Genomic DNA, 461373 nt, shown 5'->3' with positions numbered 1-461373 from the left:
TCATCATCAACACCATGAGAATGCCGAACAGCAGCACCCGGTACTCGGCAAAGCTGCGCAGCAGTTCAGGCGCGACCGTCAACACGAACGCGGCGATGACCACACCGATGGTCGAGCCCATGCCGCCGAGTACCACGATGGCGAGGATCAGTGCCGACTCGAAGAAGGTGAACGAGGTCGGGTTGACGAAGCCCTGATAGGTAGCGAAAAACACCCCGGCCAGGCCGGCAGTCGATGCGCCCAAAGTGAACGCCGAGAGTTTCACCAGCACATGGTTCAGGCCCATGGCACGGCAGGCGATTTCATCTTCACGCAGCGCTTCCCAGGCACGGCCCACGGGCATGCGTGTCAGGCGGTTTTTAACGTGGAGCACGAACAGCACCACCAGGAACAGCACCGCGTAAATGAAGTAGAACTTCACATCGGGGTTGTAGGCGATCCCGAAAAACTCATGGAACGGCACCCCGCCATCTTTCGCCCGCTTGCCGAACTCCAGGCCGAAGAAGGTCGGCAGCGGCGCGGCCATGCCGTTCGGGCCACCGGTCAGTGACAGCCAGTTGTTGAGGATCAGGCGAATGATTTCACCGAAGCCCAGGGTCACGATGGCCAGGTAGTCGCCATGCAGGCGCAACACCGGGAACCCGAGGATGCAACCGGCCAGCCCGGCAGTGATGGCCGCCAGTGGCAGAACCGTCCAGAAGCCCAGCCCGAGGTAGTGGTAACCCAGCGCCAGGCCATAGGCGCCGATGGCATAGAACGCCACGTAACCCAGGTCCAACAGACCGGCCAGGCCAACCACGATGTTCAGGCCCAGGCCCAGCAACACGTAGATCAGGCCGAGGATGACCACCCCCAGCAGGTAGGAGTTGGCGAACACCGGAAACACCACGGCAATGACGATCAACAGCGGGATGATCCAGCGCAACCGTGATTTGTAGTCCGGTGCCTGTACGTGCACACCGGAGCCGGTGGTTTCAAAGCCCTCCAGAATCACCCGGCCCCTGGGGGTTTGCAGGAACAGGCTCAGCGCAAAACGCCCGAGCATCACCGCCGCCACAATCCAGGCGACCCGCTTGGGTTCCAGGTTGAAGCTGTAGCCATCCAGTACGACGCCAACAATCGGGCCGAACACGATCACCGCAATCAGGCCGGCAAGAATCGCTTCGACCACACTTTTTTTGATATCGATCGATTTTTTATGGGTTGAAGACATCGCTTACACCTTCGACACAAGAGGACGACCAAGCAGGCCTTGAGGCCGAAAGACCAGAACAAGCACCAGCAGCGAGAAGCTGAATACGTCCTTGTAGTCCGAGTTGATCAGGCCGGAAAACAACGACTCGGAGATCCCCAGGATGATCCCGCCAAGCATGGCCCCGGGCAGCGAACCGATACCGCCCAGCACCGCGGCGGTGAACGCCTTGATGCCGATGACGAAGCCTGCGTAGAAGTCGAAGGTGCCGTAGTTCATGGTGATCAGCACACCCGCCAGCGCCGCCATGGCCGCACCGATGATGAATACGTAGGAAATCACCCGGTCGGTGTTGATCCCCAAAATCGAGGCCATCTTGCGGTCTTGCTGGGTGGCGCGGCACATGCGGCCGAGCTTGGTGTACTTGATGACGTAGGTCAGCAGGGCCATCCCGAGGAACGCTGCAACCAGAATGAAGATCTTGGTGTAAGTCAGCTGGACGAAGCCCGTTCCGATATCGATCCGCCAGGCGCCGGTCAGCAGCGTCGGAACGCCTTGTTGGCGGGTGCCCTGGCTGATCTGTGCATAGTTTTGCAGGATCAGGGAAATACCGATGGCGCTGATCAGCGGCGCCAGCCGGGTGGAGTTGCGCAGCGGTTTATACGCGATACGTTCGATGACCCAGCCATACACCCCCGTGACCACGATGGTGAAGACCAGTGTGCCGAGCATCAACAGCGGGAAGGATTCAATACCGAAGTAAGCCAGCAGAGCCAGACTGATTGCCGCCAGGTAAGCAGAAATCATGTAAACCTCGCCGTGGGCGAAGTTGATCATGCCGATGATGCCGTAGACCATTGTGTAGCCGATGGCGATCAGGCCATAGACCGACCCGAGGGTCAGGCCGTTGACCAGTTGCTGCAGGAAAATACCATCCATAACGCAATCTCACGCACTTGAGAGACGGCACACGTGGCTGCTGCGACGGCGTGGGGTTCAGCCATCCGCGCAACACCCAGAGGTGCAGCTCTAGGAGAAAAGACAGGTACTGCACGGACACGCGGTAAACGGCCGGCCCCCGAGGGGGCCGGCCGGATCAGGCGTTCAGATCACTTCTGTTTTTCCAGCTGATGGTATTTGCCGCTCTTGTCCCACTGGTACACCACGTAGTCCGAGACCTTCAGGTCGCCCTTGCTGTCCCAGGATTTTTCGCCCATCACGGTTTTGACCGGGTTGGCTTTCAGCCATTTGGCGGCATCTTCACCCTTGTTGGACTTGGCACCGTTGAAACCGGCGGCCAGGGTCTGGATCGAGGCATAGGCATACAAGGTGTAGCCTTCAGGCTCGTAGCCGGAGGCACGGAACTTGTCGACCACCGCCTTGCTGTCCGGCAGCAGGCGCGGGTCGGCACCGAAGGTCATCAGCACGCCGTCGACGTATTGCGCGCCACCTGCGGTGGTCACCAGTTCGTCGGTAACGATGCCGTCATCGGACATGAAGGTGACATCCTTCAGACCCTGTTCACGTAGTTGGCGAACCAGTGGGCCGGCTTCCGGGTGCAGGCCGCCGAAATAGACCACATCGGCCCCGGTGCCACGGATCTTGGTGACGACTGCGCTGAAGTCTTTTTCGCCACGGGTCAAACCTTCATACAGCACCGGTTTCACGCCGCGCTTTTCCAACTGGGCCTTGGTGGCATCCGCCAAACCCTGACCGTACGTGTCCTTGTCATGAAGCACCGCCACTTTCTTGCCTTTGAGCACGTCGACGATGTAGTCGCCCGCCACGATGCCCTGCTGGTCGTCACGCCCGCACATGCGGAACATGGCGCTCAGGCCGCGCTCGGTCACCTTGGGGTTGGTGGAGCCTGGAGTAATCGAAATGATCCCGGCTTCGTCGTAGATCTCGGACGCGGGAATGGTCGAAGACGAGCAGAAGTGCCCGACCACACCGGCGACTTTCTGGTTGGTCAGGTCCTTGGCGACCGACACAGCCTGTTTTGGCTCGCAGGCGTCATCGCCTTTGACCAGGACGATTTTTTCGCCGTTTACCCCACCTGCCGCGTTGACCGCATCCGCCGCTGCCTGCGCACCCTTCATGTACTGCTCGCCAAATGCCGCGCTAGGACCTGTCATGGGGCCAGCAACACCAATTTTGATATCAGCCTGAGCAAACGCAGAAACACCCAGCGCAGCTGCCACTGCGAGGGCTACAAAGCCTTTTTTGTAAAACGTCTGGGACATGAGGTGGTGCTCCAAGGTTTTTTTAGTTGGCATTGCGACTTCTCTGAATGCTCAGAGCAAGGGCCGTGCCATCGGTTTTTTGTTCTTCAAAACGTCGCTGCTTTTTTGTTATTTCGACTGTTTCTGGCCCATTTTCATTGGACGTGCAACCGTCTAAACCGCGGAAGGTGAAACCATTATTTTTTGATGGCGCAACCCACTCGCGCCATCACTGCAACCGCAGCGCCGAACGACGTGCAACCGCCGTGTAACAGCCTGCGTCACCGAACTGCACACTGCTGGTGCGCAACTGCTACAACCCGCACCATTGAAGGCTAGTCGTTGCACGGAAAAGCGCCGCTCCCGGCAACAAATTCACACCGCTATATGACAATGCGCAGGCACTGCCCGGCGTGATAGAGGGAAAACCCTGCTTCATACAAACAGCTACGCAACCCGACGCCTGCCAATGGCTGCATAGGGGCAAAAGGAATTGGCAAGACTTGAGGGTTCCCGTGGCACAGGTAGTCGGCGAAGGCTTTGCCAACGACGGTGCCGGTGGTCACGCCACGGCCGTTGTAACCGGTGACCGCCACCAAACCAGGCGCAGGCTCGAACAAACGCATCAAGTGGTCGGGGGTGAAGGCGATGCACCCGGTCCAGGTGCACTCCCATTCCACCGGTTTGAGATAGGGAAAGTAGTGCTGCTGAACCCGATCGGCCCAGGCTTTGAGGAACCACGTTGGTTTCTGGTTGCCGTTGCCCAGGCTGCCCAGCAGCAGGCGCCCCTGGCTGTCGCGGCGAATGCTGCTGAGCACCTGACGGGTGTCCCAGGAGCCCTGGCCGCCCGGCAAAATCTGTTGGGCGGCGTCTTCGGTCAACGGAACGGACGCAACCTGATAGTAGTAACCGGGGAAGAAGTTGCGCCGCAACTCGGTCCAGTCACCTTCGGTGTAGGCGTTGGAGGCAATCACCACTTGCTCGGCCGACACTGCACCTTCAGCAGTTTGCACCGACCAGCGTTGGCCCTGGCGCTCCAGCCGGGTGACCGCTGAATGATCAAACAACTGCCCTCCCAGATCAGCCGCCGCTTTGGCCAGGCCACTGGTGTACGCCATCGGGTTGAGCGTACCGGCGCGGCGGTCAAGCAACGCGGCGGCGATCTTTTTAGTGCCCGTGGCCTGCTCGCACGCGGCACCCGTCAACAACTCGACCGGCGCGCCACGACGCTTCCATTGTTCTTCACGGCTGCGCAAATCGGCTTCGCCACGGGCGTTGTGCGCCATATGCAGTGTGCCTTCGCGGCGCAACTGGCAGTCGATGTGGTACTTGTCGATCAGGCTGAACACCAGCGACGGCGCCGCACCAAGCATGCGGTTGAGCTGGCTGCCGACCACTTCGCCAAAACCGGCTTCGATCTCGTCCGGGGGAATCCACATCCCGGCATTCACCAGCCCGACGTTACGCCCCGAACCGCCCTGCCCACAGCGCTGAGCCTCCAGCACGCAGACACTTTTGCCCTGTTCCAGCAAATGCACGGCGGCCGACAACCCGGTGAAGCCTGCGCCGATCACGCACACATCCGCGCGGACCTCGCCCCTGAGCGCCGCCCGGTCTGGCCGTTGCGGCGTCAGTTTTTCCCATAAACACTCGTCCGATAACGGCATTGCAAGCTCCTCGTCGGAGCAGCGGCGAGCCACAAACTTCAAGCTGCAAGCCGATTTGCTTGAAGCTTGAGGCTTGCAGCTTGAGGCTGCTTAATCAAATGTAATGCCCTGGGCCAACGGCAACTCCAGCGAGTAGTTCACGGTGTTGGTCTGGCGGCGCATGTAACCGCGCCACGCATCGGAGCCGGACTCGCGACCGCCGCCGGTTTCTTTCTCACCGCCAAACGCGCCGCCGATTTCCGCGCCGCTCGGGCCAATGTTGACGTTGGCGATGCCGCAGTCGCTGCCCACTGCCGACATGAACTGCTCGGCTTCACGCACATCGGTGGTGAAAATGCACGACGACAACCCTTGTGGCACCGCGTTGTTCAGGCGCAGTGCATCAGCGAAGTCGGTGTAGCCGACCACGTACAGAATCGGTGCGAAGGTTTCACTGCACACCACGTCGCTCTGCTCCGGCATTTCGACGATAGCCGGCGAGACGTAATAGGCATTCGGGAACGTGTCTTCGAGCTGACGCTTGCCGCCAAACACCCGGCCGCCCTCGCTCAACGCCTGCTCCAGCGCATCCTGCATGCTTTCAAAACTGTGCCTGTCGATCAGCGGGCCGACCAGGTTGCCTTGCAGCGGATGGCCGATGCGTACCTTGGAATAAGCGGCTTTCAAGCGGGTGACAATCTCTTCCTTCACCGACTCATGGGCAATCAACCGGCGCAGTGTGGTGCAGCGCTGACCCGCCGTGCCGACCGCACTGAACAGGATCGCCCGTACCGCCATGTCCAGATCAGCACTTGGGCCGAGGATCATTGCGTTATTACCGCCCAGTTCCAGAATGCTGCGGGCGAAACGTGCGGCAATTTTCGGTGCCACTTCGCGGCCCATGCGGGTGCTGCCAGTGGCGCTGATCAACGCCACGCGCGGATCGTCCACCAAGGCCTCACCGGCGTCGCGACCGCCAATGATCACCTGGCTCAGATACGGTGGTGCGTCGCTGAAGTTTTTCAGTACACGCTCAAACAATGCCTGACAGGCCAGGGCGGTGAGCGGGGTTTTCTCGGACGGTTTCCAGATCACCGGGTTGCCGCACACCAGGGCCAGCGTGGCATTCCAGGCCCAGACCGCGACCGGGAAGTTGAAGGCGCTGATGACGCCGACGATGCCCAGCGGATGCCAGGACTCGCGCATGTGATGGCCCGGGCGCTCGGAAGCGATGGTCAAGCCGTAGAGCTGACGGGACAGGCCGACAGCGAAGTCGCAGATGTCGATCATTTCCTGAACTTCACCCAGGCCTTCCTGAGTGATCTTGCCGGCCTCCCAGGACACCAGCTCACCGAGGTCGGCCTTGTATTCGCGCAGAATGTCGCCCAACTGACGCACCAGTTCGCCACGGCGCGGTGCCGGAACCTTGCGCCACAACTCGAACGCATGATCTGCACGACTGATGTGCTGCTCGACTTCGGCGGCGCCCTCCCAGTTCACGGCGCCAATGCGGCTGCCGTCAATGGGGGAATGCACCGGCTGTTTGCCGTTCTGGTACAGGGCCGGGTTTACGCCAAGACGATCAAGCAATGCGGCAACCATGGGGGAGTCCTCAAGCAAAATGCAGATTCGGGCAGCCGGAATACACGGCTGATCAGACCTGTAGTTGTAGCTGCCCGCAGACGTCTCAACAAACGACCTTTAAGCGAGATATCATTCCGTTTATTCATGCAAAGCGTCACAACAAGAACAAGGGCCTACCCATGCTGAATAAACGTCACTTGCCGTCGATCACCGCGCTGCAGTGCTTCGAGGCCGTCACTCGCCATTTGAGTTTCACCCGCGCCGCCGAAGAGTTGAACCTGACCCAGAGCGCCGTGAGCAAGCAAGTCGCGCAACTCGAAGAGCTGCTGCAACACTTGCTGTTCCGGCGCATCCGCCGACGCCTGCAAATGACCCCGGCCGGGGATCTGTACCTGGTTGAGGTACGAAAAATTCTCACACAAGTAGAGATGTCGACCCACTACCTGCGCTCCTACGGCGGTGAGACCGAAGTCTTGCGGGTGTCCACGCCGTCGACCTTCGGCGCTCGCTGGCTGGTCCCACGGCTCAAGGGTTGGCGCCTGCGTCACCCGCAGATTCATCTGGACCTGTGCAACGAACACGAGGCCGACGACCTGTTGCAAGGTCGCAGCGATCTGGCGTTTTACTTCGGCCAAGGTTCACGCCCCGGCACCGAGTGCCTGAAGCTGTTCGGCGAAGAGCTTGTACCGGTCTGTGCACCGGGCAGCCTGCCGGACAAGCCGTTCACCGACCCGACCCAACTCAGCGATCTGGTGCTGCTGCAAAACGCCTCGCGGCCACAGGCCTGGCATGACTGGTTCGACAGCCAGGGTTACCAGACCGAGCACAGCTACCACGGCCCGCGCTTCGAAACCTTTTATATGTGCATCCGCGCCGCGCAAGTCGGCTGTGGCGTTGCGCTGTTGCCACGGTTTCTGGTGGAAGAAGAACTGGCCGACGGCAAACTGGTGATCCCGTGGCAACACGCGATGCCCAGCACGGACGCCTATTACCTGGCCTACCCCGAGCATGCGGCGGAAGTGCCCAAGGTGCGGGACTTCGTGAAGTGGATGCTGGAGCAGATCGACAGTCCGGATGCATCGCACATTTAATGGCTCACAACAACCTGTGGCTAAACACAATCACTGTGGCGAGGGAGCTTGCTCCCGCTGGGGTGCAAAGCGCCCCCAACTACAAACGCTGCGCTCTATCCGACAGAATTCACTGACTGCTTCGCAGCCGAGCGGGAGCAAGCTCCCTCGCCACAAGGATCTCCTGCGTCTAAAAAATCGCTGGCAATCCCTACCACCGATATGCGCCACTACGCCCATTCATTGAAACAGCTCAAAGGCCACCGCTCCCGGCAGTGGCCAGCATGGAGATTCCCGTTATGAGCGAGAGTGTGTTTGCCGATCGCATCGTGCAGAACTTGCTCGACACCGACTTCTACAAACTGACCATGATGCAGGCGGTGCTGCACAACTACCCCAACGTTGAAGTCGAATGGGAGTTCCGCTGCCGTAATAACGAGGACCTGCGCCCGTATCTGGCGGAAATTCGTTTTCAGATCGAGCGCCTGGCCGAGTTGAGCCTGAGCGCCGACCAGTTGAGTTTTCTGGAGCGCATCAGTTTCCTGAAGCCAGACTTCCTGCGATTCCTGGGGCTGTTCCGCTTCAACCTGCGTTACATCCACACCGGCATCGAGAACGGCGAGTTGTTCATTCGCCTGCGCGGGCCGTGGCTGCATGTGATTCTGTTCGAAGTGCCGCTGCTGGCCATCGTCAGCGAAGTGCGCAACCGTTATCGCTACCGTGAAACCGTGCTGGAGCAAGCCCGCGAGCAGCTCTATCGCAAATTCGACTGGCTGAGCGCCAATGCCAGCGCCGACGAGCTGTCGCACCTGCAAGTGGCTGACTTCGGCACCCGTCGACGCTTCTCTTACCGCGTGCAGGAAGAAGTGGTGAACGTGCTCAAGCACGACTTCCCAGGGCGCTTTGTCGGCACCAGCAACGTGCACCTGGCGCGCGAGCTGAACATGAAACCGCTGGGCACCATGGCCCACGAATGGATCATGGCCCACCAGCAACTCGGCCCGCGCCTGATCGACAGCCAGATCGCCGCGCTCGATTGCTGGGTCCGCGAGTACCGGGGGTTGCTGGGAATCGCCCTGACCGACTGCATCACCACCGACGCCTTCCTCAGCGACTTCGACCTGTATTTTGCCAAGCTCTTCGACGGGTTGCGGCATGACTCCGGGGACCCGATCCTGTGGGCCGAGAAGGCCATTGCCCACTACCACAAGCTCGGCATCGACCCGATGAGCAAGACGCTGGTGTTCTCCGACAGCCTGACGCTGCCCAAGTCGCTGGAAATTTTCCGGGCGCTGCACGGGCGGATCAATGTCAGCTTCGGGATCGGCACCAACCTGACCTGCGATATTCCTGGTGTCGAACCGATGAGCATCGTGCTTAAAATGGCTGCCTGTAACGGCGAGCCCGTCGCCAAGATTTCCGACGAATCGGGCAAGACGCACTGCAAAGACCCGAATTTTGTCGCCTATTTGCGCCACGTCTTCAAAGTACCTGCCCTCACCAGCAAGGAGTGAATTCATGCAAGCCGTACAACGTGAGATGGCTGAACAGCTCAAGGTCCAACCGCCCTTTGCCGACTACGCAGCCCTGGAGGCTGAAGTCGCACGGCGGATTACCTTCATTCAGGACTGCCTGGTCAATTCCGGGCTCAAGGCCCTGGTACTGGGCATCAGCGGTGGTGTCGACTCGTTGACCGCCGGCCTGCTGGCCCAGCGCGCCATCCGCGAACTGCGCGAGCGCAGCGGTGACGCGGGCTACAAGTTCATCGCCGTACGTTTGCCGTACGAAACCCAGTTCGATGAACACGATGCGCAAGCCTCGGTGGACTTCATCGCCCCGGACGAACGCCACACCGTGAACATCGGCCCGGCGGTCAAGGCGCTGGCCAGCGAAGTGGCGGCCTTCGAAGGCAAGCACGCGGTCTCGGTGGATTTTGTGCTGGGCAATACCAAGGCGCGTATGCGCATGGTCGCGCAATACACCATCGCCGGGGCAGCCCAGGGCCTGGTGATCGGCACCGATCACGCGGCAGAAGCCGTGATGGGTTTCTTCACCAAGTTCGGTGACGGCGCCTGCGACCTCGCGCCGCTGAGCGGGCTGGTGAAAAACCAGGTACGGGCCATCGCTCGCAGCTTCGGTGCACCGGAATCACTGGTGGAGAAAATCCCGACCGCCGACCTTGAAGACCTGTCCCCCGGCAAACCGGATGAAGCGTCACACGGCGTGACCTACGCCGAGATCGACGCCTTCCTGCACGGTCAGCCGGTGCGTGAAGAGGCGTTCAGGATCATCTGTGATACGTATCGCAAGACCCATCACAAACGCGTGATGCCGTTCGCGCCTTGAGTCGCCCCGGCTGAAAAACAAAAGCCCACTGGAGGAGTGATCCTCAGTGGGCTTTTTATTGAGACGTGACTTCGGCTGGTGCGGTGTTGCCTCTGGGGGCCCCAGCCCGCTCCGTGACGGCGCAACGCCCGCGACCGGGCATAAAAAAACACCCCGGGGGGTGTTTTTTCATGACCGCAGAACCAGCCGGATCACTTCAGAACGATAGCGCCTTTCATCATCGAGATGTGGCCCGGGAACGAGCAGAAGAACTGGTAGCTTTCGCCTGCGGTCAGCTTCGAAACGTCGAAGCTCACCGAATCTTTCTCGCCGGCACCGATGATTTTGGTGTGGGCGATCACACGGGTGTCGCCGTCTTTCAGGTAGTTCTTGTCGATGCCGGCGGCCAGGCCGTCAGTCGCAATCCCCTGCGCGTCGGCAGCCTTGCTCAAGACCCAGTTATGGCCCATGACGTTCTTCGGCAAGCTGCCGGAGTGCGCGAGATTCACGGTGAAGGTCTTGCAGCTCTTGTCGATAGTGATTTCCTTGGTGTTAAAGGACATCTGATCGGTGGAGTCGACATCGACCGAGCACTCGGCAGCCATCAATTGGCTGCTGGCCAGTGTCAGCAGGGATACCGCAACAAGTTTGGCAAACATGGTGAATCTCCAAGGCAGGGTTAACAAAATCCATATCGCGTCAAGACTGCCTGAAAATGAGAAGAGTTCCTATGACTTGTATCAAGAAGGTGTATACAACTTTCAGGCTATGACACTGATCGAAACAATTAAACGGCCAGGCACCTGGCGCAGACCTATGATCAGCAACGTCATCCCCGTTCTGGAGCGCTTGCCATGTCTTTCAACAGCCTGTTGTGCAGTGTACTCGCCGCCTATGCCTGTGGTGCCAGCGGCACTTATGAAAAACCACGGTGCGAATGTTAAGCCTTGGAGCACCGACGCACAGCCTTTACTCTGAAGCGGTCATTGACCACGGAGCAAGGTATGTCTTTAACGTCTGTTTGTGTATTTTGCGGGGCCAGCACGGGCGCCAACCCGGCGTATCGTGAGGCGGCGATAGCCCTGGGACAGGAACTGGCCCGGCGCAAACTGACCCTCGTCTACGGCGGCGGCGCCGTCGGTTTGATGGGCATAGTGGCCGATGCCGCACTGGCGGCCGGTGGTGAGGTGATCGGGATCATTCCCCAGAGCCTCAAAGACTCGGAAATCGGCCATACCGGCCTGACCCGGCTGGAAGTGGTCGACGGCATGCACGCGCGCAAGGCCCGCATGGCTGAACTCAGCGATGCCTTTATCTCACTGCCTGGTGGCTTGGGCACGTTCGAAGAACTCTTTGAAGTCTGGACCTGGGGCCAGCTCGGCTACCACGGCAAACCGCTGGGGTTGCTGGAAGTAAACGGCTTTTACAGCAAACTCACTGCATTTCTTGATCATGTCGTCGGCGAAGGCTTCGTTCGCGAGCATCACCGTGACATGCTGCAAATGAGCGAGTCGCCGCAGGATCTGCTGAACACGCTTGACGCCTGGCAACCGGTGGTAGCACCAAAATGGGCCGGGCAAAAACCCAGCTAACCCTTGCACCCCGATTAAAGGCAGAATACGCGCCGCTCAACCTCACCTTCGACCCCAGAGGATCGCCCATGGCTAAACCTAATTATTCCTTCGCCAAACGTCAGAGAGACTTGGCCAAGGAGCAGAAGAAAGAGGAAAAGTTGCAACGCAAGAAAGCCGCTGCCGATGAAGAGGCCGGCGCACTGAACCCGGATGCTGAAGGTGAAGTGGTTGCAGAAGATGATGTTGATGCACCGAAAGATCAGGCGCCCGACGCCTGAGACCCTCAGGGTTTGATGATCTGATCAGACCCACCGGATCTGTGTCCAGGGTCAGCAGCGATGCTGCTGGCCCTCACAGGCCCAACGCTCTCCAATCCCCCCAAAAAAACAGAACCCACCCGGCACTGGTCGGCGTACACCTGTGGCGAGGAAGCTTGCTCCCGCTGGAGCGCGAAGCGGTCCTAAAACCTGCATCCCCGTTTAATCAGACAATCCACGTTCACCGATTTTGCGACTGCTACGCAGCCGAGCGGGAGCAAGCTCCCTCGCCACAAGAAATCTGTGCATTCAAAAACGGAGCTCATCCAACGGCATCACGGTGACACGCACTTGCGGGTCGTGGTGGCCGCCGCCCAGAATCACTCCGCGTAACGGTGAAACATCAGAAAAGTCCCGGCCCCAGGCCAGCGTGATGTGCTCCAGCGCCGGTTGTACGTTGTTGGTCGGATCAAAGTCGACCCACCCCAGTGCCGGGCAAAACACCGACACCCACGCATGGGACGCATCCGCGCCAATCAGTCTTGGCTGCCCCGGTGGTGGCTGTGTCAGCAGGTAACCGCTGACATAACGCGCCGCCAATCCTCGGGAACGGACACACGCCAGCATCAAGTGCGCAAAGTCCTGGCACACTCCACGTCGGCGCTGCAGCACTTCCACCAGCGGCGTCGCGACCTGCGTGGCCTCGGCATCGAAGGTGAACTCGCTGAAAATCTTCTCCATCAACGCCTGAACCCCACACATCAACGCACGCCCCGGCGCAAAACAGCTTTCGGAAAACTCGACGAAGCCGCGCTTCAAGTGCACGTAAGGTGATTCGAACCGATAGCGGCAGGCCTCCAGAAATCCTGGGGGCATAGGTTGGCTGCTGTAGCTCAACGCATCACGGGTCACATCCCAGGCCGGGGACTGACTGAAATCAAACATCGGTCGGGCCAGCACTTCGACCGTCAATCGCGCATTGACCAGCAGTTCATCATGAGGTCGCTCGAACGCCAGTCGGGTCAGTGGGTTACCGAACACATCCCATTCATCGCGACGGGAGGTCGGCACCGGGCTGATCTGCAACTGTTGCTCGGTGCAGCGCTGCCAGTCGCAAGGCCGGGGCCACAAATGGGCCAATTGCTGAGCCAGGGACACCGGGCTGTCGTAGTGATAATGGGTGTCGTGGAAAATCTGGTAGCGGGCGCTCATCAAACGGACACCGTGCGCTGGCTGACATCATCGACATGGGCAAAATGCCGCAACGCCAGCCGGTCCGAGACGTGCCCGCTGGCAGCGGCAATGTCCTGCAACAGATCCCCCAGGCCCGCCAGCGCCGCGCTGACGCTGGTTTCGCCAAACAGCGAGTTCTCCAGGCACCTCAGGTCCACATGCTCCAGGCGCTCCACCAAGTGCGGCAGGCCGGTTTCCCGAGGCGCGCCGAAGTCGTCATTCAAACGCTTGAGGGTACGGGTCACCAGTTTCAACTGGAACAGCACCGCGTGGGGGTTCTGCTCATCGAGCAGGAGCAGGTCGAGCACCGGAATCAACTGCGCCATTGCCAGATACCGCGAGCGGTAGGTGATGCTGCTGTTGCCCAGTTCCAGCAGCCATTCCAGCCCCGCCTGATCAAACGCCCCGGCACCGCGCAGGAATGCGGCCAGGCTGCTGCTCAGAAACTGCAAACGCTCGATCCGCCGACCGATCATCAAAAAGCGCCAGCCTTCGTCGCGGGTCATGTCATCCAGCGCGAACCCGGACAGCGCCGCCAGTGACATCACCAGGCGGTTGAGAAAATCCAGCAACTCGCCGAAATCCGGCGCCTCGGTTTCCAGCGCCAGGGCGTCGCGCTGCAATTGCACCAGTACCTGCCAGTTCTCCCGCGAAAGCTTGCCACGCACCTGAGACGCCGCCCACTGCAAGCGTTGCAGGTTGGAGCGCAGGCTGAAGGCCCCGTCCGCGTCGAGCAACGCTGCCAGCAATCGCTGGGGCAACGCGCCTTCGTCGGGCAGCAGCATCAGGCTTTCACCAAGGTCGACCGCCGCCTGCAAGGCGTGCGGATCGTCCCCGTCAATGTAGCGCGCGAGCATGATCCGCAGCAGCCGCGCACTGTCGTCGCACCGTTCACAATAGCGACCGAACCAGAACAGGTTCTCCACCACCCGCGATGGCAGGTACGGGTCGCGCCGCACCAGATCGTGGACGCCGAGGGTGCGTTGGCTTTTCCATTGCTCGCCATCAGGTGCACGGTCGCCCAGTACCCAGGTGTCCTTGCTCGCGCCGCCGCGTTGCATCGACACCACGGCGGCGTCGGCCTCGGCCGCCACCCGGGTCAAGCCGCCGGGCAGCACCCGGAAGCCGTCCCGGCTGGCCACGGCGTAAACGCGCATGCCGATGGCCCGTGGTTGCAACTGGCCTGCGTCCGCCTGCCAGATCGGTGCCTGGGACAACTGCGCCAGCTCCTGCGCGACGTAAGCGTAAGGCCGCGCCTGCATGCGTTCCGCCAACCTTTGACGTTGCGCCTCACTCAGATCACGGCCAAACACCGGGGAAAAACTTTGCGATGCAAACGCCGGTTTGATCAGCAACTCAGGCAGTTTTTCCAACGCCTGCGCCAGCACCGGCGCTTCCCCACACCACCAGGTTGCAATCGACGGCAGGATCAGTTCTTCACCGAACAGAAACTGATTGATCCGCGGCAGAAACCCCAGCAACCCCGGCGACTCCAGCACACCGCTGCCCAAGGCATTGGCTACCAGCACCCGCCCCTGACGCACCGCTTCCAGCAAGCCCGGCACACCCAGCGCCGAGTCGGTGCGCAGTTCAAGCGGGTCGCAGAAATCATCGTCGAGCCGGCGCATGACCGCGTGAACCCGGCGCAGACCGCTCAGGGTCTTGAGGTAGACCGTGGCATTGCGCACGGTCAGGTCACCGCCCTCGACCAACGGATACCCGAGTTGGCGAGCCAGGTACAAATGTTCGAAATAGCTCTCGTTGAACCGCCCCGGTGTCAGCAACACCACCAGGGGCGCTTCATCGTCGCTCGGCGCCTGGCGGGCAAGGGTCTCCTGCAAGGTGCGGAAAAACCCGGCCAGGTGTTGCACCTTCAGGTCGCGATACAACTCGGGGAAGGCTCGCGACACGATGGTGCGGTTCTCCAGCGCATATCCCGCACCGGATGGCGCCTGAGTCCGGTCGGCCGTGACCCACCAGCGCCCGTCGGGAGTGCGCGCCAGGTCCACTGCGTACAGATGCAGGAACGCACCGTCCGGTGGTTGAATGCCCTGACACGGCCATAAAAAATTGTTGTGCCCGAACACCAGCTCGGCCGGCAACAAGCCTTCGGCAATCAAACGTTGCGGCCCATACAGATCCGCCAATACCGCGTTGAGCAACCGCGCACGTTGCGCAATCCCGGCCGACAATTGCCGCCACTCATCCGCCGCGATCACATGGGGCAGCAAGTCCAGCTCCCACGGCCGGTCAGCGCCTTCAGGGTCGGCGTAGACGTTGTAGGTCACGCCGTTTTCCTGGATCTGCCGGGCCAGCAATGCCTGACGCTGCGCCAACTGCACAGGCGTGCTGCGTTGCAACTGATCGAACAACCGCTGCCAGTGCGGGCGCACCGCGCCACTGTCATCGAGCAGTTCGTGATAAGTGCCCGCCGTGAGCGGGTAACGGTCAAGCAGATCAGGCATGGAACGCTCGGCAGATGCTAAGTAAAAGTCAGATTGACTCACAAACGCTGCAAATCCAGTGGCCACGGGATTGCTCAAAGCGAACAACCGTGGAACGCCCTGTGGGAGCGAGCCCGCTCGCGAAAGCGGTGGTTCAGTCAACGTTGATGTTGAATGTACCGACCTCTTCGCGAGCAAGCCCGCCCCCACCTTGGGTATCCGTTGTTGCAATACCGCGCTCACTCATTTTTTTCGTAAACCGGCGTAAATCCAGGGTCATCGGCAATTCGTCGTTGATGGTCAACGTCGGCACCGCCAAGGTTCCTGGGCTGTGACCGAGACGGAAAAACCGCGCCATGCGCCGGCTCTCGGCCTCGTTGGCGTTCACCGGCAGGCTGTCATAATTGCGCCCGCCGGGATGGGCGACGTGGTACTGGCAACCGCCCAGCGAACGCTGCATCCAGGTGTCGAGCACGTCGAACACCAACGGCGCCTGCACCGCGATGGTCGGCTGCAGGCAGTTGGCCGGTTGCCAGGCACGAAAACGCACCCCGGCCACAAACTCCCCCACCCGCCCGGTCGGTTGCAGCGGCACCGGGATGCCGTTGCAGGTCAGCAGATACCGCTGCGGTGGCAGCCCGGTGAGTTTGACCTGCAAGCGCTCCAGCGATGAATCGACGTAACGCACCGTACCGCCCGCCGCGCCCTCTTCACCCAGCACATGCCAAGGCTCCAGGGCCTGACGCAATTGCAGCTCGATGCCACTGACCGCGTAATCGCCAACCTTGGGAAAACGGAACTCCAGATGTGCGGCAAACCATTCGGCGCGTACCGCATAACCGGCGTTGTTGAGGTCGACGATCACGTCGGCAAAATCCTGTTCGATAAAGTGCGGCAGCAGGAAACGGTCATGCAACTCAGTGCCCCAACGGGCGAGTTTGGCCGGGGCATATGGCTCGCGCCAGAACCGCGCTACCAACGCCCGCAACAACAGCTGCTGCGTCAGGCTCATGCGCGCGTGGGGCGGCATTTCGAAGGCGCGCAGCTCCAGCAAGCCAAGGCGTCCGGTGGCGCTGTCCGGCGAATAGAGTTTGTCGATGCAGAACTCGGTGCGGTGAGTGTTGCCGGTCACGTCGATCAGCAGGTTGCGCAGCAAACGATCGACCAGCCACGGCGCGCACTCTTCACCCGGTTTAGGCATTTGCGCGAAGGCAATTTCCAGCTCATAGAGCGCATCGTTACGCGCCTCGTCGACCCTTGGCGCCTGGGACGTTGGGCCGATGAACAATCCGGAAAACAGGTAGGACAACGACGGGTGGTTATGCCAATAGCTGATCAGGCTGCGCAACAGGTCGGGACGACGCAGAAACGGTGAGTCGGCCGGTGTCGCGCCACCCAGTACGAAATGGTTACCGCCACCGGTCCCGGTGTGTCGGCCGTCGATCATGAATTTTTCGGTGGTCAGCCGTGTCTGGCGTGCTTCTTCGTAGAGGAACTCGGTGCGCTCCACCAACTCGTCCCAACTGGCCGAGGGCTGGACGTTCACCTCAATCACGCCGGGGTCCGGGGTGATGCGCAAATGGCTCAGACGCGGGTCGCTCGGTGGTTCATAGCCCTCCAGCAACACCGGGCAGCGCAGCTCTTGGGCGGTGGCCTCAATGGCACTGATCAGTTCCAGATAATCTTCGACCCGCGCAAGCGGCGGCATGAACAGGTACAGCCGCCCTTCCCGCGCCTCGGCGCACAACGCGGTGCGGGTCAGCCAATCGGCGGACTCCTCGACTTTCGGCACACGGTCCTCGGCGCTGGCCGGTTCACCATGGGCCTGCAAGCGAGCCGCGTCCGGCAGCCCCAGGAAATCCTGATTCGGGTCGGTGGGATGCACAAACGGATACTCCGACGCCGTCACCCAGGGCTGCGAGGCCAGCGGCAAGCGATAGCCGAGCGGCGAGTCCCCCGGTACCAATCGGCAATGGCTGTCGCGCAAGTACCAGCGACCGCTCTGCCATTGATCACCCTTGGCCGTGCGTGCCAGCGGCAGGACCTGGCCGATTACCTTGTCCAGCCCCTGGCTGAAGACTTTGCGCAGCCGTGCACGCTCCTGTTCATCGCCCAGCCGTGAGTCTTCGGCGCTGACGTTGACCGGTAACGCGCCCTCTCGCCAGAGGTAATAGAGATTGTCTTCGTAGGCTGGAAACACAAAACGCGTGGGCAGCTTCAAGCGCTCGGCGACACTCGCCAGAAAACGCCCGGCCAGCGCACCGTCGGCGCCGTAGTCTTCCCGCTCATCGGCTATCAGCGCGCTGTTGTGCCAGATCGGCCCCCCGTCGCGGCGCCAGTAGCAATTGAGCGACCAGCGTGGCAGTTGCTCGCCGGGGTACCACTTGCCCTGACCAAAATGCACCAGGCCTTTAGGCGCGTAATGGTTGCGCATGCGCTGGAACAGTTCGGCCGACAGCCGACGTTTGTCCGGCCCAAGGGCTGTGGTGTTCCACTCGGCACCGTCCGGGTCGTCGATGGACACGAAGGTCGGCTCGCCGCCCATAGTCAGCCGGACATCGCCTTCCAGCAGGTCGACATCGATCTGCCGTCCCAGTGCCTGGATCGCCAACCATTGTTCTTCGGTGTATGGCCTGGTCACCCGTGGGGCCTCCCAAATCCGCTCGACCGACATTTCGTGGGTGAACGCACACTCGCACGGTTCGACCAAGCCACTGATCGGCGCCGCAGAGGACGGATCGGGACTACAGGCCAACGGAATATGCCCTTCACCGGCAAACAGCCCTGACGTGGCGTCCAGGCCGATCCAGCCCGCGCCCGGCAAGTAAACCTCGCACCAGGCGTGCAGGTCGGTGAAATCCACCTCAGTGCCCGAGGGGCCGTCGAGGCTTTTGACGTCGGCGGTGAGCTGAATCAGGTAGCCCGAGACAAATCGCGCCGCCAGCCCGAGGTTGCGCAGCAGTTGCACCAACAACCAGGCCGAGTCGCGGCAGGAACCCGAGGCCTGTTGCAGGGTGTGCTCCGGGGTTTGAACGCCCGGCTCCATGCGGATCAGGTACGCGATGTCTTCACTCAGGCGCTGGTTCAGTGCCACCAGAAAATCCACGGCGGGCAGCGGCGTGCGGTCAATACTGTCCAGGCAGGCCTTGAAGGTTGGCGTCAGCGGCAGGGTTTCGAGGTACGGCGCCAATTCGCGCTGCTCGTCCGGGGTATAGGCGAAGGGGATTTTTTCCGCATAGGGCTCAAGGAAGAAGTCGAACGGATTGAACACGGCCATCTCGGCCAGCAGGTCGACTTCGATCCGCAGCTCATCGGTTTTTTCCGCAAACACCAGCCGCGCCAGGTAGTTGCCCTGGGGGTCTTGCTGCCAGTTGATAAAATGCTGCTCAGGCGTGACCTTCAGCGCATAAGACAAAATCCGCGTACGGCTATGGGCCGCCGGGCGCAGGCGAACAATCTGTGGGCCAAGTTCGACTGCGCGGTCGTAGCGATAATGCGTGACATGGTGCAATGCGACATGAATCGACACGGCGTGCCTCCTGCGAGCCTTAAGCGTGAATGAACGCGCGCAAGACTTATGCCACCCGGCATCTGCGGTGTTTTCTCCAATTGCTTAGCGCAGTACAGCACCAAAACCGCGCAACGCCAGCCTGGGTTTACCAGGGCTGCACATAAATGTGGCGTGTGCGTTTCGCCGCCTCAGGTGAGGTGCTTGAGGCCGGCTTCCAGTTTCTGGAGCCGCTCGCGATAACGCCTGCCGACCTGCAATACCTTGATCCCGCGCTGGTATCGACGCGTGGTCATCAGGTAGAAGCCTATCGAAAGGGGCACAAAAGACACCCAGTTGACCCTCAGAGAGCCTGACTCAAGGACGATCACAAGGCTGATGGACAGGCACAGCACCAGCATCGCAAACAGCCCCCAGACCGCCAGTGGCCTGCCACGAATCAACAGGAAAAAACACAGACTCATCAGCACGCAACCGCCGAGCAGGGCGAACATCACGTAGTCGGCCGCCTGGTAGTCATAGGGAAAGAAGTGATGACCGAACGCCCCACCGGTGAGCGCCATCGACAGTATCGTCGACATCATGACCGCGATGTGAATACAGCCATAACGCCACACATAGGGCTGCCAGGCCCTCCAGTGCGAAGCTTTCAGCGCCATGAGCCTGGCGGCAACGAGTTCTTTTTCAGTGGGCTTTTTACGACGGGCCACAGTGTTCTTCCTTGAAGTTGAAATCATGACGCGGGCCTTTTTACCACACCACACGCCTTGAACCGGCAGAAGCCAGGCAGCCAGGCAAAGGCCTGCAAGCCTCAAACCCATCCCGCAGAATGCACAACGCCAGCCCGAGGGCTGGCGTTGTTGTCAGGCAGGCAGCTTAACGCGGCACGACCGGTTTACGTGTCGGCTTGGGCCCTTTGCCTTTGGCAGCGTCCTTGCGCTCCTTGGCGGCCTGCTGGTTGCGAGCGAACGCCGCAGCCTTGGCCTGTTCACGCTTGTCCCACGGGTTACCACCGTCACTGGCACGTGGCGGCAGGCCGGTGTGCTGGGTGAGGATCTTGGTGGTCTTTTCCTTCCCTGCCACTTTATGGCTACCGGCTGGCGTCGAGTTCTTGCGACGGGCGCTCTGGTAGCTGTCGGTAGACGGTTGGTGCAGCGGAATCAACTGGTCCTTGCCCGGCCCGATCAGGTCGGCGCGGCCCATGCGGATCAGCGCTTCACGCAGCATCGGCCAGCCTTTCGGGTCGTGGTAACGCAAGAACGCCTTGTGCAGACGACGCTGCTCTTCGCTCTTGACGATGGTCACTGTGTCGCTCTTGTAAGTCACCTTACGCAGCGGGTTCTTGCCCGAGTGGTACATCGCGGTGGCGGTGGCCATCGGCGACGGGTAGAACGCCTGCACCTGGTCCGCACGGAAACCGTTGCCCTTGAGCCACAGGGCCAGGTTCATCATGTCTTCGTCGGTGGTGCCCGGGTGAGCGGCGATGAAGTACGGAATCAGGTACTGCTCTTTCCCGGCTTCCTTGGTGTACTTCTCGAACATGCGCTTGAACTTGTCATAGCTGCCGATGCCCGGTTTCATCATCTGGTTGAGCGGACCTTCCTCGGTGTGTTCCGGGGCGATCTTCAGGTAACCACCGACGTGGTGGGTCACCAGCTCCTTGACGTACTCCGGCGACTCGACCGCGAGGTCGTAACGCAGGCCGGAGGCGATCAGGATTTTCTTCACCCCCGGCAAGGCACGGGCGCTACGGTACAACTGAATCAGCGACGAGTGGTCAGTATTCAGGTTCGGGCAGATGCCGGGGAACACGCACGACGGCTTGCGGCACGCGGATTCGATTTCCGGCGTCTTGCAGGCGATGCGGTACATGTTCGCGGTCGGGCCGCCGAGGTCGGAAATCACGCCGGTGAAACCCGGGACCTTGTCGCGGATCTCTTCGATTTCGCGAATGATCGACTCTTCGGAACGGTTCTGGATGATCCGGCCTTCGTGCTCGGTGATCGAGCAGAACGTACAGCCGCCGAAGCAGCCGCGCATGATGTTCACCGAGAAACGGATCATGTCGTAGGCCGGGATCTTCTCCTTGCCATACGCCGGGTGCGGAACACGGGCGTACGGCATGCCGAACACGTAGTCCATTTCTTCGGTGGTCATCGGAATCGGCGGCGGGTTGAACCAGACGTCGACTTCGCCATGCTTCTGAACCAGCGCACGGGCGTTGCCCGGGTTGGTTTCCAGGTGAAGCACGCGGTTGGCGTGAGCGTAAAGCACCGCATCGCCACGGACTTTCTCTACCGACGGCAGACGAATCACGGTCTTGTCGCGGGTCATCCGTGGGCTGGCCAGGATCTGCACGACCTTGGCTTCGTTCGGGTCCTCAACCGGCCCCTTTTCCTGCTCGATGGCGCAGGCCTGGGTGTCTTGCGTGTTGACGTACGGGTTGATGATCTTGTCGACCTTGCCCGGACGGTCAATGCGCGTGGAGTCGACTTCGTACCAGTCTTTGGGCGTGTCACGGCGAATGAACGCGGTGCCGCGCACGTCGGTGATGTCTTCGATCTTGTGGCCGTAGGACAGACGCTGGGCAACCTCGACAATCGCACGCTCGGCGTTGCCGTACAGCAGAATGTCGGCGCAGGCGTCGATCAGGATCGAGTTACGCACCCGGTCCTGCCAGTAATCGTAGTGCGCGATACGGCGCAAAGACGCTTCGATGCCGCCCAGAACAATCGGAACGTTCTTGTAGGCTTCCTTGCAGCGCTGGCTGTAAACCAGGCTTGCACGATCCGGACGTTTGCCCGCCATGCCACCGGGGGTGTAGGCGTCATCGGAGCGGATTTTTTTGTCGGCGGTGTAACGGTTGATCATCGAGTCCATGTTGCCGGCCGCGACACCGAAGAACAGGTTCGGCTCGCCGAGCTTCATGAAGTCGTCTTTGGACTGCCAGTTTGGCTGCGCAATGATCCCGACGCGAAAGCCCTGGGACTCCAGCAGCCGGCCGATGATTGCCATGCCAAACGACGGATGGTCGACGTAGGCATCACCGGTGACGATGATGATGTCGCAGGAATCCCAGCCAAGCTGATCCATCTCCTCCCTGCTCATCGGCAGGAATGGCGCTGGTCCGAAACATTCGGCCCAGTATTTGGGATAGTCAAATAACGGCTTGGCTGCTTGCATGTCGATAACCGGTGTTGGCTTTCATTGAATTTCGCGGGCGCGGAATATAGCACAAAATTTGACCAATTCCGACGGCTATGGTCGGAAATTGGTGTGACTGTTTTGCAGCAAGGTCCTGAGGCAAGACTCAAACCCTGTGGCGAGGGAGCTTGCTCCCGCTCGACTGCGCAGCAGTCGCAAAGTGAGCGAGTTCGATCTGCCTGGAAGAATACGGTTGCAGGTTTTAGGGCCGCTTCGCAGCCCAGCGGGAGTAAGCTCCCTCGCCACAGGCTAGTTCTCCTCGCAGCAGGTTACTCGTCGTCGAAGTTATAGCTGCCCGGCGCGAGGTTTTCGAAGCGGGTGTACTTGCCGATGAACGCCAGGCGTGACGTACCGATCGGGCCGTTCCGCTGCTTGCCGATGATGATTTCGGCGATGCCTTTGTGTTCGGTTTCCGGGTGATACACCTCGTCCCGGTACACGAACATGATGACGTCGGCGTCCTGCTCGATCGCTCCGGATTCCCGCAAGTCGGAGTTGATCGGGCGTTTGTTCGGACGCTGCTCCAGGGAGCGGTTGAGCTGCGACAACGCCACTACCGGGCAGTTGAATTCCTTGGCCAGGGCTTTCAAGGAACGGGAGATTTCGGAAATCTCGTTGGTCCGGTTGTCGCCGCCGGAACCCGGGATCTGCATCAGTTGCAGGTAGTCGATCATGATCAGGGCAATGTCGCCGTGCTCGCGGACCAGACGTCGGGTTCGCGCGCGCATTTCCGACGGGCTGATACCCGCCGTATCGTCGATGAACAGCTTGCGATCGTTGAGCAGGTTGACCGCCGAGGTCAGACGCGGCCAATCGTCGTCATCCAGGCGACCGGCACGGACCTTGGTCTGATCGATCCGGCCAAGGGACGACAACATACGCATGATCAGCGATTCGCCTGGCATTTCGAGCGAGTAAACCAGTACGCACTTGTCGCTGCGCAACACGGCGTTTTCCACCAGGTTCATCGCAAAGGTGGTTTTACCCATCGATGGACGGCCGGCGACGATGATCAGGTCGGACGGTTGCAGGCCACTGGTTTTCTCGTCGAGGTCGGTGTAGCCGGTGGACAGCCCGGTAATGGCGTTGTCGGTGTTGAACAGGGTGTCGATGCGGTCAATGGCCTTGGTCAGCAGGTCGTTGACGCTGACGGGACCGCCGGTTTTCGGACGGGCCTCGGCAATCTGGAAAATCTGCCGCTCAGCTTCGTCGAGGATCTCTTCAGCGGTGCGACCTTCCGGGTTGAAAGCGCTGTCGGCAATCTCGGTGGCAATGCCGATCAACTGCCGCAAGGTCGCCCGTGCGCGAACAATCTGCGCATAGGCCTTGATGTTGGCGACCGATGGCGTGTTTTTTGCCAGTTCTGCAAGGTAACCGAGGCCACCGACCTGCGAGGTCTGACCTTCCTTGTCCAGTTGCTCGGCCAGGGTCACGACGTCGATCGGCGAGTTCTGATCGGCCAGCTTGGCGATGGCACGGAAGATCAGGCGGTGGTCATGACGATAGAAATCGCCGTCCGAGACCTGATCGAGCACGCGCTCCCAGGCGTTGTTGTCCAGCATCAGACCACCGAGTACAGCCTGTTCGGCCTCGATGGAATGCGGCGGCACTTTCAGCGCGGCGGTTTGCAGGTCGTATTGCTCAGGAGCGGAGATATCGTTCATGGCCACTTGGTAATTTAGGAAAAGCAGGGGGTGTGAAAATCAGGAACTGCAGAAAGACAAAGGGCACGACCTGTAAACAGGATCGTGCCCGATGTTACCGGCAAGCACCCAAGGGTGCCAGCCGACAAGTGCTGCTTAAGCTGCTACCACGACAACGCGTACGGTGGCTTCAACTTCAGCGTGCAGGTGCACAGCTACGTCGAATTCGCCTACGTTGCGGATGGTGCCGTTCGGCAGACGAACTTCGCTTTTTGCAACTTCAACGCCAGAGGCGGTCAGTGCATCAGCGATGTCGTGAGTACCGATCGAACCGAACAGCTTGCCTTCGTCACCAGCGGTGGCAGTGATGGTCACTTCCAGCTCAGCCAGTTGGGCAGCGCGGCTTTCAGCCGATGCTTTCTTGTCTGCAGCCAGTTTTTCCAGCTCAGCACGACGCTCTTCGAACGCAGCCAGGTTGGCAGCGGTCGCAGCGGTAGCTTTGCCGTAAGGCAGCAGGTAGTTACGGCCGTAACCAGCCTTAACGTTCACTTTGTCGCCCAGGTTGCCCAGGTTGGCGACTTTTTCCAGAAGGATCAGTTGCATGTGAAAATCCTCTTAACTTTTAACCTTCACCGTTCGCGTTATCGGCATCTTTCGACGCCAAACGACCGCGAAAATCAATCAGGCTGTCGACAACGGCCAAGACCATGAGTAACGGACCGATCAAGTGCATGAAAGGCAACAGCGTCACGTACATCCCCACCAGCCAGAAACCGGCCAGTTTTTTTTGCGCCACCAGCCCGTGAATCAGGGCCAGCCCGGCGAAGACCAGCGGTACGCTGCACAACGGCAATAAAAACAACATTTGCGTGCCGAGAAACGGCCCCACAAACATGAATGCCAGCAGCAACATCGCCAGTCCCTTCGGGATTCGGATATCGCGAAACTCGCGACCAAAACCACCAGGGTTGTACAACAACGCTTGCCAGTAGCGCCCAAGAATCAGGCACAACACACTGAAAATCTGAAACATGACCGCAATCGAACTGATCATGAGGGGTGCAATCAGTGACGCGAGGCTTGCTCGCTGGTCTACCGAAAGTTTCTCGTAGACATCACCCAGGGCCTGCGGCAGAACTTTTGCAAATTCCTGCGCAAGGCCATCGATCATGGGGCTGAAAAACGTCCCCAGACTCACTGCACACAACAATCCGATGGCTATGCTGACCAGCAGCACACGGTTCCAGGAGTGACCGGCGCGTAAAACCAGCGCCAGACCACAAGTCCCCAGCAGCACCAAAAGCGCGCTGGGATCTTGCTGGAAGTGCCAGCAAATTAACGCTGAAAGCACTCCCATACCGATAACGCCCAAGGCGTTCGAACCGCGCCGCAGAAGCACAAGGCTTGCCGCAGCGGCACTCAACCAGAACAACAACGGCAATGCCGCAGATCCGGCCACGACCAGCGTGGCCTGCACACGTCCGCGCATGATGAATTCAGCTAAGGCGCGCATGCATTCGATCCTTTACTACGTGTCGACTGCCCGGTCTCAGCGGCCGTGGCTGTCGGTGTAGGCCAGCAGGGCCAGGAAGCGGGCGCGCTTGATAGCGGTGGCCAGCTGACGCTGATAACGTGCTTTGGTACCGGTGATACGGCTTGGAACGATTTTGCCGGTCTCGGATACATAAGCTTTCAGAGTGTTGAGATCTTTGTAATCGATCTCTTTCACGTCTTCAGCGGTGAAGCGGCAGAATTTACGACGACGGAAGAAACGTGCCATGTAATTGGCTCCTCAAAAGGTCCGTGGATTACTCGTCAGCGTTATCGCTGTTGTCGCTGTCATCACTATCAACGCTATCAGCGCCTTCGTGCTCAGGACGGTCGCGACGCTCACGGCGCTCACTGCGGTTTTCTTCAGCCTTGAGCATCTCGGATTGGCCGGTAACGGCTTCTTCGCGACGGATGACCAGGTTACGGATCACTGCATCGTTGTAGCGGAAGTTGTCTTCCAGCTCGGCCAGGGCCTTGCCAGTGCACTCAACGTTCAGCATCACGTAGTGAGCCTTGTGAACATTGTTGATTGCGTAGGCCAGTTGACGACGGCCCCAATCTTCCAGACGGTGGATTTTGCCGCCGTCTTCTTCGATCAGCTTGGTGTAACGCTCAACCATGCCGCCGACTTGCTCGCTTTGATCCGGGTGGACCAAAAAGATGATTTCGTAATGACGCATGAATGCTCCTTACGGGTTGTAGCCTGCCGCTCAAAAGCGGTCAGACAAGGAGTGAATGACACTTATGGACTTGCGGGCGTAGGACACATGCGTGCCTGCCGTCACAGCAAGGGGCGCAATTGTAGAGAAGGGACAGAAGAGGTGCAAGGCAATTGGTGATTATTTGAACAGCTCGTTCACACCACCAGTTTTCGCCCCGACACAAACCATTGCGGGAGCGGGCTTGCTCGCGAAAGCGGAGTGTCAGTCAATATTGATGTCGACTGACACTCCCTCTTCGCGAGCAAGCCCGCTCCCACATTTTAGATTTGCAGCAGATCAGGACTTCTTGGCGCTTCCGGCGGCTTTGACGCCGCGCTGGCGCAAGGCTTCGAACAGGCACACGCCCGTCGCCACGGAAACATTGAGGCTGCTGACGCTACCGGCCATCGGTAAACGCACCAGATAGTCGCAGAGATCGCGAGTCAGGCGGCGCATGCCGCTACCTTCCGCGCCCATGATCAGGATGGTCGGGCCGGTCAGGTCTTGCTGATACAGGTCCTGCTCGGCCTCGCCCGCCGTGCCGACGACCCACAAGCCACGCTGCTTGAGTTTTTCCAGGGTACGCGCCAGGTTGGTCACGGCCACCAGTGGAATCACTTCCGCTGCGCCGCAAGCGACTTTACGCACCGTCGGTGTCAGGGTGGCTGACTTGTCCTTGGGAACGATCACCGCCAACGCACCCGCCGCATCGGCAGAACGCAGGCAAGCGCCGAGGTTATGCGGATCGGTCACGCCGTCGAGCACCAGCAACAACGGCGCGCCTTCGGTACGGTCCAGCAGTTCGTCGAGCATCGCCTCGCCCCAGACCTGGCTTGGACTCACGTCTGCCACCACACCCTGGTGCACGCCTTCAACCCAGGCATCCAGTTCACGGCGCTCGGCCTGGCCGACCGCAACGCGGTTTTCGCTGGCCAGCTCGATCAGCGTCTGAACGCGCGGATCGCTGCGGCCTTCGGCCAGCCAGATCTGTTTGACGCGCTTGGGGTGATGACGCAGCAACGCTTCTACGGCGTGCACGCCATAGATTTTTTCCAACTGGCTCATGACTTGACCTTAGGTTTACGCGCCCCGCCACTTCTGGCTGGAGCCGAGCCTGCTTTTGGCGGGCCTTTACGGTGTTTACTCGGTTTGGCTGGCTTAGCGCCGGTGGCCTTTTCAGGCGCCGACCGCCCGGCCTTTCCCCCAGACGCCGCTTTACCACCGCTTTTCGCTTCGGCCAGCAACGCCTGTTTCATTTCACGACTTTTACGTACTTCGGCGTTTTTCGCCGCCGCATCGCTTGGACGATAAGCTTCGACGGCCTTTTCCTTGGCAGAACTCCGACGACCGGATTTCGCCGGTGCAGGCTCTGCGGCAGGCTTGGCAGCAGGAGCAGACGTCTCGGCGCCACGCTTCTTGCGACCAATCGGCGCACTGATGGTTTTTTCGGCCATCTCGAAGTCGATCTTGCGCTCGTCCAGGTCAACCCGCATGACACGCACTTCGACGGTATCGCCGAGGCGGAAACTGCGACCGGTACGCTCACCGGCCAGGCGGTGATGCACAGGGTCGAAGTGGTAGTAATCGCCCGGCAAAGCGGTCACGTGGACCAGGCCTTCGACGTAGATATCCGTCAACTCGACGAACAAACCAAAACCGGTCACCGCGGTAATCACACCTGGGAACGACTCGCCCACACGATCCTTCATGAACTCGCACTTGAGCCAGTTCACCACGTCGCGGGTCGCCTCGTCGGCGCGGCGTTCGCTCATCGAGCACTGCTCGCCGAGCTGCTCCAGCGCCGCTTCGTCGTACGGATAGATACGCGCCTTCGGAATGGTCATCGCGCCAGCACGCTTGACGTGCGGGGTGTCCATTTTGGAGTGGATAACGCTGCGAATCGCACGGTGCGTGAGCAGGTCCGGGTAGCGACGAATCGGCGAAGTGAAGTGGGTATAGGCTTCATAATTCAGGCCGAAGTGGCCCTGGTTATCAGCGCTGTACACCGCCTGGCTCAACGAACGCAGCATGACGGTCTGGATCAGGTGGAAATCCGGACGGTCCTTGATACCGGCCAGCAATGCCTGGTAGTCCTTCGGCGACGGACCGTCCTTGCCTTTGTGCAGGGACAGGCCGAGCTCGCCGAGGAAGGCGCGCAGTTTTTCCAGACGCTCCGGTGGCGGACCATCGTGAACGCGGTACAGCGCAGGAATTTCGTGCTTCTTCAGGAACTCGGCGGTGGCCACGTTGGCCGCCAGCATGCATTCCTCGATCAGCTTGTGCGCGTCATTGCGAACGGTTGGACGGATTTCGGCGATCTTGCGCTCGGAACCGAAGATGATCCGGGTTTCCTGAGTTTCGAAATCGATCGCGCCACGCACGTGACGGGCCGCCAGCAACACTTTGTACAGCGAGTACAGTTGCTTGAGGTGCGGAAGAACGTCGTTGTACTCGCCACGAAGCTGACGAGCCTCGGCGAGCTTCGGCGTTTCCAGCATCGAGCTGACCTTGTTGTAGGTCAGGCGAGCGTGGGAGTGAATCACTGCTTCGTAGAAGCAATAGTCGGTCATCTCGCCGGATTTGGAGATGGTCATCTCGCACACCATGGCCAGACGATCAACGTGCGGGTTCAGCGAACACAGGCCGTTGGACAGCTGCTCAGGCAGCATCGGCACCACGCGCTCGGGGAAGTACACCGAGTTGCCGCGCACCTGGGACTCGGCATCCAGCGCCGAACCGATCTTCACGTAGCTGGAGACGTCGGCAATCGCCACATACAACTTCCAGCCGCCGGAGAACAGGCGCAGCTTGCCCGGGCGAGCCTCGCAATACACCGCATCGTCGAAGTCGCGTGCATCTTCACCGTCGATGGTGACAAACGGCAGATGACGCAGGTCGATGCGTTTTTCTTTGTCTTTCTCTTCGACTTCCGGCTTGAGCTTGGCGGCTTCCTTGAGCACCGCTTCAGGCCAGACGTGAGGAATGTCGTAGGTGCGCAGGGCAATATCGATTTCCATGCCCGGCGCCATGTAGTTGCCGACCACTTCCACCACATCGCCTTGCGGCTGGAAACGCGGGGTCGGCCAGTGAGTGATCTTCACTTCAACGAATTGGCCGATCTTGGCACTGGCATTACGGCCCGGCGTGACCAGCACTTCCTGCTGGATCTTCGGGTTGTCGGCAACCACGAAACCGATGCCGCCTTCTTCGAAGTACCGGCCGACGATGGTTTCGTGAGCACGGGAAACCACTTCAACGATCACACCTTCACGGCGACCACGACGGTCCAGGCCGGAAACACGCGCCAGCGCACGGTCGCCGTCGAACACCAGGCGCATTTGCGCCGGGCTCATGAACAGGTCGTCACTGCCGTCGTCCGGGATCAGGAAACCGAAGCCGTCACGGTGACCGCTGATGCGGCCCAGGATCAGGTCGAGCTTGTCGACCGGCGCGTAAGTGCCACGACGGGTATAGATGAGTTGAGCGTCGCGCTCCATGGCGCGCAGGCGGCGACGCAGGGCTTCAAGTTGGTCTTCTGTGGTCAGACCGAACTCTTCAACCAGTTGCTCGCGGTTAGCGGGCGAACCCCGGTCAGCAAGGTGCTGAAGGATCAGTTCGCGGCTAGGAATAGGGTTTTCATATTTTTCCGCTTCACGAGCGGCCTCGGGGTCGAGGGACTGCCAATCGGCCATTAGAGAGTTTTCACCTTGTCTATATGCGGGTTAGTTTGGCATAGGCGTAATGAAACGGGAAATTTCAGGCTACCGAAGGCCTTAAAAAGCCACTTCCCTCGCCTATAGATAGACCGCTGAGCGCCGCTCGCGAAATATTCCTGATTTTTTTGATTTCAGGGGTTTACAGTTCAAAGGACGCTCCGTATAGTGCGCGCCATCGACGACGTACAGCGTTGCCGATACTGCCCAGATGGTGAAATTGGTAGACACGCCAGCTTCAGGTGCTGGTGACCGCAAGGTCGTGGAAGTTCGAGTCTTCTTCTGGGCACCAATTCAGAGCTGTAGATTGAATCAATCGACACGCTCACACAAGAACCCGCGAAAGCGGGTTTTTGCATTCTAAGCATTTGATTTATTAAAACCAAATCAGGGGTTTACAGATCAAAACGCTGTCCGTATAGTGCGCCACATCAACAGCGGCAACGTTGCTGATACTGCCCAGATGGTGAAATTGGTAGACACGCCAGCTTCAGGTGCTGGTGACCGCAAGGTCGTGGAAGTTCGAGTCTTCTTCTGGGCACCAATTCAAAGTTCAAGGTCAACGATCTTGAATCTCACAAAAACCCGCGAAAGCGGGTTTTTGCGTTTCCGGGGTTTTAAAATATGTCGAGATGCCTTTTGTGGCGAGGGAGCTTGCTCCCGCTAGTGCGCGAAGCGGCCCTCTTCATTCATCCAGACAAACCTTATGATCAGGTTTTGCGACTGCTTCGCAGCCGAACGGGAGCAAGCTCCCTCGCCACAAAAGCCTGCACTGCCCCCCCCCTAGCAAAACCTCGCAGCCCTCGCAAGGCGCACCTGAGAAACGATATCGTTTATCATTGTTACAAGTTTTTGCGATACGACAGTGAGGAATCCTGCGAATGATGTTTCGAACTACCCTTCTGCGCGGCCTGACCATCACTCTGCTGGGGCTGACCCTGGCGTCTCCACTCACCCACGCCGCCGACCCGGTTTCCCTGACGCTCTACAACGGCCAACACAAAGAAGTCGGCGACGCCATTGCCAAGGCTTTTGAAGCCAAGACCGGCATTCACGTCAATGTACGCAAAGGCAGCAGCAACCAGCTCGCCAGCCAGGTCGTCGAAGAAGGTGACCGCTCCCCCGCCGACGTGATCTACACCGAAGAATCGCCGCCCCTGAACAAATTGGGCGAACAAGGCCTGCTGGCTAAAACCGATGCCGCGACCCTCGACATGCTGCCCAAGGACTACGTCGCCACCAATGGCACCTGGATCGGCATTACTGCCCGCGTCCGCGTAGTCGCCTTCAACCCGAAACTGGTCGACGAAATAGACTTGCCAAAATCGGTCATGGAATTCTCTGACCCAAAATGGCAAGGCAAGGTCGGCTTCGTCCCAACCAGCGGTGCGTTCCAGGAACAGGCCGTGGCAATCATCAAGCTGCACGGGATGGACGCCGCCGAAGAATGGCTGACCGGCCTGCGCGCGTTCGGCAAGACCTACAGCAACAACATGGTAGCCCTGAAAGCCGTAGAGAACGGCGAAGTCGCCACGGTCCTGGTGAACAACTACTACTGGTTCGCCTTACAACGCGAAAAAGGCAAGCTCGACTCCAAACTGCATTACTTCACCGGCGGCGATGTCGGCGGCCTGATTACCGTGTCCAGCGCAGCGGTACTCAAGTCCAGCAAGCATCCGCAAGAAGCCCAGCAGTTCCTCGCCTACATGGCCAGTGAAGAAGGCCAGCGAGCGATCACCCAGACCACCGCCGAGTACCCGCTGCACAAAGGCATGGTGTCGGATCGCGGGCTCAAGCCGTTCAGCGAACTGCAAGCGCCCAATGTCACCCCGGCCGACCTTGGCAACGCCGAAGAAGCGCTGGACCTGGAACGTGACGTTGGCCTGAACTGATGAGCGCATCGCTGAGCGCCCCCACCTCACGCACAGGCTATGCGCCACGCCGCAAACGGCCGTCAATCTGGCTGGTGTTGCCGGTGCTGCTGTTAGTCGCACTGAGCCTGCTGCCCTTGCTGTATGTGGGCCTCAAGGCCTGGCAGGCCGGTTGGGCCGAAGCACTGCATTTGCTCTGGCGCCCTTACGTTTTCGGCCTGCTGCGCAATACGCTGTTGCTGATGGTCGGCGTGACCCTGGCGTGCGGCATGATCGGCCTGTCGCTGGCCTGGCTGCTGGAACGCAGCAACCTGCCCGGCCGGCGCCTGTGGGGTGTGATCCTGTGCTTGCCGTTCGCAGTGCCCGCGTTCGTCAGCAGCTTTACCTGGGTGTCGCTGAGCGCGCATTTCGAAGGCCTGGGTGGGGCGATCCTGGTGATGACCCTGTCCAAATATCCGCTGGTGTTTCTACCGGTGGCGGCAACCCTGCGCAACCTCGACCCGTCACTGGAAGAGTCGGCCCGCACCTTGGGGCAAAACCGCTGGGGCGTGTTCTTCAAAATTACCCTGCCCCTGCTCTGGCCTTCGCTGCTGGCCGGCTCCTTGCTGATTGCGCTGCACATGCTGGTGGAGTTTGGCGCACTGTCGATCATCGGCCTGCAAACCTTCACCACGGCCATCTATCAACAGTTCGAGCTGGAGTTCAGTAACGCCAACGCGGCGATGCTCTCGGTGGTATTGCTCACACTGTGCCTGGCGCTGCTGTGGCTGGAGTTGCGGGCGCGCGGCAAAGGGCGCCACGTGCGGATCGGCCAGGGTGCGGCGCGACAGGCCGAACAGGTTCGATTGGGCAAGTGGGCCATCGGCGGGCAACTCTACTGTTTGATGCTGGCGATTATCGGCAGCGGTATTCCACTGGGCATGCTGGCGTACTGGCTGGCGGTCGGCTCTTCAGCAGCCTTCCCGGTAGCGGCGATCAGTGAAGCCTTGCTGTCGTCATTAGCGCTGTCGCTCGGCGGCGCGGCGTTGTGCCTGGTGCTGGCGGTGCCGGTAGGTTTGTTGGTGGTGCGCTACAAGGGCCGCCTGGCAATCTGGGCCGAGCGCTTGCCGTATCTGCTGCATGCGTTGCCGGGACTGGTGATTGCGCTGACCCTGGTCTACTTCGCCCTGCATTACGTGCCGGCACTGTACCAGACATCAGGACTGCTGCTGATTGCCTATGCGCTGCTGTTCCTGCCGCTGGCGCAGGCGCCGATCCGCACGGCGCTGAACAAGGCCGCCCCGCAGCTGGAAGAAGCGGCACGGACCCTCGGTGCATCATCGTTCAGCGCTTTTGTCCGGGTGACGCTGCCGATCATCTTCCCGGCGCTGGGTGCAGCTTTTGCACTGGTATTCCTGGATGCCATGAAGGAGCTGACGGCAACGCTGCTGCTGAGCCCGACCGGGCTGAACACCCTGGCGACAGAGGTGTGGGCGCACACCGCAAATGTCGAGTTTGCGGCGGCGGCGCCTTATGCGGCGTTGTTGATTCTGGTGTCGGGGCTGCCCGTCTATCTGTTAACAACCCGGATGTATTTGAGCCGCTGAAAAGCATCGCAGGCAAGCCTTGCTCCTACGGGTCATGCGCCATTCTCACGGCACATACAAAACCTGTAGGAGCAAAGCTTGCTCGCGATGACGGTAGGCCAGCCAACAAAACCCTTAAGCCCGGAACTGCCCCAGGCTTGCCTTCAGTTGCGCCGCCAATCCGTCCAGCACCTTGCCGCTGGCCGTGGTTTCCACCACCGCCTGAGCCGCTTTCTCAGCCTGGGCATGAATCGTCTCGACCCGCCCACGCACCGCGTACGCGCCCTGCGCCTGATGGGCCGCTGCCTGAGTCGCCAGGCCAATCGCCGTATGCACCTGCTCGACCGAGGCCTGCACCGACTGCTGCAAGCGCGCGCTGTCACGCAATACCAGCAACCCTTCGCTGGCCTGGCGCCCCGCCTGCCCAATCGCCGCGACCGCCTCGCGAGCGCCTTGCTGCAAGGCGCCGATGTGCGCCTGAATGTCGCCCGTGGAGCTTTGCGTCTTGCTGGCCAGCGCCCGCACTTCATCAGCAACCACCGCAAAACCACGCCCGGTCTCACCCGCCCGCGCCGCTTCGATGGCCGCGTTAAGTGCCAACAGGTTAGTCTGTTCGGCAATCCCGTGAATCACCTCCAGCACCACTTCAATCTGCTCGCTCTGTTGCGCCAGCCGCTCGATAACTTTGGCCCCGGTGTCGACCTGCCCGGCCAGCGCCTCGATCAGGCTGCCGACCTGGGCCGAGGTACGGGTGTTCTCGTTGGTGGCCTGCCGAATATCCACTACCTGCTGCAACGCGGCCTGCATGGCGTGGCTTTCGGTCTGCGCCTCGTCCGCCATCTGTGACAGCGCCCTCAGGCTCTCGGCCACTTCATCACGCTGAGCCTCGGCCGCCGCATCGGCACCCGCGTTGCGCTGGGTCATCACACCGATTTCCACACCCGTGCGCTGCGCCACATCACCGGCCTCACGAACGATGGGCTGCAACTTATCCACAAAGCGATTGACCGCCGATGCCATGTCACCGATTTCGTCGTTACTGTTGATCTGCACACGCTTGGTCAGGTCACCCTCACCCGCCGCCAGGTCATCCATCGCCGCGATCAGTAACTTCAGGCGATTCACCACCCGGCGCCCGAGCACCACGGCCAGCAACAGCAACACACCGAAGCCGACGAGCGCCAGCGCCATACCGATACGCCAGCGCAGCGTCCCAGCCGCTTCCTGCACGGTGCTGGTGGTGTTGGCTTTCATTTCGGTGGCGGTGGTTTGAGCCGACTGCAAACGCGCACGCATCGCGGTGGCACTGTCAGCCGCCGCGCCTTTGAGGCTGTCGCCGACCAATTGGTCGCTGCTCGCGATCAGGGCCGAGAAACGCTTGTCCAGCGCCGCCAGGTCGGTTTCCACCGACGCGGTGGAAACCCCCATCAGGACCTTGCCGATCTCCACGCCATTGGGGTTGATCGAGGCTTCGAGGTAGTAGACCGAGGGATCGCTTTTCGCCGCATCCAGCACTTTGTCCAGCGCCCGCTCGCCTTGGCCGCGCTCCAACAGGGCCTTGTTGATCGGGTTTTCCCGGTTCAGGTAGCGCGTCAAATGCTGGCCCGTGGCGTCGTCGTAGACCACGAACAGCACATTCGGATTGCGCTGGGCGCGGCGGGCGAATTCAGACAGGGTCGGCACATCGCTGTCCCACATCGCACGCGGCGCGACCGAAGCCAGCAACTGCGCCATGTCGTTAGCCGAGTCCTTCAGGTCTTTTTCCAGAGCGGCCCGCAGTTGCGCCTGTTCTTCCTTGAGGCGCGTGGACAAACCGGCCGTCAGGCGCTGACGGGTACTCGCGGAAAGGCTGTCGAGACTGGAGGTGACTTCACGCCCCGCCTGCTCGAGTTCACCCGACAGCTTCTGGCTATCGGCCCCGAGGCGATTGCCCAGGTCCACCTCAAGCGCGGTGACCGTGCTCCGCGTCAGCGCAACCGCGACGAGCACTTGCACCAAAAGGGCGATACCAAGGGTAACGAAGACAGGCCGCAACAAACGGCTTTGTAACAGTGAGAGAACGGCCGACACTTAAAATCCCTCTGCTTTGGCGCCATTGAATTGATGGCACGCTGGAAGCGATGCTTTTTTCAAGATCACAGCAAAGGTCATGCCGCCCGGCAGGCAGATACGACAAAGGACCCGATCAAGGGTCCTTTGTTTTTTACATCAACGGCTTATTAAGCGAACGGGTGACGCAGAACGATGGTCTCGTTGCGGTCCGGACCTGTCGAAATAATGTCGATCGGCGCACCGATCAGCTCTTCAACGCGCTTGATGTAAGCACGAGCGTTAGCTGGCAGCTCTTCCAGGGTTTTGGCACCCACGGTCGATTCAGTCCAGCCCGGCACTGTTTCGTACACAGGCAGTAGGCCTACATAGCTGTCAGCGTCGGTCGGAGCAACTTCTGCACCGTTTTCATCTTTGTAGCCGACGCAAATGTTGATGTTTTCCAGACCGTCGAGTACGTCCAGCTTGGTCAGGCAGATGCCCGAAATGCTGTTTACATCGATAGCGCGACGCAGGATAACGGCGTCGAACCAGCCGCAACGACGGGCACGACCGGTAGTTGCACCGAACTCGTGACCTTGCTTGGCCAGGTGAGCACCAACGTCGTCGAACAGCTCAGTCGGGAATGGACCCGAACCAACGCGAGTGGTGTAAGCCTTGGTGATGCCCAGGATGTAATCCAGGAACATCGGGCCAACGCCCGAACCGGTCGCAACGCCACCAGCGGTGGTGTTGGAGCTGGTCACGTACGGGTAGGTGCCGTGGTCGATATCCAGCAACGAACCTTGAGCTCCCTCGAACATGATGTCTTTGCCAGCGCGACGCAGGTCGTGCAACTCAGCGGTCACGTCCAGCATCAGCGGCTTGAGCAGTTCGGCGTACTCTTTGCACTCGGCCAGAGTCTTGTCGAAGTCGATGGCCGGCTCTTTGTAGAAACCCACCAGCATGAAGTTGTGGTAATCCACCAGTTCACGCAGCTTGGCTTCAAAACGCGGCATGTTCAGCAGATCGCCGACGCGCAGGCCACGACGCGCAACCTTGTCTTCGTACGCCGGGCCGATGCCGCGACCGGTAGTACCGATCTTCAGCTCGCCACGGGCCTTTTCACGCGCCTGGTCCAGCGCCACGTGATAGGACAGGATCAGCGGGCAAGACGGGCTGATACGCAGGCGCTCGCGCACCGGTACGCCTTTCTCTTCCAGCTTGATGATCTCGCGCAGCAGGGCGTCCGGTGCAACCACCACGCCGTTGCCGATCAGGCACTGCACGCCTTCGCGCAGTACGCCCGAGGGGATCAGGTGCAAGACGGTTTTTTCACCGTCGATCACCAGCGTGTGGCCAGCGTTGTGGCCACCCTGGTAGCGCACTACGGCGGCAGCATGTTCGGTCAGCAGATCAACGATCTTGCCTTTGCCCTCATCACCCCATTGGGTGCCCAGGACTACGACATTCTTACCCATAACACTTGTCCTCATTCGCGCAAACTTGGTGCCGGCAGCGGCCGGCAGGAAAACTCAAGAAGCCAGCGGCAATACTTGCCAAAGCCCGTTCTGCTGAATCAATTGCCGGTCGCAGTCCGCTTCACGGGCGGCGGCCAATGGCTGCCCAGGCAAAGCCTGAACGACACGCTGACCCTCGCCGCGCAACTGGCAAACCTGCTGCCAGAGTGCCGCATCCGTACTGTCAGGCATCCAGATACCGCCAGACGGTAGCTCGATCTCAGCACGCCCCAGGGTCACCAGGGTTTTCAAATCGGTAGAAAAACCAGTCGCCGGACGGGCGCGCCCGAAGTCGGCGCCGATGTCGTCGTAACGACCGCCCTGAGCGATGGACTGGCCAACGCCCGGCACAAATACCGCGAACACTACGCCGGTGTGGTAGTGGTAACCGCGCAATTCGCCCAGGTCGAAGTACAACGGCAGGTCCGGGAAACGCACGGACAGCCGCTCGGCAATCGCCAGCAGGTCATCCAGTGCCGCCAGTACAGGCGCCGGCGCATTGGCCAGGCGCTCGCGAGCGGCATCCAGCACTTCACGACCGCCACACAAATCAACCAGCGCTCGCAGCATGCCCGCCACATCGCCAGGCAGGCCTTCGGTCAAGGTAATGACCTCATCGATGGCCTTGCGTTGCAAGGCATCGAACAACTGTTGCTCCACTTCACCGGACAAACCGGCCGCGCGGGCCAGGCCACGGTAGATACCGACATGCCCCAGGTCCATGTGCACATCCGGCACATCGGCCAGCTGCAGCATGGCCAGCATCAGGCTGATGACTTCGACATCGCTGCTCGGGCTGGCATCGCCGTACAACTCGGCACCCAGTTGAATCGGGCTGCGCGAGGACGACAAGGCACGTGGCTGCGCATGCAGCACGCTGCCGGCGTAGCACAGGCGGGTCGGGCCTTCTCGGCGCAGGGTGTGTGCGTCAATGCGCGCCACTTGAGGCGTGATGTCGGCACGGAAGCCCATCTGGCGGCCCGACTGAGGGTCGATAACCTTGAAGGTCCGCAGGTCGAGGTCCTGGCCCGCGCCGGTCAGCAAGGATTCCAGGTACTCGATATGGGGGGTCACGACAAACTCGTAACCCCAGCTCTGGAACAGATCCAACACCTGGCGGCGCGCTACTTCAATGCGCAGCGCTTGCGGTGGTAGTACTTCTTCGATGCCATCTGGCAGCAGCCAGCGGTCTACCGTTGCCATTACGCCATTCCCCTGTGATCCGGGCGGAACGCCCTCGGGCGAACCTTGAGTGAAGCAGAAAATGGTCAGCTCACGTGCACAAACCACGCGCATGAACGACGCGGCGATCGGCCTCAAATAAGCCTCGCCAAGCATTTTCCTCGAAAAACCTGTCGAGTTGTTCAACTCGAGGCGTCGCACTATTTACAGCAATCAAACGTGCAGACGCAAAAAAGCCGGGAATTTCCCGGCTGCCGCATCATACACACGTTTTCCCAAAGGATCACCCCGCGAGAGGCTTTAGCCGCTCGGCGGGGTGAATTCAGGATCAGTGTTGGATCAAGGCTTGGACTTTTCCAGATAACGGAAGAAGTCGCTGCTTGGGTCCAGAACCATGACGTCGGTTTTGTTCGCGAAGCTTTCACGGTAGGCGCGCAGGCTACGGTAGAACGCGTAGAACTCCTGGTCCTGGCCGTAGGCCTTGGAGTAGATCGCTGCGGCCTGGGCATCACCGTCACCGCGAACCTCTTCAGATTCACGATAGGCTTCGGCCAGCAGTACACGGCGTTGGCGATCGGCGTCGGCACGAATGCCTTCTGCCAGCTCGTTACCCTTGGCCCGGTGCTCGCGCGCTTCACGCTCACGCTCGGTGCTCATACGCTCGAACACGCTGCGGTTCACTTCCTTCGGCAGGTCGATGGCCTTGACCCGAACATCGACCACTTCGATGCCCAGCTCTTTTTCCGCCATCTTGTTCAGCGAAGCCGTGATGTCCGCCATCAGCGCATCACGCTCACCGGAAACCACCTCGTGCAGGGTGCGCTTACCAAACTGGTCACGCAGGCCCGATTCCAGACGACGCGAAAGACGTTCGTCAGCAATCTGCTTGAGGCCGGAGGTCGCGGTGTAGAAGCGCTCGGCATCTTTCACGCGCCACTTGGCGTAGGCATCCACCATGACGGCTTTCTTTTCCAGCGTCAGGAAGCGTTGCGTCGGTGCATCCAGCGTCATCAGGCGTGCGTCGAATTTACGCACCTGGTTAACGTAAGGCACTTTCACATGCAGGCCCGGCTGAACATCAGCCTGAACCACGCGACCAAACTGCAGCAGCACCGCACGCTCGGTCTGAGCCACGATGTAGAAGCAGTTCCAGGCAGCGATCGCCACGACGACGCCGACAATAAGGGCGATCAGCGATTTATTGCTCATCAGCGACTCTCCCTGGTACGTGCTTGCTGTTGCTGCAGATCAGCGGCCGCACGTGCATTCGCTTCATTGCTGGATACCGGCGCGCCCGTCGCCGGAGCGCTGGTAACGCGACCACTGTCGATCATCTTGTCCAGCGGCAAGTACAGCAGATTGCTCTGGCCGTTCTTGTTGCCGGTCACGAGAACCTTGCTGGTATTGCTGAAAACTTCCTGCATGGTGTCCAGGTACAGGCGCTGACGGGTAACTTCCGGCGCCTTGCGGTACTCGGTCACCAGTTTGGTAAAGCGATCAGCCTCACCCTTGGCGCGCGACACGGTTTCGTCACGATAACCGTTGGCATCTTCAATGAGACGCTGAGCCTGACCACGGGCTTCCGGCACGACGCCGTTGGCATAGGTTTCAGCCTGGTTACGCGAGCGCTGCTCATCTTCACGAGCACGGATCACGTCATCGAAGGCTTCCTGGACTTCACGCGGTGCCGCTGCGCTCTGAACGTTGACCTGGGTGACGGTGATACCAGTGCGATAGGTATCGAGGAAGCGTTGCAGACGCTCCTTGATTTCGCTGGCCATCAGTTCACGACCTTCTGTCAGCACCTGATCCATGGCGGTGGAACCCACCACATGGCGCAGGGCGCTTTCGGTTGCGTGCTGGAGGCTGATTTCCGGCTGGTCGACGTTAAGCACGAAGTCCTGCAGGTTGGTGATCTTGTACTGCACGGTCAGCGGCACTTCGACGATGTTCTCGTCCTCGGTGAGCATTTGACCCTGCTTGGTATAGGCACGCTCACGCGTGACGTTTTCCATGTACTTGCGATCGATCGGCGGGAAGTAGATGTTCAGGCCCGGGCCAACGGTTTCGTAGTACTTGCCGAAGCGCAGCACCACGGCTTGCTCCTGCTCGTCGACCACATAAACCGCGCTGTACAGCCACACAGCCGCCAGCACGACGAGACCGATGCCGAGCAGGCCAAAACCACCGCCCTTGCCCGAGCCACCGCCGTCACCACCCCGTTTGTTGCCACCACCGAACATCCCATTCAGCCTTTCCTGCAGCTTTCGGAAGGCTTCGTCGAGATCTGGTGGACCCTTGCGGTCGCCGTTATTGCGGCGCTTACCACCCCAAGGGTCCTGATTATTCGAGTTGCCACCCGGCTCATTCCAAGCCATAGCGCTCTCCATCTGATAAAGCAAAGACGCGCCCACGGCGCGCCGACCAATGCTACAGAATGCCTGACTAAGCGGCACAACCGCTTTTTCGGGCTTTTATTGCAAAGTGTGTTGCTCGATGAATTCCAGCGGCTGCATGCCTTCGCGGCTCACCAGCCGATTGAGTTCGACTCGCGGTAAACGAACGGCCAGCAAACTGATGCCTTCTTCGTCGTGTTCTTCTTTCTGTACCGCACCGAGCGCAAAAAACTGTGCCCGCAGTCGAGCAAAACGCTGCGGCAAGCGCAAGGTGCCGACAAACAGGTCATCGCCCAGCAGTTCCGCAATGGCTTGCTTGAGCAGGTCCAGACCCTGGCCATCTCGCGCCGACAACCAGACCCGTTGCGGTTTGCCATCGGCATCGCGCTGGATCTGCGGCTCTACGCCCTCAAGCAGGTCGAGTTTGTTGTAGACCTCCAGGATCGGCAAGTCCTGCGCACCGATTTCACCCAGCACCACCATGACCTGTTCAATCTGGGCCATGCGCTCGGGTTCATGGGCATCGATCACGTGCAGCAGCAGGTCGGAGTTGCTCGACTCTTCGAGCGTAGCCCGAAATGCCTCGACCAGTTTGTGCGGCAGGTGCCGAATGAAGCCCACGGTGTCGGCCAGCACGATTGGACCGAGGTCATCGAGTTCGAGTCGACGCAACGTCGGGTCGAGCGTGGCGAACAACTGGTCGGCGGCGAACACATCGGAGTCGGTCACCGAGTTGAACAGTGTCGATTTGCCGGCGTTGGTATAACCCACCAGTGAAACCGAAGGGATATCCGCGCGCTTGCGGCCGCGACGAGCCTGCTCACGCTGGCTGCGGACCTTTTCCAGACGCCCCTTGATCTGCCGCAGGCGAACCCGCAGGAGACGCCGGTCGGTTTCCAGTTGGGTTTCACCCGGACCGCGCAGACCGATACCGCCCTTCTGCCGCTCAAGGTGAGTCCAGCCGCGAACCAGGCGCGTACTCATGTGCTCAAGCTGGGCCAATTCGACCTGGAGCTTGCCTTCATGGGTGCGGGCGCGTTGGGCGAAGATATCGAGAATCAGACCCGTGCGGTCAATCACGCGACACTCGAAAACACGTTCGAGGTTACGTTCCTGACTGGGCGTGAGGATGTGATTGAAAATCACCAGATCGACCTTCTCGGCTTTGACCTGGTCGCGTAGCTCCTCGACCTTGCCGCTACCAATCAGGTATTTGGCGGTTGGCCGATGACGCGGCACGTTAACAAACGCGACGGTCTCGGCGCCGGCCGATATAGCCAACTCCTGAAACTCCTGCGGATCTTCGCGCGCCTCAGGGTCCTGACCATCCAAGTGAACGAGGATTGCCCGCTCACCACCACCGTGGCGCTCAAAGAACAAAGGAGACTCCTATCAGGCGTTACCTGGCTCAGCGTCACCCTGTTCGGATTCGGTTGCGCTTGGCAGACGAATTGGACGAACCGGCACCACTGTCGAGATAGCGTGCTTGTAAACCATCTGGCTGACGGTGTTTTTCAGCAGGATCACGAACTGGTCGAAGGACTCGATCGTACCTTGCAGCTTGATCCCGTTGACCAGATAGATGGAAACCCCCACTTTCTCTTTACGTAAAGTATTCAAGTAAGGGTCTTGTAGCGAATGCCCTTTTGACATGTGCCGCACTCCTTTAAGGATTCAATAATAAAAATAGGTAAACAGATGGCTCTGTGACCGTCACACCCCCAAGGATAGACGGCAATTGCAAGGACTCAGCTCAATATGGAGATGGTCCCGAGGTATTTCAAGGCGCGTGGCAGATTGTCGCAATCGAGGCTGTCCAACCAATGAACATCAGCCCAACTGCGCAGCCAGGTGAACTGGCGCTTCGCCAATTGGCGCGTGGCAATGACTCCACGCTCCTGCATCTCGGCTGACGTCAGCTTGCCATCCAGGTGATCCCAGACTTGTCGGTAGCCTACCGCGCGTATAGACGGCAACCCTGCATGCAGATCACTTCGCTTACGCAGGGCTACGACCTCGTCGATGAATCCCTGTTCCAACATTTGTGTGAATCTTTGTTCAATGCGCTCATGCAGTACCTGACGGTTCGCCGGAGCGATGGCCAAGTTCGCGACAGTATAGGGCAATTGTCCCCGTCCCGAAGCGGCTGCTTCAGTACTTTGCGCAGATTGTCGCTGACGGTGCGCGGTCATGCTCTGGCCGCTGACACGATAGACTTCCAGCGCCCGACTGAGCCGCTGCGGATCGTTGGGATGAATTCGCGCCGCCGACTCCGGGTCGATGACCGCCAATTGATCGTGCAAGGCTTGCCAGCCAAGGCGTGCAGCCTCTTCTTCGATTTCGGCGCGCACCTGCGGATCAGCCGCAGGCATGTCCGCCAGGCCTTCAAGCAAAGCCTTGTAATAGAGCATTGTGCCGCCGACCAGCAGCGGAATATTGCCCCGCGAAGTGATGTCCGCCATGGCTTCAAGGGCATCGCGACGAAAGTCAGCGGCCGAATAACTCTCGGCCGGGTCGAGAATATCGATCAACCGATGGGGAAACTCAGCCAACAGCTCCCTTGAAGGCTTGGCAGTGCCGATGTCCATGCCACGGTAAACCAGGGCCGAATCGACGCTGATCAGCTCGCACGGCAGGACTTTGCTCAGTTCGATGGCCAGATCGGTCTTGCCCGCAGCAGTCGGGCCCATCAGAAAAATCGCTGGGGGGAGTGGGCTCATCAACGACCGCGCAAAAACAGTTTGTCCAGATCGTCCAGGCCCAGTTGGGTCCAGGTCGGTCGGCCATGGTTGCATTGGCCGCTGCGCTCGGTGTTTTCCATGTCGCGCAGCAGTCCGTTCATTTCCGGCAGGGCCAGGCGCCGGTTGGCGCGGATCGCGCCGTGGCAGGCCATGGTCCCGAGCAGTTCGTTCAGGTGAGCCTGAATCCGGTCGCTGGTGCCGTATTCCATCAAATCCGACAGTACATCGCCCACCAACCGATTGGCTTCAGCCTGCTTGAGCAATGCCGGGATTTGCCGGATGGCCAGGGTTTCCGGGCCCAGGCGCTGTAACTCAAAACCCAGACGCTGAAACCACGCTACATGCTCTTCGGCGCAATCGGCTTCACGCTGACTGACGGCCAGCGACTCCGGCACCAGCAGCGGCTGACCGCTCAGGCCTTCGCTGGCCATCGCGACTTTCAGGCGCTCGTACATGATCCGTTCGTGAGCCGCGTGCATGTCCACCAGCACCAGCCCTTGGGCATTCTCCGAAAGAATGTAGATCCCCTTGAGCTGCGCCAGCGCATAACCCAGCGGCGGAATATCGCCCTGGCCGTCCGGCAGCGCGGCCGCGTTGGCCTCGGGCAACGGCGCGAAGAACTCGCGATAGGCCGCCTGGGCTTCAGCGACAGGAACACCGGACTGAGGTCGCGGGGTGTATTGATACTGATAACCGGCGCCAGCGCCCGAACCCGCCGTGGCATTGAAGGACGGTTGCGCTTGAGGTTGTTCCAGCAACGCATTCGCGGCCAGGCGCATTTCGCCCTGCGGGCCGAACTCACCGGCATCGAGCCCGGTGGGCCGGACCAGGCCGGGGGTCGCGACCGGCGCGGCCAGATGATCTTCCGGCCGCACATCGCCCAAAGCGCGGTGCAAGGTGCCATAGAGGAAATCGTGAACCATGCGCCCGTCACGGAAACGCACTTCGTGCTTGGTCGGGTGAACGTTGACATCGACGCCCGCCGGATCGACTTCGAAGAACAGCACGAACGTCGGGTGCCGACCGTTGAACAGCACGTCGCGATAAGCCTGGCGCACTGCGTGGGCCACCAGTTTGTCGCGCACCGCGCGGCCATTCACAAAAAAGTACTGCAAGTCCGCCTGGCTGCGGTTAAAGGTCGGCAACCCGACCCAACCCCACAAATGCAGGCCATTACGTTCGATTTCGATGGGCAGCGCCTGCTCCAGGAAACCCGCGCCGCAGATCGCAGCCACACGCCGGGCACGGGCCGCATCATCATGAGCCTCGTGCAGGCTGAGGATGGTTTTGCCGTTGTGGCGCAGATGGAACGCCACGTCGAAGCGCGCCAGGGCCAGGCGCTTGATCACTTCTTGCAGGTGATCGAACTCGGTTTTTTCGGTCTTGAGGAATTTGCGCCGCGCCGGGGTGTTGAAGAACAGGTCGCGCACCTCCACCGAGGTGCCCACCGGATGGGCGGCCGGCTGCACACGAGGCGCCATGTCCCGGCCTTCGGTCTCGACCTGCCAGGCCTGATCGGCATCGCGGGTGCGCGAGGTCAGGGTCAGGCGCGCCACGGAGCTGATCGACGCCAGCGCCTCACCACGAAACCCCAGGCTCATGACCTGTTCAAGGTCTTCCAGGTTGCGAATCTTGCTGGTGGCGTGACGGGCCAGGGCCAGCGGCAGGTCATCGGCGGAAATACCACTACCGTCGTCGCGAACCCGCAGCAGCTTGACGCCGCCCTGCTCCACATCGACGTCGATCCGCCGGGCGCCGGAGTCGAGGCTGTTTTCCAGCAATTCCTTGATGACCGAGGCCGGGCGTTCAACCACTTCACCGGCGGCGATCTGGTTCGCCAGCCGTGGGCTGAGCAGTTCGATGCGGGCGCTATTGATCACGGCGTCGTTCATTCCTTGGCCGCCAGCTCAGTGCCCGGAATCGTCAGGTTCTGGCCAACCTTGAGCTCATCGCTCTTGAGGTTGTTGGCGCTGCGCAAGGTGCTTGCGGACACCTGATAACGCACGGCGATCATGGCCAGGGTTTCCCCCGGATTGACCCGGTGGTCGCGCGGGCCCTGGGCGATTTTGCCGGAGTCACGCAGCCAGGCGATGTAGGTGCCCGGTGGCGGATTCTGCTGGAAGAACTGCCGCACGCCGCTGCTGATGGAGCGCGCCAGCGCTTGCTGGTGGCTGGACGCCGCCAGTTTCGAGGCTTCGTTGGCGTTGGAGATGAATCCGGTTTCCACCAGGATCGACGGAATGTCCGGCGACTTGAGCACCATGAACCCGGCCTGCTCGACGCGCTGCTTGTGCAGCGGCGTAACGCGGCCAATGTTGCTCAGGACTTTTTGCCCGACGTTCAGGCTGGAGGTCAGCGAGGCGGTCATCGACAGGTCGAGCAACACACCCGCCAGCATGCGGTCCTTGTCGTCGAGGCTGACGTTGCCGGCACCGCCGATCAGGTCGGAACGGTTTTCGCTGTCGGCCAGCCAACGTGCGGTCTCCGAAGTGGCACCGCGCTCGGAAAGAGCAAACACCGAGGCGCCAAACGCGGCGGCGGACGGTGCGGCATCGGCGTGGATCGAAACGAACAGGTCGGCGCCCTTCTTGCGGGCGATTTCGGTACGGCCACGCAGCGGAATGAAGTAGTCGCCGGTACGGGTCAGTTCGGCGCGGAAGCCTTTCATGCCGTTGACCTGACGCTGCAATTCGCGGGCGATGGCCAGCACCACGTCTTTCTCACGCTGCCCGCGGGAGCCCGAGGCGCCCGGGTCTTCACCGCCGTGACCGGCGTCGATGACCACAATGATGTCGCGCTTGCCCGCCGGGGCCGGCGGCAGTTTGATGGAGGGTTCGGCCGGGGTTACCGGAACGGCAGGCACCGTGGCCACGGTCGGCGTCGGGGTTGGCGCAGGTGACGGCGCAGCGTCGGCGGCGTTATCGAACAGGTCGACTACCAGACGATTGCCGTACTGCGCGTTCGGCGCCAGCACGAAGCTTTTCGGGGTGACGGCTTTTTTCAGGTCGATGACCACCCGCAGGTCCGTCGGCGTGCGCTGGGCCGAGCGCATGGCGGTGATCGGGGTGTTCGCCGTGGAGACTTTCAGCGGTGCACCGAGGGTCGCGCCGTTGATGTCGATCACCAGGCGATCCGGGGATGTCAGGGTAAAAACGCTGTGCTGGACCGGGCCAGTGAGGTCAAACACCAGTCGCGTGTTATCCGGCGCCCGCCACAGGCGGACACTGTTGACCTTTGTTGCAGCCACGGCGTCGACAGCCAGTGCCGTAAGCAACAGTCCTACGACAGCAACCAACGCGCGAAAGCGCATACCTAACCCCATCATTTATTTGAATTCCAATGCCAAAGCGGCACACCAGGTCTCGCCACGCGAGCCTTGGGGCAAGAGAGTCAGCGAACGCCCGCTGTCATGGGGTGTAATGGTAATGGTCAGGTCGGGCTTTGGCAAAAAGCCTGCACCCTTTTGAGGCCACTCGATCAGACACAACACGTCGTCTTCGAGGTAGTCACGGATCCCCAGGTACTCCAGCTCTTCAGGATCGACCAGTCGGTAGAGGTCGAAGTGGAAAGCACGGACCTCACCGATTTCGTAGGGCTCGACCAGAGTAAAGGTCGGGCTCTTGACTGACCCTACGTGCCCCAATCCACGGATGATGCCCCGCGACAGGGTGGTTTTCCCCGCGCCCAGGTCACCGTCCAGAAAGATGATCCCGTGCCCCCGGGTGATTTGAGCGATGCGGGTGCCCAAGGCAACCATGGCCTCTTCATTGGCCAGATACAGGGTTACTTCAGACACGGTGCTTGCTCCTCCAGCAACTGACGAATGGTGGGAATCAGGTCGCTGGCCGCCAGCCCCCGACCGAGCCGGCCTTGATGCTCGCCAGCTGTGGCGTGCAGCCAGACGGCGAGCGAGGCAGCCTCAAACGCGTCCATGCCCTGGGCCAGCAACGCGCCGACCAACCCGGCCAGCACATCGCCCAGACCCGCAGTGGCCATGGCCGGATGCCCGCGATCGCACCGAAAAACACGGCCATCAGGGCTGGCGATCAAACTGCCCGCCCCCTTCAAGATAGCCACTGCATTGAATTTTTTGCATAACGCGCGCGCAACAGTAAGACGATCCGCCTGAACCTCAGCTGTCGAGACCCCCAACAAGCGCGCCGCCTCGCCCGGATGCGGAGTGATCACGCAGTTTTCCGGCAGGCTGACGCCCCCCAGAGCCAACAGGTTCAGCGCGTCGGCGTCCCAGACTTGCGGCCGCGGCGCATTGGCCGCCGCCGACAACAAGCTGCGCCCCCAGGCGCCCTGCCCCAACCCCGGGCCGACCACCAGCACCGAGGCCTGATCCAGCAAGCCCATCAGTTGGTTGGCCGACGACGTGCCCAGCACCATCGCTTCCGGCAATCGGGCCAGCGCCGCCGGGACGTGTTCGCTGCGAGTGGCCACCGAGACCAGGCCCGCGCCGCTGCGCAGGGCGCTTTGTGCGCTCAACAGGATCGCCCCGCCGAAACCACGGTCGCCACCGATCAACAGCACATGGCCAAAATCGCCTTTATGGGCGCTCGGCGAACGTGCAAAAAGCGTCGGCACAGTGGCCGGGGTCAGCGACTGAACGTCGGGTAAATCGTGTTTTGTCTGCGGCATGCGTCTTCGGGCTCCGATGTCTGGCAGAATTATACGCACCTCAGCCCCGGTTTCTCTCGTCTCATGCCTGCTATTACCACCGATCTGCCCGCCCTCGCCCAATCGATCAAGGACTGGGGCCGCGAGTTGGGCTTTCAACAAGTCGGCATCAGTGGCCTGGACCTCGCCGAGCATGAACAACATCTGGAGCGCTGGCTCGAAGCCGGCTACCACGGCGAGATGGAATACATGGGTGCCCACGGCACCAAACGCTCGCACCCCGACGAGTTGGTGCCAGGCACGTTGCGCGTGGTGTCACTGCGCATGGATTACCTGCCGGGCGATACGCAGATGGCCCAACGCCTGGCACAACCTGCAAAAGCCTACGTCTCGCGCTACGCCCTGGGCCGCGATTACCACAAGCTGATCCGCAAACGCGTGCAGCAGTTGGCCGAGAAGATCCAACAGGTCATCGGGCCCTTCGGTTATCGCGCCTTCGTCGACAGCGCGCCAGTGCTGGAAAAGGCCATCGCCGAACAGGCCGGCCTCGGCTGGATCGGTAAAAACACGCTGGTACTTAACCGCAAGGCCGGCAGTTACTTCTTCTTGAGCGAACTGTTCGTCGACCTGCCGCTGCCCGTGGACCCACCCCACAGCACCGAACATTGCGGTCGCTGCACGGCATGCCTCGATATCTGCCCGACCAACGCCTTCGTCGGCCCGTACGTGCTGGACGCCCGACGCTGCATTTCCTACCTGACGATCGAACTGAAAAGCGCAATCCCCGAAGACTTGCGGCCACTGATCGGCAACCGGGTTTTCGGCTGCGATGACTGCCAGATCGTCTGCCCGTGGAACCGTTTCGCCCGGCCGTCCGGCGAAAGCGACTTCAAACCGCGCCACAACCTGGACAACGCCGAGCTGGCCGAACTGTTCATGTGGGACGAGGACACGTTCCTGCGCAGCACCGAAGGCTCACCGCTGCGCCGCGCCGGTTATGAGCGCTGGCTGCGCAACCTGGCCGTGGGGCTGGGCAATGCACCTTCAACGATCCCGGTGCTGGAAGCGTTGAAGGCGCGGGCAGACTATCCCTCAGAACTGGTGCGCGAACATGTGGAGTGGGCGCTCAAACAACACGCCAGCCGTCAATGCTCGTCGTTGTAGACGAACTTGGGCATTTCCCAGTGGAAACGAATGGCCAGCAAGCGCAGCAGGAAGCCGCCAAACAGAGTGATGAGGATCGCCTGTTCGCCGGGCAGCTCCAGATAGAGGCAGAACATGTAACACCACGCGGCGGCGAATGAGACGCTGGCGTACAACTCACGACGGAAGATCAGCGGGATGTCGTTACAGAAAATATCCCGCAGGATGCCGCCAAACACGCCCGTGATCACACCGCTGACCGACGCCACCACCATACCGTGGCCCATTTCCAGCGCGGTCATGCAACCGATCAGGGTGAACGCCACCAACCCCACGGCATCGAGCACCAGGAACAGCGAACGCAGATGGCGCATCCAGCGGGCGGTGAACACCGTGAACATTGCCGCGACGGAGGTCAACACCAGGTATTCCGGGTGCTTGACCCAGGTCAGCGGGTAATGCCCGAGCAGCACGTCGCGCACTGAACCGCCCCCCAGGGCTGTGACGCAGGCAATCAGCACCACGCCGAACCAGTCCATGCCACGACGCCCGGCAGACAAGGCGCCAGTCATGGCTTCAGCGGTAATGGCGATCAGGTAGAGCATCAGCAACATGGCGGCGGTCCTTACGAGAAGGCGCGCAGTCTAGCCATTTCGGATCGGCACCAGAAGAGGGCAATCACAGTACCTGTGGCGAGGGAGCTTGCTCCCGCTGGAGTGCGAAGCGCTCCCCTGCATTGTTTCAGTCACACCGCACTCACAGGCTTTACGACTGCTGCGCCGCCGAGCGGGAGCAAGCTCCCTCGCCACAAAAACGCCGCTGTATCAGAACTTGATGAAATGCTTGCGGTAGTGCTGCAGCTCGGCGATGGATTCGCGAATGTCGTCCAGCGCCAGGTGCGTGCTGCCTTTCTTGAAGCTGTCACGCACGTCCGGCGCCCAGCGTGCAGCCAGCTCCTTGAGGGTCGAGACGTCCAGGTTGCGGTAGTGGAAATAGCTTTCCAGCGATTTCATGTGCGTATAAAGGAAGCGGCGGTCCTGGCAAATGCTGTTGCCACAGATCGGCGATTTGCCCTTGGGCACCCACTGCTCCAGGAACGCGATGGTTTCGGCTTCGGCTTCAGCCATGCTGATGCGGCTGTCGCGCACGCGCTGGGTCAGGCCCGAACCGCCGTGTTGACGGGTGTTCCACTCGTCCATGCCGGCAAGGATCTCATCGCTGTGGTGAATCGCGATCACCGGGCCTTCGGCCAGGGTGTTGAGGTTGCTGTCGGTGACAATGGTGGCCATCTCGATGATGACGTCGGTGTCAGGGTTCAGACCGGTCATTTCCAGATCGATCCAAATCAGGTTCTGCGGGTTTTGCATGTGTCGGCTCCTTAGGCGGTGTTGCGCAGTTTAGCCTAGAGGACTCGCAGGGCGTGCTAAACTCGCGGCCGTTTTACCTAATCGCTGCATTATCGACACGGAACACCCATGGCCAAACGCCAACTCAATCGTCGTCAAAACTGGCGCATCGAAAAGATTCAGGGCGAGCGCGCTGCCCGCGCCGCCAAACGCGAATCCTCTGCCGTGGAAGCACTCGAGGGCGGTGACCTTGGCCCCGAGCAAACGGGGCTGGTGATTGCGCACTTCGGTGTGCAGGTCGAGGTTGAAGCCCGCGACGGCGAACTCGCCGGCCAGGTGTTCCGCTGCCACTTGCGGGCCAACCTGCCTGCGCTGGTGACTGGCGACCAGGTGGTCTGGCGTGCCGGCAACCAGGGCATCGGGGTGATCGTTGCACAATTGCCGCGCAACACCGAGCTGTGCCGTCCCGACAGCCGGGGCCAGCTCAAGCCCGTGGCCGCCAACGTCGACATGATCGTGATTGTCTTCGCCCCACTGCCCGAGCCCCACGCCAACCTGATCGACCGCTACCTGGTCGCCGCCGAACACGCAGGTATCCGCCCGTTGCTGCTGCTCAACAAGTTCGACCTGATCGACGAGCAGAACGCACCGGCGCTGAATGCCTTGCTGGCGGTGTACCGCACACTCGGCTACCCGGTGCTGGAAGTCTCGGCGCACCACGGCAATGGCATGGAGAAACTGCAAGAGCAGCTCGACGGGCGCATCAGTGTGTTTGTCGGCCAGTCCGGCGTGGGCAAGTCGTCGCTGGTCAACAGCCTGCTGCCGGAAGTCGAAACCCGCGTCGGCCCGCTGTCCGAGTTGTCCGGCCAGGGCACTCACACCACGACCACAGCGCGCCTGTTCCACTTCCCGGGCGGCGGTGAACTGATCGACTCCCCGGGGATTCGTGAGTTCGGTTTGGGCCACGTCAGCCGTTCCGACGTCGAGGCCGGCTTCATCGAATTCAACGACCTGATCGGCACCTGCCGCTTCCGCGACTGCAAGCACGACCGTGAACCCGGCTGCGCCCTGCTCAAGGCACTGGAAGACGGTCGCGTGCAACAACAGCGCATGAACAGCTACCGCTCGATCATCGCCAGCCTGCCCGAAACCAGCTACTAAGCTGTACCCCGCAGAGACAAAAAAGCCGCGATGATCGCGGCTTTTTTGTGGGTCACGGCTTGGGTGGTTCAGCCGGTTTGGCGGCATCACCCGCTTTCGGCGTCGGGTCGTCGAACAGGTTCAAGCGTTCGCGCAACTCATGGGCCGGCAACGGTTGCTGGTCGGCCGGCAGCGCGTTCGGATCGGCCGGCACTTCACCCGGGGCGCCTTGGCCCTGAGTCGGTGCTGGTTGCGGCTGCGCACCTTGCTCACCTTCGATGGCGCGCTGGGCTTTCTTCGTCAATACAACGATGTCGATACGGCGGTTGACCGGGTTGAACGGGTTTTCGCGGTCGAACAACACCGACGAAGCGTAACCCACCACCCGTGCCACTTGCTGGTCCGGATAGCTGCCTGCAACCAGCGCACGGCGAGCGGCGTTGGCACGGTTGGCCGAGAGCTCCCAGTTACCGAAATCACCGGTGCCCGAGTACGGCTTGGCGTCCGTGTGCCCGCTGATACTGATCTTGTTCGGCACCGCTTTAATGGTGTCGGCCATGGCCAGCAGGATGTCTTCGAAATACGGCTTCAAACGCGCCGAGCCTGAGTCGAACATCGGCCGGTTTTCGGAATCGATGATCTGGATGCGCAAGCCATCCGGCGTGATTTCGAACAGGATCTGATCCTTGAACTTCTGCAACTGCGGGTTTTCTTCAACCTTGTTCTGCAACTCTTGCAGCAACAGTTCGAGGCGCTCCTTCTCGACCTGTTCGGCCATGCCTTCTACCTGCTCGGCATCGATCGTCACTTTATCAGGCTGCGGCTGCGACTTGACCTCTGGGTTGAGGGTGGTCTCCGGCGCCAGCGTGGGCGTACCGCCCAGGTCGATGATGAACGGCGTGCCGCTTTCGGAGAAGCCGATCGGGTCCTTGAAGTAACCGGCGATGGCGATCTTCTGTTCCGGGGTGGCCGTGGACAGCAGCCACAGCACCAGGAAGAACGCCATCATCGCTGTCGCGAAGTCCGCGAAGGCGATTTTCCAGGCGCCCCCGTGATGCCCGCCAGCAATGCGCTTGACGCGCTTGATGATAATCGGCTGATTGTTTTCCATGCTTAGCGACCGCGAACCGCTTGTTCCAGCTCGGCGAAGCTAGGACGATGCGCCGGGTACAGCACTTTACGCCCGAACTCGACGGCCAGCGATGGAGGCATGCCTGAAGCCGAGGCGACCAGCGAGGCCTTGATGGCTTCGTAGACGTTCAGCTCTTCCTTGGCATCGTGCGCCAGCGAGTGAGCCAGCGGACCGAAGAAACCGTAGGCCGCGAGAATACCGAAGAACGTACCCACCAGTGCCGCACCCACGTGCAGGCCGATGGACTTCTGGTCACCTTCACCCAGCGAAGCCATGGTCACGACGATACCCAGTACCGCCGCCACGATACCGAAGCCCGGCATGGCGTCCGCGATACCGTTGACCGCGTGGGACGGGTGCTCCAGGTCTTCCTTGAGGCTGTAGAGTTCCATGTCGAACAGGCCTTCAAGTTCATGGGGAGCCATGTTGCCGGACGACATGATGCGCAGGTAATCACAGATGAACGCAGTCATGCGTTCGTCTTTGAGCACGGCCGGGTACTTGGCGAAAATCGGGCTGGCGGCGGCGTCTTCAATGTCGCCTTCAATCGCCATCATGCCTTCGCGGCGGCTCTTGTTAAGGATCTCGTAGATCAGGCCCAGCACTTCCAGGTAGAACGTGTGGGTGAAACGCGAACTGAACATGCTCAAGGATTTCTTGAGTACGTGCATCGTCATGTAGCCGGGGTTGGCCTGAAGGAAAGCACCCAGGGCTGCACCACCGATGATCATCACCTCGAAAGGCTGAATCAGGGCGGCAATCTTGCCGTGGGAAAGCACGTATCCGCCGAGCACGCTCGCGAATACGACAATGATGCCGATAATTTTAGCCATAGGTAGGAGAGTACTTACTGAGTCGGGTTCAAGGTCATATTCGGAAGTTAAAAAATCTCTTCTTCTACTTATCGGCAAAACTGCGCCAGACTATAGCCAGTTAAGGCGAAAAGCCAATTTGGCCCATAGCGGGCGTGTTGAAATCAAAAGTGATCGCGCCCAGCCATGGTTAATGAAACGAGCGTCCCACCTCAAAAACCGACCACTCTTCAAGGTTGGGTCCAACTCCTGGACCACGTCACTCTTCCCGTTCCCCAGGCCAGCCATGACCGGGTCTGCAAAGCCATCGCCGACAACCGCAGTTCGCTGCGCGATATCGCCGACCTGATGCAAGACAGTCCGGCCCTGGCCTTGAGCGTGATTCGCGAAGCCAACCACCATACCCACGGCAGCATGACCGGCCCGGCAGAGAACCTCGAAGTCGCGATTACGCGCCTCGGTTTGAAACGCACGGAAGAATTGCTCGCCCGCCTGCCGGCGATGCCTGAAGAGCAAATACCGGTCGCCCTGCGTCAGCTCCAGCTCATCAGCCAGCATGCCACCCAACAAGCCAACGGCCTGTTCGCCAGTCGCCTGGCGCGGCTCTGGCAAGACATCCACTGGGGCAGCCTGCTGTTTCTGTCGCCGCTGTGGCCCATGGCGCTGACCCACCCGCACCTGCTCGAAGAATGGGAGCTGCGGGTCATTCACAAACACGAGTCGGCGGCCAAGGTCGAGCGGGAGCTGTTCGGCATCCATCTGCTGGAGCTGTGCCAGACGCTGGTCGAACTCTGGCGCTTGCCGATCTGGGTGCTGCAAGGGTATCGGTTGTTGCGCAGCGAACAGCGCGAACTGGTGAAAGTGCTGCGCATTGCCCGTGACGGCGATCACCCGTTGCGCCAGCAAAATCGTCTCGACGATGACCCGACCCTGCGGCGCTGGCTGAATCAACCGGCCAACACCGTGCTGCTGGCCAACGGTCTCGCGCTTTCAGCCCATCAGGCCTGGGACAGCCCACACAGCCAACGCTGGCAGTGGCTCACCAGTCTCTATCTGCAAATGCCGATGGACGATTTGCAACAACAACTGCACCAGCAAGCCGCACAAAGCGCCCGCCAGCACGACATGGCCGACCTCTGGCATCCGGCCGAAGCCTTGCTCTGGCCGTGGGGCACGCACCACCTGCATCGCGGCCAACTGCCCGCGCCGCCACCCACCACCGAAAGCCTGGCCAAGTGGCGCAAGCAATGCGCTGAGCTACTGGTAGAACCGAGCCCGTTCAGCAACGCGATGCACCTGACCCTGGCTGCTCGCGATGCGTTGGCGGCGTGCGGTATGCGTCGGGTGATGCTGCTGATGGCCGACCGCAATCTGGCCAACCTGCGGGCACATCAAACCTATGGCCTGCCCAAGGAATGCGCGAACCTGAACCTGGTGGTCAGCCAGAGCACCGTGCTGCAACGCCTGCTTGCACAACAAGCCCAGGTGCGCCTGACGCCGGCCAACAACGCACAGTTTTCCGCGCTGCTGCCCAACAGCCTGCGCGGACTGTTCGGCGGCGATCACCTGCTGCTGCGTTCCGTGGCCAGCAATGGCCGGGTGGTCATGCTGATCGTTGCCGATCAGGGCGGCGGACCTTTTTCGGACCTGACCGTGCAAGCCTTCGGTAAAACCGCACAATGCATCGAAAAGGCCCTGCATAGCTTTACCAACCGCGGCCGTTAACGCCGCGCTTGAGCTACAATCCTCCCCTTTGTGCTCTGGAGACCTCACATGTCTGACTTCTCTGGCTTGGCGCTGGTGATCGAGCCGAGCGACCTGCTCGCCCGTCTGGACGCCCGCGAACTGATTCTGGTCGACCTGACCAGCAGCGCCCGCTACGCTGCGGGCCACATCCCCGGCGCGCACTTCGTTGACCCCAAACGCACCCAACTGGGCCAGGCGCCCGCGCCAGGACTGCTGCCGCCTCAAGCGGCGCTGGAAACCCTGTTCGGCGAACTGGGGCACAACAAGGACGCGGTCTACGTGGTCTATGACGACGAAGGCGGTGGCTGGGCCGGGCGCTTCATCTGGTTGCTGGATGTCATCGGCCACCACCGCTACCACTACGTCGACGGCGGCCTCCCGGCCTGGCTGGCGGACGGTTTGCCTGTCTCGACCGAGGTCCCGGCAGCCGTCGGCGGCCCGGTTGCGCTGACCCTGCATGACGAACCCACCGCCACCCGCGAATACCTGCAAAGCCGTCTCGGTGCCGCTGACCTGGCGATCTGGGACGCCCGCGGGCCGCTGGAGTATTCCGGCGAGAAGGTACTGGCAGCCAAGGGTGGCCACATCCCCGGCGCGGTCAATTTCGAATGGACCGCCGGCATGGACCCGTCCCGCAGCCTGCGCATTCGCACAGACATGCCGCAGATCCTCGAGTCGCTCGGGATCAGCAAAGACAAAGAAGTGATTACCCACTGCCAGACTCATCACCGCTCTGGCTTCACCTATCTGGTGGCCAAGGCCCTCGGTTATCCGCGGGTCAAGGGCTACGCCGGCTCCTGGGGCGAATGGGGCAACCACCCCGACACGCCCGTCGAGATTCAAGGTTCTTAAGGACAGTTAATGAAAAAGCGTTTGTTTATCCTCAGCCAATATCTGTTGCCCCATCACCTGCTGTCGCGTCTGGCCGGCTGCATTGCCGAATGCCGCGTGCGCTGGTTCAAGAATGCCTTTACCGCCTGGTTCGCCAAGCGTTATCAGGTGGACATGTCCCAGGCATTGGTCGAAGACCTGACCGCTTACGAGCACTTCAACGCGTTCTTCACTCGCGCCTTGAAAGACGGCGCACGCCCACTGGACCAAACACCAGGCGCGATCCTCAGCCCGGCCGACGGCGCCGTCAGCCAACTCGGCCCGATCGAACACGGCCGCGTGTTCCAGGCAAAGGGCCACAGTTTCAGCGTGCTGGAATTGCTGGGCGGTGACGCGGCGAACGCCGCCCCTTTCATGGGCGGCGATTTCGCCACCATTTACCTGTCGCCCAAGGACTACCACCGCGTGCACATGCCGCTGGCTGGCACCCTGCGCGAGATGGTCTACATCCCGGGCCGGATCTTCTCGGTCAACCAGACCACCGCCGAAAACGTTCCGGAGCTGTTCGCCCGCAACGAGCGCGTGGCGTGCATTTTCGACACCGAGCGCGGGCCGATGGCTGTGGTGCTGGTGGGTGCGATGATCGTTGCCTCGATCGAAACCGTCTGGGCCGGCTTGGTGACGCCACCCAAGCGCGAACTGAAAACCTTCCGCTACGACGAGGCCGCCCGCGCACCGATCTATCTGGAAAAAGGCGCCGAACTGGGCCGCTTCAAACTGGGTTCGACCGCCGTCGTCCTGTTTGGCCCAAATCAAGTGAAATGGGTCGAGGCACTGGCTGCCGGTTCACCGGTTGAAATGGGCCAAGGCATGGGCCTGCCAAACGCCTGACCTGAATAGAGAACTAATGTGGGAGCGGGCTTGCTCGCGAAAGCGGTGGATCAGACAACATTAATGTCGACTGACACGCCCTCTTCGCGAGCAAGCCCGCTCCCACAAAAACGCTCGGTGTTACAACTGACCGTCGCGGTCCCGCAAGCCCAGCAGATACAGCACACCATCCAGACCCAAGGTCGAAATCGCCTGTTTGGCCGATTGCTTGACCAGCGGCTTGGCACGGAACGCTACACCTAAACCTGCAATCGCCAGCATCGGCAAGTCGTTGGCTCCGTCGCCGACGGCAATCGTCTGCTCCAGACGCAAACCTTCCTTGTGTGCCAGTTCGCGCAGCAAATCTGCCTTACGCTGAGCATCGACAATCGGCTCGACCGCCACGCCCGTGACTTTGCCATCGACCACTTCCAGCTCATTGGCAAACACATAGTCGATGCCGAGCTTGGCTTGCAACTGCTTGGCAAAATAGGTGAAGCCGCCAGACAGGATCGCGGTTTTGTATCCCAGGCGCTTGAGTTCGGCGAACAGGGTTTCTGCACCTTCGGTCAGGCGCAGCGAGGCACCAATCGAATCCAGCACGCTCACGTCCAACCCTTGCAGCAAGGCCAGGCGCTCCTTGAAGCTGGCCCGGAAATCGAGTTCGCCCGCCATCGCCCGTTCGGTGATCGCCGAGACTTGCTCACCCACACCGGCGGCTTTGGCCAACTCATCAATCACTTCGGCCTCAATCAGCGTCGAATCCATGTCGAACACCGCCAGGCGCCGGTTGCGGCGAAACAGCGAGTCTTCCTGGAACGCGATGTCGACATTCAGTTCCTGGGCAACGCTGAGAAATTCGGCGCGCAATGCTTGCGGGTCAGCCGCTTCGCCACGCACGGAAAACTCGATACAGCCCTTGCCCCGATCTGCTGGCGTGTCCAGCGGCATACGTCCCGACAGACGGTCGATGTGATCGATGTTCAGGCCATACTTGGCGGTAATCGAACTCACACGCTGCAATTGTTCGGCAGTCACTTTGCGGGTCAGCAAGGTCACGATGTGACGCTTTTTACCCTGGGCACCGACCCATTGCTGGTAATCCTCTTCGGACACCGGCGTGAAACGCACCTGTTGATCCAGCTCGTAAGCCTTGAACAGTATGTCCTTGAGCACCGACTGCCCGGCCTCGGTGCCTGGAATTTCAACGAGGATGCCAAACGACAATGTGTCGTGGATCACGGCCTGACCAATGTCGAGAATGGTCACACCACCCTGAGCCAGAACACCGGTAATGGCCGCAGTCAGACCCGGACGGTCGACTCCCGTGATGTTTATCAGGACGATTTCGCGCAAGGCGCACCCCCGCAGGTGGAAAAAAACCGCATTCTACCCACTTTCAGTGACCATCGGGCACAGCCAGCGCTTTGACGGTCTAGGGGCTATCGCTATACTGCGCCTCAACTTCACGGACAAAAGAGCCGAGCTCAGTGAACCGGCCTACGCCAGTCAAAACCGACAACTTCTTCCTGCTGATCTTCCGTGCGCTGCGCCACCGCCGTGTACCGATTGCATTACGCATTGCCAGCCATAACGTGATCCTGGTCGCCCTGGCCCTGGTGATCTACGCCTGCGTGATGGGTTTGCAGTTCAAGCAGGCCATGCACGAACAGGCCGATGCGCTGGGTCAGAGCCTCACCACCCAGACCGCCACGTCCGCCACCGAGCTGCTGGTGTCCAACGACATCCTCAGCCTCAACGTGCTGCTGAACAACCTGACCAAGAATCCGCTGGTGGCCCACGCCGCTATTTATAGCGTGGACAACCGTATCCTCGCCGAATCCGGCCAGCGCCCCAAGCACAGCCTGCTGGGTGAAGCCGAAGGCTTGTACCAGAGCAAGATCACCTTCCAGGACGTGACCGCTGGCCACCTGCGCATCAGCCTGGACATGGACCAGTTCCAGCAGCCAATGACCATCAGCCTGCAAAGCATGGGCATTCTCAGCGCCATCCTGCTGGCATTGTCCCTGGCCCTGAGCCTGCGCCTGGGGCGGCACATCTCGACACCATTGCTGCAATTGCGGGTATGGCTGCGCGATATCGACGAACACACCCCGGCGACTCAACGCCAGGATGAAATCGGCGACCTGGCCCGCCAGCTCCACTCAAGCTTTGCCCCGGAGCGAGTAGAACCGGAGCCCGAGCCTGCGCCCGACTACGACGACGCCGAAGACCTCGAGCCTGTGTTCGAAGTCCGCAACCTGCGCGACCCGAGCTTCGACGAAACCGCCCCGGTTGCCGGCCTCAAGCCTGCGCCACGGCATTTGGTCAGCGCCGAAGAAGACGAACTGGACGAAGAAGACCCGTTCGCCGACCTGCGCGACCACACGACTACTGCGCCGGCTATCAAGCCGCAGCCCAAACCGGTGGTTCCAGCGTTGCCTCAGCACAGCGCAGTGCTGGCCGTGCAACTGGGCGCCCAGGAACAGTTGCGTCGCTTACCCCGCGCACGGCTGACCGAGTTGCTTGAACGTTATCGCGACTGTCTCGACCAGGCCGCTTCGCTGTATCAAAGCGAGCTGCACACCCTGAACGATGGCAGCACACTGATGTTGTTCCACAGCGAAGACAGCGGCGACGACTACCTGACCAACGCCATTTGCTGCGGTGAACTGCTGCGCGCGCTGGGCCATCAGTTGCAGATTGAAGTCGCCGACAGCGGCATCACCCTGCAACTGCAATTGGGCCTGACGCTGGGCGAGGAACTGTTCGGCCTGAGCCAGATCGACCTGTTGCTCACCGAAACCGCCCAGGACGCCTTGGCCCTTTCCCAGCACAGCCGCAACCTGCTGCTGGTGGAGCGCAAGATCAGCGACGACATGCTGATCCGCCAGCGTGCGCGGATCCGGCCGATTGCCAGCCCGGAAGGCGCGTGCTGCGTGGAGCGCTTGATGGAGCCTTATCCATCGATGCTCGAGCGACAACTGGCGCGCATGCACGAGACCCGAGCCAAAAGCTGACCCCGGCCCGTGAACGAAAAAGCCCGCAGACGAGCGATCGTCTGCGGGCTTTTTGTTGAGTTTGAAAAATGCGTTTGCTTCAAGATCACCCCTCACCCTAACCCTCTCCCCCAGATGGGCTAGGGGACTGACCGAGGTGTTTGGTCGGCATACTGCGACCCGGGATATCAAGTCGAACTCCGGAGTTGAACAACATGAAGATCGGCTCCCTTTCCCCTCTCCCCCTATGGGGTGAGGGGTAATTGTCGAGATAGACCACACTCGCTGACTCGCAGAAACAACAAAGCCCGCATCAACGCGGGCTTTGTCTTTGCAGCAATCCAACCTAGAACCTGAACACTTCCATGTCCGTGCGGATCGGCGAGGCCATCGGCATCTTCTGTTGTTTCTCTACTTCCGGCACCGCGGCCGCAGGCTTGGGTGCCGGTTTGCGCGGTGCTTCGGCAACCGGTGGCTGATTGGCCAACGGCTTGAGCGCTACCGACAACTGATCGGCCAGACGCTGCAATAACACACCCTGGGCCTGAACCTGAGCAGCAGTGCCACCGGCATGCTGCTCTTGCAGATGGATGATGCGGTTGTCACGAACCTGGCCGCGACGGTCGATCAGGCGCCATTGAGCATCAAGGATCGCCGGTTGCGATTCGCCCGAATCCAGGCGAGTGATCGACAGCAGCACTTGAACGTCGGGAGTGAAACCCAGGTTTGCCGGGGCCAACACGACACGCTGGCTGTCCAGATGACCGGCCACCTGACGCAACAGCAACTGATTGATGTCAGACGACAGGCTGCCCGCCCAACGACCATCAGTGGACGCTTGCAGGCTGCCATCGGGCTGACGTTGCAGCAGGGTTTCACGTTGCAGGTAATCGGCAACCAGCACCGGCCCCAACAATACCGACATGCCGGCGCTTTGCGCAGGCTGGGCCGGACTTCCGCTGTCCAGCTGATACAGCGACACCGGCTGGTGAACGCTGCAACCCGCCAGGCCAAGAACGCCTGCGAGCAACAAAATTAGAGGAAGGCGCAGAACAGTCATCATCCCATCCAGGGGGTGGCCACAAGGCCAGCCACAGTAAAAATACTCAATACATATGAAGAACGCTGGGCCACGCCAGCGTGTGAAAGGCCATATCATCCGTGAATATGCGTTCCGACTCCAGCGCGAAAGCGCCGATCTACGGGTTAAATCGTAGATCGAACGCTCTAGACCGCTTAATTGAGAGCTTCTACCAACAACGCGTCAACCCGCTGAAAACCCCGTGGCAGTTTGTTGCCACGACGCCCGCGCTCACCTTTGTAGTGTTCCAGGTCATCGGCCTTCAGTGACAGGGTCCGTTTACCGGCTTGCAGAACCAGCGTGGCGCCTTCCGGCAGCACGGCGATATCAGTGACGTATTCCTCACGGTTGGCCACACGCTCGCCGGGAATCCCGATGATCTTGTTGCCCTTGCCTTTGCCCAATTGCGGCAGGTCGCTGATCTTGAAAATCAGCAGGCGCCCTTCGGTAGTCACCGAGGCCAGCCAGTTCTGCTCACGATCGGCGACAGGACGCGGCAGGATCACCTTGGCGTTGTTCGGCAGGCTCAACAGCGCCTTGCCGGCCTTGTTCTTGGCTTGCAGGTCTTCACCCTTGACCACAAAGCCGTAACCGGCGTCGGAAGCGATGACGTACAGCGCATCGTCTTCAGGCATCAGCACGCATTCGAAAGTCGCGCCTGGCGGCGGTGTCAGACGGCCGGTCAGTGGCTCGCCCTGGCCACGGGCCGACGGCAGTGTGTGGGCCGGCACCGAATAACTGCGACCGGTGGAGTCGATAAACACCGCGAACTGGTTGGAGCGACCGGCCGCCGAGGTTTTGAAACCGTCCCCAGCCTTGTAGGAAAGCCCGGTCGCATCGATTTCGTGGCCCTTGGCGGAGCGAACCCAGCCTTTTTCCGACAGCACCACCGTCACTTTCTCGTTCGGCAGCAGGTCGTGTTCGGTCAGCGCCTTGGCTTCGGCGCGTTCGACGATAGGCGAGCGGCGGTCGTCGCCATAGGTTTCGGCGTCCTTGATCAGTTCGGTGCGCACCAGTTTCTTGAGCTTGGCTTCGCTGCTCAGCAACGCTTGCAGCTTGGCTTGTTCCTTGAGCAGTTCATCCTGCTCGGCGCGCAGCTTCATTTCTTCCAGACGCGCCAGTTGACGCAGGCGAGTGTCAAGAATGTAGTCGGCCTGGATTTCGCTCAGGGCGAACCGCTCGATCAACTTGGCTTTAGGGTGTTCCTCGGTGCGGATGATGTGGATCACTTCATCCAGGTTGAGGTAGGCGATCAACAAACCGTCCAACAGGTGCAGGCGACGCTCGACTTTGTCCAGGCGAAATTGCAGGCGACGACGCACGGTCTGAACCCGGAACTCCAGCCACTCCACCAGCAGCGCCCGCAGGTTTTTCAACTGCGGCTTGCCGTCCAGGCCGATGATGTTGATGTTGACCCGGTAGCTCGATTCCAGCTCGGTGCTGGCGAACAGGTGCTGCATCAGTGCGTCGTGGTCGACCCGATTGTTGACCGGGATGATCACGATCCGGCACGGGTTTTCGTGGTCGGATTCGTCACGCAGGTCGGCCACTTGTGGTGCCTTCGACGGCTTGGCCTGCATCATCGCGGCGATCTGTTCCAGCACCTTGGCGCCGGACACCTGATGGGGCAGAGACGTGACAATAATGTCGCCGTCTTCGATGTGGTACACGGCACGCATACGCACCGAACCGCGACCGGTTTCGTAGATTTTCAGCAGGTCGGCGCGCGGCGTGATGATTTCCGCTTCGGTCGGGTAGTCCGGGCCCTGGATGTGTTCACAGAGCTGTTCGACCGTGGCTTTTGGCTCATCGAGCAAACGCACGCAGGCCGTGGCGATTTCCCGCAGGTTGTGCGGTGGAACGTCGGTGGCCATACCCACGGCAATGCCGGTGGTGCCGTTAAGCAGGATGTTCGGTAACCGGGCCGGCAACACCAGCGGTTCGTCGAGGGTGCCGTCGAAGTTCGGGCCCCAGTCTGCCGTGCCCTGGCCCAGCTCGCTGAGCAGCACTTCGGAATAACGCGAAAGGCGCGCCTCGGTGTAACGCATGGCGGCGAAGGATTTCGGATCATCCGGCGCACCCCAGTTACCCTGGCCGTCCACCAGCGTGTAGCGGTAGCTGAACGGCTGGGCCATCAGCACCATGGCTTCGTAGCACGCCGAGTCACCGTGAGGGTGGAACTTACCGAGCACGTCACCGACGGTCCGTGCGGACTTCTTGTGCTTGGAGTCAGCGTCCAGCCCCAACTCACTCATGGCGTAGATGATTCGCCGTTGTACCGGTTTCAGGCCGTCGCCGATATGCGGCAGGGCACGGTCCATGATCACGTACATGGAGTAGTTGAGGTAGGCATTTTCGGTGAAGTCAGCCAGTGAACGGCGTTCTACGCCGTCCAGGCTGAGATCCAGGGAGTCGCTCATGCGGGCCTCATCAGTTCGTTGTCTGGCGCAGCAGCAAAGTGCCGCCACGCTGAGTGAATTCAAGTTGTTTCAGGGCGCTCATGCCCAGCAGCACTTGCTCGCCGCCCAGACCTGGCGCCACCAGGGCACGGACATCGTGCAACACGATGTCGCCCAGTTTCAGTTGGTCGAGGCGGGTTCGATAGCCCTCGCTGCGACCGTTGGCGGTGCTCAGGGTGACCGGAGCGCCTTTTTCCAGGTTCAGCCGTTCGGCCAGGCCGGACGGGATCGACACGTCGGTCGCCCCGGTGTCGAGCATGAAGCTCACCGGTTGGCCGTTGATCTGGCCGCTGGCGACGAAATGCCCCTGGCCGTTACCGACCAGTTTCACTTCGATATAGCCCTCGCCCTGCTGCGAGGTAACCTGCGCATTGGGGTTTTCCTGGCGCTGTTCCCATTGCCCGAAAAACCGCGTCGCCAGAAACAGTCCGGCACACCACGCCAGGACCAGCAGCACGCGACCAGCACGTTTACCCGGTGTCTGTTGACTCATGGCTTGGCGCTCCAGCCACCTTGCGGCGCCGCGAAGCGCCAGACAATCGGGCGCTTCTCGCCATCGGCACGGGCGCCGCTGTTGTTGTCGATACCGATCCAGGCACCGTCCGCGTCCACCACCAGCGCTTCGGCCAGGCCGTAACGCTGTGGATAACGTCGATGGGGTTGCAATGCTTCACGGGCATACGACCAGCAGCGCTCGACCTTGGCGGTTTCAATGTCCCGGCGACAGACCTGAAACGCATTGCGTTCAAGGGTGAAGAGCTTGCCGTTGAACAGCGACAGGTCGGCAAAGTCCCTGGGGACCGGCTTGGGATCGGGAAACTGTGCTGGCTGCATTTCCAGACCGGCTTCGCTCAGCAGCACACAACCGCCATCGCAATCCCAGACCGTTTGCTTGCGCTTGATCAGCATCAGCCCACGGCGCTCGCGCTCGGCGGCCAACCAGATACGGTCGCCCGCAGCGTTGACGGCCAGGCCCTCGAACAATGCGTTGAAGTGCAGCAACAAACCACTGGCCCGCGCTTCGCGGACCATGATCGGCGAGATCTTGAGCCACGACGCAGGCCCCAATGGCGGCACTTGCAGCACCGCCGCATAGGACTCGCTGACGATGTAGCGATTGCCGGCCTTGTCGCAGGTGATGCCTTCGAAGTCCAGCTCCCCGCCGCGCACGAGCGATGCCGCCCAGGTCCGCGAGTTCAAGCCCCAGGGCAAGCCGCTGTCGGGCGGTGGCGGTACGTCGATGCGTACGGTTTCGGCCAGCCAGGTGTTTTCGCTGGTGTCGAGGCGATAGATACGGTCATCGTCGCGGTCGGACACTGTCCACAGTGCCTTGCCGCACAGCGCCAACCCCGAAAGGTTGCCGCCGCGCATGCCTTCCACGGGGTGCTCGGACACCAGGGTCAGCTCGGGCGCAGGCTCTGCGGCCACGCTCGACGCCAACAGCAGCAACGCCAGGGCAAAGCCTTTGCGCATCAGGCCAGAACCTCGGCCAGGTTGCCTTTGGACTCCAGCCATGACTTACGGTCACCAGCGCGTTTTTTCGCCAGCAGCATGTCCATCATTTCTGCCGTGGCTTCGTAATCTTCCAGCGTCAGTTGCACCAGGCGCCGCGTGTTCGGGTCCATGGTGGTTTCACGCAACTGCGGCGGGTTCATTTCACCCAGACCCTTGAATCGGGTGACCTGTGGCTTGCCGCGTTTCTTCTCGGCCACCAGACGATCGAGAATGCCATCGCGCTCGGCTTCGTCCAGGGCGTAGTAAATCTCTTTGCCCAGGTCGATGCGGTACAGCGGCGGCATCGCGACGTAAACGTGGCCGGCGTCCACCAGCGGGCGGAAATGCTGGACGAACAACGCGCACAACAGCGTGGCAATGTGCAGGCCGTCGGAATCGGCGTCGGCGAGGATGCAGATCTTGCCGTAACGCAGCTGGCTCATGTCCGCAGCGCCCGGATCGACACCAATGGCCACGGCGATGTTGTGCACTTCCTGACTGGCCAGCACTTCGCTGCCGTCGACTTCCCAGGTGTTGAGGATTTTGCCGCGCAGCGGCAGGATCGCCTGGAACTCTTTGTCCCGCGCCTGCTTGGCCGAACCACCGGCGGAATCACCTTCCACCAGAAACAGCTCGGAGCGCATCGGGTCTTGCCCGGCGCAGTCGGCGAGTTTGCCCGGCAGCGCCGGACCTTGGGTAATGCGTTTTCGCTCGACCTTTTTGCTGGCCTTCAAACGACGGCCGGCGTTGTTGATCGCCAGTTCCGCCAGTTGCAGGCCCAGTTCAGGGTGAGCGTTGAGCCACAGGCTGAAGGCGTCCTTGACCACACCGGAAACAAACGCAGCCGCCTCGCGAGACGACAGACGTTCCTTGGTCTGGCCGGAGAATTGTGGCTCCTGCATTTTCATCGACAGGACGAAAGCAATACGCTCCCAGACGTCTTCCGGCGCCAGCTTCACGCCACGCGGCAGCAAACTACGGAACTCGCAGAATTCGCGCATCGCATCGAGCAACCCCTGACGCAGGCCGTTGACGTGAGTACCGCCCTGGGCCGTCGGGATCAGGTTGACGTAGCTTTCCTGCACGCTGTCGCCGCCTTCGGGCAACCACAGCAAGGCCCAGTCGACCGCTTCCTTGTTACCGGCCAGGCTGCCGCAGAACGGCTCGTCCGGCAGACGCTCGAATTCGCTGACCGCGTCTACCAGGTAGGAACGCAGGCCGTCTTCGTAATGCCATTCGACTTTTTCGCCGGTGGCCTTGTCTTCAAAGCTGACCAGCAGCCCTGGGCACAACACAGCCTTGGCCTTGAGCACGTGCTTGAGGCGGCTGATGGAGAATTTTGGGGAGTCGAAGTACTTCGGGTCCGGCGCAAAGTACACGCTGGTCCCGGTGTTGCGCTTGCCAACGGTGCCGACGACTTCCAGGTCGGTGGCCTTGTAGCCATCGGCGAAGGTCATCTGGTACTCGTTGCCGTCGCGTTTGACGCGCACCCGCACCTGGGTCGACAAGGCGTTGACCACCGAAATACCCACCCCGTGCAAACCACCGGAGAACTGGTAGTTCTTGTTGGAGAACTTGCCGCCGGCGTGCAGCTTGGTGAGGATCAGCTCGACGCCCGAGACGCCCTCTTCGGGGTGAATATCCACCGGCATGCCACGGCCGTCATCGCTGACTTCCAGGGAGTGATCGGCGTGCAGGATGACCTGCACCGATTTGGCGTGCCCGGCCAAGGCTTCGTCGACGCTGTTGTCGATGACTTCCTGGGCAAGATGGTTCGGCCGACTGGTGTCGGTGTACATGCCGGGGCGTTTACGCACCGGGTCGAGGCCCGAGAGGACTTCGATGGCGTCTGCGTTATAAGAGCTAGCGCTGGGAGTGGCCATGGGGTCTCGTCGTCAGTCGTTCATGAAATAGGGGCGAAGGTTCACAGTGCCGTGAAATCGCTCGGGGCCGCGCCAATGCCGGCAAAACTCAACAAGGCCGGCAACTGCTCGGCGAACCCCTGAAAGCTATGGTCGCCGCCGGCCTGGATGCGCAAGGCACAGGCTCGGTAATACTGCTGGGCGTGGCGATAGTCCAGCGTTTCGTCGCCGGTCTGCAACCACACCTGGAACCGCTGCGGGTCCTGGGGCGCCGGCACTTCCAGCTCGGCCAGGGCTGCCACGTGGTCGTGGGTCAATTCCCAGGCTTCGTCGGTGTAGAGGTTCTTTTGCGTGCCCAGGTAACCGTCGAACATCCGATGGGGACTGACGGCGGGGTTGACCAGCAAGGCCTTGAGGCCATGGCGCTCGGCAAGGTGAGTGGCATAGTAGCCGCCGAGCGAGCTTCCGACCAGCAATGGCCGTCCCAGCTCGGCAATCGCCTGCTCCAACTGACCGATGGCCTCACGCGGGTGGTGATGCAACGCGGGCACCCGTAATTGCTCGCCCAGGCCAAGGGAGTCCATGACGGCGATCAGTTGGCAGGCCTTTTTCGACGCGGGGGCGCTGTTGAAGCCGTGGATATAAAGGATCGAACCGGACATGTGAACTCCCTGGACGTCTGGCAAAAAGGCGCAGTTTACAGGGAGAAATGCTCGGATTGTGGGGAAGGCTCGGAGATTTTGGTGATTCACCAAGAGCGGCCCTCACCCTAGCCCTCTCCCAGAGGTAGAGGTGACTGATCGGGGGGATACTCAAGAAATTCACCGACCTGAAAGTGTATTGGTGAATCCATAATCGACTCAATCTCTCAGGTCGATGTACCACGTAAAACAACTCGACCGACCCCCTCTCCCTCTGGGAGAGGGTTGGCCGGGCGACGTTCCGATGAGTGGCCTCAGCGTCAGTAGCCGTTGGAACCGTAATCAACCTGAAAATCGAATCCAACCACACGTTCAACACCAGTTTCCAACTGCCCGTCCGGCAGCAGCCGCAACCAGCGATAGCCCGGCGCCAGGGTATCGACCTTGAAGTCCTCGCTGCCCGGCTCGAACTGGATGCAGGTCGACGGTGAGGCGATCAGCCGCACATCGTTGCGCCACTGATCGATTTCCTGATGCACATGCCCCCAAAGCACCGCGCGCGCCTGCGGGAAACGATCCAGTACAGCAAACAGCGCGTCAGGGTTACGCAGGCCAATCGGCTCCATCCAGGCACACCCGATGGACACCGGATGATGGTGGAAGCACACCAGATGATGGCGCTCCGGGGCTTCGCTCAACGCCTGCGCAAGCAATTGCAGTTGATCATCCTGCAAATACCCCGGCACGGAGCCCGGCACTGCCGAGTCGAGCAAGATGATCCGCCAGTTGCCCATGTCCACCACAGGCTCCAGTAGCTGACTTTCGACGGCGGCGTGGGCCATGATCTGCGGCTCATCGTGATTGCCCGGAATCCACCGCGCCGGCGCATCAATCTGCCGGGTCATGTCGCGAAACTGCTGATAGGACGCCAGCGTACCGTCCTGGGACAGGTCGCCGCTGGCGATGACCAGGTCGACCCGGGGTTGCTGCGCCACCACCCGCTCGATGACTTTTTGCAGGCTGTCGCGGGTCTTCATGCCCAGCAGCGTACCGTCGGCTTCGGCGAACAGATGGCTGTCGGAGAGTTGCACCAGCAGCACTGAATCGGCGGCGGTCAGATGGCTTGGCAAGGCGCCCTCCCAGGACACAATCACGGGTGTGGATGAATGGCGCAATTATGCTGGGGGAACGCACAAAGTGGAAACCCGCGAACCGGACGCAGTTCACATCTATCGAACCGCTTCGAACTCGTGCCCACAGGCGAGGCAGTGACTGAGCCATTCACCGAGAAAAACATTAAGCTGGGACTTTTCGTCCGGCTGGTGCATCAAGGCGTTGGGGTAAGGGTAGATGCCGCGAAAGCGTCGCGCATGCTCGGCACTGATGACCTCGGCCATGCGCGCATCGTGGTAGACCTGAACTTCGAGTTGCGGCACCGGCAGCCACGGCAGGCTGTGTTCCTGACGGGCGCGCAACGTGGTGGTGTAAGGGCAGGCCTGTATCACTTCCAGGGTCAGTACCCCGAGCATCTGGTCACCCTGAGTCATGGCAATGCGCCGCGCGGCCGGCTGGTTGCGCATGTCCGGCAACAGGCGCATCAGGCGGGCGTAATTGGCCTCGCAGGCGCTTTGCAGCCCCACGAGGTCGACCCGATAACGATCGCGCTGCTTGTTTACGACCATAACCCCCTCACTTCATCGCGGTTCAAGGCCAGCCATTGCAGGGCAATGATGCTTGCCGCGTTGGAAATCCGTCCATCACGCACCGCTTGCAGGGCGTCTTCAAAGTCCCAGACCGAGACGCGAATGTCTTCCGCTTCCTCCACCAGACCATGCAGGCCGCCAACCCCGGCACTGTCGCAACGCCCCAGATACAAATGCACGTATTCGGTACTGCCGCCAGGCGATGGGAAATAGTTGAGCATCGGCCATAGCGCAGTGAACACAAGCCCAGCTTCCTCCTGCGCTTCACGGTGAGCAACTTCTTCCGGTTGTTCGTCACGATCGATCAGACCAGCGACCAGTTCGATCAGCCATGGATTGTCGATCTTGCCCAGTGCGCCTGCACGAAACTGCTCGATCAGCACCACTTCATCGCGCCGCGGATCATAAGGCAATACACACACGGCATCATGACGAACGAACAGTTCACGACTGATCTCGCGACTCATGCCACCGGCAAACAGCTCGTGACGCAGGTGGACGCGATCAAGTCTGTAGAAACCCTTGAAGCAGTTTTCGCGGCGCACGATGTCTACGGCGGTTGGGGTGGCGTTGGCAAAATCGGTCATATCAATCCTCGTCTGCTGCAATTGCGTCCGAGGCTCCCCTCGAGTTCGCGCCATCCTAACGCGCCCGCGCCCATAGATGCAGCCCCTTTGCCGTCAGCGGGATAGACGGCAGGAACTTAAACATCTCTAATTAGCGTAGTGGCGAACCGAGCGCCACGCTGGCAGTCGAAGCCGGTAACTTTTCGCCTTTCCCCGTTTGATGAAGGACGCCCATGTCGCTTTTCAAAGTTGCCTCCGTGGCCTGTATCGCCCTTACGCTAGGCGCTTGCCAAAGCCTTTTTCAGCCCGGCTCCCCAGCGCCGGCGCACTCCACTCGCGATGCGTCCGAGCAGGTCAAACCAGGTTGCACGGGCCCCGACTGCCCACTGGTCAACATCGACACGGTGCATTTCCCGAGCGAACCGCAACTGGACCGGATCATCGAACAACGCCTGCTGCAAATGACCCGCACCTCGGCGGGCACAGCGCTGCCAGCCTCCCTCAACGCCTACCGCGAGCAGTTCCTGCGCGAGGCGAGTGATCGCCACAGCATGTACCTGCAAGCCAAGGTACGTGAGCAACATGACGGGCTGGTGATCATTGAACTCTCAAGCTTCCTGGACACCGGTGCGGCCAATGGCACGCCGGGACGAGGTTTCATCAACTACTCGCGCCCTCTGCAAAAAGAGCTGAGCCTGAGCGACATGCTGTTGCCGGGGCAGGAAGGAGCGTTCTGGAAGACCGCGCAGGTCGCGCACAACAGCTGGCTGATCAATTCGAAGATGGACCGTGACCCGGACTTCGTTAAAAACTGGCCCTTCCAGAAAACCCCGAACGTGGCCTTGACCAGCGCCGGGGTAGTCCTCAAGTACAACGTAGCGACCATCGCACCCTACTCGATGGGCCTGATCGAGATGAACATTCCCTACGCACGCCTCAAGGGCCTGATCAAGCCCGAGCTGGTGCCCGAGCGTCGCTGAAGACCCGACCCAGCAGCAATTGCAGCAGCCCTGCCACCACCAGTGACGGCAGGGTTGCACCCACTTGCGGGTAGAGGTTGGCAAGCAGGTGATAAGTGCTCACCCCGCCCAGCCAGGCCAGCAATGCCGGCCAGCGCAATACGCTCGATGCTGCTTTGGCGCTGCGCTTGCGCAGGATGAAGTGATCTACCAGCACCACGCCGAACAGCGGCGCGAATACCGAACCGATCAACAACAGGAAGTTCTGGTACTGGGCCAACGGCGCCAGACACGCGATCAACGTGCAGATCACACCAATGGCCAGCGCCAGGTGTTCGACTTTCAAGCGCAACAAAATCCCGCTGGAGACCGCCGCCGAGTGAATGTCGGCAAAGGCATTTTCCGACTCGTCGAGCAGAATCAGCAGCAGCGGAATACCCAGACCGGCACCGGCCAGCGCCAACAGCAAGGCATTGACTTCACCGCTAGGGGCAAACGCCAGCGTGTAGGCCACGCCCAGGCTCATCAGCCAGAAGTTACCGATGAAGAACCCCAGCGCCGTACCGCCGAACACGTTTTTGGCACGCTTGCCGAACCGCGAATAATCGGCAATCAGTGGCAACCACGACAGCGGCATGGCGATGGCGATGTCAAAACCAACGCCGAATGGCATTGAACCGTCACCGGCCTGCGCCCACAACGCGGCCAGATCGGCTTTGGCGAAGAGGTTCCAGGTCAGCCAGATGCAAGCCGCCAGCAGCAACCAGATGCCCCACTTGCGCAGGATCTGACGCACGAACGTCAACGGGCCACTGACGGCCAGCAGTGTTGCCAAGGCGCCAAAGAACAGGGTCCAGATCAGCGGACTGGCCATCAGGTTAGCGTCGCTGAATGCACGGGCGCCCAGCAGGCTGGCCGCATCGCGCATGACGATGATTTCGAACGAGCCCCAACCGATCAGTTGCAGCAGGTTCAGCAGTGCCGGCAGGCTCGCGCCTTTTGCACCGAGGCTGAGTTTGAGCGCGGCCATGGCCGACAGGCCGGTGTCACTGCCGATGACCCCGACGCAGGCCAGCAGCAGGACGCCGACCAGGGTGCCGAGAAAAATCGCCAGCAACGAACCCGACAGGCCCAGCCCCGGCGCGAGCAAGGCGCCCGTCTGCAAGACCATCAGGCCGATGCCGAGGGAGAACCACAGGGAAAACAGATCGCGACCGCCGAACACACGCTGGGCCAGCGGCACGGCGTGGTCGGGGGAATAAGTGCTGGGTTGAATGCTCAAGGGTGTTATCTCAGAGGAATATTTTTTGTCATTGAGATCTCTGGTGCCCGTTCTGACGCCTTCGCGAGCAAGCCCGCTCCCACATTTGAATCCAGTTGTTCACAAATTTTGTGTTCACAGGAGATCCAGTGTGGGAGCGGGCTTGCTCGCGAAGAGGCCAGCACAGGCGCCGCAGACTTCGGGTCAGATCAAACCTTCTTGTACAACTGACTGCCTTCCTGCTTGAAGCGCTCGGCCTGTTCGGCCAGGCCTTGGGCGACATCCACGTCGACCGCTTCGATCCGTTGGTTGGCCGCGTACTCACGGACTTCCTGGGTGATTTTCATCGAGCAGAACTTCGGCCCGCACATGGAACAGAAATGCGCGACCTTGGCCGAGTCCTTCGGCAGGGTTTCATCGTGATACGAACGCGCGGTGTCCGAGTCCAGGCCGAGGTTGAACTGGTCTTCCCAGCGGAATTCGAAACGCGCCTTGCTCAAGGCATTGTCGCGAATCTGCGCGCCCGGATGCCCTTTGGCCAGGTCGGCCGCGTGGGCGGCGATCTTGTAGGTGATGATCCCGGTCTTCACGTCATCCTTGTTCGGCAGGCCCAAGTGTTCCTTCGGCGTGACGTAGCACAGCATGGCGCAACCGAACCAGCCGATCATCGCCGCACCGATACCGGAGGTGATGTGGTCGTAACCCGGCGCGATGTCGGTGGTCAGTGGACCAAGGGTGTAGAACGGCGCCTCGTCACAGCACTCCAGCTGCTTGTCCATGTTCTCTTTGATCAACTGCATCGGCACATGGCCCGGGCCTTCGATCATGCACTGAACGTCGTGTTTCCACGCGATTTTGGTCAGCTCGCCGAGGGTTTCCAGCTCACCGAACTGCGCAGCGTCGTTGGCGTCGGCAATCGAACCCGGACGCAGGCCATCGCCCAGCGAGAAGCTGACGTCGTAGGCCTTCATGATTTCGCAGATGTCTTCGAAATGGGTGTAGAGGAAGTTCTCTTTGTGGTGCGCCAGGCACCACTTGGCCATGATCGAACCACCACGGGAAACGATACCGGTGACGCGCTTGGCAGTCAGCGGCACGTAGCGCAGCAGCACGCCGGCGTGGATGGTGAAGTAATCGACGCCCTGCTCGGCCTGCTCGATCAGCGTGTCGCGAAACAGCTCCCACGTCAGGTCTTCGGCAGCGCCGCCGACTTTTTCCAGGGCCTGGTAGATCGGCACGGTGCCGATCGGCACCGGTGAGTTGCGGATGATCCACTCGCGGGTTTCGTGAATGTGCTTGCCGGTGGACAAGTCCATGACCGTGTCCGACCCCCAGCGAATGCCCCAGGTCAGTTTCGCCACTTCTTCTTCGATGGACGAGCCCAGTGCGCTGTTGCCGATGTTGCCGTTGATCTTCACCAGGAAGTTACGGCCGATGATCATCGGTTCCAGTTCGGTGTGGTTGATGTTGGCCGGAATGATCGCGCGGCCACGGGCGATCTCTTCACGGACGAATTCGGGGGTGATGATTTTCGGCACGCTGGCGCCGAAGCTGTGGCCGGCGTGTTGCTGATCCAGCAGGCCTGCGGCACGCGCCACTTCGAGCTTCATGTTTTCGCGGATGGCGACGTATTCCATCTCGGCGGTGATGATGCCTTTGCGCGCGTAGTGCATCTGGCTGACGTTGGCCCCGGCCTTGGCGCGGCGCGGGTTGTTCACGTGAGCGAAACGCAGCTTGGTCAGCTCGGCGTCGGCCAGGCGTTCCTGGCCAAAGTTGGAGCTCAGGCCGGCGAGGCGCTCGGTGTCGCCACGAGCTTCGATCCACGGCGAACGCACATCGGCCAGGCCTTTGCGCACGTCGATGATGACGTTGGGGTCGGTGTAGGGCCCCGAAGTGTCGTACACCACGACCGGCGCGTTGATCTCGCCGCCAAAGTCGGTCGGTGTGACATCCAGGCTGATTTCGCGCATCGGCACCAGGATGTCCGGGCGCGAGCCCTGAACATAGATTTTTTGCGAGCGGGTAAACGGCTGAACGGACTGTTGATCGACTTGGGCCGATTCACTCAGGTGGGTCGTATTTTTTGGTTTTGTACTCATCACGGGCTCTCCAGACAGCATCCAGGCAGTGGAATTTTGTCGGAGCGAACCTGTAACGAATGGACGCAGCCAACCAGCGATAACAAAGCCTGGATGGTGCTGTGCTTGGCGCACGAGGGTTGTTCGATTGTCGAACAACATCCCGGACGAAGCACAAGAGGACTCGCCGGGTGACGAGAAATCTTGTTCCCTACGCAGGCGCTAACCTGATCAGGTTCAACGGGATCCGAAATTATTCGATCTCAGCCTCATAGCAAGGCACCCCGACAAGAACCCGGTCAGTCTAGACACAACCGGCAAAGAACACCAACCCCGGAGCAATCAGCGTGATGAATGGCGCAATTACAGGATTGTTGCCACCCCGGACCGCTACTACACTCGCTAGCCACTGCCGAGCCTTGACGCTCTGGATCGTGCGCCGTAGCCTTGGCGCTTGGATTATCGTCGTAATATTCACTCTAGGGATCGCCTCATGCTGCGCAAACTTTCACTGGCCCTTGCCGTGTCTTGTGCGTCCAACGGAATGGCCTGGGCAGCAGAAGCGCCCTTAAGTACCAAAACCGACCTGGTCAGCGTCTATCAGGAAGCCGTCGACAATAACGCCGACCTGGCGGCCGCCCGCGCCCAATACGGCGCACAGAAAGAAGTGGTACCCCAGGCCCGCGCCGGCCTGCTGCCCAACCTTTCGGCCGGGATGGACGTCAACAACACCCGGACCCAGCTCGACCAGCCATCATCGACCTTTACCCGCAGCGGTAACGTGTATCAGGCAACGCTGGCACAACCGGTCTTCCGCGCCGACCGCTGGTTCCAGTTGCAGGCTGCCGAAGCCGTCAACGAACAAGCGTCCCTGCAACTCTCGGCCACCGAGCAGAACCTGATCCTGCAGAGCGCCGAGAACTACTTTTCGGTACTGCGCGCCCAGGACAACCTGGCCTCGACCAAGGCCGAAGAAGCCGCGTTCAAACGTCAGCTCGACCAGTCCAACGAGCGCTTCGATGTCGGCCTCTCGGACAAGACCGACGTCCTGCAATCGCAAGCCAGCTACGACACCGCCCGCGCCAACCGGATCCTCGCCCAGCGCCAGGTCGATGACGCCTTTGAAGCGCTGATCACCCTGACCAACCGCCAGTACAACTCGATCCAGGGCATCGTCCACACCTTGCCGGTGCTGGCCCCGACGCCGAACGACGCCAAGGCCTGGGTCGACACCGCCGCCAAGCAGAACCTCAACCTGCTGGCCAGCAACTACGCGGTCAGCGCCGCTGAAGAAACCCTCAAGCAACGCAAGGCCGGCCACGCGCCGACCCTTGATGCCGTGGCGCAATACAAGAAAGGCGACAACGATGCCCTGGGCTTCAGCAACCCTAACCCGCTGGGCCAGCGTTACGGCAGCGATGTCGAACAGCGCTCCATCGGCCTGCAACTGAGCATCCCGATCTACAGCGGCGGCCTCACCAGTTCCCAGGTGCGCGAGTCCTACTCACGCTTGAGTCAAACCGAGCAGCAGCGCGAAAGCCTGCGTCGGCAAGTGGTGGAAAACACCCGTAACCTGCACCGCGCGGTGAACACCGACGTTGAACAGGTTCAGGCACGCCGCCAGTCGATCATCTCCAACCAGAGCGCGGTGGAGGCCACGGAAATCGGCTATCAGGTGGGGACGCGCAACATCGTCGACGTGCTCGACGCCCAGCGTCAGCTGTACACCTCGGTGCGCAACTACAACAACAGCCGCTACGACTACATCCTCGACAACCTGCGCCTGAAACAGGCCGCCGGCACCTTGAGCCCCGGCGACTTGCAGGACCTGGCCCGCTACCTGAAAGCCGACTACAACCCGGACAAGGATTTCCTCCCGCCAGACCTGGCGAAAGCTGCGGCGGCGCAGTTGAACGCCCGGCCGTAACGGCAGACGCTACCCCTGTGGCGAGGGAGTTTGCGCCCGCTGGGCTGCGAAGCGGCCCTAAACCCTGAACATGCGGTCTGTCAGGCAGACCGCATTGGCTGATTTCACGACTGCTTCGCAGCCGAACGGGAGCAAGCTCCCTCGCCACAATTGATGGGTGGCAGATTCAGGACTTGTCGATCAACCGGCCCAGACCATCCAGCAATCGCTGCAACGCGCCCTGATTGGCGCGCATCACCTTAAGCCCGGCCTCGGCCATGTTCTGTGCGTCACGGGGCAACTCGAACAAACGCTGCACCTGCACCGCCAGCCCTTCGGCATCATCGACTTCCAGCAACGCACCGGCACTGCGCATCAGCGCGGCGATCTCGTGGAAGTTGAACAGGTGCGGGCCACTCAGCACCGGTTTGGCCAGTGCAGCCGGTTCCAGCAGGTTATGCCCGCCATTGGGCACCAGGCTGCCACCGACGAACGCGCTGTCGGCCAGGGCATACAAAAACAGCAACTCGCCCATGGTGTCGCCCAGCAGCACCGAGGTGTCGGCGCTGACAACGTCGCCCGTCGAGCGACGGACCGTGGCAAAACCTTGCTGCTGGCACAACTCGAACACCGGGCCGAATCGCTCGGGGTGACGCGGCACCAGAATCAACAAGGCATCCGGATGATTGGCGAGCAATTGTCGATGGGCCGCGAGCACCACCTCGTCTTCGCCTTCATGGGTACTGGCGGCGATCCAGACCGGACGCTCGCTCGCCTGCCATTGCTCGCGCAGCTGTGCGGCGCGCTCAAGCAACTGGGGATCGATGCTCAGGTCGAACTTGATCGAACCGGTCACCTCGACGGTTTCCACTCGTGCCCCCAGATCACGCAAGCGCTGGGCCTCGGCCTCGGTCTGCACCGCAAACAGGCTCATTTCAGCCAGCATCGGCCCGGTCAGTTTACGAAAGCGACCATACCCCCTGGCCGAACGTTCCGAGAGCCGGGCATTGGCCAGCGCCACGGGTATCCCGCGTTTGGCGCACTGGTGAATGTGGTTGGGCCACAACTCGGTTTCCATGATCACCGCCAGTGTGGGCCGGACCTTGTCGAGAAAGCGCGCTGCCGCGCAGGGCACGTCATAGGGCAAATAGCAGTGCTGAATCCGCGACTCGCCCGCGAACATCGCCTGAATCCGCTCCGAGCCGGTCGGGGTCATGCAAGTCACCGTAATCGGTAGCTGTGGATAACGCTCCATCAAGGCGCGAATCATCGGCGCAGCCGCAATGCTTTCGCCCACCGAGACCGCGTGCACCCAGATCCCGCCCGGCTGCATGACCGGCAAGCCCAGGGAGAACCGCTCGCCGATACGTTTGGCGTACGCGGGCGCCTTGCGCGCTCGCAGCCACAGCCGAATCACTACCAGTGGCAGCCCCAGGTAAAACAGCGCGGTGTACAGAGTTCTATTCATGGCGGCGGAGTTTATCGACTTTTCTAGCCAATCGCCCGCAAGTGCACGGCAAATCGCTCAGCCAGCCAACGCGCCGCCGGACCGAGAGGCTCATCGCGCCGCCAGACCAGCTCCACCACCAACGCGGGCGGGGTCCATTCGCTGACCAGTTCGACCATCTGGTTCTGATACGCCGAATACTGCACCACGTTTCGCGGTAACCAGGCCCAGCCGAGGCCACGCATCAATAACTCGGCCATCACGTAGAAGCTGTCGGCCCGCCAGACTTGCGGGCTGGCCGCTTCGCTGCCGGGATAAACGCTGGACTGAGTGGCCATCAACAACTGCCGATGCTGCGCCAGTTGCTGGCAATTGACGCTCGCCAGCGCAGCCAGCGGATGCCCGACCCCGCAGACCGTGACCATCTCAATGCTGCCCAACACCCGGCGCTCCAGGGCTTCGGGAATTTGATCGTGGTAAAACAACAGCCCCAGGTCAGCCCGGCGCTCCACCAGTTTGCGCGCCACGTCACCCTGGGCACCGCTGGCCAGTTGCACCTCCAGGCTGGGAAACTGCTCGGCCAATGACTCAAGGCTGTCGATCACCGGTTGAAACGGCATGGCCTCATCCTGAGCCAGCCGCAGCAACGCTTCCTGACCACGCACCAAGGCCTGCGCCCGGCCATTGAGCCGTTCGCACTGGCGCAGCACTTCCCGCGCCTCTTCCAGTAATGCACTGCCGGCTTCGGTCAGGCGCGGCTGGCGCCCGCTACTGCGCTCAAACAGGCTGACGCCCAGGTCCGCCTCAAGCAGCGCAATCGAATTGCTGACCGCCGACTGCGCCTTGCGCTGATCCCGTGCCACGGCGGAAAACGAACGCTGCTCGGCGACGCTGACGAACAGGCGCATCTGTTCCAGGTTCCACTGAATACCCATGGCACAACCCATCTGCAAATAAGATAGGTAATGACTTTACCGCATCTAAAGAATCTCTAAAATGCCGACCTCATCAAGCAGGCCCATACACGAGGAACACCCCATGAACGCTTACTACTACCTGGCTATCGCCATCTGCGCCGAAGTGATTGCCACCGTATCGATGAAAGCGGTCAAGGGACTGAGCACGCCGCTGCCGCTGGCGCTGATCATCGTCGGCTACGGCATCGCTTTCTGGATGCTGACCCTGGTGGTGCGCACCGTGCCGGTGGGTGTGGCCTATGCTGTGTGGGCCGGGATGGGCATCGTGATGGTCAGCGTCGCGGCGCTGTTTCTCTACGGGCAGAAACTCGACATCCCGGCCATGCTCGGCATGGCGCTGATTGTTCTGGGCGTGGTTGTCATCCAGCTGTTCTCGAAAACGGCCGGCCATTAACCCCAAAACATATTCCTCTGCTCCGGGCGGCGATCCGACGATAGCGCAGTGTCAGGCAACATCATTGTCAACGGACACGCCCTCTTCGCGAGCAGGCTCGCTCCCATAGGTTTTACATCCTGCCTGTTGATCAGCAACAAATCCCCTCTTCCACGAGTCTGTATACTGCGTCCCTCGTCTTGAACACTGAGGTCGCTGCATGCCATCCGTTATTTCCACCGACGTGCTGATTGTCGGCGCAGGCGTTGCCGGCCTCTGGCTGAACGCACGCCTGCGTCGCCAGGGCTTTTCGACCGTGCTGGTGGAAAGTGCCTGCCTGGGCGGCGGGCAGAGTGTGAAATCCCAGGGGATCATCCACGGTGGCGCCAAGTACGCGCTGCACGGTGCGTTGACCGGCGCCTCGGAGGCCATTGCCGACATGCCCCGCCGCTGGCGTGAAGCCCTGGCGGGCAGTGGCGAGCTGGACCTGTCCGGCGTGCGCCTGCTCTCCGAAGCCCACTACCTGTGGTCCCCCGGCACCCTGGCCGGCAACCTCACCAGCTTCTTCGCCAGCAAAGCCGTGCGCGGGCGGGTCGATCAGGTCAAGGGCGAACAACTGCCGCCGGCTCTGCAAGACAAGCGCTTCAAGGGCAAGGTCTATCGCCTGGCCGAACTGGTGGTCGACGTGCCGAGCCTGATCGGACGCCTGGCGGAACTGGCCGGTGACGGCCTGTTGGCCGGGCAGACCATCGAACCGCTGCAGGAAAACGGCGAACTCGTGGGCTTGCGGGTCGATGGGCGCAAGATTCGCGCGCAACGCATCGTCCTCAGCGCCGGTGCCGGCAATGCCGATCTGCTGACGGCCCTGGGCCTCACCCAGCCGGCCATGCAACGTCGACCGCTGCACATGGTTCTGGTCAAAGGCCCGAGCCTCAAGCCGCTGTACGCCCATTGCCTGGGCGGCGGGCCGAAGCCGCGCATCACCGTGACCACCCACCCGGCCGCCGACGGCCAATGGGTCTGGTACCTGGGTGGCGACATCGCCGAAGCCGAGGGTGTGGCCCGCGAACCGGCCGCGCAAATCGCCGCCGCCCAAAGAGAACTCGGCAACCTGTTGCCATGGGTCGACCTCAGCCAGGCGCAATGGGCAACCTTGCGCGTCGACCGTGCAGAACCGCTGCAATCGGGCCTGAGTCGCCCCGACAACGCCTTCCTCGCCGAGCAGGATCGCCTGCTGGTGGGCTGGCCGACCAAGCTCGCCCTCGCCCCGGACTTCTCGGACCGCGTGCTCGCCGCCCTGCAACGCGATGGCATCCAGCCAAGCCAGGCCGCGCCGCTGCCGGCACTGCCAAAACCACCGATGGGCGTTCCGGCCTGGGAGCAATTGCTGCCATGACCCAAGCCACCCTGCACGACCTGCATCGCCCACTCGGCAGCACTGGCCTGCTGGTTTCGCCGTTGGGCCTGGGCACCGTGAAACTGGGCCGCGATCAAGGGGTGAAGTACCCCAACGGCTTTCAGATTCCCGACGATGACGAAGCGCGAAGACTACTCAAACTGACCCGCGACCTGGGCATCAACCTGATCGACACCGCCCCTGCTTATGGTCGCAGTGAAGAACGCCTCGGCCCCCTGCTTCGCGGCCAGCGCCAGGAATGGGTGATCGTCAGCAAGGTCGGCGAAGAGTTTGCCGATGGCCTGTCGCACCACGACTTCAGCGCCGCCCATACGCGCTTCTCGGTGGAACGCAGCCTGCAACGGCTTGAAACGGACTTTATCGACCTGGTGCTGGTGCATTCGGATGGCAACGACCTGGCAATCCTCAACGAATGCGAGGTGTACCAGACCCTGGCCGACCTCAAGCGCGAAGGCAAAATTCGCGGCTTCGGCTTCTCTGGGAAAACCGTCGACGGTGGGCTGAAGGCTCTGGAACAAGGCGATTGCGCCATGGTCACCTACAATCTCAACGAGCAGGCCGAGCGGCCGGTCATCGATTACGCCGCCGCCCACGGCAAAGCGATCCTGGTGAAAAAGGCCCTGGCCAGCGGCCACGTGTGCCTGAGCCCCGGCGTGGACCCGGTGCATGCCAGCTTCGAGCTGTTGTTTGCCCAACCCGGCGTTGCCAGTGCTATTGTCGGGACCATTAATCCGCTGCACCTGGCCCACAATGTGGCCACCGTTGCGCAAATCCTGCGTAGTCACTAAATACGCCGCCCACGCGGCCGACCCCGACGCAAGAAGGAGCCGACATGCCGCGTACGCTCATCAGAAAGAACCCCAGTAACTTCAAGACCCTGCCGCTGTACGTCGAAGCGACGGCCGAGGGCCTGAGCTATCAGAGCGTCGGGCGGGCGCTCAATTTCGCCCAGACCCTGCAACGCCGGCGCCCGGTGACGGTGGCCAACCCCGAACATTTTTCGCTGGAGCTGGCCAACCTCGGGGTCTCGGTACGCCTGACCCTGCACTGGCAGAATCGCGATTACTGGGTGTTGGTACGCCAGCGCCGCCAGGACCGTGGCGACGTGGTACTCAAACTGATTTCCGGCTATGTGCCGGCCCACGAGCTGAACCTGCCGCTGCACACGGCCATCCAGGAAATCGCCGAGGAATGCCTGCTGGAAACCCCCGAAGGCTGGCTCGGCGGACGTTTCAACGACACCTGGCTGCCAGCGCCCTACGCCACCGCGCTGCATTACCGTGAAGCGCTGCCGTTTCGCCTGACGCCGCTGTCCGGCAGTGCGCGACCGATACGTTGCGCCAACCTGACCTTGATCGAGCGGCCACGCGCCTACGTGCACCTGCCAACGGCGTCGCTGCAACTGATCTACGATTTGCGCCTGGATGTGCCCAGGGAAGCCAAATCCCTGAGCCTGTTTCACGTCGATGAGCGGCTTGAAGGCGATCAACTGGTCGCCCGCCTGGACCGCAAGCGCCCCGACCTGTACTTGATGCCGCTTCAGGACGGCCAACCGTTGCCCGAGCTCTACACCTTGAAAAAGGATCAGCTCTACCCCGCGAGTACGCGTGGCTTGTATCTGGCAGAGAGTTTTGCCCAGCAGGAAGGCTGGCTGGTGCGTGATGAGCGGATTCGCTGGAAGGACTGGCTCAGGCAGCAGGGGCTGAGCCAACCGGGCAAGGAGTCAGGCCTCAAACGCCTGACTGGCAAGGCAAAGCAATTACTGAAGAAAATCGTGCCGCGCAAAGCGGCAAGATAGGACGAGCACCACACACCTGTGGCGAGGGAGCTTGCTCCCGCTCGGCTGCGCAGCAGTCGTAAACCACCAGACGCAGTCACTCTGAAAAACCGCGGTGTATGGTTTCAGGGCCGCTTCGCGCCCCAGCGGGAGCAAGCTCCCTCGCCACAGTGACCGCGTCGTTTTCAGTTATTACGGATCTTCTCGACGATGGCGGTGGTCGAGCTGTTTTCAACCAGCCCCAGCACCTTCACCTTGCCGCCGTACGCGGTCACGATGTCAGCGCCGACCACTTGGTCGATGCCGTAGTCGCCACCCTTGACGAGTACATCCGGCCTGACCTGCGCCAGGAGGTTTTCCGGGGTGCCCTCAGGGAAGCTGATCACCCAGTCCACCGCGCCCAACCCAGCGAGTACCGCCATGCGCCGGTCAACGCTGTTGATCGGACGTCCCGGGCCTTTCAAACGGCTGACCGAGGCATCGTCGTTGACCGCGACGATCAAACGATCGCCCTGGGCCCGCGCCTGCTCCAGGTAGGTCACGTGACCGGCGTGGAGGATGTCGAAGCAGCCGTTGGTGAACACGATTTTCTCTTTGTGCGCACGGGCATCATCGATGGCCAGCAACAACTGATCGAGACTCAACACGCCGCGCTCGGAACCTTCTTCACGCTGAATGGCGCGACGCAGCTCCGGGGCGCTGATGGCCGCCGTACCCAGTTTGCCGACCACAATGCCCGCCGCCAGATTGGCCAGGGCCACCGCGTGCGGCAGCTCTTCACCGGCCGCAATCGCCGCCGCCAGGGTGGAAATCACCGTGTCGCCTGCACCGGTGACGTCGAACACTTCACGGGCCCGAGCCGGCAAATGCAACGCCGGATGATCGGGCCGCAGCAAGGTCATGCCGTGTTCGCCACGGGTCACCAGCAGCGCACCAAGCTCAAGGTCGTGCATCAGTTGCGCGCCCTTGGTCACCAGGTCGTGCTCATCGGTGCAACCGCCGACGATGGTTTCGAACTCGCTGAGGTTCGGCGTAATCAGGCTTGCACCGCGATAGATCGAGAAGTCCTTGCCCTTGGGGTCGGCCAGCACCGGAATGCCACGGGCGCGGGCGGCCTGAATCAGCACCTGGTGGTTCTTCAAGGCACCTTTACCGTAGTCGGACAGCACCAGCACCTTGATGCCTTCGAGCAAACCATCGACTTCAGCCCCCAGGGCCAGGGCATCGGTGGCGAACGGCTCTTCGAAGTCGATACGCAGCAGTTGCTGGTGACGGCTCATGACCCGCAGCTTGACGATGGTCGGCTGGTGCGCGATGCGCTGGAACAACGCCCGAACGCCTGCACCCTTGAGGCTGTTGGTCAGGCTGTCGGCGGCTTCGTCATCGCCGGTCACACCGACCAGGGACGCAGGCGCACCGAGGGCCGCAATGTTCAAGGCAACGTTGGCGGCACCACCCGGGCGGTCCTCGATTTGCTCGACTTTGACCACCGGCACGGGCGCCTCAGGGGAAATCCGCGAGGTACCACCATGCCAGTAACGGTCGAGCATGACATCGCCGACCACCAGGACAGGGGCCTGATCAAATCGCGGCATGGACAACTTCATGGAAACTCCAGGGGCGGTAAAAACGCCGCGAATAATAACATAGGGAGGGGGCCTGACCGCACGCGAAGCGCCGGCTCAGGAGCGCTCATCATTTGACGGTGAGCCCAGTGGGCGCACCCAGAACAGTTCATGGCGGCGCACAGCCTTGCGCATGAACTCATCTTCACCGGTGACCGGCCAGCGACGACCCGCCAGCACACGCTGGATCAGTCGACGAAGGCGCTTCTTGAAGGGTGGCCGGCCTTGTAAATCATGTTGCATGCCCAGCGCCATGGCCTTGTCCAGACGCTTGTCGGCGTCCAGTGTCGGGCTCCATAAGGCATCGGCCGGCAACGCTTCAATCGTCGGCGGCAAGGCGATGCCATAACCGGCAGGGCCCATCGGCCAGCGGTCATTGTCGTGCAGGTGATTGGCGTAGAGCAGCAACGTGCGTGGGCGCCAGGCACTGAGTTCGATGGCTTCCAGCAGCGCGCGGGTGCTGGCGATGTGATCGCTGTGAGGGTCCAGTTCCGGGTGCGGCGTGAGCACCGCTTCGGGCCGGCAGTGCTCAAGTACGCCCACCAGATCGGCCACCAGATTGCGCCAATGCGGCTGGCCATCGACATCACCGGCCAGGCTCAACGGGTTGTGTCGACGCAACGGACGGACATCACACTCACCGGACTCCCGGGAACCGAAGGCCTGATCAGGTTGTTGCGCCATGGCCGGCAATTGCAGGCAGTAATAGCCGAGCTGAATGCAGCGATGTTGCGGCACCCCACCCCACAGCGGCACCGCCAGGCTGTCCCACGTGCGCAAGCGCCCCTTGAGACGCGCCGCCTGCGCGGTGTCCAGGCCCAGCTTGCGATAGTTCCCGGCTTCAATCTCGCCCTGGGTCAGGGTGACAATCGTCACCTCGGGGGCTCGACTGTAAAGACCAAACGCCGCCAGTTCGGCATCGTCGGCATGAGGGGCAACGATCAGCAAACGCTGATCGGCGTAATCGGGATGGCTCAAGGCATACAGGGTTGCGGTTTGACTCAGCGTACAGAAACGTCCGCGCAGCGTCAGTTGCCCGGCAGCCAATGCCTTCGCCTGACCAGACAGGTTGAGAAAACGCTCGCCGTTCACACCGCGCTCGAAATCCTGACGGTCCTCGCCGACCCACACCTGCGGGTCAAACAAACGCCCCAGCCCATGGCTTTTGACCCGCAGTTGCAGCACCAGTGTCTGGGCATCGCCAATCTCGCCGGCAACCTGCAAACGCCCCTGCTGCACACTCACCGCAAACTGTGGCGTACCTGGTGGGAAGTCATAGCGGTAGTCATCGCCGGGGGCATAGAACAAATGGTCAGCAAACCAGGCTTCATGGGCAATCCAGCCCAGCAGCAATAGCAGCGGCAACGGCCACCACGCCACGAAAACACCAAATAGCACCAGCAGCCACACCGCCGCCAGCAGCACCAGACGCTTGTTTTTGCGATGGCGCTTGAGCAATTGCTGCTTGCGTCCGCTCATGGCTGCATGACCTCGTTCACACCTGGTAGACCGGGACCCGGTTGCACCAGCGGTCCTTGTATTCGCGATCAGCGCGGCCAAAAGAGTAGCGTAGTGGCTTGCCGACGGCGCGCGCCTGTTCCCAGGCGTCCTGGGTGTTGACGAAACTGAGCACGCTGCCGGGGCTGAACTCGCGGTTCTGCGGGTCGACGCCACCGTTGATGTACTCCAGGCTGACCCACTGCGGCGCCTCCACCCGGTACAAGACCTGGATGGCGACCGGTTCATCGTTCAGGTAGACCAGCGAGCCGGTCATGAACTCACGCAGCAGCGTGAACACCTCGGCGAGGTGGGCTTTGCCCGGCGCCTCGAAGTTCCAGCGGCGCTGGAACAGGTCGGCATAAATCGTTGCCTGCTCGGCGGCGCTCAACTCCAGCATCGGCCGAATGCGGCCACCCGCCTCTTCCAGCAAACGCTGTTCGCGACGCTGGTTGTAGCGGAATTTCTTGCTGTAGTCCTCAGGCAGACGCGCCAAGGCCAGGCCTTCGGGCTGTTCGATCAGGGAGCTGATGCGCCCGGCATTGAGTTCGGACACATACCGCGCACGATGACGCAGGCGAATCTGTGCTTGCTCCGCCACTGGCAGGATGATTTCGGCATTACCCATGTCGAACATGCCGCGCTTGCGCTCACGCTTGAGCACGTCCTTGGACAGCGCCAGGTGACGCCCCCAGGCCGGTATCGCGGCCTGCAACTCGCCATCGGCAAACCAACCCAGGTAACGCACCGCGATGCCCGCCAACGCGGACAATCGTGCAACGACCTCGGGATGGGTCGCGACGCTGCCGCCAAACCGATGCCAGGCCTGGGCGTAGGCATCGGCATCGATAGGGGTCCAACCGTTTTCTCGCCAGACTCGCCAGTGACTCAAAATCAAACGTGCGACTCCGTCATTGCCTCATCCGTACTTTCGATAAAGTCCTTCTCGTGCAAACGGGCATACAGACCATTGAGCGCCAGCAGCTCGGCATGAGTACCGCGCTCGACGATCTGGCCTTTGTCCATCAACAGGATCAGGTCGGCTTTTTCAATGGTCGACAAGCGGTGAGCAATCACCAGCGTGGTACGGCCCTTGATGACTTTGTCCAGTGCAGCCTGAATGTGTCGCTCGGACTCAGTGTCGAGTGCCGACGTTGCCTCATCGAGGATCAGTAACGGTGCGTTCTTGAGCAAGGCCCGGGCAATTGCCAGACGCTGGCGCTGACCGCCGGAAAGCAGCACGCCGTTTTCGCCCACCAACGTGTCGTAGCCTTGCGGCATCTGTTCGATGAACTCCGCCGCGTAGGCATCTTCCGAGGCCTTGCGCACATCTTCGAACGGCGCACCGGCAAGGTCGCCGTAAGCAATGTTGTTGGTGACCGTGTCATTGAACAAGGTGACCTGCTGAGTCACCAGCGCAATGTGGCGACGCAGGTTGGTCAGTTTGTAATCTTCGACGTCCAGCCCGTCGAGCAGGATCTGGCCCTTTTCGTGCTGGTAGAAGCGTGGAATCAGGTTGGCCAGGGTCGACTTGCCACTGCCCGAACGCCCCACCAGCGCGACCATCTGGCCAGCCTCGGCGGTGAACGAAATATCGTTGAGTACAAGGCGCTCGGTGTTCGGGTACTGGAAACTCAGGTTACGAACTTCGAGACGACCGCTGATCTTCTCGCGCTCCTGGGTGCCGGTATCGACCTCAGGTGCTTCATCGAGCTGCTCGAAAATGCTTTCGGCGCCGGCCAGACCCTTCTGGATCGTGGCACTGACTTCCGACAGCTGACGGATCGGCTTGGGCAGCAGGCCCGCCGCAGTGATGTAGGCAATCAACTCACCGGCAGATGCGTCACCACGAAGGTAAAGAACCAGGTACATCAACACGGCCATGCCGACGTAAATCACCAGTTGCAGGACCGGCGTGTAGATCGACTGGGTCCGGGTCATGCCCAGGCTGCGGTTCATGTTGTCGGAGCTGGCCTTGTGGAAGCGCTCCTTTTCATAGGTCTCGCCACCGAAGCTGCGGACCACGCGGTAACCTTGAATGGTTTCCGAGGCCACGTGGGTCACGTCGCCCATCGCCACCTGGATTTTCTTGCTCTGCTTGCGGAATTTCTTGCTCGCGCTGCTCACCAGCACCGCGATGATCGGCAGGATCGCCAGCAGCACCAGGGTCATTTTCCAGTTGCTGTACACCAGGTAACCGAACAGGAAGACCACGGTCAGGCCTTCACGGATCACCACTTTGATCGCGTCCGTTGCTGCGCCGGTGACCATGGTCACGTTGTAAGTGATGCGGGAAATCAGGTGACCGGAGTTGTTGTTATCGAAATAACGGTTCGGCAGGGTCAGCAGGTCGTCGAACAAGGCACAACGCAGGTCATGAACAACGCCACGCGCCACCTTGGCCAGATAGTAGTTGCCCAGGAACGAACCAATGCCCTGATAGACCGCAATCATCACGATCAGGAACGGCACGCCGAGTACCAGCGAAACGCCCAGGAACTTGGTGTCCGAGGGTTTCTGCAAGGCATCGAGAAAGTGCTTGAGCATATCGGCCAGCATCGGCTGGCTGGAGGCGAACAGTACAAAGCCAACAATACTGATGGCGAACGCCCCCCAGTACGGGAGTACGTATTTCAGCAATCGCAGGTAGATCTTCATACTGGATTGCTGGGCAGGATTGGCCATTCGGCGAGCCTCGTACAGTTTAAAAAAGAGACAGGGGGCGGATTGTAACAGCGAACCCATCGCAAAATGGCGATGTCGGCCAGCCGACCGGCAAATGGGCCGGTGACTGACCAGGCATTGCGCTCACAGAGAGCTGAATCACTTACAGAGGCTGGCCTGAAACATTGGCCGGCGCCTCACCTGCTTTCGCTTCGCGGCCGGCCAGGACCAGGCTCAGGCCGATGGGCAGCCAGGTAATGAGCCAGTCTGCATTGGGCTTGAACCACAGGCCGATCCCGTCGGTCAGCAACGACACACTGGCGAACACCCATAACGCCAACAATGCCTGACCCAGCGGTACATCCCGGCACGCCCAGCCACGCCAGCCGACGCGCGCCCACAACAACAGAAACAGCAGCAACCCAGGCACACCCAGTCGCACACCGGTGTCCAGAAACAGATTGTGCGGGTGCTTGTACGTGGACCCATCCGAGAGCTGAATCAAGTAAGTGTCAAACCCGACACCCGTCATCCAGTGCTCGCGCATCAATTGGACGCCGCCATGCCAGAGCTCGGGCCGGTAGGAAACGCCACGCTGAAGCAATATCTCGGGGTCAACAACGGCTATACACGCGACCCCCACCACGGCTACGAGAATGAAATACCTGCAGCGACGGGACTTGAGCGCTATGGCCATGACCACCAGCGTCGCAGCCAGGGCGATCCAGACGCCACGTGTCTGGCTCGATGCCAGAAACGCGGCATAACCCAACCCTGCAAACAGCAGCAACACTGCAACAGCAGGCTTGAGGCGAACATTCTTGAGCATGAACACGCCCATCACCGCCAGTGCGCCAACGGCATGGGAAGCCATGATGATGGCGCTCCAGACACCGATGGCGTTCAATCGGTCGTTCATGGGGTTCCCGGCAACAAAGTAGAAATACACCCAGGACACGCCGGCCATCAACCCGCCAAACACACCGGCATACAGCAGTAAACGCTCAAGGGAAATCGCTGGCTGTTGCGCCGCCAGAACAATCCCGGCGAGGGAAAGCCCAATCAGAAACGGCATCTTGCCTTCACCGATCGGATCCTCGGCTCCGTGTATCAACAGCACCGTCAGCACCCACCCGGCCAACGCACCGTACAACCAGCACTCCGACTGTTTAAGGCGAAGACGCAAGTCGCGCGTGAACAACGCCAACAAGGCCGGCACCCACAGAAAGGCGATGATCAGTTGGTGGTACAGCTTGCTGGTCGGCGACACCCATGCCCCACACAGAAACACCACCATACCTGCAAATGCCAGGGACGGAAGTAGGCCTTTACCACCTAGACCGGGCCTAGGCCTCTTCACGGAAGGCACTCAGCATACGGTTCGCAACCCGCTCCAACTGCTTGGTATCCGCATTTTTCCATCCGCCTTCAATACAGTATTCATGGGCCATGTAGTGCAAGAAATTCTGCCTTATCCGCTCATCAAGCGGCCAATGGGGGAAAGCCTTTGCCAGTTCGATCAGTGCATCGCCGGAGTCCGCATGAACGACCAGCCCTTCAATGTTAAAAAATGCCTGACCCAACGTCAGAACCGGTTTACCTAACAGCAGGCTTTCCAACCCTACCGTCGAGTTCAGGGTAATCACGAACTGACTGGATTCAATCAGCTCCTGAGTCGCATTGCCATTAGCGAACAACAAACGATCATGAGTCCGCGCATGGAGTTCCGGGTAACACTCATGGCTCGACGGGTGCTCCTTGAACACCACCGTTACACCGGCTTCCCGGGCCAGCCGCTCACCCAGGGCGAACATCTCCCGCATGTTGCCAACCCAAGGTGAAAAGAGCCGGACCTGAGTGTCACGATCATCCTGAAACGGGATGAATACAAACTGCTCCGGCAAGACGATCGGCGCAATACCTGTGGTGCGGGGCTTGCGTGGAATGAGTGTAGGAGCCGCCTGGCCTTCATGCACCGGGCAAGGATAGTTGAGGTAGAAACCGGCATCACGCGGAACCGAGTTGCGGTAATTCACACCGCGCCCATCCACCGTCGTGGTATCCGGCAGCAGGCCGTTCTCGAAAAAGAAGGTCTTGCAGCCCGACGGCGCCAGTGCCACCAGCAACTGGCAATACCGATGGGAGCCATTCCAGACCACCAGAGCATCGGGGCGCTCCCGATCAAGCAAGGCTTGCGCGCGCAGGGCCATCCAAGTTAATTCAAGACGTAACAAAAAGCGGTACAGGCGACCACTGTTCTTGTTTTTGACGTTCCGCTCTTCGCACTTCTCCTCGATAAGCCCCCGCCAGTCGATTCGCGAAAGTACGCTGGAGATCCGCCAAGGCCGCGGCCAAGGCATTTGTGGCACGGTGACGACTTTACCCTTGAGCTCGGTTTCATTGATCAACCGATTGAAATAAAGGCCTTGGTGCTTGGCCATGGAAATGAACAGCATTGTCGTCATAGGGCGTCCAGAAAATAGGCTGCATCCACCCGCCAAGGTGCAACAGAATCACGTGAGACAAACCCGGTATTTCAACGTCCTGTCATGCGCCGGTTTGCGCATAGAAGCATGAAACCATAATAGAAGGGGCAAGCGCTCAGTGGTAGTCGGCCATACAAGGTGACAGGCGGGCAACTGCGACGAGAACCACGTAATACGAGCGAATTCGTCATAAAAAAAGTGGACCGATTGTACCACAGCGGTTTTTTGCGACGTGCACGCTGCGGTAACATAGCCGGCTGCCCATCCCCTCAGGCCAAGCCTCTGGAGCCTTGATGCAAACGCTGGACCATGCCATTTATCTCAACATGCGCGAGGGCGCCGACGTTCTCGAAGCCGACGGTAAAGGAGATAAAGTACTGCGCCTGGCCGACGGCTCGATGCTCAAGCTGTTTCGTCGCAAGCGCCTGCTGACCTCCGCCCTTTGGGCACCCTATGCCCGACGCTTCGCCGACAATTGCCGAGTGCTGCGTGAACGCGGTATCGAATGCCCAAGCGTACGCCAGGTCTATCGAATCCCCAGCATCGAACGGGACGCCGTGCATTACGACCCCCTGCCCGGACACACCCTGCGCCAATTGCTGGGCACCGAGGCAAGCCTTCGTGCGCAACTGGGCGAGTTCATGGCCCGCCTGCACGAAGACGGCATTTACTTTCGCTCGGCTCACTTGGGCAACGTGGTACTGACACCTGAAAACACACTGGGGCTGATCGACATCGCTGACTTGCGCGCTTATCGCAAGCCACTTCGAAAAGGCCTGCGCCTGCGCAACTTCAAGCACATGCTGCGCTATCGCGAGGACCGCGCCTGGCTACTGGCCGACACTCAATTTGCCGAGCATTACCTGCGCCACCAGCACGTATGCAACGCAAAGGAATTGAGCTTGGCGCTCAACACCTGAGCCCGAAAATGCCGGTTATCAACCGGCAGCAGGCAAGGTAAACGTCTCGAAGTGACGCTTCGGGTCCTCACCGCGCAGCAACTCATCAACCAGTTGGGCGGTTTTGGCCAGCCCCTGCGAGCCATGCACCAGGTGGTAATCGGCAAACCCCCGCGCCTTGGCCACATGCCCCTGATAATCCTGCTCGACCGCGTGTAGCTGACAAGAGAACGCGTCGACGTCCCGCACCTGAGCGCCAAAAAACAGCGCGTGAGAAAAGATATCCTCATCGTCGCCCGCGTTGACATGGATCACCGGCCGCCCCGCCAGCCCCGCCTCGATACCGGCATTGGACATGATGTTGACGACGACGCTGGCCTGCGCCAAAGCATCTGCCAGTGAACACTGGGTGTCGAGCAACCCGATGTTCGGTAACTGCGCGGCGGCATCGCTCCAGAACTGCGCCCGACTGCGCGGGTGACGCTTGAACAGCACACGGTAATGCGAATGCTGCTCGGCCCAGTCGCGCAGCAACTGGTAGGTCTGCTGGTAGCCGGGCTCTTTCTCTTTGTCCGGGCCGACCCCCAGAATCAGCAACGTGTGCAAGCCAGGCTCGGCGACCGGCAAATCATAGGTCTCATCCGCCAGATAAGAGCCGAGCAGCACCACGGTCGATTCGCCAAAGCGCAGCGTTCGCTCCTGCAGGGCAACCAGTGAACTGTGACCAAAGACTCCGTAATAATCGTAGTCGTTCATCCCCAGCCGTCGCGACGATTCCAGCGTCGTGGCATGGGCCAGATGCAGTAACGGCGCGCCACGCGCTGCCAACGCCAACCGTAGGAAAGGCGCGTGAAGGCTGCCGTTGCGTTCGTTGATCAGCACCTTGGGCGTGTAAGTACTCACCAGCCATTGAGCATGGGCGGCGTACACCAGATAACGCAGCGGCACCGACTGTGGCGGCCTTACCAGCATGCGCTCGGCACAGGCATCGGACGGCGAACGCAGGGCTGCCTCCACCAGATGTGCGCCCCGTTTGCGTACGGCATCGATCAGAATGTTTTTGCGTTGCAGCGCCATGGATTTTGGCGCCGAATGCAGCAGCAGCACTTCGCAGGGTGCCGCGACGACCGAACTGCTCAAGCATGCCCTGGCACGAATACCGACCGCCACATCCACCAGCACGTCACGCAACAGGCGCATCACACTGGCGCAGCGGCCATGCCGTTCACGCAACAGCTTCCAGCGATAGCGGTCCAGCTCTCGAGCCTTTTGCGCCCAACTGCCTTCAGCCTGAAACACACCCTCAACAGGCGATGGCGTAGACACCGGACGCGACCCGTTCATTTGAACAACAACCGGATAGCCTTGCGGGTGTAAGACCAACGCGTGAGCGCACGTATATCGGTACGCACGGCCTGACGATAGAACGCCTTGGCGTTGACATAGTCGCCGGCGCTGTAGCAATCACGGAACAACGACAGGCAACGCTGGGCCAGGAAAGGCTGGCGCAAGTCCTGAAGCTCGGCCGGCATGCGGGCAGGGGAAAACACCTCGTCGACCATTCCCGCACCGGCCGCCAGGCTTTGCTTGAGATCATGGCGCATGCTGTCGCCGTGTTTGTAGATCAGCGCCAGTGGCTGATCCAGCACGCTGCACGCAAACCTTGCCAGCACTTGGGCAAACACCGGAATGTCCTCGACGTTGCGCAGGTGCTCGGGATAGTTGCCCGGTGCAAACACCTCGCGATGCATCGCACAGGCACCGTTGGACAGCGACACGGTCTTGTCCAGCAAATAGCCGCGCACCCGTTGCCGGGCAGTGGCCGGCAACGGTTTGACGGCGTGCAGGGAGCGACGGCCATCGTCGAACACCGACCAGTGCCCGCCAATCACCAAACGGCTTTCGGGGTGGCTGGCAATGTGTTGCGTCAACGCAGCCAACGCACCGGGAGCCATCTCGTCATCGGCATCGAGGAAGATCAGGTAACGCCCCGAAGCCTCCACAATCCCGCGATTTCGTACCGAAGACAGACCGCCATTGGGTTTGCGCAAAGCACGAAAACATCCAGGATGCTCCGCCTGAAGCTGCTCCAGGACCTGCGGGGTCGCGTCGGTGGACCCGTCATCGATCACCAGCAATTCGGCCTGGGCGTCAGCCAACTGCGCCAACACCGACTCCACCGCACGCGGCAGGGTCTTGGCGTAGTTGTAGGCCGGAATAACGACGCTGATCAGCGGCTCAGACAACGGTGTGCCCTTCCACGCCATCCTTGACCACCAGAATGTCTTCCATGATCAGGTATTGCAGATCGGAACCGAAGAACATGTTCAGGGCGTCGGTCGGCGAGCAGATCATCGGCTCGCCACGGCGGTTCAGCGAGGTGTTCAGCGACACACCGTTGCCGGTCAGCACTTCCAGCGCTTTCATCATGTCGTAGTAGCGCGGGTTGTATTCACGCTTGAGCACCTGCGCGCGGGACGTGCCATCTTCATGGACGACTTCCGGCACACGGGTTTTCCACTCTTCAGCCACTTCGAACGTGAAGGTCATGAACGGTGCCGGGTGATCGATCTTGATCATCTGCGGCGCAACGGTGTCGAGCATCGACGGGCAGAAAGGCCTCCAGCGCTCGCGAAACTTGATCTGGTGGTTGATCCGGTCAGCCACGCCGGTGGCGCTCGGGCAACCAATGATCGAACGACCACCCAACGCACGTGGACCGAACTCCATGCGCCCCTGGAACCAGGCCACCGGGTTGCCCTCGACCATGATCTTGGCGATGCGCTCCGGCATGTTGTCGATCTGCTGCCATTTCGGCGCGCTCGGATGGCGAGCGCAGGCAGCGATCACGTCTTCGTTGCTGTACGACGGGCCGAGGTAGACGTGTTCCATCTTCTCGACCGGCACGCCACGGGCGTGGGACACGTAGGCCGCTGCGCCAACCGCGGTGCCGGCATCGCCGGACGCCGGTTGCACGAACAGCTCTTTGACGTCATCGCGGGCGATGATTTTCTGGTTCAGCTTGACGTTCAGCGCGCAGCCGCCCGCGAAGGCCAGCTTGCCGGTTTCCTTGAGTACGTCGCCCAAGTAGTAGTCGATCATCTGCAACGCCAGTTTCTCGAACAGCGCTTGCATGCTCGCGGCATAGTGAATGTACGGCTCGTCGGCAATGTCGCCTTCACGTTTCGGGCCCAGCCACTCGATCAGCTTCGGCGTGAAGTAGAAGCCTTTGCCCTTCTCTTTGTAACGGCGCAGGCCGATGACGTTGGCGTAATCGGTATTGATCACCAGCTCGCCGTTTTCGAACGAGGCCAGGCGCGAGAAGTCGTACTTGCTGGCGTCGCCGTACGGCGCCATGCCCATGACCTTGAACTCGCCATCAAGCATTTCGAAACCGAGAAATTCGGTGATCGCGCCATACAGGCCACCGAGGGAATCCGGGTCAAAGAATTCTTTGATCTTGTGGATCTTGCCGTTCTCGCCATAACCGAAGAAGGTCGTGGCGTACTCACCCTTGCCATCGATCCCCAGGATCGCGGTTTTCTCTTTGAAACCGGAGCAGTGGTAAGCGCTGGAGGCGTGGGCCAGGTGATGCTCGACCGGCTCGATCTTGATTTTCTTCGGGTCGAAGCCCAATTGCTCAAGGCACCAGACAATCTTGTTGCGGTAGCGCTTGTAGCGACGGTTGCCCATCAGGATCGCGTCAAGTGCGCGATCCGGGGCATACCAGTAACGCTTGGCGTAGTGCCAGCGCGCCTTGCCGAACAGGCTGATCGGGGCAAACGGAATCGCGACCACGTCTACGTCGGACGGTTTGATGCCTGCCTGTTCCAGGCAGAACTTCGCCGATTCGTAGGGCATGCGGTTCTTTGCATGTTTATCGCGTACGAAGCGCTCTTCTTCAGCCGCCGCGACCAGCTTGCCGTCGATGTACAAGGCTGCGGAAGGATCATGGCTAAGGGCGCCGGACAGGCCAAGAATCGTCAATGCCACAGGGGTCTAGCCTCTTAAGTCTGCATGCAGGCGAGGTGCGCCTGAAAATAATGTGTCCTCGCAAAAGGGCGAGAAACAGCTAAAGGGCGGGATTATAGCTTAAAAGCAGCTTCGAGCCGCTAGCGGCACGCTTCAAGCTGCTGGTTGCGAGGCCGCAACCGACAGCAAAAGGGCCTGGGGTATTGCCGAACCTCTTCAGAGCGCCAGCTCTCGACGCGCCGGAATGCGACAGAGTGTCGCAGCGGCCGGCACAAAGCCTGTCAGTGGTTAAACTCGCGCCCCTTTTTTTGTCCCGCGTTGATCGGCAGATATTCAACGCACACTCTGGAAACTCGTCTCCCCCATGAAAATTGCTGTCCCCGCGCACGCTGCGCTGCTGCTCTACGGCCTGAGCCTCACTAGCACCAGCCAGGCCGACGACTCCCCGTTGCTGCTCGACCCGAGCGTGGTCACCGGTTCGCGCAGCGCCAGCCCGACCTTCGATTTGCCGTACTCGGTCGACAGCATCAGCCGCGAACAGATCAGCGACGGGCAGTTGGGCATCAACGCCTCCGAAGCCTTGCAGCGCGTGCCAGGCCTGGTGGTGCAGAACCGCCAGAATTACGCCCAGGACTTGCAGATCTCCTCCCGTGGCTTCGGTGCCCGTTCAGCCTTCGGGGTACGCGGGATCAAGCTACTCGCCGACGGCATCCCGGCCAGCACCCCGGACGGCCAGGGCCAGGCAGCCACCTTCAACCTCGACACCGCCGAGCGCATCGAGGTGCTGCGCGGCCCGGCGGCGACCTTGTATGGCAGCAACGCGGGCGGGGTGATCCAGATGTTCTCCCGCGACGGCGAAGGCCCGCCGCGCATTGGCGCCGAGACGCTGATCGGCAGCGATGGCCTGAGCAAAAACCACCTCACGGCCGAAGGCGCGGTGGACGGCGCAGGCTTCGTGCTCGACGCCTCGAGGATGGACACCGACGGCTATCGCGACCACAGCGCCGCTCGCCGCGACCAGACCTTCGCCAAACTCAACCTCACGCCCGACGACGACAGCACGCTGGCGCTGACCTACAGCAGCCTGGAGCAGAACGGCACGCAAGACCCGCAGGGCCAGACCTGGGACGCCTACAAGGCCGACCCGCGCTCGGTGAGCCGCAACGCACTGACCTACAACACCCGCAAGAGCATTGACCACCAGCAGATCGGCCTGAACTACGAGCGCCACTTCGGCGATGCAACCTTGCAAGTCAATGCCTACACGGGCGAGCGCAGCGTGGTCCAGTACCTGTCGATCCCTAAAGGCACACCGGCCAACGAACGCGGCGGTGGTGTGGTTCAGTTTGATCGAAAGCTCTACGGTGCCGGCGTGCGCTGGTTGCAGCCCGTCAGTGGCGCCCCTGGCGAGCTGACGCTGATTACCGGGTTGGATGTCGACCAGAGCCAGGACGACCGTCACGGCTATCAGAATTACCGTGGTAGTTCGCTGGGCGTGAAAGGTGAAATGCGCCGTAACGAAGTCGACACCGCGCGCAGCCTTGATCCCTACATCCAGGCCAACTGGGCCATCGAACGCTGGACATTCCAGGCCGGGGTGCGCCACAGCACCATGGAGCTGGACGTCGACGACCACTTCCTCGGCAACGGCGACGCCAGCGGCAACAAGCGTTACCAGAAGAACACCCCGTCGATGAGTGTGATGTATGCGTTCAGCGATGACCTGCAGGGTTACGCCAGCGCCGGAAAAGGCTTCGAAACCCCGACCCAGGCGGAGCTGGCCTATGCGCCGGGCACCGTCGAAGGCTTCAACTTCGGCTTGAAACCTTCTGAAAGCACCCAGTACGAAATCGGTTTGAAAGCCCAGCTCGACCACCGCACACGGGTGAACGCGGCACTGTTCCAGATCACCACCGAGGACGAGTTGGTGGTGGCCCAATCCATCGGCGGTCGCACCAGCTACCAGAACGCCGGACGCACGTTGCGCCGTGGTTTTGAGTTGGGTGTCGAAAGCCAACTGAGCGAGCAGTGGCACGCGAACCTGGCCTACACCCGCTTGCAGGCGACCTACGACAGCGACTTCACCAGCGGCACCGGTGCGGCGCAAAAACACATCAAGCAGGGTAACTACCTGCCGGGCGTGCCGCAGACCACGCTGTTCGCGGAACTCAACTGGAAGCCGCGAGACTGGGTCAGCACCGCCGTCGAAGGGGTGTATCGCAGCAAGGTCTACGTCGAAGACACCAACCAGGCCCACGCGGCACCGGGCTACAGCGTGTTCAACTGGCGCTCACGGTTCGAACAGAAAGCCGAGCACTGGACGTTCCACCAGACCGTGCGCCTGGATAACCTGCTGGACCGGCAGTACGTGGGCTCGGTAATCGTCGGCGACGGCAATGGCCGCTATTACGAAGCCGCGCCGGGACGCTCGTGGTATGCGGGCGCGGGTGCCGAGTACAGCTTCTGAGGATGGCGACCGCTATGCGGTCGATCGCAGGCCCGGCTTAGTGGGCGCTACCAGCATCCTTGGGCAGGCGCTGATCAATCACTTGATACAGCGCGCTGCTCTCTGGCCAGTTGCGCATGAACCGCGCCCGGTCCCGTGCATACGCGGGGGCGAAGCTGGCGAGGGAGCCGTGCTGACACATCGAGTCCAGGTCGATCAACGCCCAGCGACCCTCGTGCCAGAACAGGTTGTGCCCCTTGAAATCGCCATGGCTGATCCGCTCGCGAATCAGCTCGGCGAACAAATGCTCCAGCGCCTGCAACTCGGCCTCGGGGGCCGCACCACTCTCCACGAACGGCGCAAAGCGAGCGATGATGTCCGGGCCCGGTAAAAATTCGGTCACCAGGTACGCACGGCTGCGCAGCCAGAGAAAGCGCTTCTCCAGCAAGGCCAGCGGCTTGGGCGTGGCAAAGCCCAGGAATGCCAGGCGATTGCCTTCACGCCAGGAATACCAGGCCCGGCTCGGGCGCCAAAAACGCTTGAGCCAATGGGCGAAGCCTTTGATGTTGTAGCGCTTGACCAACAACGTACGCCCCGCCACCTCAACCTTGCCGACACTGGCCGCGCCGCCGGTCTTGAACAGGTGCCCACGATTCAGCAAGGCATCGGCCTGCTCCAGCACCGGCAGCATGGCGGCTTCTTCTTCGCGACGAATCGCCCGCAGCCCGAAAGCCCCGCGCTGAACGCTGAACAACGTGCATTCGCGGCCGACCTTGTTGAGGAAGTCCTTCAGGCGCCAGCTGCGCACCTTGTTCACCTGCTTTTGCAGGGCCTCAAGCGGCAACGCGTGCTCGCTGTTGCTCAGCAGGTAATGCACCAGCAGTTCTTCGGTGAAGGGTTCAAGGGTCTTGGGCAACTGGGCGAAAAACACCCCGAGGTTCTCCAGCACCTTGCCCCGGGACAACGGCTTGCCGGCCTGCTCGACGCAAATACCCGCGCCGTCGATCAAGTACAACTGGCCGCCGTGGCGCAGCAGGTTGTCCAGGTGCAGGTCTTCCTGCCACAGGCCCTTGCTGTGCAGTCGGGCAATGGCCCCCAGCGCCTCGGCCAGCACCGCGACTTGTGGGTCCGCCAGCAACGGCAGCGCCTCGACGGCTTGCCAGGCGTCGCCCAGGCTTTGCGCGTCTTCAAGAAACTCGAACAGCAACCAGCCGCCCTCGCCGTCTTTCAAGCCATCGGCCAGCAACAGCGGGGTGGTCATGCCTTGTTCGGCGAGCAACCGCACGCCGTCTCGCTCGCGCTGAAAATGCCGGGCGGCCTTGCTGCCGACCAGCAGCTTTGCCAACACCGGACGCCCGCGCCATACGCCGGCACCGACGTAGCGCTGCCCCGGCAGCACCCGCAGCAGCGTGAGCAATTGCAGTTCGGCGCTGCCAGCGGCATCCGCCAGCGGCAGACTCAGCGGCAGGCTCGGCGCGCGGCCGGCATGCCTCAATTCGGACAACCGCATCAGCGCGCTTCCTTGTCGCTGCGCCGTGCGCTCAACCGACCGATCCAGGTATCGACCAGTGCACCGTCGTGCGGATGATCCAGGTAAGTTGCCAGCAGCAACCGCACATGCTCGGCGCTCCAGACCTGCGAGCGACGCAGCAGCGGTTCAAGGTCCTTGATCCGGTCGCGCAAACCAAACAACAACGGACGGGTCTTTTCCAGGTCAATCAACTGCGCCCGATAACCACCTACCGTGGCCTGCAAGAAAATGTGCTTGGGATAGAAACAGCCGTGCATCTGCCGCACGCCGTGCAACCGTCGCGCCAGCTCACCGCAGGCCTTGACGATGGCGCGCTGCTCGGTCTCGACCAGTTGCGACCATTGCTGCAACAGCGAATCCAGATCATCCCAACCGTCCAGCGCCCGGGTCAGCAACACGGCGCGGGTTTCGCCCGATACTTTGCGCTCACCGAAGAAGGCTGCCTGCAACGCCGGAATCCCCAGCGTCTGATAACGGAGGATGTTGCGAAATTCACGGGCGAAACTCGGCTCGCCAAAGGGCCGGTGCAAGGTCCGCGTCAGGTAGTTGCTCTGGCGCTTGAGGTAAAATCCCCGCCCCTCCAGGTCCATCCGGAACACACTGCTCCAGCCTCCCCGGTTGGTGTTGGGTTCGTCCACCGCGTCGAGCTCTTTGGCCCACAACGCGTCAAAGTTGCCAAGACCATGACGCTCAAGCAGCGCCTTGTCGTCGGCGGCCAGGAAATCAGTCATTCGCGTCCCTCGAAAAATCTCACAACATGCCGGATACGTCGCTTGTCCGCGACAGTCAGCCGAGCCCGTTGACGGTATTGCAGATAGAAGCGCAGGCGCTGGGTTGCCGACAAGTGATACTTGGCGACCTTGTCCAGGCAGGCCAGATCCTTGGTGATTCGGTACTTGAGCCAGAAGCCGCGCCAGAAGTCGCCGTTCGGACAGTCGATCAGGTACAGCCGAGCCTCGTCATCGACCAGCAGATTGCGCCACTTCAAGTCGTTATGGGTGAAACGCTGCTCGTGCATGACCCGCGTACAACGGGCCAGTTGACGGCTGACGCTGTCGACCCAGGCCCGATCGGCCAGGCGCGGGTCCTTGCGAGCCGCCAGCACCGACAAGTCTTCAGTGCAAGGCAACTCGCGGGTGATCATCGCCCCGCGTGCGTAGGCCGCGTAACGCCGCTCCAGGCCCCACCCCACCACTTCAGCCGTGGGGATGCCCCACTTGGCGAAGCGCTTGAGGTTCTGCCACTCGGACTTGACCCGAGGCTTGCCCAGGTAACGGCGCAAGCCCTTGCCGGCACCGACGTAACGCTTGACGTAATAATTGATTCCGTGACGCTGGACACGAATGACCTCGGACAATGGGTCACGCGTCAGACGCTCACCCTCCAGGGCGAATACGGCGTCGAGACTGCCAAATTCATCACGCAGCGCGCGATAGGCCGGCTCAAGGTTCCAACCCGCCATCAGAGCGCATCTCCATAGCGCTGTTTGCGCTCATAGAGTTTGTTGGCCTTGCCTTCGAGCCAGGCGAGCAGTGACGCCTCTTCACGCAGGACCTGGCGCAAGGGTTGCTGGAAATAACCCTTGAGGAACCGCAGCTTGTCGCGACGAGTCAGGCCGATATCCAGTGCCGAGAAGTACAGCGCCGCCAGGTCTTTATTGCGCCAGCGCTTGGTAATCGCCGGGCGGGTCTGGGCGCGGTGCAGGTCGATCACCGAGAGTTTGAAGTCGTCGGCCGTCACCGGTTTGTCGGTGTGCAGCAGGAAGTGGCAGATGTAGCAGTCGCGGTGATTGACCCCGGCGCGGTGCATCATGCCGGTCATGCGCGCCACTTCGGCGATCAGCGCACGCTTGAGTTTGGGCGGCGGCGGCTGCTTGAGCCAATCGATGCTGAAGTCTTCCAGGCTGACGGTCGGCGCCAGTTCTTCGGTGACGATGAACGAGTGCTGATCCGCCGGGTTGCTGCCGCGTTCGCCGTAGGCGACGGCGGTCATGGTCGGCACGCCGACGTCCTGCAAACGCTGGATCGCCCGCCACTCCTGGCCAGCGCCAAGCACCGGCAACTTGGCGGTGAGCAGATTCTTGAAAATCTCGCCCCAGCCAATACCCCGGTGAATTTTCACGAAGAACCCGTTCCCGGCGACTTCAGTGCGCAGGGTACGGCGAGCTTCAAGCTCACGGTAAACCTCGCCCTTCAGGCCTTCGACTTCAGTGAACGCATCGCGTCCGGCCCAAAGGCTCTTGAACGGTTCGGCAAGAATCAACTTCATCAGTGTTGCTCCGCCAGAATCACATCCGCCGCATGTTGCGGCATGCTGTAGAGATCGGCCGTGTCGGCGAAGGCCAGGCCATTGCGGCTCCAGGCCGCACGCGCTGCGTCGTCGCTCAACATGGTCGTCAGGTACTGCGTGAGTTGCGCCTGTTCGAACGGCTCGTCCAGCACCAGACCGCTGTCGGCCTCGGCAATGTAATGGGCATAACCGCACACCGCACTGACCAGCACCGGCAAACCGGCCACCAACGCTTCAAGCAATACCGTCCCGGTGTTTTCGTTGTACGCCGGGTGAATCAACAGGTCGGCGCCCAGCAGGAAACGCGGGATATCGCTGCGCCCCTTGAGGAACTGCACGTTGTCGCCGAGCCCCAATGTGGCGCTCTGCAACTGGAATACTTTGGGGTCGTCCTGGCCAATCACAAACAACCGGGTCCGTTTACGCAACTGCGACGGCAACGCCGCCAACGCCTTGAGGCTGCGGTCGACACCCTTGGTCTTGAACCCGGAACCGATCTGCACCAGCAACAACTCATCGTCGGCCAGGGAGAATTCGCGACGGAATTCAGCACGAATGTCGGCCGCGTTGGCCGGCGCACGGCGGTCCTGGGCAATGCCCGGTGGCAGCAAATGGAAGCGTTCGAGCGGCGTGTCGTAATGCTTGATGAACAGCGGCTGTTGCACTTCGGAGATCATCAGCACTTCGGTTTTCGCGTCTTTGGCGAACACCGCGCGCTCGTACTCGGCAAAGTGCCGGTAGCGGCCCCAGCGACGGTAAAAGGCATTGCGCAGGTTCTGCGCCTTGTCTTCGAAGCAACCATCGGCGGCGTAGTAGACGTCCAGGCCCGGCATCTTGTTGAAACCGATCAACCGGTCCACCGGCCGCTTGGCCAGGTCCGCTTCCATCCAGGCCGTGAGTTTCTCATTGCGCCGATGGTTGAAGATCGCCTTGACCGGCGCCACCAGCACTTCGAAACCCGGCGGCACGTCGCCCTCCCAAATCAGCGTATAAACGCGAATCTGATGCCCACGCTGCTGACATTCCAGCGCAATGCGCATGAAATCACGCTGTAAACCGCCAAACGGGAAATATTTGTAAAGGACAAAAGCCAGTTGCATCAGCGCAGTTCCTCAGCCAGTAACAACGTGCTTAATCGACTCGCGACACGCTCGGGGTTCAGGCGAGTGAAGCACAGCGGCCACTCGCGCTTGATGTCGAACCGACGCTGGTCTTCAGCAGTCGGTTGATAAGTGCATTTCTTTTGCAGGCACGGCGCGCACGAGAAGTCGCTCGCCAGATGAATCTGACGCTTGCCATAGGCGCCGGTCAGGCCCGGATTGGTCGGCCCAAACAACGACACGGTCGGCACATCCAGCGCGGCGGCCAAATGCCCGAGGCCGGTGTCCACCGCCACACAGGCTTGTGCACCGGCCAGCACCCGTGCAACGCCCGCCAGGTTCAGCTTGGGCAGCACCTCGGTATTGCGCAGGCCCTTGGCAATGCGTTCGGCCCGGGCCTTCTCCAGCGGATTGCCCCACGGCAGTTTCACCGCCATGCCCTGGTGTCCCATGCGCTCGGCCAGTTCACGCCAATAGGTTTCTGGCCAGTGCTTGGTGTCCCAAGTCGTGCCGTGCAGGAACACCACATAGGGGTTCTTGCGTGGCAGCTCTACCAGGCGCTCGACGTTCAAGCCGTAGTCGCCCAACCCTTGCGGCAAGTCGTAGCCCAGCGCCACGGCGAACAACTGACGCAACCGCTCCACCGCATGCTGCCCACGGGCCACCGCCAGACGCCGCGAATAAAAGCGCGCCGCCATCGGCTCGCGGGCCGAATCCTTATCGAGCCCGGCCACCGGGGCGTTGACGTAACGGGTCAGCCAGGCGCTTTTGAGCAGGCCCTGAGCGTCGATCACCAAGTCATATTTCGTGGCACGAACGCTTTGCTTGAAGCGTTTCCACTCACCGCTTTTGAAGGTCTGCCAGAGGTTCTTGCGCCAGCGACGGATCGCCACCGGAATCACTTTGCCCACGGCCGGGTGCCAGGTCGGAATCTCGGCAAAGCCTTCTTCCACCACCCAGTCGAATGTGATCCCCGGGATCGCTCGCATCGCATCGGTCAATGCCGGTAACGCGTGGATCACATCGCCCAGGGATGAAGTCTTGATCAGCAATACCCGCAACTTAACGGACCTCGACCGGAGCGCCTTGCAGGCGTTCTAAGGCTTCGCTCACCGGTTGCGGCATCAACTGGCGCAAGCAGTTGTAATGGCCGAAGCGGCAGGTGCGATCAAAGCAAGGGCTGCATTCGATGCCCAGGCGCACGATCTCGACCTTCTCGGCCAGCGGCGGGGTGAAGCCCGGCGACGTCGAGCCATACACCGCCACCAGTGGACGGTTCAACGCAGCGGCAACGTGCATCAGGCCGGAGTCGTTGGACACCACCGAGTCGGCGCAGGACAGCAGGTCGATGGCCTCGGCCAGCGAGGTCCCGCCACTGAGGTTCACAGACTCTTCGCGCAAGCCCGGAATCAGCCGCGCGCGGATGTCTTCGCCCACCGCATGATCGTTTTTCGAGCCGAACAGCCACACTTGCCAGCCTTCACGAATTTTCGCCTCGGCAACCTTGGCGTAGTGCTCGGACGGCCAGCGCTTGGACTCGCCGAACTCCGCACCAGGGCATAACGCCAACACCGGACGGTCAAGGGTCAGGCCAAACTTGGCCAACGCCGAATCACGGCTGCCCGGGTCGATCTGCAGGCTCGGGCGCGGGTACGGCGTGGGCAGGTCGGCGCCCGGCTCATAGGCCAGCGCCATAAAACGCTCGATCATCAGCGGGTAGCGTTCTTTATCGAGCTTGCGCACGTCATTGAGCAGGCCGTAGCGGAACTCGCCACGCCAGCCGGTGCGCTTGGGAATGCCGGCAAAAAACGGCACCAGCGCCGACTTCAGCGAGTTGGGCAGCAGGATCGCCTGGTCGTACTGGCCGGCCAGGGACTTGCCGATCCGCCGCCGCGTCGCCAGTTCCAGCACACCGTGGCCGAGCGGGAAGCTCAAGGCTTGGCGCACTTCGGGCATGCGTTCAAGGATCGGCCGACTCCACTCGGGGGCCAGCACGTCGATTTCGCACTGAGGATGACGCTGTTTCAGACACTGAAAGAGTGTCTGCGCCATCACCATGTCACCGACCCAACTGGGCCCAACGATCAGAATTTTCATAGTTATCCACAAACGAATAAGGGAGGCATAAGCCTCCCCGCCTCGATAATCCAGCACCTGCAGCCTTGGCTGTCAGGTCATTTGGACGAGCCGGCTGGGGCTCGTCGGAACAATTTTTTGCACATCATCAGTCAGCATAAGCTTTTGTGGCGAGGGAGCTTGCTCCCGTTGGGCTGCCAGGCAGCCCAAAAACCTGCCACTGCATTTTATCTGATACACCGCGCCGACTGAGTTACGACTGCTTCGCAGCCGAGCGGGAGCAAGCTCCCTCGCCACAAAAGCCCGCCACATTCCAAGTCTGTTTCAGCTTAGCCCCAGCTCACTCCAGATCCGTAGCACTTCGCGACGTTCGGCCACGAATTGGTCACCGGCAATCACCCCGGCCTCGTTCTGCAGGGCCTGGCGATGAGCGGCGGCGCGGTAGGTCTTGTAAGCCTCACGCAACAGGCTGGCATCGGCGGCGGGCATCAACCCGACCTCCTCCAGCCCTTCGAGTATCCGGATGTTATCCGTGTACCGCAGCAGCAAGGGGTGCGTGTCGGACCACGCCAAAGCGGCGTATTGCACCATAAATTCAATATCGACGATACCTCCGGCGTCCTGCTTGAGATCGAACGGCGCCGTGGCTTCGAAGGCATTTGCCGCAGTGCCGGCAGCCGTTGCCTTGCTGCCAAGGTTGTCGCGCATCTTGGCGCGCATCTCGCTGACCTCCTGGCGCAGCGTCGGCAAATCACGCTCACGCCCCAGAACCTGCGCCCGGACCTTCTCGAAAGCGTGGCCGACATCCTGGCTGCCCACCAACACCCGCGCCCGCACCAGCGCCTGATGCTCCCAGGTCCAGGCCTCATTCTCCTGATAACGCGCAAACGCGCCCAGCGAACTGACCAGCAGCCCCGACGCACCGGACGGACGCAAGCGCATGTCGACCTCATACAACTGGCCGGAGTTGGTCTGGGTGGTCAGCAAATGAATGATCCGCTGGCCGAGCCGGGTGAAAAACTGCGCGCCGTCGATCGGTTTCACGCCATCAGTTTCTGCCTGCGGATCACCGTCGTGAATGAACACCAGGTCCAGGTCCGAGCCATGGCCCAGCTCCAGACCGCCCACCTTGCCGTAACCGACAATGATGAACCCCGGATCGCACAGCGTGCCGTCGCTGCGTTGCGGCGAACCGTATTTGGCCACTGTTTGACGCCACGCCAGCGCCAGCACTTGCTCCAGAATCGCCTCGGCGAGCCAGGTCAGGTAGTCACTGACTTTCATCAGCGGCAAGCTGCCGGCAATTTCCGAGGCAGCCACTCGCAAACGGTGCGCCAGTTTGAAGTGGCGTAGGGCTTCCATCTGTTGTTCGAGGTCATCCTCGGGAATCCGCGTCAGGCGCTCTCGCAACTCGGCGGCCAGTTCCGGTGCCAGCGGAGGCTTGAACAGACGACCTTCGTTGAGCAACTCGTCGAGCAACAATGGAAAACGGGTGATCTGCTCGGCGATCCACGGGCTCGCCGCACACAAGGTCAGCAACCGCCGCAGCGCACCGGGGTTTTCCGTCAGCAACACCAGATAAGCCGAACGCCGCGCCACCGCCTCGACTAAAGGCAGCACGCGCTCCAGCACCAGGTCCGGGCTGGCGTGCTCGACAGCCTGGGCCAGCAAACGCGGAATGAACACATCAAGCCGCTCACGGCCCAGGCGCTGCATCGAGCGCAATTGCGGGCTGCTGCGCAGGCCGGCGAGAGCTTTCAGGGCTTTAGGCGCATCGACGAAGCCCCCCTCTTCCAACTGACGGCAGGCGGCGTCTTCATCCTGTGCCTCTTCCCAAAGCGGCAGCCATTCACCGCCAACCGCCACTTCGCTTTCCTCGCCCTCTTCTTCGTCAGGGTCGGCGATGACCTGACGGAAGTGCCAATCAACGCGACCGCGCCAATACATCAGCCGCTCATGGAACGACGCCCAATCGGCGAACCCGAGCATGAAGGCAATGCGCGCCTGATCCTGCGCGCCGTCCGGAAGCATTTGGGTCTGGCGGTCGGCAATTGCCTGGATCGCGTGCTCGGTGTACCGCAGAAACTCGTAACCTTCACGCAGCTCGCCGACCACCGCCGCCGGCAGATAGCCTTGCCCTTCCAGCGTGCCCAGTACTTTTAATAGCGGGCGCTGCTGCAAACTCAGGTCGCGACCACCGTGGATCAACTGGAACGCCTGGGCGATAAACTCGACTTCGCGAATGCCGCCGGAGCCGAGCTTGATGTTGTCGGCCATGCCTTTGCGCCGCACTTCCTGCTGGATCAACTGCTTCATGGTGCGCAGCGCTTCAATCGCCGAGAAGTCCAGGTAACGCCGATAAACGAACGGGCGCAGCATGTCGAGCAACTGCGCGCCCGCCGCCTGATCACCGGCCACCACCCGCGCCTTGATCATCGCGTAACGCTCCCAGTCGCGGCCCTGGTCCTGGTAATACTGCTCCAGCGCATTGAAACTGAGCACCAGCGCGCCGGATGAACCATATGGCCGCAGGCGCATGTCGACGCGGAACACGAAACCGTCGACGGTCATCGGGTCCAGCGCCTTGATCAACCGCTGGCCCAAGCGGATGAAAAACTCCTGGTTATCCAGCGGCCGCTTCACGCCAACGGTTTCACCGCCCTCGGGGTAGGCGAAGATCAAATCAATGTCCGATGACAGGTTGAGTTCGACTGCGCCGAGCTTGCCCATGCCCAGGACGACCATCTGCTGTGGCTCGCCACTGCGCCGCCCGGTCGGTGTACCGAACTGCTGGCAGTGGCGCTGATACAACCATTGATAGGCCTGATCGATGCTGGCGTCGGCCATGTCCGAGAGGTCGCGACAGGTCTGGATCAGATCAGCCTGACGGGTCAGGTCGCGCCAGATGATCCGCACTTGCAGGCGGGTCCGCTGGCGGCGCAGCACGCGCCCCAACTCATCGTCAGTGGTCGCGGCCTGCACGGCGGCAGCGATCTGCCCGCACAACTCGCCGGGGGCGAGGCTGCGCTCAAGCTCCCCGGACTGCGCCAGCTCAAGCAACATCACAGGATCACGAACGCTCTGCTCAATGACGAAGTCGCTGGCAGCGGTCACACGGGCGAATTCGGCCCAGCGCTCGGGCGACCAGGTGGACAAGCCATGGTCATGGTCCAGCGTGGCCACGGCGACACGGAACGACTGCTCGGCGCGGCTGACAAACGGCTGGAGAATGGCGGGCAGTTCGGCAAGCGAAGGGAGGCTCATGGGCTATCCTTGATCGGCGTAGAAAGGGCGGTCTGTAGTGAACGCATCAAATGCACTACGCGATGGACTGTCGAACAAAAGTTAGAAATAGCGGAAAAAAGAATTTTCTTGGCAGCCAGCATCAAGCTTTCACCTTTCTTTGTTGGCAAAAGACCAACCTTAACGATTATTCTCACAACGCAGCAGGAGGCCACAAGCCGTTCTTCTGTAGTTTTACTACTCGTATATACATTCGAAAGGCTGAAATGGCCGACGATTTGTAGTAAAACTACACGCCGCCGAAACAACCTTCGGCAATCCAAGAATTTATATCGTCTGCCCACAAGGCCAGTCGCAAACTCAGGCAACCGATTCTGGTAGCCTTTCCGCCCTGGAGCAAGCCATGCAAGACCTCGATCCCGTCGAAACCCAGGAATGGCTGGACGCCCTGGAATCGGTTCTCGACAAAGAAGGCGAAGACCGTGCTCACTATCTGATGACCCGTATGGGCGAACTCGCGACCCGCAGCGGCTCGCAACTGCCCTACGCCATCACTACGCCGTACCGCAACACGATTCCCGTTACCCACGAAGCACGCATGCCTGGCGACCTGTTCATGGAACGCCGCATTCGCTCGCTGGTACGCTGGAACGCGATGGCCATGGTTATGCGCACGAACTTGAAAGATTCTGACCTGGGCGGTCACATCTCCAGCTTCGCCTCCAGCGCAACCCTGTATGACATCGGCTTCAACTACTTCTTCCAGGCCCCGACCGATGAACACGGCGGCGACCTGATCTACTTCCAGGGTCACACCTCGCCAGGCGTTTACGCCCGTGCGTTCATGGAAGGCCGCATCACCGAAGACCAGATGAACAACTTCCGCCAGGAAGTCGACGGCCAGGGCCTGTCGTCCTATCCGCACCCATGGCTGATGCCTGACTTCTGGCAATTCCCGACTGTATCGATGGGCCTTGGCCCGATCCAGGCGATCTACCAGGCACGTTTCATGAAGTACCTGGAAGCCCGTGGCTTCATCCCTGAAGGCAAGCAAAAAGTCTGGTGCTTCCTGGGCGACGGCGAGTGCGACGAGCCGGAATCCCTGGGCGCGATCTCCCTGGCTGGCCGCGAGAAGCTGGACAACCTGATCTTCGTCATCAACTGCAACCTGCAGCGCCTCGACGGCCCGGTTCGCGGCAACGGCAAGATCATCCAGGAACTCGAAGGCGTGTTCCGTGGTGCCCAGTGGAACGTGACCAAAGTCATCTGGGGCCGTTTCTGGGACCCACTGCTGGCCAAAGACGTCGACGGTATCCTGCAACGCCGCATGGACGAAGTCATCGACGGCGAGTACCAGAACTACAAAGCCAAAGATGGCGCGTTCGTGCGTGAACACTTCTTCAACTCGCCGGAACTCAAGGCGATGGTTGCCGATCTGTCCGACGACGAGATCTGGAAACTCAACCGTGGCGGCCACGACCCGTACAAGGTCTACGCGGCGTACCACGAAGCGGTCAACCACAAAGAACAACCAACCGTCATCCTGGCCAAGACCATCAAAGGTTATGGCACCGGTGCCGGCGAAGCGAAAAACACCGCGCACAACACCAAGAAAGTCGACGTCGACAGCTTGAAGTTGTTCCGTGATCGCTTCGACATTCCTGTCAAAGACAGCGAGCTGGAAAACCTGCCGTTCTTCAAGCCGGAACCGAACAGCGCCGAAGCCCGCTACCTCAGCGAGCGCCGCACTGCACTGGGCGGTTTCGTGCCACAGCGCCGCGCGCAGAGCTTCAGCGTTCCGACACCGTCGCTGGACACCCTCAAGGCCATTCTTGACGGCTCGGGTGACCGTGAAATTTCCACCACCATGGCGTTCGTGCGGATCCTCGCGCAACTGGTCAAGGACAAGGAAATTGGTCCACGTATCGTCCCGATCATCCCGGACGAAGCCCGTACCTTCGGTATGGAAGGTATGTTCCGTCAGTTGGGCATCTACTCGTCCGTCGGCCAGCTCTACGAGCCAGTCGATAAAGACCAGGTGATGTTCTACCGCGAAGACAAGAAGGGCCAGATCCTCGAAGAAGGCATCAACGAAGCGGGCGCCATGAGCTCCTTCATCGCTGCCGGTACTTCGTACTCCAGCCACAACCAGCCAATGCTGCCGTTCTACATCTTCTACTCGATGTTCGGCTTCCAGCGTATCGGCGACCTGGCCTGGGCCGCTGGCGACAGCCGCACCCGTGGCTTCCTGATCGGCGGCACCGCCGGCCGTACCACGCTGAACGGCGAAGGCCTGCAACACGAAGACGGTCACAGCCACATCCTGGCTGCCACCATCCCGAACTGCCGCACCTTTGATCCAACCTACGGCTACGAGCTGGCGGTGATCATCCAGGACGGCATGAAGAAGATGACCGAAGAGCAGCAGGACGTTTTCTACTACATCACCGTGATGAACGAGTCCTACCAGCAGCCAGCCATGCCGGCCGGTGTAGAGGAAGGCATCATCAAGGGCATGTACCTGCTCGAAGAAGACAACCGCGAAGCGGCGCACCACGTTCAGCTGATGGGCTCCGGCACCATCCTGCGTGAAGTCCGTGAAGCGGCGAAGATCCTGCGTGAAGAGTTCAACGTCGGCGCTGACGTGTGGAGCGTTACCAGCTTCAACGAACTGCGTCGCGACGGCCTGGCCGTAGAGCGCAGCAACCGTCTGCACCCTGGCCAGAAGCCTAAGCTGAGCTACGTCGAAGAGTGCCTGAGCGGCCGTAAAGGTCCGGTCATCGCCTCTACCGACTACATGAAGCTGTTCGCCGAGCAGATCCGTCAGTGGGTTCCGTCCAAGGAATTCAAAGTACTGGGCACCGACGGTTTCGGCCGCAGCGACAGCCGCAAGAAACTGCGTCATTTCTTCGAAGTCGACCGTCATTTCGTGGTGTTGGCAGCCCTGGAAGCACTGGCTGACCGTGGTGACATCGAACCTAAGGTTGTGGCTGAAGCCATCGCCAAGTTCGGTATCAACCCGGAAAAACGCAACCCACTGGACTGCTGAGGAGACACTCTGTGAGCGAACTCATTCGCGTACCTGACATCGGCAGCGGTGAAGGTGAAGTAATTGAACTGATGGTCAAGGTCGGTGATCGCATCGAAGCTGACCAGAGCCTGCTGACACTTGAGTCGGACAAGGCGAGCATGGAGATCCCGGCCCCCAAGGCCGGCGTCATCAAGAGCCTGAAAGTGAAGCTGGGCGACCGCCTGAAAGAAGGCGACGAGTTGATGGAACTGGAAGTCGAGGGTGCCGCTGCGGCTCCGGCCGCCGCTCCTGCGCAGGCGGCGGCACCCGTTGCCGCGCCAGCCCCGGCTGCTGCTCCGGCGCCAGCCGCTGCGCCTGCTGCTGCCACTATCCAGGACATTCACGTCCCGGACATCGGTTCGTCGGGCAAGGCCAAGATCATCGAAGTGCTGGTCAAGGTCGGCGACACCGTTGAGGCTGATCAATCGCTGATCACCCTGGAGTCCGACAAGGCGAGCATGGAAATCCCTTCGCCGGCTGCCGGCGTAGTGGAAAGCATCGCGGTCAAACTCGAAGACGAAGTCGGCACTGGCGATTTCATCCTCAAGCTGAAAGTGGCCGGTGCTGCGGCACCTGTTGCTGCCGCAGCACCGGCTGCCGCGACAACCCCGGCGCAAGCCGCTGCCCCTGCTGCCGCACCAGCACCTGCTGCAAAAGCCGAGGCCGTGCAGGCCCCGGTTGCTGCGCCAGCGCCAAGCGGTGCCAAGGTTCACGCAGGCCCGGCGGTTCGTCAGCTGGCTCGCGAGTTCGGCGTCGAGCTGAACGCCGTCAGCCCAAGCGGCCCTCACGGTCGTGTGCTGAAAGAAGACGTGCAGGTTTACGTCAAGGCCATGATGCAGAAGGCCAAGGAAGCTCCGGCCGCAGGCGCAACCGGCGGTGCCGGTATTCCTCCGATTCCGGTCGTGGACTTCAGCCGCTTCGGTGAAACCGAAGAAGTGCCGATGACCCGCCTGATGCAGGCTGGCGCTACCAACCTGCACCGCAGCTGGCTGAACGTGCCTCACGTCACGCAATTCGACTCGGCGGATATCACCGAGCTGGAAGCGTTCCGTGTCGCTCAGAAAGCCGTGGCCGAGAAGGCTGGTGTCAAGCTGACCGTGCTGCCACTGCTGCTCAAGTCCTGCGCGCACCTGCTCAAGGAACTGCCGGACTTCAACAGTTCGCTGGCACCAAGTGGCAAAGCGATCATCCGCAAGAAGTACGTGAACATCGGCTTCGCCGTCGACACCCCGGATGGCCTGCTCGTACCGGTCATCAAGAACGTCGACCAGAAGAGCCTGCTGCAACTGGCTGCCGAAGCCGCTTCCCTGGCTGAAAAAGCCCGGACCAAGAAGCTCTCGGCGGACGACATGCAAGGTGCCTGCTTCACGATCTCCAGCCTCGGCCACATTGGCGGCACCGGCTTCACGCCGATCGTCAACGCACCGGAAGTGGCGATCCTCGGCGTGTCCAAGGCAACCATCCAGCCCGTCTGGGACGGCAAAGCCTTCCAGCCGAAGCTGATGCTGCCGCTGTCGCTGTCCTACGATCACCGCGTGATCAACGGTGCCGCTGCTGCGCGCTTCACCAAGCGCCTGAGCGACCTGTTGGGCGACATCCGCACCATCCTGCTGTAAGAACGAGCGGCCCTCCCTCACCGGAGGGCCGCCAGCGTTACACGATTTCCGAGCGCCACGCTCGTACCTCAACCCCGTCAATTTGGCGGGGCTTTTTTTGTCCGTTTTTTGGCAAAGTTCAACTTCTCCCTACCCCCACCTACAACAAAGACTACTTGCCGGGCTTATACGCCTTACAGGCAAAGTCCACTTACCCCTCAATATTTATGACCCACCGGGCCCTAGGATGAGCGGCACCCGGCAGACGCTATCGGCTGCCGGATCACTCTTAATTCATGCAGCACTACTTCGAATGGATTCGAATATGTTAAAGCCGACTGTCGGCCCGATTCTTGGCCACACGACGTCCCGTCACGCCCGTATCTTTCTGCGCGGTGGGCCAGACAAACATTCGCCGGTCTTTGCCGGCATCCGCTATCGCCGTACGGGCGACAGCACGTGGTCAGCCGCCCGGTTCGCGGCCCTGCCCCCCTCACGCGACATGACAGCAGTCATCGTGCTCGACGGACTCTCAGCCGATACCCGCTACGACTATCAGGCGGGCTGGTTCACCACCATGAGCCCGGTGCACACCGTCGAAACCGTGCAAGAACTGCCCTTGCAATGGCCCAGGGACATTTACCAACTGCGCACAGCCTCAGAAAAGAGCAGCGCGCCGAGCCGCTACATCGTCGGCTCATGTCGCTATTTACGCATGACCCTGGGTGTTCCTTCGGCGCCAGCCAAGGGCGACCGGATCTTCGCCGCCATTCAGGATCTGGTCGCCAAAGCTTCGACACCCTTCAACGCCCTGCTGATGACCGGTGACCAGGTCTACGTGGACGACTTGAACATCGTCGCCCCCGACCGAAGCTATCAGGACATCCTCCATAAATACCGGACGGCCTTCTCCCAACCACATATCCAGAAACTAATGTCGCAACTACCGACGTATATGATCCTGGACGACCACGAAATAGAAGATAACTGGCCCGCCAACAAAAGTTCCTCCGACAAGCACTTGTTCAATAACGCCATGAGGGCCTACGAGTTATATCAAGCCAGTCATGGCCCTGGCCCTGCACTGCAAACTAACGGGCAACTAACGAATACGCCTGAACACTACTGGTACTCGTTTGGCGAGGGCGATATCCAGTGGTTTGTCACCGACAGCCGAACCCGGCGTAATCTCTCGGCCGACAACCGGCGCATTCTCGACGACGCGCAGGAACAGGCACTGCTCAAGTGGCTGATCCACAGCCCGGCGCGGGTAAAACTGGTGGTCACCAGCGTCATGTTCTACCCCGACCGCAAAAGCAATGGCGGTGACGCCTGGAAGGCCTTCCCCGAGCAGCGACTGCGCTTGCTGGAAACCATCCGCAGCCATCGGATCAAGAACGTCATCTTCGTTTCAGGCGACGTCCACGGCTCCCTGACCAGTCGCCTGACTCACAGCGAAGACCCTGGGTTCGAAGTCCACACCATCGTGTCCTCGCCGCTCTGTAACAGCGCACTGCTGCCCTACGCCAAGGCGTCCACTTTCATACTCGACCAGCCGCTGGCCCGCGTCGCCACCGGTGAGTACCGCCATGCACTGACCAGCCCGGTAATCAGCGAAGACAATTTCGCCCAGCTGGAAATTGATGCAGATCAGCTCAACGTCACCTTCCACAACCGGGACGGCAAGGCGCTGCAAACAGTGGCCATCACCCTTCATTGACCCGAGCCACCCGCAGGACGGCAGGCCAGACACCTGCGCCAATTTTAGTTTCGGTCGCCGGGTGCAGAAATCACCCGGCCGGCCGACACATTCTTATAGCACTTGGCCTTCATCTCACTTGTCAGTGAGTGCCGCATGATGCAACCTTGCCGCAGGCAACAGTAAAGAGGGCGTGAGCCCGGCGCGATCAGCATTTTCGAAGCGAGTTTCCCCCATGAAAAGCCAACCTGATGCCACCAGTCGTATGGTGGCCGAGGTAGTGACGCAGTTGCCGGTGCCCTCGCGGCTCGGCATGCTGCGTTTCGAACGGCTGAATGAAGCAAGCTGGGCGCTGCTGTTTCTCGACCCCAATTGCGAACGCCAGTTCGGCTTGCCCGCTGTCGAACTCTGCGCACTGGTCGGCTCGCCTTACGCCAGCCTGATGGAACCCGAAGCACGCTACCAGTTGCACGACGCGATCCAGCAGCAACTGACGCTTTCCCCGCATTACCTGGTCCGCTACACCCTGCACACCGCCCAAGGCCCGTTGAGCCTGCTTGAACTGGGCGAAGCCTACAAACAACACAATCGCCACCTGCTGCGCGGCTACCTGCTGGTGGTCGAGGGCCTGTTCAGCAGCGACCCCTTGCAGCCCGCGCTGGACCTGGAAACCCAGAACTCGCGCCTGCAAATCGCGCTGGAGCTGAACCAGCGCGCCCAGCAGGAACAACTCCAGCATCTGGAACGTGTACGCGCCCAGCAGGACCTGATCCTGTTGCTCGCCCGCCAGCGCTACAGCACCGGCAACTCCTTGCAGGAAGCAGCGGAACTGATCACCCGCAGCGCGTGCGACATCTACGAAATCGACTGCGCCAGCCTGTGGAACCTCGAGGGCCAGCAACTGGTACCGATTTCGGCGTACCACCGCGCCTCCCAGGAATATCGCTTGCCGCCGGTGATCGACGCCAGCAGCTTCCCCGACTATCTGGAAGCGCTGCACACCAGCCGGGCCATTGACGCCCACAACGCGATGCGCGACCCGCGCACCCGCGACATGGCCGAGAGCCTGCGCCCGCGTGACGTCAATGCCATGCTCGACGCCAGCATTCGCGTCGACGGCCAGGTGGTCGGCGTGCTGTGCCTGGAACAGACCGGCGCGACCCGCGCCTGGCAGTCGGATGAAATCGCGTTCGCCGGCGAGCTGGCCGACCAGTTTGCGCAAGTCATCAACAACCACAACCGCCGCACCGCCACCAGCGCCCTGCACCTGTTCCAGCGGGCGGTCGAGCAAAGCGCCAACGCCTTTTTGCTGGTCAACTGCGACGGCGTGGTCGAGTACGTCAACCCAAGCTTTACCGCGATCACCCAGTACAGCACCGAAGAAGTCCACGGCCATCGGCTGTCGGAACTGCCGGCGCTGGAAAACCTCAGCGAGCTGCTGTTCGACGCCCCCTCAAGCCTGGCCAAGAGCAACAGCTGGCAGGGCGAATTCAAGAGTCGGCGCAAGAACCTGGAACCCTACTGGGGCCAGTTGTCGATTTCCAAGGTCTATGGCGACAACCGTGAGCTGACGCACTACATCGGCATCTACGAAGACATCACCCAGACCAAGCTTGCCCAGCAACGCATCGAGCGCCTGGCCTACACCGACAACCTGACCAACCTGGGTAACCGTCCCGCGTTCATCCGCAACCTCGACGAACGCTTCGCCCGCGACAGCGACACGCCCATCAGCCTGCTGCTGGTGGACATCGACAACTTCAAGCGGATCAACGACAGCCTCGGCCACCAGACCGGCGACAAGCTGCTGATCAGCCTCGCCCGGCGCCTGCGCAACAGCCTGAGCCCGAGCGGAAGCCTGGCACGTTTTGCCAGTAACGAATTCGCCGTGCTGCTGGACAACACCGACCTTGAGGCCGGCCAACTGATCGCCAGCCAGTTGCTGATGACCCTCGACAAACCGATGTTCGTCGACAACCAGTTGATCAGCGTGACCGGTTCCGTGGGCCTGGCCTGCGCGCCGCTGCATGGCCGCGATCCGCAGACGCTGATGCGCAACGCCGGCCTGGCGCTGCACAAGGCCAAGGCCAACGGCAAGCATCAGGTCCAGGTGTTCACCGAAGCGCTGAACGCCGAGGCCAGTTACAAACTGTTCGTCGAAAACAACCTGCGCCGCGCCCTGACCCAAAACGAGCTGGACGTGTTCTACCAGCCCAAGCTCTGCCTGCGCAGCGGTCGCCTGCTGGGCATGGAAGCCTTGCTGCGCTGGAACCATCCGGAAAAGGGCATGATCCGTCCGGACCAGTTCATCAGCGTCGCCGAAGAGACCGGCCTGATCATCCCCATCGGCAAATGGATTGCCCGCCAGGCCTGCCGCATGAGCATGCAACTGACGGCGGCCGGGCTGGGTAACTTGCAGGTGGCCATCAACCTGTCGCCCAAGCAGTTTTCCGACCCGGACCTGGTGGCCTCGATCGCCAGCATCCTCAAGGAAGAACAACTGCCCGCGCATTTGCTGGAGCTGGAGCTGACCGAAGGCCTGCTGCTGGAAGCCACCGAAGACACACACTTGCAGCTCGACCAGCTCAAGCGCCTGGGCCTGACCCTGGCCATGGACGACTTCGGCACCGGATATTCGTCGCTCAGCTACCTGAAGAAATTCCCGATCGACATCATCAAGATCGATCGCAGCTTCATCCACGAAATCCCGGACAATCAGGACGACATGGAAATCACCTCCGCGGTGATCGCCATGGCCCACAACCTCAAGCTCAAAGTGGTCGCCGAAGGCATCGAGACATCCGAGCAGTTGGCCTTCCTGCGCCGTCACCGCTGCGACGTTGGCCAGGGCTACCTGTTCGACCGGCCGATCCCTGGGTCAGAGCTGATCGAGAAGCTCAAACGCTACCCGCGCGGCCCAATCGCCTGACAGCACTTCAGTCAATACACAAAACCCTGTGGGAGCGGGCTTGTTCGCGAATGCGATGTGTCAGTAGGCATTGATGTTAACTGTCACAACGCCTTCGCGAGCAAGCCCGCTCCCACATGGGTAGTGCGTAACCGGATGGCATTGGGCAAACTGTGTGTCTGACAATTTACATTCAACCTGACTGAGGGGACTGATCATGGTCTTGCGCTCGGAAATTCTGGTGAACAAAAACGTGCTCCCAACCAAAGAACAAGCTCTGCCTGGCCGCGAAACCCCGATGACCGTGCCGGAAAAACACTTCGTCCACGACGCCCCGCTGCTGGGCCCGTTCGTCACCGACGTGGATTTCGCGATCTTCGGCCTGGGTTGCTTCTGGGGCGCGGAACGCAAATTCTGGCAGCGCGAAGGCGTGGTCAGTACGGCGGTGGGTTACGCCGGTGGCTTTACGCCGAACCCGACGTATGAAGAAGTCTGCTCTGGCCTGACCGGCCACAGCGAAGTGGTATTGGTGGTCTACGAGCCGGCAAAAGTCAGCTACGACGCGCTGCTGAAGATGTTCTGGGAACTGCACAACCCGACCCAGGGCATGCGCCAGGGTAACGACATTGGTACGCAATACCGTTCGGTGGTCTACGCCACCACCCCAGCCCAGCTGGAAGCCGCCAAGGCCAGCAAGCACGTGTTCCAGGCTGAGTTGACCAAGGCAGGCAAAGGCACCATCACCACCGAAATCGAAGAAGCGCCGACCTTCTTCTTCGCCGAGGCCTATCACCAGCAATACCTGGCCAAAAACCCCGAGGGTTACTGCGGGATCGGCGGCACAGGCGTGACCTGCCCGATTTGATGGGTGAACACGTCACCTGTGGCGAGGGAGCTTGCTCCCGCTCGGCTGCGAAGCAGTCGTAAATCGGTAGGCAGGTTCTATCTGAAAGAACGTTGTCGCCGATTTCAGGGCCGCTTCGCGCCCCAGCGGGAGCAAGCTCCCTCGCCACACATTACTCAGCAATCAACCAATCCATCTGCCACCCGCCTTGGGTCTGGCCGAGTTTCTTCGACAGCCACGGCAGCAACTCGCGCAGCTCTTCCTCCAGCCCCCACGGCGGATTGGCAATCGCCAGCCCGGAGCCGTTCAAGCTGTTGGGCGTGTCCAGCGGATGTACCAGCAACTCCACGCGCAACAGCTTCGGCGCGCCGGTCCCGGCCAGGTCCTGATAGAAACGGCGCAACATGCGCTGATCCTTCACCGGGTACCAGATCGCCGCCACGGTTTGGCGCATCCGGCCAATTGCCTCTTTGAGCGATGCCGCGCAGCGCTGCATTTCATCAAGCTGCTCGAACGGCGGGTCGATCAACATCAGCCCACGCTTCTCCGGCACCGGCAACAAGGCACGCGGCACATGCCAACCTTCGCCCAGGTGCACTTTGACCCGGCGGTCGCCCTTCATGTTGTCCTTGAGCAGCAAGCCGTCTTCGGGGTGTTTTTCGTTGAGCAGCACCCGGTCCTGCGGGCGCGTCAGGCGTCGCGCCAACTCGGGGGAGCCTGGGTAGTAACGCAACTGGCCATCCGGGTTCATCTCATGCAATACCTGCATGTAATCGGCCGTCAGCACCGGCAGATCCGGCTCACCCCACAGACGCGCGATCCCTTCCAGGTACTCGCCGGTCCGGCTGGCCTGGTCGCCCTGCAAGTCATACAGACCAATGCCGGCGTGGGTGTCGAGATAGGCGAACGGCTGCTCCTTGCGCGACATCAGGGCGATGAGGCGGGTCAAGGTCAGGTGTTTGAACACGTCGGCGTGATTGCCGGCGTGGAAGGCGTGACGATAATTCATGGCTGCTCCTGCGAAGGAGGCGAAGTTTACCTTGTACAGCGCCGAACGTCAGGACCGCCTGTAGGCGCGGCCTCTGAACCCACTGATGCAGCCATGTGAACCCTTGAACAAACGACTTACCTGGCAGAGGGTTCCGGCTGCCAAAACCGCAGCTTTTGCATGTAGCGCTCCAGATCGTCCATATCGTCATCGCCCAAGGTGCTGTCGAAGGGCTGACTGATCAACCGGCGAACCTTTGCAAGGCGCTGGGTCACCGCGAAATCGTCGATGAAGTCTGTGGTTGCCTTACGGTAATCCTCCAGGGATTTGTCCTGGTAGAACGTGCCCATTTTCCTCAGCGAAATCAGAATGAATTCAATCTCGGCCAACGCCTCCATGGCGTCCACACCGGCCATTTCTATTGTCTTGTTTGAATCAAGCATTCCATTCATTCCCTGAGCTCTTTGGAGCGCGACCACTTTGGATTCACGGGCCACCATGATCAAGACCACCCGCCAGAACGCCGAAAATTACGCGAATATTTTCCCCCTGTCTCATCCCATCAGCGCTGCTGTGACATCAGACAGTGAACCAACGCTTCCGGCGTTGCCCCGCCAGGATCACACCGCGCGACAAAAGCCTTCACCTTGCACTGCAGCACTGCGGGGGAATAGGCCTGATCGATGTCCGGACGCTCTTCGCTCAACCACTTCAGCAGATTGGCGATACGGGTGTCCGCCGCTTGTAGCGCCAGGGTCTCAAACAATGACACCGGGACACTCCACCAGGGAAAAACCTGAGCAGACTGCACGCCACGGCCACCGACCTCCAGCGCCTGGCCATTGATCAGGCAGCGCTCGACCACTGGCAGCCATTCAGCCCCCTCCACCGGTGCCGAGCGCAAGATCGGCAGCACATGACGCCCGTCCCAAAAGCGGAAAAACACCGCAGAGGCATCGGGCAACAGCACCTGAGTCAGGCTGCGAAAATGCTCGAGCATGCACTCCAGACTGCTCGACGACGCCGCCAGCCAGCCCCAGTCCTGACAGTCACAACGGTCCACCCAATCGAGAAAATCGCTGCACGGCTCGACGATGCCAATGTAAGGCATCACCGGCTCCCATTCGGCATAGGCGGTGCCGGCCCAGATAGGGTTCGGCGCCTGGGTGCCACTCGCGCAACGCCAGGCCTGCAAAGCTTCAGCGTCACTGGCGTTGCTGAAGATCGCGAACAACTGTTGCGACGATTGCAACGGCTGGCGCTCAAGCCAGACCCGAGGTGAAATCCGCTCAGGCATAACAGACCCCCGCCTTGCAGCGTTCACACTCTTCACAGAACGGCGCGTTGCTTTTCAGGCTGACAATCTGTGCCGCACTGAGGGCGGCCGGCAGCGCTGCAACGAGCTTCTCGACCATGCCCGGCATGTGGGGAGCGGCCGCCATGGCAGGTGCAGGCGCACCGCCCTGCACAATCGGCACACTGCTGAAGATTCCGGCAGCACTGATGTTGATCCAGTGTCCACCCGCCTGAATCGTTGCGTTGGCACCGCCGTCGATCACGACCTGCCGACCGGCACTGACATGCACCTGCATAAGCGCATTCAACGCCTGATTGGTCACCCGAATGCGCTGGTCACCACTGACTTGCACGTGATCGTCCTGCCTGAGTTCGGTCACGCGATTGCCGTGGGTGATGCGCTGCTCATCGGCCTTGAGTTCATGACGACTGATGCCGCCGACCACCACCCGACGCTGATTATCGACTTGCACGCGCTGATCGTGCAGCACGTGTTGCGTCCAGTCGCGCTGGGCTCGCAGGTATATCTCCTCGGCGCCCTTGCGATCCTCAATGCGCAGCTCGTTGTAACCACCGCCACCGGGGCTGCTCTGACTGCGAAAAATGCTCCGGGTGTGGTCGGCCGGCAAATCCAGCGCCACCGGGTTCGCTGCGTTGGGCAGGCACCCCATGATCACTGGTTTATCGGGGTCGGCATCGACAAACCCCACGAGCACCTCCATGCCGACCCGTGGAATCAGCGTGCTGCCATACCCCTGGTGCGCCCAACCGCTGGCCACCCGCAGCCAGCAACTGGAATGCTCGTTGAGCTGACCGTCGCGGTCCCAGGCCAGTTGGACCTTGACCCGACCGTACTCGTCGCAATGGATTTCGCTGTCTTGGGGGCCGGTGACCACGGCTGTTTGATAGCCCGACATTCGTGGTTTGCCGGCCTCCAGTGGCGGGCGAAACGGCACGTCCCACGGCGTCGCCAAAAAGCGGTTGCGGTAACCCTGGAACGACTGTGCGCCCTCGCCTGCGCCCACCTCTTCCAGAACCTGCGGTTGACGGCCGTGGTGCTCGACCTCGGTGAGCAGCCACAGATCGTTCCACTCGGCACGCGGGTGCTCGGCAAGGCTCAGGTGATACCCACTGACCAGCGCTGGCTGATCACTGTGCCCCCGAGCCTGACGGTAGTCCGCGCGATGCCGCTCCAGCTCACGCTGGACCCGATGTTTACCGTGCTCGCGGCCAGAGAATTGTCCGGGGTAGTTGTAGTCTTCCAACGCTGGTCTCTGTGGGCCAGCCGTCGCACTTTCCAGTAGCAGGCGCGGTTTCTGGAAGTCGTAATCACGACGGGTCACGCTTGTGGTGCGGTTTTCCAGACGCACGCTGAAGCGGTTGATCACAGGCTCGCAGCCAACCATCCTGGTACCCGGCGAGTAGCGAGTGGGCGCGATCAGCAGGGAAAACACTGTTTGATCATCACCAAAGATCAAACAGTGGTCATCGGGGCTGTGACGGAAGTGATAGTGAATGCCAACTTCGGCACAGAGCCTCTGGATGAAGGCCAGGTCGCTTTCGGCAAATTGCACGCAGTACTCACGCTCGGGGTAATCGCCGCCCAACTCAAACCCTACCCCGCCCCCCAGAATTCCGTGTTCCTTGAGCAACAGGGCAATAATCGCCGGGATACTCTTGTGCTGGAAAATACGCTGATTGAAACGCTGGCCGAGATAGGTCAGATGAGGCACAAGGCTGACCTGATAACACGTCAGGCGCTTACCGGAATCACCCTGGGCAACCCGATAAACCTGACCATGGATACCGGCGCCTTGAGCATCGAAGCCGAGAAACGCCTGGCGGTGAAGAAGGTTCTCGAGGTCGAGGTCCGGCCGTTCGCTGACCAGTTCCAGATCGAAGCGGTAAGGCTGGCTGATGGCTTCCTTGCCCGTGAATTCAAGGACCTTGAGCTCATCCTCAACGCCGTCGAGGGTCAACGTGAAGCGCGGTTGATTGGCAGGGGCAGACATCCGATGTCTCTGTGCAGAATGAAGGCGAGCGATTCTGCATGAGCAGCAAGGAGCGTTGAGCAGAGGACAGAAAAATCAGATTCGCCCTACTTTTTTAGAGATTCCCCCTTCAAAAATCGGGATGTTTGGCTACAGATATTCCCTTCAGAACCACCACCAACCTACTGTGGGGCGGGTTGGTTCCCACAGGGAATCCTCGGCAGCAAAAAAAACGGCCCGCCTCCAGTAGGAAGCGGGCCGTTTTAATGTCGGCGAAAGGTCAGAGCCTCAGCTCATCCCGATCACTTGTTCAGGTGGAAATCTTTCTCGGCTGCTTCGAAACGCATGACCATGTCTTTGCTCGGAGCGCCCATTTTGCTGACCAGCAAGATGGCCACGCTGGCGAAGATGAAGCCTGGAATGATTTCGTACAGACCCAGCAGGTTGTAGTGTTTCCAGACGATCACCGTCAGTGCGCCAACCACGATACCGGCCAGAGCGCCGTTACGGGTCATGCCTTTCCACAATACCGAGATCAGTACCACAGGACCGAACGCAGCACCGAAGCCGGCCCAGGCGTAGCTGACCAGACCCAGTACGCGGTTTTCCGGGTTGGCAGCCAACAGGATGGCCACCAGCGCAACCGCCAGCACCATGGCACGACCGACCCAAACCAGCTCAACCTGGGACGCATTTTTACGCAGGAAAGCTTTATAGAAGTCTTCGGTCAGGGCGCTCGAGCACACCAGCAACTGGCAGCTCAGGGTGCTCATGACCGCCGCCAGGATGGCCGACAGCAGCACGCCAGCGATCCATGGGTTGAACAGGATTTTGGCCAGTTCGATGAACACACGTTCGTGGTTTTCACTCACCGGCATCGCGACGGCAGGGTTCGCCGAGAAATAAGCGATACCGAAGAAGCCTACAGCGACGGTGCCGCCCAGGCACAGGATCATCCAGGTCATGGAGATGCGACGTGCGTTGGCAATCGACTTGACCGAATCCGCCGCCATGAAGCGCGCCAGGATGTGCGGTTGGCCGAAGTAACCCAGGCCCCAACCCATCAGCGAAATAATGCCGATGAAAGTGGTGTTTTTCAGCATGTCGAAGTTGCTTGGGTCTTGCGCTTCGATTGCCAGGAACGTGGTGTCAATGCCACCGGTGGCCAGCAGCACGATGATCGGCGTCAGCAACAGGGCGAAGATCATCAGCGTGGCTTGCACGGTGTCAGTCCAGCTTACCGCCAGGAAACCACCCACAAAGGTGTAGGCAATCGTCGCCGCAGCACCGGCCCACAGCGCGGTCTCGTAGGACATGCCGAAGGTGCTTTCAAACAGGCGGGCACCGGCCACGATGCCGGAAGCGCAATAGATGGTGAAGAACACCAGAATCACGATGGCAGAGATGATCCGCAGCAGGCCGCTTTTGTCTTCGAAACGGCTGGAGAAGTAATCCGGCAGCGTCAATGCATCGCCGTTGTGTTCGGTCTGTACTCGCAGGCGACCGGCAACGAACAGCCAGTTCAGGTAGGCACCGATGATCAGGCCGATGGCGATCCAGCTTTCCGACAGACCCGACATATAGATGGCACCCGGCAGGCCCATCAACAACCAGCCGCTCATGTCCGAGGCGCCAGCGGAAAGCGCAGTCACGACGCTGCCCAGGCTACGGCCGCCCAGAATGTAGTCAGAAAGGTTGTTGGTGGAGCGATAGGCCATGAAGCCGATCATTACCATTGCTGCGATGTAGATCACGAACGTGATCAAGGTTGGATTGCTTGCACTCATTGAGTTACGCCCTGGCTTTGTTTTTATGTAGCAGCGGTCTTTTGAACCGCCGCCAAACGCTTGCGTTTGAAAGACGATCTGATAATCCGCGCATTTATGACTGATGTTTCCCCAGGAAAGCCATCAGCCGATGAACCGCCGGCATTGGGTCGGTTGCACCTTGGGCGCGAATGCTATTCAACAAAGTAAATAAGGTGCAACCAGTTTCTTTCGAATAAGTTGCACCTAGTCGGAAATATCTTTTTTACCTCCATTTTTGCTCCATTTGGGAGCAAGAACCCGTGTGAACCCAGGTAAAAGCACCAAGCAGGAGCAGTACTTTCGTACCAGAATTTAATTCCTGACGAGCTGCCTATTATTCCGACAAAAAAAGGGTTGCACCCGGTTGCACCTCTTTCAGCGCGCGGCTAATCTTGCCGCCAGCTGATGCCACCCCATCGTGGCAAACATGAGGATAAAAATATGGCTACCACCACCCTTGGGGTCAAACTCGACGACCCGACCCGCGAGCGCCTCAAAGCCGCCGCGACCTCGATTGATCGCACGCCGCACTGGCTGATCAAGCAGGCGATTTTCAATTACCTGGAAAAACTCGAGGGTGGTGCAACCCTATCCGAGCTGAACGGTTTGACCACCAAGGATGCCGATGACGGCACCGACGTACACGTCGACCACGCTCACCAATGCTTCCTCGAATTCGCTGAAAGCATCCTGCCGCAATCGGTACTGCGCGCCGCGATCACCGCCGCTTACCGTCGCCCGGAGCCGGAAGTCGTGCCGATGCTGCTGGAGCAGGCCCGCCTGCCCGCCGCGATGGCCGAAGCCACCCACAAACTGGCGTCCTCGATTGCCGAAAAGCTGCGTAATCAGAAGAGCGCCGGCGGCCGTGCAGGCATTGTACAGGGCTTGCTGCAGGAATTTTCCCTGTCGTCGCAGGAAGGCGTGGCACTGATGTGCCTGGCCGAAGCGCTGCTGCGTATCCCGGACAAGGGCACTCGCGATGCACTGATCCGCGACAAGATCAGCACCGGTAACTGGCAGCCGCACCTGGGCAACAGCCCATCGCTGTTCGTCAACGCTGCGACCTGGGGTCTGTTGCTGACCGGCAAACTGGTCGCCACCCACAACGAAGCCGGCCTGACTTCGTCCCTGAGCCGCATCATCGGCAAAAGCGGCGAGCCGATGATCCGCAAGGGCGTCGACATGGCCATGCGCCTGATGGGCGAGCAGTTCGTCACCGGCGAAACCATCGCCGAAGCCCTGGCCAACGCCAGCAAGTTCGAAGCCAAAGGCTTCCGCTATTCCTACGACATGCTCGGTGAAGCCGCACTGACCGAACATGACGCCCAGAAATACCTCGCGTCCTACGAGCAAGCCATCCACTCGATCGGCAAGGCTTCCCACGGTCGTGGCATTTATGAAGGCCCGGGCATTTCCATCAAGCTCTCGGCCCTGCACCCGCGTTACAGCCGCGCCCAGTACGAGCGCGTGATGGACGAGCTGTACCCGCGCCTGCTGTCGCTGACGTTGCTGGCCAAGCAATACGATATCGGCCTGAACATCGACGCCGAAGAAGCCGACCGCCTCGAACTGTCGCTGGACCTGCTGGAGCGCCTGTGCTTCGAACCGCAACTGACTGGCTGGAACGGCATCGGTTTCGTGATCCAGGCTTACCAGAAGCGTTGCCCGTATGTGATTGACTACGTGATCGACCTGGCTCGCCGTAGCCGCCATCGCCTGATGATCCGCCTGGTGAAAGGCGCGTACTGGGACAGCGAAATCAAGCGCGCCCAAGTCGAAGGCCTGGAAGGCTACCCGGTCTACACCCGCAAGGTGTACACCGACGTTTCCTACATTGCCTGCGCACGCAAACTGCTATCGGTGCCGGAAGTCATCTACCCGCAGTTCGCCACGCACAACGCCCACACCTTGTCGGCGATTTACCATATCGCGGGTCAGAACTACTACCCTGGCCAGTACGAGTTCCAGTGCCTGCACGGCATGGGTGAACCGCTGTACGAACAGGTTGTAGGCAAGGTTTCCGAAGGCAAGTTGAACCGTCCGTGCCGCGTGTACGCACCGGTCGGTACTCACGAAACACTGCTGGCGTACCTGGTACGTCGCCTGCTGGAAAACGGCGCGAACACCTCGTTCGTCAACCGCATCGCCGACCAGTCGATTTCGATTCAGGAACTGGTAGCCGACCCGGTGGCCAGCATCGAGCAGATGGCCACGCTGGAAGGCGGCTTCGGCCTGCCGCACCCGCGTATCCCGCTGCCACGTGATTTGTACGGTGCCGAGCGCGCCAACTCCAGCGGCATCGACATGGCCAACGAACATCGTCTGGCGTCGCTGTCCTGCGCCTTGCTGGCCACCGCTCACAACCACTGGAAAGCCGCGCCGATGCTCGGTTGCGCGTCCAGCACCGAAACGCCGGCGCCGGTACTGAACCCGTCTGACCTGCGCGATGTGGTCGGTCATGTGCAAGAAGCCACTGTCGAAGACGTCGATAACGCGATCCAGTGCGCCCTGAACGCAGCCCCGATCTGGCAGGCCACTCCCCCCGCCGAACGCGCCGCGATCCTGGAGCGCGCCGCCGACCTGATGGAAGCCGAGATCCAGCCGCTGATGGGCCTGTTGGCTCGCGAAGCCGGCAAGACCTTCGCCAACGCCATCGCCGAAGTGCGTGAAGCCGTGGACTTCCTGCGTTACTACGCGGTACAGGCCCGCAACGATTTCACCAACGATGCCCATCGCCCGCTGGGTCCGGTGGTGTGCATCAGCCCGTGGAACTTCCCGCTGGCGATCTTCAGCGGTCAAGTCGCTGCCGCACTGGCCGCCGGTAACCCGGTACTAGCCAAACCGGCCGAACAAACTCCGCTGGTCGCTGCACAAGCCGTGCGTTTGCTGCTCGAAGCCGGGATTCCGGAAGGCGTGCTGCAACTGCTGCCGGGCCGTGGCGAAACCGTCGGCGCCCGCCTGGTCGGCGACGACCGGGTCAAAGGCGTGATGTTCACCGGCTCCACCGATGTCGCACGCTTGCTGCAACGCAACGTCGCCGGGCGTCTGGATGCCCAGGGCCGTCCGATCCCGCTGATCGCCGAAACCGGCGGCCAGAACGCGATGATTGTCGACTCCTCGGCGCTGACCGAACAAGTGGTCATCGACGTAGTGTCCTCGGCGTTCGACAGTGCCGGCCAGCGTTGCTCGGCCCTGCGCGTACTGTGCTTGCAGGAAGATTCGGCAGATCGCGTGATCGAAATGCTCAAAGGGGCCATGGCCGAATGCCGTCTCGGTAATCCAGAGCGCCTGTCCGTGGACATCGGCCCGGTGATCGACGCCGAAGCCAAGGCCGGCATCGAGAAACACATTCAGGGCATGCGTGAAAAAGGTCGCAACGTCTATCAGGTGGCCATCGCCGACCTGGAAGAATGCAAGCGCGGCACCTTCGTCATGCCGACCCTGATCGAACTGGAAAGCTTCGACGAGCTGCAACGCGAGATCTTCGGTCCGGTGCTGCACGTGGTGCGCTACAAGCGCAAAGACATCGACCAACTGATTGCGCAGATCAATGCATCCGGTTACGGCCTGACCCTGGGCGTACACACCCGCATCGACGAAACCATCGCCAAGGTGATCGACAACGTCAACGCCGGTAACGTCTACGTCAACCGCAACATCGTGGGCGCCGTGGTCGGCGTGCAACCGTTCGGCGGTGAAGGCCTGTCGGGGACTGGCCCAAAAGCCGGTGGTCCGCTGTACCTGTACCGCCTGCTGTCGACACGTCCTACCGATGCGATCGAACAATCCTTCGCTCGCGGTGACGCCGTAACAGCACCGGACGTTCGTCTGCGTGACGCCATGCGCAAACCACTGACCGCCCTGCAAACCTGGGCCGACAGCAACAAGCTGACCGACCTGAGTGCGCTGTGCGTGCAGTTCGCGGCGCAATCGCAAAGCGGTATCACCCGCACGCTGATCGGCCCGACCGGCGAGCGCAACAGCTACGCCATCCTGCCGCGCGAGCACGTGCTGTGCCTGGCTGAAGTCGAAGGCGATCTGTTGACTCAACTGGCGGCGGTATTGGCCGTCGGCGGTTCGGCGGTGTGGCCGGAAGGTGAACTGAGCAAAGCGCTGTTGGCTCGCCTGCCGAAAGACGTGCAGGCGCGGATCACTCTGGTGGCCGACTGGCACAAGGACGAGGTGATCTTCGATGCGGTTCTGCATCACGGTCACTCCGACCAGTTGCGTGCGGTCTGCCAGCAAGTGGCCAAACGCGCTGGCGCCATCGTCGGGGTTCATGGTCTGTCGCAAGGCGAAACCAGCATCGCGCTGGAACGCCTGGTGATCGAGCGCGCACTGAGCGTCAACACCGCTGCGGCGGGTGGTAATGCCAGCTTGATGACGATCGGCTAAACCGCGATAAAACCGAGCGCCTGCAATAGGCGCCTGGAATGCAAAACCTGTGGGAGCGGGCTTGCTCGCGAAGACGGACTGACAGCCAACATCTATGTTGAATGTGCCGACCTCTTCGCGAGCAAGCCCGCTCCCACATTTGTTTGATGGTGCCCGCTAAGCCGTCGCTCTGCCTCACCATCACCCGCATCAATCTTCCTGTTCAGCCTCTATTCCTCTGCCTAGACTCGGTCCACTCCAATCAAGGTAGGCCGCCATGTCCGAGACGTTGCTCAGTTCCCGCAATCTGGCTTTCGAGCTGTATGAAGTCCTCGATGCCGAAGGCTTGACCCAGCGCGAACGGTTCGCCGAGCACAACCGCGAGACCTTCGACGCAGCCATTGGTACTGCCCGCAGCATCGCCGAGAAGTTCTTTGCCCCGCATAACCGCAAGGGCGATGAGAACGAGCCCCGCTACGAGAACGGTCAGGCGATTCTGATTCCAGAGGTGAAACCGGCGGTGGATGCGTTCCTTGAAGCCGGCTTCCTCAACGCTGCGCGCAGTTTCGACGCCGGCGGGATGCAACTTCCTACATTGTTGTCCCAAGCCTGTTTTGCGCACTTTCAGTCCGCCAACGCGGCGACAACCTCCTACCCGTTCCTGACCATGGGCGCGGCGAACCTGATCGAAAGCTTCGGCACCGACGATCAGAAACAACGCTTCCTGCAGCCGATGATCGACGGCCGCTTCTTCGGCACCATGGCCCTCACCGAACCGCACGCCGGCTCCTCGCTGTCAGACATCCGCACCCGCGCCGAACCTGCGGCGGACGGTACTTATCGGCTCAAGGGCAACAAGATCTTCATCTCCGGCGGCGACCACTCGCTGTCGGAAAACATCGTGCACATGGTGCTGGCCAAACTGCCGGACGCACCTGCGGGCGTGAAAGGGATTTCGCTGTTTATCGTGCCCAAGTTCCTGGTCAACGATGACGGCAGCCTGGGTAAGCGCAACGACGTGCTGCTGGCCGGGCTGTTCCACAAGATGGGGTGGCGCGGCACCACCTCCACCGCGCTGAACTTCGGCGATAACAGGGAGTGTGTCGGCTATCTGGTGGGCAAGCCCCATCAAGGTCTGAGCTGCATGTTTCAGATGATGAACGAGGCGCGGATAGGCGTCGGCATGGGCGCGGTGATGCTCGGTTACGCAGGTTTCCTGTACTCGCTGGAATACGCCCGCGAGCGTCCGCAAGGTCGGCTGCCAGACAGCAAGGACCTGAACACCGCGCCGGTGGCGATCATTCAACATGCCGACGTCAAACGCATGCTGCTGACCCAAAAATCCTACGTCGAAGGCGCGTTCGATCTCGGCCTTTACGCCGCGCGCCTGTTCGACGACACCACCACCCTGGCAACCGAAGCCGAGCGCAAGCAAGCCCATGAGTTGCTCGATTTGCTGACGCCCATCGTTAAGTCCTGGCCCTCGGAGTTCTGCCTCAAGGCCAACGAACTGGCGATCCAGGTCCTCGGTGGCCACGGTTATACCCGCGAATACCCGGTGGAACAGTACTACCGCGACAACCGGCTGAACCCGATCCACGAAGGCACTCATGGCATTCAGTCGCTGGACCTGCTGGGGCGCAAACTGGCGCAGAACGGTGGCGCCGGGCTCAAGCAACTGATCCGCCTGATTGCCGACACCGCCAAACGGGCACAAGGGTTTGAATCATTGACGCCGCTGCGCGAACCGCTGGAAAAACTGGTGGCGCGCCTGCAAACCGTGACCCTCGACCTGCTGAGTGATCTGGCTCAAGGCAAGGTCAACAGCAGCCTGGCGAACTCGGCGCTGTACCTGAAAGTGTTCGGTCACACCGTGATCGGCTGGCGCTGGCTCGAGCAGGCGATCCGCGCTGAAGAAGGACTGGCCAAAGGCAATGCCGCAGATGTCAGTTTCTACAAAGGCAAGCTGCAAGCGGCACGGTACTTTCTGACGTGGGAAGTGCCGGGTTGTCACCATGAACTGGCGATTCTCGAGGCGCGGGACGATACGTGTCTGGGGATGCAGGATGAATGGTTTTAATCGTGGACAGTGAGGCCACAGATTTTCACTGCGCTCAAGATCGCCCCCTCCCCCAGAGGAGAGGGTGAGGGGCAACACCCACCGATGCACCGCCAAACTTCAGCCCAACCGCAACCCACTCATCTGCAGTGCCAAATCATCGGCCAGGCGTTGCAACATCTGACAGCCAATCGATTGACTGCGCCCCAGGTCAAGGGGCGCTTTGATAGACAACCATCAATCTTGCTGGTTGATGGTCTTGGAAATCACTTCAACCGTGGCGCTGACTTGCTCTTGGTAACGGTCGAGTTCCTGAGTGTGGCGTTTCTGCATCTCGAGCTGCTGCGAACACAGGTTCATCGCCGTCAGCACCAGCAGTTTGTCGCCAATCAGCGTCGGGTATTTCTTTTTGGTGTCGGCCAGAACGGCTTTCAACATTAATGCGGCGTCCAGCAGGGTCTGCTCTTCCCCGGCCGGCGCCTTGATCGAATAGTCCTCTCCCAGAATGGAGACTACTTTTACCCCTTCGGCGCCGTGTCTCATGCGTTCACAGGCCCTGCGCTCACGCGCTCAACGAGTGCCTGGATGCGTGCGGCGGTTGCACCCTGCTTTTCTTCCTGTTCCATCAGGCTCAGTTGCAGGCTTTCGTTTTCATCCTTGGCCTGGGTCAGTTCTGCACTCAGGGTGGCGTTCGTGCCGAGCAGTTCCTGGTTCTGTTGCACCAGGTCGCTGACCAGTTGTTCCAATTGGCTTAGGGATGTTTCCAACATTTTGATTTTCCGAGCATTTTCAAAGGGCGCGTACGATAAAGAAAAGTCACCACTGGCGCCAGGGTTATTCGGGCCAAGAGCCTTGATTTTCCTGGCGGCGACCTTGCTTGCGAGCTTTAAAGACTGCGATTCAGCGCTCTGGTTCCTCACCCCTCGTCGCGACAAAAAATCTGCGACAAAAGCGCGCACAGCCTCAAGACTTTAGTCGCATGACCGATAAGTCGGGGATAACCAGTCTCACAGTCGCACGGATCGCGCTCTTCTCCCAGGTAGACACCATGTCCCTTCGTAATATGAATATCGCACCGCGGGCGTTCCTCGGCTTTGCCTTGATCGGTAGCCTGATGCTGATTCTGGGTGTGTTTGCCTTGAACCAGATGAGCAAGATCCGCGGCGCCGGTGAAAACATCATCCAGAGCAGCGTGCCGAGCATCAAGGCACTGGACGAGTTCACTCAGCTGACCCTGCGCCTGCGGGTGCTGTCCTACCGTTTGCTGCTCAACCGCGAAGCGGACATGCAGCAAAAGACCCTCGAACTGTTCGATCAGCGCAATCAGCAGATTCGCGCCGCACAGACCGAATACGAAAAAGTCATCACCACCACGCAGGAACGTGCTGCTTACGATCAGTACGTGCAACTGGTGGGGCAGTACCGTCAGCTTGAAGACCGCATGAAGAGCCTGTCGCGCAATAACCAGGTCGACGACCTGCGCAACCTGATCAACACCGATCTGCTGACCAACTCCGAGGCGCTAAACACGGTCCTCAACCGCCTGATGCAGATCAACAACGAGCAGGCCGTTGCCATCAACGAGAAAGCCGCCAATCAATATGATTCGGCCTTCGACCTGGTGGTAACGCTGCTTTTGATCGCCACCGGCCTGACATTCCTGTTCGCCTGGTTGCTGACCAACAGCATCACCCAGCCAATTGCCAAGGCACTGGATGCGGCTGAAGAAATCGCCGAAGGCAACCTGACCCGCCCGATCACCGTTGACGGCACCGACGAAGCCGGCCGCCTGTTGCTGGCCATGTCGAAAATGCAGGAAAAGCTGCGCGACACCCTGCAGCGTATTTCCGGCTCCGCCACTCAACTGGCGTCCGCCGCGGAAGAACTGAACAGCGTCACCGACGAAAGCGCCCGTGGCCTGACCCAGCAAAACAACGAAATCGAGCAGGCCGCCACCGCCGTCAACGAAATGACCAGCGCCGTGGAAGAAGTTGCCCGCAATGCAGTCAGCACGTCCGAAGCCTCGAAGAACGCCACCACCTCTGCCGGTGACGGCCGTGACCTGGTTCAGGAAACCGTCAGCGCCATCGAACGCATGAGCGGCGACGTGCAAAGCACCGCGACCCTGATCGGCAACCTGGCCAACGAGTCCCGTGATATCGGCAAAGTGCTGGACGTGATTCGCGGCCTGGCCGACCAGACCAACCTGCTGGCCCTGAACGCCGCCATCGAAGCTGCGCGTGCCGGTGAAGCCGGTCGTGGTTTTGCGGTCGTTGCCGACGAAGTCCGTGCACTGGCTCACCGCACTCAGCAGTCGACCAGCGAAATCGAACGCATGATCGGCAGCATCCAGAGCGGCACCGAACACGCCGTGGACTCGATGCGCAACAGCACCGAACGTGCGGAGTCGACCCTCAACATTGCACGGGGCGCCGGGATGTCGCTGGACACCATCAACACCGCCATCGTCGAAATCAACGAGCGCAACCTGGTCATCGCCAGCGCCGCCGAAGAGCAGGCCCAAGTGGCCCGCGAAGTCGACCGCAACCTGGTGAACATCCGCGACCTGTCGGTGCAATCGGCCACCGGTGCCAACCAGACCAGCGCTGCCTCCAACGAGCTGTCGCGCCTGGCGCTGGACCTGAACAACATGGTTGGGCGGTTCAGCCTCTAACGGTCACTGAACACCCTGTGGCGAGGGAGCTTGCTCCCGCTCGGCTGCGCAGCAGCCGTAAACCCTGCGAGTGCGTTCCACATGACGCACCGCAGTGCTGGGTTTTGGGGCCGCAACGCGCCCCAGCGCGAGCAAGCCTCCTCGCCGCAGTGACCTCATCCAGCCCAAACGGGTGTGGATAATCGCAGTTAAAAGCTTTTTGACAGCATCACAATTCAACAGGTTAGAATCGCTGGCACGCAGACTGCATAGTCAGTTTGCGCCCGCCTTTCAGCTTTCCGGAGTACTGCCCTTGAATGCGACGACCATCAACAGCCTGTTCTTGATCGGCGCGTTGCTGGTAGGTGCGAGCATTCTGGTGAGCTCACTTTCGTCCCGCCTCGGGATCCCGATTCTGGTGATCATCCTGGCCGTGGGCATGACCGCCGGCGTCGACGGCGGCGGCATCATCTTCGATAACTACCCCACGGCTTATCTGGTCGGCAACCTCGCCCTCGCGGTGATTCTGCTCGACGGCGGCCTGCGCACCCGCGTCTCGAGTTTCCGCGTGGCCTTGTGGCCGGCGCTGTCGCTGGCGACCGTCGGGGTGCTGATTACCACCGGGCTGACCGGCATGGCCGCCGCGTGGCTGTTTGACCTGAACCTGATCCAGGGCCTGTTGATCGGCGCCATCGTGGGCTCCACCGACGCCGCCGCGGTGTTTTCGCTGCTGGGCGGCAAGGGCCTGAACGAACGGGTCAGCGCCAGCCTCGAAATCGAGTCCGGCAGCAACGACCCGATGGCGGTGTTTCTCACGGTCACCCTGATCGACATGCTCGCCAGCGGCCAGACCGGCCTGCACTGGAGCCTGCTGGGGCACCTGATCCGCGAGTTCGGCATCGGCGGCCTCATCGGCCTGGGTGGCGGCTGGCTGATGTTGCAAATGGTCAACCGGATCAACCTGGCCAACGGCCTGTACCCGATTCTGGTGGTCAGCGGCGGTCTGGTCGTGTTTGCCCTGACCAATGCCTTGCACGGCAGCGGCTTCCTCGCGGTGTACCTGTGCGGCCTGGTGATCGGCAACCGACCGGTGCGCAGCCGCCATGGCATCCTGCACATGCTCGACGGTATGGCCTGGCTGGCGCAGATCGGCATGTTCCTGGTGCTGGGGCTGCTGGTTACCCCACACGACTTGCTGCCCATCGCCCTGCCCGCCCTGGGGCTCGCGCTGTGGATGATCCTGTTTGCCCGACCGTTGTCGGTGATGGTCGGCCTGCTGCCGTTCAAGGCGTTCCATGGTCGCGAAAAGGCCTTTATTTCCTGGGTCGGCCTGCGCGGCGCGGTCCCGATCATTCTGGCGGTGTTCCCGCTGATGGCCGGGCTGCCCAATGCCCAGCTGTACTTCAACCTCGCCTTCTTCATCGTGCTGGTGTCGCTGCTGGTGCAGGGCACGAGCCTGCCGTGGGTGGCCAAACTGTTGAAGGTCACGGTGCCGCCCGAGCCAGCGCCGATCTCTCGCTCGGCGCTGGAAGTCCACGTCACCAGCGAGTGGGAGTTGTTCGTTTATCGCCTGGGCGCGGAAAAATGGTGCATCGGCGCTGCCCTGCGCGAGCTGAAAATGCCCGAAGGCACCCGTATCGCCGCCCTGTTTCGCGACCAGCAACTGCTCCATCCGTCGGGTAGTACGGTGCTGGAAGTGGACGATTTGCTCTGCGTTATCGGCCACGAACACAACCTCCCGGCCCTCGGAAAGCTCTTCAGCCAAGCACCGCAACGCGGCCTCGACCTGCGCTTCTTCGGCGACTTCGTCCTGGAAGGCGACGCCCAGCTGGGCGCGGTTTCAGCGCTGTACGGGCTGCAACTCGAAGGGGTCGACCCGGACATCTCGCTGGGCCGCTTCATTGCTCAGAAAGTAGGGGGCGCGCCCGTGGTCGGTGACCAGGTGGAATGGAACAACACCATCTGGACGGTTGCCGTCATGGACGGGAACAAGATCGGTAAAGTGGGCGTCAGATTCCCCGAAGGAAGTCGCCCGGGCCCCGGCTTGTTCCTCTAAACTGCCTTTCTTTTCACCTTGCACTGACCGGTCTCTATGCCAACTCTGCGCACCTACTTCGCCATCGCCCTGCTGGGCCTGAGTCTCTCCGTCGGCACTCTGCAAGCGGCTGAACCGCCGTCCAGTGACGCCGTGCAGAAGAGCCTCGACAAGATCGCCGAACGCAAACTGCCAGAGGCCGATCAAAAGGCCCTGCAACTGGTGTTGCAGCAGACGCTGACCCAGTTGACCAACCGCAATGACTACGAACAGCGGTTGAACGACCTCAAGCAGCAGCTCGCTAACGCCCCCAAGCAAAACATCGAGAACCAGCGCGAGCTGGCACGCCTCAAGGCCAGCAAACCGGCCCCGGTCGCGCAACGTTACGCCAACCTGCCGATCCCGCAGCTCGAACAACTGCTGACCGAGCGTGCCACCCAGCAAAGCGATCTGCAAAAAGCCCTGGCCGACGCCAACAGCCTGATCATCACCGCCCAGACCCGTCCGGAGCGCGCCCAGGCCGAAATCAGCAACAGCCAGACGCGCATCCAGCAGATCAACGGCATCCTCAAACTCGGCAAAGACAACGGCAAAGCGCTCAGCGCCGATCAGCGTGGCCAACTCAACGCCGAACTGGCTGCACTCAACGCCCTGATCCCGTTGCGGCGCCAGGAGCTGGCCGGCAACAGCCAACTGCAAGACCTGGGCAACAGCCAGCATGATTTGCTGATGGAAAAAACCGCGCGCATGGAGCAAGAGATCCAGGACCTGCAAACCCTGATCAACCAGAAGCGCCTGGCCCAGTCCCAGCAAACCGTCACTCAGCAATCGATCGAGGCGCAAAAGGCCGGCAGCAGCAGCCTGCTGGCGACCGAGAGCGCGGCCAACCTGAAGCTCTCCGACTACTTGCTCAAAAGTACCGACCGCCTCAACGAACTGACCCAGCAGAACCTGCAAACCAAGCAGCAGCTCGACAGCGTGACCCAAAGCGACTCGGCGCTGGACGAACAGATCAACGTGCTCAAGGGCAGCCTGCTGCTGTCCAAGATTCTCTACAAACAGAAGCAGTCCCTGCCACGGCTGCGGGTCGACCGCGACCTCGCCGACCAGATCGCCGACATTCGCCTGTACCAGTTTGAAGTCAATCAACAACGGGAACTGATCAGCAGCCCCGGCACCTACGTCGAGAACTTGCTGGCGACCCAACCACCCGACCAGGTCACCCCGCAACTGCGCCGCACCCTGCTGGACCTGGCCGTCACCCGCAGCGATCTGCTGGAACGCCTGAGCCGCGAACTGAGCGCGTTGCTCAACGAATCCATCACCCTGCAACTCAATCAGAAACAACTGCTGAGCACCGCCCAAACCCTGCGTGCGACCCTCGACGAACAGATGTTCTGGATCCCCAGCAATAAACCGCTGGACCTCGAGTGGGCGCGCACCGTGCCGGAGCGACTGGAGAAACAGGTCACGACCCTGCCATGGGCGTCGAGCTTCAGCGAATTGACCGATGGCCTGACCCAGCGTCCGCTGCTGTTCCTGCCCCTGGCCCTGCTGATCGGTTTCCTGCTGTGGCGCCGCAAATACCTGTATGCGCGGCTGAACAAGGTTCACCAGGACATCGGCCACTTCAAGCGTGACAGCCAGTGGCACACGCCGCAGGCAATCCTGATCAACATTTTGCTGGCGATGCCGGTTTCTCTGGGCCTGGCGCTGTGTGGCTACGCCTTGCAAGTCGACGCACGCGGGCAAAACGCCAACCTCGGCGCCGCATTGCTGCAAATCTCCCAGGCGTGGCTGGTGTTCTACACCGCGTATCGGATCCTCGCGCCGGGCGGCGTGGCCGAGCTGCACTTCCGTTGGGAGAAGCCGCAAGTCGAGTTCCTCCAGGGCTGGATTCGTCGTCTCGGACTGGTGGTGCTGGCGTTGGTGGCCGTGGTGGCCGTTGCCGAGTTGCAACCGGCGGCGCTGGCCGATGACGTACTCGGCATCGGCGTGGTCCTGACCTGCTACGCCTTGATGGCCTGGCTGCTCAGCCGACTGCTGCTCAACAGCCCGACCCACAACAATGCGTCGCTGTTTCGCAAGGCCGTGGGCATCCTGTTCACCGCACTGCCGATCGCGCTGTTCATCGCCGTGTGCTTTGGCTACTTCTACACCGCACTGAAACTCAGTGACCGGTTGATCAACACCCTGTACCTGTTGATGTTCTGGCTGGTGATCGAAGCCACCTTCGTTCGCGGCCTGAGTGTCGCGGCGCGGCGCCTGGCCTACCAGCGAGCCCTGAGCAAACGCCAGGCCGCCCGCGAGGCCGGCGACGGCGAGGCTGTGGTCGAAGAGCCCACGCTGGACATCGAAAAGGTCAACGAACAGTCCCTGCGCCTGATCCGTCTGGCGCTGCTCGGCGGCTTCATCGCTGCGCTGTACTGGGTCTGGGCCGACCTGATCACGGTGTTCTCATACCTGGACAACATCACCCTCTACGAATACACCAGCGGCACCGGCATCAACATGAGCATGGTGCCCATCAGCATCGGCGACATGCTCGGCGCGCTGATCATCATCGGTATCACCTTTGCCCTGGCGCGCAACCTGCCGGGGCTGCTGGAGGTGTTGGTACTGTCCAAGCTCGACCTGGCCCAGGGCAGCGCCTACGCCACCACGACGCTGCTGACCTATGTGATCGCCGGCATCGGTTTTGTCTCCACCCTGTCGACCCTCGGCGTGAGCTGGGACAAGTTGCAGTGGCTGGTCGCCGCGCTCTCCGTCGGCCTGGGTTTCGGCATGCAGGAGATCTTCGCCAACTTCATCTCCGGGATCATGATCCTGTTCGAGCGCCCGGTGCGGATCGGCGACACCATCACCATCGGCAACCTGTCGGGCACGGTCAGCAAGATCCGCATCCGCGCCACCACCATCACCGACTTCGACCGCAAGGACATCATTGTCCCGAACAAAACGTTCATCACCGGGCAACTGATCAACTGGTCGCTGACCGACACCATCACCCGCGTAACCCTCAAGCTGGGTGTCGACTACGGTTCGGACCTGGACCTGGTCAAGGAATTGCTGCTCAAGGCCGCCCGCGATAACCCGCGCGTGCTCAAGGAACCCGAGCCGCAGGTGTACTTCCTGAACTTCGGCGAAAGTACCCTCGACCACGAACTGCGCGTGCATGTGCGTGACCTCGGCGACCGCAACCCGGTACTCGACGAGATCAACCGCTTCATCAACCGCGAGTTCAAGAAGCAGCACATCAACATTTCGTTCCGCCAGATGGAGGTCTACCTCAAGAACCTTCACGGCCAGGAATACAAAATGGTGCCGATCGAGCCGGAAGCCAAAACCATCGCTGCGCCAACCGAGATCAAACCAATGCGGCAACCGCCCGCGGCCAAGCTCGACTAACGACGTTATCCCCAGCAGAATACTCGGACATTCTGCTGGAGATGGCCGTTGAAAGCCCTCGACGAACTGACCTTCGACAACCGCTTCGCCCGCTTGGGCGATGCGTTCTCAACCCATGTGCTGCCCGAACCCATCGCGGACCCTCGGCTGGTGGTTGCCAGCCCCGCAGCCATGGCGTTGCTGGACCTGGACCCGGCCGTGGCCGAAACGCCAGTGTTCGCGGAACTGTTCGGTGGCCACAAGCTGTGGGCCGAAGCCGAGCCGCGGGCGATGGTCTATTCCGGGCATCAGTTCGGCTCCTACAACCCGCAATTGGGCGACGGCCGTGGCCTGCTGCTGGGCGAGGTCTACAACGAAGCAGGCGAGCACTGGGACTTGCACCTCAAGGGTGCCGGGCAAACACCCTACTCGCGCATGGGCGATGGCCGTGCGGTGCTGCGTTCCTCGATTCGCGAGTTTCTGGCCTCCGAAGCGCTGCATGCCCTGGGTATCCCGACCACCCGCGCATTGTGCGTGATCGGCTCCAGCACCCCGGTCTGGCGCGAGAAACAGGAGCGCGCGGCGATGGTCCTGCGCCTGGCGCCGAGCCATGTGCGCTTCGGGCATTTCGAGTACTTCTACTACACCAAGCGCCCTGAACAGCAGAAAGCCCTCGGCGAACACGTGCTGGCCATGCACTTTCCCGAGTGCCTGGAACAGCCGGAGCCGTACCTGGCCATGTTCCGCGAAATCGTCGAGCGCAACGCCGAACTGATCGCCAAATGGCAGGCCTATGGTTTCTGCCACGGGGTGATGAACACCGACAACATGTCGATCCTGGGCATCACCTTCGACTTCGGCCCATTCGCCTTCCTCGACGACTTCGACGCCCACTTCATCTGCAACCATTCCGATGATCAGGGCCGCTACTCGTTCAGCAACCAGGTGCCCATCGGCCAGTGGAACCTCAGCGCCCTGGCCCAGGCCCTGACGCCGTTCATCAGCGTCGACGCCCTGCGCGAAACCCTCGGCCTGTTTCTGCCGCTGTTCCAGACCCACTACCTGGACCTGATGCGCCGACGCCTCGGCTTGACCACCGCCGAAGACGACGACCAGGCACTGGTCGAGAAACTGCTGCAATTGATGCAAAACAGTGGCGTCGACTACAGCCTGTTCTTCCGCCGCCTCGGCGAAGAGCCGGTCGATGTCGCCGTGGCTCGCCTGCGCGACGACTTCGTCGACATCAAGGGTTTCGATGCCTGGGCCGAGCGCTACAGCGCCCGCGTCAGCCGCGAAGGCGCCACCGACCAGGCACAGCGCCGGACCCGCATGCACGCGGTCAATCCGCTCTACATCCTGCGCAATTACCTGGCACAAAAAGCCATCGACGCCGCAGAAAACGGCGACTACTCAGAAGTACGTCGCCTGCACACCGTGCTGAGCACACCGTTCCAGGAACAGCCCGGCATGGACAGCTACGCCGAGCGCCCTCCTGAGTGGGGCAAGCATCTGGAGATCAGTTGTTCGTCGTAAGCCCGCTCAGATAAAGGTCTCCACCGAGACACCAAAGCGCTCGGCCAACCAGCGAACTTGCCGCAGGTTGAGCTGGCGCTTGCCGCTGAGAACTTCCGACACCACCGATTGCGCGCCAACACCTGGCAGGTCGCTTTGACTCAAGCCGTGTTCACGCATCAAGTAACGCAATGCATCCACAGCATCGGCCGATGCTCGTGGTCATACGCCTCGATCCAGTCGCCAATGATGTCCACCAGGCTCATGAGCGGGTTGGCCTCATCCTCACCCACCAGGTCCAGCAGTTCATCAAGCGCTTTGACCAACAGGTCGTAATCGGCCTCGTTCTTTGGCTTGTGCAGCAACGGCGAGATGAACTGCCAGTGCTCGACAGCCTGTTTTATGAGTGCACTCATCTGCGCAAAATCAGCGGGGCTGTAGATTTTCATCCGTCGATACCATTCATCCAGTGCACTCGCTGATTGCGGCCATTTTTCCTTAGCCTCCCAGATCCGTTTGGCAGTGATCACACGCATGCAGCATCCTTATCGCAACTTGCTATGAGCATGGGCTGACCAGCGGTGCGCAACTCGATGTACTTCCAAAGCCTGGATATAAGACGCACGCCCACACCGACGAACATGTGAGCAGATACGACGGGGCACAGACTCAATAACCAAATCGCATATCTACCAGCTTAAACATTCTTAGACTCTCTAAGCGCGCCTCACTATCGTGTCGGCCGCGGCCGCCTCCGAGCGCGCCCGATACCTCATACGAGATTCGTTCGCCAAAGGAAGCCCCATGTCCTGGGACTCGTTACCCCTGCTGTTTGTCGCTGCATTGCTGGTCTGGTTGCTGATTTCTTTCGTGCGCGAAAAATGGAGCGCCGACGTGGTAGCGGCGATTGCCGTTGCGGCGTTGCTGGTGACGCAGATCCTCAGCCCCGGCGAAGTGCTGGGCGTGCTGAGCAACTCGGCACCGGCCACCATCGCCTGCATGTTCGTGCTGTCCGCCGCACTGGAACGCACCGGTTGCATCGATGCCCTGGGCAACTGGCTGGGCAACCTTGTCGGCGATAAACCACTGCGGGTGCTCGGCGGTTTGATGATCACCGCGCTGGTGATTTCCGCGTTCCTCAACAACACCCCGGTGGTGGCCATTCTCACGCCCGTGGCAATTGCCCTGGCCAAACGCGCCAATAGCTCGCCCTCGAAACTCTTGATCCCGCTGTCCTACGCCACCGTGCTGGGGGGCATGCTGACGATGATCGGCACCTCGACCAACATTCTGGTGGACGGCGTGGCGCGCAAGGCCGGCCTGGCGCCGTTCGGCATGTTCGAGATCACCCCGGCGGCCTTGATGTTCGCCGCCGTCGGTTTCATCTACCTGATGCTCTTCAGCAATCGCCTGCTGCCGGACCGCGACAGCCTGTCCAAACAGCTGCGCCCGGACCTGGGCCGCACCTTCATGAGCGAGTTGCTGGTGCCACACGACTCACCAGTGATCGGCAAGACCCTGGCCGAGGCCAACCTCAACGGTGGCAGTGGCCTGCAAGTGCTGAAAATCTTTCGTGACGATCAGGAACTCAGCACCCCGGACCACCACACGCAGTTGCTGAGCGGCGACCGACTGGTGCTGCACGGGCAAGTCCAGGACGTGGTCGAGCTGCGCGAAAGCGGTCACCTGACGTTCAATCGCGGTGAGGCCTTCGAAACCATCAGCAGCCACGACGTGATCCTCGCCGAGGCCATCGTCGGCCGCAGCTCGCGCTACAGCCACCGACCAATGCGTGACCTCGACCTGACTGCACGCTACGGCATCAATGTGTTGGCGGTGCACCGCCAGGCCGAGAACATTCAAGGCAACCTCGACGACCTGCACCTGCAGTTCGGTGACGTGATGCTGGTTGAAGGCACCCCGGCGCAGATCCGCCGCTTCGCCGACAACGGCGACCTGATCAGCCTTAACACCGTGCAGGAACGCGCCTACCGTCGCGACAAGGCACCGATTGCCTTGATCGCCACGCTGGCCGTCATGGTCCTGTCCGCATTCGAAATCATGCCCATCGAAGGCATGGCGCTGATTGCTGCCGTGGTGGTGGTCGCCACCCGTTGCCTGGACGTCGAAGACGCCTATAAAGCCGTGGACTGGAAAATCCTCAGCCTGATCTTCGGCATGCTGGCCATCAGCATCGCCATGGACAAGGTTGGCCTGATCGACCTGGTGGTGAACAAAACCATGGCCGCGATCCCAAATCCTGGGCCGTTGCTGATGCTCGGCTTCATCTACCTGCTGACCACGGTGCTCACCGAAATCCTCTCCAACAACGCCGTGGCGGTGCTGCTGACGCCCATCGCCATCGGTGTCGCCCAGCAACTGGGCGTCGACCCTCGGCCCTTCGTGGTCGCGGTGATGTTCGCTGCCAGCGTCAGCTTCGCCACGCCCATCGGCTACCAGACCAACACCTTTGTGTATAACGCGGGTGGCTACAAATTCAGCGACTTCATGCGCATCGGCATCCCGTTGAACATCCTCATGATGATCGTCGCGATGTTCGTGATTCCGTGGTTCTGGCCGCTGGTCTGAGCGATGACGGCCACTACCTGGCCATGATGCGCAAGAAGTTGCGCAACGGATGGCGCGCTGCTGACTGAAAATCTGCCTTGTGGCATGGCCTGTATGGCTTTCAGGGCACTGCGCAAGTTGTTGCGCAGTGGTGCGCAAGAACTTGCGCAGTTTTCGATCGAGCAGTGCCTGAATTCATCCCACAATAATCATAAACATCTGATTTATATAGATTATTTTTAAATGGCATGGACCTTGATACCCCTCTCGCACTCCCGAGGCAATTTCACCTCTGGGGCTTTTGGCTTATCAGGCAAGGAAAGCTCACATGCCAACACCCGCGTATCTGGCTCTAACGGGCACTAAGCAAGGTTTCATCACCGAGGGTAACTTCTCGCCGGATTCGGTCGGTAATGTCTACCAGCAGGGCCATGAAGATCAGATTCTGGTTCAGGCTTTCAATCACCAGGTCATCATTCCCCGCGACCCTCAATCCGGCCAGCCAACCGGCCAACGTGTTCACAAACCGTTGATGATCACCAAAACGTTCGACAAGTGCTCTCCCCTGCTTTTCGCCGCCCTGACAAGCGGTGAAAAAATGATCGAGTGCAACCTGGAGTGGTACCGCACCTCTGCTGAAGGTCATCAACAGCTGTACTTCACCATCACGCTGGAAGACGCCATCATCATTGAAATCCAGTCGCGCATGCCTAATTGCCAGGACCCGAACAACGCGCACTTTACCCACCTGGAAGACGTGTACTTCAGCTACCGCAAAATCACGTGGGAGCATGTCGTCTCAAATACTTCCGGTTCCGATGACTGGCGAGTTCCCGTCACAGCCTGATCCACTCCCCATCCCCCAAGGATCGGCAACATGAAATGAGGCGCTTGCTCCTAATGCATGTCAGTTAAGGCACGTAACCTGTGGGAGCGGGCTTGCTCGCGAAGAGGGCATTGCATTCAACATCAATGTTGACTGTGACGCCGCTTTCGCGAGCAAGCCCCACAAGGACTGCGGTGCTTAAACTCTTAACTGACAGGCATTAGCGCTTGCTCCCGCCTCATCTCACCTCGCCCACCCGCGAAGCCCAAAACCCAAGTGCGCAACTTCTTGCGCACTTGTTTCCAGAAATCCGCCCGTAATTCCCCTACAGCCCACGGCCCACCTGGCCTGTAGCCGAGTGCGCAACTTCTTGCGCAGTACTGCGCAACTTCTTGCGCACTTTAGCGACCCTTCCTACACGCCAGAAGGCAAAATCCCACGCGTGACACACATAACTAGTTGATTTAACTAGTAATTTTCATACATGGCACAAACCTTGATACATAAAGATCACCCACCGGGCGATTTCGCCCCCGGGCTATCTCATTTATGTAAGCAAGGAGAGCATCCATGGCAACACCAGCGTATATGTCCGTCACCGGCGAGAAACAAGGCCTGATCACCGCCGGCGCCTTCACCGCTGACTCCGTTGGCAACACCTACCAGGAAGGTCACGAAGACCAGGTCATGGTTCAGGGTTTCAGCCACGAAGTAATCATCCCGCGTGACCCGCAGTCCGGCCAACCAACCGGCCAACGCGTTCACAAACCAGTGGTTATCACCAAAGTCTTCGACAAGGCTTCCCCACTGCTGCTGGCTGCCCTGACTTCGGGCGAGCGCATGACCACTATCGAAATCAAGTGGTACCGCACCTCCGCTGCCGGCACCCAAGAGCACTACTACACCACCAAACTTGAAGACGCGATCATCGTGGACATCAAGGACTACATGCACAACTGCCAGGACCCGTCGAACTCGCACTTCACCCACCTGGAAGACGTGCACTTCACCTACCGCAAAATCACCTGGACCCACGAAGTATCCGGTACTTCGGGTTCCGATGACTGGCGTTCCCCGGTCGCTGGCTAAGTCTGGCCGACCGTTACAACACATCGGCCAGCTTTGCTGGCCGATGTCGTTTATGCCCTATAGAATTCCAGCCTTCGTCCACACCCTCACCCGGTGCCGACGCGCGCCGCAAGACTGCAAAAGGAACAATGGATGTTCGCTCCGGCCAATCAGACTCACTTCAGCCTGACCATCGAAGGTCTGGAGAACGATCTCCAGGTACTCGCCTTCAAAGGCCGGGAAGCCATCAGCCAGCCGTTTCAGATCGAGGTCGAACTGGTCAGCGAACGACCGGACCTGAACCTCGAAACCCTGTTGCACAAACCCGCGTTCCTGCAAATGTCGCCCGACGGCAGCGGCATCCACGGGCAGATCTATCGCGCCGCCCAAGGCGATTCCGGCAAGCGCCTGACGCGCTACGCCGTGACCCTGCGCCCGCAGCTGTCCTACCTTGCGCACCGCATCAACCAGCGCATCTTCCAGAACCTCAGCGTGCCGAAAATCATCGGCCAGGTGCTTGAAGAACACGGCATCCAGAGCAACGCCTACCAGTTCCAGCTAGGGGCGGTTTATCCCGAGCGCGTGTACTGCGTTCAGTACGATGAATCGGACCTGCATTTCATCCAGCGCCTGTGCGAGGAAGAAGGTATCCACTACCACTTCCAGCACAGCGCCACGGGCCACAAACTGGTGTTCGGCGATGACCAGACGGTGTTCCCCAAACTCGCCCCCGTGGCCTACCAGCAAGACTCCGGCATGGTCGCCAACGACCCGGTGATCAAGCGCTTCGACCTGCGCCTGGAAACCCGCACCAGCCGCACCACGCGCCGCGACTACGACTTCGAGAAACCGCGCATCACCCTCGAAAGCGCCGCCCCTGGCGATGCCAAGCCGAACCTCGAAGACTACGACTACCCCGGCCGCTTCACCGACCGCGAGCGCGGCAAGCACCTGGCCACCCGCGCCCTGGAACGCCACCGCAGCGACTTCCAGTTGGCCGAAGGCAAAAGCGATCAGCCGCTGCTGGTCAGCGGTCACTTCCTGGCCCTCAAGCAACACCCAAAAGCCAAATGGAACGACCTCTGGCTGCTCACCGAAATCCTCCACGAAGGCAAACAGCCGCAGGTCCTCGAAGAGTCGGTGACCAGCGACACCACGGCCCTCAAGGACGACTTCCACCAGGGTTACCGCAACCGCTTTCAGGCCACCCCTTGGGATGTGCCCAACCGCCCGCCCCTGAACCACCCCAAGCCGCGCATCCTCGGCAGCCAGAGCGCCGTGGTCACCGGCCCCAAGGGTGAAGAGATCCACTGCGATCAGTACGGCCGCGTGAAGGTGCAGTTCCACTGGGACCGCGAAGGCCAGGCCGACGACAAAACCAGCTGTTGGCTGCGCGTCTCCTCGGCCTGGGCCGGCGCCCATTACGGTGGCATCGCCATCCCGCGTATCGGCATGGAAGTGCTGGTGACGTTCCTTGAAGGCGACCCCGACCAGCCACTGGTCAGCGGCTGCCTGTACCACAAGGAAAACACCGTCCCCTACGCCCTGCCGGCGAACAAGACCCGCAGCACCTTCAAGACCCTCAGCTCACCGGGCGGTGGCGGTTACAACGAACTGCGCATCGAAGACAAGAAAGGCCAGGAACAGATCTTCCTGCACGCCCAGCGCGACTGGGACGAAAACATCGAACACGACCAGAAAATCCGCGTCGGCAACGAACGCCACGACACCGTCGAAGCCAACAGCTACAGCGAGTTCAAGGTCGAAGAACACCACACCGTCCACGCGGACCGCAAAGTCGAAACCCAGGCCAGCGACCACCTCACCGTGGGCGTGAACCAGCACATCAAACTCGGCACCAGCCAGTTCATCGACGCCGGCCAGGAAATCCACCTCAGCAGCGGCCTCAAAGTCGTCCTCGAAGCCGGCAGCGAAATGACCCTCGTCGGCGGCGGCAGCTTCGTCAAAATCGACGGCGGCGGCGTAACCCTGAGCGGCCCGGTGATCAACATGAACTCGGGAGGAAGCGCCGGGAACGGGACGGGGGCGGTGCCGTTGTTGCCTGTTCCACCAAAACCGGCAGACACCGCGCCAGTGGGGCAAAAACCCGGAGCCGCACAGGCCAATACCCCCGTGCCAAAGAAACCGCCCTCGAAGAAAGGACCACTGGAACTGATTGTTGATGTCTGGGGCGACCCTGAATCCGGCGACCAACTGAAATTACTGGGCCCGGAGGGCAAGGCATGAGCAGTTTCAACGACAAGCCCATCAGCGAAGGCACTCGCAAGAAAACCGAATACGAGAATGAGCAAAAGCTACGACTGGCACTGAACGTTCAGCGTACCGATGGCGGGGTTCTCGAGATTCCGATCATGGTGGATGCCAAAACCACCGAAGAAGAAGAAAAGCACCAGCACAACACACTGCTGGCCGTGACACCGCTGGCGCGTTTGCCGGGGTATGACAAGGTCCATGAAACCCCGAAAAGCGCACTGCCACGCGCCGGCCGGATTTACGTGTTCCGCCAGAACAAACTATGGCGAGAGCTGGAGACCGACGGCAAAGGCCAACTGTTCGAAGTTGACCTTGCGCACTGGCGCAAAATCGCCAAGCAAGGGGGCAAGGCCGACGACCGCGAGCCAGTCGGCGTAAAGCAGCACCTCATCCTGCTGCCCATGTTTTTGCAGGGCAAGTTCGTCGGCAACCAACTCAGCATGGCCTATAGCGAGCTGCCATGGACGTGGGAATACATTGATTGGCTCGAAGCGAAATCCTCACGGATCAAAGACCGCAGTCAGGACATGAGTTGCGCCTGGCCCGCAGCGGCTGGCGAGCAACAGCACTGGAAAGCGACCCAAGTCTTTCCAGCCTTTCCGATCACCGGCCAAAGCGGTGGCCTACGCGCCCGCGAACTGCACGCTGAAACCCTGCTCATAGACCCTTCGATCTTCACACCTGAACTCAAGACAGTGCCCGCCACGGAACTGATCACACAACTGGATCAGCGTCATCAGGAACTGGCTGCACACCTGAAACTAACTCCACCACCATCGCCTTCCGAGTTGCCGGAAGGCACCGACCTGCTCAACGAATATCAGTTGCGCGGCTACCCACAGTTAGTGGGCTTCATACTCGAAGATCCGCTGTTTGCGTTCCGCCACGCGGTTGCACAAACCCGGCTTTCAGTAGAGTTACTACAAGCGCTCAACGCTTTGGTTCCTCACCAACCTTTTGGTCACTACGCCGAGTTGCTCTATCGAGAAGCCATTTCGACTTCCGGCTCTCTGAAAGACCTGCAACCGTACATTGACCAGGACGCGCTAAAAAAATCCACGCTGCATACAGAGCGCGAACAGGCGCGTGAGTGCCTATATCGTCAGCAAGAGCGTATGCTGGAGTTGGTCAGTAAAAAACTACCCGCCATCTGGAACGATTACCTGCACAGTAAGGACGAGCGCCTACTGGAACCTTATGCTTTGCTGATCGAGTTGCTGGAAGTATTAAGCCGCTCCCCGAAAAAGTCCGACCCCCGATGCATCGAACCCGAAGACAGTAAAATCAGCATGGCTGTATTCAAGCTCAGCCGACAACTGCTCGAGGCCACGCATGAGCTTACTAAAGGATTGTTACCTGAAACTAACGGTGAACTTCCACCAACTGCACAACGACTAAAAACACTCAAGCTCGACCGAAAAAATGTTGAGCCTGAACGAATGGGGCTAAGTTCGTTGTCGTTGTTCACGGATGTATATATTGGCCAAAACGTCGCGCTAGCGATTGACGAAGTAGCAAACCACCTCGCACAAGCTAGTGCGTTAGTCGTAAAGGCGGTAGCTGAGAGCGAACATGTAGTTCAGGCTGATCTGGTCCGAACCTTCGGACCCGGCTTTACATTTGCTAATAAATTGCATAGTAAAGCCCAGAGGTTCCAGCTAATTGGTCAAGGCGGAGCCATTGCGCAAGACTTGATAGTGCTCGGAGCTCATGGTGGTGACTACAGCTTTGGACTATCGCTCGCAGAGCGCCGCACCTATACCGCGGACAACTTTCTCTACTCCAATATGGTCAATAAGAACGGAGAGATCACCGGCACTACCAGTGGGAAGATTGCAAATAAAAATCACCTCGCAAAAGTCAGCTTAGGCCATATCACGGTGGTGGCAGGACCAGCCGACGACCCGCTGGTTCAGGAGTATTTAAAATGGCGTAGTCGTACTTCGGTGCTACCGGCCGCAGACAAATTATCGAAAAGTGTAGTACTCCCTGGGATAGCAACAGCGTTTGCAGCGTTCAGTTTGTATGCCAATACCGTTGGGGCAAAAAGTCTGTATGAGAGCGGTGAGTCCATGCGATTCGGGGCGGGACTACTTGCAGCTAGTGCCGATCTTGTACTAGCCACAAACAATATCGCAATGAAATTGCTATTAGAATCCGGAGCCATCGACAATCCCTGGTACACATTTTGGGAAGATGGTCGACTCAACCTTAGTGAGCGGTATCCAAATTGGGCGAAGAACCTTGAAGCGCGAACGGGAAATTCGTGGCTTAACTTAAGCCGTATTGGTGCTGGTACAGCTTTAGCGGCCACTACGGCGTTGTTCGCATGGGACGCAGTACGCTCTTTTCGACAAGGAGAAAATGACGTCGCTGTAGCCTACATTATTGCATCTGTTGGCTCCGGCATATGGACGCTTTACACTATTGGCATTTTAGCAAACCCCTGGGTGCTGGGAGTAGGTATTGCTTTGTTTGTTGCTGGACTTGTGGGTAGTGCTTTGCTAGCAAATAGCGCCATCGAACAAGCGGTAAAACAGGGTCCATTTGGCACTAGTGATCGCCTAGCACATCTAAATGATCCATTAGTTGCTTATCAACAGTTGCTAGGAGCATTAGGCTCGCCACGCTTTAAGGTTGCTCGCCTGCAAAACTGGCTCGAAAAAGCCAGTCCTGCTGATAGGAATAGACTGAACAATGAGATTAGTCGAAGTCCGCTAAAGCCAGAATCTCTCGACTGGGCAGTGGAGTTGCAAACTCCGCTACTGAATCACTTCAAAAGCGGTTTTAACTTTAAGGTGAACGCTAAAGAAATCCGCAGAATTAGAACAAACACAAACATATCACCTTCTAGAATCGATATCCAAAAAGAAAAAATAGGTGCTATTGCATTAGATAGCACAAGAATCCTCTTCATATTTAACAAGCAGCATGAAGTAGTCCCTGTCCGCGACCCACGCCGAGCTTCGGCAACGTATGAATATTGTTTACGAATCTATGGTCAGTTTGGACTAGGGGAAGAAAAATGTGGGCCTACTGACTTATTTCCAGGCTATCAACATATTCAATTACCCCAGCCTAAACCCAGTGCATGGCAACCTTATCCAGGCCCACAACCCACAGACAGTGACGGTGCTAATGACGTACCTTACTGGCTGATTGAACAAACGGACTTTGCAGCGATATGAATACATCGAGAACCGGCCTACATGATTATAGCTCTTCTTGCTACAACAGCAGAAATATTCCAATACTACCCCCTCATAAATGGGTTGCCGATGCGAACCGCAGCAGCCTAATGCGAACCACACTCAACTGGGGGCACTATGCCAGCCGCGAGCCTTGGCAAGAGGTTTCCGTACAACTTAAATCCGGCAGAGCCAATATTTCCAACGCCGAAAAACGCAATGACTTGTATAAAAACCATCAGCGATGGAAATTCGAAAGCCTTAATAAAATATTAACTATAGCCCCACTTTTAAAGTGGTCATCAATTGCTTTCATTCCTTGGATAATATTCACCCTCGTAATGTCAGGTGCAATGCATACACCTTTAGCCAATGTCACCAAGGCATATGGCGTCTACACATCCATGGCAATAGCCTCCATCATACCATTATTCTCATTAATAATGATGGGGCTAAGTTGTTGGTATATGTGGTCAGACACTCCAAAGTATAAAAACTACATAATTCAAACCAGTATTGGATTTGCTATTTGTTTAGCTGCGTCCATTGCTACATACGGCACCCCAATCTACGGAAACAACCTCTTGATCGGCAGTGCCGCTATGGCTACTACCGTTTTCATGGGGCTGGTCGGCTGGGACTTTTTACTTGAACTCTACTTGCGCGTATTCCAGCACGACGGTAGTGAGTTTAACCGGCAAACCGGCATGCTCACTGTAGCCCGTCGCTTCCGCACACCTTTCACTGCCCCGTTCTACGAGTTCGACGCCACCATGGAGTTTCGCCCCGGCCCTCACGGTAACGGTGGCATGGCCATCTGGCTGCATCACCGCTACAGCGACTTCGAAGTGTTCTTGGGCGCCAAGTTGCAATCGCTCGGCATGACCCGAGAGGAGTGCCTGGCCTTCTGGGATACCTTACAGCGCTACATGGACGTGAGCCAGCCATTGCCGGAGTTACCGATCCTTGAGCAATTCCGCCATCTCGACCCAACCACCGCTGCTCATGACAAACTCACCAAGCGCCCGCCACGCCGCTGGCGCGACTTGAAATACCAGGTCTGGGAACGCACCGAAAGATCCGCCATGATGAAAGGTAATCTTAAATATCAGTGGCAAAACCAGCCGTGCATCCTGAGAGCCAGAATAGACCCAACCCTAAGCATCGAAACCTACTACCGCACGCAAGAAGCCAAGGGCATTCACTCGACGCCCAAAGCGGACGATTATGACAATGTGCACCGTGGTTGATGGTTAGAGCTACTCGACTGAAAGGCATCCTGTATGACGATTAAATCGAAGCCTTCCTGTTCTTTGGATGCCTGACAAGGCAACAAATTGAACGCTTGCCTTCCAGCGGATCTGAGCTGACCCATGAGTCTGAATAAGTTACGTACTCTGCTGTCTGAGAAACTAAGCGGCAATAATCCGAGTGCAATCCTTCATGCAGATAAACCCACCGGTCAGCCACCAATGAGTTTATTTGATATAGAGGAACATAAAGAACACTACTTGACAATTGCATCCAGCGACGGGACATATCGGGGGATGCTCACCGGCGCACTAGCCGGTGTGGGTGGATTAGGGTTTGCTGTACTAGCATTTCTAGTTCTGCTAGATGGAAAAATTCAACCTGCATTAATAACAGCGCTTGTAGCTGCATTACTATTTATAGTCCCTTTTCTCTGGGAAGTATTCCGCCCTCTCCCCCCTCCGATTCTTTTCAACCGCCGCACACGTGAAGTTTACTTTCAACACGATGGCGACTTGTACCATACGCCTTGGGACGGTATCGCGGCGGCTGCTTACGAGTTTGAAATGGTAGGACCTTATACCGGCGGCACCCGTCATGCATCTCTTGAGGTGCTGGTTCAATGCTTTGGCCATCCTGAAAAACAACTACTGATCAGCCTTGGATTACCGATGGCTAAAAGCCTGAAACTACAGGAGAGTTTTTGGGAGTATTTGCGTTCCTACATGAACAACGGACCATGGTTCGATGAACACGGGAACCATAGCGAGTCAGACAGCTTCGTTAAAGGCCAACTAGAAATAGCTGACAGCGCAGGAAAAGTCTTACGCAACACTTGGAACTTTGTCGCTAGCGAATATAAAGCCGCTGATGGAAAGAACTTCCTGGATTTAGGTAGCGTAATCATGTTGATTTGCGCAGTCTTTCTCCAACCCATGAACAGCATTCATGACTTCACCTACAGCGTTGTAAAGCTGCGTAACCGCAAGCGCTGGCCCGCATTGGTAACAGAACGCCTACGAACGGACGGCCCGACAACTCGGCTCATTGATATCGAACCAGTACAAGAAGAGTCCAAACAACAAGATGACTTACCAGTTCAATGAGGGATTTTAGCTACTCATCATCAATCCGAGCCTGTACCACACAATGAGCCTAGAGACTTTGCGCACTCTGCTAGCCACACGGCTAAGCAGTAATAATCCGAGTGCAATCCTTTATTCAGATAAACCCACCGGCCAGCCGCCTATGAGTTTGTTTAGCGTTGAGGACCAGAAAGAACATTGTCTGGCAATTGCCACAGGGGACGGAACATATAGAGGGATGATTACCGGAGCGTTAGCAGGTGTCGGTGGATTAGGGTTTGCAGCAATAGCTATACTGGATCTGTCTAATAAAAACTTTCAGGCAGCGTTGGAGTCGGTAACTCTAGCTATTCTCTTATTCATCCTACCATTCCTCTGGGAAGTACTCCGCCCTCTCCCCCTTCCAGTCCTTTTTAACCGTCGTACTCGTGAGATTTATTTTCAACACGATGGAGATTTGTACCATTCTCCTTGGGACGGGATCGCCGCAGCAGCTTACCAGTTTGAAATGATGGGACCTCACAGCGGTCTCACACGTCACGCCTCTCTTGAGATACTGGTTCAATGCTTCGGCCATCCTGAGAAGCAATTGCTTATCAGTCTTGGCTTACCGATGGGTAAAAGCCTCGAGTTGCAGCAAAGCTGCTGGGAATATGTGCGGTCCTACATGAATAACGGACCTTGGTTTGATGAGAACGGCGATCACAGCGAGTCAGATGAGTTCGTAAAAAGTCAATTAGCAATAGGCGAAAACGCAGGAAAAATCGTCCAGACTACTTGGAAGCGTATTGTCGCAGAGTATAAAGCTTCAGGCGGCAAAAACTTCTTGGACTTAGGAGACCTGCTCATGTTCATCAGCGCCTTGGTACTCCAGCCTATGAACAGCATTCAGGATTTTACTTACCGCATAGCCAAACTTCGTAACCGCAAGCGCTGGCCAACATTGGTAACAGTGCGCTTGCGGCCGGATGGCCCGACGACTCGGCTCATTGATATAGAACCAATGCAAGAAAAGCCCCAGAAATAAGACGACGCGCCCAATAAATGACTAATCTTATCTAGCGACCATCGACCCAGACGATTACGATAGCATCCATCGTAGCCGGGCACCAAAACTGACAACAAACAATATCTAAATGGATCATGAGCCATAAAAATTATTGGGCTCATCGGATACGGACTCTGCCCCTAATGGAGCAAATATTTTTTATTTTGACAAGTACCAAACACACTCATAAGGTGCTTGGAAATGACTAATCAAAGTGCGCCACCAATCCACTACTCGTCCGATGCATATAGACTAGATCAAGTTCCAAACCAACCAACCTCTTCTGAACGCAGCTGGTTCAGTAAATTTTCTGGCACACGTTTACCTTGGGGCAACACTCAAGATGTAGCCCCAAGCTGCATCATGGAAGACCCCACACCCAACGATATGCGTTTTTGGGAACAAGTAAAAAAGAAAAAAGAAGAGAAGAAGGCCAATGGCACCTATGTGCCCCCTACATTTGAAGGTGTCGAGCTACATCAAAAATATGATCATGAGCGCTTTCGCCTGGCACAACTCCCTATAAGCTCAAAGCTCTGGATATATCTGGCCACGGCGGGAAAAGGTATATTTTTTATTGCTGCCCCCCTATACACAGTTGTTAGCCTAGGCCTTCATATTGTTTCAAGAGATGCAGATATAAAGCTAGGATTCTTTGAAGTGCTCATGATGGGATTTTGGCCATTTATCTTTCTACCACTATTCTTCTGGGGAGTTGGATACACCGTCATTAACTATTTCCCGAAAGTTTGGTTCCGCCCCCCCAAAGGTCCACTTTGGGAGCTGAATCGTCGTACTGGCCTGGTTACCGTCTTTGATTATAAAGATTTCAAAAAAACAGGCGTCATCGGCGAACACATTGCACCGTTCTACGAGTTCGATGCCTACCTCGTCACGACCCCGGACCGCCAGGGCCTGCCCATGATCGGACTTTTTTTGATTCATCGTTACCGGGATATCCGCATCAACTTCAATAGCCTGATCACACCTGACAACACCGAGCAAAAGCCTTGCGCATTATGGGATTTTTTCCAGAACTTCATGGATGTCAGCCGTCCACTGCCGGACCTGCCTCTCTATGAGCCCCACCGTCATCTCGACCCGGTGAGTGCCGAAGCCGACCGTGCCAGCGGACGCCAACCCCGCTACTGGATCGACATGGACGACGAAACGTTCAAGACCAAGGTCAAGGAAATGCTGGGGCGCATTGACGCCATTGATACCCTGTCCCGCCCCAACTTAATGGCTCAGCATGTGAACTACAGTGATTAATGAAGCCAATAATATGCCCTGCTGGCTGAGAACAATACGGTCTTTCAAGATATGTACGCTGTGACTAATCCCCCCATAAATTATGACCTCTCTGCATTCAACAGCGGGGCGGTTCCTGCGCAACCTCCCCATAAGTGGCCTGGCGACGCCAATCGCTCGGGTCTAATGCGTACGACTCTTCATTGGGGACACTATGCCAATCGGGAACCCTGGAAGAGTGTAGACGTTCAACTCCAGAGCAAAATCAATGATATATCTAATCCAGAGAGCAGCCATGATATTTTCATCAACCATCAACGCTGGCGATTTGAGAACGTTAACAAGCTCCTGATACTGCTCCCTTTTCTTAAATGGACATCTATCATTTTTATACCTTGGGCTTTATGGGGACTTGTACTATCCGCCACTATCGGCGTGTACTCCGCAGATTTTACAAAAATACAACGACACTCCATAACGGCACCTCTAATACTATTCACATGCTTTCTTTCCATTGCTATGATCGTACTGAGTATTTGGTTTACCCGCTCAACAAAAAGCAATTACACATATTATTTAATTCAGACAGGAACTGGTGTACTTACATGCCTGGTAGCATCTATCGCGGCACATGAAAGTCCAGTCTACGGAAATAACCTCATCATCGGCAGTACTGCCATGGCAATCACCGTATTCATGGGCGTTATCGGTTGGGACTATGTGCTCGGTCTTTATCTGCGAGTGTTCAAACACGACGGCAGTGAGTTCAACCGACAAACCGGCATGCTCACCGTCGCCCGCCGCTTCCGTGCACCTTTCACCGCACCGTTCTACGAATTCGACGCCACTATGGAGTTTCGCCCTGGTGCTCATGGCGACAGTGGCATGGCTGTCTGGCTTCATCACCGCTACAGCAGCTTCGAAGTATTCCTGGGCAGCAAGTTGCAATCTCTGGGCATGAACCGCGAAGAGTGCCTGGCCTTCTGGGATACCTTGCAGCGCTACATGGACGTCAGTCAGCCGTTGCCTGAACTTCCGATTCTGGAACAGTTCCGCCACCTGGACCCGACTACCGCGACTCATGACGCCCTCGTCAACAGGCCACCACGCCGTTGGCGCGACTTGCAGTACTCGGTGTGGGAGAGCACCGAACGGCCAGCGATGATGCAGGGCAACCATGATTACCCATGGCAAAACCAGCCGTGCATCCTGAGAGCCAGAATAGACCCGACCCTGAGCATCGAAGCCTACTACCGCGCACAAGAAGCCAAGGGCATTCACTCGACGCCCAAAGCGGATGATTATGATGATGTGCACCGTGGTTGATGATTAGAGCTACTCGACAGAAAGGCATCCTGTATGACGGCCAAATCGAAGCCTTCCTGTTCTTTGGATGCCTGCCAAGGCAAAAAATTGAACGCTTGCTTTCCAGCGGACCTGAGCTGACCCATGAATCTCAATACGCTACGCACTCTGCTGTCTGAGAAACTCAGCGGTAACAATCCAAGTGCAATCCTCTATGCGGATAAACCCACAGGTCAACCACCCATGGGTTTATTTGAAATTGAGGATCAGAAAGATAATTTTCTGACAATATCCGCAGGTGACGGAGCATATAGAGGAATGCTTACTGGGGCACTAGCAGGTGTCGGTGGATTAGGACTTTCCGTGCTAGCAATTTCTGACTTGCTAGATGGTGACTTTCAAAGCGCCTTGAGATCAGCAGCTATGGCTGCTCTTTTATTTATCATACCCTTTTCTCTGGGAAGTATTCCGCCCTCTCCCCCCTCCGATTCTTTTCAACCGTCGCACACGGGAAGTTTACTTTCAGCACGATGGCGACTTGTACCATACTCCCTGGGACGGTATCGCGGCAGCTGCTTACGAGTTTGAAATGGTAGGACCTTATACCGGCGGCACTCGTCATGCATCTCTTGAGGTGCTGGTTCAATGCTTTGGCCATCCTGAAAAACAACTACTTATCAGCCTTGGATTACCGATGGCTAAAAACCTGAAACTACAGGAGAGTTTTTGGGAATATTTGCGTTCCTACATGAATAACGGACCATGGTTCGATGAACACGGGAACCATAGCGAGTCAGATACCTTTGTTAAAGGCCAGCTAGAGATAGCTGACAGCGCAGGAAAAGTCTTACGCAACACATGGAACTTTGTCGCCAGCGAATATAAAGCCGCTGATGGAAAGAACTTCCTGGATTTAGGTAGCGTAATCATGTTGATTTGCGCAGTCTTTCTCCAACCCATGAACAGCATTCATGACTTCACCTACAGCGTTGTAAAGCTTCGCAACCGCAAGCGCTGGCCCGCATTGGCAACAGAACGCCTGCGGTCGGATGGCCCGACAACCCGGCTCATTGATATAGAACCAACACAAGTAAAGCCTCAACAACCAAACGACTTACCCACTAGCTAATCATCCTTATCTGCCAGCCAATGGTGCGAACGATTAAGAAGTAATCACCATGACTGAACACAAAACAATGAATAATACCCAGAGAGTTAAATGAATGTGACCAAAACCGTCTCGATCTGGATTGCGAATACCCACTGGGACATCACAACCCTGCAGGAAATCGTGAGTCCGTCCTATTCCGAAGACGGGGACTCTCTGGGCTCAGCGTTCACTCGTGCATTTTCGCTGGGCTTCATAGACAATGACTTGATTGAAATAGACATCGTCAAACCAACGTACTCATTGGCAGAAGCCATTACAGGCTGTTCCTATGACACAGCACTTCTGAACGCGATTAATAGCAGTTCGGCTCATTTATACAAAACCACCATAGACACAATAGTCTTGATTTATGATCATGAGACGCCTGTCACTCTAGAAACAAACACCATTAGAGACAAACAGTTCTTGCATGTCGGAAAATTCAGATACAGCGAAAAATAGACCACCAACAAATTTATGCTTCGAAAAAACAGTCTAGCCCCACTTATTGAGATTCAAGATTGAATCCAACCTGATTTCGAACCTCACCCCCAAAGACGCGGACGTGACCCTTAACGACATCTACGCGGCCGTCAGCACCAAACGGCCCAGCCCATCGGCCATTGAGCAGGTAACAAAAAAGCTGGAAAAACTCTGCTTCAGCTTGAAAAATACCGAAGATTAAAGACACAGGGTCTCGCCTTAGTGCCACTCAAGGAGAATTACGGGTGATTTTTCGTTTGGAAGGAAAAGCCATCGACTCATCCTCAGTCAGCTACAGGAGCATGGGTTTTGGGCATAGCACGACGCTTGCGACTAAACCGTTCGAGTTTTGTGTCGATCTAAACGATCTTCAACCCGGCTTCGAGAGCAAAGCAAATTCGTTCATCGATGACTGCATCACCGATGACAAACAGCAAGGCTACGAAGACCTCCCCGAACTGGCGGCCATTGGGTACCCGGATTTCATCACACTCGTTCGGGAGCACGCTGCAATCGCCGAAGCATTGATTCTGGACTATCTGTTCATTGATATCGTTGACTATCTGTTCGGGGCTGGAAAGGACCCACGGCACATCATCAACAACTTGCACTCCGTAAATATCGAGCGCTGCACAATCACCCTAACGGGCGATGTGTTTACCAGAAGCCCGTGATGTCTGGCTCAGGGAGCGTTTTCATATGAACTACAAGACACTGTCGGCGCTGCTCGCAAACGCAGACACGCTGGACTGGCAAACAGCCCTCTATTTGCCTGTGGATAAAAGCCGCTGGGGCCTCGATTGCGTAGCGATTGTGGAAAACCCCGATGGCTTCGATGACTATGATGGCAATGACAATCCGGTGGCGATTTCCAAGCTACATTACCGCTACGTCGTCCAGTGTGATGATGTGCAGTCCGTAGTACTCAACCTGCGGGAACAATGCCCGGCATTCGATTTACCCCTGGCGTACAGGGCATTCATTTTTTACCTGGAAAATGACGCCTTTATCAACATCGAGCCAAGCCGAGCGCAGTCCTTTTGAATCGGTGTACTCGGCCGGAGACTGCTTATGCATGACTACCCGGCACTGGCCAGACAACTTGATAACACAGGTGAAGAAACCTTCTGGTTTCCACCCGCCAATCGTCAGGAAGTCATCACGCTTGAAACACTGCTCGACCTGAGGTTCCCTGACGACCTGATTGAGTTCCTCATGACCTGCGGTGGCGGCGGCGTTGTCGAGTCGGCAATCGGCGGGATCGCAGACGATGATGCGTCGATAGCCATTGGGGGAACGATCCACTACAACACCGTTTACTGTCGAGCCGAGTTCCAGTTGCCCTCTCACTTGGCGGTTATCTACTTGCACGATGACGAGGTGTGTTGGGCGGTGGACTGTCACTCAGCCGGGGGCGGAGCCGTCGTCAGTTACAACGTTTTCCAAAGACGCATCGAAAATACCCTGGCAGACAGCTTTTTCATGTTCTTCAAGGAATATGTAGAGCTGAGATGCTGATTTCAACTCACCATCAGGCCCCTTCACCATGAAGTTCAACGACGTTTTTGTGGACCGGGTAGAACGCTTTTCCCTGGGCATCGAACAAGAGTCGGGGCGGTTTTACCTCTCGATACCGGTCAGCAACCGCATGGTTGATTACGAGGAGTATTACGAAATCGACCAGGCCTGCTTTGACGCCTACAGGGCAACCCCTGCTCTGGCGCTGGCGTTTTTACAGGGCTGCCGCAACCGTGAGCGGGACGAGTTGCTGATGTTCAAACCCGGCCGTGATCGCGGCGTCGCCAGCTAACGGGATGTGCATGTTTGACAAGACAGGAGTCACCGTTTGAATTACCCCGAACTGCAAGACGCTGTTGAGCGTACCGGGTTCCACGTCGTTGAATTCGAAGACTGCCGGGAGTTCTTCGGCTGCTGGTCACTGACGGTCGAAGGCCATGGTTGTACCTGCTTGATCGTCCACGAAGGGCGAGACGGTTGGTTGATGTTCTACCGCGCCGGCGCCGACGGGGCGTTTACGGAACTGGAGAGAAAACAATCGGCCTGGATGGATAACACCGACAAAGCCATGTGTTGCCTGGGCAGGCTCTCAAGCTGCAACCCCGCGCGACACGCACACAAAGTTCGAAGCTACTACATAATCGCCGAGAAGGACCTGGTGCCGCACCAACCCCACAGTGCTGAATGGCCCAAGTTGATCGGCTATTGCTACAGCGATGACTACTTCATGTTTTATGAAGGTAAAGGGCATGGCCTCGGTGGCTGTACCGTGCCCGCTAGCGAAGCCAAAGAACCCAAATGGCGATACCTGTTTACCGCGCTGGAGCTGGAGTGGTTCATCGACTTTCTGGAGACATCGCCGTTTGCGTCCGAGGCCGCGTTTGTCCGGGCGCTAGAGCAAAAAGTTGGCCCGCTCGACATTCAACAACATTAAGCAGTGGCCCTCGCGGCTGCTACCCGCAGGTTTCAGCCACACCCTTGATGAAGTACCCTGGCGTGGCCCTGAAACGGCAATGGTTTTAACTTCTGGCAGTGAACATGGACGATCAGCAACAGGCTTTACCGAGCAAACGTAATACATTCGGCCTCTACACCAAATGGCTGATGGGTATTCTGGCCGCTGCGGCCATCGCAACCCGCTCCCCCACCTTCAAACTCCTCCTGTTCTTGAGCGTTATTTTGCACCTCGTGCAGGCTGGCATCTTCCTGCTGCGCCGAAAATCCGCCGCAAAAAAAACGCTCGATGGACCGCAGGTAGACCAATGATTCCTGAGCTGTTAGTTCACCTGATCGAGAAGCAGACGGGCGATATTCACACGGTAGACCAAGCCTCAGTCACCCAGGCACTCGACCTGCTCGATGTGCCTGTGAACAGTGAGTTTGCAGCGTTTTTTCTCCGCTACCGAATCACGTTCTACAAGAGCCATTCTTCGTACATGGAACTCTCCAACCTTGGTGGTCCAAGCCATGAAATAGAGATGGCCACCGGGTTCATTCACGAGGTGTGGGAACTGCCGGATAACTTCATCTGCCTGACAGGCGTTCAGGGGGAAGGTTGCTACGTGTACGACAAACACAGTGGCGAGGTAGTGGACTTCGATCTTGCACAACGCGATGAGTTTCTGGCGGGGGAAACAGCGTTGAGGTGGAAGAGTTTCTTTACGTTTTTAACCTGGTACTTGTCCTAAGGTCTGTACGAAAAGTCGCCGAGTGGCGATCAGGCAAGGCAAAAGCAGGCGAGAAAGCGGAGTTTACGGGTTGTAAATGAGCATTCCGAGCCTGTTTTTAACGCAGCATGATCGACACGCAGGCAGTTCTCGTACAGTGCCTAGCAATCACCGGGCTCAAGAACACCGCAGCAAAGTGAAGAACAGGAATACCGTCGATGACCACCAGCTTCGAGATCGCAGCACGCAACAACGAATTCCCTGAGTACTTCAGAGGCACCGGGCAGTATTTCACCCGAGACCCTGACTGGGGCACCCAGTTGCACATCATCAACTGGCAAGAGCTGTGCGCTTTTCTGAAAACCCATGCCACCCCGGGCCCCACACTCAAACACGCCTTCAGTGAATACTTGAGTACGGTAGAAGCCACACAAGAGGATGCCAGCTCCCTTCTGGAGAACATCGGTTGTTACTACTACATGAGAAAAAAGTCGCCCGCGTTATCCTCGAACGGGTTTGATCTGGTCAGGGACATGACGGATAAAGAAAAGCAGACCCAGTCCCGATTGATGAGGTTTTTACGCAACGAAATGACGACAACGGCCACCCCTCAAGAGCTGCAATTTTTCAACGTGAAGCTCACAAGACTGGTCAGCGATGGCGGCCCCGAAAACATTGAAGACCTTTGACCCGCAGGAAAACCGGCAACCTTGAGTCACGCTGCACACCTTGATAAACAACGTTGCAGGCTCCAGATTGGTTGCATTGCCTGAATTCCGGAGCCCGTCCATGACCGATCCTCTTCTTATCCCCTGCCCTCACTGCAACGGCCTCAACCGCATCCCCGCCGAACGCCTGGGCGATCAGCCCAAGTGCGGGCGCTGCAAAGCCGAGGTGTTGCCGGGCAAACCGTTCGACCTGAAGCAGGGCGACTACGCCAGCCAGATCAAAGGCGATTTGCCGTTGCTGGTGGACGTGTGGGCGGAATGGTGTGGGCCGTGCAAATCGTTCGCTCCGGTGTTCGAACAAGCAGCGCAGCAACTGGCCGGTCAATGCCGTTTGGCCAAGCTGGACAGCGAGGCCAATCAGCAGTTGTCGGCGCAGTTGGGGATCCGCTCGATTCCCAGCCTGATTTTGTTCAAGAACGGCCGGGAAGTAGCGCGCCAGAGCGGCGCCTTCCCGTTACCGCAATTGCTGAGCTGGTTGCGCAGCCAGGGGGTTTGATCACTCGTAAGCAAAGGCTCGGTTCAGGCTTTTGTGGCGAGGGAGCTTGCTCCCGCTCGACTGCGAAGCCGTCGTAAAGTCGACGATTGTGATTTAACAAACAAACCGCATTGTCAGGTTTTAGGACCGCTTCGCGGCCCAGCGCGAGCAAGCTCCCTCGCCACAGGGCGGTATGCGCCCCGGATAGGTCAGGCGCTTTCGAGCAGGTTGTGCAGCTCGACGAATTGCCGGGTCAGTTTGTGCCGTGGGTCGAGGTGGATCAGCGGCATGTTGGCCTGGTGCGATTCGCGCATGCGCACCGAACTGCCTAGGTACACCGGCAGCACCGGCAGGCCTTCGCTGATCAGTTCGTCGAGCATCTGCTGCGGCAGGCTCGCCCGGGCCTGGAACTGGTTGACCACGATGCCTTCGACTTGCAGACCTTCGTTATGGTCGTCCTTGAGTTCTTCGATTTCCGCCAGCAGGCCGTACAGCGCCTGGCGGGAGAAGCTGTCGCAGTCGAACGGGATCAACACCCGGTCTGCCGCAATCAACGCCGAGACCGCATAGAAGTTCAGCGCCGGCGGGGTGTCGAGGTAGATCCGGTCGTAATCCTCGGCCAACTCATCAAGCAGTTTGCGCAGTTTGTTGATCTTGTGTTTGGCCTCAAGCTTGGGCTGCAAGTCCGCCAGCTCGGCCGTGGCAGTGACCACGTGGAGGTTGTCGAACGGGGTTTCGTAGATGTCGACCTGGGTTTTCTTCGAAAACGGTCCCGAAGACAGGGTTTGCTTGAAGAAATCGGCGATGCCCATGGGGATATCGTCGCCGGTCAGGCCCGTCAGGTACTGAGTGGAATTGGCCTGGGCATCGAGGTCCACCAGCAGGGTGCGATAGCCCTCGCTGGCGCTGACCGCCGCCAGATTGCAGGCAATACTGGATTTGCCCACGCCACCTTTCTGATTGAACACCACGCGCCGCATGTCGAAACCTCCGTGTATCAAAGAATGACCGAGTGTAGTAGTCGATGACGCCGGTTAGCTACCTCGATGGTGAACGGACTACGTCGTCAGCGGCAATCGCCGGGAAAGCATGGCGCCGTTCATGCGCCAACAGGTGAATCCACTGGCAGACGGTCTTATCAGAATCCGGATAATGGCCAAACGACAGCTTTTTTGCTGGAAAATGGCAGAAATCGCTGCACAAAATGTAACCAGTGTTTGCTACAAGCCAGCCGCAGCGGGATAATGCGCGTCACTCGGCCACCGCGCCGCGTGTAGTGCCAGCCGCCATTCGACGCGGTTCGCCACGTCAAGGAAGCCCGCAGGGGCGGGATAAATCTGTGATCAACTTCAACATCGCCCAATGGCGCGCATGGGCCCCTGGGCTCGAAAGCGTGGCCGATTGGCAGGCCTGGAGCCGACAACCGGTCGTGCCCGACAGCAGCGATGCCGCCCCCGATGTGTCTTTTTTACCGGCCATGCAGCGCCGCCGTCTCAGCCGCCTCGCGCGGATGGCGTTTTGCGTCGGCTGGCCGTTGGCCGATGGTCGCGAACACCTACCGTTGGTCTTTATTTCACGCCACGGCGAAACCCCGCGCACCCTGGAAATCCTCAGTGACCTGGCGGCCGAACAGCCGTTATCGCCTACCCAGTTCAGCCTGTCGGTGCATAACGCGGTGATCGGCCTGTGGTCGATCATGCGCGGCGAAACCAGTGAAATGACCGCCCTCGCCGCAACCGGCGACGGCCTTGAACACGGCATGCTAGAGGCCGCGGCGCTGCTCAACGAGGGTGCGCCAGCGGTGTTGCTGGTGGTCACCGAAGAGCAACCGCCAGAAGCCTATGCCACCTGGATCGATGACGTGCCGTTCCCCTACGCCGTCGGGTTGTTGCTGACGCCGGGCGACGATTGGCAACTGTCCCTGACCAGCGCCAGCGTCGAAGCGCCCAAAGCCCAGTGGCCCCATGCCCTGAATCTGTTGCGTACGCTACTCAGTGAGCAGACTACCTGCCAACACGCCTGGAAGAACCGAGTATGGAACTGGCAACGCAACCAGTGACCGGCAAACCCCGCGACGCCTACTACTGGCGCTTGTTCGCCACCGCCATGAGCTTTGCGCTGTTTGGCGTCAGCGGGTTGTGTCTGCGGCTGGTGATTTTTCCGTTGCTCAGTTGCCTGCCGGGTGACGCGCGCACGCATCGACAACGGGCGCGGCGGACCGTCAGCCGATTGTTCTGGCTGTTTATCCGCTTCATGGCCCGCACCGGTGTGCTGACCTACGAAGTCGAAGGTGCGGAAAAACTCGGGCGTCCGGGCCAGATGATTGTTGCCAACCACCCGTCGCTGATCGACGTGGTGTTTCTCATTGGCCTGGTGCGCAACGCCAACTGCGTGGTCAAGAAAAGCCTGTGGGAAAACCCCTTCACCCGCGGCCCGGTACGTTCGACCCAATACATCAGCAACGACGGCAGCATGGAGATGCTCGATGCCGCCGCCACGGCGCTGAAAGAAGGCCAGACACTGATCATTTTCCCGGAGGGCACCCGCACCCAACCGGGCCAGGCGCCGGCCTTTCATCGGGGTGGCGCGGCGATTGCGTTGCGCGGTGCCAAAATCATTACACCCGTGGTGATCAAGGTCAGCCCAAGCACCCTGACGAAGGCCGAGCCCTGGTATCGCATTCCCTATCGACGCGTTCACTTCAGTTTTCGCGTCGGGGCCGATATAGACCCACACACCTTTGCCACGCAGGGCCCGCCACCCCAAGCCTCGCGCAAGCTCAACGACTATTTGCACACTTACTTCATTAAGGAGCTCGCCGAAGATGAGCGATCTGAACACTGTTAGCCTGGAGCGGGACATCAAACTGCTGATCATCGATGCCCTGGGCCTCGAAGACATCACCGAACACGACATCGGCAACGAGCAGACGCTCTTCGGGGAAGGCTTGGGCCTGGACTCCGTAGACGCGCTGGAACTGGGCCTGGCGATTCAAAAAAAGTACGGCATCAAGATCGACGCCGACGCCAAGGACACACGCAATCACTTCAGTAACGTGGCGAGCCTTGCGGCGTTCGTCATTGCAAAACAGGCAGCTTGAGACCGGACCATGCAAACTCGTGACGACATTTTCAACACCCTGCGCGATGCCCTGGTCGAACTCTTCGAACTGGAGCCTGAGCGTGTAAGCCTTGAGTCCAACCTGTACCAGGACCTGGAAATCGACAGCATCGATGCCGTCGACCTGATCGACCACATCAAACGCCAGACCGGCAAGAAAATCGCCGCCGAAGAATTCAAGTCGGTGCGCACCGTCAACGACGTGGTCGAGGCGGTCTACCGTCTGGTCCAGCCGGCCGCATGAGCCGTCTGATCGGCCTCGGCCTGCTGCTGGCGGGCCTGTTGTACCCCTTCGCGGTGTATTTCGGCATGGAGCACTTTGCGCCGTGGCAGTTCGGCCTGCTGTTGGGCGGGCTGTGGCTGGCCCGCGCACTGACTGGCGGGCGTCGTCCCGGCAGCCTGTGGATGGCGGTCGCGGCGATCGGGTTTTGCCTGTTGCTGGCACTGTTCGATAACCCGCTGTTGCTGCGCTGGTACCCGGTGCTGATCAGCAGCTTCATGCTCGGGCTGTTTGGCCTGAGCCTGAAATACGGCCCGCCGGTGGCCGAACGGCTGGCACGTCTGAGCGAGCCGGTGCTGCCGGAAAAAGCCATTCGCTACACCCGCCAGGTGACGATTGCCTGGAGTGTTTTTTTCTTCTGTAACGGCTTGCTCGCCGCCGCCCTGACCCTTTGGGCCCCGCTGAGCTGGTGGACGTTGTACAACGGCCTGATCGCCTACGGGTTGATGGGTCTGCTGTTTGCCATTGAATGGCTCTTACGACAAAGGGTACGAGGCCGCCCATGAATTGGATATCACTTGAGCACCTATTGCTCAAGGCTCAACCGGATCGCACCGTCACGGCGGACCCGGCGCTCAATCACGTCGACCTGTGCAAGCAGGCCCTGCGCCTCGCCGCCGGCCTGCAAGCCCAAGGTGTGACACGCATCGCCGTGCACCTGGAAGACGCCGCAGAACTGGCGATTGCCCTGCTCGGCGCCTGGCGTGCCGGGGTCAGCGTGCTGCTGCCCGCCGACTTGCAAAGCCAGACCCGCCAGCGCTGGTCGCCCCATGTCGACCTGTGGCTGACCGATCAGGCCGATGACGCGCACCTGGCCGATTTCCAGCACGCGCCGCTTACCGCCGCCGAACTGGACCTGGATCTATGCCGCCTGAGCCTGTGCACCTCGGGCTCCAGCGGCGAACCCAAGCGGATCGAGAAAACCCTGCGCCAGATGGCCAACGAGGTTCAGGCGCTGGAGCACCTGTGGGGCGCCGACCTGGGCGAGGCCTGCATCATTGGCAGCGTGGGCACTCAACATATCTACGGCCTGCTGTTCCGGGTGCTGTGGCCGCTGTGCGCCGGGCGTGTGTTTGTCCGCAAGCAACTGGCGTTCCCGGAAGACCTGCAACGCGCCAGCCGCGAGTACCCGCAGTTCGCCTGGGTTGCCAGCCCGGCGTTGCTCAAGCGCATGGGCGATAACCTCGACTGGCCGGCCATGAGCCGCGTACGCCGAGTGTTTTCCTCGGGCGGCGCATTGCCGACCGATGCCGCACAAAGCCTGCATAAGCGTTTGGCGCAGTGGCCGACCGAGATTCTCGGCAGCTCGGAAACCGGTGGCATTGCCTGGCGTCAGGGCGCCAGCCTTTGGCAGCCGTTTGCCGACGTGGTGCTGACTCAGGACAGCGACGGCGCCTTGTGCATCGCTTCGCCCTACTTGCCCAGCGGTCACATCGAACACACCGCCGACGCGGCGCGTATCGCTGCCGATGGCCGTTTCGAACTGCTCGGGCGGCTGGACCGGATCGTCAAACTGGAAGAAAAACGTATCTCGCTACCGATGCTCGAACAGGCGTTGATGGCTCACGACTGGGTCGCCGAAACGCGCCTCGGGGTGGTGCAGGAAAACCGTGCGTCGCTGGGTGCCTTGCTGGTGCTCAGCGAACAAGGCCTGCATGCGCTGCGCAATCAGGGCCGACGCGCGCTGACTCAGGAACTGCGTCAGCACCTGAGCCAGCATTGCGAAGCCCTCGCCCTACCCCGGCGCTGGCGCTTGCTGCGACAACTGCCGCTGAACGCCCAGGGCAAGTTGCCACAAGCCGAGGTCGAAGCCCTGCTGCTGGCACCGCGCCCACAAGCACCCGAGGTGCTGGAGCAAGTCGAAACCGACGGCGAATGGAACCTGTATCTATCGATCCCGCCGGACTTGGCCTACTTCAGCGGCCACTTCCCGCAGACCCCGGTGCTGCCGGGCGTGGTGCAGGTCGACTGGGCGCTGCACCTGGGGCAACAGATGCTCGATTTACCTGCCCGGTTTGCCGGCATGGAAGTGCTGAAGTTCCAGCAACTGGTGCGCCCCGGCGACCAGGTTCAACTGCACCTGCGCTTCGACCGCGAACGCGGCAAGCTGTACTTCGCCTATCGCAACGACACCGCCGCCTGTTCCAGTGGGCGGATTTTGCTGGAGGCCGCCCATGCATAACCTGTGGCGAGGGAGCTTGCTCCCGCTGGGCTGCGCAGCAGCCCTAAAAAACATAATGGCGAGCGCTACGCACTCGAACGGGAGCAAGCTCCCTCGCCACATGGGGTCAAGCGAGGCTTCAGATCATGCATAACCCCTGCGCCGTCATTCCGGTCTATAACCACGAAACCGCCGTGCCTGCCGTGGTCGAAGCGCTGCTCGCCAGCGGCTTGCCATGCGTGCTGGTGGATGACGCCAGCAGCCCGGCATGCGCGGCGGTGCTGGAACAACTGGCTACGCGTGAAAACATCTATCTGGTGAAACTCGCAGTCAATCAGGGCAAGGGCGGAGCGGTCATGGCCGGCCTGCGCGAAGCGTCGCGCCTGGGCTTCAGCCACGCGCTGCAAGTGGACGCCGATGGCCAGCATGATCTGCGTGACGTCGAGGCCTTTATCGACGCCTCGAAGGTCCATCCCGAAGCGCTGATCTGCGGTTATCCGCAATACGATGCCAGCGTACCGAAGGGCCGCTTGTATGCGCGCTACCTGACCCACGTATGGGTCTGGATCAACAGCCTGTCGTTGCAGATTCCCGATTCGATGTGCGGCTTTCGCGTGTACCCGCTGCCGCCGACCCTGGCGCTGATCAACTCGGTGAAGCTCGGCAAACGCATGGACTTCGACCCGGAGATCCTGGTGCGCCTGTCCTGGCGCAATCAGCCGATGCGCTGGCTGCCGACCCAGGTTCACTACCCGCAGGATGGCCTGTCGCACTTCCGCCTGTTTCACGACAACGCACTGATCTCGAGCATGCACACGCGCCTGTTCTTCGGCATGTTGCTGCGCCTGCCGATGATCCTTTGGCGACGGTGGCAGGCATGAGTCGCGAGCAGGGTTCAAAACACTGGGCCAAACATGAGGAACGCGGCAGTTTCTGGTTGATGAAACTCACCGCGTTCGGCGTCAAGGTCCTCGGCCGCCGAGTGCTGAGCCCAGTGCTGCACGGCATCGTTCTGTACTTTTTCCTGTTCGGCCGCACCGCCCGCCGCAGTGCCTGGCAGTACCAGCAACGCCTGGCCGACTGGAGTGGCCGCAGCGATTTGCGCCCGACCCGCTGGCGCGTGTTCGGCCAGTTCATGGCGTTTGCCGATGCGCTGCTGGACAAGCTCGACGTGTGGAACGGCAAGCTGAGCATCAACCAGATCGAAATCGTCGACCCGGCGCAACTGCGTCATCAACTGCGCGGCGAACGCGGGCAGATGCTGGTGGGCGCCCACCTGGGCAACCTTGAAGTGTGCCGGGCACTGGCCGAACTCGGCGAGCAAGTGACGATGAACGTGCTGGTGCACACCAAGCACGCCGAACGGTTCAACCGTCTGCTGGGCGAAGCGGGCGCAACCAATCTGCGACTGATCCAGGTCAGCGAGCTGGACCCGGCGATCATGCTGCAACTGAGCCAACGGCTGGACCGTGGCGAGTGGCTGGCGATTGCCGGCGACCGCGTACCGCTGCACGGCGGGCGCAATGTGCGGGTGGACTTCCTCGGTCATCCGGCGGCGTTTCCCCAAGGGCCGTGGCTGTTGGCCGGCCTGCTGAAATGCCCGGTCAATCTGCTGCTGTGCCTGAAGAACAATGGCCGCTATCGCGTGATCCTCGAACCGTTCACCGACGCGGTGGTCTGGAAACGCAGCGACCGCGAGCAAGTCATTGCCCAGTGGACCGCACGCTACGCCGAACGCCTGGGCCAGTACTGCCTTGAAGCGCCCCAACAATGGTTCAATTTCTACCCTTTCTGGAAGACCGATGACGACGCATCTGCTTGAGCCGGTAACCTTCGGCGAACTCCCTCTGCGCATCGAAGACGTGCTGGCCCTGGCCAACCGTCAGGTGCCTGTGCAGCTGCAAAACGACAGCGAGTACCGCGAGCGCATTGCCAAGGGCGCACGCTTCCTCGATTCCTTGCTGGACAAGGAAGGCGTGATCTACGGCGTGACCACCGGTTACGGCGACTCTTGCGTGGTCGCGGTGCCGCTGCACCACGTCGAGGCGCTGCCGCGTCATCTCTACACGTTCCACGGTTGCGGCCTGGGTAAACTGCTCGACGCCCAGGCCACCCGTGCGGTGCTGGCGGCGCGTTTGCAGTCGCTGTGCCACGGCGTTTCCGGTGTGCGCGTGGAGTTGCTGGAACGCCTGCATGCGTTCCTTGAACACGACATCCTGCCGCTGATCCCCGAAGAAGGTTCGGTGGGCGCCAGCGGTGATCTGACGCCGCTGTCGTACGTGGCCGCGACCTTGTCCGGCGAACGCGAAGTACTGTTCAAAGGCGAACGTCGCCTGTCGGCCGATGTGCACCGCGAACTCGGCTGGGCTCCGCTGGTGCTGCGTCCCAAGGAAGCGCTGGCGTTGATGAACGGCACTGCCGTGATGACCGGCCTCGCGTGCCTGGCCTTCGCACGCGCCGATTACCTGCTGCAACTGGCCACGCGCATCACCGCGCTGAACGTGGTGGCGCTGCAAGGCAACCCGGAGCATTTCGACGAACGCCTGTTCGCCGCCAAACCGCACCCAGGCCAGATGCAAGTGGCTGCCTGGCTGCGCAAGGACCTGGCAATCGACGCGCCGACCGCGCCGCTGCATCGCCTGCAAGACCGTTATTCCCTGCGCTGCGCCCCCCATGTGCTCGGTGTGTTGGCCGACAGCCTGAATTGGCTGCGTTCGTTCATCGAGATCGAACTCAACAGCGCCAACGACAACCCGATCATCGATGCTGAAGCCGAGCGTGTGCTGCACGGCGGGCACTTCTACGGCGGGCACATTGCCTTCGCCATGGACAGCCTGAAGAACCTCGTGGCCAACGTCGCCGACCTGCTCGATCGGCAACTCGCGCTGCTGGTGGACGAGCGTTACAACCACGGTTTGCCGAGCAACCTGTCGGGCGCAACCGCCGAGCGGGCGATGCTCAATCACGGCTTCAAGGCGGTGCAGATCGGCACCAGCGCCTGGACCGCCGAAGCCCTGAAAAACACCATGCCGGCCAGCGTGTTCTCGCGCTCCACCGAGTGCCATAACCAGGACAAGGTCAGCATGGGCACCATCGCCGCCCGCGATGCGATCCGTGTGCTGGAGCTGACCGAACAAGTTGCCGCCGCGACCCTGCTGGCGGCCAATCAAGGAGTCTGGTTGCGCAGTCAGGCAGAAGACGCCCGCCCATTGCCACCGGCACTGGCGCAGATGCACGCAGCACTGGCCAAGGACTTCCCGCCGGTCATCGAAGACCGCGCCCTGGAAGGCGAACTGCGCCTGTGCCTGCAACGTATCGCCGAGCAACACTGGAGGCTGCATGCGTAGCAAGGGAGTGCTGCACGCCGACACGCAAATCCTCGTGCCGTTTTTCGACGTCGACACCATGCACGTGGTTTGGCACGGCCACTACGTGAAGTACCTGGAAGTCGCGCGTTGTGCCCTGCTCGACAAGCTCGGCCACAACTACAACGCGATGCTCGACTCCGGCTACGCGTGGCCGGTGATCGACCTGCAATTGCGCTACGTACGCGGCGCCGTGTTCGGCCAGACGCTCAACGTGCGCGCCAGCCTGGTGGAATGGGAGAACCGCTTGAAGATCAATTACCTGATCAGCGACCTGGCCACCGGCGAACGCCTGACCCGCGCCTGCTCGGTGCAAGTTGCCGTGGAGATCGCCAGCCGCGAGATGCAACTGGCGTCACCGAAAGTGTTTGTCGATGCCGTTGAAAGGATGCTGCCATGACTCCCAAATGCCGACTGGGGCGCTACTCTGTGGCGAGCGGCTACAGGATCGTGGTGGCGCTGTTCGCGTTGCTGGGCTTTTCATCCCTGGCACAGGCCTTTGACCTGCAACAACTGAGCGATCAGTTGGCCAGACCCAGCGTAATCCACGGCCGTTTCATTCAGGAAAAACACCTGCGAGCCCTGCCGCAACCGCTGACCAGCAAAGGCACCTTCGTGCTGGCCAAGGACCACGGCTTGCTCTGGCTGCTCAAGACACCGTTGCAACAGGATTACCGCATCAGCGCCAAAGGCATTGCCCGGCGTGACGGCGATCACTGGCAACCGGTGCCGAACAAGAGCGCCGGGGCCGAGCAGAACCGCTTGTTCCTCGCGGTGCTGCAAGGTGACAGCAGCGGCCTGCAACGGGATTTCGAGCTGTCGCTGAGCGGTGACGCCCAAAACTGGAAACTCACATTGACGCCGCGTTCCCTGCTGCTCAAGCAGGTCTTCAACCAGATCAACATCGACGGCGGTGAACTGGTGCAACGCATCGAACTGCTGGAAACCCAGGGCGACAGCACCGTGCTGCGCATGCAGGACAGCACCAGCGCCCAGCCTTTGAGTGATGCGGAGCAACATGACTTTGCCGAGTGAACGGATGCTTCCACGGCTGTTCCTGATCCTGCTGGTGGCGGTGCTCGCGCTCGCTGGCTGGCAATGGCGTGACGGCGCACCGCTGTCGGCCAACCTGATGGAACTGGTGCCCGGCACCGCGCCCGACCCGCTGGAACTGCGCGCCGAACAACGCATGCAGGAACCGCTGAACCGCGAAATGCTGGTGCTGGTCGGCCATGCCGACCGCCAGCAAGCCATCGCCATGGCCCAGACACTGGGCGAGCAATGGCAGGCCAGCGGCTTGTTCGAGAAGGTCCAATGGAACCTGCACGCCGACTTGCCGGCGTTGCGCACACAGTTGCTCAACGGCCGACTGGCGATGTTGTCGGCCGCCGATCGACAGCAACTGATCGAACACCCCCAGGCGTTTATCCAGCAGCGCGTGCAAGCGCTGTTCGACCCCTTTACCGGTTTCAGCCTGGTGCCGAGCCAGGACGACTGGCTCGGCCTGACCGGACGTATCCAGAACAGCCAGCCGCAACGCGGCTCGGTGCAGTTGGACATTGGCAGCGGCGCGTTGATCGCCGACGCCGACGGCAAGAGCTGGGTGCTGTTGCGGGCGCGCACGCAGGGCAATGCCTTTGACATGCAACTGCCGCTGCAAGTCGCCGAGTTGCTCAAGCACAGCCGCGAACAGGCCGCCCACAGCGACGTGCAATTGCTCGCGGCCAGCGGCCTGCTGTACGCGGCCAACGGTCAGCAGCAAGCGACCCGGGAAATCACCTGGGTGGGCGGTGGCGCTACCGTCGGCATTCTGTTGCTGCTGTTGCTGGCGTTCCGCCGTGTACGGGTGCTGCTGGCCTTCGTTCCGGTGCTGGTCGGCATGCTGTTTGGCGCCGTGGCCTGCGTCGCGCTGTTCGGCCACATGCACGTGATGACCCTGGTGCTGGGCTCGAGCCTGATCGGTGTGGCAGTCGATTACCCACTGCATTACCTGTCCAAGAGCTGGAGCCTGAAACCCTGGCACAGCTGGCCGGCGTTGCGCCTGACCTTGCCGGGGCTGACCCTGAGCCTGGCCACCAGTTGCATCGGCTACCTGGCCCTGGCCTGGACACCGTTCCCGGCACTGACCCAAATCGCGGTGTTCTCCGCTGCCGGACTGCTCGGCGCGTACCTGTCGGCGGTGTGCCTGCTGCCAGCGCTGCTCAAGGGCGCGAACCTGCAACCGGCGCAATGGCCGCTGCGGGTCGCCGAGTTCTTGCTGAACGTGCGCGAAGCACTGCTCAAGCACGTGCGCAGTCCGATCCTGCTGGCGCTGCTCATTGCCTTCTGCGCGGGCGGCCTGTGGCAGCTCACCACCAAAAACGACATTCGCCAGTGGGTCGGCGCGCCGCCGCAACTGATGAACGAAGCCCAGACGATTGCGCGCATCACCGGCTATCAGCCCACCAGCCAATTCTTCCTGGTGCGCGCGGCCAACCAGCAACAACTGCTGGAACGTCAGAGCGCCCTGAGCGAACGCCTGGACCAACTGGTCAGCCTGGACAAACTCCAGGGTTTTCTGGCGCTCAATCAACTGGTCAACCTGCCCACCCAGCAACAACAGGTGCGCGATGCGTTGAGCACACTGCCGCAATTCTGGCAGCCGCTGCTGGACCTTGGCGTCCCGCAGGCGGCGCTGGACGCCGAGCTGGCGCACCTGCAAGCGCTGCCGACCGAAGACATCGACGCCGCGCTGGTCGGTCCGTTGGCCGAACCCTGGCGCGCGTTGTGGCTGGGGGCCACCGACGAAGGTGTGGCCGCGATGGTCAGCCTGCAAGGTTTGAACGACGCCGCGCTGTTGCGAATTCAGGCGCTGGACCTGCCGGGTGTGCAACTGATCGACCGCCTCGGTGACCTGAACGCGGTGTTTGCCGCCACACAAATCAGCGCCGCGGAATTGAAACTGGCGTCCTGCGTACTGATCGTCCTGCTGCTGATTCTGCCCTTCGGTTTCGGCGGCGCGCTGCGCATCGTCGCCCTGCCGTTGCTGGCGGCGCTGTGCAGCCTGGCCAGCCTCGGCTGGCTGGGTCAGCCGCTGACGCTGTTCAGCCTGTTCGGCCTGCTGCTGGTGACGGCCATCAGCGTCGACTACGCCATCCTCATGCGTGAACAGGTCGGGGGCGCGGCGGTGAGCCTGCTCGGGACGTTGCTGGCGGCGCTGACCACCTGGCTGTCGTTCGGTCTGCTGGCGATTTCCAGCACCCCGGCGGTGAGCAACTTCGGCCTGTCAGTGAGCCTGGGCCTCGCCTTCAGCTTCATCCTCGCGCCATGGGCCGGGCGTCAGGTGCACGCTGCACCGGTTGCGGAGCCGGCAGCATGATGATTGCGCTGTTTTGGCTACTGGCCCTGGCGTTGTTCGCCTTGGCGACACGGGTTGGCCGTTACGTTGGCTTGATCCCGATTGTCAGCCAGTTGCTGCTGGCGACCTTCGGCCTGCCGTTGTTGATGTACTTCTGGATCGAGCCGCACTGGCAGTTAAGCGGGGCTGAGCTGGTTTCGCCCCAGTGGTTGAAAAACCTCTACAGCCTGAGTTTTGCCCTGCTGCTGGGGCATATTCTCAGTGATGTGATCGACCTGAAGCTGGACCGCCAGAGCCTGAAAATCGCGCTGCCGAGCTTTTGCATTCCGTTCGCCTGCGGGCTCGCCACCGCTGTGTGGCTGCTGCCGAGCCAGCCGTGGCTGAGCTCGCTGGCGGTGGGATTGTTGTTCGCGATCACCGCAATTCCGGTGCTCTACCTGTACCTGCGGCATATCGACTACCCACCCGCCGCCACCCGGCGCCTGGTGCAGACCGCAATCCTTATCGACCTGACCTGCTGGAGCCTGTTCGCCATCGCCCAGGGCAGCCTGCACCTGAGCAGCCTGCTGTTGCCACTGGCCGGTGCCTGCCTGCCGTTGCTGCTGCGCCTGCTGGGGTTGCGCCAACCGTTGCTGCACAGCCTGGGCTTTTTCGGGCTGCTGGTGGTGGCCGAGCATTACAAACTCAACGCGCTGATTCTCGGTATCGGCTACCTGCTGTGCATGGCCGCCCTCAAGCTGCCGTTCATGCTGCCGTTACAGGCAGCCTGGATGCACCGCTTACAGACCAGCGTCGCTATCCCGCTGATCCTGACGTTCGGCATTGTGCAGATCAATGTGCACAGCGCCATGAGCAGCCTTAGCTGGGTGCAACTGGGCGCACTGCTGCTGTTGCCGGTGGCCAGCAAACTGCTGGGTAACTGGCTGGGCCTGGGTTGGGCCGGAGCGTCCTTTGCCGGCGCCAGCCGCTGGCGCGAAAGCCTGCTGCTGAACATTCGCGGGTTGAGCGAGATCGTCTTTCTCAACCTGCTGCTGCAACAAGGGCTGATCAGCCCTGCGCTGTACTTCGCGCTGATGCTGATGGGCCTGATCGCAACTTTGCTGCCGGCATTGGCCGGCATCCACCCAATCCCCTTACACATCGCCGCCCCGGCAAGGAGCCCCAGTGCCAACAGTTGAAATGGAACGTCGCCAGGTTATCGTCGTCGGCGCCGGCCCATCGGGGGCCATTGCGGCCGCGTTGCTCAAGCGCAAAGGTCATGACGTGCTCATTATCGAGCGCCAGCATTTCCCACGGTTTTCCATCGGTGAAAGCCTGCTGTCCCATTGCCTGGATTTCGTTGAAGAAGCCGGCATGCTCGACGCGGTGAACGCCGCCGGGTTCCAGTTGAAAACCGGCGCCGCCTTCGCTTGGGGCGAGCGTTACAGCGCCTTCGATTTCGGCGACACGTTCAGCAACGGCAAGCCGACCACCTTCCAGGTGCAGCGCGGCGACTTCGACAAACTGCTGGCCGATCAAGCAGCGCTGCAAGGCGTGGAAATCCGCTACGGCGAAGAAATCATCGGGGCCGATTTCGACCTGCCGAAGCCGCAACTCAGCGCCCGTCGTGAAGACGGCAGCGAGTACCGCATCGAAGCCGATTTCGTGCTCGACGCCAGCGGTTACGGGCGTGTTCTGCCGCGTCTGCTGGACCTCGAAGCACCCTCGAATTTCCCGGTGCGCCAAGCCGTGTTCACCCACGTCGAAGACCGCATCGACTGCACGCACTTCGAGCGTGAAAAGATCCTCGTCACCACCCACCCGTTGCACCGCGATATCTGGTTCTGGACCATCCCGTTCAGTAACGGGCGCTGCTCGGTGGGCGTGGTCGCGGCGGCGGAACACTTTGAAGGCCGCACCGAGAACCTCGACGAATGCCTGCGCGGCTTCATCGCTGAAACGCCGAGCCTGGCCGGTGTACTGGAAAACGCCGTGTGGGACACCCCTGCGCGGACCATCGGCGGTTACTCGGCCAACGTCAAAACCCTGCACGGCCCAGGCTTTGCCCTGCTCGGCAATGCTGCCGAATTCCTCGACCCGGTGTTCTCCTCCGGTGTGACCATCGCCATGCGTTCGGCGAGCATGGCCGCTGGCGTGCTGCACCGTCAGCTGAGCGGCGAAAGCGTCGACTGGCAGCGCGAGTTTGCCGAGCCGCTGAAGCGCGGCGTCGACACCTTCCGCTGCTACGTCGAAGGCTGGTACGCCGGAACCTTCCAGGACGTGATCTTCCATCCGGGCAGCTCGCCGGACATCCGTCGGATGATCAGTTCGATCCTCGCCGGTTACGCCTGGGATGAGCGCAACCCGTTTGTCAGCGAACCCAAGCGACGCCTGCGCATGCTGTCGGAAATCTGCGCGAGCGATGCCCCATGAACCTCGGTGAGCAGCCCTACCTCAGCGACAGCTACGTCGAGGAAACCCGCTTCGGCTTCTGGTTTCTGCGCAGCCACACCTGGCAACACCACGTGTTGCGCGTAGCGATCAACGACCTGCGCAGCCTGTTCAGCGAAACACCGCCAAGCCATCCAGTGCTGCTGGACGCCGGGTGCGGCCAGGGTAAATCGTTCCAGTACTTGCGCCAGGTGTTCGCCCCACAGCGCCTGATCGGCCTGGACGCCGACCCTCACAGCCTGACCCTCAGCGCTGAAGAGGCTCAACGCCAGGGCATGACGGTAGAGTTGATCGGCAGCGATTGCGCCACCCTCGCCGTGCCCGATGCGAGCGTCGACCTGCTGTTCTGTCACCAGACGTTCCACCACCTGGTGGAGCAGGAACAGGCCCTGGCCGAGTTCTTCCGGGTACTCAAGCCGGGCGGCTACCTGCTGTTCGCCGAGTCCACTGAAGCGTACATCGACACCTGGGTGATCCGCTGGCTGTTCCGCCACCCGATGCACGTGCAAAAAAGTGCCGCCGGTTACTTGCAGATGCTGCGCGAGCAGGGTTTCGAGTTCGGCCCGCAAAACGTGTCCTACCCTTATTTATGGTGGAGCCGTTCGAAGGATTTCGGGCTGCTCGAACGCTTCGGCTTGCGCCGTCCAAAACCCTTTGGCCAGCGGGAAGAAACATTGGTCAATGTGGTCGCGCGCAAACCCCTTGAAGGTGCTGAGTGATGTCTAGCGCTCCCACAGGGACTGCAAATATCCTGAGATTTTTGCTACTCGCCTGCACTCTGATGCTCAGCGCCTGCGCCAGCCGTTTGCCGCTGCCTGTGGCAAACCCGACCTTGCCCCTGCCACTGCAATTGCACATCGAGCGTGAACAGGCCGGGCAACGTCAGGACTGGCTGCTGGTGATGCAACGCGAAGACGCCGGCATTCGCTGGTCGATGATGGACCCGTTGGGGATTCCGCTGGCCCGTCAGCGCCTGGTTGATGGCCAGTGGCAAGCCGACGGCTTGCTGCCACCCAACCCCGAGGCCCGTGAATTGTTCGCCGCGCTGCTGTTCGCGCTGACCCCGGAAGCCGAATTGCCACGCAACTATCCCCGCGCCCGTTACGCCATCGGCATACGTGGCCTTGCACCACGCTGGGTGGTGAGATACCAGACGCCCTCGGACTTCGTGATGGAGTTGCCCAAGCAGCTCAACTACCACGTCACGCCGCTCAGCGCCGAGACCGCGCCATGACCGCTTATCTGAACGCCCTCGGGGTGATTTGCGCCCTGGGCCGCAACAAACACGAGGTGGCCCGCAGCCTGTTTTCCGGTGACGTCTCGGGCATGCGCACCGAAGCAGGCTGGGTGCCGGAGCGTTCGTTGCCGGTGGCCGCAGTGCAAGGCGAACTGGCACCGATTCCGGTCGAACTGCGCCAGCAAAGCAGCCGCAACAACCAGTTGCTGCTGGAGGCCGCGTTGCAGATCAAGGACGACATCGAGCAGGCGATTCACGCCTACGGACGCGGTCGCATCGGCATCGTGTTGGGCACCAGCACGTCGGGCATCGATGAGGCCAGTCGCGGTATCGCCCGTTACCTGCGCGACCACCAGTTCCCCAGTGACTACGACTATCAGCAACAAGAGCTCAGCGCCCCGGCGAACTTCCTCGCTGACTGGCTGCAACTGAGCGGCCCGGCCTACGTCATCTCCACAGCCTGCACCTCCAGCGCCCGTGCCCTGATGAGCGCCCAACGGTTGTTGGACATGGGCCTGTGCGACGCGGTGCTGTGCGGCGGCGTCGACAGCCTGTGCAAGCTCACGCTCAATGGTTTTTCGGCCCTCGACGCGGTGTCCGGCGAGCGTTGCAATCCGTTTTCGGCCAACCGTGACGGCATCAACATCGGCGAAGCCGCGGTGCTGTTTCTGATGAGCAACAGCGCCCGCAGCCCTCGACCGATTGCCCTGCTGGGCAGCGGCGCGAGTTGCGATGCGCACCATATTTCAGCGCCGGAGCCAACCGGCCGCGGCGCCCGGGAGGCCATGAGCAAAGCCTTGCGCAGCGCCGGCTTGCAGCCCGGGCAGATCGACTACCTGAACCTGCACGGCACCGCGACGCAACACAACGACGCCATGGAAAGCCTGGCCGTGGCCGCCGTGTTCCCGGACGGCGTGCCGTGCTCTTCGACCAAACCCATGAGCGGCCACACCCTCGGCGCCGCCGGCGCACTGGAAGCCGCGTTTTGCTGGCTGAGCCTGAGCGCCGAGAACACCGCGCAGGCCTTGCCACCGCATCTCTGGGATGGCCAACCCGACCCCGACCTGCCGGCGCTGCGCTGGGTCACGGCCGCTGACCGCCTCAAACCCACCTTGGCGCACCACCTGATGAGCAATTCCTTTGCCTTCGGCGGCAACAACGTCAGCCTGATTATCGGAGACGCCCCATGATTGACTGGCCGCTCGCCGAATTGCTGCCCCACGCCGGCGACATGATCCTCATCGATCAAGTGCTGGCGTTCGATGAAGAGCAGATCCACACTCGCCTGACCGTCAAGCCCGGTGGCCTGTTCAACCGGCCCGACGGCAGCCTGCCGGCCTGGGTCGGCGTCGAACTGATGGCCCAGAGCGTGGCCGCCTATGCCGGCTGTCGCGCACGGCTGCAAGGCGATCCCGTCGAGCTGGGTTTTCTGCTCGGTACCCGAAAATTCGAATGCAACGTGGAACACTTCCCCGCGGGCACCGAACTGACGATCCACGCCCTGCGTTCCCTCGAAGACGAGAACGGCATGGGCGTGTTCGAGTGCCATCTCACCGCGCCGGGCATTCACGCCACCGCGCGGCTGAACGTGTTCTGCCCGCCCCAGGCGGCTCACTACCTTCAAGAATCTCAGGAGTCCAGTCATGACTGAATCCGTACTGGTCACCGGCTCCAGCCGTGGTATCGGCCGCGCCATCGCTTTACGTCTGGCCCAGGCCGGGTTTGACCTGGTGCTGCACTGCCGCAGTGGCCGCAGCGACGCCGAGGCCGTGCAGGCCGAGGTTCAGGCCTTGGGCCGCCGCAGCGCTCGCATCCTGCAATTCGACGTGTCGGACCGCACCAGTTGCAAGGCCATCCTTGAGGCCGACGTCGACGCCCATGGCGCTTACTACGGCGTGGTGCTCAACGCTGGCCTGACCCGCGACGGTGCTTTTCCGGCCCTGAGCGAGGATGATTGGGACGTAGTGATGCGCACCAACCTGGACGGCTTCTACAACGTGCTGCACCCGGTGATGATGCCGATGATTCGTCGTCGCGCCGCCGGGCGGATCGTCTGCATTACCTCGGTGTCCGGGCTGATCGGCAACCGTGGGCAGGTCAACTACAGCGCTTCCAAGGCCGGGCTGATCGGCGCCGCCAAGGCCCTGGCCATCGAGCTGGGCAAACGCAAGATCACCGTCAACTGCGTCGCACCGGGCTTGATCGACACGGCGATGCTCGACGAAAACGTGCCGGTGCAAGAGTTGATGAAAATGATCCCCGCACAACGCATGGGCACCCCTGAAGAGGTGGCCGGCGCCGTGAATTTCCTGATGTCCGCGGAAGCGGCCTATATCACCCGCCAGGTATTGGCCGTTAATGGAGGCCTGTGCTGATGAAGCGCGTCGTCGTCACCGGCATGGCCGGCATCACCTCATTGGGCAGCGACTGGGAAACCATCTCGGGCAACTTCAAGGCCAATCGCAGCGGCATCCGGCGCATGGACGAATGGGACCGCTTCACCGAGCTGAACACTCGGCTGGCCGGCCCCATCGATGACTTCAAGGTCCCGAGCCACTGGACCCGCAAGCAATTGCGCAGCATGGGCCGGGTTTCCCGCCTGGCAGTGGCCGCTGCGGAGCAAGCCCTGGCCGACGCCGGCCTGCTGGGCGACGAGTCGATCAAGGATGGCCGGATGGGCGTCGCGTGCGGCTCCTCCACCGGCAGCACCGACGAGATCAAAGCCTTCGGCAACATGCTGCTCAACTCGGTGGCCGAGGGCCTGAACGCCAACTCCTATGTGCGGATGATGCCCCACACCACTGCGGCCAATATCAGCATTTTCTTTGGCCTCACCGGGCGGCTGATCCCGACGTCCAGCGCCTGCACCAGTGGCAGCCAGGGCATCGGCTACGCCTATGAAGCGATCAAGTTCGGGCGCCTGCCGTTGATGCTCGCAGGCGGCGCCGAAGAACTCTGCCCGACCGAAGCCATGGTGTTCGACGCGCTCTACGCCACCAGCCTGAAGAACGATGCCCCACAAACCAGCCCACGCCCTTACGACAGCGGCCGCGATGGCCTGGTGATCGGTGAAGGCGGCGGCATGCTGGTGCTCGAGGAACTCGAACACGCCCTGGCGCGCGGCGCGCACATCCATGCCGAAATCGTCGGGTTCGGCAGCAACGCCGACGGCCAGCACACCACCCGTCCGGAACAGGCCACCATGCGCCGGGCCATGGAGCTGGCGCTTGAAGACGCGGGCATTGAAGCCTCCGCCATCGGCTACGTGAACGGTCACGGTACCGCCACCGAGCAGGGCGATATCGCCGAAACCCTGGCCACCAGCAGCCTGTTCGGCAGCCGCATGCCCATCAGCTCGCAGAAGAGTTTCCTGGGCCACACCCTCGGCGCGTGCGGTGCGCTGGAATCCTGGTTCAGCATCGAGATGCTGAACAGCGACCTGTACGTGCACACCTTCAACCTCGACGAAGTCGACCCGCGTTGCGGTGAACTGGACTATCTGCGCGGCGAGTTCCGCCAGATGAGCAACCAGTACGTGATGAACAACAACTTTGCCTTTGGCGGCGTCAACACCTCGTTGATTTTCCGCCGCTGGCCGTAACTTAAAACTTCAAGGTCAAGGATATTGGACGATTATGGCCACGTTGCGTTGAAGGGAATCTGGTGAAAGTGCAGTAATTAGTCTGGTTCTACCTGAGGCGCACGAGCGCCTCCTTCCAACGCCGCTGAGCCCTTGAACTCTGTCTGCAGTAGCGCCAAAAACGCTTCCCGAGCTGGGTGTCGACCTGAGTTTTCATGCCAGTAAAACAGGTTGTCGATACTCGTCAGCTCCGGGAATTCATACCCCTGCCAACCCGCACTGTGGCGGTATTGCTCATAGATACCACGGGGTACCAGCGAAACGCCGGCACCGGCACTGACACAACCAACTATGGTGCCGTAGCTTGCGATGCTGACGATCGGCAGCACTTGGTCATGACGCAATAGCCACTGCTCCAGCGCGAAGCGGTACGGACAACCCGATGGCCACATGAAAATATCCTTACCTTGCAGATCCGCTGCCTTGCGTAAAGGCCCATGGGACGCGGACGCGATGAGAATTAAATCTTCCCGGTACACCACTGTGCGCTTAAGACCGGGCCGTTCAATGTCCACCGCCACGATCACTCCATCAAGTCGGTGATTCTGGGTATCGTCCAGCAATTGAGCCCAAGTGCCGGTGCTCAACTCCAGAGACACCTGCGGGTACAGCGCATGGTACTTGGCCAATAGCCTGGGCAGTCGTCCCGTAGCACTAGACTCGATAGCGCCAATGCGCAGAGGGCCGCCAGGCGTATCGCTGGGCGCTACCGCGCGCTTGGCTTCATCAGCCAAACCCAGGATTTTCGTTGCGTAATCAAGAAATACCTCCCCAGCAGGAGTGATCCGCAACCCTCGACCATCACGGAAAAACAGCGGTGTACCGAGTTCCCGCTCCAGAGACTTGAGGCGTGCAGTGATATTGGACGGCACGCAGTGCAACAACTCGGCGGCGCGCGCGATGCTGCCGAAGTCGTAAACCGTCTTGAACATGCGCAGTTGGGACAATTCCATGGCTCACCCAGAGTGAATGCACAGATCAGTTTAAGTCACTTGTAGTGATGTCGCATGTTTTTGATACTTCAACCCGCGCACGCTGCAAGGACGCTATCGCGCCTTCATTTCCCCGATGAACAGGAGTTCTTATGGAGTTATCTCAGCGCAAAATCCAGTGCCTCGCCGAAAGCGTGCTCACCCATAAAGCCTTGAATAACGAGTTCTACCGACGGTGGATGGCTGACCCACTCCCTCTAGCCGACGTTGAGGTGTTTGCTCGAAATTACCTGGCCCGTACCACACAAACCTCTCGTATGGTTGCCTTGTCATTTGTGGGCACTGAAGACCTGTACGCTCAAGTCGAAATCGTCAAAAACCTGTACTCCGAAATGGGCTACGGCAACCCGGAAAAGGCCCACCTCGCCCTTCTGGAAAGTTATCTGATCGACCTTCTCAGCCGACTCGCTGATCGGCCATACAGCATGGACGAACTCATGGCTTTGCCTGTGTTGGAAAGTACCCACACGTTTAGTCGCGAACAATTGAGTCTTTACACCGACGGTGGCCACAACAACAATCCGCGCCATGTGCTCGGTACGTTGTTGGCTCAGGAGTGGCTGGCCTATTCGATGCTCACTCGTTTGTACGAAGGGGCGCGCAACTATAAGCACCTGTATGCCAATAACGACGACTTTCATGAACACTGCGAGTATTTCTACATCCACATCGGCGATGCGGAAAAAGAGCACAAGATTCAGGCAGTGAAGGCCGCCACCCAGGAATGCACTACTGACCAGCACATAGAGGAAGTCAGCACTTCGTTCAACCGCTTCCTGGCCATCACCGAGCAGTACTGGAACGGCATAGTCCATGCCATGCCCAGCGTGCAAAAACGTGTTACGTCCAGGATGACAATTTAATGAATACAAGGCCCAGCGTAAAAATCGCTTTGGCGGCGATTTTTGTAATTATCTGCTGGGCCTATTCCCCCATTGGAATCCACATCGGGCTAAAGGCTTATGAGCCCGGTCATCTCGCGCTGATGCGATTTCTCATCGCCTCAACGTTCATGGCCGCGATTGCGTTGGTGATGCGAATTTCCCTGCCACGCCTGAAAGACCTGCCGCTGCTGGCGGTGCTGGGCCTCTTTGCCGTCAGCCTGCATCACATAGCCCTCAACTACGGTCAACGAGGTGTTAGCGCTGGGGCCGCCAGCGTACTGGCACAATCCACACCGCTGTTCAGCACGTTACTGGCGCATTTCGCGTTCAAGGATCGGGTCAACGGCTGGCAATGGACCTGTGTGCTATGCGGCCTACTCGGCGCCGCTGTGGTAGTCACCGGGGACCGTGGTTTGGGCGAACTGGACGCGCACGGGCTGCTGATCCTGCTGGCGGCAATTTCATGGAGCCTGTATTTCGCCTTGCAAAAACACCATGCCCATCGTTACGACGGGCTGACAATGGTGTGTTACACCATTTGGTCGGGCACGTTACTGCTGCTTGTATATGCCCCGGGCCTTTGGGGCGAAGTGCAAAATGCCTCAACTTCGGTCAACCTTGCGGTGCTCATTCTGGGCATCTTTCCCAGCGCCCTTGCGTATCTCGCTTGGGCATACGTGCTGGCGCAGAGCAACGTGAGTCGCGCGTCCATTTCGCTTTACCTGATCCCCCCCACAGCGATGTTGATGGCCTCGTTGGTTCTGAGTGAACGCCCTTCTGCCATGGTCATCGTAGGAACAGGCATTGTGCTGACAAGCGTACTCGCCCTCAATCTGGAACCATCGAAAGCCGCAGTTCCTGCCGACAAAGTTTGAACAGAGGTCGTGACCACCTATGAATGACGTAGAAAATCCGACCCTGGCCTACGAATTCCATGTGCTGATTTGCACCAACCAGCGCCCCGATGGGCGCCGTAGTTGCTCGGGCTCAGGCGCTCACGAACTGCTCAGCGCCGCAAAACGCATGATCGCCAAATTGGGGGAACCGGGAACATTGCGCGCCAACGCATCGGGCTGCCTGGACCGCTGCGACCACGGCCCGGTCATGGTGATTTACCCAGCTAACCTGTGGTTCTCGTGCGAGATGCCACAACAGGTTGAACGCATTATCGATCAACACCTCTTCCATCCCGATCAGCAATTGTGAACCAAGGGGCTTCAGCAGGAATCCACGCCATGACTTGGACAGATGAAGACATGTGCATCGCACAATGGATGGTGGCCGAATACCACAAACAAGACTGTTTGCCGCAGGCTCTCGCCGCACGGGAGATCCGTCTGATGTTCGGCGAAGTTCATGTGTACCAAAATCGCCATGGAAACTGGGCTGTAAACAAGCCGATACTCGAAGCCTTTAAAGCACTGACTGCTGAGTACGTGGTTTGGAGCCGGAGCTTTCAACTATGGAGACCAAGAACCGCACAAGATCCGGCTGGCATTCGCGTGAGCCGCTGAAAAGATATTCCGGCAGATGCCATGCTGCGGGATTCATTACCTAGTAAAATCTGAGTGCAGCCCTCGGCGCCAGATGCGCTGGAATCCTGGTTCAGCATCGAGATGCTGAACAGCGACCTGTACGTGCACACATTCAACCTCGACGAAGTCGACCCGCGTTGCGGTGAACTGGACTATCTGCGCGGCGAGTTCCGCCAGATAAGCAACCAGTACGTGATGAACAACAACTTTGCCTTTGGCGGCGTCAACACCTCGTTGATTTTCCGCCGCTGGCCATAAGCGCTTTCAAACCCCTTTGGAGAAAAGGAATGTCTTCCCTGCTTCGCGCCACACTGATTGTCATGGTCCTGCTGACCACTGTTTCGTGCACCAGCAAACGTATGTACTCCCCGACCCGCATCGTCCCGGCGACCGTGCAGGTTGATCAGGAGCAAATGAAACAGGCAATCCTCAAGACCCTGGTCGCGCGCAAGTGGACCGTGCAGCGGGTCAGCCCGGACGTGATCCAGGCCGAGATTACCGTGCGCAACAAGTACCACGCCGAGATCGACATCGAGTACGCCCCGACGAACTACAAGATCGTCTACCGCGACAGCCGTGAGCTGGATTACAAGGACGGCAAGATCCACAAAAACTACATCCGCTGGGTGCGCCTGCTGGACCGCGGGATTCTGGGCCGGTTGAAAAACACTCAGATTGAACAGACTGCCCAACAGTTATCCACAGCCCCAGTGGCGGCCCAATAATTTTCGCTGTTTATCGTCGTCAAGGAGACCCGCATGCCCTTCAAGAAACTCGCTGCTGCCGCCACCCTGTTGCTTTGCACCCTGCCAAGCGTCAGCCAGGCCCGTGATACCCAACTGTTTCTGCCGTTCGACAAGGTCGTGGCTGAAGCCATCAGCACCGGCAAAATCGACGGTAGCGTGAAGTTCTACCTGGCCGGCACCAAACCGGCCGGCAACGTAACCGTGATCAGCCCGAACGCGGTGACCAACAAGAAAACCAACGCCTTCAACAAGTCCGACGAAGTGGCCTGCGAATGGGCCTTGCAGTCGGCCCTGATCACCCTGCATCAAGCGGCGAAAAAAGTCGGTGCCAACGCGGTGACCGATATCGCCAGCTTCTACAAAAGCAACGAGCGCAAGGATGCCAAGACCTATGAATGCCACGCAGGCGCGGTGATGGCCGGTGTGGCCTTGCGCGGGAACCTGTCGAAAGCTCAGTAATAGCCGCATCGTCTGACCTGACACCCGTGCTCCCGCACTTCTGCGGGAGCAACGGCCAGGCTGCCAAACCGCATCTACACTCGCACCAGCAAAAACCGCGAACTCACTTCTGCTTGAGACGCCAGTCAGTTCAGCGCACCTATCACTTTTCGTAGGCCCCCCAGCGCCACGTTCAATGCGTCCTTAACAGACTGGCATTACTTCTCCCACCGAACTTTCACGAACCGGCGCGCCTTGCTGTGGGCTTCGTCGAGAGCCAGACAGCGTCCGCAGGCTGCGCCCCCAAGCAAAGACCGGGAGCATAGGGAAAACGGAGCATGGCATTTCGGAAGCGTCCCACAGCCAGAGCTTTAGCTACCCACTAGGGTCAATGCTGCCCCCTGCTTCATGCGGGATACCCAAGAGGTGGAAGCAATGACCGGGTCTCGGTCTTTTGCTTCAAGCGTTGTGTTGACTCTATTAAGGCCGGAGCAGAAAAATGCATAACAAAGCCGTGATCGTTTTCAGTGGCGGACAAGATTCAACTACCTGTTTGATCCATGCATTACCGCTCTACGATGAAATCCACTGCATCACGTTTGACTATGGTCAGCGCCATCGCGCGGAAATTGAAGTGGCGCAGCAGCTTTCCAGACAGCTGGGCGTGACCGTGCACAAAGTTCTGGACACCTCATTGCTGAACGAATTGGCCATCAGCAGCTTGACCCGCGACAGCATCCCAGTACCCCGTACACATTATTCCGGCGAGGGCGTACCCGACACTTTCGTGCCCGGCCGGAACATTCTGTTTTTAACCTTGGCGTCTATTTATGCCTATCAAGTGCGCGCTAACACTGTGATCACAGGTATTTCTGAAACAGAGTGCTCTGGCTACCCTGATTGCGGCGATGAGTTTGCTAAAGCATTGAATAACGCCGTCGAATTGGGCATGGACTATAAACTGCGCATTGAAACGCCGCTTATGCGGTTGAATAAAGCAGAGACTTGGGCCCTGGCCGACTACCACCAACAGCTGGGCTTGATTCGTTACAACACACTGACTTGCTATAACGGCATAAAGGGCAGTGGGTGTGGGGACTGCGATGCTTGCCATCTACGCGCAAAAGGGTTGACTGAGTTCCTGGAGAACAGGACAGAGGTTATGAGCAGGCTAAAAATTAAACTGGAATTGTAAAAGACAATCTACCACATGGGGAACTGGCGATTAACGGCACGCCAACTTCCCCTAACGTTATGCAGCTTGGGGTCCAGCTATGTATCTTTTAAATAAAGACCTCGCACCATAAGCAGGAAGAACGTTAAATACAGCAAAACACATCTTTATAGCTATCTGAAGATAAACCATATTAAGGATATCACTGCTTTGCATAACACCGTAAAAAGCAATATAGCAAAATAGGAAGCTATCTATTATCACCGCAAAACAAGTACTGAAAAACACCCGCAAAAACAGGAACCTAGAGCTTGTAAGCTCCCTTATCTTACACAGCAAATAAGAATTGACATACTCAGAAAAAACAAAAGAAACAGATGATGCTATTAATACAGACCAGATATGACCAACAACCTCATTATAAGGTGCATCAAGTCTCCAGTTTGGCAGCCCGGGGAGATGGGTCGAGATGCCCAGCAAAATAATAATGAGAGCATTACTCGAAAAAACAAACAGTATGGCCATCCTTGCAAGCCTGAGACCATAAAATTCATTCAACAAATCAACAATTAAAAACGTCAACGAGTAAAGAAAAACACCAGAAGTAATAACAACGTCAAAATACTCTATATAAATAGGTTTTGTCGCAGCAATATTTGCAAATACGTACAACACAAACAGCAGCAAATTGAACACAACATAAACCATCCATGGCCGCTCATGGCGGTCATTTATTTCATATGCAGTCACCGCAGTTCCACGAGAATAAAACTTCCTGTACACATCCTTTATTTCTGCCTTGCTTAAATTATCCAGTATTTCACTTCTCAACAGCTCACTCAGCTTTACTTTAATAATTCTTCCTGTAGAGATGACCATGATGACGGCAAGGCTTTTGCTATTCTCAAACCCTAATAGCTTGTACTTACTGTTTTCAACCTCACTACCATTAACCATTGAATCTTTCCTCTATTATTTCCCCCACAACACAAATAATATCAGAATCAAAAAAAGACTCATTGGTTACAAATAACTTTTTTGTTGTCTTGTCGTACGCCAGCTTTTCTTTATCGCTAAGCGACAAACCTTTTTTCACTATCAACAAGTCTCCTGGCTCATTCACCCCACTAATTTCATTTTCTAGCAGCACAGCTATTAAATTGCAGGCCAGGCCAAAATAATAGGTCAGAGGGTAGATCGTGGACAACTCGCCAATTCTTTTATCCAGGTTCTGAATCAGCAAACTCTCTTTAATGACAGGGACCGCTGCGGGGTTCATATTTCCTTGCAGGGAAATACTACTCTCTATTGTTTCTCTCTCTTCAAAATCAACCGTCTCTATTTCTTTATAGGACACACCAAAAAAGTCGGAGATTTTGCGGATAGTGGATTGTTGTACATTGACGACCCGCCCTTCCAGAATATTATAGATAGTTGTTCTGGTTAAACCACTGGAGTTGCACAAAGACAGCTGCGTCTCTCCACGACTCTTTATTAAGTACTTAATATTACTTTTCAGATTTTCTACTTTCTTTTTCTTATGCATTACACGTTTACCATTTGCTGATAATTTCAACAAACTGCACACCAGAGCTGAACACCTATGGTGGCGCGTCCTTGCGAGACCAGCATCCTACATCTGTAGACTTTGCACAAAAAATATTACTGCAACCGCCCCGAGCAACCGTTAGATAATGTTTCACGCCCCTGAAATTGTTTATTTAATGAAATTTCTTACAGAAACAAGGAAGTTCGGGTGATTTTATAACCGTGCAGCCTGCAGGTGCGCCAACACCGCATGTTTTTATATGCCACGCATGCCGCAGGCATTCACATATTAATCATTTAATTATGCAGCTGTTCACTTATCTGATTAAACAAAGCAAATTCTTATTAATTACTTTACCACTTCAGCAACCCGCGTACAGTGGTCGACCAAGTCCCCAACTGAGCGCAGGGAACTTACACTTTCTTTAAACCGCGCAAGGAGTTTTATCATGAAAAAGATCACTCCCAACTCTTCAGGTTCACCCGACCTCTCCCCCGCCAACACCACCGACTTATCCACACTCTCCGCCGCCGCCGAACGCACCGTCAGCGCACGTCTGCGCAACCCGGGTCGCCCCGACCCAGTCAGCCACGTCTTCACGATCATCCCGAATGTCGACACCGAATCCCTGCTCTGCCACGCCTGTGAAACCCTGGCCTCGCTCAACGTCATGACCACCGACTTCGCCTGCGAACTTGAAGGTTCGCGCCGCAATGTGGCGCTGGCAATTCAACAGTTGGCCATGCTGGCCGAGTTGTTGGTAAACCGGGCGCTGGACAACCTCGACCCACCCGACGAGTTGCCTGAAGCTCAGCCCAACAGTAACCACTAACGGGTCGCACTCTTTTACCGAATGGAGGTTTTGTCATGGAACGGTACATGCCTATCACCGGTATCGACTGCACCATCGCATCATTGTTGATCGACACCCAGGCGCCCTTGGACGTGTTGCACGAAACGGCGGCCTACCGCATCCGCACCGCGACCCAACTGCTGGAGAGTTTCGCGTCGAGCGAGGGTATCTACAGTGAGCTGGCGCGGGTGTTGGTGACTTCATTGCGCGATGGCTGCGATTTGTTGGATGTCGTCGGGCGACGATTGCAGGCACAGATTTCGGCGTAGACAAAAACGGGCGACCTGCGCAGGTCGCTCGTATTGGGACACAGTCGTCATGTTTTTAACGGTTCAACCTTGCGCGTCAGCAACTCAACAAACGCCTTGGCCATCGGCGAGGCCTGGTCTTTGCGCTGTACCAGCCACACGGCGGAAACGGCTTCAGGGTCCAGCAACGGGCGGTAGACCACGCCGTCGATACGCATGCGCTGATAGGACGCCGGCAGTACCGAGACGCCAAGCCCGGCCGCCACCAGGCCGATGATGGTCATGGCCTCCCCGGCTTCCTGGCTGAAGTGCGGACTGAACCCGGCGTCACGCGCCAGGCTCAACAGTTGCGCGTACAGACCGCTGCCGTAGCTGCGCGGAAAAAACACGAAGGGCTCAAGGGCCAGCGCCGATAGAAACAGCCCTTCCTCACTGCCCACCACCAGCGGGTCCTTGGAGCTGAGCACCGCCACCAGCGGCTCACGGGTCAGCTCAACCACGGCCAGCGAATCCGGCAGCGGCAACGGCCGCATGATCCCGACCTGAATCGACTCATCCACCAGCGCCTCGGCAACCTGGGTGCTGCTCATCTCCCGCAGGTTCAAATGCACCGCCGGGAAGCGCTGGCGAAAGGCAAAAATGGCTTGCGGGATGGTCGAGTTGAACGGTGCCGACGAGGTGAAGCCGATCTTCAATTCTCCCAGCTCGCCCAATTGCGCACGGCGGGCGACATCGGCGGCTTTGTCGACCTGCGCCAGCACCAGGCGAGCCTCCTCCAGAAAAAGTCGACCGGCCTCGCTGAGCTCGACCCGACGATTGGTGCGCTCGAATAACCGTGCGCCGACTTCCTGCTCCAGCGCCTGAATCTGCTGGCTCAGCGGCGGTTGGGAGATGCCCAGCACTTGTGCGGCGCGACCGAAGTGCAGTTCTTCGGCCACCGCAATGAAGTAGCGCAGATGACGCAATTCCATGAAAACTCCATTAGGTCGTTAAACCTATCAAACAGGTCGAACAATATATTGGATAGAAACATTAGCCAGCTATATGATTTTTTCATTGCCTGCCTGGCCGTGCTCTCCCGAGGTCCGAAGTGAAAACCGCCGTCGCCCCACTCGCCCATGAAATACCGCCCACTGCGCTGGACGATGTGGTCGCTCAACTGAACGACATCTACATCGAAAAAGGCACGCCGATGTTCATGCGCACGGTACTGGCACTGTTCAGCGGCGGCTTTGCGACATTCGCCCTGCTCTACTGCGTGCAGCCGATGATGCCGCTGTTCTCCCGCGAGTTTTCGATCAACGCAGCGCAGAGCAGCCTGATCCTCTCCGTAGCTACCGGGATGCTCGCCATCGGCTTGCTGATCACCGGGCCGATCTCCGACCGCATCGGCCGCAAACCGGTGATGGTGGCGGCGCTGTTCGCCGCTGCCCTGTGCACCCTGGCCAGCGCCATGATGCCGACCTGGCAAGGCGTGCTGATAATGCGCGCGCTGGTGGGGCTGTCACTGAGCGGATTGGCGGCGGTGGCCATGACGTACTTGAGTGAAGAGATTCACCCCCAGCACATTGGCCTGGCGATGGGCCTGTACATTGGTGGCAATGCGATCGGCGGGATGTGCGGGCGCTTGATTATCGGCGTGCTGATCGACTTCGTCAGTTGGCACACGGCGATGCTGGTGATCGGCGGCCTGGCCCTGATCGCCGCTGCGGTGTTCTGGAAAATCCTGCCCGAATCGCGCAACTTTCGCGCCCGCTCACTGCACCCGCGCAGCCTGCTCGACGGCTTCACCCTGCACTTTCGCGATGCGGGCCTGCCGTTGCTGTTTCTGGAAGCGTTCCTGGTCATGGGCGCTTTCGTCACGCTGTTCAACTACATCGGTTATCGCTTGCTCGCCGAGCCGTACCACATGGACCAGGCGTTCGTCGGCATGCTCTCGGTGGTGTACCTGTCAGGCATCTACAGCTCGGCGAAAATCGGCGCGCTGGCCGACAAACTGGGCCGCCGCAAAATGCTCTGGGCCACTATCGTGTTGATGCTCGCCGGCATCGGCATGACCTTGTTCACGCCGCTGCCGGTGGTGATTATTGGCATGCTGGTGTTTACCTTCGGCTTCTTCGGCGCGCATTCGGTGGCCAGCAGCTGGATCGGCCGCCGTGCCACCAAGGCCAAGGGCCAGGCGTCTTCGTTGTACCTGTTCAGCTATTACGCCGGTTCCAGCATCGCCGGCACGGCGGGTGGGGTGTTCTGGCACTACGGCGGCTGGAACGGCATTGGCGCGTTCATCATCGGCTTGTTGCTGATTGCGCTGCTGGTGGCGTTGAAGCTGTCCCGGTTGCCGTTGTTGCCGGGCAATCAGCCGGTGTGACCCAGAACAACCAGTTGTGCCTCCAGCCGCTCGCCCCGTTTGTCCAGGGTCAGCGATTGCAGCACGGCGCCGTCCAGTTCGGTCTGGTGCAACCAGACCAGCAGTGCCCGCGCATCACCGCTCAAGGTCAGGCGCAACACCTCGCCTTGCACCTCCAACTGTTGCAAGTCGAGGCCGTCGGCCAGTGCGCGCTCACTGAGCCGGGTCGACAGCGGTTGTGTGTCCACGGCCCCGGCATTCGGCGCCTGGGCGCGGCTGACCTCGGCAGCCAGAACCTGACGCTGTTGATACACACGTTCAGCCACCGCAAGACGCTGTTGGGCCGGTAGCCATAATCCGACGCAGGCCAGCACCGCCATGAGCGCTACCCCCAGGACGCTCAACGCCTGTCGGTCGCGTAGCGTCAGTCGTTTCCAGGTCTGTGTCACGAGGACTGGCGGTTTCGGTGAGCGCAGGGTCATGACGGGTTCTCCAGTGTCAGCAGGGCCTGAACGCGGTCCTGCACTTTGCTCGCGCTGCCCAGCCGGATCGGCAAGCCGCTGCTTTGACCGCGTTCGCGCAGTTGCTCAAGCTCCGCGAAACTGCTGGCGGTGAGTTGCAGCTTCCAGCCATCAGCGAGGCGGTATTCAATGCGCTGTACTTCAACACTGCTCGCGCCGATCACCTGCTCGGTCAGTTTCAGCAGCCGTGCGACCTGCGTGTCCTGTGCACTCACGCGGGTCTGTTTTTGCAACACCTTGAGTTGCGCCGACAGATCGACGATGCGGGTTTGTTGCGGGTACAAAGCCCTGAATTGCTGTTCGCTCATGGCATACAAGCGCTGCGCCTGATCCTCGAAAAAACCGCTGCGCGCTTGCATGAATCCCCACCCCAGGGTGAACAGCAACGTGGCCGAGACCAGCGCCGTCGACCACGGAAAACATCGGCGATCCCGACGGAACTCACCGTGCAGCACATTGATCGGCCGCTTTGCAGCGACGTGACCATGGAGCGTTGCATAGCCGTCCTCCCGCCAGCAGAGGGCCTCAGGCAGGCCCGGTTTGAGGGCGGCCAAGCCATCCGCCGACACGGCGAGGCGAGCCTCCAGTGCACCACCCAGCAACCAGCGCCCCAACCACCACACGCCATAGGCCTGATCGCCCGGCAAGCGGTCGGCATCGACCTGCACGGTGCCAGGCGTGACCCCCAGCCCGGTTGCCAACGCCAACAGCGCTGCAAAACGCTGCCGGTTGATCACCCACAACGAGTAGCGCCCCTGCGGGTCTCGCGGACCGACCGTCAGGTGCAATGCATCCAGGTCTTCGCTCAGTTGGTCTTCGATGGCATAGGCAATGGCCTGCACAGTGGGACGCCGTCGCGAGGGCCATTTTTCGGTCTGGAGCCAGCCGAACATTTCCATCGGCAACACCAGGTGAACGACCTGCCCTTGCAACCGTTGGCCAGCGTCGGCGAGTGTGAGGACGGTTCGTTCGCCCGCTGCCGATACCAGGCAACAGGACCACTGTGCCGAGGGTTCGGCGAGCCCTTCGGCGCTGAGGTAAAGCCAATGGCTCATCACAAGGCCCCGCGTGTCAGTGAAGTCTGGAGCCGTCGCTGCAAGACGCTTGGCTGCCGGGTTTTGGCGTCGAGCGCCACGTCGCTGACCAGTTGCAAACGGCTCTGTCCGAAGGCCACGTCCACCGTGATCCGAAACCAGCGGCTACTCAATCCCAGGCCATGACTGCCCAGCTCAAGCCCGGCGAGCAAAGGGTCCTCGACGAACGCCTGAACCGAGCGATAACCGGTGTTCGGACGCTGCTGCACCAACGCCCGGGCTGTCGCGTCGGTCATGCTGTCGAGGGTCATCAGTTGCAGCAACGATGCGGTGTTGATGTTCAGACTCGCCTCCTTGGGCAGCAGCGCCACCATCGGCTGCAACCGCCGCAACACCTCGCCGTCGACACCCGGCACTGCACGCAATTGGCTGAGGTCGGTCAACCCGCCCGGGTGGGAAGCCGAGAGGGTTTCAAGGTCGGAATTCTGGATGGCCAACAGGGCCAGCACACGCGCCCAACGTTGTTGTGTCAGTGCATCGACCTGGCCGCCGGTCAACAGTGCGCAAAGGTTGAAGCGCGCAGCCAGGTCTTCCACGCGAATGTCCAGCGTCCCGCCTTCGACCTCGAATGGCGGCGCTGCCTGCGCCCACGCTTGTGCCAGGTTGACGCTTGCGGACGCTTGCATCTCGGGGCTGCGCAACAGGTGCAAGGCCCAGCGCTCGCCGGCAAAACCCAACTGCCGCACGTGCACCTGATGAAGCTGTTGCGCAGTGCTTTTGACTACCAGCCGATGGTTGCGCAACATCGCGCCCGTGATCAGCAACGCGAGGCTCATGACCAACAATACGCTGATCAACGCCACACCCTGTTGCCGACTCATGAGCCGCTCCCCGGCAACAACAAGACCCGACGAACCGGCGCGAAGCGCTGTGTCGAAAACGTGATTTCCAGAGCCTTTGGCCGGGACACCGGCAGGCTTCGGTTAACCGGCCATTCGCTGCGCCAGCCTTGCTTGTCGTCGTACAACCGCCACTGCAACTCACGGACATCGCGCAACAGTGTTTGGCGCTGTACCACGGGTTGCTCACCCCCCAGGCTCTCGCGCCACAACGTGCCCTTGTCCAGGCGATAGGTGACCTCCAGCACCTCGCTGCGTGCCTCATCCAGCGGATTGCGCCAGTTGCCGCGCTGCAACTGCAAGACACCTTGGCGGAGCACCATCGGCTGCGTCGTTACCTGCAATACGTCGCGCTCGATCACCGCGATGGCCCGCTGCAAGGTGCGCATGTCCCGCTCATGGGATGAGCTGCTGCGCTCGGCCCTGATCACCCCATCGAACAGCCGCCAGCAAGCCAGGCCCAGCAGGGCGAAAATCGCCATGGCGATCACCAGTTCGAGCAAGGTGAAGCCGTGTTGTCTATTGCTCACGGGCATCAATCCAACCGGTGGTGTGATGCACAACCCGCTCACTGCCCGAGCGGCTGACACTGAGTTCGACCTTGAGCAGACGCGGGTCGGCTGCCGGGCTGATCGTCTGGCTCAGGCTCCAGTCGCGCCGGTCGAAATGTCGGTCCAAGTGTTCCACACCCTGGGCAGGAGCCGCCCCCAACTGCAATTCGCTCAAGTGGTTGTCGGCAATCCAGGCACCGCACATTTGCTCTTCCAGGCGCGCGTTCTGCTTGAGAGCGTATTGCCCCGCCGCCATCACGGCGGCCGCCAGCGCGGCAAACACCACCAGTGAAATCATGATTTCCAGCAAGGTAAAACCCCGATGCCGACGGCGTGACGCACGTGACGTCCCTGGCTTGCGCTTACTCATCAAGAGCCGCCTCACTCAGACCATCGCTGGAGAGGCTGATCAACGACTGTTGATCGGTTTGCAGGTGCAAGGTAAACGCGCTGTTTTCGTCGCTGCTGAGTATCAACAGGTGCGGCTGAGCGGGGCGCTCACCGAGGCCCGAGACCTGTCCGGTTTGCTCCAGGCGCAGTTGAAGGCCCTGCGGCAATCGATAAGCGCTGCCGGCCGGCCGCCACGCCTGACCCTCGAGCCTTAGCACCTGATAACCCTCGGGCTCCAGCCGCAAACCATACTCGCGCCCTTCAAGCACGGCTTGCTCGCGCAGCGTCTGCAACAGATGAACCAACCCGTTGGCCTCCTGGCGAGCCAGGCTGGCAGAGTGGTTGCCAGTGGTCAGCCCCACCATGCCCAGCAGGACGCCGATCAGCACCATGACGACCATCAGTTCCAGCAAGGTAAAACCCCGGCATGCCTGGCGCATCCGTCAATCTCCCCAGTTGCCGATGTCGGCACCATGGCCTTCACCGCCAGACACGCCGTCGGAACCCAGGGAGTACAGGTCATAACTGCCATCGACCGAATTCACCCCTGGATTGAGGTACTGATAGGGCGTTCCCCAAGGGTCAACCGGCAGGTTTTTTAGATAGCCCTGAGGACTCCAGTTGCGTGACACCGGGGTGCCCGACGGGCGCTTGACCAACGCTTCCAGCCCTTGCTGGGTGGAGGGGTAGTTGAAGTTGTCGAGGCGGTACATTTCCAGGCTCGTGGAGATCGCCAGAATGTCGGTGCGCGCCGCCGTGACCTTGGCCTGGTCGGGCCGGCTCATGAACTGCGGCACAACGATCGCACCGAGCACGCCAATGATGACCACCACCACCATGATTTCGATCAGGGTAAAACCGCGTTGGGCGCGGGGGTTTATTTTACGGACAGGATTCATCGGTCAACTCACCAGTTGGTTCAGGCTAAGAATGGGCAGAAGAATGGCCATGACGATCAGCAGCACGACGCCGCCCATCAGCACCAGCATGACCGGTTCGAACAGGCTCACGACGAGCGTGATCCGCGCCGCGAGGGTCTTTTCCTGCTGCTCGGCGGCCCGCGCCAGCAGGCGGTCGAGCTCGCCGGCCCGCTCGCCGCTGGCAATCATGTGCAGCATCATGGGCGGGATATCACCGCCCTGTTCCAGGCCGTGCGTCAGGGTGCCGCCCTCGCGCACCGAGCGTGCAACCTCATGCATGCGGCGGCGGATCGTCAGGTTGCCGATCACCGCCGCCGCGATTTCCAGCGCATCGACCAAAGGCACGGCACTCTTGCCAAGAATCGCCAGGGTGCTGGCAAACCGCGCAGCCTCCATGGCGCGCAACACCCCGCCCAGCAGCGGCAGCCGTAACACCAGCGCATGCCAGCGCAGGCGCAATCGAGGCTGGACCAGGGCCCAACGCCCCAGCAGCACCAGCGCCGACAACGCCCCCAACAGGATCACGCCATGGCTGCGCACACCGTCACTGATCAGGATCATGCCGCGGGTCAGCGGAGGTAACGGCTGACCGCTGTCGACAAAAATTTTCACCACATCCGGCACTACATAGCCGAGCAGAAAACCGACGATGGCCAGCGATGCACACATCAGGATCATCGGGTAAACCAGCGCCAGTTGAATCCGTTGGCGCGATGCCTGGCGAGCCTCGGTATAGGCCGCCAACTGCTCAAGCACATGCCCCAGATGCCCCGAGCGCTCGCCCGCCGCGATGGTGGCGCGAAACAACTCGGGAAACGCCCGAGGAAATCCGCCCAACGCCGTGGCTAACGCATGACCTTCCATCACCCGCGTTCGCACTGCCGCCAGCAACGCGCTGACCCGGCGCTTTTCACTCTGTGCGGCGACGGCCCGCAAGGATTCTTCCAAGGGCAGACCTGCCTGGATCAGCGTCGACAACTGCAAGGTCAGCAACGCCAGTTCGCCGGGCGCCAGTTTCGGGCCTTGGGCAAACACTGCACCTGGAACGCGCTGATGTTTTGCCGTCCCCACATGGCTGGGCAACAACCCCCGCTCGCGCAGCAGTTGCCGGGCGTGCCGGGGGCTGTCGGCTTCCTGCACGCCTTTGCACGGGCGACCATTACGGTCCTGGGCGCGGTATTCGAATCCCGGCATGGGCTAGTCCTCCTGACTGACGCGCAGCAGTTCATCGAGACTGGTGAGGCCCTCAAGCACCAGCCGTTGGCCATCCTGGAACAGGCTGCGCGAATGCTTGCGCGCAGCCGCTGCCAAGGCCTGCTCACTGGCCCCCTGATGAATCAATGTCGAAAAGGCCGGCGTGATGCTCACCAGCTCATAAATACCAATGCGCCCGCGATAACCTTGCTGGCACTGCGCACATCCTCGGGCCTTGAACAGCCTTGTTGCACCCTCGACGCCCAGCCGCTGGCACGCGGCCGGGTCCGCCTCGCAGGCTTCCTTGCAGTGTGGGCAGAGGGTGCGCAACAAGCGTTGAGCGAGCACGCCGACCAGCGACGACGCCAGCAGGTACGCGTCGACGCCCATGTCCAGCAACCGGGTGACCGCGCCGACCGCGCTGTTGGTGTGCAAGGTCGATAACACCAGGTGCCCGGTCAACGACGCCTGCACGGCGATTTCGGCGGTTTCCCGATCACGGATCTCTCCGACCATCACCACATCCGGGTCCTGTCGCAAAATGGCCCGCAGGCCACGGGCAAACGTCATCTCGACCTTCGGGTTGACCGGCGTCTGGCCAATCCCCGGCAAGTGGTATTCGATCGGGTCTTCCACCGTGAGGATGTTGCGTGTCTGGTCATTCAGGCTGGCCAGCGCCGCATACAGGCTGGTGGTTTTGCCGGAGCCGGTGGGGCCGGTCACCAGGAAAATCCCGTGGGGCCTGCCGAGAATTCGCTCAAAGCACGCCAGGGTGTCGGGCGGCATGCCCAGGCGCTGCAAGTCGAGGCGCCCGGCCTGTTTGTCGAGCAGGCGCAAGACCACCCGTTCGCCATGGGCCGACGGAAGGGTCGAAACCCGCACATCCACTTCGTGCCCCGCCAGGCGCAGGGCAATGCGGCCGTCCTGCGGCACGCGCTTTTCAGCAATATCGAGGCGGGCCATGACCTTGATTCGCGACACCAGCAAGTTGGCCAACTCACGCCGGGGCCTGAGCACTTCGCGCAACTGCCCGTCCACTCGCATGCGTACGGACAGGTACTGCTCAAAGGTTTCCAAGTGAACATCCGAGGCTTTTTCGCGCACCGCTTCACTGAGCAACGCGTTGATCAGGCGGATGATCGGCGCGTCACCTTCCTGCTCCAGCAGGTCGGCGGTTTGTGGGAGCTGATCGGCAAGGCTCAACAAATCGAGTTCTTCATCCAACCCTTGAGCGACCTGTTCGGCGGCGCTCTGACCCTCACGGTAAGCGCTCGCCAGGCGTGTCGCGAACAACGCAGGCTCAAGCACCTGAACCGGCAGTTCACGCCCCGTCACCCGTCGGACTTCCGCCAACGCGGTCAGCGGCGTATCGCTGCGAATCGACAGGCTCAACGCCTCGCCAGAACCTTCAAGCAAAACTCCCAGGCGCCGGGCGAAGCCGAACGGCAGCTGTTCGCTGTACCGCACCTGATTCGTCATGGGGCGCGCCGTTCGCGGTTGTCATCGAACAGTTCATGGGGGTCAGCCGGCAGCTGCAACGAATGGCTCTGTCGCCCGGTGGGTTGACTCAACTCACGCAAGGCCTTGTAGCGGTCCTCGCTGATCTCGGCAGCGTCCTGCCGGGAGCGCACGATGGTCGGGCGCAGAAACACCATCAGGTTGCTTTTGGTCTGGGTGTCTTTGGTCCAGCGAAACAGCGCGCCGAGGTACGGAATGCTGCGTAACAACGGCACGCCGCTTTCCTGAGTCCGGACGCTGTCCTTGATCAGGCCGCCGATCACGATGATCTCGCCATCATTGGCGAGGATCGTGCTTTTCAGGGCACGCTTATTGGTTATCAGGTCGGAGGAGTCCACACCCGACACCGACGGTGCAATGTCGGAGATTTCCTGCTCGACCTCCAGGCGCAGAATCGAGCCTTCGTTGATGTGCGGGCGGATCTTCAGGCTGATCCCCACATCCTTGCGCTCCACGGTCGTGAACGGGTTGTCCGCCCCACTGCTGTTGGTGGCGTAGGAACCGGTCTTGAAGGGCACGTTCTGGCCAACGATGATTTCCGCTTCCTGGTTGTCCAGGGTCAGCAGGCTGGGCGTCGACAACAGGTTGTTGCGGCTGTTGCTCGCCAGCGCTGAAATCAGCGCACCAAAGCTGCCGCCACCCAGGCGCAACAACGCACCTTCCGGGGCCGGGTTCTTGTCATCGAAATTCAATCCGCCAAGGACCGGCACGCCAGTGCCGGGGAAATTGATAAGCCCTTTCGCGTTGCCACTGTCCAGCCCCCACTGCACACCCAGCGCTTCGACGATGTCGCCGGAGATCTCCACGATGGCGGCATGAATCAATACCTGCGCGCGCGGTTGATCGAGCTCGCGAACGATGTTTTCCAAGGTCCGCAGTTGCGCCGGATCGGCAAACACCACCAACGCATTCTGACGCTCGTCAGCCTTGACCATCACCGGCGTTGCCGGCATCGCGTCTTTTGAACCGCTGCCGCCCGACTGCACGTTGAAGCCCTGCCCCAACGAATCCAGCACCTCGGCCAACTGCTTGGCATCACTGTGGTGCAAACGGATGACCCGCGCGTTATCGAGCTTGCTCGTCGCCGGAACATCCAGTGAACCGGCCAGTTGAACCAGACGTTGGCGCGCTGCCGCAGGGCCGACTACCACCAGGCGATTTGCTCGCGGGTCGGCAATCACCAGGCTGCCGGACTCGGCACCGGACTTGCCCAGTGACGCTTCCAGGACCTTGGCGATGTCTGCTGCCAGGCCATGGCGCAACGTGACAAGGGTGTGGGCATTTTTCGTCCCGGAGTCGAGTTGACGCACCACCTGCCCGATCCGCCGAACGTTGCTCGCCGTATCGGTGATCACCAGTGCGTTGGCCGAGACGGACGGGCCGACATAGCCGTTGGTCGATACCAACGGCCGCACCAACCCCGCCAGATCAGAGGCGCTGCTGGCGCCGAGCGCAATCACTTCGGTCACGAACTGCCCATCCCGGGACGTGCGCGGATCACCCTGGCTGGCGCGGGTTTTGGCCTCCGTCACAGGGGTGATGAGGATCCGGTCGCCTTGATCGATCACCGTGAAGTTGTGGGCGTCGAGCACCGAATAGAACAGCCGTCGCACACCCTCGCGATCCAGCGCCTGCCTGGACATCACGGTGATGCGCCCTTGAACCCTGGGATCGAGGATCACGGTCGTGCCAAGGATCGACGACATCTCGTCAACAATGTCACGCAGCTCGGCGTTGTTCATCGCCAGTTGCCAGCGCTGCTGCTCGCCAGCCGCCCACCCTGGGACCAGCAGGACCATAACGAACAGTGAGCGCAGCAGTGCGCCAGAGCTGGCGAAGCGATGTGAGCGGTTCATTCAGAGACTCGGTGGCAAATCAGCGGTTGGCCGAAGGTGAAGAAGAACAGGCACGGGAGCAGGTCCACGGTCTGTGGACGGGATTGTCAGCACGCTGCGTTCGGCATTGGGTTGAAGCGCCAGCAATTCCTCACGACCTTTGCGCCACAGCACAACCCGGGACACTTCCACCCGCCGCAGCACGCTGCCGCCCGGCAGGCTGTCGCCGACCTGATACAGGCGTTCACCGTCAGCACCCGCCAGCAGCGCCCGCGAAAGCCCGGTGTTTGAGACAAAACTGGCGCGTAACGTCAGCGGCTCGGTACTGCTCACCGCTGCCGCTTGCACAGCCAGCCCCATCACCGTCGCGATGGCGTCGGGATTGAATTCAGGTAACGGCTGAGCCACGGGGGCGGGCGGCGGCGATCGTGCGTCTTGCATCACCCGTCCCTCGCGCAACGGCCCCTCGTTAACGAACAGATAAGCGCCATAACCCAGCGGTAACACCCAGAGGATGACCCCGAGCAGCGTTGGCCAACGCGCGATGACCGTCGTTAATGAAGAAGTCATTGATCCATCGCCTGCCTGTTAGCGGTGAAACCACATGCCCGCAAGCACGCGACGTCCCGACACTTCATGTTTGATGACCGCGCTCGCATGCAAGGCAATCAACGCTGCCAGAGCGAGACACGTCCACACATGAATCGTTAGAAACAGTTGAATCCAGTAAGGGTCATGCAGAGGCTGTGGGATAAACAAAACATCAAAGACATTAATGGTGCGGTCCATCATCAAAATACCCGTCACCAATACCCCACTGACAACCAGATAGATAAGCCAGTGAGTAAACGACGCCAGACGTTCGGTCTTTGAGCGATTTGTCTTTGCAGCACAGCGAACTCGACGCAGGGCGATGTAAAGCCTCACCACAAAGAAGGGCATGAATACTGTCGTCAACGACACATTAATAAAGGCCACCCATTCCTTGACCGGTAACGCCACATCAAACAGCGACACATAAAACCCACTGCCGAGCGCCCAGACAATAATAATGGCCGAAAGCCAATGCAGAAAAATTTGCACTCCTGTATACGATGAAGTTTTCATTTGGTTAGAAGTACTCAACAATACCAGCCATAAACAAGAACCCTGATAGTTCCGGACAATCAAACAGCCCTGATTGCCCGAAGTATTATCAGACCAACTTATTTCTGGTCCCAGGCCATTGCCCAGTCACTGCCGACACCCGGTTCGAAATTTGTTGCCGTCGGGCTGTATTGCTTGCAGTAACCTGAGTAAGGGAACGGCTTGCATTCATAGACCTGGCCGTTCTTGGATTGCAGCACCTTCGTACCTGCGGTGTATTCGCCGAGATTGTTCGGGAATTCGAAGTCGTAGTCTTGCGCACCGCCTTCACCGGTCAATTCGGTTTTCTCGAAAGCCTGGCGAGTGGTGCGGCCGTCTTCAGTGGTGCCGACCAGTTTCACACCGTGCGTACCCGGAGTAGAACGGACATCGACGTTCAGTACCGTGTTGCTTTGCGCCGCGACCTCTTGCCGGGTGAAGCCGACTTGTTTGTTACTCGCATCGAAAATCGTCGCTTCGACAGTCATTGCACGATTGCTGATAACAGGAACCGCAACCTTGCCAACGCCTTTCACCAGTTCATGTTCTGGTGCCAGGCCGCCGAACTCCATGCGGGCGTCAGTGTCTTCCTGCATCTGCAACGCCACTTCATAACGCGTGACACCGCTTTCCTTCTGGGCGTAGAGCTTGTTCACGCCGTTGACCGGTTCGATGTTGTCGTGCTCGTCGCGAATACCGGCGCGCACCAGCTTCTGGGTCTTGTTGATTTGCTCGGCCAAGGCAAACGACCAGTTCGCAGGCTTGCCTTCTTCTGCGTTTTTGATCGAGATTTCGACACTGTATTGCGCACTTTCACCACTGGCGGTGAAGGCGCGCGCCTTGACCTTGTCGCCTGGCAGCAACGTCGCCGCCGGGGTGATCGCGCCCACGGAGTTCCAGCCGCCAGGCAACGCCGCTTCGGCAAGAATGTTCACATCAACCACGTTGTGGAAGGCCGCGTCGGTGTCACCAACGGTCCACACACCCAGAATCACATGATGACCGGTCTTGTCTTCAGGAATCACACACGCGTGTTTGTCCCCGGAGACCGGCAGGACGTTACCGCCATCGACAAAACAAAACGGTGTGGTATCGAACGAGGCGCGCTTGAGCGGCTCATTCGGATTCCAGCCACTTTTGGTAATGAAGTATTCATGCTTGGTCGCGGGGTGAGCGGCGGTGTACTTCCAATCGAAATCGAGGGAACGGTCCTTGATTTCAGTCAGATGCCAACGAGTGGCAGACTGGGCATCAACCGCGGAAAACATTGCGATACCGCCACTGGCAATCTTGCCATCTACAGGCCCTTGCAGAGGCGCACCGCCCACACCGTTGGGAAAGCCCTTGAAGGTTTCGCCCACGCTTTGCGGTTCGTATTGCGCGCCGCCACAGTCTTTGTTCAGACCTTTCTGGCACTGGAAGGCGCGGGACGGCGGCTCATTCAAGTAACCATGAGCGGCCACATGCTGTGAAGCCAACAGGGCCGCCAACAGCGTCAACGAGGAAGCACATCCTGTTAATGCACCTCCTTTGGAAACAGTGTTTTTCATATTATTAGTTCCAGACTTATTATTAATAACTATTCGCAAGCCAACCTCTATCCGGCAGAAACTTGCCTCCCCTTTACGACACGCTCAACACGTCCAACACTTACCTGACATTTAAGAGAGCATCTTTTAATCACAGTATTACTGAACGCCAGCAACCAGCACTTACACAACAACAATGCCGTGATTATTATTTATGACATGCTCGCCACACATAAGGTGTTGGCAGAATTGAGAAGGGCACTTTACCGCCAGAAATTTTAATTCTATGTAGGATAAATCTTTTACTCAGGCAGGGAATGTCAGCAATCGAACTAATCAGACGAGAAAGGTAATATCGCCTTACATAGAGGTAAGATATTTCTTAAAGATTCAGCACGTAAAGGCTGCACGAACATAAACAGTTCGCACACCCGCCATCACTATGACAGGCAAGTAAACGCCAATAGCCAGGACGGCCTGAGGAAATGAGCGAGGGTTATCGAGGGCGTAAAACCTGCCTGGCGCGGAGGCCAGGCAGGCTGCTACGAATTACTGGTGGTATTGCGCAGAAAGCTCGTGCACGGCACGCAGGAAGGCGCCGGCGTGTTCCGGGTCGACTTCCGGGGTGATGCCATGGCCGAGGTTGAACACGTGACCGCTGCCTTTGCCGTAGCTGGCAAGAATGCGCCCGACTTCAGCGCGGATCGCTTCTGGCTTGGCGTAGAGCACGGTCGGGTCCATGTTGCCTTGCAGCGCAACTTTGCTGCCGACGCGCTCGCGAGCGTTACCGATGTCGCAGGTCCAGTCCAGGCCCAGTGCGTCAGCACCCGAATCGGCAATGCTTTCCAGCCACAGGCCGCCGTTTTTGGTGAACAGGATGACCGGCACTTTGCGGCCTTCATGCTCGCGGATCAGGCCGCTGACGATCTTGCGCATGTAGGCCAGGGAGAATTCCTGATACGCCGCCGCCGAGAGATTGCCACCCCAGGTGTCGAAGATCTGCACCGCTTGGGCGCCCGCCATGATCTGGCCATTGAGGTAGCTGGTGACCGACTGCGCGAGTTTATCCAGCAGCAGGTGCATGGCTTGCGGGTTGTCGTAGAGCATGGCCTTGGTCTTGCGGAAGTCTTTCGACGAACCGCCTTCGACCATGTAGGTGGCCAGGGTCCATGGGCTGCCGGAGAAGCCGATCAACGGCACGCGGCCGTTCAGCTCGCGGCGGATAGTGCTGACCGCATCCATCACGTAGCCGAGGTCCTTTTGTGGATCAGGAATCGGCAGGGCTTCGATGTCAGCCATCGTGCTGACGACTTTCTTGAAGCGCGGACCTTCGCCGGTTTCAAAGTACAGGCCTTGGCCCATAGCATCCGGGATGGTCAGGATGTCCGAGAAAAGGATCGCCGCATCCAGCTGTGGATAACGGTCGAGCGGTTGCATCGTGACTTCGCAAGCGAACGCAGGATTCATGCACAGGCTCATGAAATCACCGGCCTTGGCACGGCTGGCGCGGTATTCAGGCAAGTAGCGACCGGCCTGACGCATCATCCACACGGGCGTGACGTCTACAGGTTGCTTGAGCAGGGCGCGAAGGAAACGGTCGTTCTTCAGGGCAGTCATGTCGGCATCCGGAAAAAAAGTGCGGGCATTTTCTCAGAGCGAGACGCAAAAGGCACGGCAAGCGCCGAACCTTTTGTCTATCGGGTCAATTTGTCGCGGGGGAATCACGATTTTCGCAACACTGCGAAACAACTGTGGGAGCGGGCTTGCTCGCGAAAGCGGTGTGTCAGGCAACATCAATGCTGACTGACACTCCATCTTCGCGAGCAAGCCCGCTCCCACATTTGATCCCATTCCAATTCGGAATCGGGGGTTAAACGCCCAGGTAATCCAGGATCCCTTCGGCGGCATTGCGGCCTTCGAAGATCGCCGTTACCACCAGGTCGGAACCGCGCACCATGTCGCCACCGGCGAAAATCTTCGGGTTGCTGGTCTGGTGCTTGTACTGGCCTTGTTCCGGTGCCACGACGCGGCCCTGGCTGTCGGTCTGGATGCTGTGCTGTTCAAACCACGACGCCGGGCTTGGACGGAAACCGAAAGCGATGACCACGGCGTCGGCCGGGATGATCTCTTCGGAGCCCGGGATCGGCTCGGGGCTGCGACGGCCACGGGCGTCCGGCTCGCCGAGACGGGTCTCGACCACCTTCACGCCTTCGACCCGGTCCTCACCCACGATGGCAATCGGCTGACGGTTGTAGAGGAACTTCACGCCTTCTTCCTTGGCGTTCTTCACCTCTTTGCGCGAGCCAGGCATGTTCGCTTCGTCACGACGGTAGGCGCAGGTCACCGACTTGGCGCCCTGGCGAATCGAAGTACGGTTGCAGTCCATCGCCGTGTCGCCACCACCCAGTACCACAACCTTCTTGCCCTTCATGTCGACGAAATCTTCCGGCGACTTTTCAAAGCCCAGGTTGCGATTGACGTTGGCGATCAGGAAGTCCAAGGCGTCGTGCACGCCCGGCAGGTCCTCACCGGCAAAGCCGCCCTTCATGTAGGTGTAGGTGCCCATACCCATGAACACCGCATCGTATTCTTCGAGCAGTTGCTCGACGGTTACGTCCTTGCCCACCTCGGTGTTCAGGCGGAACTCGATGCCCATGCCGGTGAAGACTTCGCGACGATTGCTCAGCACGGTCTTTTCCAGCTTGAACTCGGGGATGCCGAAGGTCAGCAGACCGCCGATTTCCGGGTTCTTGTCGAACACCACCGGGGTCACGCCGCCGCGCACCAGCACGTCGGCACAGCCCAGGCCCGCAGGCCCGGCGCCGATCACCGCGACACGTTTACCGGTCGGTTTGACCTTGGACATGTCCGGGCGCCAGCCCATGGCGAACGCGGTGTCGGTGATGTACTTCTCGACCGAACCGATAGTCACCGCGCCGAAGCCGTCGTTCAGGGTGCAGGCCCCCTCGCACAGACGATCCTGCGGGCACACACGGCCGCAGACTTCCGGCAGGGTGTTGGTCTGGTGCGACAGTTCGGCGGCGGCGAGGATGTTGCCCTCGGCCACCAGTTTCAGCCAGTTGGGAATGAAGTTGTGCACCGGGCACTTCCATTCGCAATACGGGTTGCCGCAACCCAGGCAGCGGTGGGCCTGATCGGCCGAATGCTGGGGTTTGAACGGTTCGTAGATTTCCACGAACTCTTTCTTGCGTTGACGCAACAGTTTCTTCTTCGGATCTTTGCGCCCGACATCGATGAACTGGAAGTCGTTATTCAGACGTTCAGCCATTATTAAAACCTCATCAAACTCTTCAGGCGCATATCACTGCGGGTTGGCACGGGTGCTGGAAAGCAACGATTTCAGGTTGGCAGCCTTGGGCTTGACCAGCCAGAAACGGCGCAGATAGTCATCGAGGTTTTCAGCGAGGTTACGACCCCATTCGCTGTCGGTTTCCTCGACGTATTCGTTCAGCACGCGTTGCAGGTGGCTGCGATAGGCTTCCATCGCTTCGCCGCTGATCCGCTGGATTTCCACCAGTTCGTGGTTGACCCGGTCAACGAAGGTGTTGTCCTGGTCGAGCACGTAGGCGAAACCACCGGTCATCCCTGAGCCGAAGTTGTAACCGGTCTTGCCCAGTACACAGACGAAACCACCGGTCATGTACTCGCAGCAGTGATCGCCTGTGCCTTCCACCACGGTGTGAGCACCGGAGTTACGCACCGCGAAACGCTCGCCCGCAGTGCCAGCGGCGAACAGCTTGCCGCCCGTGGCGCCGTAGAGGCAGGTGTTGCCGATAATCGCGCTGTCCTGAGTTTTGTAGAGGCTGCCTTTTGGTGGAACGATGACCAGTTTGCCACCGGTCATGCCTTTGCCGACGTAGTCGTTGGCGTCGCCTTCGAGGTACATGTTCAGGCCGCCCGCGTTCCACACTCCAAAGCTCTGACCGGCAGTGCCCTTGAAGCGGAAGGTGATCGGCGCCTTGGCCATGCCCTGATTGCCGTGTTTACGTGCAATTTCGCCGGAGATCCGTGCGCCAATGGAGCGGTCGCAGTTACAGATATCCAGGGCGAAATCGGCGCCGCACAGGTCGTTGATGGCCGAGGTGGCCATGACGACCATTTTCTCGGCCAGCAGGCCCTTGTCGAACGGTGGGTTGCGGTCGACCTGGCAGAACTGTGGCTTGTCTGCCGGGATGTGATCGCTGCCCAGCAACGGAGTCAGGTCCAGATGGTTTTGCTTGGCGGTCTGCCCTTCGAGGATTTCCAGCAGGTCGGTACGGCCGATCAGCTCTTCGAGGGAACGCACGCCCAGCTTCGCCAGCCACTCACGGGTTTCTTCGGCGACGTAGGTGAAGAAGTTCACCACCATGTCGACCGTACCGATGTAGTGGTCCTTGCGCAGTTTTTCGTTCTGCGTCGCCACGCCGGTGGCGCAGTTGTTCAGGTGACAGATACGCAGGTATTTGCAGCCCAGGGCAATCATCGGCGCGGTGCCGAAGCCGAAGCTTTCAGCACCGAGAATCGCCGCCTTGATCACGTCGAGGCCGGTTTTCAGACCGCCGTCAGTCTGCACCCGAACCTTGCCGCGCAGGTCGTTACCGCGCAGGGTCTGGTGGGTTTCGGCCAGGCCGAGTTCCCACGGTGCGCCCGCGTACTTGATCGAGGTCAGCGGCGACGCGCCGGTGCCGCCGTCGTAGCCGGAGATGGTGATCAAGTCGGCGTAAGCCTTGGCCACGCCAGCGGCGATGGTGCCAACGCCCGCCTCTGCCACCAGTTTCACCGAGACCAATGCTTTCGGGTTGACTTGCTTCAGGTCGAAAATCAGCTGCGACAAGTCTTCAATCGAATAGATGTCGTGGTGCGGCGGTGGCGAAATCAGGGTCACACCCGGCACTGCATAACGCAGCTTGGCAATCAGACCGTTGACCTTGCCGCCTGGCAACTGACCACCTTCGCCGGGCTTGGCGCCCTGTGCGACCTTGATCTGCAGCACTTCGGCGTTGACCAGGTATTCCGGGGTCACACCGAAACGGCCCGTCGCCACTTGCTTGATTTTCGAGCTCTTGATGGTGCCGTAACGCGCCGGGTCTTCGCCGCCTTCACCGGAGTTGGAACGCGCACCCAGGCGGTTCATGGCTTCGGCCAGGGCTTCGTGGGCTTCCGGCGACAGGGCGCCGAGGGAGATGCCAGCAGAATCGAAGCGTTTGAGCACCGATTCCAGCGGTTCGATCTCGCTGATGTCCAGCGCCTGCTCAAGGGTTTTGACCTTGAACAGGTCGCGGATCATCGACACCGGACGGTTGTCCACCAGCGCCGTGTACTCCTTGAACTTGCTGTAGTCGCCCTGCTGCACAGCGGCTTGCAGGGTACTGACCACGTCCGGGTTGTACGCGTGATACTCGCCACCGTGGACGAACTTCAGCAAACCGCCCTGCTGGATCGGCTTGCGCGGGCTCCAGGCTTCAGCAGCCAACGCCTTCTGTTCAGCTTCGATGTCGACAAAACGCGCACCCTTGATGCGGCTTGGCACGCCACGGAAGCTCAGTTCGCAGACTTCTTCGGACAGGCCAATGGCCTCGAACAACTGCGCACCGCGGTACGAGGTGATGGTCGAGATACCCATCTTCGACAGGATCTTGAGCAGACCCTTGGTGATGCCTTTGCGGTAGTTCTTGAACACCTCGTAGAGGTCGCCCAGCACTTCACCGGTACGGATCAGGTCGCCCAGCACTTCGTAGGCCAGGAACGGATAGACGGCAGAGGCGCCGAAACCGATCAGCACGGCAAAGTGGTGCGGGTCACGCGCAGTGGCGGTCTCGACAAGAATGTTGGAATCGCAACGCAAACCTTTTTCGGTTAGGCGATGGTGCACCGCGCCGGTGGCCAGGGAAGCGTGGACCGGCAGTTTGCCCGGTGCGATATGACGGTCGCTCAGCACGATCTGGGTACGCCCGGAACGCACGGCTTCTTCGGCCTGGTCGGCGATGTTGCGCACCGCGGCTTCAAGGCCCAGCGCCTCGTCGTAGTTGAGGTCGATGACCTGACGCTCGAAACCCGGACGGTCCAGGTTCATCAGCGAGCGCCACTTGGCCGGGGAAATGACCGGCGAGCTGAGGATCACGCGCGAAGCGTGCTCCGGCGATTCCTGGAAGATGTTGCGCTCGGCGCCAAGGCAGACTTCCAGCGACATGACGATGGCTTCGCGCAGCGGGTCGATCGGCGGGTTGGTGACCTGCGCGAATTGCTGGCGGAAATAGTCATACGGCGTGCGCACACGCTGGGACAGCACGGCCATCGGCGTGTCATCGCCCATGGAACCGACCGCTTCATAACCCTGCTCACCCAAAGGGCGTAGCACCTGGTCACGCTCCTCGAAAGTGACCTGGTACATCTTCATGTACTGCTTGAGCTGATCGACATCGTAAAACGCCGAACCGTGGTCGTTGTCTTCCATGGTTGCCTGGATGCGCAGGGCATTCTTGCGCAGCCATTGCTTGTACGGATGACGGGACTTCAAGCGGTTGTCGATGGCGTCGGTGTCGAGGATCTGACCGGTTTCGGTGTCCACGGCGAAGATCTGGCCCGGCCCGACACGGCCCTTGGCGATCACGTCTTCAGGCTGGTAGTTCCAGACACCAATTTCCGAGGCCAGAGTGATGAAACCATTCTTGGTGGTGACCCAACGCGCCGGGCGCAGACCGTTACGGTCGAGCAGGCACACCGCATAACGACCGTCGGTCATCACCACGCCGGCCGGGCCGTCCCACGGTTCCATGTGCATCGAGTTGTATTCGTAGAACGCCCGCAGGTCCGGGTCCATGGTCTCGACGTTCTGCCATGCTGGCGGAATGATCATCCGCACACCACGGAACAGGTCGATGCCGCCAGTGACCATCAGCTCCAGCATGTTGTCCATGCTCGAAGAGTCGGAACCCACGCGATTGACCAGCGGACCGAGCTCTTCCAGGTCCATCAGGTCGTTGGTGAACTTGGTGCGACGGGCCTGGGCCCAGTTGCGGTTGCCGGTGATGGTGTTGATTTCGCCGTTGTGCGCCAGGAAGCGGAACGGTTGAGCCAGCGGCCATTTAGGCAGGGTGTTGGTGGAGAAGCGCTGGTGGAACACGCAGATTGCGGTTTGCAGGCGCTGGTCGCTGAGGTCTGGATAGAAGGCGGTGAGATCCGCCGGCATCATCAGGCCTTTGTAAATGATGGTCTTGTGGGAAAAGCTGCAAATGTAGTGGTCGGTGTCGGCGGCGTTGGCCACGGACGAGCGACGACGCGATGTGAACAGCTTGATTGCCATGTCCTGATCGCTCAGGCCATCGCCTGCGATGAACACTTGCTCGATCTGCGGCAGACGCTCAAGGGCCAGTTGGCCAAGAACGCTGGTGTCGATGGGCACTTTGCGCCAACCGACCAGTTGCAGGCCAGCAGCCAGGATCTCGCGGTTCATGTTCTCGCGAGCCGCTTCGGCTTTTACCGGGTCCTGATTGAAGAACACCATGCCCACGGCGTATTGCCTGGGCAATTCAATACCGAACGTTTCCTGGGCGATGGCGCGAAGGAATACGTCGGGCTTTTGCATCAGCAGACCGCAACCGTCACCGGTTTTGCCGTCTGCGTTGATCCCACCGCGGTGGGTCATGCAGGTCAGGGCCTCAATGGCCGTTTGCAACAGGGTATGACTGGGTTCGCCCTGCATATGGGCTATCAGGCCGAAACCACAGTTATCCTTGAACTCATCGGGTTGGTACAGACCTGCTTTCATAGACACTTTCTCACCAGGCTGCCTCTTTTTAGAGGCAAATTTCTTTTCAATTCAACCTCTTACCTTCCGCGCCGAACGTACGCCGGCTTAGCGGGGGCAAATGGGAGGTCATTGTACACAGCGACACAGACGCTCACAAATTCGACGACGAAATGTCGCAAATCTATGTCGCATTTGTGAAAGGTTTAAAGCGATATGCTGTGCTAGTCAAAACTTTTTTAATTCTGACCGCAACGACTCAAAGACTACTGTGATGCAGACACCACAAGGCACGCGGCTCAGGGTCTGTTGACGCTTGCTGACGAACCGCGTTGGCGCGCAACCCGAAGGGATGCGACCCATTTGGCGCAGGGCAGCGTTGCTCGGAACTTATTTGGAACAACCAAACTGCGTTCCTCGCGCCTTGCCCAGCGCCAAATGGGTCTGCGTCGCGGTCGTCAGCAAGCGTCAACAGACCCTGAAGCCACATGCGCTTGCAGAAATTTTGAGGTGCCGGGAGAGGCGGCCTGGGTAAGGCCGCCGAATCTTCAGCGGGTTGTAGCCAGTTCCTGTTGGACGCTGGCGACAGAGCGAGGCCAAGGTTTACCAGCCTGAACCTTCGCTGGCAAGGCCTTGATGGCGGAAGCGGCAGCATCGCGGCTAGCGAAGTTACCGTAGGTGATGACGTAAAGCGGCTTGCCGTTAAGGACTTTCTTGAAGTAGCGGTACTCGCCGCCCTGCTCTTTGACGAAGTTCTGCGCCGTTGCTTCAGAGCTGGTGCCAAGGATTTGCAGTACGTAGTTGCCCGGCGCCTGACCGGCGTACCAGCTACCGCCAGTAGCCGCCTTGGCCAGAGTCACCGGCTTTTCGACGGCCTTGGCGACTGGTGCCGGCTTGGCTGCTGGAGTCGGCGCAGGTTTGGCAACCGGAGCAACCGGAGCTGGCGCAGGCTTGGCTGCAGCGACCTGAGTCGGCGCAGGGACGGGTTTGGCCGCTGGCGTTGGCGCAGGACCGGCCGGAATGCCCGCAGGTGGCGCCGTGGTGGTGACCGTCGGCGGTGTGGCGCTGGAGCCTTCGACTGGCACACCGTCGTCGCCTTCGGTAATGCCACCCGCCGCTTCAGCCAGCGGTCCGCGCATTACCGGTTGCGACTGTCCGACCAATGGCAATGGCATCGGCTGGGTATTGCCGGCGAATTCCACTGCCGGAGAACCGCTGCCGTTCGGTGTCGGCGAACCTTGCCCCAAGGGCAGTTGCGCTTGCTCACTGGCGGGCGCGCCGGTGGTCGGTGCCTTGCTGCGACCCGGCATCAACCAGGCGGCAGCTACCGCGACCACGACTACGGCGGATATCGCCAATACGTGTTTCTTCGGCATATTGAACCCCATACTTGGACGCTTGACCGCTGAGCGGCTAGCTATCATGGCTTCGATCATCGCATCGCGGGCAGCCTGGTTGATGTTGCCAGGCCAGCCTTCGGAGCTTTCGTGAATCTCAGAGATCTGATCTGCGGAGAAAAGTTCGATTCCCTGACCCGCCCCTTCAAGTCGCAGGGCCAGGTATTCACGGGTTTCTTCTTCGGCGTAAGGCGCCAGTTCGATGACGTGAAAGCGCTCTTCCTCGGCATGCAATTGCTCCAGCGAAGCAATCAGCGACGACTCACCGAACAGGAACACGTGAGGGCGGCCTTCCGGCGCCCCGGCAGCCAGCTCGAGCAGGGCCTCGAGCGCGGACTCATCGAGTTGCTCGGCATCGTCCACCAGCAGATAGACTTCCTGACCGGTCAATGCGAGCTGCACCACTTGCTTGAGAATCGCGCCGACGTCAGCCTGGGCAACATTCAGTGCCTGCGCCACCTGGCGCAGCACGCCAGCCGCATCACCGGCGCCACGGGCGGAAACCACCACGCTTTGCACCGATTGCTTGTTGGTACTGGCCACCAGCGCCTGACGCAGCAGGGTCTTGCCGCTACCTTGTGGCCCAGTGACCACGAGCAGCAACTGGCTATAGCGGGCCAGGTGGTGCAACTGCCCCAGGACCGGCTTGCGCTGGGCGGGGAAAAACTTGAAGCCAGGCACCCGTGGAGCGAAAGGGTCATGACTCAACTGGTAATGGCCGAGGAAAGCCTCGTCGGCATGCAAACTAGTCATCGGGATCTTATTAACCTTTAAGCTGAGCCAGGGCGCGGTAATCCGCTCCCAGCGTGGCCTGTAAAACCTCTTTCGGATAATCGTCGGTCACGACTGCTTCGCCCATTCGGCGCAACAGCACCAGACGCAAACGACCGTCGATCACTTTCTTGTCTATTGCCATGTGTTCGAGAAAATCGGCTTCGGTCATCTCTTCAGGCGGGATGACCGGTAAACCGGCGCGCTGGAACAGGCGAATACCACGATCGCGCTCCTGGGCGCTGATCCAGCCCAACTGCGCGGACATCTCCAGAGCCATTACGGTGCCAGCAGCCACCGCTTCACCATGTAACCAGACACCATAGCCCATGTGGGTCTCGATGGCGTGGCCGAAGGTGTGCCCCAGATTAAGCGTGGCCCGAATACCCGACTCGCGCTCGTCGGCGCCGACCACGGCAGCCTTGGCCGCGCAGGAGCGCTGAATCGCGTAGGTCAGGGCCGTCTGGTCCAGCGCCCGCAGGCGATCGACGTTTTCTTCGAGCCAAGTGAGAAACGGCTCGTCGCAGATCAAACCGTACTTGATGACTTCCGCCAGGCCCGCAGACAACTCACGGGCCGGTAATGTGTTGAGCGTCGCGGTGTCGATCAGCACGACGTTCGGCTGATAGAACGCGCCGACCATGTTCTTGCCCAGCGGATGGTTGATCCCGGTCTTGCCACCTACCGAGGAGTCGACTTGCGACAGCAAGGTGGTCGGAACCTGAATGAAATCCACGCCGCGCTGGTAGCAGGCGGCCGCAAAACCGGCCATGTCGCCAATCACGCCGCCGCCCAAAGCGATCACCGTGGTACGCCGATCATGCCGCGCCGTCAGCAGGCCATCGAAGATGGTTTGCAGGGTTTCCCAGTTCTTGAAGGCTTCGCCATCGGGCAAAACCACGGAGATAACCGAAAACTGCGCAAGGCTGCGGGTCAGACGCTCGAGATACAGCGGCGCGACGGTCTCGTTGGAGATGATTGCCACTTGCCGCCCGGCGATATGCGGCGCCAGCAGTTCGGGCTGGTCCAACAAACCTTCGCCAATATGGATCGGGTAGCTGCGCTCGCCTAAATCGACCTTAAGTGTCTGCATGTGTCCCCACAGTGAAGATGAAATCAGGCGTCCTGCCTTACATTAACGACTGGCAACATCTGCGTGTGTGACGTTGCCCACCAGCCATACGCCACACCCTCAAGCGGTCGTGACGCGACGCCGAGGATAGCGCATTTCGCTGCGTGGATTAACGGGGAGGCAGCTGCTGCAAGCGTTCCAGAATATCCAGAACCACCATTCGTGGCGGCCGCTCATCGGTTTCCACCACCAGGTCGGCGATTTCCCGATAAAGCGGGTCACGCAGCGTCAACAAATCCCGCAGGGTTTTGGCAGGATCGGCGGTGCGCAACAGCGGACGGTTGCGGTCGCGCGAGGTGCGGCCAACCTGCTGCTCGACCGAAGCGTGCAGATAGACCACCCGCCCGCCCGCATGCAGGGCCCGCCGATTGGCTTCGCGCATGACCGCGCCGCCGCCGGTCGCCAGCACCACGCCGTCGAGCTCGCACAACTCGGCGATCATCGCCTGTTCACGGTCACGAAAGCCCGGCTCGCCTTCCTTATCGAAGATCCACGGAATATTGGCGCCCGTGCGCAATTCAATTTCCTTATCGGAATCTTTGAACGGCAGGCGCAGCTCTTTGGCCAGCAAGCGACCGATGGTGCTTTTTCCAGCACCCATCGGCCCAACAAGAATCAAATTTCGCACAGAATCAACGACTCACAGCAATCGCCTGGTTGTTCATGATACGCGGAGTGAGAAACACCAACAGCTCGGATTTTTTCTCCGAAACCACGTCACGCCGGAAAAGGCGGCCAAGATACGGCACATCGCCAAGAAATGGCACCTTATCTACAACCTTGCTCTGAGTATTTGAGAAAACACCGCCGATGACGATCGTCTCGCCATCATTGACCAACACCTTGGCGTTGACCTCGTTCTTCTTGATGGGCGGTACGTCCTGCACTTTGTTCAGGTAATCCGGCTCATCCTTGGTGACCTTGACCTCCATGATGATGCGGTTATCGGGAGTGATCTGCGGGGTCACTTCCAGCGACAGCGAAGCCTCCTTGAAGGACACCGAAGTGGCACCGCTGGAGCTGGCTTCCTGGTAAGGAATTTCCGTGCCCTTGAGGATCTTGGCGGTTTCCTTGTCGGAGGTGACCACCTTGGGCTGGGAGACCACTTCGCCGTTGCCGGTTTTTTCCATCGCCGTCAGTTCGAGGTCCAGCAACACGTTGTCTGTGATAAAGGCGATGCCAATGCCCGAGGTATTGCCCGCCGCGCCCATGTCGACGAACGGCGAGTTGGTGCTCGTGCTGCCCGGCGTGCCAATGGTCGAGGAGGTGTTCGCCCCGTTATTGCTGACACCGGAGGTGTTCCAGTTGCCCTTGTTGCGAACCGAGCCACCCCAACGCACCCCCAGGCTCTTGTCGTAATCGACGTTGGCCTCGACGATCCGTGCCTCGATCATCACCTGGCGCACCGGAATATCCAGTTGCGCCACGATTCGGCGCAGCTCATCGAGGCGATCCTGTGTCTGGTAGGCAATGATGTTGTTGGTCCGCTCATCGACGGTGATCGAACCGCGCTCGTCGATTTTCGCCTCGGCACTGGTGACCGACTGGAACAGCTTTGCGATGTCCGCAGCCTTGGCGTAATTGACCTGCAACAGTTCCCGACGTAGCGGAGCGAGTTCGGCGATCTGCTTCTGCGACTCCAGTTCCTGACGCTCACGAGCGGCGATTTCATCCGCCGGTGCCACCAGCAACACGTTGCCGATCTTGCGCTTGTCCAGCCCCTTGGTTTTCAGCACCAGGTCCAGCGCCTGGTCCCAGGGTACATTTTGCAGGCGCAGGGTAATGCCGCCCTGCACTGTGTCACTGGCCACCAGATTGAGGTTGGTGAAGTCGGCAATCAGTTGCAGCACCGAGCGCACGTCGATGTCCTGGAAATTCAACGACAACTTCTCGCCGGTATAGGTATGACGATCGGCATTGCGCTTTTGCAGATCGTCGATGGTCATTGGCCGGACGCTGACCGTCAGCTTGTTATCGGTCTGGTAGGTCGAGTAGTCGAACGTACCGCTGGGCTCGATGCTGATGCTGGCCTTGCCCGGGGAGGCACTGGCGTTGACGTATTGCACTGGCGTGGCGAAATCCTTCACGTCCAGGCGCACCCGCAACGGCTCCGGCAACTGGGTGTTGGCAAAGCTGAGAATGATTTTTCCGTCACGCTCCTGGATATCCGGGCTGATGCCGGGGTCCGACAGGTCGATCACCACGTTGCCTTCGCCTTGCTCGCCACGCTGGAAGTCCACGCCACGGATGGCCTTGCTCACCGGGACATAGGCCTTGGCTGGAGCGGGTGTGGCACTGGCCACTCGCGGCGCGGCCGCGACGCGAGGCTTAGGCGCAGCAGCAACCCCCTGCCCGACCACCACGAACAGATTGTTGCCTTCGACCCGTGTGCTGTACGGCGCTAATTGCGCCAGGTTAATGATCAACCGGGTACGGTCCTTGGCTTCGACCACTGTTGCGCTGCGGGCATTGCCGCTGCCCAGTTCGCGACTCTTGCTGGCCAGTTGATTAGTCACGCCTGGCAGATCAAGGGCAATCCGCGCGGGTTGCTCGGTGGTATAGCCGTGAGCCGCAGGCGGCGGCCCGTCGAACGTGAGCTTCAACTCGACGCGATCGCCCGGCAATGCCGCGACGTCCAGCGTTTTGAGGCTGGTCGCCTGAACCATCGGTGATAACAGCGCTATCCATAGCGAAAAACCGAGGGATGAAAGGATCCTGTTCATTGTTCGAATTCCACTATGAATGCTCTTTCAAAGGAATGGTCCGTGGTCGCTCCAGCCAGGCACCCTCGCCATCGGGAACGATTTCGACCACTTCGACCTGCGAATCACTGATCGCAACGATCCGGCCATCGTTGCGGCCCAGGTAATCACCGACTTTCAACCGGTGCACCCCTCCCGCCCCGCGCAACAAGGCAAATGCGCCCGAAGCGTTGGAGAGTGTGCCAACCATCTCGAACTGCTCGATGTTGAAACCCTCAAGAAACTGTTTCACCCGACTCGGGTCCGGCTTGACGTTGCGCGAGCCGCGCTGATGTCCTGCCAGGTCGACCCTGATTTGTGGCGAAAAGGGACTGCGCAAGGTCGACGCGTGATAGGTAAACGTCTCGTAGGACCTGAATGTCGGCGTGGGTTCGATCTTGCCCGGCGGGCGCAGGCGGACCTCATTCATGTAGGCATCCAGATCACTGAAGTCATTGCCGGGGCCGCAACCCGCCAGCCCCGTCAGCAGCACAAGCGTTAACCAGGTACGGGCCGCGCTCATTTATCCAGCCCCTTGTCGTTGTAGCGGTAGGTCTTGGCGAGAATGCTCATGCGCAGCTTCGACCCGCTGCCGGGTGTCACGGGGGCAACCTCGAAGTCATGCAGCGTGACGATCCGTGGCAGCCCCGCCACGCCGCTGACGAAAGTCGCCAGGTCGTGATAGGCACCCGTGACGGTGATCTGGATCGGCAGTTCGATGTAGAACGGCTGTGTGACTTCCGGCAGCAGTTTGATTTCTTCAAACTCCAGGCCACTGCCCAGCCCGGTGCGGGTGATGTCCTCCAGCAGTCCGGGGACCTCGGTGACGCTGGGCAGTTGCCGCAGCAGCACGCCAAAGGAGTTCTCCATCTCCTTCATTTGCGCACTGTAGAGTTCCAGGTTAGCGGCCATGTGCGCCTTGTCGGCGAACTGCTCCTTGAGGGTGACTTCCTTCCCCCGCGCCTGCTCAAGCTGCGCCTCAAGGTCCTGAAGGTAGAAGTTGTAGCCCAACGCCAGGACCAGGACCGCGAGCAGACTCCCGGCCAGGCCTTTGACCGCCGTCGGCCATGAGCCGATGTTGCTCAGGTCCAGGTCGCTGAAATCGATCCTGCGCAAGCTGTCGAACCATTCAGGCGTCGTCATTTCGTGCCCTCCGGGTTTGCCGGCTGGGTCTGACGCACGGTCAGTTGGAAGACGTTGGCCTGGTCCACGGCACCGGCGGTCGTCGCCTTGACCTCGGTCAGGCTCGGCGCATCGAACCAGTCCGAAGCATCGAGGTTACGCATCAGGTCCGAGACGCGATTATTCGACTCCGCCGCGCCACTGATGGACAGAGTCTTGTCGAGCATCTTCACATCCGTGAAATACACCCCGTCTGGCAGCGTGCGGGCCAACTGATCGAAAATCCGTCCGCTGATCGGCCGATTGCCTTGCAGGTCCTGGATGATCCGCATCCGCTCCACCAACTCCTGACGCCGGGCCTTCAAATCGCTGATTTGCTTGATTCGCTCATCGAGCACGGCTATTTGCTTGCTGAGGTAATCATTACGCGCCGTCTGTCGGTCAATCGCGCTGCTGATGTATTGGTCAGCCAGCAGGATCACGCCCACCGTCACCACCAGTACACCGACCATCGCGGTCAGGAAACGCTTGCGCCGCTCCTCGCGAAGCTCTTCGCGCCAGGGGAGAAGATTGATCCGTGCCATCAGTCAAAACTCCTGAGGGCCAGGCCGCAGGCAATCATCAGCGCTGGCGCATCACTGGCCAGGGCGCTGGCATTGACCTTGGCGCTCAGGGCCATGTCCGTGAACGGGTTGGCTACCTGGGTCGGCGTGCCGAGGCGCTGCTCGATCAGCCGGTCCAGCCCGGCAATAGAGGCTGTACCACCCGCCAACAGGATGTGGTCGACCGCGTTGTACTGGCCGGAGGCGAAAAAGAACTGAAGGGATCGGGACACCTGCTGCACCAGCGCCTCCCTGAAAGGTTGCAGGACTTCGCTGACGTAATCGTCGGGCAGGCCGCCCTGTTTTTTTGCCAGCCCGGCCTGCTCGACGGTCAGGCCATAACGACGCTGGATCTCTTCAGTGAGCTGGCGACCGCCAAAGAGCTGCTCGCGGGTGTAGATGATCTTGCCGTTAAGCAGCACACTCAGGGTGGTCATGGTGGCGCCGATATCGACCACCGCTACCGTCAGACGCTCCTGGGAACTGGCCAGTTGAGTGGCCAGCAACCCGAAGGAGCGCTCCAGTGCGTAGGCCTCGACATCGACCACCCGCGCGGTCAGCCCGGCCAGCGCCAGCGCCGCTTCGCGCACCTCGACGTTCTCCTTGCGACATGCGGCCAGCAGCACGTCGATGCGTTCGGGGTTACGCAGGGACGGGCCCTGGACTTCGAAATCGATGGCGACTTCTTCCAGCGGATAGGGAATGTATTGATCGGCTTCGATTTTCAGCTGGTTTTCGAGTTCGTCGGCAGAGAGCCCCGCATCCATCTCAAGGGTCTTGGTGATCACCGCAGACCCGGCCACGGCTACGGCAACCGTCCGCACGCTGCTCCTGGCCTTGAGCAAAACGCGCGTGAGCGCCTGGCCAACCCCTTCGAGCTCGGCGATGTTTTTTTCCACCACCGCGTTGGCCGGCAACGGCTCTACGGCGTAGGCCTCGACCCGGTAGCGGGTGCCTGAGCGGCTCAGCTCCAGGAGCTTCACCGACGTCGAACTGATGTCGATCCCCAGAAGCGTCCGGTTTTTTTTATTGAAGAGTCCCAGCACTAGCAATTCCCTATGACTATCCGTGAGTTACGGACTCTTTATTATTCATTGCGTTCACTGACCGAGCCTTGACAGCAGCGCCAATGACGCTAGCCCCGGAAAAATGCTTATAATGCCCAGCGTTTTTTTCCGCTTTCCCCAAGCGCGGGTGATCGCCGTTTACCGTGATGCCCTGACGCCAAACTCATTCCTTGCTGTGGATATCCAAAAGCCTTGATTCGTCTGCTGAAATTTTTCGGGTGGTCCATCGTCGCTGTTTTCTGCGGACTGCTTCTGGGTCTGAGTGGCGCTTTTCTTTACCTTAGTCCGGGTTTGCCATCCGTGGAGGCCCTGAGAAGTATTCAGTTGCAGATTCCTTTGCGGGTCTACAGCAGCGACGGAAAATTGATCGCAGAATTTGGCGAAATGCGCCGAACTCCGATCCGTTTCGCCGACATTCCACCCAATTTCATCAATGCGTTACTCAGTGCTGAAGACGACAATTTCGCCAATCACTACGGCGTCGACCCCAGCAGCCTGATGCGCGCCGCGACACAATTGGTCAAAAGCGGGCACATTCAGTCCGGCGGCAGCACCATCACCATGCAGGTGGCGAAGAACTTCTTCCTGAGCAGCGAACGCAGCTTTTCGCGCAAAACCACCGAGATTCTCCTGGCCTTGCAGATCGAACGTCAGCTGACCAAGGACGAGATCCTTGAGCTGTACGTCAACAAGATCTACCTGGGCAACCGCGCCTACGGCATCGAAGCCGCCGCGCAGGTTTACTACGGCAAATCGATACGCGATGTCAGCCTGGCGCAGATGGCGATGATCGCCGGCCTGCCCAAAGCGCCGTCGCGCTTCAACCCGCTGGCAAACCCGGCGCGCAGCAAAGAGCGCCGCGACTGGATCCTGGGGCGGATGTACAAGCTTGGGAAAATCGACGAAGCGTCTTACCAGACCGCGATCAACGAGCCGCTGAACGCCAGCTACCATGTGCCGACGCCGGAAGTGAACGCGCCGTACATCGCTGAAATGGCCCGCGCCGAAATGGTCGGGCGCTACGGCAGCGATGCCTATACCGAAGGTTTCCGCGTCACCACCACGGTGCCGAGCAACCTGCAGGAAATCGCCAACACCGCCGTGCATGAAGGCCTGATGACCTACGATCAGCGCCACGGCTATCGCGGCCCCGAGTCCCGCCTGCCGGGCAAGACCCGCGAAGCCTGGGCGGCGGAGCTGACGAAACAACGTACGATCAGCGGTCTTGAGCCGGCCATCGTCACCCAGGTCGAGAAGAATGGCGTACAGGTCCTGACCCGCAACGGCGAAGAACATGTCGCTTGGGACAGCATGAAGTGGGCCCGCCCGTTCCTGAATACCAACAGCATGGGCGCAAACCCCAAGCAGCCGTCCGACGTGGCACAGGTCGGTGACCTGATCCGCGTTCAGCGCCAGGCTGACAACTCGCTGAAGTTCAATCAGATCCCGGTCGCCCAAGGCGCACTGGTGTCGCTGGACCCGGACAACGGCGCCATCCGGGCGCTGGTCGGCGGCTTTGCCTTCGAGCAGAGCAACTACAACCGCGCGATGCAGGCCAAGCGTCAACCGGGCTCAAGCTTCAAGCCATTCGTCTACAGCGCCGCGCTGGACAACGGTTACACCCCGGCCAGCCTGGTCAACGACGCGCCGATCGTGTTCGTCGACGAGTACCTGGACAAGGTCTGGCGCCCGAAGAACGACACCAACACCTTCCTCGGCCCGATCCGCATGCGCGAGGCGCTCTACAAGTCGCGCAACCTGGTGTCGATCCGCCTGCTGCAAGCGATGGGCGTCGATCACACCATCGACTACATCAGCAAGTTCGGTTTCAACAAGCAGGACCTGCCGCGCAACCTGTCGCTGGCCCTGGGCACCGCCACGCTGACGCCGATGGAAATTGCCACCGGCTGGAGCACGTTCGCCAACGGCGGTTACAAAATCACCCCGTACATCATCGACACGATCGAAAGCCGCAACGGTGACACACTGTTCACCGCCAACCCGGCCAGCGTGCCCAAGGGCGACGCTGCCACCAGCGGAATCGCCGCGCCTGCCGCCGACACCTTCACGGTCAACGCGACGCCAGGTGAAGCGCCAGGCACGCAGGCTGCGGTGCAAACACCGGCCGTGGCCGAGCGGATCATCGATGGTCGTACCTCGTACATCCTGACCAGCATGCTGCAGGACGTGATCAAACTGGGCACCGGGCGCCGCGCCCTGGCGTTAGGTCGTACTGACCTGGCGGGCAAGACCGGCACCACCAACGAATCGAAGGACGCCTGGTTCTCTGGCTACAACGCCGACTACGTGACCACGGTCTGGACCGGTTTCGACCAGCCTGAAAGCCTCGGGCGCCGCGAATACGGTGGCACGGTCGCGCTGCCGATCTGGATGAGCTACATGGGCGCCGCGCTCAAGGACAAACCGGCGCACACCCAGGCCGAGCCTGAAGGCATTCTCAGCCTGCGGGTCGACCCGATCAGCGGCCGTGCCGCGACGCCGGGCACGCCGAACGCGTACTTCGAGCTGTTCAAAAGCGAAGACACGCCGCCATCGGTCAACGAACTGGGCAACGGCAACGCACCGGGCAGCCCGCTGCCAGCAGATGAAGCGGCGCCAATCGATCTCTTCTGATCGCACAGCCAAATCAAAAAGCCCCGCCTTCGAGAGAAGCGCGGGGCTTTTTGTTGCCTATGGCATTGTCAGCATTGACCAGAAAAGTGGCGAATGTCAGGCCGTCTTCGCGAGCAGGTTCGCTCCCACAGGAGGACGCATTCCAATGTGGGAGCCTGCTCGTAAAGGGGACATCACCAACACCACAAAACCACAGGCAATAAAAAGCCCCGACTCGCGAGAGTCGGGGCTTTTTGTTGAAGCGCTACAACGGCTTAGCCGTTGAACACGTCATCCACGCTTTTGAGCGGGTAGTTCTTCGGATACGGCAGGGTCGCTACGCCGGTCTCGATGGCGGCCTTGGCCACAGCATCGGAGATCACGGTGATCAGGCGCGCATCCATTGGTTTCGGGATGATGTACTCACGACCGAATTCCAGCTTGATGCCGCCGTAGGCGTCGCACACTTCCTGTGGCACTGGCAGCTTGGCCAGTTCACGCAGGGCGTTGGCGGCAGCCACTTTCATTTCTTCGTTGATACGCTTGGCGCGAACGTCCAGGGCACCACGGAAGATGAACGGGAAACCCAGTACGTTGTTGACCTGGTTCGGGTAGTCCGAACGACCGGTGGCCATGATCACGTCGTTACGGGTGGCGTGAGCCAGTTCCGGAGCGATTTCCGGATCAGGGTTCGAGCACGCGAACACGATCGGGTTGGCCGCCATCAGCAACAGGTTTTCAGCGCTCAGCAGGTTCGGGCCGGACAAGCCGACGAACACGTCTGCGCCTTTAAGGGCATCGCTCAGGGTGCGCTTGTCGGTCGCGTGAGCGAAGACAGCCTTGTACTGGTTCAGGTCGTCACGGCCGGAGTGGATCACACCGGTACGGTCAACCATGAAGATGTTTTCGATGTTGGCACCCATGCTCACCAGCAGTTTCATGCAGGAGATGGCCGCCGCACCGGCACCCAGGCAGACGATCTTGGCGTCCGGCAGGGTTTTGCCAGCGATTTCCAGGGCGTTGATCATGCCGGCAGCGGTCACGATGGCGGTGCCGTGCTGGTCATCGTGGAACACCGGGATGTCGCACTGTTCGATCAGGGCACGTTCGATCTCAAAGCACTCAGGTGCCTTGATGTCTTCCAGGTTGATGCCACCGAAGGTGATGGAGATACGCTTGACGGTGTCGATGAAGGCTTGCGGGCTTTCGGAGTCGACTTCGATGTCGAAAACGTCGATACCGGCGAAGCGCTTGAACAGCACGCCTTTACCTTCCATCACAGGCTTGGAAGCCAATGGGCCGAGGTTACCCAGGCCGAGAATTGCGGTGCCATCGGAAATGACTGCAACCAGGTTGCCCTTGCCGGTGTATTTGTAGGCCAGTTCAGGATCGCGGGCGATTTCGCGTACTGGTTCGGCTACGCCGGGGCTGTAGGCCAGCGACAGATCGCGGGCGGTAGCGGTGGCCTTGGTGAGCTCGACACTCAGCTTCCCTGGACGAGGATGGGCGTGATATTCGAGAGCGGCAGTTTTCAAATCAGACATGTGGGCATTCCGCTTTTACTGTTGGACAGACGGATCGCCGAGGATACTCGTGTCGCAAAGTCCCTACAAGACTGACCGGTCACCCCTGTCAAGGGCCCTGCCCTACGACTTTGGGCCAAGAGCCACGGAACACAAGGGCTCAACTGTTCACAATTGATAATAAAAATGTCTACAATTTTTTATGATCAATGGGTTTTTGGCCCGATCTTTGGATCAATGGCGACAATCAACTTGCCCCAGCAGAGGCCAGCGCTGGAACTCGGCAAGTGATCCCTCCTCAGCCAAGCGCTCAAAGCTGCGGGCCTTTGAGCGGTTCACGCCAGGACCGCTCGCACCCACCGGCCATATTGGGTGCAACGCACAGTACAAACCTGCCGGGTGACACTGCCAAAACCCTTGCCCGAATTGCATTGAACTTTGCTCACACGCCTGCCGGGCACGGTAAAGCCTGTGAAGCCGGCCTGCACTGCTTTCAGTACAGAAACATGGAATCAAAGCCCTTGCAGGAGGAAGCGGCGCGGCGATCCGACTTGTCCGCAAGGACGTCAATGAAATCGCTATTGCCGGTAAACCATCTCCCTACGCACGCTGCCAGGCCAAATCGCAGGCATAAAAAAGGCGCCCACCAGGGACGCCTTTTTTATCAATCTTGAGAAGCCGAAACGGCTTCTCAAAATGATCAGCCTTAGGCCTTTTTGCCAAAAGCACCGAAACGATCGGCGAACTTCTGTACACGACCGCCAGTATCCAGAGTCTTCTGCTTACCGGTGTAGAACGGGTGGCACTCGTTGCATACGTCGATCGCCAGAGGCTTGGCCAGGTTCGAACGAGTTTCGAACTTGTTGCCACAGCTGCAGGTAACTGCGGTGATTTCGTATGTTGGATGGATATCGGCTTTCATGGTGTCTTCCTCGGGCTAGCGTGCCGCCACTCAACACTATTGTTGAATACCGCACGTAATTAGGCCGCGGATTCTACCAGACCTTTGCGATCACGCAAGCTGTCGCTCGTTCCGGCTGTCTGCTAGGCTCCCGGCACTCAGCACCATCCCTGTGGGAGCGGGCTTGCTCGCGAAAGCGTTATGTCAGACAACATAAATGCTGATTGAGAGGCCCTCTTCGCGAGCAAGCCCGCTCCCACAGGTTAGGCGCACAGCCTTTCATTTATTGCCCGTTCAATGAGATCCCCCCGCGTGCCCGACGCCATTTTGCGCCTCGCCTTGCCTTCGCCCCTGCGCCGCCTCTTCGATTACCGCGCCCCTGCCGGTGTCCTGCGCGCCCAGTTGCATCCGGGCATGCGACTGCGGGTACCGTTCGGCCGCCGCGAGATGATCGGGATCCTGGTGGAAGTCACCGACCACAGCGAAGTCCCGGCCGACAAGCTCAAACCGGCGCTGGCCCTGCTCGACGCCACGCCGCCACTGCCGCCCGCGCTGTTCAAGCTGTGCCTGTGGACCTCCCAGTATTACCAGCACAGCCTCGGCGACACGTTGAGCTGGGCACTGCCGGTGTTGTTGCGTCAGGGCGAACTGGCCGAAGCGCGCCAGGAACGCTTCTGGTCGGTCGCACCGGGCGCCAGGCTCGATGACCCGCGCATCGCCCGCGCCCCCCGCCAGCGCGAGGCGCTCGCGACCCTGGCCCAGCACCCCCATGGTGTCGCCCATCAGTTGCTGAGCAAGCTGATGTTAAGCAAAGACAGCCTTGACCTGCTGCTGGCCAAAGACCTCGTACAGGTGGAAATCCGCAAACATGCCCCCGGCGAGCGCCATGAACACTGGCTGGCGCAGCCGGAACTGCCGCTGAACCCGGAGCAACGCAGCGCATTTGAAGCGATCCGCGCCGATCTCGACAGCTTCCATCCATTTCTGCTGGCCGGTGTCACCGGCAGCGGCAAGACCGAAGTCTATTTGCAACTGATCCGCGAAACCCTCGAAGCCGGCAAGCAAGCGCTGGTGCTGATCCCTGAAATCAACCTGGGGCCGCAAACCCTGGCGCGCTTCGAGCAACGCTTCAATGCACGCATCGCCCTGGTGCATTCGGCAGTCAACGACCGCGAACGCCTGGAATCCTGGCTCGCTGCACGCGATGGTGACGCCGACATTATTATCGGCACCCGCTCGGCGCTGTTCACGCCCATGAAAAACCCCGGGCTGATCATCATCGACGAAGAGCACGACGGCTCTTATAAACAGCAGGAAGGGTTGCGTTACCACGCCCGCGACCTGGCATTGGTACGAGCCCGCCAGGAAAACATCCCGATTGTCCTCGGCTCGGCCACGCCTTCCCTGGAAAGCCTGCACAACGCCTACACCGGGCGTTACGGCCTGTTGCACCTGAACGAACGGGCCGGCGGGGCGAAACAACCACGCTTCCTGCGCCTGGACGTGAAAAGCCGTCCACTGGACAGCGGCATTTCCGGGCCGATGCAACAAGCCATCGGCCAGACACTCGCCGCTGGCCAGCAGGTCCTGGTGTTCCTCAACCGTCGCGGCTTTGCGCCGACCCTGCTCTGCCACGATTGCGGCTGGATGTCCGAGTGCCAGCGCTGCGATGCGCGAATGACTGTGCACCAGCGCTCCGGCGAGCTGCGCTGCCACCATTGTGGTTACGTTGAACGCGTGCCGCGGCATTGCCCGACCTGCGGCAAAGTCGATTTACGGCCCGTGGGCGCCGGCACCGAACGCGCCGAGGAGCGGCTGGGGATTCTGTTCCCGGACTACCCGGTGCTGCGCGTCGACCGCGACAGCACCTCGCGAAAAGACGCGATGAATCAGCTGTTCGCAACCATACAGAAAGGGCAACCGTGCATTCTGGTGGGCACTCAGATGCTCGCCAAGGGCCATCACTTCCCTCGGGTGACACTGGTGTCGATTCTCGATGCCGATGGTGGACTGTTCTCCGGCGACTTCCGCGCCAGCGAGCGCATGGCGCAGTTGATCGTTCAGGTTGCCGGGCGGGCCGGCCGGGCCGAAGAGCCGGGCAAAGTGATCATCCAGACCCACCTGGCTGACCATCCGCTCTTGGTACAACTGACCGAACAAGGCTACTTCGCCTTCGCCGAGCAGGCCTTGAGCGAACGCCGCGCCGCCGGGCTGCCACCCTTTGCACATCTCGCGCTGCTGCGGGCCGAAGCGCATAAACCGGGGCAGGCCGAAGGGTTCCTCGATGAGGCGTGCAGCGAGGCCGAGCGACTTCTGGCCGAGCAGCATCTGAGCGGTATCGAGCTGCTGGGGCCGGTGCCGGCACCAATGGAGCGCCGGGCCGGGCGTTATCGTGCGCAGCTGTTGCTGCAAGCCACCGCCCGGGCGCCGTTGCATCGGCTGTTGAGCGCCTGGTTGCTGGCTTTGGAGCAGATGCCGAGCGGGCGGGCGGTGCGTTGGTCTTTGGATGTCGACCCGGTCGATCTGTATTGATTTGAAGATCGCCTTCGCGAGCAAGCCCGCTCCCACAGTGGATCTGCAGTGCTCACCTATATGCGTCTGGTACAAAATACCTGTGGGAGCGGGCTTGCTCGCGAAGGCGCCCGATTTGTCACCACATATCCATAACCTGCCTGCTATGGTTGGCAAGCCAGACCTGGCAACGGATAATGCCCAGTTTTTCCACCTGCGCATCCATGCGCCGCCGCTCTGCGGTTGAAAGAGAAGACCATGAAAGACACCATTCGCCAGTTGATCCAGCAAGCCCTCACCCAACTCGTTACCGACGGTGTGTTGCCTGAAGGCCTGACGCCGGCGATTCAGGTGGAGAACTCCCGCGACAAGACGCACGGTGACTTCGCCAGCAACATCGCCATGATGCTGGCCAAACCTGCCGGCATGAAACCGCGCGACCTGGCGGAAAAGATCATCGCTGCGCTGCCTGCCGACGAAAACGTCACCAAGACCGAAATCGCCGGGCCGGGCTTCCTCAATTTCTTCCAGAACACCCAGGCCCTGGCTTCGCGCCTGGACGCCGCCCTGGCCGATGCCCGCATCGGCGTGCGCAAGGCCGGCCCGGTGCAGCGCACCGTGATCGACCTGTCGGCCCCGAACCTGGCCAAAGAGATGCACGTCGGCCACTTGCGTTCGACCATCATCGGTGACGGCGTGGCGCGGGTACTGGAGTTCCTCGGCGACACCGTGATCCGTCAGAACCACGTGGGCGACTGGGGCACCCAGTTCGGCATGCTGATGGCCTACCTCCAGGAAAACCCGATTACCAGCGACGAGCTGTCGGACCTGGAGAACTTCTACCGCGCCGCCAAGCAGCGTTTCGACGAATCCGAAGAGTTCGCCGACCGCGCCCGTGGCCTGGTGGTCAAGCTGCAAGCCGGCGACCCGGATTGCCTGGCACTGTGGACGAAGTTCAAGGACATCTCCCTGTCCCACTGCCAGAAAATCTACGAATTGCTGAACGTCAAACTGACCATGGCCGACGTCATGGGCGAAAGCGCCTACAACGACGACCTGATCAACGTGGTCAACGACCTCAAGGCCAAGGGCATGCTGGTCGAGAGCAAGGGCGCGCAGTGCGTGTTCCTCGATGAGTTCAAGACCGCCGACGGCGAGCCGCTGCCCGTGATCATCGTCAAGGCCGATGGCGGCTACCTCTACGCCACCACCGACCTCGCGGCCGTGCGCTACCGCAGTGGCGTGTTGAAGGCTGATCGTGCGCTGTACTTCGTCGACCAGCGTCAGGCCCTGCACTTCCAGCAAGTGTTCCAGGTGGCGCGTCTGGCCGGTTTCGTGACCCACCCGATGGAAATGGAGCACATGGGCTTCGGCACCATGAACGGCCCCGATGGTCGCCCGTTCAAGACCCGTGACGGCGGCACCGTGAAGCTGATCGATTTGCTGACCGAAGCCCAAGAGCGCGCCTACACGCTGGTGAAGGAAAAGAACCCGGAGCTGGCCGAAGCCGAACTGCGCAACATCGGCAAAGTCGTGGGCATTGGCGCGGTGAAATACGCCGACCTGTCCAAGCATCGCACCAGCGACTACAGCTTCAACTTCGACCTGATGCTCAATTTCGAAGGCAATACCGCACCGTACCTGCTGTACGCCTACACTCGTGTGGCCGGCGTGTTCCGCAAACTCGGCCAGGACTTCAGCAAAGTCGAAGGGCAGATCGTGCTCGACGCCGCTCACGAGCAGGAACTGGCGGCCAAACTGGCGCAGTTCGGTGAAGTGCTGAACAACGTGGCCGACAAGGGCACACCGCACACGCTGTGTACTTACCTGTATGACGTGGCCGGCCTGTTCTCCAGTTTCTACGAGAACTGCCCGATCCTCAGCGCCGAAACACCGGAGCAAATGCAGAGCCGTTTGCGCCTTGCCGCGCTGACCGGCCGCACTCTCAAGCAAGGCCTGGAACTCTTGGGCCTGGAAACTCTGGAGCGTATGTAAGTTGGCTGCCAAGAAAAAACCTGCACCCAAGCGTGGCGCCAGCCGTTACCAAGCTCCTGCAAAGCAACCGATCCCGGGCTGGCTGTGGATGGCCATCGGCCTGACGGTCGGTGCGTTCATCGTATTTTTGATGAAACTGGAGCCGGGCAAGGGCAGCGAGAGCGTCAAGCGCGAAAAAATCGAACAACAGAAAGCCACGAAGATCGCCGAGGCCAACAAGACCCCGCCGAGCCCGACGCAACCGGTGAAGCCTAAATACGACTTCTACACGTTGCTGCCGGAGTCGGAGGTCATCGTGCCACCGGAGGCGGTGCCTGAAAAAACCCTGCCGACGCCGCAGACTGCGCCGGTAGCACCGGTCACGCCGGCCGAAGCGGCGAAGATCGACACCGCCCGCGCCCAGGCAGCCCTGAGCGGCGTCACCCCGCCGCCAGCGCCTCCCGTGGCGAAAGCCGCACCGGTGACCAAGTTCTTCCTGCAGGCCGGTTCGTTCCGCAAGGAAGCCGATGCCGACAAGGTCCGGGCGCAGATCATTCTGCTGGGCCAGGCAGTATCGGTGGAATCCGGCACGGTGAAGGACGAGACGTGGTATCGGGTATTGGTTGGCCCATTCAGCAACCGCGAACAACTGACCACCGCCCAGAAACAACTGGCGGGCAGCGGCTTCAGCAACCTGTTGTTACAACAACGCCAGAGCCGCTGATCCCACTTTACTGGCAGACATAATCTGCTTTTGTGGCGAGGGAGCTTGCTCCCGTCCAGCTGCGAAGCAGTCGTGAATCAGGCCACTGCGGTCTATCTGATAGACCGCAGTGGCCTGATTTTGGAGTGCCACGCACTCCAGCGGGAGCAAGCTCCCTCGCCACAGGGATTCACCTGCACTCTCCTTCGCAAATGACACACCGCTCGTCCCCCGCCGCGTCCTACAGTTGAAAAACGCTCCACCACCCCCATATGAGTTGGCATAAGGCATTTTCGCCCCGCTGCGTGGAGACTCTTCCCTTGACCACCATCGTTTCAGTTCGCCGCCACGGCAAAGTCGTCATGGGCGGCGACGGCCAGGTTTCTCTCGGCAACACCGTGATGAAAGGCAACGCGAAAAAAGTTCGTCGCCTGTACCACGGTGAAGTCATCGCCGGTTTCGCCGGGGCCACGGCTGACGCCTTCACCCTGTTCGAACGTTTCGAAGGCCAGCTCGAGAAACACCAGGGTCACCTGGTGCGCGCCGCCGTCGAACTCGCCAAAGAATGGCGCACCGACCGCTCCCTCAGCCGCCTCGAAGCCATGCTTGCGGTCGCCAACAAAGACGCTTCCCTGATCATCACCGGCAACGGTGACGTGGTTGAGCCCGAAGAAGGCCTGATCGCCATGGGCTCCGGTGGCGGTTACGCACAAGCGGCTGCCAGCGCCCTGCTGAAGAAAACCGATCTGTCGGCCCGGGAAATCGTCGAGACCGCACTCGGCATCGCCGGCGACATCTGTGTATTCACCAACCACAACATCACCATTGAGGAGCAGGACCTCAGCGAGTAAGCCTGTAAAGGCCTAGCGCCACGGCATTCATTCTTGCTTGAGGACCCCCCATTATCATGCCAATGACTCCCCGCGAAATCGTCCATGAACTCAGTCGCCACATCATCGGCCAGGACGATGCCAAGCGCGCCGTCGCTATCGCCCTGCGTAACCGCTGGCGTCGGATGCAGTTGCCTGAAGAGCTGCGCGTTGAAGTAACGCCCAAGAACATCCTGATGATCGGCCCGACCGGTGTCGGTAAAACCGAGATCGCCCGTCGCCTGGCCAAACTCGCCAATGCGCCGTTCATCAAGGTCGAAGCGACCAAATTCACCGAAGTCGGCTATGTCGGCCGTGACGTTGAATCGATTATCCGTGACCTGGCTGACGCGGCAATCAAACTGCTGCGCGAACAGGAAATGACCAAGGTTCGCCACCGCGCCGAAGACGCCGCCGAAGATCGTATCCTCGACGCGCTGCTGCCACCGGCACGCATGGGTTTCAACAACGACGAAGCCCCCGCCCAGGATTCCAACACCCGCCAACTGTTCCGCAAGCGCCTGCGCGAAGGTCAGCTGGATGACAAGGAGATCGAAATCGAAGTCGCCGAAATGGCCGGCGTCGACATCTCCGCGCCACCGGGCATGGAAGAAATGACCAACCAGTTGCAGAACCTGTTCGCCAACATGGGCAAGGGCAAGCGCAAAAGCCGCAAGCTCAAGGTCAAGGAAGCGCTCAAACTGGTGCGTGACGAAGAAGCCGGTCGCCTGGTCAACGAGGAAGAGCTCAAGGCCAAGGCCCTGGAAGCGGTCGAGCAGCACGGCATCGTGTTCATCGACGAAATCGACAAGGTCGCCAAGCGCGGTAACTCCGGTGGCGTCGACGTCTCCCGCGAGGGCGTCCAGCGCGACCTGCTGCCGCTGATTGAAGGCTGCACCGTCAACACCAAACTGGGCATGGTCAAGACCGACCACATCCTGTTCATTGCCTCCGGCGCGTTCCACCTGAGCAAGCCAAGCGACCTGGTGCCCGAACTGCAAGGTCGCCTGCCGATTCGCGTCGAACTCAAGGCCCTCACGCCGCAGGACTTCGAGCGCATCCTCAGCGAGCCGCACGCGTCCCTGACCGAGCAGTATCGCGAGCTGTTGAAAACCGAAGGCCTGGCCATCGAGTTCCTGCCTGACGGCATCAAGCGTCTGGCCGAGATCGCCTGGCAGGTCAACGAGAAAACCGAGAACATCGGTGCCCGTCGCCTGCACACCTTGCTGGAGCGTCTGCTTGAAGAGGTGTCGTTCAGCGCCGCCGACCTGGCCAGCGCCCACACCGACCAGCCGATCCGCATCGACGCCGATTACGTCAACAGCCACCTCGGCGAATTGGCGCAGAACGAAGACCTGTCCCGTTATATCCTGTAAGCCAAACTTATAGTGTTAGCGGACCCTGTGGGAGCGGGCTTGCTCGCGAAAGCGGTCTGACATTCAACATTGATACTGAATGTTAAGGCCCCTTCGCGAGCAAGCCCGCTCCCACATGTGAACTGTGGTGTTCAATAGGTCTCCTACAAATCGGACATCCGGCCATGACCCAAATCCCCACCGATATCAAGCTGCACAAAGCCTCGAAAACCCTGGAGCTGAAATACGCGCCCGATGAGGTTTATCACCTGAGCGCAGAGTTTTTGCGTGTGCACTCTCCTTCCGCCGAGGTCCAGGGCCACGGCAAACCTATCCTGCAATTTGGCAAAATCGGCGTAGGCCTGAACAAGGTCGAGCCGGCTGGTCAGTACGCACTGAAATTGACCTTCGACGACGGCCACGACAGCGGCCTGTTCACCTGGGAATATCTCTACCAGCTGGCGCGACGTTATGACGCACTCTGGGCCGACTATCTTGCCGAACTCAAAGCGGCCGGAAAGTCCCGCGATCCGAACGAGTCTGTCGTCAAGCTGATGCTCTAGCTCAAGCCTCAGGCCTTTTTAGAGGGCATTTTCTAATTTCATCTGTTTGAATGCTCCGCTGCGGTGCCGAGGATCGGCCCGCTTGCGAAAAAATTTAAACTCGGGTAACCAATGGAGCTGGCAAGTTCCCTGCAGTGCTCTGTGTATTAAAAAGCAGCGATGCAGAATTAACGGTCACCCGAGCAGTAGTACCTGGCATTTGCTGTGTGACTACACAGCAGGTCCGGTACTCGTCTCAGGACAATGGAGCGTCGTAGATGAGTAACAAGAACAACGATGACCTGAAACGCCAAGCCTCGGAAAACACCCTGGGGCTTAATCCAGTTATCGGCTTGCGCAGAAAGGATCTGCTGGGCTCTGCTCGAATGGTGCTGACCCAGGCCATCAAACAACCCATTCACAGCGTCAAGCATGTCGCGCATTTCGGCCTGGAGCTCAAGAATGTGCTGCTCGGCAAATCCGAGTTGCAACCCCAGGGCGATGATCGTCGTTTCAGCGATCCGGCCTGGAGCCAGAACCCGCTCTACAAACGTTATCTGCAAACCTACCTGGCGTGGCGCAAGGAACTCCACGACTGGATCGGTGAGAGCAACCTTTCGGCCCAGGACATCAGCCGCGGGCACTTCGTGATCAACCTGATGACCGAAGCCATGGCCCCGACCAACACGGCGGCCAACCCGGCAGCGGTCAAACGCTTCTTCGAGACCGGCGGCAAAAGCCTGCTCGACGGCCTCTCCCATCTGGCCAAGGACATCGTGCACAACGGCGGCATGCCGAGCCAGGTCAACATGGGCGCCTTCGAAGTCGGCAAGAGCCTGGGCGTCACCGAAGGTGCCGTGGTGTTTCGCAACGACGTGCTGGAGCTGATCCAGTACCGGCCAAGTACCGAACAAGTGTATGAGCGCCCGTTGCTGGTCGTACCGCCCCAGATCAACAAATTCTATGTATTCGACCTGAGTCCAGACAAAAGCCTGGCGCGTTTCTGCCTGCGCAGCAACGTTCAGACCTTCATCGTCAGTTGGCGAAACCCGACCAAGGCACAACGCGAATGGGGCCTGTCGACTTACATCGAAGCGCTCAAGGAAGCGGTAGACGTTGTCACGGCGATCACCGGCAGCAAAGACGTGAACATGCTCGGCGCCTGCTCTGGCGGCATCACCTGCACCGCGCTGCTGGGCCACTACGCGGCCCTTGGCGAGAACAAGGTCAACGCCCTGACCCTGCTGGTGAGCGTGCTCGACACCACCCTGGACAGTGACGTGGCGTTGTTCGTCGACGAACAAACCCTGGAAGCCGCCAAGCGCCACTCCTATCAGGCAGGCGTACTGGAAGGCCGGGACATGGCGAAAGTTTTCGCCTGGATGCGCCCCAACGACCTGATCTGGAACTACTGGGTCAACAACTACCTGTTGGGCAACGAGCCGCCAGTGTTCGATATCCTGTTCTGGAACAACGACACCACACGACTGCCCGCCGCGTTCCACGGCGACCTGATCGAGATGTTCAAAAGTAACCCGCTGATCCGCCCGAATGCACTGGAAGTGTGCGGCACGCCAATCGATCTCAAGCAGGTCACCGCCGATATCTTTTCCCTGGCCGGCACCAACGACCACATCACACCCTGGAAGTCCTGCTACAAGTCGGCGCAACTGTTTGGCGGCAAAGTCGAATTCGTGCTGTCCAGCAGCGGCCATATCCAGAGCATTCTGAACCCGCCGGGCAACCCGAAATCGCGCTACATGACCAGTACCGAGATGCCGGCCAAGGCAGAGGACTGGCAGGAAAACTCGACCAAACACACCGACTCCTGGTGGCTGCACTGGCAGGCCTGGCAGGCCGAGCGCTCGGGGAAACTGAAAAAGGCCCCGGCCGTCCTGGGCAACAAGGCCTATGTGGCCGGTGAAGCGGCACCCGGTACTTATGTGCATGAGCGGTAACTGACACCTGTGGGAGCGGGCTTGCTCGCGAAAGCGGTCTGACAGTCAATGAATGTGTTGGATGTTATGGCCCCTTCGCGAGCAAGCCCGCTCCCACAGTAAAGATGAGATAGCGATACCACCCCACAGGGCCTGAAGCATGCCGCAACCGTTCGTATTTCGTACTGTCGACCTGGATGGTCAAACCATCCGCACCGCGGTACGCCCCGGCAAGCCTCACTTGACACCCTTGCTGATTTTCAACGGCATCGGCGCCAACCTGGAGCTGGTGTTTCCGTTCGTCCAGGCGCTGGACCCGGACCTGGAAGTGATCGCCTTCGACGTGCCGGGGGTCGGCGGCTCGTCGACACCGAGCCGACCATACCGCTTTCCCGGCCTGGCGAAACTGACCGCCCGGATGCTCGATTACCTCGACTACGGCCAGGTCAACGTGGTCGGTGTTTCGTGGGGCGGAGCGCTGGCCCAGCAGTTCGCCTATGACTATCCGGAGCGCTGCAAAAAACTGGTGCTTGCTGCCACGGCCGCCGGCACGGTGATGGTGCCGGGCAAGCCGAAAGTGCTGTGGATGATGGCCAGCCCGCGACGCTACATTCAGCCCTCCCACGTGATCCGCATTGCGCCGATGATCTACGGCGGCTCCTTTCGCCGTGACCCGACCCTGGCCGCCGAACACGCCAGCAAGGTTCGTTCGGCAGGCAAGCTCGGCTATTACTGGCAGCTGTTCGCCGGTCTTGGCTGGACCAGTATTCACTGGCTGCACAAGATCCATCAGCCGACCCTGGTGCTGGCCGGCGACGACGACCCGCTGATCCCCCTGATCAATATGCGCCTGCTTGCCTGGCGAATTCCCAACGCCCAGCTACACATAATCGACGACGGGCATTTGTTCCTGATTACCCGAGCCGAAGCGGTCGCCCCGATCATCATGAGCTTTCTTGAGGAAGAGCGTCAGCGGGCAGTAATGCACCCGCACCCGACACCGTTCGGCAGAACCTGACACCTTGCGCCGGTCGACAGGATCGTTGACTACGCAAGAGAGGCCGGGACCGACTATGTTGTCTGTCTTGGATTGATGTCCTGATGGCTTGACGAAGGAGTGTTGACTCATGCGAGAAAAACCAGCGCCGGGCACCCTGCCTACACCCGCCGCATTCATCAATGCCCAGAGTGCGATCACCGGTCTGCGCGGCCGGGATCTGCTCTCTACCCTGCGACACGTGGCGGCCCATGGATTGCGTCATCCGGTCCACAGCGCTCGTCACGCCCTGGCCCTCGGCGGCCAGTTGGGCCGCGTACTGCTGGGTGAAACCCTGCACAAACCCAACCCGAACGACAGTCGCTTCGCCGACCCGAGCTGGAGCCTGAATCCGTTTTACCGCCGCGGCTTGCAGGCCTATCTGAGCTGGCAGAAGCAAGTCAAAAGCTGGATCGACGAAAGCGCCATGAGCGAGGACGACCGGGCTCGCGCGCACTTTGCCTTCGCCCTGCTCAACGATGCGGTATCGCCATCCAACACCCTGCTCAACCCGTTGGCCGTCAAAGAGCTGTTCAACTCCGGCGGCCACAGTCTGGTGCGCGGGATCAGCCATTTGGTCGATGACCTGCTGCACAACAACGGCTTGCCGAGCCAGGTCACCAAACATTCTTTTGAAGTCGGAAAAACCGTGGCCACGACGGCCGGCTCGGTGGTGTTTCGCAACGAACTGCTGGAGCTGATGCAGTACAAGCCAATGAGCGAAAAGCAGTACGCAAAACCGCTTCTGATCGTTCCACCGCAGGTCAACAAGTACTACATCTTCGACCTCAGCCCTTCGAACAGCTTCGTGCAATACGCACTGAAAAACGGCCTGCAAGTGTTCATGGTCAGTTGGCGCAACCCGGACGTTCGCCACCGCGAATGGGGCCTGTCGAGTTACGTTGAAGCCGCGGAAGAAGCCATGAATGTCTGCCGGGCGATTACCGGCAGCCGCGAGGTCAACCTGATGGGCGCCTGCGCCGGCGGCCTGACCATCGCCGCGTTGCAAGGCCACCTGCAAGCCAAACGGCAACTGCGGCGCATCTCCAGCGCGACCTACCTGGTCAGCCTTCTCGACAGCCAGATCGACAGCCCGGCGACGTTGTTCGCCGACGAACAGACCCTTGAAGCTGCCAAGCGTCGCTCCTACCAGCAAGGTGTGCTGGACGGCCGCGATATGGCCAAGGTCTTCGCCTGGATGCGCCCCAACGACCTGATCTGGAACTACTGGGTCAACAACTACCTGCTGGGCAAGGAGCCACCGGACTTCGACATCCTTTACTGGAACAACGACAACACCCGGCTGCCGGCGGCGTTTCATGGTGACCTGCTGGACTTCTTCAAACACAACCCACTGGGCCACCCTGGCGGACTGGAGGTTTGTGGCACGCCCATCGATTTACAGAAAGTCACCGTGGACAGCTTCAGCGTGGCCGGCATCAACGACCACATTACTCCGTGGGACGCGGTCTACCGCTCGACCCTGCTACTGGGCGGCGAGCGGCGCTTCGTGCTGTCCAACAGCGGCCACGTGCAGAGCATCCTCAACCCGCCGAGCAACCCCAAGGCCAACTACATCGACAACCCGAAACTGAGCAGTGACCCTCGGGCCTGGTACTACGACGGCAAGCATGTGGACGGTAGTTGGTGGGCCCAATGGCTGGGCTGGATCCAGGAACGCTCGGGCGCCCAGCATGAAACCCTGATGACCCTCGGCAACCAGAACTATCCACCGATGGAGGCGGCGCCAGGCACGTATGTGCGCGTTCGCTGACTTAACTGAGCCACGGCCAGAACCCTGACTGTGGCACGACTTGACCATTAAGAAGACTGGATGAAAACCCGCGACCGGATCCTCGAATGTGCACTGCTGTTGTTCAACCAGAAAGGTGAGCCGAACGTTTCCACCATGGAAGTGGCCAATGAGATGGGGATCAGCCCCGGTAACCTCTATTACCACTTCCACGGCAAGGAACCGCTGATCCTCGGTCTGTTCGAACGTTTCCAGAACGAATTGACCCCGTTGCTCGATCCGCCCGCCGATGTGCAACTGGCCCCGGAAGACTACTGGCTGTTTCTGCACCTTATCGTCGAACGCCTGGCGCATTACCGCTTTCTGTTCCAGGACCTGTCTAACCTGGCCGGGCGCCTGCCCAAACTGGCCAAAGGCATCCGCAACCTGCTCAATGCCTTGAAGCGCACGCTGGCCTCATTGCTGGCGCGGTTAAAGGCTCAAGGGCAATTGGTCAGCGACACCCAGGCGCTCGGGCAACTGGTGGAGCAGATCACCATGACCTTGCTTTTTTCATTGGACTACCAGCGAATTCTCGACCGCGAGGGTGAGGTGCGGGTGGTGGTTTACCAGATCATGATGCTGGTGGCGCCACACTTGCTGCCGCCGGCCAAAATCGCGACCGAGCAATTGGCGTTGCAGTACCTGGAAGAACACGAGTAACCCTGTGGGTGTCGTGGTGTTTTCCAGCATGCATTCAGTACAAACAAAAACGCCCGACCTTTTCAGGCCGGGCGTTTTTATATGTCCCGGGTTGATCAGGACTGACTGGATGGCGTCGATTGAGTCGGCGCAACAGTCGGGGTGACCGCAGGGCTCGGGGCCGAGGCGGAGTTCGCCGGGCTGGCCGTTACAGTCGCCGCTACAGCGGGTTTGGCAGCAGCAGGTTTCTTGACTGCCGGTTTTTTCGCCGCAGCCGGTTTTGCTGCGGTTTTGGCCGCTACCGGTTTGGCAGCTGCTTTTGCGGCAGGTTTGGCCGCTGCGGTTTTGGCTGCTGGTTTCGCCGCAGCCTTGACCAGCGGTTTGGCCGCTGTTTTTGCTGCTGGCTTGGCCGCTGCGGTTTTGGCCGCAATAGGCGCAACCTTGGCACCGGTGAGTTTTTCGATCTGCTTGGTCAACGTATCGACCTTGCTGTGCAGTGCCTTGACTTCATTGCGGCTCGGCACGCCCAGACGGGAAATCGCGCTGTTCAGGCGCTTGTCGAAAGCCCCTTCCAGCTCATCCCATTTGCCCAGTGCGCGCTCTTTGACGCCACTGATACGCGACTTGGCCGAAGAAGCGGTGTCCTTGGCAGCGTCAACTTTCTTGCCGACTGCGCTCTTGGTGAGCTTTTCGGCTTTCTCGCCATCTTTAACCAATGTATCGAAGAGTTTGCTGCCGTCAGTGTCGATCTTCGAGTACACGCCTAAACCAGCAAGCCAGATCTTGCGGGAGTAGTCTTCGACCTTCCCGATCCACGAGCTGCCTTCTTTTTCAGTATTCTTTTTACCAGCCATCCCGTTCTCCTTAATGTTTACGCGCGACACGTTCGAGCAATGCCGTCAGCTCATCGAGCTTAGCAGAGAGTGTCTCAACGTCATGTTTAGACGGAATACCGATGCGATTCAAGGCACTGGCGACACGCGTATCAAACGCCCTCTCGACCTTGTCGAGTTGCACTTCTACTTTGCCTTTGAAAGTGCTGACTTCACTCTTGGCTTCATCAAGCTGAGTGTTGGCCGCTTCAAGTTGTTCAGTCACAACTTTTTTGCCTTTCTTTTCAACAGCCTGACCAGCCTTGATCAGCTCTTGAAAGTATTCGCTGCCTTCATGACCGACCTTGGTGTAGGCCCCAAGGCCTGCCAGCCAGATCCGGCGGGCATACGATTTCACGTCGCCCAGCGCTGTTGTCTGAACGTCGCTTTTTTTCTTTAAAAGTACTTTGGCCATGGTTCACCTCACGCGCAGAAGGTTTGAGGAACTGCCCGCGAAAGCGTCGGGCTCAGGCACAAATTAGTGAGAAAAATTAGAAACGGCACCCTAACAACTGACACAAGTTCTTGGGACTGTCCGAGATTTATTGTGGCGAGGGAGCTTGCTCCCGCTCGACTGCGCAGCAGTCGCAAAACAGTCAGCCGGATATCCCTGAGAATATTCGGTGCCGGCGTTGGGGGCACTTCGCACCCCAGCGGGAGCAAGTCCCCTCGCCACAGATATGAGTGGGGCCTCACACCAGGGCTTTATCGAGGGCCTTTTCGATTTCCGACTTGATGGTGCCGCTCAGGGCCGACATCAGCAGGCCAAGCTCGACATTGACCTTGATCGAACGATCGCCCACATGAACCGCGCCTTTTACCCCTGGACGCGTGAGGTTCAGGGTGTCACCCGACCATTGCGGCTCCAGCCCATACTGCGCAGCCAGTTTTTCTGCCAGTTTGTCGGCTTTCTCGCGGGCTGCTTCCTTACCCAGGCCATGGGCACGCTCAACACTAATACGGGCCATTGGATGACTCCTGTTTTATCGGGACTTGCCTCAAACATTCTGACCCGTGCTGCGTCAAAACGTCCCGGCGGTTGCGTATCTTACCTTTAGCCACTCCAAGACAAAGCATGCCTTGGGGATTAGAATGTCGCGCATTCTCTTTTGGTGACAGCGATATGACTGATCAGCGCAAAGGCAGCGATGCCGAACCCACCACTCACTTCGGCTTCAAAAACGTTCCGGAAAGCCAGAAAGCGGAAAAAGTCGCTGAGGTCTTCCATTCGGTAGCCGCCAAGTACGACTTGATGAACGACGTCCTGTCCGGTGGCATGCACCGGTTGTGGAAGCGCTTCACCATTGAGCTGTCGGGCGTACGCGCCGGCAATCGCGTGCTGGACATCGCTGGCGGCACCGGTGACCTGGCGGCCAAGTTCTCGCACCTGGTAGGCCCGACCGGCCAGGTCGTGCTGGCCGACATCAACGAATCCATGCTCAAGGTCGGTCGTGACCGCCTGCTGGACAAGGGCGTGGCCGGCAACATCGAGTTCGTTCAGGCCGACGCTGAAAAGCTGCCGTTCCCGGACAACCACTTCGACTGCGTGACCATCGCCTTCGGCCTGCGCAACGTCACCCACAAGGAAGACGCCCTGCGCTCCATGCTGCGCGTGCTCAAGCCGGGCGGCCGCTTGCTGGTACTCGAATTCTCCAAGCCGACCAACGCACTGATGTCCAAGGCCTATGACGCCTACTCGTTCGCCTTCATGCCGATGGTCGGCAAGCTGATCCTCAATGACCCGGAAAGCTATCGCTACCTGGCCGAATCGATCCGCATGCACCCGAACCAGGAAACCCTGAAGTCGATGATGGTCGAGGCCGGTTTCGACCGCGTGACCTACCACAACATGACCGCAGGCATTGTCGCCCTGCACCGTGGCATCAAGCCCTGATGCTGCTCGCCGGCCTGCTCGCCAGTGTCGAACTCGGCCTCAACCGGGTGCTGCGTCTCGACAGTACGGCGTTGCCGCGCCTGGCGCATTTGAGCGGCAAGGTGATTGCCGTTGACTGCCGCAGCCCGGCCTTGCAGCTGTTTATCCTGCCGAGCGACGAGGGCCTGATGCTGGCGTCGCAATGGGCCAGCGAGGCCGATTGCACCTTGCGTGCGCCAGCCGCAAGCCTGCTGAAACTGGCTATGAGCAAGGACAAGGCCGCGATCCTGCATGGCCCCCAAGTTGAGCTTAACGGTGACAGCGGCGTGCTGCTGGAACTGGCGGCGGTCCTTCAGGACCTGGAGCTGGACTGGGAGTACGAACTCTCGCGCTGGCTCGGGCCGGTCGCCACCCAACTGATTGGCGGGCACCTGCGCAGCCGCGCACGCTGGTATCAGCAAGGTTTCGCCAGCCTGAACCAGAACCTTGCCGAATACCTCGCTGAAGAGTCGCGGGCCCTTGTTGGCCAGCACGAAGCCGAAGCGCGGTTCAGCGAACTGGACCAGATCAAACTCGATCTGGAACGTCTTGAGGCGCGCTTCGAGCGTCTTTCCCGATCCCTTGATTCAAGCGATAACGCATGAAGCTGCTTGCCGTCCGCCGTTTGTTGCGCATCCAGCGCGTCGTGATCCGCTACCGCCTCGATGACCTGCTGTTCGCCCTGCCATTGCCGTGGTTCCTGCTGGCACTGCGTTATGCGCTGCCGTGGCGCTGGTTTCCACGCAAAACCCTGGACCTGAGCCGTGGCGCACGCCTGCGCCTGGCCTTGCAGGACCTGGGGCCGATTTTCATCAAGTTCGGCCAGATCCTGTCCACCCGGCGCGACCTGCTGCCCGAGGACATCGCCGACGAACTGATGTTGCTGCAGGACCGCGTGCCGCCGTTCGATTCGCAGGTGTCGATCAAGCTGATCGAAGAACAACTGGGCAAGAAGATCAGTGAAGTCTTCAGCCGCTTCGACGTCGAACCGCTGGCCTCTGCGTCGGTGGCCCAGGTTCACGCCGCGCAACTCAAAACCGGCGAAGAAGTGGTGGTCAAGGTCATTCGCCCGGGCCTGAAGCCGATCATCGCCCAGGACCTGGCGTGGCTGTTCATACTCGCTCGTACCGCCGAAAAACTCTCCTCGGACGCCCGCCTGCTGCACCCGGTGGACGTGGTCCAGGACTACGAAAAAACCATCTACGACGAGCTCGACCTGTTGCGTGAGGCGGCCAATGCCAGCCAGTTGAAACGCAACTTCGAAGGCTCGCCGTTGCTCTACGTGCCACAGGTCTACTGGGACTGGTGCCGGCCAAAAGTGCTGGTGATGGAGCGCATCTACGGGATCCAGGTCACCGACCTTGCGACCCTCGCCGACCAGCGCACCGACATGAAAATGCTCGCCGAGCGCGGCGTGGAGATCTTCTTCACCCAAGTGTTTCGCGACAGCTTCTTCCACGCCGACATGCACCCCGGCAACATCTTCGTCAGCACTGTTAACCCGTGGAGCCCGCAGTACATTGCGATCGACTGCGGAATCGTCGGCAGCCTGACCCCCGAAGACCAGGACTACCTGGCGCGCAACCTGTTTGCCTTCTTCAAGCGCGATTACCGCCGCGTCGCCCAATTGCACATCGATTCGGGCTGGGTGCCGGCAGAAACCAAACTCAACGAATTCGAAGCGGCGATCCGCACTGTGTGCGAGCCGATCTTCGAAAAACCGTTAAAAGATATTTCCTTCGGCCAGGTACTGATGCGTCTGTTTCAGACGGCCCGACGCTTCAACATGGAAGTCCAGCCGCAGCTTGTGCTGTTGCAAAAAACCCTGCTGAACATCGAAGGCCTGGGCCGCCAGCTGTACCCGGACCTCGATCTGTGGAACACCGCCCAGCCGTTCCTCGAACGCTGGATGCGCGAGCGCGTCAGCCCCAAAGCCCTGCTGGGCAACCTGCACAGCCAGTTCGAGCAACTGCCGCACCTGGCCAACATGACCCGCGACCTGCTCGAACGCATGTCCCAACCTCACGCCGCCGATCCGTCACCGCCGTGGCACCGACGCAAGGACGACTGGTTCCTGCGCCTGCTTGGCACCGCGCACCTGGCAGGTGGGGCGATATTGCTGGCGGGCGGGCCACTGAGCGAACTGGGCCACTGGCCGGCCGGAATCATGGTGGCCGTGGGTTTGTATCTGATCGTTCGCCGATAGCCAGCCGGGTTATCGGCTGGCACACTGTTTCACATCGTCGAGGCTCAACGAGAACGTTGGGCCCGGGTGTCGGAGTCGAAGATGAAAAACTGGCTGGACGAGATCAAATGGGACGCAGATGGCCTGGTGCCGGCGATTGCCCAGGATCACAAGACCGGGCGCGTGCTGATGATGGCCTGGATGAACCGCGAAGCGTTGGAACTGACAGCTGCCGAGAACCGTGCCATCTATTGGTCACGTTCGCGTGGCAAGCTCTGGCGCAAGGGCGAAGAGTCCGGGCATGTGCAAACCCTGCATGAAATGCGCCTGGACTGTGACGCCGATGTGATCATCCTGATGGTCGAACAGATCGGCGATATCGCCTGCCACACCGGCCGTCAAAGCTGCTTCTATCGCGTCTATGAAAACGACGACTGGAAGACGGTCGACCCGGTGCTCAAAGACCCGCACGCCATTTATTCGGACCACAAGCATGACTGACACCCTGACCCGCCTGGCCCAAGTGCTGGAAGAGCGCAAAGGCGCCGCCGCTGACAGCTCCTACGTCGCCAGCCTGTACCACAAGGGCTTGAACAAGATCCTGGAGAAGGTCGGCGAAGAGTCGGTGGAAACCATCATCGCCGCCAAAGACGCCGCCATCAGCGGAGATTGCAGCGATGTAATCTACGAAACCGCCGACCTGTGGTTCCATAGCATGGTAATGCTCGCCCAACTGGGGCAGCACCCACAGGCCGTGCTGGATGAACTGGACCGTCGCTTCGGGCTGTCTGGACACGTCGAGAAAGCCTCGCGCCCGTCCGACTGAACCATTTTTAGAGAGGAACGCAACATGGGCATTTTTGACTGGAAACACTGGATCGTCATCCTGGTCGTCGTGGTACTGGTGTTCGGCACCAAAAAGCTGAAAAACCTCGGCACCGATGTGGGCGAGTCGATCAAGGGCTTTCGCAAAGCCATGAACGACGACGAAAAGCCTGCCGAGCCTGTCGTGCCGCCGACTGCACAGCCTGCGCCGCCAGTACAACCTCAGGCCTCGACCCTGCATGAGCCGCACACCATTGATGTGCAGGCCCAGAAAGTCGAAGAGCCGATCCGCAAAGACTCGTGAGCACAGACTAATGTTCGGTATCAGCTTCTCTGAACTGCTGCTTGTCGGCCTCGTTGCCCTGCTGGTGCTGGGCCCCGAGCGTCTGCCGGGCGCTGCGCGCACCGCCGGCCTGTGGGTCGGGCGCCTGAAGCGCAGCTTCAACGCGATCAAACAGGAAGTTGAACGTGAAATCGGTGCCGACGAGATCCGTCGGCAACTGCACAACGAACACATTCTGTCGCTGGAGCAGGAAGCGCGAAAAATCCTCAACCCGACCCAGGCCCAACCGACACCGGTCGAGCCGGTGGTTGAACAGACGATTCATGCGCCGACGCCGGTCGCGGAGGCTGCACCTGTTGCAGTAACGGTGGAACCTGCACCTGTTGTTGCCGCGACACCGGCTGAACCTGTTACGCCTGCGGCGGCAACCACTGCGCCAGCCCCTCATGACCCAACATTGCCGCCGCGAGCCCCATGAGCGATCTTCCTGAAAACGACCAGCACATGCCGCTGGTTTCGCACCTCACCGAGTTGCGCACCCGCCTGCTGCGCTGTGTAGCGGCGATTTTCATCATCTTCGCCGGGCTGTTCGCCTTCACCCAGCAGATCTACACCTTCGTTTCCACGCCGTTGCGCCAGTACCTGCCGGCCGGTGCGACGATGATTGCTACCGACGTGTCGTCGCCGTTCCTCACGCCGCTGAAACTGACCATGATGGTGTCGCTGTTCCTGGCGATCCCGGTGATCCTGCACCAGATCTGGGGCTTTATCGCGCCAGGCCTGTACAAGCATGAAAAACGCATCGCCGTGCCGCTGCTGGTGTCGAGCATCGTGCTGTTCTACACCGGGATGGCCTTTGCCTACTTCCTGGTGTTCCCGCTGATCTTCAAGTTCTTCGCCTCCGCCACCCCGGCCGGCGTGGAAATGATGACCGACATCACCAGCTACCTCGACTTCGTGATGACGCTGTTCTTCGCCTTCGGCGTGGCGTTCGAGATCCCGGTGGCCGTGGTGCTGCTGGTGTGGATCGGCGTGGTCAACGTCAGCTACCTGAAGAAAATCCGTCCGTACGTGATCATCGGCTGCTTCGTGGTCGGCATGATCCTGACCCCGCCGGACATCTTCTCGCAGACCCTGCTGGCCGTGCCGATGTGGCTATTGTTTGAAATCGGCATCCTGTTCAGCAGCCTGATCACCAAACGTGGCGAGCATCCGGACGATCAACCGGCTGACGATCACAACGACCAGCCGCCAGCGACTCAACCGTGAACCTGCTGCTCCTTGAAGAGGCCGATTTCATTGCGCCCGACCGGGTTATCCTGCGCGATCGGCGCCTGACACATATGCAGGAAGTGCATCGCTCGGCGGTCGGCGACAGCCTGCGGGTCGGGCAGATCGGCGGTTTGATGGGCTCGGCGCAGCTGTTGCGCCTGGAAGCCCACGAAGCCGAGCTTCAGGTGAGCCTCGACCAGCCACCACCGGCCAAGCTGCCGCTGACCCTGGTGCTGGCCCTGCCGCGTCCTAAAATGCTCCGCCGGGTGTTCCAGACCGTCGCTACCATGGGCGTGCCACGGGTGGTGCTGGTGAACAGCTATCGGGTTGAAAAAAGCTTCTGGCAAACACCGTTCCTTGAACCTGATGCCATTCGCGAACAACTGATCCTCGGCCTCGAACAGGCGCGGGACACCGTCCTGCCCGAGATTGTCATCGAGAAGCGCTTCAAACCCTTCGTCGAAGACCGCCTCCCCGCCCTCGTCGACGGCACGCTCGGCCTCGTCGGCCACCCTGGCAACTACCCGCCCTGCCCCCGCGGCCTGGACGAGCCCGTTACCCTGGCCATCGGCCCGGAAGGTGGCTGGATTCCCTACGAGATCGACCTGCTGGCCAAGGCCGGCCTGCAACCGGTGCAACTGGGCGATCGTATCCTGCGGGTTGAAACGGCCGTCACTGCACTGCTTTCCCGACTGTTCTAACGTCAAACACCGTTCCTGTGGCGAGGGAGCTTGCTCCCGCTTGGGCGCGCAGCGGCCACCGCTCTACTCCAGTGAAAACGCATCCACCGGTTTCACGACGGCTACGCCGCCGAACGGGAGCAAGCTCCCTCGCCACAGGTGAATACCCGCCCAGACATTGCGGTGATCCTACAGATTTGCGCGCGCCGGCCGATAGCCTGCCTATAAGTCCAACCCGTGATAACAGGGAGTTCACAGCATGTACCGTTGGTTAGCAGAAAAGCTGGGAAATGTGAGCGTCAACCGTAAACTCGGCGTCGGCTTCGGCCTGGTGCTCCTGCTGACCCTGTTAATCACCGTGAGCGGATGGATGGGCCTGGGCAAAGTGATCGAGCGCGGTGACAAGCTCGGCTACATTTCCACCCTCAACGAGCAGACCAAAGACCTGCGCATCGCACGCCTGGACTACGAAATGCGCCGTGGCGAACAAGGCCCGGCAGCGGTCAGCGAGCTGCTCGACAAACTCGAGGCAGGCCTGCACAACGCCCTCAAGATGATCGTGCAACCGAGCGACGTGGCGATGCTCAACCAGCAAGTCGACGCCGTTGGCGAATACAAGCACGCCTTCAACGACATGACCCAGGCCACCAGCAACCGCGAGGCCGCACGCGCCAGGCTCGGCGCTACCGCCGACAACGCGGTGGCCCGTGTGGCGGAAGTCGAAAAGTCGGTCCTGCAAGGCGACAGCGTCGCCCAGTTCAACAGCGTGATCGACCTGAGCAAACTGATCCAGCAAGCACGTTTCCAGGTACGTGGTTACACCTACAGCGGCAAGGTCGAGGCCCAGAAACCCGCACTGGACGCCATCGACGACGCCCTGAAAAACCTCCAAAGCCTGCCGGGCAAACTGCCGGAACAGCACATCGCCAACCTCCAGCAAGCCACCGACTCGCTCATTGGCTACCGCGCTGCTGTCAGCCAGTTCCGTGATTCCCAGGTCGCCAGTGCCGATGCCCTCAAGCGCATGTCCGCACAGGGCGACCGCCTGATGGAACTGAGCGACCAACTGACCGTCTCCCAAACCAAGGTGCGTGACGCCGAAGCCGCGCAAGCCAAAAGCACTCTGATTCTGGTGACGGCCCTGGCACTGGTGTTTGGCCTGTTCGCCTCCTGGGCCATCACCCGGCAGATCATCATCCCGCTGAGCCAGACCCTCAAAGTGGCCGAGCGTATCGCCGCGGGTGACCTGACCCAAAACCTCAACTCTAAACGCCGCGACGAACTCGGTCAGTTGCAACGCGCCATGCAGGGCATGACCGTGGGCCTGCGTGAACTGATCGGCGGCATCAGCGACGGCGTCACGCAAATCGCCAGCGCAGCCGAAGAGCTGTCTGCCGTGACCGAGCAAACCAGCGCCGGGGTCAACAGCCAGAAGGTCGAGACCGACCAGGTGGCCACCGCCATGCACGAGATGGCCGCCACCGTGCAGGAAGTCGCCCGCAACGCCGAAGAAGCTTCGGAAGCAGCGGTCGCCGCCGACCAGCAGGCTCGCGAAGGTGACAAAGTGGTCGGCGAAGCCATTGCCCAGATCGAGCGCCTGGCCGCCGAAGTGGGCAACTCCACTGAAGCCATGGGCCATCTCAAGCGCGAAAGCGACAAGATCGGCAGCGTGCTCGATGTGATCAAATCCGTAGCCCAACAGACCAACCTGCTGGCGCTCAACGCCGCCATCGAAGCGGCCCGGGCCGGTGAAGCCGGACGCGGGTTCGCGGTGGTTGCCGACGAAGTCCGCAGCCTTGCCCAGCGCACCCAGAAGTCCACCGAAGAAATCGAAGAGTTGATCGTTGGCCTGCAAAACGGCACCCAGCAAGTCGCGACCATCATGGACAACAGCCGCAGCCTGACCGACAGCAGTGTTGAGCTGACCCGTCGCGCCGGCGGCTCGCTGACCAACATCACCCGCACCGTGTCTACAATTCAATCGATGAACCAGCAGATCGCTGCCGCCGCCGAACAGCAAAGCGCCGTGGCCGAAGAGATCAACCGCAGCGTGCTGAACGTGCGTGACGTCTCCGAGCAGACCTCGGCCGCCAGCGAAGAAACCGCAGCGTCCAGCGTTGAACTGGCGCGGTTGGGCACCCATTTGCAGATGCTGGTGGGCAAGTTCAAGGTGTGAGGGGATGCAGATGCTTCGGTTCGCCTGGGACCGAGGCGATGCTTTCGCGAGCAAGCCCGCTCCCACATTGGAATGCGTACTCCTGTGGGAGCGGGCTTGCTCGCGAAGGCGATTCGACAGGCGACGAGATTATAGAACCTGGCGCAAAAATGCCTGCGCCCGCGGGTCTTTCGGAGCATCGAAAAACTCGGCTGGTGCGGCATCTTCCAGCAACTTGCCGTGATCGAAGAACAACACCCGATCCGCCACTTCCCGCGCAAACCCCATTTCGTGGGTTACGCAGACCATGGTCATGCCTTCCACCGCCAGGGTCTTCATGACGTCCAGCACTTCGCCGACCATTTCCGGGTCAAGCGCCGAGGTGGGCTCGTCAAACAGCATGACCTTCGGCTCCATGGCCAGCGCCCTGGCAATTGCCACGCGCTGTTGCTGACCGCCGGAAAGGCGCGAAGGGAACTCGTTGGCCTTCTGCGCGATACCGACCTTTTTCAGCAACTCCATAGCCTTGGCCTCGCGCTCCTTCTTGCCGCGCTTGCGCACGACTTTCTGCGCCAGACAGAGGTTTTCCAGCACGGTCATGTGCGGGAACAGGTTGAAGTGCTGGAACACCATGCCGACTTCACGCCGATAGGCATTTACGTCGGTTTTCGGGTCAGCCAGTTGCAAACCGTCGATGCTCACCGAGCCGGAATCGAACGCTTCCAGGCCATTGAGGCAGCGCAAAAAGGTCGACTTGCCAGAACCCGAAGGGCCAATCACCACCAGCACTTCGCCCTTGGCGACCTGAGTGGTGACGTTATCCACCGCGCGAACCACCTGGCCACGGGTGTCGAAGACTTTTATCAGATCGCGGACTTCAATCACTTTGTGCGAGCCTCCGCTCAAGCCGACTGGCGATTTTCGACAGCGGCAGGTTGATCAACAGGTACAGGCCTGCCACGCAGAACAGGATTTCGAACGGCGAAAACGAGGTGGTGATGACTTCCCGACCGCTTTTGAGCAGCTCGGTGATGGCGATCACCGACACCAGCGAGGTGTCTTTCACCAGGCTGATAAATTGCCCGGCCAGCGGCGGCAGCACGCGTTTGAACGCCTGCGGCAACACCACGTGTCGCATCGACTGGCTGGCATTCAGGCCCAGCGAACGGGCGGCCTCGTTCTGCCCGCGGGCAATCGACTGCACACCGGAACGAATGATCTCTGCCACGTAGGCGCCCGTGAAGAGCGACAGCGCGGCGATCCCGGCAAACTCGCGGGACAGGTTGAGCACCGTGCCGATGAAGAAGTAGAAAATGAAGATCTGCACCAGCAGCGGAGTTCCGCGCACCAGTTCGATGTACACAGTCGACAGGTCACGCAGGGTCGGGTTGTTCGACAGCCGGCACAGGCCGGTTGCCAGCCCGATCAGCAGACCGAGCACGCCCGACACCACCGACAGCCACAAGGTTGTCCACAGCCCCCACAACAGCGGACCTGCGGCCCAATGCCGGGTCACGCCGACCACGTCGCCTTCGGCCACATCATCGCCTTGAGCCACTTGCAGGCTGTTGCCGTCGACGGTCAGGTGTTGCTCGTCGCCGGCATCGTTACGCAGGGTTACTTGCGCCTTGTCGCCTTTGCGGACCAACTCGCTAACCGTGGAGATGTCCGCTGCGCGCTGGGTTTCTTCGGCATGGTAGGCGAAGTACTGCGGCACGCGGTTCCAGCGCCATTCGTAAGACATCAGCGAGGTGGCGTAATACAACGCGCCAGCCAGGCCGACCAGCACCAACACGGTCAAGACGTGCCAGGGCCATTGGGCTTTTTTATGTTTCATTTGTCAGCAAATTCCGAATTCTATGTCGCCAGGGAGGCCGTCTTCGCGAGCAAGCCCGCTCCCACATTGGACCGAGTCGCTCGCTGAGCACGCGGTCAACTGTGGGAGCGGGCTTGCTCTCGAATGGGGCGGCGCGGTCTATCTGACCGAGCGCCGCCTGTCAGGCCTTATTCCATGTCCTTGAGCCAAGCGGTGTCTTTGAACCACTTGTCATGGATGCGATCGTAGGTGCCGTCTTCGTGGATCTGGTGCAGGAAGTTGTTGATGAAGTTGATGCTGTCGTAATCACCCTTCTTCAGACCAAAGGCCAGCGGCTCATAGGTGAACGGCTTGTCGAGGAACACCAGTTTGCCGTTGCCGACCTTGTTCACTGCCACGACGTTGTACGGCGCGTCGTAGATGAAAGCGTCAGCCTTGCCATTGACCACGTCAAGCACGGCTTCCTGCTCGTTGTCGTAGCCGTGGTACTTGGCTTTGGCGATCAGTTTCTTGGCGACCATCTCGCCGGTGGTGCCCAGCTTGGAGGTGATGCGGTACTCGGCGGTGTTCAGGTCTTTGTACGACTTGATGGTGCCTTCCAGCTCCTTGCGGATCAGCAGGGTCTGGCCGACCACAATGAAGGGTTCGCTGAAGTTCAGGCGCAGGTTGCGTTCCTGGGTCAGGGTCATGCCGCTACCGATCATGTCGAACTTGTCGGTCAGCAGGGCCGGGATGATGCCGTCGTAGCCGGTGGAAATCATCTCCAGCTTGACGCCCATGGCCTTGGCCATGGCTTTGAGGATATCGACTTCAAAACCGATGATCTCGCCGCGCTTGTTGGTCATTTCAAACGGCATATAGGTCGGGTCCATGCCGACTTTGAGCGTACCGCGCTTGACCGCGTCGTCGATGGCGCCAGCTTGCGCCGCGTTGACCGTCACCAGTGCCGTGACGCCGAGCAGCAGCATCGAGAGATACTTCTTCATCATCCAGTCCCCAACCTTATTTTATTGTGAGGCGAGCAAAATGCCGGTTTGCCTTGGAAAACCGACAGATACGGACAAAACGTTGTCCGGGCACACCAAGGAGGCAGCGATGCTAACGCACTCGGCCGTTTGCACAAGGGGTCGAACCGCAATTTGGCTGCCGATGATCAGGCAAAAAAAACCCCGCTGGGTCAGCGGGGGCTTTTTCATCAGGCGGGTAACGCCTGCACGACTGCCGGCCTGAGCGGCAACAACGGGGCGTGAGGATCGGCTTTCACCGAGGCTCGCCACGCGTCCAGCCATTCGGCGTGACCTTCATTCCAGACGTGCTCATGCAAGCGCCCCAAGGCCACCGGGTCACTCAACAGCGCCAGACGCTCGCCATTGTTGAGGCCCGCCGGGCCGACTTTCAACGCATGACGCACCCGCTCGGTACGCAGCCATTCGATGGGCTCCGCCTGACCATGGCGCGACGTCGCCAGAGCACACGCCAAGGCATTCTGCTGAGGGTCGACCACGGCCCGGATGAAGCCGTCGTTCAGCGCGTGCCAACGGTTTTCGTGGGTGTACTGGTCAGTCGCCAGCAAGGCCTGTGGCGGATTGTATTCCTCGGGAATCAGGAACAGGCTCTCGTCACGGGACTTGAGGCCCAGCTTCACGCGGCTGGAGATCACCGACACCGGTATCGACAGCATCAGCGACCCGACGATTGGCACCAGCCACCACAGGAAGCTCGGGTTCAGCCAGATCACCAGCAGGGCCCAGAAGAAGCCCAGCAGGGTTTGCGGACCGTGGCGCTTTACCGCCTCACTCCACGGCGTGGAATCGTCGTCACGTTGCGGCGAGTTCCAGGTCGCGGCCCAACCGAGGAACGCGGCGAGGACGAAACGGGTGTGGAAAATCATCCGCACCGGCGCCAGCAGCATGGAGAACAACATCTCCAGCAGCATCGACAAAGTCACCTTGAACTTGCCACCGAACTCTTTCGCGCCCTTGGCCCAGATCAGGATGATGCTCAGCAACTTCGGCAGGAACAGCAGCACGATGGTCGTCGAGAACAGCGCGATGGCCTTGTCCGGGTGCCATTGTGGCCACAGCGGATACAGCTGGCGCGGCTCCAGGAAGTACTGCGGCTCCATCAGCGTGTTGACCGCCAGCAACGCTGTCGACAGCACCAGGAAGAAGAACCACAACGGCGCCGACAGGTAAGACATCACGCCAGTCAGGAACACCGCACGGTGCACCGGGTGCATGCCCTTGACCAGGAACAGCCGGAAGTTCATCAGGTTGCCGTGGCACCAGCGACGGTCACGCTTGAGTTCATCCAGCAGGTTGGGCGGCAGTTCTTCGTAGCTGCCCGGCAGATCGTAGGCAATCCACACGCCCCAGCCGGCACGGCGCATCAGCGCCGCTTCAACGAAGTCGTGGGACAGAATCGCACCGGCAAACGCGCCTTTACCGGGCAACGGCGCCAGGGCGCAGTGCTCGATGAACGGCTTCATGCGGATGATCGCGTTGTGGCCCCAGTAGTGGGATTCGCCCAACTGCCAAAAGTGCAGGCCGGCGGTGAACAATGGACCGTACACACGGGTAGCGAACTGCTGCATGCGCGCATACAGCGTGTCCATGCCCGAGGCGCGTGGCGCGGTCTGGATGATCCCGGCGTCCGGCGTAGCTTCCATCAAGCGCACCAGACTGGTCAGGCATTCGCCGCTCATCACGCTGTCAGCGTCGAGCACGACCATGTACTTGTAGTCGCCACCCCAGCGACGGCAGAAGTCGTCGAGGTTGCCACTTTTGCGCTTAACGCGACGGCGACGGCGGCGATAGAAGATCTTGCCGAAGCCCTTGGCCTCACGGCAGACGTCCAGCCAGGCTTGCTGCTCGGCCACGCAGATGTCGGTGTCGTTACTGTCACTGAGGACGAAGAAATCGAAGCGATCCAGGTCGCCAGTGGCGGCAACCGACTCGAAGGTCGCACGCAAACCGGCGAACACCCGCGGTACGTCTTCGTTGCAGATCGGCATCACCAATGCGGTACGCGCGTCTTTCGGGATCGGCTCGTTGCCGGCGCTTTTACCGGAAATGCGGTACTTGTCGTGGCCGGTGAGCAACTCGAGGAAGCCCATCAGCGCCGTCCAGAAACCGGCCGAGACCCAGCAGAACAGAATCCCGAACAGAATCAGGATGCTGGTTTGCAGCGCATATGGCAGCACTTGCGTGGCGGTTTGCATCAAGGGCTGATGCAGGACTTCTTCAAGGTCGACGAACGCCCAGCCCTGGTACGGCATGATGCCTTTCATGTACCAGCCCGCGACGATGGTCTGGCCGAGCATCAGCACCAGCAGAATGTAGCGGCGGATCGAACCGACGGTGCGCCAGCGAGCAGCCGGCAGCACACGCTCATCCTTGGGCGGTGCCGGCGGATTGGTGCGACCGGTCAGGCGACGCCAGCCACGCACCAGAATGTTGGTGCGCCATGGCTCCGGCACGACCTTGGTCCGACGGATCGGCGGCGTGGCCTTGAGGCAAACCCGACCGCTGGCGTCGAGCACCAGCATTTCGGCTTCTTCCAGTTCCTCGGCGGAGTTGAGGGTCAGCCGGCGGCCAACCGAGGCCTGGGCGGCCTCGCCCGGTGCGTCGAATGTGGCAGACGACAGACGTTCATGCAGCTCGCTGAAGGACTTGCAACCCGCGAGTGTGGCGCGCTGCTCATCGGTCATCGGCAGATGAGCCAGGTACTCGTTGAGAGTCTCTGGCTGTGCGTGTGAATTACTCATCGGCAGGCAACTGGTAGCTCCAGGTCTCGGTCAAGACTTGTTCAGTTTTAACCGCTGACTCTAGTGTGGCTGGGGCTGCTTCGGCAGCGGCAGGCTGCTTGGCGTCTTTGTCTTTGGCTTCTTTTTCTTTCTTCTCGTGCTGTTTGGCGGCGACTTTTTCGGCCTTGGCCACGGAAGAGTTGGCCATCGGCGCCGAGGCCTTGACCGGCTCAGGCACAACGATGTCCTTGACCAGCGCGGCACGCATCTCGGTGGACTTGCTCGCGTCCTTGATCTTCATGCGCAAGGTCAGGCGCCAGCCCTGGGTTTCAGGGTTGTAGCGCACGCTGTTCTCGACCAGTTCGGCGTTGTCGCCAACACTCACCTGGCTGCGAACCGGTGCATTTTCCGGCAACGCCTTGAGGGACGGGCCTTCGAAGTCCACCAGGTAGGCAACGCTGCCATCCGGCTGACGGATCAGGTTGGACTGCTTCACGTCACCGGTGGATCGCAGGGTCTGCTCAACCCAGGCGCTGTCCGGCGAATGCAGGGCCGCTTCATCGGTGGTCCAGTGCAGGCGGTAAGCGAAGTCCAGCGGCTGGCCAGGCTCCGGCAGTTTTTCCGGGCTCCAGAAGGCAACGATGTTGTCGTTGGTTTCGTCGGCAGTCGGGATCTCTACGAGGTCGACGGTGCCTTTGCCCCAGTCGCCGCTTGGCTCGATCCAGGCGCTTGGGCGCTTGTCGTAGCGGTCGTCGAGGTCTTCGTAATGACTGAAGTCACGGCCACGTTGCAGCAAGCCGAAACCACGCGGGTTTTCAACGGAGAAGTTGCTCACGGCCAGGTGTTTCGGGTTGTTCAGTGGGCGCCAGATCCACTCGCCGTTACCGGCATGGATCGACAGGCCGCTGGAATCGTGCAGTTCGCGACGGTAGTTCAGGACTTTCGACGGCTGGTTGGCGCCGAACAGGAACATGCTGGTCAGCGGGGCAATGCCCAGTTTGCTGACTTTTTCACGCAGGAACATTTGCGCCTTGACGTCGACGATGGTGTCGCTGCCCGGACGCAGGGTCAGGCGATAGGCACCGGTGGCACGCGGCGAGTCGAGCAAGGCGAAGATCACCAGGTGCTTGTCGGTCGGCTTCGGTTGCTGGATCCAGAACTCGGTGAAGCGCGGGAACTCTTCGCCGGACGGCAGCGCGGTGTCGATGGCCAGGCCACGGGCGGACAAACCATAGGTGTGACCCTTGCCGATCACGCGGAAGTAACTCGCGCCCAGCATGGTCATGATTTCGTCTTGCTTGTCAGCCTTGTTGATCGGGTACAGCACACGGAAACCGGCGTAACCCAGTTGTTCGGTGGCTTTAGGATCGAACTTGACGTCGCCGAAATCGAAACGCGCCGGATCGTATTTGATCTCTTGCACGGCGTTGGCGGTGATTTCGTTGATTTTCACCGGCGTGTCGAAGTGCATCCCCTGGTGATAGAACGACAGCTTGAACGGAGACTTCTGATCGGCCCACTCGGCTTTTTCGGTCAGGAAACGAATCTTCTGATAGTCCGCGAATTTCATTTCACGGAATTCGTTCGGCAGATTGCTGCGCGGGGCTTCGTATTTCTGCCCGGCCATTTCTTTTGCCTTGGCCGACACATCATCCAGATTGAATGCCCAAAGCTGGCCGGCGCTGAGCAGGCAAAGCAGGGCAGAGCCCGTCACCAGTACGTTTCGCAACCGCTTGGCAGACAATCTTGGTGCATTACAGGGACTAACAATCACGAGCAACCCTCGCCGAAAACAGATCAAAAAACCAACGGCCAGACCAGGTGGCCCGTGTGGTTGGTTGTGTGAGCTTACTTGGGCGTCAGATCCAAAATAAGGCTCACAAAACCAACCGTACAGACCACTCATGCCAGGTTGGCGAGCATTGTTCCGACTCCGATGGGGCTAAATGATTCCCCAAACGGTTCCGAACAAGTCTCTACCTAAGTCAAAAATGGGCCAACGAACGCTGATCCCCGTAGCGCGGGATTATCTAGTAGCCTGCGTTACAACGCATCAGGGGTAACAAAGTATTTATCGCGAAAAACCCCTGTTTTTGACCGAAACACGCCTAAAAACTTGTTTCAGGCGCTTTCAGGTCTGTAACAGGAACGTCACAGGGCCATCATTGACCAAATGCACCTGCATGTCCGCGCCAAATCTCCCTGATGCCACAGTGCCATGTAACTGTTGCGCCTTGCCTAATAGATAGTCAAACAACTCCTCTCCCAGCGCAGGGGGTGCGGCGGTTGAAAAGCTGGGGCGCAAGCCGTTTTTGGTGTCCGCGGCGAGGGTGAACTGCGAAACCAGCAGCAAACCACCTCCGACGTCGGCCAAGGACAGGTTCATCTTGCCCTCGGCATCGCTGAATACCCGATAGTTAAGCAGCTTATGCAGCAGTTTGTCGGCGCTGGCCCGGGTGTCCGCAGGTTCGACCGCCACCAGCACCAGCAAACCCTGGTCTACCGCGCCCACAATCTCGCCAGCAACTTCGACACGCGCGCCGCGCACGCGCTGCAACAGGCCCTTCATGCTTCTTCGGGCGGCAGGTCAAGCAGGCGTCGAGCCATTTGGCTGGCCGCCCGGACCAGGGCATCGGTGATACCCGGCTCGGAGGCGGCGTGCCCGGCGTCGCGGATCACCTGCAATTCGCTGTTCGGCCAGGCCTGATGCAGTTCCCAGGCGTTGTCCAGCGGGCAGATCACGTCGTAGCGACCATGGACAATGATCCCTGGCAAATGGGCGATCTTGCCCATGTCGCGGATCAACTGGTTCGGCTCCAGGAAAGCGTTGTTGGTGAAGTAATGACATTCGATGCGGGCAATCGACAGCGCACGCTGCGGCTCGGAGAAGCGGTCGACCACCATCGGGTTCGGGCGCAGGGTCGCGGTGCGCCCTTCCCAGGTCGACCACGCCTTGGCCGCATGCATCTGGGCGATCTGGTCGTTGCCAATCAGGCGTTTGTGGAAAGCGCTGAGCAGGTCGTGGCGCTCATCCGCAGGGATTGGCGCGATGTAGTCCTGCCAGTAATCGGGAAACAGACGGCTGGCACCGGCCTGGTAGAACCACTCGATTTCCTGCGGACGACATAGAAAGATCCCACGCAGGATCAGACCGTGCACCCGCTCCGGGTGGGTTTGAGCGTAGGCCAGGGCCAGGGTCGACCCCCAGGAGCCGCCGAACAGCACCCATTTGTCGATGCCCAGATGCTGGCGAATCCGCTCAAGGTCGGCGACCAGATCCCAGGTGGTGTTGTTTTCCAGGCTGGCGTGCGGGGTCGAACGACCACAACCGCGCTGATCGAAGGTCACGATGCGGTACAGGTTCGGATCGAAGTAGCAGCGGCTCTGCGCATCACACCCGGCCCCCGGGCCGCCATGGATAAATACCACCGGCAAACCCTCCGGTGAACCGCTTTCGTCGACGTACAGCGTGTGCGTTTCATCGACGGCCAGATCGTGCCGAGCGTGGGGTTTGATCTGCGGGAACAAAGTCTGCATTGCGCGCTCCGTAAGGGGTCGAGGTCATCCCTGGGGGGACTTCTATTAGTCTGCCGTTGGGCATCATAAACCCGAATGGTGCAATGAGCATGTCCTTGGAGAAATCGGGGGGATCTCAGTGTTTCGTCGACCTAAGTCAACCATTGTGGCGAGGGCGCTTGCTCCCGCTCGGCTGCGCAGCAGTCGTAAAACAGACAGCAGCGCGCCATCAGGAAAAACACATTGGCCGGATTGCGACCGCTTCGCGCTCAAGCGGGAGCAAGCTCCCTCGCCACAGTTACCGCGTCAGGCTCCGTACTGCTTCTGCCCCCACGCCAACAGCGCTTGCAGCAATTGCTTGAGCACCACCTGGGTCGGTGCCGCCAGGTCAGGCCGGTAACGGAACGGCTCGAACTCTTCCATGTAAGTGCATTGCCCCAGTTCCAGTTGCACCGCGTGGATGTTTTCGGCCGGGTTGCCGTAATGACGGGTGATGTGGCCGCCCTTGAAACGCCCGTTGAGGACGTGACTGTAATCCGTGTGCTGCGCGCAGATGGCTTCCAGTTGGCTGGCCAATTGCGGATCACAACTGGCACCGTTGAAGGTGCCGAGGTTGAAGTCCGGCAGCTTGCCGTCGAACAGATGCGGGATCACCGAGCGGATCGAGTGCGCATCGAACAGCAAGGCATAACCGAACTCGGCTTTGAGGCGCGCCAGCTCCTGCTGCAAGGTGCTGTGGTACGGCGCCCAGATCTGCTCCAGATAAGTGGCACGCTCTTGCGCCGACGGCTCCAGCCCTTCACGAAACAACGGCACGCCGTCAAACAACGTCTTCGGGTACAGGCCGGTCGTCGCACCGACATACATCGGTTTGTCATCGGACGGACGGTTCAGGTCGATGACAAACCGCGAGTATTCGGCCGCCAGGGTGCTGGCGCCCAGCTCAGTGGCAAAGTCGTACAGCGTGGGAATATGCCAGTCGGTATCCGGCAGGCTTTGCGCCTCGGGGATCAAACCGGCTTCCACCACCGGCGTCAGGCGCAAACCCGCGTGAGGCATGCTGATCAGCAGCGGCACCCGGCCTTGTTTGAAGTTCAGAACCTTATCCACAACCGCTCTCCTATAAATCGACTTCAACGCCGTGACGCACGACGCGTTTTTCCAGGTCACCGCCCAGCCAGTACGAAAGGTCCGCTGGCCGATCAATCTGCCATGCCACGAAATCAGCGACTTTGCCGACTTCCAGCGAGCCATGGGTGTCGCCCATGCCCAGCGCCGTGGCCGCATGAATCGTTGCGCCGGCCAGAGCCTCTTCCGGGGTCATGCGGAAACAGGTGCAGGCCATGTTCAACATCAGCCGAACCGACAACGCCGGCGAGGTGCCGGGGTTGAGGTCACTGGCAATGGCGATTTTCACCCCGTGCTTGCGCAAGGCATCCATCGGCGGCAATTGGGTTTCACGCAGAAAGTAGAAAGCCCCCGGCAGCAACACGGCGACGGTGCCGGAGGCGGCCATGGCAATGGCGTCGTCTTCGGTCATGAACTCCAGATGATCGGCCGACAACGCGTGATAACGCGCCGCAAGGCTGGAGCCGTGCAACGACGACAACTGCTCGGCATGCAGTTTCACCGGCAAACCAAGCGTCTGCGCGGCCATGAACACCCGCTCGACCTGGGCAGGCGAGAACGCCAGGTATTCGCAGAACGCGTCCACCGCATCCACCAGGCCTTCGGCGGCCAGCGCCGGAAGCATGTCGGTGCAGATGTGTTCGATGTAATCGTCGGCGCGGTCGGCGTATTCCGGCGGCAAGGCGTGAGCAGCCAGGCAGGTGCTGCGCACACTGACCGGCAGTTCGGCACCTAGGCGACGAATCACCCGCAGGATTTTCCGCTCGCTGGTCAGGTCCAGGCCATAACCGGATTTCATCTCGATGCTGGTCACACCGTCACGCATCAGGCTTTTCAGGCGTTTTTTCGCACTGGCGAACAACTCGTCTTCAGTCGCTGCGCGGGTGGCGCGCACGGTGCTGGCAATGCCACCACCGGCCGCGGCAATGTCGGCGTAGCTCACGCCTTGCAAACGCTGTTCGAACTCGCCGCTGCGGTTGCCACCGAACACCGTGTGGGTGTGGCAATCAATCAGGCCCGGAGTGACCCAGGCCCCCGCGAGGTCATGCTGCTCGCGGTAATCGCCGGGCGGTAGTTCGCTGCGTGGGCCGATCCACTCAATGTGCGCTCCTGACGTCACGATGGCGGCATCCTCGATAATCGAGTAAGTGCCCTGCGCCATGCTTGCAACGTGGCAGTGTTGCCAGAGAGTTTTCATCCGTGGCCTCCGTAGGTTATTGATGAGTGAAAGAAGGGTCGCGTGCCACCTTCGCCGCCTGCCCTGCCGCCGGTTTGACCCAGGTCAGGTAGGCCAGCACCAACAGCACGATCCAGACCACACCGACGATCAGCGCTGCCTGAGTGTCCGGGAAGTAACCCAGCACGCCGAAGATAAACAGCATGAAGGCAATCGCCGCCATCGGCGCATACGGCCAGAACGGTACCGGGAACTTCAACTGCTTCACTTGTTCAGCGGTCATGGAGCGACGCATCGCCACTTGAGTGAACAAAATCATCAGCCAGACCCAAACGGTGGCGAAGGTCGCAATGGAGGCGATCAGCAGGAACACGTTTTCCGGGATCAGGTAGTTCAGCAACACGCCCAGCAGCAGCGCAACGCTCATTACCACCACGGTCATCCACGGCACCCCGTGACGCGACAACTGGGCAAAACCCTTCGGCGCATGACCTTGCTCGGCCAGGCCATACATCATGCGGCCCGCGCCGAAGATGTCACTGTTGATCGCCGAAACGGCGGCTGAAATCACCACGATGTTGAGGACGGTCGCCGCCGAGCTGATGCCCAGGCTGTCAAAGATCTGCACGAACGGGCTGCCCTGGGTACCGATCTGCTGCCATGGGAAAATCGACATCAGCACGAACAGGGTCAGCACGTAGAACAGCAGGATCCGCAGCGGCACGGCGTTGATTGCCTTGGGCAACACGCGTTGCGGGTCCTTGGCCTCACCTGCGGTAACGCCGATGATTTCAATGCCGCCAAAGGCAAACATCACCACGGCGAACGACGCGATCAAACCGCCGACACCGTTGGGCATGAAACCGCCCTGGGTCCAGAGGTTGCTGATGCTGGTCACCTGGGTGCTCGGTGCGCTGCTGATGCCGAACAGCATGATGCCGAAGCCGCCGAGGATCATGGCGACGATGGCCGCGACCTTGAGCAGGGACAGCCAGAACTCCATTTCACCGAAGACTTTGACGTTGCACAGGTTCAGGCCGCCGATCACCGAAACGATGCCGAGTACCCAGATCCAGCGCGCGACTTCGGGAAACCAGAAGCCCATGTAAATGCCGAATGCGGTGACATCGGCCAGGCCGACGATGACCATTTCAAAGGCATAGGTCCAACCGAGGATAAAACCTGCCATCGGCCCCAGGTAGGTGCTGGCGTATTGGCCGAAGGAACCTGCAACCGGGTTGTGCACCGCCATCTCGCCGAGGGCGCGCATGACCATGAACACCGCCGCGCCACCAATCAGGTACGCAAGCAGCACCGCAGGACCGGCCATCTGGATGGCCGAGGCAGAACCGTAGAACAGCCCGGTGCCGATCGCCGACCCCAGTGCCATGAAGCGAATATGTCGGGCAGAGAGCCCGCGTTTCAGAGTTTTTGCTGGCTGTTGCATTTCTCGTCCTTAATTGTTTTTGTCGGAGAATATTGATAAGGGATTAAGGGGTTTAACCAGGCCAGACATTTTCTGCATCAGCTAAATCCCCCCTCACCCTAACCCTCTCCCCAGAGGGGCGAGGGGACTGACCGAGAGTTGCTTGCGAGACGCTGCGACCTGGGATATCGAGTTGAATGAACCTCTCGAGAACAACGCAGATCGGCTCCCTTCCCCTCTCCCCCTTGGGGAGAGGGCTGGGGTGAGGGGTGGTTCTGGAGGGCGAAAAAATCTCAGCCCTGCCCCCCCTCAAGCCATCACAAACTCGGCAGCAACTTCGCCGTCACCAGCTCATTCAGGCAGCGCGAAGCCAGCAGTTCGCTTGCCGCGTTGATGTCCGGTGCGAAGAAACGGTCCTTCTCGTAGAACGGTACTTTGCCACGCAGGATGCCACGTGCCTTCTCCAGTTTCGACGAAGTTTTCAGACCGTCGCGCAGGTCCAGGCCCTGGCACGCGGCCAGCCACTCGACCGCCAGCACGCCGCGAGTGTTTTCGGCCATTTCCCACAGGCGCTTGCCAGCGGCAGGTGCCATGGAAACGTGGTCTTCCTGGTTAGCGGAGGTCGGCAGGCTGTCCACCGAATGAGGGTGAGCCAGTGCCTTGTTTTCGCTGGCCAGGGCGGCCGCCGTCACCTGGGCGATCATGAAGCCGGAGTTCACGCCACCGTTGGCCACCAGGAACGGCGGCAGTTGGGACATGTGCTTGTCCATCATCAACGAGATGCGGCGCTCGCTCAGGGAGCCGATTTCAGCGATAGCCAACGCCATGTTGTCGGCAGCCATGGCCACCGGCTCAGCGTGGAAGTTACCGCCGGAGATCACGTCGCCTTCTGCTGCGAACACCAACGGGTTGTCCGACACAGCGTTGGCTTCGATGGCCAGCACTTCAGCCGCCTGACGGAACTGAGTCAGGCAGGCGCCCATGACTTGTGGCTGGCAACGCAGGGAGTACGGGTCCTGGACCTTTTCGCAGTTCTGGTGCGAGTCGGACACTTCACTGCGCTCACCCAGCAGGTCGCGGTACGCAGCAGCGGCGTCGATCTGGCCTTTCTGGCCACGGGCCGCGTGGATGCGCGCATCGAACGGCGAGCGCGAACCCAGCACCGCTTCAACGGTCAGGCCGCCCAGTGCCAGCGCACCGGCGAACAGGTCTTCGCCTTCAAACAGGCCACGCAGCGCGTATGCCGTCGACACCTGAGTGCCGTTGAGCAGCGCCAGACCTTCTTTGGCGGCCAGGGTCAGCGGCGTCAGGCCGGCGACTTTCAGCGCGTCGGTCGCAGACAGCCATTCACCTTTGTAGCGAGCCTTGCCTTCACCCAGCAGGACCAGCGACATGTGGGCCAGAGGCGCCAGGTCACCGGAAGCACCGACCGAGCCTTTCAACGGGATGTGCGGGTACACCTCGGCGTTGATCAGGGCGATCAGCGCGTCGATCACCACCCGGCGAATGCCGGAGAAGCCACGGCTCAGGCTGTTGACCTTGAGCACCATGACCAGGCGCACCAGCGCGTCGCTGATCGGCTCGCCAACGCCCGCCGCGTGGGACAGCACCAGCGAGCGCTGGAGGTTTTCCAGGTCTTCGCTGGCAATGCGCGTCGAAGCCAGCAGGCCGAAACCGGTGTTGATGCCATAGGCGGTGCGGTTTTCCGCAAGGATCTGTTCCACGCAAGCAACGCTGGCTTCGATCTGGCGCGAGGCGCTGTCGTCCAGGCTCAGTTTGACCGGTTGCTGGTACACGGCACGCAGTTGGGCAAGGCTCAGTTGGCCAGGAACGAGGTTAAGTACAGTCACATTAATTCTCCTTTTGAGAGTTTTTTATCTGTTTATTTACAGGTGCCAACCAGTCGCTCCGGAGGTTTCCGTTGTCCGTCGCCGTCCGCATTTTTTTGAGCGAGAGGCGCCTTGGTACGCTGGCTTTTGTAGAAATCAGTACAGCTTCGGTGGAACGTTGTGCAGCAGTTTCGGGTCTTTCAAAATCATTCAATGCTCTTAAACCGTCGCCGCGCGACGCTGGACAAAACGGTCGACGTATTCATCGGCCGGCGAGTGGAGGATCTCTTTCGGCGTGCCGACCTGGATCAACCGCCCATCCTTGAGGATCGCGATGCGGTTGCCGATGCGCACGGCCTCATCAAGGTCGTGAGTGATAAACACGATGGTCTTGTGCAAGCTCTGTTGCAGCTCCAGCAATTGGTCCTGCATCTCGGCGCGGATCAGCGGGTCGAGGGCGCTGAAGGCTTCGTCCATCAAGATGATGTCGGTGTCCGCCGCCAACGCACGGGCCAGGCCGACACGCTGGCGCATACCGCCCGAGAGCTGATCCGGGTATTTGTTTTCGTAGCCTTTGAGGCCCACGGTGTTGATCCAGTGCTGCGCGCGCTCGGCACACACCTGCTTGCTCTCACCGCGCACGTTCAAACCGTAGGCGACGTTGTCCAGCACGTTCTTGTGGGGCAACAGGCCGAAGCTCTGGAACACCATGCTGATCTTGTGCCGACGAAATTCGCGCAGGGCCGGCATGTCGTATTGCAGGATATCCACGCCGTCCACCAGGATCACGCCGCTGGTCGGGTCGATCAGGCGGTTGAAGTGACGCACCAGGGTCGACTTGCCGGAACCCGACAGGCCCATGATCACGAAGCTCTCGCCGGTAGCGATGCTCAACGACAAGTCGTTTACGCCGATCACACAACCGGTCTCGGCCAGCACCTGATCCTTGCTCTTGTTCTGTCGGATCATGTTCAGCGCGTCGGCCGAACGGTTACCGAAAATCTTGAAGACGTTTTTGACTTCGATCTTGGCGGCGCTGTTCATTGGCTCACCTCGTGCCGTGGCCGACCGTAGGCCTGGGTAATGCGGTCGATGACCACGGCAAGAATCACAATCGCCAGACCGGCTTCAAGGCCACGCCCAACGTTAAGGGTCTGGATCCCCACCAGCACGTCTTCACCCAGACCACGGGCACCGATCATCGAGGCGATCACCACCATCGACAGGGCCATCATGGTCGTCTGGTTGATCCCGGCCATGATGCTCGGCAGGGCCAGCGGCAGTTGCACGCCAAACAGTTGCTGCCAACGGTTGGCCCCGAAGGCGTTGATGGCTTCCATCACTTCACGATCGACCTGGCGAATGCCCAGGTCGGTCAGGCGAATCAGCGGCGGCACGGCGTAGATCACCGTGGCGAAAATCGCCGGCACCTTGCCCAGACCGAACAGCATCAGCACCGGGATCAGGTACACGAAGCTCGGCATGGTTTGCATGATGTCGAGCAACGGCATCAGCACCGCACGCAGGCGATTGCTGCGCGCCGACAGAATGCCCAACGGAATGCCGATCAGCACCGAGATAACCGTCGCCACCATCATCAACGCCAACGTCTGCATCAGTTTCTCCCAGAGGCCGACAGCGCCCACCAGGAACAGCAAACCCACAATCACCACGGTCGTCAGCCACTTACGGGTAGCGTGCCAGGCAATGCCGGCGACGATCACCAGCATCAGCCACCACGGCGCCGCCCGCAGCAGGCCTTCGAGGTTGACGATGGCCCACAACAAAGTGTCGGAGATGTGGCGGAACACATCACCGTAGTTGGCGACCAACCCGTCAACCCAAACGTTGACCCGATCGGCAATGGAAAAGGTAAAGCTTTCGGGAAACATAAGAGACTCTCAATCAAGTGGATGCAGCGAACGTCCCGGCCCGCCTCTCGGTGAGCCGGGAGGTTCGACCTACAGTGCCGCGTTGATTTGCCTGACCGTGTCGGTCATGACCCACGCCTGCCAGGTCTCAGGATGTTCCTTCAGAATGATCTTCGCCAGTTCCCGCGAATCGATGCGCTCTGTGGTCATGCGTCCCCGTTTTTGATTGAGTAAACCGTTCGACAGGGTCTTGTTTGTGTTCATTACGTGACGCTTCCAATCAAGAGTTGGCGTGAGCCGGTCAAAAAGCACCCGACCCTGTCTGTTTCCGTCAGATCGCTGCAACGCGATCCGCACCACTGGCTATCACCCCTGAAACATCGCCCTGCTCCACTGGCAGGATCAGATGATCGGGTACTGCGCCATGCCACTTCTTCGCCGCCAGGTAATACATCGCGGCCGGCACTACCAGGCCGATGATCCACGAGATGTCGGTATCACCGAGGCTCGCGACCAGAGGGCCGGTGTAGAAGTGCGTGGAGATGAACGGCATTTGAATCAACACGCCGAACACGTAAATGCTGATGCCCATGATGTTCCAGCGGCCGTAGCGCCCCTCGGGGTTGGACAGGGCTGGAATGTCATAACGCTCTTTGGTGATGCAGTAGAAATCCACCAGGTTGATCGCGCTCCACGGCGTGAAGAACGCCAGCAGGAACAGGATGAACGCGGAGAACTCCTTGAGGAACGAGTCCTTGCCAAGCAAGGCCAGGGCTGCGGCCAGCGACACCATGATGAAGATGTACAGCAGGCGCACGCCGCTCCCGATATGCCGGCTGCCACGAAAGCCGCTGATGATGGTGGCTATCGACATGAAGCTGCCGTAGGCATTCAGCGTGGTCACGGTGACCTTGCCGAATGCGACCGCGAAGTACAGCAGCGCCGCGACGATCCCCGTGCCGCCCAGGCCGACGATGAACGACACCTCGTGGTGAGCGAACTGGGAACCGGCCAGGGCTGCGGCAAACACACCGAAGACCATCGACGCCTGTGCACCGATCACCGAACCCAGGCCCACGGCCCAGAAGGTTTTTGCCGCAGAGGTGCTGCGCGGCAGGTAACGCGAGTAGTCCGCCACGTAAGGGCCGAACGCGATCTGCCAGGAGGCCGACAGCGAAATCGCCAACAGGAAACTGCTCAGGGAAAAATGCTTGTTGCCCAGCAACGCACTGATGTCGTTACCGGCCAACAGTTTGTAAAACAGATAGATGAACGCCACCACGCCCAGCACGCTGGCGATCCGGCCGATGCCGTGGATCACCCGGTAACCGAAGATGGTGAAGACCATGATTGCACCTGCGAACAGCACAATGCCGACCCAGTCTTCGACGTGCAGCAACTGCGCTACCGCCTGCCCCGCCAGCAAGGACCCGCTGGCCGAAAACCCGATGTACATCAGGCACACCAGCACCAGCGGAATCACCGCCCCATACACGCCAAACTGCACGCGGCTGGAGATCATTTGCGGCAAGCCCAGTTGCGGACCTTGCGCAGCATGCAGCGCCATGACGCCACCGCCGAGCAATTGCCCGACCAGCAAACCGATCAACGACCAGAACACATCCCCACCGAGCACCACCGCCAGGGCACCGGTCACAATCGCGGTGATTTGCAGGTTGGCACCCAGCCACAGGGTGAACTGACTCAATAGACGACCGTGTCTCTCCGCTTCCGGGATGTAGTCGATCGAACGTTTCTCGATCAACGGTTTACTGCCTGCACGATCGTCATTAACAGCCATGATTCAACCTCTGTGGATTGTTCTTGGAGTGCTTTGTCAGAACCGCTTTATGTGGGAGCGGGCTTGCTCGCGAAGACGTCGGCACATCCAACATCAATGCTGACTGATCTACCGCATTCGCGAGCAAGCCCGCTCCCACACAAGCCCATTCCTACAAGTACTGATTTACTTACCGGTAATCATCGGCAGGTTCAGGCCTTGTTCCTTGGCGCAGTCGATTGCGATCTGGTAACCGGCATCGGCGTGACGCATAACGCCGGTCGCCGGGTCGTTGTGCAGAACGCGAGCGATACGCTCGGCCGCTTCGTCCGTACCGTCGCAGACAATCACCATGCCCGAGTGCTGGGAGAAGCCCATGCCGACGCCGCCGCCGTGGTGCAGGGAAACCCAGGTCGCGCCGCTCGCGGTGTTGAGCAAGGCGTTGAGCAATGGCCAGTCGGATACAGCGTCGGAACCGTCCTGCATGGATTCGGTTTCGCGGTTAGGGCTCGACACCGAACCGGAGTCCAGGTGGTCGCGGCCGATCACGATCGGTGCCGACAACTCGCCACTGCGCACCATTTCGTTGAACGCCAGACCCAGCTTGGCGCGCAGGCCCAGGCCAACCCAGCAGATACGGGCCGGCAGCCCCTGGAAGCTGATGCGCTCGCGCGCCATGTCCAGCCAGTTATGCAGGTGGGCGTCGTCCGGGATCAGTTCTTTGACCTTGGCGTCGGTTTTGTAGATGTCTTCAGCGTTGCCCGACAGTGCAGCCCAACGGAACGGGCCGATGCCACGGCAGAACAGCGGACGGATGTAAGCCGGTACGAAACCCGGGAAGTCGAATGCGTTCTCGACGCCTTCTTCCTGGGCCATCTGACGGATGTTGTTGCCGTAGTCGAAGGTCGGGATACCCATCTTCTGGAAGTCGAGCATGGCTTTAACGTGCACGGCCATCGATTGCTTGGCGGCTTTTACGACAGCAGCCGGCTCGGTCTTGGCGCGGGCGCGGTACTCTTCCCAGGTCCAGCCGGCTGGCAGGTAACCGTTGAGCGGATCGTGGGCGCTGGTCTGGTCGGTGACCATGTCCGGGCGCACGCCGCGCTTGACCAGTTCTGGCAGGATTTCAGCCGCGTTGCCCAGCAGCGCGATGGAAATCGCCTTGCCTTCCTTGGTGTACTTGGCGATACGCGCCAGGGCGTCGTCAAGGTCAGTGGCTTGCTCATCGACATAACGGCTGTTCAAACGGAAATCGATGCTCACTTGTTGGCATTCGATGTTCAGCGAGCACGCGCCAGCCAGGGTAGCTGCCAGTGGTTGAGCGCCACCCATGCCGCCCAGGCCTGCGGTCAGGACCCAGCGACCGGTGAGGTTGTCGTTGTAGTGCTGACGACCGGCCTCGACGAAGGTTTCGTAGGTGCCTTGAACGATGCCCTGGCTACCGATGTAGATCCAGCTGCCGGCGGTCATCTGGCCGTACATGGCCAGGCCCTTGGCGTCCAGTTCGTTGAAGTGTTCCCAGCTCGCCCAGTGTGGCACCAGGTTGGAGTTGGCAATCAGCACGCGTGGCGCATTGCTGTGAGTCTTGAACACGCCGACCGGTTTGCCGGATTGCACCAGCAGGGTTTCGTCGTCATTCAGGTTGGTCAGGCTCTCGACGATTTTGTCGTAGCACTCCCAGTTACGCGCTGCGCGACCGATACCGCCGTAAACCACCAGTTCTTTTGGGTTCTCGGCAACTTCCGGGTCGAGGTTGTTCATCAACATGCGCAGCGGCGCTTCGGTCAACCAGCTCTTGGCGGTCAGCTTGTTACCGCGTGCGGCACGGATTTCAACGTCACGAAACTTAGTAGGTTTATCAGTCACGAAAGGAACTCCTCAGCAATCAATCCAAACCAGCCCAGGCAGTGGGCGAGCAAGCCAGCAGGCAACAAATGCACACCGGCGAATCAGTGGACGATGGTCGAGTCTTCGTGACTCATACGCATACGTCTTTACTTGTACATACAAGCATATGCAATCAAGCGGCCAACTTGCTGAATGGCGGTTCAATAAAGTGCTGGATCTGGCTGAAAAGCCCTTGGGACAAGGGTTTGGCGGGGAGCCGTTTTTTTTGGCAGGATTTTTTCGAGGAGTGCCAGTTGTTACTTCAGAGTGGTTTTGCGCCACGCTGGGGTGTTCGGTAACAAATTGGTGCGCACAGGGAAACGGTGGCTGATTGATTTTTGTGGCGAGGGAGCTTGCTCCCGCTGGTCTGCGACGCAGACCCTAAGCCAGAGCAAGTGGTGTATCAGATAAAACGTGTTTGCCGGTTTTACGACTGCTGCGCAGCCGAACGGGAGCAAGCTCCCTCGCCACAGTTAACTGTGTGCTGTCAGCTCAATCACACAGCACTGGCCGCTGACGGAAACATCCAGCAGGCCGGTGTTACCGCTCAGTTGCAGGCAATCATGACAACCCAGTGCATGGGCCACGCTGCCATCGATCTGAACTTCAAGTGCGTCGGTCACGCTGAAAATCAGCAGCGTGCCCGCCGAACTGAAAAACCGTTGGGCCCCATCGACCCACTGCAACCGCGCCTGGTAACGGTTCGGCGCATAAATCAGGTTGAAGTCGCGAATCGAACCGCCCAGCAACGTGCAGGAAACGTGACTCTCGCCGCTGAACGCAAACGGGTTCAGCGGTAACAGTGGCTGCGTGTCGTGACCGTCGACGGTCAAGGTCATGCCATCGCCCTGCAGCACAGTGATGACCCGCTCATAACCGGCGAAGGTGGAGAACCCGCCCGACTCACCGATATCGGCGATCGACAGGCGCCAGCCAAACCCGTCCAGTCCTACACCGGCATCGCGGGTGATTTCTTCGGTGCTGCCGCCGCCGTTCTTCCACGGCATGCGCGGGTAATTCGCCGCGCGCAAAATGTTCAGCTGACTCATGGGTGCCTCTTATTATTTATGGCTCTTTATTTATGGAACCGCCCTTCCAGACGATGGCGGGAACCGGGGTGGATCAGGCGAGCCGCCGTCACCGGCTGACGGCCGGACCAGGTCCGACGGCGAATCAGCAGGCAGGGCTCGCCTTTTTCAATCTGCAGCAATTTGCATTCGGAAGGCTCGGCCAGAATCGCCTCGACCACGTGTTCGCCTTCGGTCAGCGGCGCGACCTGGTTCAGGTAGGCATAAGGCGTTTGCAACGTGAAGTCCTGCTTGAGGTACTCCGGCGCCACCAGTGCGTTGACGAAACGGTCCTCGATTTGCACCGGGATATCGTTTTCGTAATGCACGATCAGCGAATGGAAGACTCGCTGACCTTCACGCATGTCCAGCGCCAGGGCGCGCTCGGAACCGGCCGCTTCTTCTTCAAGGGTGATGACCGTGCACGTGTGACGATGGCCACGGGAGGCAATCTCGTCGGCAATGTTGTGCACTTCAAATAACGCAGACTGGCTCTTGGGTTCGGCGACGAATGTACCGACGCCCTGCATGCGCACCAACAGGCCGTCGGCAGTCATCTCGCGCAAGGCGCGGTTGATGGTCATGCGGCTGAAACCCAGTTGGCTGACCAGTTCGCTTTCCGACGGCACACGGTAGTGCGGCGGCCAGTTTCCACTGTCGATTTGCTGGGTGATCATCTGTTTGACGCGGGCGTACAAGGGCGCCGGACTGTCGCCCAGATTGGCAGCCAGCGTGGATACGGCAGGCGGAGTCGGCACGGGAATTCCTTGTTCATGGATGGAGGTGACTAGCTTGCCGGAGTTTACCGAGCAGGCAAACGTCTGTATATGTATATACAAATAACACACGATGGGGTGCTGAACCATGTCCGCCTTCTTTGCCGAACGCGCGCTACTGCCTAGTGGATGGGCCAACAATGTACGTCTCCAGGTCAGTGCCGATGGCCTGCTGACCCACATCCAGGCCGATGCGAGCGCTGAAGGCGCCGAACGGTTGAACGGGCCGCTGCTGCCGGGCATGCCGAATTTGCACTCGCATGCGTTCCAGCGCGCGATGGCTGGCTTGGCCGAAGTCGCCGGCAATCCGAACGACAGTTTCTGGACATGGCGCGATTTGATGTATCGCCTCGTCGGAAAAATCAGCCCGGAACAACTCGGGATTATCGCCCGCCAGCTGTACATCGAAATGCTCAAGGCCGGTTACACCTCGGTCGCGGAATTCCACTACGTGCACCACGACCACAACGGCCACCCTTATGCGGACCCGGCCGAGTTGTCGCTGCAAATCAGCCAGGCCGCCAGCACTTCCGGCATTGGCCTGACGTTGCTGCCGGTGCTCTACAGCCATTCCGGTTTTGGTGGCCTGGCGCCCAATGAAGGGCAACGCCGCTTCATCAACAGCACGGAAAACTACCTGAACCTGCAAGCACGCTTGCAGCCAATCCTGGCGCAACAACCGGCGCAGCAACTGGGCCTGTGTTTCCACTCATTGCGTGCAGTCACGCCCCAGCAAATCAGCGACGTGCTGGCGGCCAGCGACAAGCAATGCCCGGTGCACATCCACATCGCCGAACAGCAAAAGGAAGTCGACGACTGCCTGAGCTGGAGCGGTCGCCGTCCGTTGCAATGGCTGTATGAAAACACCGAGGTCGATCAGCGCTGGTGCCTGGTGCACGCGACCCACGCCAACCCGGAAGAAGTCACGTTGATGGCCAAGAGTCGCGCCATCGCCGGCCTGTGCCTGACCACCGAAGCCAACCTGGGCGACGGGATTTTCCCGGCGGTGGATTTCCTCGCTCAGGGCGGGCGCATGGGCATTGGTTCCGACAGCCATGTGTCGCTCAGTGTGGTGGAAGAATTGCGTTGGCTGGAATACGGCCAACGCCTGCGCGACCAGCGCCGCAACCGCTTGTATGGTGCCGATCAGCCGATGGTAGGCCGTACGCTGTACGACGCCGCACTCGACGGTGGCGCCCAGGCGCTGGGCCAGCCGATTGGCGCGCTGGAAGTCGGCAAACGCGCCGACTGGTTGGTGCTCGATGGCAACGACCCTTACCTGGCAACCGCCAGTGGCGACGGGATTCTCAATCGTTGGTTGTTTGCCGGCGGCGATCGCCAGGTACGCGATGTGCTGGTGAACGGCAAGTGGGTGGTGCGCAATGGGCATCACGCGGGCGAAGAAGACAGTAACCGCGCGTTCACCCAGGTGCTGCGCGACCTGCTCGGCTGACACCAAAAACCAATGTGGGAGCGGGCTTGCTCGCGAAGGGGCTATCAAATTCAACAAGGATGTTGACTGACAGGCCGCTTTCGCGAGCAAGCCCGCTCCCACATTTGATGTGCGCTAAACGTTATTTCGAGGTCTGGGCCATTTTGGTGTCCGACACCCGCCAGATCAGGCGTGTGGTGTCGTAGCCCTGCTGACGCGCCCTGCTCAGCAGTTCTTCGCGGGTATCGGCATTCACTTCCGGTTTACGCGACAGCAGCCAGAGGTAGCGTCGATTCGGGTGACCGACAATCGCGGTCTGGTAATCATCGCTGACATACAGCACCCAGTAATTGCCCTTGGTCACACCGGGCAGCAGTCGGGTAAACCAGTTATCGAAGTTCACCCACAGCTTGTCGAACTTGCCAGGCACCTGCGGCGTCGCCGTGCCCTTGGCCTCCTCCCATTTCCACTCAGGGGTCAGGCACCGGTTCAGCACCTCCATGTCACCATCAGTCCTTAAGGTGTAGTGGGCCTCGGATTGTGCGCAGTTACGCTGGAAGTACATCGGCATGCGTGCCAACTCGTACCATTTACCCTGGTAACGCTTGAGGTTGACGCTGTTGACCGTTTTCGGTGCCAGCGAATCATCGCCAGAAGTGGCGCAGCCGGCCAACAACAGACCGGCAAAAAGAGCTATTACAAACCGCATCATTATTCTTCTCCCGTGGGCGCGCAGCCCCGGTTTACTTCAGGCCTTGCCCGGAAAACATCAGCACTTTGTCACCGGCATACTGCACGCTGATAAAGCTGTTCTTGTTGCCCCAGGTGCAACTGGACATGCCCAGCGCGCCGGAACAGTCAGATGGACTGCCCAACAGCTTTTCGACGTCAGCCTTGGGCATGCCCGTCGAGATCTTTGAATAGTTTTCCTGGTTGATCTTGCTGCACGCGACCAACAGCACGCAGAACGACAACAGAGCGATAGATCGCAGCGACATGGTGTAACTCCTGGACGGAAGGGGAAGGCCTGGCTGCCAACCAGAAGCTTAGAAGAGAAAACCCTCATGTGGTTCCCGTGGACACGGGGTATTTCTTGAATGGCAAATATCGCCATTTCGCCCACAAATCAGCGACTTTACCGAGCCAACGGGCATTTCGTCGCTTTTCAACAAAGCCGCCTAATCTTTGGCGCTGGCCTGTCGACATAAGAGCAGCGCAAAGCCCTCTACTGTGGCAAATTGACGCCCCTCGTTGACCAGCCCCCTCGCGGTAGTTCACTTAATGACCAGAAACATGAAGTTCAGCCACAAGATCCTGCTTGCAGCCGCCCTTGTGGTCGCCGTTGCGTTCGCCTGTTTCATAGTGTTCAACGACTACCGCCAGCGCCAGACGCTGCGTAGCAGCACCGAAGCCTCAATGCAGGAACTGGGCAGCCTGACCACCAGCAACATCCAGACCTGGCTGGAAAGCCGCATTCAACTGCTGCAATCGCTGGCGCAACAAGTCGCCGTCGATGGCCCCGCGCTGGACAACCTCAAACGCACCGTGGGCCTGCCCGCTTACACCAGCAACTTCCAGCTGAGCTACTTTGGTGGCGCCGACGGTGTGATGTTCTCGGTGCCGGCCGGCAACCGCGCCGCCGACTATGACCCACGCGCCCGTGGCTGGTACAAAGCCGCCAACAGCGCACAGCAGACCATCGTCACCGAACCGTACATCGCTGCGTCCTCGGGCAAACTGGTAATCACCGTCGCCACCCCGGTGCAGCATCGCAACCAGATGATCGGCGTCGCCGGCGCAGACATCGACCTGACAAACGTCAGCGCGATCATCAACTCGCTGAATTTCGGCGGCCACGGCCACGCGTTCATCGTCAGCAGCGAGGGCAAGATCCTGATCCACCCGGACAGCAAGTTGGTGCTCAAAAGCCTCGCCGAAGCCTTTCCAAACGGTGCGCCAAACGTCAGCCCGGGCATGAAAGAAGTCGAGGCGAACGGCAAGACTCAGTTCATCTCCTTCACCCATGTCAACGGTGTGCCGTCGGCCGACTGGTACGTAGCGCTGGTGCTCGACCAGGACACCGCGTTCTCGATGCTCAGTGAGTTCCGTACCTCGGCCATCATCGCCATGGCGATCGCGGTGGTGATCATCATCAGCCTGCTCGGCATGCTGATCAGCGTACTGATGCAACCGCTGCTGACCATGGGCCGCGCCATGCAGGACATCGCCGAAGGTGAAGGCGACCTGACCAAACGCCTGGTCATCCACAACCATGACGAATTCGGTGCGCTGGGCACCGCGTTCAACCGTTTCGTGGAGCGCATCCATACCTCGATCCGCGAAGTGGCCTCCGCCACCGGTCAGGTCAACGAAGTCGCCTTGCGGGTGGTCAGCGCCTCCAACTCGTCGATGTTCAATTCCGACCAGCAAGCCTCACGCACCAGCAGCGTGGCAGCAGCAATCAACCAGCTCGGCGCTGCCGCCCAGGAAATCGCCCAGAACGCGGCGCTCGCCTCTCAGCACTCCAGCGATGCTCGCAACCTGGCCGAAGACGGTCAGCACGTGGTGGAAAAAACCATCACGGCGATGCAGCAACTGTCGGCCAAAATCAGCGACTCGTGCGCCAACATCGAAACGCTCAACAGCAACACGGTGAACATCGGCCAGATTCTGGAGGTGATCACCAGCATCTCGCAACAGACCAACCTGCTGGCCCTCAACGCGGCCATTGAAGCAGCCCGCGCGGGTGAAGCCGGGCGCGGTTTCGCGGTGGTGGCTGACGAAGTGCGCAACCTCGCTCACCGCACCCAGGATTCGGCGCAGCAAGTGCAGAAAATGATCGAAGAACTGCAAGTCGGTGCCCGCGCAGCGGTGGCGATCATGACGGACAGTCAGCGCCAGAGTGAAGGCAGCGTCGGCATTGCCAACCAGGCCGGTGAACGCCTGGGCAGCGTGACCCAGCGCATCGGCGAAATCGACGGCATGAACCAGTCCGTCGCCGCCGCGACCGAAGAACAGACGTCTGTGGTCGAATCGCTCAACATCGACATCACCGAAATCAACACGCTGAACCAGGAAGGCGTTGAGAACCTGCAATCGACCTTGCGCGCGTGTGCCGACCTTGAACAACAGGCAGCGCGGTTGAAGCAGTTGGTCGGTAGCTTCCGAATCTAAACCCAGCAGCTCACTTCAGGTGCGGCCGTCTGATGCAACAGACGAAGGACTGAATTAAGACTAAATTCAGTCCTGCCTCACCCACAGGAGATCAAACCCATGAGGCTTTCCTCCCAAGTCAAACCCACGGGATGAACCGGATCATTTATGAGGTTCGAGACAAAAGGGTCTACATCCACATCATTGCCAATATGCGGAAGAATCTACCCACATTGCTGATGAAGCGGTTGCTGCAACGGAATCCGTAAACATACAGTGCGATTAGAATCGCGACCCTGGCCCGCTCAAAAACGCCAACTCTTCAGGCGTACTCTCACGCCCAAGAATCTCGTTGCGATGGGGAAACCGTCCAAACCGGGCGATGATTTTCTGATGCCGCTCGGCGTAATCCAGATTATCGGCAAACACCGCCCGATCCGCCTCCGGCTGCTGATCCAGCAAGTCGGCAAAGCGCGAGATGGCTTCGTTCTGCACCGCCAGATTTTCGCAATTCTCGAACACCAGGTAGATGAAGACGCGCTGGATCGGCGGCAGTTGCCGGTCGAAATCCGCGGCAATACCTTGAGCCACCAACGCTTGAGCACGCAGGTCGCCTGCAAAGGATTTTGGGGTCTGGCGAAAGATCATTCGTGGTAACTGATCGAGCAACAACACCAGGGCCAGCCAACCTTCGGGACGTTGCGTCCACTCGGTCAATCCGCCGGCCAGTGCCTGTTCCACCAAGCCCCCGAAACGCGTGCGCGCTTCGAGGTCCTGGCTGTCACGCTTACCGAACCATAACTTGCCCTTCTGCGCCGCCACTTCATCAGGGTTGTCGGCTGAACCGAACCACCACTCAAGCAACGGCTGCCAGGGCGCGGTCATGGTTTATTCCTTGTGGTAAGCCGTGGCGCGTTCAACTTCTTCTTTCGAACCCAGGAACACCGCAACACGCTGGTGCAGGCCTTCAGGCTTGATGTCGAGAATGCGCTGGTGACCGTTGGTCGACGCACCGCCAGCCTGCTCGACCAGGAACGACATCGGGTTGGCTTCGTACATCAGGCGCAGTTTGCCCGGCTTCGATGGCTCGCGGCTGTCGCGTGGGTACATGAACAAGCCGCCACGGGTCAGGATGCGGTGCACGTCCGCGACCATCGCAGCGACCCAGCGCATGTTGTAGTTCTTTTTCAGCGGGCCTTCTTCACCAGCCAGCAACTCGTCGACGTAGCGTTGTACCGGAGCTTCCCAGTGACGCTGGTTGGACATGTTGATGGCGAATTCCTGCGTGGTTTCAGGAATGGTGATGTCTTCGTGGGTCAGTACGAAGCTGCCCATTTCACGGTCCAGGGTGAAACCCTTGACGCCGTCGCCCAGGGTCAGGATCAGCATGGTTTGCGGGCCGTAGATCGCGTAACCGGCGGCTACCTGCTCGGTACCTGGCTGCAGGAAGGCCTTTTCGTTCAAGGCTTCGTTCTGGCTCAGGTATTCGTTCGGGCAACGCAGCACCGAGAAGATCGTACCGACCGGGGCGTTGATATCGATGTTCGACGAGCCGTCCAGTGGGTCGAATACCAGCAGGTACGCACCTTTCGGGTACTTGCCCGGGATCTGGTAGGCATTGTCCATTTCTTCGGACGCCATGCCGGCCAGGTGACCGCCCCATTCGTTGGCTTCGAGCAGGATCTCGTTAGAGATCACGTCGAGTTTCTTCTGCACTTCGCCTTGCACGTTCTCAGTGCCCATGCTGCCCAGAACACCGCCCAGGGCGCCTTTGGAAACGGCGTGGCTGATTTCCTTGCAAGCACGCGCCACCACTTCGATCAGGAAGCGCAGATCGGCAGGAGTGTTGTTGCTGCGGGTCTGCTCAATCAAATAGCGACTCAGGGTAACGCGGGACATGGAAGGCTCCGGTGGAATGGGGGGACTAAAAACCCGCGCAGTTTAACGCGAGTCGGGGCGCAATTCCTCTTATCAGACGAGATTCACGCAATGGAGTTCATGTACGGGGGTTTAGCGTAGCTGCAAATGCGCATGACTGTGGCGAGGGAGCTTGCTCCCGCTGGGGTGCCAAGCGGCCCCAAACAGGCAATCGAGCGGTGCCCGGAAATCTTGCAACGGCTTCGCAGCCGAGCGGGTGCAAGCTCCCTCGCCACAAAAGCTGTGCCCGTCTTAATGCTTCACCGATGGCTTGCGCAGCAAACTGAACGCCATCGCCGCCAACCCCAGCACGCCCAGCAGCAACACCGCCCACAAACCGATCTTTTTCCAGTCCGGGCCACCGTCAACCTGAGTCACCGCCCCCGTCTGCAAGACCTTGCCCCCGTCCTCGACCCTGGCCTGCCCCAGTTCCGCCATGCGCGTGACGCTGTAATCGGGGATCAATGTCGACAAAGGCAAATGGGTTGCACCTGCCGTGGCACTGCCCAACGCCAGGGTGTAGGGCCCGGCACCGCGTGCCAGAAACACCAGTTGGGTCGAACGCACGGCAAACCGCAAGTCAGGAGTTTGCGTACCCAGACCGCCGCCGCGCTCATCGACCGTGAGCTTCAGCTCCCGAACCACCTGCCCGTACAGTTGCAATTCGTTTTGCAGCACGTCCTGGCCATTCTGGGTCAGCCGATACAGCAGGCCACCGCCTGCTGGCTGCCAAGGCTGACTGCTTTCGCGGCGGGTGGATAACGTTACCGGTGCCAGGCTGTTGGCCTGGCTCAGTTCAATTTTCACCCGTTCGACGTTCAGCCCCATGGGCAGCTTCCAGGTGTACAGGCCAGGTTTTGGATTGCTGCCCGCGACCGGTTGCGACCAGATCAACGGTTGCGCCACGCTGCTGACGCTCAGGCTCTGCAACTGTGCCAGGGTCAGGGCCGGTGCCGACTGCGGGTTCTTCCACAGCAACCGCAGGTAACGGGCGCGCTGCCCCGGCAAGCCCACTTCATGTTGTTCAACCCGCTCGTCGGCATACGACAAACGCGCTACTTGCCCCTCGCCCCACGACTGCCAATGCTGCAAGTCGTCACTGGCCTCGATACTGAAGTACTGAAACCCATCACGGTCACTGGCCCAGTCGAGGGTCAACTGCTGCAACGGCGCCTTGATCGCGCTGGCATCCAGCAGCCAGCCGCGCAGCACTTCTTCGCCAGCCTCAAGGTGCGTGGACGGCTGAACCTCCACCAGCGTGCCGTTGGCATTCGACTGCACACGCACGCTCGGTACCGACTCACGAGCCTCGGCCGAGTCGTAGAGCGGGAACCATTTAACGTCGTGCACCATTGGGCTGTCGGGGTTCTGCGCCTGCGCGCGCACCAGCGAATAGGCCTGTGCCTCACCCGCCGCGTTAAACACCCGCATGTCACCGAGATCGGTCTGGCGTGCGCTCAACTGCACCGCCAATGGCACGTCGAGTCGATACCACGGGCCTTCCCCGCTCAAGCTCAACGGCAACTGCGTACTGAAATCCGACGGTTTTTCCTGCGCCTGGGCCGACCACGCCACACAGATCCCCACAGCCCACAAGCAGACCAGGCTCAACTTCGCACTCACGATGACACTCCCTCAGATTCACTGGCCGGTTTGTCCGGCCCAGGTGTTGCTTCAACGCGTTTGGGAGGTAGCGGCGCAAAATAGCCCACCACCAGCAACAACACGCCGACCCCGATAAACGAAACGATCCGCGCCAGTCCGCCACGGTTGCTCAGTTCGACAAACACCAACTTGGCAACCACCAGCGCAATCAACACCGCGCCCGCCAGCCAGACCTCGCGCCGATGGCGCACATGCCCGCCGATCATCAGCCCCAGGGCAATCAAGGTCCAGACGATCGACAACCCCGCTTGCACCAACATCGAATCCAACTGCGCCACCAGCTCGAACGGCACGCCGCCCCAGTGGTAAGCGGTGCGCATCACCAGCGCGGTGAAGAAGGCAAACAGCGACACCCCGGCAATCACTTCCGCAGCCTTGGTGGCGTAATCGGCGCGGATCGCCCAGTGGCTGACTGCACTGCGGGACCACACATACACCCCGCCCAACGCGAACAGCAGCCCCACTTCCAGCGGATTGACCAGCGGCAGGTAAGGCAGTGGTTCGGCCGTGCCGTCACTGAACAGGTTGGCCAACCAGAACCACGCCAACATCAACACCGCCAGCGGCAACGCGGCGTAAATCCGGTACTCGCGGGCGTACGCCGAGACCGGCCATGGCCAGGCCCGTGGCGCGGCCATCAGCACCAGATACAAGCTTGGCAGGATCGCCCAGCCCAGCCAGCGCCAGGCGTTGTATTGTTCCGCCAACATCAGCAAGCCGTAGCGCAACTCGAGTGCCAACACCAGTATCAGCAACCAGCAGCCGATCACATGCGCCACGCTCACCACTCGCGCCGGGAGCATCGATGCCAGGCGTCGCAACGAGATGAAATGCACCGCGAACACGGCCGTCCACGCCAGCCAGCCGACGTTGGCCGCCGGGTGATAGAACGCGTGCCAGGACACCCCCAACACCAACGCAGCGGCGGGCGTCAGCCCAGTGCACATCCGCCCCAGTGCCGGCCAGTTCAGGCGCAGGGCCAGCACCGACCACAGTGCCGCACTCGCGGCCAGAATCCCGAGCAGCGCTGCGGTTTCCAGAGGCGGTGCAACAAAACGCTGCGTTTCGCTGAACAACCCGTATAACCACCATCCGGCGCCCCACACCAACAACACGTTAGACAGACGCTGCAAACTCAAGACATCGAACCCACTCGCCCGATTGCCAAGCTGCAAGCGCCAGGCACCGACCAGCGCCGCCAGCCCCAGCACCATTGGCGTCCAGAAACCGCTATGGCCCAGTGGTCGCAGACCTTCACTGCTCAGCGGCCCGAACAACTCGGCCCCGGCGATCAGGAACGCCGCACCGCCAATCACCTGCAACAACAGGCCAAACACAAAACTCACCCGCTGCTGGAGATACAGGCTCAGCCAGATGATCAACAGACCGCTCGCCGCCCACACGCCGCTCGCCGTTTGCCACGGCAACACGAAGAGCACCGCCAGGTTGATCAGCACCAACCCCGCCAGCAACACCACCGACAGGCCGCGCAGCAGGCGTACATCGCTGCGCACCATGTCATCGCGAGCGGCGAACAGCATCCCGCCAATCAACGCCAGGCCAATCAACGACGCCGTCAGCAAACCGCTCCAGCCGGCGCTGAACACGGCCGCCGCATCGCCGCTGGCCCCTTGCAGGCGCAACAGGAACAACGCACCGCCCAGCAATTGCACAGCAAACGCGGTGAACAGGAACGTCCGCGATTGCAGGCGCAACCCAACGAACAACGTCGCCAGCCCGGCCAGCGCCCAACTGATCGCCGTGCCATGGGAGAAGAAAAACAGCGGCGCCAGCAGGTAGAGGAAGATCAACCCCAGGCACGCCAGCACCGGCAAACCCTTGCGTTCCCAAGCCGACGTCTGCTCAGGAGACGCGTTGCGCAATTGATAGAAACTGAACAGCAGCGCCACGCCGAGCATCAGCGCACCCAGCGGTGCCGCGTCGAGCAGGCTGCTGTCACCCAGACGCAACTCGCTGAGGAACGCCAGCGCCGAACCCAGTTGCAGCAACAAGGCGAAGGCGCGCGCCAACGGCCGATGCTGACGCAGGCCGAGCCAGAAAATCCCCGCGCCCTCCACGGCCCAGGCCGCTGCCGTCCAGCGCGCATCCAGCCCCAATGGAATCGCCAGCGATGCAAAAATCACCCCCAGCGCCAGGCAGGTTTCCGCCAGCAACAAGGCACGGCCACCGCTGAGAAACCGCGCCAGACCCATGTAGATGATGCCCAACGCCAACGCACTGAACGCCGCGGCAAATTCCAGATGCTGAACCAGCGCGAACTGCAAGCCAAAACCCAGCAGCGGCGGCCCGAACAGCATCGTGCCGTCGACGTAGTCGCCCTTGCGGGCCGACCAGCGCAGCAGCGCGTCGCGGCTGTCGTCCTCTGGCGCATCGCTCATCTCCAGCAACTTGCGCCGGGTGAACAGCAAGCCGATCGCCAGGTACATCAGGAAGAACAGAATCAGGAACGGCTCGGTGCTCCACAGCAACTCCGGTGCATAGGAACGCACGCCCCAGGCGAATCCGATGCCGAAGGTGCCGGCAAAGCCGATCAGGTTCAGCAGCCGCCAGGCCTTGAACCAGGCGATAGCGAGGATGCCCGCGTTGAGCAAGGCGAAGTAGCTGAACAGCGCGACATGGTTGCCGGCGCCAGTGGAAGTCAGGATCGGCGCGGCAAACCCGCCCAGCGCCGCCGCGCAGGCCAGCGCCAGGGAGTCCTGGGTGATCGCAAGGATCGCCGAGAACACCGTCACCGCCACCAGCAAGCCGAGCGCTGCGCCCGGATCGAGCAACGGGTGCAGACGCATGGCGGCAAACACGGTCAGATACAACACGGCAATGCCGGTGCCCTGAAGGATCAATGCGTAGTTTGTGTTGCGCAGGCGCAACCACCACCCCAGCCCCAATAACGCCAATGCCGCCGCCGCAACCCCGGCGTAACGCATCTCGATCGGCACCACCATGCCTTCGGTGGCATAACGCAGCAGGAACGCCAGACCGAAAAACAGCAGCACCACGCCAATACGCAGCACCGTGTTGCCGCCAAACAGCCACGTACGTGCACTAGCGATGGCGCGCTCGATCAGGTTGGGGCCACGGGGTTCGGCAGGAGGTTGTGGCTCGTGAGGCTGCGGCGTCCAAAGGTCGACGGGCGGAGCAATGCTTGCCTGTACCGGTTCGAATTCGGGCGGCAATTCCCAGACCAGTTCCTGGGCCGCAGGCAACGGTCCTGGCTCAGGCTCGGGGGCTTCGTCAAAGAGGAGGTCAGGCGCAAGAAGCGGCTCGCTGGCAGTCATCGGTTCAGTGGTTGGCGCAACGTGGCCGCCACTGCGCTCCAGCAACGCCAGCCGCTGCTCGACCGCGCCGAGGGCGGTCTGGGCCAGTTGCAACTGACGAGCCTGCTCGGCGGCTTGCGCATTGAGCCGGCCAAGCGCGATGGTCTGGCCAATGCCCAGCCCCATCAGTGCGCCAATCAGTGCATCGCTGAAGGACTCATCGAGCACCCAGCCCAGCACCAGCCCCATCAGCATGAAAATCCATTGCATGGTCGATATCCCTAAGCGGCCCATTGCCGGGCGAGTCCGGGCACAGCAGCGTCTGGTTCAGTCTAGTAACCAGACACCCGGAATCCAGTGTGGGGCAGAGTGTATCTGCACCACAAATCCACTGCGGGAGCGGGCTTGCTCGCGAAGAGGGCATAACGTTCAACATTGATGTCGAATGTCAGTCCGCTTTCGCGAGCAAGCCCGCTCCCACAGGGGTGAAGTTGGTGCTTAGTATATCGACCCGGCCCAACGACCGATGGGCCTTGCTCGCAATTATTGCTAAAAGTTACCCCAGCGCTTTCCAGATATCCGTGGCGTACTCGCGAATGGTCCGGTCGGATGAAAACCAGCCCATCCGCGCGGTGTTGAGCACCGCCGAGCGCCACCACTCCTTCGAGTCGTGCCAATGCGCTTCAACCCGCCCCTGGGCATGCCAGTAGGAATCAAAGTCGGCGCAGACCAGGAAGCGGTCATAGTCGACCAATGAGTCAATCAACCCTGCGTAACGCGACGGGTCATCGGGCGAGAACACACCGCCGCGAATCGCTTGCAGCACATCACTGAGCCGGTGAGACGCGGCAATATCAGGCCCGGCGTGGAACTCGCCATTGCGCTTGCGCGCACCGACTTGCTGGGCGCTCAAACCAAAGATGAACATGTGCTCGGCACCAATGCGCTCGCACATCTCCACGTTTGCACCGTCCAGGGTACCGATGGTCAGCGCGCCATTGAGGCCGAACTTCATGTTACTGGTGCCCGAGGCCTCGAAACCGGCAGTGGAAATCTGCTCCGACAGGTCGGCCGCCGGAATGATGCTTTCGGCCAGGCTGACGTTGTAGTTGGGCAGGAACACCACCTTCAGCAACCCACGCACAGTCGGGTCGTTATTGATCGTCCGGGCAATGTCGTTGGTCAGTTTGATGATCAGCTTGGCCTGGTGATAACTGGCCGCCGCCTTGCCTGCGAAAATCTTCACCCGTGGCACCCAATCGGTTTCCGGCTCGGCGCGAATCGCCTGATACAGCGCCACTGTATGAAACAGATTGAGCAACTGGCGTTTGTACTCGTGAATTCGTTTGACCTGCACGTCGAACAGCGCCGCCGGGTTAACCGCAATGCCCAGGCGCTCATGAATCAGGCTGGCCAATGCCCTTTTGCTGTGCAGCCGTTGCTCGGCGAACTGCTTGCGGAATGCCGCTTTCTCGGCAAACGGTTCCAGTTCGATCAGCTTCTGCTCGGGATCGTCCAGCAAGCCCGGCCCCAGCGCATCGACCATCATCGACGTCAGTTCCGGGTTGGCCTGGTACAACCAGCGGCGGAAGGTGATGCCGTTGGTCTTGTTGTTGATCCGGTCCGGGTACAGCTTGTGCAACTCGGAAAACACCGTGCTGCGCATCAGTTGCGTGTGCAGCCCGGACACCCCGTTGACGCTATGGGAGCCGAGGAACGCCAGGTTGCCCATGCGCACACGTCGGCCGTTGTCTTCTTCGATCAGCGATACCGCGCGCAGCACGTCGAAATCATGAATGCCCTTGGCCCGCAGCGAGTCGATGTGCTGGGCGTTGATCAGGTAAATGATCTGCATGTGCCGTGGCAGCATCCGCTCCATCAGGCCCACCGGCCAGGTTTCCAGCGCCTCGGGTAACAGCGTGTGGTTGGTGTACGACAGCGTGTCGACGGTGATCTGCCAGGCAGCGTCCCACGCCACGTCGTACACATCGACCAGTTGACGCATCAACTCGGCCACGGCAATCGAGGGGTGAGTGTCGTTGAGCTGGATCGCTGCGTGTTCACCCAACGTCAGCACCGAACCGTGCATGTTGCGATGGCGACGCAGCAAGTCCTGCAACGAGGCGGCCACGAAGAAATACTCCTGACGCAGCCGCAGCTCCTGACCGGCCTCGGTGCTGTCGGCGGGGTAAAGCACCCGGGAGATGCTCTCGGCCCGAGCCACTTCGGCCACCGCGCCCAAATGGTCACCGGCATTGAAACGCTCCAGGTGCAGGTCTTCCATGGCCCGCGCCCGCCACAGGCGCAACGTGTTGACGCCGGCCCCACGCCACCCCACCACGGGCGTGTCATACGCCACCCCGCGCACGGTTTCGGACGGCGTCCAGACTTGCTTGCTCTTGCCGTGCTCATCAGTGACCGTTTCGACGCCGCCGCCGAAACCGATCGTATAAATTACCTCCGGACGCTCGAACTCCCACGGGTTGCCGAAATCCAGCCAGTGTTCGGTCTGCTCCTGCTGCCAGCCGTCGACAATCGCCTGGCGGAACAAGCCATGCTCATAACGAATCCCGTAGCCGTGACCGGCGATACCGAGGGTCGACATGCTCTCCATGAAGCACGCGGCCAGCCGTCCGAGGCCGCCGTTGCCGAGTGCCGCGTCCGGCTCCAGCAGGCGGATGCGCTCCAGGTTGACGCCGAGTTCGGTCAACGCCTCGCGTGCCACGTCCAGCAAGCCAAGGTTGCTCAGGCTGTCATAGAGCAGGCGGCCAATGAGGAATTCCAGCGAGAGGTAGTAAACGCGCTTCTGACCCTTGCGGTAGATATGCCGCGTGTGGTCCATCCAGCGTTCGACCATGTGATCGCGCGTCGCCAGGGCGATGGCTTCGAACCAGTCATGGTCAAAGGCGTGATCCGGATCCTTGCCTACGGCGTAGGTGAGTTTGGTCAACACGGCGTCGCGAAAAGCGGCCACCTCAGCGTCACGAACAAGCGGTTCCTGAGTCATGGGTAGGACCTCGATCGAGCATGGAATGGTCTGAGCCTAGTCGGTCTGACACGAGGCAAAAGCATGGGTTCGGCGTTTTTTGCAACCGCCGCCCTCAGGCCTTCGTCCTTGCCGGTACGTCGTAAAAAGAAGCAGATGCCGTGCCGCTGCCTCAAAAAATGCAGGTCGACAAGAAAAAACCGGCAAATGGTCGTTCAAAAAATCACCAGTCCCGGTATGATCGCGCGCCCTGATGCACGCTGGTAATTCCACATGATGAAGCCCAACCTGATCGCCGCCGCGGAGATCGACCGTCTCGATACCTGGGCCAAGTACTCCGCCCCCATGTGTGGCTCCTGCGTGTCCAGTTGCTGCACGCTGCCGGTGGAGGTCAAGATCAAGGATCTGATCCGCATCGGCATCGTCGATGAGTTCGAGCGCGGCGACCCGCCGAAGAACATCGCCAAGCGCCTGCAAAAGGAAGGGATCGTCGAGCGTTACAACCAGAAGTCCGAGATCTTCACGCTCCAGCGCATGAGCAACAACGATTGCCTGTACCTGGATCGCAAGAGCCGTTTGTGCACTATTTATGAAAAGCGCCCGGACACCTGCCGCAACCATCCCAAGATCGGCCCGCGGCCGGGGTATTGCGCGTACAAGCCAAAAGAAGTGGTACGCGAGACCAAGCTACGGACACTCGATAAGTTCTGATCAGGCAGAAGTTCTGATCCGAAGCCTGTTACCTGTGGCGAGGGAGCTTGCTCCCGCTTGAGTGCGCAGCACTCACAAAATCGACGTTAGCTGCAAATATCCTGGGGCCGCTACGCGCAGCCCAGCGCGAGCAAGCTCGCTCGCCACAGACATCGCACAAACCCCAGACAAACAAAAACGCCCCCGACCTTGCGGTCGGGGGCGTTTTTTTAAGCGCTAACTAAGTCGAAACTCAGTTGCCGCTTTTCTTCGCAGCGCGGGTACGCTCGCTTTCGCCCAGGATCTTCTTGCGAAGACGGATGGACTTAGGAGTGACTTCACACAGCTCGTCTTCTTGTACGAATTCCAGAGCTTGCTCCAGAGTGAAACGTACAGGTGGAACCAGAGCGATGGTTTCGTCTTTACCCGAAGCACGCATGTTGTCGAGCTTCTTGCCTTTAGTCGGGTTAACACCCAGATCGTTGTCGCGGCTGTTCAGACCAACGATTTGACCTTCATAGATGTCCTGGCCGTGTTCGATGAACAGCTTGCCACGCGACTGCAGGGTTTCCAGCGAGTAAGTCAGTGCCTTACCGGTAGCGACCGAAACCAGCACGCCATTCTGACGGCCGGACATGTCGCCGGACTTCATGGTGTCGTAACGGTCGAAGATCGAGGTCAGGATGCCGCCGCCGGAGGTCAGGGTCAGGAACTCGTTACGGAAACCGATCAGGCCACGTGCCGGGATGTTGTACTCAAGGCGCACACGGCCCTTGCCATCCGGAACCATGTTGGTCAGGTCGCCTTTACGGATACCCATTTGTTCCATGATCGAACCCTGGGATTCTTCCGGCAGGTCGATGGTCACGTTTTCGTACGGTTCGTGCTTGACGCCGTCAACCATGCGGATGATCACTTCTGGACGACCAACACCCATTTCGAAGCCTTCGCGACGCATGGTTTCGATCAGTACCGAGAGGTGCAGCTCACCACGGCCGGAAACTTTGAACTTGTCGGCGGTGTCGCCTTCTTCAACGCGCAGGGCAACGTTGTAGAGCAGTTCTTTGTCCAGACGTTCCTTGATGTTACGGCTGGTCACGAACTTGCCTTCTTTACCGCAGAAAGGCGAGTCGTTTACCTGGAAGGTCATGGAAACGGTTGGCTCGTCAACGGTCAACGGCTTCATCGCTTCAACGTTCAGTGGGTCGCACAGAGTGTCGGAGATGAACAGTTGCTCGAAGCCGCTGATGCAGACGATGTCGCCGGCAGCTGCTTCTTCAACGTCGATACGGTGCAGACCGTGGTGACCCATCAGCTTCAGGATACGACCGGTACGCTTCTTGCCGTCGGCGTCGATAGCGACAACCGGGGTGTTCGGCTTGACGCGACCACGAGCGATACGGCCAACGCCGATAACACCCAGGAAGCTGTTGTAGTCCAGAGCGGAGATTTGCATCTGGAACGGACCGTCACGGTCGACTTTCGGCGCAGGTACGTTGTCGACAATCGACTGGTACAGCGGGGTCATGTCTTCAGCCATGTCGGTGTGGTCAAGACCTGCAATACCGTTCAGGGCAGAGGCGTAAACCACTTTGAAGTCCAGCTGTTCTTCGGTAGCACCCAGGTTGTCGAACAGGTCGAAGATCTGGTCCAGAACCCAGTCCGGACGTGCGCCTGGACGGTCAACCTTGTTGATGACCACGATTGGACGCAGGCCGGCTTCGAACGCCTTCTTGGTCACGAAACGGGTTTGCGGCATAGGGCCGTCTTGAGCGTCAACCAGCAGCAGAACGGAGTCAACCATCGACATTACACGTTCAACTTCGCCGCCGAAGTCGGCGTGGCCCGGGGTGTCCACGATGTTGATGTGGTAGCCATTCCAGTTGATGGCGGTGTTTTTCGCCAGAATGGTAATACCGCGCTCTTTCTCCTGGTCGTTGGAGTCCATCACGCGCTCGTCGTTGAGCTCGTTGCGCTCCAGGGTGCCGGATTGACGCAAGAGTTTGTCTACCAGGGTGGTTTTACCATGGTCAACGTGAGCAATGATGGCGATGTTGCGTAGATTTTCGATCACTTGTGTATCTCGATCAGAGGATTCGGTGTGCTGACAAGTCTTGGCAGCGATTAACGTTGCGTCCGCAAAGCCGTTACAGCTTGGCGGCGGCGTCGGGGGGCCGGTGACGCAGGCCACAGGCAAACAGCCCCGGGCTCTTAGCTCGGTCGATAAACGCGCACATTGGCATGCCCCTCACTGAGCAAATGGTGGGCATGCAGGCGACTCATCACGCCTTTGTCGCAATACAGCAGGTACTGGCGAGTAGGGTCCAGTTCCTTGAAACGAGCGTTCAGTGCATAAAACGGCATCGCTTGTACCTCGACGCCAGCAAGCTGTAACGGGTCGTCTTCAGCGGCATCCGGGTGACGGATGTCGATGACGATCTGACCGGCCAGCGCTTCACTGACTTCTTCAATCTGCACGTCCTGGCCCAATTCATCGATTACACGATCGATCGGCACCAGTTTGGCGTTCTCGAGCGCACGCTCGAGCACCGCCATGTCGAATTCTTTCTCTTCATGCTCCACACGCGGACGCTTGGCGTGGGTCTTGGGGTTCACCGAGATGACCCCACAGTACTCCGGCATGTGCTTGGCGAAGTCGGCGGTGCCGATTTCGTTGGCCAGGTCGATGATGTCCTGCTTGTGACTGGCGATCAGCGGACGCAAGACCAGCTTGTCGGTCACGCAGTCGATCACGGACAGGTTCGGCAACGTCTGGCTCGACACCTGGGAAATCGCTTCACCGGTGACCAGTGCCTCGATGTCCAGCCGATCAGCGATTCGGGACGCAGCGCGCAACATCATACGCTTCAATACTACGCCCATATGACTGTTATCGACTTTCCCGAGAATTTCGCCCAGGACTTCCTCAAACGGCACACTGACAAATAACACGCGCTGGGAGCTGCCGTACTTCTTCCAGATGAAGTGCGCGACTTCCATCACGCCCAATTCGTGGGCACGCCCGCCGAGGTTGAAGAAGCAGAAGTGCGCCATCAGCCCGCGGCGCATGATCTGGTAGGCGGCGACGGTGGAATCGAAACCGCCGGACATCAACACCAGGGTCTGTTCCAGCGCGCCCAGCGGATAGCCACCGATGCTGTTGTGCTGGTTGTGGATCACGAACAACCGTTTGTCGCGAATTTCTATGCGAACTTCGATTTCAGGCTCTTTCAGGGAAATACCGGCGGCGCCGCACTGACGACGCAGTTGGCTGCCGACGTATTTCTCGACGTCCATGGAGCTGAATTCGTGCTTGCCGGCACGCTTGCAGCGCACCGAAAAAATCTTCCCGGCCAACGCCTCGCCGAAGTGCAGCTTGCACTTGGCGACGATGTCGTCGAAGTCACCCAGCGGGTACTCGTCAACCTGCAGGAAATGCGCGATGCCCGGCATGCAGCTCAGGCGCTCGGTCATGTCCTTCAGGGCTTTGGGGTCAGTGACGTGCGTTTCCAACTCGAGGTTGTCCCACACGCCGTTCACCACCACAGCCGGGTCCAGATCGCGGAGCACGGCACGGATGTTCTTGGCCAACTGACGGATGAAACGCATCCGTACCGGGCGGCTCTTGATGGTGATCTCGGGGAAGACTTTTACGATTAGTTTCATGAAAACAGCGCGCGCTGGGCCAGCCGAAAAAGGGGGGCGCGGATTATAGCGGAAATTGCTCAAGGTTTAACCAGTTAATGTGCAGAAGGTTTTCGATGCACCAAAACGGGTCATTTATCGCTTAAAGCGCTACATTAAAGGGCGATATTTTGCGCAAACCCTGCGCTTTCACCTTTATATGCGTGGGATTGGGGCGAAAAACCCAAGTCGGGGCACTGGCATGCAATTTGCTCCCTTGTGAGGCAGGTTGCCTTGGCAGAGTATTCGCGCCGGCAGCACCCACATTCTAAGGGCACTCCACTACCCGCCCGAAGCCACCCGGAGGACACTATGTCGAAGTCGGTTCAACTCATCAAAGATCATGACGTCAAATGGATTGATCTGCGCTTCACTGACACCAAAGGCACTCAGCACCACGTGACCATGCCGGCCCGTGATGCGCTGGATGACGATTTCTTCGAAATCGGCAAAATGTTCGACGGTTCCTCCATCGCTGGCTGGAAAGGCATCGAAGCCTCCGACATGATCCTGCTGCCGGACGACTCGACTGCCGTGCTCGATCCGTTCACCGAAGAGCCGACCCTGATCCTGGTGTGCGACATCATCGAACCTTCGACCATGCAAGGCTATGACCGCGACCCACGCGCCATCGCCCACCGCGCCGAGGAATACCTGAAGTCCACCGGCATCGGCGACACCGTGTTCGTCGGCCCGGAGCCTGAGTTCTTCATCTTCGACGAAGTGAAGTTCAAGTCCGACATCTCCGGTTCCATGTTCAAGATCTTCTCCGAGCAAGGCTCGTGGATGTCCGACCAGGACGTAGAAGGCGGCAACAAAGGCCACCGTCCAGGCGTCAAAGGCGGCTACTTCCCGGTTCCACCATTCGACCATGACCACGAAATCCGTACCTCCATGTGCAACGCCATGGAAGAAATGGGCCTAGTCATCGAAGTTCACCACCACGAAGTGGCGACTGCCGGCCAGAACGAAATCGGCGTCAAGTTCAACACCCTGGTAGCCAAGGCTGACGAAGTTCAGACCCTGAAGTACTGCGTACACAACGTGGCCGATGCCTACGGCCGCACCGCGACCTTCATGCCTAAGCCTCTGTACGGCGACAACGGCTCGGGTATGCACGTTCACATGTCCATCTCCAAAGATGGCAAGAACACCTTCGCTGGCGAAGGTTATGCCGGCCTGTCCGACACCGCCCTGTACTTCATCGGCGGCATCATCAAGCACGGTAAGGCCCTGAACGGCTTCACCAACCCGTCGACCAACTCCTACAAGCGCCTGGTTCCAGGTTTCGAAGCACCGGTAATGCTGGCCTACTCGGCTCGCAACCGTTCCGCATCGATCCGTATTCCTTACGTGTCGAGCCCTAAAGCTCGCCGTATCGAAGCACGCTTCCCGGACCCGGCAGCCAACCCGTACCTGGGCTTCGCTGCACTGTTGATGGCTGGCCTGGACGGCATCCAGAACAAGATCCACCCAGGCGACGCTGCCGACAAAAACCTGTACGACCTGCCGCCTGAAGAGGCGAAAGAGATCCCGCAAGTGTGTGGCAGCCTGAAAGAAGCCCTGGAAGAGCTGGACAAAGGTCGTGCGTTCCTGACCAAAGGCGGCGTATTCAGCGACGACTTCATCGACGCTTACATCGCCCTGAAAAGCGAAGAAGAGATCAAGGTTCGTACCTTCGTACACCCACTGGAATACGAGCTGTACTACAGCTGCTGATCCGGTAGCGCTCGCGCAAGCGGCGTGACTCAAAAGAGACCTCCTCCGGGAGGTCTTTTTTATGGGCGCTGATTTCCCAAGCCACTGCATCCATGGATAATCCGCGAATTTCGTGCCTGACTCGGCGCACCAGACGAAGGGATTCGCATGAAGTGGACACACCTGGCCCTGATCGGCTGCATCGCATGGGGTACCGCCCACGCTGCACCCTTCTATGACGGCAAACCGTTGGCTCATCCGATACTCGACAACCTGTCGGAAAGCTCGATGACCCTCGCATTCTTCAAGGAAGCCGATGGCGTCAAAGGCTATTACAGCCCCAGCAATGCACCCGAGCAATCACCGCAACTGCTCGATAACTTCGGCAACGCCTCGATCGAGTCTGTCTTCGCCATGTCGCTGGACAGCGAGAGGCCGACCCGCTTCGTCCTGTTCAAGCAGCAGGGTCGTTACCAGGTACATGCCTACCGCTACGACGCCAACGATCATCTTTATAGCCAGGTCGGCTCGCTGCAAAAAGCCCTCGACCGCATCGTCGACGGCAAGAAAACCCTCGACGCCCTCACGGTCAAAAAGGCCCTGGCCCAACTGACGCAACTCAACCACCGCTTCTTCTTTGAAAATTCGGACATTGCCGAATTCGATCAGATCGACCATACCCAAGGCACGCTGGTCGGCTACTTCGACGATAGCCAGCAACTGATCCGCCACACCCCGCCGGGCGAGGAACAACTGGCCTACAAGAAAACCTTCCAGAAAAAGGATGGCCGCTTCCTGACCGTCACCTACTGGCGCGGCTACGGCAAACCCCTGCATGAGGGCTCGCGTACGGTCTACAACTATCAGGTCAGCCAGATCGCCTGGGAAACCGATCCGACCCGCTACCGCGGCAGTGAAGACGGCGACAGTGTTGTGTACGGCTATGGTTTCATCCGCGCGCAAGGCAAGTACAGTCACGGCCTGCGCACGGGTGAATGGCACTTCAGCGAAGGCTGGGAAAACCAACAGAGCGGCCCTTATGTCGAGGGCAAGCGTCAGGGCCAATGGTATGTCACCTCCCCTGAGAATACCCAGACCGGCCTTTATGAAAACGACCAGCGCGAAGGCCGCTGGGACATCCTGCCCTCCGAAAACGATGAACCTGCCGATAACGACATCCAGGGCTTCGACACCTACGTCCACGACCAACTCAATGGCCCGAGCGAGCGCCGTGTCGGCGACAAAACAGTGGAACGCGGCCACTACCTGAACGGCAAGCGCCAAGGTCCCTGGCTCACAGAGGACGGCAGTGGCAACTATGAGAACGGCTCCTGGACACCCAACGCCCCATGATGCACAGCCTCCTTCGCGAGGCCTCTGCTTGACGAGCCAAGGCATCGCAGGCCCCAGATCCCGATCAATTGCATGACGGGATGTGAACGCCTTGGGCCAACTCTCGTCGTTGGCCTATGCTGCAACCCAACGTCTTCGTTTATCGGTCGATTTTTATGGGTCGTGGTTTTCTGCTGATACTGCCTCTGATTGCCCTGCCTGCCGTCGCGCAAATCTACAAGTACACCGACGCCAACGGCAACGCTGCCTACAGCAATCAGCCGCCCGATGGCGTGAAGAGCCAGCCGGTTGAGCTGCCGCCGCTCAACCAGGTTGAACGCCAGCAACCGGCAGCCGAACAACCCTCCCCCCCGCGCAACGACAGCAGCGCCGCGTATGCCGTGCTGGAACTGACCGGCCTGCCCACCGAAGAAGCCCTGCGCGCCAACAACGGCACCTTCACGGTCGGCGTGCAGATCCAGCCCCGCCTGCAAGGGCCGCATCTGTTGCGATTGCTGCTGGACGGCCAGCCTTATGGCCAGCCGAGCAACGTGCCGCGCCTGCAATTGGTCAACATTGATCGCGGTGAACACAGCCTCGCGGTGCAGGTACTCGCCGCAGAACGCGTGGTCCAGCAAAGCCCGACGGTGACCTTCACCGTTCAGCGCGTGCATACGCCATGAAGCGCTGGCTCATCATCACCAGCCTGTGGTTGATTAGCCTGCCGGCGCTGGCGGAGGTTTACACCTACCTCGACGCTCAGGGCAATCGGGTGTTCACCGACCAGCCGCGACCCGGCAATGCAAAACGGGTACCGCTGGCACCGGGCAATCGCATGGCAGCCCATCCCGTCGGCACCACGCCAAACGCCTCGCCCAGGAAGACTGAAGAAACACCGCTGTTTCGCTACGAAATGCTTCGGGTACTGGTGCCAGACCCGGATGCCTCCGTGCGCAGCAGCGCGGGTGAACTGATCGTCAGCGTCACCAGCGAGCCCGGCCTGCAACGCGGGCACCGTTACCGGCTGTTGCTGGATGGCAAAGCGACCGCCGAGCCGGGGCCCAGCCCGGTGTTCGCCCTGAGCAATGTTGATCGCGGCAGCCACCACCTCGCGGTGGAGATACTGGACGAGCAAGGACGCATCGTCGAACGCACGGCCAACCAGCCATTTCACATGCTGCGTATCTCCCTGGCGCAAAAGCGCCAGGTCACACCCTGCGTGATGACCGACTACGGAAAACGCCCGGAATGCCCCCTCGCCGACAAGCCTGAAGAAGAAAAAGTCGGGATTTTTCCTTTCTTCTAAACACCTCCCAAGTTTGCGCACTATATTGGTGCAATAGGTTGCACCCTACCCACTTATCAACCCATTTTGGTTCGAAAGTACCCGTCGAAGCTGGCAGAACGCCACGCGATCGAGCTTCAAACGCCCGTTTCAGGGGTTTATTGCTTCTTTTCGGAGCCTTGGTTTGGTTTTTGCATTTTCCTCGCATCAGCGCTCAACCCGCGCGCGCAATCCGGGATCGCCCCTGGGTTGCCCTGCTCCAAAAGAGGTCCTAATGACCATCAGCGACGCACTGCACCGCTTGCTACTCGACAACCTGACCACCGCTACCATTCTGCTCGACGCCCAATTGCGTCTTGAGTACATGAACCCCGCGGCAGAAATGCTCCTGGCCATCAGCGGCCAGCGCAGCCACGGGCAATTCATCAGCGAGCTGTTCACCGAGTCGACCGAAGCCCTGAATTCCCTGCGCCAGGCCGTGGAGCAAGCGCACCCGTTCACCAAGCGCGAAGCGATGCTCACCGCCCTGACCGGCCAGACACTGACCGTGGACTACGCGGTAACACCGATCCTGAGTAACGGCGACACGCTGCTGCTGCTCGAGGTCCACCCGCGTGACCGCTTGCTGCGCATTACCAAGGAAGAAGCGCAGCTGTCCAAACAGGAAACCAGCAAGATGCTGGTGCGCGGTCTGGCTCACGAGATCAAGAATCCGCTCGGCGGGATTCGCGGCGCCGCCCAGTTGCTGGCCCGTGAACTGCCGGAAGAAAGCCTCAAGGACTACACCAACGTCATCATCGAGGAAGCCGATCGCCTGCGTAACCTGGTGGACCGCATGCTCGGTTCGAACAAACTGCCGTCGCTGGCCATGTGCAATGTCCACGAAGTGCTGGAGCGCGTGTGCAATCTGGTGGAGGCCGAAAGCCAGGGCTGCATCACCTTGGTGCGCGACTACGACCCGAGCATTCCCGACGTACTGATCGACCGCGAACAAATGATCCAGGCCGTATTGAATATCGTGCGCAACGCGATGCAGGCCATCAGCAGCCAGAACGAACTGCGCCTGGGCCGCATCACCCTGCGCTCACGCGCCATGCGCCAGTTCACCATCGGCCACGTGCGCCATCGCCTGGTGACCAAACTCGAGATCATCGACAACGGCCCGGGGATTCCTGCGGACCTGCAAGAGACCATCTTCTTTCCCATGGTCAGCGGTCGCCCGGACGGTACCGGGCTCGGCCTGGCCATTACCCAGAACATCATCAGCCAGCACCAGGGCCTGATCGAATGTGACAGCCATCCAGGCCACACCACGTTCTCGATCTTTCTGCCACTGGAGCAAGGAGCCCCATCGACATGAGCCGTAGTGAAACCGTGTGGATCGTCGATGACGACCGTTCTATCCGCTGGGTCCTGGAAAAAGCCTTGCAGCAGGAAGGCATGACCACGCAAAGCTTCGACAGCGCTGATGGCGTGATGAGCCGCCTGGCACGGCAACAGCCGGACGTGATCATCTCCGACATCCGCATGCCGGGTGCCAGTGGCCTGGACCTGCTGGCCCGGATTCGCGAGCAACACCCACGCCTGCCGGTGATCATCATGACCGCGCACTCCGACCTGGACAGCGCCGTGGCGTCCTATCAGGGCGGCGCGTTCGAGTACCTGCCCAAGCCGTTCGACGTCGATGAGGCGGTATCACTGGTCAAGCGCGCCAATCAGCACGCCCAGGAGCAACAAGGCCTGGAAGTCGCACCTGCGCTGACCCGCACCCCGGAAATCATCGGCGAAGCGCCGGCGATGCAGGAAGTGTTTCGCGCCATCGGCCGTTTAAGCCATTCCAACATCACCGTGCTGATCAACGGTGAGTCCGGCACCGGCAAAGAACTGGTAGCCCACGCGCTGCATCGACATAGCCCACGAGCAGCCTCGCCGTTCATCGCACTGAACATGGCAGCAATTCCCAAGGACCTGATGGAGTCCGAGTTGTTCGGCCATGAAAAAGGTGCATTCACCGGCGCCGCCAACCTGCGGCGCGGACGGTTCGAGCAGGCGGACGGCGGCACGTTGTTTCTCGATGAAATCGGCGACATGCCCGCCGACACCCAGACCCGCCTGCTGCGCGTACTGGCGGACGGTGAGTTTTATCGCGTTGGCGGCCATGTGCCGGTCAAGGTCGATGTGCGCATCATTGCCGCGACTCACCAGAACCTGGAAACCCTGGTGCACGCCGGGAAATTCCGTGAAGACCTGTTTCACCGTCTGAACGTGATCCGCATCCACATTCCACGCCTGTCGGACCGTCGCGAAGACATTCCGACCCTGGCCAAGCACTTCCTCGCCCGCGCTGCGCAAGAGCTGGCGGTGGAACCGAAGCTGCTGAAAAGCGAAACCGAGGAATACCTGAAGAACCTGCCGTGGCCAGGCAACGTGCGTCAGCTGGAGAACACCTGCCGCTGGATCACGGTGATGGCGTCAGGTCGCGAAGTGCACATCAGCGACCTGCCGCCAGAGCTGCTGAACCTGCCGCAAGACTCGGCCCCGGTGACCAACTGGGAGCAAGCACTGCGCCAATGGGCCGATCAGGCGCTGGCACGCGGTCAATCGAGCCTGCTCGACAGCGCAGTGCCGAGCTTTGAGCGGATCATGATCGAAACCGCCCTCAAACACACCGCTGGCCGTCGCCGCGACGCCGCCGTCCTGCTGGGCTGGGGCCGTAACACCTTGACCCGCAAGATCAAGGAATTGGGAATGAAGGTTGATGGCGGGGAGGATGACGAGGTGGATGAGGGTTAAGCAGCCTTTGGATCTTCACTGACCGTTCGATCCAATCGCGAGCAGGCTCCCACAATGGACTTTCAGTGTGTTCACAATCGAGTGAACACCTTTGAACCCTGTGGGAGCGGGCTTGCTCGCGAATACGGTTAAGATGTCGACTGATACGACGCCTTCGCGAGCAAGCCCGCTCCCACATTTAAAGCTCCGTGCACCGACTGAATGCACCGTGAACCGCAATCGCGCACGGTCGTTGATCCAGAATCCCGCCCGCACTCGTAATCGACCCCCTATCGAAAGAACACGAAAGCCCCGGCACGCGGGGCTTTGAGTGTTCCAGAACAACATTCTGTTTCATTTTATTAAAACCTGGCACGCCCCCTGCAATAGCTCAAGTACTACCCAGTTTCGGGGACCTTGGTACAGGCAGGCCGGGGATTCCCCTCTTTACATCCGGGGTTCACAACGAACCCTCACCCGTTTTGGGGTTCCTGATACAGGCAGGTCAGGAATTCCTTCTTTACACCGGGCTAAGCCGCCTGTGCGACAGAGCCCTCCCGTTTCGGGAACCTTGGTACAGGCAGGCCGGGGATTCCCTCTTTTATTGCGCCTGAAGATGGATCTCCAACCGCCAGCGGTCACCGACCTCGCTGCTGGCCCATTCGCCCTTCAGGGGCCGGGCCGCCACCAGTGTCAGCAACAAGCCCTTGTCACTCAACCGCACCCGCCAGTTCACGTCCTTGTCGTTGAGCTTCAGTTGGCCTTTCTGCGCCTTGCCTTCGGCCTCGAACAGCAACGCAACGCTACCGTCGATCAGTTCGCCATGGGTCTTGGGCTCATTGTTGAACCACACCACCAAACCATCACCGCTCACCTCGACCTGCTGTAACTCGGTAGGGTCAGGGGTGGTCAGGCGACCGATCATCATGCCGACCATCACCCCCACAATCGCCAACGAGGCCATCACCCGAGGGAATAGCTTCGGCCGCGGGTCCACTTCCGGCGTAGAATGCCGGCCATCTTTACCTTCGGAGCCGTGCATGTTTCACGTCATCCTTTTTCAACCAGAAATTCCGCCGAATACCGGCAACGTTATCAGGCTGTGCGCCAACAGCGGCTGCCACCTGCATTTGATCGAACCGCTGGGCTTCGAGATGGACGACAAACGCCTGCGCCGGGCCGGACTCGACTACCACGAGTATGCCACCCTGCAACGCCACGCGGACCTTGCCAGCTGTCTGGAAAGCCTTGGCCATCCTCGGTTGTTCGCCTTCACCACCAAAGGTTCGCGGCCGTTCCACGACGCCAGCTTCGCCGAGGGTGATGCCTTTCTGTTTGGCCCGGAAAGCCGTGGCCTGCCGGCCGACGTGCTGGATGCCCTGCCGGCCGAACAACGCCTGCGCCTGCCCATGCGCGAAGGCTGCCGCAGCCTGAACCTGTCCAACACCGTGGCGGTGGCCGTATACGAAGGCTGGCGCCAGCTCGGCTTCAAGTAACACCCCCATAACAAATGTGGGAGCGGGCTTGCTCGCGAAGAGGTCATCAGCTTCAACATTGATGTTGACTGACACACCGCTTTCGCGAGCAAGCCCGCTCCCACATTGGACTTGCTGCGACGCTCAGGAACGCTTACTGAACGGTCTGTGCGCCGTCTTGCTGCATACGCTGCAGTTCTTGCGCGTACAGTGCGTCGAAGTTCACCGGGGCCAGCATCAGGGCCGGGAACGAACCGCGGGTCACCAGGCTGTCCAGGGTCTCGCGAGCGTACGGGAACAGGATGTTCGGGCAGAACGCACCCAGGGTGTGGCTCATCGACGCATCGTCGAGGTTCTTGATCAGGAAGATACCGGCCTGCTGGACTTCAGCAATGAACGCCACTTCGTCGCCGTTTTTCACGGTCACCGACAGGGTCAGCACGACTTCGTGGAAATCGCCTTCCAGGGCTTTCTGACGGGTGTTCAGGTCCAGACCGACGCTCGGTTCCCACTGCTGGCGGAAGATTGCCGGGCTTTTCGGGGCTTCAAACGACAGGTCACGCACGTAGATGCGCTGCAAGGAGAATTGCGGTGCAGTTTCTTCTTCGCTAGCGGCAGTGTTCTGTTGGTCAGTCATCTCAGATCCTTCTTGATCTTGGGGTCTTGTAGGGTTTGCTGTTTTTGGCTGCTCTTAAGTGCGGCAGTCAGGCCTTGAGCAACGCATCAAGCTTGCCAGCGCGGTCCAAAGCAAATAAATCATCACAACCACCCACATGGGTGCTGCCGATCCAGATTTGCGGCACGGACGTGCGCCCCGCTTTCTGACTCATTTCGGCACGCACCTGCGGTTTGCCATCGACCTTGATCTCTTCGAAGGCTACGCCCTTGTTCTCGAGCAGGTACTTGGCGCGCGAGCAGTAGGGGCAGTAATCGCTGGAATAGACGACGACGTTGGTCATTTCACTTCACCAGCGGCAGATTGTCGGCTTTCCAGCTCGAAACACCGCCAGACAGCTTGGCAGCGGTGAAACCGGACTTCATCAGCTCGCGGGCGTGGGTACCGGAGTGCTGGCCCATGGCGTCGACCAGAATAAGGGTCTTGGCCTTGTACTTTTCCAGTTCGCCAACGCGAGCCATGAGTTTGTCCTGCGGGATGTTCAGCGCGCCAACGATGTGGCCTGCGGCGAAATCCTTGCTTGGACGGATATCGATCACTACGCCCTCGTCCTTGTTGACCAGCGCCGTCAACTCACCGGTGCTGAGGCTGCGACCGCCGCGGCTCAACTCATGGGCAATCAACAGCGCCAGCAAGATGACGAAGGCGCCTACGAGCAAGTAGTGTTCAGTGGCGAATTGAATCAGGTGAGCAACCATCAAGGAGGTTCCAGGGCGTTAAAATGTCGGCCAGTATACACAGCCACTATGGTGGGCCAAACCCCGTCCGGCGGTGACGCCGAATGAACTTGCCTTTAAACTGCCACTCCCTTTTCCATCGCCTCTTTTAACTTAAGCCAGAGTGGAATCTATGACTACCACGCCTAAACCTTTGGTCCTGATGATTCTCGACGGCTTCGGTCACAGTGAGAGCCAGGAATCCAACGCCGTGTTCGCGGCCAGGAAGCCGGTCCTCGACCGTTTGTACGCCACTGTGCCGAACGGCCTGATATCGGGATCGGGCATGGATGTCGGTCTGCCGGACGGTCAGATGGGCAACTCGGAAGTCGGCCACATGAACCTCGGTGCCGGCCGGGTGGTGTACCAGGACTTCACCCGCGTGACCAAAGCGATCCGCGACGGCGAGTTCTTCGAGAACCCGACTATCTGTGCGGCGGTGGACAAAGCCGTTGCCGCCGGCAAAGCCGTGCACTTCATGGGCCTGCTGTCCGATGGCGGTGTTCACAGCCACCAGGATCACCTGATCGCCATGGCCGAACTGGCCTTCAAGCGCGGTGCCGAGAAGATCTACCTGCACGCCTTCCTCGACGGCCGCGACACGCCGCCAAAAAGCGCGCAGTCGTCCATCGAACTGCTGGACGAAGCCTTCAAGACCTTGGGCAAAGGCCGGATCGCCAGCCTGATCGGGCGTTACTTCGCCATGGACCGCGACAACCGCTGGGACCGCGTGGCCCAGGCCTACAACCTGATCGTCGATGGCAACGGCGAATTCAACGCCGCCACCGCTCAGGAGGGCCTGCAAGCAGCCTACGAGCGTGGCGAGAGCGATGAATTCGTCAAAGCCACCAGCATCGGTGAGCCGGTCAAAGTGGAAGACGGCGACGCCGTGGTCTTCATGAACTTCCGCGCCGACCGCGCCCGCGAGCTGACCCGGGTGTTCGTCGAAGACGACTTCAAGGATTTCGAACGCGCCCGCCAGCCAGAACTGGCCGGTTTCGTCATGCTCACCCAATACGCCGCCAGCATTCCTGCACCATCGGCCTTCGCGCCGGGCAGCCTGGAAAACGTACTGGGCGATTATCTGGCAAAAAACGGCAAGACCCAGCTGCGTATTGCCGAAACCGAGAAGTACGCCCACGTGACCTTCTTCTTCTCCGGTGGCCGTGAAGAACCGTTCCCCGGCGAAGAACGCATTCTGATCCCGTCGCCAAAAGTCGCCACTTATGACTTGCAGCCCGAGATGAGCGCCCCTGAAGTCACTGACCGGATCGTCGACGCCATCGAAAACCAACGCTATGACGTGATCGTGGTGAACTACGCCAACGGCGACATGGTCGGTCACAGCGGTGTGTTCGAGGCGGCGGTGAAAGCCGTTGAATGCCTGGACCTGTGCGTCGGCCGGATCGTCGAGGCACTGGAAAAAGTCGGCGGCGAAGCGCTGATCACCGCCGACCACGGTAACGTCGAGCAAATGTCCGACGAATCCACCGGCCAGGCCCACACCGCCCACACTACCGAACCCGTGCCGTTCATCTACGTGGGCAAGCGCGACCTCAAGGTCCGCGAAGGCGGCGTGCTGGCCGACGTGGCGCCAACCATGCTCAAACTGCTGGGGCTTGAGAAGCCTGCGGAAATGACCGGCACTTCGATTCTGGTCTGAATGAAGGGGGATGAGTCAAATCCCCCCGACACAACACAAATCAACTGTGGGAGCGGGCTTGCTCGCGAAAGCGGTCTGTCAGGCGACATTGATGTCGGCTGACACGGCCTCTTCGCGAGCAAGCCCGCTCCCACATTGGTTTTGCGGTGTTTTTACCCCCGAACCTGCTCCAGTTATCACACAGCCCGAAATGGACGTTTTTTTTGCAGCCTTGGGCGGGCATACTAGGCTGTCTTTTTTCCCTCTGGTGTCGCCCGCCTCTATGCTCCGCGCCCTGATTGCCCTTGCTCTGACCTGCCTGCTCCTACCGGCCTTCGCCGACGAGCGCGCGCAAACCCAACAACAGTTGGACGCCACGCGTCAGGATATTGCCGAGCTGAAAAAGCTGCTGGGCAAATTGCAGGAAGAAAAATCCGGCGTGCAGAAAGAATTGCGCGGTACCGAAACCGAGATGGGCAACCTGGAGAAGCAGGTCGACACGCTGCAAAAAGAGCTCAAGAAAAGCGAATCCGAGCTGCAGCGACTCGATGCAGAGAAAAAAAAACTCCAGAGCGCGCGCACTGAACAACAACGACTGATCGCCATCCAGGCCCGCGCGGCCTATCAGAACGGCCGTCAGGAGTACCTCAAGCTGCTGCTCAACCAGCAGAATCCTGAAAAATTCGCCCGCACCCTGACCTATTACGACTACCTGAGCCAGGCACGCCTGGAACAGCTGAAGAGTTTCAACGAGACCCTGCGCCAACTGGCTAATGTCGAGCAGGACATCGCGATGCAGCAGGCCCAGTTGCTGGTGCAAAAAAGCAGCCTGGACAGCCAGCGCGATGAACTCGACAAGGTCCGCAAGGAACGTCAACAGGTGCTGGCCAAGCTCAGCGACGACGTGAAGGCCCGCGATCAAAAGCTGCAAGCCCGCGAGCAGGATCAGGCCGACCTGTCTAAAGTACTCAAAACCATCGAAGAAACCCTGGCGCGTCAGGCCCGAGAGGCAGAAGAGGCGCGACAAAAAGCGTTGATCGCCCAGCAGGAAGCCGAAAAAAAGCGTTTACGTGAGGCTCAGGCAAACGCCACTGACGCCCCACGCAAACCGGTTAAATCAACACCCGGCGCCCTGGTTTCAAGTTCAGGCGAGACCTTCGGCGGCCCTTTTGCTTCAACCCGTGGAAAACTTCCATGGCCGGTTGATGGTCGACTGCTTGCCCGCTTCGGTGAAACCCGTGGCGACGATGCCCGCACCAAATGGGATGGCGTGATGATCAGCGCCTCCGCCGGCAGCCAGGTGCATGCCGTACATGGCGGGCGCGTGGTGTTTGCCGACTGGTTGCGTGGCGCCGGCCTGCTGGTGATCCTGGACCACGGCAATGGTTTTTTAAGTCTTTACGGCCACAATCAGACACTGCTTAAAGCGGCGGGAGATGTGGTCAAGGCAGGCGAGTCCATCTCCACTGTGGGTAACAGTGGCGGCCAGGACACGCCCGCGTTGTATTTCGCTATTCGTCAGCAGGGTCACCCGAGTGATCCAGCACAATGGTGTCGTGCGCAAGGATAAGCGCCGGACCTAAATTAGGAGTTCGTTCGACATGCTGCATTTGTCCCGCCTCACCTCGCTGGCCCTGACGATCGCTTTGGTGATCGGCGCGCCTCTGGCGTTTGCCGCCCAAACCGCGCCGCCGGCGACGGCTGCGACCACTCAGTCGCCATTGCCGCTGGACGAGTTGCGCACCTTCGCCGAGGTCATGGACCGGATCAAGGCAGCCTATGTCGAACCGGTAGACGACAAGACCCTGCTGGAAAACGCCATCAAGGGCATGCTCAGCAACCTCGACCCGCATTCGGCCTACCTGGGCCCGGAAGACTTCGCGGAACTGCAGGAAAGCACCAGCGGTGAGTTTGGCGGCCTGGGCATCGAAGTCGGCGCTGAAGACGGCTTTATCAAAGTCGTTTCGCCCATCGATGACACCCCCGCATCCAAGGCAGGCATCCAGGCGGGCGACTTTATCGTCAAGATCAACGGCCAGCCGACGCGCGGACAGAGCCTGACCGAAGCCGTCGACAGGATGCGCGGCAAGATCGGCCAGAAAATCACCCTGACCCTGGTCCGCGATGGCGGCACGCCGTTCGACGTGACCCTGGCCCGCGCGGTCATTCAGGTCAAAAGCGTGAAGAGCCAGTTGCTGGAATCCGGCTACGGCTATATCCGCATCACCCAGTTCCAGGTCAAGACCGGTGAAGAGGTCTCCAAGGCCCTGGCCAAGCTGCGCAAGGACAACGGCAAGAAGCTCAACGGCATCGTGCTTGATTTGCGCAACAACCCTGGCGGCGTGCTGCAATCGGCGGTTGAAGTGGTCGACCACTTCATCACCAAAGGCCTGATCGTTTACACCAAGGGCCGGATTGCCAACTCCGAACTGCGCTTCTCGGCCACCGGCAAGGACGAAAGCGAAGCGGTGCCATTGGTGGTGCTGATCAACGGCGGCAGCGCCTCGGCCTCGGAAATCGTTGCCGGCGCCCTGCAAGACCAGAAGCGTGCCGTGGTCATGGGTACGACCAGCTTCGGTAAAGGTTCGGTGCAAACCGTGTTGCCGCTGAACAACGACCGCGCATTGAAAATCACCACGGCGCTGTATTTCACGCCGAACGGCCGCTCGATCCAGGCCCAGGGCATCGTTCCGGACATCGAAGTGCGCAAAGCGAAGATCACCAATGAACAGGACGGCGAGTACTTCAAGGAAGCCGACCTGCAAGGTCACCTGGGCAATGGCAACGGCGGTGCCGACAAGCCAACCGGCTCGAGCGGCAAAGCCAAGCCAATGCCACAGGACGATGACTACCAGTTGGCCCAGGCCCTGAGCCTGCTCAAAGGCTTGAGCATTACGCGCAACCATTGAGATGCGCTTCGCGCTGCTACTGAGTCTGTTGTGCTGTCTGACGGGTGTTGCTCACGCCGCGCCCGCCGAGACAGCGACCTCGCCTCACAAGGCCTACCTGAGCCTGATCATCGATGACCTGGGGCAAAACCTGCCCCGGGATCGTCGTGTGCTGGCGCTGCCCGGCCCGGTGACCACGGCAATCATGCCCGATACGCCCCACGCCACCGAATTCGCCCGCGAAGCTCATCGCGCCGGCAAAATCGTCATCCTGCACATGCCCATGGACCCAGCCACCGGCCCTTTCGCCTGGCATCCCGAACTGCCCATCGAAGAACTTGAAAAACGCCTGAACGCAGCGTTCAAGGTCGTGCCGTACACCAGCGGCATCAACAACCACATGGGCAGCCGCATGACTGCCCAGCAGCCAGCCATGGCCTGGTTGATGGGTGAGCTGCAACGTCGGCACAAGTTCTTTGTCGACAGCCGCACCAGCGCGCAGACCGTCGCGGCGGCCGAGGCGCAGAAAATTGGCTTGGCGAGTGTTTCACGGGATGTGTTTCTTGATGACGAGCGTACCGAAGCGGCCATCTTCACCCAGCTCCAAACGGCCATCAGCCTGGCGCGCAAACAGGGTTCGGCGGTGATGATCGGGCATCCGTATCCGCAAACCCTGGCGGTGCTGGAGCGCGAGTTGCCCAAGCTCAAGGCTCAGGGCATTGAGTGGATCGATATCAAGTCGATGATCGGCCTGCGTGGCAATCGAGCAACGGCGGCGCATGGCAAGAATGGAAACTATCGCTCCCCCTCCCACGAGTAGCTGATTCCTCACGAACAGCATCACTCGCCAACACCGCTTCCCCCGCAGCTTTATCGGCGCACCCGGCGCAACAACTATCTATTCCTCAGGGCACCGTGCCAGGCGACCACCTTCAATTACAGCTACCCGGCCAACTTCCTGCACCTGTGCTTTATCGAAGGTATTTTCGATGCCGATGCGCCGAACTGCTCACTCAAGCCTGTGAACCTTACGGTTACCCAGCCCTGGAACATCAAGCCTTATGTGCACACGCAAAAAAACACGGCAGGGCAGCCACTCACCCGGTCATTGTTGAAAAATGCGTTTACCCACGCGGTGTACTTGACCTCTGCCGAGCCGATACCCGGCATCAGCCCGGATTACCGTGTGACCTGGGAAGTCTTGCATGCGGACTTCATTCACAACTATTTCTACTCCGCCCCCGCTGACGGTCAGCACTGTGGCGACATTGATGACCCTCGTTACAAGCCTGCTCCCGAGAGCATCACCTTCGTCGAGGAACAACTGCCAGTCATGTTGTGCAGTTATGTTCGCAACCATTCCGGGCAACCCTCATCGATACGCACCGACCGGATTGAACGCCCCTGAACACCCCTAAAGATATCGCGTCATGATGTCACTCACTGCGGTGTTCTTGCGCGCTTGAGCCAGTGCTTTTATACCTGCACGTAAAATTCGAATACGTAAAAATAAGCAATTACTTACAACCAGACACACACGTAAAAAACAAAAAATCATATTGTAAATTAAACTACAAACGCACTACAGAAACACTCCACCCATACAATATTTGAATTCAGAAACAAGGATCAGTTATGAATTTTAGACTCCCTCTATTGAAAGCCTGCGCTTTAACAGTACTAGGACTGTCTCAAACAGCTTGCACAACCGGCACTATCGCGACCTCTGAGAGCACCTTATTAAAAAACGCAAACGGCCAATATAAACACTGGAATGGAATTGGCAAACTGTTCGATAACGGCACACCAACCTGCACGGCAAGCCTGCTGGATACTCGCAATAATGACAACAAAGCAACCGGGCCTGCTTACTTGCTAACTGACGGCCACTGCGGCTTGGGAATTTATTATCAGAACCTGGACAGCGCTTCAGGCTTGAGTGTTACATTCAACTACTTTAACGACACTCCAGACGTTCACAAGAGTTACGACGTTCAAAAAGCAAACTGGGTAGAAATTCCCTATACTGACTTTGCCATCATGGAGCTTGTCGCCCCGCTAGACACGCTACTGAAAGACGGGATTACACCGCTAAAACTTTCATCTGATGCAGCTTCTACAGTTAGCAACATTCTCATCGTTGGCGCGCCTGACGGGCTACCGGAAACCGGCCTTCGCCTTGCAGCCTGCACCCAGGAGCCAACAGATTCCGTCCTGGTCCAAAGCGGTTCAGTCTATCCAGACATCCGGAAAAATAATTGCCAAGATATACGCGGAGGCTCTGATGGAAGCCCTGTCCTTGAACCGGAAACAGGGAAAATTGCAGGCATGCTTTTTTCAAGTACGCATTACGCCGAACCAGACAGGTTATGTTTCAATGGCAGCCCTTGCGAAGTAAAAAATGCAACCCCATTTTCAGCCAACAACACAAACTACAGCAACCCTACCCATGCCATTTCAGGGTGTTTCGTTAACGGCCACTTCGACCTCAAATCAGATAGCTGCACGTTAAGCTCCACGATAAACTTCGACAGTACATATGCAAAAAACCCATACCAATCAGCACCTACTACCGACAAGGAAACGCCAACATGGAAAACTTACTTCTCAGTTGACACACCATTTTATCGATATAAATCTGTTCGCGATGCAAAAGCCTGTTATTCCCCTCACGCATACAGCGACGCAATCAATGCTTCCAATGCATCAATCGATACGCCAATAGGCCGCGAAGTCGGAATGTATTTCCTTTGCGTGCTAGGCGTCGAATCAGCAGAGCAAAAGCTGACTACTGCCTGGCTCAAAAACGCCGAGATAATCCCGGCACTGCTCGTGGAGCCAGCACCTGCCAGAATGCCAGAACCCACAATAAAACTCACAAATGACGGAAACTACCATATCACCTGGAACCGTCTTCCTCCTTTATTCAATGATATTTACTATTACACAGGCCCTGCCGACACAACTAATTGCGCCGAGATAGCACGGAAAGACTTCACCTATCACAGAGGAGGGGTGACGTTTAACGCAGAACAACTTCCTCTCACCCTCTGCAGTTACAATAGAAACATGGCCCTTCGTGAGTCAGAAGTACGCGCAGACCTGCTGCCAAAAGCCTCGAAATTACTCACAGATACCGCGCCATGATGTCGTCCACCACGCCTTCCTTACGCAACTGATCCAGCGCGGCCTGAAGCCTGGTCACTACCTCGTCCGGCACCTCTTTGTTCAGCGCCAGGTACAACTCGGCGCTGTTGAACCGCAGCACGGTCTTAAGACCCGTCACGCCGTCCTGACGAGCGAGGTAACGACCCGCCGGGTCACCCGTGGCCCAGAGGTCGATCTGGCCGTTGACCAGCTTCTTGGCGTTATCCTGATCGCGCAGCACCACGATGGGCCTGAGCCCTTGCCTGGACAGGGTTTCGGCAATCGCATCACCCTTGTAGGCGCCGATCTTGTATTTACGCGCCTGTTCCAGGGAGTCGAGGGTGATTTTGCTGTCCGCCCTGGCCAGCATGATCCAGTCATCCGGGCCGATAGGGCCGACCCATTTGAAGAGTTTTTCCCGGTCCGGCAGGCGCGCCGTCACAAACACGCCATACCCCGGTTTTTCCAGGGCGAGTTTGTAGATTCGCTCCCAAGGGAAACGCAGCGTCAGGCTGTAGGTGATATCGGCACGCTTGAACATCTCGCGGACGATGTCCACCGCAATGCCGTCGATGTTCTCGTCCTGAGCGAAGTTCTTGCCGTTCTTGGCCATGTTGTACGGCGGGAAGTTTTCCGTCAGCAGCACCAGGGAGGTGCCCGGATTGTCTGCGGCGTACGCGCTTGCTGCGAGCAACACCGAAGCACTGGCAAGAGCGAGAAGAAGACGTTTGAGCATGACGGTTACCGGAATCCATGGCGTGCCCCAGAGTGCCGTGAGGCCGCCATGCTGTCCAGTGGCCTTTATCGACCTAGCGTACGCAGATTCCGCGTTGAGCCATGTAGGCCTTGGCCTCTGGCACGGTGTACTCGCCGAAGTGGAAAATACTCGCCGCCAACACTGCGCTCGCATGGCCTTCGAGGATCCCGTCCGCCAAGTGCTGCAAATTGCCGACACCGCCAGAGGCAATCACCGGAATCCCCAGTGCATCGCTAATGGCCCGGGTAACACCCAGGTCGAAGCCGTTTTTCATGCCGTCCTGGTCCATGCTGGTCAGCAGGATTTCACCCGCCCCCAGCCCTTCCATTTTCTTCGCCCACTCCACCGCGTCCAGCCCGGTGGGCTTGCGACCGCCGTGGGTGAAGATTTCCCAACGCGGAGTTTCGCCCGGCAGTGAAACCTTCTTGGCGTCGATGGCGACAACAATGCATTGCGAGCCGAAATGCTGCGCGGCTTCGCCGACGAACTCAGGGTTGAACACGGCCGCTGTATTGATCGAGACCTTGTCCGCGCCGGCATTGAGCAGGTTGCGGATGTCTTGCACGGTTCGCACGCCGCCGCCCACGGTCAGCGGGATGAACACCTGGCTGGCCATGCGCTCGACGGTATGCAGCGTGGTGTCGCGACCATCGACGCTGGCGGTGATGTCGAGAAAGGTAATCTCGTCGGCGCCCTGCTCGTCATAGCGACGGGCGATTTCCACCGGGTCGCCGGCGTCACGGATGTTCTCGAACTTCACGCCTTTGACGACCCGGCCGTTGTCCACGTCCAGGCAAGGAATGATGCGTTTGGCCAGCGCCATGGTGAGTCCTCAGCCTTTGTACGAATCGCAGAAAGCTTGCGCTTCAGCAACGTCGAGAGTGCCTTCGTAAATCGCCCGGCCGGTGATGGCGCCGATGATGCCTGGCGCCTTGGCGTCGAGCAGCGACTTGATGTCACCCAGGTTGTGAATGCCGCCCGAGGCGATCACCGGAATCCGCGTGGCCGCAGCCAGTGCAGCGGTGTACGACACGTTGCAGCCCTGCATCATGCCGTCTTTGGCGATGTCGGTGTACACGATGGCGGACACGCCGTCAGCTTCGAACTGCCTGGCCAGGTCGATCACCTGCACGGTGCTGATTTCAGCCCAGCCGTCGGTGGCGACAAAACCGTCCTTGGCGTCCAGGCCGACGATCACCTTGCCCGGGAAGGCGCGGCAGGCCTCAGCGACGAAGGCCGGATCTTTCACGGCTTTGGTGCCGATGATCACGTAGCTCACGCCCGCCTTCACGTAGTGCTCGATGGTTTCCAGCGAACGAATGCCGCCACCGATCTGGATCGGCAGGTTCGGGTAACGCCTGGCGATAGCGGTGACCACTTCGCCGTTGACCGGTTGGCCTTCAAAGGCGCCGTTCAGGTCGACCAGATGCAGACGGCGGCAACCGCCCTCCACCCACTTGGCAGCCATGCTCACCGGGTCATCGGAGAACACCGTGGAATCTTCCATGCGGCCCTGGCGCAGACGTACGCAGGCACCGTCTTTAAGATCGATAGCGGGAATAATCAGCATCTGGCAAACCTTTAAATTCGATTTTTCAGCGTTGCTCGGAAATCAGTTTTTCTCGAGCGCCCACAAGTCGCTTTCGATGCTTTCGAACCTCTCTTTGAGGTGCGTCTGCACATCGAAAATCGCCCTGTTGTAATAGTGCGGAGCAATTTCACGGGTAAACAGCTCAAGAATCTCAGCCGCCTCGAACGAACCGAGGTCGAGTTCAAAGCGGTCTTCCATGAAGCGCTTGATCTTGCTGTTGGCCTCGTTCTCTTGCTCGGGGGTGAGCGTGAGAATCGGCGGCTTCTTCTTGACGGCCATTACCAGTTACCGTCCCACGCAGCGAAGTTCTGCAACAATTGCAGGCCATGGGTATGGCTCTTCTCGGGGTGGAACTGCACGGCGAAACGCGAGCCTTCGGCCAGCGCTGCGGCGAAATCGACGCCGTAGTGACCGCCACCCACCACCTGGCGCGGGTTACCGGCGGCGATGTAGTAGCTGTGCACGAAATAGAAACGCGCCAGGTCCGGGATGTTGTGCCACAGCGGGTGATCCACCGTCTGCTTCACTTCGTTCCAGCCCATGTGCGGGACTTTCAGATGCTCACCGTCCTCGTGCAGACCTTTGCCGAAAAACTTCACCTGGCCGGGAAACAGGCCGATGCAGTCGACGCCGTCGTTCTCTTCACTGCGCTCGAGCAAAGCTTGCATGCCCACGCAGATGCCTAGGAACGGACGGTCCTGGCTGACTTCACGCACCAGCGAGTCGAAGCCCAGACGACGGATCTCCGCCATGCAGTCGCGAATCGCGCCCACACCGGGGAAAACCACCCGGTCGGCTTCGCGAATCACGTCGGCATCACTGGTGATCAGCACCTTGCCGGCACCTACGTGTTCGAGGGCCTTGGCCACCGAGTGCAGGTTGCCCATGCCGTAATCGATAACCGCGACCGTCTGCATTACAAAACGCCCTTGGTCGAAGGCATTTGCCCGGCCATGCGCTCATCCAGCTCGACGGCCATGCGCAGGGCGCGGCCGAAAGCCTTGAACACGGTTTCGATCTGGTGGTGAGTGTTGGTGCCACGCAGGTTGTCGATATGCAGGCTGACATTGGCGTGGTTGACGAAGCCCTGGAAAAACTCCTGGAACAGGTCCACGTCAAAACCGCCCACGGTGGCGCGGGTATAGGGCACGTGCATTTGCAGGCCAGGGCGACCGGAGAAATCGATTACCACGCGTGACAGCGCTTCATCGAGCGGTACATAGGCGTGACCGTAACGACGGATGCCTTTTTTGTCGCCGATGGCTTTGCTGAAGGCTTGGCCCAGGGTGATGCCGACGTCTTCCACCGTATGGTGGTCGTCGATATGCAGGTCGCCCTTGCTCTCGATATCCAGGTCGATCAGCCCGTGACGGGCGATCTGGTCCAGCATGTGCTCAAGAAAAGGTACACCGATATCAAATCGGGCCTTTCCGGTGCCATCCAGGTTGATCGAGGCTTTGATCTGGGTTTCCAGAGTGTCGCGCTCGACGGACGCCTTACGTTCGGCCATCACCAGCTCCGCAAAATCATTGGGCGAAAAAGGCAGCCATTATAGGGTCGCGAAGGACAAACTTAAAACACGGGAAATGATCTCCCAGACGGGCTGAACCCAATGCCGCCGGGGGTGTACATGTCCATACAAGCCAACAATATCTGCATCTGACATCAGATCCATGATCGGCAGAAGTCAAATGTGGGAGCGGGCTTGCTCGCGAAGAGGGAGTACCAGTCGACATAAATGCCACCTGTAACACCGCCTTCGCGAGCAAGCCCGCTCCCACAAGGTCCGCCGACACCTTGAGGAGCCGGGCGAACCCTGAAGCTTTGCATTAGTGGAACAGCACCGCCGTTTTCTGCAACGTGACCCACACACCCCACGCCAGCGGAATACCCACCACCAGCCAGGCCGCAATGGTCAACGGCAGGCTGCCCGGCGACGCTTTCCACTCCAGCACGGTGCTGCTGTCAGCCCCCTTGTCGTGACCCCGCGCCTGTTCGGCGGCGAGTTCGGTGTCAGTCATGAAGTACTTGTCAGCCACCGGGCGCACCAGCAGGTTGCAAAGGAAACCCAATGCCAACAGGCCTGCAAGGATGTACAGCGTGATGTCGTACGCTGCCGCACGCTCGACGCCGATTGCCAACTGGTATTCACGCAACAAGGTCACCAGCACCGGACCGAGAATCCCCGCCGCCGCCCATGCGGTCAGCAAACGACCGTGAATGGCACCGACCATTTGCGTACCAAACAGATCCGCCAGGTACGCCGGCACCGTCGCAAAACCACCACCGTACATCGACAGAATGATGCAGAACGCGGCCACGAACAGCGCGATGTTACCCAGATGACCGAGGTTGGGAATCAACGCATACAGGGCGAAACCTAGGGCAAAGAACACAAAATAGGTGTTTTTGCGGCCCAGGTAATCCGAAAACGACGCCCAGAAGAACCGTCCACCAATGTTGAACAAACTCAGCAAACCGGTGAAACCGGCGGCAATCGCGGCGATCTGCGCCAATTGCGCAGCATCCAGCTGATTGAAGGTCAGGTCATTGCCCAGCAACTTGCCGGCGAACACTTCCTGCAACAGTGGCGACGCCATGCCGATAATGCCGATACCCGCCGACACGTTCAGGCACAGCACCAGCCACACCAGACGAAATTGCGGGGTTTTCCAGGCCACATTCACGTGGACATGGCGGTGAGTGATCATCGCGTTCGCGGCTTTCTTCGCCGGCGCACTCCAGCCCTCAGGCTTCCAGCCCGTTGGCGGAACACGATAGGCCAGGGCGCCGCCGATCATGAACACGAAGTAGATCGCCGCCATCACCAAAAAGCTCTGCCACACGCCCACGCTGGTGGGCGTCGCAAAGTGACTCATCAACGCCGCCGCCAGCGGAGCACCGACCATTGCACCACCGCCAAACCCCATGATCGCCATGCCGGTGGCCATGCCGCGCTTGTCCGGAAACCACTTGATCAGGGTCGAGACCGGCGAGATGTAACCCAACCCCAGACCGATACCGCCAATTACCCCGGAGCCTACCCACATCAGCCAGATCTGGTGGGTATAAACCCCCAACGCCGAAATCAGCAGACCACCGCACCAGCACAATGCCGAAACGACGCCGGCCTTGCGCGGCCCGGCGTGCTCCAGCCAACCGCCCCAGATCGCAGCCGAACAGCCCAGGAAAATGAAAAACAGGGTGTAGATCAGGCTGAGCATCGAGATCGGCCAGTCGCACTCGGACGAAAAGATCTGCGCGATCAAGCTCATTTCAGGTGCGCAGGCCACAGTGGTCGTGACGCCCAGCGCCTTGGACAACGGCAACCAGAACACCGAGAAGCCGTAGGCCATGCCGATACAGAGGTGGATGGCCAGCGCGGCCGGTGGAACCAGCCAACGGTTGAAACCGGGCCTGGCGATGATGCGCTCCTTGGACAGGAACGCAGGCTGGACGGGAGCAATGCCCGCCTCGGTGCTCGTGCTCATTAGTGTTTCCCCCAATTATTAGTATGGTTCGCCAGTCACCCGCCTCCCACAGCCTTGTGCACGCAGGCATGGCCGTTTTTTTCGGTGAGGCTCCATTAGGGCGCGACGCTAAGTCGCAGAAGGACGGACGAACGGGCAAAGGGTACCATTTGCCCATGACAGAAAAGCCAATCTGATACGGCCTTTTCCGCGCCATCTGTTCTCGTATTGATCAAGGATCATCCATGCCCATCGTCGTCGAGTCGCTGAACCAGGCCACGCTCCAGGATCAGCAAGACCTGCAGAAAATCTACCGCGACGCCCCGCAATGGCTTCTGGCGCCGTTTGCCGACGACCTGCAACTGATCGAAAGTTTCCTGGGCGACGGCTCGCTGATTGCCGGGCGCTTCAATGACCGGCTGCTGGGTGCGGCACGCCTGCAACGTCAGCAAGACGTCTGGACTCTGTCCCATTTGTGCGTACGAAAAATCACCCGCCGCCGTGGCGTTGCGGAGCGGCTGGTGAACCAAGCGCAGGAAATGGCGTCGCAATGCGGCGCGACATTGCGCCTGCTGGCGCCAGACGGGCACCTCGAAGCCCAGGCTCTGGCGGCCAAGCTGCGGTTACCGCTGGAGGTGCTGTAGACGCGATCCGTGACCAGCCGTCAGTTTCGGAGCGCTATACTCCCCGGCTAAATTCGAATTCGACTAACTACAAGGACTCGCCCATGAAAGCGTTCGGCAAAATCCTGGGTCTGGTACTTCTCGGGCTGTTGCTGATCATTGTGGCGCTGGGCTTTGCCCTGACCCACCTCTTCGATCCCAACGACTACAAAGACGAGATTCGCCAGATTGCCCGCGACAAGGCCCACATCGAGCTGACGCTCAATGGCGACATCGGCTGGAGCCTGTTCCCCTGGCTGGGCCTTGAATTGCACGAAGCCAGTGTCGCGACCCTGGCCAACCCCACTGCCCCGTTCGCCGACCTGCAAATGCTCGGCCTGTCGGTACGCGTGCTGCCGTTGCTGCGTCGCGAAGTGCAAATGAGTGATGTGCGCGTCGAAGGCCTGAACCTGCGCCTCAATCGCGACAAGAACGGCCACGGCAACTGGGAAGACATCGGCAAGGTCGCGCCCCTAGCCAAACCTGCCAATGCTCCGGCGGCCAGCTCTACGGAACCGGCGGCTGAAACCGCAACCGTGGAAAAACCGGCCCAACCGATTCGCCTGGACATCGACAGCCTGACCGTAAACAACGCGCGGGTCGAATACAACGACGAGCAGACCGGCAAGCAGTTCAGCGCCGAAAGCATTCAGTTGAGCACCGGGCCGGTCCATGACTCGACCAACATTACCGTCAAGCTCACGGCGTTCCTGGCGAGTAACCAACCGGTCCTGCGGGTCCGCACCGAACTTAACGGCCAGTTGCGTTTCGAGCGCGCCCTCAAGCGCTATCAGTTCGAAGACATGAAACTCGCCGGCGAAGTCTCCGGTGACCCTCTGCAAGGCAAGACGATGACCTTCTCGGCCCAGGGCCAGTTGCTGCTGGACAAGGCCGCGAACATCGCCGAGTGGACCGGGATCAAAATCTCCGCCAACCAGCTTCGCGCACTCGGTGAACTGAAGGTCAACGACCTGGACAAGACCCCGCAGATCAGCGGCGCAATCTCGATTGCCCAGTTCGACCTGGCCAAGTTTGTCGACAGCATCGGCCAGAAACTCCCGGCCATGGCCGAAGGCAGCCTCAGCAAGGTTGAACTGGTCAGTCGCATCGCTGGCACGCCCAGCAGTGTGTCGCTGGACAACATCAACCTGAAACTTGACGACAGCAGCTTCAGCGGTCGCATCGCCGTCGAGGATTTCGCCAAGCAATCGCTGCGTGTGCAGCTCAAGGGCGACACCTTCAACGTTGATCGCTACTTGCCGCCAAAATCCGCCGAGGCCAACAGCGCCACCGTGGCGCGCCAGGCCGAGGTCAACAGCACCGAGGCCGATGCCATGGCAGGCGCCGGCACCACACCGTTGCCACAAGCGCCGACCAAGGGCGCCTGGAGCACCGAAAAGCTGCTGCCCACCGAACGCCTGAGCAAACTGGACGTGGACGCCGACCTGACCTTCGGCCAACTGACCCTCGACAAACTGCCGATCCAGAACGCCACGCTCAAAGCCACCGGCCAGGGCGGCCTGCTGACCCTGCAAAACCTGCGCGGCGAGCTGTACAACGGCAGCTTCGACGCCAAGGGCACCCTCGACGTACGCCAGCCTGTGCCCCTGCTGAGCATGCAGACGCAGATCAGCAAGGTGCCGGCGGAAAAGATTCTCGAAAGCCAGGGCAAAAACCCGCCGGTCAAAGGCCTGGTGACACTCAACAGCAACCTGACCGCCAGCGGTAACAGCCAGAAAGCGCTGATCGACAGCCTCAACGGCACCGCCAGTTTTGTCATCAACAACGGCGTGTTACTCAACGCCAACCTTGAACAACAACTGTGCAAAGGCATCGCCACCCTGAACCGCAAAACCCTCAGCGGCGAGCCTCGCGGCAAGGACACGCCGTTCCAGGAGCTCAAGGGCAACCTGACCTTGCGTAACGGCGTGGCCAGCAACCCGGACCTGAAAGTGCGCATTCCCGGCATGACCGTCAACGCCGATGGCGACGTCGACCTGCGGGTGCTGGGCATGGACTATCGCGTGGGCATCATCGTCGAAGGCGACAAGAGCGACATGCCAGACCCGGCTTGCCAGGTGGGCGAGAAGTTCGTCGGCATCGAGTGGCCATTGCGCTGCCGTGGCCCGCTGGAGCTCGGCGCCAAGGCCTGCCGCCTGGATAACGAGCGCTTGGGCCAGGTCGCCAGCAAACTGGCCGGCGACCGGATCAGCGAAAAAATCGACGAAAAACTCGGCAATAAAGTCAGTCCTGAACTGAAAAACGCCCTAAAGGGACTGTTCAAACGATGAGAGCGGAGCAGTTTTCAACGGCGGTGCTGGACTGGTACGACCGCCACGGCCGCCACGATCTGCCTTGGCAACAGGGCATCACCCCGTATCGGGTGTGGGTCTCGGAAATCATGTTGCAACAGACGCAGGTCAGCACCGTGCTGAACTACTTCGACCGGTTCATGGCATCCTTGCCGACGGTCCAAGCGCTGGCCGCCGCACCGGAAGATGAAGTGCTGCACCTGTGGACCGGGCTGGGCTACTACACCCGCGCCCGCAACTTGCAGAAGACCGCGAAGATTGTCGTGGCCGAGTACGGCGGCGAGTTCCCACGGGATGTCGAGAAGTTGACCGACTTGCCGGGCATCGGCCTGTCCACCGCGGGCGCCATCGCCAGCCTGAGCATGGGCCTGCGAGCGCCGATCCTCGACGGCAACGTCAAACGCGTGCTGGCGCGTTTTACCGCGCAAGAGGGCTACCCCGGCGAGCCCAAGGTCGCCAAACAGCTCTGGGCCACCGCTGAACGCTTCACACCTCATGACAGGGTCAACGCCTACACCCAGGCGATGATGGACATGGGCGCGACGCTTTGCACCCGCAGCAAACCGAGCTGCCTGCTGTGCCCGCTGGAAAAGGGCTGCGAAGCGCACATGCTTGGCCTGGAAACCCGCTACCCGATCCCCAAACCGCGTAAAACCGTGCCACAGAAGCGCACGCTGATGCCGATGCTCGCCAACCGCGACGGCGCCATTCTGCTTTACCGCCGCCCCTCCACAGGCCTGTGGGGCGGTTTGTGGAGCCTGCCGGAGCTGGACGACCTCGCAGACCTGGAACACCTGGCCATGCAGCACTCGCTGACACTGGGCAAACATCAGGAACTGCCGGGGCTGGTGCACACCTTCAGCCATTTCCAGTTATCGATCGAACCCTGGCTGGTCCAGGTCCAGGAGGCCAGCCATCACGTGGCCGAGGCCGACTGGCTCTGGTATAACCTCGCCACCCCGCCGCGCCTGGGCCTTGCCGCCCCGGTGAAAAAACTGCTGAAGCGCGCGGCCGATGTATTGAACGCAGGAGAGTCGTCATGACCCGCACCATCATGTGCCGCAAGTACAAAGAAGAATTACCTGCCCTGGAGCGCCCGCCGTTCCCAGGCGCCAAAGGCCAGGACATTTTTGACCACGTCTCGCAAAAGGCCTGGGCCGACTGGCAAAAACACCAGACTCTGCTGATCAACGAAAAACGCCTGAACATGATGAACGCCGAAGACCGCAAATACCTTCAGGGCGAAATGGACAAGTTCTTCTCCGGCGAGGATTACGCCAAGGCCGAAGGCTACGTTCCACCGGCCGAGTAATCCCGTAAAACCGGGGGTTGGATCGTAAGCGACGGTAATAATTAAATATTTTTTGAAAACTTGCTTGACGACCCCCTGAAAAACCCGTTTAATGCGCCCCGTTGCCCAGATAGCTCAGTCGGTAGAGCAGGGGATTGAAAATCCCCGTGTCGGCGGTTCGATTCCGTCTCTGGGCACCACATTCAGCTTTCATGTGGTGTCAACATCACATGAAGGCCCACAAAAAACCCGCCAAGTGCGGGTTTTTTGTTGCCTGCGATTTAACCGGCACGCCTGGAATGTTCAGGGCGATGCGAGTCAACGCTCACACCCTGAACCTGCCTCGCTCAGACCTCGCCGCGTAAACGCCGCTCCCGCTCGGCGCGCTCTTCGAGGGGACCTGGTGGTGGATTGCCAATCAGGTACAGCGGCGGCACAACAATATGCCCCGCTGCCGGCAATTGCGCCAAACGCTTGATGACCGAGCGGACCGAGTCCGCGCTTTGCCTGGTGCTGATCTGCAGGTGCGGCAGCTTCCCGAAGGGCTGCTTCATTTTCACGGTGTAGACGCGAAATCGGGTACTGCCCATGCGCCCAAGATCCCGATAGTGATCCACGGTTTCCAGGTGGGTGATGTCTTCAAAGGGAATGAACCGGGATAGCAGCGCAGCGTGATCGTGTTTATCACCGATCGCCAGGTTCAGGCCTCGCTCGTCGAACCACGCGCGGTAGATCGTGCTCGGAACGATCCGGCCGACGACGACTGCCAGGAGAAACGGGTAGGTGGTCGCTACTCCCGCCATCAACAGGATGAGCCAATCCACATCGGTCGTCAGCGCCCAGAAAAACCCGATCACCGCCGCCGGCCAACCGAGCTTGAACGACCATGCAGCCCAAGGTCGGGCTTGGCAAAATATTTCAAGGTCACCCCGGCCATCGATCATGCAGATGCTATCGGGAAACAGCTTGATCGAGACCTCACCCGAGACCGGCAGCGGGTCCGCGATTGCCTCGGGCGTGGCAGGGCGACGAGACTTGGCCATCACAGCGTATTGACGTAGTCGATTGGCAGAAACACCGTGTCCAGCGCCGCATCCACCGGCAGTGACACCACGGTCACCAACGGGCAGACCAGCGAGACGTAACACAAAATGCCCGCAGGCGAGCCTTCGCCCCCCGTCTTGTTGACCCCCAGCAGCATCAGCCCGCCATCGACGCCTTTGTAATAATCGGCTTGCGACTCTGCGCCCAATCGACCCAGCATGGTCCCGCAACCCGCCACGCTCGCCATCAGCCCCAGGAGAACCCCAAGGCGTAAAATCCGTTTCAAATCCTGTTTCCTTTTATCGAGTTCACACGGTGCGCTGTACTGTGACGCGACGACTTGCCGTATCCATGGAAAACTACGCGCATTCGCAGCGCGCAAGTGTAATGGCATTGAATGACCCTGCGCGCCCTCCAATGCGATGAGCCCAGCCCCGCACAAGGACAGTGAGCAGCATGACCCGCAGAAAAAAGCCCACGCCCCCAGCCTCGCGTCGCGATGCACGGTTGTTTCTCGGGTTCGCTGCCCTGCTGGCCGTAATGGCCTGCCTGACAGCCTTCAGCGTGGTTGACGGCCTGATGCACGGCGCCATCAACTCGATGACCCGTTTCGGCCCCAAAACGCTCTACAGGCTCACAGAAGACGCCAGGATGTATCGCTTCACGCTTATCTGGCACAGCGTGATAGCCACGGTGCTGGTGATACTGGCTGGCGTGTCGTTTCGGGTCAGTCGGGCCTTGGCGCCTGATCGCAAGCCGTAGGCCGCCCCGCCGAAGCGGACGAGGTGGCCTGCATCCGCTTGCGCAACCGACTGCGCAACGCAATCGCCGGCTTCTCGACCAAGCGGTAACTGACCCACCCCAACACCATCGAAGCTGCCATCAAGGTGAGCATGTCCAGGTACGTGGGTGTCGTCATCCCAAAGGTGCGCCAGACCCAGATCAGCAGGAAATGATTGAGAAAAACCCCGTAGCTGATGTTGCCCAGCAGTTGGTCCAGCGGCCCCGATGACGTTCGCGCCAACAGGAAAATCATCGGCACCCCGACGACAATCCCCAGCAGCACTTCGGCATTGAAGGGCACCCTGTTGACGCCGAACACCAGGGTCGCCACCAGCAACGCACAGCACAACCCGCAAGTGGCCACGATCGCCAGCGTCTCGTACCGGCCCTTCTCATACAGAAAACTGCCCAGCAGAAACATGAACAATGTGCCCGGCAGCAACCGGTAGCCAAACCAATCGGTATTGATCGTCGTCGAATAGGCGAACAGAAACACCACCAGCGAACTGCCGAATGCCAGCCAGCGCAGGCGAAAAATCAGCAAAAACGGAATCACCAGGTAAAAACAGGCTTCGAGCCCCAACGACCAGGCGGGCGGGATAATCACGCCGTCGGCCATCAGCGGCGTCATGTAAAAACTGTTCGGCACGATCAGCGCGTTCAGGATCAGGCTTTGCCAGGTGATCGCGTGCACAAAAAAGTCATGCACATCGGCTGCAAAAAAGTAGATGACGCTCAGCGTCAGATAGAAAAGATACTGCGGCTACAACCGCATCAACCGGTCCAGGTAAAAGTCGGGAATCGACCCGGGGGCCAGGTAGTAGCGCTTGATCAGCGCGGTCATCACATAGCCCGACAGCATGAAGAACGAAATCACCGCGACCACCCCGGGATTCAACCCCAGGACTGTCAGCCCCATGTGCGACACCAGCACCAGCAAGGCCAGGATCAAGCGGTACGTTCCCATGCGAATCCCTGTGGATGGAAAGAGGAACCGCACTCTAGCAAGCCTGGCTCATCGATAGCCAACAGCCGTATCGCGAACGGGATCGAACAGGCAGGGCAGCCCCCACACACTCACATGCCCCGACAACCGGGGCATGTGTTCCAAACAGGCCAGACAGCGGTGATTGTCGCTCTTCACTTCTGGCCTCAAGCACCCGTCATTTGGCATCCTTCCAGTGCGCATTCACGTCCCGGATAGTGCCTCCCACCAGCGTCACCGAGCTTTGTTCCTGCTGCCCGTTACGGGTCGCCGTCACGTTGTACCTGCCCGCAGGCAGATTGATATAAACGATAGGCCCGACCTGATTCAGCGCCAGTACCGAGTGGCCCTGCATGTTCTGGATCATCACATCCACATCCGGTACATATTCATTCGCCGGCCCCGTGGAGAACGTCAGATGCAGGTTGTAACCCTTGGCCTGATGAATCGCCCGCGACTCATCCAGGCCAATGCCCCCTGACAGGTACGAGATCCCGTTTTGTTGTTGTGGCTCCAACTGGACGACCGACATGTCGATCGGCTCCTGGCTTGGGCTGGCAGCCAGCAAAATCGAGGAAGGCCACACCGACAGTGCCGCTGCCAGCGCGGTGGAAAATGCCAATGCGTTAAAGGACTTCATAACGACTCCCAGGGCTCGTACAGAACCCGTCGAAGGCGATGCCAACCCTGATTGCCCGTACCCACAAAGTGGCGGCATCGCAGTTCTTTGCCTGCACTGCGCAGCGATCGCGCTACGCGGGCCTGCTGTTCACGAGGGATGCAAAACAAAGCCTCGCTCTTATAAGTTTATGCCCCACCCCGTGGCCGATTAGATCAATTAGGCGTGAAGCCCTGCACAAAACCGGCTACCTGCTTCAAGGCACACACGGCTAAAACACCCACACCGTGAATGTTCCCTTCGGTTTTTCGCACAACTGCGCTTCAATAGCTCACCCTGCGCCTGGATAGAGGACCAACGCCAATGGCATCCGCGGACAAACAACAGAAACGAGCCAAGCGCGCAAAAGCCAAGGCTAAACAAAACAGGACCCAGCGAGCAGCGCCTCAGGTCGACCTGGACCCGAACGACGACCGCATCGACTTCGAGTCGGTGGATTTGTCCGACCTGTTCGGCAGAATGCGCACCGCCGAGAAAATCAGCCAGCAAGCGCTGTGCACAGCCTTCCTGGAAGACCCGCTGCTGGCACTGGTGCTTGAGCAGGAAGGCGAGGAAGAGGCTACGGACTTCATCCTCGCGGCACTGATCGAGTACCGCCAATGGTCCACCGAGGCGGACGAAGCCAAGGCCCTGGCCTGGATCGAAAGCCCGCAGTTCCAGGCTGACTATGTCGCGGCCTCCGAGGCGCTGCAGAAATCGCCACGCTGACTCTGCGAGTCGAAAAAAACGGCTGCTGTCATACCTGACAGCGGCCGTTTCTCGTTGTGCTCCATTACTGCGAATTAGCAGTCGCGGGGGAATACCTGCAGATTGTTCCCCCACCACATGAAGACTATCGTGGGCAGCAACTGAGCCCAGGTCTCTCTCAAATGAACGCGCCGATCACACCCTCCCGGACACCACCGCGGCCTGCCCAGGCTGAAGAGCCACGACCAGCCCTCGGCCCGTGCAACTCATTCCGAGAGCCCGCTGCCGACGGGGTTGTGCTCGGCGGTTTCACGTGGCGTCATCCGCGGCACGCTGACGACCGCCCGGTCGTCATTATCAACGCGGCCACCTCCGTACGTTGCCGGCATTACTTTCGCTTTGCCGACTACCTGTTTGCCAATGGCTTTGATGTCATCACCTATGACTACCGAGGCATCGGCGAATCACGCCCGGCCTCCTTGCGCGGGTTCAAGGCCTCCTGGTCAGACTGGGGCGCACTGGATTTCGAGGCCATGCTGCAACGGGCGCTACGGGAGTTTCCCGGCCAGCCGATCGACGTGGTCGGCCATAGCTTTGGCGGCTGCGCAGCCGGGCTGGCCGCTTCCGGGCACGCGATCCGACGCCTGGTCACCGTGGGCGCGCAATTCGCTTACTGGCGAGACTACGCCTCGGCCAGCCGCTGGCGGATGTTCATCAAGTGGCACCTGTTCATGCCACTCATGACGAAATGCTACGGCTACTTTCCCGGCAAACGCCTGGGCTGGCTCGAAGACACGCCCGCCGGTGTCGTCCATGACTGGAGCACCCCGACCGCCCGCTATGAACAACGGCCCAGCGGTCGGGTCATCGCCGCGAAACCTGAAGGCCTGTCGTTCGCTGCGGTCACCGCGCAAGCCCTGGCCATCAGCCTCAGCGACGATCCTTACGGCACTGTCCCCGCCATCGAGCGCTTGCTCGGCTACTTCACCGCCAGTGCCAACACCCACCTGCGAATCACCCCCGAAGACATCGGCGAAGTGGAAGTCGGACATTTCGCCTTTTTTCGCAGCCCGTACCAAGCCACACTATGGCCCATTGCATTGTCCTGGCTACAGAACGGCGAACTGCACCCCGGCACGCCCGGACGGTTAGTGCTCCGCAGCGCCCCGACCTGAGCTGCCCTCCCCCACACGAATACGGAACGAAGTACATGGCTGCCACGAACAAACAACAGAAACGCGCCAAACGCGCCAAGATCAAAGCCAAGCAGATTCGCATCAGCGGCAGAAAACCCATCGCCATGCATGACGACCCGAACGCGCCCGCCGAGCAGATGCCCGAGTACACCCTGGCGATGTTCGGCAACATGCGCGAAGCAGAAGCCATCAGCCGCAACGACATGCTGATGACCTTGCTGACGTCGCTCAGCGGGATCATCAACGACCATCCAGAACTGCTGGACATGGAAAACGCCGAGAACGAAGCCATGGCCGCCACGCACCTGGCTGCCGACATGCTGATCGACTACCGCATGTGGGCCGACGGAATGGACCGTGAAGCAGCCCAGGCCTGGCTCACAGAACCGCAGTTCATCACCGACTTCGGCAGTGCGCTGGACAGCTATCGCGAGTCGCTGGACGAGCCCGAGGCCAAAAGCGAGTAACCACGCCGCAAGCCCCGGAAACAAAAACGGCCGCTGTCATCACTGACAGCGGCCGTTTTGCGTTACGGGGTGCGGATCAGTTCAATACCAGCGCGCCACGCTTCGCAAGCGTGCGACGACGCGCCACCAGCAGCCCCGCCGCCACCACCAGTACGCTCAGCAGGCCGGTGGCAAGAATCTCCACGCGGTGCTCTTGCTGGAACAGCATGATGGTCAGGATGCCCACGATGAACACGATCACCGCGTAGGTCAGGCCAGGGAACAGCCACATGCGAAAAGCAATGGTTTCACCGGCCGCCATGCGTTTCTGACGCATGCGCAATTGCGAAATCGCAATCACCAGGTACACCAGCAAGGCAATGGCGCCGGAGCTGGCGAGCAGGAACTCGAACACCGCCGCCGGGGCCACGTAGTTGGCGAACACCGCCAGAAACGCCGCTGCGGTGGACAGGATCACAGCCCAGTACGGCGTGCCGCTGCTGTTGGTGCGCTTGGCCACGGCCGGCGCGTCGCCACGCTTGCCCAGGGAGAACAACATCCGCGAGGCGGTGTACAGCGCCGAGTTCAAGCAACTGGTCACGGCAACCAGCACCACGATGTCGACAATCAGCTTGGCATTCGGAATCCCCATGCGGTCGAGCACGGTCTGGTAGGAACCGACGTTCGCCAGCGCAGGATCGTTCCAGGGCACCAGGGCCACGACGATGAAGATCGACACGAGGTAGAACAAGCCAATCCGCCAGATCACCGAGTTGGTAGCCTTGGAGATTTGCTGGCCAGGGTTTTTCGACTCGGCGGCTGCGATGGTCACGATCTCGGTGCCCATGAACGAGAACATGGTGGTCAGCATCGCCGCCAACACCGCGCCCATACCGTTCGGCAGGAAGCCCTGGGTGTCGAACAGATGCGAAACACCGCTGACCTGGCTGGTCGGCAGGAAGCCGAAGATGGCCAGAATGCCGAGGATCACAAATCCGATGATCGCAACGACCTTGATCAGTGCAAACCAGAACTCGAATTCGCCGTAGTTCTTCACGCTGAACAGGTTGGTCGCCGTCAGCAACAAAGTAATGACCAGGGTGAACGCCCAGATCGCCACGCCCGGGAACCACGCATGCAGGATGGTGGCAGCGGCGTTGGCTTCCAGCGGAATCACCAGCACCCAGAACCACCAGTACAACCAGCCGATGGTAAAACCGGCCCAGTGACCGATTGCGCGGTCGGCGTAAGTCGAAAACGAGCCGGTGTCCGGCGAGGCGACGGCCATTTCGGCGAGCATGCGCATCACCAGCACCACCAGCGTACCGGCGGCCGCATAAGCCAGCAGCACCGCAGGCCCCGCCTCGGCGATAGCGTGGCCGGAGCCGACAAACAACCCGGCACCGATAACGCCGGCAATCGACAGCATGGTCACATGCCGCGGTTTGAGCCCCTGTTCGAGGTCATTGGAGCTTTGCGTACTGCTCATTGAAACTACCTTTGCGAGGAAAGCGAAGCGTTCACCCCGTCTGGCGTTCCTTCTCGTAAAAAGAATCCAACAGGGCGTTCCTTATAATTTACGCAATAATTGCGCCAAAATATTTCAACGCTAGATTCCTCGCGGCTTGCAGACTGACCGGTCAGTCATCGCAACTCATTGAGATTAATGGCCTTTCGCCAGAGCGTTACCCGACCACACACATCAAGAACGAACGGACGCACCACAAACACACGTAAAAAGTGTGTCATGCACAATAAAAGTGCGGATCGGGAACGTTTGACCGGTTAGCGCTTCCAACACCCGGCCAAAGCTGGCACCATCGCGCCTTTTTTTACGCGACACCCGCGCAATCATGGCTTCAAACGGGCGTTCGGTTGTTGATGGCGCGACAGTCTGCTGCGCTGATGCGACAACCTGCCGCACACTGTCCGTTTACGCCCCGCGGGGCTGTTGGCTGCGATTCGAACGCCATGCTAGCTTGGCGCTCCCAGTAAGGCCGCCCAACAGCTGGAGCACAACAGAACACAATGAGGACCGCACATGGCTGAGGCCACGCCCGCGCTTGAAATCCGCAACTTGCACAAACGCTACGGCCAGCTTGAGGTGCTCAAAGGCGTCTCGCTGACCGCCCGCGACGGCGATGTGATCTCGATCCTGGGTTCCTCCGGTTCCGGCAAGTCCACGTTCCTTCGTTGCATCAACCTGTTGGAAAACCCGAACCAGGGCCAAATCCTGGTGGCCGGCGAAGAGCTCAAGCTCAAGCCTGCGAAAAACGGTGAACTGGTCGCCGCCGACGGCAAACAGATCAACCGGCTGCGCAGCGAGATCGGTTTTGTGTTTCAAAACTTTAATCTCTGGCCGCACATGAGCGTGCTCGACAACATCATCGAGGCGCCACGCCGGGTGCTCGGCCAGAGCAAGCGCGATGCAATCGAAACCGCAGAAGCCTTGCTGGCCAAGGTCGGCATCGCCGACAAGCGCCACGCCTACCCGGCGCAACTCTCCGGCGGCCAGCAGCAACGCGCCGCCATCGCCCGCACGCTGGCGATGCAACCCAAGGTCATTCTGTTCGACGAACCCACTTCCGCGCTTGACCCGGAAATGGTTCAGGAAGTACTTAATGTGATCCGTGCCCTGGCCGAAGAAGGCCGGACCATGCTGCTCGTGACCCATGAGATGGGCTTTGCCCGCCAGGTGTCCAGTGAAGTGGTGTTCCTCCACCAAGGTCTGGTCGAGGAACAAGGATCGCCACAGCAGGTGTTCGAGAACCCGCTTTCGGCGCGCTGCAAACAATTCATGTCCAGCAACCGCTAACGGAGCTAACTACATGCAGACTTACAAGAAACTCTTCCTGGCTGCGGCCGCCACCCTGGTGTTTTCGGCCAACGCCATGGCTGCCGAAAAACTGAAGATGGGCATCGAAGCGGCCTACCCGCCGTTCAACAACAAAGATGCCAGCGGCCAGGTAGTCGGTTTCGACAAGGACATCGGCGACGCCCTGTGCGCCAAGATGAAAGTCGAATGCGAAGTCGTGACCTCCGATTGGGACGGCATCATCCCGGCGCTGAACGCCAAGAAATTCAACTTCCTGATCTCTTCCCTGTCGATCACCGACGAGCGCAAGCAGGCCGTTGATTTCACCGACCCGTACTACTCCAACAAGCTGCAGTTCATTGCGCCGAAGAACGTCGACCTCAAAACCGACAAGGATTCGCTCAAAGGCAAGGTAATCGGCACCCAGCGCGCCACCCTGGCCGGCACCTGGCTGGAAGATACCTACGGCGATGACATCACTATCAAGCTGTACGACACCCAGGAAAACGCCTACCTGGACCTGACGTCCGGTCGCGTCGACGCCATCCTCGCGGACAAGTACGCCAACTACGACTGGCTGAAAAGCGACGCCGGCAAGAACTACGAGTTCAAGGGCGACGCGGTGGTGGAAAGCGACAAGATCGGCATCGCCGTGCGCAAGGGTGACGACAAACTGCGCAACGACCTGAACGTCGCGCTGAAAGAAATCGTCGCTGATGGCACCTACAAGAAAATCAACGACAAGTACTTCCCGTTCAGCATCTATTGATCCTGAGCTGCCTGACCGGCGCCGCGTGACGCGGTGGCCGGTCCTTAGCAAAGCCTGCTGCGATTTGAATACCCATCCATGATTATCGATCTCTACGGATTCGGCCCGGCGCTCGCCGCTGGTGCGCTGATGACCGTCAAACTGGCGCTCACGGCCCTGTGCCTGGGGCTGGTGCTCGGTCTGCTCGGCGCCTTGGCCAAGACTTCCCCGTACAAGCCGCTGCAATGGCTTGGCGGCACTTACTCGACCCTGGTTCGAGGCATCCCGGAACTGCTCTGGGTGCTGCTGATCTACTTCGGCACCGTCAACCTGATGCGTGCCCTGGGCGAGTTCTTCGGCAATCCCGACCTGGCACTCAACGCCTTCGCCGCCGGTGTGATCGCGCTGGGCCTGTGCTTCGGCGCCTACGCCACGGAAGTGTTCCGCGGGGCAATCCTGGCGATCCCCAAGGGCCACCGTGAAGCGGGCATGGCGCTGGGCCTGTCTAAGTGGCGGATATTCACCCGGCTGATCATGCCGCAGATGTGGCGCATTGCCCTGCCGGGGCTGGGCAACCTGTTCATGATCCTGATGAAAGACACCGCGCTGGTGTCAGTGATCGGCCTGGAAGAAATCATGCGTCATGCCCAGAACGCAGTGACCTTTACCAAGCAACCATTCACCTTCTTCATGGTGGCTGCCGTCATGTATCTGGGACTGACAGCCCTCGCGATGACGGGAATGCACTTCATGGAAAAACGCGCCGCACGCGGTTTTTCGAGGATGACGTAATGGAATGGGAAGTCATCTACAAGTGGCTGCCGAAATTCATTCAGGGGGCAGGTCTTACTCTTGAACTGGTCAGTATCGCCGTCATCGTCGGTCTGATTCTCGCCATTCCACTGGGCATCGCCCGCTCGTCTAAGCTCTGGTACGTGCGCGCACTGCCTTATACGTACATTTTTTTCTTCCGCGGCACACCACTGCTGGTTCAGCTTTTCCTAGTCTATTACGGTCTCGCCCAGTTCGATGTCGTGCGCCAAAGCTTCATGTGGCCATATCTGCGCGATCCCTTCTGGTGTGCAACGGCAACCATGACCCTGCACACCGCAGCCTACATCGCCGAAATCTTACGCGGCGCGATCCAGGCCATTCCGCCCGGCGAAATTGAGGCCGCGCGCGCGCTGGGTATGTCAAAGGCCAAGGCGCTCTTCTTCATCATCTTGCCCCGTGCCACACGGATTGGCCTGCCAGCCTATAGCAACGAGGTCATTCTCATGCTCAAGGCGAGTTCGCTGGCAAGTACGGTGACGCTGCTGGAGTTGACGGGCATGACCCGCACGATCATTGCCCGAAATTATCTATCCGTAGATATGTTCTTCACCGCTGGGGTTTTCTATTTGCTGATGTCCTTTATGCTGGTTCAGGCATTCCGGCTGCTGGAGCGCTGGTTGCGCGTCGATGCCTGCCAGGGGCGTTGACCGACCGGTGCTGACGGGCGAGCAACTGCTCGCCCGTTTCACGGCACTGGACGCATTCCTGACCGAACATCAAGCCCTGTGGCGCCCGCGCCCGTTCACCCATCGGCACCTGCCATGGGAAGGAAACCACCCGGAACTGGCGAACTGGCTACGCCAGCGGTCGCTGGAAGACGCGGAAAACAGCCACAACCACCCCGAACAACTGCCCGCGCCCGCGCCTTTTCCGGCACTGGCGGCGCAAGCCTTTGCGCTCAGCGCTGTAGGCAATCTCCCTGTCCATGCACTTGAACCTTCGACCCGGCGCCTTAACGTCGACGTACCCGGCCGCAAATGGCAGCAGATCGAAGCCTTCGCCGCTTGCCTGACGTTCTCTACAACACCCCGGCACTGGCTCGACTGGTGCTCAGGCAAAGGGCATTTGGGCCGACACCTGTTGCAACCCGACCAGCAACTGACATGCCTGGAGTTCGACCCGACGCTGATCGCCAGCGGCCAGGCACTCAGCCAGCACCATCACCTCGCAGTGAATCATCACCAGCAAGACGTGATGGCCGCCGATGCGGCTGCGCGCCTGAGCCCCGACCACACCCCGGTCGCCCTGCACGCCTGTGGCGAGCTGCATGTGCGGTTGATGCAACTGGCCAGCGCGGCGGGTTGTGAACAACTGGCCATCGCCCCCTGCTGCTACAACCGCATCAGTACCCGTGAGTATCAACCGCTGTCGGTCGCGGCCAAGGCTTCTGGCCTGGCGCTTTCACTGGATGATCTGGCACTGCCACTGAGCGAGACCGTTACCGCGGGCGCTCGCGTCAGACGTCAACGCGATGCGTCCATGGCCCGGCGCCTGGCCTTCGACCTGCTGCAACGGCAACTGCGCGGCGCTGACGACTACCTGCCAACTCCATCGCTGCCCAGCAGTTGGCTGGCCAAATCTTTTGCCAACTACTGCCGCGACCTGGCGGTGCTGAAAGACTTATCCACAGTCGGCGAACATGACTGGGCGGCCCTCGAAGCCGACGGCTGGCAACGCCTGGCACAGGTCCGCAACCTGGAACTGCTGCGCGGTTTGTTCCGTCGGCCGCTGGAGTTGTGGCTGGTGCTGGATCGGGCGCTGTTACTGGAAGAAAAAGGCTACAACGTTCGCCTTGGGCAGTTCTGTGAAACACCGTTGACGCCACGTAACCTGATGCTGTTGGCCGAGCGCCGATAGACCGCGCAGACACGCCCCAGCCTGTGGATAACTCTGTTGATGGAATAATCCTGGATCCAGTTAAAACACTGTTTCGGCGCTGAAACAGTACCTGGTCGTTTTTTGTTCACATGAATAAAAAACCGAAAAAACAGCTATTTGCGTGCAAATGAGAACGGCATCACAAAACCCGGCCACCCGCCGTCATTCGGCAGCCGCCGTTGTGCATAAGCCTTCAAGCGAAAGGGCATAACTGCCCATTCAGCGGCTCTTTAATGCGAAATAATGCGCTGGGAAATCACCCACACGGCGCTGGAACATCACCATGAAATGGCTCGGCGGAGCATAGCCCATAGCATCCACCCCGCCAGTGACTGACACGCCAACTTCAAACAGTTCCAGCCCGGGAATCAACCGCACCTGCTAGCACCCTTGAGCAGAACGGTTACCGACGTGGCATGCGAAAGCCCCCCCGAGTGAGGGGCCGCAAAACAGAACACAAAGGGTCAACCCGGTACACCTCCCTCCCCGCCGAACCTCAAGGAATTCACGGCTTGGCAACCCAGGCCCAACCCCGAATAAAAATAGTCAGAATTCAGGGGTTTACAGAATCTCGCCAATCGCTATAATCGTCGCCCAACACGCCGGTATAGCTCAGTTGGTAGAGCAACTGACTTGTAATCAGTAGGTCCCGGGTTCGACTCCTGGTGCCGGCACCATACAAGGTTCCAGAGAAGGCTTTCAAAATCTCTGGAACCCCCGAAAAACCCGCCTTTTGGCGGGTTTTTTCGTTTTGGCGTTCCGTCGGATTCCGGTGAATCCTTGTGGATTCCAACCGGTTTAAGGGTAGAGTTGGGGGTAAAGGTCACTTCGATAAAAGGGAGTACCCTTATGTCGCGCACCACTGCTCCACTCTCTGATTCGGCTTGCCGCTCAGCCAAGCCCACCGACCGCGCCTACAAGCTTTTCGACGGCGACGGCCTCTACCTTCTAGTCCAACCCAATGGCCGCAAAGGCTGGCGGCTCCGTTACGTCAAACCTGATGGACGGGAAGGACTGACCTCGTTCGGCAACTACCCTGTCATTGGCCTCGCCGATGCGCGCCGCAAGCGCTTGGAGATCAAGCGAATGCTGGCGGATGGCATTGATCCCATAGAGACCAAGCACCAAGCCAAGGCGGAAGCCGTGATCAAAGGCAGAACCTTTGAAAGCGTTGCGCTGGACTGGCACACGGAAATGTCGGCCAAGTGGGCTCCAGGCCACTCCAAGACTGTGATGAGCCGCCTCAAAACCCACGTGTTGCCGCTGATCGGCGCCCGCGCCATTGTCGAATTAGACACCCATGACCTAATGCAGCCCTTGGAAGCAATCAAGAAGCGCGGAACGATAGACGTTGCTTTAAGGGTACAAAACTACCTGCAGAGCATCATGCGCGAGGCAAAACGCCTCCGGCTTATCACCGCAAACCCTGCTTACGACCTCGAAGGCTTGATCAAAGCCCCGCGGGTGGTACATCGCCCCGCTCTACCCTTATCGCGACTGCCGGAACTACAGGAGCGGATCGACACCTATAAAGGCCGGGCACTTACTCGTCTGACGGTGATGCTGTCGCTGCATGTGTTTGTACGCTCCAGCGAGCTGCGTTTCGCACGCTGGAGCGAGTTCGACCTAAAGCGCGGCACCTGGGAAATCCCAGACACTCGGCCAGCGCTGGAGGGAGTACCCTTTTCCACAAGGGGTACGAAGATGGCCGGGGACATCCACCTTGTACCCTTATCGCCGCAAGCTGTGGCCTTGCTTGAACAGATCCACGCCCTCACCGGTAAATTCGACCTGGTGTTTGCAGGCGATGCCAAGCCCTGGAAACCCATGTCCGAAAATACCGTGAACAACGCGCTACGGACGATGGGATACGACACCAAAACTGATATCTGCGGACATGGGTTTCGTTCGATGGCCTGCAGCGCACTGATCGAGTCAGGATTGTGGTCGGAGACAGCCATTGAACGGCAGATGAGTCACAAGGAGCGCAACAACGTCCGCGCCGCTTACATCCACAAGGCCGAGTTCATTGAGGAGCGCAGGCTGATCATGAACTGGTGGAGCCGGTACCTGGAAGCCAACCGTGAAGAGCATGTCACTCCGCATGAGTTCGCTAATCAGATTGGGGCGAATGTTACCCGGATAAAGGTGAAGCGGATCAATGATTGAATCCGCCACCCAGGTCACTGAGACAGTCCTGCTATGGGAGGATGCCTAAAACCTCAGGCGTCAAGATCTGAAGCCCAATCCCAGACAACAGACTTGTGCCCAACACGAAGAGAGCGACTTTCAACACCAAACGAATACCACCGCCGAACCCTTTATGACGCAACAAATAGCTGGCAACAATCTTCCTGTAACCATCGCCGTGGCTAAACGCATAGATGATTGCTACCGCGAAGACAAACCATGCAGCGCGCTCGGGATGAGGCATTGTGATTATCGTCAACGCCAAACCGACACAAACAAAACCAATGCTATTAACCTTCTTGAAATAGCTCTTGGCGATGGCTTCATCTTCATCGTCCAGAAAGAAATTCGGTCTCATTGATATGCTCCTTTTGAGATCACAGTGCCGATCACCATGTCATCCAGTCACAGATTAAGAACTCCCTCTGACCGTTTCCACCCGAAGCAGGCGCATTTCTCCCGCAAATCGACAGGAGCATGTCACCCCCCACGAATTCACGAACCAGACCGGACCGAACGTCACTCGCTTAAAAGCAAAACGTGGCGCAACTGAGTTAGCGCTCGGTCTTCATATCTCAGTGATCCGCTTGGCCAAGCAGGTCCATCCAAACAGGGCTGCAAAGCCGCCCTGTTTGGATGGACCTCACTTAAAAATCTAAAGCCCACGCAACTGTCTGTGGAAAACCACAGATTTCCACCGGTGGATAATTTCATCCACAGCCGCAGAATCCCCTACAATTCGAGCCTTGACCCAAATTATCCACAGGCGTAGAAAAGATCGGGCAAAGCGCTGTCGTTGACAGCAACCCAGGTAGCCAGAACCTTTAAGGCTACGCCACACCGTGGTGGTTCTCCCAAAGTGCGATTAGCGTCCGGCGGCTCGCACGGTCACAGCGATGTGATGGATGCCTACTTTTACCAGTGTGCCCACTGCGGCAACTCATCCCCTTTCATAGCTGCCCTGCAGCAACCTATCCGCTTGGCCATTCCCGTGCGCCAACCTGCGCCCGTCTCTTTCTCCCGGAAAGAGACGGGCGCTCCTACCACTGCTGCTGCCCAACTCGTACAAGGCTTTGCGGCATTTCCCCTCGTGACAATCGGCGTGACAAACACCGAAAAGTCACCAGCAACAGCGATACCGATGATGGTGCCGCAGCCCACGGAATGGACTGCACCTGACTGACAGTCAGGCATGCCCCGGTCATCGCTTCACTGCCTTCACCCGACTCAGGATCTCGCGGCACTGGCCTCGTCAGCCAGCGCAGCCTCCACCCGCCCACTTCCCCGGAAGTGTTCAGGAGGCCAGATCATGAGATGCCCAAGTTCCCGGTCGTAAGGAGCCGCCAGTCCCGCGTTAGTGGACAACCCTCACAGGTCGCAGGGGCCTTGATCCCTGATAACACTCAACATTCGTGGCGGGATGACGTGGGGAAGGTTTTACAAGTGTGGCTTCGAGAGGAGTTTGGTCATGGCATTGGTCGGTAGACGGGGTGGGCGTAATTTTGGCTATGGTCGGCAATTGAGTTACGCCGGACCGCAGGCGTTGCAGGACATGTTTGGCGGCGGACATTACGGGACCGTCAAAGCGCACAGTGATCGTTGGCAGGCATTCGTGCGCTGGTGTCGCTCAGACGACGGACCAGGACTCAACGATGCACGGCAGATAGATCGCCAGATCTTGTCGGATTACGCGGCGCATCTGCATCACTTGGTCGAGCGCGGCGACCTCGCGATCGCCACCGCACAAAATCGATTGTCCAGCGTCAACCGAACCATGGCAGCGCTTCGCGGTGATCAGTACGTGAAAGTGCAGAGTCCGAGCAAGGCGTTGGAAATGCAGCGCACCACCATCCGCATGACAGTTCCACAAGGCCAGGATCGCGAACACGTGATGCGCATCGTCGATGCACTCCGCGAACAGTATCCCCGTGCCGCCGCCATCGTGCAGTTGGCACGCGCCACCGGCATGCGTTTGCGCGAGGCCATCTTGGCCGACCTTCCCCGTCTAAAACGTGAAGCTGAGCAATTCGGCAAGATCAACATCCAGGACGGCACCAAAGGTGGCCGTTCAGGCGCGTCAGCACCTCGTTGGCTTACGGTAGATGATCATATTCGTGACGCACTGAGGTTTACCGAACAGGTCTCGCCCGACGGTAGCCGCAACCTGCTTGCACCGAACGAACGCTACATCGATTTCCAGCAGGGAATCGTCCGACCCGCCCGAGATATCCTCCATACGCACAAACTCAAAGGATTCCACGAACTGCGCGCAGCCTATGCGTGCGAACGCTATGAGCAGATCACCCATCACCTAGCGCCCATCAACGGAGGCAGGTGCCTCCAGCACCACCGACCTCTTGATGGGGAAGCCCGAGCACAAATCAGCTATGAGCTTGGGCACAGTCGCATCGATGTGGTCCGTGCGTATATCGGTGGCTGAAGATGGCAAATCCTTTCGATATGGAGGTATTTTTGAACGGCGTGCTCTCCGGATCTCATACGACCCGTCGGCGCCACCTTCGTCAGGCTGTGACTATTCAAACCGCAATTTCTAATCGCTGGAAACGTAACAATCCATGGACATGGCAGCAAAAACATCTTGCATGGTTTATGGACCAGGAGTTACGAGATCGTGCAGAGCCAACACGATATTACTTCTGGCTCACTGTCCAGTTGATCGTCTTACGGCTTGGCAAGTCATGGTTCGGATCTAAGCCATCAAGACGTGAAAATTAAGTCCTCTTTCTGTCTGTCTAGACAGTCAAGCGAGGACTATAGACGCAGCGACAGCATCTCTGATAGCTTCTGCTGAAGCCGCCATATCAGAATCAAGTCGCATAGTAAATTGTATTTAGCCTTTCAAATTTCAATTTGCGCTGCTATTCAGGGAAGACTATGAACTCGCCTACTCAGGATTTCACAGCAAAAAACCTAAACTGGATGCGAAAGCGTAGAAAACAATTCGGGCTAACCCCTGATAACAATGATCATCTGGAAACCAACGATGAATGGTCTAAATATCTGATTTCTCTGGAGCTACGCATTGCCCAGAATCAAATGAACTTCATAAAACTCAGCACATTCGTAACTAAGAAAAGTAAAAAAAAGAGAACAACTGTCAGGACTAAAAGCCTAGACGAAGCGTTAACCTTAAGAAAAATAAATGACAATTTAAGACGCGCATATCATATAAAGAGCCCGAGTAGAGACAACATCGTAAAACTAGTCATCCAAGCTCTCAGAGATCCTTCTCCAAAAACAGTCTACAGGTTAGATATCAGATCATGTTTCGAGAGCATTCATAGAACCAGCTTAATGAACAAAATAGCCAGAGATGGCCATGTATCATTCCAAACACTGCAGCTTCTAGACAATTTTTTCTCTCATGCCTATTCAATAAAACCCGAATTAAAGAAAAGCGGACTACCTAGAGGTGTAATTATCACCAGCACCTTAGCTGAAATATATCTAAATCAGCTAGACCTAGAGCTTAGAAATATTCCTGGAGTTTATCTCGCCGTTAGGTATGTTGACGACATTGTAATATTTGCAACCTGCGGCGAAGTCACGCTTAAGCGAGAAGTGCAAAGCTGCTTATCAAAATATCGACTTAAAACCAATGAATCAAAAAGTAATATTTTCAGTATAAAATGCACTTGCAGTGATATTTGTGGCCATCCAGAAAAATGTCCATGCGAACGCTCTTGCAAGTGTGCAAAATCTGACAGCTCACTTGTGTCTCCGGCTCCGGAATACCTCGGATACAAAATACTAATTGGCAAACGGAATGATGAAAAAGAAAACAAAATAACTCTCCTGCTCTCGGATAGCAAGATATCTAAACTCAAGCAGAAGATTTTCTTGTCTCTACAAGACTTTAAGTCCAACAAGAATATAAATCTATTAAAAAATAGGCTTTCATATTTAACTGGAAACCAACTACTTCCAAGCGATCCAAGCCGAAGAGGACTATATACTGGGCTAGCCTACACGCATTCGCTCTACAGCCATGATGATTCTCAGGAAGCGACCTCAAGTAATTCGCTATCTGCACTTGATACTTTTTTTTCAAATCTCGCGAGGCCTGCATTGCGTAGACTGGGGATATCAAAAGAAGAGACGAACGCAATAACAAAGTACTCGTTCGTATCAGGTTTCATCAAACGGCGCAGAACCAAATTTAGTGCCAGAGATGTGATAGAAATAACTAGGTGCTGGAATCATGTCTAAAAAAATAAAGAAAATTAAAGACAGAGACTGTGCGCGGATGCTTCTGACAGACGTCCTACCCTATGAATTACCTCTGTATTTTACAAATGAAAAACTTTATAAATTCGCAAAATCCAACACAAATCAGACACCACTAATATCAAAAATCTTATCAACAAAAGGGGAGACCATTCCTGCAAGTTTAAAGATTGGTAAAATCGACCAAAAAACCAGAACGCTATCTATCATTCATCCTGCGACCCAGCTTAGGGCTAGCGAATTTTACCGAAAGTATGACATTTACATATCCCACCTTTGTACTAGAAGCGCGTACTCCCTAAGACATCCTTACCGAGTCGCATCAAAATTCTATGACAGTCGTTATATAGATGAATCCTTGAATGAATTTGCACCGGAACTGGTCGAAGGATCTTTTGAGCCAGAAAAACCATATGCATCAACTTATTTTTCGTACAAAACATATGCTCAAATTTATAAATTTTTCTCGTCACGCGAGTACGAACTATTAGAGCAAGAATACAAATACATGGTTCAATTAGACATTGCAAAATGCTTTTCATCTATCTACACCCACTCTATTGCCTGGAGCATGAGGGGGAAAACTTTTGCCAAAGATAATCGAGGATTAGAATTCTTCGAGAGCGAATTCGACAAACTCGTAGGAAACTTCAACTGGGGCGAGACTAACGGAATAATTATAGGCCCGGAAATTTGTAGAATATTTGCGGAAATCATACTTCAAAGCGTAGACATCGCAATCTCTAAAAAAGTCCAGTCAAAAACTACGATAAAACGTTACGTTGACGATTATTTTATTTTTTCAAATGACCTTGAAGACCTCCAAACAATCGAACGAGTGATAGCTGAAGAGCTGGAAAAATATAATCTTTATTTGAATGAAAGCAAGAAAAAAATTATTGAGCGCCCGCTAATAACAAATCTAACTATCGCCAGAAATAAGATCCAAACTGAAGTTCTAGACTTCATTAATCTTTTCAAATCTGCTTTAGGTTCTGTTCAGACAGAAGCTGAACAATCGAAAGCGATAGGAGAGTTGAAAAAACAATCACGAAAAATCATCACGGAGATTAGATCTGTAGCACGAACCAACCAAGTAAAATACGCCGACTTAGCATCCCCTGCTCTAGCAATTATTGCAAGAAAAATGAATACCATTCGATACCGCTCAAAACCAAGTCTAGGCGAGACGTCCGTAATCTCCACCAAATTTGAGTCGACATTTCAAGCAGTCTTAACAGTTTCAGAGTTTCTTTATCTAATGGATATCAGGGCCGCCACTTCCAATAAAATGGCCAGGATTTTTCTAGAGTTGGACGAATTAGCTAGAAGTGTTGGGCTTGCTCGTCCAGCATTTGAGTCTCAAATTCTCGATATCACCCGTAAGGCGATAATAGAGTCAAAGAAGCATGCAAGCACTGCAGACGTATTAAACATCGCCGTAGCCGCTGATTCCATCTGCTCAGACAAACAAAAGCTAACAAAAATCGATTTGCAGGTGCTTTTTAGCGTAACGGATGAAAATAGCAGTTCGATGAACGACTATTTTTCTATAATAGCAGCATTATATTTTTCAAAAAACAGACGAGATCTACGCCCGATAAAGCAGGCAGCAATAAAAAGCGCCGACCATATCATAATGAATAACGCAGCACGCCTAAACAAAAATACCGACGCATTTATGCTGTTCGTGGATATAATCGGCTGCCCATATATAGACGAGGCGGACAGAGCAGCACTTTACAATAACGTGCATAAAATCAGTCAGGGGCGGCTACTCAGTCAAGGGGATGCATTGGGGCAAGCTCGGCTGCTTTCAAAAAGCAATGGATTTACCGTTTGGCAAGGGGTCTCATCTTTACGATCTTTGTTAGCGAAAAAAGACTTGCGCCCTGCTTATGAATAAAGTTAATGTAATTATAGTCAAAGTGAGAAGGGAAGCGTCTTAGCTTTCACAGTAATGCATAGCTTTCGGCGGCCTCTGTCCTGTAACAGGATTGCGTCGGTATGCTAAGAGCGAGCCTCATGGGCAGATGATTAGGCGTTCATCAAAAGCTAACGAGGCGTTTTCAGATTTACAGAACGCTCACACACACAAACTTCTCTTTTCACTTTGACCCTCTCACAAAGCCGCCTCGACTAGCACTCCATAACTCCCCAGTGATTAATTAACAGGTGGAGTAGCGACCATCAGAAACTGATAGGGTCTAGTCCACTCCTCAATCATACGCCCCACAACAACACATCGCTTCTTCCCACCGTCCTCAAGAACATTACTAGCAATCTCCGAAACCGATTCATTTCGCCGCTCTGAAATAGCTTTTGGATACACGTAAAAAACCACACTTGCTTCTCGGTGCGCTGGCGGCTCGATAATCATCGATGATAGGTGATAAGGATCTTGGTAGTTTTTTTGAACACTTATTTTAAGATTTTCCAACTCTTTGAAGAGCTGAGTTTGTTGCCCAAAATCACCGATTCTAAGCATATCAATAACCATAGTGGTCCAAGCTTCAACACCCTTCCGCTGTATTTCTAATACGATACGCTCAAGATGCGGATGCAGCTTAACTTTTGGTTTTCGGACTCGAACGCCTGCGTCTGCGCTATTATAAAAGTGATCGACCGAACGAGACATACCAACTATAGCCACGCAAGTATCCTCGCTTTCAAGGACTGCGGAATTGAAGCCTGTTTCAAGATAAAGGCCGAGATAGTCCATCTCATCCCCCATCATTTGCGTAGACTTTTGAATTCGTTCACGCTCTGCAAAATAATGAAGGAAGTATGCTGGCTCGTTAAGAATTTCGGCAACACATGCTAGGTCAGCAATATTTAGAGTAGGAGCCAAGGGGAGATCCTCTGGCACCCATCCAGCACGTTTTAACTCCGCCTCAGCACTGCAAATTACCGAAAAGTCATCGAGCGTTACAGAGATACGAATAATGGTGTCTACTTTTTCAGCGACCAAACCCAGTTGTGCTGTGAGTTTTAAAGCATCAGCATCACCTGACTTTGCCTTCCACAAGATTTGCTCGAGACGATGCGATTGCTCCGCGGGTTCGACGATAAGATCTCGCACATGCCGTTTCACTCGATCAGGGGCACCACGTAAACCTTGGGGAGTAAGAGCCGCAGATTTTGCTTCAACAATAAGTATCGCACGGTCGACTTGGCCAAGAAAATCTGTTTCAAATCTATCTTGACCTACTACCCATTTGGCATTTAACGCAAACTTAATGGTCGGAAAGACACCCTCGATTACATCCTTAATTTTCTCCTCTAGATAAATTGCTCGGCGCTTTTTCAGTTTTTCTAGCAAGCCTGCGTCGTCTAACAATGATCTCATCACAGCGTGGATATTACTGAATATGACTTGCGGAACTGGAAAGAAAAATCCACCTGCGATATTAATTCCCGGCGCAATCCACGTTGGATTACTGAGAAAGAAATTAGGAATATTTTCCCGATCAAGATCCCCCGGCATTAGAGAAAGACGGTTCAGAATGAGCAAAACAACATCTTCTGATCGCTTCGTCAGCTCTGCAATTTTTTCTACTTCGACACTCGCTAATGATGGTAAAACCATGTCGGAGTGTGCTTGTAGAATTCCAGCCACACCTATCAGATCAATATCTTTCGGCAAACCTTTAAGAAACTCTGAAGGGTTTCCTTCTACATAAGGATAAATAGCGAAGTACCGCTTAACTAATTTTTCCTTTGTTTTCGATCTAAATATCTTTTGAAGAAGCTGCATCCTCTTACTTGAGCGTTCCTCCAAACGCTTCAAGATTGCAACCGACACGTCGATAAGATCAGTAGCGCTAAACCCAAAAAACTTTTTTACATCCTGATCTAGAGGACTATATAGTTCCTTTGATATCTTGGAAACAGCAGCGAAATAACCCCAATTCCTTACAAATTGCGTATGAGCTCTTAGCCGCTCTTGGAGCATGAGTATTGTCTGCTGGGAGGCGTCTCGTTCCTCCACCATCGAAAGAAATCGACGATGAATGAACGCGTCAGCAAGAGCCTTCACATTCTCAACCACCTTTTGAATTTCCAACGGTTTCGCTGGTCTCTGTCCCCATTCACCGTGTGGAATAGTAAGTGCCAATGCCTGGAGGATTTCCACATGGTGCTGTTGGACGTCCGGCATCATAGACTCTCGCGATACTCCCTCGTCTCCAACCTGCACCTGAAGGCCGTAAGCGCTAAGCATTGCAATAATATGCGGCGGATATGAGGCTCTAAACTGTGACAACAACGAATCACAGAGTTCGGGGAACCTCTCTTGACTCTTTTCACCCTCTGCAATTAACGCCGCTTTCAGGACATCCCTGTCAATGTCGTTTAGGGGATGAGAAAATAAACCAAATTCATCAGAGGCGTCGGACAAACTGCTTCCGCTCTCTAAACTCTTAGACCTGTCCATTTGTCTCATCCACTCGCTTAAAAATTGACATTTTAGCGCGGGGACAATTTCCAACGCGCTCAGCGCTTATTCTAATCTTCAGGGTACACTTTGGGGTAGAGGCTGTGTAACACACCTAAAATCACATTAAATAACAAATAGTTATCTGTCGGTTCGACTCTTGGTGCCGCACCATACAAAACGAAGCCCTCGCAGAAATGCGAGGGCTTTGTTGTTTCTGGGCCTTTCCCCAGCGTCCACAGAGTGTCCACATCCAAACAGCAATCGCTGAGCGCTGGCAACGCGATACCCCATGGACTTGGCAGAAAAAACACCTGCGTGTTTTTTGAATCACCCTCTAAACCAGCGCACTGCATCAACGCGCTATCACTACTTTTTGACCCTGCAATTACTCACTCATAGCCTAGGAAAATCCTGGAAGCTCAAGCGCTAAGCGAAGGTGAGAAAACAGCCAGAAGCGGCCACTTACTTACCCTGGTATCACCTTGGTTGGCACAGCGGCCGACTGTACTCGGTCAAAGATATCGCAGCAGCCAAGTACCCCATGCAATGAAAGCCCTTATCTTCTGCCTATTGCAGCTCTCCCGAAGTAGCGACCGCATGTGAGGCCAAATCCCACCAGCCAAAGGATTGATTTGATGCCCACCGACAAAAGAATCTGCCCGTCATTTGGGATCGTGAAATTCTGGTGCGGATCAAGATGCATTTGGCCATAGGCATTTCGCTCAAGGCTTGGGAGGCCTTATCGAGTCAGAGCAGCTAAACCCTCCATTTAGCATTGGCCTCCTTGGCGGCAGGGGTACCGACAGCCATTTGCAATCCACCGCCACTCAGAGCGTGGCGAATCTCGTCTATGCTTCCTCCTTGAAATCCATCTGCGCGACGGTACGGTGCGAATGTCGAACACGCGATGATCTTGTCACGGGTTAGACCACCGAGTTTATTGCGCCATCAATTGTGCGATCACTTGCTTGCTAACGCTTCTTTGAGCAAATAAAGGCCCAAGGAATCATGGCTGAGACGATAAACATCGCGAAGATGGTGAATAGGCTGCAAAAGCCGATCTGCCTACGTCGGGCAATGGTTCTGCATTAGCGTTTCCGTGCGGACCAAGACGATTTCCATGCGTATTGTCTTTAAAAACAGGTGCGAACGCCTATGACGAATGCTACGCCATCTATCAAGCTTGGTAGCTTTCTCCAGATGGCCCCCTATCTGAGCATGCGAGGGGTATCGCCGCTGGAGTTCTTCCAACGCTTTGGTATTTCTCCTGAAATTTTTCAAAGCTCTGATATATGGTTACCGCGGGCGGCCTGCTTTCATATAGCCAACGAAATGGCCGCTATCGCACAGGATCCGTTCGCTGGCGTATATGTGGGACAGCTGACCGAAATACGCTCACTCGGTGCCTGGGGCGAATTGATATTGGGCTCAACGAACGTAGCCCAGGCGTGTGCCCTGGCTGCAACCCATGCGGCCTTACTGCATCAAGGAGGAGAAGTAAAAATCGTCACCGAAGGCCGTACGACGAAACTTATCCACCAGTTCACAGGACCACACGAAGCTGACCCGAAGCAATTCACTTTCGGCAGCCTTGCGGTACTTAGAAAAGTACCTCTCCTGTCCGGCGAGCCTTCCGCCATACGTGTGCATATCAAAAACCCAAGAGAAAGAGGAGACGATGCGCTTGAAGAATACCTAGGCCCGAACCTTGAAATGAACGCTGAGTACAACATGATCGAGTTCGATCGTGAATTGCTCGAGATCCCCCTGCAATATATTCGGGATGATGCCTGGAAAACCACCGAAGCCTTGAGGTCGACAGTTGAAACAGCTGACGTGCTCGTCAAGCGGATATCGGATCAGGAACAATCCAAACTTATAACGATTTCAAGAAAAATTGGACTGTCTCCTCGAACTTTGCAGCGTCGCCTAAAATATTGCGGCATCGACTTCGACGCGTTACGTGACGAGACACGTCGCAGCGAGGCACTTCAGTTACTTGCCAGCGGTAAATACACCGCGACCGAAATTGCCTATATGGTCGGCTACAGCGATCAAGCGCACTTTACTCGTGCCTTCAAGCGCTGGACTGGGAGCACGCCGTCGCGCTACCGCTCTGCCTTAAAACATGATCATTAAAATATAAGATACCGTCTTCGCCTAACCACTCGCCCCCTCCCCCCGCCCAACCATTTGGCCCATTTCAGGTGCTGCCATCCAATAGAGACGCACGGAGCCTCGAACCGCCGGAATATAGCTTGCTGTCCTGATTTGAGCAGCCATTTCTGTGCGAGGTCCGCCAACCGGCGCTGCGTCATGCATGTCGGCAGGATGACCGGCGCGTGGTGGCTTCGCCTTTGGCATCAAATGGCAAGTTTCCATCGAGGTGTTCTTATACAGTCTGAAAAGGTAATGCAAAGACCAGCGAGCGGTGCAGCAAACAATCCATGCACAAGAAAAGTCTGACGCTGGGGAGTGGAATAGCTTTTTATATGATCAAGAGGTCCAAATGTCATATTCATCCACGGCCTGCATCGTCACCCTGACGTTGGCAACTTTTGGGAGCGCGAACGCTCAGTCATCCTCTGATGCGGCGACACGGGTTGGTGTCGAAAATTTTGTCCGTGCCGAGTCCGATCTCTACATGGGCAAAATGGTGGCGGATGGAAGTTTGGGTCAGTTTGTGCATAGCCGTGAACCGGTTCTCATTGACGCGCAGAATGTCATCCGGATGAATCGGGACACGCTTTACTCCTCAGCTGTATTCGATCTCGATACCACTCCCGTCACGATCACGTTGCCTGAGGCCGGTAAGAGGTTCATGTCGATGCAAGTGGTCAACGAAGATCACTACGTACCTGCCGTCGTTTACGGTGCCGGCCGCCACACGCTGACGAAAGAGGCTATCGGCACACGCTATGTGTTTGTCGCTATCCGCCTGTTCTTCGACCCCACAGATCGCAAAGACCTTGAACAGGTGCATGCGCTGCAGGACGCAATCAAGGTCAGCCAGGCCCAACCCGGGGAGTTCGTAGTGCCGAAGTGGGATCAGGCGAGCCAGAAAAAGATGCGTGATGCCCTGGCTGTTCTCGGCTCGACGATGCCCGACTACAACCAGTCCTTTGGCCCCAAGGGCATGGTCAATCCGATCCATCACCTGATCGGAACGGCGACGGGATGGGGCGGAAACCCGAACAAGGACGCAATCTACCTCGGCGCAGTGAGGCCGCAGAATGATGGAAAAACCGTTTACCGACTTAAAGTTGGACATGTCCCGGTCAACAGCTTCTGGTCTGTCAGTGTTTACAACGCAGACGGTTACTTCCAAAAAAATCCATATGACGCTTATTCGTTGAATAATCTCACCGCCAAAAAAAGTGATGATGGTTCGATAGTCATTCAGTTCGGTGGCTGCAATGCAAAGATCGTTAATTGCCTGCCGACTACAGCCGGCTGGAACTATACGGTCAGACTTTATCAGCCGAGCGAAGAAATACTGAATGGCCAATGGAGCTTTCCAAAACCGCAGCCCGTCGCGCTCTAACTAAAGCACAACTAAAAGTTTCAACCCATACAACCAAGTACAAGAGCCAATTAGTTCAACAAGCCAGAAACCTCTCTGAGCTGCAGAGTTTTACACCAAAGGAAGGGAACAATGATAACCATCGATGGTTCAAACTTTTTTAAACATTCCGTGATGCTTATTACAGGTGCGACCCTCGTATTGACGACGGTGTTGCCTGCACAGGCAGAAGATTCAAGCCGCACGCCATCCGTGACGGTAGGCGGCGGAGTTGCCGTTGGTCCTTTGTACGAAGGCTCTTCACGCTACGCCGCTTTCCCGTCACTGAAACTCAAAGTGGTATTGCCTACCGAAGACTGGGGCATGTTTACCGCGGCCTTCCCGGATGGGCTGCGTTGGGACTTGCCAGGCCTGGCGCCTTTCGGGGTGGCCCTGCTGATCGGTTATGACCAGGGGCGCAAGGAAAGAATCCACACGCTGGACGGTCGTGATGACTACTTGAGGGGAATGGGCAATCTGGACAGCACTGCCCTGGTCGGGGCCGAAGCGTACTGGGTCCTGCCGGCCGGGCGCCTGTTTGTTCGCGGCCTGCACTCAAGCCAGAACCGCAATTACGGTGGCAAAAGCCTGGGGCATACGGCCTATCTTGAGGCAGGGGTCGCCACTGCGTACCCACTGTCATCGACATTGACCCTGGACTCGACGCTGTACGGCACCTGGAGCAATGAGAACGACATGATGGCGCGCTTCGGCGTCACTGCCCAACAAGCGGCACGCACCCGGTTCGACGAATACCACCCAGGCGGCGGGATGCGCGACGTGACCTTGAAACTGGGCCTCACTTGGCAATGGCAGCCACAGTTGGCGCTGGAAGGCGGCATCAAGACCTACGCTCTGGTCTCCGATGCCCGCAATAGCCCGCTGACGGGTGAAAAGGTAGGCGCAGGTGCCTACCTGAATGCCCTGTACAGTTTTTGATCAACCGGTAATACCGACGCCATCCGATAAATGGATAGATAAGGGAACAATCGATGAAAAAACTACATAAGCAGTTGGGGATGACGGGGTCCCTGGCCGGCCTGCTCTGGTCGGGGCTGGTACTTGCCGACGATGCCGCCACTAAGGTCACGGACCCTCACTTCAAGCTGGCCCCAGGCTATCTTGACCCGGCGGACTTGCCCGTTCGCCTGGCCTTGCTTGGCGCCCCACCAAAGGCTGACTCTGCGGCGCTTGCACGGGATGAGGAAGCACGGCGTGCGGCGCTGTCGCTACGTGGCACGGCCCGGGAGAAACTCGCGGCAACGGATGCGGAGCTGTCATTCCCAGGCCCGGCGCAAGCCTTCTCCTGCGCAATGGGCACGCCGATCAGCGAGAAAAGCACACCGCACCTTTATACCTTGATGCAGCGCACCCTGGCGGATGCGGGCGGTTCCACCTATGCCGGGAAGAATGCCTACAACCGTACCCGCCCATTCGTGACGCATGACGAAGGGACATGTCGCAAAGACATGGAACCGCTGCTGCGCACGGATGGCTCCTGGCCGTCCGGCCACTCTGCTGCCGGTTGGGCCTGGGGGCTGTTGCTGGCCGAGATTCAGCCTGCGCGTGCCACCGAACTGATGACCCGTGGGTTGTCATTCGGCCAGAGCCGGGTCATCTGCGATGCACACTGGCAGAGCGACGTGGATGCAGGTCGCATCATGGGGGCCGCTACTGTGGCGAGCTTGCATAGCAATCCGGCGTTCCTGGCGGACCTGGCGGCCGCGAAGGAGGAGGTCAGGGCCGCTCAAAAAGCAGGCCTGAAGCCTGCAGAGGACTGTGCGGCCGAGGGCGTGGCGCTCTCGCTGACCCAGCACTGATCGGAGAAACACCATGATGCACAGTGACAACCCACGCTCGCCTTTGCGGCATAAGCACGCCCGCCTAGCACTGCTGGTTGGCGTCTTTGCGGCAGCCGGACCCAGCCTGCCGACGGTGGCCATGGCGGCAGACAGCGATGGCTGGAGGTTCAACGGCGGGCCTTACGTGTGGGGCGCCGGTATCCGTGGACACGTGGGCCACCGCAGTACCGGAACCCAGTTTATAGAATCCGATTTCTCCGACATTGCGCGTACTGTCGATATGTCAGTGATGCTGATGGGCGAGGCTCGACGAGGCCCATACAGCGTACTCACCGACCTGATGTATATCGACACCGACACCCGCAATCGTCTGCCTGCGGGCGCTCCTGCGTCCAAACTTGAGGTAGAAGGCAAGACGGCCTCCGGATTCCTGGGGGGCGGGTACACGGTGTTGGGTGATGAAAACCGTCGGTTGGATGTCGCGGGTGGAGTGCGCGTCTGGTACAGCAGCACCACCATCAGCCTGCATGGTGGACCTGCTGCCGGCCTATCTGGCTCTGACAAGGCTACTTGGGCGGACGCCATGGCGGGACTGCGTGGGCACTATGCCGTGAATGATCGATTCTGGTTGTCATCATGGGGTATGGCGGGCGCCGGGCAGTCCCGGGAAGACTGGGATCTGGCAGCGCTGGCAGGCTGGGAGTTTTTGCCCGGTTTTTCGGCGGTGGCCGGTTACCGGGCCATGGGGGTGAATTATCGCCATGATGGTTTTGTCTACGACATTGTCCAGAAGGGGCCTTTGTTGGGTATTAGTGGGCGATTCTGAGGGATGAAACACTGCGAAATATCCGATCAGACTTGCCATAACCGCGTGGCGAGTTGATATCCCTGGCCGTTCAGCCTCACGACCGAAATGCGCCCTGTGTACACCACCTATATTGAAACCGGGATGGCCTGTAGTCATTTCTTGAATGAGTTGATCGGAACGGGTTTCTCCAAAACGTTTTGGCGGTTAGTGCGGCGAAGGCAAACGCGGATTACAGACCTGAAGTGTAGGAACTCGGCGCACCCGAAGATGCCCCCACGCACAGCCAGAACGCGGACTAATGATAAAAATATATTTAGGGATAGAACAAAATACAAACTTCTATACGTTTTTTATTTACAGATAGTTACTCTGATTTCCGACTCCTGGTGCCACCCTACAAAACAAAGCCCTCGCAGAAATGCGAGGGCTTTGTTGTTTCTGGGCTTTTAGTTTAATGTCCCCGGCCCGGATCGCCTTAACAGAGCGGAACAACGCTCAACGTTGCGTAACAAGGACGTACTCATGAAACTCCCGCTGCTGTCGATCATTCCCGCCGCCCTCGTGATGCTGACACTGCATTCACCCAGCGCTCAAGCGGCCGGGTTCGACTGTGCGAAAGCTACCACGCAGGTGGAAAAGACCATTTGCGGCACGCCTGTGCTTTCAGCGCTGGATGAACAACTGAACGAACAGTACAAAGGGCTGAAACACCTTCAAGTGTTTCGCTTGATCGAAGCTCAGTGGCTAAGCCACGTGCGCAATGAGTGCGAAACCGTATCGTGCCTGGAAGACGCCTACCGTACGCAACAACGTTTACTGAGCCCGGCAACACCTGTCGCCCCTGTAGACCAGGCCACCCTGAAACCCCTTCCTCCGGGTCAACATTACTCCATGACCGAAGACGAACCCTGGGATCGCTATACCCTTGCATCGTTTGAAGGTGTTCGAGTCGGTGGAGACCAGCAGATCGTTGATGCGTCTGTCATTTCAGGGGTCCTGCATGTGGTGCTCTTCGTGGGTAAATACCGTCCCGACGAATACGGGTATGTGGGCAACTTGTACGAATACGTCGATAACAAACCTGGCCTGCACATCATCGCCAGTGATGTCGCTTTCGTCGGCTGGGCGGCACCCGCCCGCAATGATCAAGGCATGCGTTTCGCAGGGATCTCGGATGGCGTTTTCTACTACCGCCAACACCTGGCCGGGAATCTGCAAAAAGGCATGGTTTACCGTCTCGCCTCGCGCCAGGCGCCCAAAGAAAGCATGCAGGTATTTCAGGTGCCGTCGAACACCTTGCTGAATGCCAAAGCCAACGTGACCGAAGACGTGAATACCCTCAACAACCAACTGACCCTGAACTACCCGGTAGCAGCGTTCGGCACCTATGCAGAGCGTGTCGCCGACCCGGATGCTCCCGGCATTCCGGACACCGGCTGGGGTATCGTCAACCCGACCTGGAGCGAAACCCGGCCCGTGCTCTACTTCGACAATAACGGGGCCCGCGCCTGCATCTGGCGCGTTGATCTGGCGACCAAGATCCTGTCCAAGATCGTGCCGGAACATGAAGCGGTTTCCGGACACTCGATCGAGTTCAACGGCCGGGAAGCCCTGGTGTATCTGGACGGGAATGACCTTAAATTTGCGATGGCGCCGGATCTATAGCAGGCGCACTGAGTGGTTGATTTCTCCTTGTCAAAAAAAGCCCCGAACCAGTCGGGGCTTCTTCAGTTCAGCCTTGCATCAGGCCTGGATCACGCCACCCGCATCAAAAGACGTTGATTGGGTATTCCACAAACACACGCAGTTCGTTGCCGCTGTCGTTGTAGTCCGAGGACTTTTTCGACACGCGCAGGATCGAGCTGCGCAGTTTTACGCTCAGGTCTTTGGCCGGGCCGCTTTGGACCACGTACTTGAACTGGTTGAAGATCTCGCGCTCGGTGCCGCCGGTGCTGTCCTTGGTGGTGATGTTGTCGCCACGCACGTAAGCCACGTTATAGGTCAGGCCCGGTACGCCGAAAGCGCCAAAGTCCAGGCCGTAGGCCAGTTGCCAGCTGCGCTCGTCTTCGGCGTTGAAGTCAGACCAGTAGGAGTTGGCCAGGTAGATGGTGTTGCCACCGTCGCCCGTACGGTTGCCCGCGTTCTGGTAGCCGCCATACGGGTAGCCCAGGTTGCTGTCGCCGGTGCTGCGCTGGTGAGCGAGGGTGAACGAGTGCGGGCCGGTAACGTAGGTAGCGGCCAGGCTCCAGATTTTGTTGTCTTCGCCGCCGGCGTTTTTCAACTCGGCGTAGGACTTGTCCAGTTCGGTGCGGTAGCCGTTGAAGTCCAGGGTCAGGGACTGATCGGTGGCCAACGGGAACACGTAGTTCAGGTTCACGTACTGTTTCTTCATGACGTCTTCAACGTCGGAAGCGTACAGCGCTGCCTTGAACTCTTTGGTGAACTGGTAGCTGCCGCCCAACACGTTGATGGACTTCAGGCCACCGCTGTCACGGCCTTCCGCGCTCTTACGCGATTCGGCGGTGAAACGACCGGCGTCCAGTACCAGGCCATTGATCTCCTTGGAGGTGATCAGGGTGCCGGTGTAGCTTTCAGGCAGCAGGCGGGAGTTGTCGTAGTTCAGCACCGGCAGGGCCGGCATCTGGTCACCGTAGGTCAGGACAGTGTTGGACACACGGAACTTGACCGCAGCGCCAGCCTTGGCCAGGTCGCCTGCTGGCGTATGGTTGCCGTTGTTGCTGGTCTTGAAGAAGTCGACGCCGCCAAAACCGCTATGGCTGCCTTTGTCCAGGCGCAAGGCGTACAGGCCGAAGGCATCAACGCCCACGCCGACAGTGCCTGTCGTGAAGCCCGACGAGAAGGTGCCAATGGCCGCCTGACCCCATTCACGCTGGTCGGGGTTGCCGTCTTTTTTGTCGCGATTGATGTAGGCGTTGCGCAGCAGCACTTTCAAGCTGCTGTCTTCAACAAAACCCTTGGACTCAGCCTGGTCGTTAGCCATGGCTTGAGTAGCGCTCAGAATCCCCAGTGCGATCAGACCGATCCGCTTGTTCAACATATTATTTTCCTTATTACGGGTTGATACGCGCTGTGACCGGTGGGGTGATGCGGCGCGTTCAGCGCTCTTTTTCACCCGCAAACAAAAAGGCCCGGCCACGAAGAATCGTGTCGGGCCTTTGTTATTTTTTTCAGATATGGCTCTTGGCCACAGGCGTTGGGGCGAATCCTAGCCGCGCCCTTAACAGTGTGTCAATTTCGTGAATCGTCTGTGAATAGGCGAAAATCGTCTAAGAATTCACTTGCCAGCGATAGCCAAATGCACGGTATGGCTGTCGACGAATTGTTCGAAGTGGGTGACTTTACCGTCCGCCAATGTCCACAAATGGGCCACGCGCGCGTTCATCGGCCGGCCGGTGGCTTTGTAAACACCGCTGTAATTGCCGTAGGCAAATACCTTGTCGCCCTGCGCAACGTAGTGCTCGACCTTGAACTGGAACCCTTCCCACTCCGTGGCTAGGCGCTTGAAAACGTTCTCGACAATCGCATCGAAACCTACGTAAGTGCCGGCATACGGAAACCCGGCGGCTTCGGTCCAGCGCGCATCGGGCGCCAATGCTGCCTCGGTGTTGCGCGCATTTTCCTGGGAGTTCGCGCCTTCATAAGTGCTTTTGATCAGGCTCAGGTTATCCATAAGTCGCTCCGCATCGGGTGATGGCTATTAATGTGCGCAACCGTTCAGGCCACAGGCCTGGATCGGTGAAGACGATTCATTGGCTGGCACCCCCACCGATTCGCTCAGCCACGCAGCGAAGGCTTCGGGTTTGCCCAGCCATGGACTGATGTCGACCAGCGTGAACTGGCCGTTGTGCTCCAGGACAAACGTCGGGAAGCCCTGCCCCCCGACTTTGGCCAACAAAGCCCGGCTGTCCTTTATATGGCCCTGGATTTCGTTGGCCTGGGCGTCCTTGAACTCACGCTTGAAGGTTTCGGCTTCCAGGCCAATGGCGACGGCCAATTCCAGCAGGACCGCTTCATCGGCAATCCGCCGACCTTCCACGTAGTGCGCAGTCTGCAAGCGCCCGAGCAGTTCCAGCCCACGGCCGGCGAGGTGTTCAGCAGCCAACACGGCGGCAATCGGTGGCGCCGAATCGAACACGGCGGTGTGATCGCGCAGCAAACCTTCGAAGTAGGCTTCGCCGAATGGCTGACCAGTGTATTCGGCAATGCGCCGGTCGTGCGGCATCACGTAATCGCGCAGTTGCGGCGAAACGGTCTGCCGATTGGCGCCGGTCATCATGCCGCCCGCGTGAGCGCTCACCGGCAACACGGCTTGCGCTGCTTGCACCAGCGGTTTGGCGCCGTAACACCAGCCGCACAAAGGATCGTAGATGTAGTGAAGGGTCGCAGCAGACATGGAGGGCTCCAGCAAAGTCGTGTTGATTCGATGTCGGCAGGTTAGGCCTCTGCGGGTAAACGAAAAACGCCGGATTGGCTTTTAGTCTGTTTCGCGAATCGGTCGAATGCGCCGAACGCACCTTCATGACTCGTCGGACACATTTGCGACATAATTTGAAACAATCTACCTCAACGTCAGCTCAGGAATAGTTAACGAAAGTAAATAGCAAGCATTACCATTCGCACCCTCGAATTTTCCAACCTTCCTGGATGCGCTTCAGATGCCTGCTCCCTTCCGCTTTACGCCCGTCACACTGGGGCTTTGCTCCTTGTTGTCGGCCGGATTCACCTGCGCTGCCCCCACGACATTGCCCGCCACTTCGATCAGCGCCGAAGCAGACCTGGATGATCCGCGCGTCAAGGAAGTCAGCACCGCCACCCGTACAGCGACGCCCGTGCGTTATGTGCCGCAGGCGATCGATTCGATCAAAACCTCGAATGTTGCCGATTACGGTACTAATGACCTGGGCACCGCGCTGAGCGGCATGCCGAACGTCAGCAGTGCCGCCGACACCCGCTTCGACAGCCTGCGCATTCGCGGCTTCGACGCCAGTAACGACTTCTACCTCGACGGCGTACGCGACGACAGCCAGTACGTGCGCGACCTGCATAACATCGAGCGCATCGAAGTGCTCAAAGGCCCGGCCGCCGTGTTGTACGGCCGTGGCAGCCAGGGCGGGATCGTCAACCGGGTGAGCAAGTTGCCGCAGTTCGGCCGCCGCTCGACGATCGAAGCCCAGGGCGGCAGCGAAGACCTGCGCAGCCTGTACGCCGACTTGAGCACCGACCCGTCGGAAAACCTCAGCCTGCGCCTGAACATGGGCAACATGGACCAGAACAGTTTCCGCGACGGCGTCAGCGGCAATCGCCAGTTGTTCGCACCGTCGATGAGCTGGCAGCTCACGCCGGACCTGAACTGGCTGGTGCAGTACGAATACAGCCGCTACAACCGCACACCGGATCGCGGCATTCCAGGTGTCGGCGGCCGCCCGGCCGATGTCGGTCGCGACACCACCTACGGTGGCGAGCACGACTTTATCGACGACAAGTCCCAATCCCTGCGCTCGAAACTCAGCTACGAGATCGCCGACAACTGGCAACTGCGCCATACCCTTGGCGTGTTCAAGCTCAACAGCGATTTCGACAATACCTACGTTACCGGCTTCAACACCAAGACCAAAAAGTACATGCGCCAGCATTGGCAACAGGACTTGAACACCCGCAACGTGTTCAACAACCTGGAACTTGAAGGCGGCTTCGACACCTTTGGTCTTGAGCATCGATTGCTTACGGGGATTGAAATCGGCAGCCAGCGCCGCGACCCGATTCTGTACAACGCCGCCCCATCCGGTCCGGGCAGCCGACCCGTGCCCGAACAGAATCTCTACAACCCGGATCGCAGCCTCGTGCACACCGGGCGCATGCAAACCTTCAGCGACTCGCACACCGAAGTCGAAAGCCGCGCCGTCTACGTGCAGGATCAACTGCGCCTCAACGATCAATGGCAACTGCTCGCTGGCCTGCGTTACGACACCTTCGACATCGAGTCGACCAACAAGCTCAAGAACATCAGCGAAGACCGCGACAGCCACAGCACCAGCCCACGGGTCGGCGTGGTCTGGACGCCGCTGCAAAACCATTCGTTCTACGCGTCCTGGACCAAGACCTTCTCGCCGGTCGGAGGCGGCCTGATCGGCATCACGCCGGGCGCAGCCGGCAACACCAACGACCTGAGCCCCGAGCTGACCAAGCAGAAAGAAATCGGTGTAAAAAGCGACTGGTTCGACGACCGCCTGAGTACCACGCTGGCGGTGTATGAGCTGGAGCTCTACAACCGTCGTACCAGCGATCCGGATAACCCTGGTTTGATGGTACTCACCGGTGAGCAACGTTCACGCGGCATCGAACTGACCGCCGCCGGCAAGATCACCGGTAACTGGTCCATGCGTGGCGGTGTGGGTATGCAGGACGCTACCGTGGTCAAGGACAACAACGGCCTGGAAGGCAAACGCGTGACCAACGTCGCCAAGCATAACGCCAGTGTGTTCCTGACCTGGAAACCGGAGATGGGCTGGTACGCCGAAACCGGCCTGACCCTGGTAGGCCAACGTTACGCCGACAACGCCAACACCACCGTATTGCCGGGCTATGGCCGCTGGGACGCACTGGCCGGTTTCCGTCAGAAGGATTGGGACCTGCGCGCGGCGCTGAACAACATCACCGACCACACGTACTACGCGTCGTCCACCAGCGCCTTCCAGATCCAGCCAGGCGCACCGCGCAGCCTCGTGGTGACCGGAACTTACAGCTTCTAAACACCAGGCAAAAAAAAGCGCTGCCTTCTGGCAGCGCTTTGACCAATCCTTTGGTTTCTATCCTTCCATCACATCCCACAACGCTTCAAGTTCTGCTTCGCTGAACAATCCAGCGGGGTAGCGCTCGACCATGATCCGGCGGGGGTCGGGCTCTCTGACCTGACGGGTTCCGTTGGACTTCAACCATTGCGCGAGCACCTGAAGCGATTCGCTATTCATTGCCAAGGGATGCGATGTCCGCTCGCTGACCATGTTCATCTCCAGCGCTCTCTCCTGGTTCGTGAGCGGCTAACTTATCCAAGGTTTATGACAGAACATCGCCGTTCTACATTCCCAAGAAGTACCCTCAGAGAGATACAAGAGCTATGCCAAGGTTTGGAACTTTCCGACGTACGGACATAAAAAAGCCCGCAGCCCATAAGGGCGGCAGGCTTGATGTGCATCGTGAGATTTAAGCCATCATAAAAAGCGTCAATCAAACGACACCGGCTGTTACAACTCCACTCAACCTTTGTGCGGCGCTGGTTGCTGTTGGGTAAGACAGTGGATGTTGCCGCCCCCCAGTAACAATTCACGACCTGGCACCATGACGACTTCATGTTGCGGGAACAGGCTCTGCAAAATCTCTTTTGCCGGACCGTCCAGCGGGTCGTCGAAACTCGGTGCAATGATGCCGCCGTTGACGATCAGGAAGTTCACATAGGAACCGGCTAGCCGCACGCTAGGATTACGCTCCTGCGTACCATCCACCGGGTCCACGCCGGCGCACTCTTCTTCGGTCGCGTACAGCGGCCCCGGAATAGGCATCTTGTGTACCGTGAACGGGCGACCCTTGGCGTCGGTGCTGTCCTGCAGCACTTTCATCGCAGCCTGGCAACGCGGGTAGTTCGGGTTTTGCGGATCATCGGTCCAGGCCAGCAGCACTTCACCCGGACGCACGTAGCAGCAGAAGTTATCCACATGGCCATCGGTTTCGTCGTTGTACAAACCATCCGGCAGCCAGATGATTTTATCCACAGCCAACTGCGCGCTGAGCACGGCTTCGATCTCGGCGCGGTTCATGTGCGGGTTGCGATTGCGGTTCAGCAGGCATTCTTCGGTGGTGATCAGCGTACCTTCGCCGTCGACGTGAATCGAACCGCCTTCGAGCACGAAACCTTCGGTTCGGTAGCGCGGGCTGCGCTCGATCTCGAGGATCTTGCCGGCCACTTGCGAATCACGATTCCACGGCGAATACAGACCACCGTCAAAGCCGCCCCAGGCGTTGAAATCCCAGTCGACACCCCGGACTTCGCCACTGTTATTAATGACGAAGGTCGGGCCGGTGTCACGGACCCAGGCGTCGTCGCTGGACATCTCGACCAGACGAATGTTCGGCACGTCGAGACGCGCGCGCGCGTTTTCGTACTGGGCCGCCGACACGGCAACCGTTACCGGTTCAAAACGCGCGATAGCCTTGGCCACCGCCACGTGCGCGGCTTGTGCAGGCTTGCCACCCAGGCGCCAGTTGTCCGGGCGCTCGGGCCAGACCATCCAGGCCTGGGTTTGTGGCGCCCATTCGGCGGGCATGTAGAAGCCGTCGGCGCGTGGGGTGCTGTGTAAAGTGGTCATAGTGATCAGGACTCCAGGGAACCGTCGAGGGTTTTGATCGCATTGTATAGGTTCGGGCGACGATCACGGAACGAGCCCCAGGCGCTGCGAATGTGCTCCAACTCGTCGAGGTCAAAGCTGTGAACCAGCACGCCTTCTTCGGTTTCGTTGAGTTCCTGCACCTTCTCGCCAAACGGGTTGGCGATGAACGACGAGCCGTAGAAGGTGATGTCGTAGCCGTCCTGCTCTTCGTTGCCGATGCGGTTGCTGGCGATCAACGGCATCAGGTTGGCACCGGCATGGCCTTGTTGAACGCGCTGCCAGTGGTCGCGGGACGAGATGCTCTTGTCGTGCGGTTCGCTGCCGATGGCGGTCGGGTACAACAGGATTTCCGCGCCCAGCAACGCCATGCTGCGGGCGCATTCCGGGAACCACTGGTCCCAGCAGATGCCCACGCCGATTTTCGCGTAACGGGTGTTCCAGACTTTGAAGCCGGTATCGCCCGGGTTGAAGTAGTACTTCTCGTGGTAGCCAGGACCGTCCGGGATGTGGCTTTTACGATAAATCCCGAGGTTGCTGCCGTCGGCATCGATGATCGCAATGCTGTTGAAACGTGCGCGCCCCGCCAGTTCGTAGAAGCTGATCGGCAACACCACGTGCAGTTCCCTGGCGATTTTCTGGAAATGCTTGATGGCAACGTTGTCGGAGGCGGTCGTGGCCAGTTGCAGGTAATCCGGGTTCGGCTTCTGGCAGAAGTACGGGGCCTCGAACAACTCCTGGATCAGGATGATCTGCGCACCTTGGGCAGCAGCCTCACGGACCAGTTTTTCAGCGGTCTCGATGTTGGCTTCAAGGTCCCAGGAACAAGCCATCTGGGTAGCGGCGACGGTAACGATACGACTCATGAATCATCTCCTGGGCAAGTGCAGAGGGTCGAGGGTGACAGGGACCGATGACAGAAACGGGAACGGCCAGGCGTGATGATTCGCACCGTGGCGTGACGGTGACTTTATAGCCGATAAAAATCGGCTTTAAAAGCGATAAACCTCAATGATCACGAAATAATTCTATTTAATATCGATAATAATCGAACTTAAAAACCGATCCTGCTCGCGATGGCGGTCTGACAGTCAACATTGATATTGAATCTACTGGCCTCATCGCGAACAGGCTCGCTCCCACAGGGGGATGTGGTTACAGATCCTCTGCAAGCACCTTCGACAGCATGTCGACAAAGAAATCCACACTCTGGCGCGTGGTGACCATCGGCGGCTTGATTTTGAGGATGTTCAGGTAGTCACCGGTCGGCTGCATGAAAATGCCCAGCTCACGCAGGCGATCACACAGCAGGGTGGTTTCTTCGGTGGCCGGCTCCAGGGTTTCGCGGTTGCGGATCAACTCCACCCCCAGATAAAAACCTGAACCATGCACCGCGCCGACCAACGGATGGCGGTCGATCAAGGCTTCGAGCCGCTCCTTGAAATAACCGCCAACAACCTGAGCGTTCTCCCAGAGTTTTTCCTCTTCCATCACGTCCAGCACCGCCATGCCGATCCGGCAACTGACCGGGCTGCCACCGGCCGACGAGAAGAAGTAACCTTCGGCTTCCAGTGCTTCGGCAATCTCCCGACGAGTGATCACCGCACCCAATGGCTGGCCGTTGCCCATGCCTTTGGCCATGGTGATGATGTCCGGCACCACGCCTTGCTCTTCGAAACCCCAGAAGAACTTGCCCATGCGTCCGTAGCCGACCTGCACTTCATCGGCGATGCACACGCCGCCCTGGGCGCGAACCAACGCATAGACCTGTTTCAGGTAACCCGGCGGCAGCGAAATCCCACCTGCATTGCCATATACCGGCTCGCAAATGAACCCCGCCAGTTGCCGCTGCTGCCCGGCGATTTTCGCCAGGTTGTGTTCAACGCTGCGCACGTAATCCGGCGCACTGTCGAGGCCTCGGAATTCACCGCGATAGGTGTTCGGTGCGGTCACCGGGTGCACCCAGTCCGGGCGACTGCTGAGGGCCTTGGGGTTGTCGGCAATCGAGGTCGATACCGCATCGGCCGCCACCGACCAGCCGTGATACGCCTCCAGCACGCTGAGCATGTCGCGACCGCCGCTGTAGGCCCACGCCAGGCGAATCGCCAGGTCATTGGCCTCGGTGCCGCTGTTGACCAGAAACACCCGGTCCATCGAGTCCGGCGCCAACGCCAGCAAGCGCTCGGAAAAATCGGCAATGGCGGCGTAGTGGAACCGCGAGTTGGTGTTGAGCAACGACCACTGGCGGCTCGCCTCGGCAGCCATGCGCGGGTGGCCGTGGCCGAGTACCGCGACGTTGTTGAGCATGTCCAGGTAAGAACGGCCCTGCATGTCGATCAGGTGGTTGCGCCAGCCCCGCTCGATGCGCGGCGGGTCGACGTAATAGTGTTTTTGCGAGCGGGCGAAACTCGCATCACGACGGGCCAGCAGGGCCTGCGGATCAAGCTCGATCTGCGCGTCGCACGCGAGCCCCAGCAACGCCGCAGGGGATGGGCACAACGCCTGCCATGCCGCTGCGCGGGACGGTGTGCAAAACAGCGGTGGATTCAAGTCCGCGCCACGGCTCAACTGAACCTGCAACGCCCCGCTGACCTCCCCCAGCACCTGCCCTTTGAGCAGCGCGGCCCCCGAATGCAACGACGCGCTGACGCCCCACAAACGCACGCTCAACTGCGCGCTGTCGAGTTGCACCCGACCATCGGCGGCCACCTGCAACACGCCGGCAAACGGCGCTTCCACGGGCGTGCCGTGGGGCACCTGCAACGCCACATGCAGCGGGCAGGTGTCCGGTTCGACCGCGCTGTCCGGGCGAGTGCGGGATAAACGGTACTGCCCATAACGGCTGGCCGCCAACCCGTGCACGCGGGCCGCTTCGACCAGTAAACGCTGGTCGATGCCAGCCTGCACCCAGTTGCCGGCCTCGAAATGCTCGCTCAACACGCCCAGGTCGATCAAGGCAAACTCGCGGCCCACCAGGCTCGGCAGCAACGGCGCAAAACCTTCGCTGGCGATAGCCGGCAGCGACTCACCGACGGTGGTGAGAATCGCCGCTTCCATCAACGCGAAGGGCACCGAAGTCGCGACGCGGAAGATCTCCCACTCATGGTTCAGGTTGTCGCGGCTGTACTGATTCTGCGGGTCGATGCTCACCTGCTGCTCACCACTGAGCACCAGCACCGCCGCCCGCGCGACGATCAGCGGCCACAGGGCCTGCAACTCTTCGCGCTGCAACGGGTTGACCGCGTGATACGCCCGCACCGCCGGCAGGACGTAGAACGGATCGCCCTCGGCGTGGTGCAACAACGCCGCGCAGGTCACCGACAGGTCGGTGATGCGCCAGGTGCGGATCAGGTCGCCGAAATCAATCACGCCCTGCAACTGCCAGTGACGTTGTTGATCGCGCTGGCAGACCACGTTGTCGTCGGTAATGTCCATGTGAATCGCCTGCACCGGCAGCTTCGCCAGCAGCGGCTGCAAGCGCTGCCCGGCCTGGCGGGCGGCCTCGGCGATTGCGGCGAGCTGACGCTCATCGCTGATGATCGGCAGCAGATGAGCGATCAGCGCCTGTGCGTGCCGGGCGTCCCACTGCAACGTTCGCTCAAGTCCCGGATGTTCGAACCCGGCCAGGGCCAGGTCCATTTCCCCGCAGAGTTGCCCCAGGTCTGCCACCAACGCCGGGCTCAAATGCGTGAGGCGAGTCAGCGACCGCCCCTCGATGTAGTCGAGTAAACGCACGTGCACCTCTTGCCCGGCAAGCTCCAGGGTGAGCAAGTCCCGGCCGTCGTTCGCCGGAATCACCCGTGGCACCCGTACACCGCATTGTGTCGCCAGATGTTTGAGGGCCGCGTGCTGGGCCTGCAATTCCAACGCGGCATAATCGCCACGGCAAATCTTCAGGACGAAGCGCCCCTGCTCACAGTCGAGCCGGTAATTGAGGTCCTGCTGACTGCCCAACGCCTGTAGCGTGCCGCTCAGCCCATAGTGTTCGCGCAACAGCGCCAGCGCCTGCTGTGCAGTCACCTGCGGGCCCGGAAGACTGACGCGATGAATCAACGTGGCGAGCGGCATACATCAACCCCTGAAATGTTTTTAGGCGCTTATATCGCCACCGTGACCGACGATAAGCAACCCCCGGAGGTCAGTCGCCCGTCGCCGCGAAATCCCGATAAATGACAAATCCGACCAACACCCCTATTGCACCACCCCGGTGCTGCCGACAAGCTATGATCCTTCGCTTCACGACTGTCTCAGGCTAAACAGGCGACCTACATGCGCATTCTCATTACCGGCGGCGCCGGTTTCATTGGTTCGGCCCTGGTGCGCCAGTTGATTACCCACACCGACCATGAAGTGCTCAACCTGGACAAGCTGACCTACGCCGGCAACCTGGAATCGCTGAGCAGCATCGCGACCGATACCCGCTATGAGTTCGTTCAGGCCGACATCGTCGACCAGGCCACGGTCAGCGCGGTGCTGGAACGCTTTGCGCCACAGGCGATCATGCACCTGGCGGCGGAGTCTCATGTCGACCGCTCCATCGACGGTCCGTCGGATTTCATCCAGACCAACATCGTCGGCACCTACAGCCTGCTGGAAGCCACCCGCGCCTACTGGCAGCGCTTGGCGGAACCTGAAAAAAGCGCGTTTCGCTTTCATCACATCTCAACGGACGAGGTCTACGGCGACCTGCACGGCGTCGACGATCTGTTCACCGAAACCACGCCTTACGCGCCGAGTTCGCCGTATTCGGCCAGCAAGGCTGCGTCCGACCACCTGGTCCGCGCCTGGCAGCGCACCTACGGGTTGCCGGTGCTGCTGACCAACTGTTCGAACAACTACGGGCCGTTCCACTTCCCCGAAAAGTTGATTCCGCTGGTGATCCTCAATGCGCTGGCAGGCAAACCGCTGCCGGTGTACGGCAATGGCCTGCAAGTGCGCGACTGGCTGTACGTCGAAGACCACGCCCGCGCCTTGCTCAAGGTTGTCACCGAAGGCGTGGTCGGCGAGACCTACAACATCGGCGGCCATAACGAACAGAAAAACATCGACGTGGTGCGCGGCATTTGCCAACTGCTCGAAGAGCTGGCGCCACACAAACCCGCAGGCGTCGGGCACTACGCCGACCTGATCACCTTCGTCACGGACCGTCCTGGCCACGATCAGCGCTATGCAATCGACGCCGGCAAAATCCAGCGCGAGCTGGGCTGGGTTCCGCAAGAAACGTTCGAAACGGGCCTGCGCAAGACCGTCCAGTGGTACCTGGAAAACCTGGAATGGTGCCGCCGGGTTCAGGACGGCAGTTATCAGGGCGAACGCCTGGGTTTTACCGACTTTAAGGATCTGATTGCATGATGAAGGGCATTGTTCTGGCGGGCGGTTCAGGCACGCGCCTGCACCCGATTACGCTTGGGGTCTCCAAGCAGTTGCTGCCGGTCTACGACAAACCGATGATCTACTACCCGATCTCGGTGCTGATGCTGGCGGGTATCAAAGACATCCTGCTGATCTCCACACCGCAGGACCTGCCGCAGTACCGCAACCTGCTGGGTGACGGCAGCCAGTTCGGCGTGCACTTCAGCTATGCCGAACAGCCATCCCCGGACGGCCTCGCCCAGGCATTCCTGATCGGGGAGGCGTTCATTGGCGATGACCCGGTGTGCCTGATCCTGGGCGACAACATTTTCCACGGGCAGTATTTCGGCGAACAACTGAAAAACGCGGCCCGCCGCTCAAGCGGTGCGACGGTATTCGGGTACTGGGTCAAAGATCCAGAGCGCTTTGGTGTCATCGACTTCGACAGTGAAGGGCGTGCCATTTCAATCGAAGAAAAACCCAAGAAGCCAAAGTCCAGCTACGCCGTCACCGGGCTCTATTTCTACGACAATGACGTCATAAAAATCGCCAAGGCTGTGACGCCCTCTGCGCGCGGTGAGCTGGAAATCACCGACGTCAACAATGCCTACCTGCAACGCGGCGATCTACAGGTCGAACGCTTCGGACGCGGCTTCGCCTGGCTCGACACCGGCACACACGACAGCCTGCTGGAAGCTTCGCAATACGTGCAGACCATCGAGCACCGCCAAGGGCTGAAAGTCGCCTGCCTCGAAGAAATCGCTTATCAGAACGGCTGGATCGACCGCGAACATCTGCTGGAGCGAGCCCAGTTTTTTGGCAAGACAGGCTACGGCCAGTACCTTTTCACCATCGCGGGAGAACACCAATGAATGTATCGCTCACTGAGCTGCCCGGCGTTCTGATTATCGAACCCAAGGTATTTGGTGACGAGCGCGGTTTTTTCTACGAAAGCTTCAATGCGCAGGCGTTCGAGCAGGCAACCGGCCTGAGTAAAGTGTTCGTGCAGGACAACCACTCACGCTCGCAAAAAGGCGTGCTGCGCGGCCTGCACTATCAACTGGAACACACTCAAGGAAAACTCGTGCGGGTCACCGCCGGCGAAGTACTGGATGTGGCCGTGGATATCCGCCGCAGCTCGCCCAACTTCGGACGCTGGGCCAGCGTGCGGTTGTCGGCGCAGAACAACCGCCAGCTCTGGATCCCGGAAGGCTTCGCCCATGGTTTTGTGGTGCTCAGCGACTACGCCGAATTTCTCTACAAAACCACCGACTACTACACGCCATCGGCCGAGCGTTGCATTCGCTGGGACGACCCGGACCTGGCCATCGACTGGCAACTGGACGAAGCGCCCCAACTGTCCGTCAAGGACCAGGCTGGTGTGCGGTTCAAAGAGGCGGATGTATTTGCATGAACACCCCCTTGAGGATCCTCATCAGCGGCCAGCACGGCCAGGTATCCCTTGAGTTGCAAAAACACCTCAAGGACCTGGGTGAAGTGATCGTGTGCGCACGCGAGCAACTTGACCTGGCGCAGCCCGAGCAGATCCGCCAGCAGGTGCGTACGCTGCGCCCGGACCTGATCATCAACGCCGCCGCCCACACCGCGGTCGATCAGGCCGAAAGCGAACCGCAACTGGCCTTCGCGATCAACGCCACGGCGCCCCGGGTGTTTGCCGAGGAAGCGCTTGCGCTGGGTATCCCGCTGATCCACTACTCCACCGACTATGTGTTTGACGGTCGCAAAACCGCGCCCTATACCGAAGCGGACACGCCCAACCCGCTGGGCGTCTACGGCGCCAGCAAACTGGCCGGTGAGCAAGCCATCACTGCCGTCGGTGGGATGCACCTGATCCTGCGCACCAGTTGGGTCTACTCGAGCCACGGGCGTAACTTCCTGCTGACCATGCAACGCCTGCTGCAAGAGAAACCACACCTGCGCGTTGTGGCGGACCAGATCGGTGCGCCGACCTGGGCCGGCACCATCGCCCGGAGCACTCGCGCACTGATCGAACGCTGGCAGTCGGGCCACGCGGGTGCCTGGGGCACCTATCACCTGAGCGCCCAGGGTGAAACCTCGTGGTTCGGTTTTGCCCAGGCCATCGCCGAACAATTACAGGCCCGACACCTGCCGTGCGCAAGCCTTGAGGCGATCCCGTCCAGCGAGTATCCGACGCCTGCCACGCGCCCGCTGAACTCACGTCTCGATTGCAGCCGACTGCTACAGCAGTGGAATGTCAGCCAGCCCGACTGGCGCGACGCGCTGCGCGAGTGTCTTGCCGAACAAGCCTAGGCATAATGCGCCTGTACCCACAGGCGCCCGATGCTCATGACTCCGACCCTCCCCCGCAGACCCCGCTGGCGCAGCCTTGCCCTGCTTGCGTTGTGCCTCGCGCCGTTGCTGTGGCCGCTGGAGCATCTGGCCGAGCGTTACTACCGCAGCGAACTGGCCGGGCAGAACCGTCAGACCCTCGACCTTTACGTCGCCAACCTGTTGGGCACCCTGCACCGTTACGAAGTGCTGCCACAAATCCTCGGCGACCTGCCGGCGCTACGGGCCGTGCTGGGGGCACCGGACGATGGTGTCACCCAGGGCAATGCCAACCGGTTCCTGAAAAACATCAGCGCCCAGACCGGCGCTGAAGTCATGTACCTGATGGACACACGCGGTAAGACCCTGGCCGCGTCCAATTGGGACAAACACGACAGCTTCGTCGGGCGCAATTTCGCCTTCCGCCCCTATTTCAGCGAGGCCATGCAGGGCCGCCTCGGGCGTTTCTTCGGCCTGGGCACTACCTCGGCCAAACGTGGCTACTTCTTTGCCGCCGCCGTGCGCGATGGCGAACAGATCCTCGGCGTGCTGGTGGTCAAGGTCGACCTCGACCACACCGAAAGCCTCTGGGGTAAAACCCCGGAACAACTGCTGCTGACTGACCACAATGGCGTGGTGATTCTGACCTCGCGCCCGGAATGGCGCTTTCGGGCGACCCGCCCCCTGAGCGATGACGACCGCCAGGCCATCGCGGCAGTCCAGCCCTACCCGACCCGCGATCCACAACCGCTGAACCTCAACCCCAGCGCCTGGCTGACCCAGACCCAGCAAATCGAAGAAACCGGCTGGAGCGTCAGCATCCTCGCCCCGCGCACCCTGATCGACCGTCCGGTGCGCACCGTGGTCGCCATTGGCGGCGCGACGCTGCTGGTGGTGATGCTGCTGCTCGGGCTGTTGATGCAGCGCCGTCGTCACTACCTGGAACGCATCGCCTTCGAAGCCAAGGCTCGACGCGAACTGGAAATGCGCGTGGCAGAGCGGACCAGCGACCTGGAAGGCCTCAACCGGCGACTCAAACAGGAAGTACTGGAGCGCGAGCAGGCGCAGCAGGAACTGGTGCGTGCCCAGGATGACCTGGTGCAGGCTGGGAAGTTGTCGGCGCTGGGCACCATGTCGGCGAGTATCAGCCATGAACTCAACCAGCCATTGGCGGCGATCCGCAGTTACGCGGAAAACGCCGAAGTGCTGCTCGACCATCAACGCACCGACGACGCCCGTGGCAACCTGAAACTGATCAGCGAACTGACCGGGCGCATGGCCTCGATCATCGCCCACCTGCGAGCCTTCGCCCGTCGCGACCGCCACGCACCGGAAAGCGTCGCGCTGCAACCGGCGCTCGACGATGCGCTGGCGTTGCTGGCCAAGCGGCGGCGGAGCATGGAGGTCGAGTTGATCCGCGACCTGCCGGCCGCCACGCTGTGGGTCGAGGCCGGCGAAACCCGTCTGCGGCAGGTGCTGGGCAACCTGCTGGCCAATGCCCTCGACGCGCTGACCGAAAAAGGCCCGCCACGCAGACTCTGGCTGAGTGCCGAATCCACCGCCGACGGCGTCAATCTGTACATTCGCGACAACGGTCCGGGATTCTGCATGGAAGCCCTGGGTCGGGCCGGCGAACCCTTCTATACCACCAAGACCCGCACCCAGGGCCTTGGGCTGGGGCTGGCCATTTGCGACACCCTGATGCGCGCCTTCGGCGGTGAACTGTCGTTTGCCAACCACAAGGAAGGCGGCGCCTTGATCACCCTGAGGCTGCGCGCTGGCGCACCCGGCGTCAGCCTGCAACCGTCCGAGGACCGCAGCTCATGAGCAACATCGTCGACAATCGGGTGCAAGTGGTGTTGATCGACGACGATCCCCATCTGCGCCAGGCCCTGAGCCAGACCCTTGACCTGGCCGGGCTGAAAGTCCTGCCGCTGGCCGAAGCCCAGGGCCTGGCCGCTCGCCTTGAGCGCGACTGGCCGGGCGTGGTGGTCAGCGACATCCGCATGCCGGGCATGGACGGCCTCGAACTGCTGAGCGAGTTGCACGCCCAGGACCCGGAGCTGCCGGTGCTGCTGATCACCGGCCACGGCGACGTGCCGCTGGCGGTGCAGGCAATGCGCGCCGGGGCCTATGACTTCCTCGAAAAACCCTTCGCCAGCGACGCCCTGCTCGACAGCGTGCGACGTGCCCTCGCCCTGCGCCAACTGGTGCTGGAGAATCGCAGCCTGCGTCTGGCCCTCAGTGACCGCAATGAACTCAGTACGCGACTGGTCGGCCAATCGGCGCCCATGCTGCGCCTGCGCGAGCAGATCGGTGCCCTGGCGGCCACCCGCGCCGACGTGCTGATCCTCGGCGAAACCGGCGCCGGCAAGGAAGTGGTGGCCCGCGCCCTGCACGACTTGTCGAACCGCCGCAGCGGACCATTCGTGGCGATCAACGCCGGGGCGCTGGCCGAGTCGGTGGTCGAGAGCGAACTGTTCGGCCACGAACCCGGCGCCTTCACCGGCGCGCAAAAACGCCGCATCGGCAAGTTCGAATTCGCCAACGGCGGCACGCTGTTCCTCGATGAAATCGAAAGCATGAGCCTGGATGTCCAGGTGAAATTGCTGCGCTTGCTGCAAGAGCGGGTCGTCGAGCGTCTGGGTGGCAATCAGCAGATCCCGCTGGACATCCGCATCATCGCCGCCACCAAGGAAGACCTGCGCCAGTCGGCCGATCAGGGACGTTTTCGCGCGGACTTGTATTACCGCCTGAACGTTGCGCCGCTGCGCATCCCGCCGCTGCGCGAACGGGGTGAAGACGTGCTGATGCTGTTCCAGCACTTTGCCGACGAAGCCAGCGGCCGCCACGGCCTGCCCCCTCACGAATTGCAACCGGGGCAACGCGCCTTGCTGCTGCGCCACACCTGGCCCGGCAACGTGCGCGAACTGCAAAACGCCGCCGAACGCTTTGCCCTGGGCCTGGAGCTGGAACTGGACAACAACGCGACGGACGCCAGCGCCGGCACGATCACGACGGACCTCAGCGGCGGTTTGAGCGAGCAGGTGGAAAACTTCGAGAAGAGCCTGATCGCTGCCGAGCTGGCGCGCTCCCACAACTCCATGCGCAGCCTCGCCGAGGCCTTGGGCATACCGCGCAAGACCTTGCACGACAAACTGCGCAAGCACGGCCTGACGTTCGCCAACAACAGCGACGAACCCGATTGAGCCGCGCCGACTAACCTTTAAACAGACACCTTGAGCCCGAGGCCCGTGCATGAACCGCGATAGCCGTTACCTGGAATCAATCCTGCACCACGACATTCCTCTGACACGGGACATGGGCCTGAAGGTGCTCGACTGGCAGGCTCAGCAACTGCGCTTACAACTGCCGCTGGAAGCCAACGTCAACCACAAAAGCACCATGTTCGGCGGCAGCCTGTACTGCGGCGCGGTGTTGGCGGGGTGGGGCTGGTTGCATTTACGCCTGCGCGAAGAAGGCGTCGAGGACGGGCATATCGTGATTCAGGAGGGCCAGATCAGCTACCCGCTGCCGGTCACCACCGACGCGGTTGCCCTCTGCGATGCCCCGAGCGCAGCGACGTGGAAGAGATTCCTGACCACGTACCAGCGTTATGGCCGGGCACGGCTGGCATTGCACACGCGCATCGTCAATGCCGACAGTGATGAGGATGCGGTGAAATTTACCGGGCAGTACGTGTTGCACCGCTAAGACATGAGAGCCACCCCAGAGGGGAGAGGGAGCCGATCTTCATGCTGTTCAAAATCTGAGTTCTACTGGATGTCTCAGGTCGATACAGGGAACCCAAATACCTCACCCTCCGGGAGAGGGTGAGGGCGGCAGTTCTGGATCAGCCCATCAACCCCGGGCCAGCGCCAACAACTTCTCCCGCCAGGCAGCCTTGGCCGGAAGTGCCAGGAAAAACGAATTACGCAGCGATTCACGTGCCGGATAGCTGAACGGCACGCCACTCAACTCCAGCACCTCGCCACCCGCGCCTTCCAGCACACCTTGAGCGGCAGCGGTGTCCCATTGAGAGGTGGGCGCCAGTCGTGGGTAGCAATCCGCTGCGCCTTCGGCCAGCAGGCAGAACTTCAGCGAACTGCCGATGTTGGCCAGTTGCAGCTCACCCAGGCTGTCGCTCAAACCGGCCAGCAAACGCTCTTGCTCAGGGCTTGAATGCCGACGGCTGGCAACCACGGTGAAAGCTTCGCCTGCGCCTGGCGCCTCACGCACGTGGATCGGCTGCGGCGTTTCACCCATGTCGGCACGCCACGCGCCAAGCCCGGCGCCGCCGAAATAGCAGCGGCCGTTAGTCGGCATCGACACCACGCCAAACACCACGCGCCCCTGTTCGATCAACGCGATGTTGACGGTGAATTCTTCGCTGCCAGAAATGAATTCCTTGGTGCCATCGAGCGGGTCCACCAGCCACCAGCGCTGCCAGCGGCTGCGCACGTCCTGCGCGATGTTCGCGTCCTCTTCGGACAGCACCGGAATGCTTGGGTCCAGCGCCGTCAAACCGGCCAGGATCAAGTGATGGGCCGCCAGGTCCGCCGCCGTGACCGGTGAATCGTCAGACTTGGCCGTCACCGCCACGCCTGAGCGCCAGAACGGCAGAATGACCTCGCCGGCCTTGAGCGCCAACTCGACCACCGGGGCCAGCAACGGATGAACCTGTGGAAAATTGATCATGGCAAAAATACCCCGCGCTCGGTCAGCACATCGCGGGCCAGGTACAACGCCGCCAAGGCACGCCCTTCACTGAACTGCGGGTTCTGCGCCAACGCCGAGAGCTCTCGCAGGTTGACCCGGTCGACCCGCATCGGCTCCGGCTCATCGCCTTCAAGCCGTTCCTCGTACAATTCGGTTGCCAGGACCACTTGAATCCGCTGGCTCATGTAACCCGGCGACAACGACAACTCGGTCAGGTGCTCCAACTGATGCGCGCCAAAACCCGCTTCTTCCTTGAGCTCGCGCTCGGCGGCGGCCAGGACATCCTCGCCCGGCTCGATCAAGCCCTTGGGCAGGGACAGCTCATAAGCATCCGTACCGCCGCAGTACTCTTCGACAAGCACGGCGTGGTCATCATCGATCATCGCCACGATCATCACTGCGCCATAGCCAACGCCTTTACTGATCAGCCGCTCGTACGTGCGCTCCACGCCATTGGAAAAGCGCAGTTGCAGCTCTTCAACACAAAAAAGACGAGTGGTGGCGACGATCTCGCGGACGAGTACAGTGGGTTTCTGGCGCATAGAAGGCTCCTTGGCGATTGCGGGTTACTATACAGGCTGTTTGAAAGCTGCTGCGCTCAAGATTGCAACGTCAAGAAACGGCTCGGACGGGGCATTTACAACTCGTAAACTCCCCCGTCCTCGCCATTTTTCCTTGCGCTCTCTTCGCTCGCTACGCTTTCAAATCAGCCTGTAACCGTGGCTTTCTTGATTGTTTATGTCGGACATCTTTTACCGCTGGAGAAGTTTTCAATGCTGTCACTGCCCTGGCGCAACATCGACACCGTTCTGCTGGATATGGACGGCACCCTGCTGGACCTGCACTACGACAACCACTTCTGGATGGAGCACCTGCCCCAACGCTACGCCGAACTGCATGGCATCAGCCGGGCAATGGCCGAGCTGGAACTGCAGCCGTTGTTCGAGCGCAATGCCGGCCAGTTGCAGTGGTATTGCCTGGACTTCTGGAGCGCCGAGTTGAAGCTGCCGGTGCGGGACCTGAAGCTGGAAACCGCTCACCTGATTGCGTTGCGCCCGGATGCCGATACCTTTCTGGCGGCGATCAAACAGGCCGGTAAACGTGTGGTGCTGATCACCAACGCCCACCGCGATTCGCTGTCGCTGAAGCTGGAGAGAGTCGAGCTGGCGCCCTACTTCGAGCGATTGATCAGTTCCCACGATTACGGCTTCGCCAAGGAAAACCCGCAGTTCTGGGACGCCTTGCAAGCCGACATCGGTTTCGACCCGGCACGCAGCCTGTTCATCGACGACACCTTGCCGATCCTGCGCAGCGCACGAGACTTTGGTGTCGCACATTTGTTGGCGGTGAGCCAACCGGACAGCCGTCAGGTCCCCAAAGACACCGCCGAGTTTGCGGCAGTAGGGGATTATCGCGAGTTGATTGCAGGGCTCTAGAGTCAATTGTGGCGAGGGAGCTTGCTCCCGCTGGGCCGCAAAGCGGCCTTAAATCGATATCCGCATACCTTCAGACAGAACGCATCAACCGGTTTACGACTGCCACGCAGCCGAACGGGAGCAAGTCTTACATTACTCAGGAATCCGCAGCGACTGCCCCGGATAAATCTTGTTTACATCCTTGAGCATTGGTTTGTTGGCCTCGAAGATTTTTTGATACTTGTTGGCATCGCCATACACACGCAGGGAAATCGCGCTCAGGGTATCGCCCTTCACGACGGTCACAAACACGGCAGCCTTCGCCACCGGGCCGGTCACGGTGATCTGATCGTCCACGCTGCCGACACCGGCGATATTGCCCACGGCCAGCAGGATTTTTTCCTTCTCTTCCTGGCTGGCGACTTCACCGGTAACAATTACCTTGTCACCGTCTACCGTGGCCTTGATGTTGGGGTTACCCAAACCGACCTTGGCAATGTGGTCCTTCAACTGCTCGCTGGCATTGGCGTTACCCGGCGTCAGCAAATCGATCAGTTTTTCGCCTGCTTCTTTCACAAAACTAAAAAGACTCATGGTGCACACTCCTTGGGTTTAAAGGTCCGGTCGCGAAAGACTAGACCAACACCATCGGACACGGTTCCCAACCGACCAATGACTACGCCCGCACGCGGGCGCTAGAATCCCCACCCTGCCACCCGCCCGGAGCGACGATGGACATCAAACAGCTGAAATTCCTCATCGCCCTGGACGAAACCCGACACTTTGGCCAGGCCGCGGCACGCTGCCACATCACGCAGCCCACCTTGTCCATGCGCCTGCGCAGCCTTGAGGAAGAACTCGAACTGCCACTGGTCAATCGAGGCCAGCGTTTCGAAGGCTTCACCGCCCCCGGCGAGCGTGTACTGGCCTGGGCGCGCACGGTACTGGCGGCCTACGACGGCTTACAGGCCGAGGCCGCTGCCTGTCGCGGCAACCTGGTCGGGACCTTGCGCCTCGGCGTGGTGCCGCTGTCGAGCTTCGACCCCTTGCCGTTGATGCAACAGTTGCACACCGACCACCCGAACCTGACGTTCGAACTCTCGGCGTTGAGTTCCGAGCAGATCCTCGAACAACTGGCGAGCAATCGCCTGGACCTCGGCGTGTCCTACCTCGAGCGCCTGGACAACGAACGCTTCGACTCCCTGGCCTTCAGCGAAACCCGCATGGGCCTGCTCTACGACCAGCGCTTTTACAGCTTCGCTGATACCCCCCTGAGCTGGGAAGCGCTGACCGAACTGCCGCTGGGCATGCTCACCAGCGGCATGCACTTTCGCCAGTCCATCGACCACAACTTCCATAGCCGCGGCCTCAACCCAAAACCCCTGTTGCAGACCGACGCAGTCCATCAATTGTTACAAGCCGTGCACGGTGGCCTGTGCTGCGCCGTGATGCCGCTGGAGGGTGGGCTCGAATCACTGACCGAGCACCTGCGCCTGCAACCGATTGAAAACGCACAGACGCTGGGTCGCCTGGGGCTGATCATGCGCCGCAGCGCACCCCGCTCGGCATTGGCTGAGGCGTGCTTTGCGCTGTATCAGAAATCACTGATCGCTTCTTGATCGACGTCATCTATCGGTAGATCAGTATTAGCGATTAGACGTGACACAGTGCCGCGCCTAGTCTTAAACCTGATTAGTCCGCCGGTATTGCCCCCATGAACGCCAAGCGCCCGGTCTGCCCGGTGCCTGCCGTGGAAACGTCCGCGCCCGCCGCCAGCCAGAACTACCAGTATTGCAACCTCGACCACAGCGAATCCACCACCACGGCACTCGCTGAGGAAGTGGCGCTGGCCATCGCCTACAACGGCATCAGCCAGGCTGTGATGCTGGTCACCCCGACCGACCTTGAAGACTTTATTGTCGGCTTCAGCCTCGGCAGCGGAATCATCAGCGACGCCTCCGACATCTATGACCTGCAACTGAGCGGTGCAGGGTCAGCGCAATACGCCCAAGTGCAAATCGCCAGCCGCGCGTTCTGGAACCTCAAGCAGCAACGCCGCCAACTGGCCGGCACCAGCGGTTGCGGGCTCTGCGGCGTCGAAGCGGTCGAACAGGCATTGCCTGACCTCAAGGTGTTGCCCGGCGCGCCACTGCCACCGGCCGAATGGCTGGAAGGCCTGCGCCAGCGCATCAGCGAGTTCCAGCCGCTGGGCCAGCATTGCGGCGCCGTGCATGCGGCGGTGTTCATGAATAATCGGGGCGAGTTGCTGCTGGGCCGTGAAGACATCGGCCGGCACAACGCCCTCGACAAGCTGATCGGTGCCCTGATCCGCCAGAACATTCCGACCGCAGGCGGCCTGGCCATTGTCACCAGCCGTTGCAGCCTGGAGCTGATCCAGAAAGTTCTGCGCGCAGGCATCCAGACCCTTGTCAGCCTGTCGTCGCCCACCGGCCTGGCCCTGCAATGGGCCCGCCGGCACAACCTCAATCTCATCCACCTGCCGCAGAAAAGTGCGCCGCGGGTCTATAGCCCTGCGATGGAGAATCAAGCGTGAGCACTCATCATCAAGCCGACCAGACACCCACACCGCGCTACAAACCCTACAAGGGCCCGGCCGGTGGCTGGGGCGCACTGATCAGCGTCGCCCAGGCGTGGCTGACCAGCGACAACGCGCTGAAAAACATCCGCATGATGCTCAAGACCAACCAGAACGGCGGTTTCGACTGCCCGGGCTGCGCCTGGGGCGACTCGCCGGAAAGCGGCATGGTCAAGTTCTGCGAGAACGGCGCCAAAGCGGTCAACTGGGAAGCCACCAAACGCCGTGTCGATGCCGCGTTCTTCGCCAAGCACAGCGTTACCTCGCTGCTGGAGCAGAGCGACTACTGGCTTGAATATCAGGGCCGTCTCACCGAGCCCATGAGCTACAACGCCGAGACCGACCGCTACACCCCCATCAGTTGGGAAGCGGCCTTCGCGTTGATCGGCAAACACCTGCTGAACCTGTCGAGCCCCGATCAAGCCGAGTTCTACACCTCGGGCCGGGCCAGTAACGAAGCCGCGTACCTGTATCAACTGTTCGTGCGCGCCTACGGCACCAACAACTTCCCCGATTGCTCGAACATGTGCCACGAGGCCAGCGGTGTAGCCCTGGCGCAAAGTGTCGGCGTCGGCAAAGGCACCGTGACCTTCGACGACTTCGAACACGCGGACGCGATTTTTGTCTGGGGCCAGAACCCCGGCACCAACCACCCGCGGATGCTTGAACCGCTGCGTGAAGCGGTCAAACGCGGCGCCCAGGTGGTGTGTGTCAACCCGCTCAAGGAGCGCGGCCTGGAACGTTTCCAGCACCCGCAACACCCGCTCGAAATGCTCACCAACGGTGACCGTCCGACCAACACCGCCTACTTCCGCCCAGCCTTGGGCGGCGACATGGCGCTGCTACGCGGCATGGCCAAGTTCCTGCTGCAATGGGAGCGCGAGGCGCAACAAACCGGCGCGCCGTCGGTGTTCGACCACGACTTCCTCAACGAACACACCGCCAGCGTGCTCGACTACCTGGGCAGCATCGACGACACCCCGTGGGAGCAGATCGTCGAACAGTCCGGGCTGACGCTTGAAGAAATTGAACAAGCGGCGCGCATGTACGCCAAGGGCAAGAATGTGATCATGTGCTGGGCGATGGGCATCACCCAGCACCGGCACTCGGTGCCGACCATCCAGGAAATCGCCAACCTGATGCTGCTGCGCGGCAACATCGGCCGACCGGGCGCTGGCCTGTGCCCGGTGCGTGGCCACAGTAACGTGCAGGGCGACCGGACCATGGGCATCAACGAACGCCCACCGGTGTTCTTCCTCGATGCGCTGGAGCGTCGCTTCCAGTTCAAGGTCCCCCGTGAGAACGGTCACAACGTGGTCGAAGCCATTCACGCGATGGCTGAAGGCCGCTCCAAAGTCTTCATCGGGCTGGGCGGCAACTTCGCCCAGGCCACGCCCGACAGCCCACGGACCTTCCAGGCCCTGAGCAACTGCGACCTCACCGTGCAGATCAGCACCAAACTCAACCGCAGCCATCTGGCCCACGGTAAAGAAGCGCTGATCCTGCCGTGCCTGGGCCGCACCGACATCGACCTGCAAACCGAAGGCGCGCAAGCGGTGACCGTGGAAGACTCCTTCAGCATGGTCCACGCCTCCAACGGCCAACTGCAACCGCTGTCGAAACACATGCGCTCCGAGCCCTGGATCGTCGCCGGCATCGCCGCCGCCACCCTGGGCGCCAAGCCTGTCGACTGGAACTGGGTGGTGGCCGATTACAGCCGCATCCGCGAGCTGATTGCCGACACCATTCCAGGCTTCAAGGACTTCAACCAGAAGATCGAGAACCCGGGTGGTTTCTACCTGGGCAACAGCGCAGGCGCGCGGCGCTGGAACACCCCGTCCGGTCGGGCCAACTTCCGCCCGAACATCCTGCCGGCCGACCTGGTCCATGAGCGCACCCGCGCCACCGGGCAATTGCCGGACCTGATCATGCAGTCGATGCGCTCGCACGATCAGTACAACACCACCATTTACGGCCTCGATGACCGCTATCGCGGGGTAAAAGGCCAGCGTGACGTGTTGTTCGTCAATGAAGCGGACATTATTCGACTGGGCTTCAAGCCCGGACAAAAAGCCGACATCGTGTCGATCTGGGACGATGGCCGCGAACGTCGGGTCAAGGGCTTCACCCTGCTGGCCTTCGACATCCCGGCCGGGCAAGCCGCCGCGTACTACCCGGAAGTGAACCCGCTGGTGCCATTGGAAAGCACCGGTGACGGCAGCCACACGCCGACCTCCAAGTTCGTGGCGATCCGCCTGGAAGCCGCGAGCGAAACCGGGTTGATCATGGCCAAGTCGGCCTGACACGGCGCCTGGTCTGGCCTCTTCGCGAGCAAGCCCGCTCCCACAGTAGATCTATAGCGAACCCACATTTTGTGTGCGCCCAAGATCTACTGTGTGCGGGCTTGCTTGCGAAAGCGGTGGGGCACCCAACAGGATTTCCGCCCCCCCCGCACTTTTCAATCGCCCACAAAAAAGGCCGCTTTTGCATAAAAGCGGCCTGTTACCAGTAGCTAAAGACCGGCGAAAAATCATTAAGTTCCACCTAAAAAACAATAACTTAGTGAATTGTGTACACGTCGTGTTACTCGTCGGATTTCGATTGTAACCGACACGACACAGCCTCAGGATCGCGTCGTCATCCCTTTGAGGCTCATCTATGAAGTTCTCCTCGATTCTCTTGTTGTCCCTTGGCCTGGTCAGTGGCTTCGCTTCTGCCGGAGGCACCACCGAAGCAGGTGTGGGCGGCGCATTGGGCGGGGTTCTAGGCTCGGTGGTGGGTCAGTCGCTGGGCGGCAACACCGGCTCGACCATCGGCGCGGCACTGGGCGGCGCAGGCGGCAGTGCGGTCGGCGCCGACAAACGCAGCCGTGGCGAAGCCGCCATCGGTGGTGCACTCGGTGCAGCGGGCGGTAACGTGGTCGGGCGCAGCGTTGGCGGCCGTAACGGCAGCCTGATCGGCGCAGCCGCCGGCGGTGGCGCGGGTGGCGCACTCGGCAACTACATGGGTAACAAGAGCGACGATGAAGATCGGCGCTACAGCAACCGTGGACGTGATGATCGCCGCTACTACCGCGATGACCACCGTGGTCGCGGCCATGCCTACGGGCACCGCAAACACCACTACTATCGTGATCGCGACTAAGCGTTCAGTAACGTCACGAAAAGATACCCAAAGAAAATCGCAGCCCTCAAGCTGCGATTTTTTTTCACACCACCAACCGTTCCAACGCCTCGCGCAACCCGGTCGGAATGACTACCGGCTGATTCGACGTCCGGTCAACGAACACATGCACAAAACGCCCCGCCGCGCAGGCGTCTGCTTCCCCAGACTTGAACACGGCCAGCTCATACTGCACTGAGCTGTTGCCCAGCTTGCCCACCCGCAACCCGATCTCGATGCGCTCGGGGAAGGCAATCGACGCAAAATAGTCGCACGCCGAACTCACCACGAAACCCACCACGTCACCGTCGTGAATATCCAGGCCACCGACTTCGATCAGGTAAGTGTTTACCGCCGTGTCGAAGAAGCTGTAATAGGTCACGTTGTTCACGTGACCGTAGACATCGTTGTCGTGCCAGCGAGTGGTGATGGGCTGGAAATGCACGTAATCGGCGCGTTGCGGCATGCGGTCGGTCATGGGAGGTTCCTGTGTGAGGGTGACGCGAGTCTACCGGTCCGCAAAACCTTTACCCACCGCCGCCAGCTCGCTGATAAGCCGGGCTGGCTGCCAGTGATCGCCCTGTTTGGTCTCCAACTGCACCAAACGCTCATGGATCGCCGCCAACCCTTGCTGATCCGCCCAGGCCATCGGCCCGCCCTTGTCGGCCGGGAAGCCGTAGCCATGGAGGTAGACCAGATCAATGTCATGAGCCGACTCGGCGATGCCTTCCTGCAGGATCTTCGCGCCCTCATTGACCAACGCCAGCACACAGCGCTCAAGAATCTCTTCAGGGCCAACGTCCCGGCGCTGATAGCCGAGCTGCCCGCTCACCCGCAACACCAACGCGTCCACCTCGACGTCGTGCTCGGCCTGTCGGCTACCCGGTTCGTAATGGTAGTAACCCTTACCACTCTTCTGGCCAAAACGGCCAAGCTCACACAAACGATTGTCGATTTGCACCTCTGGCGCATCCTGCCCGGTGCCCGCCAATTCCCTGGCACGCCATTCCAGGTCGATGCCAACCACGTCGTACATGCGAAACGGTCCCATGGCGAACCCGAAACCTTGCAGTGCTGCATCGACCTGTTGTGGATAAGCGCCTTCAAGCAACATCTTGCGGGCCTCCAGCACGTAGGGATGCAGCATCCGGTTACCGATGAACCCATGGCAATTGCCCGACACCACGCTGACCTTGCTCATACGCTGGCCCAGTTCCAGTGCAGCCTTGAGCACTGCCGGTGCCGTTTGGGCGCCGCGAATGATTTCCAGCAGCCGCATGATGTGCGCCGGGCTGAAGAAGTGCAGGCCCAGCACCTGTTTCGGTCGATGCGTGGCAGCAGCGATGGCGTCGATGTCCAGGGCCGAGGTGTTACTGGCCAGAATCGCCTCTGGCTTGATCACGCCGTCCAGCTCGCGGAAGATTTTCTGTTTGAGTTCAAGGTTTTCGTAAACCGCCTCGATCACCAGGTCGACCTCGCGGATGGCGCGGTAATCCGCCGCGATCGTCACTCGGGCAATGCGTGCGTCGGCCTGCGCCTGATCAATCCGCCCCTGGCGCACGTTGTGTGCATAGGTGTCGGCGACGGCGATCAGGGCTTGTTCGAGCATCTGCGCATTGTTGTCGACCCACTGCACGGGCACCCCGGCGTTGGCCAGGCACATCACGATGCCCCGGCCCATGGTCCCCGCGCCAATCACGGCGGCACGCTGAATGTCGAACGGTGTCTGGCTCATTGTTTGCTCTCTTGTTGGCGATCCAAAGACAGGGTTCACCATAGTCAGCCACCGCACATTTTTGAAATTTATTACCGTGATGAGTGCCATTCAGCGGATGGATTGATAAACATCGTCGCACAGGGGGTCTCTCAGCCGTTCCGAGAAGCATGAATGTGGGTTTCAACGGGGGGTTAGGCTATGATCGGCGCAGCCGTAAATACCTGCGAGCGAACCCATGTGAACCGGCCTTTTCATTCAAAACTTCGCTTGGCAGAACACGAAAATTAAAGCAAAGACCTGCACATTGACTTCAATGCAGAATCTTCCAGGCTTGGAGACGTGACTTGAGCATCGGAAAAATCCCGTTCAATCGGCCTTACATGACAGGTCAAGAGTTTTTCTACATCGAACAAGCGAAACTCGGAAATGCACTCGCCGGAGATGGTCCGTTCACCAAGCATTGCCACCGATGGCTTGAAGAAAAAACAGGTTCGGTAAAAGCGCTCCTTACTCACTCATGTACCGCTGCACTTGAAATGGCGGCGTTACTGCTGGATATCCAGCCTGGTGACGAAGTCATCATGCCGTCTTATACCTTTGTCTCCACGGCTAACGCGTTTGTGTTACGCGGTGCAGTCCCCGTATTCGTAGATGTCCGGGAAGACACACTGAACCTTGACGAACGGCTGGTTGAATCTGCCATTACCCACAGAACCAGAGCCATTGTTCCTGTCCATTACGCCGGGGTGGCATGTGAAATGGACACCCTTCTGGAAATTGCTCGCCGTCATAACCTGAAAGTCGTAGAAGATGCCGCCCAAGGGGTGATGGCAAGTTATAAAGGCCGGGCATTGGGGAGCATTGGCGATATAGGTGCCTTCAGCTTTCATGAAACCAAAAATGTGATTTCCGGTGAGGGTGGGGCGTTATTGGTCAACGATGCATCTCTGGCCTTGCGTGCTGAAATCATCCGGGAAAAAGGAACTGATCGCAGCCGGTTTTTCCGAGGGGAAGTCGATAAATACACCTGGCAGGAAGTAGGCTCTTCTTTCTTGCCTGGCGAACTGATTGCCGCATTTCTTTGGGCACAGTTGCAGGAAGCACAAACTATTACGTCACGGCGCCTCGCAAGTTGGCAGTATTATCATGAACTGCTTGCCCCCCTCGAAAGCGAGGGTGTCTTACGTCGACCAATAGTTCCAGAAGAATGCCAACACAACGCGCACATGTATTATGTCTTGTTAAACCCGGATATAGATCGTCATGCGGTATTAAGCACCTTAAAGAAAAATGCCATTGACGCAGTGTTCCATTATGTACCGTTACACTCCTCACCCGCAGGACAACGTTATGGACGGACACATGGAACACTGAAGGTCACCCACCAACAGTCTGAACAACTAATCAGGCTGCCCTTATGGGTAGGGTTGACCGAGTCGCAACAGGACAGGGTTGTAGACTGCCTGGTGGAGTCGATAAACCAAGCTGCGAAATCAGCGCCCCTTTAGCCCTGTTATCGGGGCGATTTTAAGATCGCGACCGCCTGACAACGGTCCGCCTCAAAGTCAACATGAAGGGAGATACCCATGCATGTTGGAAAAACCCTTTTTACCTTGGGGATCGAAGCAGTAGCTCTAGTATAAAAACAAGCAAACCCAATGCAACGATACTGTTTTTCGACACACAAGGCCGTCAACATGAATTCCGCAATAACAAGAAAGCTACCACTGATCGTAATCAGCTTGTTTCTTTGTCTTTTAGTCAGTGGCGTCTTCGTTCCCATTTACTCTGATGAAGTTGTCTCCAAGTGGAGCGTCTCCAGATTTTTCCTGGAAGGTCATAATCTGGTTTCGTTTTATCCACAGTGCACAACGATGTCTGACCGTGCAGTCTCTCTGGTTTTCTACCCTGCAGCATTATTAATATCGACAGTCTACGCAAATCTTTCACCGCTCGGAATCAGGGTGAGTGGGATAGTGTTAGCACTGATATGGTTCGCCTTACTTGCATTCTGGTGTCTTAAGCAAACAAGCGATAAAGCTACTGCGATTCAAAGGCTGGCGGGGCTTGTTGGGCTTTCTGCATTAGGTATCATGCCGTACTTATGGATACTCTCGCGCTCAGAGCAATTCCTGACGTTACCTCTTTTGATTTTCTGTGTCACAGCACTCTACTTTAAAGAGGTGAAATCAGCAGGACTCCAGTGTGCAGGGCTGCTGCTGTTTATAGTCACGTTATCGTGTTTTTTCTATGTGCATCCCAAAAGCCTGTTTTTCCTGCCGTTCATACTGGCTGCCCTGTGGTTCACAACTGCCTCGTATCACAAACTGGTTAGACTTGCGCTGCTTTCATACGCCGTCATTCTGTTTGCTCAAGTGCTCCACGAATCAAACGCAATTGCCGCGTGCACAGATGCACCCGCGATACAGTCAATACTGGCCGCTAACACACTTTTGCCAAAAATGCTTTTCTCTGCACCGACCGAGTTCATTGACGCAGCCTATCAAAATCTCATCAATTTCCCAGAACGTTTATTACGACACCTTACTTTTAATGCAACCTCGCAATCGGGCTGGCTCCCTCCTGTAGAAGAAAGCACGGGCTTTACATCATTAATCAACCTTTTGATAAAATACGGCTTCTATGTCCTCATCGTTGGTGTACACCTTGCCAGCCTCCTGGCTTTCACTATTCAAATAGTAAAAAGGAAATTTTCAGTCCCCATTATTATGGCGGCTCTATTGGCGGCTGCCGACATCTTGAACGCTGCATTCTTTAACGTTCAAAACTTTTACTCCGGCGTTCAATTCGTTCCACTTTCAATCCTCCTGACTGCTTTACTACTTCAGAACATTGACACGTCTAAATCCTACAGACGCTGGGCCATCGGCTATTCGGTTATATCCATAGTTTCCATCACATCAATGACAGTGTTTTTGCTTTCAGTCACCCCAGCCACAATAAAAAATTCATCGTCCAAAACGGCAACTCTGCCTGGACAGCCCTTATCCATTCCGGTTTTTGATACGCCATCACACCTGAAGTCTATCAAGGAACTGGGTGCTTCCTGCGGATTGACACCTGGAAACGCCGGAAACATGGTGCTTGACCACATGACATACTTTGCTTTTCTCAAAGAGAAAAAGCCCATACATGTACTGTACGTCTCTGAAATTGGCTACGGCGGCGACCTGACACACGGTCGCTTGCTGCCATTTTTAAGAAACCTCGAGAGCCCTGGAATTATTACGCGCTGCGAATGGATACCCAATGAGTTTCGCAAGGCTCAAAAAAGTAATGACATGGGTTATTGCTGTGTAAATTTCAATGACTTATAGACTGTGCATTTTATTCATTTAAGAGGCGCCTGAACGAAATGAAGAAAATTGCTATCGTGCAATCCAACTACATACCCTGGAAAGGGTATTTCGACATGATTGCCGCCGTCGATGAATTTATTCTCTACGATGACATGCAATACACTCGGCGTGACTGGCGCAACCGTAACCAGATCAAAACACCGCAAGGTCTGCAATGGCTGACCGTGCCCGTCAAGGTCAAGGGTAAGTACCATCAGACGATTTTCGAAACTGAAATCGAAGGTTCGGACTGGGCCGCCGTGCACTGGAAGTCATTACAGCAAAATTACCGCCGCACGCCTTGTTTCGAAGAAGTCTCGGCATGGCTTGAACCGCTCTATCTTGGGTCTTACACACGATTATCCGAACTGAACCGGGCCTTTCTTGAGCGTATCTGCAAGTACCTCGGGATCATCACGGTCATCAGCAACTCCTCGGATTACACCTTAAGCGACGGAAAGACCGAACGTCTGGCTGATCTGTGTGTGCAAGCAGGCGCCACCGAGTACATTTCAGGCCCGGCGGCCCGTGACTATGTCGAGGCCGATGTGTTTTCCGACCGAGGCGTTGAGCTAAGCTGGTTCGACTACTCAAGCTACCCTGAATACCCGCAACTCTGGGGCGATTTCTCCCACAACGTCAGCATTCTTGACCTGCTGTTCAACTGCGGAAAAGAAACACCTCACTACATGAAATTCATACGCCCATGAAACTTTCAATTGTTGCGACGCTTTATCAATCAGCGATTCACCTCGCCGAGTTTCATCGACGGGCCAGCGCAGCCGCTCAAGAATGGGTGGGGGATGATTACGAAATCGTCCTGGTAAACGACGGATCGCCCGATAACAGCCTCGAGATCGCGGTGCAATTAACCGAGCATGACAATCATGTTCTGGTCGTCGACCTGTCCCGAAATTTCGGCCATCACAAGGCAATGATGACTGGCCTGTCCCACGCCACCGGCGAACATGTTTTTCTGATCGACAGCGATCTGGAAGAAGAACCTGAATGGCTGGCCGTCTTTGCACAGCAGATGGAAAAAGACGGAAGTGATGTGGTCTATGGCGTACAGGAGCGCCGCAAGGGGAAATTCCTCGAACGAATCAGCGGGCGCTGGTTCTATGGTCTGTTCAAGTTGCTCACGGGCATGAACCTCCCCGAGAACATCGTGACCGCACGCTTGATGACCCGGCGCTATGTGGATGCGTTGCTGTGCCATAAGGAGCGTGAAGTATTCATGGCAGGCCTGTGGTACATCACCGGATTCACGCAAAATCCAATCACAATCAAGAAGCACAGTACCAGCGAAACGACCTATACCCTGCGCAGGAAAATGTCATTGCTGGTCAATTCCGTGACTTCATTCAGCAATGCACCGTTGATTGGCATTTTTTACATTGGCCTGATGATTTCACTCTTGTCGTGCGTTTACATTTCTTACCTGCTGATCATTAAGCTGACTCTCGCCACACCGGTGGACGGGTGGACCTCGGTCATGGCGTCCATCTGGCTTCTGGGTGGAATGATCATTTCCTTCATCGGTGTGGTGGGTATCTACTTGTCGAAGATATTCTCCGAGACCAAACAGCGCCCCTACACCATCGTGAGGCAAGTTCATGGAAAGCGATAAAACCGAACTGTTGTCCGAGGTGGCAGAGTACTACTCCTCAAAGCTGGCGCAGCACGGCGAGACCCCTCAAGGGGTCGACTGGAATGGCAAAGACGGGCAGTACCTGCGATTTGCCCAACTCGACACCATCATCAGCAGCCAAACGCCCTTTTCGGTCAACGACATCGGCTGTGGTTACGGTGCGTTCTACGACTTCTTGCAGGCACGGCACAGCACGTTTTCCTATGACGGAATCGATGTATCCGAGGACATGATCACCGCGGCAAAGTTACGCTACAAAGATGTAGCCCACGTGCAGTTTCATGTCGGTAGCGAGCCGCTACAACTCGCTGACTACGGCGTCGCCAGCGGCATTTTCAATGTTCGACTGGGGAGAACCGACGCAGAGTGGCTGACCTATATCGAAGGCGTCCTGGATACGCTGGACAAGACCAGCCGCCTCGGATTCGCGTTCAACTGCCTGACGTCTTACTCTGATGCCGACAAGATGCGTGATTATCTTTACTACGCGGACCCCTGCATGCTGTTCGATCTTTGCAAACGTCGCTACTCGCGCAATGTAGCGCTGCTTCATGACTATGACCTCTACGAGTTCACTGTCCTGGTGAGAAAACAGCCATGAAAAAACCTCTGGTTATTTTCGGTGCCGGCGATATTGCACAGCTCGCCCATTACTACTTCACGTCGGACTCAGACTACCAAGTCGTCGCATTTTCTGTTGATGCTGCTTATTTGACTGAAACCGTTTTTTGCGGACTTCCTGTGTTCGCCTTCGAGGAGCTGGCCACACACTACCCGCCCGATAACTGCGAGTTGTTTGTTGCACTCAGTTATTCGAAGCTCAATGCGGTACGCAAAGACAAATACCTTGCCGGCAAGGCCTTGGGATACCGGTTTGCAAACTTCATCAGTTCTCACGCCACGGTCCTCAATGATGGATTAATCGGAGAGAACTGCTTCATTCTCGAAGACAACACCCTTCAGCCATTTGTCACCCTTGGCAACAACGTGACGCTTTGGAGCGGCAACCACATTGGCCACCACTCCACCATCAAGGACCACGTTTTCATTGCCTCCCATGTGGTGGTTTCTGGAGGCGTGGAAATTGGCGAACAGTGTTTCATTGGGGTCAATGCAACACTGCGTGATCACATTAAAGTAGGTGAACGATGCGTCATCGGTGCTGGTGCGCTGCTGCTGTCCGATGCTGAGCCTGAAGGTCTGTACATTGGTCCTGCAACCGAACGCTCCAAAGTACCCAGCACCCGACTGAGGAAAATATGACTGCTCATTGGGAGAAACTGGGGCTGCTTTACTGCCCTTCCAGTGCTGGTCGGCACCCCAAGCTTGTGACTCACGTCGCCAACCCCTTGCCGATTCTGCTTGAGGACGATATTTATCGGGTCTACTACAGCGGCAGGGACAGCGAGAGCCGTTCATCTGTCGGGGCGGTCGATATTAATATCGTTACTCGCCAGGTTATCCATGAGCACCACGAACCCATGTTCGAACATGGTGCCGAAGGCAGCTTTTTTGCAGATGGCGTGAGCATCGGCAATTGCTATGACGTCGATGGCGTACGTTACATGCTCTTCATGGGCTGGCAAAACCCTGCAGGTGGCCACTGGCGTGGTGATATAGGTCGACTGATCGTCAATCCCGACCTGACCCTGAAACTGGAGAGTCATGTACCTTTCATGGGAGCTGACAGCACAGACCCCATCAGCCTTTCTTATCCATGGGTAATGCAGAGTCCCAGTGGCGGCTACGACATGTGGTACGGGACAACCGCAAACTGGGATGCCGGTAATGGAGAAATGCTGCACACGTTGAACTACGCATTTTCACGTGACGGACATCAGTGGGCTCGACAAGGATTGGCTGTGCCCTACGTCATAGGAAAGGCACAAGCCTTCTCAAGACCAACGGTCATAGGCTCCCTGGAAACCGGTTTTGAAATGTGGTTCTCCTATCGCAGCGGTTCGGGCGAGACCTACAGAATCGGATATGCGCGTAGTACCGATGGTCAGTCCTGGCAGCTTGCTCTGGACGCTTGCGGCATTGATGTATCAGAGAACGGCTGGGACTCGGAGATGATCGAGTATCCCTATGTGTTTGTTCACAAAGACCAGCGCTATATGCTGTACAACGGCAACGGTTATGGCAGATCCGGATTTGGTTTGGCGGCGTGGACCCATGCGTAAACTACTGTCAAAACTGCCTGATAGAGCATCATTCATGGAGCTCATGCGCTATGGCATTATCGGCCTTCTCACCAACTCAATCGGTTACTCGATTTATCTCCTGATTACGTATGCTGGCGGAACTCCGAAAATAACAATGAGCCTGCTCTATGCCGCCGGTTCAACTATCGGATTTTTTGGTAACCGTAAGTGGACCTTCTCCCACGACGGAGATTTACTGAGTGCCGGGGCGCGCTATGTCTTCGCCCACAGCCTCGGTTACCTATTGAATTTATCCATTCTCATCGTGATGGTGGACCATCTTGCTTACCCGCATCAGTGGGTTCAAGCCCTGTCGATATTCGCGGTTGCCGGTTTTCTTTTCCTGATGTTCAAGTTCTTCGTATTTCCAAAATCGTCAATGACTCAGGGAGGCGAAGCATAGGCATGCGCCACGCTCTTCAGCTCAGCAGAGACACTTCAGCCCATTCACGCACTTCGGCATACGGATAATCTTCCAGCGCCGCAAACCCAGGAATCCCTCGCGCCTTGAGCTTGGTAAACAGCGGCACGCTGATGCCGCACAAAAACCGCGTCAGCCGTTCGGCTCCCGGCAACTGGCCGTTATGGGCTTGATGCCTGTGGATAAAATCGCCGCACAGCGCCTGGAAGCTCTTATCCACAAGCGGCGCCAACACCGGCGGCTCTGGTAGCCTTGCCACCTGCCCATGGCACACCGAGCAGTGCCCGCACTGCTGCGGAGCGTTCTCGTCGCCAAAGTACTGCGCCAGCCGGTAACCCAGGCAGTGTTCGGTGGCGAACAGGTCAAGCATTGCGTGGATCCGCGCGATCTCGGTGGTTTCGTGCAGCTTGAAATAGCTGTGTAACTCACCACTCAGGCGCCGAGCGTCGAAGTCCGTCACCAGCAGGCTGTACACCTCGGTCATCTGCTTGCTTTCAAGCTCTACCCAGCCCTTCTCCTGGAAGTAATCCAGCGCTTTGACCACGCGATTTCGCTCGGCCTGATGCTGCTGATACAGCACATCGAAATCCACCGTGGCCCAGGTTCGTGCACGGCTGGAGGTCTGGATGATTGCAGCCACAAAGTCCCGTCGCTCGCCTTCGAATCGTGCCAGCAAGGCGTCGGGCTCCACCAGGAACTTGAAGCGATACTCCGCAAAATACGCATAGCGCGGGGCGATCAGGCCGCGCAGTTCCAACTGCACCAGCAAGGTCTTGAGCGGCAACTGGCGAATGTTGCTCTGATCGGCCAGCGGCCCGAGCAAAAACTCCCACTGCCCGTCCGGCTCGGCCGCTTGCAACTCATCCAGCACACAGCGGATGCCATCCAGCTCCGGCGTGTCACCGTAAACGAAGTTTTCCAGTACATTGAGGCTGTCGCGGTTAGCCAGCACCAGGCAGTCGGACGGCTGCCCGTCACGCCCGGCGCGGCCGATTTCCTGACTGTAGTTTTCGATGGATTTGGGCAAATCGAAATGCACCACGTTGCGGATATCGCTCTTGTCGATGCCCATGCCGAACGCGATGGTGGCCACAATGCAATTGGACTGCCCACCCATGAACCGGCGCTGAATCGCCTCGCGCTGCTCGTGCGGTAACCCGGCGTGGTAGGCCTCGGCCTGAAGACCGTTCTGGCTCAGGTGCCGGGCAATTTGCTCGGCGGTTTTCTGCAAGGTCACGTAGACGATGCTCGGTTGCCCGGCGCGCTGGCCCAGCCATTCCACGAGACGTCGACGCTTGTCCTGACCGCGTACTGGTTCAACCAGTAAATTCAGGTTGGGCCGGTAGAAACCGGTGGTCACCACATCGTCCGGCGCAATGGCGAACTTCGCCTGCATGTCGGCGATCACCTTCGGCGTAGCGGTGGCGGTCAGCAGCAATGCCTGCGGGATGTTGAACTGACGCTGGTAGTCCGGCAGCTTCAGGTAGTCGGGGCGAAAGTTGTGGCCCCATTCGGAAATGCAGTGCGCCTCATCCACCACCAGCAGCGAGATCGGTACTTGCTGCAAGAAATTGCGAAAGCGCTCGTTCTTCAGGCGCTCGACGGAAATCATCAGGATCTTCAGCTCGCCGGAACGGGCGCGCGCCATGACCGTGTTGGCGTCATCGCGGCTCTGGGCCGAGTCGATACTCGCCGCAGCGATCCCGTGGCGCTGCAAAAAACTCAACTGATCCTGCATTAACGCCAGCAGTGGCGAGACCACCACGGTCAGGTGTGGCAAGAGCAGCGCCGGTAGCTGATAACACAAGGACTTGCCGGACCCGGTGGGAAAGATCGCCGCCGCCGAGCGCCCGGCCAGCACCGCACTGACCGCCGCCTCCTGGCCGGGACGGAACTGTGGATAACCAAAGACCTGTTCGAGGGTGTTGTGCATAAGCTGTCACTCCGTTGACCGCCGTCATGCCAAAAGCCTGGTCGGCATAAGCAGCGAGTCGAGAATAAGGTCATGGGTAAAACGCTACCGATTGATACAAGCAGAACAACTAAATGACTCACGAAAAAATGAATCAGTCGTTAAGGTCCTGCTTTCACGTACAGCGCCTCGGCGCCTGACTGGAAACCGACTCTGGCGTCTGCAAAGTACTCGTCATGGCAGGAAGCCTGATGCACGCAGACGCCACATATAAAGGAATATGACATGCAAGCAACTCGTCTCCTCCCCTGCTTTTCGCAACTGTGGCGCCCCCCTCTGATGACCTTGCCGTTGCTGTTGGCCGGATGCCTCACCATCCCCGAGCAACCCGTCGTAGACCCCGCAACACATCTCTATGAAACGCCAGAGTATCAGGCACAAAAGGGACTTGCCGTCGTCAAGGCGTCTGCGCTCTACGCCCGTGGCGGCAGCGGTCAAGGGGTTAGCGTCGCATTGATCGATTCAGGGCTGAACGTCGACCTGACCGAGTTTAAAGGCCGTATCAGTGATCCAGGGTATGACTACGTAGAGAACCGCCCCGGCACGTTCGATAGAGTCGGCCATGGTACACAGATGGCCGGTATCCTGGCTGCCAACAAGGATGATCAAGGCATGCACGGCGTTGCATTCAATGCCCAACTGATCCCGCTACGTTTTGGCGATGACAATGAACCGTTCTTTTTCGACAGTGAAATTTCACAGTCCTGGAAGTACTCGTTCGACAAAGGAGCGCGGATCTTCAATAACTCTTGGGCCAATGACATTCCTGCAACCGAGATCACCGAACAACGTTACAACCAGATCATGTCTGACTCCCTCGCAACGGCACGCAAACTGGTCGAAAAAGGAGCCGTTTTCGTTTTCCCCACCGGTAACGAACTCAAACGCGAGCCCCTCGCCGAGCCCGGATTACCACTGGCTATTGCGGAGCTGGAGAAGGGCTGGATTGCCGTCGTCGCTCTGAAACAGGACGGCACCGCTATAAACGCCAAATCCAACTACTGTGGCGCGGCAAGGCGCTGGTGCATCGCGGTGCCAGGAGGGGATTCCGCTGCCGGATCCGGCCTACTGACCACCAACAAGGCCGGGGGATACAGTCAAACGGCAGGAACTTCTCCCGCCGTAGCCATGGTCAGCGGAGCACTGGCGGCACTGCAAAGCCGCTACCCACAGATGGATGCGCAACAACTGCGCCAGCGTTTGCTGGAGAGCGCAAACCGAACCGGCATCTACGCCAACAGCGAGGCTTACGGCCAAGGCCTGATGGACCTTGAGGCGGCTTCACGCGAGGCACCGTAGCTCATGACCGGGTCTGTAGCGCCTCATTGACGGATCACGCTCACAGCTCTGCGCGGCAATCCACCCACTTCACACCGTTGTTCTGGTTAGCCGCGATCAACGCCGGTACGACTTTGGGCGCCTTGTCGTGGACATCGTGGAACAGAATGATCCCGCGGCGCCACAACAGCATCAGCGTCTGTACACGCTGGGTCGCGGCACTGGCGCTGACCTGCTTGCTCCAGTCCTGAGAGTCGATGCCCCAGAGCATCACCTTCAAACCCTGGGCCTTGAAGAACTGCGCGCTGTCACTGGCACGCTGCCCATAGGGTGGACGGAACAACGGCTGATAGTCGTCCGGCACGGTGCCGCGCACCAAGGTCACCGAGCGGCTGACAGACGATTGCCATTCGCTCCAGGCGCTGTGGGACTTGTGTTGCCAGCCATGCAGGGCGACGCACTGGCCGCTGTACAAGGCCTGCATTTGGGCCGGTGAAGATTTACGTAACCGTGCCTGAAATGGTTCGCCCAACACAAAGAAAGTGCCGTGCAGGTCGTGGGCACGCAGCACGTTGGCTATCGCGTCGGTATGGCCGCCCGCTGCGCTCGGGCCATCATCGAAACTCAACAGGAACTGCCGGTCGACCAGCTCATCGCCTGTCAGCTCGGCATCATCGAAACGCTCGATTTCACTGCTGATTTTCGGGAACAACGCCGCCAGGCGCAGTTGTTCATTCAAGTACTGCTCGTGAAACACCTGGCTGGCCTTTGCCCACGGCGCATACGCGGGGCTGGTGTCGCCGGTGAAACCCGCCGCCAGTTGCCGCAAGTCCCCCAGGCCCCGAACCTGTGGACAGAACATCTCCTTCTCACAGTCCTGACTGGCGCTGCGGTAGTTGCTTAACAGGCGATCCCAGAATCGTTCGCGCACCTGCGCCACCGATTTCAAATCGACCTCCTTGACCCCCAACCGCTGCTTCAACATGGTTTCGTCCAGTGTTTCACTGGCCAGCAGAGCTTTGCCAAACATCAGGATTTCGGCCCGCGACGCCGTGTCAAAACCCTTCGTGGTCGCCAGCGAAGCCGGCCACTCACTGCGATCAATCGTTGCGAACACCGTCGGCCCTGCCGCCTTCGCGGTGCTCGTCATCAGACCAGCCAGCAGTAACGGTGCAACAAAACGAACCCACATATCGGTCTCCAAAAATGAACAACGCGCCAAAAGCAGCGCGTTGCGGGATCAGCTCAACGCCTGCCAATCAGCGGTTTTTCACCCGCTCGATTGCCTTGTCGTACACCGCGTTGGCTTTTTGCTCCTTGGCCAACTGGTAGTGGCGCAGTGCGTCGGCAAACTGGCCCGCGTCTTCGTAGATACGGCCAATGTTGTAGTAGGTGCTGGCGCGCAACGTGTCCGCCGAACGACCACTGGCCAATGCGATGGCCTTGCGACTGGCCCAGAGTGATTCAGCGATTTTGTCGTTTTTCTGATACGCCAGACCGAGGTTGCTGTAGGCCTGGGCGTAGGTGTCATCCAGCCTGACGGCTTCCAGGAACAAATCGACGGCCTGGTAGTACTTGCCGTCGCGGTAGGCCACTTCGCCTCTTCGATTCAGTTCTTTCGCATCGTTTTGCGGGACGGCGCTCCTCACCACCATGGACGTCGCCATCTTGTCATCGAGCAGTGAGGTCATGTCGTTCAGCACATCGGCCGCATCGTGATAAACGCCGCTCAGGCCATTGATGTCCTGCAGATCACCTTTGCCGGTGATGCGGAAGACTGTCCACAGGTTGCCCTTGACGTTCTGCGGCACGTAATAGGTACGTACCAGCGTCTGGCCCATGTACACAAAGACCTTGGCCTGGCTGTTGGAAAGCTGGCGCGAGTCCAGGTTGCTGCTATTGATGTAGTCATGCACCGCGTAGACGTAGGTCTCGCCGAAGTGCTTTTTACTCAGGGAAATGGTTTCCGGGCCATAGCTGTCGGTGTCGTCGACATCCAGCTGCGCATCAGTTCCCCACTTGTTCTCGAAGTAAACATGGTTGCCAGGGAAGAACAGGTGGGCATCGAGGTCTTCCGGGAGCGAACCCCAGCTGAGCACCACACGCAGGCTGTCGAGGTCCTGCATCACCGGGCTGAGGGCATAGGTCATGCTCTTGCACGGGCACTTGACCACCAGGTCGGAGTAGCCGGCTTTCTTGATGATCAGCAAATTGCTCGCGTCATCGGCGAAATCGGTGTCCAGGGTGACCCGACCCTGAGCATCGGTGCGACCCGTTACGTTCTGCGCACCGTTGCGTTGCAACAGGACTTCGGCGTCAGCGATCTTCTGGTCCTTGACCACCGCGCTCAGCACCTCGATCGGCAACTGCTGCGCCTGCACCGAAAACACTGCGGCCCACAGCGACAACACAGCAGCCAGACGAAGCAATCGCATACCCAATTCCCTTTAAGTGCCAACACCGGACATCACGAAATGTCCTACAGATTCTCGCGCGCACCATACAGAGGTTTTCCCGCGTGCGCCTTAGATTCACGCAAGAAATCGGCCTCCTACAGGAACCCCTGAACACTTCTCGGGGTGAGCGCAGGTAGAGCAGGGAAAGCCTTACAGTGCTCGGTTTTACTGACGATTGGTATCGACCGGGTGGCAAAAACCAAACTGTCGCGTCCTGTCGATTGGGCTACACTTGAGCCCTGCATCGAGAGGTAAACGTGATGAGCGAACTGACGTTCCAGCAAAAACAGGAGCATTACGACAAAATCCGTCGTTCGAACTGTTTGGCCAGCCTGCGTCTTGAAGGTTTTCACACCAGTCCGGCGGACGTAGAAAAACCACTCCCCAGCCGGGAAGCCATCCTCAAGAAATACCGTCAGAATCCGCAGTAATGTCGGACAAGTACGGGGTTGGCCAAGACCCCTATTGCTATCCAGGCACGGAAGTTCTGCGCAACCGCCTCAATATTCATGACGAAGCGCTACTCAGTGAAGCCGAGCGAGAGCTGTACGAACTGGCAGCGGCCAGTAGTATCACGCTGGCTCCCCCTCCTTACGACCTGCCATTTCTGCAACATATCCATCACGTCCTTTTTTCGGACATCTACGAGTGGGCTGGCCAACTCAGAACGGTGAACATAAGAAAAGGTGACACATTCTTTTGTACCACCGAGCGCATCCTCGTAGAGGCCCGGAAAATCTTCGCCTCCCTGGAAAAACGCTCCTGGTTCATGGATACGACCAAAACCGAGCTGGTTGTCAGGGTTGCCGAAGCTTATGGCGATCTCAATGTCATCCATCCTTTTCGTGAAGGCAACGGCCGGGCTCAACGCGTTCTGTTCGAACAAATCATTGTGAATGCGGGTTTTTCAGTCGACTGGTGGCTGGTCAATGACGAAGCATGGGTGCCTGCCAACATCGATGCGGTGGCATGCGACTATCGGGGCCTGGAAGCCATTTTCGAGCGCTGTATCAGCTAGCCGCTGCAATCCCCGATATTTATAACCTTCATCGCCTCACGGACTGCCCGCCATGAACCTCGCCCCCCACTTCCCCGACGACCACGCCATGCACCTGCTCATGCTGTTATTGCACGAAGAGCTCGGCCTGCCGGAACGCAAGACCCTGCGCCTCGACACCGCAGTCAATTTCGACCTCGGCGCTGACGGTGCAGACGCGCGGCACCTGATGGAAGCGCTGGAAGAACAGTTCGGCATCGACCTCGTCGACTACGACGCCTATCGCTACTTCCAGCCTGAAGGCTACGATGTTGCCCTCAAGCGCAGGGCCAAGGGACGTGGCGACAAACTCCCGCTGACTATTGGCATGCTCTACCAGGCCATCAAGGCTCAATGCTGGGACACAGAGGCGCTCGAAAGCCTGTAGCGTTCGCGGCACACAATAATAAGGACATTGCGTGGACGTACTGATGGGCCTGTTGGCCGCTGCCCTCTGGGGTGGCACGGATTTTCTGGTGGGCCTCAACGCCCGAGCGGTCGGCGTGAAGCGCGCCGTGTACTTTGGCCAGGCGCTGGGCTTCGTGATCATGAGCCTGCTGCTGATCGTCTTCCCGGCCTATCTGCTCAAATCCCTCGCCGCACCACTGGGCGTATGGCTGATGGGTGTGTGCGCCGCCGTGCTCACCGTCTCGGGCGCCCTCGCACTGTCCAAGGCCTTCGCCCTCGGTAAAGCCTCCATCGTCGCTCCACTCGTGACCTCCTACGGCGTGGTCACCACCCTGCTGTCCTGGGCCAGCGGCGAAACTATCAGCCTGATCCAATGGCTATGCATCGCCCTCTGCGTGTTCGGCGTCATCCTCTCCAGCCGCCATACCGACAGCGGCCTGCCCCACACCACCAGCGCCAGTCAATCCATCGTCTACGCCTTGCTGGCTGCCGGGTTTTACGGCACCAGCTTCTGGCTGCAAGGCCAATTCATCTTGCCGGTCCTAGGCCCGATCACCATGCTCTGGCTCGCCTACCTCGTCGGCTTCAGCGTATTGGTGCTGGTCGTTCTCAAGATCAAGGACGGCCTGAAAATCCCTCCGCTGAAAAACTGCATGACCCTCACAGGCGCCAGCCTGATGAACCTGGGCGGCTTCTCGTCGTTCGCCTGGGGCGCGGCGGTGGGCTCGGTGTCCGTGGTGACGGTGATCAGCACGTTGTCGGGCGGGATTGCGGCGATTTTGGGGTACGTCTTTTTCAAGGAGCGGTTGGCGAAGGTGCAGGTGTTGGGGGTTGTTCTGGTGTTGGTGGGGGCGTTTGTGTTGCACCTGAAAACCTGAGGTGAACGCTGAATCGCGCTCACAAAAAAGCCGCCCCTAGAGGCGGCTTTCTCATTACTTCAGATCTTTTACAACTTCGGCCCAGCAGCCTTGATCGCGTCGCTCACGTCGAACTTCTTGAAGTTCTCGATGAACAGACCGGCCAACGCCTTGGCAGCTTCGTCGTAGGCAGCCTTGTCGGCCCAAGTGTTACGTGGGTTCAACAGGCCGGTTTCAACGCCCGGTACGGCCAGTGGCACGTCGAGGTTGATGGTGTCCAGGTGCTCGGTTTGTGCACCGATCAACGCGCCACTCTGGATCGCCGCAATCACGCCACGAGTGGTCGGGATGTTGAAGCGTTTGCCAACGCCGTAGCCGCCACCGGTCCAGCCGGTGTTGACCAGGTAGACCTTGGAGCCGAAGCCGCGGATGCGCTTGATCAGCAGCTCTGCGTATTCGCCAGCCGGGCGCGGGAAGAACGGTGCGCCGAAGCAGGTGGAGAAGGTCGACTTGATGCCGCTGCCCGAACCCATTTCAGTCGAGCCCACCAGTGCGGTGTAGCCGGACAGGAAGTGATAGGCCGCTTGTTCTTCGCTGAGGATCGAGACGGGCGGCAGTACGCCGGTCAGGTCGCAGGTCAGGAAGATCACAGCGTTTGGCTCGCCACCAAGGTTTTTCGGTGCGCGTTTTTCGATCAGCTCACGCGGGTAAGCGGCGCGGCTGTTCTGGGTCAGGCTGTCGTCGGCGTAGTCGGCCTTTTTGTTGGCATCCAGGACGACGTTTTCCAGGACTGCACCGTGCTGGATGGCTTTCCAGATGACAGGCTCGTTCTTCTCGGAGAGGTCGATGCACTTGGCATAGCAACCGCCTTCGATGTTGAACACCACGCCCACGCCCCAGCCGTGTTCGTCGTCACCGATCAGGTAACGGCTTTCGTCGGCCGACAGGGTGGTTTTACCGGTGCCGGACAGACCGAAGAACAACGTGACGTCGCCCTCTTCGCCCATGTTGGCCGCACAGTGCATCGGTAGAACGTCGACAGCTGGCAGCAGGAAGTTCTGAACCGAGAACAGGGCTTTTTTCATTTCGCCGGCGTAACGCATGCCTGCGATCAGCACTTTCTTGGCCGCGAAGTTGATGATCACGGTGCCGTCGGAGTTGGTGCCGTCACGCTCAGGTACGCATTCGAACTCTGGAACGTTGAGGATCTGCCACTCGCCCTTGCCGCCAGCGTTGTACTGGCCAGCTTCAGGGTTGATGAACAGGCAACGGCCGAACAGGTTGTGCCAGGCAGTACCGGTGGTCATTTTAACCGGCAGGTAGTGCGCAGGGTCGGAACCGACGTGCACATGGGAAACAAAACGCTCGCGCTCGCCGATAAAGGCTTCAACGCGGTCCCACAGGGCATCGAACTTGTCGGCCGGGAACTTGCGGTTGATCGGGCCCCAGGCGATAGCGGCCTGGGTGGTCGGCTCTTCAACGATGAAACGGTCGACTGGCGAACGGCCGGTACGGTGACCGGTGCGAACAACCAGCGCGCCGGTATCGGCAAGCTCGCCTTCACCGCGATTCAGGGCTTCTTTGACCAGATCATCAACACTCAGATCGGTGTACACGGCGTTATTGGCTTGCGTCATGAGGTTCCCCGTCGGCCAGTGGCCGAGTGCTCCAAACGTTTTGTAGTAGAAAGTCGTGCACTACTACCGCGAAAAAAGTGGGCCGGATTATGCCAGAAACGCCCAAAAAAAGTAGGGCCCTCCCGTCAGGACGGCGTTATTCCGGCGTTTCCCAGGTGATTTACCTGCGCTGAACCGTTTTAGTGACGAGTATCTGACGGTATATCCACACCCGCCCCAGCGAACAATTGAGTGATATCGGCGGCATCAAACAGGTAGCGCTGGTTGCAGAACTGGCAATCGATCTCGATATTGCCGCCATGCTCGACAACTAATTCCTGCGCATCTTCCAGACCCAGACTGACCAGCGCATTGGCCGAACGCTCGCGGGAGCAACTGCAACGGAAGCGCAATTTCTGCACGTCGAACAAACGCACCTGCTCTTCATGATAGAGGCGATGCAGCACGGTTTCGTTGTCCAGGCTCAACAGTTCATCAGCGGTCAGGGTGCTGCCCAGCGCGGTGATGTGCTGCCAGCTCGCAGCACGTTCTTCTTCGTCTTTCAGGCGGTCGGCCGGCAGCTGTTGCAACAGTAGCCCACGGGCGCGACGACCATCGGCGTGCAGCCAGAAACGTGTACCCACTTGCTGGGACATGACGAAGTAATTGGTGAAGCATTCCGAGAGCGTCTCGCCGTCGAGGTCGACGATGCCCTGGTAGCGCTGGCCCTGACGCGGGTCAACGGTGAGCGCCAGCATGCCGTTGGGCATCAGGTCGGCCAGGGTCGCGTCGGGGGCGATCCGGTCCGCCTCGTAACGGGCCAGGCCACGGATTTCACGCTCGCTGGAGCACTCGATCATCAACAGCGGCACCGGGCCTTCGGAACGGGCCTGGAGAATCAGCAAGCCATCGAACTTCAAGGTGCCGACCAGCAACGACGCCGCCGCCATCAGTTCGCCGAGGAGTTGCGCAACCGGCTCCGGATAGGGGTGTTTGGCGAGGACTTCGGCATAGCTACGCTCCAACGCAACCAGCTCGCCGCGCGTGTCGCTGTCATCGAAGATGAAGCGTTGGGTGTAGTCGGTATCCGGTAAATCAGTCATAGGTCTGGGTATCTGAAGTAATGACAAAATGTGTACGAGGGCCGAAAATCACATTTAAGCACCGTTTTGGTGCGTGATTTGAAGCCATGGGAGGCATTTTATGAAGTATCCGGGTTTGTTCCAAGCTAGATGGAACCTCGGCGGATTGGCTCTGTGTAATTTAGTCCCGTTGGTGCTGCTGGGTTTCTGGTTATGGCCTGCGGGTCAGATGCTCTGTGTGCTTTTCGACGAATGGCTTTTTCGCTTGCTCAACGCTCCACTCGCCACGCATTCAACCTGGCTGCACGTGTGGGCCGTCGCCAGCCTGCGACCTTTCGACGCGGTGGTCGGAGTGATTTTGCTGACGCTGTTGATTCGCGGCAATTGGGTGTTCAAGACGAGCGATGTACGTCGCGGTTTTTTTGGATTTTTCTCGATCCTGCTATTAATGGTGGTGATTCGTGCGCTGTTTTCCAAGGTGGCGGCGCACATGGGCTGGCAACATCACAGCCCCTCGATGGTGATCGAGGGCGCGGTGCGCATGAGCGATTACTTCCCCGGGCTGGAAAAAGCCTGGGAGCTCAAGGATCGCTCCAGCCAGAGTTTCCCCGGTGATCACGCCTCGGTGTTGATTATCTGGGCGCTGTTTCTGACGCTGTTCAGCCGCACCTTCGGGCAGCTGCTGGTGATCTGGGGCCTGGCGGCGTTGTTCATGATGCCGCGCCTGGTGGCCGGTGCTCACTGGGGGCAGGACGATTACATCGGCGGCTTGCTGCTGGCGGTGTGGGCGTTGGGTTGGGGTTACTTCACGCCGTTTGCGTATCACGCTTCGAATTTCTGGCTGAAGGTGACGGCACCCATTTTCGCGCTGCTGGGCAAGTTGCCGGTGGTTTCGCGGATGAGTGTGGTTTCAGCCGCAAACTGAAGCCTTGCTAAATCCTGTGGCGAGGGCGCTTTCAGGAACGCCGCACCGTCCCGCTCGGCTGCGCAGCAGTCGCCAAACCAGTCAATCATTATTGTGTCTTAAAAAACATGATCGACTGAACAGGGCGTCCTTCGGCCGCCAGCGGGAGCAAGCTCCCTCGCCACAATTGTTTCAGGCACCGACTACTCGTCGTTGCTGCTGCCGCGAAACTTGAACAGGTCCCGGCGCTGTTTCTTGCTCGGCTTGCCATCAGTGCTCACGCCCAGGGCGCCCGCCTTGCGCTGAGCTGCCGCGTTTTCGCGTTTGGCGATGCTGGCTTCGGTCTCGGCGTACAGCGCCTGGGCTTCGGGGGCGCCACGGCGGACAATCGATAGCGCCTGGACCACCACGGTGCGCTCATCAAATCCGGCGCGAATCTGCAACTCGTCGCCAACCCTCGGTTCCTTGCCCGGTTTGCAGCGCTCGCCTCGGCAATGCACTTTGCCGCTTTCAATCGCCGCTTTGGCCAGCGCACGGGTTTTGTAAAAGCGCGCCGCCCACAACCACTTATCGAGACGGACCTTGTCGTCCTCTTCCTGTTTTTGTGCCATGGGGTTACCTCAATCTGAAATATTTATGAACTGTACTACCGTTTCTGTCGTGCCCTGAATTTCAGCGTCTGCGCTTACAATGCGCAACCTCCCCAGGTTGCACTTGGGGACCGGAAATCCAGGCTGTAGATATCTGTCGCCTTTTAACCACTATTCTGCGTGAATACCGCGAATTCGGCCGCTTCGCGGCGCGAGCGGGTTTCTCACCGGTTGAGCACTTTTGAAGACATTTGACCATTTGACCGTCGTGGGTCTGCGCGAGTGGGTGGCGCTCCCTGATTTGGGAGTCGCGGGCCTGCGGGCGAAGATCGACACTGGTGCCAGCACCTCCAGCCTGCACGCCACCGAGATAGAGCCGTTCGAGCGCGACGGGGAAACGTGGGTGCGCTTCAACGCGCACCTGGGCACGGTCGTGCAACTGCGTCACCGGCGCTGTGAAGCACCGCTGGTGACGATGAAAACCATTAAAAGCTCCAATGGCCACGCGCAGGTGCGCTACGTGATCAGCACCACCCTGGCGCTCGGCGATCGGGTCTGGCGGGTCGAATTCACGCTCGCCTGCCGCAAGTCCATGCGTTATCGCCTGTTACTCGGTTCCAAAGCCCTGATCGACGGCCAGTTGGTGGTCAATCCGGGCATTAAATACGTTCAAGACAAGCCGGTGTTCCCGGTGTCCACTACCTCTGCCACAGGTGTTGCATGAAGATCGCTGTGCTGTCGCGAAACCCGCGTCTGTATTCCACTCGTCGTCTGGTTGAGGCCGGCACCGAGCGTGGCCATGAAATGGTGGTGATCGACACCCTGCGCGCCTACATGAACATTGCCAGCCACAAGCCGCAGATCCACTACCGCGGCAAGCCACTGGAAGGCTTTGATGCGGTGATCCCGCGGATTGGCGCTTCGGTGACGTTTTATGGTTGCGCGGTGTTGCGCCAGTTCGAAATGATGGGCGTGTTCCCGCTCAACGAATCGGTGGCCATCGCCCGCTCGCGGGACAAACTGCGTTCGCTGCAATTGCTTTCGCGTCGCGGTATCGGCTTGCCGGTCACCGGTTTCGCCCACTCGCCGGACGACATCCCCGACCTGATCGAAATGGTCAACGGCGCACCACTGGTGATCAAGGTGCTGGAGGGCACGCAGGGCATCGGCGTGGTGCTGTGTGAAACGGCGACGGCGGCGGAGTCGGTGATCGAGGCGTTCATGGGCCTCAAGCAGAACATCATGGTGCAGGAATACATCAAGGAAGCCGGCGGCGCGGACATCCGCTGCTTCGTGGTCGGCGACAAGGTCATCGCGGCCATGAAACGTCAGGCCAAGCCTGGCGAATTCCGCTCCAACCTGCACCGTGGCGGCAGCGCCAGCCTGATCAAGATCACCCCGGAAGAACGCATGACCGCGTTGCGCGCGGCCAAGGTCATGGGTCTGGCGGTGGCAGGCGTGGATATCCTGCGCTCCAACCACGGGCCGCTGGTGATGGAAGTGAACTCTTCGCCGGGGCTGGAAGGCATCGAGACCACCACGGGCAAGAACGTGGCGGGGATCATCATCGAGCATCTTGAGAAGAATGGTGGGCCGAATATGACGCGCACCAAAGGCAAAGGATAAAAGCAGCCTCAAGCTGCAAGCTGAAAGAGAAGAGCAACAGCATCACACCGCTTCTCTCTTGCAGCTTGCAGCTTGAAACCTGCCGCTGCTTTTAGACCGCGTCTCTTGGCAGCATCAACCCCAACGGCAAGCGCACCCGCGCTTCCAGCCCGCCACCGGTACGGTTGCGCAGCTCGACATTGCCGCCATGCATCGACGCAATCCGCTTGACGATGGCCAGGCCCAACCCGGTGCCCTTGCCGCCCCGTGCGCGGTCGCCACGGGTGAAGGGGTTGAAGATTGCCTCCAGCTCCGACGGATCGATCCCGGCGCCACGGTCCATGACGCTCAGCACCACGTACGGCGCGCTGACATCCCCCGAGACATACGCCGCCACTTCGACGCCGCTGCCAGCGTGATGCAAGGCATTGCCGATCAGGTTGTTCAGCAGGCGCTTCATCGACACCCGGCGCAACGGGAACGGCTGGATCGGTTCCAGGCGCAAACGCACCCGTTCTTCGTTCTGGTTGTAAGGCGCAGCCACTTCACGCACCAGATCACTCAGGTCGACCTCTTCCACCGACTCGTCCCGACCATCGCGAATGAACGCCAGGAACTGGTCGAGAATCGCGTCCATGTCTTCAATGTCACGCACCATGTCGTCGCTCAGGTCGCTGTGGTTGCCCATCAGCTCCAGCGACAGCCTTAACCGCGTCAGCGGCGTGCGCAAATCATGGGACACCCCGGCGAGCATCAACTCGCGCTCGCGCCCGGCCTGCTCGACGTCCTCGGCCATTTGGTTGAAGGCCCGATACACCTCGGCCATCTCGCTGGGCGTGTCACTGATCGGCAGCCGCACGCTGCGGCCCTGGCCCAGTTGCCGTGCGGCATAGACCAAGCGTTTCAAGGGCTGGTTGAGCTGGCTGACGAAGATCCAGGCCGAGGCCGTGGACAGCAGCCCGATGGCGAGGAACCAGCCGAGCACGTTCCAGATTTTCTGGCCGCGCAACGGATGCGGGTACAACGGCACTTTCAGCCAGCCGTCGCCCAGGCTCGGCGCCCGAACCCAAAGCGCCGGCGGGGAATGCATGCGTAATCGCACTTCCGTGTCGGCACCCAGCTCGGCCTGCATCTGGCGTTGGTAGATTTCGCTGTACGGCCAGTGTTGTTCGCCCTCGGGCACACCGGCACCGACCACGCGGATCAGGGTTGCGGCGTCGGCGATCTTCTCGCGGTTGACCTCATCGGCCGCCCAATAGGCGCGCAACGTCAGGGCGACACCGTGGCTGTACTGGCGGTCCACCAGCACGTCCTCGTTCATCAACAGATAAACCAGGGTCAGCGCCTTGGAGAACAGCACGACGATCAGCACCAGCCAGAGGGTGCGCGAGAAAAAACTCTGGGGGAACCACACGGGGGTTTTCATAGGCGACAGCTACACACTTTGCAGGAGCGAGCGAGGCTCGCAGAGTTGCGGATCGCGAATCAACCGGACGCCATCAGGCGACGCCTGCCCGGTTGACCCGCTCCTACAAATCACCGGTTACTTGGTTGCGGCGCCGTCCGGCACGAACACGTAACCCACACCCCAAACGGTCTGGATGTAGCGCGGTTTCGAAGGATCAGGCTCGATCATCCGGCGCAGACGGGAAATCTGCACGTCGATGGATCGCTCCAGGGCATCCCACTCGCGGCCACGGGCCAGGTTCATCAACTTGTCGCGGGTCAGCGGTTGACGGGCGTTCATGACCAACGCCTTGAGCACCGCAAACTCACCGGTGGTGAGCATGTGCACTTCATCGCCACGCTTGAGTTCGCGGGTGGCCAGGGACAATTCATAGTCACCGAAGGTCACGCTCTCGTCTTCGCTGCCCGGCGCGCCTGGCACCGGTGCCGCCTGGCGACGCAGGACCGCTTTGACTCGCGCCATCAACTCGTCCGGGTTGAACGGCTTGGACAGGTAATCGTCGGCCCCCAGTTCCAGGCCCTTGATACGGCTCAGCTCGTCGCCCTTGGCGGTGAGCATGATGATCGGGATCTGGTTGTTCGACGCACGCAGACGGCGGCAGGCGGACAAACCGTCTTCACCGGGCAGCATCAGGTCGAGGACGACCAGATTGAAGACTTCACGCGCCAGCAAACGGTCCATTTGCTCGACATTCGGCACCGCGCGAGCGCGGAAGCCCTTGCTGACGAAAAAACGTTCCAGCAGGCTGCTGAGCCCTGGATCGTCGTCAACAATAAGAATTTTTTCGCCTTCAGCAGTTTGTGCAGTGCTGCTCATTGGATGCTCCTTTGATCTCGGCGCGCATTATGGCGTAGCTGCCGTTATACGCACCGTGTGCATTGTTAGCAGATTTTTCCTCTGTGGCCAGTAATCTGGCCATTGTGCCTACAGGTCGCAATGCCCCCATCGGGCAGATCGGCGGGTATAATGCGCGGCCTTTTGTGTCGGGCAACGTCTGATCGTTATTGTCAGTGGCGGCTTTTTATTTTTCATCGCCTGGCAGTAATTTTTCGATTCCACGGGTCAATGGGAAGCCTTTTGACCCAGGTAGCGGCGCAGGCCAGGCCGCTCAACCAGACTCGCAGAGCCCTATTCCTGCGCCCGCGAGCCTGCTTTCACAATTTGTCAGGTGGTTTTATGGACAGCATCAACAGCCGCATCGCCGAGGAACTCGGTGTACGCCCACAACAGGTCGAAGCGGCCGTCGCGCTACTCGATGAAGGCTCCACGGTGCCCTTCATCGCCCGCTACCGGAAAGAAGTGACCGGCAGCCTCGATGACATCCAGTTGCGTCATCTGGAAGAGCGTCTGCGCTACCTGCGAGAACTCGACGAACGGCGCATCAGCATCCTTGCCAGCATCGAAGAACAAGGCAAGCTAACCCCTCAACTGGAACGCGACATCAAGCTCGCCGACACCAAGACCCGCCTCGAAGACTTGTACCTGCCGTACAAACAGAAGCGCCGCACCAAGGGCCAGATCGCCCTGGAAGCCGGCCTCGGTGAGCTGGCCGACGGCCTGTTCAACGACCCTTCGCTGGCCCCGGACACGGAAGCGGTACGCTTCATCAACGCCGAAAAAGGCGTGGCAGATACCAAGGCTGCCCTCGAAGGCGCCAAATACATCCTCATGGAACGCTTCGCCGAAGACGCTGGCCTGCTCGACAAGCTGCGCAGCTACCTGAAGCAGGAAGCCACCCTGAGTGCCCGCGTCATCGCCGGCAAGGAAGAGGAAGGCGCCAAGTTCCGCGATTACTTCGAACACGACGAACCGCTCAAAAGCATGCCGTCGCACCGCGCCCTGGCGATTTTCCGTGGCCGCAACGAAGGCATCCTCAGCTCCGCACTGAAAGTCGGCGACGAACTGCCGGGCACCATGCACCCGTGCGAAGGCATGATCGGTCAGCAATTCGGCATCTCCAACCAGAACCGCCCGGCCGACAAATGGCTCGGTGAAGTGGTGCGCTGGACCTGGAAGGTCAAGCTCTACACCCACCTGGAAACCGACCTGCTGGGCGAACTGCGTGACGGCGCCGAGACCGAGGCGATCAACGTCTTCGCCCACAACCTGCACGACTTGCTGCTGGCCGCCCCGGCCGGCCCGCGCGCCACGCTGGGCCTGGACCCGGGCCTGCGCACCGGCTGCAAGGTCGCGGTGGTCGACGCCACCGGCAAGCTGCTGGACCACGCCACGGTGTACCCGCACGTGCCGCACAACAAGTGGGACCAGACCCTCGCCGTGCTTGCCGCCCTATGCGCCAAGCACTCGGTGGACCTGATCGCCATCGGCAACGGCACTGCCAGCCGTGAAACCGACAAGCTCGCCGCCGAACTGATCAAAAAATACCCGGCCATGAAAATGACCAAGGTCATGGTTTCTGAAGCCGGCGCTTCGGTGTACTCGGCCTCGGAACTGGCTTCCAAGGAATTCCCGGACCTCGACGTGTCGATCCGTGGCGCGGTGTCGATTGCCCGTCGCCTGCAAGATCCGTTGGCCGAACTGGTGAAGATCGACCCGAAATCCATCGGCGTCGGCCAGTACCAGCACGACGTCTCGCAGCTGAAACTGGCTCGCGGCCTGGACGCGGTGGTCGAAGACTGCGTAAACGCCGTCGGCGTGGATGTGAACACCGCGTCCGTGGCGCTGCTGGCCCGTATCTCCGGCCTCAACGCGACCCTGGCGCAGAACATCGTGGCCCACCGCGACGAACACGGCGCCTTCAAAACCCGTGCAGCGTTGAAAAAGGTCGCACGCTTGGGCGAAAAAACCTTCGAACAGGCGGCCGGGTTCTTGCGCGTGATGAACGGCGACAACCCGCTGGACTCGTCGGCCGTTCACCCGGAAGCCTACCCACTGGTGCAACGCATCGCGGCTGAAACCGATCGCGACATCCGTTCGCTGGTCGGCGACGCCAGCTTCCTCAAGCGTCTCGATCCGAAGAAGTACACCGACGAAACCTTCGGCTTGCCGACGGTCACCGACATCCTGCAAGAGCTGGAAAAACCGGGTCGCGACCCGCGTCCGGAGTTCAAGACCGCCGAATTCCAGGACGGCGTCGAAGACCTCAAGGACTTGCAACTGGGGATGATCCTCGAAGGTGTGGTGACCAACGTGACCAACTTCGGTGCTTTCGTCGATATCGGCGTTCATCAGGACGGTTTGGTGCATATCTCGGCACTTTCCGAGAAGTTCATCAAGGACCCGCGTGAAGCGGTGAAAGCTGGCGACGTGGTCAAGGTCAAGGTCATGGAAGTCGACATCCCGCGCAAACGCGTCGGTCTGTCGATGCGCATGAGCGACACCCCTGGCGAGAAGATCGACGGTGCCCGTGGCGCGCGTCCAGGTTCGGCGCCGCGTCAGCCTTCGAACGCCGCACCGCGCAAGGAAACCACGGCCGCCGCGCCGACCAACAACGCCATGGCGTCGTTGTTCGCCAACGCCAAGCAGTTGAAGAAACGCTGATGGACGTGTCGGCCGAGTTGATCGAAAGCGCGTTTTTTCGGCTGCTCGGCTGCCGTTTGCACAGTCTTGAGGCCGGGGTGGCGCACGTCGCCCTGGCCCTTGAGCCTGAACTGCGTAATCGCGGTGGCAAGCTGCACGGCGGGGCGATCTTCAGCCTGGTGGACATCGCCATGGGGCTGGCCTGTTCCAGCGTCCATGGCTTTGACCAGCAGAGCGCGACGATCGAGTGCAAGATCAACTACATCCGCGCCGTGGCTGACGGCGAGGTGATGTGCACGGCGCGGGTCATTCACCCGGGCCGGCGCACGCTGGTGGTCGAAGCAGAAGTGATGCAAGGCGACAAACTCGTCGCAAAAGCACAAGGCACGTTCGCTGTCCTGTAGATAGGTGTCATCAAATTGAGTTAATTTCGGCGCTGTGACCCTGTGGGAGCGGGCTTGCTCGCGAAGAGGGCGTATCAGTCAGCATTAATGCCACTGACACACCGCCTTCGCGAGCAAGCCCGCTCCCACAGGGTTTCAGTAGCTCACCTAACAGGGCTTTACGGCTCCAGAACCAGGCGAAAACGCCAGTTTTAACTTCACCCTTGTAGACCGTCTTGCCCACCCCCATATTGGGGCGACTGACGCGTGAAGGAATCCAACTTGAGCGAACTTCTCAACCGCCGCCTGGCTCTGCTCGGCGAGCGCGCTAACCTCTCTCTGCTCGAGCAGTGCCTGCACGGCATCGAGCGCGAATGCCTGCGCGTTACCGGCGAGGGTCGCCTGGCACAGACTCCGCACCCGGAAGCACTGGGCGCCGCGCTGACCAACGAACAGATCACCACCGACTACTCCGAATCGCTGCTGGAGTTCATCACGCCTGCCCTGCCGGACCCGGCAGACACCCTGGCGAACCTGGACAGTATTCACCGCTTTGCCTACAGCAAGCTCGGCAACGAGTACCTGTGGAGCCCATCGATGCCGTGCCCGTTGCCGGCCGAGGAAGATATCCCGATTGCCTATTACGGCACCTCCAACATCGGTCAACTCAAGTACGTCTACCGCAAGGGCCTGGCCCTGCGTTACGGCAAGACCATGCAGTGCATTGCCGGGATTCACTACAACTTTTCCCTGCCGGAAAAGCTCTGGCCGCTGCTCAAGGAAGCCGAAGGCTTTGTCGGCACTGACCGCGACTATCAGTCCTCGGCCTACATTGCGCTGATCCGCAACTTCCGCCGCTACAGCTGGCTGTTGATGTACCTGTTCGGCGCATCCCCGGCCCTGGACGCCGGGTTCCTGCGCGATCGTTCCCATCAGTTGGAACAGCTCGACGCCGACACGTTGTACCTGCCGTACGCCACCAGCCTGCGCATGAGCGACCTGGGTTACCAGAGCAACGCGCAAGCCGGGCTGACGCCGTGCTACAACGATTTGAGCAGCTACACCGACAGCCTGCGCAAAGCGGTGGCCACGCCTTACGCGCCGTACGTCGAAGTCGGCACGCACAAGGACGGTGAGTGGGTTCAGCTCAACACCAACATCCTGCAGATCGAAAACGAGTACTACTCCAACATCCGCCCCAAACGCGTGACCTACACCGGTGAGCGGCCGATTCAGGCGTTGGTGGCCCGTGGGATTCAGTACGTCGAAGTGCGGCTGCTGGACATCAACCCGTTTATGCCGATGGGCATCGACCTGCCTGAAGCACGCTTCCTCGATGCGTTCCTGCTGTATTGCGCGCTCAACGAGAGCCCGCTGCTGACCGCCAACACCTGTGGCAATGCGACGTCGAACTTCCTCAGCGTGGTCAAGGAAGGTCGCCGTCCGGGCCTGCAATTGCAGCGGGACGGTCAACCGGTCGACATGAAAGAGTGGGCCTTTGAGCTGCTCGAAAAAATCGCCCCACTGGCCGCGCTGCTGGATCAAAGCCACGGCGGTGACGCCCACAGCAAAGCCCTCGACGCACAACTGGCGAAGATCAAGGATTCGTCCCTGACCCCTTCCGCTCAGGTGCTGGCCGCGATGAGCGAACACAAGGAAAGCTTCGCCCGGTTCTCCCTGCGTCAGAGCCAGGCCCATGCCGAGTTCTTCCGCAGCGAACCGCTGGCGGCTGACGAACAGGCAAGGTTTGAAGCACTGGCGAGTTCCTCGCTGGTGCAACAGGCTGAGCTGGAACAGAACGAAGTCGGCGATTTCGATGTGTTCGTCGGCTCGTACCAGGCGAGCATCCTGGCGATCAGTAACTAAACACTGACGTCTGTGGCGAGGGAGCTTGCTCCCGCTCGGCTGCGCAGCAGTCGCAAGTGCAGTGACCGTGTTTAATCTGACACAACATCACTGCAGTATTGGGAGTCCTTCGGCCTCCAGCGGGAGCGAGCTCCCTCGCCACAAAAGCGCTACGTGCTCACTCCAGCCTAAAGTTTTCCGCTCATAAGCTCATTCGAAAAAGTTATTTATTTTCGAGTTCTTAGATCATTTAGTCTCATCACTCGCCGAAACCCCGGCCGCCTGATGAGGACTTTCATGATGAAATGGTACTTCCCCCTTCGCCTCCTTGCGGCCGCTTCCCTGGCCGCAGCCAGCCTGTTTGCTCACGCGGCGGACTTCACCGTCGCCTACCAGACCACCGTCGACCCGGCCAAAGTCGCCCAGGCCAACGGCGCCTATGAAACCGCCACCCACGCCAAAATCGACTGGCGCAAATTCGACAACGGTGCCGACATCATTGCCGCCATTGCTTCCGGTGATGTGCAGATCGGCTACCTCGGTTCCAGCCCCCTGACCGCCGCAATCACGCGCCAGGTTCCGGTGCAGACCTTTCTCATCGCCACCCAGATCGGCGCCGCCGAAGCACTGGTGGCGCGCGACGGTTCCGGGATCAAGACCCCGCAAGACCTGATCGGCAAGAAAGTCGCCGTGCCGTTTGTGTCCACTGGTCACTACAGCCTGCTGGCCGCGCTGAAACACTGGAACATCGACCCCTCCAAGGTGCAGATCCTCAACCTCGCGCCGCCAGCGATCATTGCCGCGTGGAAACGCGGTGACATCGACGCCACCTACGTGTGGGACCCGGCGCTGGGCGTGGCCAAGGAAAACGGCAAGGTGCTGATCACCTCCGGCGAACTGGCCAAGTTCGGCGCACCGACCTTCGATGCCTGGATCGTGCGCAAGGACTTCGCCGAGAAACACCCGGAAATCGTCACCGCGTTCGCCAAGGTCACCCTCGACGCCTACGCCGAATACCGCAAGGACCCGCAAGCCTGGCTCGCCGATAAAGGCAACGTCGACAAGCTGGTAAAACTGTCTGGCGCCAAGGCCGGCGACATCCCGTTGCTGCTGCAAGGCAACGTCTACCCGCTGGCAGCTGACCAGGTGCTGAGCCTCGGCGCACCAACCACCAAAGCCATTACCGACACCGCTACGTTCCTCAAAGAGCAGGGCAAGGTCGACGCCGTCCTGCCGGATTACGCGCCGTACGTCAGCGCCCAATACATCACCCACTGATCGGAGCACATCGCGATGGCTTTGCTACAGCTGGAGCGCATCAGCGCACAGTACCCCGGTGCAGCGGAACCTGTGCTGGCGGATATTTCCCTGAGCCTTGGGCCCCAGCAGTTGCTGGTCGCCCTCGGCCCTTCCGGCAGTGGCAAGACTTCGCTGTTGAACCTGATTGCCGGCTTCGTCGAACCCAGCGCCGGGCGTATCACCCTCGATGGCGTGCCGGTCAAAGGCCCCAGCGCCGAGCGCGGCGTGGTATTCCAGGATGACGCGTTGCTGCCCTGGCAGGATGTGTTGGCCAATGTCGGGTTTGGCCTGGAACTGGCTGGCGCTCCGCGGGACAAACGTGAACAGCGTGCCCGTGAAATGCTCGCGCTGGTGGACCTCGCCGGGTTCGATTCACGGCGCATCTGGCAGCTCTCAGGTGGCCAGAAGCAGCGTGTCGGCCTGGCCCGCGCCCTCGCCGCCGACCCACGCGTGCTGCTGATGGACGAACCCTTCGGTGCCCTTGACGCCTTCACCCGCGAACAGATGCAGGAACTGTTGCTGCAAGTCTGGCGACGCACCGCCAAACCGGTATTCCTGATTACCCACGACATCGAAGAAGCAGTGTTCCTGGCCACCGACCTGATTCTGCTGGCGCCAAACCCTGGGCAAATCGTCGAACGCCTGAGCCTGGACTTCGGCCAGCGTCATGCGGCCGGTGAATCGGCCCGGGCGATCAAGTCCGACCCGCGCTTTATCGAAACCCGCGAACACGTTCTGGCCCGTGTGTTCTCCCAACGGCAGGAGCGCGCCTGATGAGCAGCTATGAGATGGCGGCGACCACCAAACCCTCCCACTCACCGACAGTGATCCCGCTGCGCCGCAGCCTCGGCACCCGCTGGATCAGCCTGCTGACGCTGTTTGCGCTGCTCGGCCTCTGGTGGGCGGTGACCGCCAGTGGCCTGATCGAGCCGTTGTTCCTGCCGCCTCCATCCGCCGTATTGCAAAAAGGCTGGCTGCTGGTGACTACCGGTTACATGGATTCGACCCTTTGGCAGCATCTGGGGGCAAGCCTGAGCCGTATCGGTCTGGGCCTCGGCTTCGCGGTGCTGACCGCCGTGCCGGTGGGCATTGCCATCGGTCACAACCGTATCGCGCGCGGCATTCTCGATCCGCTGATCGAGTTCTACCGCCCTATTCCACCGCTGGCTTACCTGCCGCTGATCGTGATCTGGTGCGGCATCGGTGAGCTGTCCAAGGTGTTGCTGATTTACCTGGCGATCTTCGCCCCCATCGCCATCGCCACGGCCACCGGCGTACGTACCGTCGACCCGGCCAAACTGCGAGCGGCCCAGTCGTTGGGGGCAACTCGGGCGCAGTTGATTCGTCATGTGATTCTGCCAAGTGCCTTGCCGGACATTTTGACCGGTGTGCGCATTGGTCTGGGCGTGGGCTGGTCAACGCTGGTCGCCGCCGAACTGATTGCCGCCACCAGCGGTCTGGGTTTCATGGTGCAGTCGGCCGCACAGTTCCTGGTCACCGATGTGGTGGTGTTGGGGATTCTGGTGATCGCGCTGATCGCCTTCTCCATGGAAATGGGCCTGCGCGCCCTGCAACGCAAACTGGTTCCGTGGCACGGCCAGGCACACTAATTATTCATGTGGAAGCGAGCCTGCTCGCGAAGGCAGTGTGTCAGGCAAATTTGCTTTGACTGATGAACCGCTTTCGCGAGCAGGTCGGATCGCCGCACCGTCGCTCCCACAGTCGGCACCCCGGATTGAAGAAAACCACCATGAGCACCCTGAACATCGTCCCTTTAAGCTCCGCCCTCGGCGCGCAAATCAGCGGCGTCGATATCTCCCAGCCGCTGAATGTCGAGCAACGCGATGCCATCGAGCAGGCACTGCTCAAGCATCAGGTGCTGTTCTTTCGCGACCAGCCGATCAACCCGCAACAGCAAGCGCGATTCGCGGCGAACTTCGGCGACCTGCACATTCATCCGATCTACCCGAACGTGCCCGAACAACCTGAAGTACTGATCCTCGACACCGCTGAAACCGACGTACGCGACAACGCCGTGTGGCACACCGACGTGACCTTCCTGCCGACTCCGGCGCTGGGTGCGGTGCTCAGCGCCAAGCTGTTGCCCGAGTTTGGTGGCGACACGTTGTGGGCCAGCGGCATTGCCGCTTTTGAAGCCTTGTCCGAACCGCTGAAAGCCCTCCTGAACGGCTTGAGCGCGACCCACGACTTCGTCAAATCCTTCCCGCTGGAACGCTTCGGCACCACCCCGGAGGCCCTGGCCCAGTGGGAAGAAGCACGCCGCAAGAACCCGCCGCTGTCTCACCCGGTGGTCCGCACCCACCCGGTGAGCGGGCGCAAGTCGCTGTTCGTCAACGAAGGCTTCACAACGAAAATCAATGAACTGACGGAAACCGAAAGCGAGGCGATTCTGAAGCTGCTGTTCGCCCATGCCACCCGCCCGGAGTTCACCATCCGCTGGCGCTGGCAGCCAAACGATGTGGCCTTCTGGGACAACCGCGTGACCCAGCATTTTGCGGTGGACGATTACCGCCCGGCACGGCGAGTCATGCACCGGGCAACGGTGCTGGGGGATGTGCCTTACTGAGTGATATCACCCAGGTCATGGATCAACACAGCGACGAGGCGTACGAACAAACGTTCAACATCAACACTCGCGGCACTTTCGACGCCCTGCGCGAAGCCGCGACCCGCTTGAATGACGGCCGCCCCGGATTCGGGTTGGGTCAACGGGCAGCTTTTGCGAATAAATGGTGGGGTGGCTTGACTATGCTCTACAGCAAGAAAGTAGATGAACAGTTGCCCGGACTGACACTGAGATGAACCCATCGCGAGCAGGCTCGCTCCCACACAGGATCTGTGTTCAACACAAAACCCTGCGGGTGCGAGCCTGCTCCGGGCGGCGCTCCGACGATGGCGGCTGATCGGGCAACAGACACTTCAAGGGCGGAGCGCACCATGCACACCACCATCATCATTACCTTCGGCCTGATCCTGCTGGCGCTGATGCTGTTCATCGGCCAGAGACTCGGCTTCAGTCGCCAGACCCTGACCTACAGTTTCATTGTGCTGTGGCTGGCGCTGACCGTGATCAACGGCGCCATCGGCATGATCACCGCCGGCCAATCGCTGACCTCCGAGCTGATGGTCGGCTTCATGGTGTTTGGTGTACCGGTGGCGGCACTGGTGCTGTTCATGGCCCTTACAGCAGAGGCCTGAACAGCACCGCCCCGGTCAACGCACCAGGTGCAGGAACTGCATGTGCCGCTCGTACTGGTCGAGGATGTCGTTGATGATCTGCTCCTTGGTGTAACCCACCAGATCGTAATCCTGACTGCCCTCACTCAAATGCACTTCGGCCCGGTAGTAACGACGGTTGTTGAGTTCCTTGGAGCCCATCCCGCCACGGGCGAAGGACGGCGTGAAGTAACCGCGCATCTGCACCTGATAAATGAACGGATGTTGTTCGCCATGGCCGATTTCCAGGCTGACGCTGTCATTGGCCGGGTCCGGCTGCGTGACCACGTTCAGGCCTTTCTCGACGAACACCGCCGTCACTTCCTCAATCGCCGGACGCACCGTGGTGTCGAGGAAACGATACACCTCGTCGCGAGACGGGAAATGCACCGCCTGACTCAAGCGCTGACGCCAGCCGCCCTTGCCGCGCCGTGAGGCCGAAACCGGCGCCAGCGAGTGCAACTGGGCGATCTGCTTCTGTGATTCCAGGTAGAACGCCTTGTGCAGCCCCCACATCATCAGCAGCAAGATCATCGAGAACGGCAGTGACGTGAGCACCACCGCGGACTTCAGCGAATCGATACTGCCGGCGAACAACAGCGCACTGGTCACCAGTGCGGTCATCGCGCCCCAGAACACCCGCAGCCATTTTGGCCCGTCCTCGTCGGCATTGCCGCCCTTGGCCGACAACGTAGAGAGCACCACGGTGCCGGAGTCGGCCGAGGTGACGAAGAACACGAAGCTGATGAACACCGTAACGGCGATCACCGTTTTGCTCCACGGGTAGGTTTCCAGCAGCAGGTAAAGGGTCATCGACGGATTGTCGATGGCCGACATGCCCAGGGCGCTCATGCCATGGTTGAGTACTTGGTCAATGGCGCTGTTGCCGAAGATCGACATCCACGCGAGGGTGAAACCGAGCGGAATCAGCAGCACGCCGAAGACAAACTCACGGATGGTCCGGCCCCGGGAAATCCGTGCAATGAACAGGCCCACGAACGGCGACCATGCAATCCACCAGGCCCAGTAAAACACCGTCCAGCCGCCCAGCCAGTCGCTGGGTTTGTCGTAGGCGTACAGGTCGAAACTCTTCATCGGCAAGGCGCCGAGGTAATCGCCGAGGTTCTGGATCAGGGTGTTGAGCAAGTGCTGGGTGGGGCCGGCGAACAACACAAACAGCAACAGCGCACAGGCCAGCAGCATGTTGATGTCGGACATCACCCGCACGCCTTTGTCGACGCCGGCAACGGCGACAATGATCGCCGCGCCCATCATCAGCGTGATCAGGCCGACCTGAATCCACTGGGTGTGGGCGATGCCGAACAGGTAGTCGAGGCCCGAGTTGAGGTGCAGCACGCCGAACCCCATGTCGGCACCGAGGCCAAACACCGTGGCAATGATGCCGAAGCCGTCCACCGCGTAACCGATGGGGCCGTTGATGCGTTTGCCGATCAGCGGGTACAGCGCCGAGCGCAGGGCCAGCGGCAGGTTATGCCGGTAAGCGAAGTACGCCAGCGCCATGCCGACAAAGGCAAACACGCCCCAGCCATGCAGGCCCCAGTGCAGAAACAGAATCTGCATCGCCTGGCGCGCTGCGTCCGCCGTACCAGCTTCGCCCTGGGGCGGTTGCAGCATGTGGGTCAGGGGTTCGGAGACACAGAAGAAAAACAGCGTGATGCTGATCCCGGCGGCGAACAGCATGCCGGCCCAGGACAGGTAACTGAATTCGGGCTCGTCGTGGTCGGCACCGAGTTTTATCTTGCCGTAGCCAGACAAAGCGGTGACCACCACGAAGACCAGATACAGGGTCATCGCCAGCATGTAGTACCAGCCGACCGTATTGGCCGCCCAGTTTTGCGCCGCCAGAAGCCAGGCGCCGGACTGTTGCGGGAAGGCGATCACCACCAGGCCGAACAGCAGAATGAAAGTCGCCGAAAAGTAAAACACCGGCGGGTTCATGCGGATTTGACCGCTGGGAGGGGTGGACGATGCACTCATGAAGCGTGCACCTCGAGGGGGTGAAACGTGGCTGTCAATAACGGACTCAGCAAAGGCAAGCCTCCTGTTGTGAGCGGGCAGCGAACCACCGGTCTAACTTGAATGAACGTTCAAGTTAAACATGGATGGGCTGTGAGGACTAATCGCAAGGCCTGACGGTAGTTTTCCTACAGTAGCCCAAGAAGAGGGATGACGCGGGTTTGAGGGGATCGTTCAGTGCCCCTCACCCTGACCCTCTCCCTGAGGGAGAGGGGACTGATTGGGGGATATTTGAGAGATACGCCGACCTGATCCTGATTTACCGAATCCATAATCGACTGGGTGTTTCAAGTCGATGCATGACCCAAGACACCTCGGTCGGCCCCCTCTCCCTCCGGGAGAGGGCTGGGGTGAGGGTAGCTTTTATCGCCTTACTTCTGCGTCCCGTCATCATGCTGCAAATTCGCCTGCGTCAGGTTGCACCCAGCCGGCACGCTGCGGGTCAGCCAGACGTTACCGCCGATAGTCGAGCCCTTGCCGATGGTGATCCGCCCCAGAATCGTCGCGCCGGCATAAATCACCACGTCGTCTTCGACAATTGGATGGCGTGGGTGGCCCTTCTGCAACTGCCCGTCTTCGTCGGCCGGGAAGCGCTTGGCGCCGAGAGTCACGGCCTGATAAATACGCACGCGTTCGCCGATGATCGCGGTCTCGCCAATCACCACACCCGTTCCATGATCGATGAAGAAGCTGCGACCAATCTGCGCACCGGGGTGAATGTCGATGCCGGTGGCCGAGTGGGCGATTTCCGCACTGATCCGCGCCAGCAGCGGCAGCCCGGCACGATACAAATGGTGGGCCAGGCGATGGTGAATCACCGCCAGAATCCCCGGATAGCACAACAACACCTCATCGACGCTACGCGCCGCCGGGTCGCCGTGATACGCCGCCAGCACATCGGTGTCGAGCAGGCTGCGCAAGCCCGGCAAGGCCAGGGCGAAATCCTGAATCAGGCTGATAGCCTGCTTTTCAACGGCAGTGTCGACCTGAGCACTCTGGCGTGCCACGTAGCGCAGCTCAAGCCGCGCCTGGCCGAGCAAGGCATTGAGCGCCACGTCCAGGGTGTGGCCGACGTAAAAGTCTTCACTCTCCTCACGCAAATCCACCGGCCCCAGCCGCATCGGGAACAAGGCGCCGCACAGCGCTTCGAGAATCTCGGCCATGGCCGCGCGCGAAGGCAGTTCCCGCCCGCCCTGCTCGCCGCTCACCCGACCATTCTGCGCTCGCCACTGGTCGCGGGCGGTACGCAGTTGACTGACGATGGTCTGCAATTGCCAATGGCTGGAACGCTCGCTCACGGTAAAGATTCCTTACGACGGGCGGCCGGACAATCGGGCCGCGCAAACGACGTTCACTTTACGGCATCGCTCCAAGCCAGATTTAAGAACTAATTGTTCTGTTCTCAGCATTTTTTGGCATAAGCGAATGCAAGTTGCCCGGTCGTATCAGCCTGCCTATAGTCCAGACATCTCCTACAGCCTGTGCGTAGCCATGATCAAACAACAGCTTGCTCGCTTCAATCGACTGGACCTGCTGGGCACCGCCACCGCCCTGGAAAAACTCGAACGCCTGTCGGCCTGGCTGGGGCGCGATGTGTACGTCAAGCGCGACGACCTGACGCCGCTGGCGCTGGGCGGCAACAAGCTGCGCAAACTCGAATACCTCGCCGCCGATGCCCTGGCGCAAGGGGCCGACACCTTGATCACGGCCGGTGCGATCCAGTCCAACCATGTGCGCCAGACTGCCGCCCTCGCTGCGAAACTCGGCCTGGGCTGCATCGCGCTGCTGGAAAACCCCATCGGCACCCATGACAGCAATTACCTGGGTAACGGCAACCGGCTGCTGCTGGAACTGTTCGATGCCAAGGTCGAGCTGGTGGACAACCTGGACAATGCCGACCAGCAACTGCAAGCCCTGGCCGAGCGCCTGCGCAGCAACGGCAAAAAGCCTTACCTTGTCCCCATTGGCGGTTCCAACGCATTGGGCGCGCTGGGTTACGTGCGCGCCGGGCTGGAACTGGCCGAACAGATCAAGGACACCGGGCTGGACTTCGCCGCCGTGGTCCTGGCCTCGGGCAGCGCCGGCACTCACAGCGGCCTGGGCCTGGCCTTGAGCGAAGCGTTGCCACAGATGCCGGTGATTGGCGTCACCGTGTCGCGCAGTGACGAAGACCAACGCCCGAAGGTCCAGGGCCTGGCCGAACGCACCGCCGAGCTGCTTGGCGTCCCGCTGGCCGCGAGCTTCAAGGTCGAGTTGTGGGACGAGTATTTTGCTCCGCGCTACGGCGAACCGAATGCCGGAACCCTGGCGGCGATCAAGTTGCTGGCCAGTCAGGAAGGTTTGTTGCTGGACCCGGTCTATACAGGCAAGGCCATGGCCGGTTTGCTCGATGGCATCAGCCGCCAGCGCTTCGATGACGGCCCGATCATCTTCCTGCACACCGGTGGGGCACCGGCGTTGTTTGCCTACACTTCGGTGTGGTGAGTAGGCAGCAGACAGCTTTTGTGTGGCGAGGGAGCTTGCTCCCGCTGGGGTGCGAAGCGCCCCCCAAACCTGCACCCCCGTGATTCAGTTGAATCGTGGTGACAGCTTTGCGACTGCTTCGCAGCCGGGCGGGACGGTGCGGCGTTGCGACACGCTCCCTCGCCACAGGTCTGCTGCAAGGTCCAGGGTCGCGCAATCGCATATGCAAATTAAGAATAACAAACATAATATTTATTATTTTCTAATCTAAAAATCTCATCATATAGTCTCGCCACAGGCGAAGTTGCCACAAGACGCATACGCTTGCAGTTAAGGCAGGATGATGCAGCCGTCCAGATCCCGCTTTGCCTTCTTATCCAATAACGTCTTCATAAGAAATCACAGGGGCTTGTCATGAATTTTTCCGCACTACGTCGAAATCTGCTTCTTGGCTCGCTGGGTCTGGCACTGGGTGCTGGCCTGATGGGGCATGCGGTCGCGGGTGAGCAACTGCAAAAAATCAAGGACGCCGGCGTGATCAACGTCGGCCTGGAAGGCACTTACCCACCGTTCAGTTTCGTCGATGCCGACGGCAAACTGGCCGGCTTCGAAGTCGAGTTCTCCGAAGCCCTGGCCAAAGAACTGGGGGTGAAGGTCAAACTGCAACCGACCAAATGGGACGGCATCCTCGCAGCGTTGGAATCCAAGCGTCTGGACGCGGTGATCAACCAGGTGACCATCTCGGACGAGCGCAAGAAGAAATATGACTTCTCCGAGCCCTACACCATCTCCGGGATCCAGGCCCTGACCCTGAAAAAGAACGAAGGCACCATCAAGACCGCCGCGGACCTGGCCGGCAAAAAAGTCGGTGTGGGCCTGGGTACCAACTACGAGCAATGGCTCAAGGACAACGTTCCACAAGCCATCATCAAGACCTACGACGATGATCCGACCAAGTACCAGGACCTGCGCGTAGGCCGTATCGACGCCATTCTGGTGGACCGTCTGGCCGCTCTCGAACTGACCGCCAAAGCCAAGGACACCGCCGTCTCCGGCGAACCGTTCTCCCGTCAGGAAGCCGGCATTGCCCTGCGCAAGGGCGAGCCTGAATTGCTGGCAGCGGTGAACAAGGCCATCGAGAAACTGCGCGCCGACGGCACGCTGAAAAAGATCTCGCAAAAGTATTTCAACGCTGACGTCACCCAATAATGGAAGCAGGTTTTCAACTCGCGCTGGACTCCGCGCCCTTTCTGCTCAAGGGCGCGTACTACACGGTCATCCTGAGCCTGGGCGGGATGTTCTTCGGCCTGCTGCTGGGCTTCGGCCTGGCCTTGATGCGCCTGTCGCGCTTCAAACTGGTGAGCTGGATCGCCCGCATCTACGTGTCGTTCTTTCGCGGCACGCCGTTGCTGGTGCAACTGTTCGTGATCTATTACGGCTTGCCGCAATTGGGCATCGAACTGGATCCGCTGCCGGCAGCCCTGATCGGCTTCTCGCTGAACATGGCCGCCTACGCCTGCGAAATCCTCCGTGCCGCGATCAGTTCCATTGAGCGCGGCCAGTGGGAAGCTGCCGCCAGCATCGGCATGACGCGCGCGCAAACCCTGCGCCGGGCCATCCTGCCGCAAGCGGCGCGCACGGCATTGCCGCCACTGGGCAACAGTTTCATTTCGCTGGTCAAGGACACCGCGCTGGCGGCCACCATCCAGGTGCCGGAGCTGTTCCGCCAGGCACAGTTGATCACCGCCCGTACCTTCGAAATTTTCACCATGTATCTTGCCGCCGCGCTGATCTACTGGGTGCTTGCCACGGTGCTTTCGCACCTGCAAAACCGGTTGGAAGAGCGGGTCAATCGGCACGACCAGGAGTCCTGACCCCATGATTGTCGTGGAAAAACTGACAAAGCAGTTCAAGGGGCAAGTGGTGCTCAACGGCATCAGTCTGGAGGTCAACGAGGGTGAGGTTGTCGCCATCATCGGCCCCAGCGGTTCGGGCAAGACGACCTTCCTGCGCTGCCTGAACTTTCTTGAAGAACCCACCAGCGGCCGGATCAAGGTCGGCGACATCGAGATCGATGGCAGCCGCCCGTTGAACCAGCAACAGGGGCTGGTGCGACAACTGCGCCAGCACGTAGGGTTCGTGTTCCAGAACTTCAACCTGTTCCCCCATCGCACGGCGTTGGAGAACGTCATCGAAGGCCCGTTGGTGGTGAAAAAAATCCCCAGGGACCAGGCCCTCGCACTCGGCCGAAAACTGCTGGCCAAGGTCGGCCTGGCAGGCAAGGAAGACGCGTACCCGCGCAGGCTTTCCGGTGGGCAGCAACAACGCGTGGCAATTGCCCGAGCGCTGGCCATGGAGCCGGAAGTGATCCTCTTCGACGAACCCACCTCGGCCCTGGACCCGGAGCTGGTGGGTGAAGTGTTGGCGACGATTCGGGGCCTGGCCGAAGAAAAACGCACCATGGTCATTGTCACCCACGAAATGAGTTTTGCCCGTGATGTGGCCAACCGGGTGGTGTTTTTCGACAAAGGCGTGATCGTCGAGCAAGGCGAGGCCAAGGCGTTGTTTGCCAACCCGAAAGAAGAACGAACACGACAGTTTCTCAGCAAGTTCCTGGACTCTTGAGTCGCCAACTCCTGACTCTATCTGCCGCTCATCAACTGCGCGCCCATGGATGGGATGCTGATACTTTTCGCCCCATAAACCCCGTGAAAAACAGTGTAGCCGAGACACTCAGCGCCTTCTCTTACCGACAAAAAACAATCAACTAACACACAGTAATACACCAAACAAACCTATCACCCGCCACTCAAATCAGCCCCCTATCCTTAACTAATCAACGCCTAATACTGCGGTATATAGATATACCCAGCCCTGGGTCATGAGCCTATAACCTTCGACAACCGAAAATCAGAAACCTGCTCAAATAGCTCGGAAACACTGGCACACATAACCGCCGTACCGAGGCAAAGTCCATACTGCGTGTAGACCACCACCCCCTGCACAGTAGGAACTTTCTGAATACTCCCACTTTATAAAGTTACTCACTCGCTTCTATTGACACTTCCCCACGCCCTCTCTTATCTAGCAACAACAAACACCCAACCCTTTCTCAACGCATTAAATACCCACCCATTCATTACCAAACATTTAACTTATATCTTGCTTGACCCTTAACGCCTTTGATCTTTCCGAAACGGACTTCGTTGTAATGTTTCAAGGAGAACACTCATGACCTGCCTGTCGAACAGAGTTGAACTTGCTGCGCCCACGCTGGTGCAATCCACTAAAAATGGCATCAACCTGTGCGCTGCGGCGCACCTGCTGATCGAAATACCGCCCTACGCCGCCATGGACGAAGGCGATTTGATCGAACTCTACTGGGACAACTGCTACGTGGCCTCCAGGGTGCTGACGGCCGTCGACCTCGGAGCCCCGGTCAGCCTGCGAGTCCCGCAGAGTTTTATCGTCAATGGCACCTGCGGCACGCATTACCGGGTGATGCGCGTCGGTCACGGGCCGGTGCTGTCGGCCACCCGACGGCTGCACATCAAACTCGATGGCCCGGGCGGCCAGCCCCCGCCCCTGTCGGACGATGAAAACCAGCACCTTGACCCGGTCATCCTCCCGGACCCGATCCGCCGTCATGGCGTCAATGCCAGCCAGATCAAACGTGGCGTACCGCTGACCATCGCTCCCTACCTGAACATGGCGGCGGCGGACGAAATCACCTTGCGTTGGGGGGACGTGCGCATGGACCTGCCCAAGCTCAAGGCCTGCCAGGTCGGGCAGCCGGTCAATGTCTGGGTTCCGCCAGCGGTGATCCTTGAGGCCGGTGAGGATCCACGCCTGGAAGTGACCTACTGCATCCTCGACCGGGTCGGCAACAATTCGCGCTGGGCGCCGGTGCGCACCTTGAAAATCGGTTGTGTGAATCCCTATCTGAAAGTGCCGTTGAAACCGGAACCCAAGGCTGCTGAATCCCGAAAAAGTTGAAACACATAACCAGAGATCAAGGTTATTTGTGGCGAGGGAGCTTGCTCCCGCTGGGGTGCGAAGCGCCCCCAGACCTTGTTGCCCCATTGCATCCGTTGAATCGCAGTAATTGGTTTACGACTGCTGCGCAGCCGAGCGGGACGGTGCGGCGTTCCGGCAAACTCCCTCGCCACAGGATCCCACTGCCAACGTTTCACAAAACTCTTAACCAACAGGGCCACTCACCCTTCTATACATATTCCTAAAAGTTAGTTTATTAATTTTTTATACACGCTTAGGGTATATAGACCGGACCACCGGACATTCTTGATTTCGATTTCGCCGCACCCATGCGGCTTATCCATGAGATGTGAGGTAGGTATGGTCAGGAACAAAATCACCCCGGTGCAGATCGCCAGGGCATTGCGTGCAGCCAAGGAGCGGCACTGATGTCTAATCTGGCAGATGCATTGGTCCAGACTGATCTGGACATCGCCCCGTTGTTGTTGCCCGCGCACGTACTGAGCAGCGACGCACAAGCACTTGAAGCCGCCCATGAACTCGCGCAAGTCGCCCGCCAGCAAGCGGCGCGGCGCGATCAACAACGCAAGTTGCCCTGGTCGGAAATCGAACAGTTCACCCGTAGCGGACTCGGCAGCATTGCCATCCCTCGGGCGTTCGGCGGCCCCGACGTTTCGTTCGTCACCCTCGCCGAGGTGTTCGCCATTATTTCTGCGGCCGACCCGGCGCTCGGGCAAATCCCGCAAAACCAGTTCGGCATCCTCAACCTGTTGCTGCACACCGCCACCGAACGGCAGAAAAAACAGCTGTTCCAAAGCGTGCTAGAAGGCTGGCGGATCGGCAACGCGGGGCCTGAACGCGGGACCAAAAACACCCTTGAACTCAAGGCCCGGATCACCGCTGACGGTGACGGCTTTGTCATCAACGGCCAGAAGTTCTACTCCACCGGTGCGCTGTTTGCCCACTGGATCGCCGTCAAGGCGTTGAACGACGACGGCAAGCAAGTCATCGCCTTCGTCCGCCGTGGCACACCGGGACTGCGCATCGTCGACGACTGGTCGGGTTTCGGCCAGCGCACCACCGCCAGCGGCACCGTGCTGCTGAACAACGTGCGGGTCGAGGCCGAGCTGGTCGTGGAAAACTGGCGAATCAACGACAGCCCGAACATTCAGGGCGCCGTGTCCCAACTGATTCAGGCCGCCATTGACGCCGGCATCGCCCGAGGAGCCCTCGACGACGCCATCCAGTTCGTCCGTGAACGCGCACGGCCGTGGATCGACGCCAAGGTCGAGCGCGCCAGCGACGACCTCTATGTGATTGCCGACATCGGCAAACTGAAAATCGAACTGCACGCCGCCGAAGCACTGCTGCGCAAGGCCGGACAGGTCCTCGACCAAGTCAACGCGGCACCGGTCACCGCCGAGTCCGCCGCCCGCGCCTCGATTGCCGTGGCCGAAGCCAAGGTGCTGACAACCGAGATTTCGCTGCTGGCCAGCGAGAAACTTTTCGAGCTGGCCGGCAGCCGCGCCACGCTCGCCGAGTTCAACCTCGACCGTCACTGGCGCAACGCCCGCGTCCACACCCTGCACGACCCGGTGCGCTGGAAGTACCACGCGGTGGGCACCTATCACCTGAACGGCACCCTGCCGGCCCGGCATTCCTGGATCTGAACGACCAGAACACTTTTGACCAGATCTCTGGAGAAGCACATGACTCTTTCCCAACACGTCGCGGTCATTACCAGCGATGAGCAAGCCCTCGTCGTTGCCAGCGACCTGGCCGACGATTTCAAGCGCGACAGCGCCGTGCGCGACCGTGAACGACGCCTGCCCCACGCCGAGCTGGAAGCCTTCACGCGCTCCGGTCTGTGGGGCATCACCGTGCCCCGGGAATTCGGCGGCGCGGCGGTTTCCAACGTCACACTGGCCAAGGTCATTGCCCTGATCGCCCAGGCCGACAGTTCGCTGGGGCAGATCCCGCAGAACCACTTTTATGCCCTTGAAGTACTCCGTGTAAACGGCACGCACGAACAGCAGAAACGCTTGTACGCCGAAGTTCTTGCCGGTCGCCGTTTCGGCAATGCACTGGCCGAACTGGGCACCAAAACTGCCCATGACCGGGTCACCCGCCTGACCCGCGACGGCGCAGGTTTTCGCATCAACGGCCGCAAGTTCTACGCCACCGGGGCCATTTACGCGCAACGGATTCCGACCCTGGTGATCGATGAAAACGGCGTCCAGCAGTTGGCATTCGTCCCGGCGGATACCCAGGGCCTGACCGTCATCGACGACTGGAGCGGCTTCGGCCAGCGCACCACCGGCAGCGGTTCGGTGGTGTTCGAAAACGTCTACGTGGCCGCCGAGGATGTGGTTGCGTTTCAAAGCGCTTTCGAGCGGCCGACACCGGTCGGCCCGCTGGCGCAGATTCTCCATGCCGCCATCGACACCGGCATCGCCCGCGCCGCCTATGAGGACGCCCTGCATTTTGTGCGCACCAAGACCCGTCCGTGGATCGACTCCGGCAACGACAAGGCCACCGAAGATCCGCTGACAATCAAAAGCTTCGGCCACTTGAGCATCCGCTTGCACGCCACCGAAGCGCTGCTGGAGCGCGCCGGCGAATTCCTCGACAAGGCCCAGGCCGACACCAACGCGCAGACCATCGCCGCAGCCTCGATTGCCGTGGCAGAGGTTCGCGCCATCAGCACCGAAATCTCCCTGGCCGCCGGCAGCACGCTGTTCGAACTGGCCGGCAGCCAGGCAACCCTCGCCGAACATGGCCTGGACCGCCACTGGCGCAACGCCCGCGTGCACACCCTGCACGACCCGGTGCGCTGGAAGTACCACGCGATCGGCAACTACTACCTCAACGATGAAAACCCGCCACTGCGGGGGACCATTTGATGAGCATGTCGTTGGGAACGAAAAAAAAGATCCTGCTCAATGCCTTCAACATGAACTGCATCGGGCACATCAACCATGGTTTGTGGACCCATCCACGGGATAACTCGACCCAATACAAGACCGTCGAATACTGGACCGAGCTGGCCCAGTTGCTGGAGCGAGGGCTGTTCGACGGGTTGTTCATCGCCGACATCGTCGGGGTTTACGACGTTTATCAGAACACCATCGACGTTCCGCTCAAGGAGTCGATCCAACTGCCGGTCAACGACCCGCTGTTGCTGGTGTCGGCCATGGCCGCCGTGACGAAAAACCTCGGCTTCGGCCTGACCGCCAACCTCACCTACGAGCCGCCGTATCTGTTTGCCCGGCGCCTGTCGACACTCGATCACCTGAGCCGTGGCCGGGTCGGCTGGAACATCGTCACCGGCTACCTCGACAGCGCCGCCAAAGCCATGGGCTTGAGCGAGCAGGTCGAGCACGACCGTCGTTACGACCAGGCCGATGAGTACCTCCAGGTGCTCTACAAACTCTGGGAAGGCAGTTGGGAAAACGACGCGGTGATCAACGATCCGCAACAGCGGATCTACGCCCAACCGGGCAAGGTCCACAAGGTCGAGCACCACGGCGAGTTCTATCAGGTCGAGGGTTATCACCTTTGCGAGCCGTCACCGCAGCGCACGCCGGTGCTGTTCCAGGCCGGCAGTTCGGATCGCGGCCTGGTGTTCGCCGGGCAGCACGCCGAATGCGTGTTCATCAGCGGCCAGAACAAGGCCTCGACCAAAGTGCAAGTCGACAAGGTGCGCGCCAGCGCCGTTGCTGCCGGGCGCAACCCTGAAGACATCAAGGTGTTCATGGGCCTGAACGTGATTGTCGGGAACACCGAAGACGCCGCGTGGGCCAAGCACGCCGAGTACCTGAGCTACGCCAGTGCCGAAGCCGGGGTGGCGCACTTTTCGGCCTCCACCGGGATCGATTTTTCCGCGTATCAGATCGACGAGCCGATCCAGTACGTGAAAAACAACGCCATCCAGTCCGCCACCAAAAACCTGAAAAACAACGACTGGACCCGCCGAAAATTGCTGGAACAGCACGCCTTGGGCGGCCGCTACATCACCGTAGTCGGCTCGCCCGAACAGGTTGCTGATGAGCTGGAGTCCTGGATCACCGAAACCGGCCTGGACGGCTTCAACCTGACCCGCATCGTCACCCCGGAAAGCTATGTGGACTTCATCGACCTGGTGATCCCCGAGTTGCAACGGCGCGGGTCGTACAAGACCGCTTATGACGAAGGTACGTTGCGCGAAAAGCTGTTTCACGCCGAGGCGCATTTGCCCGAACAGCACACCGGCTCGGCGTTCCGACGCTGATCCCTGTGGCGAGGGAGCTTGCTCCCTCGCCACAAAATGCGCACACACATTAAAAATTGACTGGAAAACCCATCATGACCAACAAACGCTTAAAACACCCAGTCAAAGCACTGGCCCTGGCCCTCGGCCTCTTCAGTTCCGTAACCTTCGCCGCCGACGCCCCGCTCAAGGTCGGCACCACTGCGGCTTTCGCCATCCCGCTGGAGGCCGCCGTCGAAGAGGCCGGCAAGCAAGGCCTGAAAGTCGAGCTGGTGGAATTCAGCGACTGGATCGCCCCAAACGTCAGCCTGGCCTCGGGTGATATCGACGTGAACTACTTCCAGCACATCCCGTTCTTGGAAAACGCCAAGGCTGCCGCCGGTTTTGACCTGGTGCCGTTTGCGCCAGGCATCATCAACAACGTCGGCCTGTACTCGAAACAATACAAAAGCTTCGACGAACTCCCGCAAGGCGCCAGCGTGGCCATCGCCAACGACCCGATCAACAGCGGTCGCGGCTTGCAACTGCTGGCCAAGGCCGGGCTGATCACCCTCAAGCCGGGGGTCGGCTACAAGGCCACCGAGGACGACATCGTCGCCAACCCGAAGAAAATCAAAATCCTCCAGGTTGAAGCCGTGCAACTGGTGCGCGCATATGACGACGCCGATCTGGTGCAGGGTTACCCGGCCTACATTCGTCTGGCGAAAACCTTCGACGCCACCTCGGCGCTGCTGTTCGATGGCCTCGATCACAAGGAATACGTGATCCAGTTCGTGATCCAGCCAAAGAGCAAAACCGATCCGCGGCTGATCCAGTTTGTCGACATCTACCAGCACTCGCCGGTAGTCCGCGCTGCCCTGGACAAAGCCCACGGCAAGCTCTACCAAGCAGGCTGGGAAGGTTAACCATGAATGCCGCCAACGCCTCGCTTCGACTGGAAACACCTGCGCCTCGCAGCGCACAACAGACCGAACTGCACCCGGAACTGAACCGTGCCCACGTGCGTTTTATCAGCCTGGGCAAAACCTACCACGGCCAGCAAGGCCCGGTCGCAGCGCTGCACGGCATCGACCTGGCGATCCAGCGTGGCGAAGTGTTCGGCATTATCGGGCGCAGTGGCGCGGGCAAGTCATCGCTGATCCGCACCATCAACCGCCTTGAGCAACCGAGCAGCGGCCGGGTGCTGATCGACCAGGTGGACATCGGCGAGTTCGATGAAGACCGCCTGGTGGCACTGCGCAGGCGCATTGGCATGATCTTTCAGCACTTCAACCTGATGTCGGCCAAGACCGTGTGGCAGAACGTCGAGCTGCCGCTGAAAGTGGCGGGCGTGCCCAGGCAGAAACGCGAACAGAAAGTCCGCGAGCTGCTGGAACTGGTCGGTCTGCAAGAGAAACACAAGGCTTACCCGGCGCAGCTTTCGGGTGGCCAAAAACAACGCGTCGGCATCGCCCGGGCGCTGGTCCACGACCCGGCGATTCTGCTCTGCGACGAAGCCACTTCGGCGCTCGACCCGGAGACCACCCAGTCTATCCTCGGCCTGCTGCGCGAGATCAATCAACGCCTGGGGCTGACGATCATTTTGATCACCCATGAGATGGCGGTGATCCGCGATATCTGCGACCGGGTGGTGGTGCTCGAACACGGGCGGATCGTCGAGCAAGGGCCAGTGTGGGAAGTGTTTGGCGACCCGCAGCACGAGGTCAGCAAAACCCTGCTGGCGCCGTTGCAGCACGCACTGCCAGAGGAGCTGCAAAGCCGTTTGCAGGCACAGCCGCCATCATCGGAATCCGCCGTGGTGTTGCGGTTGCAGTTCACCGGCAGCAGCCAGGATGAGCCAGACCTGGCGGCGCTGTTCAGCGCCCTCGGTGCACGTGTGCGCTTGCTGCACGGCGGCGTCGAGCGGATTCAGGGGCATGCCCTCGGGCAGTTGCTGCTGGCGGTGAGCGGCTCCTCACTGGACGCCGAAGCGTTGCGCCAACGCGCTGAACACTGGGCACAACACGTGGAGGTACTGGGTTATGTGGTTTGATCGATTGCTTCAAGGGTTCATCGACACCTTCCTGATGGTCGGCGTGTCGTCACTGATCGCGCTGTTGGCGGGCATTCCGCTGGCGGTGATTCTGGTCACCAGTTCCAGGGGCGGGATCTTCGAAGCGCCAACACTGAACCGTGTACTGGGCGTCTTCGTGAACCTGTTCCGCTCTATCCCGTTTCTGATTCTGATGGTCGCGCTGATCCCCTTCACCCGGCTGATCGTCGGCACCACTTACGGCGTCTGGGCCGCCGTGGTCCCACTGACCATCGCCGCCACGCCGTTCTTTGCACGTATCGCCGAGGTCAGCTTGCGCGAGGTCGACCACGGGCTGATCGAGGCCGCCCAAGCCATGGGTTGCCGACGCGGGCATATCGTCTGGCACGTGCTGTTGCCCGAAGCGCTGCCGGGGATCGTTGGCGGCTTCACCATCACGCTGGTGACCATGATCAACTCCTCGGCCATGGCCGGTGCGATTGGGGCTGGTGGGCTTGGCGATATCGCGTACCGCTACGGGTATCAACGGTTTGACAGCCAGATCATGCTCACGGTGATCGTGTTGCTGGTGCTGCTGGTGGCGGTGATTCAGTTGGGTGGGGATCGGTTGGCAAGGGGGTTGAACAAACGTTGAACCTCTTCGTGCAAGAACGTGCGTAGCTCTTGGAGCAGCGAGGCTTGCCGCGATGGGCTGCGAAGCAGCCCCAGGCTCCATGGCGTATATTCGGCTCACTCCCCTTTGCCTGCGCAGCCGATCATGAAACACACTCCCGACGACCTCGAACAGATCACCACAACCACGCTGGGTCACTACAACCAGGTGGCCGAAGATTTCCGCGAAGGCACTCGCGACCACGATGTCAGCCAGAACATCGATGCGCTGCTGCGGCATATTCAAGGAACGCCGCCCTTCACCGTGCTCGACTTTGGCTGTGGCCCCGGCCGCGACCTGCAAACCTTCACCCGCATGGGCCACACCGCCATCGGCCTCGATGGTTCGGAACGGTTTGCCCAAATGGCCCGCGAGGACAGCGGCTGTGAAGTCTGGCAGCAGGATTTCCTCAAGCTCGATTTACCGGCCGAACGCTTCGACGGCGTCTTCGCCAATGCGGTGCTGTTTCATATTCCGGTCCAGGAGTTGCCCCGGGTGTTGCAACAACTTCACGCCACGCTGAAAAGCGGTGGCGTGCTGTTCAGCTCGAACCCGCGCGGGGATAACCGCGAGGGCTGGAACGGCCCGCGCTTTGGCGCGTATCACGATTTGCAGGCGTGGCAAGCGCTGCTGACGGCGGCTGGGTTTGTGGAGCTGGAACATTACTACCGACCGGCCGGGCTGCCGCTAGATCAGCAGCCCTGGCTGGCAAGTGTCTGGCGCAAAGGCTGACAGCCTGGTGGGTTTCAAGGCTTAAGGTTGACCTGATAAGCCACCACGCTGCCGTCGGGACCAAACGCTGTGATGCTCTGTTCGGCCAGCCGTTTTCCATCCATTTCACGCGGCGTCGAATCGAAATTCGCCACCAGCCGCGTGCCATCGGCAAAGGTGGTTTGCTGCACCTTCCGATCAGCCGTCACGTAACGGAAATCCGTCAACGCCTGCGTTGCCAGTCGCTCATGCAACGGCCGGAAAAACCCGTCCTGGCGCTGGATCAGCGGCAAGCGCTGCTTGAGCGTTGCCGTGCTCAGGTGATACAGCGGCGGTACGTTGTAGAGCAGTTGGGTCAGCTCGTTTTCGACACGCACGTTGCTCAGTTTCAGGCTGTCGAACAGCCAATGGTGCGTGGTGATCACCGAGCCGTGGAACACCGCCTGATACAGCGGCAACCGGGTGGCCGCGGCAAAATGAATCGCCCGGTACGGCTCCTTGATCGGCGCCGGATTGAAGAACACTGTTGGCTGCTCGGGTGGATACCAGTTGCCGAGGTAATACGGCGATTTTTTGTTCTGGCTCAGGTCCGGGTCGCCCCAGCCAATCACCGGGGTTTGCATCCCGTGGGCAAACAGGATGCCTTGCGCGGTGACAGCGTTACCGTCCTCGGAACCTGCCGGCAGTTTCAACACGTCGTTGAGCCAACGCGACGCGTCGATATTGCCCTCGGCATTTTGCGCCTGGGTCATCGTCGCCCCAGGGCGATAGCTGTCGAACAGCATGCTCGTGGCATAGGCATCAAGAAACCAACTGTTGAACCCGGCCCTGGCCTGTAGCGCTTTGACCCGTGCTTCAAGCAATGGGCGGACACAGCGCGGGTCGGTGTAATGCCCGGACTGCTGAAAGCCGCTTTTGAAGGTGCCGTCCTTCAAGACAATCGCGCAATTGACGTTGGCCGCCGAACCCAGATGGGCGGTGGTCCAGTCCGGATTTTCCGTCAGCGTCAGCGCCGTTTCATAGGAATCATAAGGTGCCATCAAGTACCCGGCGGCCACGCCGGCGCGCACGGCTTCGGGGTGCCACAGCCCGCCTTCCCAGCCTTCGCCGAGCCCCAGCCACACACGTGAAAGCCCGGCCGCGCGCACCTGTTCAAGGGTGGCGAGAGACAAGGTGCTGCCCCACGTTTCAGGCATCGGGGTCAGCGCCGTTGAGAAACCGGCTGCCAGTTCCGCGCGCACTTCGCCGTAGCGGCCGGCCAGCCGTTGCATGTCCGGCTCTGGGGTCGCTTGCCAGCTTTTGCGCGCGTATCGGTTCAGCGAAGCGTTGAGGCTGCGCAGCAACGTGGTGCGTTGATAGGCGCTCAGTGCAGACGGGGCGCCCCTCAGAATCTGCATTGCTTCGCGATCCAGCCCACCCCGTAACTCACGGGCCAACGCTCCATCGCTACGCAGGTGTTTGAGCAACTCTGGCCAATTGCGCACGTCTTTCTGGCCCAACAAATCGTTGCCCCACAGGTAGACATGACTGGCCCCCAGCAACTTTTCGGCCTCGGGGGTTTTCGACAGTTTGCTGGCCAGGGTTTCATACCGGCCGGCGTCGATCAGCCATTGTCGATAACGCTTGGCCCCGGCCAGCGGATCAGCCTCGCCCAGCGACAACATGAAGGTCAGCGGCGCGCCCGAGTCCAGCGGAGTGAATTCGTGCCGGGCGGCCAAGGCCAATGCCTGGCCGTCGGCACTGAGGGTCAGCCGATTGTTGTAGGGATTGGTCATCAACCAACTTAGCGTGAAACGGCCGTGGTCAGTGCCCCACAGCGGCAAGCTCAGGTCCTGGGTGGTGTTGAACTCTCCCTGGTCGAGCAGGAACTTCTGCCAGACGGCATCCCCCTCGGGCACGTAATGTCCTTCGGCCAACGGCCAGATCAAACCCTTGCCCATGGCGCTGCCGGGCTGCTTGAGAAAGCTCAGTTCACCGGGATCACGAGCCGTGATCGACAGGGAAAGGTCACGCCCCTTGAGTTCGGCGCTGAGGACCCAGGCGCCGTCGTCCCAGTACCAGTCGAGGCGGTTGGCTCTCCGCTGCAAATCACCGACGTGATGCGCGGCAATACCGCTGGAAGCCTGCACGGCCGGACCTTGCGCCGGGCTGACACGGATGGCCAGCGTGGCGGGGTCGAGCTCGACGCGCCACAGGGGATTTTCCAGCACGCTGCTGGCGGTTGCCCAGGAAGATAACAGCAAGGTGCAGATCAGCAGCAGGCAGCGATTGACGCGCGGCATGGGACGTCCCTATTCCGTTGAAGGAGCGCAGGGTAATCCAATTGGCTCGCGCTGTAAGTCAGATCACTCCCACGCACCGGCACGGGAGTGATCACCGCCCTCACGCCTTCTTCGGCTCCTTGATCTTGTACCAGGCCACGTACAGCGCTGGCAGGAACAACAGCGTCAGCAAGGTGGCGACGACGATCCCGCCGATCATCGCGTAGGCCATCGGCCCCCAGAACACTTCGCGAGCGATGGGGATCATGCCCAGGCTGGCGGCCGCCGCCGTGAGCAGGATCGGCCGCCGTCGGTGCTCCGTGGCTTGCACCACCGCGTCCCACGGCGCGTAGCCGCCCTGTTCGAAGGCATCGATCTGGGTCACCAGGATCACCGAATTGCGGATGATGATGCCGATCAACGCGAGAATCCCGAGGATCGCCACGAACCCCATCGGCGTACCGGTGGGAATCAGCGCCAACACCACGCCGATCAGCCCCAGCGGCGCAACACTGGCCACCAGAAACATCTTCTGCACGCTGTGCAACTGGATCATCAGGAAGGTCGCCATCAAAAACAGCATCAACGGCACAACCTTGGCAATCGGCCCCTGGGCCTTGCCGCTTTCCTCCACCGTACCGCCAGTGGCGACCTTGTAGCCCACCGGCAAACTGGCGGCGAACTGGTCGATGGCAGGTTTCAGCAGCTTCACCAGGTCGGTGGGCTGAATCTCGTCGCGCACCGCCGCCTTGATGGTGATGGTCGGTTTGCGGTCGCGGCGCCAGACCAGTGGCTGCTCCAGCTCATAACGCACGGTGGCGAACGCCAGCAGCGGAATCGACGTGCCGCCGGGCGTCACGATTTGCAGGTTCTGCAGGGTCTCGGGCGTGCCGCGTTCGGCATCCACGGCGCGGCCGACCACGTTGATCAGGTAGATGTCGTCGTCGACCTGGGTCAGCGCCGAGCCGCTGACGATGCTGTTCATCAGGTTCGACACGTCCTCGGAGGACAACCCGAGTTGCCGCGCCTTGTCCTGGGCGATGTCGATGCGCAGGACTTTGCCCGGCTCGTTCCAGTCATAGATGATCTCGCCGATGTGGCTGTTCTTGTCCAGTTCGACCGCCAGGGCAATGGCATGTTTGCGCACCTGGTCAATGTCTTTGCCGCTGACCCGGTACTGGATCGGTCGACCCACGGGCGGCCCCATTTCCAGGGCCTGCACGTAACTGCCGATGCCGACAAAGTCTTTACGCAACCGTTCGCGCAAACGCTGGCTCAGTGCCGCGCGGGCCTTGAAGTCTTTGCTGACGATCACCAGTTGCGCGTAGTAGGGGTTCTGCAACTGCTGGTCCAGAGGCAGGTAGAAACGGATCGCCCCCTCGCCGATGTAGGTGCTCCAGCGCACGATGTCCGGGTCATCCTTGAGCGTGGCTTCGAGGCGGTCGACGGCCTTGCGGGTCTCGTCCATCGACGCGTTTTGCGGCAGGTTCAGGTCGACGAGGATTTCCGGACGGTCCGAAGACGGGAAGAACTGGTTCTGCACGAACTGCATGGAAAACACCGCGAGCACGAAGCACAGCAGCGTGATGCCAATCGCCCACCAGCGGTGGCGCAGGCACCACATCAACCCGCCGTTGAAGGCTCGCCCGATGCGTCCGGGCTCTGCGTCATGGGGTTTCACCTCGGCGCTGAGGATGTGCACGCCGATCACCGGGGCGAACAGCACCGCGACGATCCACGACACCAACATGGCCACGGCAATCACCGCAAACAGGGTGAAGGTGTATTCACCCGCCGAGCTGGCGTTGAGGCCGATCGGCACAAAACCGGCCACGGTTACCAGGGTCCCGGTGAGCATCGGAAACGCGGTGGAGGTGTAGGCGAAGGTCGCCGCCTGCTCCTTGGTTTCGCCCATTTCCAGGCGTGTGACCATCATCTCCACGGTGATCATCGCGTCATCCACCAGCAGGCCAAGGGCGATAATCAACGCGCCGAGGGAAATCCGCTGCATGGTGATGCCGCTGTATTCCATGAAGATGAAAACCATCGCCAGCACCAGCGGAATCGAGCACGCCACCACCAGTCCGGCGCGCACGCCCAGGCTGATGAAGCTGACCACCAGCACGATGATCACCGCCTCGAACAAGGCACTGGTGAAGCCGCCGACCGCCTCTTCGACCACTTCAGACTGGTCCGAGACTTTGTGCACGCCCACGCCCACCGGCAGGTTGGCGGTGAGTTCATCCATGCGTTTGTGCAGCGCGTTACCAAACTCCTGAATGTTGCCGCCCTTCTTCATGGCGATTGCCAGGCCGATGGCCTGCTGACCATTGAAGCGAAACATCGGGGACGCCGGGTCAACGTAGCCACGGCTGATCTCGGCAATATCGGCCAGCCGATAGAACCGGTCGTTGAGCCGCAGGTTGACGTCGGCCAGGTCTTTTTCCGAAGCGAACTGCCCCGAGGTGCGCACGGAAATACGCTCCGGCCCGGCCTCAATGACCCCGGCCGGAGTGACCGCGTTCTGGGTTTGCAGGCTCTGTACCACCTGACGCTGGTCGATGCCCAGCGCCGCGAGTTTGCGGGTCGAGAAGTTCAGGTACAGCACCTCGTTCTGCTGGCCGACCATTTCGATCTTGCCCAGCCCCGGCACATCCCGAATCTCGGCACGGGCCTGTTCGACGTAATCGCGCAACTGGCGCATCGACAGGCCATCGGCGGTGAAGGCGTAGACCGAGCCATACACGTCCCCGAACTCATCGTTGAACGCCGGTCCCTGCAAGCCCTGGGGGAAGGTGCCGCGAATGTCGTTGATCTTCTTGCGCACCTGATACCAGATTTGCGGAATGTCCTTGGCGCTGGTGGTGTCGCGCAGGTACACGAATACCGTCGATTCACCGGGGCGGGTGTAGCTTTTCACGTAGTCGAGGGAGTCCAGCTCTTCGAGTTTTTTCTCGATGCGGTCGGTAACCTGCTTGAGGGTTTCTTCCTGGGTCGCGCCCGGCCAACGGGTCTGGATGACCATGGTCTTGATGGTGAAGGACGGGTCTTCTTCGCGTCCCAGGTTCAGGTACGAAAACACCCCCATCAGCAGCGCAACGAACATCAAATACCACACGAACGACTGATGCTTGAGAGCCCATTCGGATAGGTTGAAAGGCCCTTTCATCGTGGACTGTCCTCATCGATTTTTATTTTCTGCCCCGGTTTGAGGCTGTTCACACCCGCGCTCACCACCCGCTCGCCAGGTTTGACCCCGCTGGCGAGGGTCACGCTGTCGGCACCCCGGCGGACCAGTGTGACGTCCCGTGGGGAAACGGTTTGGGTGGCCATGTCGATGACCCAGATCCGCGTTTTGCCATCGACCTCTTGCAGGGCACTGACGGGTAATTCGATGCGCGGCTCGATGGCCGAACTGAGGGTCACGCTGATCGCGGTGCCGAGGCGAAAGCCTGGCGGCGTCTCGGCCAGGGTCAGGCGCGCGCGACGGGTCCGGGTGGCGCTTTGCGCCTGGGGTTCGATTTCACGCACGGTGGCGGTGGTGTGAATGTCCGGGTCGAGTTGCGCCGCGACCAGAAACACCACGTCGGCGGGCAGCCGTTCGGCGAGGTTGGCCGGCAGATCGATCACCGCTTCCTTGATGTCCGGCCGCGCCAGCGTCACCACTTGCTGGCCGGCGCTGACCGTTTGCCCGGCCTCGGCGTTCCAGGCCGTGACCACCGCTGCATGATCCGTGCGCAGTTGGCTGTAATTGAGTTGGTCCTTGGCCTGATTGACTGCCGCCTTGGCCTGGTCCAGTGACGCCTGGGTGGTTTTCAGGTCGGTCTGGGCGATGTCCAGTTGTGCCTGGGCACCCACGCCACGGTTGAACAGTTCCTGCTGGCGCCGGGCGTTGGCCTGGGCGTTGATCCACTGCGCCTCGACCCGCGCCAGATCACCCTGGCTGGCCCGCAACTGGTTCTGTTGATCGGTCGGGTCGAGAGTGGCGAGCAACGCGCCCTTCTCGACCTTACTCCCGACATCGACGTTACGGCTGGCAATGCGCCCCGGCACGCGAAAGCCTACGTGGGTTTCATAACGCGCCTGAATGCTCCCGGCAAACCGCCCCAACGCCTGCTGGTCGAGGGACTGGACCTCAATCGACAGCACCGGCCGGACCGGTTCCGGTGGCGGCTCTTTTTTCGAGCAGGCAGCCAGCAACAGGCCGGCAGTCAACCACAGCAGGCGTTTCATGGCTGGTCTCCCGTCGGCCCTGTGGAGGCCGGCACGGCGATTTCCACTCGAGAGCCTGGGTGCAGCAACTGGCCACCGGCGGTCACGACGTTTTCGCCGCCACTCAGGCCGTCACTGATGATTACGTTGCCTGTCAGGTAGCGCGCCACCGTGACGCCCCGCAACTGCGCCGTACCGTCGTCGCCGACCACCCAGACGGCCGGGGCGCTGAGGTTTTTGGTCAGCGCCGACCACGGCAGTTCCACCGCCGACTTGCCCGGCACCTTGGCCGTGGCGCTGACCACCGAGCCCAGTTGCATGCCCTGGGGCAGGTCGTTGAGGGTCACCTTGACCTGCACCGTGCCGGTCTGCGCGGAGACGGCCGGGGTAATTTCACGCACGGTGCCGGTGATGTTGATGGCTGGGTTATCGACCAGGCTGACCACCAGCGAGCGGTCCGTTGGCGGCGCGATCAACAATGACTCATACACATTGAACACGGCGTCACGCGCCCCGTCCCGGGCCAGGCTGAAAATTGGCTCTGTGGCCTGTACCACCTGGCCGACCTCGGCCTGACGTGCCGTAATCACCCCCGGCGCTTCGGCGATCAGCGCGGTGTAGCTCAATTGTTCACGTGCGTTGGCCAGTTGCGCCTGGGCGGCGCTCAAGGCGCTTTGACTGCTGCGTAATGCGGCTTGGGCGGAATCGTATTCACTCTGGCTGGTGTAGCCCTTGGGCAAGAGCGTTTGCTGGCGCACAAACGCTGCTGCGGTCTGTGTGACCCGAGCCTGTTCGGCGACTACCTGGGCCTGCGCCGTGTCGACATTGATCTGTAAATCCTTGGGGTCGAGCCGGGCCAGTACCTGTTTGGCCGACACCCGGTCACCAACATCCACCAGGCGCTGGATGATCTTGCCGCCGACGCGAAACGACAGCTCGGTCTGGACCCGCGCCTGGACGTCGCCGGTCAAGGTTACCGACGCCGCGAAATCGGCAGGTTTGACCGCTTGCACGAAAACTCGCGGATGCTCTTTTTCGACCGGTTTTTTATCTCCACACGCACCCAGCAGAGCCAGGAGGCCCAGGCCGACAAACAGCTTTAATTCACGACCAGCCATGCAGGCTCCTTTGCGTAAGACCGTCACAAACGTGACTATGCGACTGAGAGCTTAGATCAGGGTTCCCTGTCTGCACGGGCCGTCCCTATACTGCCCACCGATCGCTCCCGCGCACGGCGAGGAGCGCCGCCATGGAACGCATTCCCACACGATCTGATCGGCGTGGGCACGACCCGAGAACGCCCCCATGCTCAAGACCCTCGCGGTGGCCAATTACCGTTCGATCAATAAACTGGTGATCCCGCTGGAGCGGCTGAACCTGATCACCGGCCCCAACGGCAGCGGCAAATCCAACCTCTACCGGGCGCTGCGTTTGCTGGCGGAAACCGCGCAGGGCGGCGTGGTCAATGCGCTTGCACGCGAGGGTGGCCTGGATTCGACGTTCTGGGCCGGCCCGGAAAAAATCAGCCGGCGCATGTGCAGCGGCGAGGTGGCGGTCGAGGCGTCGGTCCGCCATTCCCCGAAACGCCTACGCCTGGGCTTTGCCGGTGACGACTTCAGCTACTCGATTGCCCTTGGCCTGCCGGAACCGAGCCGCTCGGAGTTTTCCCTGGACCCGGAAATCAAGAAGGAATGCATCTGGTCCGGCCCGTTCTACCGGCCGGCCAGTTTGCTGGTGGACCGCGACGGGCCGATGATCCGCGCCCGCGAAGGGCGCGGCTGGGACGTGCTGGCCCAGCACACGCCAAACTTCGACAGCCTGTTCGATCAGGTCGGCAACCTGCGCACGTCACCGGAAGTGCTGGAACTGCGCGAGTTCATTCGTCGCTGGCGCTTCTACGATCACTTTCGCAGCGACGCCGACGCCCCCGTGCGCCAGCCGCAACTGGGCACCCGCACGCCGGTGCTGCACCACGACGGCCGGGACCTGGCAGCGGCGTTGCAGACCATCATCGAGATTGGCGACCCCGAAGCGTTGCACGCCGCCATCAGCGATGCGTTCCCCGGCGCACGGCTGAACATTCAGCCGTTGCAAGGTGGCCGGTTTGCTATCGAGTTTTATCAGGAAGGGTTGTTGCGGCCCCTGTCGGCGGCCGAACTGTCGGATGGAACGCTGCGTTATCTGCTGCTGGTCGCGGCGCTGCTGACGCCCCGGCCGCCGACGCTGATGGTGCTCAACGAACCGGAAACCAGCCTGCACCCGGATTTGTTACCCGCCCTGGCACGGTTGATTATCCGCGCCTCTGGTCAGTGCCAGGTGTGGGTGGTGTCCCATGCCCGACGGCTGATTTCGGCGTTACAGCAAGACCCGGAGTGCAATTGCATCGTGCTGGAAAAAAACTTCGGCCAGACCGCGATTGTCGGGCAGCGGATGCTGGACGAGCCGGCGTGGCATTGGCCGGACTAGTCGGCGCCCCCTCTGTGGCGAGGGAGCTTGCTCGCGCTCGGCTGCGCAGCAGTCGTAAATCAGACAACCCGGGTTTTCCTGTCACACCGGGTTGAATGGTTTTGGGGCCGCTGCGCAGCCCAGCGCGAGCAAGCTTGCTCGCCACAGGTGGAATCAATCAGCAGCTCAGCCCTGCCACTTCCCGCCTTCAACGATCACGCTCTCAGGCTTGGTGTCGTCGCTCAGCTCTTTGCGCACGTACTGGTCGTACAGCTTGAGCAGGTATTTCTCTTCGCCCAGCTTCGCCAGTTCGGTGTTCACCCAGTCGCGCAGTTCGAGGTTGCCCTTCTTCACGGCTGGCGCGATGGGTGCTTCGGCGCCCAGGGTTTCGGTCAGTACGCGGTAGCCCGGGTTCTGCTTGGCCCAACTGAACAGGATCAGGTTGTCCTGCGCATAGGCATCGCCGCGACCACTGGACAGCGCTTGCAACGACTCGGTGTTTTTCTCGAACTTGAGCAACTTCCAGTCCGGGTGGTTCTTGGTCAGCCAGATATCGGCCGTGGTGCCAGTGGTGACGATCGTGGTGCGGGTCGCCAGATCTTCCAGGCTCTTCACGGTGCTGGCCTCGGGGACCAGCGCCTGCACCGCAACCTTGAGGTTCGGGTTGGTGAATTCCACCGCTTCCTTGCGCTCCGGAGTCACGGTCATGTTGGCCAGGATCAGGTCGACCTTGTCGCTTTGCAGGAACGGAATCCGGCTGGCCGGTTCCACCGCCACGAACTCGACCTTGTTCTCGTCGCCCAACAGGTCCTTGGCAAACCGGCGGCCGATGTCGGTATCAAACCCCACGTAGCGCCCGGCCTCGTCCACGAAGCCGAACGGTGGTTTGTCGGTGAACACGCCGACGATCAATTTGTCGCGTGCCTTGATTTTTTCCAGGTAGCTCGCCGCAGGCGCCGCGCTGGCAGTGGACACCACAGGCTTGGCGGGTTCTTCGGATTTGTTGCAACCGGCCAGCAACGCGAGGCCGACCAATGGGAGTAGCAGCAGAGAAGACTTGGCAGTTTTCATGAGGGTTCCAGTTCCTTGGCAAGAGTCTTTTTGGGCAGGGCTTCAACGTACGAGAACTTCTCCAGGAACTGCTGCGCGCGCGCGGTCTGCGGGTTCGTGAAGAACGTCTCGGGAGGGTTTTGCTCAAGGATGCGCCCGGCATCCATGAACACGATGCGGTCGGCCACAGCACGGGCGAAGGCCATTTCGTGGGTGACGATCAACAGTGTCATGCCATCGCGGGCCAGGCCCTGAATCACCTCCAGCACTTCCTTGACCATTTCCGGGTCCAGGGCGGCGGTGACTTCATCGAACAACATGACCTGCGGGTTCATGCACAACGACCGAATGATGGCGATGCGTTGCTGCTGGCCCCCGGAAAGCTGACGCGGGAAGGCATCGCGCTTGTCCGAGAGGCCCACCCGCTCAAGCAAGGCTTCGGCCTGCTCACGGGCTTCGCGCACCGGGCGCTTTTGCACCTTGAGCGGACCGAGCAGCAGGTTGTCGAGCACACTCATGTGCGGGAACAGGTGGTAGCTCTGGAAGACCATGCCGATCTGCTGGCGCACTTCGCGCCAGTCGGTGGTTTTGCTCAGCAACTCGCGGCCGGCAAAACTCAAGCTGCCGCTGTGGGCAACTTCCAGACCGTTGAGGCAGCGCAGCAAAGTGCTTTTGCCACAGCCGCTGGGGCCGAGAATGACGATCACCTCGCCGGCCTTCACGCTCAGGTCGATCCCGTTGAGGACCTGTTGCTCACCGAAAAACTTGTTGAATCCCTTGAACTCGATCAATGCGCTCATGCTTGCGTCCAGCGCCGCTCCAGCACGCGTGAAGCGGCTGACAGCGGGTAGCAGATAAAGAAGAAAAACAGGAACAGCGCGCCGTAGATCAGCACCGACTCATACGTGCGCTCGATGATCTGCTGGCCGACCTTGATCACGTCCACCACGCCAATCAGCACCGCCAGCGAACTGGTCTTGATGATCCGCGTGTAAACGTTAATGGTCGGCGGCGTCATGCGTTTCAGCGCCTGGGGAATCAGCACATAGCCGTAAAGCTGCGGGCCGGACAAACCAATCGACAGCCCCGCCTCGCGTTGCCCACGCGGCAACGAATGCAGCGCACCGCGCACCACTTCACCGACCTCGCTGGCGCCCCACAACGACAACACCAGCACCGCACACCAGTAACTGGGAATGCTCAGGCCGAAAAAGATCGGCAGGCCGAAAAACAGCAAGTACAGCCAGACCAGCACCGGGATCGCCCGGAACAATTCCAGATAGACCCGCAGAATCGCGTTCAGCCATTTCGAATTCAGGGTGCGCAACACGCCATAGAGCACGCCGCCAACGGTGCTGATGGCGATGCTCAAAAAGGAAATCGACAGGGTTTGCTCCGCGCCACGGCCTAGCTGCGGCAACGACACCCAGAGCAATTCAAGACCCGAACTGGCCATGCTGGAGCCTCCTTTCCAGACGGCTGAGCAACAGCGACAGCGGCAAAAACAGCAGCACGCAAATCAGCGTCAGCACGGCGAGCATTTCGTAGGTTTTGTAATACAGCGCGATGTAGCTCTTGGTGGTGTAGAGAATCTCCGGCACCGCCACCGCCGACACCACGGTGGTTTCCTTGAGCAGAAAAATGAAATTGGCGAACAGCGACGGCAGGCTGAGGATGCCCGCCTGCGGCAGGATCACGTAGCGCAACAGCTGCCCGTTCGACAGACCGATGGAACGCCCCGACTCCAGTTGCGCCGCCGGCACCGCTTCGACACCGGCCCGCAGCACTTCGGTGAGGTAGGCCCCACCCAGGAAGGTCATGGTGATGATCGCCGCTGTAAAACCGGAGACTTTGATGCCCAGCGCCGGCAAGGCGAAGTAGACGAAGAACAGCTGGATCAGCAGCGGCGTGTTGCGGGCCAGTTCAACGTAAAGCCCGACGAGGCGTCGCAGGTAAGGCGTGCGAAACACCAGGATAGTCGCGTTGATCAGGGCCACCAGCAACGAGGTGCCGATGGCGATCAGCCCGACCTGCAGTGTCACGCCCACGGCTTTGAGAAAAGCCGGAAGGGTGCTGAGGATAAAAGCGTAATCGAATGTCATTGAAGATCCTGAACGCCGCAGGGTAGGCGGCGGTGGTGCAGTCCATTGGGCTGTGGATAACAGCCCGGCAGGGGCAGACTTTAAAGGCATAAAAAGAATTTTTTAAATACCGATAAAGCATATTGATATCACGCAAAAAGCTAACCCACGGTTTGCGGTGTCTGCGCAGGCCAGCTATTTTCCCTAACGCTGTAGGAGAGCTCTTTTTTTGCGTGCACATCTCCAAGGACATACAGCTTTTGGCCAGACTCCCCGGCCACCCATCACAAGGACGATAAAAATGGATGACGCGAAAGTACCCCAACGGCTGGACCCGCAGGACATCGTGAAATTATTGGTGGCGTTGCGCAGGGCGCTGAAGACCCGGGTCGCCTGAGATCAAGAGCACCCTCACCCCAGCCCTCTCCCGGAGGGAGAGGGAGCCGGCCAAGGTGTTTCGCGTCACGTATCGACCTGAACAACCGGGTCGATTCTGGATTCGGTAAAGCACGATCAGGTCGATGTATCTCTAAAACATCCTTCCAATCAGCCCCCTCTCCCGGAGGGAAAGGGAGCCGGCCGAGGTGTTTCGCGTCATACACCGACCTGAACAACCGGGTCGATTCTGGATTCGGTAAAGCACGATCAGGTCGATGTATCTCTGAAACATCCCCCCAGTCAGCCCCCTCTCCCGGAGGGAGAAGGAGCCGGCCGAGGTGTTTCGCGTCATACATCGACCTGAACAACCGGGTCGATTCTGGATTCGGTAAAGCACGATCAAGTCGATGTATCTCTGAAACATCCCCCAATCAGCCCCCTCTCCCGGAGGGAGAAGGAGCCGGCCGAGGTGTTTCGCGTCATACATCGACCTGAACAACCGGATCGATCATTGATTCGGTAAAGCACGATCAGATCGATGTATCTCTGAAACATCCCCCAATCAGCCCCCTCTCCCGGAGGGAGAAGGAGCCGGCCGAGGTGTTTCGCGTCATACATCGACCTGAACAACCGGGTCGATTATGGATTCGGTAAAGCACGATCAAGTCGATGTATCTCTGAAACATCCCCCCAATCAGTCCCCTCTCCCTTTGGGAGAGGGCTAGGGTGAGGGCTGCTTACGCAAACACACACAAAAACGCCGATGACTATCACTAGCCATCGGCGTTTTCACACCTTGAAGGGGTTCACTTATGCGTCAGATCAGAACGCCGGCAGGACCGCGCCGTTGTACTTCTTCTCGATGAATGCTTTCACTTCCGGGCTGGTCAGGGCCTTGGCCAGTTTCTGGATTGCGACACTGTCCTTGTTGTCCGGACGGGCTACCAGGAAGTTCACGTACGGTGAATCCGCGCCTTCAATGACCAGCGCATCTTTAGCCGGGTTCAAACCCGCTTCCAGCGCGTAGTTGGTGTTGATCATGTCCAGGTCGACCTGATCCAGCACACGCGGCAGCATGGCCGATTCCAGTTCCTTGAACTTGAAGTTGTGCGGGTTCTTGGCGATATCTTTTGGCGTGGCCAGGGCGTTTTTCGGGTCTTTCAACTCGATCAGGCCAGCCTTCTGCAACAGGATCAGCGCACGGCCGCTGTTGCTGCCTTCGTTTGGAATGGCAATGGTTGCGCCGTCTTTCAATTCAGCCAGGGTTTTGACTTTTTTCGAGTAGCCGCCGAACGGTTCGACGTGCACGCCGATCACGGTCACAAGGTTCGTGCCTTTGCCTTCGTTGAAGCTTTTGAGGTACGGCAGGGTCTGGAAGTAGTTGGCGTCCAGACGCTTCTGATCGACCTGTACGTTTGGTTGCACGTAGTCGGTGAAGACTTTGATTTCCAGGTCCACGCCTTCTTTGGCGAGGGTGGGTTTGATCAGTTCGAGAATCTCGGCGTGCGGCACCGGCGTTGCCGCCACCACCAGTTTCTCTCCGGCCTGGGCCAGGCTTGCGGTCAGGGCAGCCGCCAATGCGGTGAACAACAGAACCTTTTTCATGCAGTGTCCTTATTTGTCGTTATCGACAACGGCTAAAAAGTGAAGTGCCAGTGAAGCGCTATCGCTGGTGTGAAGCGGACAATACCGAGATTTTTTATTCCCGAACAATATCTTTTATTCACTTTGATATTCCATTTTGTTCGCACACAAAAAAGACACTTAACCCTGTGGCGAGGGAGCTTGCTCCCGTTCGATTGCACGGCAATCGCAATTCGATGAATGCGGCTTGCCTGACAGAAATTGGTTGCTGATTTTGGGGTTGCTTCGAAACCCAGCGGGAGCACGCTCCCTCGCCACTGGGTTATAGGGCGACCAATAGATCTGTGAGCAGGCTTTTGAGGGCCGAGCGCTCGGCAGTCGTGCCGTTTTTGCTGACTTGCGCGACTTGCCGCTCGATCTGACCCAGCGACGGCGACACCTGCGGCAGATTCAAATGCTCCGGCAAGATCTCGTCCCCGGTACTCACCAGCAACGCAAAGTGAATGACGTTTTCCAGCTCACGGGTGTTGCCTGGCCAGCTGTGCTGTTCCAGCACGTGCTGTGCCGCGTCGCTGATAAACGGCACCGGCAGGTCGAGGCGCTGGCTGTAGATACCGAGAAAGTATTCGGCCAATGACTGAATGTCGCCGACCCGCTCGCGCAATGCCGGCAACTCAAGCTGCCCTTCGCTGAGGTAGTGATACAGGCGCTCGTGGAATTTTCCGGCGGCCACGGCCTGGGCCAGGTCGATGCTGGTGGCGGCCACCAGCCGCACGTCCACCGGGCTCGGCTGCTGGGCACCGACGCGGGTGACTTCGTGGTTTTCCAGGGCCGCGAGCAACTTGATCTGGATCGGCAACGGCAAGTCGCCGATTTCGTCCAGGTACAGGGTTCCGCCGTTGGCCGAACCGAACCAACCGGCACGGCTGCTCGCAGCGCCGCTGAAACTGCCGCCCGCGTAGCCGAACAACTCGGCATCGGCGTAGGTCGGGCTGATCGCGCCGCAATTGACCGATACGAACAAACCACCGCGATCACTGCCACGATGGATATGCCGCGCCAGCAACTCTTTGCCGCTGCCGGTTTCACCGCGAATCAACACCGAAATCGAGCGGGGTGCCAAATGTTCCAGTTCCTGGCGCAACTGTCGCGAGCGCGGGTCGACAAACACCAGCGCCTTGGCGCGAATGCTCAATGGGCTTTTTTCAGCGTCGGGAAAGGTCAGCAATGGCTGACCGAAAGACTCATGCGGACTCATGGCAGACTCCCGCCCAAAACCGCCGGGAGACGGGGGCGAATAAAAAAATAAAGGCTCAAGCGCGGCGCAGTGCGTGATGTTCCATGCGATTTTGCAGCCGATAGAGGTAGGCAAAACCCTGCTCCCAACGATGGTGGCCGGACTTCACATTGATGTGCCCGGCACCCGCCAGAATTCCTGCCTCGGCTCCCCAATGGCGGGCCAGTTCCAGCGCACGCGGTGCGCTGACGGCGGCGTCGTTGTCGGCGCTCACCACCTGGCTCGGGAACGGCAGCAAGTGGGTCGGAATGGGAGCGAAGTTACGCAAGGCTGGCACGCAGGCCGGGCGCTCGACGTCGGCCGGCGCGACCAGCAAGGCCCCGCGCACCTGACGTAATGCCTGTACCGGCGCGGTAGCAGCCCAATGGGCAACGGTGATGCAACCCAGGCTATGGGCGATCAGGATCACGGGCGTGCTGTCGGCGGCAATCGCTTCGGCCAACGCTGCGACCCAGTCCTCACGGCGCGGCGTCAGCCAGTCGGCCTGCTCCACGCGCGCGCTGTTGGGCAGACTGTTCTGCCAATGGCTTTGCCAATGATCTTCTGGCGATCCTTGCCAGCCCGGCACAATCAGGTAGCGAATTGATTCGTTGCGCATGGGGAGCTCTCCTGTGCGTGTCTGTTCCTGATCGAGTATAGGGACGAGAGATATGTTCGTTAAGGAATAAGAAGCTATTTGTTAAGACCATAACAGAATATATAGAGGCTCAATGTGGGAGCGGGCTTGCTCGCGAAGGGGCCCAGACATTCAACATTGATGTCGACTGGTACTCCGCTTTCGCGAGCAAGCCCGCTCCCACAAAGGATTCGGTGTTCCTTCGAAACAAAAAAAGGGCCGCACCCTGCCAAGGAGACGGCCCCGGAAAACTTGAAAACGGTCAACGCGCAGTAATCACCGACAGCTTGGTGATTCCCGCCCGCTCGATGGACGCCATGGCCCGCGCCACCTCGCCGTAGTTCACCCCGTCGTCGGCCTGCAATTGCACGCGCACCTGCGGGTCCTTGGCCTTGGCGGCCTGCAGGTTGAACTCGAGCAATTCGGGCTGGATTTCGTCCTTGTTGATAAACAGCTTGCCCGCCCCGTCGATGCTCACCACCAGCGGGTCTTTCTGTTCAACCGGCGCGACCGCTTCGGTCTTCGGCAGGTTGATAGGAATCGCGTTGGTCAGCAGTGGCGCCGTCACGATGAACACCACCAGCAACACCAGCATCACGTCCACCAGCGGCGTGACGTTGATCTCGCTCAGCACCTCATCGCTGTCTTGCGTGGAAAAGGCCATATCAGGACGCCTCCTTCACTTTTTGCACGCTGCCCTGGGCGGCGACTTTATGCGCCGTCGGGTGGATCAACACGCGGAACGAGCTCTTCTGCGCCAGGCTGTAGAAGTCATGGGCGAAGTCATCGAGGTCGGCGGCGGTCAGCTTCAGGCGCCGCAGGAAATAGTTGTAAACCAGCACTGCCGGTACCGCGACCGCGATCCCCACACCCGTCGCCACCAGCGCTGCACCAATCGGCCCGGCTACGGTTTCCAGGCTCGCGGAGCCTGCCGCGCTGATGCCTTTCAAGGCTTCCATGATTCCCCACACGGTGCCGAACAAACCAATGAACGGCGAGGTGCTGCCAATACTCGCGACCACCGCCAGGCCGGTTTCCAACGAGCGCCGCTCCCGCACGATCTGCTGGCGCAAGGCGCGCTCCAGACGGTCCTGGTGATTGATTGCCTGGCTCAGGTCCGTCGCCTGCGGCGCTTCGCCGACCTGGATCGCTGCATAACCGGCCTGTGCCACGCGGGCCGCCGCACCGGGTTGGGTCTCACTCAATTCGGCCGCTGAATCGAGACTGGAGGCCGCCCAGAACTGTTTATGAAATTTGCGATCCTGGGCCTTCAAGCGTGCAAACTGCACACCCTTGAGCAACGCCAGGCCCCAGGTGGCGACGGAGAAAACCACCAGCAGCCAGATCACCGCGCCTTCGATGGATTCAAGTGGAGATGCCAGTAACGTCATGATGTGTTCCCTCGTGTAAGCGTTTAGCGCGAATAGGTTTCGGTTCAATGAATCTTGAAATCGATGGGCACGCTGACCCAGCCGTCCTGGGCGACATCACCCTGCTTGGCCGGCACAAAACTCCAACGTTTCACGGCGGTTAAGGCCGCGTCGTCGAGCTGTTGGCGACCACTGCTTTTCTGAATCTGGATCTCTCCCGGTTTACCGCTGGCCAACACCTGAACCCGCAACAACACCGTGCCTTCCCAACCGCGCCGCTGCGCCAGCGACGGATATTCCGGCGCCGGGTTTTTCAGGTACGCCGCGTTGGCCGATGCCGGGGTGACTGGCGCGGGTGCGGGCGGCGCAACGGGGGCCGGCGCGGCCACGGGCGCGGCAGGTTGCGGCGTCGCGGGCGGTTGTTCAACAGCTTTTGGCGCCGGTTTCGGGGCCTGCTTGACCACCGGTTTTGGCTTGGGTTTGGGCGGTGGCTTGGCCGCCAATTCGTCCACCACGGGCGGCGGTGGCTCGACCACGGGTGGCGCCGGTTGCGGTGGTGGCGGCTCGACGACCGGCGGGGCCGGGCGCGAAAATTCGATGGTCATCGGCGGGATCTCCGGCGGCACGACAGGCAGCGCCGGTGTCGGTTGCTGATTGACCCAATAAATCACCGCACCATGCACCAGCAGCGCCAGCACCCCCAGCAGAATCCCTTCGCGTCGGCTGAGGATGCCCTTGGGCGTGCGCTGCAACCGCAACTGACCCAACGGCACCCGATGGGGGCGGCCGAGATCGACCAACTCGCCACTCGGCGCCTGCCGCCATGGCACTTCATGTGCGCTGGCGGCGGTCTGGACATTGCCCATTGATTGACTCCCTACGGTCTTCTTCAATAAATCGATCTGCCTGCGCCTGACTCCCCCGCGCAGCCGTCTCGATGGATGAATCATTGGGCCAGACGCTTATCTCCGAAAGTAACCTTTGTAGTTATGGATAGATCCGAAACGCATAATAAAATCCGCCACTGGCTGCCAGCCCACGGAATCAAAGGGTTGTAGAGGATCGCGGTAAACCCGATGCTTTTAAGGCATTAAAAATATTCAGGGAAGGCATGGATTTCGAAAAATAAAGTGCGTGCCGCACTATAAAAAGCAAAGCACTCAGATAGGGATGTCAGAAAAAGCCTGAATACCAACTGCAGCAATAAACATTCGAACCAATTATTAGAAAATAAACAAACACAAAAAGGCCGCCCACACTTTTACATGCAGGCAGCCGACAAATTTAAAACATGAAGTTTATTGCTTGACGAACTCGCCAGCCAGGCCAACGACATCGCCGTCAAAGTTATTACGAGAACCGAACGCCTTCAGCCTGGTGTAATTATGATCAGGCGAAAACAGTGTCCACGCCTGATAGCCGGTGCCATCGTTCAGGGCCGCGACCGTGATGATGGTTGGCTGACCGGTGCTGTTCTGGAAGTGGTAGTGCCCATAACTGACATCGTAATTCACACCGTTCTGGCTCAGCTTGCCGCTGAAAGTCCCGTTCGAGTCATTACCATCGGTGATGACCAGTTTGGCGCCGGCGTTAGCGTTTACATAAGTCCCGTTAATACTCGACATAATGAATTTCCCTTGTCGTGAAATAGGTATCTTCCAATGAGTGCAAGTTCTCTCCTGAAAACTCACAAAACGAGAATGGACGGACATTCCGTTATTGTCCACGCCCAAAACACTTACTGTCGGACGAAAGCGCTATATGCACCACGCAAACATCTCATAAACTATACCCCTGGCTTACCTGATTATTACAATTGGCACTAACTCACTAAATACTGAAACAGTCCCTCGGGTCTGTACGAAAAGTCGCCGAGTGGCGATCAGGCAGTCTTCGTACAGAGCCTAGAAGTCATAACGACCGGTCACACCCAATGTGCGCGGTGTCCCGAGCAACCCTTCATACCCGCCGTTACCGCCCGTCCAGAGGGTCGTGTAATAGGTTTTGTCGAAGGCGTTCTTCAGCCACAGCGAAACGTCCCACTGGCCGTCACTGAAGTCGCCGCGCAAGCCTGTGGATAAATTCACCACGGCGTAGCTGGGGATCTGCCCGAAATCGGAGTCCTCGACCGTGCCCACCGCTTTGGAGCGGAATGCGTAGCTGGCGGTGACGTATTCTTCCAGGCCGTTAGTGAGGTTCCAGGTGTATTCGCCATTGGCGTTGCCGATCCACTTCGAGGCGCCGACCACTTGATGGCCGCTGAGGTCGCACGAAGCCGGCGCACCGGGCCGCAGGCTGACTTCGGGCGGGCATGGCGCATCCTTGTAGGAGAGGTAGCTGACGTCGTTGTACGAGCCGTTGATGTTTAGCGTCAGGCCTCGCAACGCAATCAGCGTGCTTTCCACTTCGACGCCCCGTGAACGTACCGAACCGGCGTTGGTCAGGTACTGCACGCGGTTGGCTGCGTCATAGGCATTGGTCTGGTAACCATTGACCTGGGTCCAGAACAGGTTGGCGTTGAGTTGCAGGCGCCGGTCCCACAGGGTGCTTTTGAAACCCAGCTCGGCGTTGTTGGCGCGTTCGGTGCCAATCAACAAGGAGCCGGCGCCCGCCGTCGGTGCCGAGCCGACCACCAGGTTGACCCCACCGGATTTCTCGCCATGGGACAAGGTCGCGTAGCCCAGCAGGTCATCGGTGAAGTGGTAACTAAGGTTCAGCAAACCCGATGGGCTGCTGCTGTACTGATTCAGATCCCCGGAATCGTATGCCCCGGTGCGACCGCGCCGGGCGTTGGCCGCCGCACCAGTCACTGCTGCGCCGCCCAACGGCGCATCGCGGGTCACCCACGCATTCTTTTCCTCGTAACTGCCACGCACCCCGGCGGTAAAATCCAGCCGCTCGGTGAGGTGCCAGGTACCTTGGGCAAACAGCGCAAAACTGTTGGTTTCAATGTGGCCGTTACCAACCGTGCTGACGTTGGCCAGTGCGCCCCGAGGCGTGCCGTTCCAGATGTCGGCTTGCGGGCCGTAATAGGCGAAAGATTTGTTGTCCAGATCCGAGCCGAAATAGTAGGCGCCCAACACATAATCGAAAGCGCCGCCGGTAGGTGAGGCCAGGCGAAACTCCTGGGAATACTGTTTGTCCTCCACCGAAACGCCCGCGTTGTAAGTCGCGGCCACGTTCAGGCCGTCGTCGTTTCGCGGGGTGAAATTCCACCAGCGATAAGCGCTGATCGACGTCAGGGTAAAGTCATTCGGCAAGGTCCAGTTGGCCTCCAGCGAGGTGCCACCCTGGAACACGGTGACGTGCTGGTCGTTGTTCAGGTTGACCTTGCGATGGGAGCCGTCCACCAGGGTCGCGCCCGCCGCCGTGGCCCGCGACTGGTAGAGGTTGACGCCATTGAGGGTCGGCCCGGTGCTGTAGAGCACCCGCGTCCCGGCGCTGGAATCCTCTTCGTTGTAGTCGCCGATCCAGCGCAGGTTGAAGGTTTCGCTCGGTTTGTAGAGCAACTGGCCACGAAAGCCCTGACGCGAGCCGCCATTCAAATCATGACCGTCGTACTCGTTCTTGATGTCGCCGTCACTGCGGGTGCGATAGGCCGAAAAACGCCCGGCCAGTTCGTCGTTGAGCGGTCCGGAAATCGTGCCCTTGGTTTGAAAGTATCCGTCCTCGCCGACCGAGGTTTCGATGCTGCGCTCGGGGGTGAAACCCGGCGCGCGGGTGCTGATGTTGATCACCCCCGCCGTGGTGTTTTTGCCAAACAACGTCCCTTGCGGGCCACGCAGGACTTCCAGTTGCTCGATGTCCATCAAGTCGAACACCGCCATGCCCGGCCGCCCCAGGTAGACGTTGTCGATGTACAGCCCGACGCTGCCTTCCAGGCCATCGCTGGCCGGGTTGTTGCCCAGGCCACGGATCGACACGCTGGACTGGCGCGCATGCATGTAGGCGACGTTGACGCTGGGCACCAGTTGCTGCAAATCCTGGATGCGATAGACCCGCTGGCTCTCCAGCGCCTGACCGCTGATGACGCTCATCGGCGTCGGCACCGCTTGTGAACTTTCTTCGCGACGCCGGGCCGTGACCGTCACGGTTTCCAGCCGCCCGTTATCGGCCTTGGCCTTGCCGGCAGTGGTTTTACTCGCACCCTCGGGCGGGGTTTCGGCCTCGGCGGCATACCCCTGGGTCCAACTGGCGCTGCCGGCCAGCAACAAGGCCAGAGGCAGGCGCTTGAGCCGTCGGGGCGTTAAGGGTGACGCAAGATTCAACGGGCTCATGGGCGGCTCCTGGTCAAAAAATACACACGCTGTATATTCTTTAAAGTTATTTGTTTATGTTTTTACAAAGATTTACTGCATAAGAGATTGCCTTTATAAGGAGTCGACCTAATGCATATCCAATGCATTTCCCCGATATTTTTTATGTGAAAAATGCATATCGATTTGCGCCAGCTCCGTCACTTCATCGCCCTCGCCGAACAGCGCAGCTTCGTTGCGGGCGCGATGGCGGTGAACCTGTCGCAGTCGGCCTTCAGCCGCAGTATCCAGGCGCTGGAACACAGCGTCGGTTGCCAGTTGGTGGATCGCGGACGCAAGGACCTGGCGCCGACCAAACAAGGCCAGGTACTGCTTGAGCACGCGCGGCGGCTGGTCAGCGGTGCGCAGCAAATGGCCAACGAGATCAGCCAGTTCAATGGCCTGGAGGCCGGCGAACTGCGCTTCGGTTGCGGCCCGGCACCCGCAGCCGGGTTGATCCCGCGTGCGATCGGCCGTTTCATCGGACGCTACCCCAAGGCGCGGGTGAAATTTCAGGTGGACGACTGGCAAACCCTGGGTAAGCGACTGCTCAGTGAAGAGTTCGAATTCTTCGTCGCCGACACCCGACAGTTCGAAGCCCACCCGGATTACCTGACCCAACGCCTGCGCCCGCGCAAATGGCATTTCTGCTGCCGCGCCGGGCACCCGTTGGCGGGGCAGGCATCGGTCAGCGCGGCGCAACTGATGAGCTACCCGATGGCGGTCAGCATCCGCCCGCCGAACCTGCGCAAAGTCATCGTCGACCTCAGCGGCCGCCCGGACTTCAGCCCCACCGTGGAATGTGAAAACAGCTACAGCCTGCTCGGCGTGGTACTGCGCTCGGACGCCATCGGCATCGTCGGCGCCTACAGCGATGTGCTGCATCACACCCGAGGCGAACTGGTGTGCTTGAAAATCGATGGGCTGGCCGATGACCTGGAGGAGCTCTACACCCGTTACGGCATCGTCAGCCGTGCGGGGTATCGGTTGTCACCGTTGGCCGAGGCGATGATCGCGCAGATCAAAGAGATTGATGAGCGCGATGACGAGGTGTGTTCATTGGAGAATGTTGCTGTCTGATCCACCGTCTTCGCGAGCAAGCCCGCTCCCACATTTGATCTCCTGTGTATCCAAAAATCATGTTCACCCAAGGTCCTTGTGGGAGCGGGCTTGCTCGCGAAGAGGACGGCACAGGCACCGATGCAACGCCTGCATAAAACCCATTCCCCGAATGCACTTGCCCGAACCCGGTGCGACCGGCGAAAACCCTCACCTGTCCTTTGATCGGTGAACCCCATGCCCAACACCCAAAACCCCGTGCGCAATGTGCTGTACATCATGTGCGACCAACTGCGCCGCGATTACCTGTCCTGCTACGGCCACCCGCACCTGCACACGCCCAACATCGACCGCCTCGCCGCCGCTGGTGTGCGGTTCAGCCGCGCGTACACCCAAGGCACGATTTGCGGGCCGTCGCGGATGTCGGCCTACACCGGGCGCTATGTCAGCAGCCATCAAGTCACCTGGAACGCCGTGCCGCTGCCCCTCGAAGAACTGACGATTGGCGACTACCTGCGCCCCCACGGCATCCGCACTGCGCTGGTCGGCAAGACCCACGCCACGCCCAACCTCGACGCGCTGCAACGCCTGGCCATCGACCCCGCCAGTACGCAGGCCGAGGCGCTGAACGAAGTGGGGTTCGAGCCGTACTTCCGGCACGACGGGATCTTCCCCGACGACCCGTTGTTCGACGACAAACGCGAGTCGGCGCCTTACACCCATTACCTGCGCGCGCACGGTTTTGAGGGGCGCAACCCCTGGCACGACTGGGCCAACGCGGGCGCGGGCGAACACGGCGAAACCCTCAGTGGCTGGCACATGCGCAACGCCCATCTGCCGGCACGGATTCCCGAGCAGCACTCGGAGACCGTGCACACCACGGACCGCGCCATCGACTTCATCCGCGAACAACAGGACCAGCCGTGGTGCTTGCACCTGTCGTACATCAAGCCCCATTGGCCCTACATCGCCCCCGCGCCTTACCACGCGTTGTATGGAGCCGATCAGGTGCTGCCAGCCGTGCGCTCAGCGCCGGGCGAGGCAAGCGATCACCCGGTCTACCACGCGTTTCGCCAGCACGAAGAGAGCCTGAATTTCTCCCGCGATGAGGTGCGGCTCAACGTCATCCCGACCTACATGGGCCTGATCAAACAGGTCGATGATCAGCTTGGGCGGCTGTTCGATTTTCTCGAAAGCAGCGGCCGCTGGGACGACACGCTGATCGTGTTCACCAGCGATCACGGGGATTTTCTCGGCGACCATTACCTGGGGGAAAAAGAGTTCTTGCTGGAGCCAGCGGTGGGCGTGCCGTTGATCGTGCGCGACCCGCGTGCGGCGGCGGATCTCACCCGTGGTTCGGTAGATGCACGACTGGTGGAAACCATCGACGCCCTGCCGACGTTTCTTCAAGCGCTGGGCCTGCCGGGTGCGGAGCATCGGCTGGAAGGACGCTCGCTGATCCCGCTGCTGCACGCGGAAAAATCCGACTGGCGCCGCTATGCGATCAGCGAGTACGACTACGCCTTCCAGGCTCCGGCGCGCGAACGCTTGGCGCAACCGATCGACCGCTGCCGCATGACCATGGTGCGCAGCGACCGCTGGAAATATTTGGCGTACGACGGCTTTCGGCCGCAGCTATTCGATCTGCTGAATGACCCGCAGGAATTGCACGATCTCGGTACAGACCCGGCCTTTGCGGCGGTGCGAGAAGAGCATGCGGGGTATCTGTTCGAATGGATGAGGGGGCTGAAACGCCGCACCACCATCAGCCATCAGGAGATTGATTTGCGCGGGCAGCGGTTTCGGTATGGTGAACCGGAGACCGAGAAAGTAGTGCAGATCGGCGTTTGGTAGCTGAGGTCAAAAGCCCCTCACCTTAGCCCTCTCCCGGAGGGAGAGGGGACTGACTGAATTGTTCCTGGAGGTCCATCGACCTGAAAAATCGAGTCGAACTCAGGTTTGAATCGCATGAAGATCGGCTCCCTTTCACCACGTCCCCATGGGAGAGGGCTGGGGTGAGCAAGAGCCCCCAGCTATCTCAACCCGCCTTGATAGTCTGGCTCCGCTGCCCCGCCACTCCCACCGGCACCTCGCCCTTGAGTGTCACCCGGCGAACGATGCGCGCCTGCGTGCCGTAATCATCCACCGCGTAATGCTGGGTCGAGCGGTTGTCCCAGATCGCCACGTCACCGGCCTGCCAGCGCCAGCGCACGGTGTTTTCCAGGCGCGTGACATGGCTTTGCAGCAGGTTGAACAAATGCGCCGAATCGGCCTGTGAATAACCCTTGATGCGTTTGACGAAATGCCCCAGCAACAGGCTTTTCTCGCCACTGACCGGGTGCACGCGAACCACCGGGTGCTCGGTCTCGTAAACCGTCGACGTGAAGACCTTGCGATAGCGCTCCAGCTTCTCTGCCGAGACATCGGGCTTGGCGCCAGCGTAGTCATATTCGTTGCTGTGTACCGCCCAGAGCTTGTCCGCCAGCTCGCGCAGCTCCGGCGCCAGTTCGTTGTAAGCCGTGGCGGTGTTGGCCCACACCGTGTCGCCACCGTGGGACGGCGCCAACACCGAGCGCAGGATCGAGGCTTTCGGGTAGGCGTCGACGAAGGTCACGTCGGTGTGCCAGGAGTTAGCACGCTGACCTTCAGCGCCATCCAGTTCCAGCAAGTAACGGGTGCCGTCGCGCACCGGCACGGTCGGGTGCGCCACCGGTTCGCCAAGTAAATGCGCAAAAGCTTCCTGACGCTGATCGTCGAGGTGGGTCTGGGCACGGAAGAAGATCACTTTGTACTGCACCAGTGCCTGCTGGATGGCGTCGACCGTGCTGGCGTCCAGCTCACCGGACAGCGCGACACCACGAATCTCGGCACCGATGCGACCGGCCACCGGATGAATTTCAAGCGCGTGAACAGCGGGTTTTACAGCTAAAGCGGCATTGCTCATGGGTAGACCCTCATCTGACTGTTTACGGTTTGCCGACCGCGAACCAACGCTCTATCTATATTCTATTTAGATCTAATAGATATTCACATGCTTCGTTGACGGAATAAGAGCTTGCATTTAAAACCTCAAGCCACCCTCGTCGCAAATGCCTTCGAGCTATTTTCAGGATGCCGGGAAAGCATATGGATCTTCGCCAGCTGCGTTACTTCATCGCCCTCAACGAACACCGCAGTTTTGTCCGTGCGGCTGATGCAATGGGCATCACACAACCGGCGTTCAGCCGCAGTATTCAAGGGCTGGAGCAGGAGTTCGGCTGCGTGCTGGTGGACCGCGGCAATAAGGATCTGCGCCCCACGCCCGAGGGCCAGGTGGTGCTGCAACACGCCTTGACGCTGGTGCAGGGCGCGGCACTGCTCAACGCCGAAGTGACGCAAATGACCAAGCTCGACGCGGGCGAGTTGCGCTTCGGTTGCGGCCCGGCGCCAGCGGTCAAACTGGTACCGGACGCGGTGGCGCAATTCGTCAATTCGCACCCGAAAGTGCGCACCTGTTTTCAGGTGGATAACTGGGAAAAACTCAGCCGCGCACTGAGCCGTGAAGAGATCGAATTTTTCATCGCCGACATTCGCCATTTCGAAGCCGACCCGAACTTTCAGACCCGTGCGCTCACCCCCAAGCGCGGGGTGTTTTTCTGCCGCCCGGGGCATCCGTTGCTGGCCAAGGAGAGCCTGTCGACCAATGACATGTTCGACTACCCGCTGGCGACCACGCTGATCCCGCCGGGTATTCGCAAACTGCTGGCGAACCTCAGTGGCCGCACCGATTTTTCACCGACCATCGAGACCGAGCATTTTCCGGCACTGGTGAAAATCGTGTTGCAGTCCAACGCGATTGGTGTGGGCACCGAGGAAGCGTTTGTCGAAGACATCGCCCAGGGCTCGCTGGCACTGCTGCACTGGCGTAACCTGCCGCAGAACATCGAGAGCATGAATGCGCGGTGCGGGATTGTGAGCCGTACGGGGTTCCGGTTGTCGCCGGCGGCACGGGCGATGATTGAGACGCTGGTGGCGGTGGATAAGCAGGAAGTCGCTCTCGCGGTTTGACCGCTCTTGTGGCGAGGGAGCTTGCTCCCACTCAGCTGCGCAGCAGTCGCAACCCGGCCACCGAGTCCTGACTGAATGAATGCGGTACTTCAGGTTGGGACCGCTTCGCGCTCCAACGGGAGCAAGCGCCCTCGCCACCGTTGAGTGCTTACAGTTTTGCCGCAGCCAGCTGCGGCGCCACCCACTCGCTCACCTTGAACGGCTTGCGAATCAGCTTCTGCTGCGAAGCCAGGTCCACGGCGTCCTGCAATTTGCCGAGGAACACCGGGTCCAGGGTCGAGGGGAAAATCTCGCTCAGTTTCTGGTCCTTCAGGTCCTGCTGAAGAATCACCTGTGGATAACTTGCCAGCCCCGACACCAACTGAATGTACGCCTCCTTGTTGCTGTCCTGGGTCAGCCACTCGACGGCTTGCTGTTGCGCCTTGAGCAGTTTCGCCACGGCGTCGGGATGCTCGTCGACAAACTTCCCGGCCCCTACCAGCACGCTCTGAATGCTGCCCGCGCCACCCAGGTCCTTGGTGCTCAGCGGCAACTCAGCTAGGCCTTTGGCTTGCAACGCAGTCAGCCCGGAGCTACCCCACGACGCGTCAATCTGTTTGGCCGCAAGTGCCGCCACCGCAGCGTTGAAGTCCAGGTTGATGACTTTCAGGTCCTTCTCGCTCAAGCCCTGGCTGGCCAGCGCGGCATCGAACGACAGTTGGCTGGCGGTGCCCCGGAAGATCGCCACGCGCTTGCCTTTGAGGTCCTGCAAAGTCTTGATCCCCGAGCCCGGCACCACGCCCAGGTAATGCTTCACGCCACGCGCCGAGGCGCTGAGCAGCCGGGTGTCGAGGCCGTTGGACTTGCCGATGATCGCCGCGAGGTCGCCGAGGTACGCCAGGTCGACCTGACCGTTGGCGAAAGCTTCGTTGATCACAGGGCCAGCGCCCTTGAAGAAACTCCACTGGACGGTGATGCCCTGATCGGCGAAGGCCTTTTCAAAAATCTGCTGCTGGCGCAACACGTCCACCACTCCGCCGCCACTGTGTTGTGTGCCAGCGCTGAGGTCTGGCACGGCGATGCGGATTTCCTTGAGTTCGGCCGCGCTGGCGTTCAGCGCCAGACCGGCAAGCACACCGGCAGCGAACAGATTGATAACGCGTTTGAAAGGAAGGTTCATGGGTGCAGCTCCTGATCACGGCGGGCGTTGAGGAGCCAAAAGTAGGCACAGTCGATCCAAACATTTAAATACTAATAAATCACAATTTAATAACTAAAACGCATACACCCGCTAAAACGTACGCCTTGGCACGGTATGCAGAAACAGCATCGAAAATATTCTTCGAATGCATTGGATGCGTGGGAGCGGCCGGCCTTAAATGGCTTTTCTTATCTCTAAATAGAATTATTTTTAAAATTATTAGATCCATTTTGCATGATCCTAAATCCTGCCTTGCAACCCGACAACGGAGGTCCCTCATGGCCCGCGTTTCCCTGCTGAGCCTGCCGCTGGCCGCACCCTCGTTAAACGCCCGGCGCTTGTGGCCAAGCCTGAACCAACGCCTGCTGCCGTGGTTGTTGCCGATCTGCCTGTTCACGCTGTGGTGGCTGGCCAGCCGTGATCACTGGATGAGCGAGCAGATCCTGCCCGCACCGTCGCTGGTCTGGAGCAGCGCGGTCGAGCTGTCCGGTGGCGAACTGTGGAGCCACTTGGCGATCAGCCTTCAGCGGTTGTTCTGGGGCTTGCTCGTGGGGATCGGCGCAGGTGCCGTGCTCGGTGCCGCGCTGGGTTTCAGTCGGCGCTTTGAACGCCTGGTGTTCCCGACCTTCGCCGCGCTGGCGCAAGTCCCGACACTGGCGTGGATTCCTCTATTCATGGTGTTTTTCGGCATCGGCGAAGTATTGAAACTGGTGGTGCTGGTCAAAGCCATCGTGGTGCCGGTGACGCTGCACACCCTGGTCGGCGTACGCGATGCCCAGCCGAAACTGCGCGAAGCCGCAGCCGCATTGCGCTTACCGCCCAGGCTGCTGATTCGACGGTTGATACTGCCCGCCGCACTGCCGGCGTTCATGGCCGGTGTACGGCTGGCGCTGGCGGCCGGGTGGACGTCGTTGCTGGCGGTTGAATTGCTCGCGTCCAGTGAAGGCATTGGCTACCTGATGGTCTGGGCGCGGCAGTTGTTCATGCTCGACATTGTGTTCGTCTGCATCGTGGTTATTGGTGTGTTGGGTGTCGCGATGGATCGTGGCATCGGCGCGCTGGATCGCCAACTGGTGCACTGGCCACACCCGGCCACTGCTGAGATCCGTCGCGGCCCGCGCTATCAAGGCTGGCAGCGCCTGCAACCGTGGCTGCTGCCACTGGCCTTGCTGACGCTGTGGCAGGTGGCGTCGGATCAGCAGTGGGTCGATGCGAACATTCTGGTCAGCCCCTGGGCGGTGCTCCAGACCACCGGCCACGGGTTGCTCGATGGCACACTGCTCGGCGGCATGGCATTGAGCCTGGGTCGCACCCTCGGCGGGCTGGCGTTGGGCGGCAGTCTCGGGTTCGTATTGGGGCTGTTGCTGGGGTTGTCATCGGTCAGTGAACGCCTGCTCGGCCCGACCCTCGCGGCCATCCGCCAGATCGCTATTTTCGCCTGGGTGCCGCTGCTCACGGCGTGGTTCGGTTTGGGAGAGTTGGCCAAGTGGGTGTTCGTCGCCCTTGCGGCGTTTTTCCCGCTGTTCATCGCCACCCAGCGCAGCGTCGCCAACCTCTCACCGCAGCTCAATGAAGCCGCACAAGTCCTGCGCTTGAGCGCCGGCCAGCGCCTGCACCGGTTGATCCTGCCGGGTGCCGCGCCGGGGATTTTCGCCGGGCTGCGCCTGAGCCTGATCTACGCCTGGCTCGGCACTATCGGCGCCGAATATTTCATGCCGTCCAATGGCGGCATCGGCAGCCAGATGATCGGCGCCCAGCAACTGCTGCGCATGGACCTGATCATGGCCGGCATGTTGTTGGTGGGCCTGACCGGCGCCCTGCTCAACCTGATTGGCCAACACATTGAAACCCGCGCCACGCGCTGGAGGCTCGTATGACTGCAACGATTGTCAGCTTCAACCAGGTGGGCAAAACCTTCGACGTCGACGGCGTTGAGCTGGAGGCGATTCGTGAATTCAACCTGGACATTGCCGAGGGCGAATTCGTCGCGATTGTCGGCTCCAGCGGCTGCGGAAAATCCACCTTGCTGCGCTTGTTGGTGGGGCTGGACACGCAGTTTCGCGGGCGCATCAGTGTCGACGCAAAAGCCGTCTCCGGCATTGGCGGGGAGCGCGGTATCGTGTTCCAGGAGCACCGTTTGTTCCCATGGCTGACGGTCGAAGAAAACATCGGACTGGGCTTGGTCAATGAACCGCTCAGTGCGGCCGAGCGACAAAAACGCATTGGCGATTTCATTGCGCTGGTGGGCCTCACCGACTTCACCCGCGCCTACCCGCATCAACTGTCCGGCGGCATGGCGCAGCGGGTCGCCATTGCTCGCGGGTTGGTGGCCAGCCCACGGATTTTGCTGCTCGATGAACCCTTCGGCGCACTCGATGCTCTGACCCGTCAACAGATGCAGGACGAGCTGCTGACAATCCGCAGCCGGGAAAAAATCACCACGGTGCTGGTCACCCACGACGTCGAAGAAGCGATCTTCCTCGCCGACCGCGTGGTGGTGATGGAGCCACGCCCAGGGCGGATCAAAAAAGTCGTCGATATCACCCTGCCCCATCCGCGCCAGCGCAGCAGTTTCGACTTCCATCAGTTGCGCGAAGAACTGCTGCACGAACTGACCAGCGACGATCACTACCAACCACCCATCCCCGAACAGATCCGCGACCTACCGCTGACGTTCATTGCTTGCTGAGGAGGAGACCGGCGTGATCCTCAGTATTTTGCCGTTTCAACCGGATGAGTGACGCCTGCCACGGTTTCACTCTGAACCTCATCCTTGCGCACAAACCGGTTCGCCCGTCCAAACGTGCCGAAATCATTGAAGCGCACGCCCATCTCGCGCATCACTGTGTGTGCCACTGGCACGGTCATCTGGCGCAGGTAAAACGGTTCTTTCACCACAAAGTGATGGATGCCGTGGCTGCTGCCGAAGTTGAAGCAGAACGCCTGCAACGGCCACATCCACCACGGGTTGAGCACTTGGGTTTGCTGGATCACGTTGCCCGGTTCGATGTCGCCGTAGTAGTGCATGTTCGAGCTGATGAAGTGCAGGCAAAAGGTGCGCAGCACGTTCGGACCGATGATCACCACGGCGGCAATGTCGATCACCTGCATCACCGACAGCGTGGTCGCCGACCACGCAACCGACGTTCCCAATAAATACGCGATGCCGTTGGCGGCATGAAAGCCGAGGAACAGATACCACGCGCCCCAGTGCATCAGCGCCAATGGCGCGTAGACCTTCAGGGTGCGTTTGACGATGCTGAGTTTGTGTGCCCAGGTCCTGGCGCGCAGCAGACGGATGAACGCCGACATCACGTTGTCGCCCACCATCAGCAACCGTGCAATGCCCCAGGGTTCGCCGTTGGTAATGGCGCGTTCCTCCATGTCGGATTCGCTGCCGGACACCTTGTGGTGGTTGAGGTGCAGGTGGCGACGAATCCACGGATTGATGGTGCTCGGCCGCGCCAGCCAGACCAACCCCATCATCAGGTTGTGCGGCACGCGCTGCTTGCGGAAATACATGCTGTGGATCAGGTCGTGTTCCAGCTCATGGGTCAACGACGCAAAAAAAGCATTCAGCAGCAGGCATACCCACCACGCCAGGTGCCCGGTCATGTACAGCACCGCCGAGCCGATCATCCCGGCCAGGGCAAAGGCCAGAATGAGCGCGCCCAGCGCGTCCTGATGCTTGAGCAGCGGGTAGCGCTCACGCAGCTCGACACCGCGCGCCAGCACCACTTCACGAATATGTGCTGATCGCTGCGCTGCATTCAGTCGTTCGGGACTTGCAGAAGTACCGTGCATGCTTCCATCCTCTGGTTATTGATGTTCGCATCCTGCCCTGTGTCTTCCTGTGCAGTGCTAGCCGTGAACGCCAACCTGTTGACTGGAAGCGCCAATCATCATGATTGAACCCACCTCCCTCGCCAGCTGGACCCGCGCCTTGCGCAAACAACTCGACGCCCTGGGTTTCGACAGCGGCACATTGTGCCAACAGGCCGGGCTCGACCCGCAGTTGATGGACGACCCCAACGCCCGCTACCCGCTGTCCGCCACCACGCGGTTGTGGGAATTGGCGGTGCAGGTCAGCGGCGATCCGGCCATCGGCTTGCGGGTGTCGCGCTTCGTCAGCCCGACCACGTTTCACGCATTGGGTTACGCGCTGGTAGCCAGCGGCAGCCTGCGCGAAGTGTTCGAGCGCATCGTGCGGTATCACCAGGTGGTCAGCGACGCGCTGGAGCTGGTGCTGATTCGCGGCGAAGATCGCTACTGCTTCATCCTGAAAGTCCCCGAAGGCAGCCCGACGCCAGCGCCCGAAGCCATTGACGCGTTTGCGGCGATTTATGTGCGCACCTGTCGCAACCGCCTCGGCCGCGATTACGCGCCACTGGCGGTATACCTGCGCCGCCCTGAACCGGCAGACCCGAAACAGTGGCACACGGTGTTTCGCGCACCGATCCACTTCGGCGCCGACGAGGACCGGCTGGAGTTTGCCCTCGCCGATTTCGACAGCCACCTGGACGACGCCAACCCGGAACTGGCCGAGCACAACGAAACGGTGCTCAACCGCACCCTGGCACAGCTCAAGCCGCTGACGTGGGAACGCAAGGTGCGCGGTGCCATCGAAGCACAATTGCCGGAAGGTGAACCCGGCGCCGAGCGCATCGCCCAGGCTTTGCACCTGAGCCTGCGCAGCCTGCAGCGGCATCTGGCCGACGAAGGTTGCCGCTTCGACACGTTGCTCAACGAGTGCCGCGAAAACCTTGCGCTGCTGCACCTGCGCGATCCGCAGTGTTCGTTGAGCGAGATCAGTTACTTACTGGGATTTGCCGACACCAGCAGCTTCAGCCGCGCGTTCAAACGCTGGACCGGGATGACGCCGGGGCAGTTCCGGGACGGGATGCGGTAAAACGTCGGGATTTACGCCGCTTTTGCCGGACTCATCGTGGGCAAGCCTTGCTCCTACAGATTCGCGTCGATCCATCGTTGTGGTTCACCACAAATCCGTAGGAGCAAAGCTTGCTCGCGATAGCGATTTCCCAGGCACCATGGAAGGCTCAGCGCCCCCGATCACGACGCAACAACTTACGCACCCGCGCCACCAACTCGCTCACCGCAAACGGCTTGAGCAAGTAATCATCGTCATGCAGTTCCAGCCCGCGCAAGCGGTCTTCAATGCCGTCGGTGGTGGTCAGGAAAAGCACCGGCGTGGCGCCGAGCTGGCGGATCTGTTGCAGCAGTTGCCAGCCATTGAGGCCGGGCAACATCACATCGAGGATGATCAGGTCATACGCCTGCACTTCGATAAAGCGTCGTCCGGCCATACCGTTGTCCGCCACATCCACCGTGTAACCGGCCTCGCTCAACCCCTGGGCCAGAAGCTTCGCGACCTCGGGTTCGTCTTCCACTAACAGCAAACGCATGGCACACCTCGGATAGTCGTCGGCACAGGCTAGGCGTGTTTGGCTTGATTGCCCATCACAAACTTCAACACATTCCCCCTGTGGGAGCGGGCTTGCTCGCGAAGGCGTCGTGTCAGCCAACATCAATATCGACTGACACTCCGCATTCGCGAGCAAGCCCGCTCTCACAGGGGTTCAGTGGTTGCCATTAGATTGTGGTCAACGCCCGTAACCGCTCGGTGTCGAGGATCTCGATCTCGCCATAACCGAGGTTGAGAATGCCCTGGCTTTCGAGGTCCTTGAGGATCTGGTTGGTGGTCTGACGCGACAGCGACAGCAACAACGCCAGTTGCTCCTGGGGCAGTTGCAGAACGCGCCGCGCCGGTTCGAGTTCGCCATAGCCATCGGCGATCATCAGCAAGCGGTGCGCCACCCGGGCCGGGGCGGGCAGCAAGGCCAACTGTTCAAGATTGATGAAGGTCAAACGCAGTTTGTGGCTCATCAGCAGCGCCAGTGGTTGCCAGTACTGCGGTTGTTCGTCGAGCAAGGCCAGCAACGCCGATTGCGGAATGTGCAGCAGGATGCTGTGGCCCACACCGACAGCGTCGTGGGTGCGCGGCTGACCATCGAACAGGCAGATTTCGCCGAACCAGTGCGGCGGTTCGATCACGCTCAGCAGCGCCTCCTTGCCCTGCTCGTTCACCGCACCGACCCGCACCGCGCCTTCAAGCACGGCGTACAGGCCACACGGCGCATCGCCGCGCTTGAACAGCCGCTGGCCCGGCGACAGGCGCCGCACGCGGGCCATGGCCAGCAGACTATCCTGTAACAAGGACGGTAAATGGCTGAACCACTGACCGCTCATCAGGCGTGACCGCCAGGCCTGCATATCCATGAAATCTCCGGGTTGATTGTCGTCTGGCTGACAGAGCAGCGACCACGCACAGGGGCATGATCGGCGTCCCTACAGGAGCAAGCACCATGAAAAGCCTCGTTGACCACCTCAGTCAATACGCCGCTTACCACCGTGACCCGCGCAACATTGCCAGCCACTTCATTGGTATTCCGCTGATCGTGGTCGCTGTCGCGGTGCTGCTGGCACGGCCAGAATGGCCGCTGGCCGGGCTCTGGCTGTCGCCGACAGTGCTTGTGGCGCTGGCCTCGGCGGGGTTCTATTTGCGCCTGGAAAAGCGTCTTGGCGGGGTGATGACGGTGCTGCTGGGCCTGTCCGTTTGGCTAGGCCATGTACTCGCGCAGCAGAGTACGTTCGTCTGGCTCGCCAGTGGCGTCGCGATGTTTGTGATCGGCTGGGCAATCCAGTTTGTTGGCCATCACTACGAAGGACGCAAACCGGCGTTTGTCGATGACGTGACGGGGCTGATTGTCGGGCCGCTGTTTGTAGTGGCGGAACTGGCGTTTTTGCTGGGATGGCGGCATGACCTCAAGGAACAGATCGAGGCGCGGGCCGGTGGGGTACGTTTGCGCCAGAAAAGCGCAGCAACGTAAGACGCTTTGTGGCGAGGGAGCTTGCTCCCGCTGGACTGCGAAGCCGTCCTAAAACCAGCAACCGCGTTTTTCAGGCAGAACAAGGGGCTTGCTTTGCGACTGCTGCGCAGCCCGAGCGGGAGCAAGCTCCCTCGCCACAGGTCAGTACAGACCCTGTGGGAGCGGCAAGCCGACGAAACTTTTAGAGGCTCGCGTGTTTCTGCCAGACCTTGGGTTTGAAGAACAACGTCTCGCCACGCGCCAGACCAGTCAGGCTGTCGTGGTCTTTCACCACTTCGGCTTCGATCAGTTCGCTCTGACCTTCAACCTTCAAGGTGACGCGCGTGGTCGCGCCCAGCGGACGAATGTCACGCACTTCGGCCGCGTGGTGGTCTTCCAGTTCTGTGCGCGACAGCGACACTTCGTGGGGACGGAACAGCACGTGGTGGTCCTCACCCAGGTGCAGACGGTTCGAATCGCCGAGGAAGTGATACACAAAGTCACTGGCCGGGTTTTCGTAAACGTCGCCCGGTGAACCGATCTGCTCGATCACTCCCTTGTTCATCACCACGATGCGGTCGGCCACCTCCATCGCTTCTTCCTGGTCGTGGGTCACAAACACCGAGGTCAGGTTGATGTCTTCGTGCAGGCGTGCGAGCCAGCGGCGCAGCTCTTTACGGACTTTGGCGTCGAGGGCGCCGAACGGCTCGTCGAGCAGCAACACTTTCGGCTCCACCGCCAGGGCGCGGGCCAGGGCGATACGTTGACGCTGACCACCGGAAAGTTGTTCCGGGTAGCGATCCGACAGCCAGTCGAGTTGAACCATGTTCAGCAATTCATGCACTTTGACCGCGATCTGGCTTTCGTTCGGACGCTGGTTTTTCGGCTTCATGCGCAGGCCGAAAGCGACGTTGTCGAACACCGTCATGTGGCGGAACAAGGCGTAGTGCTGGAACACAAAACCGACGTTGCGATCACGCACGTCGTGGCCGGACACATCTTCACCGTGGAACACGATGCTGCCGTCATCGGGGGTTTCCAGCCCGGCGATGATCCGCAGCAAAGTGGTTTTGCCACAACCGGACGGGCCAAGCAACGCCACCAGCTCGCCGCTGTGGATGTCCAGGTTGATGCTGTTCAGCGCCTTGAAAGCGTTGAAGTTCTTGCTGACATTACGGACTTCGATCGACATGACTTATTCCTCCGCGGCGCTGG

General features: G+C 59.7%; 398 protein-coding genes, 4 tRNA genes, 9 pseudogenes and 1 riboswitch (2 of these 412 only partly in view). Of the genes and pseudogenes, 211 read left to right on the top strand and 200 right to left on the bottom strand.

What is annotated here, in order from left to right:
* From livM to amaB, 5 genes are all read right to left on the bottom strand, one after another.
* Positions 1 to 1213, bottom strand: partial view of a high-affinity branched-chain amino acid ABC transporter permease LivM gene (livM, locus tag AC1Z1G_RS03065; RefSeq protein ID WP_483624769.1) — the 5' portion only. 71 nt of this gene lie to the left of the window's left edge; 1213 of the gene's 1284 nt are visible here — the first part of the coding sequence; the start codon lies at positions 1211 to 1213; its stop codon lies off the left edge, out of view.
* A 3-nt stretch (positions 1214 to 1216) separates the two neighbouring features.
* Positions 1217 to 2131: an ABC transporter permease subunit gene (locus AC1Z1G_RS03060; RefSeq protein WP_347903663.1), complete on the bottom strand. Its 915-nt coding sequence runs from the start codon at positions 2129 to 2131 to the stop codon at positions 1217 to 1219.
* 170 nt (positions 2132 to 2301) lie between these two features.
* Positions 2302 to 3435: a branched-chain amino acid ABC transporter substrate-binding protein gene (locus tag AC1Z1G_RS03055; RefSeq protein WP_483624767.1), complete on the bottom strand. Its 1134-nt coding sequence runs from the start codon at positions 3433 to 3435 to the stop codon at positions 2302 to 2304.
* Positions 3436 to 3797: 362 nt separating this feature from the next.
* A complete protein-coding gene (gene amaA / locus AC1Z1G_RS03050) occupies positions 3798 to 5081 on the bottom strand; it encodes an L-pipecolate oxidase (protein WP_483624766.1) in 1284 nt (427 codons plus the stop codon).
* Positions 5082 to 5171: 90 nt separating this feature from the next.
* Positions 5172 to 6662 carry an L-piperidine-6-carboxylate dehydrogenase gene (amaB, locus tag AC1Z1G_RS03045; RefSeq protein ID WP_483624764.1) on the bottom strand — a complete coding sequence of 497 codons (1491 nt, stop codon included), beginning with the start codon at positions 6660 to 6662 and terminating at the stop codon, positions 5172 to 5174.
* Positions 6663 to 6823: 161 nt separating this feature from the next.
* On the opposite strand from amaB, the gene AC1Z1G_RS03040 reads away from it, so the two are divergent.
* From AC1Z1G_RS03040 to nadE, 3 genes are all read left to right on the top strand, one after another.
* Positions 6824 to 7735 (top strand): LysR family transcriptional regulator, encoded by a 912-nt coding sequence (locus AC1Z1G_RS03040; RefSeq protein ID WP_483624762.1) that lies wholly within the window; start codon positions 6824 to 6826, stop codon positions 7733 to 7735.
* 278 nt (positions 7736 to 8013) lie between these two features.
* Entirely contained in the window at positions 8014 to 9228 is a 1215-nt protein-coding gene (gene pncB, locus AC1Z1G_RS03035; RefSeq protein ID WP_483624760.1) for a nicotinate phosphoribosyltransferase, read from the top strand.
* Positions 9229 to 9232: 4 nt separating this feature from the next.
* Entirely contained in the window at positions 9233 to 10060 is an 828-nt protein-coding gene (gene nadE / locus AC1Z1G_RS03030) for an ammonia-dependent NAD(+) synthetase (protein ID WP_483624759.1), read from the top strand.
* Between the two features lie 191 nt (positions 10061 to 10251).
* Here nadE and azu read toward each other — a convergent pair whose 3' ends face one another.
* On the bottom strand, positions 10252 to 10698 hold the full coding sequence (gene azu / locus AC1Z1G_RS03025) for an azurin (RefSeq protein WP_483624757.1): 447 nt from the start codon (positions 10696 to 10698) through the stop codon (positions 10252 to 10254).
* A 345-nt stretch (positions 10699 to 11043) separates the two neighbouring features.
* Here azu and AC1Z1G_RS03020 point away from each other — a divergent pair, with 345 nt between their 5' ends.
* Positions 11044 to 11631, top strand: coding sequence for a cytokinin riboside 5'-monophosphate phosphoribohydrolase (locus AC1Z1G_RS03020; RefSeq protein ID WP_483624756.1), 588 nt, complete (start codon positions 11044 to 11046; stop codon positions 11629 to 11631).
* A 68-nt stretch (positions 11632 to 11699) separates the two neighbouring features.
* Positions 11700 to 11891, top strand: coding sequence for a hypothetical protein (locus AC1Z1G_RS03015; protein ID WP_483624755.1), 192 nt, complete (start codon positions 11700 to 11702; stop codon positions 11889 to 11891).
* 288 nt (positions 11892 to 12179) lie between these two features.
* On the opposite strand, the gene AC1Z1G_RS03010 is transcribed toward AC1Z1G_RS03015, so the two are convergent.
* The 12 genes and pseudogenes from AC1Z1G_RS03010 to rnr all read right to left on the bottom strand — a co-directional run bounded on the left by AC1Z1G_RS03010 (position 12180) and on the right by rnr (position 29846).
* On the bottom strand, positions 12180 to 13082 hold the full coding sequence (locus tag AC1Z1G_RS03010) for a transglutaminase family protein (RefSeq protein WP_483624753.1): 903 nt from the start codon (positions 13080 to 13082) through the stop codon (positions 12180 to 12182).
* The gene (locus AC1Z1G_RS03005; RefSeq protein ID WP_483624751.1) at positions 13082 to 15568 is read right to left on the bottom strand and encodes a circularly permuted type 2 ATP-grasp protein; all 2487 of its coding nucleotides are present in this window, start codon (positions 15566 to 15568) and stop codon (positions 13082 to 13084) included. The genes AC1Z1G_RS03010 and AC1Z1G_RS03005 overlap by 1 nt, the downstream gene beginning before the upstream one ends.
* A gap of 235 nt (positions 15569 to 15803) precedes the next feature.
* Positions 15804 to 19076 (bottom strand): annotated as a pseudogene (locus AC1Z1G_RS03000) (transglutaminase family protein); the annotation flags it as partial.
* A 170-nt stretch (positions 19077 to 19246) separates the two neighbouring features.
* Positions 19247 to 19876 (bottom strand): hypothetical protein, encoded by a 630-nt coding sequence (locus tag AC1Z1G_RS02995; RefSeq protein ID WP_483624750.1) that lies wholly within the window; start codon positions 19874 to 19876, stop codon positions 19247 to 19249.
* Positions 19877 to 19931: 55 nt separating this feature from the next.
* Entirely contained in the window at positions 19932 to 22238 is a 2307-nt protein-coding gene (locus AC1Z1G_RS02990; RefSeq protein WP_483624748.1) for a YgiQ family radical SAM protein, read from the bottom strand.
* Positions 22239 to 22528: 290 nt separating this feature from the next.
* Positions 22529 to 23923 carry a replicative DNA helicase gene (gene dnaB, locus AC1Z1G_RS02985; RefSeq protein WP_347903642.1) on the bottom strand — a complete coding sequence of 465 codons (1395 nt, stop codon included), beginning with the start codon at positions 23921 to 23923 and terminating at the stop codon, positions 22529 to 22531.
* 135 nt (positions 23924 to 24058) lie between these two features.
* The gene (gene rplI, locus AC1Z1G_RS02980; RefSeq protein ID WP_095169562.1) at positions 24059 to 24505 is read right to left on the bottom strand and encodes a 50S ribosomal protein L9; all 447 of its coding nucleotides are present in this window, start codon (positions 24503 to 24505) and stop codon (positions 24059 to 24061) included.
* Between the two features lie 19 nt (positions 24506 to 24524).
* Positions 24525 to 25415 (bottom strand): hypothetical protein, encoded by an 891-nt coding sequence (locus AC1Z1G_RS02975; RefSeq protein WP_483624745.1) that lies wholly within the window; start codon positions 25413 to 25415, stop codon positions 24525 to 24527.
* A gap of 36 nt (positions 25416 to 25451) precedes the next feature.
* Positions 25452 to 25682, bottom strand: coding sequence for a 30S ribosomal protein S18 (rpsR, locus tag AC1Z1G_RS02970; protein ID WP_002551829.1), 231 nt, complete (start codon positions 25680 to 25682; stop codon positions 25452 to 25454).
* Between the two features lie 28 nt (positions 25683 to 25710).
* Positions 25711 to 26133 (bottom strand): 30S ribosomal protein S6, encoded by a 423-nt coding sequence (rpsF, locus tag AC1Z1G_RS02965; RefSeq protein WP_010563335.1) that lies wholly within the window; start codon positions 26131 to 26133, stop codon positions 25711 to 25713.
* Positions 26134 to 26451: 318 nt separating this feature from the next.
* Entirely contained in the window at positions 26452 to 27219 is a 768-nt protein-coding gene (gene rlmB, locus AC1Z1G_RS02960) for a 23S rRNA (guanosine(2251)-2'-O)-methyltransferase RlmB (RefSeq protein WP_483624743.1), read from the bottom strand.
* A complete protein-coding gene (rnr, locus tag AC1Z1G_RS02955; RefSeq protein WP_483624741.1) occupies positions 27216 to 29846 on the bottom strand; it encodes a ribonuclease R in 2631 nt (876 codons plus the stop codon). Before rnr ends, rlmB begins: the two co-directional genes overlap by 4 nt.
* A 226-nt stretch (positions 29847 to 30072) precedes the next feature.
* Between rnr and AC1Z1G_RS02950 the strand changes: the two genes are divergently transcribed.
* The 4 genes from AC1Z1G_RS02950 (at position 30073) to AC1Z1G_RS02935 (ending at position 33324) form a co-directional block, all read left to right on the top strand.
* Positions 30073 to 30159: transfer RNA gene (locus AC1Z1G_RS02950), tRNA-Leu, on the top strand.
* Between the two features lie 165 nt (positions 30160 to 30324).
* A tRNA-Leu gene (locus tag AC1Z1G_RS02945) sits at positions 30325 to 30411 on the top strand.
* A 337-nt stretch (positions 30412 to 30748) separates the two neighbouring features.
* The gene (locus tag AC1Z1G_RS02940; protein ID WP_483624740.1) at positions 30749 to 31759 is read left to right on the top strand and encodes an iron ABC transporter substrate-binding protein; all 1011 of its coding nucleotides are present in this window, start codon (positions 30749 to 30751) and stop codon (positions 31757 to 31759) included.
* A complete protein-coding gene (locus AC1Z1G_RS02935) occupies positions 31759 to 33324 on the top strand; it encodes an ABC transporter permease (RefSeq protein ID WP_483624739.1) in 1566 nt (521 codons plus the stop codon). The genes AC1Z1G_RS02940 and AC1Z1G_RS02935 overlap by 1 nt, the downstream gene beginning before the upstream one ends.
* Positions 33325 to 33438: 114 nt before the next feature.
* Here the strand turns inward: AC1Z1G_RS02935 and AC1Z1G_RS02930 are convergent, their stop codons facing one another.
* The 12 genes from AC1Z1G_RS02930 to AC1Z1G_RS02875 form a co-directional block, all read right to left on the bottom strand.
* Positions 33439 to 35373: a methyl-accepting chemotaxis protein gene (locus AC1Z1G_RS02930; RefSeq protein WP_483624737.1), complete on the bottom strand. Its 1935-nt coding sequence runs from the start codon at positions 35371 to 35373 to the stop codon at positions 33439 to 33441.
* 149 nt (positions 35374 to 35522) lie between these two features.
* On the bottom strand, positions 35523 to 36812 hold the full coding sequence (locus AC1Z1G_RS02925) for an adenylosuccinate synthase (protein WP_483624736.1): 1290 nt from the start codon (positions 36810 to 36812) through the stop codon (positions 35523 to 35525).
* Between the two features lie 54 nt (positions 36813 to 36866).
* Entirely contained in the window at positions 36867 to 38054 is a 1188-nt protein-coding gene (locus AC1Z1G_RS02920) for an ATP phosphoribosyltransferase regulatory subunit (RefSeq protein WP_483624734.1), read from the bottom strand.
* Between the two features lie 318 nt (positions 38055 to 38372).
* A complete protein-coding gene (gene hflC, locus AC1Z1G_RS02915) occupies positions 38373 to 39242 on the bottom strand; it encodes a protease modulator HflC (protein ID WP_483624732.1) in 870 nt (289 codons plus the stop codon).
* Positions 39242 to 40411 (bottom strand): FtsH protease activity modulator HflK, encoded by a 1170-nt coding sequence (gene hflK, locus AC1Z1G_RS02910; protein ID WP_483624730.1) that lies wholly within the window; start codon positions 40409 to 40411, stop codon positions 39242 to 39244. The genes hflC and hflK overlap by 1 nt, the downstream gene beginning before the upstream one ends.
* A 96-nt stretch (positions 40412 to 40507) precedes the next feature.
* Complete coding sequence (gene hflX, locus AC1Z1G_RS02905; protein ID WP_483624728.1) at positions 40508 to 41809, bottom strand: ribosome rescue GTPase HflX; 1302 nt, start codon at positions 41807 to 41809, stop codon at positions 40508 to 40510.
* A 12-nt stretch (positions 41810 to 41821) separates the two neighbouring features.
* The gene (gene hfq / locus AC1Z1G_RS02900) at positions 41822 to 42082 is read right to left on the bottom strand and encodes an RNA chaperone Hfq (protein ID WP_010221594.1); all 261 of its coding nucleotides are present in this window, start codon (positions 42080 to 42082) and stop codon (positions 41822 to 41824) included.
* Between the two features lie 95 nt (positions 42083 to 42177).
* Positions 42178 to 43149, bottom strand: coding sequence for a tRNA (adenosine(37)-N6)-dimethylallyltransferase MiaA (gene miaA / locus AC1Z1G_RS02895; RefSeq protein WP_483624725.1), 972 nt, complete (start codon positions 43147 to 43149; stop codon positions 42178 to 42180).
* Positions 43149 to 45062 carry a DNA mismatch repair endonuclease MutL gene (gene mutL, locus AC1Z1G_RS02890; protein WP_483624724.1) on the bottom strand — a complete coding sequence of 638 codons (1914 nt, stop codon included), beginning with the start codon at positions 45060 to 45062 and terminating at the stop codon, positions 43149 to 43151. The genes miaA and mutL overlap by 1 nt, the downstream gene beginning before the upstream one ends.
* A complete protein-coding gene (locus AC1Z1G_RS02885) occupies positions 45059 to 46495 on the bottom strand; it encodes an N-acetylmuramoyl-L-alanine amidase (RefSeq protein ID WP_483624722.1) in 1437 nt (478 codons plus the stop codon). Before AC1Z1G_RS02885 ends, mutL begins: the two co-directional genes overlap by 4 nt.
* Positions 46496 to 46966 carry a tRNA (adenosine(37)-N6)-threonylcarbamoyltransferase complex ATPase subunit type 1 TsaE gene (gene tsaE, locus AC1Z1G_RS02880; protein ID WP_483624720.1) on the bottom strand — a complete coding sequence of 157 codons (471 nt, stop codon included), beginning with the start codon at positions 46964 to 46966 and terminating at the stop codon, positions 46496 to 46498.
* Complete coding sequence (locus tag AC1Z1G_RS02875; RefSeq protein ID WP_483624718.1) at positions 46954 to 47814, bottom strand: NAD(P)H-hydrate dehydratase; 861 nt, start codon at positions 47812 to 47814, stop codon at positions 46954 to 46956. The genes tsaE and AC1Z1G_RS02875 overlap by 13 nt, the downstream gene beginning before the upstream one ends.
* 63 nt (positions 47815 to 47877) lie before the next feature.
* Here AC1Z1G_RS02875 and queG point away from each other — a divergent pair, with 63 nt between their 5' ends.
* Positions 47878 to 48957: a tRNA epoxyqueuosine(34) reductase QueG gene (gene queG, locus AC1Z1G_RS02870; protein ID WP_483624717.1), complete on the top strand. Its 1080-nt coding sequence runs from the start codon at positions 47878 to 47880 to the stop codon at positions 48955 to 48957.
* Here the strand turns inward: queG and AC1Z1G_RS02865 are convergent.
* Positions 48939 to 49550, bottom strand: a complete 612-nt coding sequence (locus AC1Z1G_RS02865; RefSeq protein ID WP_347903617.1) for a trimeric intracellular cation channel family protein — start codon at positions 49548 to 49550, stop codon at positions 48939 to 48941. The two genes, queG and AC1Z1G_RS02865, sit on opposite strands and share 19 nt — an antisense overlap.
* 210 nt (positions 49551 to 49760) lie before the next feature.
* Positions 49761 to 50303 (bottom strand): oligoribonuclease, encoded by a 543-nt coding sequence (gene orn / locus AC1Z1G_RS02860; protein ID WP_347903615.1) that lies wholly within the window; start codon positions 50301 to 50303, stop codon positions 49761 to 49763.
* A 108-nt stretch (positions 50304 to 50411) separates the two neighbouring features.
* Here orn and rsgA point away from each other — a divergent pair, with 108 nt between their 5' ends.
* Positions 50412 to 51443 (top strand): small ribosomal subunit biogenesis GTPase RsgA, encoded by a 1032-nt coding sequence (gene rsgA, locus AC1Z1G_RS02855; RefSeq protein WP_483624715.1) that lies wholly within the window; start codon positions 50412 to 50414, stop codon positions 51441 to 51443.
* Positions 51444 to 51495: 52 nt separating this feature from the next.
* On the opposite strand, the gene motB is transcribed toward rsgA, so the two are convergent.
* Both motB and motA read right to left on the bottom strand, forming a co-directional pair.
* Positions 51496 to 52533: a flagellar motor protein MotB gene (gene motB, locus AC1Z1G_RS02850; RefSeq protein ID WP_483624713.1), complete on the bottom strand. Its 1038-nt coding sequence runs from the start codon at positions 52531 to 52533 to the stop codon at positions 51496 to 51498.
* Between the two features lie 2 nt (positions 52534 to 52535).
* The gene (gene motA / locus AC1Z1G_RS02845; RefSeq protein ID WP_483624711.1) at positions 52536 to 53387 is read right to left on the bottom strand and encodes a flagellar motor stator protein MotA; all 852 of its coding nucleotides are present in this window, start codon (positions 53385 to 53387) and stop codon (positions 52536 to 52538) included.
* Positions 53388 to 53552: 165 nt separating this feature from the next.
* Here motA and AC1Z1G_RS02840 point away from each other — a divergent pair, with 165 nt between their 5' ends.
* The 3 genes from AC1Z1G_RS02840 to asd are packed head-to-tail and all read left to right on the top strand — an operon-like array spanning position 53553 to position 56834.
* A complete protein-coding gene (locus AC1Z1G_RS02840) occupies positions 53553 to 55091 on the top strand; it encodes an HDOD domain-containing protein (RefSeq protein ID WP_483624709.1) in 1539 nt (512 codons plus the stop codon).
* 48 nt (positions 55092 to 55139) lie between these two features.
* Positions 55140 to 55964 carry a thiosulfate sulfurtransferase gene (rhdA, locus tag AC1Z1G_RS02835; RefSeq protein ID WP_483624708.1) on the top strand — a complete coding sequence of 275 codons (825 nt, stop codon included), beginning with the start codon at positions 55140 to 55142 and terminating at the stop codon, positions 55962 to 55964.
* Between the two features lie 9 nt (positions 55965 to 55973).
* Positions 55974 to 56834: an archaetidylserine decarboxylase gene (asd, locus tag AC1Z1G_RS02830; RefSeq protein WP_483624706.1), complete on the top strand. Its 861-nt coding sequence runs from the start codon at positions 55974 to 55976 to the stop codon at positions 56832 to 56834.
* Between the two features lie 120 nt (positions 56835 to 56954).
* On the opposite strand, the gene serB is transcribed toward asd, so the two are convergent.
* Positions 56955 to 58169 carry a phosphoserine phosphatase SerB gene (serB, locus tag AC1Z1G_RS02825; protein ID WP_483624704.1) on the bottom strand — a complete coding sequence of 405 codons (1215 nt, stop codon included), beginning with the start codon at positions 58167 to 58169 and terminating at the stop codon, positions 56955 to 56957.
* A gap of 134 nt (positions 58170 to 58303) precedes the next feature.
* On the opposite strand from serB, the gene AC1Z1G_RS02820 reads away from it, so the two are divergent.
* The gene (locus AC1Z1G_RS02820) at positions 58304 to 59833 is read left to right on the top strand and encodes an AhpA/YtjB family protein (RefSeq protein ID WP_483624702.1); all 1530 of its coding nucleotides are present in this window, start codon (positions 58304 to 58306) and stop codon (positions 59831 to 59833) included.
* A 325-nt stretch (positions 59834 to 60158) separates the two neighbouring features.
* Here the strand turns inward: AC1Z1G_RS02820 and AC1Z1G_RS02815 are convergent, their stop codons facing one another.
* From AC1Z1G_RS02815 to AC1Z1G_RS02775, 9 genes are all read right to left on the bottom strand, one after another.
* Positions 60159 to 60872, bottom strand: a complete 714-nt coding sequence (locus AC1Z1G_RS02815) for a PqiC family protein (protein ID WP_483624700.1) — start codon at positions 60870 to 60872, stop codon at positions 60159 to 60161.
* A gap of 176 nt (positions 60873 to 61048) precedes the next feature.
* Positions 61049 to 63313: a DNA topoisomerase IV subunit A gene (parC, locus tag AC1Z1G_RS02810; RefSeq protein WP_483624698.1), complete on the bottom strand. Its 2265-nt coding sequence runs from the start codon at positions 63311 to 63313 to the stop codon at positions 61049 to 61051.
* Positions 63314 to 63323: 10 nt separating this feature from the next.
* On the bottom strand, positions 63324 to 63845 hold the full coding sequence (locus AC1Z1G_RS02805; RefSeq protein WP_483624696.1) for a retropepsin-like aspartic protease family protein: 522 nt from the start codon (positions 63843 to 63845) through the stop codon (positions 63324 to 63326).
* Positions 63842 to 64825: an esterase-like activity of phytase family protein gene (locus tag AC1Z1G_RS02800; protein WP_483624694.1), complete on the bottom strand. Its 984-nt coding sequence runs from the start codon at positions 64823 to 64825 to the stop codon at positions 63842 to 63844. Before AC1Z1G_RS02800 ends, AC1Z1G_RS02805 begins: the two co-directional genes overlap by 4 nt.
* Positions 64825 to 66729: a DNA topoisomerase IV subunit B gene (gene parE, locus AC1Z1G_RS02795; RefSeq protein WP_347903597.1), complete on the bottom strand. Its 1905-nt coding sequence runs from the start codon at positions 66727 to 66729 to the stop codon at positions 64825 to 64827. Before parE ends, AC1Z1G_RS02800 begins: the two co-directional genes overlap by 1 nt.
* Before the next feature lie 41 nt (positions 66730 to 66770).
* A complete protein-coding gene (locus AC1Z1G_RS02790) occupies positions 66771 to 67370 on the bottom strand; it encodes a YqiA/YcfP family alpha/beta fold hydrolase (protein WP_483624691.1) in 600 nt (199 codons plus the stop codon).
* Positions 67371 to 67669: 299 nt separating this feature from the next.
* Complete coding sequence (gene cpdA, locus AC1Z1G_RS02785) at positions 67670 to 68479, bottom strand: 3',5'-cyclic-AMP phosphodiesterase (RefSeq protein WP_483624689.1); 810 nt, start codon at positions 68477 to 68479, stop codon at positions 67670 to 67672.
* A 99-nt stretch (positions 68480 to 68578) separates the two neighbouring features.
* A complete protein-coding gene (locus AC1Z1G_RS02780) occupies positions 68579 to 69031 on the bottom strand; it encodes a DUF1249 domain-containing protein (RefSeq protein ID WP_483624687.1) in 453 nt (150 codons plus the stop codon).
* On the bottom strand, positions 69022 to 69639 hold the full coding sequence (locus tag AC1Z1G_RS02775) for an NUDIX domain-containing protein (RefSeq protein WP_483624685.1): 618 nt from the start codon (positions 69637 to 69639) through the stop codon (positions 69022 to 69024). The genes AC1Z1G_RS02780 and AC1Z1G_RS02775 overlap by 10 nt, the downstream gene beginning before the upstream one ends.
* A gap of 212 nt (positions 69640 to 69851) precedes the next feature.
* Between AC1Z1G_RS02775 and AC1Z1G_RS02770 the strand changes: the two genes are divergently transcribed.
* Positions 69852 to 70598 (top strand): RsiV family protein, encoded by a 747-nt coding sequence (locus AC1Z1G_RS02770; protein ID WP_483624683.1) that lies wholly within the window; start codon positions 69852 to 69854, stop codon positions 70596 to 70598.
* Here AC1Z1G_RS02770 and cytX read toward each other — a convergent pair.
* Together cytX and thiC are read right to left on the bottom strand one after the other, a co-directional pair.
* On the bottom strand, positions 70567 to 71859 hold the full coding sequence (gene cytX / locus AC1Z1G_RS02765; protein ID WP_483624681.1) for a putative hydroxymethylpyrimidine transporter CytX: 1293 nt from the start codon (positions 71857 to 71859) through the stop codon (positions 70567 to 70569). The genes AC1Z1G_RS02770 and cytX overlap by 32 nt on opposite strands.
* 188 nt (positions 71860 to 72047) lie before the next feature.
* Complete coding sequence (gene thiC, locus AC1Z1G_RS02760) at positions 72048 to 73937, bottom strand: phosphomethylpyrimidine synthase ThiC (protein ID WP_483624679.1); 1890 nt, start codon at positions 73935 to 73937, stop codon at positions 72048 to 72050.
* Positions 73938 to 74107: 170 nt separating this feature from the next.
* Positions 74108 to 74213, bottom strand: a riboswitch (TPP riboswitch).
* Positions 74214 to 74409: 196 nt separating this feature from the next.
* On the opposite strand from thiC, the gene AC1Z1G_RS02755 reads away from it, so the two are divergent.
* Positions 74410 to 75843 (top strand): TolC family outer membrane protein, encoded by a 1434-nt coding sequence (locus tag AC1Z1G_RS02755; protein ID WP_483624677.1) that lies wholly within the window; start codon positions 74410 to 74412, stop codon positions 75841 to 75843.
* Positions 75844 to 76009: 166 nt separating this feature from the next.
* Here the strand turns inward: AC1Z1G_RS02755 and waaA are convergent, their stop codons facing one another.
* On the bottom strand, positions 76010 to 77290 hold the full coding sequence (gene waaA / locus AC1Z1G_RS02750; RefSeq protein ID WP_483624675.1) for a lipid IV(A) 3-deoxy-D-manno-octulosonic acid transferase: 1281 nt from the start codon (positions 77288 to 77290) through the stop codon (positions 76010 to 76012).
* 23 nt (positions 77291 to 77313) lie between these two features.
* Positions 77314 to 78204 (bottom strand): LysR family transcriptional regulator, encoded by an 891-nt coding sequence (locus AC1Z1G_RS02745; protein WP_483624673.1) that lies wholly within the window; start codon positions 78202 to 78204, stop codon positions 77314 to 77316.
* Between the two features lie 103 nt (positions 78205 to 78307).
* Here AC1Z1G_RS02745 and AC1Z1G_RS02740 point away from each other — a divergent pair, with 103 nt between their 5' ends.
* The 4 genes from AC1Z1G_RS02740 to AC1Z1G_RS02725 all read left to right on the top strand — a co-directional run bounded on the left by AC1Z1G_RS02740 (position 78308) and on the right by AC1Z1G_RS02725 (position 81834).
* Positions 78308 to 78640 carry a DMT family transporter gene (locus tag AC1Z1G_RS02740; RefSeq protein ID WP_347903583.1) on the top strand — a complete coding sequence of 111 codons (333 nt, stop codon included), beginning with the start codon at positions 78308 to 78310 and terminating at the stop codon, positions 78638 to 78640.
* A 199-nt stretch (positions 78641 to 78839) separates the two neighbouring features.
* A complete protein-coding gene (locus AC1Z1G_RS02735) occupies positions 78840 to 80015 on the top strand; it encodes an NAD(P)/FAD-dependent oxidoreductase (protein ID WP_483624671.1) in 1176 nt (391 codons plus the stop codon).
* Positions 80012 to 80824, top strand: coding sequence for an aldo/keto reductase (locus AC1Z1G_RS02730; RefSeq protein ID WP_483624669.1), 813 nt, complete (start codon positions 80012 to 80014; stop codon positions 80822 to 80824). Before AC1Z1G_RS02735 ends, AC1Z1G_RS02730 begins: the two co-directional genes overlap by 4 nt.
* Positions 80825 to 80868: 44 nt before the next feature.
* Entirely contained in the window at positions 80869 to 81834 is a 966-nt protein-coding gene (locus AC1Z1G_RS02725; protein ID WP_483624667.1) for a metal ABC transporter ATPase, read from the top strand.
* 164 nt (positions 81835 to 81998) lie between these two features.
* On the opposite strand, the gene hldE is transcribed toward AC1Z1G_RS02725, so the two are convergent.
* The 6 genes from hldE to AC1Z1G_RS02695 all read right to left on the bottom strand — a co-directional run bounded on the left by hldE (position 81999) and on the right by AC1Z1G_RS02695 (position 90064).
* Entirely contained in the window at positions 81999 to 83420 is a 1422-nt protein-coding gene (gene hldE, locus AC1Z1G_RS02720; protein ID WP_483624665.1) for a bifunctional D-glycero-beta-D-manno-heptose-7-phosphate kinase/D-glycero-beta-D-manno-heptose 1-phosphate adenylyltransferase HldE, read from the bottom strand.
* Positions 83421 to 83495: 75 nt separating this feature from the next.
* A complete protein-coding gene (locus tag AC1Z1G_RS02715; protein WP_483624663.1) occupies positions 83496 to 84917 on the bottom strand; it encodes a PIG-L deacetylase family protein in 1422 nt (473 codons plus the stop codon).
* Between the two features lie 16 nt (positions 84918 to 84933).
* Positions 84934 to 85830 (bottom strand): GNAT family N-acetyltransferase, encoded by an 897-nt coding sequence (locus AC1Z1G_RS02710; RefSeq protein ID WP_483627739.1) that lies wholly within the window; start codon positions 85828 to 85830, stop codon positions 84934 to 84936.
* Positions 85830 to 87620 (bottom strand): lipid A export permease/ATP-binding protein MsbA, encoded by a 1791-nt coding sequence (gene msbA / locus AC1Z1G_RS02705; protein ID WP_347903576.1) that lies wholly within the window; start codon positions 87618 to 87620, stop codon positions 85830 to 85832. Before msbA ends, AC1Z1G_RS02710 begins: the two co-directional genes overlap by 1 nt.
* Positions 87621 to 87762: 142 nt before the next feature.
* On the bottom strand, positions 87763 to 88869 hold the full coding sequence (locus AC1Z1G_RS02700; protein WP_483624661.1) for an O-antigen ligase family protein: 1107 nt from the start codon (positions 88867 to 88869) through the stop codon (positions 87763 to 87765).
* A gap of 76 nt (positions 88870 to 88945) precedes the next feature.
* Positions 88946 to 90064, bottom strand: a complete 1119-nt coding sequence (locus AC1Z1G_RS02695) for a capsular polysaccharide export protein, LipB/KpsS family (protein ID WP_483624659.1) — start codon at positions 90062 to 90064, stop codon at positions 88946 to 88948.
* 314 nt (positions 90065 to 90378) lie between these two features.
* Here AC1Z1G_RS02695 and AC1Z1G_RS02690 point away from each other — a divergent pair, with 314 nt between their 5' ends.
* Positions 90379 to 91005 carry a BUD32 family EKC/KEOPS complex subunit gene (locus AC1Z1G_RS02690; RefSeq protein WP_483624657.1) on the top strand — a complete coding sequence of 209 codons (627 nt, stop codon included), beginning with the start codon at positions 90379 to 90381 and terminating at the stop codon, positions 91003 to 91005.
* 18 nt (positions 91006 to 91023) lie between these two features.
* Here AC1Z1G_RS02690 and AC1Z1G_RS02685 read toward each other — a convergent pair whose 3' ends face one another.
* The 3 genes from AC1Z1G_RS02685 to AC1Z1G_RS02675 are packed head-to-tail and all read right to left on the bottom strand — an operon-like array spanning position 91024 to position 94977.
* Positions 91024 to 92328 (bottom strand): capsule biosynthesis protein, encoded by a 1305-nt coding sequence (locus AC1Z1G_RS02685; RefSeq protein ID WP_483624655.1) that lies wholly within the window; start codon positions 92326 to 92328, stop codon positions 91024 to 91026.
* Positions 92325 to 93251 (bottom strand): glycosyltransferase family 2 protein, encoded by a 927-nt coding sequence (locus AC1Z1G_RS02680; protein ID WP_483624653.1) that lies wholly within the window; start codon positions 93249 to 93251, stop codon positions 92325 to 92327. The genes AC1Z1G_RS02685 and AC1Z1G_RS02680 overlap by 4 nt, the downstream gene beginning before the upstream one ends.
* Positions 93223 to 94977, bottom strand: coding sequence for a carbamoyltransferase family protein (locus tag AC1Z1G_RS02675; RefSeq protein WP_483624651.1), 1755 nt, complete (start codon positions 94975 to 94977; stop codon positions 93223 to 93225). The genes AC1Z1G_RS02680 and AC1Z1G_RS02675 overlap by 29 nt, the downstream gene beginning before the upstream one ends.
* 343 nt (positions 94978 to 95320) lie before the next feature.
* Here AC1Z1G_RS02675 and AC1Z1G_RS02670 point away from each other — a divergent pair, with 343 nt between their 5' ends.
* Entirely contained in the window at positions 95321 to 97423 is a 2103-nt protein-coding gene (locus AC1Z1G_RS02670) for a TonB-dependent receptor family protein (RefSeq protein ID WP_483624650.1), read from the top strand.
* A 37-nt stretch (positions 97424 to 97460) separates the two neighbouring features.
* Here AC1Z1G_RS02670 and AC1Z1G_RS02665 read toward each other — a convergent pair whose 3' ends face one another.
* From AC1Z1G_RS02665 to glnE, 8 genes are all read right to left on the bottom strand, one after another.
* On the bottom strand, positions 97461 to 98912 hold the full coding sequence (locus AC1Z1G_RS02665) for a lipopolysaccharide kinase InaA family protein (RefSeq protein ID WP_483624648.1): 1452 nt from the start codon (positions 98910 to 98912) through the stop codon (positions 97461 to 97463).
* Positions 98912 to 99664 carry a lipopolysaccharide kinase InaA family protein gene (locus AC1Z1G_RS02660; RefSeq protein WP_483624646.1) on the bottom strand — a complete coding sequence of 251 codons (753 nt, stop codon included), beginning with the start codon at positions 99662 to 99664 and terminating at the stop codon, positions 98912 to 98914. Before AC1Z1G_RS02660 ends, AC1Z1G_RS02665 begins: the two co-directional genes overlap by 1 nt.
* Positions 99661 to 100395, bottom strand: coding sequence for a lipopolysaccharide kinase InaA family protein (locus tag AC1Z1G_RS02655; protein WP_483624644.1), 735 nt, complete (start codon positions 100393 to 100395; stop codon positions 99661 to 99663). The genes AC1Z1G_RS02660 and AC1Z1G_RS02655 overlap by 4 nt, the downstream gene beginning before the upstream one ends.
* Positions 100395 to 101201, bottom strand: a complete 807-nt coding sequence (gene rfaP / locus AC1Z1G_RS02650) for a lipopolysaccharide core heptose(I) kinase RfaP (protein ID WP_483624642.1) — start codon at positions 101199 to 101201, stop codon at positions 100395 to 100397. Before rfaP ends, AC1Z1G_RS02655 begins: the two co-directional genes overlap by 1 nt.
* A complete protein-coding gene (locus AC1Z1G_RS02645) occupies positions 101201 to 102322 on the bottom strand; it encodes a glycosyltransferase family 4 protein (protein WP_483624640.1) in 1122 nt (373 codons plus the stop codon). Before AC1Z1G_RS02645 ends, rfaP begins: the two co-directional genes overlap by 1 nt.
* Positions 102322 to 103383 (bottom strand): lipopolysaccharide heptosyltransferase I, encoded by a 1062-nt coding sequence (waaC, locus tag AC1Z1G_RS02640; protein WP_483624638.1) that lies wholly within the window; start codon positions 103381 to 103383, stop codon positions 102322 to 102324. Before waaC ends, AC1Z1G_RS02645 begins: the two co-directional genes overlap by 1 nt.
* A gap of 1 nt (position 103384) precedes the next feature.
* Positions 103385 to 104419 carry a lipopolysaccharide heptosyltransferase II gene (gene waaF / locus AC1Z1G_RS02635; protein ID WP_483624636.1) on the bottom strand — a complete coding sequence of 345 codons (1035 nt, stop codon included), beginning with the start codon at positions 104417 to 104419 and terminating at the stop codon, positions 103385 to 103387.
* Positions 104420 to 104722: 303 nt separating this feature from the next.
* Complete coding sequence (gene glnE / locus AC1Z1G_RS02630; RefSeq protein WP_483624634.1) at positions 104723 to 107662, bottom strand: bifunctional [glutamate--ammonia ligase]-adenylyl-L-tyrosine phosphorylase/[glutamate--ammonia-ligase] adenylyltransferase; 2940 nt, start codon at positions 107660 to 107662, stop codon at positions 104723 to 104725.
* A 382-nt stretch (positions 107663 to 108044) separates the two neighbouring features.
* Between glnE and aceE the strand changes: the two genes are divergently transcribed.
* From aceE to msrA, 5 genes are all read left to right on the top strand, one after another.
* Positions 108045 to 110690: a pyruvate dehydrogenase (acetyl-transferring), homodimeric type gene (gene aceE / locus AC1Z1G_RS02625; protein WP_483624632.1), complete on the top strand. Its 2646-nt coding sequence runs from the start codon at positions 108045 to 108047 to the stop codon at positions 110688 to 110690.
* 11 nt (positions 110691 to 110701) lie between these two features.
* Positions 110702 to 112327: a dihydrolipoyllysine-residue acetyltransferase gene (aceF, locus tag AC1Z1G_RS02620; protein WP_483624630.1), complete on the top strand. Its 1626-nt coding sequence runs from the start codon at positions 110702 to 110704 to the stop codon at positions 112325 to 112327.
* Between the two features lie 304 nt (positions 112328 to 112631).
* Positions 112632 to 114026 (top strand): alkaline phosphatase D family protein, encoded by a 1395-nt coding sequence (locus AC1Z1G_RS02615; protein WP_483624629.1) that lies wholly within the window; start codon positions 112632 to 112634, stop codon positions 114024 to 114026.
* Positions 114027 to 114240: 214 nt separating this feature from the next.
* On the top strand, positions 114241 to 116934 hold the full coding sequence (locus AC1Z1G_RS02610; RefSeq protein WP_483624627.1) for a sensor domain-containing phosphodiesterase: 2694 nt from the start codon (positions 114241 to 114243) through the stop codon (positions 116932 to 116934).
* 196 nt (positions 116935 to 117130) lie between these two features.
* Complete coding sequence (gene msrA / locus AC1Z1G_RS02605) at positions 117131 to 117778, top strand: peptide-methionine (S)-S-oxide reductase MsrA (protein ID WP_483624625.1); 648 nt, start codon at positions 117131 to 117133, stop codon at positions 117776 to 117778.
* 151 nt (positions 117779 to 117929) lie between these two features.
* Here the strand turns inward: msrA and AC1Z1G_RS02600 are convergent, their stop codons facing one another.
* From AC1Z1G_RS02600 to putP, 5 genes are all read right to left on the bottom strand, one after another.
* A complete protein-coding gene (locus AC1Z1G_RS02600; RefSeq protein ID WP_483624623.1) occupies positions 117930 to 118766 on the bottom strand; it encodes a 23S rRNA (adenine(2030)-N(6))-methyltransferase RlmJ in 837 nt (278 codons plus the stop codon).
* A 116-nt stretch (positions 118767 to 118882) separates the two neighbouring features.
* Complete coding sequence (locus tag AC1Z1G_RS02595; RefSeq protein WP_483624621.1) at positions 118883 to 119188, bottom strand: hypothetical protein; 306 nt, start codon at positions 119186 to 119188, stop codon at positions 118883 to 118885.
* Between the two features lie 119 nt (positions 119189 to 119307).
* Positions 119308 to 120042 carry a DUF4123 domain-containing protein gene (locus AC1Z1G_RS02590; protein WP_483624619.1) on the bottom strand — a complete coding sequence of 245 codons (735 nt, stop codon included), beginning with the start codon at positions 120040 to 120042 and terminating at the stop codon, positions 119308 to 119310.
* Positions 120035 to 122053: a type VI secretion system Vgr family protein gene (locus tag AC1Z1G_RS02585; protein ID WP_483624617.1), complete on the bottom strand. Its 2019-nt coding sequence runs from the start codon at positions 122051 to 122053 to the stop codon at positions 120035 to 120037. The genes AC1Z1G_RS02590 and AC1Z1G_RS02585 overlap by 8 nt, the downstream gene beginning before the upstream one ends.
* 281 nt (positions 122054 to 122334) lie before the next feature.
* Positions 122335 to 123819 (bottom strand): sodium/proline symporter PutP, encoded by a 1485-nt coding sequence (gene putP, locus AC1Z1G_RS02580; RefSeq protein WP_483624615.1) that lies wholly within the window; start codon positions 123817 to 123819, stop codon positions 122335 to 122337.
* A 462-nt stretch (positions 123820 to 124281) separates the two neighbouring features.
* Here putP and putA point away from each other — a divergent pair, with 462 nt between their 5' ends.
* Together putA and AC1Z1G_RS02570 are read left to right on the top strand one after the other, a co-directional pair.
* Positions 124282 to 128235: a trifunctional transcriptional regulator/proline dehydrogenase/L-glutamate gamma-semialdehyde dehydrogenase gene (gene putA / locus AC1Z1G_RS02575; protein ID WP_483624613.1), complete on the top strand. Its 3954-nt coding sequence runs from the start codon at positions 124282 to 124284 to the stop codon at positions 128233 to 128235.
* Between the two features lie 256 nt (positions 128236 to 128491).
* Entirely contained in the window at positions 128492 to 130294 is a 1803-nt protein-coding gene (locus AC1Z1G_RS02570; protein ID WP_483624611.1) for an acyl-CoA dehydrogenase, read from the top strand.
* A gap of 216 nt (positions 130295 to 130510) precedes the next feature.
* Here the strand turns inward: AC1Z1G_RS02570 and AC1Z1G_RS02565 are convergent, their stop codons facing one another.
* Together AC1Z1G_RS02565 and AC1Z1G_RS02560 are read right to left on the bottom strand one after the other, a co-directional pair.
* Positions 130511 to 130816 carry a cell division protein ZapA gene (locus AC1Z1G_RS02565; protein WP_483624610.1) on the bottom strand — a complete coding sequence of 102 codons (306 nt, stop codon included), beginning with the start codon at positions 130814 to 130816 and terminating at the stop codon, positions 130511 to 130513.
* On the bottom strand, positions 130813 to 131043 hold the full coding sequence (locus tag AC1Z1G_RS02560; RefSeq protein ID WP_483624608.1) for a hypothetical protein: 231 nt from the start codon (positions 131041 to 131043) through the stop codon (positions 130813 to 130815). The genes AC1Z1G_RS02565 and AC1Z1G_RS02560 overlap by 4 nt, the downstream gene beginning before the upstream one ends.
* A 209-nt stretch (positions 131044 to 131252) precedes the next feature.
* On the opposite strand from AC1Z1G_RS02560, the pseudogene AC1Z1G_RS02555 reads away from it, so the two are divergent.
* The 5 genes and pseudogenes from AC1Z1G_RS02555 to selO all read left to right on the top strand — a co-directional run.
* Positions 131253 to 132092: pseudogene (locus AC1Z1G_RS02555) on the top strand (MCP four helix bundle domain-containing protein); the annotation flags it as partial.
* Positions 132075 to 132947, top strand: a complete 873-nt coding sequence (locus tag AC1Z1G_RS02550; protein ID WP_437128162.1) for a methyl-accepting chemotaxis protein — start codon at positions 132075 to 132077, stop codon at positions 132945 to 132947. The pseudogene AC1Z1G_RS02555 and the gene AC1Z1G_RS02550, both read left to right, overlap by 18 nt.
* 292 nt (positions 132948 to 133239) lie before the next feature.
* Complete coding sequence (locus AC1Z1G_RS02545) at positions 133240 to 134982, top strand: potassium/proton antiporter (RefSeq protein ID WP_483624606.1); 1743 nt, start codon at positions 133240 to 133242, stop codon at positions 134980 to 134982.
* 36 nt (positions 134983 to 135018) lie between these two features.
* On the top strand, positions 135019 to 138369 hold the full coding sequence (gene mscK / locus AC1Z1G_RS02540) for a mechanosensitive channel MscK (RefSeq protein WP_483624604.1): 3351 nt from the start codon (positions 135019 to 135021) through the stop codon (positions 138367 to 138369).
* A 48-nt stretch (positions 138370 to 138417) separates the two neighbouring features.
* Positions 138418 to 139881 (top strand): protein adenylyltransferase SelO, encoded by a 1464-nt coding sequence (gene selO, locus AC1Z1G_RS02535; protein WP_483624603.1) that lies wholly within the window; start codon positions 138418 to 138420, stop codon positions 139879 to 139881.
* A gap of 6 nt (positions 139882 to 139887) precedes the next feature.
* Here the strand turns inward: selO and AC1Z1G_RS02530 are convergent, their stop codons facing one another.
* The gene (locus AC1Z1G_RS02530; protein WP_483624601.1) at positions 139888 to 140040 is read right to left on the bottom strand and encodes a helix-turn-helix domain-containing protein; all 153 of its coding nucleotides are present in this window, start codon (positions 140038 to 140040) and stop codon (positions 139888 to 139890) included.
* Positions 140040 to 140396: a hypothetical protein gene (locus tag AC1Z1G_RS02525; RefSeq protein ID WP_483624599.1), complete on the bottom strand. Its 357-nt coding sequence runs from the start codon at positions 140394 to 140396 to the stop codon at positions 140040 to 140042. The genes AC1Z1G_RS02530 and AC1Z1G_RS02525 overlap by 1 nt, the downstream gene beginning before the upstream one ends.
* 268 nt (positions 140397 to 140664) lie before the next feature.
* On the opposite strand from AC1Z1G_RS02525, the gene AC1Z1G_RS02520 reads away from it, so the two are divergent.
* The 21 genes from AC1Z1G_RS02520 to trxC all read left to right on the top strand — a co-directional run bounded on the left by AC1Z1G_RS02520 (position 140665) and on the right by trxC (position 161766).
* Positions 140665 to 142449 carry an SLC13 family permease gene (locus tag AC1Z1G_RS02520; RefSeq protein ID WP_483624597.1) on the top strand — a complete coding sequence of 595 codons (1785 nt, stop codon included), beginning with the start codon at positions 140665 to 140667 and terminating at the stop codon, positions 142447 to 142449.
* 307 nt (positions 142450 to 142756) lie between these two features.
* The gene (locus AC1Z1G_RS02515) at positions 142757 to 143275 is read left to right on the top strand and encodes an Hcp family type VI secretion system effector (RefSeq protein WP_483624595.1); all 519 of its coding nucleotides are present in this window, start codon (positions 142757 to 142759) and stop codon (positions 143273 to 143275) included.
* A 549-nt stretch (positions 143276 to 143824) separates the two neighbouring features.
* Positions 143825 to 144343, top strand: a complete 519-nt coding sequence (locus AC1Z1G_RS02510) for an Hcp family type VI secretion system effector (protein WP_347903517.1) — start codon at positions 143825 to 143827, stop codon at positions 144341 to 144343.
* Between the two features lie 132 nt (positions 144344 to 144475).
* Entirely contained in the window at positions 144476 to 146569 is a 2094-nt protein-coding gene (locus tag AC1Z1G_RS02505; RefSeq protein ID WP_483624593.1) for a type VI secretion system Vgr family protein, read from the top strand.
* Complete coding sequence (locus tag AC1Z1G_RS02500; protein WP_483624591.1) at positions 146566 to 149784, top strand: hypothetical protein; 3219 nt, start codon at positions 146566 to 146568, stop codon at positions 149782 to 149784. Before AC1Z1G_RS02505 ends, AC1Z1G_RS02500 begins: the two co-directional genes overlap by 4 nt.
* 110 nt (positions 149785 to 149894) lie before the next feature.
* Positions 149895 to 151034 (top strand): hypothetical protein, encoded by a 1140-nt coding sequence (locus tag AC1Z1G_RS02495; RefSeq protein ID WP_483624589.1) that lies wholly within the window; start codon positions 149895 to 149897, stop codon positions 151032 to 151034.
* A gap of 123 nt (positions 151035 to 151157) precedes the next feature.
* Positions 151158 to 152141, top strand: coding sequence for a hypothetical protein (locus AC1Z1G_RS02490; RefSeq protein WP_483624588.1), 984 nt, complete (start codon positions 151158 to 151160; stop codon positions 152139 to 152141).
* 142 nt (positions 152142 to 152283) lie between these two features.
* The gene (locus tag AC1Z1G_RS02485) at positions 152284 to 153147 is read left to right on the top strand and encodes a hypothetical protein (protein WP_483624586.1); all 864 of its coding nucleotides are present in this window, start codon (positions 152284 to 152286) and stop codon (positions 153145 to 153147) included.
* Between the two features lie 384 nt (positions 153148 to 153531).
* The gene (locus AC1Z1G_RS02480) at positions 153532 to 154440 is read left to right on the top strand and encodes a hypothetical protein (RefSeq protein WP_483627737.1); all 909 of its coding nucleotides are present in this window, start codon (positions 153532 to 153534) and stop codon (positions 154438 to 154440) included.
* Positions 154441 to 155097: 657 nt separating this feature from the next.
* Positions 155098 to 155745, top strand: coding sequence for a hypothetical protein (locus AC1Z1G_RS02475; RefSeq protein WP_483624584.1), 648 nt, complete (start codon positions 155098 to 155100; stop codon positions 155743 to 155745).
* Between the two features lie 517 nt (positions 155746 to 156262).
* Positions 156263 to 156853: a hypothetical protein gene (locus AC1Z1G_RS02470; protein ID WP_483624582.1), complete on the top strand. Its 591-nt coding sequence runs from the start codon at positions 156263 to 156265 to the stop codon at positions 156851 to 156853.
* A gap of 90 nt (positions 156854 to 156943) precedes the next feature.
* Positions 156944 to 157336, top strand: coding sequence for an immunity 22 family protein (locus AC1Z1G_RS02465; protein ID WP_483624580.1), 393 nt, complete (start codon positions 156944 to 156946; stop codon positions 157334 to 157336).
* Positions 157337 to 157602: 266 nt separating this feature from the next.
* On the top strand, positions 157603 to 158031 hold the full coding sequence (locus tag AC1Z1G_RS02460) for a hypothetical protein (RefSeq protein WP_483624578.1): 429 nt from the start codon (positions 157603 to 157605) through the stop codon (positions 158029 to 158031).
* Between the two features lie 25 nt (positions 158032 to 158056).
* The gene (locus AC1Z1G_RS02455) at positions 158057 to 158401 is read left to right on the top strand and encodes a DUF7716 domain-containing protein (RefSeq protein ID WP_483624576.1); all 345 of its coding nucleotides are present in this window, start codon (positions 158057 to 158059) and stop codon (positions 158399 to 158401) included.
* A gap of 27 nt (positions 158402 to 158428) precedes the next feature.
* Entirely contained in the window at positions 158429 to 158875 is a 447-nt protein-coding gene (locus AC1Z1G_RS02450) for an SMI1/KNR4 family protein (RefSeq protein WP_483624575.1), read from the top strand.
* A 28-nt stretch (positions 158876 to 158903) separates the two neighbouring features.
* A complete protein-coding gene (locus AC1Z1G_RS02445; RefSeq protein WP_483624573.1) occupies positions 158904 to 159167 on the top strand; it encodes a hypothetical protein in 264 nt (87 codons plus the stop codon).
* 36 nt (positions 159168 to 159203) lie between these two features.
* Positions 159204 to 159809, top strand: a complete 606-nt coding sequence (locus AC1Z1G_RS02440; RefSeq protein ID WP_483624571.1) for a hypothetical protein — start codon at positions 159204 to 159206, stop codon at positions 159807 to 159809.
* Positions 159810 to 159913: 104 nt separating this feature from the next.
* Entirely contained in the window at positions 159914 to 160141 is a 228-nt protein-coding gene (locus AC1Z1G_RS02435; protein WP_483624569.1) for a hypothetical protein, read from the top strand.
* Positions 160138 to 160563 carry an SMI1/KNR4 family protein gene (locus AC1Z1G_RS02430; protein ID WP_483624568.1) on the top strand — a complete coding sequence of 142 codons (426 nt, stop codon included), beginning with the start codon at positions 160138 to 160140 and terminating at the stop codon, positions 160561 to 160563. The genes AC1Z1G_RS02435 and AC1Z1G_RS02430 overlap by 4 nt, the downstream gene beginning before the upstream one ends.
* Positions 160564 to 160760: 197 nt before the next feature.
* Positions 160761 to 161231 carry a hypothetical protein gene (locus AC1Z1G_RS02425; RefSeq protein ID WP_483624567.1) on the top strand — a complete coding sequence of 157 codons (471 nt, stop codon included), beginning with the start codon at positions 160761 to 160763 and terminating at the stop codon, positions 161229 to 161231.
* A gap of 100 nt (positions 161232 to 161331) precedes the next feature.
* Positions 161332 to 161766, top strand: a complete 435-nt coding sequence (gene trxC / locus AC1Z1G_RS02420; protein WP_483624565.1) for a thioredoxin TrxC — start codon at positions 161332 to 161334, stop codon at positions 161764 to 161766.
* 188 nt (positions 161767 to 161954) lie between these two features.
* Here the strand turns inward: trxC and AC1Z1G_RS02415 are convergent, their stop codons facing one another.
* A complete protein-coding gene (locus tag AC1Z1G_RS02415) occupies positions 161955 to 162725 on the bottom strand; it encodes a ParA family protein (RefSeq protein ID WP_483624563.1) in 771 nt (256 codons plus the stop codon).
* 359 nt (positions 162726 to 163084) lie between these two features.
* Here AC1Z1G_RS02415 and AC1Z1G_RS02410 point away from each other — a divergent pair, with 359 nt between their 5' ends.
* The 20 genes from AC1Z1G_RS02410 (at position 163085) to AC1Z1G_RS02315 (ending at position 181276) form a co-directional block, all read left to right on the top strand.
* A complete protein-coding gene (locus tag AC1Z1G_RS02410; RefSeq protein WP_483624562.1) occupies positions 163085 to 163804 on the top strand; it encodes a beta-ketoacyl synthase chain length factor in 720 nt (239 codons plus the stop codon).
* Positions 163780 to 164592 (top strand): lysophospholipid acyltransferase family protein, encoded by an 813-nt coding sequence (locus AC1Z1G_RS02405; protein WP_483624560.1) that lies wholly within the window; start codon positions 163780 to 163782, stop codon positions 164590 to 164592. Before AC1Z1G_RS02410 ends, AC1Z1G_RS02405 begins: the two co-directional genes overlap by 25 nt.
* Entirely contained in the window at positions 164570 to 164845 is a 276-nt protein-coding gene (locus tag AC1Z1G_RS02400) for a phosphopantetheine-binding protein (RefSeq protein WP_347903478.1), read from the top strand. The genes AC1Z1G_RS02405 and AC1Z1G_RS02400 overlap by 23 nt, the downstream gene beginning before the upstream one ends.
* A gap of 9 nt (positions 164846 to 164854) precedes the next feature.
* Positions 164855 to 165109 carry an acyl carrier protein gene (locus AC1Z1G_RS02395; RefSeq protein WP_078469483.1) on the top strand — a complete coding sequence of 85 codons (255 nt, stop codon included), beginning with the start codon at positions 164855 to 164857 and terminating at the stop codon, positions 165107 to 165109.
* On the top strand, positions 165106 to 165651 hold the full coding sequence (locus tag AC1Z1G_RS02390) for a COG4648 family protein (protein ID WP_483624558.1): 546 nt from the start codon (positions 165106 to 165108) through the stop codon (positions 165649 to 165651). Before AC1Z1G_RS02395 ends, AC1Z1G_RS02390 begins: the two co-directional genes overlap by 4 nt.
* Positions 165648 to 167327, top strand: a complete 1680-nt coding sequence (locus AC1Z1G_RS02385) for an ApeI family dehydratase (RefSeq protein ID WP_483624556.1) — start codon at positions 165648 to 165650, stop codon at positions 167325 to 167327. The genes AC1Z1G_RS02390 and AC1Z1G_RS02385 overlap by 4 nt, the downstream gene beginning before the upstream one ends.
* A 125-nt stretch (positions 167328 to 167452) precedes the next feature.
* The gene (locus tag AC1Z1G_RS02380) at positions 167453 to 168187 is read left to right on the top strand and encodes a glycosyltransferase family 2 protein (RefSeq protein ID WP_483624555.1); all 735 of its coding nucleotides are present in this window, start codon (positions 167453 to 167455) and stop codon (positions 168185 to 168187) included.
* On the top strand, positions 168184 to 169128 hold the full coding sequence (locus AC1Z1G_RS02375) for an LpxL/LpxP family acyltransferase (RefSeq protein WP_483624553.1): 945 nt from the start codon (positions 168184 to 168186) through the stop codon (positions 169126 to 169128). Before AC1Z1G_RS02380 ends, AC1Z1G_RS02375 begins: the two co-directional genes overlap by 4 nt.
* A complete protein-coding gene (locus tag AC1Z1G_RS02370) occupies positions 169109 to 170653 on the top strand; it encodes an HAL/PAL/TAL family ammonia-lyase (RefSeq protein WP_483624551.1) in 1545 nt (514 codons plus the stop codon). The genes AC1Z1G_RS02375 and AC1Z1G_RS02370 overlap by 20 nt, the downstream gene beginning before the upstream one ends.
* Positions 170646 to 171071: an acyl-CoA thioesterase gene (locus tag AC1Z1G_RS02365; RefSeq protein WP_483624549.1), complete on the top strand. Its 426-nt coding sequence runs from the start codon at positions 170646 to 170648 to the stop codon at positions 171069 to 171071. The genes AC1Z1G_RS02370 and AC1Z1G_RS02365 overlap by 8 nt, the downstream gene beginning before the upstream one ends.
* A complete protein-coding gene (locus AC1Z1G_RS02360) occupies positions 171068 to 171706 on the top strand; it encodes an outer membrane lipoprotein carrier protein LolA (protein ID WP_483624547.1) in 639 nt (212 codons plus the stop codon). Before AC1Z1G_RS02365 ends, AC1Z1G_RS02360 begins: the two co-directional genes overlap by 4 nt.
* Positions 171690 to 174029: an MMPL family transporter gene (locus AC1Z1G_RS02355; RefSeq protein ID WP_483624545.1), complete on the top strand. Its 2340-nt coding sequence runs from the start codon at positions 171690 to 171692 to the stop codon at positions 174027 to 174029. Before AC1Z1G_RS02360 ends, AC1Z1G_RS02355 begins: the two co-directional genes overlap by 17 nt.
* Entirely contained in the window at positions 174026 to 175186 is a 1161-nt protein-coding gene (locus tag AC1Z1G_RS02350; RefSeq protein WP_483624543.1) for a cation:proton antiporter, read from the top strand. Before AC1Z1G_RS02355 ends, AC1Z1G_RS02350 begins: the two co-directional genes overlap by 4 nt.
* Positions 175173 to 176420, top strand: a complete 1248-nt coding sequence (locus AC1Z1G_RS02345) for an NAD(P)/FAD-dependent oxidoreductase (RefSeq protein ID WP_483624541.1) — start codon at positions 175173 to 175175, stop codon at positions 176418 to 176420. The genes AC1Z1G_RS02350 and AC1Z1G_RS02345 overlap by 14 nt, the downstream gene beginning before the upstream one ends.
* On the top strand, positions 176417 to 177157 hold the full coding sequence (locus tag AC1Z1G_RS02340) for a class I SAM-dependent methyltransferase (RefSeq protein ID WP_483624539.1): 741 nt from the start codon (positions 176417 to 176419) through the stop codon (positions 177155 to 177157). Before AC1Z1G_RS02345 ends, AC1Z1G_RS02340 begins: the two co-directional genes overlap by 4 nt.
* A gap of 29 nt (positions 177158 to 177186) precedes the next feature.
* A complete protein-coding gene (locus AC1Z1G_RS02335; protein WP_483627735.1) occupies positions 177187 to 177672 on the top strand; it encodes a hypothetical protein in 486 nt (161 codons plus the stop codon).
* Complete coding sequence (locus AC1Z1G_RS02330) at positions 177669 to 178865, top strand: beta-ketoacyl-[acyl-carrier-protein] synthase family protein (RefSeq protein ID WP_483624538.1); 1197 nt, start codon at positions 177669 to 177671, stop codon at positions 178863 to 178865. The genes AC1Z1G_RS02335 and AC1Z1G_RS02330 overlap by 4 nt, the downstream gene beginning before the upstream one ends.
* Complete coding sequence (locus AC1Z1G_RS02325) at positions 178862 to 179326, top strand: hotdog family protein (protein WP_347903458.1); 465 nt, start codon at positions 178862 to 178864, stop codon at positions 179324 to 179326. Before AC1Z1G_RS02330 ends, AC1Z1G_RS02325 begins: the two co-directional genes overlap by 4 nt.
* Entirely contained in the window at positions 179319 to 180050 is a 732-nt protein-coding gene (gene fabG, locus AC1Z1G_RS02320; RefSeq protein ID WP_483624536.1) for a 3-oxoacyl-ACP reductase FabG, read from the top strand. The genes AC1Z1G_RS02325 and fabG overlap by 8 nt, the downstream gene beginning before the upstream one ends.
* Positions 180050 to 181276, top strand: a complete 1227-nt coding sequence (locus tag AC1Z1G_RS02315) for a beta-ketoacyl-ACP synthase (RefSeq protein WP_483624535.1) — start codon at positions 180050 to 180052, stop codon at positions 181274 to 181276. The genes fabG and AC1Z1G_RS02315 overlap by 1 nt, the downstream gene beginning before the upstream one ends.
* A gap of 77 nt (positions 181277 to 181353) precedes the next feature.
* Here AC1Z1G_RS02315 and AC1Z1G_RS02310 read toward each other — a convergent pair whose 3' ends face one another.
* On the bottom strand, positions 181354 to 182268 hold the full coding sequence (locus AC1Z1G_RS02310; protein WP_483624533.1) for a LysR family transcriptional regulator: 915 nt from the start codon (positions 182266 to 182268) through the stop codon (positions 181354 to 181356).
* A gap of 131 nt (positions 182269 to 182399) precedes the next feature.
* Between AC1Z1G_RS02310 and AC1Z1G_RS02305 the strand changes: the two genes are divergently transcribed.
* The 8 genes and pseudogenes from AC1Z1G_RS02305 (at position 182400) to queC (ending at position 187105) form a co-directional block, all read left to right on the top strand.
* Positions 182400 to 183170: an iron-containing redox enzyme family protein gene (locus tag AC1Z1G_RS02305; protein WP_483624531.1), complete on the top strand. Its 771-nt coding sequence runs from the start codon at positions 182400 to 182402 to the stop codon at positions 183168 to 183170.
* Positions 183170 to 184066, top strand: coding sequence for a DMT family transporter (locus tag AC1Z1G_RS02300; protein ID WP_483624529.1), 897 nt, complete (start codon positions 183170 to 183172; stop codon positions 184064 to 184066). Before AC1Z1G_RS02305 ends, AC1Z1G_RS02300 begins: the two co-directional genes overlap by 1 nt.
* A 19-nt stretch (positions 184067 to 184085) precedes the next feature.
* Positions 184086 to 184397 carry a (2Fe-2S) ferredoxin domain-containing protein gene (locus AC1Z1G_RS02295; protein ID WP_483624527.1) on the top strand — a complete coding sequence of 104 codons (312 nt, stop codon included), beginning with the start codon at positions 184086 to 184088 and terminating at the stop codon, positions 184395 to 184397.
* Between the two features lie 29 nt (positions 184398 to 184426).
* Positions 184427 to 184705, top strand: coding sequence for a DUF6953 family protein (locus AC1Z1G_RS02290; protein ID WP_483624526.1), 279 nt, complete (start codon positions 184427 to 184429; stop codon positions 184703 to 184705).
* A gap of 75 nt (positions 184706 to 184780) precedes the next feature.
* A pseudogene (locus tag AC1Z1G_RS02285) lies at positions 184781 to 184984 on the top strand (beta-ketoacyl-ACP synthase); the annotation flags it as partial.
* A 29-nt stretch (positions 184985 to 185013) separates the two neighbouring features.
* Positions 185014 to 185451: a hypothetical protein gene (locus AC1Z1G_RS02280; protein ID WP_483624524.1), complete on the top strand. Its 438-nt coding sequence runs from the start codon at positions 185014 to 185016 to the stop codon at positions 185449 to 185451.
* Positions 185452 to 185484: 33 nt separating this feature from the next.
* The gene (locus AC1Z1G_RS02275) at positions 185485 to 185931 is read left to right on the top strand and encodes an excinuclease (protein ID WP_483624522.1); all 447 of its coding nucleotides are present in this window, start codon (positions 185485 to 185487) and stop codon (positions 185929 to 185931) included.
* Positions 185932 to 186409: 478 nt separating this feature from the next.
* Positions 186410 to 187105: a 7-cyano-7-deazaguanine synthase QueC gene (gene queC / locus AC1Z1G_RS02270; protein WP_483624520.1), complete on the top strand. Its 696-nt coding sequence runs from the start codon at positions 186410 to 186412 to the stop codon at positions 187103 to 187105.
* 57 nt (positions 187106 to 187162) lie between these two features.
* On the opposite strand, the gene AC1Z1G_RS02265 is transcribed toward queC, so the two are convergent.
* Entirely contained in the window at positions 187163 to 188041 is an 879-nt protein-coding gene (locus AC1Z1G_RS02265) for a queuosine precursor transporter (RefSeq protein ID WP_483624519.1), read from the bottom strand.
* Positions 188034 to 188630: a helix-turn-helix transcriptional regulator gene (locus tag AC1Z1G_RS02260; protein ID WP_483624517.1), complete on the bottom strand. Its 597-nt coding sequence runs from the start codon at positions 188628 to 188630 to the stop codon at positions 188034 to 188036. Before AC1Z1G_RS02260 ends, AC1Z1G_RS02265 begins: the two co-directional genes overlap by 8 nt.
* Positions 188631 to 189081: 451 nt before the next feature.
* On the opposite strand from AC1Z1G_RS02260, the gene AC1Z1G_RS02255 reads away from it, so the two are divergent.
* Positions 189082 to 189465: a DUF6124 family protein gene (locus tag AC1Z1G_RS02255; protein ID WP_483624515.1), complete on the top strand. Its 384-nt coding sequence runs from the start codon at positions 189082 to 189084 to the stop codon at positions 189463 to 189465.
* 35 nt (positions 189466 to 189500) lie between these two features.
* Positions 189501 to 189755 (top strand): hypothetical protein, encoded by a 255-nt coding sequence (locus AC1Z1G_RS02250; protein ID WP_483624513.1) that lies wholly within the window; start codon positions 189501 to 189503, stop codon positions 189753 to 189755.
* 47 nt (positions 189756 to 189802) lie between these two features.
* Here AC1Z1G_RS02250 and AC1Z1G_RS02245 read toward each other — a convergent pair whose 3' ends face one another.
* Positions 189803 to 190705: a LysR family transcriptional regulator gene (locus tag AC1Z1G_RS02245; protein ID WP_483624511.1), complete on the bottom strand. Its 903-nt coding sequence runs from the start codon at positions 190703 to 190705 to the stop codon at positions 189803 to 189805.
* A gap of 152 nt (positions 190706 to 190857) precedes the next feature.
* Between AC1Z1G_RS02245 and AC1Z1G_RS02240 the strand changes: the two genes are divergently transcribed.
* Positions 190858 to 192102, top strand: a complete 1245-nt coding sequence (locus tag AC1Z1G_RS02240) for an MFS transporter (protein ID WP_483627733.1) — start codon at positions 190858 to 190860, stop codon at positions 192100 to 192102.
* On the opposite strand, the gene gspM is transcribed toward AC1Z1G_RS02240, so the two are convergent.
* The 24 genes from gspM to AC1Z1G_RS02120 all read right to left on the bottom strand — a co-directional run bounded on the left by gspM (position 192090) and on the right by AC1Z1G_RS02120 (position 220155).
* Positions 192090 to 192563 (bottom strand): type II secretion system protein GspM, encoded by a 474-nt coding sequence (gene gspM / locus AC1Z1G_RS02235; RefSeq protein WP_483624509.1) that lies wholly within the window; start codon positions 192561 to 192563, stop codon positions 192090 to 192092. The genes AC1Z1G_RS02240 and gspM overlap by 13 nt on opposite strands.
* Positions 192560 to 193657 (bottom strand): type II secretion system protein GspL, encoded by a 1098-nt coding sequence (gspL, locus tag AC1Z1G_RS02230; protein ID WP_483624508.1) that lies wholly within the window; start codon positions 193655 to 193657, stop codon positions 192560 to 192562. Before gspL ends, gspM begins: the two co-directional genes overlap by 4 nt.
* Entirely contained in the window at positions 193657 to 194517 is an 861-nt protein-coding gene (locus AC1Z1G_RS02225; RefSeq protein ID WP_483624506.1) for a type II secretion system protein GspK, read from the bottom strand. The genes gspL and AC1Z1G_RS02225 overlap by 1 nt, the downstream gene beginning before the upstream one ends.
* The gene (locus AC1Z1G_RS02220; protein WP_483624504.1) at positions 194514 to 195065 is read right to left on the bottom strand and encodes a type II secretion system protein GspJ; all 552 of its coding nucleotides are present in this window, start codon (positions 195063 to 195065) and stop codon (positions 194514 to 194516) included. The genes AC1Z1G_RS02225 and AC1Z1G_RS02220 overlap by 4 nt, the downstream gene beginning before the upstream one ends.
* Positions 195055 to 195456, bottom strand: coding sequence for a type II secretion system minor pseudopilin GspI (gene gspI, locus AC1Z1G_RS02215; RefSeq protein WP_483624502.1), 402 nt, complete (start codon positions 195454 to 195456; stop codon positions 195055 to 195057). Before gspI ends, AC1Z1G_RS02220 begins: the two co-directional genes overlap by 11 nt.
* On the bottom strand, positions 195449 to 195916 hold the full coding sequence (gspH, locus tag AC1Z1G_RS02210; RefSeq protein ID WP_483624500.1) for a type II secretion system minor pseudopilin GspH: 468 nt from the start codon (positions 195914 to 195916) through the stop codon (positions 195449 to 195451). The genes gspI and gspH overlap by 8 nt, the downstream gene beginning before the upstream one ends.
* Positions 195917 to 195919: 3 nt before the next feature.
* Positions 195920 to 196375: a type II secretion system major pseudopilin GspG gene (gspG, locus tag AC1Z1G_RS02205; RefSeq protein ID WP_483624498.1), complete on the bottom strand. Its 456-nt coding sequence runs from the start codon at positions 196373 to 196375 to the stop codon at positions 195920 to 195922.
* Between the two features lie 3 nt (positions 196376 to 196378).
* Positions 196379 to 197590, bottom strand: coding sequence for a type II secretion system inner membrane protein GspF (gene gspF, locus AC1Z1G_RS02200; protein ID WP_483624496.1), 1212 nt, complete (start codon positions 197588 to 197590; stop codon positions 196379 to 196381).
* A gap of 3 nt (positions 197591 to 197593) precedes the next feature.
* Positions 197594 to 199069 (bottom strand): type II secretion system ATPase GspE, encoded by a 1476-nt coding sequence (gene gspE / locus AC1Z1G_RS02195; RefSeq protein ID WP_483624494.1) that lies wholly within the window; start codon positions 199067 to 199069, stop codon positions 197594 to 197596.
* Positions 199066 to 200964 carry a type II secretion system secretin GspD gene (gene gspD / locus AC1Z1G_RS02190; RefSeq protein ID WP_483624492.1) on the bottom strand — a complete coding sequence of 633 codons (1899 nt, stop codon included), beginning with the start codon at positions 200962 to 200964 and terminating at the stop codon, positions 199066 to 199068. The genes gspE and gspD overlap by 4 nt, the downstream gene beginning before the upstream one ends.
* Positions 200965 to 201513 carry a type II secretion system protein N gene (locus tag AC1Z1G_RS02185; RefSeq protein WP_483624490.1) on the bottom strand — a complete coding sequence of 183 codons (549 nt, stop codon included), beginning with the start codon at positions 201511 to 201513 and terminating at the stop codon, positions 200965 to 200967.
* Positions 201514 to 201531: 18 nt separating this feature from the next.
* On the bottom strand, positions 201532 to 202026 hold the full coding sequence (locus tag AC1Z1G_RS02180) for a cytochrome b (RefSeq protein WP_483624488.1): 495 nt from the start codon (positions 202024 to 202026) through the stop codon (positions 201532 to 201534).
* A 122-nt stretch (positions 202027 to 202148) separates the two neighbouring features.
* The gene (gene gbpA, locus AC1Z1G_RS02175) at positions 202149 to 203618 is read right to left on the bottom strand and encodes an N-acetylglucosamine-binding protein GbpA (protein WP_483624486.1); all 1470 of its coding nucleotides are present in this window, start codon (positions 203616 to 203618) and stop codon (positions 202149 to 202151) included.
* Positions 203619 to 204146: 528 nt separating this feature from the next.
* Positions 204147 to 205214: a uroporphyrinogen decarboxylase gene (hemE, locus tag AC1Z1G_RS02170; RefSeq protein ID WP_483624484.1), complete on the bottom strand. Its 1068-nt coding sequence runs from the start codon at positions 205212 to 205214 to the stop codon at positions 204147 to 204149.
* A gap of 253 nt (positions 205215 to 205467) precedes the next feature.
* Positions 205468 to 206886 carry an FAD-dependent oxidoreductase gene (locus tag AC1Z1G_RS02165; protein ID WP_483624482.1) on the bottom strand — a complete coding sequence of 473 codons (1419 nt, stop codon included), beginning with the start codon at positions 206884 to 206886 and terminating at the stop codon, positions 205468 to 205470.
* A 33-nt stretch (positions 206887 to 206919) separates the two neighbouring features.
* Positions 206920 to 211365 (bottom strand): glutamate synthase large subunit, encoded by a 4446-nt coding sequence (gene gltB, locus AC1Z1G_RS02160; protein ID WP_483624480.1) that lies wholly within the window; start codon positions 211363 to 211365, stop codon positions 206920 to 206922.
* A 527-nt stretch (positions 211366 to 211892) separates the two neighbouring features.
* Complete coding sequence (locus AC1Z1G_RS02155; protein ID WP_483624478.1) at positions 211893 to 213494, bottom strand: AAA family ATPase; 1602 nt, start codon at positions 213492 to 213494, stop codon at positions 211893 to 211895.
* A gap of 10 nt (positions 213495 to 213504) precedes the next feature.
* Positions 213505 to 214605 carry a 3-dehydroquinate synthase gene (gene aroB / locus AC1Z1G_RS02150; RefSeq protein ID WP_483624476.1) on the bottom strand — a complete coding sequence of 367 codons (1101 nt, stop codon included), beginning with the start codon at positions 214603 to 214605 and terminating at the stop codon, positions 213505 to 213507.
* Positions 214606 to 214753: 148 nt separating this feature from the next.
* Positions 214754 to 215272: a shikimate kinase AroK gene (gene aroK / locus AC1Z1G_RS02145; RefSeq protein ID WP_483624475.1), complete on the bottom strand. Its 519-nt coding sequence runs from the start codon at positions 215270 to 215272 to the stop codon at positions 214754 to 214756.
* Positions 215273 to 215276: 4 nt separating this feature from the next.
* Complete coding sequence (locus tag AC1Z1G_RS02140) at positions 215277 to 217367, bottom strand: type IV pilus secretin PilQ (protein ID WP_483624473.1); 2091 nt, start codon at positions 217365 to 217367, stop codon at positions 215277 to 215279.
* Positions 217368 to 217380: 13 nt separating this feature from the next.
* A complete protein-coding gene (locus tag AC1Z1G_RS02135; protein WP_483624471.1) occupies positions 217381 to 217908 on the bottom strand; it encodes a pilus assembly protein PilP in 528 nt (175 codons plus the stop codon).
* Positions 217905 to 218528, bottom strand: coding sequence for a type 4a pilus biogenesis protein PilO (pilO, locus tag AC1Z1G_RS02130; protein WP_483624469.1), 624 nt, complete (start codon positions 218526 to 218528; stop codon positions 217905 to 217907). Before pilO ends, AC1Z1G_RS02135 begins: the two co-directional genes overlap by 4 nt.
* The gene (locus AC1Z1G_RS02125; protein ID WP_483624467.1) at positions 218525 to 219091 is read right to left on the bottom strand and encodes a PilN domain-containing protein; all 567 of its coding nucleotides are present in this window, start codon (positions 219089 to 219091) and stop codon (positions 218525 to 218527) included. Before AC1Z1G_RS02125 ends, pilO begins: the two co-directional genes overlap by 4 nt.
* Positions 219091 to 220155, bottom strand: coding sequence for a pilus assembly protein PilM (locus AC1Z1G_RS02120; protein WP_483624465.1), 1065 nt, complete (start codon positions 220153 to 220155; stop codon positions 219091 to 219093). Before AC1Z1G_RS02120 ends, AC1Z1G_RS02125 begins: the two co-directional genes overlap by 1 nt.
* Before the next feature lie 216 nt (positions 220156 to 220371).
* Here AC1Z1G_RS02120 and AC1Z1G_RS02115 point away from each other — a divergent pair, with 216 nt between their 5' ends.
* Complete coding sequence (locus tag AC1Z1G_RS02115) at positions 220372 to 222810, top strand: penicillin-binding protein 1A (RefSeq protein ID WP_483627731.1); 2439 nt, start codon at positions 220372 to 220374, stop codon at positions 222808 to 222810.
* Between the two features lie 254 nt (positions 222811 to 223064).
* Here AC1Z1G_RS02115 and AC1Z1G_RS02110 read toward each other — a convergent pair whose 3' ends face one another.
* Positions 223065 to 224333: a malic enzyme-like NAD(P)-binding protein gene (locus tag AC1Z1G_RS02110; protein ID WP_347903399.1), complete on the bottom strand. Its 1269-nt coding sequence runs from the start codon at positions 224331 to 224333 to the stop codon at positions 223065 to 223067.
* Between the two features lie 685 nt (positions 224334 to 225018).
* Complete coding sequence (gene rpmE, locus AC1Z1G_RS02105) at positions 225019 to 225234, bottom strand: 50S ribosomal protein L31 (RefSeq protein ID WP_054595223.1); 216 nt, start codon at positions 225232 to 225234, stop codon at positions 225019 to 225021.
* A 291-nt stretch (positions 225235 to 225525) separates the two neighbouring features.
* Between rpmE and AC1Z1G_RS02100 the strand changes: the two genes are divergently transcribed.
* The 10 genes from AC1Z1G_RS02100 to AC1Z1G_RS02055 all read left to right on the top strand — a co-directional run bounded on the left by AC1Z1G_RS02100 (position 225526) and on the right by AC1Z1G_RS02055 (position 238595).
* Positions 225526 to 227745 carry a primosomal protein N' gene (locus AC1Z1G_RS02100; protein WP_483624462.1) on the top strand — a complete coding sequence of 740 codons (2220 nt, stop codon included), beginning with the start codon at positions 225526 to 225528 and terminating at the stop codon, positions 227743 to 227745.
* A 237-nt stretch (positions 227746 to 227982) separates the two neighbouring features.
* Positions 227983 to 229719: an arginine--tRNA ligase gene (argS, locus tag AC1Z1G_RS02095; RefSeq protein ID WP_483624460.1), complete on the top strand. Its 1737-nt coding sequence runs from the start codon at positions 227983 to 227985 to the stop codon at positions 229717 to 229719.
* A 1-nt stretch (position 229720) separates the two neighbouring features.
* Positions 229721 to 230422 carry an SPOR domain-containing protein gene (locus tag AC1Z1G_RS02090; protein WP_483624458.1) on the top strand — a complete coding sequence of 234 codons (702 nt, stop codon included), beginning with the start codon at positions 229721 to 229723 and terminating at the stop codon, positions 230420 to 230422.
* A gap of 299 nt (positions 230423 to 230721) precedes the next feature.
* Positions 230722 to 231252, top strand: a complete 531-nt coding sequence (gene hslV, locus AC1Z1G_RS02085) for an ATP-dependent protease subunit HslV (protein ID WP_483624456.1) — start codon at positions 230722 to 230724, stop codon at positions 231250 to 231252.
* 56 nt (positions 231253 to 231308) lie between these two features.
* Positions 231309 to 232646 carry an ATP-dependent protease ATPase subunit HslU gene (hslU, locus tag AC1Z1G_RS02080; RefSeq protein WP_483624454.1) on the top strand — a complete coding sequence of 446 codons (1338 nt, stop codon included), beginning with the start codon at positions 231309 to 231311 and terminating at the stop codon, positions 232644 to 232646.
* A 164-nt stretch (positions 232647 to 232810) separates the two neighbouring features.
* On the top strand, positions 232811 to 233188 hold the full coding sequence (locus AC1Z1G_RS02075) for a gamma-butyrobetaine hydroxylase family protein (protein ID WP_483624452.1): 378 nt from the start codon (positions 232811 to 232813) through the stop codon (positions 233186 to 233188).
* Between the two features lie 257 nt (positions 233189 to 233445).
* Positions 233446 to 235125 (top strand): class II poly(R)-hydroxyalkanoic acid synthase, encoded by a 1680-nt coding sequence (gene phaC / locus AC1Z1G_RS02070; RefSeq protein WP_483624450.1) that lies wholly within the window; start codon positions 233446 to 233448, stop codon positions 235123 to 235125.
* A 139-nt stretch (positions 235126 to 235264) separates the two neighbouring features.
* Entirely contained in the window at positions 235265 to 236122 is an 858-nt protein-coding gene (gene phaZ / locus AC1Z1G_RS02065; RefSeq protein ID WP_483624448.1) for a poly(3-hydroxyalkanoate) depolymerase, read from the top strand.
* A 109-nt stretch (positions 236123 to 236231) separates the two neighbouring features.
* Complete coding sequence (gene phaC, locus AC1Z1G_RS02060) at positions 236232 to 237914, top strand: class II poly(R)-hydroxyalkanoic acid synthase (protein ID WP_483624446.1); 1683 nt, start codon at positions 236232 to 236234, stop codon at positions 237912 to 237914.
* A 60-nt stretch (positions 237915 to 237974) separates the two neighbouring features.
* The gene (locus AC1Z1G_RS02055) at positions 237975 to 238595 is read left to right on the top strand and encodes a TetR/AcrR family transcriptional regulator (protein WP_483624444.1); all 621 of its coding nucleotides are present in this window, start codon (positions 237975 to 237977) and stop codon (positions 238593 to 238595) included.
* Between the two features lie 95 nt (positions 238596 to 238690).
* Here the strand turns inward: AC1Z1G_RS02055 and AC1Z1G_RS02050 are convergent, their stop codons facing one another.
* From AC1Z1G_RS02050 to AC1Z1G_RS02040, 3 genes are all read right to left on the bottom strand, one after another.
* Positions 238691 to 239428 carry a phasin family protein gene (locus AC1Z1G_RS02050; protein WP_483624442.1) on the bottom strand — a complete coding sequence of 246 codons (738 nt, stop codon included), beginning with the start codon at positions 239426 to 239428 and terminating at the stop codon, positions 238691 to 238693.
* Positions 239429 to 239438: 10 nt separating this feature from the next.
* Positions 239439 to 239861, bottom strand: coding sequence for a phasin family protein (locus AC1Z1G_RS02045; RefSeq protein WP_483624440.1), 423 nt, complete (start codon positions 239859 to 239861; stop codon positions 239439 to 239441).
* 277 nt (positions 239862 to 240138) lie between these two features.
* A complete protein-coding gene (locus tag AC1Z1G_RS02040) occupies positions 240139 to 240414 on the bottom strand; it encodes a polyhydroxyalkanoic acid system family protein (RefSeq protein ID WP_483624438.1) in 276 nt (91 codons plus the stop codon).
* A 155-nt stretch (positions 240415 to 240569) separates the two neighbouring features.
* On the opposite strand from AC1Z1G_RS02040, the gene ubiE reads away from it, so the two are divergent.
* From ubiE to AC1Z1G_RS01985, 11 genes and pseudogenes are all read left to right on the top strand, one after another.
* On the top strand, positions 240570 to 241340 hold the full coding sequence (gene ubiE / locus AC1Z1G_RS02035; protein ID WP_095078001.1) for a bifunctional demethylmenaquinone methyltransferase/2-methoxy-6-polyprenyl-1,4-benzoquinol methylase UbiE: 771 nt from the start codon (positions 240570 to 240572) through the stop codon (positions 241338 to 241340).
* Positions 241340 to 241963, top strand: a complete 624-nt coding sequence (locus AC1Z1G_RS02030; protein ID WP_483624436.1) for a ubiquinone biosynthesis accessory factor UbiJ — start codon at positions 241340 to 241342, stop codon at positions 241961 to 241963. Before ubiE ends, AC1Z1G_RS02030 begins: the two co-directional genes overlap by 1 nt.
* Positions 241960 to 243564 (top strand): ubiquinone biosynthesis regulatory protein kinase UbiB, encoded by a 1605-nt coding sequence (gene ubiB / locus AC1Z1G_RS02025; RefSeq protein WP_483624434.1) that lies wholly within the window; start codon positions 241960 to 241962, stop codon positions 243562 to 243564. The genes AC1Z1G_RS02030 and ubiB overlap by 4 nt, the downstream gene beginning before the upstream one ends.
* Before the next feature lie 81 nt (positions 243565 to 243645).
* Entirely contained in the window at positions 243646 to 244044 is a 399-nt protein-coding gene (gene hisI, locus AC1Z1G_RS02020) for a phosphoribosyl-AMP cyclohydrolase (protein WP_483624432.1), read from the top strand.
* Complete coding sequence (locus tag AC1Z1G_RS02015; RefSeq protein WP_483624430.1) at positions 244037 to 244369, top strand: phosphoribosyl-ATP diphosphatase; 333 nt, start codon at positions 244037 to 244039, stop codon at positions 244367 to 244369. The genes hisI and AC1Z1G_RS02015 overlap by 8 nt, the downstream gene beginning before the upstream one ends.
* Before the next feature lie 24 nt (positions 244370 to 244393).
* The gene (locus AC1Z1G_RS02010) at positions 244394 to 244672 is read left to right on the top strand and encodes a twin-arginine translocase TatA/TatE family subunit (protein WP_483624428.1); all 279 of its coding nucleotides are present in this window, start codon (positions 244394 to 244396) and stop codon (positions 244670 to 244672) included.
* Positions 244673 to 244682: 10 nt separating this feature from the next.
* A complete protein-coding gene (gene tatB / locus AC1Z1G_RS02005; RefSeq protein WP_483624426.1) occupies positions 244683 to 245129 on the top strand; it encodes a Sec-independent protein translocase protein TatB in 447 nt (148 codons plus the stop codon).
* Complete coding sequence (tatC, locus tag AC1Z1G_RS02000) at positions 245126 to 245920, top strand: twin-arginine translocase subunit TatC (RefSeq protein ID WP_347903371.1); 795 nt, start codon at positions 245126 to 245128, stop codon at positions 245918 to 245920. Before tatB ends, tatC begins: the two co-directional genes overlap by 4 nt.
* The gene (locus tag AC1Z1G_RS01995; RefSeq protein WP_483624423.1) at positions 245917 to 246624 is read left to right on the top strand and encodes a 16S rRNA (uracil(1498)-N(3))-methyltransferase; all 708 of its coding nucleotides are present in this window, start codon (positions 245917 to 245919) and stop codon (positions 246622 to 246624) included. Before tatC ends, AC1Z1G_RS01995 begins: the two co-directional genes overlap by 4 nt.
* A 238-nt stretch (positions 246625 to 246862) precedes the next feature.
* Positions 246863 to 247921, top strand: a pseudogene (locus AC1Z1G_RS01990) (methyl-accepting chemotaxis protein); the annotation flags it as partial.
* Complete coding sequence (locus AC1Z1G_RS01985) at positions 247907 to 248779, top strand: methyl-accepting chemotaxis protein (protein ID WP_483627729.1); 873 nt, start codon at positions 247907 to 247909, stop codon at positions 248777 to 248779. The pseudogene AC1Z1G_RS01990 and the gene AC1Z1G_RS01985, both read left to right, overlap by 15 nt.
* 129 nt (positions 248780 to 248908) lie before the next feature.
* Here the strand turns inward: AC1Z1G_RS01985 and AC1Z1G_RS01980 are convergent, their stop codons facing one another.
* The 18 genes and pseudogenes from AC1Z1G_RS01980 to hutC form a co-directional block, all read right to left on the bottom strand.
* On the bottom strand, positions 248909 to 249643 hold the full coding sequence (locus AC1Z1G_RS01980) for an amino acid ABC transporter ATP-binding protein (protein ID WP_347903368.1): 735 nt from the start codon (positions 249641 to 249643) through the stop codon (positions 248909 to 248911).
* Positions 249636 to 250595, bottom strand: a complete 960-nt coding sequence (locus AC1Z1G_RS01975; protein ID WP_483624421.1) for an amino acid ABC transporter permease — start codon at positions 250593 to 250595, stop codon at positions 249636 to 249638. The genes AC1Z1G_RS01980 and AC1Z1G_RS01975 overlap by 8 nt, the downstream gene beginning before the upstream one ends.
* A gap of 167 nt (positions 250596 to 250762) precedes the next feature.
* A complete protein-coding gene (locus AC1Z1G_RS01970) occupies positions 250763 to 251560 on the bottom strand; it encodes a transporter substrate-binding domain-containing protein (RefSeq protein WP_483624419.1) in 798 nt (265 codons plus the stop codon).
* A gap of 209 nt (positions 251561 to 251769) precedes the next feature.
* Positions 251770 to 254340 (bottom strand): glucans biosynthesis glucosyltransferase MdoH, encoded by a 2571-nt coding sequence (mdoH, locus tag AC1Z1G_RS01965; RefSeq protein WP_483624417.1) that lies wholly within the window; start codon positions 254338 to 254340, stop codon positions 251770 to 251772.
* Entirely contained in the window at positions 254333 to 256093 is a 1761-nt protein-coding gene (locus AC1Z1G_RS01960; protein WP_483624415.1) for a glucan biosynthesis protein G, read from the bottom strand. Before AC1Z1G_RS01960 ends, mdoH begins: the two co-directional genes overlap by 8 nt.
* A gap of 357 nt (positions 256094 to 256450) precedes the next feature.
* Positions 256451 to 256888 (bottom strand): D-aminoacyl-tRNA deacylase, encoded by a 438-nt coding sequence (dtd, locus tag AC1Z1G_RS01955; protein ID WP_483624413.1) that lies wholly within the window; start codon positions 256886 to 256888, stop codon positions 256451 to 256453.
* Complete coding sequence (pip, locus tag AC1Z1G_RS01950) at positions 256885 to 257856, bottom strand: prolyl aminopeptidase (protein WP_483624411.1); 972 nt, start codon at positions 257854 to 257856, stop codon at positions 256885 to 256887. The genes dtd and pip overlap by 4 nt, the downstream gene beginning before the upstream one ends.
* A gap of 285 nt (positions 257857 to 258141) precedes the next feature.
* Positions 258142 to 258945: an N-formylglutamate deformylase gene (gene hutG, locus AC1Z1G_RS01945; protein WP_483624409.1), complete on the bottom strand. Its 804-nt coding sequence runs from the start codon at positions 258943 to 258945 to the stop codon at positions 258142 to 258144.
* 10 nt (positions 258946 to 258955) lie between these two features.
* The gene (gene hutI, locus AC1Z1G_RS01940) at positions 258956 to 260161 is read right to left on the bottom strand and encodes an imidazolonepropionase (protein ID WP_483624407.1); all 1206 of its coding nucleotides are present in this window, start codon (positions 260159 to 260161) and stop codon (positions 258956 to 258958) included.
* Between the two features lie 16 nt (positions 260162 to 260177).
* Complete coding sequence (locus tag AC1Z1G_RS01935) at positions 260178 to 261587, bottom strand: amino acid permease (RefSeq protein ID WP_483624405.1); 1410 nt, start codon at positions 261585 to 261587, stop codon at positions 260178 to 260180.
* A 296-nt stretch (positions 261588 to 261883) separates the two neighbouring features.
* A complete protein-coding gene (gene hutH, locus AC1Z1G_RS01930; RefSeq protein ID WP_483624403.1) occupies positions 261884 to 263416 on the bottom strand; it encodes a histidine ammonia-lyase in 1533 nt (510 codons plus the stop codon).
* 198 nt (positions 263417 to 263614) lie between these two features.
* Positions 263615 to 264439 (bottom strand): quaternary amine ABC transporter ATP-binding protein, encoded by an 825-nt coding sequence (locus AC1Z1G_RS01925; protein WP_483624401.1) that lies wholly within the window; start codon positions 264437 to 264439, stop codon positions 263615 to 263617.
* Positions 264436 to 265287 carry an ABC transporter permease gene (locus AC1Z1G_RS01920; RefSeq protein ID WP_483624399.1) on the bottom strand — a complete coding sequence of 284 codons (852 nt, stop codon included), beginning with the start codon at positions 265285 to 265287 and terminating at the stop codon, positions 264436 to 264438. Before AC1Z1G_RS01920 ends, AC1Z1G_RS01925 begins: the two co-directional genes overlap by 4 nt.
* Positions 265288 to 265356: 69 nt before the next feature.
* A pseudogene (locus AC1Z1G_RS01915) lies at positions 265357 to 265500 on the bottom strand (histidine ABC transporter substrate-binding protein); the annotation flags it as partial.
* 97 nt (positions 265501 to 265597) lie between these two features.
* Positions 265598 to 267067, bottom strand: a complete 1470-nt coding sequence (locus tag AC1Z1G_RS01910) for a purine-cytosine permease family protein (RefSeq protein WP_483624397.1) — start codon at positions 267065 to 267067, stop codon at positions 265598 to 265600.
* 165 nt (positions 267068 to 267232) lie between these two features.
* Positions 267233 to 268912, bottom strand: coding sequence for a urocanate hydratase (gene hutU / locus AC1Z1G_RS01905; protein WP_347903350.1), 1680 nt, complete (start codon positions 268910 to 268912; stop codon positions 267233 to 267235).
* 494 nt (positions 268913 to 269406) lie between these two features.
* Positions 269407 to 269982 carry a HutD/Ves family protein gene (locus AC1Z1G_RS01900; RefSeq protein WP_483624394.1) on the bottom strand — a complete coding sequence of 192 codons (576 nt, stop codon included), beginning with the start codon at positions 269980 to 269982 and terminating at the stop codon, positions 269407 to 269409.
* A 26-nt stretch (positions 269983 to 270008) separates the two neighbouring features.
* Positions 270009 to 270677, bottom strand: coding sequence for a histidine utilization repressor (gene hutC, locus AC1Z1G_RS01895; protein WP_347906118.1), 669 nt, complete (start codon positions 270675 to 270677; stop codon positions 270009 to 270011).
* A gap of 187 nt (positions 270678 to 270864) precedes the next feature.
* Between hutC and AC1Z1G_RS01890 the strand changes: the two genes are divergently transcribed.
* Positions 270865 to 272229, top strand: a complete 1365-nt coding sequence (locus AC1Z1G_RS01890; RefSeq protein ID WP_483624392.1) for a formimidoylglutamate deiminase — start codon at positions 270865 to 270867, stop codon at positions 272227 to 272229.
* Positions 272230 to 272350: 121 nt separating this feature from the next.
* Here the strand turns inward: AC1Z1G_RS01890 and AC1Z1G_RS01885 are convergent, their stop codons facing one another.
* Positions 272351 to 272920, bottom strand: coding sequence for a lipocalin family protein (locus tag AC1Z1G_RS01885; protein WP_483624390.1), 570 nt, complete (start codon positions 272918 to 272920; stop codon positions 272351 to 272353).
* A gap of 31 nt (positions 272921 to 272951) precedes the next feature.
* Positions 272952 to 273206, bottom strand: a complete 255-nt coding sequence (locus AC1Z1G_RS01880; protein ID WP_347903343.1) for an outer membrane protein assembly factor BamE domain-containing protein — start codon at positions 273204 to 273206, stop codon at positions 272952 to 272954.
* A 283-nt stretch (positions 273207 to 273489) separates the two neighbouring features.
* Between AC1Z1G_RS01880 and AC1Z1G_RS01875 the strand changes: the two are divergent.
* The 3 genes and pseudogenes from AC1Z1G_RS01875 to AC1Z1G_RS01865 form a co-directional block, all read left to right on the top strand.
* Positions 273490 to 274524 (top strand): annotated as a pseudogene (locus AC1Z1G_RS01875) (HAMP domain-containing protein); the annotation flags it as partial.
* A 93-nt stretch (positions 274525 to 274617) separates the two neighbouring features.
* Entirely contained in the window at positions 274618 to 275382 is a 765-nt protein-coding gene (locus AC1Z1G_RS01870; protein WP_483627727.1) for a methyl-accepting chemotaxis protein, read from the top strand.
* A gap of 128 nt (positions 275383 to 275510) precedes the next feature.
* Positions 275511 to 275630: pseudogene (locus tag AC1Z1G_RS01865) on the top strand (type II toxin-antitoxin system RelE/ParE family toxin); the annotation flags it as partial.
* Positions 275631 to 275643: 13 nt separating this feature from the next.
* Here AC1Z1G_RS01865 and AC1Z1G_RS01860 read toward each other — a convergent pair.
* The 5 genes from AC1Z1G_RS01860 to AC1Z1G_RS01840 form a co-directional block, all read right to left on the bottom strand.
* Positions 275644 to 276246 (bottom strand): DUF924 family protein, encoded by a 603-nt coding sequence (locus AC1Z1G_RS01860; protein WP_483624388.1) that lies wholly within the window; start codon positions 276244 to 276246, stop codon positions 275644 to 275646.
* Between the two features lie 3 nt (positions 276247 to 276249).
* Entirely contained in the window at positions 276250 to 277260 is a 1011-nt protein-coding gene (locus AC1Z1G_RS01855) for a class 1 fructose-bisphosphatase (protein ID WP_483624386.1), read from the bottom strand.
* A 270-nt stretch (positions 277261 to 277530) separates the two neighbouring features.
* Positions 277531 to 278901: a DUF3999 domain-containing protein gene (locus AC1Z1G_RS01850; protein WP_483624384.1), complete on the bottom strand. Its 1371-nt coding sequence runs from the start codon at positions 278899 to 278901 to the stop codon at positions 277531 to 277533.
* Positions 278898 to 282488 carry a DUF2339 domain-containing protein gene (locus tag AC1Z1G_RS01845; protein ID WP_483624382.1) on the bottom strand — a complete coding sequence of 1197 codons (3591 nt, stop codon included), beginning with the start codon at positions 282486 to 282488 and terminating at the stop codon, positions 278898 to 278900. Before AC1Z1G_RS01845 ends, AC1Z1G_RS01850 begins: the two co-directional genes overlap by 4 nt.
* 286 nt (positions 282489 to 282774) lie before the next feature.
* Positions 282775 to 285225, bottom strand: a complete 2451-nt coding sequence (locus AC1Z1G_RS01840) for a glycogen/starch/alpha-glucan phosphorylase (RefSeq protein WP_483624380.1) — start codon at positions 285223 to 285225, stop codon at positions 282775 to 282777.
* Between the two features lie 252 nt (positions 285226 to 285477).
* Between AC1Z1G_RS01840 and AC1Z1G_RS01835 the strand changes: the two genes are divergently transcribed.
* Complete coding sequence (locus tag AC1Z1G_RS01835) at positions 285478 to 285915, top strand: YkgJ family cysteine cluster protein (protein WP_483624378.1); 438 nt, start codon at positions 285478 to 285480, stop codon at positions 285913 to 285915.
* 232 nt (positions 285916 to 286147) lie between these two features.
* Here AC1Z1G_RS01835 and typA read toward each other — a convergent pair whose 3' ends face one another.
* Both typA and thiI read right to left on the bottom strand, forming a co-directional pair.
* Positions 286148 to 287968 carry a translational GTPase TypA gene (gene typA / locus AC1Z1G_RS01830; protein WP_483624376.1) on the bottom strand — a complete coding sequence of 607 codons (1821 nt, stop codon included), beginning with the start codon at positions 287966 to 287968 and terminating at the stop codon, positions 286148 to 286150.
* 137 nt (positions 287969 to 288105) lie between these two features.
* Complete coding sequence (gene thiI, locus AC1Z1G_RS01825; protein WP_483624374.1) at positions 288106 to 289560, bottom strand: tRNA uracil 4-sulfurtransferase ThiI; 1455 nt, start codon at positions 289558 to 289560, stop codon at positions 288106 to 288108.
* Between the two features lie 330 nt (positions 289561 to 289890).
* Here thiI and glnA point away from each other — a divergent pair, with 330 nt between their 5' ends.
* From glnA to ntrC, 6 genes are all read left to right on the top strand, one after another.
* Entirely contained in the window at positions 289891 to 291297 is a 1407-nt protein-coding gene (gene glnA, locus AC1Z1G_RS01820; RefSeq protein ID WP_483624372.1) for a glutamate--ammonia ligase, read from the top strand.
* A gap of 147 nt (positions 291298 to 291444) precedes the next feature.
* Entirely contained in the window at positions 291445 to 292629 is a 1185-nt protein-coding gene (locus AC1Z1G_RS01815) for a hypothetical protein (protein WP_483624370.1), read from the top strand.
* Positions 292630 to 292784: 155 nt separating this feature from the next.
* Positions 292785 to 293291, top strand: coding sequence for a DUF4124 domain-containing protein (locus AC1Z1G_RS01810; protein ID WP_483624368.1), 507 nt, complete (start codon positions 292785 to 292787; stop codon positions 293289 to 293291).
* Positions 293288 to 293914 carry a DUF4124 domain-containing protein gene (locus tag AC1Z1G_RS01805; RefSeq protein ID WP_483624366.1) on the top strand — a complete coding sequence of 209 codons (627 nt, stop codon included), beginning with the start codon at positions 293288 to 293290 and terminating at the stop codon, positions 293912 to 293914. The genes AC1Z1G_RS01810 and AC1Z1G_RS01805 overlap by 4 nt, the downstream gene beginning before the upstream one ends.
* A gap of 253 nt (positions 293915 to 294167) precedes the next feature.
* Positions 294168 to 295253, top strand: a complete 1086-nt coding sequence (glnL, locus tag AC1Z1G_RS01800; protein WP_347903330.1) for a nitrogen regulation protein NR(II) — start codon at positions 294168 to 294170, stop codon at positions 295251 to 295253.
* Complete coding sequence (gene ntrC, locus AC1Z1G_RS01795) at positions 295250 to 296686, top strand: nitrogen regulation protein NR(I) (protein ID WP_483624364.1); 1437 nt, start codon at positions 295250 to 295252, stop codon at positions 296684 to 296686. The genes glnL and ntrC overlap by 4 nt, the downstream gene beginning before the upstream one ends.
* Before the next feature lie 580 nt (positions 296687 to 297266).
* On the opposite strand, the gene AC1Z1G_RS01790 is transcribed toward ntrC, so the two are convergent.
* Positions 297267 to 297707, bottom strand: coding sequence for a hypothetical protein (locus AC1Z1G_RS01790; RefSeq protein WP_483624362.1), 441 nt, complete (start codon positions 297705 to 297707; stop codon positions 297267 to 297269).
* Here AC1Z1G_RS01790 and AC1Z1G_RS01785 point away from each other — a divergent pair.
* Positions 297706 to 298161 carry a tRNA (cytidine(34)-2'-O)-methyltransferase gene (locus AC1Z1G_RS01785; RefSeq protein ID WP_347903328.1) on the top strand — a complete coding sequence of 152 codons (456 nt, stop codon included), beginning with the start codon at positions 297706 to 297708 and terminating at the stop codon, positions 298159 to 298161. The two genes, AC1Z1G_RS01790 and AC1Z1G_RS01785, sit on opposite strands and share 2 nt — an antisense overlap.
* A 133-nt stretch (positions 298162 to 298294) precedes the next feature.
* On the opposite strand, the gene secB is transcribed toward AC1Z1G_RS01785, so the two are convergent.
* The 3 genes from secB to AC1Z1G_RS01770 all read right to left on the bottom strand — a co-directional run bounded on the left by secB (position 298295) and on the right by AC1Z1G_RS01770 (position 299514).
* Complete coding sequence (gene secB, locus AC1Z1G_RS01780; RefSeq protein ID WP_347903326.1) at positions 298295 to 298777, bottom strand: protein-export chaperone SecB; 483 nt, start codon at positions 298775 to 298777, stop codon at positions 298295 to 298297.
* Between the two features lie 67 nt (positions 298778 to 298844).
* Positions 298845 to 299099 carry a glutaredoxin 3 gene (grxC, locus tag AC1Z1G_RS01775; RefSeq protein WP_347903324.1) on the bottom strand — a complete coding sequence of 85 codons (255 nt, stop codon included), beginning with the start codon at positions 299097 to 299099 and terminating at the stop codon, positions 298845 to 298847.
* Between the two features lies 1 nt (position 299100).
* Positions 299101 to 299514 (bottom strand): rhodanese-like domain-containing protein, encoded by a 414-nt coding sequence (locus AC1Z1G_RS01770; protein WP_483624359.1) that lies wholly within the window; start codon positions 299512 to 299514, stop codon positions 299101 to 299103.
* A gap of 151 nt (positions 299515 to 299665) precedes the next feature.
* Between AC1Z1G_RS01770 and gpmI the strand changes: the two genes are divergently transcribed.
* From gpmI to AC1Z1G_RS01740, 6 genes are all read left to right on the top strand, one after another.
* Positions 299666 to 301195: a 2,3-bisphosphoglycerate-independent phosphoglycerate mutase gene (gpmI, locus tag AC1Z1G_RS01765; RefSeq protein WP_483624357.1), complete on the top strand. Its 1530-nt coding sequence runs from the start codon at positions 299666 to 299668 to the stop codon at positions 301193 to 301195.
* A gap of 262 nt (positions 301196 to 301457) precedes the next feature.
* Positions 301458 to 302744 (top strand): murein hydrolase activator EnvC family protein, encoded by a 1287-nt coding sequence (locus tag AC1Z1G_RS01760; protein ID WP_483627726.1) that lies wholly within the window; start codon positions 301458 to 301460, stop codon positions 302742 to 302744.
* A 31-nt stretch (positions 302745 to 302775) separates the two neighbouring features.
* On the top strand, positions 302776 to 304083 hold the full coding sequence (locus AC1Z1G_RS01755; RefSeq protein WP_483624355.1) for a S41 family peptidase: 1308 nt from the start codon (positions 302776 to 302778) through the stop codon (positions 304081 to 304083).
* 1 nt (position 304084) lies between these two features.
* Positions 304085 to 304882 (top strand): divergent polysaccharide deacetylase family protein, encoded by a 798-nt coding sequence (locus AC1Z1G_RS01750; RefSeq protein ID WP_483624353.1) that lies wholly within the window; start codon positions 304085 to 304087, stop codon positions 304880 to 304882.
* 201 nt (positions 304883 to 305083) lie between these two features.
* On the top strand, positions 305084 to 305470 hold the full coding sequence (locus AC1Z1G_RS01745) for a hypothetical protein (protein WP_483624351.1): 387 nt from the start codon (positions 305084 to 305086) through the stop codon (positions 305468 to 305470).
* Between the two features lie 227 nt (positions 305471 to 305697).
* Positions 305698 to 307209, top strand: coding sequence for a trypsin-like serine peptidase (locus AC1Z1G_RS01740; RefSeq protein WP_483624349.1), 1512 nt, complete (start codon positions 305698 to 305700; stop codon positions 307207 to 307209).
* Here AC1Z1G_RS01740 and AC1Z1G_RS01735 read toward each other — a convergent pair.
* From AC1Z1G_RS01735 to AC1Z1G_RS01705, 7 genes are all read right to left on the bottom strand, one after another.
* Entirely contained in the window at positions 307190 to 307945 is a 756-nt protein-coding gene (locus tag AC1Z1G_RS01735) for a substrate-binding periplasmic protein (RefSeq protein WP_483624347.1), read from the bottom strand. The two genes, AC1Z1G_RS01740 and AC1Z1G_RS01735, sit on opposite strands and share 20 nt — an antisense overlap.
* Before the next feature lie 73 nt (positions 307946 to 308018).
* Complete coding sequence (hisF, locus tag AC1Z1G_RS01730) at positions 308019 to 308789, bottom strand: imidazole glycerol phosphate synthase subunit HisF (RefSeq protein WP_054595158.1); 771 nt, start codon at positions 308787 to 308789, stop codon at positions 308019 to 308021.
* A gap of 9 nt (positions 308790 to 308798) precedes the next feature.
* On the bottom strand, positions 308799 to 309536 hold the full coding sequence (gene hisA / locus AC1Z1G_RS01725; RefSeq protein ID WP_483624345.1) for a 1-(5-phosphoribosyl)-5-[(5-phosphoribosylamino)methylideneamino]imidazole-4-carboxamide isomerase: 738 nt from the start codon (positions 309534 to 309536) through the stop codon (positions 308799 to 308801).
* Between the two features lie 42 nt (positions 309537 to 309578).
* Positions 309579 to 309836 carry a DUF2164 domain-containing protein gene (locus AC1Z1G_RS01720; RefSeq protein ID WP_071552372.1) on the bottom strand — a complete coding sequence of 86 codons (258 nt, stop codon included), beginning with the start codon at positions 309834 to 309836 and terminating at the stop codon, positions 309579 to 309581.
* Complete coding sequence (hisH, locus tag AC1Z1G_RS01715) at positions 309836 to 310474, bottom strand: imidazole glycerol phosphate synthase subunit HisH (protein ID WP_483624343.1); 639 nt, start codon at positions 310472 to 310474, stop codon at positions 309836 to 309838. The genes AC1Z1G_RS01720 and hisH overlap by 1 nt, the downstream gene beginning before the upstream one ends.
* A complete protein-coding gene (gene hisB / locus AC1Z1G_RS01710; protein WP_347903312.1) occupies positions 310474 to 311067 on the bottom strand; it encodes an imidazoleglycerol-phosphate dehydratase HisB in 594 nt (197 codons plus the stop codon). Before hisB ends, hisH begins: the two co-directional genes overlap by 1 nt.
* 319 nt (positions 311068 to 311386) lie before the next feature.
* Positions 311387 to 313048, bottom strand: a complete 1662-nt coding sequence (locus AC1Z1G_RS01705) for an OFA family MFS transporter (protein ID WP_483624341.1) — start codon at positions 313046 to 313048, stop codon at positions 311387 to 311389.
* A gap of 224 nt (positions 313049 to 313272) precedes the next feature.
* Between AC1Z1G_RS01705 and AC1Z1G_RS01700 the strand changes: the two genes are divergently transcribed.
* The 5 genes from AC1Z1G_RS01700 to AC1Z1G_RS01680 all read left to right on the top strand — a co-directional run bounded on the left by AC1Z1G_RS01700 (position 313273) and on the right by AC1Z1G_RS01680 (position 317492).
* Complete coding sequence (locus AC1Z1G_RS01700; RefSeq protein WP_483624339.1) at positions 313273 to 313671, top strand: acetyl-CoA sensor PanZ family protein; 399 nt, start codon at positions 313273 to 313275, stop codon at positions 313669 to 313671.
* Between the two features lie 83 nt (positions 313672 to 313754).
* The gene (locus tag AC1Z1G_RS01695; RefSeq protein WP_483624338.1) at positions 313755 to 315980 is read left to right on the top strand and encodes an AsmA family protein; all 2226 of its coding nucleotides are present in this window, start codon (positions 313755 to 313757) and stop codon (positions 315978 to 315980) included.
* Complete coding sequence (mutY, locus tag AC1Z1G_RS01690; RefSeq protein ID WP_483624336.1) at positions 315977 to 317044, top strand: A/G-specific adenine glycosylase; 1068 nt, start codon at positions 315977 to 315979, stop codon at positions 317042 to 317044. Before AC1Z1G_RS01695 ends, mutY begins: the two co-directional genes overlap by 4 nt.
* The gene (locus tag AC1Z1G_RS01685; RefSeq protein WP_347903308.1) at positions 317041 to 317313 is read left to right on the top strand and encodes an oxidative damage protection protein; all 273 of its coding nucleotides are present in this window, start codon (positions 317041 to 317043) and stop codon (positions 317311 to 317313) included. The genes mutY and AC1Z1G_RS01685 overlap by 4 nt, the downstream gene beginning before the upstream one ends.
* Before the next feature lie 103 nt (positions 317314 to 317416).
* A tRNA-Phe gene (locus AC1Z1G_RS01680) sits at positions 317417 to 317492 on the top strand.
* Positions 317493 to 317639: 147 nt separating this feature from the next.
* Here the strand turns inward: AC1Z1G_RS01680 and AC1Z1G_RS01675 are convergent.
* Both AC1Z1G_RS01675 and AC1Z1G_RS01670 read right to left on the bottom strand, forming a co-directional pair.
* The gene (locus AC1Z1G_RS01675; protein WP_483624334.1) at positions 317640 to 318335 is read right to left on the bottom strand and encodes a hypothetical protein; all 696 of its coding nucleotides are present in this window, start codon (positions 318333 to 318335) and stop codon (positions 317640 to 317642) included.
* Positions 318335 to 318622 (bottom strand): YceK/YidQ family lipoprotein, encoded by a 288-nt coding sequence (locus AC1Z1G_RS01670; RefSeq protein WP_483624333.1) that lies wholly within the window; start codon positions 318620 to 318622, stop codon positions 318335 to 318337. The genes AC1Z1G_RS01675 and AC1Z1G_RS01670 overlap by 1 nt, the downstream gene beginning before the upstream one ends.
* 170 nt (positions 318623 to 318792) lie before the next feature.
* Between AC1Z1G_RS01670 and AC1Z1G_RS01665 the strand changes: the two genes are divergently transcribed.
* Positions 318793 to 319098, top strand: a complete 306-nt coding sequence (locus tag AC1Z1G_RS01665; RefSeq protein ID WP_483624332.1) for a hypothetical protein — start codon at positions 318793 to 318795, stop codon at positions 319096 to 319098.
* On the opposite strand, the gene AC1Z1G_RS01660 is transcribed toward AC1Z1G_RS01665, so the two are convergent.
* The 3 genes from AC1Z1G_RS01660 to AC1Z1G_RS01650 all read right to left on the bottom strand — a co-directional run bounded on the left by AC1Z1G_RS01660 (position 319064) and on the right by AC1Z1G_RS01650 (position 320744).
* Positions 319064 to 319864 carry an acyltransferase family protein gene (locus tag AC1Z1G_RS01660; protein ID WP_483627725.1) on the bottom strand — a complete coding sequence of 267 codons (801 nt, stop codon included), beginning with the start codon at positions 319862 to 319864 and terminating at the stop codon, positions 319064 to 319066. The two genes, AC1Z1G_RS01665 and AC1Z1G_RS01660, sit on opposite strands and share 35 nt — an antisense overlap.
* Before the next feature lie 18 nt (positions 319865 to 319882).
* Positions 319883 to 320086, bottom strand: a complete 204-nt coding sequence (locus tag AC1Z1G_RS01655; RefSeq protein ID WP_483624330.1) for a hypothetical protein — start codon at positions 320084 to 320086, stop codon at positions 319883 to 319885.
* Positions 320087 to 320282: 196 nt separating this feature from the next.
* Positions 320283 to 320744 carry a carboxypeptidase-like regulatory domain-containing protein gene (locus AC1Z1G_RS01650; RefSeq protein ID WP_483624328.1) on the bottom strand — a complete coding sequence of 154 codons (462 nt, stop codon included), beginning with the start codon at positions 320742 to 320744 and terminating at the stop codon, positions 320283 to 320285.
* Positions 320745 to 321086: 342 nt separating this feature from the next.
* On the opposite strand from AC1Z1G_RS01650, the gene AC1Z1G_RS01645 reads away from it, so the two are divergent.
* The 3 genes from AC1Z1G_RS01645 to AC1Z1G_RS01635 all read left to right on the top strand — a co-directional run bounded on the left by AC1Z1G_RS01645 (position 321087) and on the right by AC1Z1G_RS01635 (position 323133).
* Positions 321087 to 321491: a hypothetical protein gene (locus AC1Z1G_RS01645; RefSeq protein ID WP_483624327.1), complete on the top strand. Its 405-nt coding sequence runs from the start codon at positions 321087 to 321089 to the stop codon at positions 321489 to 321491.
* A 161-nt stretch (positions 321492 to 321652) separates the two neighbouring features.
* Entirely contained in the window at positions 321653 to 322645 is a 993-nt protein-coding gene (locus tag AC1Z1G_RS01640; RefSeq protein ID WP_483624325.1) for an alpha/beta hydrolase family protein, read from the top strand.
* Between the two features lie 35 nt (positions 322646 to 322680).
* On the top strand, positions 322681 to 323133 hold the full coding sequence (locus AC1Z1G_RS01635) for a hypothetical protein (RefSeq protein ID WP_483624323.1): 453 nt from the start codon (positions 322681 to 322683) through the stop codon (positions 323131 to 323133).
* 76 nt (positions 323134 to 323209) lie between these two features.
* Here the strand turns inward: AC1Z1G_RS01635 and gabP are convergent, their stop codons facing one another.
* A complete protein-coding gene (gene gabP / locus AC1Z1G_RS01630) occupies positions 323210 to 324601 on the bottom strand; it encodes a GABA permease (protein ID WP_483624321.1) in 1392 nt (463 codons plus the stop codon).
* A 552-nt stretch (positions 324602 to 325153) separates the two neighbouring features.
* On the opposite strand from gabP, the gene AC1Z1G_RS01625 reads away from it, so the two are divergent.
* From AC1Z1G_RS01625 to AC1Z1G_RS01605, 5 genes are all read left to right on the top strand, one after another.
* A complete protein-coding gene (locus AC1Z1G_RS01625) occupies positions 325154 to 325927 on the top strand; it encodes an ABC transporter ATP-binding protein (RefSeq protein ID WP_483624319.1) in 774 nt (257 codons plus the stop codon).
* A 13-nt stretch (positions 325928 to 325940) separates the two neighbouring features.
* Positions 325941 to 326696 (top strand): ABC transporter substrate-binding protein, encoded by a 756-nt coding sequence (locus tag AC1Z1G_RS01620; protein ID WP_483624317.1) that lies wholly within the window; start codon positions 325941 to 325943, stop codon positions 326694 to 326696.
* 78 nt (positions 326697 to 326774) lie between these two features.
* A complete protein-coding gene (locus AC1Z1G_RS01615; RefSeq protein ID WP_483624315.1) occupies positions 326775 to 327467 on the top strand; it encodes an ABC transporter permease in 693 nt (230 codons plus the stop codon).
* Positions 327467 to 328156, top strand: a complete 690-nt coding sequence (locus tag AC1Z1G_RS01610) for an ABC transporter permease (protein WP_483624313.1) — start codon at positions 327467 to 327469, stop codon at positions 328154 to 328156. Before AC1Z1G_RS01615 ends, AC1Z1G_RS01610 begins: the two co-directional genes overlap by 1 nt.
* The gene (locus AC1Z1G_RS01605) at positions 328137 to 329366 is read left to right on the top strand and encodes a methyltransferase (protein WP_483624311.1); all 1230 of its coding nucleotides are present in this window, start codon (positions 328137 to 328139) and stop codon (positions 329364 to 329366) included. Before AC1Z1G_RS01610 ends, AC1Z1G_RS01605 begins: the two co-directional genes overlap by 20 nt.
* A gap of 240 nt (positions 329367 to 329606) precedes the next feature.
* Here the strand turns inward: AC1Z1G_RS01605 and AC1Z1G_RS01600 are convergent, their stop codons facing one another.
* Positions 329607 to 329765 (bottom strand): hypothetical protein, encoded by a 159-nt coding sequence (locus AC1Z1G_RS01600; RefSeq protein ID WP_483624309.1) that lies wholly within the window; start codon positions 329763 to 329765, stop codon positions 329607 to 329609.
* A 223-nt stretch (positions 329766 to 329988) separates the two neighbouring features.
* Here AC1Z1G_RS01600 and AC1Z1G_RS01595 point away from each other — a divergent pair.
* Positions 329989 to 330064 (top strand) — tRNA-Thr (locus AC1Z1G_RS01595).
* Between the two features lie 172 nt (positions 330065 to 330236).
* Positions 330237 to 331556, top strand: coding sequence for a tyrosine-type recombinase/integrase (locus AC1Z1G_RS01590; RefSeq protein ID WP_095068254.1), 1320 nt, complete (start codon positions 330237 to 330239; stop codon positions 331554 to 331556).
* A gap of 31 nt (positions 331557 to 331587) precedes the next feature.
* Here AC1Z1G_RS01590 and AC1Z1G_RS01585 read toward each other — a convergent pair whose 3' ends face one another.
* A complete protein-coding gene (locus AC1Z1G_RS01585; RefSeq protein ID WP_041475665.1) occupies positions 331588 to 331935 on the bottom strand; it encodes a hypothetical protein in 348 nt (115 codons plus the stop codon).
* Between the two features lie 1110 nt (positions 331936 to 333045).
* On the opposite strand from AC1Z1G_RS01585, the gene AC1Z1G_RS01580 reads away from it, so the two are divergent.
* The 3 genes from AC1Z1G_RS01580 (at position 333046) to drt3b (ending at position 337731) form a co-directional block, all read left to right on the top strand.
* Positions 333046 to 334017: an integrase domain-containing protein gene (locus tag AC1Z1G_RS01580; RefSeq protein ID WP_280944613.1), complete on the top strand. Its 972-nt coding sequence runs from the start codon at positions 333046 to 333048 to the stop codon at positions 334015 to 334017.
* A gap of 455 nt (positions 334018 to 334472) precedes the next feature.
* Complete coding sequence (gene drt3a, locus AC1Z1G_RS01575; protein WP_483624306.1) at positions 334473 to 335807, top strand: antiviral reverse transcriptase Drt3a; 1335 nt, start codon at positions 334473 to 334475, stop codon at positions 335805 to 335807.
* On the top strand, positions 335800 to 337731 hold the full coding sequence (gene drt3b, locus AC1Z1G_RS01570) for an antiviral reverse transcriptase Drt3b (RefSeq protein WP_280944611.1): 1932 nt from the start codon (positions 335800 to 335802) through the stop codon (positions 337729 to 337731). Before drt3a ends, drt3b begins: the two co-directional genes overlap by 8 nt.
* Positions 337732 to 337989: 258 nt before the next feature.
* Here the strand turns inward: drt3b and AC1Z1G_RS01565 are convergent, their stop codons facing one another.
* On the bottom strand, positions 337990 to 340260 hold the full coding sequence (locus AC1Z1G_RS01565; RefSeq protein ID WP_483624304.1) for a hypothetical protein: 2271 nt from the start codon (positions 340258 to 340260) through the stop codon (positions 337990 to 337992).
* Between the two features lie 1158 nt (positions 340261 to 341418).
* Between AC1Z1G_RS01565 and AC1Z1G_RS01560 the strand changes: the two genes are divergently transcribed.
* The 6 genes from AC1Z1G_RS01560 (at position 341419) to AC1Z1G_RS01535 (ending at position 348100) form a co-directional block, all read left to right on the top strand.
* On the top strand, positions 341419 to 342402 hold the full coding sequence (locus tag AC1Z1G_RS01560; protein ID WP_483624302.1) for an AraC family transcriptional regulator: 984 nt from the start codon (positions 341419 to 341421) through the stop codon (positions 342400 to 342402).
* A 370-nt stretch (positions 342403 to 342772) separates the two neighbouring features.
* Positions 342773 to 343807, top strand: a complete 1035-nt coding sequence (locus tag AC1Z1G_RS01555; RefSeq protein WP_483624300.1) for a DUF1254 domain-containing protein — start codon at positions 342773 to 342775, stop codon at positions 343805 to 343807.
* Positions 343808 to 343918: 111 nt separating this feature from the next.
* Positions 343919 to 344764 carry a MipA/OmpV family protein gene (locus AC1Z1G_RS01550; RefSeq protein ID WP_483624298.1) on the top strand — a complete coding sequence of 282 codons (846 nt, stop codon included), beginning with the start codon at positions 343919 to 343921 and terminating at the stop codon, positions 344762 to 344764.
* Positions 344765 to 344817: 53 nt separating this feature from the next.
* On the top strand, positions 344818 to 345645 hold the full coding sequence (locus AC1Z1G_RS01545; protein ID WP_483624297.1) for an acid phosphatase: 828 nt from the start codon (positions 344818 to 344820) through the stop codon (positions 345643 to 345645).
* A gap of 13 nt (positions 345646 to 345658) precedes the next feature.
* Positions 345659 to 346453 (top strand): hypothetical protein, encoded by a 795-nt coding sequence (locus AC1Z1G_RS01540; RefSeq protein ID WP_483624296.1) that lies wholly within the window; start codon positions 345659 to 345661, stop codon positions 346451 to 346453.
* Positions 346454 to 346957: 504 nt separating this feature from the next.
* Entirely contained in the window at positions 346958 to 348100 is a 1143-nt protein-coding gene (locus AC1Z1G_RS01535; protein ID WP_483624294.1) for a lysozyme inhibitor LprI family protein, read from the top strand.
* Positions 348101 to 348203: 103 nt separating this feature from the next.
* Here the strand turns inward: AC1Z1G_RS01535 and AC1Z1G_RS01530 are convergent, their stop codons facing one another.
* From AC1Z1G_RS01530 to AC1Z1G_RS01520, 3 genes are all read right to left on the bottom strand, one after another.
* Entirely contained in the window at positions 348204 to 349493 is a 1290-nt protein-coding gene (locus AC1Z1G_RS01530; RefSeq protein ID WP_483624293.1) for an OprD family porin, read from the bottom strand.
* 237 nt (positions 349494 to 349730) lie between these two features.
* Entirely contained in the window at positions 349731 to 350126 is a 396-nt protein-coding gene (locus AC1Z1G_RS01525; RefSeq protein ID WP_483624291.1) for a nuclear transport factor 2 family protein, read from the bottom strand.
* Between the two features lie 27 nt (positions 350127 to 350153).
* Positions 350154 to 350849, bottom strand: coding sequence for a DsbA family protein (locus AC1Z1G_RS01520; protein WP_483624289.1), 696 nt, complete (start codon positions 350847 to 350849; stop codon positions 350154 to 350156).
* Positions 350850 to 351111: 262 nt separating this feature from the next.
* Here AC1Z1G_RS01520 and AC1Z1G_RS01515 point away from each other — a divergent pair, with 262 nt between their 5' ends.
* The gene (locus AC1Z1G_RS01515) at positions 351112 to 353205 is read left to right on the top strand and encodes a TonB-dependent receptor (protein ID WP_483624287.1); all 2094 of its coding nucleotides are present in this window, start codon (positions 351112 to 351114) and stop codon (positions 353203 to 353205) included.
* Positions 353206 to 353262: 57 nt separating this feature from the next.
* On the opposite strand, the gene AC1Z1G_RS01510 is transcribed toward AC1Z1G_RS01515, so the two are convergent.
* The 4 genes from AC1Z1G_RS01510 to AC1Z1G_RS01495 all read right to left on the bottom strand — a co-directional run bounded on the left by AC1Z1G_RS01510 (position 353263) and on the right by AC1Z1G_RS01495 (position 358902).
* Positions 353263 to 353463, bottom strand: coding sequence for a hypothetical protein (locus AC1Z1G_RS01510; protein ID WP_347903270.1), 201 nt, complete (start codon positions 353461 to 353463; stop codon positions 353263 to 353265).
* A 246-nt stretch (positions 353464 to 353709) separates the two neighbouring features.
* Positions 353710 to 354816: an agmatine deiminase gene (gene aguA, locus AC1Z1G_RS01505; RefSeq protein ID WP_483624285.1), complete on the bottom strand. Its 1107-nt coding sequence runs from the start codon at positions 354814 to 354816 to the stop codon at positions 353710 to 353712.
* 5 nt (positions 354817 to 354821) lie between these two features.
* Positions 354822 to 355700 carry an N-carbamoylputrescine amidase gene (gene aguB / locus AC1Z1G_RS01500; RefSeq protein WP_483624283.1) on the bottom strand — a complete coding sequence of 293 codons (879 nt, stop codon included), beginning with the start codon at positions 355698 to 355700 and terminating at the stop codon, positions 354822 to 354824.
* 289 nt (positions 355701 to 355989) lie between these two features.
* Positions 355990 to 358902, bottom strand: a complete 2913-nt coding sequence (locus AC1Z1G_RS01495; protein ID WP_483624281.1) for an aminotransferase — start codon at positions 358900 to 358902, stop codon at positions 355990 to 355992.
* Positions 358903 to 359103: 201 nt separating this feature from the next.
* Between AC1Z1G_RS01495 and rfbB the strand changes: the two genes are divergently transcribed.
* The 7 genes from rfbB to AC1Z1G_RS01460 are packed head-to-tail and all read left to right on the top strand — an operon-like array spanning position 359104 to position 366210.
* A complete protein-coding gene (rfbB, locus tag AC1Z1G_RS01490) occupies positions 359104 to 360186 on the top strand; it encodes a dTDP-glucose 4,6-dehydratase (protein WP_483624279.1) in 1083 nt (360 codons plus the stop codon).
* Entirely contained in the window at positions 360183 to 361058 is an 876-nt protein-coding gene (gene rfbA / locus AC1Z1G_RS01485; RefSeq protein ID WP_483624277.1) for a glucose-1-phosphate thymidylyltransferase RfbA, read from the top strand. Before rfbB ends, rfbA begins: the two co-directional genes overlap by 4 nt.
* The gene (rfbC, locus tag AC1Z1G_RS01480; protein ID WP_483624275.1) at positions 361055 to 361600 is read left to right on the top strand and encodes a dTDP-4-dehydrorhamnose 3,5-epimerase; all 546 of its coding nucleotides are present in this window, start codon (positions 361055 to 361057) and stop codon (positions 361598 to 361600) included. The genes rfbA and rfbC overlap by 4 nt, the downstream gene beginning before the upstream one ends.
* Entirely contained in the window at positions 361597 to 362478 is an 882-nt protein-coding gene (gene rfbD, locus AC1Z1G_RS01475) for a dTDP-4-dehydrorhamnose reductase (protein ID WP_483624273.1), read from the top strand. Before rfbC ends, rfbD begins: the two co-directional genes overlap by 4 nt.
* A 36-nt stretch (positions 362479 to 362514) precedes the next feature.
* Positions 362515 to 364323 carry an ATP-binding protein gene (locus tag AC1Z1G_RS01470; protein WP_483624271.1) on the top strand — a complete coding sequence of 603 codons (1809 nt, stop codon included), beginning with the start codon at positions 362515 to 362517 and terminating at the stop codon, positions 364321 to 364323.
* On the top strand, positions 364320 to 365705 hold the full coding sequence (locus AC1Z1G_RS01465) for a sigma-54-dependent transcriptional regulator (protein ID WP_483624269.1): 1386 nt from the start codon (positions 364320 to 364322) through the stop codon (positions 365703 to 365705). Before AC1Z1G_RS01470 ends, AC1Z1G_RS01465 begins: the two co-directional genes overlap by 4 nt.
* 49 nt (positions 365706 to 365754) lie before the next feature.
* Entirely contained in the window at positions 365755 to 366210 is a 456-nt protein-coding gene (locus AC1Z1G_RS01460; RefSeq protein WP_483624267.1) for a YiiD C-terminal domain-containing protein, read from the top strand.
* 147 nt (positions 366211 to 366357) lie between these two features.
* On the opposite strand, the gene cysQ is transcribed toward AC1Z1G_RS01460, so the two are convergent.
* Both cysQ and nudE read right to left on the bottom strand, forming a co-directional pair.
* Positions 366358 to 367194, bottom strand: a complete 837-nt coding sequence (gene cysQ / locus AC1Z1G_RS01455) for a 3'(2'),5'-bisphosphate nucleotidase CysQ (RefSeq protein WP_483624266.1) — start codon at positions 367192 to 367194, stop codon at positions 366358 to 366360.
* Positions 367191 to 367757 (bottom strand): ADP compounds hydrolase NudE, encoded by a 567-nt coding sequence (gene nudE / locus AC1Z1G_RS01450; protein WP_483624265.1) that lies wholly within the window; start codon positions 367755 to 367757, stop codon positions 367191 to 367193. Before nudE ends, cysQ begins: the two co-directional genes overlap by 4 nt.
* A gap of 231 nt (positions 367758 to 367988) precedes the next feature.
* On the opposite strand from nudE, the gene yrfG reads away from it, so the two are divergent.
* Complete coding sequence (yrfG, locus tag AC1Z1G_RS01445) at positions 367989 to 368651, top strand: GMP/IMP nucleotidase (protein ID WP_483624263.1); 663 nt, start codon at positions 367989 to 367991, stop codon at positions 368649 to 368651.
* A 132-nt stretch (positions 368652 to 368783) separates the two neighbouring features.
* Here yrfG and lysM read toward each other — a convergent pair whose 3' ends face one another.
* Positions 368784 to 369224 (bottom strand): peptidoglycan-binding protein LysM, encoded by a 441-nt coding sequence (lysM, locus tag AC1Z1G_RS01440; protein WP_347903252.1) that lies wholly within the window; start codon positions 369222 to 369224, stop codon positions 368784 to 368786.
* Positions 369225 to 369361: 137 nt separating this feature from the next.
* Here lysM and AC1Z1G_RS01435 point away from each other — a divergent pair, with 137 nt between their 5' ends.
* The 4 genes from AC1Z1G_RS01435 (at position 369362) to AC1Z1G_RS01420 (ending at position 374370) form a co-directional block, all read left to right on the top strand.
* A complete protein-coding gene (locus AC1Z1G_RS01435) occupies positions 369362 to 370249 on the top strand; it encodes a LysR family transcriptional regulator (protein ID WP_483624262.1) in 888 nt (295 codons plus the stop codon).
* 95 nt (positions 370250 to 370344) lie between these two features.
* Complete coding sequence (gene fdhD / locus AC1Z1G_RS01430) at positions 370345 to 371184, top strand: formate dehydrogenase accessory sulfurtransferase FdhD (protein WP_483624260.1); 840 nt, start codon at positions 370345 to 370347, stop codon at positions 371182 to 371184.
* Positions 371181 to 373529 carry an FdhF/YdeP family oxidoreductase gene (locus AC1Z1G_RS01425; protein ID WP_483624258.1) on the top strand — a complete coding sequence of 783 codons (2349 nt, stop codon included), beginning with the start codon at positions 371181 to 371183 and terminating at the stop codon, positions 373527 to 373529. The genes fdhD and AC1Z1G_RS01425 overlap by 4 nt, the downstream gene beginning before the upstream one ends.
* A 355-nt stretch (positions 373530 to 373884) precedes the next feature.
* Positions 373885 to 374370, top strand: coding sequence for a glycine zipper domain-containing protein (locus tag AC1Z1G_RS01420; RefSeq protein WP_483624257.1), 486 nt, complete (start codon positions 373885 to 373887; stop codon positions 374368 to 374370).
* Positions 374371 to 374434: 64 nt separating this feature from the next.
* Here the strand turns inward: AC1Z1G_RS01420 and AC1Z1G_RS01415 are convergent, their stop codons facing one another.
* The gene (locus tag AC1Z1G_RS01415) at positions 374435 to 374866 is read right to left on the bottom strand and encodes an acyl-CoA thioesterase (RefSeq protein ID WP_483624256.1); all 432 of its coding nucleotides are present in this window, start codon (positions 374864 to 374866) and stop codon (positions 374435 to 374437) included.
* Between the two features lie 30 nt (positions 374867 to 374896).
* A complete protein-coding gene (locus tag AC1Z1G_RS01410) occupies positions 374897 to 376123 on the bottom strand; it encodes a 3-hydroxyacyl-CoA dehydrogenase (protein WP_483624255.1) in 1227 nt (408 codons plus the stop codon).
* 326 nt (positions 376124 to 376449) lie between these two features.
* Between AC1Z1G_RS01410 and rffA the strand changes: the two genes are divergently transcribed.
* The 8 genes from rffA to AC1Z1G_RS01370 all read left to right on the top strand — a co-directional run bounded on the left by rffA (position 376450) and on the right by AC1Z1G_RS01370 (position 383722).
* A complete protein-coding gene (rffA, locus tag AC1Z1G_RS01405; RefSeq protein ID WP_483624254.1) occupies positions 376450 to 377613 on the top strand; it encodes a dTDP-4-amino-4,6-dideoxygalactose transaminase in 1164 nt (387 codons plus the stop codon).
* Between the two features lie 366 nt (positions 377614 to 377979).
* On the top strand, positions 377980 to 379443 hold the full coding sequence (locus AC1Z1G_RS01400) for a hypothetical protein (protein WP_483624253.1): 1464 nt from the start codon (positions 377980 to 377982) through the stop codon (positions 379441 to 379443).
* Positions 379444 to 379481: 38 nt separating this feature from the next.
* On the top strand, positions 379482 to 380174 hold the full coding sequence (locus tag AC1Z1G_RS01395; RefSeq protein WP_483624251.1) for a WbqC family protein: 693 nt from the start codon (positions 379482 to 379484) through the stop codon (positions 380172 to 380174).
* Positions 380171 to 381094: a glycosyltransferase family 2 protein gene (locus AC1Z1G_RS01390; protein WP_483624249.1), complete on the top strand. Its 924-nt coding sequence runs from the start codon at positions 380171 to 380173 to the stop codon at positions 381092 to 381094. The genes AC1Z1G_RS01395 and AC1Z1G_RS01390 overlap by 4 nt, the downstream gene beginning before the upstream one ends.
* Complete coding sequence (locus tag AC1Z1G_RS01385; protein WP_483624248.1) at positions 381081 to 381716, top strand: class I SAM-dependent methyltransferase; 636 nt, start codon at positions 381081 to 381083, stop codon at positions 381714 to 381716. The genes AC1Z1G_RS01390 and AC1Z1G_RS01385 overlap by 14 nt, the downstream gene beginning before the upstream one ends.
* The gene (locus AC1Z1G_RS01380; protein WP_483624246.1) at positions 381713 to 382378 is read left to right on the top strand and encodes an acetyltransferase; all 666 of its coding nucleotides are present in this window, start codon (positions 381713 to 381715) and stop codon (positions 382376 to 382378) included. Before AC1Z1G_RS01385 ends, AC1Z1G_RS01380 begins: the two co-directional genes overlap by 4 nt.
* Positions 382375 to 383298 carry a hypothetical protein gene (locus AC1Z1G_RS01375; RefSeq protein ID WP_483624245.1) on the top strand — a complete coding sequence of 308 codons (924 nt, stop codon included), beginning with the start codon at positions 382375 to 382377 and terminating at the stop codon, positions 383296 to 383298. The genes AC1Z1G_RS01380 and AC1Z1G_RS01375 overlap by 4 nt, the downstream gene beginning before the upstream one ends.
* Positions 383291 to 383722 (top strand): GtrA family protein, encoded by a 432-nt coding sequence (locus AC1Z1G_RS01370; protein WP_483624244.1) that lies wholly within the window; start codon positions 383291 to 383293, stop codon positions 383720 to 383722. The genes AC1Z1G_RS01375 and AC1Z1G_RS01370 overlap by 8 nt, the downstream gene beginning before the upstream one ends.
* A gap of 16 nt (positions 383723 to 383738) precedes the next feature.
* Here AC1Z1G_RS01370 and AC1Z1G_RS01365 read toward each other — a convergent pair whose 3' ends face one another.
* Positions 383739 to 385673: a RecQ family ATP-dependent DNA helicase gene (locus tag AC1Z1G_RS01365; RefSeq protein ID WP_483624242.1), complete on the bottom strand. Its 1935-nt coding sequence runs from the start codon at positions 385671 to 385673 to the stop codon at positions 383739 to 383741.
* 264 nt (positions 385674 to 385937) lie between these two features.
* Here AC1Z1G_RS01365 and AC1Z1G_RS01360 point away from each other — a divergent pair, with 264 nt between their 5' ends.
* On the top strand, positions 385938 to 387011 hold the full coding sequence (locus AC1Z1G_RS01360) for a S8 family peptidase (RefSeq protein ID WP_483624240.1): 1074 nt from the start codon (positions 385938 to 385940) through the stop codon (positions 387009 to 387011).
* Positions 387012 to 387051: 40 nt separating this feature from the next.
* On the opposite strand, the gene AC1Z1G_RS01355 is transcribed toward AC1Z1G_RS01360, so the two are convergent.
* Together AC1Z1G_RS01355 and AC1Z1G_RS01350 are read right to left on the bottom strand one after the other, a co-directional pair.
* Positions 387052 to 388182, bottom strand: coding sequence for a polysaccharide deacetylase family protein (locus tag AC1Z1G_RS01355; protein ID WP_483624238.1), 1131 nt, complete (start codon positions 388180 to 388182; stop codon positions 387052 to 387054).
* A 67-nt stretch (positions 388183 to 388249) separates the two neighbouring features.
* A complete protein-coding gene (locus AC1Z1G_RS01350) occupies positions 388250 to 389425 on the bottom strand; it encodes a tetratricopeptide repeat protein (protein WP_483624236.1) in 1176 nt (391 codons plus the stop codon).
* 281 nt (positions 389426 to 389706) lie between these two features.
* Here AC1Z1G_RS01350 and AC1Z1G_RS01345 point away from each other — a divergent pair, with 281 nt between their 5' ends.
* From AC1Z1G_RS01345 to AC1Z1G_RS01330, 4 genes are read left to right on the top strand one after another with little or no spacing between them, the layout of a single operon-like run.
* The gene (locus AC1Z1G_RS01345) at positions 389707 to 389877 is read left to right on the top strand and encodes a YhfG family protein (RefSeq protein ID WP_347903234.1); all 171 of its coding nucleotides are present in this window, start codon (positions 389707 to 389709) and stop codon (positions 389875 to 389877) included.
* Positions 389877 to 390464: a putative adenosine monophosphate-protein transferase Fic gene (locus AC1Z1G_RS01340; protein ID WP_483624234.1), complete on the top strand. Its 588-nt coding sequence runs from the start codon at positions 389877 to 389879 to the stop codon at positions 390462 to 390464. Before AC1Z1G_RS01345 ends, AC1Z1G_RS01340 begins: the two co-directional genes overlap by 1 nt.
* A gap of 52 nt (positions 390465 to 390516) precedes the next feature.
* Entirely contained in the window at positions 390517 to 390870 is a 354-nt protein-coding gene (locus tag AC1Z1G_RS01335) for a DUF1493 family protein (RefSeq protein WP_483624232.1), read from the top strand.
* Between the two features lie 43 nt (positions 390871 to 390913).
* Positions 390914 to 391768, top strand: a complete 855-nt coding sequence (locus AC1Z1G_RS01330; protein ID WP_483627723.1) for an EamA family transporter — start codon at positions 390914 to 390916, stop codon at positions 391766 to 391768.
* 68 nt (positions 391769 to 391836) lie between these two features.
* Here the strand turns inward: AC1Z1G_RS01330 and AC1Z1G_RS01325 are convergent, their stop codons facing one another.
* Both AC1Z1G_RS01325 and hslO read right to left on the bottom strand, forming a co-directional pair.
* Positions 391837 to 393384: a phosphoenolpyruvate carboxykinase gene (locus tag AC1Z1G_RS01325; RefSeq protein ID WP_483624230.1), complete on the bottom strand. Its 1548-nt coding sequence runs from the start codon at positions 393382 to 393384 to the stop codon at positions 391837 to 391839.
* 179 nt (positions 393385 to 393563) lie between these two features.
* Positions 393564 to 394466: an Hsp33 family molecular chaperone HslO gene (gene hslO / locus AC1Z1G_RS01320; RefSeq protein WP_483624228.1), complete on the bottom strand. Its 903-nt coding sequence runs from the start codon at positions 394464 to 394466 to the stop codon at positions 393564 to 393566.
* A gap of 100 nt (positions 394467 to 394566) precedes the next feature.
* Here hslO and AC1Z1G_RS01315 point away from each other — a divergent pair, with 100 nt between their 5' ends.
* Positions 394567 to 395370, top strand: a complete 804-nt coding sequence (locus tag AC1Z1G_RS01315) for a phosphatase PAP2 family protein (protein ID WP_483624227.1) — start codon at positions 394567 to 394569, stop codon at positions 395368 to 395370.
* A gap of 182 nt (positions 395371 to 395552) precedes the next feature.
* On the opposite strand, the gene AC1Z1G_RS01310 is transcribed toward AC1Z1G_RS01315, so the two are convergent.
* Positions 395553 to 395960 (bottom strand): RNA-binding S4 domain-containing protein, encoded by a 408-nt coding sequence (locus tag AC1Z1G_RS01310; protein ID WP_347903227.1) that lies wholly within the window; start codon positions 395958 to 395960, stop codon positions 395553 to 395555.
* 220 nt (positions 395961 to 396180) lie between these two features.
* Between AC1Z1G_RS01310 and rimB the strand changes: the two genes are divergently transcribed.
* Positions 396181 to 396663, top strand: coding sequence for a retropepsin-like aspartic endopeptidase RimB (gene rimB / locus AC1Z1G_RS01305; RefSeq protein ID WP_347903226.1), 483 nt, complete (start codon positions 396181 to 396183; stop codon positions 396661 to 396663).
* Complete coding sequence (gene rimK / locus AC1Z1G_RS01300) at positions 396660 to 397565, top strand: 30S ribosomal protein S6--L-glutamate ligase (protein WP_057725432.1); 906 nt, start codon at positions 396660 to 396662, stop codon at positions 397563 to 397565. Before rimB ends, rimK begins: the two co-directional genes overlap by 4 nt.
* A 91-nt stretch (positions 397566 to 397656) precedes the next feature.
* On the opposite strand, the gene AC1Z1G_RS01295 is transcribed toward rimK, so the two are convergent.
* Together AC1Z1G_RS01295 and ompR are read right to left on the bottom strand one after the other, a co-directional pair.
* Positions 397657 to 398970: an ATP-binding protein gene (locus tag AC1Z1G_RS01295; protein ID WP_483624224.1), complete on the bottom strand. Its 1314-nt coding sequence runs from the start codon at positions 398968 to 398970 to the stop codon at positions 397657 to 397659.
* Between the two features lie 117 nt (positions 398971 to 399087).
* The gene (gene ompR, locus AC1Z1G_RS01290; RefSeq protein ID WP_347903224.1) at positions 399088 to 399828 is read right to left on the bottom strand and encodes an osmolarity response regulator transcription factor OmpR; all 741 of its coding nucleotides are present in this window, start codon (positions 399826 to 399828) and stop codon (positions 399088 to 399090) included.
* A gap of 360 nt (positions 399829 to 400188) precedes the next feature.
* Here ompR and AC1Z1G_RS01285 point away from each other — a divergent pair, with 360 nt between their 5' ends.
* From AC1Z1G_RS01285 to AC1Z1G_RS01245, 9 genes and pseudogenes are all read left to right on the top strand, one after another.
* Positions 400189 to 402513: a Tex family protein gene (locus tag AC1Z1G_RS01285; RefSeq protein WP_483624222.1), complete on the top strand. Its 2325-nt coding sequence runs from the start codon at positions 400189 to 400191 to the stop codon at positions 402511 to 402513.
* Positions 402513 to 402896 (top strand): PaaI family thioesterase, encoded by a 384-nt coding sequence (locus AC1Z1G_RS01280; RefSeq protein ID WP_483624221.1) that lies wholly within the window; start codon positions 402513 to 402515, stop codon positions 402894 to 402896. The genes AC1Z1G_RS01285 and AC1Z1G_RS01280 overlap by 1 nt, the downstream gene beginning before the upstream one ends.
* Before the next feature lie 261 nt (positions 402897 to 403157).
* Entirely contained in the window at positions 403158 to 404741 is a 1584-nt protein-coding gene (gene gshA, locus AC1Z1G_RS01275; RefSeq protein WP_483624219.1) for a glutamate--cysteine ligase, read from the top strand.
* A gap of 279 nt (positions 404742 to 405020) precedes the next feature.
* Positions 405021 to 405998 (top strand): taurine ABC transporter substrate-binding protein, encoded by a 978-nt coding sequence (tauA, locus tag AC1Z1G_RS01270; protein ID WP_483627721.1) that lies wholly within the window; start codon positions 405021 to 405023, stop codon positions 405996 to 405998.
* 15 nt (positions 405999 to 406013) lie between these two features.
* Entirely contained in the window at positions 406014 to 406793 is a 780-nt protein-coding gene (gene tauB, locus AC1Z1G_RS01265) for a taurine ABC transporter ATP-binding subunit (RefSeq protein ID WP_483624218.1), read from the top strand.
* Complete coding sequence (tauC, locus tag AC1Z1G_RS01260) at positions 406793 to 407629, top strand: taurine ABC transporter permease TauC (protein ID WP_483624216.1); 837 nt, start codon at positions 406793 to 406795, stop codon at positions 407627 to 407629. Before tauB ends, tauC begins: the two co-directional genes overlap by 1 nt.
* A 140-nt stretch (positions 407630 to 407769) precedes the next feature.
* A complete protein-coding gene (tauD, locus tag AC1Z1G_RS01255) occupies positions 407770 to 408606 on the top strand; it encodes a taurine dioxygenase (protein WP_483624214.1) in 837 nt (278 codons plus the stop codon).
* A gap of 23 nt (positions 408607 to 408629) precedes the next feature.
* A pseudogene (locus AC1Z1G_RS01250) lies at positions 408630 to 408725 on the top strand (3-ketoacyl-ACP reductase); the annotation flags it as partial.
* A 252-nt stretch (positions 408726 to 408977) separates the two neighbouring features.
* On the top strand, positions 408978 to 409238 hold the full coding sequence (locus tag AC1Z1G_RS01245) for a hypothetical protein (protein ID WP_483624212.1): 261 nt from the start codon (positions 408978 to 408980) through the stop codon (positions 409236 to 409238).
* 15 nt (positions 409239 to 409253) lie between these two features.
* Here the strand turns inward: AC1Z1G_RS01245 and betT are convergent, their stop codons facing one another.
* Complete coding sequence (gene betT / locus AC1Z1G_RS01240; RefSeq protein ID WP_483627720.1) at positions 409254 to 411215, bottom strand: choline transporter BetT; 1962 nt, start codon at positions 411213 to 411215, stop codon at positions 409254 to 409256.
* A 449-nt stretch (positions 411216 to 411664) separates the two neighbouring features.
* A complete protein-coding gene (epsC, locus tag AC1Z1G_RS01235; RefSeq protein ID WP_483624211.1) occupies positions 411665 to 412591 on the bottom strand; it encodes a serine O-acetyltransferase EpsC in 927 nt (308 codons plus the stop codon).
* 193 nt (positions 412592 to 412784) lie between these two features.
* Between epsC and AC1Z1G_RS01230 the strand changes: the two genes are divergently transcribed.
* The 12 genes from AC1Z1G_RS01230 to AC1Z1G_RS01175 all read left to right on the top strand — a co-directional run bounded on the left by AC1Z1G_RS01230 (position 412785) and on the right by AC1Z1G_RS01175 (position 425417).
* Positions 412785 to 413777: a D-cysteine desulfhydrase gene (locus AC1Z1G_RS01230; RefSeq protein WP_483624209.1), complete on the top strand. Its 993-nt coding sequence runs from the start codon at positions 412785 to 412787 to the stop codon at positions 413775 to 413777.
* Positions 413778 to 414170: 393 nt separating this feature from the next.
* On the top strand, positions 414171 to 414965 hold the full coding sequence (gene tcyJ, locus AC1Z1G_RS01225) for a cystine ABC transporter substrate-binding protein (RefSeq protein ID WP_483624208.1): 795 nt from the start codon (positions 414171 to 414173) through the stop codon (positions 414963 to 414965).
* A complete protein-coding gene (gene tcyL / locus AC1Z1G_RS01220) occupies positions 414965 to 415630 on the top strand; it encodes a cystine ABC transporter permease (RefSeq protein ID WP_483624206.1) in 666 nt (221 codons plus the stop codon). The genes tcyJ and tcyL overlap by 1 nt, the downstream gene beginning before the upstream one ends.
* A gap of 4 nt (positions 415631 to 415634) precedes the next feature.
* A complete protein-coding gene (gene tcyN, locus AC1Z1G_RS01215; RefSeq protein WP_483624205.1) occupies positions 415635 to 416381 on the top strand; it encodes an L-cystine ABC transporter ATP-binding protein TcyN in 747 nt (248 codons plus the stop codon).
* A 606-nt stretch (positions 416382 to 416987) separates the two neighbouring features.
* Positions 416988 to 417752, top strand: coding sequence for a hypothetical protein (locus tag AC1Z1G_RS01210; protein ID WP_483624203.1), 765 nt, complete (start codon positions 416988 to 416990; stop codon positions 417750 to 417752).
* Between the two features lie 428 nt (positions 417753 to 418180).
* Positions 418181 to 419422, top strand: coding sequence for an SfnB family sulfur acquisition oxidoreductase (locus tag AC1Z1G_RS01205; protein WP_483624201.1), 1242 nt, complete (start codon positions 418181 to 418183; stop codon positions 419420 to 419422).
* Positions 419423 to 419461: 39 nt separating this feature from the next.
* Positions 419462 to 420655 carry an SfnB family sulfur acquisition oxidoreductase gene (locus AC1Z1G_RS01200; RefSeq protein WP_483624199.1) on the top strand — a complete coding sequence of 398 codons (1194 nt, stop codon included), beginning with the start codon at positions 419462 to 419464 and terminating at the stop codon, positions 420653 to 420655.
* Between the two features lie 5 nt (positions 420656 to 420660).
* Positions 420661 to 422022: an LLM class flavin-dependent oxidoreductase gene (locus AC1Z1G_RS01195; RefSeq protein ID WP_483627718.1), complete on the top strand. Its 1362-nt coding sequence runs from the start codon at positions 420661 to 420663 to the stop codon at positions 422020 to 422022.
* Between the two features lie 74 nt (positions 422023 to 422096).
* Positions 422097 to 422906, top strand: coding sequence for a MetQ/NlpA family ABC transporter substrate-binding protein (locus tag AC1Z1G_RS01190; protein ID WP_483624197.1), 810 nt, complete (start codon positions 422097 to 422099; stop codon positions 422904 to 422906).
* A gap of 2 nt (positions 422907 to 422908) precedes the next feature.
* A complete protein-coding gene (locus AC1Z1G_RS01185) occupies positions 422909 to 424033 on the top strand; it encodes a methionine ABC transporter ATP-binding protein (protein ID WP_483624195.1) in 1125 nt (374 codons plus the stop codon).
* Positions 424023 to 424667, top strand: a complete 645-nt coding sequence (locus tag AC1Z1G_RS01180; RefSeq protein ID WP_483624193.1) for a methionine ABC transporter permease — start codon at positions 424023 to 424025, stop codon at positions 424665 to 424667. Before AC1Z1G_RS01185 ends, AC1Z1G_RS01180 begins: the two co-directional genes overlap by 11 nt.
* A gap of 123 nt (positions 424668 to 424790) precedes the next feature.
* On the top strand, positions 424791 to 425417 hold the full coding sequence (locus AC1Z1G_RS01175; protein WP_483624191.1) for a class I SAM-dependent methyltransferase: 627 nt from the start codon (positions 424791 to 424793) through the stop codon (positions 425415 to 425417).
* Positions 425418 to 425431: 14 nt separating this feature from the next.
* Here AC1Z1G_RS01175 and AC1Z1G_RS01170 read toward each other — a convergent pair whose 3' ends face one another.
* From AC1Z1G_RS01170 to AC1Z1G_RS01155, 4 genes are all read right to left on the bottom strand, one after another.
* A complete protein-coding gene (locus AC1Z1G_RS01170) occupies positions 425432 to 427678 on the bottom strand; it encodes a glycoside hydrolase (RefSeq protein WP_483624189.1) in 2247 nt (748 codons plus the stop codon).
* A 100-nt stretch (positions 427679 to 427778) separates the two neighbouring features.
* Positions 427779 to 430826 carry an efflux RND transporter permease subunit gene (locus tag AC1Z1G_RS01165; protein WP_483624187.1) on the bottom strand — a complete coding sequence of 1016 codons (3048 nt, stop codon included), beginning with the start codon at positions 430824 to 430826 and terminating at the stop codon, positions 427779 to 427781.
* Positions 430823 to 431890 carry an efflux RND transporter periplasmic adaptor subunit gene (locus tag AC1Z1G_RS01160; protein WP_483624186.1) on the bottom strand — a complete coding sequence of 356 codons (1068 nt, stop codon included), beginning with the start codon at positions 431888 to 431890 and terminating at the stop codon, positions 430823 to 430825. Before AC1Z1G_RS01160 ends, AC1Z1G_RS01165 begins: the two co-directional genes overlap by 4 nt.
* Positions 431887 to 432987 carry an efflux RND transporter periplasmic adaptor subunit gene (locus AC1Z1G_RS01155; RefSeq protein ID WP_483624184.1) on the bottom strand — a complete coding sequence of 367 codons (1101 nt, stop codon included), beginning with the start codon at positions 432985 to 432987 and terminating at the stop codon, positions 431887 to 431889. The genes AC1Z1G_RS01160 and AC1Z1G_RS01155 overlap by 4 nt, the downstream gene beginning before the upstream one ends.
* 187 nt (positions 432988 to 433174) lie before the next feature.
* Between AC1Z1G_RS01155 and AC1Z1G_RS01150 the strand changes: the two genes are divergently transcribed.
* Positions 433175 to 434335 (top strand): AAA family ATPase, encoded by a 1161-nt coding sequence (locus tag AC1Z1G_RS01150; RefSeq protein WP_483624182.1) that lies wholly within the window; start codon positions 433175 to 433177, stop codon positions 434333 to 434335.
* A 165-nt stretch (positions 434336 to 434500) separates the two neighbouring features.
* Here AC1Z1G_RS01150 and AC1Z1G_RS01145 read toward each other — a convergent pair whose 3' ends face one another.
* The 12 genes from AC1Z1G_RS01145 to AC1Z1G_RS01090 form a co-directional block, all read right to left on the bottom strand.
* Positions 434501 to 435385 (bottom strand): transporter substrate-binding domain-containing protein, encoded by an 885-nt coding sequence (locus tag AC1Z1G_RS01145; RefSeq protein ID WP_483624181.1) that lies wholly within the window; start codon positions 435383 to 435385, stop codon positions 434501 to 434503.
* On the bottom strand, positions 435382 to 436164 hold the full coding sequence (locus tag AC1Z1G_RS01140; RefSeq protein ID WP_483624179.1) for an amino acid ABC transporter ATP-binding protein: 783 nt from the start codon (positions 436162 to 436164) through the stop codon (positions 435382 to 435384). Before AC1Z1G_RS01140 ends, AC1Z1G_RS01145 begins: the two co-directional genes overlap by 4 nt.
* A complete protein-coding gene (locus AC1Z1G_RS01135; protein WP_483624177.1) occupies positions 436161 to 436820 on the bottom strand; it encodes an amino acid ABC transporter permease in 660 nt (219 codons plus the stop codon). Before AC1Z1G_RS01135 ends, AC1Z1G_RS01140 begins: the two co-directional genes overlap by 4 nt.
* A complete protein-coding gene (locus AC1Z1G_RS01130) occupies positions 436801 to 437466 on the bottom strand; it encodes an amino acid ABC transporter permease (RefSeq protein ID WP_347903183.1) in 666 nt (221 codons plus the stop codon). The genes AC1Z1G_RS01135 and AC1Z1G_RS01130 overlap by 20 nt, the downstream gene beginning before the upstream one ends.
* 1179 nt (positions 437467 to 438645) lie before the next feature.
* Entirely contained in the window at positions 438646 to 439428 is a 783-nt protein-coding gene (locus AC1Z1G_RS01125; RefSeq protein ID WP_483624175.1) for a MetQ/NlpA family ABC transporter substrate-binding protein, read from the bottom strand.
* Positions 439429 to 439729: 301 nt separating this feature from the next.
* Positions 439730 to 440665 (bottom strand): sigma 54-interacting transcriptional regulator, encoded by a 936-nt coding sequence (locus tag AC1Z1G_RS01120; protein ID WP_483624174.1) that lies wholly within the window; start codon positions 440663 to 440665, stop codon positions 439730 to 439732.
* Positions 440666 to 440720: 55 nt separating this feature from the next.
* Positions 440721 to 441302 (bottom strand): alpha/beta hydrolase, encoded by a 582-nt coding sequence (locus AC1Z1G_RS01115; RefSeq protein ID WP_483624172.1) that lies wholly within the window; start codon positions 441300 to 441302, stop codon positions 440721 to 440723.
* A gap of 280 nt (positions 441303 to 441582) precedes the next feature.
* Positions 441583 to 441984: an ExbD/TolR family protein gene (locus tag AC1Z1G_RS01110; RefSeq protein ID WP_483624170.1), complete on the bottom strand. Its 402-nt coding sequence runs from the start codon at positions 441982 to 441984 to the stop codon at positions 441583 to 441585.
* A gap of 1 nt (position 441985) precedes the next feature.
* Positions 441986 to 442711: a MotA/TolQ/ExbB proton channel family protein gene (locus AC1Z1G_RS01105; protein ID WP_483624168.1), complete on the bottom strand. Its 726-nt coding sequence runs from the start codon at positions 442709 to 442711 to the stop codon at positions 441986 to 441988.
* 44 nt (positions 442712 to 442755) lie between these two features.
* Complete coding sequence (locus AC1Z1G_RS01100; RefSeq protein WP_483624166.1) at positions 442756 to 443556, bottom strand: energy transducer TonB; 801 nt, start codon at positions 443554 to 443556, stop codon at positions 442756 to 442758.
* A 432-nt stretch (positions 443557 to 443988) separates the two neighbouring features.
* Positions 443989 to 444315 (bottom strand): hypothetical protein, encoded by a 327-nt coding sequence (locus tag AC1Z1G_RS01095; RefSeq protein ID WP_483624164.1) that lies wholly within the window; start codon positions 444313 to 444315, stop codon positions 443989 to 443991.
* A 279-nt stretch (positions 444316 to 444594) separates the two neighbouring features.
* On the bottom strand, positions 444595 to 446967 hold the full coding sequence (locus AC1Z1G_RS01090; protein ID WP_483624162.1) for a TonB-dependent receptor: 2373 nt from the start codon (positions 446965 to 446967) through the stop codon (positions 444595 to 444597).
* Positions 446968 to 447120: 153 nt separating this feature from the next.
* On the opposite strand from AC1Z1G_RS01090, the gene AC1Z1G_RS01085 reads away from it, so the two are divergent.
* On the top strand, positions 447121 to 448065 hold the full coding sequence (locus AC1Z1G_RS01085) for a LysR family transcriptional regulator (RefSeq protein WP_483624161.1): 945 nt from the start codon (positions 447121 to 447123) through the stop codon (positions 448063 to 448065).
* Between the two features lie 216 nt (positions 448066 to 448281).
* Positions 448282 to 449898 (top strand): alkaline phosphatase family protein, encoded by a 1617-nt coding sequence (locus tag AC1Z1G_RS01080; RefSeq protein ID WP_483624160.1) that lies wholly within the window; start codon positions 448282 to 448284, stop codon positions 449896 to 449898.
* A 184-nt stretch (positions 449899 to 450082) separates the two neighbouring features.
* Here the strand turns inward: AC1Z1G_RS01080 and AC1Z1G_RS01075 are convergent, their stop codons facing one another.
* A complete protein-coding gene (locus AC1Z1G_RS01075) occupies positions 450083 to 450988 on the bottom strand; it encodes a TauD/TfdA dioxygenase family protein (RefSeq protein ID WP_483624158.1) in 906 nt (301 codons plus the stop codon).
* Positions 450989 to 451170: 182 nt separating this feature from the next.
* Between AC1Z1G_RS01075 and AC1Z1G_RS01070 the strand changes: the two genes are divergently transcribed.
* A complete protein-coding gene (locus tag AC1Z1G_RS01070) occupies positions 451171 to 452091 on the top strand; it encodes a LysR family transcriptional regulator (protein ID WP_483624156.1) in 921 nt (306 codons plus the stop codon).
* 148 nt (positions 452092 to 452239) lie between these two features.
* Here AC1Z1G_RS01070 and AC1Z1G_RS01065 read toward each other — a convergent pair whose 3' ends face one another.
* Positions 452240 to 453250 carry an ABC transporter substrate-binding protein gene (locus tag AC1Z1G_RS01065; protein ID WP_483624153.1) on the bottom strand — a complete coding sequence of 337 codons (1011 nt, stop codon included), beginning with the start codon at positions 453248 to 453250 and terminating at the stop codon, positions 452240 to 452242.
* 299 nt (positions 453251 to 453549) lie between these two features.
* Between AC1Z1G_RS01065 and AC1Z1G_RS01060 the strand changes: the two genes are divergently transcribed.
* Complete coding sequence (locus AC1Z1G_RS01060; protein WP_483624151.1) at positions 453550 to 455148, top strand: ABC transporter permease; 1599 nt, start codon at positions 453550 to 453552, stop codon at positions 455146 to 455148.
* Entirely contained in the window at positions 455145 to 455960 is an 816-nt protein-coding gene (locus AC1Z1G_RS01055; RefSeq protein WP_483624149.1) for an ABC transporter ATP-binding protein, read from the top strand. The genes AC1Z1G_RS01060 and AC1Z1G_RS01055 overlap by 4 nt, the downstream gene beginning before the upstream one ends.
* Before the next feature lie 20 nt (positions 455961 to 455980).
* Here the strand turns inward: AC1Z1G_RS01055 and AC1Z1G_RS01050 are convergent, their stop codons facing one another.
* Positions 455981 to 457075 carry a fatty acid desaturase gene (locus AC1Z1G_RS01050; RefSeq protein ID WP_483624147.1) on the bottom strand — a complete coding sequence of 365 codons (1095 nt, stop codon included), beginning with the start codon at positions 457073 to 457075 and terminating at the stop codon, positions 455981 to 455983.
* Between the two features lie 100 nt (positions 457076 to 457175).
* Between AC1Z1G_RS01050 and AC1Z1G_RS01045 the strand changes: the two genes are divergently transcribed.
* A complete protein-coding gene (locus tag AC1Z1G_RS01045) occupies positions 457176 to 458180 on the top strand; it encodes an AraC family transcriptional regulator (protein ID WP_483624145.1) in 1005 nt (334 codons plus the stop codon).
* A gap of 148 nt (positions 458181 to 458328) precedes the next feature.
* Here the strand turns inward: AC1Z1G_RS01045 and AC1Z1G_RS01040 are convergent, their stop codons facing one another.
* Entirely contained in the window at positions 458329 to 458694 is a 366-nt protein-coding gene (locus AC1Z1G_RS01040) for a response regulator (protein WP_483624143.1), read from the bottom strand.
* A 44-nt stretch (positions 458695 to 458738) separates the two neighbouring features.
* Between AC1Z1G_RS01040 and AC1Z1G_RS01035 the strand changes: the two are divergent.
* Positions 458739 to 458864: pseudogene (locus tag AC1Z1G_RS01035) on the top strand (metal ABC transporter ATP-binding protein); the annotation flags it as partial.
* A 17-nt stretch (positions 458865 to 458881) separates the two neighbouring features.
* On the opposite strand, the gene AC1Z1G_RS01030 reads toward AC1Z1G_RS01035, so the two are convergent.
* On the bottom strand, positions 458882 to 459568 hold the full coding sequence (locus AC1Z1G_RS01030; RefSeq protein WP_483624141.1) for a Crp/Fnr family transcriptional regulator: 687 nt from the start codon (positions 459566 to 459568) through the stop codon (positions 458882 to 458884).
* An 86-nt stretch (positions 459569 to 459654) separates the two neighbouring features.
* Between AC1Z1G_RS01030 and AC1Z1G_RS01025 the strand changes: the two genes are divergently transcribed.
* On the top strand, positions 459655 to 460179 hold the full coding sequence (locus AC1Z1G_RS01025) for an Mpo1 family 2-hydroxy fatty acid dioxygenase (protein ID WP_483624139.1): 525 nt from the start codon (positions 459655 to 459657) through the stop codon (positions 460177 to 460179).
* Between the two features lie 181 nt (positions 460180 to 460360).
* On the opposite strand, the gene AC1Z1G_RS01020 is transcribed toward AC1Z1G_RS01025, so the two are convergent.
* Entirely contained in the window at positions 460361 to 461350 is a 990-nt protein-coding gene (locus AC1Z1G_RS01020; RefSeq protein WP_483624138.1) for a sulfate/molybdate ABC transporter ATP-binding protein, read from the bottom strand.
* 3 nt (positions 461351 to 461353) lie between these two features.
* Positions 461354 to 461373, bottom strand: partial view of a sulfate ABC transporter permease subunit CysW gene (gene cysW, locus AC1Z1G_RS01015; protein ID WP_483624136.1) — the 3' end only. The gene runs 853 nt beyond the window's last position; the window shows 20 of its 873 coding nt (coding positions 854-873); the start codon falls outside the window, past its right edge; the stop codon is at positions 461354 to 461356.

The organism is Pseudomonas sp. JL27(2026) (assembly GCF_056933555.1).
The sequence above is the reverse complement of the archived record's forward strand: the minus strand, read 5'-3'. Positions and strand labels throughout refer to the sequence as shown.

Excerpts from the sequence above, each read along its gene's own strand:
- AC1Z1G_RS03060 (WP_347903663.1), bottom strand. The coding sequence starts at position 2,131 with ATGGATGGTATTTTCCTGCAGCAACTGGTCAACGGCCTGACCCTCGGG.
- AC1Z1G_RS03055 (WP_483624767.1), bottom strand. The coding sequence starts at position 3,435 with ATGTCCCAGACGTTTTACAAAAAAGGCTTTGTAGCCCTCGCAGTGGCA.
- amaA (WP_483624766.1), bottom strand. The coding sequence starts at position 5,081 with ATGCCGTTATCGGACGAGTGTTTATGGGAAAAACTGACGCCGCAACGG.
- amaB (WP_483624764.1), bottom strand. The coding sequence starts at position 6,662 with ATGGTTGCCGCATTGCTTGATCGTCTTGGCGTAAACCCGGCCCTGTAC.
- AC1Z1G_RS03040 (WP_483624762.1), top strand. The coding sequence starts at position 6,824 with ATGCTGAATAAACGTCACTTGCCGTCGATCACCGCGCTGCAGTGCTTC.
- pncB (WP_483624760.1), top strand. The coding sequence starts at position 8,014 with ATGAGCGAGAGTGTGTTTGCCGATCGCATCGTGCAGAACTTGCTCGAC.
- nadE (WP_483624759.1), top strand. The coding sequence starts at position 9,233 with ATGCAAGCCGTACAACGTGAGATGGCTGAACAGCTCAAGGTCCAACCG.
- azu (WP_483624757.1), bottom strand. The coding sequence starts at position 10,698 with ATGTTTGCCAAACTTGTTGCGGTATCCCTGCTGACACTGGCCAGCAGC.
- AC1Z1G_RS03020 (WP_483624756.1), top strand. The coding sequence starts at position 11,044 with ATGTCTTTAACGTCTGTTTGTGTATTTTGCGGGGCCAGCACGGGCGCC.
- AC1Z1G_RS03015 (WP_483624755.1), top strand. The coding sequence starts at position 11,700 with ATGGCTAAACCTAATTATTCCTTCGCCAAACGTCAGAGAGACTTGGCC.
- AC1Z1G_RS03010 (WP_483624753.1), bottom strand. The coding sequence starts at position 13,082 with ATGAGCGCCCGCTACCAGATTTTCCACGACACCCATTATCACTACGAC.
- AC1Z1G_RS03005 (WP_483624751.1), bottom strand. The coding sequence starts at position 15,568 with ATGCCTGATCTGCTTGACCGTTACCCGCTCACGGCGGGCACTTATCAC.
- AC1Z1G_RS02995 (WP_483624750.1), bottom strand. The coding sequence starts at position 19,876 with ATGGGTTTGAGGCTTGCAGGCCTTTGCCTGGCTGCCTGGCTTCTGCCG.
- AC1Z1G_RS02990 (WP_483624748.1), bottom strand. The coding sequence starts at position 22,238 with ATGCAAGCAGCCAAGCCGTTATTTGACTATCCCAAATACTGGGCCGAA.
- dnaB (WP_347903642.1), bottom strand. The coding sequence starts at position 23,923 with ATGAACGATATCTCCGCTCCTGAGCAATACGACCTGCAAACCGCCGCG.
- rplI (WP_095169562.1), bottom strand. The coding sequence starts at position 24,505 with ATGCAACTGATCCTTCTGGAAAAAGTCGCCAACCTGGGCAACCTGGGC.
- AC1Z1G_RS02975 (WP_483624745.1), bottom strand. The coding sequence starts at position 25,415 with ATGCGCGCCTTAGCTGAATTCATCATGCGCGGACGTGTGCAGGCCACG.
- rpsR (WP_002551829.1), bottom strand. The coding sequence starts at position 25,682 with ATGGCACGTTTCTTCCGTCGTCGTAAATTCTGCCGCTTCACCGCTGAA.
- rpsF (WP_010563335.1), bottom strand. The coding sequence starts at position 26,133 with ATGCGTCATTACGAAATCATCTTTTTGGTCCACCCGGATCAAAGCGAG.
- rlmB (WP_483624743.1), bottom strand. The coding sequence starts at position 27,219 with ATGAGCCAGTTGGAAAAAATCTATGGCGTGCACGCCGTAGAAGCGTTG.
- rnr (WP_483624741.1), bottom strand. The coding sequence starts at position 29,846 with ATGGCCGATTGGCAGTCCCTCGACCCCGAGGCCGCTCGTGAAGCGGAA.
- AC1Z1G_RS02940 (WP_483624740.1), top strand. The coding sequence starts at position 30,749 with ATGATGTTTCGAACTACCCTTCTGCGCGGCCTGACCATCACTCTGCTG.
- AC1Z1G_RS02935 (WP_483624739.1), top strand. The coding sequence starts at position 31,759 with ATGAGCGCATCGCTGAGCGCCCCCACCTCACGCACAGGCTATGCGCCA.
- AC1Z1G_RS02925 (WP_483624736.1), bottom strand. The coding sequence starts at position 36,812 with ATGGGTAAGAATGTCGTAGTCCTGGGCACCCAATGGGGTGATGAGGGC.
- AC1Z1G_RS02920 (WP_483624734.1), bottom strand. The coding sequence starts at position 38,054 with ATGGCAACGGTAGACCGCTGGCTGCTGCCAGATGGCATCGAAGAAGTA.
- hflC (WP_483624732.1), bottom strand. The coding sequence starts at position 39,242 with ATGAGCAATAAATCGCTGATCGCCCTTATTGTCGGCGTCGTCGTGGCG.
- hflK (WP_483624730.1), bottom strand. The coding sequence starts at position 40,411 with ATGGCTTGGAATGAGCCGGGTGGCAACTCGAATAATCAGGACCCTTGG.
- hfq (WP_010221594.1), bottom strand. The coding sequence starts at position 42,082 with ATGTCAAAAGGGCATTCGCTACAAGACCCTTACTTGAATACTTTACGT.
- miaA (WP_483624725.1), bottom strand. The coding sequence starts at position 43,149 with ATGAGCCCACTCCCCCCAGCGATTTTTCTGATGGGCCCGACTGCTGCG.
- mutL (WP_483624724.1), bottom strand. The coding sequence starts at position 45,062 with ATGAACGACGCCGTGATCAATAGCGCCCGCATCGAACTGCTCAGCCCA.
- AC1Z1G_RS02885 (WP_483624722.1), bottom strand. The coding sequence starts at position 46,495 with ATGATGGGGTTAGGTATGCGCTTTCGCGCGTTGGTTGCTGTCGTAGGA.
- AC1Z1G_RS02875 (WP_483624718.1), bottom strand. The coding sequence starts at position 47,814 with ATGCCGCAGACAAAACACGATTTACCCGACGTTCAGTCGCTGACCCCG.
- queG (WP_483624717.1), top strand. The coding sequence starts at position 47,878 with ATGCCTGCTATTACCACCGATCTGCCCGCCCTCGCCCAATCGATCAAG.
- AC1Z1G_RS02865 (WP_347903617.1), bottom strand. The coding sequence starts at position 49,550 with ATGTTGCTGATGCTCTACCTGATCGCCATTACCGCTGAAGCCATGACT.
- orn (WP_347903615.1), bottom strand. The coding sequence starts at position 50,303 with ATGCAAAACCCGCAGAACCTGATTTGGATCGATCTGGAAATGACCGGT.
- rsgA (WP_483624715.1), top strand. The coding sequence starts at position 50,412 with ATGGCCAAACGCCAACTCAATCGTCGTCAAAACTGGCGCATCGAAAAG.
- motB (WP_483624713.1), bottom strand. The coding sequence starts at position 52,533 with ATGGAAAACAATCAGCCGATTATCATCAAGCGCGTCAAGCGCATTGCT.
- motA (WP_483624711.1), bottom strand. The coding sequence starts at position 53,387 with ATGGCTAAAATTATCGGCATCATTGTCGTATTCGCGAGCGTGCTCGGC.
- AC1Z1G_RS02840 (WP_483624709.1), top strand. The coding sequence starts at position 53,553 with ATGGTTAATGAAACGAGCGTCCCACCTCAAAAACCGACCACTCTTCAA.
- rhdA (WP_483624708.1), top strand. The coding sequence starts at position 55,140 with ATGTCTGACTTCTCTGGCTTGGCGCTGGTGATCGAGCCGAGCGACCTG.
- asd (WP_483624706.1), top strand. The coding sequence starts at position 55,974 with ATGAAAAAGCGTTTGTTTATCCTCAGCCAATATCTGTTGCCCCATCAC.
- AC1Z1G_RS02815 (WP_483624700.1), bottom strand. The coding sequence starts at position 60,872 with ATGACTGTTCTGCGCCTTCCTCTAATTTTGTTGCTCGCAGGCGTTCTT.
- parC (WP_483624698.1), bottom strand. The coding sequence starts at position 63,313 with ATGAGCGACTCCCTGGATCTCAGCCTGGACGGCGTAGAACGCCGTTCA.
- AC1Z1G_RS02805 (WP_483624696.1), bottom strand. The coding sequence starts at position 63,845 with ATGAGTCAACAGACACCGGGTAAACGTGCTGGTCGCGTGCTGCTGGTC.
- AC1Z1G_RS02800 (WP_483624694.1), bottom strand. The coding sequence starts at position 64,825 with ATGCGCAAAGGCTTTGCCCTGGCGTTGCTGCTGTTGGCGTCGAGCGTG.
- parE (WP_347903597.1), bottom strand. The coding sequence starts at position 66,729 with ATGGCCACTCCCAGCGCTAGCTCTTATAACGCAGACGCCATCGAAGTC.
- AC1Z1G_RS02790 (WP_483624691.1), bottom strand. The coding sequence starts at position 67,370 with ATGTCCGGTTCGATCCTTTATATCCACGGCTTCAACAGCGCCCCCGCG.
- AC1Z1G_RS02780 (WP_483624687.1), bottom strand. The coding sequence starts at position 69,031 with ATGGTCGTAAACAAGCAGCGCGATCGTTATCGGGTCGACCTCGTGGGG.
- AC1Z1G_RS02775 (WP_483624685.1), bottom strand. The coding sequence starts at position 69,639 with ATGACCGATTTTGCCAACGCCACCCCAACCGCCGTAGACATCGTGCGC.
- AC1Z1G_RS02770 (WP_483624683.1), top strand. The coding sequence starts at position 69,852 with ATGTCGCTTTTCAAAGTTGCCTCCGTGGCCTGTATCGCCCTTACGCTA.
- thiC (WP_483624679.1), bottom strand. The coding sequence starts at position 73,937 with ATGAGTACAAAACCAAAAAATACGACCCACCTGAGTGAATCGGCCCAA.
- AC1Z1G_RS02755 (WP_483624677.1), top strand. The coding sequence starts at position 74,410 with ATGCTGCGCAAACTTTCACTGGCCCTTGCCGTGTCTTGTGCGTCCAAC.
- waaA (WP_483624675.1), bottom strand. The coding sequence starts at position 77,290 with ATGAATAGAACTCTGTACACCGCGCTGTTTTACCTGGGGCTGCCACTG.
- AC1Z1G_RS02745 (WP_483624673.1), bottom strand. The coding sequence starts at position 78,204 with ATGGGTATTCAGTGGAACCTGGAACAGATGCGCCTGTTCGTCAGCGTC.
- AC1Z1G_RS02740 (WP_347903583.1), top strand. The coding sequence starts at position 78,308 with ATGAACGCTTACTACTACCTGGCTATCGCCATCTGCGCCGAAGTGATT.
- AC1Z1G_RS02735 (WP_483624671.1), top strand. The coding sequence starts at position 78,840 with ATGCCATCCGTTATTTCCACCGACGTGCTGATTGTCGGCGCAGGCGTT.
- AC1Z1G_RS02730 (WP_483624669.1), top strand. The coding sequence starts at position 80,012 with ATGACCCAAGCCACCCTGCACGACCTGCATCGCCCACTCGGCAGCACT.
- AC1Z1G_RS02725 (WP_483624667.1), top strand. The coding sequence starts at position 80,869 with ATGCCGCGTACGCTCATCAGAAAGAACCCCAGTAACTTCAAGACCCTG.
- hldE (WP_483624665.1), bottom strand. The coding sequence starts at position 83,420 with ATGAAGTTGTCCATGCCGCGATTTGATCAGGCCCCTGTCCTGGTGGTC.
- AC1Z1G_RS02715 (WP_483624663.1), bottom strand. The coding sequence starts at position 84,917 with ATGAGCGGACGCAAGCAGCAATTGCTCAAGCGCCATCGCAAAAACAAG.
- msbA (WP_347903576.1), bottom strand. The coding sequence starts at position 87,620 with ATGGCCAATCCTGCCCAGCAATCCAGTATGAAGATCTACCTGCGATTG.
- AC1Z1G_RS02695 (WP_483624659.1), bottom strand. The coding sequence starts at position 90,064 with ATGACGACAATGCTGTTCATTTCCATGGCCAAGCACCAAGGCCTTTAT.
- AC1Z1G_RS02690 (WP_483624657.1), top strand. The coding sequence starts at position 90,379 with ATGCAAACGCTGGACCATGCCATTTATCTCAACATGCGCGAGGGCGCC.
- AC1Z1G_RS02685 (WP_483624655.1), bottom strand. The coding sequence starts at position 92,328 with ATGAACGGGTCGCGTCCGGTGTCTACGCCATCGCCTGTTGAGGGTGTG.
- AC1Z1G_RS02680 (WP_483624653.1), bottom strand. The coding sequence starts at position 93,251 with ATGGCGTGGAAGGGCACACCGTTGTCTGAGCCGCTGATCAGCGTCGTT.
- AC1Z1G_RS02670 (WP_483624650.1), top strand. The coding sequence starts at position 95,321 with ATGAAAATTGCTGTCCCCGCGCACGCTGCGCTGCTGCTCTACGGCCTG.
- AC1Z1G_RS02665 (WP_483624648.1), bottom strand. The coding sequence starts at position 98,912 with ATGCGGTTGTCCGAATTGAGGCATGCCGGCCGCGCGCCGAGCCTGCCG.
- AC1Z1G_RS02660 (WP_483624646.1), bottom strand. The coding sequence starts at position 99,664 with ATGACTGATTTCCTGGCCGCCGACGACAAGGCGCTGCTTGAGCGTCAT.
- AC1Z1G_RS02655 (WP_483624644.1), bottom strand. The coding sequence starts at position 100,395 with ATGGCGGGTTGGAACCTTGAGCCGGCCTATCGCGCGCTGCGTGATGAA.
- rfaP (WP_483624642.1), bottom strand. The coding sequence starts at position 101,201 with ATGAAGTTGATTCTTGCCGAACCGTTCAAGAGCCTTTGGGCCGGACGC.
- AC1Z1G_RS02645 (WP_483624640.1), bottom strand. The coding sequence starts at position 102,322 with ATGCAACTGGCTTTTGTCCTTTACAAATATTTCCCGTTTGGCGGTTTA.
- waaF (WP_483624636.1), bottom strand. The coding sequence starts at position 104,419 with ATGAAAATTCTGATCGTTGGGCCCAGTTGGGTCGGTGACATGGTGATG.
- glnE (WP_483624634.1), bottom strand. The coding sequence starts at position 107,662 with ATGAGCCTCCCTTCGCTTGCCGAACTGCCCGCCATTCTCCAGCCGTTT.
- aceE (WP_483624632.1), top strand. The coding sequence starts at position 108,045 with ATGCAAGACCTCGATCCCGTCGAAACCCAGGAATGGCTGGACGCCCTG.
- AC1Z1G_RS02615 (WP_483624629.1), top strand. The coding sequence starts at position 112,632 with ATGTTAAAGCCGACTGTCGGCCCGATTCTTGGCCACACGACGTCCCGT.
- AC1Z1G_RS02610 (WP_483624627.1), top strand. The coding sequence starts at position 114,241 with ATGAAAAGCCAACCTGATGCCACCAGTCGTATGGTGGCCGAGGTAGTG.
- msrA (WP_483624625.1), top strand. The coding sequence starts at position 117,131 with ATGGTCTTGCGCTCGGAAATTCTGGTGAACAAAAACGTGCTCCCAACC.
- AC1Z1G_RS02600 (WP_483624623.1), bottom strand. The coding sequence starts at position 118,766 with ATGAATTATCGTCACGCCTTCCACGCCGGCAATCACGCCGACGTGTTC.
- AC1Z1G_RS02595 (WP_483624621.1), bottom strand. The coding sequence starts at position 119,188 with ATGCTTGATTCAAACAAGACAATAGAAATGGCCGGTGTGGACGCCATG.
- AC1Z1G_RS02590 (WP_483624619.1), bottom strand. The coding sequence starts at position 120,042 with ATGCCTGAGCGGATTTCACCTCGGGTCTGGCTTGAGCGCCAGCCGTTG.
- AC1Z1G_RS02585 (WP_483624617.1), bottom strand. The coding sequence starts at position 122,053 with ATGTCTGCCCCTGCCAATCAACCGCGCTTCACGTTGACCCTCGACGGC.
- putP (WP_483624615.1), bottom strand. The coding sequence starts at position 123,819 with ATGAGTGCAAGCAATCCAACCTTGATCACGTTCGTGATCTACATCGCA.
- putA (WP_483624613.1), top strand. The coding sequence starts at position 124,282 with ATGGCTACCACCACCCTTGGGGTCAAACTCGACGACCCGACCCGCGAG.
- AC1Z1G_RS02570 (WP_483624611.1), top strand. The coding sequence starts at position 128,492 with ATGTCCGAGACGTTGCTCAGTTCCCGCAATCTGGCTTTCGAGCTGTAT.
- AC1Z1G_RS02565 (WP_483624610.1), bottom strand. The coding sequence starts at position 130,816 with ATGAGACACGGCGCCGAAGGGGTAAAAGTAGTCTCCATTCTGGGAGAG.
- AC1Z1G_RS02560 (WP_483624608.1), bottom strand. The coding sequence starts at position 131,043 with ATGTTGGAAACATCCCTAAGCCAATTGGAACAACTGGTCAGCGACCTG.
- AC1Z1G_RS02550 (WP_437128162.1), top strand. The coding sequence starts at position 132,075 with ATGTCGAAAATGCAGGAAAAGCTGCGCGACACCCTGCAGCGTATTTCC.
- mscK (WP_483624604.1), top strand. The coding sequence starts at position 135,019 with ATGCCAACTCTGCGCACCTACTTCGCCATCGCCCTGCTGGGCCTGAGT.
- AC1Z1G_RS02530 (WP_483624601.1), bottom strand. The coding sequence starts at position 140,040 with ATGCGTGAACACGGCTTGAGTCAAAGCGACCTGCCAGGTGTTGGCGCG.
- AC1Z1G_RS02525 (WP_483624599.1), bottom strand. The coding sequence starts at position 140,396 with ATGCGTGTGATCACTGCCAAACGGATCTGGGAGGCTAAGGAAAAATGG.
- AC1Z1G_RS02520 (WP_483624597.1), top strand. The coding sequence starts at position 140,665 with ATGTCCTGGGACTCGTTACCCCTGCTGTTTGTCGCTGCATTGCTGGTC.
- AC1Z1G_RS02515 (WP_483624595.1), top strand. The coding sequence starts at position 142,757 with ATGCCAACACCCGCGTATCTGGCTCTAACGGGCACTAAGCAAGGTTTC.
- AC1Z1G_RS02510 (WP_347903517.1), top strand. The coding sequence starts at position 143,825 with ATGGCAACACCAGCGTATATGTCCGTCACCGGCGAGAAACAAGGCCTG.
- AC1Z1G_RS02505 (WP_483624593.1), top strand. The coding sequence starts at position 144,476 with ATGTTCGCTCCGGCCAATCAGACTCACTTCAGCCTGACCATCGAAGGT.
- AC1Z1G_RS02500 (WP_483624591.1), top strand. The coding sequence starts at position 146,566 with ATGAGCAGTTTCAACGACAAGCCCATCAGCGAAGGCACTCGCAAGAAA.
- AC1Z1G_RS02495 (WP_483624589.1), top strand. The coding sequence starts at position 149,895 with ATGCGAACCACACTCAACTGGGGGCACTATGCCAGCCGCGAGCCTTGG.
- AC1Z1G_RS02490 (WP_483624588.1), top strand. The coding sequence starts at position 151,158 with ATGAGTCTGAATAAGTTACGTACTCTGCTGTCTGAGAAACTAAGCGGC.
- AC1Z1G_RS02485 (WP_483624586.1), top strand. The coding sequence starts at position 152,284 with ATGAGTTTGTTTAGCGTTGAGGACCAGAAAGAACATTGTCTGGCAATT.
- AC1Z1G_RS02480 (WP_483627737.1), top strand. The coding sequence starts at position 153,532 with ATGGAAGACCCCACACCCAACGATATGCGTTTTTGGGAACAAGTAAAA.
- AC1Z1G_RS02475 (WP_483624584.1), top strand. The coding sequence starts at position 155,098 with ATGGCAATCACCGTATTCATGGGCGTTATCGGTTGGGACTATGTGCTC.
- AC1Z1G_RS02465 (WP_483624580.1), top strand. The coding sequence starts at position 156,944 with ATGAATGTGACCAAAACCGTCTCGATCTGGATTGCGAATACCCACTGG.
- AC1Z1G_RS02455 (WP_483624576.1), top strand. The coding sequence starts at position 158,057 with ATGAACTACAAGACACTGTCGGCGCTGCTCGCAAACGCAGACACGCTG.
- AC1Z1G_RS02450 (WP_483624575.1), top strand. The coding sequence starts at position 158,429 with ATGCATGACTACCCGGCACTGGCCAGACAACTTGATAACACAGGTGAA.
- AC1Z1G_RS02445 (WP_483624573.1), top strand. The coding sequence starts at position 158,904 with ATGAAGTTCAACGACGTTTTTGTGGACCGGGTAGAACGCTTTTCCCTG.
- AC1Z1G_RS02435 (WP_483624569.1), top strand. The coding sequence starts at position 159,914 with ATGGACGATCAGCAACAGGCTTTACCGAGCAAACGTAATACATTCGGC.
- AC1Z1G_RS02430 (WP_483624568.1), top strand. The coding sequence starts at position 160,138 with ATGATTCCTGAGCTGTTAGTTCACCTGATCGAGAAGCAGACGGGCGAT.
- AC1Z1G_RS02425 (WP_483624567.1), top strand. The coding sequence starts at position 160,761 with ATGACCACCAGCTTCGAGATCGCAGCACGCAACAACGAATTCCCTGAG.
- trxC (WP_483624565.1), top strand. The coding sequence starts at position 161,332 with ATGACCGATCCTCTTCTTATCCCCTGCCCTCACTGCAACGGCCTCAAC.
- AC1Z1G_RS02415 (WP_483624563.1), bottom strand. The coding sequence starts at position 162,725 with ATGCGGCGCGTGGTGTTCAATCAGAAAGGTGGCGTGGGCAAATCCAGT.
- AC1Z1G_RS02405 (WP_483624560.1), top strand. The coding sequence starts at position 163,780 with ATGGAACTGGCAACGCAACCAGTGACCGGCAAACCCCGCGACGCCTAC.
- AC1Z1G_RS02400 (WP_347903478.1), top strand. The coding sequence starts at position 164,570 with ATGAGCGATCTGAACACTGTTAGCCTGGAGCGGGACATCAAACTGCTG.
- AC1Z1G_RS02395 (WP_078469483.1), top strand. The coding sequence starts at position 164,855 with ATGCAAACTCGTGACGACATTTTCAACACCCTGCGCGATGCCCTGGTC.
- AC1Z1G_RS02390 (WP_483624558.1), top strand. The coding sequence starts at position 165,106 with ATGAGCCGTCTGATCGGCCTCGGCCTGCTGCTGGCGGGCCTGTTGTAC.
- AC1Z1G_RS02385 (WP_483624556.1), top strand. The coding sequence starts at position 165,648 with ATGAATTGGATATCACTTGAGCACCTATTGCTCAAGGCTCAACCGGAT.
- AC1Z1G_RS02380 (WP_483624555.1), top strand. The coding sequence starts at position 167,453 with ATGCATAACCCCTGCGCCGTCATTCCGGTCTATAACCACGAAACCGCC.
- AC1Z1G_RS02375 (WP_483624553.1), top strand. The coding sequence starts at position 168,184 with ATGAGTCGCGAGCAGGGTTCAAAACACTGGGCCAAACATGAGGAACGC.
- AC1Z1G_RS02370 (WP_483624551.1), top strand. The coding sequence starts at position 169,109 with ATGACGACGCATCTGCTTGAGCCGGTAACCTTCGGCGAACTCCCTCTG.
- AC1Z1G_RS02365 (WP_483624549.1), top strand. The coding sequence starts at position 170,646 with ATGCGTAGCAAGGGAGTGCTGCACGCCGACACGCAAATCCTCGTGCCG.
- AC1Z1G_RS02360 (WP_483624547.1), top strand. The coding sequence starts at position 171,068 with ATGACTCCCAAATGCCGACTGGGGCGCTACTCTGTGGCGAGCGGCTAC.
- AC1Z1G_RS02355 (WP_483624545.1), top strand. The coding sequence starts at position 171,690 with ATGACTTTGCCGAGTGAACGGATGCTTCCACGGCTGTTCCTGATCCTG.
- AC1Z1G_RS02350 (WP_483624543.1), top strand. The coding sequence starts at position 174,026 with ATGATGATTGCGCTGTTTTGGCTACTGGCCCTGGCGTTGTTCGCCTTG.
- AC1Z1G_RS02340 (WP_483624539.1), top strand. The coding sequence starts at position 176,417 with ATGAACCTCGGTGAGCAGCCCTACCTCAGCGACAGCTACGTCGAGGAA.
- AC1Z1G_RS02330 (WP_483624538.1), top strand. The coding sequence starts at position 177,669 with ATGACCGCTTATCTGAACGCCCTCGGGGTGATTTGCGCCCTGGGCCGC.
- AC1Z1G_RS02325 (WP_347903458.1), top strand. The coding sequence starts at position 178,862 with ATGATTGACTGGCCGCTCGCCGAATTGCTGCCCCACGCCGGCGACATG.
- fabG (WP_483624536.1), top strand. The coding sequence starts at position 179,319 with ATGACTGAATCCGTACTGGTCACCGGCTCCAGCCGTGGTATCGGCCGC.
- AC1Z1G_RS02315 (WP_483624535.1), top strand. The coding sequence starts at position 180,050 with ATGAAGCGCGTCGTCGTCACCGGCATGGCCGGCATCACCTCATTGGGC.
- AC1Z1G_RS02310 (WP_483624533.1), bottom strand. The coding sequence starts at position 182,268 with ATGGAATTGTCCCAACTGCGCATGTTCAAGACGGTTTACGACTTCGGC.
- AC1Z1G_RS02305 (WP_483624531.1), top strand. The coding sequence starts at position 182,400 with ATGGAGTTATCTCAGCGCAAAATCCAGTGCCTCGCCGAAAGCGTGCTC.
- AC1Z1G_RS02300 (WP_483624529.1), top strand. The coding sequence starts at position 183,170 with ATGAATACAAGGCCCAGCGTAAAAATCGCTTTGGCGGCGATTTTTGTA.
- AC1Z1G_RS02295 (WP_483624527.1), top strand. The coding sequence starts at position 184,086 with ATGAATGACGTAGAAAATCCGACCCTGGCCTACGAATTCCATGTGCTG.
- AC1Z1G_RS02290 (WP_483624526.1), top strand. The coding sequence starts at position 184,427 with ATGACTTGGACAGATGAAGACATGTGCATCGCACAATGGATGGTGGCC.
- AC1Z1G_RS02280 (WP_483624524.1), top strand. The coding sequence starts at position 185,014 with ATGTCTTCCCTGCTTCGCGCCACACTGATTGTCATGGTCCTGCTGACC.
- AC1Z1G_RS02275 (WP_483624522.1), top strand. The coding sequence starts at position 185,485 with ATGCCCTTCAAGAAACTCGCTGCTGCCGCCACCCTGTTGCTTTGCACC.
- queC (WP_483624520.1), top strand. The coding sequence starts at position 186,410 with ATGCATAACAAAGCCGTGATCGTTTTCAGTGGCGGACAAGATTCAACT.
- AC1Z1G_RS02265 (WP_483624519.1), bottom strand. The coding sequence starts at position 188,041 with ATGGTTAATGGTAGTGAGGTTGAAAACAGTAAGTACAAGCTATTAGGG.
- AC1Z1G_RS02260 (WP_483624517.1), bottom strand. The coding sequence starts at position 188,630 with ATGCATAAGAAAAAGAAAGTAGAAAATCTGAAAAGTAATATTAAGTAC.
- AC1Z1G_RS02255 (WP_483624515.1), top strand. The coding sequence starts at position 189,082 with ATGAAAAAGATCACTCCCAACTCTTCAGGTTCACCCGACCTCTCCCCC.
- AC1Z1G_RS02250 (WP_483624513.1), top strand. The coding sequence starts at position 189,501 with ATGGAACGGTACATGCCTATCACCGGTATCGACTGCACCATCGCATCA.
- AC1Z1G_RS02245 (WP_483624511.1), bottom strand. The coding sequence starts at position 190,705 with ATGGAATTGCGTCATCTGCGCTACTTCATTGCGGTGGCCGAAGAACTG.
- gspM (WP_483624509.1), bottom strand. The coding sequence starts at position 192,563 with ATGACCCTGCGCTCACCGAAACCGCCAGTCCTCGTGACACAGACCTGG.
- gspL (WP_483624508.1), bottom strand. The coding sequence starts at position 193,657 with ATGAGCCATTGGCTTTACCTCAGCGCCGAAGGGCTCGCCGAACCCTCG.
- AC1Z1G_RS02225 (WP_483624506.1), bottom strand. The coding sequence starts at position 194,517 with ATGAGTCGGCAACAGGGTGTGGCGTTGATCAGCGTATTGTTGGTCATG.
- gspI (WP_483624502.1), bottom strand. The coding sequence starts at position 195,456 with ATGAGTAAGCGCAAGCCAGGGACGTCACGTGCGTCACGCCGTCGGCAT.
- gspH (WP_483624500.1), bottom strand. The coding sequence starts at position 195,916 with ATGCGCCAGGCATGCCGGGGTTTTACCTTGCTGGAACTGATGGTCGTC.
- gspG (WP_483624498.1), bottom strand. The coding sequence starts at position 196,375 with ATGAATCCTGTCCGTAAAATAAACCCCCGCGCCCAACGCGGTTTTACC.
- gspF (WP_483624496.1), bottom strand. The coding sequence starts at position 197,590 with ATGCCGGGATTCGAATACCGCGCCCAGGACCGTAATGGTCGCCCGTGC.
- gspE (WP_483624494.1), bottom strand. The coding sequence starts at position 199,069 with ATGACGAATCAGGTGCGGTACAGCGAACAGCTGCCGTTCGGCTTCGCC.
- gspD (WP_483624492.1), bottom strand. The coding sequence starts at position 200,964 with ATGAACCGCTCACATCGCTTCGCCAGCTCTGGCGCACTGCTGCGCTCA.
- AC1Z1G_RS02185 (WP_483624490.1), bottom strand. The coding sequence starts at position 201,513 with ATGACTTCTTCATTAACGACGGTCATCGCGCGTTGGCCAACGCTGCTC.
- gbpA (WP_483624486.1), bottom strand. The coding sequence starts at position 203,618 with ATGAAAAACACTGTTTCCAAAGGAGGTGCATTAACAGGATGTGCTTCC.
- hemE (WP_483624484.1), bottom strand. The coding sequence starts at position 205,214 with ATGACTGCCCTGAAGAACGACCGTTTCCTTCGCGCCCTGCTCAAGCAA.
- AC1Z1G_RS02165 (WP_483624482.1), bottom strand. The coding sequence starts at position 206,886 with ATGGCTGAACGTCTGAATAACGACTTCCAGTTCATCGATGTCGGGCGC.
- gltB (WP_483624480.1), bottom strand. The coding sequence starts at position 211,365 with ATGAAAGCAGGTCTGTACCAACCCGATGAGTTCAAGGATAACTGTGGT.
- AC1Z1G_RS02155 (WP_483624478.1), bottom strand. The coding sequence starts at position 213,494 with ATGACTAGTTTGCATGCCGACGAGGCTTTCCTCGGCCATTACCAGTTG.
- aroB (WP_483624476.1), bottom strand. The coding sequence starts at position 214,605 with ATGCAGACACTTAAGGTCGATTTAGGCGAGCGCAGCTACCCGATCCAT.
- AC1Z1G_RS02140 (WP_483624473.1), bottom strand. The coding sequence starts at position 217,367 with ATGAACAGGATCCTTTCATCCCTCGGTTTTTCGCTATGGATAGCGCTG.
- AC1Z1G_RS02135 (WP_483624471.1), bottom strand. The coding sequence starts at position 217,908 with ATGAGCGCGGCCCGTACCTGGTTAACGCTTGTGCTGCTGACGGGGCTG.
- pilO (WP_483624469.1), bottom strand. The coding sequence starts at position 218,528 with ATGACGACGCCTGAATGGTTCGACAGCTTGCGCAGGATCGATTTCAGC.
- AC1Z1G_RS02125 (WP_483624467.1), bottom strand. The coding sequence starts at position 219,091 with ATGGCACGGATCAATCTTCTCCCCTGGCGCGAAGAGCTTCGCGAGGAG.
- AC1Z1G_RS02110 (WP_347903399.1), bottom strand. The coding sequence starts at position 224,333 with ATGTCTGATTTGAAAACTGCCGCTCTCGAATATCACGCCCATCCTCGT.
- rpmE (WP_054595223.1), bottom strand. The coding sequence starts at position 225,234 with ATGAAAGCCGATATCCATCCAACATACGAAATCACCGCAGTTACCTGC.
- argS (WP_483624460.1), top strand. The coding sequence starts at position 227,983 with ATGAAAGACACCATTCGCCAGTTGATCCAGCAAGCCCTCACCCAACTC.
- hslU (WP_483624454.1), top strand. The coding sequence starts at position 231,309 with ATGCCAATGACTCCCCGCGAAATCGTCCATGAACTCAGTCGCCACATC.
- AC1Z1G_RS02075 (WP_483624452.1), top strand. The coding sequence starts at position 232,811 with ATGACCCAAATCCCCACCGATATCAAGCTGCACAAAGCCTCGAAAACC.
- phaC (WP_483624450.1), top strand. The coding sequence starts at position 233,446 with ATGAGTAACAAGAACAACGATGACCTGAAACGCCAAGCCTCGGAAAAC.
- phaZ (WP_483624448.1), top strand. The coding sequence starts at position 235,265 with ATGCCGCAACCGTTCGTATTTCGTACTGTCGACCTGGATGGTCAAACC.
- phaC (WP_483624446.1), top strand. The coding sequence starts at position 236,232 with ATGCGAGAAAAACCAGCGCCGGGCACCCTGCCTACACCCGCCGCATTC.
- AC1Z1G_RS02055 (WP_483624444.1), top strand. The coding sequence starts at position 237,975 with ATGAAAACCCGCGACCGGATCCTCGAATGTGCACTGCTGTTGTTCAAC.
- AC1Z1G_RS02050 (WP_483624442.1), bottom strand. The coding sequence starts at position 239,428 with ATGGCTGGTAAAAAGAATACTGAAAAAGAAGGCAGCTCGTGGATCGGG.
- AC1Z1G_RS02045 (WP_483624440.1), bottom strand. The coding sequence starts at position 239,861 with ATGGCCAAAGTACTTTTAAAGAAAAAAAGCGACGTTCAGACAACAGCG.
- AC1Z1G_RS02040 (WP_483624438.1), bottom strand. The coding sequence starts at position 240,414 with ATGGCCCGTATTAGTGTTGAGCGTGCCCATGGCCTGGGTAAGGAAGCA.
- ubiE (WP_095078001.1), top strand. The coding sequence starts at position 240,570 with ATGACTGATCAGCGCAAAGGCAGCGATGCCGAACCCACCACTCACTTC.
- AC1Z1G_RS02030 (WP_483624436.1), top strand. The coding sequence starts at position 241,340 with ATGCTGCTCGCCGGCCTGCTCGCCAGTGTCGAACTCGGCCTCAACCGG.
- ubiB (WP_483624434.1), top strand. The coding sequence starts at position 241,960 with ATGAAGCTGCTTGCCGTCCGCCGTTTGTTGCGCATCCAGCGCGTCGTG.
- hisI (WP_483624432.1), top strand. The coding sequence starts at position 243,646 with ATGAAAAACTGGCTGGACGAGATCAAATGGGACGCAGATGGCCTGGTG.
- AC1Z1G_RS02015 (WP_483624430.1), top strand. The coding sequence starts at position 244,037 with ATGACTGACACCCTGACCCGCCTGGCCCAAGTGCTGGAAGAGCGCAAA.
- AC1Z1G_RS02010 (WP_483624428.1), top strand. The coding sequence starts at position 244,394 with ATGGGCATTTTTGACTGGAAACACTGGATCGTCATCCTGGTCGTCGTG.
- tatB (WP_483624426.1), top strand. The coding sequence starts at position 244,683 with ATGTTCGGTATCAGCTTCTCTGAACTGCTGCTTGTCGGCCTCGTTGCC.
- tatC (WP_347903371.1), top strand. The coding sequence starts at position 245,126 with ATGAGCGATCTTCCTGAAAACGACCAGCACATGCCGCTGGTTTCGCAC.
- AC1Z1G_RS01985 (WP_483627729.1), top strand. The coding sequence starts at position 247,907 with ATGCAGGGCATGACCGTGGGCCTGCGTGAACTGATCGGCGGCATCAGC.
- AC1Z1G_RS01975 (WP_483624421.1), bottom strand. The coding sequence starts at position 250,595 with ATGAAACATAAAAAAGCCCAATGGCCCTGGCACGTCTTGACCGTGTTG.
- AC1Z1G_RS01970 (WP_483624419.1), bottom strand. The coding sequence starts at position 251,560 with ATGAAGAAGTATCTCTCGATGCTGCTGCTCGGCGTCACGGCACTGGTG.
- mdoH (WP_483624417.1), bottom strand. The coding sequence starts at position 254,340 with ATGAGTAATTCACACGCACAGCCAGAGACTCTCAACGAGTACCTGGCT.
- dtd (WP_483624413.1), bottom strand. The coding sequence starts at position 256,888 with ATGAAGGGCCTGTTGCAGCGCGTGCGCGGCGCGCGTGTCGAAGTTGCT.
- pip (WP_483624411.1), bottom strand. The coding sequence starts at position 257,856 with ATGCAGACTTTGTTCCCGCAGATCAAACCCCACGCTCGGCACGATCTG.
- hutI (WP_483624407.1), bottom strand. The coding sequence starts at position 260,161 with ATGAAAACTCTCTGGCAACACTGCCACGTTGCAAGCATGGCGCAGGGC.
- AC1Z1G_RS01935 (WP_483624405.1), bottom strand. The coding sequence starts at position 261,587 with ATGCAACAGCCAGCAAAAACTCTGAAACGCGGGCTCTCTGCCCGACAT.
- AC1Z1G_RS01925 (WP_483624401.1), bottom strand. The coding sequence starts at position 264,439 with ATGAACAGCGCCGCCAAGATCGAAGTCAAAAACGTCTTCAAGATTTTC.
- AC1Z1G_RS01920 (WP_483624399.1), bottom strand. The coding sequence starts at position 265,287 with ATGTTTCCCGAAAGCTTTACCTTTTCCATTGCCGATCGGGTCAACGTT.
- AC1Z1G_RS01910 (WP_483624397.1), bottom strand. The coding sequence starts at position 267,067 with ATGGCTGTTAATGACGATCGTGCAGGCAGTAAACCGTTGATCGAGAAA.
- AC1Z1G_RS01900 (WP_483624394.1), bottom strand. The coding sequence starts at position 269,982 with ATGAGTCAGCTGAACATTTTGCGCGCGGCGAATTACCCGCGCATGCCG.
- hutC (WP_347906118.1), bottom strand. The coding sequence starts at position 270,677 with ATGATCACCCAGCAAATCGACAGTGGAAACTGGCCGCCGCACTACCGT.
- AC1Z1G_RS01890 (WP_483624392.1), top strand. The coding sequence starts at position 270,865 with ATGTCCGCCTTCTTTGCCGAACGCGCGCTACTGCCTAGTGGATGGGCC.
- AC1Z1G_RS01885 (WP_483624390.1), bottom strand. The coding sequence starts at position 272,920 with ATGATGCGGTTTGTAATAGCTCTTTTTGCCGGTCTGTTGTTGGCCGGC.
- AC1Z1G_RS01880 (WP_347903343.1), bottom strand. The coding sequence starts at position 273,206 with ATGTCGCTGCGATCTATCGCTCTGTTGTCGTTCTGCGTGCTGTTGGTC.
- AC1Z1G_RS01870 (WP_483627727.1), top strand. The coding sequence starts at position 274,618 with ATGTTCAATTCCGACCAGCAAGCCTCACGCACCAGCAGCGTGGCAGCA.
- AC1Z1G_RS01860 (WP_483624388.1), bottom strand. The coding sequence starts at position 276,246 with ATGACCGCGCCCTGGCAGCCGTTGCTTGAGTGGTGGTTCGGTTCAGCC.
- AC1Z1G_RS01855 (WP_483624386.1), bottom strand. The coding sequence starts at position 277,260 with ATGTCCCGCGTTACCCTGAGTCGCTATTTGATTGAGCAGACCCGCAGC.
- AC1Z1G_RS01845 (WP_483624382.1), bottom strand. The coding sequence starts at position 282,488 with ATGCAATGGATTTTCATGCTGATGGGGCTGGTGCTGGGCTGGGTGCTC.
- AC1Z1G_RS01840 (WP_483624380.1), bottom strand. The coding sequence starts at position 285,225 with ATGACTCAGGAACCGCTTGTTCGTGACGCTGAGGTGGCCGCTTTTCGC.
- AC1Z1G_RS01835 (WP_483624378.1), top strand. The coding sequence starts at position 285,478 with ATGATGAAGCCCAACCTGATCGCCGCCGCGGAGATCGACCGTCTCGAT.
- thiI (WP_483624374.1), bottom strand. The coding sequence starts at position 289,560 with ATGAAACTAATCGTAAAAGTCTTCCCCGAGATCACCATCAAGAGCCGC.
- glnA (WP_483624372.1), top strand. The coding sequence starts at position 289,891 with ATGTCGAAGTCGGTTCAACTCATCAAAGATCATGACGTCAAATGGATT.
- AC1Z1G_RS01815 (WP_483624370.1), top strand. The coding sequence starts at position 291,445 with ATGAAGTGGACACACCTGGCCCTGATCGGCTGCATCGCATGGGGTACC.
- AC1Z1G_RS01810 (WP_483624368.1), top strand. The coding sequence starts at position 292,785 with ATGGGTCGTGGTTTTCTGCTGATACTGCCTCTGATTGCCCTGCCTGCC.
- AC1Z1G_RS01805 (WP_483624366.1), top strand. The coding sequence starts at position 293,288 with ATGAAGCGCTGGCTCATCATCACCAGCCTGTGGTTGATTAGCCTGCCG.
- glnL (WP_347903330.1), top strand. The coding sequence starts at position 294,168 with ATGACCATCAGCGACGCACTGCACCGCTTGCTACTCGACAACCTGACC.
- ntrC (WP_483624364.1), top strand. The coding sequence starts at position 295,250 with ATGAGCCGTAGTGAAACCGTGTGGATCGTCGATGACGACCGTTCTATC.
- AC1Z1G_RS01785 (WP_347903328.1), top strand. The coding sequence starts at position 297,706 with ATGTTTCACGTCATCCTTTTTCAACCAGAAATTCCGCCGAATACCGGC.
- AC1Z1G_RS01790 (WP_483624362.1), bottom strand. The coding sequence starts at position 297,707 with ATGCACGGCTCCGAAGGTAAAGATGGCCGGCATTCTACGCCGGAAGTG.
- secB (WP_347903326.1), bottom strand. The coding sequence starts at position 298,777 with ATGACTGACCAACAGAACACTGCCGCTAGCGAAGAAGAAACTGCACCG.
- grxC (WP_347903324.1), bottom strand. The coding sequence starts at position 299,099 with ATGACCAACGTCGTCGTCTATTCCAGCGATTACTGCCCCTACTGCTCG.
- AC1Z1G_RS01770 (WP_483624359.1), bottom strand. The coding sequence starts at position 299,514 with ATGGTTGCTCACCTGATTCAATTCGCCACTGAACACTACTTGCTCGTA.
- gpmI (WP_483624357.1), top strand. The coding sequence starts at position 299,666 with ATGACTACCACGCCTAAACCTTTGGTCCTGATGATTCTCGACGGCTTC.
- AC1Z1G_RS01760 (WP_483627726.1), top strand. The coding sequence starts at position 301,458 with ATGCTCCGCGCCCTGATTGCCCTTGCTCTGACCTGCCTGCTCCTACCG.
- AC1Z1G_RS01755 (WP_483624355.1), top strand. The coding sequence starts at position 302,776 with ATGCTGCATTTGTCCCGCCTCACCTCGCTGGCCCTGACGATCGCTTTG.
- AC1Z1G_RS01750 (WP_483624353.1), top strand. The coding sequence starts at position 304,085 with ATGCGCTTCGCGCTGCTACTGAGTCTGTTGTGCTGTCTGACGGGTGTT.
- AC1Z1G_RS01740 (WP_483624349.1), top strand. The coding sequence starts at position 305,698 with ATGAATTTTAGACTCCCTCTATTGAAAGCCTGCGCTTTAACAGTACTA.
- AC1Z1G_RS01735 (WP_483624347.1), bottom strand. The coding sequence starts at position 307,945 with ATGCTCAAACGTCTTCTTCTCGCTCTTGCCAGTGCTTCGGTGTTGCTC.
- hisF (WP_054595158.1), bottom strand. The coding sequence starts at position 308,789 with ATGGCGCTGGCCAAACGCATCATTCCTTGCCTGGACGTGGACAACGGC.
- hisA (WP_483624345.1), bottom strand. The coding sequence starts at position 309,536 with ATGCTGATTATTCCCGCTATCGATCTTAAAGACGGTGCCTGCGTACGT.
- AC1Z1G_RS01720 (WP_071552372.1), bottom strand. The coding sequence starts at position 309,836 with ATGGCCGTCAAGAAGAAGCCGCCGATTCTCACGCTCACCCCCGAGCAA.
- hisH (WP_483624343.1), bottom strand. The coding sequence starts at position 310,474 with ATGCAGACGGTCGCGGTTATCGATTACGGCATGGGCAACCTGCACTCG.
- hisB (WP_347903312.1), bottom strand. The coding sequence starts at position 311,067 with ATGGCCGAACGTAAGGCGTCCGTCGAGCGCGACACTCTGGAAACCCAG.
- AC1Z1G_RS01705 (WP_483624341.1), bottom strand. The coding sequence starts at position 313,048 with ATGAGCACGAGCACCGAGGCGGGCATTGCTCCCGTCCAGCCTGCGTTC.
- AC1Z1G_RS01700 (WP_483624339.1), top strand. The coding sequence starts at position 313,273 with ATGCCCATCGTCGTCGAGTCGCTGAACCAGGCCACGCTCCAGGATCAG.
- AC1Z1G_RS01695 (WP_483624338.1), top strand. The coding sequence starts at position 313,755 with ATGAAAGCGTTCGGCAAAATCCTGGGTCTGGTACTTCTCGGGCTGTTG.
- mutY (WP_483624336.1), top strand. The coding sequence starts at position 315,977 with ATGAGAGCGGAGCAGTTTTCAACGGCGGTGCTGGACTGGTACGACCGC.
- AC1Z1G_RS01685 (WP_347903308.1), top strand. The coding sequence starts at position 317,041 with ATGACCCGCACCATCATGTGCCGCAAGTACAAAGAAGAATTACCTGCC.
- AC1Z1G_RS01675 (WP_483624334.1), bottom strand. The coding sequence starts at position 318,335 with ATGGCCAAGTCTCGTCGCCCTGCCACGCCCGAGGCAATCGCGGACCCG.
- AC1Z1G_RS01665 (WP_483624332.1), top strand. The coding sequence starts at position 318,793 with ATGACCCGCAGAAAAAAGCCCACGCCCCCAGCCTCGCGTCGCGATGCA.
- AC1Z1G_RS01655 (WP_483624330.1), bottom strand. The coding sequence starts at position 320,086 with ATGGGAACGTACCGCTTGATCCTGGCCTTGCTGGTGCTGGTGTCGCAC.
- AC1Z1G_RS01650 (WP_483624328.1), bottom strand. The coding sequence starts at position 320,744 with ATGAAGTCCTTTAACGCATTGGCATTTTCCACCGCGCTGGCAGCGGCA.
- AC1Z1G_RS01645 (WP_483624327.1), top strand. The coding sequence starts at position 321,087 with ATGGCATCCGCGGACAAACAACAGAAACGAGCCAAGCGCGCAAAAGCC.
- AC1Z1G_RS01640 (WP_483624325.1), top strand. The coding sequence starts at position 321,653 with ATGAACGCGCCGATCACACCCTCCCGGACACCACCGCGGCCTGCCCAG.
- AC1Z1G_RS01635 (WP_483624323.1), top strand. The coding sequence starts at position 322,681 with ATGGCTGCCACGAACAAACAACAGAAACGCGCCAAACGCGCCAAGATC.
- gabP (WP_483624321.1), bottom strand. The coding sequence starts at position 324,601 with ATGAGCAGTACGCAAAGCTCCAATGACCTCGAACAGGGGCTCAAACCG.
- AC1Z1G_RS01625 (WP_483624319.1), top strand. The coding sequence starts at position 325,154 with ATGGCTGAGGCCACGCCCGCGCTTGAAATCCGCAACTTGCACAAACGC.
- AC1Z1G_RS01620 (WP_483624317.1), top strand. The coding sequence starts at position 325,941 with ATGCAGACTTACAAGAAACTCTTCCTGGCTGCGGCCGCCACCCTGGTG.
- AC1Z1G_RS01615 (WP_483624315.1), top strand. The coding sequence starts at position 326,775 with ATGATTATCGATCTCTACGGATTCGGCCCGGCGCTCGCCGCTGGTGCG.
- AC1Z1G_RS01610 (WP_483624313.1), top strand. The coding sequence starts at position 327,467 with ATGGAATGGGAAGTCATCTACAAGTGGCTGCCGAAATTCATTCAGGGG.
- AC1Z1G_RS01605 (WP_483624311.1), top strand. The coding sequence starts at position 328,137 with ATGCCTGCCAGGGGCGTTGACCGACCGGTGCTGACGGGCGAGCAACTG.
- AC1Z1G_RS01590 (WP_095068254.1), top strand. The coding sequence starts at position 330,237 with ATGTCGCGCACCACTGCTCCACTCTCTGATTCGGCTTGCCGCTCAGCC.
- AC1Z1G_RS01585 (WP_041475665.1), bottom strand. The coding sequence starts at position 331,935 with ATGAGACCGAATTTCTTTCTGGACGATGAAGATGAAGCCATCGCCAAG.
- AC1Z1G_RS01580 (WP_280944613.1), top strand. The coding sequence starts at position 333,046 with ATGGCATTGGTCGGTAGACGGGGTGGGCGTAATTTTGGCTATGGTCGG.
- drt3a (WP_483624306.1), top strand. The coding sequence starts at position 334,473 with ATGAACTCGCCTACTCAGGATTTCACAGCAAAAAACCTAAACTGGATG.
- drt3b (WP_280944611.1), top strand. The coding sequence starts at position 335,800 with ATGTCTAAAAAAATAAAGAAAATTAAAGACAGAGACTGTGCGCGGATG.
- AC1Z1G_RS01565 (WP_483624304.1), bottom strand. The coding sequence starts at position 340,260 with ATGGACAGGTCTAAGAGTTTAGAGAGCGGAAGCAGTTTGTCCGACGCC.
- AC1Z1G_RS01560 (WP_483624302.1), top strand. The coding sequence starts at position 341,419 with ATGACGAATGCTACGCCATCTATCAAGCTTGGTAGCTTTCTCCAGATG.
- AC1Z1G_RS01555 (WP_483624300.1), top strand. The coding sequence starts at position 342,773 with ATGTCATATTCATCCACGGCCTGCATCGTCACCCTGACGTTGGCAACT.
- AC1Z1G_RS01550 (WP_483624298.1), top strand. The coding sequence starts at position 343,919 with ATGATAACCATCGATGGTTCAAACTTTTTTAAACATTCCGTGATGCTT.
- AC1Z1G_RS01545 (WP_483624297.1), top strand. The coding sequence starts at position 344,818 with ATGAAAAAACTACATAAGCAGTTGGGGATGACGGGGTCCCTGGCCGGC.
- AC1Z1G_RS01540 (WP_483624296.1), top strand. The coding sequence starts at position 345,659 with ATGATGCACAGTGACAACCCACGCTCGCCTTTGCGGCATAAGCACGCC.
- AC1Z1G_RS01535 (WP_483624294.1), top strand. The coding sequence starts at position 346,958 with ATGAAACTCCCGCTGCTGTCGATCATTCCCGCCGCCCTCGTGATGCTG.
- AC1Z1G_RS01530 (WP_483624293.1), bottom strand. The coding sequence starts at position 349,493 with ATGTTGAACAAGCGGATCGGTCTGATCGCACTGGGGATTCTGAGCGCT.
- AC1Z1G_RS01525 (WP_483624291.1), bottom strand. The coding sequence starts at position 350,126 with ATGGATAACCTGAGCCTGATCAAAAGCACTTATGAAGGCGCGAACTCC.
- AC1Z1G_RS01520 (WP_483624289.1), bottom strand. The coding sequence starts at position 350,849 with ATGTCTGCTGCGACCCTTCACTACATCTACGATCCTTTGTGCGGCTGG.
- AC1Z1G_RS01515 (WP_483624287.1), top strand. The coding sequence starts at position 351,112 with ATGCCTGCTCCCTTCCGCTTTACGCCCGTCACACTGGGGCTTTGCTCC.
- AC1Z1G_RS01510 (WP_347903270.1), bottom strand. The coding sequence starts at position 353,463 with ATGAACATGGTCAGCGAGCGGACATCGCATCCCTTGGCAATGAATAGC.
- aguA (WP_483624285.1), bottom strand. The coding sequence starts at position 354,816 with ATGACCACTTTACACAGCACCCCACGCGCCGACGGCTTCTACATGCCC.
- aguB (WP_483624283.1), bottom strand. The coding sequence starts at position 355,700 with ATGAGTCGTATCGTTACCGTCGCCGCTACCCAGATGGCTTGTTCCTGG.
- AC1Z1G_RS01495 (WP_483624281.1), bottom strand. The coding sequence starts at position 358,902 with ATGCCGCTCGCCACGTTGATTCATCGCGTCAGTCTTCCGGGCCCGCAG.
- rfbB (WP_483624279.1), top strand. The coding sequence starts at position 359,104 with ATGCGCATTCTCATTACCGGCGGCGCCGGTTTCATTGGTTCGGCCCTG.
- rfbA (WP_483624277.1), top strand. The coding sequence starts at position 360,183 with ATGATGAAGGGCATTGTTCTGGCGGGCGGTTCAGGCACGCGCCTGCAC.
- rfbC (WP_483624275.1), top strand. The coding sequence starts at position 361,055 with ATGAATGTATCGCTCACTGAGCTGCCCGGCGTTCTGATTATCGAACCC.
- rfbD (WP_483624273.1), top strand. The coding sequence starts at position 361,597 with ATGAACACCCCCTTGAGGATCCTCATCAGCGGCCAGCACGGCCAGGTA.
- AC1Z1G_RS01470 (WP_483624271.1), top strand. The coding sequence starts at position 362,515 with ATGACTCCGACCCTCCCCCGCAGACCCCGCTGGCGCAGCCTTGCCCTG.
- AC1Z1G_RS01465 (WP_483624269.1), top strand. The coding sequence starts at position 364,320 with ATGAGCAACATCGTCGACAATCGGGTGCAAGTGGTGTTGATCGACGAC.
- AC1Z1G_RS01460 (WP_483624267.1), top strand. The coding sequence starts at position 365,755 with ATGAACCGCGATAGCCGTTACCTGGAATCAATCCTGCACCACGACATT.
- cysQ (WP_483624266.1), bottom strand. The coding sequence starts at position 367,194 with ATGATCAATTTTCCACAGGTTCATCCGTTGCTGGCCCCGGTGGTCGAG.
- nudE (WP_483624265.1), bottom strand. The coding sequence starts at position 367,757 with ATGCGCCAGAAACCCACTGTACTCGTCCGCGAGATCGTCGCCACCACT.
- yrfG (WP_483624263.1), top strand. The coding sequence starts at position 367,989 with ATGCTGTCACTGCCCTGGCGCAACATCGACACCGTTCTGCTGGATATG.
- lysM (WP_347903252.1), bottom strand. The coding sequence starts at position 369,224 with ATGAGTCTTTTTAGTTTTGTGAAAGAAGCAGGCGAAAAACTGATCGAT.
- AC1Z1G_RS01435 (WP_483624262.1), top strand. The coding sequence starts at position 369,362 with ATGGACATCAAACAGCTGAAATTCCTCATCGCCCTGGACGAAACCCGA.
- fdhD (WP_483624260.1), top strand. The coding sequence starts at position 370,345 with ATGAACGCCAAGCGCCCGGTCTGCCCGGTGCCTGCCGTGGAAACGTCC.
- AC1Z1G_RS01420 (WP_483624257.1), top strand. The coding sequence starts at position 373,885 with ATGAAGTTCTCCTCGATTCTCTTGTTGTCCCTTGGCCTGGTCAGTGGC.
- AC1Z1G_RS01415 (WP_483624256.1), bottom strand. The coding sequence starts at position 374,866 with ATGACCGACCGCATGCCGCAACGCGCCGATTACGTGCATTTCCAGCCC.
- AC1Z1G_RS01410 (WP_483624255.1), bottom strand. The coding sequence starts at position 376,123 with ATGAGCCAGACACCGTTCGACATTCAGCGTGCCGCCGTGATTGGCGCG.
- AC1Z1G_RS01400 (WP_483624253.1), top strand. The coding sequence starts at position 377,980 with ATGTCTGACCGTGCAGTCTCTCTGGTTTTCTACCCTGCAGCATTATTA.
- AC1Z1G_RS01395 (WP_483624251.1), top strand. The coding sequence starts at position 379,482 with ATGAAGAAAATTGCTATCGTGCAATCCAACTACATACCCTGGAAAGGG.
- AC1Z1G_RS01390 (WP_483624249.1), top strand. The coding sequence starts at position 380,171 with ATGAAACTTTCAATTGTTGCGACGCTTTATCAATCAGCGATTCACCTC.
- AC1Z1G_RS01385 (WP_483624248.1), top strand. The coding sequence starts at position 381,081 with ATGGAAAGCGATAAAACCGAACTGTTGTCCGAGGTGGCAGAGTACTAC.
- AC1Z1G_RS01380 (WP_483624246.1), top strand. The coding sequence starts at position 381,713 with ATGAAAAAACCTCTGGTTATTTTCGGTGCCGGCGATATTGCACAGCTC.
- AC1Z1G_RS01375 (WP_483624245.1), top strand. The coding sequence starts at position 382,375 with ATGACTGCTCATTGGGAGAAACTGGGGCTGCTTTACTGCCCTTCCAGT.
- AC1Z1G_RS01370 (WP_483624244.1), top strand. The coding sequence starts at position 383,291 with ATGCGTAAACTACTGTCAAAACTGCCTGATAGAGCATCATTCATGGAG.
- AC1Z1G_RS01365 (WP_483624242.1), bottom strand. The coding sequence starts at position 385,673 with ATGCACAACACCCTCGAACAGGTCTTTGGTTATCCACAGTTCCGTCCC.
- AC1Z1G_RS01360 (WP_483624240.1), top strand. The coding sequence starts at position 385,938 with ATGCAAGCAACTCGTCTCCTCCCCTGCTTTTCGCAACTGTGGCGCCCC.
- AC1Z1G_RS01355 (WP_483624238.1), bottom strand. The coding sequence starts at position 388,182 with ATGTGGGTTCGTTTTGTTGCACCGTTACTGCTGGCTGGTCTGATGACG.
- AC1Z1G_RS01350 (WP_483624236.1), bottom strand. The coding sequence starts at position 389,425 with ATGCGATTGCTTCGTCTGGCTGCTGTGTTGTCGCTGTGGGCCGCAGTG.
- AC1Z1G_RS01345 (WP_347903234.1), top strand. The coding sequence starts at position 389,707 with ATGAGCGAACTGACGTTCCAGCAAAAACAGGAGCATTACGACAAAATC.
- AC1Z1G_RS01340 (WP_483624234.1), top strand. The coding sequence starts at position 389,877 with ATGTCGGACAAGTACGGGGTTGGCCAAGACCCCTATTGCTATCCAGGC.
- AC1Z1G_RS01335 (WP_483624232.1), top strand. The coding sequence starts at position 390,517 with ATGAACCTCGCCCCCCACTTCCCCGACGACCACGCCATGCACCTGCTC.
- AC1Z1G_RS01330 (WP_483627723.1), top strand. The coding sequence starts at position 390,914 with ATGGGCCTGTTGGCCGCTGCCCTCTGGGGTGGCACGGATTTTCTGGTG.
- AC1Z1G_RS01325 (WP_483624230.1), bottom strand. The coding sequence starts at position 393,384 with ATGACGCAAGCCAATAACGCCGTGTACACCGATCTGAGTGTTGATGAT.
- hslO (WP_483624228.1), bottom strand. The coding sequence starts at position 394,466 with ATGACTGATTTACCGGATACCGACTACACCCAACGCTTCATCTTCGAT.
- AC1Z1G_RS01315 (WP_483624227.1), top strand. The coding sequence starts at position 394,567 with ATGAAGTATCCGGGTTTGTTCCAAGCTAGATGGAACCTCGGCGGATTG.
- AC1Z1G_RS01310 (WP_347903227.1), bottom strand. The coding sequence starts at position 395,960 with ATGGCACAAAAACAGGAAGAGGACGACAAGGTCCGTCTCGATAAGTGG.
- rimK (WP_057725432.1), top strand. The coding sequence starts at position 396,660 with ATGAAGATCGCTGTGCTGTCGCGAAACCCGCGTCTGTATTCCACTCGT.
- AC1Z1G_RS01295 (WP_483624224.1), bottom strand. The coding sequence starts at position 398,970 with ATGAAAACCCCCGTGTGGTTCCCCCAGAGTTTTTTCTCGCGCACCCTC.
- ompR (WP_347903224.1), bottom strand. The coding sequence starts at position 399,828 with ATGAGCAGCACTGCACAAACTGCTGAAGGCGAAAAAATTCTTATTGTT.
- AC1Z1G_RS01285 (WP_483624222.1), top strand. The coding sequence starts at position 400,189 with ATGGACAGCATCAACAGCCGCATCGCCGAGGAACTCGGTGTACGCCCA.
- AC1Z1G_RS01280 (WP_483624221.1), top strand. The coding sequence starts at position 402,513 with ATGGACGTGTCGGCCGAGTTGATCGAAAGCGCGTTTTTTCGGCTGCTC.
- tauA (WP_483627721.1), top strand. The coding sequence starts at position 405,021 with ATGAAATGGTACTTCCCCCTTCGCCTCCTTGCGGCCGCTTCCCTGGCC.
- tauB (WP_483624218.1), top strand. The coding sequence starts at position 406,014 with ATGGCTTTGCTACAGCTGGAGCGCATCAGCGCACAGTACCCCGGTGCA.
- tauC (WP_483624216.1), top strand. The coding sequence starts at position 406,793 with ATGAGCAGCTATGAGATGGCGGCGACCACCAAACCCTCCCACTCACCG.
- tauD (WP_483624214.1), top strand. The coding sequence starts at position 407,770 with ATGAGCACCCTGAACATCGTCCCTTTAAGCTCCGCCCTCGGCGCGCAA.
- AC1Z1G_RS01245 (WP_483624212.1), top strand. The coding sequence starts at position 408,978 with ATGCACACCACCATCATCATTACCTTCGGCCTGATCCTGCTGGCGCTG.
- betT (WP_483627720.1), bottom strand. The coding sequence starts at position 411,215 with ATGAACCCGCCGGTGTTTTACTTTTCGGCGACTTTCATTCTGCTGTTC.
- AC1Z1G_RS01230 (WP_483624209.1), top strand. The coding sequence starts at position 412,785 with ATGATCAAACAACAGCTTGCTCGCTTCAATCGACTGGACCTGCTGGGC.
- tcyJ (WP_483624208.1), top strand. The coding sequence starts at position 414,171 with ATGAATTTTTCCGCACTACGTCGAAATCTGCTTCTTGGCTCGCTGGGT.
- tcyL (WP_483624206.1), top strand. The coding sequence starts at position 414,965 with ATGGAAGCAGGTTTTCAACTCGCGCTGGACTCCGCGCCCTTTCTGCTC.
- tcyN (WP_483624205.1), top strand. The coding sequence starts at position 415,635 with ATGATTGTCGTGGAAAAACTGACAAAGCAGTTCAAGGGGCAAGTGGTG.
- AC1Z1G_RS01210 (WP_483624203.1), top strand. The coding sequence starts at position 416,988 with ATGACCTGCCTGTCGAACAGAGTTGAACTTGCTGCGCCCACGCTGGTG.
- AC1Z1G_RS01205 (WP_483624201.1), top strand. The coding sequence starts at position 418,181 with ATGTCTAATCTGGCAGATGCATTGGTCCAGACTGATCTGGACATCGCC.
- AC1Z1G_RS01200 (WP_483624199.1), top strand. The coding sequence starts at position 419,462 with ATGACTCTTTCCCAACACGTCGCGGTCATTACCAGCGATGAGCAAGCC.
- AC1Z1G_RS01195 (WP_483627718.1), top strand. The coding sequence starts at position 420,661 with ATGTCGTTGGGAACGAAAAAAAAGATCCTGCTCAATGCCTTCAACATG.
- AC1Z1G_RS01190 (WP_483624197.1), top strand. The coding sequence starts at position 422,097 with ATGACCAACAAACGCTTAAAACACCCAGTCAAAGCACTGGCCCTGGCC.
- AC1Z1G_RS01185 (WP_483624195.1), top strand. The coding sequence starts at position 422,909 with ATGAATGCCGCCAACGCCTCGCTTCGACTGGAAACACCTGCGCCTCGC.
- AC1Z1G_RS01180 (WP_483624193.1), top strand. The coding sequence starts at position 424,023 with ATGTGGTTTGATCGATTGCTTCAAGGGTTCATCGACACCTTCCTGATG.
- AC1Z1G_RS01175 (WP_483624191.1), top strand. The coding sequence starts at position 424,791 with ATGAAACACACTCCCGACGACCTCGAACAGATCACCACAACCACGCTG.
- AC1Z1G_RS01170 (WP_483624189.1), bottom strand. The coding sequence starts at position 427,678 with ATGCCGCGCGTCAATCGCTGCCTGCTGCTGATCTGCACCTTGCTGTTA.
- AC1Z1G_RS01165 (WP_483624187.1), bottom strand. The coding sequence starts at position 430,826 with ATGAAAGGGCCTTTCAACCTATCCGAATGGGCTCTCAAGCATCAGTCG.
- AC1Z1G_RS01160 (WP_483624186.1), bottom strand. The coding sequence starts at position 431,890 with ATGAAACGCCTGCTGTGGTTGACTGCCGGCCTGTTGCTGGCTGCCTGC.
- AC1Z1G_RS01155 (WP_483624184.1), bottom strand. The coding sequence starts at position 432,987 with ATGGCTGGTCGTGAATTAAAGCTGTTTGTCGGCCTGGGCCTCCTGGCT.
- AC1Z1G_RS01150 (WP_483624182.1), top strand. The coding sequence starts at position 433,175 with ATGCTCAAGACCCTCGCGGTGGCCAATTACCGTTCGATCAATAAACTG.
- AC1Z1G_RS01145 (WP_483624181.1), bottom strand. The coding sequence starts at position 435,385 with ATGAAAACTGCCAAGTCTTCTCTGCTGCTACTCCCATTGGTCGGCCTC.
- AC1Z1G_RS01140 (WP_483624179.1), bottom strand. The coding sequence starts at position 436,164 with ATGAGCGCATTGATCGAGTTCAAGGGATTCAACAAGTTTTTCGGTGAG.
- AC1Z1G_RS01135 (WP_483624177.1), bottom strand. The coding sequence starts at position 436,820 with ATGGCCAGTTCGGGTCTTGAATTGCTCTGGGTGTCGTTGCCGCAGCTA.
- AC1Z1G_RS01130 (WP_347903183.1), bottom strand. The coding sequence starts at position 437,466 with ATGACATTCGATTACGCTTTTATCCTCAGCACCCTTCCGGCTTTTCTC.
- AC1Z1G_RS01125 (WP_483624175.1), bottom strand. The coding sequence starts at position 439,428 with ATGAAAAAGGTTCTGTTGTTCACCGCATTGGCGGCTGCCCTGACCGCA.
- AC1Z1G_RS01120 (WP_483624174.1), bottom strand. The coding sequence starts at position 440,665 with ATGAGTCCGCATGAGTCTTTCGGTCAGCCATTGCTGACCTTTCCCGAC.
- AC1Z1G_RS01115 (WP_483624172.1), bottom strand. The coding sequence starts at position 441,302 with ATGCGCAACGAATCAATTCGCTACCTGATTGTGCCGGGCTGGCAAGGA.
- AC1Z1G_RS01110 (WP_483624170.1), bottom strand. The coding sequence starts at position 441,984 with ATGGCCTTTTCCACGCAAGACAGCGATGAGGTGCTGAGCGAGATCAAC.
- AC1Z1G_RS01105 (WP_483624168.1), bottom strand. The coding sequence starts at position 442,711 with ATGACGTTACTGGCATCTCCACTTGAATCCATCGAAGGCGCGGTGATC.
- AC1Z1G_RS01100 (WP_483624166.1), bottom strand. The coding sequence starts at position 443,556 with ATGGGCAATGTCCAGACCGCCGCCAGCGCACATGAAGTGCCATGGCGG.
- AC1Z1G_RS01095 (WP_483624164.1), bottom strand. The coding sequence starts at position 444,315 with ATGTCGAGTATTAACGGGACTTATGTAAACGCTAACGCCGGCGCCAAA.
- AC1Z1G_RS01090 (WP_483624162.1), bottom strand. The coding sequence starts at position 446,967 with ATGAGCCCGTTGAATCTTGCGTCACCCTTAACGCCCCGACGGCTCAAG.
- AC1Z1G_RS01085 (WP_483624161.1), top strand. The coding sequence starts at position 447,121 with ATGCATATCGATTTGCGCCAGCTCCGTCACTTCATCGCCCTCGCCGAA.
- AC1Z1G_RS01080 (WP_483624160.1), top strand. The coding sequence starts at position 448,282 with ATGCCCAACACCCAAAACCCCGTGCGCAATGTGCTGTACATCATGTGC.
- AC1Z1G_RS01075 (WP_483624158.1), bottom strand. The coding sequence starts at position 450,988 with ATGAGCAATGCCGCTTTAGCTGTAAAACCCGCTGTTCACGCGCTTGAA.
- AC1Z1G_RS01070 (WP_483624156.1), top strand. The coding sequence starts at position 451,171 with ATGGATCTTCGCCAGCTGCGTTACTTCATCGCCCTCAACGAACACCGC.
- AC1Z1G_RS01065 (WP_483624153.1), bottom strand. The coding sequence starts at position 453,250 with ATGAACCTTCCTTTCAAACGCGTTATCAATCTGTTCGCTGCCGGTGTG.
- AC1Z1G_RS01060 (WP_483624151.1), top strand. The coding sequence starts at position 453,550 with ATGGCCCGCGTTTCCCTGCTGAGCCTGCCGCTGGCCGCACCCTCGTTA.
- AC1Z1G_RS01055 (WP_483624149.1), top strand. The coding sequence starts at position 455,145 with ATGACTGCAACGATTGTCAGCTTCAACCAGGTGGGCAAAACCTTCGAC.
- AC1Z1G_RS01050 (WP_483624147.1), bottom strand. The coding sequence starts at position 457,075 with ATGCACGGTACTTCTGCAAGTCCCGAACGACTGAATGCAGCGCAGCGA.
- AC1Z1G_RS01045 (WP_483624145.1), top strand. The coding sequence starts at position 457,176 with ATGATTGAACCCACCTCCCTCGCCAGCTGGACCCGCGCCTTGCGCAAA.
- AC1Z1G_RS01040 (WP_483624143.1), bottom strand. The coding sequence starts at position 458,694 with ATGCGTTTGCTGTTAGTGGAAGACGAACCCGAGGTCGCGAAGCTTCTG.
- AC1Z1G_RS01030 (WP_483624141.1), bottom strand. The coding sequence starts at position 459,568 with ATGGATATGCAGGCCTGGCGGTCACGCCTGATGAGCGGTCAGTGGTTC.
- AC1Z1G_RS01025 (WP_483624139.1), top strand. The coding sequence starts at position 459,655 with ATGAAAAGCCTCGTTGACCACCTCAGTCAATACGCCGCTTACCACCGT.
- AC1Z1G_RS01020 (WP_483624138.1), bottom strand. The coding sequence starts at position 461,350 with ATGTCGATCGAAGTCCGTAATGTCAGCAAGAACTTCAACGCTTTCAAG.